The sequence below is a fragment of the Priestia sp. USM5 genome (assembly GCF_058323215.1).
Map to the genome: position 1 here is coordinate 3,607,002 of NZ_JBSGKN010000001.1, position 435,499 is coordinate 4,042,500.

The window sequence follows — 435,499 nt, forward strand, 5'->3', positions numbered from 1 at the left end:
TACTATAACGACCGAGTTCCCGCTTTAGCGTAAATCAGTTGATGTAGGAAATTTTACAAATTATCGGTTAAAAGCCACGTAAAGAGCCAAAGGATAATCCTATTCCTTTGGCTCTTTGCTGTTTGATTAGAAAAAACGAGGCTGAGACATAATGAGATGAATCTAATTTAAAGACGAACAAACGGTAGACATGAGCTGAACCGCTTGTGACACCGCAGTTGATTTCCGTGCAAGACGTCGCTTTCCGCGGGCGGCCGCTGAGCCTCCTCGTCGCTTGCGCTCCTGTGGGGTCTCACTTGTTCCGCTTTTCAAGCAGGAGTCTTCGTCTTGCCCTCCAATCAACTGCTAGAAGGGTCTACCGTTGACCCTAACAAAAAAACGAACCACTAATCAAATGTGTTGATCAATGGTTCGTTTTTCACTTCGGCTAATATACTTTTGTCTCAGCTTCGTTTTGCTTTGTGAGCATACTGACTGCCCACATTACGATAAAGTTGATAAGCAGCGCAATAAATCCGACGTTGATATCTTTCATTTGCTGAGGCAGGGATGGAAATAACGTACCAATCGTAGAGCCGCTGATTGTAATATAGGCCACTACAATAATTCCAGCAACAATCCCCCACGCTGCTCCTTGTTTCGTTACAAAGTTATTTTTCTTCAAACTGAAAAGCAGAGATGGAAACAGCTGTGTCATTAGACTATAGCCCATTAAAATAATTGTTGACAGCGTCGTTCCTCCGTTTAGTGTAAAGTAAACGGAAATAAGAGCCACAACCGGTACAAAGCTTTTCGCTAAACGAGCAATATGCGCTTCGCTTGCTTGAGGCGCAAACGGTTTATAAATATTTTTCGCCAGCAGCGTTGACGCACTCATTAACAGCATCGATCCCGGCACAAGCGCTGTCAGCAAACCCGCTCCTCCTACAATTCCAATAAACCAAGGATCAAACGTTTGGATTGAGATCCGTAATAGCGCAAGATCCACGTCCCCTCCGCTTAAACCAGGAACTTTTAAAATAGCTGCAAATCCAACAAAAAACACAAAGAGCAGCATTAAGGTATAAAGAGGACTAATGATTGCATTTTTACGAAATACCTTTGCATTTTTCGCTGTATAGCTTGAACTAAACACCTGCGGCCACATATAAAACCCAAGTACTAGCAAAATAACCGTCGAAATAAACCACGAGACGCTTAATCCTTGCTCAGGAAACTTTAAAAACCCCGGCTTCGCTGTATTCACCGCTTCAAACATTGGACCGTATCCTCCGTAATAATGAAAAGGTAAATAAATGCCTAAAAATCCAATCACAGCAAGCATCATAATGTCTTTAATAACGGCCGTCCATGCAGAACCGTGGATACCGGATATCATCACATACAGCGTTAAACTGATAGCTCCCATCCAAATAGCTGCCGGCATTGAAATGGCGCCGTATGATGCTTGTGATACAATAATTCCCAATCCTTTTAACTGCACAACAATAACAGGAATGACCGCAATCACTCCTACAGCAGCTACAAGCACACCAAGGTAAGGGCTTTTATATTTGCTTACAAAAAAATCAGGCTGCGAGACGAGCTTATGATCTCTTGCATACTTCCAAATAACAGGAAGAAGCCAGTATGATAAGACATATGATAAGCTAATATAAATTAAGACATAAAGTGCAGGAGCTCCTTTTCCATAAGCCCATCCGCTTCCGCCTAGAAACGAAAACGTTGTATAGATTTCTCCGGCCATCAGCACAAAAACTAAAATAGCCCCGAAACCGCGTCCGCCTACCGTCCACTGCTCCAAGTTCATATCCTTGCCTTTGGTTGATCGTATGCCAAGAAAAATAGCTGCCACTAAAAATAGTAAAATAATAATAAGTGCACTATTCATTCTTCTTCCCCTTCCCGATTTCTGGGATCAAGCTTATACATAACCCCTAAAATAATGGACGTAAGCACCACCCATATCACCATCCAAAACATATTGAACGGCATACCGAGAACAAACGGAGTCACTCGATTAACAAAAGGAAGAAACCCTAATATGCCTACGAACGGAAGGACAGACAAAATATAGATAAATTTCATGACTAAACTCCTCCGACTTTCTAAAACTAACTTCTTTATATTACCACATATTCTGTCCATTCAATGAAGGAATGCTTGCATTTAAACTGAAATAATCTCCAAAAGATAAAATATTCTGTACTATTTTACAAAAATACTGTTTTCATTTTTCTGAATAAATAGTATAATTTCTTCTTATAGTTCGCAGGAGGTATCGTACAGATGAAAACAATAGAGAAAATCAGTACATTTGCAGGAAAAACATTTACGCTTTGGGTTATTTTAATTTCCGTTATTGCCTACTCATTCCCAGAGCACTTTGTATGGATTGGAAAGTATATCGTTCCGCTTTTAGGAATTGTCATGTTTGGAATGGGATTAACGCTGTCAGCGTCTGATTTCAGCGAAGTATTTCGAAGACCGAAAGAAGTAGCACTAGGCGTGGTGGGGCATTTTATCATTATGCCGCTTCTCGCATTCGGTTTGGCGATTGGCTTAGATTTACCAAAAGAAATAGCAGTGGGCGTTATTTTAGTAGGCTGCTGTCCAAGCGGCACATCATCAAACGTAATGGTCTTTTTGGCTCGAGGAAACGTTGCGCTTGCAGTCGCTATCGCTTCTGTTTCAACCATTTTAGCACCGATTGTTACACCGCTTCTTATTTTATTATTTGCAAGCAAGTGGGTCGATATTGATATCATGTCTCTTATTATTTCCATTATACAAGTTGTCATCATTCCGCTTGCTCTTGGATTTACGATCAAAAAGTTTTTTGGAAAAGCTGCAGAAGCGAGTTCCAAAGCTCTTCCCCTTGTTTCAGTAGTCGCAATTGTTTTGATTGTATCTGCCGTTGTGGCAGGAAGCCAAGCGCAGCTTGCTAAAACGGGTGGTATCATTTTTGCCGTAGTCGTGCTTCACAACATTCTTGGTTTCACAATCGGCTTCTTCTTTGCCCGCTTATGCGGAATGGATTTAGCCAAACAAAAAGCGGTCGCAATGGAAGTTGGCATGCAAAACTCAGGGCTCGGCGTTACCATTGCTTCCACTCACTTTTCGCCGCTAGCCGCTGTCCCAAGCGCCATCTTCAGCGTCTGGCACAACATCTCAGGCTCAGTGCTAGCCTTTATCTTCAGCAAACTAAAAGACAAAAACCAGCCATCGTCTAACAAAAAAATGGCTGGCTAATATAACAAATTTATAAGGGATCAAAAAACTCCCTTGACTCTTCTCAAAAAGGTTTTAAAAAGTTCTTAAAAAGTTTTACCTAGGCGAATGCCACCAACCCCGCAAGGGGGGTGGCATTCGCTTAGGTATAGAAAAAAAGACATGGCGCTTTTGCCATGTCTTTTTTTTCTACATCGATTAAAAACTATTAGCCTCTTCCTGCTTGGAAAGAAGGATATTTCGTCATACCACCATCAGCAAATAATGTAATACCTGTTACATAGCTTGCTTGTGATGATGCTAAGAATGCTGCAACTGATGCTACTTCTTCTGGTTTACCGATGTAACCCATTGGAATCATGCTTTCTACGTCTGCACGTTGTACAGGATCTGCGAATTTTTCAGCGTTGATTGGTGTGTTCATCGCACCTGGTCCAATGTTATTTACGCGGATACCTTTTGGCGCATATTCAAGAGCCAATGTTTCCGTCATTAGTTTCATACCGCCTTTACTTGCTGCGTAGTGAACAAATAATGGCCAAGGAATCATTTCGTGAACACTAGACATGTTAATAACGTTTCCTTTAATGTCGTTTTCAACGAAATATTTAATTGCTTCACGGCTTCCTAAGAATGCACCTGTTAAGTTTGTATCAATAACTTTGTTCCAGTTGTCTAAAGATAGCTCATGAGAAGGAACTGGGTTTTCAACACCAGCGTTGTTAATCATAACGTCTAATGTACCGAATTCTTTAATAGCTGTTTGAACAAGATTTACAACGTCTTCTTCTTTTGTTACGTCGCCTTGAACGATGATTGCTTGTCCGCCTGCTTCTTCTACTTCTTTTTTCGCATCTAAAGCTTCTTCTTCATTGTTGTAATAGTTAATAACAACTTTTGCTTCTTCTTGACCGAAACGAACAGCCATTGCGCGACCTAAACCTGTTGATCCACCTGTAATTACAACTACTTTATCTTTTAAATCTGTATACATAATAAAATCCTCCTAGTGTTTTCATTTATTCATACATACTATCATTAACTTTTACGTAAACGTTAACTTTTAGCCATTCCGAGGAATACGCCACCTAAAATGATGAGCACAATACCAATCGTAATTGAAATAAGCTGACGCTTTGTTTTCTTTTCTCCAAGTAAGAAGATACCGCCAAGCGTTGAAATAACGATTCCCATTTGTGATAATGAGAAGCTTGTTGCAACCCCTACTTTAGGTTGAGAGATAAATAAGAACATGTTGCCAGCTGCCCAAATAAGGCCTGGAATAATGTTGCGAATTGCGTATTTATTAAACGGTTTGTGTTTATAAGTAAGTATAAGTCCACCAATTAACATACCAATAGCTTGTGGGAATAGTGCCGACCAGCCGTCTACATTAAATAAACGAGCGACAACTACATACACTAAGTATCCAATTGTTGAAACAATAAGGGTAATAATCCCTTTTTTGAATTGTCCAGATTGCTCTGGGTTTTTTTCGCTTTCTAGTGATGTTAGCACGATACCAATAACAATAAAAATAAGAGCTAACACGCCTAAAATAACGGTTGTTGTTGTTGACCACTCGTGAAACACGATAACACCAAATAGTGATGTTGTCACAAGCTGCATACCAGTTGAAATTGGCATGGTTTTTGAAACACCAATATAATCAATCGTTTTCAACTGATTACTTTGCCCAACTGCCCAAAATAATCCTGAAACGATTCCGACAATAAAAATAAGCGGCGTCAAAACTGGATGAACTACGAAATAAATAACGGCTGAAAAGATCAGCGCACCAATTGTAGTCCCAAGCGTTTGACTGTAAGGACCTCCGCCCAATTTAACGTTGAACAGGACAATACTTCCCCAGAAAATCGCAGGAAGAATAGCCAAAAGGATATCCATTTGATACTAACCTTCTTTCTCAAACTCTTGATGTAATTGTAAATTTAAAGTACCTTTTATTTAACTAGGTAACTTTATGTAACCAATCTTAGACCTTTTTTCTTGATACGTCAATAATAATATGTCGATTCTGTGACTTTTTTTTAAAACTTTACAATACAGCGTTTGCAAGCTACTGAAAGTTTTGAAAATAAAAAAAGATAGCCTTTTCATTATCCAAATGCTAGTATATAATAACATTATAAGGGTTACTTTTAATATCCTACATACAATAAAGTAGGTGGCATGAATGAATGAATTTGATGAGTTATGTCCAAAAGTGTGGAAAACGTTTGATATAATAGGAAAAAGATGGAATGGATTAATTATTTATGTCCTGATGAGCGGTCCTAAACGCTTTAGTGAAATTCACAGCAGCATTCCCTCTTTAAGTAAACGAATGTTAACCGAACGAATGAAAGAGTTAGAAGAAGAAGGAATTGTAATCCGGCACGTTATTCCTGAACGTCCGGTTCGTATTGAATATATTTTAACTAAAAAAGGATCAGAGCTTGGTATGATCTTAGGACCCGTCAGCAAGTGGGCAAAAACATGGATAAAATAAAAAAGCCTCTTTGGAGGCTTTTTTTACGTTTGATAGAGGATATAATTATTTTTCCCTTCTCTTTTTCCTTTATATAACGCATCATCTGCATTTTTTAATAATGAAGCAGCCGATTCCCCGTCTTCTGGATAAATAGAGACGCCGATGGTAGTTGTGGTGCGCAAACAATAGCCCCGTACATTCCAGCTTTGCTGAAGAGATACGTGAATTCGCCTAGCAATTTGTTCAATTTCTCGTCCATTTGTTACGTTTAAAATAATGATAAACTCGTCTCCGCCCAAACGATAAATACGATCGCCTTTCCTCACACAGCTCTTTAATCTCTTCGTGTATGCTTTTAGAAATTCGTCGCCTATATGATGGCCATATTCATCGTTAATCTGCTTAAAATTATCACAGTCAAGAAACAAAAGCGCAAAAAACTCATCGCTTTTTTGCTGCCCTTTTTCAATTACTTTATTTAACTCTTTTAATAACATTGCCCGGTTGGGAAGACCTGTTAAACTATCGTGAGTGGCTTCAAAATGAAGTTTATTTTCTAGCGCTTTTTGTTCAGTAATATCATTATGAATGGATACATAATGAGTAATATTTCCGTCTATATCTTTTAACGGCACAATTGTTTTCGATACCCAGTATGACTGATGATGCTTCGTCCCCATTTCAAGCTGTCCTCGCCATACTTTTCCGCTTTTTATTGTTTCAAGCAGCTCATGATGATCATGATTAAGCCCTGCATCTCGATAATACTTCCCTACTAAATCTTCTTTTTCGTAACCTGAATACTGTACATACATATCATTTACATAGGTAATAGTTCCACTTGCATTTATAATCATAACGCTAGCTGATTCATCAAGCGCATATTTTATATTTTCAAGTTCTTTCAGCGTATACGCCAGCTGTTCTGCTGCTTCTTTTTGAGGCGTAATATCGTGTAAGATTGCATAGGCGCCAACCGTTTGATTATTTACTTTGACAGGAATCGTTGTAATATAAACATGTTGTATAGAATGTTGGCTTCTTCGGAATGTTATCTCTGTACTATAACTAATTTCTTCATATACATTCCAACGTTTGTAATTACAGGCTCCCAGTCTTTTAGCAATGTCTCGGTAATTTTTATGCAGCACATCGCTTGCAGAAAGCTGCAGCGTTTCTAAGAATGCGCTGTTAATATTTAAAATCGCACCGTCCAAATTCAGCATACAAACTGCGTGGTGGTGGTTTGTAAATAGCGATTTGTACCACTGTTTGCTTTTTATGAGCTCTAATTCTAATTTTTTAATAGCTGTGATATCTCGGTAAATCACTGAATAGGCGACCAGTTGATTTTGATAGTCATAAATCGGTGAACAGCTGACAGATACACACACGCCTTCGCCGCTTTTTGTGTACCTGACTGTTTCATAAGGAGACAGCGTCTTACCATTTTTTAATTCTTCGATTAATTTAAGGTTTTCTTGTTCCTCTTTCTTTGACACGATGTTCATCTCTTGACGGCTTTTTCCGATAACTTCTTCTTTTCTCCACTGAAATAGCTTTTCGAATGCTCCATTGACTGTTAAGACCTTCTCATCACAATCAGCAATTAGAATGGCGTCTACCGTATTTTCTAGAAACGCATCGAGTAAACGCGTGCTCTCTTCCTGTGTTTTTTTATAATGAATTTCTTGAGCCATGACAAGGACATGTGAAGGGGCTGTCGCTTGATTAAAAAGAGGAGTAAAAGTTACTTCATATGCATGCCGGTCGGGCTGAAAAAGCTGTATGTATTGATATTGAATCGGTTCTTTCGTGGCAATGGCTTTTTCACAAAGTGTGTAAAAAAGCAGATTTTCTTCTTTATTGATTATCTTGTCTTCCATTTTGTCAAAGAATTGCTGAGCTGCTTTGTTACATTCTTTATAATACAGCTGATGTTTTTCTTGCTGAATTAAAATAACAGGCTGCGGCATATTCATAAAATAAAATTGGAATACCCCTTCACTATACATACTAAATATCCTCCATCTGCCTTTGGAATTTCACTAAACGTCTTGTTTTGATATGCAATTCACTCATTCTCCCGAACCAACACGTCTTCTTTATCTCTTAAAATATTTTAACAATAGTACAAAATCACATAATTTTATAAAAATTCAAGATATCTGCGTTGCATGTAAGTCTAATTACCCGTTCTCATATTACGATAAATTATCTATTCCGTGAAGTTTATGGTTTAAGAGTTTAATAGCCTTTCTCGTCTGAATAAACTGCGGTACTTATTATAAGTTAAGTAGGAAGAGATTGACTGCGGCATTCCCAGTAAATAGCCTTGAGCAGCATGTAGGTTTAACGAAATCGCTGCGGCTAAATCTTTATCTCGTTCAACGCCTTCTAAAATGAGATTCGTATGCGGATAATAATTAACAAGCAAATCAATCAGATCTTTCTTTTGCTTGCAGTCGGCTAGTCCTTCAGCATAGCTTCGGTCCAATTTCATATAGTGAGGCTCATACATGCTTACCTGCCTCATCGCTGCGGCCCCTGCTCCAAAATCATCAATCGCAATTTTGAAACCGGCCTCTTTCAAACTCATTACTCGGGCAAAAAGAGCAGGCGATTCCCATAATTTTTTTTCATGAAGCGTTTCATTTAACTCCCATACAATACGATGTTTCGCATTTTTATAGGTGTTCAACAGATATGCTAAAAACCGTTGGAAATGCGGGTGGAGAAGAGTAGAGGGAAACACATTGATAAATAAATCCTCAGATTTCAATACCTCAAACGGAAAGTTCTTTATAGCCCCTTCAATTGCCATCGTATCAAGCTTGTACAAATAATCATGGCGTCTTGCCAGTGAAAACAACTCTTCAATTTGCCCTTTTGCGAAAGCTGTGCGCAGCAAAGCCTCAAAACCCAGCGTCTCCCACGAATCCAGCGCATAAATAGGCTGATATACAAACTGAAAGTCTTCATACGTCAGTTCCTTTAAAACATGAGCATCCATTCTTTCGTTTAATCACCTTTCGTTTTCAATATACTATTTCTTCCATAACCTAAACTTATAAAAATATATCCTAAAAACAGATAATTGTCCATTAAAAGTAAGATATTCCATTAGGCGATTTAGTATTTTGGGACTTGCTGGAGGCTTATGATAGCAACAAAGAAGTGTTTTAGAGGCTTTTATGCTTTTGATAGATAGGCTGTAAAGGATGTTTCAAAAAAGAGCGAAATCAATCTCATCTAAAACGAACAAATTGGATAAAGGAGCTGGACTGCTTGTGACACCGCGGTTGATTTCCATGCAAGGCTTCGCTTTCCGCGGGCGGCCGCTGAGCCTCCTCGTCGCTTACGCTCCTGCGGGGTCTCACCTGTTCCGCTTTTCCCGCAGGAGTCTTCGCCTTGCCCTCCAATCAATCGCTAGAAGCATCTAATATGTGAAATTTACGTTTACCATATACTTAGCGCAATAACCTCTTATCGTTAGTTTGTAATCATAGACAAATTGCTCATGTTGATAAATAGATGCTAGTTGGAAAATCAACGATAATAGCCTATATACAGCATTACCAAAAAACATTATACCTACAGCTAATATACTAATAGCTAAAGCAAATCCTATAACTTTCTTCATTTAACTTGTTACCTCTTCTTCTCTATAAATTCTCTACTATTTATCCTCGTTAAAATGAATAGTCTTTAGCATTTTTAAAAACCATTCTTGCTTTTTTTCTTCATCACCGCTTTTATATTTATCGCTACTATCGAAGGAAATCTGTACTATTTTATTAGAATGCTTATCTGCTACATATGCCAAGTATGTATTAGGAATATGTTTCTTCTTATCTACTATTACACGCTTTTCTGTTCCTTTGAAATAAATATAAGCTGATTGATAGTAAATCCTCGTCTGTGAATTTTCAATCTTATTAGTAACACTTAATCCAAATCTTCTTTTAAATAAAGCCTCAACGTGAATACTCTCATCTGCAGGATTACTGGTTAAAAACTCAATTTTTATATAATTCGCTTGTGTTTTACCTTCAACTTCTTCATTGTAGACAGCCCACCAGCTCTCGTAAGAATCATTATTGATAGCATAATCCTCTCTCTTTTTATGTAAAACTTGATACTCTTCTGGAAACCACATCGTATACTGACCTGTCTTCGACTTAAACTCATAAAACCCATTGTCCACTTTTTTATCTTTGTTCAAGAACTTACGGGTGAAGTGATCATTAAAAGCTGGGACATTTGGATAGCGGCTTTCGTTTATCATCCATACCCCGCCTATTAAAATAGTTATTCCTATAATGACTGCAATAATAGTTTTAGTATGCTTTTTCATCTTCTGGCATCTCCATTATTTTCTGCTTTAAAATGGATACTCTTTAACATATTTAAAACCCACGTATTCTTTTCCAAGCTACTATCTTCTATAAAATCTCCAACCTGATCCATTGATAATTGAATGACCTTTGTCGATTGCTTATCAGCCACATAGGCTACGTATGTATTTGGGACATGTTCTTTACTGTCATTTATCACATGCTTCTCGGGTCCTTTAAAATAAATGTAAGCAGATTGATAGTAAATTCTAGTATTAGAAGTTTCTATTACCTTTGGTTCACTTACATTAAAACGATTTTTCATAAGACTTTCTACGCTAAAAGATTCATCTTCTGGATCTCTTCCTTCTGAAAACTTTAAACTGATAGAATTAATTTGATGTTCCTTTTTATGCTCTTTGGTATAAGCTGCTACCCATCTTTCGTACATTTTTCCACTCACGACATAATCTTCATCATTTTCATGTATTAATTGATACTCCTCTGGAAACCACATCGCATACTGCCCAGTTTTTGACTTAAACTCATAAAGACCATCATCCACTTTTTTATCTTTGTTCAAGAACTTACGCGTGAAGTGATCATTAAAAGCAGGGACATTGGGATAGCGGCTTTCGTTTATCAGCCATATTCCTGCTGTTAAAATAACCGTTCCTGCAAGGACTGCAATAATGGTCTTCATCCTTTTTTTCATATCTGCACATCCTCTTTATTTTTACTAGATAGGTTTTGGTATTTAAGCTAAATTGATTTATTTCTTAAATTATCGTTCAACATGAGCTTTATTAAGCTTCATTTCCCTCACGGAACTTAATATTTTTTAATATTGTTAGGAACCATTTTTTCTCTTCTACTTCATCATTCTTTCTGCTTTTTTCACTTTTATCAAACCACAGTTCAATTGCATTATTAGAATGTTTATCCGCTACATATGCTATATATGTATTTGGAGCATGTTCTTTATTAGGATGCATAATTACTTCTTGTGTTCCTTTAAAATATGTATAAGCTGAATCATAGTAGATTCTTGTACTAGAAGTTTCAAACGTATTAGGCTTAGTAACATTTAGCTGTTCTTTAAACATATTGTCTACAGTAAAGGATTCATTTTCAGCCTTTCTTGCGTTTGAAAATGTCATTTCCATATAACTTCCCCCAGCATTTCCAGCTTTGTTATTCACCTCTTTCGCTATCCACCTTTCATAAGAATTACCGTTTATTACGTAATCTTCTCCGTTCTCCTTTATAAGCTGATAGCCTTTAGGAAACCACATCGTATACTGGCCAGTCTTGGACTTAAACTCATAAAAACCATCATCTACTTTTTTATCTTTGTTCAAGAACTTACGGGTGAAGTGATCATCAAAAGCTGGCACGTTGGGGTAGCGTGTTTCGTTTATCAGCCATATTGTTCCTACTAAAATAGCGACTCCTACAATTACTCCAATAACAGTCTTCATGCGATTCTTCATAGTCGCCCATCCTTTTTTATTGTTTAGAACAAACTTCACTTTGTATATATTGAATAGTTTAGAATTGTTATATCTGTTCTTATTCCTTCGACATACCTTTTTTAAAAGTTATTGAGACTCACAAATCTCTCTGACTTCTTTTTCTTTACCAAATAAGCCTTTGTATTCAAGTTGAGCTATTTTCTTGATTAAAACGAATACTATTTAATATTTCTACAAACCACTCTCTTTTCTCAAGCCCCTTATTAGTTTGATGATTTAAACTGTCATCAAACCATAATTCAATTACCTTATTAGAATACTTATCTGCTACGTATCCTATATATGTGTTTGGAGCATGTTTATTCTTGTCATGGATGACATGTTGTTCTGTTCCTTTAAAATAAAGATAAGCTGCATCAAAATATATACGGGTATTAGCTGTTTCCCACTTTTCAGGATTATTTGCGCCAAACTCACCTTTAAATAGACTCTCTACATAAATAGATTCATCATCAGGATTACTCTCTGATAGTTCGACTTGTAAATAATTTAGTTGATCTCCTTTTTTATGCTTCTTGACTGATGAAGCTTTCCACCTTTCGTAAAAATCGTCACTTTTAACATATTGTTGTTCATTTTCATGTAACAACTGATACTCCTCCGGAAACCACATCGTATACTGCCCTGTCTTGGACTCAAACTCATAAAACCCATCATCCACTTTTTTATCTTTGTTTAAGAATTCACGCGTAAAGTGATCATCAAAAGCAGGGACGTTTGGGTAGCGGCTTTCGTTTATCAGCCATATTCCTCCTATTAAAATAGCAACTCCTGTAATGATTGCGGAAAGGGTCTTCGTACGTTTTTTCATTGTCCTACACTCCCTCTATTACTCTTTTGAAATAAATAGGACTTAATGTAAATTGTTCAACATATAAAAATCCCTCAGACCACTGTCTGAGGAATAGCAGTATCCCTTATGTTAATTCACTTTCATCCATTGATTCTTTATATCGAATTTCGTACTCTCTCTTATGCATATCTTTAATAGAATGCATAAAACTCATAATATGCTGAAATGCTCCAGTATCATACTGCTGAGCTCGTAGCGTATATCCCCGCTCTGCTGCTTCTAATTTACTTTTAACCGCATCCGCAAACTCACCCGTTTGGTTTTCTAAATAGCTTTTAGCATGCCAAAGCTTTTCATTTACTTCTTGATCCTTTTTGATTAACTCTTTAATCCTTTTTGCCTGCTCGTCTTTGAAGTCGTCACCATCAAATTCAAACATGTATTTACCGCTCGTTGTTCCTGTGTGTGTAAAATCAAACAATTAAATCCCCCCTACTACTTCTTTCATGCTTTTAATATCTGAAGCTACCGATTCGTCAGCTTCCATCATCTTCTCGAAATTTTGGAAGAACGCTTCAAGAAACTTTTGATAGTATGTAACTTCCTCTTGAATAGAAGAAATAATTTCTTCAACAGGGGTAAATACACTATCGTCTAGCGGGTCAAACGTTTTGTCAAACGTCACTTTTTCAGCCACACGCTTTTGTCCAAACCAAGCGAGAGTAGCGCCGTCTTTATCTGCCTTTTCCATAAATGACTGGGGAGAAGCTTCTTCTCTGGATATCTTCATTTTTAACTTTTTCTTCTTAGCTTCGAAGACTTCGTTAATTTCACTATGTAAATACTGCTTTAGTGCATTTAAGTTTGCTTCTTTATCTTTAATGGCATTAGCACAGTAATAAACAAACTTCTTCATTTGTTCATAATCTAGTAAGATTTCTTCCTGAGATCCTGAATCAAAAACCTGATAATACGTCTTCATAGCATTAGCTTCTGTGTATTTGACAACATAATTAATTCCGTGGAGTTTTGCTTGTTTACTTTGAGATATTCCTTTAACAAGCTGAAATGTTGCTCCAGGGCTAGTAAATGTATTTACCATTACTACTGCTCCTACTCCTATACCTGCTTTAATCTCTCCAAAATGAAGAAAAGGATATCTTTTTACACTCTCAAGGTATTGATCACGTGTTTCTGGCAAGTTAAGCAACGTTTCTTGTTTCACATGATCATTAACAAACCCTAAACCGCCTAATGTTGTCTTTACTCCAAGGTTATAACGGAATTGGTCTATCATATACACTGGGTTCCATTTTGCTTCTTTCTGAAAAGGATATTTCCCAATGTTAATCATTTCTTCTGTATCTAAATCTCCAAGCATCGTCACTTTGTTACCTGCATACCAGCTGTTTGGAAAAGATTGAGCATGCATAGGTTCACCTTTTACCCAGGTATGGCTGATGGTAGCTTTTTGTTTTTCGTAGTAGGTGTTGGCTAGTTCTGTTAATTTCTTTGAAGATATTCCATCTTTTTTCCCAGTCTGGTGAAACACATACAATTCAAATTCTTTATCTAAAGCTTCTAATTGTTTTAAATTAACTGGTGCATCATTCAATGCCCTTATATCTTTAAAACTTTTTGTCATTAAGCTCAAAGTTACTATTAAATGTCCTCCTAAGGAGTGTCCATCACCATACCTTTTAAGTTTTTCATCAGAACTTTTAATCTTTGTTTCAACTTGCTGATACATTTTTTTTGCATCATTGATTTGTTGAGTACTTTTACCTGCTCCAATCCCTAAAGCATCATATACAACATCTCCAAAATCTTTAGAAGGTTCTGTTCCTCTAAAAACATAATAAACCTCATTGATATTATGTTTTTTATCATGGAAATGAATAGCTGCCCCATCAAACCCAGATTTGTTACCTATTCCCATTTCGACGCTGCTATATATTTTAAAATTAGGTGGATTTTCACCTGTAGCCTCTTTATAAATCCTTGTAATCTCTTTTTCTTTTCCTGATAATCCACTGTACTCAAGCTGAGTTATTTTATTTCTTATATCGTTACTTAATAAAGGTTTTTCACCTCGCTAAAATTAATACTTTTTAATATTGTCAAAAACCATAACTTCCTTTTTTCTTGGCTAGTTTCTGTACCTTCACCTATACTATCGTATGAAAATTCTATAACCTTATTAGAGTTTTTATCTGCTACATAAGCAGTATAAGTATTAGGTAAATGGATTTTACTGTTATGTACTACATGCCTTTCAGTTCCCTTGAAATATGCATAAGCATAGTCATAATATATGCGAGTATGTGAAGTTTCTATTTCTTTAGGATTATTGTTCTTTAATTGCTCTTCAAATAATCCCTTCACATAAACAGGTTCAGATTTCTTATCATTCTTTGAAAATTCAGTTTTAATATAGTATATTGATTTATTTTTTTCATCGATATTCCTATATGAAGCAGACCAATTTTCATATGATTTTCCATTTATAGAGTAATACTCTGAAGCATCATGCAACATTTGAAACTCCTCCGGAAACCACATCGTATACTGCCCTGTCTTTGACTTAAACTCATAAAACCCATCGTCCACTTTTTTATCTTTGTTTAAGAATTCACGCGTAAAGTGATCATCAAAAGCAGGGACGTTTGGGTATCGGCTTTCGTTTATCATCCATATTCCTCCTATTAAAATAGCAGCTCCTGCAATGACTGCAATAATGGTCTTCGTACGTTTTTTCATTGTCGCACACCCTTTTAGTTATGTTATAACCTATGTTTTATACATGTTCGATACTATCATACTTATAATGGGAGAGTCATAAGCAGAACGAATCAAAGAACCATAATTAGGAAGTGGTTATTTTTTACTATCACTTACCCTTTCTATTAAAGAAATAATCACTTCTTTTTTTATCATTGTTACCTTTATTAATGATTTCTCTCAATAAAGAAAACCCCACTTTCAACAAAGTGAGGTTGATTACATAATATAGGACGTTTACTGAATGTTTCGCTCTCCTTGTGCCAGCACATCAATTTCAGCGTCAATTTTCACGCTGTGGGTTTTCCCATCAAGTCCAAGAATCACAATTTCATACTGCTTGTTAGTGAGAACAATCGATTCGATAATACCTTTATGCTGTCTTAACGCGTATGCTTTTGCACGGCTTTTGGTTAAAGGAATCGTTTTTTCTTTCAAAACATTGCCGGTTTCGGCGTTAATTTTTACTTTGTGCTCTTCTCCGTTTAACGTAAGGATGTCTACTGTATAAATAGGAAGAGTGAGTATTTTACTCAGCGATATGGATTTGACAATGCCTTTATGTTCTTTTAATGCGAGAAGCTTTGCTTGTTCTTTCAACAAAAGTGATTGTTTTTCAGAAATCATTTGACGCCATCCTTTCTAGTTTATAAAACGGACTGCTGTTTCAATTTCTTAACGTACCATATCCTATGTATACGTCTACTAACTAGTATAGCGGGCTTGTCTTAAATTTCTCTTAATATTACATGAAAGATAGCTGAAGAAAGCTGTTATTCACTGAAAAAACTAGACCTGGTTAGATCTAGCTTCTTATTGGTGAATGTGAATTCTACATTTTTTTCGTTTCGAATCGTTCTACGGCTCTCATTTGTTTGATTGATGGGGATTTGTGGACGCACATGCCTAGATGGACTTTTTGAAGCAAATAGGGATCAATGTAAAAACCATTTTGAAAGATGTTTTCTTTTTCCTGTTCGTCATGAAATTTGGAGCATCTTACACAGTAATACATATCATAACCTCCTTGCGGGCTATTTTATAAACGGGGATAGTTGTGAGTGGTATATTTACCTATAGCATATGGAAAAGAATAAAAGTCGTGCTTGTTTAGCGAAAATGTCCAAAAAGAAGAAGGCTTGTTCGTGGGCTAAAACACTGGATTTTAAAAATGATTATTTAGAACATAAATCAACTTAATCGTAACAAAAAAGCCTCTTTCAAAGAAAAAAGAGGCCTTTTTGTTAATTTGTTACTTTTGCGCTGTTTTGATGCCATTTCCAAGCTGATGCGATGATTTTTTCTAATGAAATTTGCGCTTTCCAGCCTAATTCTGCGTGAATTTTATCAGAAGATGCGACTAAGCGTGCCGGATCTCCAGCGCGGCGGTCTGCCATTACAACATTCGCTTTTTTACCCGTTACTTTTTCACACGTTTCGATCACTTCTTTTACAGAGTAGCCAAGGCCGTTTCCAAGGTTGTACGTTGCTGTTTTCTTCGTGCCGTCTAACAGTGCCTGAAGCGCTGAAATGTGAGCATTTGCTAGGTCCGTTACGTGAATGTAGTCACGGATGCACGTTCCGTCTGCAGTATCGTAGTCTGAGCCGAATACAGAGATGTTTTCACGTTCACCAAGCAGGTGCTGAAGAATGATTGGAATTAAGTGCGTTTCAGGATCATGGCACTCGCCAATTTCTGCTGTTTCGTAAGCACCCGCTGCGTTGAAGTAACGAAGCACAACATATTCCATGTCGTAAGCACTTGCAAAGTCAGCTAAAATCTGTTCGATCATTAACTTTGAACGTCCGTACGGATTAATTGGGTTTGTTGCCGTATCTTCTGTAATGATATCTACAGAAGGAATCCCGTATGTAGCAGCAGTAGATGAAAAAATAAACTTTTTCACATTGTGCTTCATCATCGTTTGTAAAAGGGTTAACGTCGCAGCTACGTTATTTTGATAATATTTAAGAGGATCTGTTACTGACTCCCCTACTAAACTATTAGCAGCAAAATGCATGACAGCATCAATTTTATGATTTGTGAATACGCTTTCTAAATCTTTCTCATTACCTAGATTTCCTTCTACGAATACCGCTTTCTCATCGATTGCCCAGCGGTGACCCGTTGATAGATTATCAAGTACCACAACTTCATTTGTTTTCACTAATTCTTTTACTAGGTGGCTTCCGATATAGCCTGCTCCTCCGATGACTAAAATCATACTGTCAGTCAGCTCCTTTTTATTAAGTGTCGCTACAGATATCGTACCCGTTTCTTTTCCATTTGTAAATATTTCATTTTTCAGTATCCTGCAGCGATACGGTTATATTTTTTATTAGTATAGACAATCAATATGAACTCATTATGAAGAAAAGGGAAGGAAATTTTTATTGCTCTTTTTCACAGAGAATTAGATAATATAGCAGGAACTAATTTACTTATTAAAGGAATGAAAGCTTAATGAGCAAACACCATTCATGGCTAGATGCGCTAAAAGGATTATGTATTCTTACAGTAGTGGCAGGGCATTCTGGCAGCCCTTTTTTTCATCATTATTTCTTTTGGTTTCACATGCCTCTCTTTTTTATGATTAGCGGCTATCTGTTTCACTCACGTTCTAGAATACAAGAAGTACGAGAATGGATTTTGAAAAAATGGATGCGTTTACTTATCCCTTATTTTTCATTTGGCCTGTTAATAGCAGCCCTTATTTTTGTTCAAACATTTAACGTTCGGGAAGTGTTACTAAACATCTACCATTTATGTATTGGCGGGAGAACTCTCGGATATTATTACGGTGTTTTTTGGTTTGTCACTTGTTTATTCTTAACTCACCTTGTTTTTGCCTATGCAGCTCTACTGATTAAAAGAAAAAGCTCAATGGTTCTTTTCTTAGCTCTATGCTATTTCATCGCTCATATTTATGTCAGCTTTCCATTTCTTCAGCAAAAAAACATTATATGGAGCGCCAATTCCGTTTTGCTATCCATTTGTTATTACGCAATTGGATATTACAGCAGACAAGCTTTTTCGTTTGTTGAGAGAAAAAGCACCGTAATTCTGAGCAGCTTGATCATTTTATTGATTGTAGTTTTAGAAAAGCTCAGCGTTCTTTCTTATACATTAGATATTAAAGCAAACGTTTATACATGGCTGCTTGATTTGATTATTCCTCTTTGCGCGGCAAGCATTCTTGTATATATAAGCAAAAAAATGAGCTTAACAAAGTGGAGTAAGCCTTTTGAATACGTGGGGAAATCCTCGTTTACCATTATGTTTTTGCACGTACCGGTTACTATTTTAATAGAAAAATACACCGGCATATCTACCGTCTTTTTATACATAGTAATGGGAACATTGATTCCTTTGATATGTCATGTATTGTTCAAACAATTTCTTCTTACAAACGCATTATTTTTAGGTGCGTTTCCTATTCCGAAAAAGGACAGTGGACAAACACTTCCAGTTTCGAAATAAACAGTCATGTAACCCCTGTTCTTTACAGGGGTTATTTACTAGATTTGCTGAGGCACTTTCTTCATATCTTTCACTTTATTTTTTAATGGAAGCATGCCTTCAATATGGCATTCAATACAGTCCCCGTCTTCAATAACAGCGGGTCCCGGCGTTCCGGTTAAGATGATATCACCTGGATGCAGCGTCATGACTTTTGAGAAAAATGAAACACAGTATGCGATGTCGTAAATCATATTAGACACGGTATTTTCATGCTGCATGTCTCCGTTTAGCAATGTGCGCACTTGAAGTGATTTCACGTTTGATATGCTTTCTTTTGTGATAAATTCTGAGCCTATACTGCAAAATGTATCAAAGCTTTTCGCTCGCATTAAGTAGCGATGATTCGCCGCGTGAATATCAGCTGCGGTTACGTCAATGGCTGACGTATAACCAGCAATTACGTTCATGGCTTCATCTGGCTCTATATCCTTACACGTTTCGCCGATTACCACCGCTAGTTCCGCTTCAGCCGTTGTTTTGTAGGACTGCTTTGGAATACGAATGCTGTCATCTGGTCCAATAATGGCGGTTGCGGGTTTCAAAAAACTAACTGGATCAATGGCACGGTCGTAGTCTTTTAGTTTTTCTTCAGAAGCTGCATAATTAAATCCAATGCCTAACAATTTTGACGGATTACTAATGATAGGAGCTGTTTTTCTGCCCTGCAAGTGCAGTGCGGGAAAAGAGCTGTTCATACCAAATTTATTATGGGCGTACCATCTTTCAAGGTGGCGAAGTTCTTTATATTGAATAAGATCCCAAATTGTTGTAGACCAGTTTGTTAAATATTTAGCATTAATATCTTCTATAAGCAGAATGCTGTCATTGTCTAAAATAGCTGCTTGTTCTTTCCCTTGCTCTATTATATTTACTAACTTCATGATACGCTCCTTACCGATGCTTGAATGATATGATCGCTGTTTTCTTTTACCCAATTTAATAATTTTTCATCTTGGTTGTATCCCGCAATAAAAGATAAGCCGATTGGCAAACCGTCTAGTTCTCCCGCAGGTATCGTAACTTGCGGAAGTCCGCTTAGTCCGGCAATACACGTCATTTGAAGTGTTCGCAATCTTCTGTTTTCTAACTTCGGTCCTTTTGCATCTTTTATAGGCGCGGGTCCTGGAGCTGTAGGAAGCACTAATATTCCGTCTTCTCCAAGCTGTGAGTACATAAAATAGCGAAGTTCACGACGCTTTTCTTCTATATAATTCATATTTAATAAGGTAAGAGTGCTCGCCCATTGAAAGCGGCTTCCGATATCGTCTCCAAACGTTGGGTTTTCTTTTTGAATCCATTCTCCGTGCGTTTGCCAAATTTCTTTTCCTTGCAGCAAACGAAAAGTTTCCATATATGTAGAAAAACCCTGGGGGGCAATTACTATTTCTTCTGTAGTAGAAAAAGACTTCATTACGTGCTTAATAGGTGGTGCAAGAGCTTGCATGCTTTGTTCATCCACAAGTTCCATAACGTCTGTTGCTACATAAAGTCTTGTAAAACCGCTAGCACGCGACGTTGAGTTCAATAAAACCGCTCCTACTTTTTGCAGAGTGTGGCCGTCTCTAGCCATTACACCAACTGTATCAAAGCTTGGAGCAAGTGGAATTAGACCGTTTGTAGAAATGCGTCCGTGAGAAGGACGATACCCAAAAATACCGCAGTAGCTTGACGGAATTCGAACCGATCCTCCCGTATCTGTTCCAATCGCAAAATCAGTTATTCCCGCTGCGACAGCAACCGCTGATCCGCTCGAAGAGCCTCCCGGAATTCGATCTGCGCCTTTTGGGTTTACCGGTGTTCCATAATGCGCGTTTTCTCCATTTAGTCCGTACATAAGCTCGTCCGTGTGCGTAACTCCCTTTAGCGCAGCTCCTTCTTTTAAAAGAGCAGCTACTACATCTGCATGTTCGCTTGCAGGCTGATGCGTGGCGAGCCAATCCGGATTTCCTGCACTTGATATATGTCCTTGTACATCAAATACGTCTTTTAACGCAAAACTCAAGTTATTTAACATCCCCGTTCCCGTTGGAGGTACGTAAAGATCACTGTCTACAAATGCGTTCCACGTATCTTTCATTCAACCATCTCCTCATTTCTTATATCTGTTTAGAATATAAAATTTGGAATAAGTTGGTCAATGAATGTGTCAGGTCTGTTTACACTAATATTATGTAAGTCTCCCAACTTCTCTTTTCCTAGAGAAACTAGCCGTTTCATTTCCCTTTTAGCACGTTTGCGAGTAAAGTAGAAACATATCATTTTACGAAAAGGACTATCGCGATGGAACAATCTACTACGCTTTTCTTATTTATTTTATTAGCTTTTGTGCTAACAAGAGGCATTCCATTTATAGGTTCATTTGCTCCTAGCATTAATACACTGCTTAGGCATATTGGACGTTATTTTTCAAATTTAAATACGATGTTTCATGAAGATGGCCACGCGTTAATGGGGCTTATTGTCGGAAAAGGCGTCAATCGCATTGAGCTTTACACCAATAATGAAGGTGTAGCTGTGACTGCCACCTACGCGGGATCCCGTGGATGGCTGCCGCGCGTCATTATTGCCTTAGCCGGCTACCCGTTCAGCTCAGCAATGGCTTATTTGTTTTTCTACCTGCTCGTTCACAACCACTACGACTGGCTTTTTTACGGGTTAGGAAGTGTTGTTGTTATTAATTTACTGCTTTGGGTACGTAACGGATACGGAATTGTATGGCTATTTTCTATCGGTTTGATCCTCGGAGGCATCTATTATCTGCAAGATCCACAGCTTATGCGCTACAGCATGATGTTTGTTGGTGCACTGTTACTTGTAGAATCTCTATTTTCCGCCTTTATTATTTTTGTGTTAAGCATCAAATACCCAAACGATGCGGGTGACGCTACAAGTTTAAAGCAGCTTACCCATCTTTCAGCACGCTTTTGGGGATTTTTATTTTTCGCACAGGCCGTTTATGTGGCTTATTTGATTTTTCACCTGATTTATTAAAGACAAAATTCTATAATCCCCCGAGAAAACTTTGGGAATTTTATAATTTAAAGGAATAATTTACTTTTATACACTAAATAATGGTTTACGAGTTCCCTAAATGAGGTATATATTGGGTACTATGAAGTCGTAAAGAGGTGTGGGATACTTGTCATTATTTTTAAAGTGGAAGCAAAAGAAGCAGGAAAAAGAAGTAGAGCGTGTTCTTGAGGAATCAATCTCAAAAAGAAAAGACTACTGGAACACAATTGGACATGTAGACGGAGACGTATTAACTCATTTGTTAAATCCCATGTTTTTTGGCGGGCCTGCTTGGCCGTCTGGACGTCAAACTTTTATTCGTGTTCAAAAAACAGAGACGGTTATTTTAGCAAGCGACGGCTTGTCCGATCCGTTTCAACTACCTGAAGAAAAGAGCCAAAGACAAGGAAAGGGATTAGAATTCTATATCGAATGCGATGATGAATCTCTTCGCGGACCTTTATCGGATATTCAGGATCACTGGGCATTTGACCTTCTTTATCAAATGAGTCAAAATGCTGCCGCTCACCCTAATATGCTAGAACTATTCATGAAACATGATGTTCTTTCAATTGAATTTACGGATTTGGACGTACCGCCTCATTTTGTAAATAAAAATGGAGATATTGGTGTATTGCTAGGAGTTCAGTCTCCTTCTGTTTCAGCTAGCCTCTCTTTACCTTACGAATCTATTAAACTGATTAGCATGAAGCTTCTTACACCAAACGAATTAGATTATGTGCGCGAACAAGGAGCGCAAGGACGCAGGCAGCTCGCTGAAACATTTCAGCTGTCAAAAAGTTATCATATTACCATGACTAAAAGAGAGTCTCTTATTTAAAAGAGGTTCTTTTTTTATTTCTGCTATTGAAATAGAGCCACGTAGAATATACTCCTTATTTACGTGTAACTCAAGTTCACATACTTTTTTAAAGCTGCTTTTCATATGAGCTTACTATTTTTGATTCGTGGTATATTTTGCTATAGTAAAAAAGAAGATATAAAAAAGGAGATGGACGTTAGACATGGCAGAAAAAGTGCAGATTGGAAAATCCGAATTATATGTTAATCCTATTGGACTTGGAACAAACGCTGTAGGAGGACATAACTTATATCCTAACCTAAACGAAGAAGTCGGCAAAGACCTTGTTCATAAGGCGCTAGATAATGGCATAAACCTACTTGATACAGCGTTCATTTATGGTCCTAAACGTTCTGAAGAATTAATTGGCGAAGTGCTAAAAGAACGCGGGAATCGTGAAGAAGCGGTGATCGCTACAAAAGGAGCACATAAAATTGTTGGAGATGAAGTACTGCTAGACAATTCTCCTGCATTTTTAAAACAGTCGGTTGAAGATAGCTTAAAACGCCTTCAAACAGATTATATCGATTTATATTATATTCACTTTCCAGATAAAAACACACCTAAAGACGAAGCGGTTGGTGCGTTAAAAGAATTAAAAGATGAAGGTAAGATCCGTTCTATTGGCGTATCAAACTTCTCGTTAGATCAGTTAAAAGAAGCAAATAAAGATGGTTATGTAGACGTGGTACAAGGCCAATATAACTTAATTCAGCGAGAAGCAGAAAACGATATTTTACCTTATACGGCTGCAAACCGCATTTCATTTATTCCATACTTTCCGCTAGCTGCTGGTTTACTTGCTGGGAAATATGATAAAAATACAAAGTTTAATGACCTGCGCGAAGATATGCCTCATTTTATCGGCGAAGCATTTCAGCAAAATCTAGAAAAAGTAGAGCGTCTTCGTCAAATCTCTAGCTCGAAAGGCGTAGAAGTAGCTCACCTTGTTCTGGCTTGGTACTTAACGCGCGATTCAATTGATGTATTAATTCCAGGAGCAAAACGCGCTGATCAAGTACTTGATAACTTAAAAACATTAGATGTTCAGCTCACTTCTTCTGAAATTAAAGACATTGATCATATTTTTAAATAATATAAAAAGAGCTTTGCCATAGGTAAAGCTCTTTTTTCTATACAATTCCGCTGACTAATAGAACAAAAGCTGTAAAGAAGAATCCCATCTGTACAAAGCTTGTTACGTACTCTTTCGTTTCTTGTTTGTATTTCCATTCATCTATACTTTTTAACAAAATATTCACGACTAAAAATAGGAAAGATACGATATAAGGCTCTACAAACATAAAGATCATATCAAATAACAGACAAAGAACAAAAGCTATCGTCACATATTTATCCCATCGGCCTAAAGCTAGACTTTCATACTCATATTTTCCCCAAAATTTGCTGCGAGGGATATCAAGGACTTTTCTCAAGATAACGTCTGCTAAGACCGCTGCTGCTACAAGTATTATTAATATATACATTGCCATCCCCCCTTCCTTTTTATGGTATCATTTCAACTCGTTTCTGTTAAGGTCTCAGCTACAAAGTGCTTAAACTGCTTTGTTTCTTCCGTTTCACCTTTTGTTACGATATACGTATGTGAAGAAGGCCGGATAATTTTTTGCTGTGAAATGACGCTTAACGTTTGATTTTCAACTTCCTTTTTCACCATAGAAAATGGCAAATAAGATACGCCTAAACCTTCTTCAATAAAGCGCTTTGTAATTTCTACTTGCGTCACAGGAAGCAGCTGAATGTGAGGATAACAAGCCTTGATTTGAAGGAGTAAATCTTCCCAATAAACAGGATGATTATTCGTAAGCAGCCGGTAGGAAGATAACAGCTCCTGTTCCGTACGTGCCTCTGCAGAAAACGGGGCAACTAAGACTGCTTTTTCTTTATGAATTAACTCATAAAAAACGTCTGCCTGACCCGGAAGCATCCTTGTTAATCCAATATCTGACCTTCTGTCGCTGATGTCTTTTCCCACTTGAAACGAATTTGTGATATTAACCGTTACTTCAATATGGGGATATCTCTCTACAAATTGTTTGATGAGGCTTGGTAAAACAGATGCTGCTATTTGAGGAGCAGCGGATATAGTCAGTTTTCGGTTATATCCTTGCTTCCATAACTTAAAATTTCCTACTCCTTCTTCATATGCCCTCACCATTTTTTGAGCATGAGGCAAAAAAAAGCGTCCTGCCTCAGTCAGCGTGATGTATTTACCTTTTTTTTCAAAAAGCTCAGCACCTAACTCTTGCTGCAGTCGCTGAATATGCTTTGATACAGCAGGCTGTGTTAAAAATAAATCTTCAGACGCTTGCCTGAAATTTTCATAAGAAGCCGCTATGATGAATGTTTTTAACCATTTGATCTCCATTTTCTTCTCTCCATCTCTTTCTATTCATAACAAACTGGAATCAATACTGCTTATTTTTGTTTATTTTCTTTTCTACCAAACTTCTATACGATATATGTATCTCAATATTACCAAATAAAGGAGCTGTAAAAATGAAAAATAACGTGAAAGAAAAATTTAATGCTCATGCTTCTCAGTATGATGAGCAGCGCCGCAAACTTATTCCTTGTTTTTTTGATTTTTATTCCATTCCCGTTTCTCTTCTTCACTTTTCAAATAAGCCGCTTCGCGTACTTGATATCGGAGCAGGTACGGGATTGTTTTCTTCTTTTGTCAAAGAAAGATACCCAGATGCTCATTTCACGTTGATTGACGTGTCAGATCAAATGCTTGAAAAAGCCAAGGAGCGCTTTAAAAACGAACAGAATATGGAATTTATTGTATCAGATATAACAAGCTACGAATTTGAACACTCATTCGACATTGTAATTTCGTCACTTGCTATTCATCATTTAGAAGACGAACAAAAGCAAAAGCTGTATGGTCAAATTTATCATTTACTGCATACAGGAGGAATATTTATTAATGCCGATCAAGTATTAGGCCATTCTTCTATTATTGAAGAGTTATATAAAAAAGACTGGAGTGAAAGAATTGCCGCAAGCGGATTAACGCATGAGCAAATTAAGGCTGCTCATGAACGTACGAAGTTAGATAAAATGGCAACTTTACATGACCAGTTAAATTGGCTAACAGCAAGCGGGTTTAGCACGGTGGATTGCATCTATAAATTTTTTAATTTTGTTGTAGTGTATGCTCAAAAATAACGGTTTAAAAACTACTTGTCTCTTTGCAAGTAGTTTTTTTACTCTGTTCCTCCCTATATTCGAATAAGAATATTTATCTATTTCCACAAAACTACGCATACTTCTTTTCCAGTTTCGTATATCTAATAATAGCTTCGTTCTCCTGAACTTTTGAATTTTTTGTACATAAAACCCATATAAAGTATTTTTATACTATTTTATGTCTTTTTATGGTATAAAAAATACAACTATGTTACAATATGATTACAAAACAATCTATATAACGCTTTCATTTCTTTACACGAAAATAAAGAACTGGAAAGGATGTGCTGCTTATGTAAATGTGAATCCGCTAGATTAGTAAACTTATATTCTTAAAGTTGTACAAATCATCAAGAAAAACTTAGTTATTCTTATTATTATAAATTCCCGCTAGTAAAGTCTTTCTACTTAATGATTTCCTTATTAAGCGCATACATACAGGTATAGAAAATGCAGCTATTCGTCTTTTATTTTATTAGTGAAGAATTTATAGCACTGCTCAAAGCACCATACGTTTTTCATTAATGCAGCCTAAGGAGGCGCAGCACATGGCAAATAGAATATCAAGAACAACAATCGTACTCATAGCGGCTATTCTAGCTCTAGCCTGCTTGTTTGTAGGCGTTCCAAAAACAGAAGCTGCTTCAACACCATCTCATTTAATTATCATTAACAAAGCAACAAATAAACTCGCTTATTACCAAAATGGTTCACTTGTCCGAACGTTTTCAGTCGCAACAGGACGCACGCAGTCTCTTACACCAGAAGGGCATTTCAAAGTAGTGAATAAAATTGTCAATCGCCCTTATTACTCAGGGAACATTCCTGGTGGAGACCCTAGAAATCCTCTTGGCAACCGCTGGCTGGGTCTAAATGCGAGAGGTACATACGGCACGACGTATGCTATTCATGGAAATAATAATCCTGCTTCCATTGGCAAATATGTAAGCAGCGGATGCGTTCGTATGTACGATGAAGAAGTGGCATGGTTATTTAGTAAAGTGACCGTCGGTACACCGGTTGTGATTACAACTTCTTCTAAATCATTTAATGACATTGCAGCAGCAAACGGGTACAACGTTTCTGGAAACTCAGGTTCTACTCCAGCTCCTTCTACAGGAACTGTTTTAAAGAAAGGCAGTAAAGGAAATGCAGTTAAAGAACTTCAGCAGAAGCTAACTTCACTTGGCTATAACACAAAAGGTACGGACGGTGTGTTCGGTGCCAATACAGATTCAGCTGTGCGTAAGTTCCAAAAAGACCACGGCTTAACGGCTGACGGTATTGTTGGTCCATCAACGTATAAAGCTTTAGGAAACCCTGGAACCAACCCGACACCAACAAATCCGACAAATCCAAAGCCAACAAACCCACCAGCGGATACAACAATTAACACAAAACAAACGCTTAAAAAAGGCAGCAAAGGCAGCAATGTTCAAGCTCTTCAAAAGAAATTAACGGCGCTTGGCTATGATACAAAAGGCACGGACGGTATCTTCGGCGCCAATACAGAAGCTGCTGTGCGTAAGTTTCAAAAAGACAATAAGCTAGCAGTGGACGGCGTGGCCGGACCTAATACGTTAACTGCTATTTCCAAACGCTAATAGAGCCTGAAATCAGGCTCTGTTTTTTTATTTATAAACCTCTTTTTACACGGACTCCTTAATGAACCATTACGCCGTCTTTCTTTTCTACCACATACTTAATCAATTGATAAACCGTTCTCATAAGAATTTGCTGCTGATAGATATCGTTTTTGGCAGGAATCACACTTTCTATGACCCTGCTATATTTATACGGCTGATCGTCTTCTTCTTCTTTATAAAGAGCTAGCCAGTCCTTACGGGTATTTTCAAGCAGCTGTTCGTTGAAATAGGAATAAACGACGGTTGCGAACTCACCTGCCAACTCTTGAATAACCTGCTGTCGGTCGGTGACCGAATGATAGGTACTTGACCATCCAGACGGCTGACTTAAAAAATGCTCATACACAGATGAAATAACGGCGGACGCAATAGCTGGTACCGGTCCTTCATTCTCTCCTAAGGAAATGTTTAAACACGTTTCTCTGTCCATATAAGGAATGTTCAGCGACTCCATTGCTTCATAAAAAGCCTGCGAGACAGTCAAGTTTAAATAAATAGGATGCAGCTCTTGCTGCTTTTTTCTCGTTTCTGATACTAAAGCTGCCTTTAAGTCTTTATACAGAAAGTGACTCTCTTCGGATTCCTTGTGTACACATTCTAAAACAGACGTATTCCCTACTGTTAAATAGTAGTGAAGCTGCTTTCTCATAAGAGGTGAAACGCTTTTAAGCGCACCATCTATCAATTTAGCCATGGCATGTTTTTTAGCATAATCCGTACGGCAGCTTGGAGAGGTAAGCAAATCTCCGTGTGTAACACAAACGTTTACCTTAGCACCGTGCCCATGTACGATGAGCTGCTGAAGAAATTGAATATCTAATTCTTTAAGCCCATGATGTACGTATAAAATAGAAGCTGCTTGTTTAAAAGAATCGTGGATGGTGCCCGTATATTCAACAGATGGATGCTCGCAAATCGCTACCCCTTTTTTAAAAGAAAAAGGGCCGGAAACTTCAATTCTACGAAACAATGGATAAATAAGGCGTCCGTTATTTTCTTCTTCTTCATTTGTTAGCGGATCAAAGAAAGACAGCTCTTTTGCTGTGAGACGGCAGGATATTGGCCAGTCGTCTTCTCCTATTTCCCACGTTCCTTCCTTGTATTCTCTCAACCGAGATTCAATTGCCAGAAGCATTTGCTCAGTGATCTTCCTACATTCAAGCCGCTTATGCCATACCTCTGCAAAATCTCTTCCTTCTTGATCAACAGCGTCTTTTACTATTTCACTTTCTCGTTTAATTGCATCTACAAATTGTTTGAATGAACTATTTTCGTCGCTCATTCTTAAAGGAACATCATCATTAAAATAACGGGCTTTGTATGGGATATCTCCCAAAGGAGCGCGCAGATTAAAAGAGGAATCTCCGTGTAATAACTCAAAGACCAAGTCATAATCCGTGCCTCCTTCAGCATACACTTCAGCGCTTCTTAGTAGGATATTCTCCACTTTCCTTTGCACTTCACTTCGCGTAAAAAAAGAGACGGCAGCTTCATAGTGTTGGGAATCCTTCACCTTATACGTAGCAGAATAAGCGCCTTTACTGCCTATTCCTAGAAAGCCGCACTCCTTTTTTATACCAAGAAGCTGGCGGATTAAAGATGTTTTGCCGCTTCCTTGTTCTCCTATTACATGAACGTACTCATACTCGCTGTCAATTTGTTCGCTTGTCTTTTTTTCAATATCGTTATAAAAAGCATTCACTACTCGTTCATCATACCTTGCTTTTGCTCTTCCTTTTGCAGTACTTGTCCAAAAATCCTGCACTCTCAGCAGTTCATTCATCTCTTCAACCAACATGTCAATTTCATCGTGTTGCTCTGTATACATAAACCGTTTAACAAACGGGTGCGATCTTCCTCTTTCATCTTTTTTAAACGGATGCTGAAACATAATTGACCAGCCTTTTCGCGTAGGAGACTGACAGGCTTTTGCACGAAAAACTTTCATTCATTTCCCCTTCTTTCCCTAACATTGTCCTATTTGAAATGTATGGCTTTTAAAGGGGGGATATGTCTATCATTTTCCTCTTTTTAGAAGGATTTTTCCTGCATTTATCGAAGTAATTAATTGAGGTGATGGGAGAATGTTGACAAAAATTGTGAAATGCAGCATACCGACTGATAAAAAAGCATCTTTTTCATATACGCAACAGCATTGGGCTGCTCTTGCACACGTGAATGGTTTCATTGGCCAATTAGGGGGTTGGAACGTGGAAGATGAAACAGATGCTTGTATTCTAGCTCTGTGGGAAGATGGAACAACTTATCAAGAATTCATGAAGCATACTCATGATTCTATTTTTTATAAAAGCAAGCAGGATCAAACATATACGAATTTGGACGTTTCAACATCAGATCCGTCCTACTTCATCGGAGCACGCTACAATTATTATAGAAGCAGCGCCATTGAAAGCCGTTATTTAGTAAAGACGGAAATTGAAGTCGATTTTTACGACAAAGAAGATATTCATGAGATGGTAAAAAGCTTGATAAATCCTTCTTATCGCTGTTTATCTCACGTTGTATCACCAATCGAGCATAGCAAGCTTGTCATTTTTTCATTATACGGATCTGCTTGTCCGCAAAAAACAATTGATACTTTCGTTCATCCAAATGTACTGAACGCGTCTCAATACATATATCAATTAGAGAAAAATTGGAACGTTCTTTCCAATTAAAAAATAGAAGCCTAGGCCCGACGCCAAAGCTTCTATTTTTTTATGATATGAACCTCTTGTTTTTGTACGGTAATGACTTCCTCCGTCATTCCTACAAACAAACCGCTTTCTACTACGCCTGGAATCATTGTAAGCTGTTTTTCCAGCACAGCAGGATTTTCAATTTCTGAAAAATGGCAGTCTAGAATATAATTTCCGTTATCAGTGATAAACGGCGTATGATCATCTAAAAGCCTAAGCTGCGGTACACAACCTGCACTGCGAATATGCTTCGCCGTCATTTCCCAGCCAAAACGTATAACTTCAACAGGAAGAGGAAAAGCTCCTAGCGTCTTCACTATTTTCTTAGAATCCGCAATCACGATAAACCGCTTCGCTGCGTACGCAATCATTTTTTCTCGAAGCAGCGCGCCTCCTCCTCCTTTAATTAAAGAAAGCTCGCTATCCACTTCATCCGCTCCGTCAATTGCTATATCAATATATTCAACATCTGCTAAGGTAACAATAGGAATACCTAGTTTCCTTGCCAGTTCTTCTGTTTTTTGAGAAGTAGGAACCGCTTTGATGTTTAATCCATTTTTTACTCGTTCACCTAGTTTGACAATTGTATAATAAGCTGTTGAACCTGTTCCTAGCCCTACAATCATTCCATCTTCAACAAATTGTGCTGCTTTTTCACCAACTGCTTGTTTTTCAATCATACGAAGGCCTCCTTACTCATATTGTACCCGTTTACATAAAAAAGCAAAAGCATTATGAATCCTTACGAAAAAACTCAGCTGACTATTCAGCTGAGTTTTTTTGAAACTGTGTATTTAGAAGAATTTTTTCTACCCAATACTGCTGTTTTGTACTGTTTGTCTGTTCGCTGCTTCTGAGTTCAAACGTATAGTAAATATACCTGCTTGAATAATCATCATTCACATAAGCATGATAAATGCTATGCTTTCCATCTCTTGTTTGTTTTTTCACATAAATCGTTGCATTTTTACCTTTTAACATGTAATCAGGCTGAAACGCATCCATTTTTTTTTGAGCTGCTTTACTTTTTTTCTTAGAAAATAAAGCCGTTATTTTCCCAGCATTGTATGAATCATTTTCCTTCGTTGATGCTGTCCATACTTCACTTTCATCTTCACTGCTTTTATAAGAAGATTTATGAATAACATACTGAAGCGGAAACCACATGCTATATTGATTGGTATCCGAAGTAAATAATTCAAATCCATTGTCTGTTTGTTCATGATCGACCAAAAACGTACTCGTAAACTTATCTGCCTGGGCTTCACTTTTAAATTTCCCGCTTTGAAACAGCCAAATTCCTACGGCAATGACCAATGCTCCAGCTACTGATGCGGCTTTTTTTCGATCCATTGTTTCCACACACCTTTTAATACCCCTTTAACTTTCGATAATACCATATTCATGTTTACATCGTCATAAGGAGAAATAACCAAAGGATTATCAGAGCGCACATGCTAATTTAACTAGAAAAATAAACTTTTTTACAATAGTAAATTGGATAACAAGCGCTGAGCTAACAGCCGGTTTGCTTTGCCGGGCTCTATCGTATACGTTAGTAATTCCTGCTTTTCAGCTTCCGCTTTTATCAAACATTCACCCTTTGGAGAAAGAAGAGAAGTTGTACTTTTTTGGTTCTCTAAGGCATAATTCACGCTTGCAAAATAAATACCATTCTCCGTACTTCTTGCAATCATTGCATAATCATAAAACTTCGGATCTGGTACTTCACCAGTAAACTGTGGATGAAACACAATGCTTGCTCCTCTTACAGCAGCCCATCGAACAGTTTCAGGATAGCGCCATCCCTCGTGGCAAATAACAATACCGAATTTCACGCCGTTTATTTCAAACAACTTGCGGCCATTTCCAGGCTTATAACCAAATTGATCTTCTGCTGGATCGATTTGATTTTTAGTTTGATACCCTAATTCTTTTCCATTTTCATCAATTACAAAAGCAGTTAAATGCATTCCAAGTTCGTCACGCCATTCCAGTGGTAAAATTACGTTGAGCTTTAACTGTTTGGCAAGAAACTTAACTTTATAAAGCGCATTTTGTTGAATTTCGTGATTGTATGTCTCAACTTCAAAACCAACTCCTCTAAGTCCCGGCACAATTGATTCTGGAAAACATACAAGGTTACATCCTTCTTCTGCTGCTTGTTTCATACAATTTTCTACCGTTGCTATACCCTCTGCGGCTGACTTTGGAAATCTCACTTGCGCTAACCCAATTTTCATTCATTGCTCCTCCACTTCCAACATCATAAAAAACTCATGCTACTAGCGTAACATGAGTTTTTTATCTTTACGTAAATAATTTAATTTGCTGGCGGCTTAATCTTTAATCTGCTGTTCCTTTGCTTCTCCAATCGCTTTTTTTAAATGTCCGTCATGTTTATCAAGCAGCCGGTGCACTTCATCACCTTCTATAGAAGTAAGAAGCGCAAGGATAGCGGCTTTTGGCGTTTTGTATGTTTGTAAACTTTCCGCTGCCTCTTCTGATGAGACGCCTGTTAGTTCTGCAATAATATTTTTAGCACGCTGTACGAGTTTATCATTAGTCGGCTGTACGTCTACCATTAGATTGCTGTAGACTTTACCGATTTGAATCATAGAAGCGGTCGTCAGCATATTAAGAACAAGCTTTTGAGCAGTTCCGGCTTTCATTCTTGTAGAACCTGTTACAACTTCCGGCCCTGATTCTGCTACTATTGCATATTTTGCTTCTTGTTCCATAGCTGATTGAGGAGAATTTACAACGCAGCCCGTTACTGCCCCCAGGCTGTTTGCATACGCAAGCGCTGAGAGTGTATAAGGAGTTCTTCCACTTGCAGCTATCCCTACAAGAATATCTTTATTTGATAAATTAATCGCTTTCAAATCTTCTATCGCTTGTTTCTTATTATCTTCTGCTCCTTCTAACGCATGCCGGAGCGCCTTGTCTCCCCCGGCTATGATCCCAATTACTTGTTCGGCAGGTGTACCGAATGTTGGTACACATTCAGATGCATCTAACACGCCTAGCCGCCCGCTTGTACCTGCTCCGATATAAATCAGACGTCCTCCTTGTTTAAAAGCACTGACAATTTCATCTACTAACAGAGCAATAACAGGCAGCACCTTATTGATTGCCTGAGGCACTTGGTGATCTTCTTCATTAATTTTTTTTACAATTTCCAGGCTTGATAATTCATCAATGTTTAACGTTTGCGGATTGCGTTTTTCTGTTAAGATATGATTTAAGTTCACTGTGATCCCCTGCCTTTTCCACGATCATTTTTTCTCTATTGATACTCTTTCATGAACAGCTGATAAGCTCCTTTAGCAGATGATACTCGCTGTGTTGCCCACTGGATATAGTTTATTTCTTTTTCACATGTTTTTTTATAAACATTAAACACTTCTGGAACTTCCGTTAAAATGCTGCCTTTGCATGCCAGCAAGCAGCTCCCTTCAAACCGCTGTTTCTTATACAAATGAAGAGTCATGTTTGCAAGGTTCTTTCCAGCCCGTTGAAGAATGTCACTTGCTTCTTGTTTACAATTTCTCGCTTGATTTACAACAAGCGGAGTGAGTGAAGCAACTTCTGATTTAGGAGATGAATAGACAAACTTTTTTATATCGTGTATGGTGTCTGCTTTTACATGTTGCAAGATTGTCTGACTAAGGCTGCTGTACGGACGGTTTTGATCATGCTCTTTCGTCAGCAATATCAGTGCTTGAAGACCAATCCAATATCCGCTTCCTTCATCTCCAAGAAGGTGTCCCCACCCTCCACCGTATTCATACACTCCATCTTTTTTACCAATGCTGACAGCTCCAGTTCCTGCAATGGTTAAAATCCCTTCTTTTCCATGCAGTAGTGCTTCATGTGCAATCATGGCGTCATCATATAAACCTACTTCTACTTGATAACGATTATAAAAATATCGTTTTATTTCTTCTTTGGATAATGCTTTACTTCCAGCAAGTCCTAGTGAAATGCCTTTACATGTATGACCAGCAAGCTCAGTTTTGCACGCCATAATACATTCATCAATATGAGTAATAGCCGTGTTGTAATTAATGAGTAAATTGCCGTAACCGCTTTTTGAAGCAGCGAGCTGTTGGCCGTCTAAGCTGTACGCAACGGCTTCTGTTTTTGTTCCCCCGCCGTCAATACTAATAATATAGTCCATTTCATCACCGCTCACAAAAAGCAAATTTATCCCATGGCTGCAGTTCATTTAATAAGAAAATTTCCTCTTCCGCAATGCGGCCTACTACGTTTGTTTTACCTGAGTTCTCCATGTCTAACAGCGCAATTTGCAGCTCTCCTTTGTACTGACCGTAGAGTTCATTTTCTATTAAAATATCGCCTCTTCGAATGGAAGGAGTATGCGTAGGCTTGAATTCTTCTTTTTTATATTTTACTCGGCTTTGCGTAGAGCGAATTAAATAATCCGATACGTCTCCGCGGTAAAAATGAAACTCTTCTAGCACAATTTTTTTCTCAAGCTCGGTAATCGTATCATACAGATTCACATTAAAGGTAAAGCGCTCTTGCTGAACAACATCACGCAGCGCCTTCATTTCTTCTTCCGATGCATAAGCATTCGCAATGATTGCACAATCAATTAATCCCGTTTTAAAAAGATGCTTAGCCTGCACGTGGATCGGAAGCGTACGATGCATTTCAAGCGTACAAAGCCCTTCAGTAACAGGCCACGGTCCAAAAGTAGCATTTGGTGAATTAATAAACGCTGCTGTTTCAAGGTTATGTTCTTTAAACAACGCTGAACACTTCATAAAGTGATCATACGACAATCCCGCATATCGATGAGGATAGAAGTTGTGCGACCCCAATAGCTGTTTTCGATTCGGCTGGTAACTTAAAATATTATCAACATACTTTGTTGCATTACTCATATTAATTTCAATTTTTAAGCCGTATGGATTAAAGGTCATAATGGACTCTTCATTTCCCGTATAGCCTAGATCAAGACGAATAGCATAAGCCCCTAATTCTTGAAAAAAAGATAGATCATCATAAGAAATGCCAAGCGCTCCAAATACGCGAGGAGCGATATCCACTACTACTTCCATCTCTAGCTCATTGGCAAACTCAATGATTTCTTTAAAATTTGCCATTACTTTTTTCTGATCGCCTTCAACAGAAAGCAAGCACGTAAAAATGCGGGTAAATCCGTATTGATGCGCAAGTGCTATATACGCTTTATCTTTTTCCACAGTCGAATGTTCCGGATAAATCGCAATACCTAGCTTTTTCATTGATTTTCGCCTTCTTTTTTAAATTTTTTAATAAGCTTAATCATATGTTCAATTAATTTTTGCTCTGAAATAGCCGTCATTAAATGATCTTGTGCGTGAATTAAAAGCAGCGACTTTTCAATTGTTTTTCCGTTCAATTCACGTTGAATAAGCGCAGTTTGCGTTTTATGAGCATGGCTGAGCTCTTCTTGAGACTGCCTTAAAAGTTCGTCAGCTTTATTAAAATCATAATCTTCAGCTGCTTCTAACGCTTCATATGCCAGTGACCTAGCATTTCCTCCGTATGCAATAAGTTCAAAAATTTCATTTTCCATATTTGCTGCTTCTGTCATTTCTTCCATCCCCTTTTTTATAGTGGTGCAGGCGTAATGTTTCCTAATATTACAGGAGACAAAGCACCGGTTGCACTTGGTACATTGCTTGGATAACCTGCAAGTGTTTCATTTGCGAGCACCGCAAAAGCTACGGCTTCTTTTGCTTCTGAAGACATCCCTATTTCTTCTTGTGTATACACGCTGCAGCGCTTCCCTAGCTTGGCTTTAATCATATTCATCAGCGTATTGTTATAACTTCCGCCTCCTCCAATAATCACTTCGTCAATAGAATAGGCAGGAAAAATAAATGTTTCATAGTGATGTACAATGGATGATGCCGTGAACATGGTAATCGTAGCTAGCAAATCTTCTTTTTTATGGTTGCTATATTTCTCTAGCAGTCTCCTTGTGTACTGTGTACCGAACAGCTCTCTTCCCGTCGATTTAGGAGGAGAAAGGTTCATGTAATCATGGTTCATACAGTCTTCTAAAAGCTCTGAAATAATAGTTCCTCCAGCTGCTAAACACCCATTTTCATCAAATGAAACATGAAAAAGCTGCTGACACGCTTCATCTATCATCATATTTCCCGGCCCCGTATCAAAAGCTACTACGGGTATAGGAGAGTGTTTTGGCGGAATCAACGTTACATTCCCAATACCTCCAATGTTTTGAAGCAGCCTTGTACGATCAGCGTGGCTGTACAAAATTCGTTCGGTGTGAGGAACTAACGGAGCACCTTGCCCGCCCGCTGCCATGTCCATCACTCTGAAGTTTGCCACTACCTTCGTTTTAGTTTCATAGGCAATAACAGCGGGCTCTCCAATTTGGAGTGTAGACATCGCTGTATTTCCTGAAGCATACGGCTGATGGTAAATGGTTTGACCATGCGATCCGATGACATCTACTTGTTCAAGAGAAAACCCGGCTTCTTGGCACACTCTTTTCACTGCATCTGCAAACGCGTAGCCAAGTTTAAAATTCAAGCTGCAGATCAGCTGTACATTTGAATGTTCGAGAGAAAGCGCCTGTTCAATTTCTTTTTTTAACGACGGTGAAAACGGCATGGTAATGAACTGAAGAAGCTTAACTTTACTTCCATAGCCGCTTCCTTCAATCTCCACAAGAGCTGCATCAATTCCGTCCAGTGACGTTCCTGACATAAGTCCAACGGCATACATACTACGCATTCACTTCCTTAAAAAAAGCGGGTAAATACTTGCGATGAGCTTGAAGCAGTTCGTCTAAGACCGCCTTAGCCAGTTCGTCACTTGGAACAAGCGGATTAATGGTCAGGGCAACCAGCGCTTTTTCGTAAGATCCTGTAACCGCGGCTTCTGCTCCTACTCGTTCAAACGATTTAATTTGCTGCACGAGTCCATTCACTTCTACCGGAAGTTCACCGACAGCGAGTGGTACTGGTCCTTGCTTTGTTACAACACAGTTTACTTCAACCGCAGATTCGTTTGGCAGTGAAGAAATGGCGCCATTATTTCTTACATTTAATGTTTGAATATCACCTTTATCGTTATAAATGGATGAAATTAAATTACATGCGGCATCGCTGTAGTAAGCGCCTCCTCGTTTTTCCAGCTGCGGAGGCTTACTTTCTATATTTGGGTTTTTGTAGAGTTCAAAAAGTTCGGCTTCTAATGCTTTGACCACTTCAGCGCGCATAGTACCTGACTGAAAGGCCAAAAGCTCTTCTGCTACTATTTCTTTTGTTTTATAGTAATAGCGGTGATAAGGACATAAAATCACGCCAAGAGCTTCCAAAAAATCCGGTTGCCACGGAATAGGAGCTATGTTTCTCATTGTTACTTGAGACTTTGGATCACTTAAAAGTTGAATGACTTCTTGCGTTACTTCCTTTCCTTTTGCATACACATGCAGCCCGTATACCAAGTGATTTAACCCTGCAAATTCAATGTGCACATCTTCTTTTTCGATTTGAAGCAAGCTGGCAATTGAGTTCGTCATATGTACAGGCAGGTTACAGACTCCTACTACTTTAGAATGCTTTCCATATCGAAGCAGCGCCTCCGTTACCATACCGGCAGGGTTTGTAAAATTAATAAGCCAGGCGTTTGGACAAATTTCGTGTATTTCCTCGGCAATTTTCAACAAAACCGGGATTGTTCGCAAGCCCTTAAATAATCCTCCCGCCCCGTTTGTCTCTTGACCAATCATTCCGTACTTAAGAGGGATGCGTTCATCTTGAATACGCGCATCAAGCTGGCCTACTCTAAGCTGTGTCGTTACAAAATCAGCATTTATTAACGCTTTTTTTCGATCAAGCGTTAAATGAATTTCCATATCAACACCTGCTTTTTTGACCATTCTTCTAGCAAGTGCTCCTACAATTTCAAGCTTCTCTTTTCCTTCTTCAACATCTACAAGCCACAGTTCTCGAATTGGAAGCTCATTGTACCTTTTAATAAACCCTTCGACCAATTCAGGCGTATAGCTTGATCCTCCCCCTATTGTCACTACTTTCATTCCTTGCCCCTCCTTGTTAAAAAACGGCTAAATATGTAACGGCTGTGCACCCTGCCCCGAGCAAAACAAAGCGTATACAAACAGCGGTTTTAGATAAAGCTGCTGTTGAAAGCCGAATAGAAATAAATGTTGTAAGCAAAGCTGCTGACAGACTTGTAATGGCAAATAAACTATGCTGCGCTGACAAACCAGCATACTGCAGCAAAGGTGTAAAAATAACGTTACAAAGAACCATGGTCAACAGAAATAAAAACACGGTTTTATATCGAAATCGAACAAACATTGATCTTCACTCCTATTAAAGAGATAGAAGCCAAACAAGTTGGCTTCTCTTTCTTTACATTTGAACTGAGCTATCGGATGGTGTAACCGTTGCTTCATCGCTTCTTTCCATTTCAACCATCTTTCGGTCGTACATTTTAAAGAACGGAAGATAAATCACAACAGAAATAGCAATATTGACAACGACCAGTACAACCGCCCGCCAGTCTCCTCCGGTCGATAGATATGCCCCAATCGGCGCCGGGAGCGTCCAAGGAACCATTACGTATGTTGGAGTAATAAGGCCTGTCGCAGTTGCTGCGTATGAAATGATCGTTGTAATAATCGGGATGATAATAAAAGGAATAATTAAAATAGGATTTAAGACAATTGGCAAACCGAAAATAATTGGTTCGTTAATATTAAAAACCGCTGGAATAAAAGATGTCCTAGAGAGCGCTTTCGAATATTTAGATTTTGAGAAAAACAGCATTGCTAAAGCAAGGCCTAGCGTTGCTCCAGATCCTCCGATCCAAACAAACCATTGAAAGAACGTTTCGGGTGCAATATACGGGAGCGTTGAAGCTCCGTCTGCTACCGCTTCAGCATTTTTCGCTAAATATACTTCCCATACAGGCCGTGCCACTGTCCCAACAACAGAGACGCCGTGAATTCCAAATGACCAGAAAAACGTAATTAAGAAAACCGGTATTAATACTCCTGCTAAACTATCTCCTGCCTCTACAAGCGGAGCAACTAGTTTATCAACTAAATGATGAAGATCGATACCTAAAACAATTGTAATAATGGTCATAAGTACAACAACAATCGCAACTGGAATTAGCGCTTCAAAAGACCTCGATACCGAAGGTGGCACTTGCTCCGGCATTTTAATGGTGACATTTTTTGCTTTACAAAACCTGAGAATCTCGACTGATAAAATCGATACAATCATCGTCACAAATAAACCATGTCCTCCAAGGTTGGTCATTGGAAGCATAAATCCTTCTTCTTCAATCAGCTTTGGAGTCACCGTAAGAAGTAGTGCAGCAACTGCAATTTGTGCTCCTGACAGCGGATCGAGATTATAGCTTTTGGACAAGTTATACCCTATCCCAAAGGCTATATATAAAGACATAATAAACATCGTTACGCGATACGGTATTAAAATGTTGGCGCTGTTATCAGCTGCCCATTTCGCAATTGTGCTATCTTGCGGCACAGGAGGAAATGCTAAAATTAAGAAAAAACTTCCGATAATGATAAACGGCAAAGCGGAAATAACACCATCACGAATGGCTTGAAGATGCCGCTGTTCTGATAACCTGGCCATGGGTCCCGATAAATTGTTCTCTAAAAACGACACAAATTTGCTCATATACCCTTTCCCCCTCTATATTCTCCCCTTGTGTAATAAACCCCTTATTTATTTAAAAAGCAGGAAGAAACCTGCTTTCCTTAGCTAACGAGCTGTTGAACCGTTTTATAAAGCGTCGGACCTCCAAGCGGCGTATAAGCCTGCGGCGGAATGGGCCCGCATGGAACAGAAGCTTTATCCGCTTCCGCTTTCACTGCGTTAAACCGGTGACGAATCTGTGGTGCAACCATTACAACGTCCCAGCCCTTTTGAATTTCCTCTGCCACTTCATTTGTCCCAATTGCCAGCACTTCCATATCCGTTCCGTGCTTTTGTGCTTCTGTTTTTAATGCTTTCACCACAATCGCACTTGACATTCCTCCAGAACATACAAACAATACCTTCATTTTCTCGTTTCCCCCTACCTCTTAATTTTTTGAATTACATTATGTGTATCGATTATGCGCTCAAACACTTGATTGCCTTTTTGAATACATAACCGTATAAACATCGCATCTACAATGGCTAGCTGAGCAATACGAGCGCTCATCGTTCCAATTCGAATATGCTGCTCTTCTACTGAAATAGTCAGCAGAATATCAGCTAATCTAGAAGCTGGAGATGATCCGTGCTGCGTTAGCAAAATAACCGCTGCCCCTTTATCTTTGGCTATTTGCATCAGCTCCACCACTTCTTTTGTTTGACCGGAAGTCGATACTACAAACAGCACATCATCTTTTGTCATATTCGTAGCCATCACCATTTGAACGTGACTATCTAATGAAAACAGCGCTGAAATATCAATTCGAAGCAGTTTATACTGCGCATCTAGCGCAACTACAGATGATCCCCCTGCTCCGTATAAAAACACTCGTGTCGCTCTATGAATAGCTTCCGCAGCTGCATCAATTGCAGAAGAGCTCACTAAACGACTCGTGTTCATAAGTGCGCTCATACTTTTGCTCATGACTTTTTCAAGCACAGCTTCGGTCTCGTCTTCAAAATTAACCGGAAGATTCGGCAGCTGCTCGTTATTCACCTTATGGGCATCTTTTGCTAATTCAATCTTTAATTCTTTAAAACTATTAATCCCTACACGCTGACAAAAGCGGATAATCGTAGCTTCGCTGCACTGACACTGCTTAGCTAGCTGTTTGGTCGTTAAGTTCAACGTGGTCGTAGGATTTTCTAACACGTAATCAGCTACTCTTCCTTCAGCAGGACTGTAATGATTCATTTGTGCATCGATTAAAGTAAGTACGGAAAATTGGCGCATGAATTCCTCCATCGTTAAGTAACGTATTTCTAAAATATTCTTTAAATTACCATTATTATATTTTTTCTGAAGTTTAATTTCAATATTTTTCTGATATTTTTAAAACTTTATTTTATTTTTCAGAATATTTTATTAAAACCTATTGTGAATATAACGACCGCATGCTATATTATGAAAGAAATTTTATCTCAACCAAAAAAGAAGGAGGAACGAACATGCATATAAAAAAATGGATTGGAGGCATCTTGTTTTTGCTGCTGTTTTGTTCGAGCACATTACCTGCTAAAGCAGACGTACCTACTACGTATCAAAAACGGGAGCTTCGAGCGGCTTGGATTGCAAGCGTATACAATATTGACTGGCCTTCTCAGCCTGGTCTTCCGGTTGAGCAGCAAAAAAAAGAGTTTACCTATTTGCTAGATGAAGTACAAAAGATGGGAATGAATGCTGTGGTCGTTCAAATTAAACCTACCGCTGATTCCTTTTATCCGTCGAAATATGGCCCGTGGTCAGAATATTTAACGGGTACACAAGGTAAAGATCCCGGCTACGATCCTCTAGCTTTTATGGTGGAGGAAGCACATAAGCGCAACTTAGAATTCCACGCATGGTTTAACCCTTACCGCATTACCATGAATCATACTGATTTAAACAAACTTGCCGATAATCATCCTGCCAAACAACATCCTGATTGGGTCGTCTCCTATGGAAAACAACTCTACTACAACCCAGGTATTCCCGAAGTAAAAAACTTTATTATTGAAGAAGTGCTCGAAGTCGTAAGAAACTATGATATTGATGCTGTTCATATGGATGACTATTTTTATCCTTACAAAATTGCAGGTCAAACGTTCCCTGATCAAAAAACGTATCAAACCTACGGTGCTCAAACGTTTTCGAATATTGAAGACTGGCGCCGAGACAATGTTAATCAGCTTGTTCGAGATTTAAATACGGCTATTAAAAGAACAAAATCATACGTGAAGTTTGGCATCAGTCCGTTCGGCGTGTGGAGAAACATCGCTAATGATCCAACTGGCTCTGAGACGACTGCTGGACAAACAAACTACGATGATTTGTATGCTGATACGCGTACGTGGATTCAAAATGGATATATTGATTACATCACTCCGCAAATTTATTGGAATATTGGATTTGAACCCGCTGCTTACGATACGCTGCTCAACTGGTGGAGAGATGAAGTTCGCGGAAAGCCAGTTCACCTTTATATTGGACAAGCTGCTTATAAAATTAATAACAACGCGGTGGAAGCATGGTCTGATCCCGATGAGTATCCAAGGCAAATTGCTCTTAATCATCAATTTCCAGAAGTACATGGGAGCATGCATTTTAGCCTGAAAGATTTGAACCGAAACCCACTAGGAATAAAAGATAAGCTGCAAAACGATATTTATAAACATCCTGCTCTTATTCCGGCAATGCCTTGGCTTGATGGTACGGCTCCAAAAGCACCAAAATTAAAAAACGCGGGCCCTCATACAAAAGAAGCGGCGTTTGAAATTCGAGATCATCAGCAGAATGATTCCGCCTATTATGCCATTTATCGCTTCCAAGGCAATAAACGAGGTGACATCAACAACGCAGAAAACTTACTGACAACCGTTCGAAAAACAGGAGAAACACAATTATTTGTAGATCAAAGCGCACTCAAAAATCAAACATACACATATGTTGTAACCTCTGTTGACCGTTTGCATAACGAAAGTGCTGTTTCCCGTACGCTTACTGTAAAAGCACCTCATTAAAAAAGGTTCTATAACAAAATGTATGGTAGGATAAAGAAATCAAATGATGCTTTATCAAGCCATTCTGTTATAGAAAGTAGTGAAAAAAGATGGAACCAAACTATGATCGCGCCTTTGGCGTATATGGAATTTGTATGCGAGATGACAAGCTGCTTGTTATTCGAAAAAATAGAGGGCCGTATATTCATCGCTTTGATTTGCCAGGTGGACAGCTAGAACACGGTGAAACATTAACAGATGCGATGAAAAGAGAATTTAGTGAAGAAACTGGCTTTGAAATTACTATTATTTCTCAAGCCGGTACAACGGATTTTCAGTATCCCTGTAAGTAGAAAGAATTTACCCATGTACATCACATTGCTGTTTTTTATTACGTAGACATTGCCGGCGGTGAGCTTCTTTCCAACCCCGTCCAGTTTGAAGGACAAGATTCTTTGGAAGCATTGTGGATTGCACCCCAAGATCTTAACATCGATAATGCTTCTCCTCTTGTTCTAAAAGCAGTGGAATCTTTAAGCTTATTATCATGGCCTTATGAATCTCAGATTTATGATGAGTGGGAACTTAAAACCTCCGAATGATGATAGTGACTAAACAGTACTTCTAAATATCGCAGGCTTAGCTTCTGTTTAGGCCAAAATCAGAAAATATGTTTAATTTCTTTCTAACGGTGGAATAGACAAGTAACACTACTTAATCACTAATAGAAAGGAAGATTAAAATGAGTAAAGGTTTAGGAGATAAAGTTAAAGGAAATGTATCAAAAGCTAAAGGTGAAGTAAAAGATCAAGTCGGAAATGCAACGAATAACCGCGATCTTCAGCGTGAAGGAAAAGCTGAGAAAGCAAAAGGAAATGCTCAAAAAGCAGTAGGCGAAACAAAAGATACATTTAGCAATAAATAAAAAAGGACGAGCTTAATGCTCGTTCTTTTTTTATTTAATAAGCTGATTTAAGCTTTTAATGATTACGTTTGGCTGCAACTCTTTATGCTCAGCTACATTTCCTTTTCGGTTAACCCAAGCCGTTGCGAACCCGTAGTTTTTAGCACCGGCAATATCCCATGTATTCGATGACAGAAACAATACTTCTTCTCTTTTTGCATTCATTTTATTTTTTGCATAATGATAGCTTGCCATTGTAGGCTTGTACTGTTTGATTTCGTCTATGGAAATAACGTCTTCAAATAAATGATTCATATTGTGATAAGAAACAAGCGGATCAATCATATGCTTAGGACCATTCGTAAAAATAGCCAGACGATATCCTTTTTCTTTTAAATAGGCGAGCACCTCTTTGACCTCATCGTAGACATTCAGCTTCATGTAAGCACTCATCAGCATTTTTTCTTCATGTTCCGTTAAATCAATATCATTTGCTTCTGCTGCATATTTCAGGGATTGATTTGTTAATGTATAAAAGTCAACGTATCGTCCCATCAGCTGATATTGCATTGCATATTCAATTTGCTTCAAACGCCATAAATGGCTAATACTTTCTCCTCGTTCCGGATACAGCTTATCACACGTTTCAATAACGGTATGTACATCAAACAGTGTTCCATATGCATCAAATAAAATCGTTTTAAATTTCATCTGTGTTCGCCTCCTTCTTTCATTTTACCCACTCGTAAAAAAACATAACGTTTTTTCTGTTAAAAAAGAGGCATATTACCAGCTGAAGTATGCTCATTTCTTATGAAGATAAAAAAACAGCAGGCTCTCCTACTGTTTATAATCCCACACGACTTTCCATTCTCCTTTTTCACGAACAGCATACACTTTCTGCACCAAATCAAAGTTTCCATATTTCCCTTTATACGTTTGGATAACGGTCATTTCGTAAACAACAGGAAACGCTTTACGATCATTTTCCATCTTCCAGCTCTTTCTTTTTTCAACATCTTCAATGGAATACGTAAAAGTGTCTACTCCGAAATGATTGAGAAATACGTGTGCTCGATCTTGTATGTATGCACCTTTTGTCCACTTCTTTTTCATGGACGAATGAAAAAGGTTCCATGATTCCGAAAAGTTCCCTTCCTGTTCTAGCGTATAAAATTCTTTTACAGCAGATTTGGCTTGATGACTCGGAGAAAAGAATGTAAATTGAAACATCCAAATTCCCAGCGCAATCAAAGCAAGAAACACAGCTACTCCTAAACTTCGCTTCAAAAGCAGTGTTTTTTTTCGATACAAGTAAAAAGCCCCTTTATCAAAAATGCAGTATACAACAGCTTATTCGATATCAGGGCTTTTTAGTATTGCCGAACTAAACTTATCGGACATATCCTCAAAAAAGAGATTGAGACATAACTACACACATGAAATCTACGTTCACCTTAACCATAAAAGATCCGAACAATTCACCGTTCAGATCTTCCTTCAACTAAACTACGTTTGTTCCAGCCTCTTTCTGCGCTATACAATGTGAAAAGCCATTTGCATGGCTGCTAAAAAGCCCACGAACACAAGGCCCGTCACGAGACCCTCTTTCCAATCTGGCCGGTCTCCTCGAACAAATTTAGCAATATCATACGATAGCATGGCTGCTAAAAAAATCGTTAAAACAATATACAGCGGCTCCATCATCTATCACCCACTATTTCTTTTCTTCAGTGTAACAACTTTTTCATAAGTATGCATGTAAAAAAAGCAGCTTAAAATTCTTGACGAATGTGTGAAATTTCTCTTTTTTATGCATAAACTACTTAAAAGCGTGAAAGGAAGATGCCCTTTGTCTGCTTTTAATCCTCAGCAATTTAGCGTCACATACCGGCAAGGAAGCACGCCCACCTTTCCTTTTATTGGGCGTCGCTATACGCTCACCCATTCTGAACAAACAGACGATTTATTTCTTTGGATCGACGAAAAGTTTGCTGTTGATCAATTAAATGAACAGCGAAATGAGCTTTTTGCCGAATGGCTCCACAAAGAAGGTGTTGATACGCTGTATGTATACGTATTTATTGGAAATGAACACACGGAAAAGTCTGTTCAAGCCATACGGTATGCTATTTTCAAACAAGAAATGCCTTACTTACTAAAAGCATTGCGCTACGGTGATGCCACGTTTTTCAACGCTCACCCTGCTTTAGATCGTTCCCCCATTTACGTACATTTTCATTCCAGTGACAAAGAATTTCATTCCATTCGATATTTTCAAACGCCTTCTCACTATGCCTAAGCATATGAGAAGGGATCTTTACTTCGTTAATCTCCTGTTTTCCAAACTCCATTTCTTCTAGGGTCTCCCGCCCCTTCCATTTGTTTATCTTGAAAATTAATGGTTAACGCTTGGATACCTCCATAAAAGACGTCGCTTTCCTTTGTTTCTATCCGAAACGCAGAAGGGATATTTTTTGTATCTAAATCAGGCTCTATATAAATAGTCGAATCGTCAAAAATAAATCGCGGTTCATTTACAGCTTCTTGAAGCGGTTCATTTCCTTCAAGATTTTTAGAAAGTACCTGAGTTAAAATTTGAGGAATCCGTGTTCCGCCAGGAGAACCTATTCCCATCGCCCACTCGCCTTTTTCTCTTATAATAGTTGGAGCTGTAAAGGTTCTTGCTCTTTTTCCTGGCTCACGATTATTCGGTTCTTTGCTTCCAAACGTATCAGCATTGTTATTAAGAAAAAAACCGTCAACTTGTTCGCCTGTACCAAAGAAGTTACTTAACGTATTGGTTGTTGATACGACGGTTCCTTCTGAATCAATAACTACAAAATGTGTTGTACTTTCGTGTTCTTCATCCCCTTCACCTGAAGAACTTGTCGGGTGATTGACCAGGTTTGTTATATAATCATCACTAACTAACTCACTTGAGTTTTGATTATGAAAGTCAGGATCGCCAATTTGTTTTAACCGGTCGGAGTAAGCTGCTTTTTTAATTCTGTTCATCGTTTCGTAATAGTCTTTGTCAGGCATTGTTTCAAGATTTTCTTTCTCTGCCATTTTTAACATTTGAATCAGTGTAATCCCGGAAAAAGGCGGAGGCGCTGAAATCACTTCCGTTCCATTGTAAGCAGAAACGACAGGCTTGGTTTCTGTCACTTGATAGGAAGATAGGTCTTTTTTAGAAATAGGCGTTGCATCAGCAAGATCTTGTGCCAAATCTCCTTTATAAAATGCAGATGCACCTTCTCGCTGAATCTTAATTAACGTTTTAGCCAACACTGGCTGGGACAGCGTTTCTCCTTCTTCGATTGCTTCTCCCTTCGGATAAAAAGCAGATAGATCATCCACATCCATCCTTCCTCTAGAATAATACAATCGCGAAGATAAAAGAGAGTCTACTTCAAACCCTTTTTCAGCGTATTCAACGGCCGGCTGAATTAAATCACTCATTGATTTTGTGCCATACTTCTGCTGAATATATTCCATGCCAGCCACAAATCCCGGCACGCCGTTTTTACCGCTCATAGAAGTTGGAGCGGTTTCCCGGTAATCGATAAAGGTAGCAGGCTGATCTTTTTTGGCAATCAGCATACCTCCACCTCCGCCAATTCCGGATCCAAAAGGTTCGACTACATTGAGGGCATACGAAATAGCAATGGCCGCATCTACTGCATTCCCGCCTTCTTTTAATACGTCCATCCCTACATTTGCTGCCAGAGAATTCGATGAACTCACACCATAAGAATGATCATTATTTTTTTTAAGCAGCTTTTTAGGACTAAGATCTGTACTCGATTGAGTCATAAAAAAAGCGGCTATAACCCCGATTAACAACAAAACAGCAACAATATTAAATAACAGTAATTTTTTATTCACACATTCCCCTCCATTTTTACTCATATGTATATTTTGTGAAGCGCTTTCATTTTTATCCATAAATTAAATTGCACACAAAAAAGACATCGCCCCGGACGATGCCTTTTTATTACTATATATGTTTTATTTCCCAGAAGCTGATGCAGCATCATTTACTGCATCTGTAGCAGCAGATTTTGTTTGTTCAATCATTTTTACGTTATTTTCGATTTTTTGCTGTTCATCTGTTGAAAGAGTAGCCGGATGTTTTAAAGCTCCAAGTCCTGCTACTACTCCTGCTACAATAGCAATCGGTCCTACAATCCCTACGATACGTTTTGCGATCATTTTCTATTCCTCCAATTAAGTTAGTCTGTACTTTTTTCCCATAAACCGTGGCGGCGCGGATCAGCGTCACCTTGAATTTGATTTTTCTTTAAGTCTTTCACAAGAGCTTGAACGCCTCCGTAAAACATCGCGTTATCATTGTTTTTCAAGTCATAACCGTACGTTTTTAAACCATCTTTAGTTGACTGTTTAAGCTTAGCTTCTGAATAAAACTTATGAGAATCAAAAATCACACGCTTGTTTTCTACTGCCTTTTTAATGGAATCTTTGTCCTCAAAATAATCCTCAATTACTTGCGTTAACACTTGCGGAATACGATTTCCTCCCGGTGTGCCAATCGACATTACCCATTCATCACCTTCACGAATAATGGTAGGGGCTGTAAATGTTCTTGGACGCTTACCAGGTTCACGCTTGTTAATTCCTTGTCCAAACGTATTGAGCGTATTATTCAAAAAGAATCCATCTACATATTCACCGCTGCCGAAGAAATTACTCAGCGTATTCGTTGTGGATACAACGGTTCCGTCACCGTCCATCACAACAAAATGAGTGGTACTTTCATGTTCTTCGACGTCGCTTACTTTGGTGTGATCTGTTTCAGTATTACTTAATTTATTACGAAGTAAATGCACGTAGTGATCGTCGATCCAATCATTTGGCGTTTCTTTTATAAAAGCCGGATCGGCAATTTTCTTCAAGCGGTCTTGATAAGCTACTTTTGAAATTTGACCAAGAAAATGATAATAAAGACTAGGATGCGATTCCTTCAGCTTCCAAATATCTTCTTGATCCGTCATTTTTAACATTTGAATGAGCGTAGCACCAGCAAAAGGAGGAGGTGCTGAAATAATTTGATGACCTTTATAATTAGTTGATAGAGGTTTGCGCTCAACAGGCGCATACTTTCGCAAGTCTTTGTGACTTACTTTCGTTTCTTCTGTAATATCGTCTGCAATTTTCCCTCTATAAAAAGCATTTGGCCCTTCTTCCTTAATCTTGTGCAGCGTGTTCGCTAATTCATGCTGTTTGACAATTTCACCTGTGTTAATGGCGTCTTTATCTGGGTAAAAGCTAGGAATTTCATCTTCATTCACATTACCTTTGTATGAAACCAGCCTATCGTGCAAATCTTTGTCCACTTTGTACCCCTTCTCGGCATAGTTAATGGCCGGGTCGATTAGTTTGCTCATCGACAGAGATCCGTAGTGGTGCTGAATATAATCCATACCAGCGACGAACCCTGGTACGCCAATCTCATCTTCTTTATCATTCTTAGGTGCAATTTCTCGGTAGTCAATAAATGTTGGAGAGGCATCTGCTGGATCAATCAGCATTCCGCCGCCTCCCCCAAGTCCTGATCCGTACGGTTCCACAACACCAAGCGTGTAGGAAATGGCAATAGCTGCATCAACTGCTGTACCGCCTTGTTTAAGAATTTCCATACCTACTTTTGTGGCGCGAGGATCTGAAGTACTTACTGCATATTCTTGTTTTGGAAACATAAATTGATAAACACATACACCTACTATGAGTGAAAAGATGACAATGGAAACAATAATCGTATTACGTTTATTTATCATCTTTTACCTCCTCTGTGTATGACGGGCTATTAGTTAGCTTGTGCTTCTTTCTTTTTGCGCTCCTCTGCATGTTTTATAATGCGAGAATGATCTAAGTTTAATTCAAACTTGTTTCGTTCTTTTTCTAACAGTTCAGGGTTTGAAGAAAACTTGTTTAAATCGTTATAAATACGCTTCATGCGCCAAGGGTTATCTGTTGGAGTTGGTGTACCTGCTTTAATAACCATTGGAATAACATCAATTTTAGCTTGGCCCTGCTTGTTTAAATGATACTGAACCATCGCTGTATTTTTCGTACTTGACCACCCTTGGTCAAAGATAAAGTTTCCTAGGCTATAGAAAATAACCGAACCTTTATATACGTCATATGACTGTAGAACGTGCGGATGGTGACCGATGATAATGTCCGCACCAGCGTCTACCATCGCTTTTGCTAGTCCTTCTTGACGAGGACTTGGCTGTGCATCGTATTCTTCACCCCAGTGGGCATTTACTACAACTAAATCAGCATTTGCTTTCGCTTGCTGGATCGTGCTGAAAATAAGATCCGGATCTGCTTTTAAAATACCTGGGTTGTTTTTTCCAGCGGACATTCCGTCTGAATGTACATCCGTAAACCCTACGGTTGCAATGCGGATGCCGTCAGCATCTTTATATGAAATATGCTTTGCTTCTTCAGAGTTACGGCCAGCACCAACAAAATCTAATTTGTTTGCTTCAAAAGTAGAGATCGTATCTTCTAACCCTTTTGCACTGTAGTCCATTGAATGGTTGTTCGCTAAGTTTAATACGTCGAAACCTGCATTTTTAACGGTCGCTAGATCAGCAGGCTTACTATATAAATGAATACCTTTTTCCATTGCTTTATATGAATCTACGTCGTTTGTTAAAATCGGCGTTTCGTAGTTCCCGCTTACGTAATCCGAATTTTTAAAGAACGGCTCCACGTTGCGGAATACAAAATCTTCTCCGTAGCGTTCAGTTACTTCTCTTACATGGCGACCCATCATAATGTCTCCGACCATAGTCATCGTTAAATCATTATTGGCCTCTGGATTAGCCGTCTCAGGGTTTTCAAGAGCGTCCGAACGCTCCATCCATCCTGAAAGAGCTAAAATTACGATTAAAATTGGCGTTAAGATAAGAGCTTGCTTGCCCGTTGTAGGCTTTGTTTTCTTTATAAACATCAATACTTTTTCTTGAAAGTTTAATTTTTTCTCTTTCAACGCTTTCACCTTCCTTTACCAGCTGCGGTTTGTTTGTGTATTAAAATAAATAATAAACTTGCATAATTCCAAATGTTACACCACTTAATAAAACCGTTGTTCCAACTGTTAAAGGAAGACCTTGCTTTTGCATTGTATTTGCAATTAAGCCCGGTACAATGATACCAATTCCGCGTAATTCAAACACTTCAAACGGCAAGATCGGGAAGAAATAATCAAATGCAACTTTAATCACAATACCCGTAATTAACATCGCTGTAAATTTGCGACGTCCATATAAAATAACTACTTTTGAGATTCCGTACACGACGATAACATACGTTAAAATACTAATTAAGAAAATCATTAAAATGGTAATTGGCTGATCAAATACAAGAGCTAAATACCCCGGTACGATAAGACCGGCTGGCAATACGCCCGTTTTTTCTGTAAAAATTAAGCTTAGTGTAACCCCTAACACAAGGGCAATATATAAATCTGATCCGAACATGAAATGGCCTCCTAGATTAAACTGCTTTTCTCATCTTTTTCATTTCAATAATAGCTTCAACAAGCGGCTCGGCTGAACCGTGGATATTTCCGACACCGTATACGATACGATCTTTTAAATAAGGCTTCATGCGCTCTAAAATTTCTTCTGTAGAAGCGCCTTCCATATCCCAGAATTCTTTTGTTGGCAATTCGCCTCTTTGGTGTGCAGCAGCGATTGGTGAGGTCGTCTGACCAATTGCAATCATTACATCCGCTTCAATGTATGGCATTACATCTTCAGCAAATTGCTCGGTGCGATCTACACGGTCCGGACGGCAGTTCATAATGACAATAGGAAGCTTTTCACTATAGTTCATTGAATCTACACGTTCCCAAATACGAAGCGTGGAAGAAGCGTCGTTGGCAGCAAATCCATTCACTAAAAATGCTGGATTTTTTTCATCGCCAAACGTTGTAATTCTCATAGCTCCTGGGTCAGGCTGGGCATTTAACATTCCTCTCATCGCTGTTTCAGCATCGATGCCAAGTGCTTCTGCTACTGCTAAACCGATGGAAGCATTATCAGGGAAAACCATATAATCAAATTCACGTAAATACGCTTCAGATACTTTATCATTGTCAGCTACAATAACCTTTGTGTTGCGCTCTGCGGCTATTTTTTTATAATATTCCAAATATGGACCTTCAATTGTAACAAGGTGGCCATCATAAGGAATAGTAGCAGTGAACGCTTGAGCAACTTCATCTAGAGTTGGACCCATTACATCCATGTGATCTTCTAGTACGTTTACAATAACGCCTACCTTGGCTTGAATCAGCTGATTTTGGAATGTGATTTGATAATCAGGCTGTACCGCCATACATTCACAAATAAGAGCTTCCGCGCCAATATCGGCAACTTCATTTACCACTCGTCGCTGTTCTCCAATGTTCGGACCTTCTTTACGACGAATAATTGGTTCTTCTTCACTTGTATGCCAGTAGATCATACGCGCTTGTGTTCCTGTCGTTTTCCCTACTGTTTTGTAACCTGCTTCTTTTACAATACCTGTAATCAATCGTGTAACGGTGGATTTTCCGCGAATACCATTAACATTCACTCGTACAGGAATTGAATGCAGCTTGCGTAAATGTCTGCGATACTCCCAAACGCCATACCCTACTAAAAATAGGCAGCATAGGATAATTAAGATCATGTTTCATTCTTCTCCTTCCAAACTTCTCCTGTTGGATACGTTATGAATGCTTTTGATTCATAATGATAGATATACGATTTCATAGTTTTACTCCCTTTATATATGTATGGGAGCTAATCAATTAACAGCGCTAGCATGCTGCTAAAACACCTGCTTTGAAAAATGGACTCGAGTACCAATTTCAACAGCTCTAAAACTATCATCTGCGCTCATTAGTGGTCAATAGCTCAAATGTTATATATTCTTACAATTCCGATTGTCTATTTACAGAATTAAAAACTCATCGTTTTATTTAAAATTTACAGAATAGGTCTAAAGTTTATTTACCTAGAAAAATCCCATCGATACCTTTTTTTACCATAACAACAGGAATATTTTATACATCACTCTTACAATTAACACACGGAAATATTACGTAATTAAAAATTTCTTAACTTTAGAAAACGTTTTGTAATATAAAGGTGGAATAAAAAATATTTTATCCCATTAATTCCTTTTTATGGATATACCAATTGAATTTGTCTAACAACCGTACTTGTGAGGATGATAGATAGATATAAAAGTAAAAAAAATACATTTATTTATCATTTTCTGCTTACATTTAACTTACTTAAATAGAAAGTACATTAAATATTTTTTTCTAATTTTATAAGCATTTAGACTCCATATGTACCTAGTTCTTTTGTTGTTATTTTATAGATTCCCTTTATTTAATAATCAATTCAGTAAATCTAAATCTCTTGACTATGGCCTCTTTTCCTATTTTTATTTCAATATTTTCTGAATCTTTCTACCGATAAAGGCATCTTTTGTCCGTTAAGATTGCCTAGAAAAATGCATGATTTCTCACTTTTTTGGCATATGATGTTATCATAAAAAGAAGAAGTATCATCAAAAGGAGGAAAACAATGGTTGATACAATCCTTTATTTTCTATTTTCTTTTTGCTACATTGTCCTGTTTTTCTTTAGCATATATGTAGTACGAAAAAACACTTCGCCGTTTTACATGCTATTTCTTCCTTTAGTAATAGCTGGACTAATTTACGATAATGTAATGATTGGGATTGGTTCATTTATCGGTGAAGGCGATACTTTACGTTCACTCAGCATGCTTCGCTTTTGGTTTCACGCTTTATTTACCCCTACTTTGGTGCTCTTTGCGTATGGCGTAGCGAAATATTCGACGATCACATGGGCTAAAAAACCTGTTGCCAGCATTCTTTTTTTGCTGACTACGTTTGCCTTAATTAGCTATGAAATAATCGAGACGATTAGTCAGCGTATGGAAGTTATACGTGAATATGGCATTGTTCGCTATACATTAGTGGGATCGTCCGGTCCCCCTCTTATGGTTCTTATTGTGGCGATTATTTTGCTTTTCGTTGGAATTTCTTTATTTCGCAAGACCAGGTGGAGCAGCATGATGATTGGAGTAGCCGTGATGATTGTAGGAAGTGCCGTGTCAATTCCTATACCAAGCACAGCCGTAACAAATACGTTTGAGCTTATTTTTATCTTTTCTTTATTTTTAACTCAGCGTCATTTAGTAAAAATACATTAAAAAGAAGCGATTCCCTTGCTTCTTTTTTTTATATTTGATATCTTTTACCTAACGACCGTTAGTTAGATTGAGGAGGAGCTTTTTTTGAGTGAATTATCAACTGTAGAAAAAATTAGAGCTGCCGCAATGGAGCTCTTTGGAGAAAAAGGCTATACAGAAACATCGCTTGCTGATATCTCATCAAAAGTAGGCATAAAAAAACCTTCCCTGTACGCTCATTTTAAGAACAAAGACGACTTATTTTTACTAACCGTGCATGATTTAATGAATTTATTTTTAACAAAGTTATCTGTTATATACGAACAGCATAAAACAAAGTCTGCTAAAGAACAGCTTCACTGCTTTGTTGTAGATTTCTGCACGATGATTGAAAAAGATTCTTTTGGCCAGATGTACCGTCGTCTTATTTTGTTTCCACCTGAGCATTTGCAGTCGGAAGTAAAAGCTATTTTCTTAAGAAGCGAACGATTGTCTGATCAAATTCTGCATACTATTTTTACACAGGGAATGGCTGAAGGCGAAATAATTGAACGTCCGATTGATTTGTATATCAATAGCTTTTATTGTTTAACCGATGGACTCTTCATTCAGCGCTTTTACTATGAACCAGAGTATTATGATCAAAAAATCCACGATGCTTGGACAATATTTTGGGAAGGCATACGCGCTAAATAGGCCCTGTAAAAAGGGCTTATTATTATGTAAGGAGGAATTAAAATGGCTTGGATTTACCTTATTATCGCTGGTTTGCTCGAGATTGTATGGGCAATCGGCTTAAAATATTCACACGGATTTACTGAATTAACTCCAACAATCATTACGATCGTCACAATTGTCATCAGCTTTTATTTCTTTTCAAATGCCTTAAAAAAAATTGCTGTGGGAACAGCTTATGCAGTGTTTACTGGTATAGGAGCTGCTGGTACAGCGATACTTGGTATGACCGTTTTAGACGAAGGCGTAAATATTGGAAAGATTTTATTTTTAGGATTAATGATTTTTGGAATTATCGGTTTAAAGTTAATTTCTACTGAAGAAACAGAAAGAGAGGACTCTTAACATGGCCTGGATTGCATTAATAGCTGCCGGTTTCTGCGAAGTGGGATTTGTGATTTTCTTAAAACTTTCGGATGGATTTAAGCGATTGCTTCCTTCAATTGGATTTATCCTTTTCGGTGCAGGAAGTTTTTATCTTCTCTCCTTAGCGTTAAAGGAAATACCCCTTGGAACAGCTTACGGTATATGGACGGGAGTAGGCGCTGCCGGAAGTGTACTTCTCGGTATGCTTTTCTTTCGCGAAGCAAAAGATATGCGTCGAATTCTATTTATTTTTTGTATTGTAGCAGGTGTAATCGGCCTTAAAATCACTGGATAAGGGTGTACTACTTCCCCTCTTTTCGTGCTATACTAAACTTGTAAACACTTTCAAAAAATAGGAGACGATGACAATGAACCTTGGGTTTGGAGAAATTGCCTTAATTGTATTTGTCGCTCTATTGCTTTTTGGTCCAAAGAAACTGCCGGAATTAGGAAAAGCTGCTGGAAAAACGTTAAAAGAGTTTAAAAACGCTACAAAAGGAATTATGGAAGAAGACGAAAAAGAAAAAGCCCCTCCTAAATAAGAGGCTTATATCTCTTTTAAAAGCTGACTCAAACGTTTGAGTCAGCTTCTTTGTGGTGAGAATATACTGAAATTCGATTTCGACCCGTACGCTTTGCTTCATATAAAGCCAGATCTGCTTGATGAACAATTGAAATGGGCTGTATGTTTTCGGATGGAACGACTGTCATTATTCCAACGCTGATAGTGACGCACTTAAACACTTCAGAAGCTTGATGGACAATTCCACGGCCCTCCACTTGCTGTCTAATAGCTTCTGCCATTTTTATCGCTTCATATTGATTAGCTCGAGGAAGCAATATACCAAACTCTTCTCCTCCGTATCTTGCGACAAAAACCGATTCGTCAAAGACAACACTTTTAGCGATCTTCGCTACTTCTTTTAAGCATTCGTCTCCTTGAATATGGCCATAGGTATCGTTATACGCTTTAAAATAATCAATATCAAATAAAAGAAAAGAAAGCGGCTCTTTTTCTTTCCGTGCGTATTCCCACTCGATTTCCAGCTGTTTATCAAGAGATCGGCGGTTGTTCAGACCCGTTAAGCCATCTTTCATGGACAGCATTTCAAGCTTTTTATTAGCTTTGAGAAGATCACACTCAGCCTTCTTTTTCTCCGTAATATCTCGATATTCCCAATAGTGGCCAATATACACGTGACCTTCATAGATTGGAATGTAGTCACGCGCATAAATTTTACCGTTAATAAACGTAATTTCTTCATCTACTATTGACTCTTTTGAATAAACGGTGCTTTCTACCGTTTTTAAAAACCTAGCAGGATCTTTCAACATAGGAGCGTGAGATAAAAACAGCTGATTACTTTCCAGTCCAACATATTGATTAGGAGGCCCGGGTATATCAAACATGTCACAAAAAGTTTGATTAATAACGGCTACTTCGCGCTTTGGCGTTTCAATCATGGTACCTGTCTTTGCATTTTGAACCATAACCGAAAACATTTTAGACAGTTTTTTATGCTGACTTGTCGTTACGCGAGATACATATATATATCTACCTGCTAGATACACTAAACACCCGCCTATAAAGGAAGCAGGGAGTAAATAGACGATAGTCGCAGCGGCGTGCTTCATATCTTTAAAAAGAAAGGACAATGAGAAAAATACGCAAAGCAAGCTAATAGAATTCATTAATTGAAAACGAATAAATGGACGATAAGGTAAGCGAACCGTCCACCCAGACAGTAAAGCCATTACGATAATTGTAGCAGCGCCTATTATTCCGCTTTCCGTAATTCCAAATAAAAGCAAACGCATTACTCCTATAATACAAGCTGCAATGATAGCCGGTATCATTCCTGCATAAAGACAAACAATTGTCACCGCTAAAAAGCGAAGGTCAAGAATAATAGTAGAATCTATTTTAATTGTATATATCATTAAAATGCTGCCTAATAGTCCATAAGAACATCCGTAATAAATTAAGCGATACATTTTATACCGTTTTATTCCTTCTACTCTATAAATGATTTGCTCTCGAACTATACTCGCAGCAAACAAGAAAGAAATAATTAACGTGATATTAAAGAGAAGTTGACTCACTCTATTCTTCACCTCTTTCCAAAAGCTAAAACAAAAACAATCGGCTTCTTAGCTTACATATTTTTTACGGCTGCTTTTTTATAACTAGTACTGTTTGATTTATCGAACAGCACTAGTTTTTCCTTCATTAAATAAAACTCTTATATACTCTATTTGCTACCGACAATCCTCACTATATAAAGAGCAATTACCTTCCTTTTATACAAGAAATTCTACTTGTTAGTATACTACTAAACTCTATGTGTACACATCACCTTTTACCTTTTTTAAAATATTTATCCATTTTCTATTTTTTGTATTTTTCACTGAAAGGTACGTAGTCGAAATGCAGCAAAAATAAAAAAAGAGCGTCGATACAACGAGCGCTCTTTTTTATTTTTGGCGTAAAAATTCCCAAAGTCCTGGCGTTTTGGAAAAATCAAACGTCTTAACAGCGGAAAGAATTTTAATCTTTAAATCTTGCTTTACGTCTTCTCTCTCATGCAGTGAAAAGCTTTGGACAGCTTTATTTAGTTTTGGTTCCAGCTTTTTTAATAAACGCCTTGACGCCTCTTCATCTCCGGCTTTCACTTTATTTACAAGCTCATATAGAGTCTCCATTTCTTCACTTCTTTCTTAAGTCAGTTGTTAATTCTTCCACTTTTTCTTCGAGTCGCTTTATATTGTTTTCTACACGCAGTAATAAATAAAAAGAAAGGACAGCGGGAAATCCTACGTTTCCAACAAGTTGAAGCCATTGAGGATCAAACATATCTATCACTCACCTTCATAATTTTTTTCAACTTGCTTAGCGCACGTTGGTAATGGTTAGAAACCGCTTGCTGAGAAATAGAAAAATAAGCAGCGATTTCTTTATGAGTCCAGCGTTCGACAATAATCAAGTGCAGCATACACTGCTGCTTGGCCGTTAATTGGCGAAATGCATGATGAAGAATACGATTTTCAAGTTGATTTCCTAAAAATTCATGCTCCCATACAGCTCCGTCCTGTACTCCTAGCATATCTTCAACTGTTCTATTTCCATCTAGCGCAGCCGGCTGCTGCAGGCGAAGAGGAATATATGAACGCTCTTTTTCTTTTACACGCATAACATCTCTGGAATAATGTCTGCAAAGCTTGTTAATATAATGAAGCAATCTAACTTCACTATAAAACTGATGAAATTCTTTGTTTAGAAGTCTTTGTTCTTTTGTATCATTTTTAACAACCGCTTTTTGTAATCGCTCATAGCGTTCTGGTGTCAAAAATGTATTCATTATATGAGTCTGAAGAGTTGCGCTGTGGTTTGTAAGAAATGTATGAAAGGTACATTCTTTGTCGTGCCGCTTTTCTTGCTGCGAATAGAGCTGAGTCATTGTGCAAATCTCCTCCTTTTTTTCTTATACTTATTAAAAAGGGAGAAAAGAGTAAAATAACAACACCAAAAACGAACGTTTGTTCTTATATAAATTTAACTATATTAGGTTTTTTATGTCAATATGATGAAATGCTCATTAATAATCAAAACGACTCAGTAAAAATAAAAAAAAGAGATTGAGACATAACGAAATGGATCCAATCTAAAGACGAACAAATAGAATACATGAGCTGGACTGCTTATTACACCGCAGTTGATTTCCGTGCAAGACTTCGCTTTCCGCGGGCGGCCGCTGAGCCTCCTCGTCGCTGGCGCTCCAATCAACTGCTAGAAGGAACGAAACAGATGAAATCTACGTTCTGCATAACAAAAAAACGACACACTAATCAAACATGTTGATCAGTGTGTCGTTTTTCACTTCGGCTAAAATATTTTTATCCCGGCCCTTTTTATTTCTTCTTCATGTATAGATTATTCTTCTCCTAAAACGCGGTTGATACGTTTGCGAAGCATTGGCATTCCATTTCCACCCGCTTGGAAATGACGAAGCTGACCTTCTTTATCAAATACATAATATGCTGGTACATATTTATTTTCAAAAGCGTCTGTTAACTTATGCTCACTGTCTACATAAATTGGCTGAGTAATATCGTGTCCCATTGCCATTGCCTCAATAACACCCATATCTAAGTCATCTTCCGAACGAGGCATATGAACCGCTACAACATTCAATTGATCATCATACTCATCACGAAGATCATTAACTTCAGGCATTGCTTCTTTACATAAATGGCAGCTTACTGACCAAAAGTGGATAAGCGTTGCTTTATCACCTACTAAATCTTCCTTTGTCACTTCGTCGTTAATCCAAGATGTTGCTCCAGTTAATTCAGGCATTTGTTCACGTAATTTCATGTTAAAATCCTCCTCATAAATAAAACTGAATATTCCGTCTTTTATAATTAGAAAACTATCTTTTCTATCTTAATGGAAGCAGTAGAGGAAGTTCTCCTCTACTCTACCGTTATTTATTAAAGTGTTTTTTGACCTGGTTTCCAGTTAGCTGGGCAAAGTCCGCCAGTTTGAAGTGCTTGAAGTACACGTAATGTTTCTTCTACGCTGCGGCCGATGTTGTTATGGTTTACAACTGCATATTGTAATTCACCTTCTGGATTAATAATGAATAATCCGCGAAGCGCTACGCCTTCTTCTTCAATTAATACGCCGTAATCACGTGCTACTGCATGAGTTGGATCTGCAGCTAATGGATAATTTAAATCTCCAAGCCCACTATCTTTACGATCTGTGTTAATCCAAGCTAAGTGAGTATGAATTGTATCTGTAGAAACACCTACCACTTCAGCATCTAGATCCTCAAACTCTTCGTAGTGATCTGATAGGGCTGTAATTTCTGTTGGACATACGAATGTAAAGTCCATTGGATAGAAGAACAATACTGTCCATTTACCGTTTTTCATATTTTCTTCTAAACTTACTTTTCCAAATTCCTTATTTGCAAGTACAGCTTCCATTTCGAAGCGTGGTGCTTGTTTTCCTACCATACGTTCTGCCATGTCAAAACCTCTCCTTGTACAATGTATTTAACAAGCCTATGCTTGTATGTATTATTTTTAATGCAATCAGCACTATTTACTATTTGATAACGATTATTAGTATCATTATAAACTAGTAATAACTATTGATTACATTCTTTATTATACACGAGCTATTATTATAGTCAATACTTTTTTATAATCATTTTAATCTAGGATTGATTATCGAATATTTCTCACTCTTTTTATTCTTTCCCTTGATCAATCCTATGTATGCAGGGATGAATGAACATAGAAGATACTAAAAAACTTCCCTTGTTTCAACATATTTGCTTTTACAGTGTGCTGCAACAAGATTTCGAATCTCAATTATGTTCTTTATAACTACAATAAAAGAGAATGAGACATAACGATCTAAATCCAATTTAGAGACGAACAAATGGTATAAATCATCTAATAAGGGTCACTACTTGTTACTTAAAACCTGCTTTTACCCTACCCATTAAAAAATCCGAACGAGTTTAATTCTCCATCAAGAATCAAACTCGTTCGGATCTTCCTTCAACTAAACTACTTTTGTCCAGCCTCTTTTATTTATTTCTTATCATTCGGATATACAAGACCGATTTGCTCTCGCACTTTATCCATCACGTGCATTGTTAGATATGAATTTTCATAAGAATTTGTGTCCGATTCCATCTTTCCTTGCTTTAACAGCTCTACGAATTCATTTATTTCATAGTACATAGCAGGATAAGGCTGATCGACCGTTAACTCTTCTACCCGTCCGTCATTGTATCGAATTTCTACCTTTTCAGCGGTATGTATTTTGTCAATAATCATACTGCCTTTTTCTCCTTGAATTTCACTTGGTAAATGCGAATTTGTAATTTTAGAATACATGATGACCGCGTCACGATCTTCGTACTCTAAAGCAACTGATCCTTCTCCATCTACTCCAGATTCTAGCATAAACGCCGTTGCCTTTATTTTATGAGGCCCTCCAAACAACGTAATCAGAGGATAAAGACAATATACACCTAAATCCATCAGTGAACCGTTGGCAAGCTCTGGCTTAAAGGCATTAAGCACGATACCTTCTTTATATTTATCATAACGAGAAGAATACTGACAGTAAGATGCCACGTATTTTCGAATTGGACCAACTTTATGTAAGTTCTCTTGAATCACTTTGAAGTTAGGAAGAAGGGTTGATTTCATCGCTTCCATTAGTAACACATTGTGATTCTTGGCTGTTTGAATCATCCGAGTTACTTCTGCTGCATTGGCTGCGAGCGGTTTTTCACACAGTACATGCTTGTTATTTTTCAAAAATAAGATAGCTTGTTCCGCATGATAAGCATTTGGAGTAGCAATATACACGGCATCAATTTCAGCACTTGCTGCCATTTCCTCCAAATCAGTAAATATATGAGGAATATCATATTTACCTGCAAATTCTTCTGCTTTTTCAATGGTTCGAGAATAAACAGCTGCAAGCTGAAAGTCGTCTACATACTGAGCTGATTCTAACAGTCGATCTGTTATCCAGTTTGTTCCTATTACACCAAAACGAATCATCTTTTCATCTCCTTTTTATCATCTATGTTGTATTGTATCGTTTTTAAAAAGAAAAACGAAGAAATAATAAAAAATCTATACCATTTTCCGTTGCTTTATATCTATTTTGTTCTATATAAAAAAACAGCTCACAACAAATGTAAGCTGTTTTTTTATATGACTCAAACGTAAGCTTATGCTTTCTCACCCACTACAGCAAAACGTTCGTTTACATAGTTTTTATTCTCTAACTCATCTATTAAAGCAATCGCATAATCAGCATAGCTAATATAGCTTTCATTTTGACTATTTGTGATCACGTGATCTTTTCCTAATTGATAGGCTCCAGTGCGAGCACCTTCTGGGTCAAAAAAAGCGGCTGGGCTTAAATAAGTCCAATCTATAGTTGATTTTTCTAGTTCTTTTAAACCTTTGCCCATATTTGAAGCCGTTGGATAATAAGCTGCTGGAAAACCTTCTGTGCTCATTAAAGGCATTGTTTTTTCTTCATCTACAAATAAACTTCCTGCTCCGCCCACTACTGCGAGTCGCGTTTGAACACCTTGAAATGCTTTAATAAGTGATTGTATAGACTCAACGTGCATCTGTTCGCTTCCGGGAGGTGCATTAAATGCGTCTACCACAGCATCGAACTGTTCAATGTCTTTTGAAGTAATGACAAAAATATCTTTTTCAATTACGTTTGTTTGATTTTTTAGTTTAGAAGCATTTCGAACAATGGCTGTTACTTCATGTCCTCTCTGTTTTGCTTCTTCCATAATTAATTGACCTGCTTTTCCTGTTGCTCCAATAACGCCAATTTTCATTTTTATTCTCTCCTTTTATTTTTGTTGTAACCAAAATAGTTACACATTACACAAAAAAATTTGAGCTTTTATAACACTGCTATTTCTTTTCAGCTCGTTGTAACCATTATAGTTACACGTTATTCAATTTGTCAACCTCACTATTCATTTTTTTACGAGATAAAAGATTTTAGGGATCGCTAAAAAATCCACAAAACAATAGCTTATTTACTATTTCAAAATATTCCCATATTTTCAACTTATTTTTATCTCAGAGTACTTTTTTATGAAAAAAGGTTTCTTTTTTATAAAAAAGTGTTATACTAGGTATATTATTTCTTGTTCGGTGTTAACAAATAGAAAGACTTTCTTTAAAGTGATTCTTATTGAAATTGAGCAGAGATAGTAATATATTCGTGGATTTTCCACACAGGAGGTACTACAATGGTACAAGGTAAAGTAAAATGGTTTAATGCAGAAAAAGGTTTTGGATTCATCGAAGTAGAAGGACAAGACGACGTATTCGTACACTTCTCAGCTATCCAAGGCGAAGGTTTCAAATCACTTGAAGAAGGTCAAGAAGTTACATTTGAAATCGAAGATGGAGCTCGTGGACCACAAGCTGCTAACGTTCAAAAGTAATTGATTAAGAAGCTGTCACTTTAGTGACAGCTTCTTTTTATGTCTATTTAACCAATTAAAATTTGATTTTCCTGCCAAAGATTAGTCAAGTTCGTATCCGCGAGCCGCTGATGCGTCTCTTTTACGCTAAGCCAGCGATGCTTGTTGAAAACAAAGCGAGTTTCAGGAAGTTCAGTCCATATTTCCTGTACAGACTGGACATTTAACAGAACAAAGTTTGCTTCGTTTCCTTCTTCCACTCCATACTTTTCTTTTCCAATCAGCCGGGCTGGTATACTTGTAATCATTCGGAGCAACTGCCGCTGATCATCTGGACTTCCCATATGTGCAGCATAGGCAGTTAGTAACCCTACTTGCAGCAAGTCTGCTTTTCCAAACGGATGAAAGGGGTCGTTCACGTTATCAGATGCAGTAGCAATCGGAATCGCTGCTTTTTGTATGTCGCGAATACGCGTTACGCCTCGTCTTACAATTCCTTTATCTTCTCTTCCCTGTAAATATAAATTAGAAGCAGGTAATGTGACAACTCCAATTTTCGCCTGTTTCAAAAGGTTTAAGATTTCTTTCACTTTTGCATCAGTCATTCCTGCAAGCGAACAAAGATGCCCCACTACCACTTTTCCTTCCATATTCAATTCAATTGTTCTATGAGCAATATTAATTATCGTATCAACAGATGGATCATCGCTTTCATCCACATGTAAGTCAAGAGGTTTATTATAGGCTTGAGCCAGCGAAAACAGAGCATCAATCTCTTTTTCTGGATTTCCAGCTAAATGAGGACAGCCTCCAATCGCATCAATTTCAAGGTCGAATGCTCGTTCAATTTTAGTCATCTTATGCATATCATCAATGTCTAAGTTAGAGAATAGCGGAACAACCTGCACATCCATATACGGGCTTAATTCATCTCTCACTTCGACAGCCGCTTGTAAACTTCGAAATAAGCTATCTTCTTCCATGCTGCAGTCAAAATCAATATGCGTTCGAATCGTAGTCGTACCGTTAGCTAATGCCTGCAAAGCAGTTTTTAACATTCGCTGCTTAATTTCTTCTTCTGGAAATGCCGGCAGGCTGCTGCTGTAATTTTTAATGGCTTCTTGAAGAGTTCCAGATAGATTGGGTACCTGAGGAAGCGAATGAGCTTTGTCTAAATGCATATGCATATCTACAAATCCTGGTAATAGTACACGCCCCTGTGCATCAAGTGACGTTTCTTTTCCTAACACGGCCGCGTGTAGCGGAAAAAACTCGTCACCTTCAAGATAACCGTTTTGTAAAACGATAGAAGTATACATTCCATTTGAAATTTTCACTTCAAAAAGAGCGTGATCGTGCATAATTGGCAAGCGAACATTAATTAAGTGAAGCAATATAATTCCCTCCTCAATTTTTCAACTTCTTCATTTTTCATAGACCGCTTTATCTTATTTATCATTTATTGTTTAAAGCATTAATTCGCCAAATTTCGCGAATCACCTTCTCTCTAAAGGCCTTTATTTACAGAGAAAAAAGCAAGAACAAAAAAAAAGGAGCAGCGTCCCCACGCTGCTCATCAAAGAAAAAATGCTAGAAAATAGATAGAATGTACTTCCCATGGTTAAATGAGGGCTTACAGATAAAGCTTCAGTGAGTGATTTCATGCTTTGCATCGCTATTCTCCCCAGAAAGCAATGCAGATACAAGCAAAAAATTTCCACCACTCGCTCACACTGTAAATAGACACATAAGAAAAAGCCCAAACAAAGGCAGGTCTCTCAAATACAATGAGCAAAAACCTACCCGCCTGGGCTTTTATCCCTTCGGTGTCATATCCACTTCTTTTCAAAAATGAATATGTGAATCGCTTGGACCAAACTTTCTACTAACGTAAAAATGGGAACCTAGATTCACTTTTTACTCATAGTCCTATCATTTACGGTGATAAGGTAGAAACGTCTGAGCCATATTCTCAAACATATATGAGTGAACCGTATTTAGCTTTTTCTTGTCTACAAATATACTATAGGTCTCTCCATAAGTCAAATATAAGCGAATAATCTTTTTAATAAAATTATATATAGTTCGCCTTTTACAAAAGTTTACTTTTTTTAAAAGTTTGTTAAACTATCTAACACAGTAGTTGCATCTTCTTATAATCCTGCTTATACTTCGAACTACTTACATTATCTATAAAGGTCTTCACTCTGTTGAAGACAAAAAGCGATCTAGGGTTCCGTTTAACACATGTTAAAGGCTGGTCCGAGAGAGAGCGTACGGAACGGTCCGTATACACGGAAGGATAAAAGCCTGGGAGAATGACATCATTCTCCCAGGCTTTTCTTTTTTACTAGTATAAAATAGAGGAAAGAAGGGATTTATATGAACAACCAACCAGCGTTAAGTAAATCGCTAAAGGTATATCAAATTGTATTTTTGGGTCTTGCCTGGATGACTCCGATGATTTTCTTTACAGTTTACGGAGTAGCCTACGATGCGGCTGGAGGGCAAATGGTCCTTGCTTATTTAATTGCTTTTTTAGCTATCTTTTTTACCGCATATAGCTATAGCCGAATGGTAAAAGCATATCCAATAGCAGGATCTGCTTATACGTATACGAAAAAAGCTATACATCCTCGCCTTGGCTTTTTAGTAGGCTGGGCACTTCTTTTAGACTATATTTTCTCCCCTATTATCGCTATTTTAACATTTGGTATTTTTATGCATACAGAATTTCCTTCTATTCCTGTATACGTATGGGTCATTGTCATGAACATTATCTTAGCTTTAGTCAATATTGTTGGTATTAAATCTGTCGCTCGTATAAGCGGCATCTCTGTTGTAGTTCAGATTCTATTTATAAGTTTGTTTTGTTTATTTATCATCAAAGATATTGCAACAGGTCAAGCTAGTTCTTCTACTCTTTTTTCACTTCATCCTTTTTTGGCTTCAGATGTACCGTTTACGACTATCTTTTCTGGAGCTGCGCTCATTTGCTTTTGCTTTTTAGGATTTGATGCCGTTACAACAATGGCGGAAGAAACGATTCAACCGGAAAGGACCATTCCAAAAGCCATTTTTCTTATTGTTTGTATTGCAGCTGTTATGTACATCGCTATTTCGTATTTTACACAGATTGCCTATCCGGGATTCACATTTACTAATCCTGATAATGCTGCCTACACCCTTGTAAAATTAGTGGGCGGAAATCTTTTAAGCAGTCTATTTATTACGGTCTTAATTATCGCAACCTTTACTCAAGGAGTTTCTTCAGTCACAAGCGTGACTCGCTTTTTATATGCTTTAGGCCGTGAATCCGTGCTGCCTCAGAAGGTATTTTCATATATTCATCCAACGTTTAAAACGCCCGTGGTGAATATCTTGCTTGTTACCGCTTTTTCGTTTTTGGGAATGTTTATTGATTTAAACACAGCCGTTACTTTTGTCAGTTTCGGTGCCTTAACCGCTTTTACATTTGTTAATCTATCAGTCATTGCCCATTTTTATATTAAGTTAAAGAAACGGTCGTTTACTGAAACAATACTTTATTTAATCTTCCCTTTGATAGGAGCGGCATTTATCGGATGGCTGCTCACACTGTTAAACAAAGACACTCTTTTGATTGGTGTCGCCTGGCTTACGGTTGGGTTTCTCTATTTATTTGTAAAATCTCGACTATCGGCTCCTTTTGTAAAGAGAGATCATTCAAAAGTGACGGTCCCTGAAAAATAAACTGAAAAATCAGTTTTTGTGTCAGGTATTCTAACAAACTGCTTGTCAACTTATTTTCAAACATACTATACTACGATTAATCGAAAGCCACAAATGGATAAAGGTTCTTACAGATGTTAAGAACAAAAAAGCTGTCTAGGGTTCCGTTTAACATACGTTAAAGACTGGTCCGAGAGAGAGCGATATGGCGCTATGCTGTATAACACGGAAGGATAAAAGCCTGGGAGACTACTCTCCCAAGCTTTTATCCTTTTTTTATTCTAAGGAGGTTATTTTATGAGTTATATCTGGAAGCAAACCATCCCAGCGGGCGGAAAATGGTCAGGACGAATTGGGAGAGGAAAATCAGTGACGTTTACCGCACAAGAATCCGGTGCAAACGCATCCCTACTATTGTACAACGCTTATGATTTAACGGAACGATACAACATGCCTGATACCTTAAAAGCTCAGCATACTGCTCATTTAACAAAAGGACACGTTCTGATGAGTGACAACGGCAGAGCATTTGCAAGCATTACTGCTGACACCACCGGCTGGCATGATACCATTTCAGGCTATACTACGCGCAGCTTAACTCATCAAAAATACGGTGCATCTACTTATCAAGAATCCCGAAACGAATGGCGAAGGAATGGCGAAGAAAACTTCTCAATGGAGCTTCTGCGCAACGGTTTAACAACGCGGGATTTAGTCCCTAATCTTAACTTATTTTCAAAAGTATACTGCGACGAAGAAGGCAATATGAATTTTGTTTCTTCTCATTGTAAAAAAGGAGATTTTATTACGCTTAGAACAGAGATGGATTTGCTTTTTCTACTGTCTAATACACCTAACCCCCTAGACCCGAGCGAAACGTATCCTTCTGTTCCGATTGAAATAACCGTAGATGAAGCAGCTCCTGTAAGCTCAGACGACTACTGTTTAAATTTTAGACCTGAAAATAAACGAGCGTTTGAAAACACATGGTCTTATGACCTATTGCTTGGAAATAAAACATTATCAACGATTTAAAAATGAAGGAGGGTTCTATAATGGCTGTATTTAATCGAGTGGAAAGCAGCAGAAAAATAGAGAACGCAATTTATGATGAAACGGTACTGGCTGGGGACGGCTGGATGCACGAACTTAAAGCAGGCCAAACTCTTAGAATAATAGATGTAAAAGGAAATCAAGCAGCGGATACGTTATTCTTTGATGCAGAAAATCCAGAAGATCATTACAGTGCAGTATCGACGATTGCTAATCAAGGAAATATTTATTTATCCACCGGCACGGTGCTGCTTTCTCAATCTGGCAAAAAACTAGTCAAAATTGTAGCTGACACGTGCGGACGCCACGATACCCTAGGTGGAGCTTGTTCCGCACAAAGCAACACCGTACGTTATGCACATGACACGCTTCCGATGCATAACTGCCGAGATACATTTATGCTGCAGCTATCAAAATATGATAGCCGCTACACTAAAAGAGATTTAGCACCGAACGTAAACTTTTTTATGAATGTACCTGTGACGCCAAGCGGCGGATTAACGTTTAATGACGGAGTGTCTGCACCTGGATACTATGTAGAAATGGAAGCGATCAATCCTACACTTGTATTGATCAGCAACTGCCCTCAGCTTAACAATCCGTGCAACGATTATAACCCTACCCCTATTCGCTTAGTTATTTGGGATTCATTATAAAAAGGAGTGTTCATCTATGTTTACAAAAGTATTAATTGCGAACCGAGGAGCAATTGCTGTTAGAATTGAGCGAACATTACGACATTTCGGAGTGAAATCTGTGGCTGTTTATACAGAAGCTGATCAAGACAGCCTGCACGTTGATGAAGCAGATGAAGCCATTTTAATTGGCAGCGGCCCGGTCAAAGAAAGTTATTTAAACGAAGACCTTATTCTAGATATCGCAAAGAAAACAGGGGCAGAAGCTATTCATCCAGGCTACGGTTTTTTAAGCGAAAACGCGGAATTTGCTCGTCGCTGTCGTGCTGAAGGAATTGTATTTATTGGTCCTACACCTCAGCAAATGGAAATATTCGGATTGAAACATTCAGCTCGGGAAATTGCGCAAAAAGCGGACGTGCCTTTGCTTCCTGGTACACCTCTTATTACAGATGTATCAGAAGCTGTACGTGCTGCTGAAGAGATTGGCTATCCCGTTATGTTAAAAAGTACAGCTGGCGGCGGCGGAATTGGAATGCGTGTTTGCCAGGATGAAAAAGCTCTTCAAGCCGCTTTTGACTCAGTTTGCCATTTAGCACAAACAAACTTTAAAAACAGCGGTGTTTTTTTAGAGAAATACATTCAAAAAGCTCGCCATGTGGAAGTTCAAATCTTCGGGAATTCTTTTGGAGAAGTAGTAGCTTTAGGGGAACGCGACTGCTCTATTCAGCGAAGAAATCAAAAAGTAATTGAAGAAAGCCCAGCTCCAAACTTCCCTTCATATATACGGGAAAATATGCTGCAAGCAGCTACTCGACTAGCTAAAGAAGTCGGATACCGAAGTGCAGGAACGGTAGAATTTTTATATGACGCCGAAGCGGAGAAGTTTTATTTTTTAGAAGTAAATACTCGTCTTCAAGTAGAACACGGCGTTACAGAAGAAGTGTTAAACATCGATTTAGTAGAATGGATGCTTAAAGAAGCATGCGATGAGCTGGTAAACCTTCCTTCTTTGCTTCCTGTTCCTTCAGGTCACAGTATCCAAGCGCGTATTTATGCCGAAGATTGCTTAAATGATTTTCGTCCAAGCGGCGGGCAAATCGACCAAGCCATTTTCTCTAAAAGTGCTCGAGTTGAAACATGGGTGCGAGACGGCATTACTGTAACATCACTTTATGATCCTATGCTCGCTAAAATTATCGTTCATGGAAAAACACGAGAAGAAGCTCTTCTAAAATTGAGCGCTGCTTTAAAAGAGACGAGATTATACGGCGTTACTACTAATCTTCAATACTTGCAGGGACTGTTAGAAGAAAAAGCGTGTAAAACAGGCGATGTGTATACTCAAATGCTTAACTCATATACTCCAAGCGAACAAGCAATTGAAGTATTAGACGGCGGCGTTCAGTCCACTGTTCAAGATTACCCGGGACGCACCGGGCACTGGAATGTAGGAGTTCCTCCGTGCGGTCCAATGGATCCTTTTGCTTTTCGCATAGGAAACAAACTTCTCGGAAATTCACCGGATGCCCCGGGAATTGAAATGACTCTCCGAGGTGGCTCTTATAAATTTAGAGACAATGTATCTTTTTGTATTACAGGTGCCAACATGCAGGCTACATTAGACGGCGCTGAAATTCCCATGTATAAAACCATTCAAGCAAAGCCGGAACAAATTCTTTCATTTGGTGAAGCAACCGAAGGAATGCGCACGTATTTACTGATTGGCGGCGGACTTGATATGCCTAAAATATTAGGCAGTTCTTCTACTTTTACACTAGGAAGTTTCGGAGGACACGGCGGAAGAGCACTTCGTACGGGAGATGTACTGCGTGTTTCTGACTACGCTCACGTTGAAAATGAACTTGCTCTTTCCTACCAGCCGACCATGTCTAAAGAATGGACAATCGGAGTGATTCCCGGCCCTCATTGTACAGAAGAGTTTTTGCAGCCAGAGTACTTACAGCAGCTAACAGATACAAAATGGGAAGTTCATTTTAACAGCTCTAGAACAGGCGTTAGGTTAATAGGTCCCGCTCCTTTTTGGACCCGTGAAGATGGAGGAGAAGCCGGTTTGCATCCATCAAATATTCATGATAATGCCTATGCCATCGGCACCTTAGACTTAACCGGAGATATGCCTATTTTACTTGGCCCAGACGGTCCGAGCCTCGGCGGCTTTGTTTGCCCTGTTACGACTGCTTCAGCAGAGTTTTGGAAAATAGGACAGCTTCATCCCGGAGATAAAATTTCGTTTAAATTAATTGACCTTGAACAAGCTGAAAAACTCAAGTGTACGCAGGAAGACTTTTTACAGCATATCGGAACATCTGCATCACTTCCTGTGCTTACAAATCCAGTAGCACAGCCGCTCAAAAGCGATTATCCGCTGCTGATTAACGAAACGGAAAATAGACGCTTCCCATTTTCCGTCCGCTGCTCAGGCGATGCAAATATACTTGTAGAATACGGAGAAATGGAGCTGGATCTGCTGCTTCGCTTCCAAGTGCATGCTTTAATGGAAGCTATTCAAAAGCGTAAGGATTTACCAGTTCTAGATTTAACGCCTGGTATCCGTTCTCTTCAAATTCATATTGATGCAACAAAGATGTCTATTCTTGAACTTTGCCAGCACATTTCAGCTATAGATCGTGCGCTTCCTCCACTTGAAGAAATGGAAGTTCCCTCTCGTATTGTAAAACTTCCACTTTCATGGGATGATCCTGCGACTCAATTAGCTATTGAACGCTATCAGCAAAACGTTCGCCCAGATGCCCCCTGGTGTCCAAGCAATCTAGAGTTTATTCGCCGAGTAAACGGTCTGGATCACATTGAAGATGTTAAACGAGTTGTATTTGACGCTAATTATCTTGTAATGGGGCTTGGAGATGTATATTTAGGCGCACCTGTTGCTACGCCTCTAGACCCTCGTCACCGTTTAGTGACAACGAAATATAATCCCGCTCGTACATGGACGCCTGAAAATGCAGTTGGTATTGGCGGTGCGTATATGTGCGTATACGGAATGGAAGGTCCTGGGGGCTATCAATTTGTGGGACGCACGATTCAAATGTGGAACCGACTTCGTCAAACGGAAAGTTTTGAAGCAGGAAAACCGTGGCTTCTTCGTTTCTTTGATCAAATTCAATTTTACCCAGTAGAAGCAGATGAGCTTTTAAAACTGCGCGAAGATTTTCTTCGCGGGAGATTTGAAGCAGATATTACGGAGACAACGTTTAAACTTGGAGAATATTTAGATTTTCTTTCATCTATTGAAGAAAGCACGGCTGCTTTTCGTCACACCCAGCAGGCTGCTTTTCAAACAGAGCGAGAAGATTGGAAAGCACTCGGCTTAGCTGAGTACGTCTCTGAACATGAAACGGCTGAAATTACGGAACAAGAACTGCCTGAAGGTACGGAGGCCGCCCGCTGTACAATGCCGGGAAGCGTATGGAAAGTTCTTGTTGAAGAAGGACAAAAAGTTGAAAAAGGCGATACGTTAATTATCGAAGAAAGTATGAAAATGGAGTTTCCACAGCTAGCACCTATGGATGGATATATCAGTTCTATTCATGTAAAACCCGGCGATGAAGTACAAGCTGGACAGCTGATTGCCGGTATAAAAGCCTTTGCTCCAATTACTCATTAAGGACGGTGGATACAATGAAAACAGTGAGCTTGCCTAAAACATTTTCGGTTCAATGGTTACGTGATATGTATATCAAAAAAGAATTAACTCCGGAAGATGTAGTACATCAAATTCTTACGCGTGTAGAAGCTGATAAAGACATGAATATTTGGATTACCCCCCCTACACTCGGTGAGTTAAAACCTTATCTCGATCGCTTAGCTACCCTAAGCCCTGAAGCGTTACCTTTATGGGGAATTCCATTCGCCGTTAAAGATAATATCGATGTAGCCCATGTATCGACGACAGCCGGATGTAAAGAATATACGTATATCCCTTCTGCACATGCTACGGTTGTTCAACGTCTTATTGATGCAGGTGCTATTCCTCTTGGAAAGACCAACTTGGACCAATTTGCTACAGGGCTGGTCGGTACACGAAGCCCTTACGGCGAAACGCACAATGCGTTAAAGTCCGAGCTCATTAGCGGCGGATCGAGCTCAGGGTCAGCTGTATCCGTAGCTCGCGGGCACGCTGCTTTTTCTTTAGGTACCGATACAGCAGGTTCAGGGCGCGTTCCAGCCGGTTTAAACCGTTTAATTGGCTATAAACCTTCTCTCGGAGCGTGGCCATCTGCAGGTGTAGTTCCGGCGTGTAAAAGCTTAGACTGCGTCACTGCTTTTGCTCATGAATGGAGTGACGTACTGCTTGTAGATTCTATTATTAGAGGGGTAGACGATCAAGATCCATGGTCACGCTCTGTTGTTCGGGCTTCTTCGGCTCTCCCTGAAAAAATTTGTATGGTAAAAGAACCGCTCTCATTTTACGGACCGTTTGCTGAGCAGTACGAGGAAGCTTGGAAGCAAGCAGTGAAAAAGATTGAAGGTTTATCTATTCCCATTGAATACATTGACGGCTCGTATTTAAGCGAAGCAGCTGCTTTATTGTATGACGGCCCATACGTAGCGGAGCGCTGGGCTGACTTAGGAGAATTTATTACTTCTCATGAAGAAACAGCATTTCCTGTAACCGAGCAAGTCCTTCGTTCAGGAGCTAAATCAGAATATGATGCTGCTGCTTTATTTCAAGCTTCACATAAGCTTCAATCCTTTAAACATAAAGCATATCATCAGCTTAAAAATGCTGTTCTTGTTATGCCGACAGCAGGCGGAACGTGGACGCGGGAACAAGTAAGAGAAAATCCAATTGAAACAAACAGTGACATGGGGCGTTTTACAAACCATTGTAACTTGCTCGACTTATGCGCTGTCTCTCTTCCATCTCAAGATGCAGATCTTGATTTACCGTTTGGCATTTCATTTTTCTCTACATTTGACGGCGAACAATTCATTTGCGGGCTTAGCGAAGTGTTTTTAAATGGTGAACGAACGGTTGATTCAAGAAAAGATACAACCTTAGTAGCTGTTTGCGGTTTGCATATGCGCGGGTTTCCACTTGAATTTCAAATGCGTGAACACGGAGCTTCATTCGTACGAAAAGACCAAACCGCTCCTTATTACCAGCTTTTTAAACTGCCTACTTCTCCAGCAAAACCGGGGCTGCTGCGAACGCATCAACAAGGAGAAAAAATTGAAGTTGAACTTTGGGAAATGCCCTTATCACTACTCGGCTCTTTTGCCGATTCTATCCCTTCTCCTCTTGGACTAGGCAAAATCACTCTCGAAGACGGCAGTGAAGTAGCGGGTTTTCTTTGTGAAGCTCATGCGACAGAAGATGCGGAGGATATTACGTCTTATAGAAGCTGGCGGGCTGTTTATAGTTGAATAAAAGAGCTGCCTCTAAGTCAGGGTTTCGACTTAGAGGCGGCTCTTTTGAGTTATAAAAACCTTACTATAAAAGCGCTCTTATTTTAAGGAATCACTTATTTGGTCCGGTCTTTTTTATGTACTTTTTCTCTTTTTCATCCACCAGCCTGCACCAACTATCACTCCGATTATAAGAATAACAAATATTAAACGGTCTACATCATGCAAATATTTTTGGATTTTTTCAATATCTCCAAGTCCTCCTACATAGAGCAAAAAAACAAACCATGGAAAAATACCTAATGTGCTGTATAAAACAAAGTCCTTAGATTTAATTTTACTAAGGCCTGCCAAATAGGTTATATAGTTTGCGATACTGATGGGCCGAGAAATCGTAATACTCCATTTTCCATACTTATGAAACCACTTTTGGGCACGCTTTATATTTTTTTCACCAAACCAGCGCTTGGTAATAGATTCAAACCTGTATCCCATCACGAACGGAATATAGTTGAATGCGATATAAATAACGGTATTGACAGCTGAAACCATAAGGATTTTCCATATTGAGAGCTGCAGAACCGAGCCAATGAGCAAAATCGATAACGTACACGGAAAAGGAATTGCCGCAGCTTCGATTGCTGTAGCAATAAAGATGCCCACTATGCCTAAGTTTTGTACAAAATCAATAAACCCTTGCACCTTTTTTCTCCTTTCAATCATACAAATTTCACGTTCTTTCATCATAACTCAAACTATTCAAAATTTCACGATTTCAAAGCAATTTTACTAGTAAAAAAAGCTTATACGCACCCGTTTGCTATATTTGATTATCTTCTATCATATGCAGTTCATAAGTGAAGTAACGCAAAAAAAGAAAATAGCAGAAAAAAACTCTTTTATTAGTTGTAATAAAAGAGTCTTTTCTGTCCTGCTATTTATTTAACTTTAGCAATGATTTTCCCTTTCACATGGCGTTTTGAAAGCTCTTCTAATGCACTTGGCACTTCTTTTAACGAGATGATGCGCTCAATCATCGGAGCTACTTTCTTCTCTGCTACTAATGCTAAAAGCTCATCGCCCATTTTTGCTAAATCCGCTTGCGCCATCATGTCATCAATGTGGTGTGCAGCATTTAAAGCTACTTCATGATAAGAAATCACTTTTGTAAAAGGCTTTACTTTTGTATAGTCAGGTGCACCAGCAATATGTGCTAAATGTCCTCTATAGGCAATCATATCTAAAGAATCCGTTGCGTTCTTTGCGCTCACCGTGTCAAGCACAGCATCTACGCCGCGGCCATTTGTCAGCTCCAATACTTTTTCCACGACATTTTCCTCGCGATAATCAATTACATAATCAGCGCCTAACGACTTCACATACTCATGATTATGTGCTGAAGCTGTTGAGAAAACGGTTTTTCCAGCGTTTTTAGCAAGCTGCACGCCAAAGCCCCCTACGCCTCCAGCTCCTCCGTGAATTAAGATGGTTTGAATATGGTTCATTGGAAATTTACGAAATAGTGCTTCATACGCCGTGTAACCTGCAGTAGGCAAAGCAGCAGCTTCTTCAAATGTAACAGCATCAGGAATGCGCGAAATTGAATGAGCAGTTGTGACCGCATATTCAGCATATCCGCCTTTTTTCATAAAGTCCCCGTGATAGACAACGCGGTCTCCTTTTTTCCAGTCAACTACTCCTTCTCCAACTTCATCAATTGTCCCAGCTACATCCAAACCTAGAATGTGAGGATATGTCCAATGAGGATTTCCATTAGTAGCCGTTTTATAATCCACTGGATTAAGTCCCACTGCGTGAACTTCAACTACTACTTCTCCTTTATTTGGAAGAGGTTTTTCTATTTCTTCTACTTTCATTTCTGTCCATTTATTTTTATCTTGCAATAATAATGCTTTCACAGTTTAACTCTCCTTTTACATCATTTGGCTAACGGTACTTTTATTATTTTATCTAAAAATGCGTTGCTTACTATTTTTATTTTAAAGAGAGCTTGTCTATAATACAAATTAGAAAATAAATAGATATCCATAAATAAATTTATAAGAAAGGATAGCATAAATGATTGATTTTGAATGGTATCGCAGCTTTATTAGCATTTACAAATATCGATCCGTTTCTGAAGCAGCCAGAGCGAGGATCTTAACGCAGCCGGCCATGAGTCAGCACTTAGCTGCTTTAGAAGCTGAAATAGGCGAAGGTTTATTTATCCGTGCACCAAGAAAGATGATTCCAACAGAAAAAGGTAAAGAACTGTACACGCGTATTGTCCCGTTAATTGAAAGTCTAGAAGCTGCTTCAATTGAATTAAAAATGACCGCTTCATCTCCCGACGCGCTGCCGGTCGTAAAAATTGGTTCTCCCGTAGAGTATTTTACCGAACAAGCTTTAGAAAGAATAAAAGATGCAGGTATCCGCTGCTACAGCCAGTTTGGTATTGCTTCTGTTTTACTTGAAAAGATACAAAGCGACGAAATTGATATTGCGATTACAACCCAAAGATTGCAAATACCAGGAGTCGAATATACGGTCATTGAAGAAGAAGAGTTTGTCTTAACCGTCCCTCCTTCTTTTGAAATGACACCCAATGAAGACATAGAGGATTTTTTATACAATCAGCGGTGGATTAGCTATGGCCTTGAACTTCCTATTATCAGGCGTTTTTGGCGACAGCATTTTAAAAAACGGCCTGAAATTCAGCCTCATCATGTGATTCCAAATCTTCAAACAGTGTTAAAAGCCATTCAGCATCACATGGGAATCAGCCTGCTTCCCCGCTATTTGATTCAAGAAGCGCTCCAAGAAAAAAAGGTGAAAATCGAACTTGAACATTTAGCGGTAAAAAATCAGATCTTTCTTGCTTATAAACTTAAGCATCGAGATCATCCAGTCATTCAAAAAACGATACGCTCGTTAAAAAAAGAAACGAACCACTAATCAAACATCTTGATTAATGGTTCGTTTTTCACCTCGTCTCAAATCATTTTGTCCCAGTCTCTTCTTTTTTTGACAGCTGCTGTGCTGAATCTACTCCTACGAGATCTAAAAAGAAAATAAAAATAGGAATACCAAGAATCAGCCCCCATACGCCCAAGAAATGTTCACCAAATACTAAAATGATAAACGTAATGAATGTTGGCAAGTTTGTTTTAGATGACATAAGCTTTGGATTTAATACATAGCTTTCAAGTGCGTGAAGTACTACCACCATAATTAACACAGATAGTACTTTTACACCGCCTCCTAAACTGTAAGCGATTGTACAAAGCGGAATGAGTGAAACAAATACCCCAAGAACCGGCACTAGCCCTAGTAGAAAGACCATAACGCCAAGCGCAAGCAAATTAGGAAACCCTAACACCCACAGGGCAATAACGGATAAAATGCTGTTCACAAAAGCGATAATAAACTGAACTTCTATTACCTTGCCGAAGGAATTAACAAATTTTCTCCCCAAATAGCCAGCTTCTTTGAAAAACCAGCCCAGCCTAGATTGTTCCAGTTGGACAAATAATCGGTGAATCCGCGACTTTTCAAGTAAAAAGAATAGGCTTAACAAGAGTGCTAAGAAAACTTGTGCACTTACTTTTCCAATATTAGATAAATAGCTGTATACTAAATCAATATTCTGCTGAATATTTTCTGGTGATTTAAATCTCTTTAGATTATCGATAATATAGGTGACGAATGTATTATCAGGGGGGTGCTTGTAAAAATACATCAGCTTCTGTACAAGCTCAGTAACTTGCGTCATAATAACCGGGATATATACATATCCTACAATACCGAGAGCACCAATCAGTGCGATATAGATGACGATGAGTATAAGCGTTGAATTAAGCGGAAGCTTTCTTCTTAACGTTTGTTGAAGACGACCAATTAAAAAGGTAAAAATAAACGTAAATAACAGCAGCTGAAGCATACTTCTAATGCTGACAAGTAAAACTGTAATAATAATAAGCGTAATGATGCGAACAGTAAGTTTGTTGTGAAGCCAACTTCTTGCAATATTCATGAAACCTTCAATTCTCCTATCTCTCTTTTTCCCAAGTCATTTGTATACATATAAATAAAACGGATACGCTAGACGCTCATATCCGCTTTCGCTATATATAGTGTATCATTTAATATTCAAATTTTACTATATTTCAGCGCTTTTTAGTATGTCTTTATTTTCTCTCCGCTATTCTTTTTCATTTTCCCATACATTATGATAAATTAGCTTGTCTAAATCCCTTCTTTTTTCCCAGTTAGCTTGTTCTAAGATTGGTTTCTCAGGGTATTTATCTGTATAGCCAATTGACATGAGCGCTACAGGATCAATATGAGGAGGAATATGTAAAATGTCACGTACATCATTTTTTTTATAAAAACTTACCCATCCCATTGCCAGTCCTTCTGCATATGAAGCAAGCCACATATTTTGAATCGCACACGCAGTTGACATCATATCAGTTTCTGGAATTGAGTTTCTTCCGAGAACATGAGAGCCCCCTCTTGTTGGATCACACGTTACGCAAATAGTTAACGGCGCTTCTTTTAATCCTTGAATCTTTAGCTCTAAAAAATCTTCTTTCTTTTCACCTTCATAATGAATAGCCAGTGCTCTTCTCTCTTTATCTGCTGCCCAGGCAAGTTTATTTTTCACTTCTGTATCAGATACTAATATAAAATTCCAAGGCTGCATAAACCCGACGGAAGGTCCGCTGTGAGCAGCCTGTAGAATGTTATAAACCGTTTCATTCGGAATCTCATCAGACAAAAATGTGCGTACATCTCTTCTTCCGTAAATCGCTTTGTATACCGCTTGCTTTTCGTCGTTTGTAAACGAATTCATCTTTTTCAACCTCCATTAAACTCTTTTTTTAACTATTTTTCTAAAAAAACATTAAAAAAATGTGATCCAAACTTTATGTTTTCTCGTATTACTATATGAATCTATCATAAAGGAGGTTGCAAACATGTTCAACGACGTTTTAATGAACTTATTTAACGCGGTAAGCAGCATCATTAACACAATTGGATAATTTGATTGTACATATTGAGTAAGAGAGGAGGCATATTACATGCTAAACGAGGTACTTATGAACTTTTTTAACGCAGTAAGCAGCATCATCAACACAATCGGATAAAAAAAGCACAAAGAAAAGGGTAACTGCCATTACCACCGTCTTTATGCTTGACTAGTTCAAAATCATATATTTTACAATAAAAAGAACTCTTTGATTAGGAGTTCTTTTTACTTATCCTAACATGTTCCTTTTTATTTGTATATATACCTTGCCATTTCAACAGATTCACTTATATGTTGCAAGCATACACGTAGGTCTGCAGCTCGTAGTGCAGTTCTTTTAAGTCTTCGGCTGCTTGAGTCAATAACTTCTTTCGCTGAGCTGTATACACATCTAGAATCGCTCTTTCTACTTTTACCTTTTCTTCATATAAAATATCTAACTTATCTTCATTTCCTTCAAGGGAAATAGGCTTTAACATAGCAAATTGATAAATGGGTTGTCCATAATCCAATTTTGTTAAAATAGAACCTACTAATACATCCTGCGAGCATTCATATACGAAGTTTAACAGCGTACTTAATTCTTCTAGACGAGAAATATCCAGCTCTGCATTTTCATTGATCACAGTCCCTATATATTGAAAGCACTCTTCTTCTAACTCATTGTAAATAGTTGTGATGCGGTGCAGTACTTCATTCAACTTCATAAAGTTCCCCCTTCACACACGCTTCTTGATACAACCATATGACAAAACTTGGTGTTTTATACTAACGAAAAAGCGAGGAATATAAACCTCGCTTTTTCTCTTTATCGATACATACTGGCAATGTCTTCAATAAACATAAGCGGTTCTTCTTCTGTTAGTTGTTTAATTGGAGAATAATCCTCTCCACCAAAACTTTGATCTATGTCTTCAATAAACGAAGAAACTTCTTCTGACTCTTCACGATTAGCCGGCACTTCGTATTTCTGTAATTCTGTACGGTGCACGACGGATAAAATATGGCGAGGAAATTGCTGCTTCGTTTTTCCAAAACAGTATACCGGCTTGTGTTTCAAAAAGCGTTCTACTTCCTCTTGCCGGTTATAAATGCTTCCATGATCACCCCAAGCTACCACAACTAGTTCAGCATCTTCCACAGCCTTTTGAATATATTCACCTGTTCTTGTTCCAACAGCTTCTTCTTTTGAAAGCATGCGTAAAAACGAAACATGATCGGTTTGATAGCTGAATAAATAAACGATTTCTAAAACTCCAAATCCCCACTTTTGCGCCAGGTCGATGCATTTGGATACAGCTGTATCATCGCTGTATTCATACGTATTTTCTGGAAAGGACAAGATAAACGTAAGTTTACGTTCGTTTACTTCACTCCATTTGCATAATAGAGAATATTTGTATGTGCCTGTTTCATCAAAAATAACTTCTTTTTTCACTGCTTCCATCCCCCTGCCTTCTTACAATCTTGTTACTTATCTATTGCAAATGAGCTAAGCAGTAATCGTAACCTTGACTGTTAAAAGTTTTATTTTATATGTATTTCAAAATCATGCCTTCATGACAACTTTTCTGCCATTTTTTCAAAAAGCATTTTTTTCTTCTATACATGCTTTTTACAGCTAGTGAACATTCACATATATATCTTTCCTCTTTTCGGACCTCCAGTCAAAATAGATAAAATCAAAAGAATGGTCTATAATAAAGAAATAACCAATGAACTTTTCACTCATGTTTTTGACCGTTACGGATTTTTTCTCAGCAGGTATGTTCAAAACTGATCCTCTGAGAAAATAGAAGATAAATTTGTGTAAAGAAAGGATTTTGTAAATGGCTACTACACACACATTTACAAGAGGAGAAGAAATTGCAAATGCGATTACACACGGCGTTGGAGCCGTACTCAGCATTGTGGGATTAACGCTTTTAATCGTACTTTCTTCGTTAGAAGGAACGCCTTGGCATGTTATCAGTTTTACTATTTACGGAGTAACCATGCTGCTTCTCTATGTCTCCTCTACGCTTGTCCATAGCTTTCCGGAAGGTAAGGTAAAAGATCTTTTTGAGATATTTGACCATTCTTCTATTTATTTGTTTATTGCCGGTACGTATACTCCATTTTTATTTATCGCAGTAAAAGGAACCACCGGCTGGACACTTTTTGGAATTGTATGGGGCATCGCTCTTGCAGGAATTGTATTCAAAGCTTTTTTTGTGAAGAAATTCCTTTTTATTTCCACCATTCTTTACGTATTTATGGGATGGATGATTGTGTTTGCGTGGGATTCGTTAACTCAAAACATTGCCCATCAAGGAATTGTCCTTCTTGTAGTTGGAGGCGTGTTGTATACAATCGGAGCCGTTTTTTACGTATGGCGAGGATTTCGTTTTCACCATATGATTTGGCATATGTTTGTTCTTGGCGGAACCGTACTTCACTTTTTAGCAATCATTTTATATGTATTGCCTATAACCAATTAAAAAAGGGCCTTCTGGCCCTTTTTTAATTGGTTATAGAATTTCTTACCACAGTTTTGCCATTTGAGTCACAAGCGTATAGACTCCTAGCACAGCCATAATAACGACCACAAAACCGCCAAAAACGGTAAGCCAAGTCGGATGCTTGTAATCCCCTACTATCTTCTTTTTATAAGCCGCTATAAGCATTGTACCGAGTGTAATAGGTAAGATTAACCCATTTAATGCTCCAGCTAAAATGAGCAGCGTGACCGGCTGACCAATCGTTAAGAAAACCAGGGTTGAAATCGTAATAAATGCAATGATAATCCAGTTTTCATATTTCTCAATCCTTTTGCTGAAGGATTTAATAAAGGAAACCGATGTATATGCCGAACCAATAACTGAAGTGATAGCCGCTGCTGCCATGACGACACCAAATAATTTATAGCCAATATCCCCTGCGGCTAACTGAAAAACAGAGGCAGGTGGATTATCGGGATTCAGTTTTAACCCTTGACTCAATACACCTAATATTGCCAAAAATAGAAAAATTCGAATGATCGAAGCGATCGTAATGCCGGATACTGCTCCTCTTGTTACTTCCGGAATCGCGGCTTTTCCTTTGATTCCTGCATCTAATAAACGGTGACCTCCTGCAAATGTAATATATCCTCCTACCGTTCCTCCTACAAGAGTAACAATCGCCATTACGTCAATGTGATCCGGCCAAAATGTTTTAGATACCGCTTCTCCTACTGGCGGAGCGGAAGAAACCGCAACATACACCATTAAAATAATTAATATTCCGCCCATTAATTGAGCAAAACGATCCATTAATTTTCCGGCTTCTTTGACTAAAAAGATGGCAATAGAAATAATGGCTGTAATAACTGCACCAACTTTAGGAGAAATACCAAATAGCGCATTGAAGCCAAGACCCGCTCCTCCTACATTTCCAATATTAAATGCTAAGCCTCCGATTACAATTAAAATAGCAATAAATAAACCGAGACCTGGGAAAACACTGTTAGCAATATCCTGTGCTCTTTTTTCTGAGACGGCAATAATACGCCATACGTTTAGCTGAACGCCAATGTCTAATAAAATCGACAGTAAAATGACAAAACCAAAACTTGCGACGAGAGCTTGTGTAAAGACAGTTGTTTGAGTTAAAAAACCTGGACCCACTGCTGAAGTAGCCATTAAAAATGCTGCTCCGAGGAGCACGCTCCAGTTGCGTTCTTTTTTCATGATGTCACCTCATTGTGGTTGAATAATGATTTGTTCTTCTTTTAGCTTGTCACAAATAGCTTTGGCAAATTCAACAGCATGTGCACCGTCTCCATGAATACAGACGGTATCTGCCTGAATCGGAATCTCTTCATTTTGCACAGTGAATACTTTCTTTTCTTTGACCATTTTAATTACTTGAGAAATAGCTGCTTTCTCATCTTGAATCACGGCGTTTTCAACGTTTCTCGGCGTCAGCATGCCGTTCTGTTGATAGGTTCGATCTGCAAATACTTCCTGAGACGTACGCAAGCCGATTTCGTTTCCAGCTTTAATCGATTCACTTCCAGCAAGACCATATAGAATAGCTTCCTCACTAACATTATAAACAGCTTTAGCAATAGCTTTAGCTATATCTCGATCCCCTGCAGCCATATTATATAAAGCGCCATGAGGTTTCACATGATGAAGGGCCCCTCCTTCTGCACGTATAAAAGCTGAAAGAGCCCCCATTTGATACACCATCAAATCATAAGCTTCTCGAGGCGTAATTTTCATATATCTACGTCCAAATCCAGCTAAATCTTGCAATCCGGGGTGCGCGCCGATCGCCACATTTTCACTCAAAGCCAGCTTTACTGTTTCTCTCATAACCGAAGGATCTCCGGCATGAAAGCCACAAGCAATGTTTGCTGAAGTTACATAGCGTAAAATTTCTTTATCATTTCCTAATCTATAGTTCCCAAAGCTCTCCCCTAAGTCACAGTTCAAATCAACGGTAGCCATTTTCTTCCCCCTTATATTTTCATTCGAAGTGCTCTTTTAATATGATTGATTTTCTTTTCCTGCTCCATATATAAATGCTGCGCTTCATCCAGTGAAACGAATTGAAAAGAAACCTTTTGCCCTGGAGAAACTTGTGCCAGCGCCGAAAAATCGGCAGTTGCTACCTGCCCGATTCTAGGGTATCCTCCTGTCGTTTGATGATCTGCTAATAAAACAATGGGCTGTCCTTCTTTTGGTACTTGAATTGTACCAAACGTCACAGCGCTAGAAAGCAGCTCCTTTTCCTGCTGAAGGATTAATTTCTTTCCTTTTAGCCTATAGCCCATTCGGTCAGATTGCGGCGTAACGTCAAATTCTTGATTAAAGAAATGTTGTTGACTTTCTTTCGTAAACCAATGAAATTCCGCACCTTTCATTGTGCGGATAATAGGCGTCTCGTATGAAGGAAGAAGTTTAGGATGAATGGTCCAAAAAGCCTGCTGAAAAGAGCGGTCCGTTTGCTTTTTCACCAGTTTCTTTATAATTGCTTCCCCTATTTCTGTAGGAGGATGGCTTAATACTTCGTCTCCTGACTGTAATGCTTTACCGTGCAGCCCTCCTATCCGAGCGCGAAGCGAAGTAGATGTACTTCCCATAACTGCAGGAACGTTAAAGGCACCGGAAACCGATAAATAAGAACGGCAACCTAAAGTCGGAACACCAAACTGCAGCACGCTCCCTTTTTTCACATATAAAGGCCGCCACATCTTTACGGCTTCACCATTAACAGTTGGCGATAAATCCCCTCCTGTCAGGGCAATTAAAGCATCTTGCTGAAATTCAATTTTTGGTCCCATTAACGTAATTTCAATAACCGGCTGATTTTCTTGATTTCCTACTAATAAGTTGGCAATCCTTAAAGCAACTTTGTCCATTGCCCCGCTGACAATCATGCCGTCCTTTTGATATCCATGTCTGCCGATATCTTGAATCGTTGTTAATAAACCAGGACGCATCACTTTAATACTCATCTTCATCCACCTCCTTTTGTGCTTCATATTCCGTTTCAGAAATGGAAACAAATCGGATACGATCACCTGCTTGAAGTAAGCTTGGCGAGTCTTTTTCTGGGTTAAATAGTGTAAGAGGAGTACGCCCGATTAACTGCCATCCTCCAGGTGTTTCAATTGGGTACACGCCGGTTTGCATTCCTGCGATGCCAACTGACCCTTTTGGGATGCTGTTTCTCGGTGATTCTTTCCTTGGAGTCGCAATTTTTTCACTCATCCCTCCTAAGTAAGGAAAACCAGGAGCAAAGCCTATCATATACACCAAATATTCTCCATTTGTATGAATGGAGATAACTTCATCAGGCGTTAATGAATGAAAAGCAGCTACTCTCTCTAAGTCCGGGCCGTACTTTCCTCCGTAACACACCGGAATGTCAATTTGTCTAGCGACCGCTTCAGATTTTTCTTCCTGGTGGAAAAGCAGTTCTTCAATATATGTAGATATTGCTGTGTAAGGATTTCTTCTTCCTTTTTCACTCATTATCCAAGGATCATAATAGATTGTAACCGTCGTAAAAGCCGGCACATATTCAATCATTCCCTTACATAATGATTGCTCTAGCACCTCAGTAAATTGCTGAATACGTTTATGTATACCGAAATTAATTTCGTCTCCAAATGAAACGACAATGCCGCTATCACCAAGAGGATAAAGTCGATAATCGTTACTCATTCCGTCTCCTCCTTTTTACTTAGTATTGTTTGAGCAGCTCCCTTTAATGCTGTAGTTAGACAGATTTATTAGAATTACTAATGAAGTTATCATTTTCAAATAACATTTTCTTATATATCTAATAAAAAAAAGATCAATAAATCTGTATACCGTATGAATAACATTATACAAATATAAAATAATCTTATGTTCTACTAAAACAAACTCTAAATAAAAATTCAACCTTTTTAGAATTTTATCGTCAAAAGGATCACGTTTTTTCAGTTTTCTCCATAAGAAAACTGCTTTGTTTTTTATACCAAAGCAGTTTTTTGTAAACATCTACAAAAAGGAAAAACTCATGGGCAGTGAACCATTATATACCTCTGCGAGCAAAATCCACAAAACGAAACTTATCAAGACGATGACGTGATTCCGTATACTGAAAAAGGCTTGCATCTTCTAGATACACATAGTTTCTTACTACCACAATATGTTCATAGTCTTTCAAATCTAAGTAACTTTTATCTTCGTCCGTCAGCTCGTCAACGGAAATTTCTTTTTTAGCAAAGCTGATTTTCAGCCCAAGATCTTTTTCTAAGTATTCATAAATAGAGCCTTTGCATATGTCTTTTGTGAGGTGAGGAACATATTTTTTATGAAAAAAATCTTTATCTAAAATAATTTTTTCTCCATCGATTTCACGTGCTCGAACTACTTTCCATATGAGATCTTTTTTCGTTGCGCCAAGCTGTGTGCACAGATCGTGATCCGCCTTGATTAATTCAAACTCTTTTACAATAGTAGTGGAAGTATGTCCTAGCTTTTCCGCTACTTCTTTGAAGCTAACAAGTCCTGATACTGGAAAATCAAAGCGTGATACGTCTAATACAAAAGAACCTTTTCCTTTCATTTTTTGAATGTACCCATTTTGCGAGAGTAAATTTAACGCTTTCCGTATCGTTTCACGAGACGTTTGATACTGTTCAACAAGCTCATTTTCAGAAGGAAGTTTTGTATTGGGACGCCAGTCACCGCGTTTAATTTTATCGACTAACTGTTCGTAAATGCTGATAAATTTATTTTCTTTCAATTGCCATCACCTATTTTACTTTCTATATATACCCAATTGTATAAAAAGAACGATAGATTGTCACCCATCGTTCTTTTCACTTTTTCTCTATTTTTTTAAATGATACACGATTGATTCATACGGCCGAAGTAAGACTCGCTTGAATTCCTTTGATGAATCTTCGTAGTTAGACAGCAATATTTCACTATGATATCCTTCAAAAGTTATATCTTCTGGCAGTTCAAAAATTTTCTCGCTGCCGTAGAAATTATTTATCACGAGCAGCTTTTCGTCTGCTCCATTTCGGATATAAGCGAAAATCTGCTCGTCTTCTCCAAGAATCAATTCATAGTTTCCATAGGTGATAATCTCGTACTGCTTGCGCAGTGCAATAAGCTTTTGATAAAAATAAAAGATTGAATCTTTATCCTCTAACGCTTTTTCTACATTAATTTTACGGTAGTTATCGGCCGGATTAATCCATGGCTTTCCTTTTGTAAAACCTGCATTCGGCTTATCGTTCCATTGCACCGGTGTACGGGAATTATCTCTTGATTTATGTTTTAAAATTTCCAAAATTTCATTTTCGTCCATTCCTTGTGCACGTTTTATTTCATACACATTTAATGACTCCACATCTCTATATTCATCAATAGAGGAAAACTTCGGGTTTGTCATACCTATTTCTTCGCCTTGATAGATATAAGGCGTTCCCTGCATCAAATGAATCGTTGTAGCGAGCATTTTAGCAGATTTATTATGATAGAGTTCGTCGTCTCCATAGCGTGAAACAACGCGAGGCTGATCATGGTTGCACCAAAATAATGCATTCCATCCCCCACCTTTATTCATTTCCGTTTGCCAAGTTGATAGAATCTCTTTTAATTTAATAAAATCAAAATCTGCTAGGGCCCACTTTTCTCCATTCGGGTAATCGACTTTCAAATGATGAAAATTAAACGTCATACTAAGCTCGCGTCGGTCCGGATGAGAGTACTGAATACAGTGGTCAACGGTTGTGGACGACATTTCTCCAACGGTCATACTATCATATTTTGAAAAAACTTCTTGATTCATTTCCCGCATATATTCGTGCACGCGAGGACCGTCGGTGTAGAATTTCCGGCCATCTCCTGGTGCAATGGAACCATCATCATCTAAAAAACGCTGATCTTTTGAAATTAAATTAATAACGTCCAGACGAAATCCATCTACTCCTTTTTCAAACCAAAACGTCATCATATCATACACGCTTCGGCGCACACGCTCGTTTTCCCAGTTCAAATCCGCTTGCGTAACATCAAACAAATGCAGATACGATTGTTCTGTGAGGTTATCATGCTCCCACGCGGATCCCCCAAATTTTGAAACCCAATTCGTCGGAGCACTTCCATCTTCTTTTTGATCTTTCCAAATATAAAAATCTCTGTACGGGTTATCTTTCGATTTTTTAGCTTCTTGAAACCATTCATGTTCAGTTGATGTATGATTAACGACAATATCCATGATGACTTTAAGACCCCGCTTATGCGCTTCTGTTACTAAACGATCGAAATCCTCCATTGTTCCGTATTCTTCTTGAATAACAAAATAATCACTTATATCATATCCGTTATCCCGCTGCGGTGATTTATAAATTGGCGTTAGCCACAGAACATCTACCCCGAGCTTTTTCAAATAATCTAGCTTTTCAATAATGCCAGCTATATCACCCACGCCGTTTCCAGTCGTATCATAAAAACTTTTTGGATAAATTTGATAAACAACCGATTTTTTCCACCAAGGTTCTTGCATCTTTAACACCACCATTTAATTCTTAGAATTATGTTGAAATGAGTCTGTACCCGCGACCGTTGATGTAACGGTTGATTTTTTCTGAAGCTTTCCGAGCGTTAACGTTAAAAGAAACGGCACAACGATTACGATGACCATTCCAATAATAAAAGGCGGCCAGCTCTGTGGAACAATTGATAACGGAGCTGGTATACCCCCAATTCCTACCGACGCTGCTTTCACTCCGGCTACAGATATGACAATACCGGCAATAGCTGAACCAATCACTGCAGAAATAAAAGCAAATCTAAAACGCAAATTCACACCAAACATTGCAGGTTCCGTAATGCCAAGCCACGCTGAAACCCCTGACGTTAAAGATAATCCTTTTAATTTCTCATCATCTTTTGAAAGAACCATTATCGCGAAAGCCGCAGAGCCCTGTGCAATATTCGATAATGCTACCATTGGCCATAAGAACGTACTCCCTACGCTTCCAATCAGCTGTAAATCTACGGCCAAAAATGTATGGTGCATCCCTGTAATAACAAGAGGAGCGTATAAACCTCCATATACAAGCCCTCCAATAAATGGAGCCGTTTTAAACAGCCATACAACTGCATCTGTAATAACATTTCCTATTGCAAATGTAATTGGACCAATTACAATAAAAGCGAGAAACCCTGTTACTAAAAGAGCTACAGGTGCTACAATCAAAAGTTGAAATCCATCCGGTATGCGTTTTCGTAAGAATAATTCGATTTTTGCCAAGACGAATGAAGCGACTAATACGGGTAAAACCTGTCCTTGATAGCCTACTTTCTCAACATGCAGGCCAAATAAATTCCACGTATCGATACTTCCTTTTTTTAATGCTTCTCCGTAAGACCAAGCATTTAGCAAGTCAGGATGTACCAGCATGAGCCCAAGGACAATTCCAAATAAAGGACTTCCTCCAAAACGCGTAACAGCTGACCACCCAATAAGAGCTGGCAAAAAGGCAAAAGCCGTATTCGCAATTAAATTAATCATGCTTGCGAAGTCTTTCCACTGTGTATGAACATCTACGATTGATTTATCATCGTAAAAAATTCCGGCTCCTGTTAGTACATTATTGATTCCCATCAATAAACCCGCGGTTACGATGGCCGGTAAAATAGGAATAAAAATGTCAGCTAATGTTTTTATTGCGCGCTGCAGCGGATTTAAGTTTTTAGCCGCTTCGTTTTTCACTTCTTCTTTTGATAGCTCGCCTATACCTGTAAGCGCCACCATTTCTTTATATACTTTATCCACCGTGCCTTGACCAATGACAACTTGAAACTGGCCGTTTGTAGAAAAAGATCCTTTTACTAATTCGTGCTCATCTAGCATACGTTGATTGACTTTACCTTCATCTTTTAAAACAAGTCGAAGGCGCGTTACACAGTGCGTTGCAGCAGAGATATTTTCTTTTCCACCAACGGCTTCTACAATGCGTTCAACAGATTCTCGATTCATGTCTTTTCCCCCTTGTTTCCGCTTTCATTTCACTCCTATATCTCCTATCCCCCATATAAATCTCACCACAAACCTGTATATACAAGTTTTATGTTTTTATTCTAACCTGTATATACAAGTTCGTCAACAAAAATAAAATTACTTCTTTTTCATTTCATGATATAGTCAAAAAACAAAGTGTATGGAAGGAGACATTACAATGCTGCAAGTAAGATTAATGGGAACACAAGAAGAAATTAATGAAGCAATCAAACAATTTGAACAGAACTACCATATAGAACATCAGTCAAAAGAATATACGCGAAGCGCTAATCCAAAATATGAGCACAAAAAAGATACTCGAGTGTATCTTTCTATGCATCCTAAAAAATAATTTCTGCTTTATTTCAGAGAAGAATAGTAGCTTTTACAAACTAAAGGATTTATATTATAATTTCAGTATTTACTATAACATCCGATTTGTATTTAAAAATCAGAAAGAGGCTTAAAAATGGCATATAACGACATATCTCTTAGAGAGAAAAGTATTGTGTTTATCGGCTTTATGGGGGTAGGAAAAACAACTATTGGCGAAATGGTTGCCAAAAAATTGTATAGAGATTTTGTTGATATAGATCAAGAAATCGAAAAAGAATTTAATATGCCTACTTCTCAGATTTTTAAAGGGCACGGTGAAACTTTCTTCAGGCAAAAAGAAAAAGAAGTAATAAGTCGACTTTCACAGCAGCGCTTAAAAATCATTTCCTTAGGGGGAGGCGCTTTTTTACAAGAAGAAATTCAAGAGATTTGTTTATCTAACTGCATCGTATTCTTTTTAGATTTGTCTTGGGATTCTTGGAAAGAACGCATTAGTTTGATCATTGATAGCCGTCCTGTTTTACAAGGAAGAAGCTTAGAAGATATTGAAAAGCTATTTTACGACCGTCAAGCTATCTACTCAAACCACCATTCAAAAGTTGAAACTGATAATTTGGATATCGAAGAAGTAGCTAACTATATCGTTGATTCATTAAAAACAGCTTGGGATATTTATCAACCTTAATGAAATATAGGTTTGTTCCCTCAACAAGCCTTTACAAAAAAGACGTAGCTTAATGCTACGTCTTTTTTCATTCCTAATGGGAACTCATATAAAAATTGATAAAAAAGGCAATGGTGATTACATACATCATCCAATGAATTTCGCGATGGCGTCCTGTAAACAGTTTAATCGCTGTGTATGAAATGAAGCCGAATGCTAACCCTTCTGCAATGCTGTAGGTTAACGGCATCATGACAATTGTTAAGAAAGCGGGAACAACTTCAGTGAAATCGTCGAAGTTAACGTTTCGAATGTCACTTAGCATAAGCGAACCAATAATAATGAGTGCTGGAGCAGTAGCAACGCTTGGGATAAATTGAATAAGCGGTGCAAAAAACAAGGTAAATATAAATAAGATGGCAACCGTTAATGCCTTTAAGCCGGTACGCCCTCCTTCTGCAATACCTGTTGCATTTTCAATATACGTATTTAACGCAGTGCTTCCAAAAATAGCACTCGCCATTGTACCAATTGAATCTGCTGCAAGCGCGCGATTTAAACCTGGAATTTTACCGTTTTTATCTACTAAGTTTGCTTTTTTAGATAGTCCAATCAATGTCGCTAGCGTATCAAATAATTCTACGATGGTGAAAGAAAATACAACTGAAAAAATGCCGTAGGCAACTGCACCCTTTAAATCCATTTGAAAGAATGTTTCTCCAACGCTTGGCGGCGTAGCTGAAAAGACGTCTTTCAGAGAATGAGGAACTGCTTGTACTCCTACAATCATTGCTAATATTGTCGTAGCAAAAATACTTATAATAAGAGCACCTTTTACATTTTTAGCCATCAGTACAGCTGCTAATATCAGCCCAAAAATAGCAAGTAACGGGCCTTTATCCATGACATTTCCAAGCCCTACAAAAGTAGACTCGTTTGCCACAACTAATCCAGCGTTTTTCAAACCGATAAACGCAACAAAAAGACCAATTCCAACTGCTATTGAAGACTTTAATACGTTCGGAATGGCATCAATAATCTTTCCGCGTATTCCTGTTACCGTTAAAACAAAAAATAAGACCCCGGATATAAAAACTGCTCCAAGTGCCGTTTGCCATGACAATCCTTGTCCTAATACTACTGAATACGTAAAAAACGCATTTAAACCCATCCCTGGACCGGTTACAATCGGGAAGTTTGCCCATAGAGCCATCAGTAACGTACTAAATACAATGGCATAAATGGTAGCTGCAAGAGCCGCTTCTCGAGGGATACCCGCGTCAGACATGATAATGGGATTGACGATTACCATATAACTGACCGTCATAAAAGTTGTAAGTCCTGCTAGTATTTCTTGTTTTGGTGTTGTGTTGCGCTCTGATAGTTTAAACAAGCGCTCTAATATTCCGTTACGCTCCAACACGCGCGCCTCCCTACTTCTAAAAAAAATAAAAAATCCTACCTATTCAAATGTCCTAAAAAGGACACGATTTAGGAGGATTTTACGTTTCAAAGTAAAATCTTTTGTCCTATTATAGTCTTAATTTGTAGATATGCAAAGGTGGAAAACGCTATCATTATAAAAATTTTTATCTTCCGTTAGTTTGGAATTTTGAAAATTTATTTCTCTTATCTTTTTAGTCTGTTGCAAGAGTACTCTTTTTACTCATTTATACAAAAAAGAGATTGAGACATAACTAAATAAATCCATTCTAAAGACAAATAAATGGAATAATCGCAGGAGTCTACGCCATGTCCTTCAATCAACAGCTAGAAGCAACTAAACAGATGAAACCTACGTTCACCTTGACAACAAAAAACTCAAATTATTAATCAATAACTCCGATTAATAATTCGAGTTTTACTTTTGTTAAAATACTTTTATCCCGGCCTCTTCTTCGTTTTACATCTTACGAAATTAAAAGTGGAATTCTTTTTAAAAGACGATCTATCGAATGATTTGCCTCTTTCAGCACAATTCCCTGGTCAATGGTTTTTAGCACGCGATTCTCCATCACAATTTCACCGTCAACCATTGTTAGTTCTACATCTCCTCGCGTTGCTGAATACACAACTCTGGAAATAGGGTCTACGCCGTAAGATGGAAAAGTATGAAGCTGATTTAAATTTAAAATGGCAAGATCTGCTTTTTTCCCAACCTCTAAACTTCCAATTTCTTTTTCAAGCCCAACTGCTTTCGCTCCTCCGATTGTAGCCATTTCGAGCACGTGCTTTGCATTCATGGCTGTTGGTCCGTAAGAGGGTTTATGAATCGTAGCGGCCAGCCTCATTTCGTTGAACATATCCAAATTATTATTACAAGGAGCACCATCAGCGCCAAGGCTTAAAAATACACCTTGCTCTAATAAACTGGGCACATCTGCGATTCCCGATGCAAGTTTTAAGTTTGAGCCTGGGCAATGACTGACTTTTACTCCTTGATTCTTAATAATTTGCTTTTCTTGATCGTTTAGCCACACACAGTGCGCTAAAATAAGGCGCTCATTGGCTAATCCTAAATGGTCTAAGTACATGATATTTCTCATACCCGTTTCAGCTTCTACAATGCGAATTTCTTCTTGATTCTCAGAAGCATGAGTATGGACATGAACATTATAGGCAGCTGATAAATGGCTCACTTCACGCAGCAAATCTTCCGTACACGACAGCACAAATCTTGGGGAGAATGCGTATCGAATACGACCGTTATTTGAATTATGCCATTTTTCAAGCAGCTCTACGCTTTCTTTAATCGAGTCAGCCGTTGTCTCCTGCAGAGCTTTTGGCAGATCGTCGCCTTTTTTATCCATCATTACTTTTCCTGCAAGAGCTCGGATTCCACTCTTAGATATAGCTTGAAAAGCAGAGTCTGTATGATGAACAGTTTCCATATCGACAATTGTTGTAGTCCCGCTTTGAATGAGTTCACCGATCCCTAACAGTGCTGAATAATAGATAGATTCTTCATCATGCGAAGCTTCAAGCGGCCATATTTTCTTCTTTAGCCAGTCTAGCAGCTCTAAATCATCTGCTTGCCCTCTAAAAAGCGTTTGACATAAATGAATATGAGTATGTATAAAGCCCGGCACAATCGTTTTATTTGCTGCGTCAATGACTTTATCTACCTTTTCCGGATGCAGATTTTTCCCGATGGCTGCAATACGATTTCCAACAATATAAAGGTCACCGTAAATAATATCATTCTTCTCATTCATCGTAATAATCTCTGCATTTTTAATTAATGTGTGCGTCATACCTTCTTTCCCCTCTTTCGTAACATCTATCTATTTCTAGCTCAAACCGAACACTAACATCTTCAAGCAATCTTTCTTACACTGGTCTTAAATATATATGGTGCATGCTCTGAGTTGAATAAGTGCAGGTAACCTCATGGGCGATAGAGACTTTGGGTAAAAAAAATTCCTAGCTGATTATACAGCTAGGAGGTTGGATTTATGATAAAATCCCAAGTCCCTTTTTCAAGAGGTTATACGAAATCGCAGGAGAATAATGTGATCTTGTATTTATAATATGGTGTTTTCAGTCTATATACCAGCTTTTTGTCAGAAGTTCTAACATTGTTTTTTTATTCTTTTTCACTATGTGACTTTTCTTGACACCCTTAATTTTCATGTTATGCAATTTATTCTCGTTTCTTCTATGTAATATTTACTAAAAATAAAGAATCTATCTTCTGTTTCTATACAAAACAGAAAAGTTATTTTATGATTTGTATGATTAAAAAACTACAAATCTATATTTTAGGGGTGATTAACTTGGAAAAAATAAATGTTGGCTGTCGTTTTACGCTTTCCGTTATGAGCGATAACTTCATCGATATTATTTTAAGCGCACTAAACGAAGTGGATATGTCTAAAGTTCAGCGAAAAACGGACCGTGTTAGTACGTTTATTGAAGGAACTGCCAAAGACGTATTTGAAGTTGTACAGGCCATTTATAAAAGTGCTGGAAAATCAGAAAAGCATATTGTGCTGAATGCCACGTTTTCAACAGGGCGTCACGAAGAATATTTCGAAGAAAGAAAAATAAACTCAAAAGAAAACATGCCTTTAAACCAACAGCTTTGTGCTTCGTTCCCTGTATCCACTCAATTTTCTTTGTATCCATTAGATACGCCGCATTATGTAGACATCATCAAAAGCGGAATTGGCGCAGTTAAACAACAGGGAGTATTTGCCGAAACCGTGCCTTTTGCAACAGCTTTAGAAGGAGATGTGGACAAAGTATTCGCTTCTCTATACGAATGCTTTATGAAATCTGTACAGCAAGCTCGTGTCGTGATGACAGTTAATATGTCAGCACACAGCCCTTCTTCAAAACGATAAATTACTTCTTATCTATTTATAAAGATAGAGTACTAGAAAGGATTTATATGAATATGGCTACAAAAAGAACGTTTTTTGCTTTTTCCCTGATAGGTGCATTATTATGTCTATTAGTCGTACCAAACTCTGTTCAGGCTAGTGAAAAACCTGCTCATTTAACGGTTGCTTCTTACACGCAGTTCTTGAAAGGGCAAGGTGATAAAAGTTCACTGTATGAATTTTCAAAACTGTCGCGTCAACAAAAACAAAAAGTTGTACAATCACTAAGGGATCCATCTCTGTTCAAAATGGATATTGAAGAGAGCAGCGGCACGGTCGAAGCTGCAAGTACAGCAGCATACGGAGCAAAAACGGCTTCACCTTTATTCAAAACAGCAGCTTATACGGCTTCTTATAAAGCGGCTGGATTTACAACAACAAAACTAACGGTGTATGTAGATTATTACACAAAAAGCTCCTCAGTAACTTCAGTCAAAAGTGTACGAGGTGTGGTCACAAAAAACGTAAACCCCCTTGTGTCTATTTCAAAAAAGAGCTCAAAATCTTGGGTACAAAATAATCGAGCCTACGGGCGAATTGACTGGCAGTGGAAAGTTGCAGCTAAAAATGCTGGAATCAAAAGACAAACCGCTTATGGTACGGCTTCCGGCGCTTCTGGCGGATCTACAGCTACAGTCAATTGATAATGAGGAATAAACGATGAAAAAAATGATGTGGTGGATTATTGGTATTACGGCCGGGATGCTTTTACTAGGAATTCTGGTAGGTTATTTATCATTTTACAGCATATAAAAACAGCAGGTAATTTCACCTGCTGTTTTTTATCTAAATGTTATATTCTTGTCATAAAATTAAAACCTCCACTTACAGTGTCTAAGTGCCTGTAAGAAGAGGTTGGGATCACAATTGTTAGTAAGCCTGGTCTCTTCTCATCTTTCAAGCACTGCTTGTGGGAGTTGGCACGGTTCTATAAAGTCCGTTGCCGAGGTTTCACAGGGCCTATCCCTCCGCCTCTCTTGATAAGAAGTTTGTCGAATTTTGTTGATAATTGTTGATAAGATAAATATTATGTTACATGCTGCACAAACAGATGTCAACTACTTTTCAGAAAATTGTTTTCCCTCTAAAACTATGATATCGCTACCATTACTATGACAACTAGGTTACAAATATATAAATTTTTTATATTTTTTTATTACGCTTTTACAGCTGACTTTTTCTCAAAAGAAGTAATAGCCTCATCTAGCATACGAATGCCGTCATCTATCTGTTCTTTTGTCACAGTAAGCGGAGGTACCATGCGAATAACTTCACTTGCATTTCCGCAAAAATAAAATAACACGCCTTTTTCTAAAGCTAAGTCCAAAATCTCGAATAAAGCGTCTCCATCTCCTTCTCCCGTATGCGGATTAACAATTTCAATTCCAATCATAAGTCCTAAACCACGGATATCTCCAATAACTGAATGTTTTTCCTTTAAAAGATGCAGCTTTTCTAATGCATAAGCGCCCATTTTTTTCGTGTTATCCAGCAGCTGTTCTTCTTTCATCACTTCAAGAGTTGCAAGAGCTGCTGAACATCCGATAGGATTCCCTCCAAATGTTGTACTATGTGTGCCAAGAGGCCACTGCTTCATTAATTCTTGAGAAGCGACCGTTGCGCTAAGCGGAATTCCAGAAGCAATTCCTTTTGCTATAGCCATGATATCTGGTACAACATCAAACGTTTGGCCAGCAAACCATTCACCGGTACGGCCAAACCCTGTTTGCACTTCATCGAAAATAAGTAATATTCCGTGACGATCACAAATCTCTCTTAACTTCTTCATCCAACTTTTCGGAGGGATAATATAGCCGCCTTCGCCTAATACTGGTTCCAAAATAACGGCCGCCACTTCTTCAGGCGTGACTTGGTGCTTAAACAGTATTTCAAAATCTTTTTCAAGCTTTTCAGTAAAGTATACATCGCTGTCTAGCTCCGCAGGGCACTCTTTTGGATTGGCATATGGAATTTGATATGTCAGTCCCGAAGGCTGCTGAAATTGTCTATATTTGCTTTTCGATGTTGTAACACTTAAAGCTCCCATCGAGCGGCCATGAAAACACCCTAAAAAAGAAATAACATACGGACGCTTTGTAACATGCCTCGCTAATTTCAAGGCTCCTTCAATTGCTTCGGTGCCACTATTTCCAAAGAAAAAGCAGTCTAAATTGCCCGGCGTTACTTTTCCTAACTCATCGGCTAACTTTAATATCGATTCGTACATAATGACACCTGAGGGACCGTGCAATAATTGATCTGCTCCGTCTTTGATTGCTTTTACTACTTTCGGATGTCTGTGTCCTACATTTGTCGTAGCGATTCCAGAAGTAAAATCGAGATATTCTTTACCATCCAATCCATAATAATAGCATCCTTCTTCTTTCACAACGGGCAAATTCGGATGATCTTTAGCCATTGTGGGTGCTAGCAATTCAGGCATTCTTTCAAATAAGTGACTCCAATCTTTAGACATACTACATCCTCCTTGAAATTATACAAATCAATTAATCTTATTCCGAAATATAGTTACTTATTAAACAATATTAGGAAATCCAGTTATACTAAACGCTTTAATAGAATAGTAATAAAACTTATTTTACTATGCATTTTTATTAAAATCAATTGTATAAATATTTATATATATAATTAATATGCGGAGTCTCATCCCTTCCGCTTTTCCCATAGGAGTCTTCGCCTTTCCCTCCAATCAACAGCCAGAAGTACTTACATATATGAAACCTGCGTTCACCATAACCATAAAAAAATCCGAACGATTAATCGTTCGGATCCCCCCTCAACTAAAATACTACTGTCACAGCCTCTTTAAGTATATTTATTCAAGATGTTTGGCATCATTGATTGTTTCAAGACGCCATTTTCCACTTTCATAAGCAAAAGTTGTAATCGATGTATTTTGTAAAATAGTAGTCCCTGTTCCTTGTTCTCCGCTTGTTACATGATGAATGAATGTATTAATTGCCGCCCCGTGACTAACAACTGCTACTTTCTTTCCAATAGACTCCTTCATGATTTCCGTTAAACGCCGAACCATCCGTTCTTGAGCGGCTTCGAGTGTTTCAATATTATATAAAGGTTCTTCTCCCCAATTTGTCGCATAGTTTGGCACAAGATCATGCAGAACTTCTACGTTCTTTGATTCTAATTCTCCAAAAGAGCGCTCGCGCAGCTGCTCACAAACCTCGACTTTCTCTACTTTAGCGACTGCGGCAATTTTCCTAGCCGTCTCCTGCGCACGAAGCAAATCGCTTGTGTAGACTACATCAATATGGATATCTTTAAAACGTTCCGCTACGCGTTTGGCTTGTTGCTTTCCTGTTTCGTTGAGCGGAATATCAGCATGCCCTTGAATAAGTTTGTTTTTATTCCAATCTGTTTGGCCGTGTCTAATTAAGTAAAGCATCGTAATCCCCCTTTAATCTCGTTTTAAAAATTGATAAACAGCTTTATCAACCTCTGAGCTTTCATGTAAATCCGAATGTGCTTCATGAAACGTTTGGAGATGAATGTGTTCGGTAAACTCTTGCAGTCCGTATGCACTTTCTACTGTTACCACTCCATCTGTCTTATCTCCCACATCTCCTGCTCCTGAAAAAACGTCGATCTCTTTTGAGAAATCTTGACGACTTTCGTATAGCTTGTTTAACGCTATAGAGTGAAAAGCTAAATCACGAGCCCCCATAGATTCAATATGATTGCGTGCATGAGGATACATCTCCATTAATTCCTGATAATCTAATCCTTGAATTGGCGATCCTAACGTAACTAACTTTTGAATATATTGAGGGTTAGCCAAACTAACTGCTGCTGCTGTTACTCCTCCCATACTATGTCCAACTAAATCAACAGAAGATGCTTTATATGTATCACGTACATCTTGCATAATAGCTTCAATCCATTTTTGCTGCTGTGCAATACTGGCATCTGGCTTTTTAAAGACGATATGAATAAGCGGGAGTTTTCCCTCTTTTGCTTTCATAATGTGCTTCCACTGAATAGCTCCATCTTTTTGAACGACGCAGTAACCTACTTTAGTTCCCCATCCGTTTTGTTCAAATCGTTTAATCATTTTCCCTAAGCTTTTTTGACTGCCTAAATAGCCATGAATAAATAAAACCGGCACATTTTTCGATTGGGCGCCTCGTTTTATTTGTGGGGCAAAAATATAAAAACAAAGCGAAATAAATAATATGATACTAATCAATAAAATTAACAGCCGCAAGTTCTCACCCTCCGATCGTCTCGTCTATTACACTCATTAATAAAAAAATTTGGAGTAAATTTTATTCTGATACGTCCTGTAAGCTGCAGAACTTGTCATCTTTTTCTTGTCAACGAGCTGCTCAAAGCGCAAACGCTTTTCCGTAAGCATCTCTGTTAGCCTTTGTTCTTCATTAGCATCCGTGCATATAGAAATCAATTCTTCTATTGTAGCCATATCTCGTTTTAGCTCTTGTTCATCACTTATCATATTTGCATTTTTCAACATCCTATACGCTTGGCGCAGTTCTTCAGGTATATGTGATAAATCTTCTAACTTTAATGGTTTTCCTTCCCCAGGCAGCTTATCAAAGTCACCGTCTTTTATTGCTTGTCTAATTCTTTCTTCAGCAATTATATACGCAATATCCAAGGAAAGACCTCCTTTAAGAAAATATAAAATTCAATCTTACCTTCTATATAAAAGATGTATAAAAAACACAGCTTTTATAACCGTATTTTTTATTATACTATGATTATAAAAATTGAACTACCTTCACTTCTTGGAGAGACTATCCTCCCTTTGTGAAATCGTTTCTAGAGCTTCACTCCTTTCACTATCAAACTTTCTTGAGCAGTTTGTTAACGAGCTGAAAGTCAATAAACGATTCTGCATGAGGTTTTGTTATCTTATCTTACTATATTTATACAAAAAAGCCTCCTTACGCATGTAAGGAGGTGGAAAAAGGTAATTCTAAGGTCATCATGTTATGCCTACTTTCTATAAAACCACATTTTGATAGCGTTTTCAATGTTTTTTTATTACTTTACTAATTTTCTTTTCGTTTAATGAGACTCCGTACATATAACGAAGCCTCACCAAATTTCTACTCTTCTTTATCTGATGGAATCATAATTTCTCCTTCATGCTCTTGTTTTTTCAAAAGCAGCTGGAGAATGGTTTTAGATAATTTACTAGGCTGATAGGGTTTAATCAGAAACTCACACACTCCAAGCTCTAATCCTTTGCTTCTTTCGTCTAAAGCAGATGAGATTAAGATAGGAATTTTTTCTGTCTCTGTATTTTCTTTGAGATGCCTTAAAACATCCCAGCCGTCTAACTTATTTTCTCCTAGCATGATATCTAGAACAACCACTTCAGGCTTTTGCTGATGAATAGAGTTTAATGCGTCTTCTCCGTTATTAAAATACCGAACGTGAAAGCCGCTTTCTTTTAATTCTACCTGTAAAAGCGTCGCTAAACTTTTATCATCTTCTACAATCACTACGCTTTTACGGTTATCATTCGCACTTATCATCATTTCTTCATCGTACTGAACTTCATGTAGAAGCGGGAGAACAACCGTGAATGTTGTTCCTTTTTTCCATTCTGATTGTACAGTAATGTCTCCACCATGAGCTTTTACAATTTCTTTTACAATTGCTAACCCTAGACCCGTTCCGCCAATTTTGCGCATATCGGAGTTATCTACTCTGTAGAATTTGGTAAACAAATGTCCTAGCGCTTCACTTGGTATACCAATTCCTTCATCTTGAATATCAATATAAACAGCGTGTTCCTTTTGATACACTTTAACTGTAACGTTCCCTCCATCGGGCGAATATTTTACTGCATTGCTAATTACATTATTAAACAATTGCAGAAGCTTATCTTTATCTCCCATTACTGTAAAATGCTCTTGATCGGAAATCATATCAAATTCATGCTTACTTGTTTGTATGTTCTGGACCTCAATCACCTGCTTAATAAGTGGCAGAATGTCTTGATACTTTTTATCGTAGGTTTGTTTCCCCGCTTCCATTCTTTGGACATCCAAAAAATCGTTGATTAAAGAAGTTAACCGCTGTGCTTCCTGATAAATAGTAGTTAAATACTTCTTCTGTCTTTCTTCTTTTAATGTTTTGTTTAGCATAAGCTCAGTGAACCCTAATACACTTGCTAAAGGTGTGCGCAGCTCGTGACTCACAGTGCTTACAAATTCCGACTTCATCTGATCAACTTCAAATTCTTTCGTAATATCACGATGAACGAACAATACGCCAAACATCTGACGGTTTCGATATACGTATTCGCTATAAACTTTTATAACTTTTCGCTTACCTTCCGTGTGCAGATAATAAACAAAAGACTTTTCTACTTGCTCTCCCTTACAAATGGCTTTAACGTATTGTCTTAGCTCCTCTATATTTTCGACTTTTTGAGAGAGAGCATCTAGCCATTGATCGCGAGAAAGCTGAAGAAGCCCGCTTTGATGCTCATATTGAAACAATTCGCTAGTCTTCGTATTCACTTGTAGAATCGTACCGCTTGTATCTACAAGCTGCATTCCTTCTTGAATCGAATTTAAAATATCTTGAGATAGCAGTCTGTCATGCTCAGACTCTTCGTAAATATAAATTTTTTCAAGAGCAATCGTAATTTGTTTGGCCAATATTTCAAATGTCTGTAATTCATGTTCTGTGTATTCATCCGCGTAGCGGCTGTAAAACATATAGGCTAGCATATCTCCCTGTGAAGACAGCACCGGTACGATAACATCATACAAATAAAACGTTTGCCGATGATATAGGCGCTCATGTTCTATACACTCTCTTTTTACTACCATACATTTTTTCGTCTTTTGCACATGATCAATGTAATTATTATGAAGGTTTTTCATCATCTGTTGAACACTTGATGAAGATAGACCAAATGAAGCATGTGTCTTTTCATCGGTTAGCATAATAAAACCGTGATCAGCTTTCATTACTCGGCTCATGTTTGTGACAGCACTCGTGAGAACTTCTTGCTTTTGAAGAGAATTTGTTAGTCCATGCACAAATAAATTGCGCAATTCTAACTCGCCTTCTCGTTCCTTTGTCAATTCCAATGCGTGCTGAAGTTCATCTTGCTGACTGTGCAACTCATCTTGCTGTGCAATCAGCTCTTCATTTTGAGCCGTTAACTCCTGTTCGTTATTTTGCAAAGTCGATACCATTTTGTAAAAGGCCTGAGATAGCATACCGATTTCATCTCTTCTATGTTCATCAAATGTCATAGGCATTTCTTTTCCCGCAGCAATTTCGCTTGCCGTATATGCTAGCTGACTCAGCGGCTTTACAAACTTATTTAGCAATACCCGTGTAAGCAATAATAAAATGACCACTGTAAACGCTAAAAATAAAATAAAGAACGTTTGACTTTTCTGCATGTCACTCGACGTGTCATCGTACTGTGTATTTAAGTCTTTAGTTAATTCATTTTGGTAGTCATCAAGTTCTTTTTGCATTTGTTCTATTGATTTAGAAGCAGCCTTCCGCTCAGGACTAGAGCGGACTCCTTCAATGCCTTTTTTGTCGTAAATATCTTTAAAATAAGGAAGCGTTTGATTAAAATACGTGTTTAGCATCACCGTCGCTTCATTTACAAACGTACGTTCACGTCTATCTGCCGCTAGACCTGAAAGTCGATCAAGATTTTCTTCGATACTTTTTTGCTGACTTGCAGCCTCGTTATACATATCCTCTGAATCAAATGCAATAAACCCACGAGCCTGCAAAAAAGCTCTGTTCATTGATTTATCAATTGTAGATAGCAGCTGTGCCTTTTCCCGTACTTGTGCCCTGTACTGGGCATAATCAGCTGTAATTTCTTTTTGCCGTACAACAAGTACAGTTGAACCCGCCGCAAAAGCAAGTAAAAGGATACTTGCTAAGAAGATGAACTGGATTGAGATACTTTTTCGTTTTAGTTTATTGTTCATCTAAAATTTCCTCAACACGTTCGGCTAGCAATAGGGGACTAAACGGTTTAGACATAAAATACGCAGCCCCTGCTTCTAACACCCGGCTTTGATCAGCAGCTTGATTCTTAGCTGAAAGCATCAATACTTTTGTATGGCGCTTATCTTTCATTTCTTTTAGCTGCTGAATGACTTCAAGCCCGGTGAACACGGGCATCATATAATCCAAAATAATTAAGTCAAAATCACGTTCTTTAATAAATTCCAACGCTTCTTCGCCGTTTTCTGCTTCCGTCACTTCATGTCCTTCATCTTCAAGCGTATCTACCACTAACATACGAAGCACTTCTTCATCTTCCGCTAATAAAATTTTTGCCATTGTTATTCCTCCGCTTGTAGTCGTCCATACGTTTTTTGCAATATGAAGTAGGACGGCTTTATTCGTTCGTAAAAAGTTGGATACTCCCAATTTTTCCACTTGTATAAGTAAAAATCTTTTAATAAAAGTTCTCCTTTTTTCTGAGTCGGAAACGTATCTTCCACGTCATTGCTCTTCTTATTAACAGCTACGACCCCCACTTGAATTCCTTTCATTTTCTCGCTGGATTCCAGTCCTTTTTTGGACCAAATATCTCCCATTATTTCTTTTTGACTCGGGTCTTTTACATTTAAAAGCGCCCAAGGAATGCGAAGTTCAGCAATTCCATTTGATTCATTCACTTTAAAATCTGCTAGCGAATCAAATGAAGAAGAATTAGGATCGCTGTTTCCTTCTTGGAGCTTCCCAGTTTCATAGGCGTCAAAAGGAATGGTTCTCTTGTTTTTCCCCTCTCCAATCGCTAACTCTTTGTTAAGGGCGAGCCTGATTGGATTAAACATGCCGTTATCTTTTGTATCGGTTCCTTTTACAGATGGAATCATTTGAAGCTGATGGGCATACGAAAAATAATACGTATCGTAATAGCTGTCTATCCACAAGTGACTGTCTTCTTTCCCGTTTAATTCTGCTACAAAATCAATTCCTTTTGTTTTTAAAGAAGGAATTTGAGGAATCTTTGACTGTCCCTGATTGTTAATTGTGTTAAACAAGAAATAAAGCTTTTGATCTTCCAGCTCTTTTGCACTCACGTGTAGATATAGATAACCTTCATCACTTGTAATGTTCAATGCTTTTAACTTCTTAGACGGCTTATATACCGACTTGCTGTTCAGCCTTTTCCAATCATCTGATTTGCCGTCTACTTTGACTTTCAGCTTTGTTCCTGGATCAAAACTCAACAGGCCAAAATGCTGTTCTCCCGTTTGCAAATTCGTCCAAAATGGCCTGCGGTTCGGATTGTCGTACTCCATCGTATTCCACGTTCGCTTAAACCATTCATCTTGCCATGTAAAGACCATACCGCCAGCCATTTTTTCTTCAACAATATCTTCGTACAAGCGTGACAGAATCTTTCCTTGTTCTTGTTCCGTATGAAAGCCTTGATCCCATCCGTATACGTTTCTATGGGTGAGTCCTCGCGAAGCCGGAATGCCAAATTCAGCAACAAGCACGGGCATATGATGAACTTCTTTCATATTTTGCAAATAACCTGCGTAGTTATTTTTCTCTCCTCGATGATCGCGATAAGCGAGATAACGAGGTTCATAGTTTAAGAAATCAGGATAGTAAGGATAAATATGATAAGAAGCAAATAATCCCGGCTCAAATTTTTTAGTTGTGTGAATTAAATTAGGATTAACAGACACTTTATCTTCGTCTTCAGAAGGCTCATATGGATGAGTCAATAAATCCGTCGTCACCCAGTTCGTAAAGCTCATAGGCCGCTGCCAATCATATTTATCCTGCTCATAGGAAATTGTTTTTTCCATAAGCTGCGCAAGCCAAATTTCAAAGGGATTGCCTTTTTCCGTATAGATGTACTTCCCTTTAAAATCTTTCATTCCTTTATGTTTTTCATTTGTCGAAAGGGCTACCGTGGGATCCCATTCAACTCCTATAATCCAGCCTAAAACATAAGGAGACACGTCTGCTGTATACGTTCCGCTTGCATGTCCCGTCCGTTTTGGCAGTGTTGCATTTCCATGAATAACGTTTACAATCCTTTTCATTTCAGCTTCAAATTCTTTTGTATTTTCCTTTGCAAAAGCATCTTGTGAATCATAGAAAACTTCTTCATTCACCCATACTCCATGAAAAAGATAAATGGGTTCTTTGGCTTTTTGGTTATACTCAGCAAGCGCTTCATAAAAGCCGGGAGGGTGAATAGTGTATACGCGGATTGAGTTTGCATTCATCTTGCCAATTTCTTTAAACCAGCGTAAATATTCTTCTTTCGAAATAGCGGTCTCACCAGGGAAATGGCCTGGCTTACTAATGCCCATATTTACTCCTTTAATCAGCAAATCTTTCCACTTGCCGTTTTGATAAACTTGCAAATAATCTTTTCCTACTTTCCCTGCTACTTTACGGTCAGCATCTTCATAGATTTCCATATTTTCATTAAAAGTAACAGAAGCAGGCTGCGATGCATTTTGCTGTTGATCTATAATCTTATTCATAAGAGGCAGATAAACAGTCCAGTAAAAAGAAGACTCATCTTCTTTTCCGATTTTCTCTGTCCATTTCTTCCACACCGGGTAAAAAGAGGTTTGATAAATGGAAGGTACTTCTCCTTGATCTGCAAAATCTCCTGCAAAGTAATAAGTATCATATCGCTCTTTATTATGATGAACGACTGCTGGTATGGACAAAGGAATACCATTTTCCTTTAGCTTGTTTTTTCCTTCAGAATCCAAGTGAAAGACAAACTGAGCCTGCACATCACTTTTTTGCTGGGGTGTAATTACGTCAAACCAATATTGATAAGCAGATTCATCCTGTAAATTAAATGTTTTTTTTCCTTGTTTTGTATATTGAAACCATACTGGATTTTCTTTTAATTCTTTTTCCGTTATAATAACGAGCTTATTGGATTCATTAACAAACAGTAAGCCTTTGCCCGTAAGGTTCCACTCTTTGTTGTACTGCTTTTTGTAAGCACTTTTCACCCAAGCAGGAACTTCTTCACTGCCGAATTCATCAAAATAGCGACCAATCCAGCCGGACCACGTAACATTGTACAATTCATACAGTTCTTTGCGAACGTCTAGAGAAGTAGGACTTCCAAATGTATTAAACTCTCCAATCAGCGTTTTTGTACGTCCATTCAGTGCTTTCTTAACGTAGCTCACGTCTTCAGAAGTCATGCCGCCATACACCAGCTGAGAACGATCTCCTCTTTTAGCTTTTACGCCTAAATCTTCTTTGTATACGCCATACGTGTCCGTGATATAAATCATATCTGCAGAGTTTGTTTTTGGCAGAGATTTAATGCTGTATGTTTTATCTCCATTCGGATAAAACCCTGCATAATCTTTTGAGATTTCATAAGGCTTCCCGTCTTTGCGTACTTTCGCTTGATTCAGCATCCACATTAAGCCCTGATGCTCTCGAAACGTTTGATCTGGCACTGTTTTATCAATGACAAGCATATTCAAATCATTTGGTTTCTTTAGCTGCCAAATAAGAAATGGCGAAGCCGTTACTGCCATAACCAAAATAATGCCGCCGATTAATAACCATTTTTTCATTGTGAAACTCCTTTTCGCTGCATGTCTCCCCAGCCTTTTTTATTGCGAATAACGTCCAACAATCCATGACAGCGCCATATAACAGTTAGAGGGCGATACCAAAAGGATTCAGTCAGGGAAAAGACAAACAGCTTAGCGATATCAGATACTTTTGGATATTTGCGAAGGCTCCACTCTTCTAGCAAAACAGCCGCCATCGAATAAAGAGAACCATATACAACCATTAAGAGAAAAAGCAAATACGCAAATTCCACATAAATCCCGCCTACCACTAGAGAAATAACAATAAACAAATAGCCTAACATTTCCATGACCGGCCCGATTAGTTCAATAAACACAAAATAAGGCATAGAAATCATTCCGATACTTCCGTATTTCGGATTAAACAGCATCTCTTTATGCTTCCAAAGACTATCAAATAAACCGCGGTGCCAGCGGTTTCGCTGTCTTCGCAAATATTTGATTTCATCAGGTGCCTCTGTCCAGCATACAGGATCTGGAATATAAACAATTTGATTGTTGGCTTTTTTCTGTTTAATCAGTCGGTGGAGGCGAACAACAAGCTCCATGTCTTCGCCGACTGTATGAGAATAACCCCCAGCTTCAATCACCCAGCGTTTAGAAAATACGCCAAATGCTCCTGACACAATAAGTAATAAATTATGGCGACTGAGACCAATGCGCCCCATAAGAAAGGCACGTAAATATTCAATAATCTGCATCACAACAAGCGGCTGCGTATCAAGTCCAATCGATACGACCGCACCGTTTTCGATTTTACATCCGTTTGCAATTCGAATACTTCCTCCTGAAGCAATTACTTCTCCGTCTGAATCAATAATTGGCTTCATAACTTTTAAAAAAGCGTCTCTTTCCAACACTGAATCACCATCGATCGAACAAAAATAAGGATAGTTGGATAAATTAATTCCTGCATTTAATGCATCTGACTTTCCTCCATTTTGTTTATCGACTACATATAAATAATCGTATAATTTAGAACGATATACAGCTTTTACTTCTTTCGTCTCCACTTGCTTTCTCACAACTCGATTCATTTTCACAAGAGAAAACTCTTCGATGAGCTTTTCTAACGTATCATCTGAAGATCCATCATTTACTACAATTACTTCATATTCCGGATATTCAATTCCAAGCAGCGAACGCACGCTTCCAATAATTCCGACAGATTCGTTATAAGCGGGAACTAATATAGATAACGGCGTTGTATAGCTAACCGCAAGCAAATCTTCATAAGGTTCTTCATCATTTAATTGATATTGCTTTCGCAGTTGAAAAACAGAGATGATAAACATCATAAAATAAAAACAAAGCACAAAAATCATATAAGCAAATACAGCCCATCCGCAAATGGACAAAAAAAGATGCCAAACACTATTCCACAACCGTAATTCCTCCCTTTTCAAGCCATTCTGCTGCCATATCTTTCGAAAACTTGTCATAAGTCGTTTCATATACATGAACTAAGTATTCCTTACCTGTTGGGATTTTCATCATTGACTGAGCAGCATTCGAACGCACAAGAAAATGAGAATCTTTCAGCGACTGCTCGAGAAGTGACAATCCCTTCTCATCTCTCGTTTTGCCTACTAGTTTGGTAGCCATCATTCTCTCTTGCCACATATCTGATTGAAGATGTTTCGTGAGCTCCTCTACTTTTAATGGAAAAGATAAAGCGTTAAGTGATTTCAACGAACGAATTCGCAGTTCTTCTGATGAACTTTTCATGTGCATTTTTAAGAAATCGATATACTCTAACTTATGATTGATACCGATCATATCGATAAGTGGCAGCTGAATTTCTTCTTGCAGGTCTTCAAATTTATTAATAAATTGCTGAAACTGCTCACTGTTCATAGTTCCAAACAAAGAGCGGTACATAAATTCAGACAGCGGTTTAGAGGCATTCGTCATATACACAACAAACTCAGGACGGTTTAGCTTAACTAAAATCTTTAAAATTTGATTTTTTTCAGCCGCTGTACTATTTTTTTTCTCATACATTTCTACTAATTGGTCTGTTAGCGTAGTAAGACCAAAATCTTCAATAGCATAAAGGGCATTCATTCTGACACTCCACCTAGAATGATGCAGCTCTTTTTTATATTTGGGTGTAAAAACCTTCTCCGCATAGAGCGTGATGTTATTTCGGATGTCATCACCTTGCACAGCTGCAGAAAAACCGCTCAATAGTTCCTCTAGACCCGCCAGCTCTATTTTATTTTTAGGCTCTATCCGATGTTCTTCATCTTTTCTGTATAAATAAATAAAAAGAGATTCTTTTATACTATCTTTATAGGATTCTACTTTTGCCCGGAAAGCGTTTAAACGCGCTTTTTGAATAAGTAAATAACTTAGAAAACAAACCAACAGCAATAGCAATCCGCTAAATAAGATATATACCACTTGAATTGACATCGCCATTTATTTCACCTTCTTCATTAAATGACGTACGCGCGCTTCAAGCTCCATTAACTTAAATGGCTTTGTCATGTAATCGTCTGCCCCAAGTTCTAACGCTCTTTGAATATCTTGTTCGCTGTTTCGTGATGTAAGCATAATAACCGTGTACTGATCGTGACGTTTCTGCTGCCTTAATTTTTGCAGCACTTCTAAGCCATCCATCTTAGGCATCATTCCATCTAAAATAACAAAGTAGTGATCGCTAGAGTGAATCCATTGGGACTCAAAAAATTCGATGCCGTCTTTAAACACTTCTATTTTCACTTCATAACGATTTCCTACATCAATCTTACTTAAAAGCTCTTTCAGCATCGTTCGAATGATAGAATCATCATCAATAATAGCCATACGAAGCGTTCGCTTTTTAACCAGCTTGCTTTGAGAAGAAGCTACAATTTTTTGACGTCCTGATTCCTTCGCTATATATAATGCTTCATCAGCTTGATGAAGCGCTTTTTCTAACGGCCATTCATTGTTATGAACTTCTACAACTCCGCCGGAAAAGCTGCAATAAAACGAATTGCTTTGATGTGTGAACACTTTTTTCACAAAGGAATCCAACAGTCTATTTAATACTGTTTCTGCCTCTTTTATATTGGTTTTTGGCAGTAAAAGAATAAATTCTTCGCCTCCATATCTAAAAATGTGATCTGTTGGACGAATTTCATGCTTCATATACTCTACAAATGCTTGCAGCACGCGGTCTCCCATAAGATGTCCATACTGATCATTTATTCTTTTAAAGAAATCTAAATCTAAAATTGCTAAACAAAAAGGATCTTTTAAGCGGTCGTAGCTGGATAGCTGCTGACTGTAGATTTCTTTTAAATACGTTCGGTTATAGGCTCCTGTTAATTCATCAAACATTAAATAGGAGTTAAACATTTGCTTTCGTTCAATATGGTGACCAATTCGAAGTAGACTTTCTTCCAAATCGAAAGGTTTAACAAGGAAGTCATCGGCCCCTAATTTAAAAGCCTTCAAACGCGTCTCTCTTTGATTATCAACGCTCATCATGACAATCGGGACGAACAGTTGCTTTGTTTTATCACGTAAAAATGAAAGAATGTCAAAGCCTGTACAGTCTTTCATATGTACATCAACAACAAAACAATCCGGCTTTAATTCGTAAAAAGCCGTAATGGCTTTTTCTTTAGATGCAGTTGCTAATACGTACCATCCCTGCTTTTCAAACTGTTCTTTTAAATACATCAGCATTGAAAGATCGTCGTCCACAAGTAAAATGCTAGCTGTTTGTTCACTGATTTCTATCGGTTTATTTATATCTTCTGCGGATTGAATTTCATCTTGATAACAAATTTTAATAATATCTAATAAAAAAGTATTCAACTCCGCGTAATCCCAGATTTTTTTCTGTTTTTTTTCAACAGCTTCCATTAACGCGCGGGAACGATCTCCTAAATAATGCAGTCCAATAGTCGCAGACGTTCCAGAAATTGAATGCAAAAAGCGGTACACCTCTTCATGAGGTATTTCTTTATTTTGATCAGTCCACTCTTGCAGCTGCTTACGCACATTAGCTAATAATGCAATTTGATATTTATCCATCTTATACACCCTTTGTTCGATATAGTTAACACTTACCCCATATTACTCCATCCATTTTTCTATAATATTTTGTAAGTAAATGAAATATTTTCTTACTTTTATTTTAAGTATGTTTTTTCCAAATGAAAAGCAATTCCTTTTTAACCATACTTTTCCTCCAATGATTTTACTTTAAAATGATTCTTTTTTCACTCATTATTTTTCTTTCCAGATAAGTAAAATGTCCTGTTATCTTCTTTACAAATAGACCTGCAACCTTATTGACAAAATTAATGAGTCTTTGTTACCCTTATACACGTTGTGAAAAATTTAAAAGTGAATGTTAAGGAAAGCAGCCGTTTTGATGAACGATCAATCAAATCAGGTTCTTTCCTTTTTATATTTTTACTAAGGCAGATACTTTGCTAAATAAAGTTTCGCTTTATACACCGTGTTCTCTTTGTCATAGGCGCGTTTAGACCGAAAACAGACGGAAAGGAGTATAAAATGTTTACTCAGCTTACAGAAAAAAACCAGAATGCAGAAGAACTAAAAGAAACACTTGATGATTTAGAGTTTCAGCTATTTCGCATGCAGGATAATTTAAAAGAAATTGCTAAAAAGTACGAAGTTATCGGTGTCGATCAGCCTGAAGATAATCAGTTAGTTATTGTATCGGCACAAAATGACGGAAACGCATGTAAAATTATGCTAAATGAATGCACAAAAGCCTATAGAGGGGCTTGGGATTTTGCCATCGATGGCGTATATGAAGATAATCACACGATTTTTATTGGTGATATTAAAGGTCCCGCTAATAAGGGATATGGCTCTGTATGTATGAATTATTTAAAAGAAGTAGCGGTTGATCAAAATGTTCATGTCATTAAAGGAGATATCGCTGAGCGCGACTGGGATCATCTCGAAAGATTAATTCATTTTTATGAAAAACATAACTTTGAAGTAAATATTGATTATACGAATAAGTGCGGAGAAATTGAATGGACTCCAGCTTATCAATAAAAAACGAACAGACAGCGTCTGTTCGTTTTTTTTATTTGATATATGCTAAGCTTTTTTTAATACTGCTAAGAGGACTTTCTATGCACTGATCTTGTTCAACGATCCACCATTTTACGCCTGCTTTATTGCCTTCTTTCATGACAGCCTTTACATTTACCCCTCCGGTACCAAGAGGAGCAAAAAATTGCTCGCCGTCTGTTGTCATATCTTTTAAATGGATAAAAGGCGTACGATTTCGATAGTGCTTCATCCACTCCACTGGATCTTCGCCTGCTTTAGTCAGCCAATAAATGTCCAGCTCTACATTTACCCCAGTTTCTTCTAGAATCGTTTGGAGAGCTGACTTTCCGGTTGACAATTTTTTCAGCTCAAAATCATGATGATGATAGCTAAACGACATGCCTTCTTTTTTACAATACGTATCAATATTATTTAAAGAATCAATAAGTTCGTAATACCCTTTTTCCGTTTGACGTTCAGGCATTAAATAAGGACAAACAATATGTGAATTTCCGACTTGCTGCTCAAAGTGAATCACTTGCTCTAAATTAGATTCTAATTGTTCAAGTGGAATATGACTAGAAGCTGGCTTCAGCTGCAAATCCATTAACCACGCTCTTACTTCTTGCGCTGTATATCCTTCATACCCTGCAAATTCTACCCCTTGGTATCCTAAAGCAGCTACTTTTTGAAGCGTCCCTTTAAAATCTTTTTTCGTTTCTTCACGCAGCGTATAAAGCTGTACTCCTACAGGTATTTCTCCCATCTTCTCTCCCCCTGTTCATTAAGAAAGTGATTGAACTATGGCTAAATCAACCCAATCTAAAGACGAACAAATTGAACTAGTATGAATTACTTGTTACACAGCTGTTGATTTCCGTGCAAGACTTTGCTTTCCGCGGGCGGCCGGTGAGTCTCCTCGTCGCTTACGCTCCTGCAGGGTCTCACCTGTTCCGCTTTTCCCGCAGGAGTCTTCGTCTTGCCCTCCAATCAACACCTAGAAGCAATTAACTACAATTAAATCTACGTTCATCCTAGAAAGGGAAAAATCCGAACGAATTTGATTCTCGATCAACAATCAGATTCTTTCGGATCCTCCTTTAACTAACATACTTTTTTCTCAACATCTGCTGCTTTTTATTTTACTGCACTTCCAAGCATTCCTGAAATAAAATGACGCTGAAGTGCTAGGAAGAAGACAATGATTGGAATGGTTGCAATCGTTACCCCCATCATTACTTGACCGTAATCAATAATCGATAATCCAATTAAGCTTGAAAGAGCAACTGGCAATGTAGCCATTTCGTTTGATGTAGTCGCAACTAAAGGCCACATAAAGTTATTCCACTGTGTCATAAATAAGAAAATAGCTGCTGCAGCCATCGCAGGCTTCATAGAAGGAAGCACAATGGTTAAAAAAATTCTCATCTCTCCAGCACCGTCCAAACGTGCTGCTTCAATCAGTTCCGTTGGAAAAGCTAAAAAGTTCTGACGTAATAAAAAGATAGCGAACGGAAAGCACAGCTGCGGAACAATAAGAGCAAAATACGTATCAAGCAAATTAAAATTCGACATCAGCTGAAAAAGCGGAATGAGCGTTGCTTGATATGGAATCATCATGGACAATAAAAGCGTCGTAAAAATTGCGTTTCGGCCTTTGAATTCAAATTTAGATAGCGCATATGCAGCTGTAGAACAAACCATTAAAGCTACAATCACATACACGACTGAAACAAATACTGAGTTAAAAAAGACCCGCCCTAAATCAATTGAAGCATTTAAATTTTGTAGATTTGTCATAAATTGATCGCCAGGCTTCAGCGTTGGAGGGTTTGTAAACATTTTTCCCGATTCATTCGTAGCGCCGATAATCATCCAGTAAAACGGAAAAATAGAGACAATCGTGAACAGCCCAAGCATGCTGTATAATCCTATTTTACGCATGATGTTGCTTTTCTTTTTAACCTTAGGCACGGTAGCTACTGCGGTTGCTTCTACTCTCTCTAATACACTCATGATTTATCACCCGTAAATTTAAATTGGAAGAACGTTAAAATACCGACTAATAATACAACAACGTACGCAATGGCTGAAGCATATCCAAAATCAAAATATTTAAAGCCATTTTGATAAATATATAAGCCTAGCGTCATCGTGGAATCAGCGGGGCCGCCTTTTGTTAAGTTAAAAGGTTCGTCAAACAATTGAAGCGTGCCAATTGTTGATAAAATAGTAGCAAACAAGATAACGGGTTTTAATTGTGGAACCGTTACGTGGAAAAACTTTTGAATACGATTTGCCCCGTCTAAATCAGCTGCTTCGTAAACTTCATGAGATAAACTTTGAAGAGCTGCTAGAAAAATAACCATATTATAACCTGTCCATCTCCAAGTCATCGCCACGATGATTGAGACTTTAGCCCAGAAAGGATCTCCCAGCCACTGAATGGCATCGATACCGAAAAACCCTAAAATAGTATTCATAATTCCTTCATCTTGAAGAATGATTGAAAACAAAATAGAATAGGCAACTAGCGACGTTACTGCGGGCAAGAAAAATGAAACTCGGAAAAAACCTTTTAGTCTTAAAAGCTGACTGTTTAACGCGTTAGCTAGTACAAGCGCTAATAAAATCATGACGGGTACTTGAACGATTAAAATAATCCCCGTATTTCCAAGCGCTTTCCAGAAAATATCATCTCCGAGCAAACGTGTATAGTTTGATAAACCGGTAAATACATACTTTCCGCCTTCCATACTCTGAAAGCTTAGAATAAACGATGAAAAAATAGGATAGATGGTAAACAGCGCGAACAGCAAAAGTGCTGGAGCAATAAATAAGTAAGGCAATGATTTATTTGTCTTCATGATGACCTCCTAGTACCGCAAGAAGAAGAGATAGAAGGCCATTTTCTAGAAATCACCTTCTATGCTTCTTGATTATTTTTGAATTCGGTTTTCTAAGCGTTTTTGAGCTGCTTCAAGCGAGTCTGTAACGCCCTTACCATTTGTTACCTCTGACACAGCTTTGACTGCTTCACTGTTTGCAACTGAGTAATTGCCTGTAAAATTAACCGGCTTAATATCTTTCATTTCATCTGCGAATGTTTTCCAAATCGTCTGATTGTTAAAGTACTCATCTTGTGCAGTGAATAATTTTGAAGAATATACGGTATTTAATGATGGGAATAGTCCGCCCTTCATCGCTTCTTCTTGAACTTTATCTGTTGTTGAGAAATATTCCATAAATTTGTACGCTTCATCTGCTTTTTGGCTATTTGCTGAAATCACATAGTTGCTTCCGCCTAAGTTAGAAGCACGGTTGCCTCCTTCTTCAAACGAAGGTAATAAAAATACTCCCCATTTTCCTTTTAAATCTGGAGCCTGCTGCGTAATAGAACCAGATAGCCAAGCACCAGATGGTGAACTTGCTACTTTACCTTCTGCTAAAGCACTGATTGAAGCATCCCAGCCCACTGTATTTTTAACAATGCCTGCTTCTTTTAACTTCTTATTTAACTCCATCGCTTTTTTCGCTTCTTTAGAAGTTAAATTGAGCTTACCTTTGTTATTAAAATAGAACGTACCTTGCTGCGTTAGTGCCATTCGGAATAAGCCATCGTCATTATTAAAATCTAAACCTAGTAAATCAACGCCAACTTTTTCTTTAATTTTTTTACCAGCCGCAATATAATCATCCCATGTTTTGATGCTGTTTGGATCTACGCCTGCTTTTTCAAAGTAATCTGTGCGGTAGAAAACGCCTGTCGGACCTGCATCAAACGGGAAGCCGTACATGTCCCCATCCTTTGATAAAAGAGCTTTCTTAAACTCTGGAAATTTATCTTCTTGCTTATCGAACCCTTTTTTAGATAGGTTTAAAAATGCTTTTGGAAATGCATCCAAATATCCTTGGAAACGATCGTCTTCTACTAATACAATATCAGGAAGACCTTTTCCGCCAGCCTGCAATCCTGTTGTTAGTTTTGAATAAACGTCTTCACGTCCCATATCCACTACTTTTAATTTAAATCCTGGATTCTCTTTTTGATATTCTGCTGCTGCTTTCTTTAATACCGGTACGTTAATATTCCAAGCCCATGCAACAACTTCTTTTCCACCGCTACCACTTGTTTCATTAGCGGACTTTCCTCCGCATCCTGCAAGTACTAGGGTTAAAATGAGTGCAAAACTGATTAAACTAAACCAACGTTTCAATGAATACCCCTCCTATGATCTCGTCTCCTAGTGTGGCAAGTTTTTTTGCAAACGCTCACGTCTCTTTCTAGATAGAATTATTGAAAAATAATTCTGTATATTGAAAGCGTATACAATTTACTTAATCTAAATTATATGAATGAATACCCTTTTCCTCAATGGTAAATATAAAAGGCAAAAACCTTACATTTTTGCCTTTTTGTAAATTGATTTTGTTATTATGGTTTCTATTAACTTTTTCGTTCATAAAAAAAAGCGAATGTACTGTTATTGTTGAAACAGAACACAATCGCTTATTTAAAAAAATCCAATGTATACTATTTTTTTGCTACATAAGTAACACTTTCTTGCTTATTTGGGACGTTCTAAGGAAAATAATTGCCCCAATTTACTATAGTTAGAACCCGCAAGCCGGCTGACTGGCTTCACACGTTCTGCAGAAACGCGATCGTTTTCTATTACTTTTTCACTAATATGAAACATCACAACTTCACCGATAAACAAATCTGAGCTGTATGCCTCATCCGTTCCTAATGGAACAATTTGGTGAAGCTTACATTCCATTCGAATGCTGGCTTCTTGAATTCCGGGAACCTGCACTTTTTTGCTCGGTGCTAGTGTTAACCCTGTTTCCTCGACTTCACTCACGGAAGAAGGGTAAGAAGATGCCGCTTGATTCACCTGTTCCACTAAGTTTTCGTCTACAAGATGAACTACAAATTCTTTAGATGCACTAATATTTTTGGCCGTATCTTTCGTCATTTGACCTTCACTTCTCGAAACCGAAACGGCAATCAGCGGAGGCTCTGCCGCAACTACATTAAAAAAACTAAACGGCGCAGCATTCACTACACCGTCATCATTTTGACTTGTAATAAACGCAATTGGCCGGGGAATGACGACACCTGTTAGCAAATGATAATTATCTTTTGCACTTTGTACCGCTGGATCAACTACCTTCATTTTACCCACTCCTTTTCTTCCATTTACTTTATTGTATGGTAACGAAAAGAGCATAGATTAGCTAGCAACTTGCTCACCAAACATGCAAAGAAGAGGCTGAGACATAGCTGCATCCATCTCATCTGAAAACCAACAAAATGAAAAAATCCGAACGATAAATCGTTCGGATCTTCTCTTTAGTTTAGCACCGTTACTTTCACTGTACGACGTCCAAATGCTTTTGCAGCTGACTCAGAAGGTACTAATACGTCAATTCGATATCCTTTAATCGCACCGCCCGTATCACCTGCTGTTGCCACTCCGTATCCTTCTACATATACTTTTGAACCTAATGGAATAACGGATGGATCTACCGCAATAATTTTATGAGTGCCTGAACTTACATTTTGTCCAGTGGCCGTTACGCCGCTGCAGCCTGCACAATTAGCTGTATAAGCTGTTGCTTCTACATACATTTCTTTTCCAGAATGCTTTTGTGTGCTTTCTTCTTTTTTCGTTTCTTTTGCTTCTGAAGAAACGGCTGCTTTCTTCTCTGTAGCCGCAGCTGTTTTTACTTCTTGTTTCGGCTCTGTTTTTACTTCTTTTTTAGCTGTTGCTAATTCAGCTTGACGCTTTGCTTCTGCATCAGCCTCAGCCTTTTCAGCCGCCTGCTGTTTTGCCACTTGCTCAGCTTGCTTTTGAGCTGCTTCTTTTTCTTTTGCAATCTTATCTTGAATGCCTGTTAGTTCAGACTGAAGATTTGCTTTTTCTGAAGAAGCTGCATCAATTTCATTTACGACCGTACTGTATTTTTCTTGCATAGTTGTTAACGTTGCTGTTTGTTTCGCAACGTTTTTATCTAATTCAGCTTGTTTAGCCGCTAGGCTACTTTTTGCTGCTTCTAATACTTTTTCTTGCTTATCAATTTCTTTTTTATCTTTTTCAATTTGATCTAAGTCATTTTGATGCTGCTTTAAAATATCATTATCTGCTGACAATAAAGTTGTGACCGCACCCATACGTGCAACAAAATCTCCAAAGTTATCAGCATTCATTAATGTATCAATAACAACGCTTGTTTTATCGTCCTGCTGTAAAGCAACTAATCGATTTTCAATAATATCTTTACGACTTAACACTTTTTCCTGAAGCAAAACGATCTCTTTTTTCTTTTTCTCAATCATTTTGTTCGCTTCTGAAATCTGCTTTTCAGTCGATGCTAACTCTTTTTTATTGCTAGAGATTACTGTATGTAATGAATTTAATTGTGACTGTATGTTTTGAACATCTGAATTGATAGACTGTTTCTCTTTCTCTTTTTGTTGAACAGCCTTTTCTGTTTCTTTAATTTTATTTTCAGTAGTCTGGAGCGCTTCTTCATTCGATTGGGCGTGAGTCTCTGTAATGCCGGTCATGAAGAAAATTCCTGTGACTGCTGCAAGAGTCATACGCTTAAAAATTTTCATAAAGTAATAGTCCCCTTTCCTCATAGACATAGTTATACCATAAAAAACTAGCTGTTTATGTTACAATACAGTTAAAAGTTTCCCATAATCTGTATAACCAAGAATCTCTTTCTGGGAATTTACCACCAAAATCCCTTGATAGAGAGGTTTACTGTTTATTAAAAAAGATATATTTTTGTCACAAAGGGGGCAAAATTACTCTTTAAAAAACAAAATAAACGCTTATTATTACAGCTATATTACAAATTTTTCACAGAAAATTATGTGTTTTACCGTCTTTTTTCTGTGTTTTTTACTTTTTATTACATAAATTCCACCTACATAATTCCTACACTATTTATAAAGTTGTGACTTTTTCACTTCTTTTTTACACTATATATATATAAAAAGACGCCCATAAATCAAATGAGCGTCTTTTTTCTTCACACGTATAGAACCATTATTTTTCAGAGGTTACTAGTTTTAAAGGCACTGGAATTTGCTTATCTACTTTTTTGCCTTGAAGAACATTTTTAGCAGACTTTACGGCAAGTTTACCAATTAAAACAGGCTGCTGGGCTACAGTTGCGCCTAGTTTCCCTTCTTTTACTGCTTTAATTGCATCGTCGTTTCCATCAAACCCTACTACTAATACATCTTTTCCTGAGCTGTTAATCGCTTGAATAGCTCCTAATGCCATTTCATCATTGTGAGCAAATACGGCTTTGATACCAGGGTTTCCTTGAAGAACATTCTCCATAACGTTTAAGCCTTTTGTACGGTCAAAATCAGCTGACTGTTTAGCCGTAATATCTAGCTTTTGATCTGCAACGTTGTGGAACCCTTTTCCTCGTTCACGAGTTGCTGAAGCTCCGGGCACGCCTTCAAGTTCTGCTACCTGAGCTTTTTTACCTACTTTTTTTACAATGTAATCAGCAGCCATTTGACCACCTTTTACATTATCTGAAGCTACCAGTGTTTCCACTTTTCCTTTTTCTGCTGAACGATCTAGCGTAATAACTGGGATGCCTACATTATTAGCCGATTGTACAGCTGTTGAAATAGCGGCTGAATCCGTTGGGTTAATAAGCAGAATGTTAACACCTTGCTGCATTAAATCTTCTACATCGTTAATTTGTTTTGCTGAATCATTTTGAGCATCTACTACAACTACTTCCATGCCCAGTTTTTTTGCTTCTTTTTGTACTCCTTCTTTTAGGGAAACAAAGAACGGATTGTTTAATGTAGACACGGATAAACCAATTTTAATATCTTTTAAATTTTTACTTTCAGATGGTTTCGCCCACTCAGGAGGCTGAAGTGAACAAGCCCCTAACAGTAATAATGAAAATGATAATAGCACGAGCCAAATTTTCTTCATGTTTTTCCCTCCTAAGCTGACTTTTTGCGATCAATTAATACCGCAATTAAAATAACAATTCCTTTTACGACCATTTGGTAAAACGACGAAACGCCGAGTAAGTTCAAACCGTTGTTTAATGTTCCGATAATCAGCGCACCAATTAACGTTCCAACAATGCGTCCACGTCCTCCGGAAAGGCTTGTGCCACCCAGTACTACTGCGGCGATAGCATCTAACTCGTAAGACGTACCTGCCGTTGGCTGAGCAGAATTCAGGCGAGAAGTCAAAATCGCTCCTGATAGCGCTGCTAATAATCCTGCTAGTGAGTAAATCATAACCTTAACTTTCGGAACTTTGATTCCTGAAATAAATGCTGCTTTTTCATTTCCACCGATTGCATATGTTCTACGGCCAAACGGTGTTTTATGCAAAATCACCCATAGGACAGCAAACGCTAGTACCATCGTAATCGCTGGAACAGGAATACCTAGGAAATAGCCTCGGCCAAATAACTGGAAGTAATAGTTTTCGCCTAAGCCCGTAATCGGATTTCCATCTGTATAAACAAGCGTTAATCCTCTAAAAATTGTCATCGTCGCTAGCGTCGCAATAAACGGCGCCATTTTTCCTTTTGTAATAAGTAAGCCGTTAACCATACCCATTACAGCTCCTAACACACATCCTATTAAAATAGCTAAAATAGGATCTACACCTGACACAATCATACCTGCCATTAACGCACTTGATAGAGCAAGTATAGAGCCCACGGATAAATCAATTCCCCCTGTTAAAATAACAAATGTCATACCGAATGCAATTAAAGCATTAATAGCCACTTGACGCAGCAAGTTTAAAATATTTAAAGGTTCTAAAAAGCTTGGATTTAAAATCGATACAATGACAATAAGAATAAATAAACCTAGTAACGGACCTAGCTTTTGCATCACGTTATCAACGCGATTTTCTTTTATCGCTGTGTTTGCTTTCATTTTACTGACCTCCTGTTGCAAATGTCATAATTTTTTCTTGAGTTGCTTCTTCACTTGTCAGTTCACCTGTTATCTTTCCTTCATGCACAACCAAAATGCGATCACTCATGCCGAGTACTTCCGGAAGCTCTGAAGACACCATGATAATAGCCACGCCTCTGTCTGTCAGTTCATTCATAAGCTGATAAATTTCACGCTTCGCCCCGACGTCAACTCCTCGAGTTGGTTCATCTAAAATTAGCACTTTTGGTCCAATGCCAATCCACTTGGCAATAACTACTTTTTGCTGATTTCCTCCCGATAAATTAGCCGCACTCGTCTCAGACGACTCGGTTTTGATCGTTAAACGTTTAATAAGCAAATCTACAAATTGCTGCTCGCTTTTTTGTTCAATAAAGCCTTTTGGCGAAAAGCTGAATAGACTTGGAAGTGCAATATTTTCTCGAATAGAAAAGTCCAGAACGAGCCCTTCTGTTTTACGATCTTCTGTAATGAACCCGAGACCTAATTTAATGGCTTGGTCTGGCTTTGTGATACTGACCCGTTTGCCATTTAAGATAATTTCGCCTTTTTCTAACGGATCAAGCCCGAAGATAGCGCGCATAATTTCAGTTCTGCCAGCTCCCATTAGCCCCGCAACGCCGACAATTTCTCCTGATCGCACTGAAAAATGAACGTCTTGAAATACACCTTTTCTCTCCAAGCCTTTTGCTTCAAAAACAACGTCTCCCTTAGGAGATGTCCTAGCAGGAAATCGATCCGTTAGCTCTCTTCCTACCATTTTGCGAACAACATCATCGAAGCTGGTTTCTGGAATCGGCTTTTTGTCTACCGTCTGTCCGTCACGCATGACCGTAATGGAATCACAAATAGCGAAAATCTCTTCCATACGATGTGAAATATAGACAATCGATACACCTTGTTTTCGCAGCGCATTAATTACGTCAAATAACTTTTGAATTTCTCTTTCAGTAAGCGCTGCGGTCGGCTCATCCATGATAATCACTTTTGCATTCGTCATCAGCGCTTTGGCTATCTCAATCATTTGCTGCTGTCCGACAGAACAAAGTCCTGCTTCTTGATCAAGAGGAATGGTGACAGCTAATTTTTCAAACTGCTTCTTTGCTAACGCTTTCATTTCTTTTGTTTTTAAAAAACCTAAAGGCGTTTTTAATTCTTTGCCGATAAATAAGTTCTCAAGCACCGTCATTTCAGGCCAAACGTTCAGCTCTTGATGAATAAAGGTAATTCCGTTTTGTTCTGCTTCTTTTGGATTTTGAAAATACGTCTCTTTGCCATCAATCAGAATCTGCCCTTCATCTTTTTTATGAAGGCCGGTTAAAATATTCATCAGCGTAGATTTCCCCGCTCCATTTTCCCCCATTAGTGCGTGAACTTCACCTTCATGTAATTCAAAATCCACGCCTCTTAGTACACGGTTTGCTCCAAAGGCTTTATGAATCCCTCTCATTGCAATATGCATGCTGTTCACCTCTTTTAAAAAATAACTCCCGCTTGTAAAATACAGTTTGCATAAGGAGTTGCTTCTCCTGTACGAATCACAACTTTCGCTTTGCTTGTCAGCATTTTTAATTGTTCATGCGATACTTCTTCTACTAAGATGTTTTGCTTTTCCATCAACTCGTAAGCCTTTTGATTTCTTTCTTTCATCTCAGAAGCAATCACTATTTTTTCTGTAGCCATATCTTCTAACACAGCTACTACTACATCTTCAAAGCTAGGCACTCCTAGCTTTAAAGATAAATCAATTTTAGGCACATCACGCGGAACAGGTAACCCTGCATCTGCAATGACAATAGTGTCTGTATGACCTAGATCTGTTAGTATTTTCGTAATATGACTGTTAATCATTCCGTGACGTTTCATTTACAGACTCTCCTCCACTTCTTTTCGAGTCGGCATGCCGCCTTGCGCACCAAATTTAGTGACGGATAGCGAAGCTGCGCGATTAGCAAACTGAATTCCTTTTTCAAAACCCATTCCTTCGGCAAGTGCCACAGCAAGCGCTGCGTTAAACGTATCTCCTGCTCCTGTTGTATCAATCGTTTCTACTTGATAAGAAGGAACCAATACTTCTTTCTCGCCGTTAAAATAGCGTACACCTTGTTTTCCTTCTGTAATAAACAATTTATTTGGATACTGTTTTAATACTTCTTCTTTTTCTTTTCCTTCAAATAAAAGCGCTGCTTCATGTTCATTTGGAGTGATGTAAGAAACTTGTTCAATCACTTCTGCTTTTAATGGTCTTGCAGGCGCTGGATTTAATAAAAGCGGTACTTTAAGTTCCTGACAAAGCTGAGCAACATATTCAACCGTTTCTTCTGGAATTTCTTGCTGAATAAGTACGATATCAGCTTCTTTAATTTTTTCTTTGGCTTTTTCTACGTAGTCTGGAGTAATATAATCGTTTGCTCCTTTAACAACTACAATGCTGTTGTCTCCTTCAGCGAGTATAATGTGAGCTGTTCCGCTATCTGAATCTGTAACCGGTTTCACATTTTCCACAGATACACCGTTTGATTTGAAATTCTCCAGGATTGCTTTTCCGTAATGATCTTCGCCCACACATCCAATCATACTCACATCCGCTCCAAGCCGGGCTGCTGCAACAGCTTGGTTCGCTCCTTTTCCTCCCGGAACGGTTTGAAATGATTCTCCTAACACTGTTTCTCCAGCTCCAGGACGAATATTTGATGTTACTACTAAATCCATTGATGAACTTCCAATCACAGTTACTTTAGCCATGTTCCTCAACCTTTCGTGTCGTATTTCGTTCAATAAACGTAACGGGTAGTTGTACTTGCTTTTGAATTAAAGGTTCTTTCTTAATGCATTTCATTAACAGACCTGCTGCTTGCTTGCCCATTTCATAAGCAGGCTGACGAATTGTAGACAGGGCTGGAAACGAAAAGCGGCTTTGCGGAATATCATCAAAACCAATCACTTGAAGATCATCCGGCACGCTTTTCTCTAATCGAAACGCCTCATGTAAAACAGCTGTGGCTACAATGTCATTACTTGCGATAATCCCGTCTGTTTCAGGGTACTTTTGAAAGATTTCCTTTGCCCATTTCTGCGCATCGTCAAATGCTAGAGAATTTGTATTTAATACGTAAAAGTCTGCATCAGACTGACTCAAGACAGAAAGAGAGCCTTGAAAACGTTCCTGAGCAGGCTTTACATTTACTGGACCTTTGATAAGAGTAATTCTTTTACTTCCTCTTTTGATTATTTCTTCTGCAGCGATTTTCCCGCCTTCAAAACCATCAGCATAAACGGATGGATACTGATCAGAACTTCTATCTAAAAACACGACGGGAAATGTAAGACCTTCATATAGTTTCTGAGCTAAACTTGTTGTTGCCGTAATCATTCCTACTACATGATTTTGCGTAAACGTTTGGAGATATGTCAATTCTTTCTCTAACTGCTCATCACTATTGCCAAGAATTAGACGAAATCCATGGCTATGTACTTCATCTTCTATTCCTCGTGCGAGCTGAGGGAAAAAAGGGTTTGTGATGTCTGGAAGCAATAGACCAATCAAACGTGATTCACGTGTATAAAGCGAACGGGCTACTTCGTTAGGGCTGTAGTTTAATCTTTGAATTGTATTCATTACTCGCACACGCGTGTCTTCTTTTACATACCCTGTACTGTTTAAAACACGCGAAACGGTCGCAACGGACACGCCTGCTTCTTTTGCTACATCACGAATTGTTACCACTTTATTTCCCTCCCTCCATATATGTAACCGTTTACACAAATAATATCATGGAAAAGTGAAGTTGACAATCTTTTTATCAAAAAAAAATCACTCCATTAAGAAGTGATGTTTCTTTCATTAGATATTAGCGTCTAGTTTCTTAAATAATTTCAAAAATTGCTCTTGATCTTTCGGCTCATAGCAAGAAAAGAAATGAGCAATCATCTTTTGCACAATTTCATTTGCTTCTTCAATCACTTGTTCACCTTTAGCAGTTAACTCAATGTTTACCTTACGGCGATCCTCTTTAGAGTGATAGCGTGAAACTAACTCTAAGTCTATTAAACGAGTAATAACAGGAGTGATCGCACTAGGCTTTACACGCATCTCCTCTGCCAGCTTGGTTACTCCAATATGACTGCATTTACCGATAATTAATAAGATATGATATTGAAAAGGCGTAATCCCTTGTGAAAGTAACCTTTCTTTTATCTCTGTCATTACCTTTTTGTTAAGGGATATCGAAATTCTCTGGACCTCTTCAATAAATGTGAGCTGTTCCATGTTTTGACGTCCCCTTTCTTATAATCAGGGAGTCGATTCTAACATGTCAGCCCCCTGCTGCACTCCAAGCGAAACCTAACCTGGGGAGAGCGGCTGGTTTCGCGGAATGCTTATAACCTATTTTCTATCTGTTTTATTCCGTACTATTATAATAGAAGAAACTCATTCATTATCGTTTTTCTTAAACGATCTTAAAGCTTTACGAAAAGCGTCATCATTCATAACGTCACGTTCTTCTTTTGTAAAAACCGTGTCGTCTTTTTCGCCTTCTCTAAACTTTTGCAGCACTTGACGATACATATCATCGTTCATGACATCTTTTTCTCTCTTGTGTCTAGATGTTCTTGTTTCCGTCTTCGCCTGCGGCTCTTTTGGCTCTTCTTTTGGTGTTTCTTTTGGTGCTGCAGGTTTTTTTTCTGCCACTTTTTTCTCTTCTACTTTTGGCTCTTTAGGAGCATTTGAAGCAGCCGCTTCTTTTTTAGGTGGAACTGTACGCTGGCGCTTAGAAGATGATGCTTTAGCATTCATTGTAATAATTAGGACAACCAGAATCACAGCTACAACGATCAGTAAAATACCTAACATACCGTCACCTACTGTCCTTGTGTCATTCGTTTAGTCACTTGAACAACACGTTCTCCTAACGCTTTACCTAGCGCTTGGTCGTTCTCTGTTAATAATTCGTCGCCTTCGATTGGACAAGTAATTCCCACACCGTAATAAGTACCGTACAGCGCATTTTCTGGAATGTTACCTGGTAAGCCAGCGATAACCATTCCTTGATGAAGCATCGGTGTAATTAAATTTAAAAGCGTTGCTTCTAAGCCACCGTGCGTTGTAGCTGTTGTACAGAACACCGCACCTACTTTATCAATTAATTTACCTTCTGCCCATAAATAACCTAATTTATCAATCCACGTTTTTAACCCTGAACTGATTGTTCCAAAATGCCCTGGGCAGCCCCAAATAATAGCATCCATTTCAGGCAGTTCACGTACATCTGCTTCTTCGACATGCTTTACATATACAGTTGCTTCTCCAGACAGCTCAGCGCCAGAAGCAATCGCTTTGGCTAATGCCTCTGTATGTCCGCCTTCACTATCATATACGATACAAATTTTCATCCTTTATCCCTCCGTTGCTTATGAGTTCATATCTTTTGGTGCCGGTAACATACGAATATCGTCTGTTGTTTCTTTTTCTGTCTCTTCTACTTCTACCACTGGATCTTTACGAACATCACGTAGGAAGAAACTTAAAATCAATCCAATAATGGCAATGATAACTGTCCAGTAAAACGCGTCGTTAATTCCTTGTACAGTTGCTTGCGCTTGAACTTTTCCAGCTAATGTTGTTAAAGCTTGTTTTTGCGCTTCTGTTTGAGAAAGGTGAAGCGTTTGAGCAATCTTTTGCACAAATACCTGGAAGTTATTCATAAAGAATGGATCAGATGTAGTCATTGAACTGCTCATTTCATTCACATGATATGTTGTGCGATTTGTAAAGATTGTAGTCATTAAACTGATACCGATTGAACCACTCACCTGACGAAGCGTGTTCGACATAGATGTACCGTGGCTGCTTAATTTTGCCGGCAGCTGATTTAAACCAGCTGTCATAATTGGCATCATTAATAATGACATACCGAATGCACGGATCATATAAATAATAACAATATGACTAAACGGTGTTTCAAGCGTTAATTTTGTAAATTCAAATGTTGTCACAACCGTAATCAACATTCCGACAATCCCTAGTGGACGCGGTCCTAATTTATCAAACAGCGTACCAGAAATCGGTGACATGACTAGCATAACAAGTGCACCAGGCAAGATTAATAAGCCTGAGTCAAACGCTGAATAGCCACGGATGTTTTGCAAATAAATCGGTAATAAGAACATACCAGCATACATGCTGATTGTAATGGCAATACTGATGATATTAGATAATGAGAAAATATTGTATTTAAATACTCTCACATCAAGTAATGGACTTTTAAGTCGAAGCTGCTGTACAACAAAGATGATTAATAAGACAATACCGCCGATCATCGTTGATAATACAACTGAATCCGTCCAGCCATCGTTTCCAGCTTCACTGAAGCCGTATAGAAGTAAAGCCATACCTGCAAGAGATGTAAACACAGAAATTAGATCTACTTTTACATTTTGAGGCGGTTTAATATCTTTTAATTTAAAAGCTGCAATAATAAGTACGAGTGCACCTAGTGGCACCATTCCCGTAAATAAAATGTGCCAGTCATAGTTTTGAATAACCCATCCTGAAAGCGTCGGTCCAATTGCCGGAGCGAACATCATGGCTAAACCAAAGATACCCATTCCTTTTCCGCGCATATGAGGAGGGAAAATAAATACGATAATGGTCATAACTAGAGGTGCTAGCACTCCGCCCCCGACTGCTTGAACCAGACGTCCAATTAGCATAATTGAGAAAGTCGGCGCGATTCCGCAGACAAGTGCTCCAATTGTAAAGCAGGCCATCGCAAATAAGAATAAGCGACGAACGCCAAAACGTTCAATTAAATAGGCTGATAATGGAATAAGTGCACCATTTACAAGCATATATCCTGTAAGCAACCACTGTGCGGTATTAGCCGTAACGCCAAACTCTGTAATCAGATGCGGAATCGCAACATTTAGCAGCGTTTGGTTTAAAATTGCTAAGAACAATCCAAGCATAAGTACGACTAGTAGCGGGATATGCTTTTTAACTGAGCTTTCCTCTGGTTGTATCGTGTTTGCTGACATCAGTTCCTTCCTCCTTTCTTCTCTTCTTAATCATGTACGTTCTTAGTTTTTAGAGATTTTAACTTCTGCGTTCATACCTGGCAGTACGTTTTCAGAGTAGTTAGAAATAGAGATTTTAACAGGAACTGTTTGTGATACTTTCGTATAGTTGCCGTCTGAATTAGAGCTTGGCATTAATGAGAAAATTGAGTTTGTTGCATAACCGATTTCTTCTACTTTTCCATCGATTGTTGTTTTAGTATCTCCGTCAACTGTTACATCAACGTCATCGCCAGCTTCAATATCTTTTAATTTGTCTTCTTTAATGTTTGCAATGATGAATAAGTTATTCATATCTACTTCGCTAGCAATTTGTTGACCAGCTTGAACCATTTGATTTTCTTTTACCTGTGTTTTGATGATTTTACCATCCTCTGGTACTGTAACTGTTTTTTCTCCATCTTCTGATTGGATTTTAGCTACCTCATCGTCTTTTGAAACATCTTTACCTTCTTCAATATTCCAGCTTGCTACTTTACCTGCCGCTGGCGCTACTACTGTATAAAGATCGCCCGACACTTTTGCATTGTCTGTGGATACATAATTAGATTTTTGAATATAATAGTATCCCCCACCAATAATTAAAGCTAATACTACAATAATTCCGATAAAGTTCATTAAAATTAAACGCCCTCTTGACATTTATTTTACCTCCTTAATATTTCATTCAGTTAAGTATTACGCTAGATAACTTTATCACAAAGATATTTAGTTGTAAATAACTTTGATTTTAATTTATTTTTAAAACTAAACATTTATGTTTCATAAAGTTTTCCCGACTGAATACTTTACTACATCTTTAACTGAAATACAACTTAAAAGTTTTGGTTTCTTTACAAGTACTTTACTTTACTTTAAAGTTAGATATATAAGCATAGGGTTATACACAAAAACAGCTCCTTTTTTTGGAACAAACTCCCTATATACATAAACCACAATAGGTAACTAGCAGCAATTGTTTAACACCTATAATGATAAAGAAAAGGTGATTATGATGGATCAGCAGTTAATAGATAAACTAGAAAAACTTGACCAAGTTAAAACCTCATTATTTGAACTCAAGCGAAAGCTCTTGGAAGATAAAATCAGTGAGCAGCCCTATAATTTGACCATTACAAAATTTTTAATTCTAAAATTCATTGGAATCAGCTCTAAACGTATGGTAGCCGAAATTTCTTCAAATCTAAAGCTAACCTCCGGGGCTACTACCATTTTATTAAATCAATTAGAAGATGATACACTCATTAAGCGCGTACGTGACCAAAAAGACCGCCGAATTGTATGGATATCCTTAACGGAGGCTGGCGAAACATTAGTGAACTATGTAATTGAGCAGCGAAATTTATTTTGGCAAGACATGCTTTTTGCTCTAACTCCAGAAGAACAGGATGAGTACCTCCGCATGCTTGAGAAAATGGAAAAACGAATTAGACAAACCGTGGATCGTTAATGATAAAAAGCGTGTGTCCATTTATTTTATGGACACACGCTTTTTATGACCCGCTACCATTGAAGGGTTTAGAAACCTTTGTGTTTTCTGACTTTAAAATTCAGGGTTGTTCTTTAAAAATCCCCTCCAAGCCTGTGCTGTAGCTTTCTCAATTTCTTCTTTAGAAGCATGAAGCCTTTTAGCGCTGTCTCCATAGCCAATTTCGATTTTGCCTTTTTTCAGTTCTTCAAATATTGAATCAGCAAAGTCATCAAGCGGTGCTCCAAATGTATGAAGTCCCGGTCCTCCTAAATCCGTGTTCACGGCTGGAGGAAGAATTTCTATCACTTCGGTATTTGTTTCTTCTACTTGATGTCTTAAACTAATCGTAAACGACCTTAACGCCGCTTTTGTTGCGCTGTAAACTGGCACCCATGCTCCAGGTGTTAAAGACAGCCCCGACGTTACGTTAATAACCGCAGCACGTTCTTGTTGAACGAAATGAGGAATCAATAGCGAAGTTAAATGAATAGGAGCACTTACATTACTCATTAGTTCTTTTTCGTAATACTGCCACTCTTCGTACATGTGTAAAAGATTTACGCGCTGCTGAATGCCTGCATTATTCACAATAACATTTAATTTCGGGAACCTTTCAGTCGCCCATTTTACCAGCTCTACTCTGCTTTCTTCTATTGATACGTCGCACAATTTTGTATGTAACGAAGGGAATCTTTCTTTTGCTTCTTGCAGCTTTGATTCCCTTCTTCCACAAATAATAACTTCATTTCCTTCCTTTAAAAAACGTTCTGCAAGCGCCAATCCAATTCCAGACGCTCCGCCCGTAATTAAAATAGTGTTTCCTGACATTTTCATTACTTTTCCTCCTCGTTCAACCATCACATTTCCTAATTAATAAACAAAGCGCTACTGCATGAATGACAATAGCGCTTTGTTTATTATTTATCTTACAAGACGTTTTAGTCTTAATTTAACATTAAAAGTCAAAGTTATCTGGATCTGGACCTACGCGATGATTTTGATTTAATGCGTTAATTTTTTCAACTTCTTCTGCATTTAATTCAAAATCAAATACGTCTGCATTTTGGATAATACGATGTTCTTTTGTTGACTTAGGAATCGTTACTACTTCGTTTTGTAAGTCCCAACGTAAGATAACTTGAGCAGTTGATTTTCCGTGCTTTTCAGCAATTTGAGTTAACACTTCGTTATCAAGCAGCTCACCTTGTGCAAGCGGTGACCATGCTTCCACTTGGATTCCTTGTTTTTTGCAGTATTCACGCACTTCTGTTTGTGTTAAAAGTGGATGAAATTCGATTTGGTTTACCATTGGCTTAACTTCTGCATCTGCAATTAAGTCTTCTAGATGATGCACTTGGAAATTCGATACGCCGATTGCACGAATCTTCCCGTCTTTATAAAGCTTTTCAAGTGCTTTCCACGTATCTTTATACTTACCTTCAACCGGCCAGTGAATTAAGTATAAATCTAAATATTCAAGACCTAGCTTGTTTAAGCTTGTTTCAAACGCTTGAAGAGTTGTGTCATATCCTTGATCTGCATTCCACACTTTTGATGTAACAAATAGTTCTTCGCGAGAAACACCTGATTCTTTGATCGCTTGTCCCACGCCTTCTTCATTTTCATAAATTTTAGCCGTATCAATGCTTTTGTATCCAGCTTTGATTGCATATTTAACTGAATCTACAACTTCTTGACCATCTTCTACTTTATAAACACCTAAACCTAACCACGGCATTTTAACGCCGTTTGCTAAGGTCGTTGTTGACTGTAAGTTTTCCATGTTGCTGTTCATCCCCTTTTTTACTGTTGAATTATTCGTAAAGAGTAATTGCTTGTGAAATTTGTTCTGCGCACTGTTTAACAAGTGCAGCATGTTCTTCGTCTTTCTCTTCTGAAATACGAACGGATGGACCTGATAAAGCAATAGCTGCCATTATTTTTCCTTTTCTGAAAATAGGGGCTGCAATACAGCGAACGCCAGGCTCCCGTTCTTCATCATCGACAGCATATCCTCTTTCCTTACTTAAAGCTAAGTCAGCTTCCAGCTCGTCCAGCTCGGTGATCGTTCGATCTGTATAAGCTTCAAGCGAAAGTGCGTGAAGAATAGATTTTTGCACGCTGTCCTCTTGATAAGCAAGAATACACTTTCCAATAGCATTTGCATGAAGCGGCTTTTTATTTCCTACTTCGGAATGCGTACGAGTGCTATATTGCCCGTTCACCACCTGAGTTGTAACCATCTGTTTATGATGGAGAATTCCCGCGTAAATGGTCTCATTGGTCTCTTCACTCAGCTTCTGCATAGCAGGAACAGAGAGCCAATTCATTTCATAGTTCGTATGCATCGTATTTTGTACGAGTGCCAGCACCAGTTGTGGTGAAACCGTATAGCGGTTAGACGGGTTTCTTACAATAAATCCGTTTTGTTCAAGCGTGCTCACAAGACGATACATCGTACTCTTATTAAAACCGAGCGCTTCCATCATTTCCGGAATAGTCATATTCGGACGGTTTAAAAGCAAAGAGAAGATATCTAATCCTTTTTTTAAAGTTCCAACCTCGGACATGCCCTTCTTCCTCCTTTTATCCGAACAACAATTTTATTATAAAACAAAGCTCTTTATCGTATCAAATAAGGGAACTAAACTAAGTTATTTTCCCTATATGAGAGAATACATAACGTAATTGTTCTTCTTAATCTATTCCACTGTTTTTTCTATTTAAACATAAAAAAAGCCGTAACAATAGAATTTTTTTACAGTTTTTTAAAATTAACTTTGCTTTTCATTCGTTAACTTCTTCAAATCGCTTCAGCTGTTCCAGCTGATTTTCCTTTTTCATAATTTCTTTCTGACGCTCGCCTAGTAAATCGAAATGAGGATAGCCGGATCGATTATCAATATACTTAGCGGGAATGCCATACTTTTCTCCCCACTTAATCAGCTTATTTAAGTCACTGCAACCTACTTTTGTTACGGTAGTTGTGTGTGGAAAACGCTCATCAAGCCAGTAATGAGTTAAAAATGCGATCTCTCCTCGCTTAACAGCTGCTTTCCATGCGTTTAGTTCCGGGCGTTTGATTCCAAATGCCATTATTTCACCTTTTCTCTTTTATATAAGTAGTCACATTGTTTGTTTACTATAAAGAAAAAATATCATTCATATAGAAATCTTTCATAATATCTTGTCTATTTATAACCATCTCTAAATAATAGCGTACTTTCTTCACCTGTTTCCTATCTAACATTATTGTGTGCTTATGATTTTATCATCATCTTCTTTTATTTTTCAAAAGATCCAACAAAAAAATAACGTTTAGATAATAAAGAAAAGCCTTATATGTAAAAGAAACTAAGGGTTAATTTCAACATTTCTATTGTGAACGATTTCTCCTTTATATTGAATGTTGTTCTTTTTTTATTATGGCAGTATGCATTTAGTTTGAAGCTTTAGTATATTAAAAAACTTCCAAAGTTACCATTCTCACAAAAAGACAGAATTTACTTTTTATTCCGAAAATAATATAATTCAAGTGATATGGAGCTTTTTGCTTCATCTATTTATTATCAAAGGGGGAATTCCGCTTGGCGATGAATGAAAATTCTTTAAAGAAGGTAAACAATGCTTCTTCCTCTCCTGATTACACAGAAATTGTACAGTCTGCTTCATTTCAAAAGCTTTTGAAACAAAAACGCAATTTTATTTTACCGCTCTCTCTGTTTTTTCTTGCTTTTTATTTTACCTTGCCCATCTTAACAGCTTACACAACCGTCTTAAACAAACCAGCTTTTGCTTCTATGACTTGGGCGTGGGTATTTGCTTTTGCACAGTTTGTGATGACTTGGGCCCTATGCATTTTATACACAAAAAGAGCCTCGAAATTTGATGAACTTGTTGACACGATAAAAAAAGAAGCTGCAAATTGAATAGGGGGTTAAATGAATGAACGTACTAGCTTTCTCACTTTTTTTAGCTATTGTAGGTCTTACGCTAATCATTACGTATGCGGCATCCAAGCGAACAAAAACGACCAGTGACTTTTATACAGCAGATGGAAGTTTAACCGGCTGGCAAAACGGCATGGCGATTGCCGGAGATTATATGTCTGCTGCGTCATTTTTAGGCATAGCTGGAATGGTAGCGCTTTCTGGATTTGACGGTTTTTTTTACAGCATCGGCTTTTTAGTTGCCTATCTCGTCGTGTTATACATTGTAGCTGAACCACTTCGCAACTTAGGAAAGTACACGATGGCAGATATGATAGCAGCTCGTTTTAACGAAAAGAAAGTGCGGGGAGTTGCCGCATTAAACACGATCACCATTTCCATTTTTTATATGATTGCTCAGCTTGTTGGAGCAGGAGCATTAATTCATTTATTACTTGGTCTAGATTACGTGTATTCTGTCTTGATTGTCGGCGTGTTGATGACGGTTTACGTTGTATTTGGAGGCATGACGGCGACCAGCTGGGTGCAGATTGTCAAAGCCTTGCTTCTCATGATTGGTACGTTCATTATTTCCATTATTGTATTTTCAAAATTTGATTTTAGCTTTGCTAAAATGTTTTCTGAGATGAAAACCGCAACTCCTCTTGGCGACGGATTTTTAAATCCAGGAAATAAATTCAAAAATCCGCTGGACATGATTTCGTTGAATTTAGCTCTTGTTCTTGGTACAGCAGGCCTTCCTCATATCCTTATTCGTTTCTTTACAGTAAAAGATGCCATCACCGCACGAAAGTCTGTTATTTATGCAACGTGGATCATTGGCGTTTTTTACATTATGACAATCTTTTTAGGGTTCGGTGCTGCTGCATTCGTAGGGTACGATGATATTATCAAAGCAAATGCAGCAGGAAACATGGCAGCTCCCCTGCTCGCTCAAGTTCTTGGCGGAGACTTTCTCTTTGCGTTTGTCTCAGCTGTAGCTTTTGCTACGATTTTAGCTGTTGTAGCTGGGCTGGTGCTCTCAGCAGCTTCAGCATTCGCTCACGACTTTTATAGTCATATTCTCCGTAAAGGGGCTGCAACTGAAAAAGAACAGGTAGTGGCTGCACGATGGGCTTCTATTGGGGTATCCATTCTATCTATTATTCTTGCATTATTTGCTCAAAACATGAACGTAGCATTTTTAGTTGCACTTGCATTTGCCGTAGCAGCGAGCGCTAACTTGCCAATTATTCTTCTTACTATTTTTTGGAAACGTTTTAATACAGCAGGAGCAGTCACTGGCATGCTGGTTGGACTATTCAGCTCACTGTTTTTAGTTGCCATTAGTCCAAACGTGTGGGCACCTGAGCCTGGAGCTGCTATCTTTGTAGGTGAGCCGCTCATCACATTAACAAACCCTGGTATTATCTCCATTCCTCTAGGCTTCTTAGCTGCTTTTATAGGAACACTTCTTTCGTCTAAAAAAGCAGACGAAAAGAAATTTGATGAGATTTTAGTAAAAGCAAATACAGGTATGGGAATCGAAGAGCCTGTCAAACATTAATGCCAAAAAGCCTTGAAGCAGGTTGCTTCAAGGCTTTTTACTAGAATAAATCTTCTTGTAAGCCAATAGCGGAAATTTGTTCATTTCTAAACTTTACAGCTAACATATGCTCTTCTTCCCACGTACATTCAAAAAACAAACCAAGTTCTCTTGTATCATGAGGTGCTTCAGGAACAAAGATTTGAATACACTCAACTAAAAAACCGATGTCTTTTCGCTTTTTTACATTCGGAACTAATAAGTCTACCACGTCTTTTTCAACTTGAGTTCTGTATTCATCTCGCACCTGTTGATAATAATCAAAAAGAGCTTTTTCCGTCCTCTTTAACAATAATTCACCTTGAAGCCAAAATGCTTGAAAGGCCTCTTCTTGTCGTTTTTGAAATGGCTTCTCTTTATCTCCATCAATTGTCAGCAACACCTGTTGTTTTTGTCCAAAGAAAGTGACCTGTTTTTCTCCAACCCAGGCCGAGTCATATAACAAAGATCCAAAAAGCGGATGATGTACTCGTAATGTTTGATTCATTGCATACCTGACCCTCTCAAAAAGTGGATTTCTGCTTGCATTGGCGTATAATAAATGGTGCTTGAAACAAACTTCTAAACTTATTCTATGTTACCATATTTTTTACAGAAAGGAGTGCCACAATGTGTGAATACAATTAAATCTTTATACCCTTACTTAAAACCTTACAAATGGCTCGCGCTGTTTGCCCCGCTATTGATGGTCATTGAAGTGTTAGCTGACCTTCTTCAGCCTACTATTATGCAGCATATCATTGATTATGGCATTGCAAACAACAATCAAACATATGTTATCACCCGAAGTATCCTTATGCTTATGTTAGCAATCATTGGCTTAGCTGCTGGTATCGTCTGCGCCATCCTTAGCACAAAAGCAGCAGTAAATTTTTCTACCGATATTCGAAAATCGCTTTTTGAAAAGATTGAAAACCTCTCAAACAGCAACAGAGATAAACTAGGGACTGGTCACTTAATCACTGTCATGACAAATGATGTAACAAGTGTTCAAAACGCATTGAATATGACGCTAAAAGTATTAGTTAGAGGACCTTTACTTTTTGCAGGAAGTATTGTGATCGTGTTATTAACCGCTCGTTCTTTGTTTCCTATTATCGTCGTGGTCGTCCCTATTTTATTTTTATGCATTTGGTTTGTGATCACGAAAGCCGGAAAACTTTTCAAAAAAGTTCAGCGAAGCGTTGATCGTGTAAACACAAAAGTCCAAGAAAATTTATCAGGGATGCGCGTAGTAAAAGCGTATGTAAGAGAATCATATGAAATCAATCAGTTTAAAGAAGCAAACAGCTCCTTGACGCAAGCTAATATGAGTGCTGTTCAGCTTATTTCGCTTTTAATGCCCGTTATTTTATTTGTAGTAAATATCGGCATGGTAGCTACTCTATGGCTGGGTGGACTTCAAGTTGAAGCAGGAAAAATTGAAGCAGGTGTGATTTTAGCTTTTATTAATTACTTAACGATTATTTTAAACGGACTTATGTCAAGCAGCATGGTGCTGATGCAAATTACACGTGCATTCCCTTCAGCTGAACGAATCGATTCTGTTTTAAAAACAAAAATAGACATTCCTCCAGCAAACTCTGCTGCTCCAATCAACAGACTTAAAGGTGATCTATCGTTTCAAAACGTTACATACAGCTACAGTAAAAATGGCGAAAACGTATTAAAAGATATTTCATTTACTGCTAAACACGGGGAAACTATTGGCATTATCGGCTCTACTGGAAGCGGAAAATCGACGCTTGCAAAACTTATTTCGCGCTTATATGATCCTGATGGCGGCGGAATTTTTGTAGATGGAAAAAATCTGACAAACTATGACGTAAAAGAGCTTCGCTCATCCATTGGGTTTATTCCTCAAAAAGCTACACTGTTTACCGGAACGATTGATATGAATATTCGAATGGGAAACAATCATGCTTCTTCCTCAGAAATTGAAGATGCTGCAGCTTTCGCATGCGCAACGGAGTTTATTGAAAAACTCCCAGAAAAATATGAGTATCCTTTAACGCGAGGAGCAACCAACTTATCAGGAGGGCAAAAGCAGCGTCTTTCAATCGCGCGTGCATTTGTTAGAAAGCCTGCTATATTGGTCATTGATGATGCAACTTCCGCGTTGGATGCTGTCTCAGAAGCGCAGGTACTAACACATTTAAAAGAAGAGTTTTCCGATGCGACCGTCATTATTATTGCGTCTAAAATTTCGTCTCTTCTTCACGCTGATCATATTATCGTCATGGATGAAGGCAAAATTGCTGAACAAGGGACTCATGAAGAATTGCTTCGTCACCACTCTCTTTATTACGACATTTATCTAGCACAAGGCGGAAAAGAGGTGTTGCCTAGTGAATAATCAAGGTAAAAATCAAATGAGCTCTATTCGCGGCCCTAGAGGCATGATGAAGGGTCCTGTAGTGAAGCCAAAGAATGCGAAAAAAACACTATATAGAATCTGGTCATATATGGGGAAACGAAAGCCTCCGCTTGTGGCTGCGATCATCTTAGTTATTGTGACTTCCCTGCTTAATTTATTAGGCCCTTATTTAATTGGGGTTATTATTGACGAGCATATTATTCCCAAAGATATCAGCGGAACGATACGAATGTCACTCACTCTTGCAGGAATTTACATTACGACATCTTTGTTAACATGGCTGCAAACCTATTTAATGGTAAACGTTTCGTTTACGACCATCGGAATGCTCCGCCAAGATTTATTTGCAAAGCTTCAAACTCTCTCTCTTCGCTTTTTTGATAAGCGAGCTCACGGAGAGTTAATGAGCCGGGTTACGAATGATATTGATAACCTGAATAACGCTCTGAGTCAAAGCGTTATTCAGGCTCTGTCCTCTATTTTATCTCTAGTCGGTATTACCATTGCGATGTTCTCGCTCAACTGGATTCTTGCCATTATCACACTGATTGTTATTCCATTAATGGTTATAATCGTTCGACAAATATTAAAACGAAGCAGTGAAAATTTTGTCAAACGCCAAAAAGACTTAGGTGAGCTAAACGGCTTTGTAGAAGAAGCAATCTCTGGAGGAGAAGTTGTTTCGCTTTTTAGTAAGGAAAAAGATTTTTTAACTGTTTTTAATGAACGAAATGAACAGCTGAGAAGTTCAGCAACAAAAGCAGAAACATTTTCAGGCTTTTTAGGTCCTGTCACAAACTTTATTAACAACTTAGGCTTAGCACTAGTGATTGGAGCAGGAGCATTTATGGCTGTTCAAGGTAGCGTTACAGTTGGGATGATCGCTTCATTTGTTAACTACTCACGTCAGTTCTCTCGCCCAATCAGTCAAATGGCAAACTTAGTAAACACTATTCTTTCGGCTATTGCCGGCGCAGAGCGCGTGTTTGCGATTATGGATGAGCAGCCGGACGTCACAAACAAGCCAAACGCTCTTTCTGTTACAAAATTTGCAGGAGACGTTGCTTTTGAGAACGTATCATTTGGCTATACTGACGAAAAAATGATTTTAAAAAATGTTACACTTACAGCAAAAAAAGGTGAAATGGTTGCTTTGGTCGGTCCTACAGGTTCTGGTAAAACAACAATCATTAACTTGCTCACACGATTTTATGACATCGCAAACGGAGACATTAAAATTGACGGCCGTTCCATCAGTGACTATAACATCCATGATTTACGAAACCGAATTGGCATTGTTCTTCAGGATACCTATTTATTTTCCGGTACGATTGCGGATAACATTCGATTCGGCCGGTTAGATGCCAGCGATGAAGAAGTGAAAAGCGCAGCAAAAATGGCAAATGCTCATTCTTTTATCAAGCACCTGCCGCAGCAATACGATACCGTGATTTCAGCCGGTGGAGGAAATTTAAGTGAAGGTCAAAAGCAACTCTTATCGATTGCCCGAGCCATGCTCTCTGACTGTGATATTTTAATTTTAGACGAAGCTACTTCCAATATTGATACAAAAACAGAGATTGATATTCAAAAAGGAATGAGTAATCTATTAAAAGGAAAAACAAGCTTTGTAATTGCCCACCGCCTCAAAACGATTGAAAATGCAAATCAAATTCTTGTCTTAAAAGACGGACAGATTATTGAAAAAGGAAATCATCACGAGCTATTAGAGAAACAAGGTTTTTACCACAAGCTCTATACGCAGCAGTTTACGATTTAAAAGAGGCTGGAACATAACTTAACCCAATCCAATCTAAAGACGAGAAAACGAACTATTGATCAATAGTTCGTTTTTTACTTCAACTAAAATACTTTTGTCTCAAGCTCTTTTTCGCTCTATCATTTATCTATCACAGCTACAATTTTCCCTTTTACTCGACGAGTCGCCAGTTCATCTAAAGCTGCCGGCACTTCGTCTAGTGAAATGACTTTTTCCACAAGAGCATTCAGCTTATTTTCTTGTAAAAGCAAAAGCATTTTATTTCCCACCTCCGCAAGTTTTTGCTGTTCTTTTACGTTGTTAGACTGATGTACGCTTCCTAATGCAACTTGATGAAACGATAGTGGATGCGCAAACGAAATCGCATCATTTACATTAGGAGGTCCTGCGATAAATGCAATTTGACCATTAAAAGCAAGAGCCTTTACCGACTCATCTGCATTGTCACGCCCGACTGTATCCAAGACTAAATCTACACCGAGTCCATCGGTAAGCTCCAGCACTTTTTTCACAAAATTTTCTTTACGGTAGTCGATTGCATAGTCAGCACCTAAACTTTTTACAAACTCATGATTGGCAGAAGATGCGGTTGTAAGCACTGTAAGACCTGCATTTTTAGCAAGCTGAATGGCAAACCCTCCAACCCCTCCAGCACCTGCGTGAATTAAAATCGTTTGTCCTTTTGAAGCGTTCATTTTGTGAAACAATGCTTGATATGCTGTATACCCCGCACATGGAATAGCTGCAGCGTCTTCAAATGAAACTCCTTGTGGAATAAGGGAAACCGCATGAGCTGTTGTCACTCCGTACTGTGCAAACCCGCCTTTTTTTGATAAATCGCTATGATATACAACGCGGTCTCCGATTTTGACAGTTGTGACTTCTTCTCCCACTTCCTCGACAACGCCAGCTGAATCCAGTCCTAATACGTGAGGGTATGTCCAACTGGGATTACCGCCGTTTCCTGTTTTATAATCTACAGGGTTCAAGGCAGTAGCTTTAATTTTAACTAAAATTTCACCTTTAGCTGGATGCGGCTTTTGGATATTTCCGACTTTCATCTCACTTACTTTCCCTTTGCCTTCTAGCAGTAAAGCTTTCATCAAGATCTCCCCTTTTACATTTCTTCCTTCAATTAAAAGTTCTTTTTCAGTATAATAAATACATGTTGTTTACAAAAGACGGCACTTTCATGTAACCAGGTACCTTCCCGGTAACCTAGGTCTATGGATATTAAATTATTATATCCATATTTCATATCTGTTTATGAATGGAGGATTAGCGGTGAAAGCACCCCACTATAATGTACCTGTTGAAGCAACACTTGAAGTAATCGGCGGGAAATGGAAAGTCGTTATTTTATGCCTCTTAAAAGAAGGCGAAAAACGTTTTAGCGAACTTCAGCGAGCTATGCCTGCTATTACTAAAAAAATGCTGTCTCAACAGCTAAAAGAATTAGAAAAAGACGGTGTAGTTAATAGAAAAGTATACAATGAAGTTCCTCCTAAAGTAGAGTACTCACTCAGTGAAGAAGGCGAAACCTTACGAGAAATTTTAAATATGATGTGCGCATGGGGAGATAGAAGAATGGGAAACACCCCAAATTGCAGCTAAGTTCTCCTAGCAGCTTTGTTAAAATAACCGAATAGCTGCTGGGAAGAGCTATTCGGTTGTTTTATCTATTTCCCTACTCTTTCTTATGAGTCGCCCTTGTGTAAGAACATCTGACAACACTATAGAATTCTTTCGCATTTTCATATATGATGATGTCGAACGATGCAGCCAGAATTGTCGAAATAAAACTCAAGAATGATAGGTGATTCAATGATGCAATTAGGTTTAGATTTATCTCAAAAACAACTATTAAAATTGGCCATGACACCTGAATTACGTCAGTCTATCAACATTTTAAATTATTCTACGGCCGATTTAGTTCATTATCTTCATGAGCAAGTCAATGAAAATCCTGTAATTAAACTGTCTGCTGGCGATTCTCAGCAAAAAAATTCATTTAACACTCGAGAACAGCGTTCATATTCAAAAGGTCACACCGATGACGAGTATAATCCGTTTAATTATATATCCGATCAAACTGTGACATTAGAGAGCCATTTATTAGAGCAGCTGTCTATGCTAAATCATTTACACTCACAGCAAAAACACATCGTTCAATTTCTAATTGGAAACTTAAATAAAAACGGCTTTTTAGCAATTGAACCAAAATTGGCAGCCGAACTGCTTAACGTTTCAATTGACGAAGTCAACGATATGATTCACGTTTTACAAAGCTTTGATCCAATTGGAGTGGGCGCTCAAAACTTTGTCGATTCACTGCTTATTCAAATTAAGGCCAAAAAGTCAAAGCCTCCTCTTTTATATGATGTGGTGAAACACGATATTGAAGATATTGCTAACAAAAAATATCGGAACATTTCAAAAAAATACTCTATTTCAATGCGCGAAGTACAAGAAATTGTTGACTGCTTGCGGACATTAAATCCTCGTCCAGCAGGAGATTTCTATGTTCCGCTTACGAAGTACATTTCGCCTGATGTAACGGTACAAAAAATAGACGGCCGCTATCATGTTATTCTTCATAGCGAGCTGCTTCCGCCCATCGAGATTAACAGCACCTACCAAAAACTGGTTCATCGCTCTGCATGCGTAACAACCGATCGATACGTACAGGAAAAAATCCATGAAGCTACTTGGCTAATTAATAGTATTGAGCAGCGTAATGCGACGATTTACAACGTGTCTAAAGCCATTGTGGAACATCAGCAAGATTTTTTTGAAATGGGTATTTCAGGGCTAAAGCCGCTTACCTTAAAAGATATTGCTCAAAAAGTAGACTGTCACGAATCAACGGTAAGCCGTGCAACTAACGGAAAGTATATTCAAACGCCGCGCGGACTGTTTGAACTAAAATACTTTTTCACTAATTCTTTAGAGAGAACCGATGGCGAACAAAGCAATTCTACCGCCTTTATAAAAGAGAAAATTAAAACATTAATTGCCGAAGAAAATAAATTAAAACCTCTTTCAGATCAAAAGCTCATGTCTCTTCTTTCCAGCGAAGGAATTCAAATTTCAAGAAGAACAGTAGCTAAATACCGTGAAGAAGCTGGAATTGAAAGTTCTTCTAAGCGGCGACGATTTTAATATTATTTATTCTAAATTACAGCTTTATCACTACTAAAAAGAACCCGCTGAATAAAAATCAACGGGTTCTTTTTATCGGTTTCCAATAAATAAAAGCCATATGATATTGATACGTATATTCATATGTGTCATTTATTTTCTTTACATGCTGTAAAATAATCTTCTCAGTTTCTAATTTGTCAACATCTTTCGAAAGCAGCTTTGTCGAGTTCTTCTTGATGAGATCTTCGTACGTCTCATACGTTACCGTTTTGGTTATAGGAACCAGCTTACAATCTGCATAAATACCCAGTTCATATAAAATATTTAGTAAGTCAATATATTCCTTACGGCGCCATTTAATCTCGTACCCAAGTTTTCTATGTAACTCTACGTAATGAGGCTTTTCTGGACCCGCTGACATGCCAATAACCGCCAAACGATTAGCCGAATCATTCATATTTAAGAGACCATCGACAATGTTATGCATACGATAAAAGCAGTTTATTCCTACTACCACGTCATAGTTATCTGTTAGACGCTCATACTCCCATTTACCTTCTATGAACTTTAGATTAGAGCGGGCATTTGATTGTTTTTGTAAGTAGCGGATGATGCTTGGCGAACAATCCATACACGTAAGTTCTTTTACATAATCCGCAATTGAAAACGTATAATTTCCCCAGCCAGGGCCAATTTCCATGACAGAGTCACTTGGATTCAAAAAAGCAAGAAGTTCTTGCTGAAGCTGTTTCACTACAGGATCATTTTCTGAATCAAAAGACATTTTTTCTAGATATTGCTGCCAAAATTCATCTTCCGCTTTGTCATTTATCATCCGTTCCGATATTGAACCGTCCCATTCTTTCAGCCCTTCCTGCCACTTTTTCACACGATCACTTTCATACACCGCAAATTTTGTAAGCTGCATGCATTCACATTCCCCTCTTTTACACGTAAACCTATACTAACATAAAGAAAAAGAGAGTTCCTTTTTAAACTGGAACTCTCTTTTTCTATTAGTTAAATTAGGCTGCGGCCTCTTCCTCTGTGTGATGCTTCTCTTTTCTGGCATTGATATAAAACATTATCAATGAAAGAGTGATGAAGATTGCTGCAAAGATTCCAAGTACGCCAGCCTGATGCCATACATAGCCGAAATCATCACCAATTGAAATAATTTCACGGAAACCGCGAATTGCATAGGTCATAGGCAAGTATGGATTGATTGCCTGGAAGAATTCCGGCACAAGTGCTTTAGGGAATGTACCTGCACTGCCGCCAATTTGAAGCAGCAGAATAATAAAGGCTAAATACTGCCCTACTTTTCCTAACCCTGTTGTTAAGAACAAGATCAGTGTAAAGAACGTTACACCTGTAATCATGGTAAAGATATAGAAGTGCCAAATGCTTGTTACGTTTAAATGCAAGCCCCAAAGAAGAGCTGTAACAGCAATCGCTGCTTGCAGCATACCTACAATAGTGATGACACTAAACTTACTTAAGAACCACGAAATACCTGATGTCGGTCGAATTGATGGCTCTTTCATTGGGTATACTGCTGAAAACATTAATGTTCCCGCAAACAAGCCAATACATAAGATGTATGGAGCTAATCCGACACCGTACTTATCTACGTTATTTTGTTTATCTGATTTTAAATCCGTTGGATTTGAAAACATGCTGTATGTTTTATCATCTGCTTTAACATCTTTTGCATCTTTTGCACCGTCCGCTAAAGATGAATGAAGCTCGCTTGTTCCATCTGATAATTTAGATGAACCGTCATATAGTTTGGATGAACCATTTGTTAACTCTTTAGAACCATTTGCTAATTTGGTTGCCCCGTTTTCTAGCTGCGTTAAACCATTTGCTAGCGCTGCGCTTCCTTGTTCAGATTTTTTAAGTCCATCCACAAGTTGCTGCTGTCCGTCAGCAAGCTTTCCAGCTCCTGTATGAGCGTCAGCTATACCGCTGTTTAGCTCTGCAAATTTGCTGTTGAACTGCTTTTCACCGTCTGCTAGTTTAACAGCCCCGTTATATAATTGAGTTTGAGCATTATATAATTTTGTTTGGCCATTGTACAGCTGACTTTGTCCATCAGCAATTTTATTAATAGCGCTTTGAATATCTTCTCCGCCTTTAGACAGCTTTTGCAGCGCCGCAGATAACTCTTGCACTTTATCTACTTTTGCTTTTAGCTGCTCTGCTTTTTGCTGCTGTTCGTCCATAAACTGCTGAGACGTCAGCTTTTTAATTCCTGCAATCAGCGTTTGTTTTTGCTCATCGGGAATAGATTCGTTGCTGTTAATGCTGTCAATGAGAGCTTGCTGCTGCTGTTCAAACTCCGCTTTTTTTGAGTCTACCTGCTGTTTAATCTGCGTAATTTCCTGCTCTGCTTGATTAATTTGCTGCGTAACATTGCTCACTTCAGCATCTACTTGATTTAAGCCGCTTGTAAACTGAGGTAATTTCCCTTGAAGTGTCTTTGTTCCTTCATTTAGTTGCTGTGTCGCACCTTGAAGTTTTGCAGTTCCGTCTTGTAGTTGTCCTAATCCATTGCTAAGCTTTCCTGCACCTGTTTCAAGTTCTTTAGAAGCCGCGTACAGCTGCCCGCTTCCATTCTCTAGCTTCCCTAAACCGCTGTTTAGGCTGCCTAAGTTTTCATTAATTGTGTCCGCACCGTTTAGTAGCTTAGCTGCACCGGCATTTAGATCAGTTGCTCCTTTTCGTGCATCTGCTAATCCATTTGCCAATTTAGCTGTACCGTCTTCAAACGTAACCGTGCTGTCTGCTAGTTTCTTCATGTTATCTCGCAGCGTTTTCGAGCCATCTTCTAGCTCTCCTGCACCGTCACTTGCTTTTTGAAGACCGTCCGCTACTTGCTTAAAGCTGTCAAATACCGTTTCAGCATACTGCTTTGTGACTGCTTCTTTAATCTGATCATTGATTTTAGCTACTGCATTTGAGCTAATTTGAGCGCCTGAATAGTTCTTTCCGGCATTTGTATGGTAGATAAATTTCATTTTTTTAGGATTCTCATCCATTAATGTTGTTGCATTTTTAGAGAAATTCTTTGGAATTTCTAAAACTAGATAGTAGTCTTCGTTCTTTAAGCCTTCTAACGCTTTTTCTTTGTTCGTAAATTTCCAGTCAAATTTATCGTTTTTCTTTAAATCATCAACAAAATCACGACCGACATTCAATTTCTTTCCATCTAATGTAGCACCTTTATCTTCATTTACCACTGCAACTGGAATTTGATCTGTTTTTCCATATGGATCCCAGTAAGCAGATAAAAAGATGACATTATAAAGTAATGGAACAAATAACAATCCACAAATCACAACAATAGTCATTGGTTTGGAAAAGATTTTTTTCCATTCTCCTTTAATCATATTCATGTTTTTTAGCCTCCAATAATCCTTACTTCCACCTGACTGTTTGACCGAAAAACATTTTCGGTCATGAAGTTCTGATTAATGTTACCATATTCACAAGAATAAGGTCAATCGTTATTCTGTAATTAAAAGCTGATTTTAGCAGAAAGTTTAAAATCAGCTTTTTAAGATAACGTTCACACTAAATATCAGGCTTAAATCATGAGTTTCATTCGCATCGTTCTTAATAAATGCCCGTCAAATTCATCATCAAATTCATCCACAAGCTGGAAACCTTTTGATTGATAAAATGCACGGCCTATTCCGTTTTCCCTTTCTACGTTAATGTAAACGATTTTTAATTCCTTCGAGCGCTTCATTCCTTTTTCTAACAATTGCGAACCGATTCCTTTTCCTTGATAAGCAGGCAGTATATAGATAGATCCTAGTTCTATTTCCCCTCTGTTTTGTAGTCGGAAAAAGTTAGCGTATCCTACGATTTTCTCATCAATAGTTGCTACATAAATGAACGAATTACGCAAGCGCCACAGCAGCCTTTTATTGGAGTATGCTTCTGAAAGAAACCGATTCTGAACGCTTCTAGGAATAATTCCTTCATATGTGTCATACCAACTCATCTTTGCGACGTATTGAACAGACGTAATATCTTCTTTTCTCATTTTGCGAATGATTACCTCCACTCACATCCCTCCTGACAATTTACTGCTAAAATCGTACATAATTTCACCTGAAAAATATAGTTATAAATATATATTTTTAATTGTAACGCTCTAGAAGCATTGATTGATTTTAGAACCTTATGTATAATCGAGATAGATACAAATTGAAAATGATTATCATTAACAGGAGTGCTGAATGATGAATTTAACTACCGTGAGTATTGGCGACAAAGTAAAAGTTAAAAACATTGAATTTTTAGATAGATCATTAGAACGCCGCCTTCTTTCTTTTGGAGTAAAAAAAGGCTGCGAACTATGCATGAAGCAAAAAACCATCTTAGGAGGACCTTGTATTATTGAATGTCAAGGTCAAATGATTAGCATCCGAAAACGCGATGCGGCCAAAATTGAGGTTGAGACAGCATGAGTACAATTGCACTTTTAGGAAATCCAAACACAGGAAAAACTTCTTTATTCAATATATTAACAGATTCCTATGAATACGTAGGAAACTGGAGCGGTGTAACCGTTGAAAAGAAAGTTGGATCTATTAAAAAGCAAAACAGCCAGCTGGTTGATTTGCCGGGTGTGTATGACTTTACTCCTCTTTCTTCAGATGAAGCAGTGGTAACTAACTTTTTGTTAACCGGAGAATTTAACAGTATGCTGAATATTGTAGACGCTTCTCAGTTTGAAAGAAGCATGCATCTCACTATTCAAGCATTGGAATATGGAAAGCCATTAGTAATCGGCTTAAATATGATTGATGTAGCGGAAAAACGCGGATTGACTTTTAATTTGGAGAAGCTTAGCAAATCATTACATATTCCGGTTTCAGCGATTGTTGCCCGTAATGGAAAAGGAATTAACGATCTGCTCTCTACTTTGAAGCAAGATTTAAAAGCCCCTTCATTTCAATTAAATTATGGGGAAACCGCTGAACAAGCAATTCATATGATTCAAACAAAAGCGGACGTCAGCAGATGGATGGCCATTCAGTTCTTAGCGGAAAATAGCGTAATCGAATCAACATTAAAAGAAAAAGCGAGTTACTCAGAGCTGCTTGAGCTTCGAAAAGCCGCTGCACAAAAAATAAACAAGCCGCTTAGTGAGCATTTCTTCGACGTGCGTACGACATTTATTGAACGCATTTCGAGCGAGTGTATCATAAAGGGCAGCGAAACACCTTTAACTTTCACGGATCGAATCGATCGAATTGTGACGCATAAGTGGCTTGGTCTCCCTATTTTTCTTGGCTTAATGTATTTGATTTTTAATGTTACGTTTACGTGGATTGGCGTTCCGCTTTCTGATAAACTGGACGGCTTCTTTGGCGGAACGCTTAGTGAAGGCGCTGATTCTCTTTTAAATGCAGCTGGTGCTGCTCCATTTATTCACGATTTAATTGTGGATGGCATTATTGCAGGAGTAGGCGGCGTACTGGTATTTGTACCACAAATTTTTGTCCTGTTCTTTTTCATTTCACTGCTTGAAGATTCAGGATACATGGCTAGAATCGCTGTAGTAATGGATCGTATAATGGAATTTTTCGGTTTGAACGGAAAAGCATTTATTCCGATGATTATTAGCTTTGGATGTAACGTACCGGGGATTATGGCCGCGCGTACAATTGAACAGCGAAAAGAGCGCCTTATGACCATTTTAGTCAATCCATTTATGAGCTGCTCAGCACGTCTTCCTGTATACGCTTTGTTTGTAGGTGCTTTTTTTGTGCAAAACGGAGCAGCTGTGGTGTTTTCTATGTACTTGCTTGGCATTATTTTAGCACTTGTTGTAACGAAAATTTTATCAGTAACGCTTCTTAAAGACGAACAATCAACTTTTATTGTTGAACTTCCTCCTTACCGCGTACCTCAAGCCAAGACTCTTTGGAGAAGCACGTGGGAAAAAGGCCGAAATTTCGTCCGAAAAGCAGGTACGGTTATTTTAGCTGGCTCTGTATTTATCTGGCTATCATCTTACGCTGGCCCTGGCGGTTTTGGAGTAGATATGGAAAATAGCTTTATGGCTATTATTGGAGGTGCTATCGCTCCTCTATTTATCCCTTTAGGTTTTGCGACATGGCAAGCTGTAGCATCACTGATTACAGGCTTCCTAGCGAAAGAAGTGGTTGTTTCAACTATGAGCATCATTTATAAAGTACAAGAAGGACAGCTTGGCGACACAATGAAGACATTCTTTACACCGCTAACAGCCTATACGTTTATGGTGTTTGTTCTTCTTTACGTTCCGTGTCTAGCAACCGTCGCTGTTATTCGACGAGAAACCGGCTCATTAAAATGGACAGCATTTGCTGTGGCCTACCCTTTGGTTGTCGCTTATCTCGTAGCTTTGCTTGTACACACTATTGGAAAAGTACTTGGTTTTTCTTAAAAGGAGTGAATAACATTGATTATTAACATTTTAATTGGGGTTTTGATTTTTGGGTATGCCCTTTATCATATGACAAAATTCTTCCGCAAGAGTACTCAGGGAAAATGTGCAAGCTGCGCACAGCAATCTTCTTGTGCAACGGATGATTGCGGTATTGACTGGGATAAAACGATTCAAGAAGCTCAAAATCAATCATCTTAATACATTAAAAAAGCATCCTGATAGACGGGATGCTTTTTTAATGTTACGCAACTAGTTTTAAAATGAGATGAGAAAGGACTTCCTTTTCCTCTTCACTGCTGACTTTCCATAACTCATGAAGGACTTTTTCTTCTCGGTTTCGAGGCTCCTCATTTTTGGCTAAATAGCTAGCCACTTTTTTTGTAGCAGCTGCTAATTGTTCCTCATTTAACCCGAGCTTTTTACCGACATGAACTTTTTGAGTTAAATAATCAGTAAACGTATCAAAATTCTGCAAAATTGCTTCTTTTTTCTCCGTCCCTAAATTATCTACCGTTTCTTCAATTTTATTCATGTCTTTTGTAGTTCCTTCATTCATTTGACTCACAGTTAACATCTCCTTCTTAGTGAATAGACTGATATGTTCTTTCACGCTCAGATTCTGGTTTTTCGTCCGGCGTCATCTTTTCCTTACTTATTTCAGAAGTTGCATCTTTCACTTTTTCACTAATTTGCTGTAAATCACTTTTAGCATCTTCTACCGTTGATTTTGCATCATGCGTAACGCTTTTCACATCTTCTGCTTGCTTAAAGAAATCTTCATTTACACGCTCGTACAAATGTTTGGCATCATTAATTGCATCTTTTAAAAGATTCGATGCATTTTTCATTTGCTGCACCATTTTTTCTTTTGTTTCTTGAGGGTTCTCTTTTACTTGATTAATCATGTTTGCAGAAGAGTCCTTTAATGTAACGGCTCTTCTTTTAACAGATGAGCGAGTTTTATTATCAAGTAATGTTATACATCCACCTACAACTGCCCCGACAACAACACCTTTTACTAGCTTGCTGCTGTAGCTTTTCCCCGTGGTGCTAACAGCAGCAGTGCTATTAGCTGTCTGTGGATTGTTATTAATTCCTACATCGTTGTTGATGCCTGCGCTGTTGCTTAAAGCAGGGTTTTGTAATTCAGATCGGTTTCTTTCCATTTTTACTGCCTCCTTTAGCATCGTTATTGAGTGATTTCCCATCTTTTTTTATATTTAAACAATTGAATTCGTTAAAAATAAAAAACATGACTAAAGGCCACCTTTTATATCTCACTAGTCAAGAATAACTATATAGTAAAAAAAGCTAAATTTTTTAATGGAAAGATACAAGCCGGATTTTTGTAAAAGGATTGTCAGCACCGGTATAATAAGAAGTACTGTAAAAGAAATTTTATACTATTGGTCATAGGGGTGAAACAATTGAGCCAGCTTAATAAGGAATTTAACTGTGAAAAAGAATTAACGCTTGCTATTATCGGCGGAAAATGGAAGATGCTGATACTATGGCACTTAGGACGTGAAGGAACAAAACGGTTCGGGGAACTAAAATCGCTTATTCCTGATATTACGCCGCGCATGCTGGTTAACCAGCTGCGGGAACTGGAAGAAGATCTAATTGTTAACCGTAAAGTTTATCCTGTCGTACCACCTAAAGTCGAATACTCACTTACAAAAGAAGGAGAAAGTTTAATGCCTATTTTAACAGCCATGTACGATTGGGGTAAAAATTACCGTGATACAGTGCTGGTCAATCAAGAACAAAAGGCAGAAACGTTAATTAAATGATGGAAACGAATCCTTCTATTCCATAGTTTTTATTTTTTTATGCGGATGATATTACTCAATATCATCCGCATTTTTAATGAAAATTAAGCGGTTACAAGACTGATATGTCCATTAGTATACTTCTGTATACTATCATTCCCCACACTATTTGTGGGAAAAGTGCGTACTTTTAAGAACCTCAAACTGCGGGTACAATAACTACACCAGCTGCTTTTTATGTAAAAAGGCACAAAAGGTATCTATAGATTTCTGTAAGGAGTGGAGTAGAATGGAATTACAATTAGCATTAGATCTTGTTAATATTTCTCAAGCAAAAGAGGTAGTAAAAGAAGTTGAAGAACATATTGATATCGTGGAAATCGGTACACCTGTTGTAATCAATGAAGGGCTTCGCGCCGTTAAAGAAATTAAAGAAGCATTTCCTAATTTAAAAGTATTAGCTGACCTAAAAATCATGGATGCAGCTGGTTATGAAGTACAGCAAGCTTCTCAAGCTGGAGCAGACATCATTACCATCTTAGGTGTGGCTGAAGATATGTCAATTAAAGGTGCAGTTGAAGAAGCGAAAAAACAAGGTAAAAAAATTCTAGTCGATATGATTGGTGTAAAAGATATTAAAGGACGCGCAAAAGAGCTAGACGAATTTGGCGTTGACTATATCTGCGTACACACAGGATACGATCTTCAAGCAGTTGGTCAAAACTCTTTTGAAGATTTAGTAACAATCAAAAGCGTTGTAAAAAATGCAAAAACAGCCGTTGCTGGCGGCATTAAATTAGAATCTTTACCTGAAGTAGTAAAAGCACAGCCTGATCTTGTTATCGTTGGCGGAGGCATCACGAGCCAAGATGATAAAAAATCAGTTGCTTCTCAAATGAAAGAGCTTATTACAAATTAAGGAGCTTTCTATGCAGACGAGCGAACATTTAAAAACGGTTATGAATGAGCTTTTACAAACAACAGCTCTAATCGCTGACGATGAAGCTGAACAGCTTGTAAATGGCATCATCTCATCTAAAAAAGTGTTTGTCACAGGAGCAGGCCGTTCAGGTCTTATGGGCAAGTCGTTTGCTATGCGTATGATGCATATGGGCATTGATGCTTATGTCATTGGAGAAACCGTGACGTCCACTTTCACGCAGGATGATTTATTAATCATCGGATCAGGTTCTGGCGAAACGAAGAGCTTGATTCCTATTGCTCAAAAAGCAAAAGAACTTGGAGGAAAAGTTGGAGTAGTCACGATTTCCCCCGATTCCACGCTTGGCAAGCTGGCTGACTTCATCGTGAAGCTGCCCGGCGCTCCGAAGGATCAAGAACAAAGCAGTTATCAAACCGTACAGCCTATGGCGTCACTGTTTGAACAAACGCTTCTTCTTTTTTACGATGCGCTGATTCTTCGCTTCATGGAGAAGAAAGAACTTGATACTCATACGATGTACGGAAAGCATGCAAATTTAGAGTAGAAAAAGGTCTTGCCTAGGCAAGACCTTTTTTGTTTTGGAACTTTCTATATAACCAAATATTCACTTATCAGATAACTAAATGTACTTTATCATTATTTATTTTTTCAAAAGCCCTATTCGAATTTTGCTGCATCTCCATAAAACGGCTGCTCTGCAACTTTAATCGAGTCTGTTGGACACCCTTCGTACGCTTCCATCATCTCATCTTGCTGATGTTCAGGAACTTCTTTTGTTCCTTCGTTGTTATCTAATACGGCATAAGCAAGACCTTCTGAATCATAATCATAAAGATCTGGCGCACTCCCTCCACATGCTCCGCAAGCAATACATGTTTCCTTCTCTACTATCGTAAAAGCCATAAAAAAACCTCCTTGACCTTTTCACTTTCTCTTTCAGAAAGTTACGTTCAGTATAAGGAGGTTTTTTTAAATTCGTCTTAAATTATTTACTGAGATTCCCCAATATTCTCAAACATCTCATCTACATTTGGCTTTTTCTTAATTAACCCTGACTCTTTTAACCAGTTAACATTTGATTGCCATGATTCTTTCGTTTGACTGCCAAATCCTTGTTCAGACTTCATTTTTGGAAGTAAGATATTCAAACTTTTTGTTTCCACATCTTTTTCAAGCGGGAAGTTTGATTTATCTTGATTATCTAACAAAATTTGAAGTGATTCTTTTGGATGTTTCTCCGTGTATTCATACCCTTTTGTCGCGGCACGCCAAAACGCTTTAATCGTATCAGAATCTTTTGCCCACGTTTGATCCCCTGTAACGGCCACTAGCTCGTAATAAGATGGCACGCCGTAATCTGACGGATCAATGTCAACCGTTTTGTATCCTTTTTTGTGAAGCAATGGTACTTCGTGGTTAATATACGCACCTATTACAGCATCTACTTTTTTGCTAATCAGCGATGAATTTAACTCAAATCCTACGTCTACTAGTTTTACTTTATTCGGATCTCCTCCATCGCTTTTCACCATTTTCTTTAGAACAGATTCACTTAATGGTGTTCCGCTGTATCCTACTACTTTTCCTTCTAAATCTTTAGGACGCTTAATACCGCTATCTTTCAATGCCACAACCCGGTTTAGCGGAGATCTTACAATCGCTCCTACCGACTTTACCGGCACATCTTCATTTGCTCGTGCCATTGCTACATCAGGCTGATAGTAAAGGCCGAGCGTGACTTTCCCTGCAGCTGCTAAATTAAGCGAGTCTGTTGGATTAGCAGGAAATTGTACTTTTACATTCAGCCCTTCTTTTTTGAAATATCCTTTTTCTTGTGCAGCGTAAATGAAGCTGTGCACTGCATTTGGATACCAATCAAGCATAATTGTAACGTCTTTTAATTTTTTACTGTCACCAGCTTTATTTTCCTTGTCCTGACCGCAAGCAGCGAGCATCAAAACAAGCAGCAGGCTTAAGCTAATCGCAAACCATTTTTTCATTCTGTTTTCCTCCACTTTAATGAACGTTTTTCGAAACCTACTACAATAATAAAAAATAAAATACCAAGCGCGGATAAAATCACAATTGGTGCAAATACACCAGCTGCATCAAACTGTGTCATCATGCGACGACTGAAATATCCTAAGCCTGCTTGCGCACCCAACCATTCCCCAATGGCAGCACCTATTATACTAAAGGTAACCGCTACTTTGAGTCCCGAATAAAAATGAGGCAGTGCAGAAGGAATGTTCAACTTAAAGAAAATATCTTTTTTTGTTGCTCCCATCGTTAACATGAGTTCTTTTAACTCTTTGTTTGTAGAACGAAGCCCGTCAAATGTGCTAACGGTAATGGGAAAAAACGTAATTAATACGGTCACAATCACTTTGCTCCAAATGGAGTAGCCAAACCACAGCACAAATACAGGAGCAATGGCAATGGTCGGAATCATTTGTGACGCAATAATAAGCGGATAAAAAGCACGCTCAATAAGCGGACTCCAATTCATCCACACAGCCAGCAGAACCCCTAGCACAACGGATATTACAAGCCCAATTACGACAATAGATAACGTAGCTGGTAAATGCTTAAACAATAAATCCATTCGCAGCTCCCAAAGCTTCGTTAAAATACCGCTGGGCGTTGGTAAAATAAACGGATAGTTTACAATGCGTGCTCCAATTTCCCAAGCAGCCAGCAAAATGACTACTAAAATCACTGAAGCCCCGTACTTTTTCATGTGTTCACCTTCGATCTTAGCTGTTCAATTAAATAATCTTTCACATCAAGCACTCGCTGTTGATTCAGATCTTTTTGCGTTCGAGGTCTGCTAAGCGGCACTTGAATTTCTTCAAGACAACTTACTGGCTTGTCTGAAAAGATAAAAATGCGATCTGATAAAAAAAGCGCTTCATTGACGTCATGAGTGATAAATAAGATGCTATGCTTACGCTTTTGCCATTGGTCAAGCAGCCATTCCTGCATCGATAAACGTGTGATTGCATCAAGTGCACTAAAAGGCTCATCTAAAAGCAGCACGTTAGAACCACTTAATACCGTCCGAAGAAAAGAAACGCGCTGCTTCATCCCTCCGGATAAATCACTTGGAAAACGGTTTTCATACCCTTTTAGGCCAAACTCTTCAAGCAGCTGAGACACTTGCTTATGAGCACTTGCTTTTGATACATTGTGAAGCTCAAGAGGCAGTGCTGCATTGTCTAGAATCGTACGCCACGGAAGCAGCAAATCTTGCTGCGGCATATAGCCTACTTTTCCTAGTCGCTTTTCATAAGACTTTCCGTTAATTACGATATCGCCTTCACTCTGCTGTTCAAGACCTGTAATGAGACGAAACAACGTACTTTTCCCAGAGCCGCTCGCTCCAACGATACTGACAAACTCGCCTTCTTTCACGTCTAAGTTTAATGATTTTAAAATCGCTTGATCACCGTTCTTGTACGTAAAACTGACGTTTTGAAAAGATAACACAGACCTATTCATGAATTGGCCACATCGCTTCGTTATAAGCCATATCCCAGAACATATACTCAAAACGCGTCGTATTCAAGAAAATTTCTTCAAGCTTTTCTAATTCCACTTCTGATTTATCTTCAGTAAGTGAGTCAAATAAATTGATACACCATGTCGCCAGTTCTCCAAATTCTTCTGAGCTGTACATTTCAATCCACTCACGGTAAAACTCATTGTTAGCTCCAGGCTTTTCACTAAGTTCTTTTCCTATTTCCCAGTAGCTCCACATACAAGGCAAAAGAGCGGCTACTAATTCAGCTAATGTTCCACTTTGACCAACGTGCAGCATATAGTGCGTGTATGCAAGCGTTGTAGGAGATGGCTGCGCTTTTTCTAATTCTTTTTCGCTGATTTCAAATTTCTTGGCATACTCACGGTGCAGACTCATTTCTTCGTTTAATGTAGAATCTAAAAGGGCTGCAAATTTCCCCATCGTTTGAAGATCGGTAGCTTTCATGGCTCCAATCGCAAATAATTTGGCATAATCAATTAGGTAAAGGTAATCTTGAATCATGTAGAAGCGAAACTTCTCCTTTTCAAGCGTTCCATCTCCCATCCCCTGTACGAAGGGATGATTATGATTTTGACGCCAAATAGGCTGCAGCTTTTCGTATAATCGTTCACTAAATTTCATGATGATCACTCCTTATGCGTATGCAGCCACGTATAAATGAACTGCACTATCACTTTTGTATATTGAACAAGCTGATTAATATCTAATTGTTCGTTCACAGCATGTGCATTTGCTAAATTTCCCGGACCGTAAATAGCGGCGGGAATTCCCGCATCAGCTAGCCATCCCCCGTCTGTTACGCTAGTTGACACATCAATTGGAGGCTTTTTCCCTTCCATTTGTTCATGAGTATTTGCAAGCAGCTGCACTCCTGCATGATTTTCATCAATTTCTAATGACGGAAAGATTTCTCCTCTGTCTTCAATCATTGATGTGCCTCCCCATTCAAAGGTTGGCAGATTATCTTTTAACCATGGATCTGCTTTTGCAATAGCTATAATATATTCTTCCACTTCTTTTGATACTTGGTCGTACGATTCATTAGGATAATAGTGAACGGTGATCCACAGCCTGCATTCATCTGCAATAAAAGCAGCATGTCTTCCGCCTTCGATTACTGCTGGATTAATCGTATTTGTCCCTGGCAAAAATCCTGGATAGCTCTTTGTAACAGCCCAGTGACGCTCCAATTCTTGTAGCCCTCCGATCACTTTTGCCATCTTTTCAATAGCGCTTGCGGCTAACAGCCCTCCTCCAGCATGAATCATACTTCGGCGTGTACCGTCATGATAGGTTTTACTGCTTTTTATCGTAATCCATCCCGTGATCACTCCGCCTTGACCTTGAATATGTAAATCACTTGTATCGACTACAAGCGCAAAATCAGCTGTATACCCTTTCTGACAGCATTGCAGCGTACCTGCCTCTCCTACTTCTTCTCCTACAACGGATTCAAAAATCAAGTCTCCTGGCAGCTCGATTCCTGCTTCTGTTAAAAGCTGAACTGCAAATAATGCTCCCGCCAAACCGCCTTTCATATCAGCAACTCCGCGTCCAATTATCATATTGTCTTTCACAACAGCTTCAAACGGATTGGTTTCCCAATTTTCATTTTCTTGTACCTCAGCAACATCCATATGGCCGTTAATAATCAAGCTTTGATAGTCAGCCGATTTTTGTCCTTTTAACGTTCCCACTACGATAGGGTCGTTAGAATATAAGTCCCACATATCAATGGAAAAACCGCAGTTTTTAAGAAAATCCGCTACGTACAGCTGCGCTTCATGAGAATTTCGTGCAGGAGGCGCTGGCGTTTTATACGAAACAAGCGTTTTTAATAACTGGATTAACTCTCCTTTGCGCTCCTCTACCTGTTTGACAAGCAAATCAATTGTTTCTTTCATGTATGACACCTTCCTTTACGCATAAAAAAACACTTCTTTCGCAGGAAAGAAGTGTTTTTGTTTATGTACACAAAATTATTATAACGAGTTCGTAAGGAAATCCCATACAAAACATCCATTACAATACCTCTTTCCTACGCTAGTATTACCTAGTTCAGGTTATAAGGGTTAAGACTTATCGTCTCTCTCAGCTTCGAAAGCACCCCTAGTGGTGTTGTATCTCTATGAAATTAATCTATTATCATATGTTTACCTGTAATAGTTTTATCATAGTAAAGCGTTTTATTCAATAGAAAGGTTCATGATATGGTAATGAAAATAGTTTCCTTTTTAGTAGTAAAAGAAAAAGCACACACCTTTTTCATGCAGTGTGTGCTCTTTGTTTTTGTGACATTACTAGTTAGCTATTGGCTTCTTTAAAAATACGCCATAACTAATAGCACCAATTAAAAGCAGTCCTGCTCCTAACAGGAAAACCGCCGTAAAAGTTCCCGTTGCATCTAATATAAACCCTGTTACGATAGGAGCCATTGCCGCTCCTAGAAATCCACCGAAGTTCTGAATAGCGCCGAGTGAAGCAACTTGTTCCTTTGGTGCAATATCCGCCGCTAGAGTCCAAATGACGCCTGATGGCAGCTGTGACGCGAAGTAGCCAATCGACAATAAGACAATACTTAAGGCTGCATTATCAATAAAAGGAACGGGTGCTACCGATGCTGCGGCTAAGATTGCCCCGCCTACAATTGGTATTTTTCTTGCCGTTACTGCATTAATTCCTTTTCGAATAAATCTATCTGAAATTACACCACCAAGCAACACTCCTATGATTCCTGCTAGAAACGGAATAGCAGCAATCCAGCCCGTTTGTTTTAGGCTAAAACCGCGCTCTGTTTCTAAGTAGCTAGGAAGCCAAGTTAAATAAACCCATATCGTAAACATAATTCCGAAATTCCCGATAATCATAAACCATGTGCTTTTATATTTAAACAGCTGTGACCATTTTGCTTGTGAGGTATGACTGATTTTTATTTCTTCTTTAGGGACAGCTTTCACTTTATTGGCAACATAATCCGGATCTCGGTATATCTTTAGCCAAACAAACATCACAATAAAGCCTGCTGCTCCTATAACAACAAACATTCCTCTCCAACTCATTGTTAAAAGCAGTACCGTTAGAAGTGGCGGAGCAATCGCATTAGCAATTTGAGACCCTGTATTAATAATCGAAGTAGGAAGGCCGCGCTCTTCTTTTTTAAACCATCTTTCCGTCACTTTAATTCCTGAAGTAAAAAAAGGAGACTCCGATACACCAAGAAGCATTCTCATGGCATAAAGAGCAGAATACGTGTTAGTAAATGCACTTGCTACCGTTGCCACAGACCATAGGCCTGATGCCCATGCAAACATTTTTTTCGGCCCGTATTTGTCAACCAGCCAGCCTGCTGGTAGATTTGCTAAGGCATATGGCCAGAGAAAAGCTGAAAGCAAAAGACCCATTTGTGTAGAAGACAGCCCAAACTCTTTGGCAATCGTGGTATTAGCGATGCTTAAATTAGAGCGGTCTAAATAGTTAACAACTGCTCCAATTAGCAATACAATAATAAGCCACCAGCGTATATTCGTCTTTTTTACATCTTGCTTTACAGGACCTAAATCTTTGTTAACGCTTTCATTTAATTTAGATGTAACCGCCATAGAATATCCCTCCATAACCTTAATCGTTATAGTGAATGAGCTGTTTGCTTATTATCAAACAGCCCTGTTCACTAGAAATGCATGAGTTTATTCAGAACATGAACCAATTATTAAACACTGCTCTTTGGACGAATGCTATTTAGTTTATCATCTAATTCTTTGACTTCTTCTTCTGTTAAATCTATTTGAGGAGATCTCATGCCACCAACATCAATGCCTCTCAATTTTAATGCTTCTTTAAAATAAGACATGTTGCTTCCGTTTAAAAGAGCTTCACAATATTGAATAGCAACTTTTTGCATCTTTCTGGCTTTTTCTAAATCATTCGCTTTAAAGGCATTATAAGTCTCTACAAAAGGCTCGGGATAAACGCCCGATACACCGGAGACAACTCCTTCACATCCCATAGCCAGAGCTGCTAAAAATAAACGATCGGTTCCGGGAAGAACAGAAAAGTTTCCATCGTTAATATTTAAATAATCATTTACGCGTAAATAGTCAGGGTAGCTATATTTAATACCAATTACATTCTTGCATGAATCTGCCACTTTTTGAGCTACCTCTGCCGTTAAATCATTGCTTGAACACTGAGGAATATTATATAAATATACGGGAAAATCATTCGGGACACTGTTTGCTACTTTTATAAAATACGTTTCTAGTTCGTTATCGTTTGCTCCAAAGAACATAGGCGTAACTACTCCGATACCGTCGGCGCCAATTTCATAGGCATGTTTTGCAAGCTCAATTGTATCTTCTTCATTCATAGCTCCTACATGTATGAATACGGTTACACGATTAGCCGCTTGTTTCACTACTGTTTCTGCAACTTGCTTTCTTTCTTTGACAGATAGACGAAGCATCTCGCCCGTTGTACCAAGCGGATACAAGCAGTGCACTCCTTTTGAAATTAAAAACTCTGTTAAATTTACTACTTTCTCTAAATCTACTTCACCCGTTTTAGTAAACGGTGTAACCATTGCTGTTGTAACTCCGTATAAATGTTTCATTTCCTTCTCCCCTTTGTTAGTAGTGAATTACTCTATATTTAGTAAAACGTTTTAGTACAACGTTTTACTAATAAAAAATAAAAAGCTTGCTCTTATATTTTTGTAAATCGGTCTCTTTTTAAAGAGACCTCATGAATGGCATTGCTTTTTATTTGATTCTCGTTGTATTACGATGAATAATTTCCAAATCAAATATCTGTTGGTCCACATCCCCATATGGATCAGAAATTGTTTTAACTAAAAGCTCTCCTGCACAATAGGCCATTTTTTCTACCGGCAAATTGACAGTCGAAAGTTTTGGGTTAGTAAATTTAGAGAACTCTTGGTTATCAAATCCCATCACTTCACAATCAGCTGGCACAGAGATGCCGTAGTCATTAAGAGCAGAAAGAGCTCCTAATGCAACATGATCACTCAAACAAATCACAGCGGTTGGAACTTTTCCTTGTTCAATAAGCTGTTTGATGCTGTCATACCCACCTTGTTCTGTATATGAACAGTAATGGTGACAATACGTAACATCAGTCTGTTCAATTCTATCTGTTACGCCTTTTACTCCTGCTTCTAAAGCCTGTGAAGACACGTCTGGAACTAAAATACTGATATGTTGATGATTATTACGAATAAAATGATCTGCTACCGCTTGGCCCGCTTCATAATTTTTGGATTGTATAACAGAGTATATAGATGATACACGATTAAATAAAACAATCGGAACACCAGGTTTAGATCGGTGAATATAAGCCTCATCAGCTGCCGTTGTATTCGCAATAATCGCTCCGTTAAAATATGAAGATGTTTGAAGACCTTTTACAGAGGAAATACCTTCTTCATTTTGAAACGTTTCGACTAATAATTTAATAGTAGGGCCGCTTTTTAATGAAGCTATGTAGTTTTGAATACCTGTAAGAATGCGTCCCACTAACGATACGCGCGTATCAATTGGCCAAATAAGAGCAATTGTTAGCTGCGCTGATTTGTCTTGTCCCCGCAAGTTACGCGCAGACATATTGGGGATATAGCCTAATTTTTTTGAAGCTGCAATTACACGCAGTTTAGTAGCTTCAGAAATTCTGCTTGCTCCCGGTTTGTTGTTTAAAATGAGGGAGGCAGTCGTAATTGAAACATCTGCTGCTTTTGCAATATCTTTAATTGTAACCAGATGACCATCTCCATTTTTAGTTTAACGTTTTACTAAACTCAGTATAACGCTTTCATTTTAGTTTGACAATTCTTTTTTCTTCCGCTTAAATAAAAAAATGGATTCGATGATGAATCCATTTTTCCTTTTAGACATTGATAAGCTTAAGTTTTTGTCCCGGTCTCACTAATGAAAGCAGCTCATGATCTTCTTCTATTACATACCCAATCACATTCACATTAGCATTTGCAGACAAATTCCTTTTAGCTATTTGAACCTCTCCTCTGTAACGTCCGTAGCCATCATTGTCCATTGTAATTGCTCCGATTCTGCGTTCTACTGTATGAAATGGCAGCACTGGTTCTACAGATCGTGTATCAACCAAACGCAGAATGTCTCTTGATACATCCGGACGCACGCTGTACGTTCCCTGTATATGAGGTGAACGAATGCGTAGCGGAATAATGCGGTTTTCTTGATATTGAACTAAACGTTTTAATAAATTTGAACTGGCGTATGGATCTCCAATATAAACCTCCGTTACTCCGCATCCGTATAAATCTACTGCAGAGGTAAAAGGACATTTATTACGGTCTTTTTCTCTAGTAGGAAGTCCTTGATAAATAGGTCCTCTCTTTTCGCCTTCTCCAGGAATATAAGCACAAACTGGAATACGAAGTTCATTAAATAAATCTGTCTGCTGTTGAAAAAACGTTTCTTCAAGCCCTGTTTCAGGCCGCGGATAAAAATTATGCCAAGCAAGCAGCTGATGATGATGAAGACCTGCACATAAGAGTGCTTCAATTTCTTGTTTGGATAACGTACTTGCATTAACAGCAATATAAAATTCATTCGCAAGCGAAAGAGTTTCTTCTACGCTAAAGCCATCGTCTAGTCTAATACCAGATACGCCAAGTGAAGACAGAGTCATAAAGCTTTCAATACCTAAATGAACAGGAGTATGCTTGGATACGTCTGCATACACGCTTATTCCACAATCTCTAGCCACATGAAGCAATTCTTTTGCACGTTCAGCCAAATCTCCTGTTTCCTCTGGAATGTGAAGTGAAGTGAATGCGCGTGTAACGCCGCATTCACTCGCTTCTACTAATCTTTGTTTGGCATCTCTATCGTTCAAATAAAATGAAATGCCAATCATTCAAACTCCCTCGCCATTTCATCGTTAAATCCAAAGAAATAGGTACAAATAAAGCCTGCTGCGTAAGCAATAACTAATCCAAGTAAATAAAGAAGAATTTGATGCGCATGAACTAAAAACGTAAGCGGCAAACCCGATACTCCCACTGCTACAGTTGCAATATGGAAGTGCGCCTGAAATGCTCCGCCGATTCCTGCTCCAAGACAAGCGGTTAAGAATGGACGCCCTAAAGGAAGTGTGACTCCAAAAATAAGCGGCTCTCCGATTCCGAGCAGCCCTGAAGGAAGTGCGCCTCCAATTGCTCGCTTTAAGCGTTTTTTCTTTGTTTTGATATAAATAGCAAAAGCTGCACCAACCTGACCGGCTCCGCCCATTGCTAGTATAGGAAGAAGCGGATCATCTCCAATCGAATTAATAAGCTCTAAATGGACCGGAGTAAGACCTTGATGCAGTCCTGTAATAACGAGCGGCAAAAACGTTGCCCCTAAAACAAAGCCTGCTACAACTCCTCCAACCTCTAAAACTCCTAAAAGACCTTTTGTGATTCCATCTGAAATGAAGCCGCCGATTGGCATGAATACCACATACGTAATAATTCCTGTAATTAACACCGTAACGGTTGGTGTAATAATAATATCCAGTGACTGTGGGACAAATTTACGTACTCGTTTTTCTAACACGGCCATAAAGATTGCTGCAAGCAGCACTCCTATTAAGCCCCCACGCCCCGGCAAAAGTGCTTCACCAAAAAGTTTAATATCAGCTACGGCAGGATTAATGACTAAAATGCCCGCTAAGCCTCCTAGAGCTGGCGAACCACCAAATTCTTTTGCTGCATTAATACCTACTAAAATACCCAGATAGGCAAATAAACCGCTTCCGATAACGGTTAAAAGAATAGCAATCTGTGAATCTGCCGGAAGCCACTTCGCCTGCACAGCTGCTTTTGTCACTCCGGTAATAAGTCCAGATGCTACAAGAGCAGGTATCAACGGAATAAAAATACTTGCAATTCGGCGAAGCAACAGCTTAAACGGAGTTGCATTTTTTTCTTTCAGCTCCGATTTCCGCTGTGCTGCACGATCTTCTAAGTTAATACCGCCGGATTCATCAATTAACTTTCCAAATTCTTCTGTTACTTTGTTCACTTTGCCCGGCCCAATAATGATTTGCAGCGTTTCTTCTTCCACTAATCCGAGCACGCCTTCAAGTTTTCGTATATCTGCCTTTTTAACAATTGAATCATCTTTTATAGTCACACGCAGCCGCGTCATACAATGCGTATACGCTTCAATATTGGATGCTCCCCCAAGCATCTCCAAAACAGCCTTTGCTAATTGATGATTATCTAAAGACATGTTAATCCCCCTTTGTATTTTCCTCTTAGATGGATACGCCACTGAGGAAACAGACCACAAAATCCCCTTTTTGTAATCGTTTTCTTTTTTTATTTCTTATCTTTCAAAAACTGAATGGCATCTCTTGTTTTGTCAATATACTCAATCGTCTGGTCGTACTGCTGCGCTGCAATACTTAAAAATAAAACATCAATCACATAAAGCTGGGCTAAACGAGACGATGTTGCTGCGCTTCGAAACGGCGCTTCTTGAGAATAAGACGTATACAAACAAATATCTGCTAAAGACGAAACGGTAGACTGTCCGTACTTAGTTAAGCTAATCGTCTTTACTCCGCGATTTTTAGCTAAAGATAAGACGTTGCTTACTTCAGGAGTCTCTCCTGAAAAAGAAATACCCACAACTACATCGTCTTTACTTGCATTTGCGATGAGTGTAGCTGCTAAATGGCTATCCGCAAATGCCGTCGCATTTTTATTAATTCGAAGAAATTTTTGCTGCGCATCTATAGCAATAATATGTGAAGCACCAATTCCGAAAAAATGAATGTTTTTTGCTCCAATCAGCGTCAAAACAGCCCGCTCTACTTCTTTATAATTCACAAGCTCAGCCGTATCACTTAGACTTTGAATGCTGTTGCTTGCCGTTTTTTTGACAATAGATTGAATTGTTTCATTTGTTTCAATATCACGGTATCCTTGTTCTGTATCTTTAGCTAAATCACCGGCTACTCTAACCTTTAATTCTTGAAAGCCGCTAACCCCGATAGATTTACACAAACGAATAACAGCAGCACTGCTCGCATTCGCTAGTCTTCCTAGTTCCCCAGCCGTACTGTTTACCACAGTATGCGGGTTGTTTAAAATATATTCAGCAATTTTCCGCTCCGAATCTGGAAGCTTAGCCACCGTGTTTTTAATCATTGTTAATCCGCCTGTTGACATCGTTTCTCTCCTTTATACGTAATGTTCAATCGCTTTTCTCACATACCCCCCCGCATTATTCAGTAACATCTTTGCGGTGTCGTAATTTTCATTTGTTTTGATCATAACCACTGCTGTTTTTACCTCATTATTTGCTTCTTCAAGCGTTTGACTTGCTCGCTCGTAAGAAACACCTGTAATTTTACAAATAATACCTATCGCTCGTTCCTTAAGTTTTTCATTACTCACATGAACATCTATCATTAAATTTTCATATGCTTTTCCTACTTTAATCATGGCCGCGGTAGAAATCATGTTGAGAATCATTTTATGAGCGCTTGCTGCTTTTAACCTTGTGGAACCTGTTAGCACTTCTGGACCTACTACTACCTCGATGCTATGATCTGCTTCTTTTCCAATAAGTGAATTACCATTGCAAGACAGCGCCACTGTTTTAGCTTTTACAGATTTTGCATATTTCAATGCACCAATCACATAAGGCGTACGTCCGCTTGCAGCAATTCCAATGACTGTGTCTCGTTCATTTAAATGTATTTTTTGTAAATCTGCTGCTCCCAATTCTTCTTTATCTTCTGCACCTTCAACTGCTTTCACAAATGCTTTTTCTCCTCCAGCCATCAGTCCCTGTACCTGATTGGGATTGGTACTGAAAGTAGGCGGGCATTCAACAGCATCCAATACTCCCAGCCGTCCGCTTGTTCCTGCTCCGACATAAATAAGCCGCCCTTCCTTTTGAAACGATTCGCTTACAAACTCAACTGCTACCTCTACGTCTGGAAGTACCTCTTGCACAGCCAGCGCCACTTTTTGATCTTCTTTATTCATTACGTTTAAAATTTCTTTTGTACTAGCCGTATCTATCTTCATGGTCTGCTCGTTTTGAGACTCTGTTGTTAATAACGTAAGCTGTTCATTCATCTTTTCGGCCCCTTTTTCATCATATAGTGAAGTTATGGTTATTATAATTCGTTTAAAATATAATTTCAATAATTTATTTTATTTTTTGAAATTATATTTTAAAACAACATAAAAAAAGATTTCAGGCATATAGCTGAAATCCTTTTTTATGTCTATTTATGATTGTTGAGCAAATGTTAACAGATACTCATCTTGCATTAAAACTTCGTAATCTTTTTCACCATTTCTTACGACGTGTACAGGGACTGTTTTTGCCGGAAGTAATTCAACTGGCTCACGATAGCGTTTTGCTACTCCGTCAATAAGTTCATTTACTAACTGCTCGTTACTCAGCTCACCCGCCTGATATTTTTCTGCAAGTGGTGTCATGACTTCCGCTAATACACTTGCATCGTTAAATCCTTGAATTTCGACTTGTACGACGTACGCACCATCTTCAGCACTATACGCTGCATCTTTAATGGTATATTTTGTAGATGAAAGAGCTTTTAGAAAAGCGCTGCTTACTTCGTTTAACTGCTCATCGGTTATATTTGAGCTCAATGATGATAAAGCCCCTTTAAAATTCGTTTCAAAAAACTTTACAAACGAACTCTTTTGGAACTCCCCTTTTTCTTTTACCTGTTTCTTATCTTGCTGATTCGGATGTTTAGCAACAAATTGATCTGTATTTTGATAAACAGTGGCTTGAATTAAAGCATCCACGTATTGTCCCGCTTCCTTGGCATAGGCAGCCTGCTTTTCTTTACTTGGCGTTTCGGTGCTGCTACCATTAGAAGCAGCAGCGGCTTTTGCTTCCACTTTTGGTTTTGTTACATTGTCTAATTGGTTATATGTATACGTATACGTTTGCTTAGACTTTGAGTTTTCTGTTTTTCCGTCTACTTTAACTGAATACGACTGATTTTTTACTACTTTCTTTATTTGCTTCGTTTCTTTATCAATTGTCACAATAAGCGAAAAATCTTTTCCTTTGATTTGGTCAAGGTCTACAGCAGTATCGCTGCCTTGATTTGTTATTTTATAATAAGCTTTAGCATCACCTGCTACAATTTTTTGCTTTTTGTCTTTGTCTCCGTTAAATGTTAATACATACTCTTTGCCTTTTTCGGTGACGTCAAATTCATTTGGAAGATTTTTATCATATTTTTGGTAGTAGCGTATTGGATTTTGTTGAAGCTCCCTAGCGTTATTAATTAAAGCCTTAACGTACTTTTTTTCTTCTCCCTGTACTTTTGTGCTTTCTTCTCCAGCCACAGCTAACGTTTCATCACCGTCATGATACATCTTCAATTCTTCGCCGTTCATTTTTGTGTTAATGTAACCTGCTTTACTTTTAAAATCAAACTCTTGTACTCCGTTGACTTTGTAATCAGACGATCCTTCTTCTTTCCCATTGACTTTCACTTGAACATTTTTCACCTTTTCTTGTGCTTCTTTCACGTCACCCGTTAATTCCTCTGAAGACGGCATCCCACATGCCGAAAGCAATAGAGCGAATGATAGTGCTAAGCCGGTATTCATTATTTTTTTCATCTAAGAAACTCCTTTTTAAATATTTTTCCAAAAATAAGAATCTATGTACTTAGTAAATACACATTTTTACCATTTGTGAAACTCAACTTTACTAAATTACCATATTTACATGTAAATGGTAACCAACAAAAGAAGGAAATTGAACAATAAAAAAGTCACGAATCCGTGACTTTTTTAACAACCTTCATAACTTATTTTTTGTTAGCGCTTTTATTTCAATCTCTTATAATTCCATTACTTGTCCCTATCAGTACTTCTTTACCTTGTTGATTTCGATACACTGATTTGATTTTCACTTTTTGAAAACCATCTGCTTTTTCTACTTCAGTTAATATACATTCACAGGTAACTGTATCTCCTGCAAAAACTGGACGAAGAAATTCACTCACCATTTCTCTTGCAATGTAGTTTAAGTCTCCCCCTATCTTTGTCCCAATACTAGCAGTCATAAGCCCATGTACCATTAGCCGCCCTTTTTCGTCACGTTCTATATGATGTTTGCCCCGGTCTCCAGTCATCTCCGCAAACTGCATGATTTCTTCCTCTTGAAACGTTCTTTGCCACGTAAATGTATCTCCTGCTTTACATTCCATCTTATCCCTCCCCTTAAGATTATGACTTTACTTTTTAACTATATCACAAAAATGAACAGTCATTCATTTTCACATCAAAAAAAATAGCAGAATAAATATATCCTGCTATTTCTGACAAGTAGGACAGTAATAAAGCCTTCTAGAAGCAGCTTGGACTTTTAGAATAGGCGTGCCGTCAATTCGACAAGCTTCTCCTTCACGGTTAAAAACCCAGTGGCGGTATGCAGAGCGCTTTTGCCCTTTCTTTTTTAACGATTCAGCAAGCTTTACATCATTTGTAATGCCACCTGTTTTATAGGACTGTTTTACAAGAGAAATGGTTGCTTCAGCTGCCTTTTTAAGCTGTTCTTCCGTGCAGTCTATGGGACGAGCTGCAGGGTTAATTCCCGCTACAAATAGGATTTCACTGCGCAAGTAATTGCCAATCCCAGCTATAAAGCTTTGGTCTAGCAGCAGCGATGCCCACTTTCTACGATAAAATGGTTTAGAATAAAAACGGTCTAAAAGCTCACCTGCCGTTACTTCTTCACTTAAGATATCAGGACCAACCCTTGATACAAAAGGATGAGCTGGAACTTCTTCATCACGCAATACTTCAATATCAGAAGCGCTATAAAGCAGCGCTGATTTTTTTTCATTATGAATTGCAAGGCGCAGCTGTCTGTTTGTAGATGGATAATTGTAAGATGAACGAACATACCATTTTCCATAAAGCTGATTATGTGAGTAAATGGTATAGCCGTTGTCAAAACGAATAAGCATAGCTTTTCCTTTTGTATCTACTCTCTCAATACGAGCTCCTGTTAATACTTCTTCATAATGTTGCAAAGATGGAAAAGCAAACCATATCTCGCGAACGGGAAGACCGATAATCGCTTTTTCCACTTCGTCGGCTGCTCGTCTAATTTCTGGACCTTCTGGCATATAATGAAACTCCTTTCTTGCCTAACTTTCTTCATTTATTATTTCGGTTTTATTTCTGCTTTGCAAGAAAGAAGCGGCTGCGCCCTTCTTTTGCTAAAAGAACCTTTAAATTATGCATGACGTTTACTCTTATAGTAAAATGTTGATACCTTTTTTACTTTCTATAGTGTTTATCTTACTTCCTTTGACTTATACTAGTTGGTAACCTTTTAGAAACTTGTTAATTACTTAGCATGAGGAGTTTATTATGAATAATCAATCATTTTCTCCACTATCAGCCGCTGAGATGGCTGTTATTTGGAAGCAATATATGAACGATAAAGCGATTTCTTGTATGCTCAAACAATTTCTTTGTCATGTAGACGATTTAGAGATTCAAAAAGCGATTCAAGGTACACTGCATATCACAACAAAAAACAGTGATGCGCTCACTGCTATCTTTTTAAAAGAAAATATGCCAATCCCGCTTGGTTTCGGAGAAGAAGACCTTGACGCTGAAGCTCCAAAATTATTTTCGGATTCTTTTTATTTGCTTTATTTAAAGCATATTTCAAATGTCCTTCTGCTGTCAGCAACTACGGGCGTCGATGTTGCCGCAAGAAATGATGTACGATCTTTTTTTCGCAGCTTGCTGTTAAAAGCAGAAAAGCTTAACCAAACGATTACAGATTTGTTGTTAGAAAAACAAATTTTTATAGAACTGCCTCCCATTCCTATTGCAGATGCGTCTGATATGAACGATAAAGAACTCTTCTTAGGAAGCTATTTTGATGAAAAGCGGCCGTTAACCGTCATTGAAATTTCTCATATCGTGTCAAGCATACAGACGAACTTAATTGCAAAGGATTTAATTTTAGGGTTTGCTCAAACAGCTCCTTCTCAGGACATTCAGGCTTTTTTATTAAAGGGTAGAGAGCTTGTGCAGCAGCATATTGAATCCCTGTCACAACCGCTAATGGTAGAAAACATACCGGTCACAATGAAGTGGGATTACGGAGTAGAAAAGTCTTCTGTTCCTCCATTTTCAGAAAAACTCATGATGTTTCACCTAGCTGCGATGATTACTGAAAATGTACGTGGCTACGGGCTTGCGATGTCAACAAGCCCCCGTTTAGATCTCGCTTTAAACTATACAAACTTCACGACTGAAATTTTGGAATATGCCAAAGAAGTATCAAGAATAAGTATTGAACAAGGATGGCTAGAAGAGCCTCCGCATATTCCATTTCCCAAAATTCACTTGGAATAAAAATAAGCTCGCGCTAAAGCGCGAGCTTATTTTTTAGATTCTCTCCACAGTAAATAAAGAAAATACGGAGCGCCGATAATGCCGATGATTAATCCGGCCGGAATTTCAATCGGAGGAGCAATTCCTCGCCCAATCAAATCTGCCGCTAGTACAAACAAAGCTCCAAGTAAAGCGGCTGTAGGAATCAGTTGTTTATGTCTCGGTCCCACTAACCGTTTGGCCACATGAGGAATAATAAGCCCGACAAAGCCAATGGTGCCAACAACCGATACAACAGCAGCCGTCATTGCCACTGCGCTTGCTAGTAATACTAGACGAATTAACTCTACTCTAGCCCCTAGCCCCCTAGCCACTTCATCGCCTAAATGAATTAAATCTAACCGAGCAGCTAACAGCCAAATCAGCGGTACTAGTATAACGACCCACGGAAGTAAACCAATCAATTGATCCCATGTTCTTCCCCATAAGCTGCCGCTCAGCCAAATGAGTGCTGCGTTTACGTTTGGATTTGCTTTTGAAATTAACAAGTGAATACCGGATGAACAAAAAGCGCTGACCGCTACACCTATTAACGCAAATCGAATAGGTTCTACTCCTTTTTTATAAGCAAGCAAATAGACGATTACGAAGACAAAGGAGCCTCCTGCAAACGCAGCGACTGATAAAACAGACGGACTTGCTAAAGGCAGTAAAATAGTGACTGCAACAGCAGCTAACCCTGATCCGCTTGAAAGACCTAATGTATCTGGACTAGCGAGCGGATTTCTCATAATAGACTGTACGACGACTCCGGACACAGCTAGGCCGATCCCGGTTAAAATAGCCAGCAAAATACGAGGCAGGCGAAATTCTACCAAAATAGACGCCAAGTCAGGATCGCCAATGCCAATAAAAGACGTAATAATATCTAAAGGAGGTATGTTAATGTCTCCTAAGCTAAGGCTTATCACGCTCAGCGCTATAATTAAGACAGAAAGAATGATAAACAGGCCGACAGACTTGAATCGAGATGGCTGCTTTTTTGTTTTATTGACAGTCTGCATATATACTCATGCCTTCCTTTCTGTTTTTTTGCGTCTCGCTAAGTAAATAAAGTACGGTGTTCCAAGCAATGCTGTTACTGCACCTACAGGGGTCTCATACGGGTATGTAATAAATCGCGACAATACGTCTGCTAATAGCAGTAAAGATGCTCCAAGCAGCGCGCTCATTGGCAAAACAACTCGGTAATCTACACCTATTAAATAACGCACCATATGGGGAACAACAAGCCCTACAAAGCCAATGGGACCCGCAATCGCCACTGAAACACCTGCTAATACAATCACAACAACTGCAGTGAACGCTCTAATGGCAAAGACTCGCTGCCCGAGTCCTCTAGCTACATCATCTCCTAAAGATAGCAAAGAAGACGCTCTTCCCAGACCAAACGCAACAAGCAGACCTACAATGCTAAAAGGAAGCAACACGTGAACATGTCCCCAGTCCCGCCCAATAACTGAGCCGGTGAGCCAGAACATAACGCCTTCTGTTTTGCTTTCATTAAAAATTAGCAGCGTTTGTGTAAGAGACATAAGCATACCTTGTATAGCGACACCCGTTAAAGCAAGCTTTACATCGCTGTCTCCTCCTTTAATCAACGAACTCATGACGTAGACAATAACAGCAGCAAAGGCGCCTCCTAAAAATGCTCCAAACACCCCGCCAATCATGCTTACACCTGGCACTAAAACCGTTAAAAATACCATTGCCGCTGATGCCCCGGCATTAATACCAAAAATACCAGGAGAAGCTAATGGGTTTCTAGTTAATGCTTGCATCAACGCTCCGGCGACAGCCAAATTAGCACCAACAAATGCCGTGACCAATAAGCGAGGCAGGCGGACAGTTTGAATAATCGATTGTTCTTTTGATCCGTCAAAATCTAGTAAAGCTTGCTTAATCGTCCCAAAAGAAATATGTATAGAACCGATGGAAATAGATAAAAACATAGAAATCAGTAAAAGAATGATAACAGCAAGAAAAATAGCTATTATGCGAAGTGGAGATTTGTTTCTTTTGGATAAACCGTGAACAGCTTTCATAGTAGACTGCGCCTCCTTCCATTTGAAAGTTCAATAAAAAGAAAAAAACAACCCCGCTGGATTGTTCTTTTCTTCGTTATTATTTGCCTTCAAATAATAACTTTTCTGCTTCATCTGCAATACCATTTGCACCTTGTACACTTCGGCGAAGAGACCATTTAAATACATCAACTTCATACACTTGATTATTTTTAACCGCTTTTAGCTCTTTCCATAATGGCTGTTTTGCTAAAGGCGTATGACCTTTTTCATTTCGCATAACAATGAGTTTGTCTGGATCTGCTTTTACGAGCTGTTCCATTGTCATTTTTACACTGTACTCTTTTGTAGGATCTGTTAATGCATTTTTGAAGCCTAATTGCTCAAGAACACCCGTTGTAAAGAAATTTGAAGTTCTAGCATTAATATTACCATTTGCATCAGCGATAACAAGTACATTGCCCGGATTTTTTGGCGCTTTTGCTTTTAAATCTTTCATTTTTTGCTTATGCTCTTCTACAACTTTTTCAACTTTTGCCTTCTTGCCAACCGCTTCTCCTACTTTTAACTCCGTATTTAGTAAATCATCGTAATTAGCATTTAAATTTTTTAATTCAATTGTTGGCGCAATTTTCGATAATTCTTTATATACATTTTTATGACGTTCTGAATCAGCGATAATCAAATCTGGCTTCAACAGTTTAATCGACTCCAAGCTAGGCTGTGCTCGCGTGCCAACTGATTTGTATCCTTTGATTTCTTTTAGTACATCTTTATCAATAAGCTGTTCTGCTTTATCATCATCAGCTACTCCTACAGGTTTAATACCAGCATCTAACAATGCATCAATAAAACCTAACTCTAATACAACTACTCGCTTTGGATTTTCTTTTACTTTTGTCTCTCCAAGCTCATGTTTAACCACTCTTGTTTTTTCATTTTTTTCATCGGCTGAATTTTCCTTGTTCGTACTGCTGCAGCCGATAAGCATTCCGATTGCCAGCATTGTAATAAAAGCCAGCAGTCCTATTTTTTTCTTATTCAAATGTCATTCCTCCTGCTTGTATCTTTATGTAGATAATTGACTCTTGAAACTGATAATCGTTATCATTATATCAGTTTTATCTATTTAAACAAGCTGATTCGTTATTTTTTAATTAAAAAAGTTATACCCATTCTATAAAAAAGAAAGGACGCAGTAGGAGCGTCCTTTCTTTTTAATCTTCAATACAAAGATACTGAATCACTTCTTTTAAACTTTTCTCTTTCATCGATTCGATATGTAAGTGATATCTTTCGAATGACAGATGTTTAGTTAACGGATTTGGTACAATCACACAGCGCAAGCCTGCTGCCATGGCAGCTTTTGCTCCATTAGAAGAATCTTCAAATGCTAAAGCTTCAGAAGGCTCTACGCCTAGCTTTTCAATTGCATTTCGGTAAAGAGCCGGATCTGGCTTCACTTTTTCTACATCATCGCGCGTTTGAATGACTTCAAAATAGTGCAGCAAATCTAGCTCTTTTAAAAATGCTGTTACCCAGTCGCGATATGAGCTGCTTGCTAAACCAATTTTTAATCCAAGTTCTTTTGCTTCTGCCAAGTACTCTGCTACACCTTCTCGGGCTACTAATGATTTCATTTTTTCTTGATGACGTCTTAACGATTCTTGAGCCAGTTCCTCTTTCGTGAACTCATTGTTAAACTGCTGAAGCAAATAATCGTAAAGTGCCGTAGCATCCGTTCCCACATAAGAAGCAAACGTTGCAATCGGTAGATCTACTCCCCTGTCTTCTAACATTTCGCGGTACACCTCGTACCACACTGATTCTGTATCAATAATTAATCCATCAAAATCAAACACAACTGCTTTAATCATAATTTACCTACCTTTTTCTATCTTATCGTTCTTACATAGTAACACGTTCAAAATACGTAATCCATAAATGTGGCTTCCTTAATAAGATAGGCTTAAACAGGTAGTTTCTATCCTTACTTTTCTCCGACTTTCATCAAAGGTGACATTTCTTCTGTTTCCTTAAACTCAATGGAAGACAGCTGCCTTCTAAAACCTTTCGTTGCATACACCAAATAAACTAAACCAGCAATCGCCCAGCCAATCCCAAGTAAAAATGAATTGCGCTCCAAGTTAAGCCATAAAACGCCAATCGCTGCTGCTCCTAATAGTGGCATAACAATGTATGACAAAAATCCCTTAGCCGACCGGTGCTGCTTTTGATGAACAGCATAGTGCGCGATAACCGAAATATTAACAAAAGAAAACGCAATGAGTGCTCCAAAATTAATAAATGAAGTAGCCGTTGCCAGACTGAAGAAAATGGCAGTTGCTGATACAACTCCGACCAATACAATATTTCGCGAGGGAGTGCGCAGCTTAGGATGAACATAACCAAAAAATGACTGAGGTAAAATTCGATCCCGTCCCATTACGTATAATAAACGTGAAACGCTTGCATGCGATGACATGCCTGATGATAATGTTCCTGCAATTCCTCCAGCTAAAAAGACAATTTGAAACAGCGTGCCGCTCACATACATAGCAATTTCAGGAGCTGCAGCGTCTGGATGCTTGAATCCTTCTAACGTTGGAAAAACCGCTTGGATAAAATAAGATGTCACGGTAAACATGACTCCTCCAATTAACGCAACTAAAAAAATAGCTCGCGGAATCGTTTTTTTAGGATTGGGCGTTTCTTCTGATAACATGGCCACTGCATCAAACCCTAAATAGGAAAAACACATAAGTGTCGCTCCCGCTATTAGCCCTGATGACGTCATGTTCTGATTAAAAAAAGGCTTCATAGAAAAAAGGGTTCCTTCCCCCATTCCGCCTAGCAACGCTTTGATTGAAACAGCAACAAACAATACTAAAATCGTCATTTGAAATACAACAAGAAACGTATTGAAATTGGCGGTGAAATTAACGCTTCGTAAATTTAGCAGCGTAACGATAATGACGAAACTGACAACCCAAATCCACGATGGTACCGAAGGAAAAATAGATGATAAATAAATTTGAAAAATAAGTGCGTTAACCATCGGTAAAAAGAGATAATCCATTAGTGCAGACCAGCCAACTAGGAACCCTAAATGTGGATTGATTGTCTTTTGCGTATATGTATAGGCTGAGCCTGCATTTGGAAACACTTGAATCATCTTTTTGTAGCTTACTGCCGTGAGAAGCATCCCGACAAGGGCTATGATATAAGATGTGGGAACGTGTCCATTCGTCATATCAGACGCAATCCCAAACGTATCAAACACTACCATCGGAGTCATATATCCGATCCCCATTAATACAATCTGCCATAATTTCAACGACCTTTTTAATGTTACTGTTTCATGTTTCATTTATCTTCCCCCTTCACTTTATTAAGAACATTCTGACAATTTAACCCATAAATGCATATGATTTAATTTCTTTATATAAAAATGAATGACTTTCATTCATTTTTATATAAAGAGTTGTTACATTTACTATAAGCAAATATATGATTTATTTCTTTAAGTTGGTAAGGGTTGCTAACAAACTATCTTTTTCTTTTATCATATTATGAAAGCGCTTTATTTTAAATAGCTATATATTCCTAATCTCCTGCTATATCCACGCAGAAATACCCTCTGAATAAGAGGGATTTCTGCTTACAAACTGTTATTTAATCATCGTATCCAATGACTCTCTTTTCGTTTTCACTGCAACTAAACTAGCAAAATCATGAATGATTGTAGCTGCAAGCAAAGAGGTTATCTGCGTTGGATCATAAGCGGGCAGCACTTCTACCAAGTCGAATCCAACATAGTTAAATCCCGTCAGAGAACGGATCATTTGCAGCGTTTCTCTGCTGCTGAATCCGCCTACTTCAAGCGTTCCCGTTCCCGGTGCACACGAAGGGTCAACAAAATCAATATCAAATGTTAAAAAGCACGGGGTATCTCCAATCGCTGTCTTCATTTGCTCCAAAATCAATGAAAACCCTTGATGTTCAAGCTCTCTTGCCGTTACTACATGGTAACCGAGATCTTTGCTTTCTTGAACATCTCCCGGATGATTTAATGTTCCGCGAATACCAATTTGAAAAACTTTCTTCGGATCTACTAGCCCTTCTTCATATGCGCGTATAAAAGGAGATCCGTGCCAATATTTTTCATCATAATACGTATCCCACGTATCTGTATGAGAATCAAAATGAATCATAGCCACTGGGCCATATCTTTTAGCAGCAGCACGAAGGCTTGCTAAAGTAACAGAATGATCTCCTCCGATTCCAATTGGAACGATTCCTCTATCCATAAGAGCTCCTACCGCTTCTTCCATCAATTCATAGCTTCTGTGAATATTGTGCGGAATAACCGGCACATCACCAATATCAATGGCATTTGTATCATCAAATGGGTATACGTCGTGTACCGGGTGATAAGGAAACAGCGTCATGGAAGCTTGACGAATGGCTTGAGGTGCAAAGCGTGCACCTACTCTGAAAGATGCTGCCGTATCAAACGGCATTCCTACTAGCCCTACTTTTGCATTTTCTCTTTCCGCTGGCAGCCTCATAAATGAGCCCGTTGTACAAAACTCTGGTTTGACATCTGGGGACAATGGATATTTCATAATTTACTCCTCCGTTTCAATGATTTCAGTTAGTCGCTAGGCATTTCCACTACTAAAATCATTGAAAGCAATACAGGAATAAGAAACGTTTGACGACTCATATTCATTGCTCCTTGTTACATTTATTGGTGGTTCAGCTCATTTAATACTTTTTCAAATGTAGAAATGACTTGATCTACTTCTTCAGCTGCAATAGTCAACGGTGGCTCAATACGAATTGTTTTAGAGTTTACAAGCGTCCCAGCTACTAGAATTCCTTCATCAAACATTCCCTTAGAAAGCGCGTAGCCAATTTCATCTTGGTGGAACTCAATTCCAATCATTAAGCCTTGCCCTCTGATTTCAAGTACTTTATCTCCATGGTTTTCAGCAGCTTTCTTTAAACCAGCAAGGAAATATTCTCCTAGCTCTTTTGCACGGTTTGGCAGCTGTTCTTCAATCAACACGTTAATAGTTGCAATAGCCGCTGCGCAGGCAAGCGGGTTGCCTCCAAACGTTGTTGTGTGCATAAACGGATTATCAAAGAAGCTTGAAAACACTTTTTCTTTTGCTACAACCGCGCCAGCAGGCATAACTCCTCCTCCAAACGCTTTAGCAAGACATAAAATATCGGGTACAACATCGTATAATTCTGATGCAAACATTTCACCGGTACGTCCCATGCCTGTTTGAACTTCATCAAAAATTAAGATAGCGTCGTACTCATCACATAGTGCACGCACTTCTTTTAAATAATTTTCAGGAGGAAGAATAATGCCCCCTTCTCCTTGAATTGGTTCTAACAAAACAGCTGCCACATCTTCCCCTACAAGCGCGCACGTTTCAAATGTTTTGCGCATCATGTCAATATCACCAAACGGTACATGACGGAAACCTGGAATTAACGGCAGAAATGGTTTACGGAACATTCCTTTTGCCGTACCTGATAAAGAACCTAGACTTTTTCCATGAAAAGAACGTGTTGTGGAAATAAACGTTGTTCGATCACTATACATTTTCGCTAGTTTTAAAGCGGCTTCTACACTTTCTGTTCCGCTGTTTGTGAAAAAGGAATACTTCAAATCCCCCGGTGTAATATCTGCTAAAATTTTAGCAAGCATCGCACGAAGTGGATCTAATAAGTCTTGGCTATGAAGGGCTTGACGCTGAAGCTGATCTTGAACAGCTTTGACTACTTTAGGATGACGGTGTCCCACGTTATAAATTCCAAACCCGCCCAAACAATCAATGTATTTTTTACCGTTTACATCCGTAAAACAAGAACCTTCATCTGACCATTCAACAGCTGCAAACTGCGTATCCACCGTTACTGTTTTACGATATTCTAAAAAGCCTGGGTTGACATGCTCGCGAAATCCGTCTACTGTTTCTTTCGTAATCCACTGTGCTTCTTCAGCTGACACTTCGCTTTTTTCAATAAGTCCCAGCACTTTGTTGATGTATTCGTTTACTTCACCATATGCTTTGTTTACCTCTTGATTTTTCGTCACTGTATTCATTTTAATATCGCTCCTTCTCTACTTTTTAATTTTTAAACCAGCCGATTGGCTCTACTTGTAAATTAATATTAATTTGTTTTACTTCTTGAAATTCTTCCAATCCAAACGTGCCCAGTCCTCGGCCAATTCCGCTCTGCTTATATCCGCCCCAAGGTGCTTCGTTAAACGTAAAATGATACGTGTTTACCCAAGTGATGCCCACACGCAGCTTTTTAATCACCCGAAGAGCTTTTGCACCGTCAGTTGTAAACACGCTGCCTGCCAAACCATATTCCGTATCATTTGCAAGCTTAATAGCTTCTTTTTCATCTTTAAACGTTTGAATAACAACCACGGGCCCAAAGATTTCATCTTGCACAATTTTCATATTTGACGTAACGCTACTAAAAACCGTAGGTTCTACAAAGAATCCTTTTTCCAATCCACTGCTGGTGATTCGATTGCCTCCACATACAAGGCGGGCGCCTTCTTGCTTTCCAATTTCGATGTACTTTAATACTTTTTTCATATGTTCTTCACTTACAAGAGGACCCATTTCAATCTCTTGGTCCATTCCATTTCCTACTTTAATTTTTTGAGCACGTTCTGCAAAACGTTCGATAAATCGCTCAGCAATGCTTTCTTCTACTAAAATACGAGAACCTGCAGCGCAAATTTGGCCGCTCCCTGCAAAAATTCCAAACAAGGCATAATCTACAGCTGTTTCAAAATCAGCGTCAGCAAATATAATGTTCGGTGACTTTCCTCCAAGTTCTAAAGATACCTTCGTTACATTTTCTGCTGCTTGACGCATAATGTGTTTTCCAGTTACCGTTCCGCCTGTAAAAGAAATCTTATCAACACGCTTATCTTGAATAAGCGTATTTCCCACAGTATCTCCGGCTCCCATAACAAGGTTTGCCACTCCTTTTGGCAATCCTACGCTTTCTAAGATCTCAAAAAGTTTTGTAGGAGTAACTGGTGTCACTTCAGAAGGTTTAAATACAATCGTATTTCCTGCAGCTAAAGCAGGTGCAATTTTCCACACGCTCATTAATAGCGGATAATTCCAAGGTACAATCAATCCGCACACGCCGATTGGTTCTTTTATAACCATTGCTTGCATAGGTGCAGGAACGCTGTACGTTTGACCGTCTGGCTTTGTAATTAACCCAGCGTAATACCTAAAACAAGCAGCTGCATCTTCCACATCAGCCTCAGCTTCACGATAGGGCTTTCCGTTATCCATTGTTTCTAATGCTGCTAGTTCTTCTTTCGCTTCCTCAAGCTTATCGGCAATCTTGAATAAGATGGCTGCTCTGTCAGATGCAGAAGTCTCAGACCAAATTCCGTTGTCAAAGGCTTCTCGTGCTGCTTCAATTGCTGCTTTCATATCTTCTGTGCTGCCTTCTGCAGCATATCCAATCACTTCACCTGTCGCTGGATTAACAGTAGAGCGCTGCTTCTCTGCTTTTCTCCACTCTCCGTTTATGTACATATTCAAGGTTAAAGTTTTAACGGCTGTACGATCCATAAAATACCTCCTTATCGAATAACGACTGATTGTCAGTCATTTTAAACCTTAAAAAACTTATAATTCTGATAATTAATTGTATATTTTGAATGAATGTCAGTCATTTTAGTAGATGTAATATCAGCAGTGCTAATATTACACGGATGGCACAAGAGAACGCTTTAAGAATTGAAAAAGTTCTTCCTTTGATTGCTCAAGTGTGACATCTTGCTCTCGCCCGATATAAAAAAGTTCAGCAGCATTTTCAATCAAATTAATCATCGTCTTAGCTGTCCATTTAACGTTAAGCTGCTTGATGACTTCTTCCTTTCTAACAGCCTGATTTAATACCTCTTCAAACCAGTTGTAATAAGGTAAATAAATAGCTTCCCATGTTTCTAATGAATAGTCAAAAGCGAGCCCTGAATAGCATAAAACAAGAACATCCCTATATTCATCTGTTGTTTTATACGTTTCGTCAATCATTACCTCTAATGTACTTAAAAAATCCGTTGCTGTTTTAGCTCGTTCTTTGATTTTTTCAAGTGACAAAGAAAGTAAGTTTTCTGCAATAGCCGGAACAAGAGCATTTTTAGATCTGAAATAAAGATAAAAAGTCCCTTGTGCTACGCCTGCACGCTTTACAATGTCTGAAATTGATGTTTTATCAAGTCCTTTTTCAGATATGACTTCAATCGCTGCCTGTAAAATCTTATCGTATTTTTCACTTGTGCTTGTAACCAACTTTTTCCCTCCACCTATAAAATGAATGACTTTCATTCATTTTACTATAAGAAGTTGAAATTATGCAAGATAAAATTTTCTGAATCTTTAAATTCAATCAAAAATTTATCCGTATGCTGGCTTCAAAAATATTTTTTTATTTTATCAATTTCCTCTCACGTTTCTTATATGTCTCACTGTTATCTTTCTTCCTTTTACAATTCAAGGTAAAAGCTGATGCAAAGCTCTTTAATCACCTATTCTTCCTAAAAAATAACTTTATTAAAAAGATATTTTTTCGTATCGGTTTATACGGCTCAATTGCCGAATTACTCTTGACTTGAAGTTGACGGAGTAAAAAAAAGAGTGATAACATGTAAGACTGATTCTACAGTCACTTATTTTATCCATTTATTTCCCATATTTTCTCTTAACTACGATGTACATTTTTAGCTAAAAATAACTTTATAACGCCGAAAAATCACCCACTCTATTTCACATTTTATATTTTTTATGTTTACCACCTAAAAAAACCGGGTATACACTTCGTTGTGTTTAGCATCCGTTCTACATATCAGTCATATTGATTTAAAACTTTATAAAGGAGTTACATTGCATGAAGAAACTATTTTTAATCAGCATGATTTGTTTTCTTCTAGTTATTACTTCAGCTTGCGGCAACGGTAATGGCGCCTTTAAAGATAAAAAAACCATTACCATCGGCATGAATAACTATACTGAAAACATTGCCTACACGTACGTATGGAAACAGATTTTAGAAGATCGAGGTTATAAGGTTAGAACTGTTTTCTTAGAGAAAGCCGGTGTTTGGGTAGGAACAGCTAATAACGACATTGATATTTCGTTTGCACCATGGCTTCCTACAACAGATGCGCCTTTTTACAAAAAGTATAAAGATCAAGTAAACATTGAAGACCCTTGGCTTAAAAATGCGCGCTTAGGATTTGCGGTTCCCGCCTATATGAAAGACGTGAACACAACAGAAGACCTTGCTAAGGTTGCTTCTGATGTCGATAACAAAGTTATTGGAATTGACCCAGGCTCCAGCATTAACGGATTAGCCGAACAAGCGTTAAAAGATTATAACCTTAAAAGCTATACGCTTGTAAAATCGTCTGAGGCAGCTATGCTCAGTGAACTGCGCAAAGCCTATGAGGCAAAAAAACCAATTGTTGTTACTATGTGGAATCCTCACTGGGCTTTTGCAGACTTTGACATCAAATATTTAGAAGATCCTAAAAACTCGTTTGGAGACCCTGACAACATTTACACAATGACAAGCAAGGAATTTAAAAAGACAAATCCTCAAGTCATAAAATGGATGAATAATGCACAGATGAACGATAAATTAATCAGTCCTCTTCTGTCACAAGTTGAAAAATCTTCAAACCCTGAAGAAGCAGCACAGAAATGGGTAAAAAAACATAAAAAGTTAATCGATAGTTGGACGAAAAAGTAATGAACGTAAAAGAAAACAACAATTGAGGTGGACATATGGAACACGTAAAATTAAAAGTACAAAATATAACCAAAGTGTTTGGTAAGAATCCGTCAAAAGCGATTGATTTACTTCAAAAAGGAAAAACAAAAAAAGAAATTCTAGAAGAAACAGGAATGACAATTGGAGTTAATCAAGCAAACTTCGAAATCAAATCCGGTGAAATCTTCGTCATTATGGGCCTGTCTGGAAGCGGTAAATCCACTTTAGTTCGCATGTTTAACCGCCTTGTTGAACCAACATCTGGATCTCTTATTTTAGACGGTGACGATGTAGTAAAAATGAACAAAGAGGAACTTCGCGACATGCGCCGAAAAAAAATGAGCATGGTTTTCCAAAACTTTGCTTTATTCCCTCACCGTACGGTTCTTGATAACACAGAATACGGATTAGAAGTTCAAGGTACACCAAAAGCCGAACGCGAAAAGAAAGCAAAAGAAGCGCTTGAATTAGTAGGTTTAAAAGGATACGAAAATCAATATCCCGGTGAACTGAGCGGCGGTATGCAGCAGCGCGTCGGACTAGCTCGAGCACTTGCCAATGACCCTGACATTTTATTAATGGATGAGGCATTCAGTGCACTAGATCCGCTTATTCGTAAAGACATGCAAGATTTTTTGCTGGAGCTTCAAGAAAAAATGGAGCGAACAATCATTTTTATTACCCATGATCTTGATGAAGCTCTTCGAATCGGAGATCGCATCGTTTTAATGAAAGACGGCAGTGTTGTTCAAGTAGGAACACCTGAAGAAATTATGACAAACCCTGCCAATGATTATGTAGAGCGCTTTGTCGAAGACGTTAATGTAGCTAAAGTATACACAGCTGAAAGCGTGATGAATCGTGCCGAATCCATTACCGTAGACCGTGGTCCGCGCGTGGCTCTTAAAATTATGCAAGAAGCTGGTTATTCAAGCATCTACGTCGTAGACAAGAAAAAAACTCTTCTAGGAGTTGTAACGGCAGATGATATCAGCCGCGCTATTAAACAAGATAAACTGACAGCAGACGTATTAGATACGGATATTCCGACTGTTACGACAGATACGCTACTAGAAAACTTGTACGACAAAATGGTTATCAGCCGTTTCCCGCTACCGGTTGTAGATGAAAACCATCGTCTGCGCGGCATCATTAAAAAAGAGCGAGTGATTGAAGCACTTGCCGGTACTGATAGTAATGAGGTGAACGTAAATGAATAGTATTCCTAAAATTCCCGTTGGCAATTGGATTGACCATTTTGTCACGTTTTTAAATGATAATATCAAAGGGTTTTTTGATGTTATTTCAGCTATTGTCGATGGTATTGTAAGTTTTATTGTACTAGTGCTAACCTTTCCACCAGCATTAATTTTAATCTTAATTGTCGGAATCATTGCTTGGTTTTCAAGTAAAAAATGGTCATTTACTATTTTATCGATGATTGGTCTATTATTTATTCTTAATCTTGGCTACTGGCAAGAAACAATGGACACACTAGCCCTCGTTTTAACAAGCGTATTAATTTCAATTATAGTAGGAATCCCGCTAGGCATTTGGGCATCTCAAAGCGAAAAGACAGCTCGGATTATTACGCCAATCTTAGACTTTATGCAAACGATGCCGGCATTTGTGTATTTGATTCCAGCACTTTTCTTCTTTGGAATTGGTGTGGTACCAGGTGTTATCTCATCTGTTATCTTTGCAATGCCTCCAACGATTCGCTTAACGAACCTAGGTATTCGTGAAGTACCCGCTGACTTAGTAGAAGCAGCAAATGCCTACGGTTCAACAACAAAACAAAAATTATTTAAAGTACAGCTTCCATTAGCTACAAAAACAATTATGGCAGGAATTAACCAAAGCATCATGCTATCTCTTTCAATGGTCGTTATTGCCTCTCTTGTAGGTGCTCCGGGACTTGGTGCAGAAGTATATCGTGCAGTTTCTCGACTTGAAGTCGGCACGGGCTTTGAAGCTGGAATTTCAATCGTTATTTTAGCAATTATTTTAGACCGTATTACGCAATATTTTGGAAATCGTTCAAACCAACGAGCATAAGTAAAAAAAGAAGCCAACTCACCGGAGTTGGCTTCTTTTTATTTATGTTTGTAGCACGCTACAAAGATTGCTTCTCCTTGAAACGATTCAATTCCCTGTTGATTCGTTTTGATTTCGAAAAACTGTTTAAATCCGCTTGGTACATTCAGCATATATTGAGTAAGCTCACGCTTTGTCTCTTGGGGAACATTCATCATCGCACACCAGTCATCAAATAAAAAGCGCTTTGGAAAAGTTGTCAGCACTTCTGTACGGAATCCTTGCATTTCAAGCATAGAAAGCCACTCTGTTTTTTTATAAGCACGATAATGGCTTGGATCTCTTGTCTTTTCAACTCGATTATAAAACTCGTCATAAGCATTCACTTCCGGTGCTACATTATCAATGAGCAAGAACTGTCCTCCTGGCTTTAACACTCGGTATACCTCTTTGATGAACTGTTTAATATTAGGAAAATGGTGCGGTGCAATTCTGCACGTTACCGTATCAAACTCGTCATCTTGAAATGGCATATCCTCAGCATCTCCTTGAACAAACGATACATTTTCATGACCATTTCCTTTAATGAAGCCTTCAGCACTTTGCAACATTTGAGGAGTTAAGTCAAAAGCCGTTACTTCTTGAAAGACAGGTGCTAGCTTATTTGCCACGTGTCCTCCTCCTGTCGCTACATCAAGCAGCTTTCCTCCTCTATTTTCTTCAGCAATTTCCGCTAAAACCGCTAAATCTTTGCCTTTTGCATGACCTTTACTTTTGACATACTTTCCGGCATTCCCCCCGAACTGACTGACCACCATTTCTTTATTACTCATCTATTCTCCCCCCATTTCCCTCTTTAAAACTCTCTCTTACTCTACCTAGTGCATTCACATATTTATTATGAAACGTGTGAATGTATTCTTTTTCTTTCTCCCCACTGATGAAACATGCGAAACAGCGGAGGCAGAAGCAGCCAAATTGTTAAAATACGAAGCACTTGGACCGCTACTACTAACGTCGAATCAGCCTGCAGTACAATGGATGTAGTCGCCATTTCTGCAATGCCTCCAGGAGCAAACGCTAAAATAGACGTGATAAGCTCAATTCCAGTTATTTTGGAAACGAATAGTGCACATACAAACATGGCGGCGATTAAACCAATTGTATTAATAAGCGCCACAACCATAATTTTTTTTACGCCAATGAACATTTCCTTATGAAAGCGAGAACCAATGCTTGAAGCAATAAAAATTTGCGATAAAATCATCACAGAATGAGGCCAGTATGCTTGAAGATTATACCCCACGTACGATGAAGCAGCTGTTTGAACAATTGCAACAGTAAGCATTCCTCCTACTAACCAAGGAGCAGGAAATTTTAGTTTTTTCCCTATATAATAGCCGACTACTGCTGTAACAATTAAAACGCCTGTCCACAACAGTGATCCCCACTCAAAAACACTCGGGGTAACGGACACTGCATGCCGTCCTGTATTACTTCCCCAATAGACTACAAATAAAGGAACAGCAAGCACAACTAAAAACACGCGCATCGTTTGAATGATGCTTACAACTGCCGTATTGGCTCCTACTTCTTCAGCCATGCCTGGCATGGCGCTCATTCCACCCGGAGTCGTACCGAAAAAGCTTGTTAATAAGTCTGTGGAACTGAACTTCCATAGCAAATAACCGGATAAAAGAGAAAAAACAACGGACAGCAAAAGCATAATCGTAATGGTGGACCAGTGAGATTGAAACGTAGTCACCACAGATAAGTTAATCTTTTGACCTAATTCAATCCCTAAAATGCACTGTCCAGCGTACAGCCAATATTTTGGAATGCCTTTTTTGCTTGTTTGAGATAAAAAACGCGGCTTTCGAAAAGCTAGAATAGCAGCTAAAATGAGAGTCCCAAGCATCCAGCCAATGGATAAACCTGTTAACGATAAAAGAAATCCTCCCACGCTTGTTAATAGAATAAAAAATATAGATTGTAAAAAAACAACTCTTGCGTTCATACCTACTTCCTTCCTTCTACAAGGCTTTTCTTTCTTACACCGAACATTTCTCTTCTTAACTATAGTATAATTTTAGAAATAATTAAAATATCGAAATTTTATTATAAACCATTCATTTTTTTTATTCCTGGAGGGGTAGTATGGACGATCGAGATTGGCTTATTCTACAAGTATTGTACCGTGAGAAAAACATTACAAAAGCAGCCAAGGAGCTATTTATATCTCAGCCTGCGCTTACGCATAGACTGCAGCAGATGGAGAAGGAATTTCATGTTCAGATTGTAAATAGAGGGCGCCGCGGAGTTCAGTTTACACCGCAGGGAGAATATTTAGTGAAGTGCGCAGAAGAAATGCTGCTTACGGTTCAAAAAATAAAAGAAAATGTGTTAAACATGGATGATCAATTAACCGGAACTTTACGTCTAGGCGTGTCTAACTTTTTCACTGACTACAAGCTCCCTGGGCTATTGCGTTTATTTAAAGAGCGATTTCCTGATGTTGAATTCAAAGTCACAACCGGATGGAGCAGCGACATGGCTCATCTGCTTTATAAGCACGATGTTCATATTGCGTTTGTAAAAGGTGATTATAACTGGCAAGATCAAAAAGAGCTGCTTTTTAAAGAAACAATTTGCATTGCGTCTGCACAGCCTGTCGACATAAACAATCTTCCCAATCTACCTCGAATTGATTATCATCAAGATCGTTTTTTAAAAACATCCGTTGATAACTGGTGGGCTGAAAATTACTCTCAGCCTCCCCTTGTCAGCATTGAAGTAGATAAAGCAGAAACATGTAAAAAGATGGTTGTAAACGGACTGGGCTATGCGATTTTGCCGAGTATGCTGCTTGACGATGCTGCAGAGATTTACAGATACACGTTAAAAACTAAAGATCAAGTACCTTTAACGCGCAGCACATGGATGTTTTATCATGAGGACTCCTTAAAAATTAACATTGTAAAAGCTTTTATTGAGTTCATTCAAAACTTGGATTTAAAAGATGTACACTGACAGAAAAAGGTTGAGACATACCGAAATGAATCTAATTCTAAAGACGAACAAATGGGGTATATGAGCGGAACTGCTTAAGACACCGCAGTTGATTTCCGTGCAAGACTTCGCTTTCCGCGGGCGGCCGGTGAGCCTCCTCGTCGCTCACGCTCCTGTGGGGTCTCGCCTGTTCCGCTTTTCCCGCAGGAGTCTTCGTCTTGCTCTCCAATCAACTGCTAGAAGGAACGAAACAGATGAAACTACACTTACCACAACAAAAAAACGAACCAAGAATTAAAAACTTTAATCAATGGTTCGTTTTTCACTCCATCTAAAATCCTTTTGTCCCAACCTTTTTCTATTGTATTTATTCATCATTTGCTCCGCCCATTAAGTCAGAATACAGCTTGCTTTGCTGCTCAAGAAAGACTTTAGCACCGCTGCTATTTTTATAAAAAGAGGTTAAATCATTATCTTTAAGAAGCTGTTCCCATTCTTTTGTATGAACCATTTCATACACGGCCTTATTCCAATATGCTACCTGTTCTTTGGTCATATTAGGCGGTCCCATTAGACCTCTCCAATGGCTAAACGTTACGTCAATTCCCGCTTCTTTCCACGTCGGTATCTCTTTTAGCTCTTCTAGCCTTTTAGGAGAAGAAACGGCGAGTATCCTTACCTGCCCTTGTTCATACTGCTTTTTTACTTCTGATAATGACATGGGTGCTACATCTAGCTGATGATGAACGAGCGCATCAATTACTTTATGACTGCTGTTATAAACGAAAAACTCAAGCTTGGAAGAGTCTACGCCTGCTTTTTTATTTAGCTGCATGAACGATAAATGATCGTCGTTTCCTAATCGAGGTGATATTCCCACTTTCATACTGGATTCACTTTGATTTAACGTGCGTATGAGCTGTTTTAAATTGTATATAGGAGAGTTAACAGGAACTACGATGACCTCCCATTCAGATGTTAAAATAGCGAGCGGAGTAAAGTCTTTATAGGTTAATTGACTTTGCCCTAGCAAATTATTTGTAATCAGCAAACTGGAATTCCCGGAAACAATATTTCCTTCTTTTCTCTGTTTAATATATTTCCATCCTTCTTCACCTTGCCCACCTATTTTATTACTAACAGAAACGGGTACCTTCACAATCTTCTTTTCCGTTAGCACTTGTTGAATGGCTCTTACTGTTGCATCTGCTCCTCCGCCTTTTGCACCGGCTGCCACAATTTCAATTTTTTCCATACTAATGCGGTCTTTTTTAGAGGGAGTAGAACAGCTAACAAGCAATGCACTTATAAACACTATCATGAGCTTTTTGATCATATATACCATCCTTCAAGGCTAATGCTACGCTAAATAGTACTTGCGCTCCGGTCTTCCAATAATCCCATAATCATATTCAACGTGACATTCACCGGTTGATACTAGATACTCTAAATATCGTCTAGCTGTCGTTCTAGATACTCCCATGTGTTGCCCCATCTCTTCGATCGTAATTCCTTTGATGCTTTTTAAAATGTCTTTTGACTTTTGTAATGTGATACCATCAATACCTGAAGGAAGAGATTTATCCGCTTTTGGCTTTGTTCTGACATGTCCAAAGTACGCATCAATAAATGATTGATCAACTTCTTCATGCGTACTAAACAGTTCCTTTTTCTCTTGATACTGTTTAATAGCATTAATGAAGGATTCCATCATAACCGGCTTAATCAAATAATTAACGACGCCGTTTCTCAAACAGATTTCTACAATGTTTTTTTCTGTTGCAGCCGTTACCACGATAACGTCAACTTGTGGAAACTGGGCTCTGATTTTTGGGAGTAAATCTGTTCCCATTTCATCTGGCATATAGATGTCTAAAAGAAGTAAATCAACTTTCTTCTCCTTTAGCATTTCAAGCGTCTCTTTTGCATTCAACGCTTTGCCTACGACTTCTACACCATCTACTTCTAATAAAAATCGCTCTTGAACTTGAGCAATTCGAAAATCGTCTTCTGCAATTGCGACTCGTAACATTTCGACTCTCCCCTTACTTCTCATGATTCAGTTTTTTGGAAGGTAAACTGAAAAAATGGCTCCTCCTTCTGGCTGATTATACACTTCAATAGATCCTCCAAGTTCATCTACCATTTTCTTTATATTTGCCAGTCCGTACCCTCTGTCTGTACCTTTGGTTGAAAACCCTTTTGTGAAAATTTGATTTAGTACTTCTTCTGATATACCGGGTCCGTTATCCATCACTTCAATAATTAAATCATGACCAATATCGGTAATAAAAAACGACACTTCTTTTTTAGACCGCTGACTCACGGCTTCAAATGCATTATCAATTAAGTTCCCAATAATGATAATGAGATGAGAAATTTCAATATGTTCTGGGAGCGTATCGAGTGTACTCTCCGAATCAACCGAAAAATGAATTTTCTTTTCAGATGCTTTTCCAATCTTCCCAAGCAATATTGCTTGAACTTTGGAATCTAATATCTGATCAAATAGAATACGATTTTGCGTTTGGTGTACGGCTGATTCTTTTTGAATAAACTCCAATGCATCTTTGTACTGCCCTAACTGCAGCAAACCCGACAAAACATACAGCTTATTCGTAAACTCATGCGTTTGAGCTCGTAAATCCTCTGAATACTTTCGTACTTCTGAAATCGTATTGATTAAGCTTTTTAATTCTGTCTTATCACGAAAACTAGCGACCACTCCTACAATTCGCTGATGTTCAATAATGGGTGTTAAGTTTAAGATAAACGTTTTTTCATTCAAAAAAATTTCTTGGTCGCTTCGGGTTATTCCCGTATCTAGCACTTCAATCATATTCGTATAAGGAAATACTTCAATGATATGATGATGTAAATATTCCGTCTGTAACCCCAGCATATTTTTAGCTGATGTATTCATCATCGTAATAAAGCCTTGATGATCAATAGCAATAATTCCTTCTTTTATCGAAAGTAAAATTGCATTTCGTTCACGGTACAAAGAAGCGATTTCATGGGGTTCAAGACCAAGAGTATCTTTTTTAATACTTTTAGCTAAAAAAATACCCCCGATCATACCAAGCAATAAAACAGCTAGTGAAAATAGGATAATTTGCTGAATACGCGTAATGAGCTGAGCATGAACATGAGATTTTAAAAACTCAACCGTCACCACTCCCACGACTTCCGTATACTTTCCGTGACTGATGACAATAGGCGCTTTCCCCATAATAGCAGGACCTGTGGTTCCCTCTCCGTCCAGCGTATAATATCCGCCGAATAATAGTGCTCTATCGTTAACCGCCTCTTTGTTTTTCTTTCCTATCCATTTTTGATTAGAATGAGAATAGATGATTTGCTCACGGTTTTGAACCACAATACTTGCTGCTCCGATTTGTTCCCTCACTTGCTCGGCAAGCGGCTGAATATATCGACTCGGCTGTTTTTTTTGAAAAGCAGCTTTGACTTCCGGCATAAATGATATTGATTTGGCTGCTTGAAGAGCCAGCTGCTCGGCTTGCCTTTTAGATTCTACAAACTGCATGTAAGAGAAAATACTCGCTAAAAGAACAATAACAGTTATGATTAATGCTGCGGATAAACCTACGATTTTTGTTTGCAGCGATACTTGAAACCATTTTTTCATTTCATCGCACCTTTAGCCTTTACCTTATAGTTCTATTCTTCTTTTATTTTATCAAAATTTTTTGTATATCCGCTCCTTATTCCAAAAGCTTTTTAGACAAAAAAACTTATCAATCCCAAAAGCGGAATTGATAAGTTTTTAGTTTCCTGATCTTTACAGCGTAATAACTCCTGTAATAATAGCTACTAAAAGCATCACCATAGCTGTTCCAATCGTCCACTTTAAAGTAAAGCGCTGAAATTCACCAAGCTCGACTTTTGCCATACCGACCAATAGATACGTAGAAGCAACTAAAGGACTTAGTAAGTGAACAGGTTGACCAATCAATGAAGCACGGCCAATTTCTGCAGCATCAATACCGTATGCTGAAGCTGCTTGAGCAATAATTGGTAAAATCCCATAGTAGTAAGCATCATTTGACATAAAGAATGTAAATGGCATACTTGTGATGGCAGTAATCACAGACATGTAAGGCCCTAACGCATCTGGAATTAATCCTACTAAGCTATTACCCATTGCATCTACCATTTTGGTACCTGATAAAATACCCGTGAATACGCCTGCTGCGAATACAAGAGACACAACAGCAAGTACATTACCAGCATGTGCAGTAATACGCTCTTTTTGAACTTCTAAATTTGGATAGTTAATCATGATAGCGATTGCAAATCCAATCATAAATAGAATTTGAAGCGGCATAACTGCTGTGATAAGTCCTACTAATAATAGAGCTGTTAAAGCAAAGTTTACCCATAAAAGCTTCGGACGCTTGTACTCGATTCCTTCAGCGGCTGCTGCTTCTGCAAAAGCTACTTGAGCATTTGTAACGTCTTGAATATCAATAACACCTAAGCGCTGGCGCTCTTTTTTCCCGAAATAGTAAGCCGTGAATAACAACCAAACAGCTCCGCCAATCATGGCTGGAATCAGTGGTGTAAACACCTGTGAAGCATCTAACTTCAATGCACTCATCACACGAGCAGTAGGTCCACCCCAAGGTGTTAAGTTCATAACTCCACTACCCATAATGGCGATACAGGCTAAAATCATTGGCTTCATGTTTAGCTTTTTATAAAGCGGAAGCATCGCTGAAAGCGTAATCATATATGTTGTTGTTCCGTCTCCGTCTAATGAGATAATAAGAACTAAAATAGCTGTACCAATTGTGATTTTTAGTGGATCACCTTTTACGATTTTCAAAATTCTTCCTACAACTGGATCAAACAAACCAGCATCAATCATAATCCCAAAATATAAAATAGCAAACATTAACATAACGCCTGTAGGTGCTAATTCTTTTACACCATTTAAAGCCATTTCTCCAATACCGCTTGTGAATCCCCCTATGATTGCAAACAATACTGGAATAACCATTAAAGCAATAAGCGGCGTTAATCGTTTTGTCATAATCAGAAACATAAATGTACAAACCATCAAAAACCCAAGAATAGCTAACATTATTACCCCTCCTATTTTTGAATCCGCTTTCATAACAGTGGAAGCGATTCGTTTGTATGTATGACTCGCATATGTATGCCAGTTCGTCTATACGATTACAACATCGCTTGTTCACTATTAAGTTGTACCTTAAAACTTTAAAATTTTCTGTTTTTTCTTAAAATAATCATAATTTACAGGAGGGTATAGTGTAAATAATTCGTACTATAAAAACTTTTAAAACTTTATGGGTAATTAAATCCTTTTTGTTCATTGGGAGGATAAAAGACAGGAAGAGGAAAAAGGTAGGAAAATAAAAAACGGAGAGAGAGGAACTATTCTCGTGAATTATTCAATTTGAACTCTAAGAGAATACGCTCCAGGATGAGGAGTTTTATTCCACTGAGTAAGAGATTCCTCTAAAAATGGAATCTTTTTTAACTTCTTTGTTTGGAACTTTTCTATTTTTGAATATTTTTCTAAGGCATACGTATTAGCAAACATTTCTTGCGTTCTATTTCCTTCTTTTAAAAGCGTTCCATTTGTCATTCGATCCACATGATGGCCTAATTCATGCAGAATGATAAAAGCAAATTGATGAGGCTTTTTGTTTTTTGTTGTATCGATAAAGACAATAGGACATTCCGTTACTGTATATTTAATATAGTCAATTTCAAACTGAAGTTTGCGCTTCTCTTTTGGAAGGTTATCATTAAATTGGCCATAGTACACACCTAACACATCTTTTCCTTGCACCTTTACACTGCCTAAGCAATACACACCTTTTAGCCCATCCCAGTCTTTTTCGTCTGTTACATTAGCAATTTCGTGCAGGGCCGCTTTTTGCTTCGCACTCATGACTCCATGAAACGTTACGCCATGAATTTGGATTTTTTCACTACGCTTAAACATCTTCTTGCCTCCTTTACTAAATTCCTTCTACAACATATTATTTAGCATTAAGTATATTCATTCACAATACATGGTTAAAAACATGAAGTTAATGTCAAGATTCCCGTTTTGATGTTTTTTAACCCTGCTTATATGCTGCCTCGTTTATTTTCTATTTTTACTATATTACATATGTAGTCATTAATAAAATATCATTTTTTTATGATTTATCATTACTTTTTTTTATTTCTATTTTTGCTTATCGATCACCTGGAGCCTGCGTATCATTTTTAAATTTAAAGCCATTGCTATATAAAGAAAAGGATAGCAAAAAAACGAGTATAGCGTCTTCCATTCGTTATAATAAAACACTTCTGTTTGGGCAGAAATGTATTCAAACAGTGTTGTAAGAATTACCCACACTGTAATGTATAAAGCTTTTTTAGCCAAACTCTTGCTCCCAGGATAAAAATTTAAAAATACACTATTCGTCGCAGGATAAATAAAAATAAAGACTAAAAGATATTCAAAATCTACTCCTGTTTTAAAAAAGCCATAAAGATTATATTTAACATCAAGATATATATCTGCTACCGATCCTAAAAACATAACAAACAAAGAAGTTGTGTACATTTCTATCCAGCTGATACGTTTTGGCATGACTAGTACACTCAAAATAGAAATCACCGTTGTAAAGATTAAGAGCACCATGCTGAGGACCTCGTTTTCTAAAGGAGATAGAAACAGCTTTCCCATTGGATATTAAATTCATTCTGAAGGCTAAAAAATTAAGACTTCATAAAAAAAAAGATGGAGACATAACGAAGTCAAGCCAATCTAAATACGAACAAATGAGATAAATAAGGTGAACCGCCTGTTACACCTGTGTTGATTTCCGTGCAAGACTTCGCTTTCCGCGGGCGGCCGGTGAGCCTCCTCGTCGCTTCCGCTCCTGCGGGGTCTCACCTGTTCCGCTTTTCCCGCAGGAGTCTTCGTCTCGCCCTCCAATCAACCTCTAGAAACAACGAAATACGTGAATCCTACATTCACCATCACAATAAAAAATCCGAACGGGTTGGATTCTCTATCAAGAATCTCGATTCACCGTTCGGATCTTCCTTCAACTAAACTACCTTTGTTTCAAGCTCTTTTTGTTAACGAAGGGAAACGATGCAAGAACCAAGCTCTTGCTGCCCCCATTTAAGTGAAAGGTGATCCTGATGTGAAAGCGGACCTACTCCTTCAGGTGTACCTGTAAAAATAAGATCTCCTTTATCAAGACCAAAATGTTTTCCTGTAAAATCAATAATCGTTTGTAAATCAAAAATCAAATCTTTGATATTTCCCAGCTGCACGCGTTTATTGTTTTTCACTAACGAAAAGTCTTTCTCCTTAGATGCTTCTACTCCTTCAAACGGCAGAAATTTTCCCACGACCGCTGAATGTTTAAATCCTTTTGCAAGCAGCCAAGGGTGCTTTTTTTGTTTTAATTCGCTCTGTACATCTCGAAGCGTCAAGTCTAATCCAATCGTCATCTCGTCAACAAGTTCATCCACTGCTATGCCTTCTTTGTAAGATTGTCCAATATGAAGAATCAGTTCGGTTTCAAAGTGCACCTCTCCTTGGTCGCTAGGAAGAGTGATTGATTGTCCAGCTGCTTCAACGAGAGCGTGAGTAGGTTTGGAAAATAAAAAAGGTGATGTTGGAATATCATTATGTAATTCTTTTGCATGCAGTGCGTAGTTTCGGCCTACACAATAAATATTTTTAATATCTTTCACTTTCATCATCCCTTCTTTCGTTAAAATAAACCCTTTTCAACTTTTCTTCTTTTATTTTACAAGAAGAAAAGAAGATTACAATGAATCTTCTTTTCTTTCAATCCGTTATTTTCTAGCCCATTTTGTAATGCCTTTGATATCATCTGGAGTTGTGCGACAGCACCCTCCGATTAACTGAGCACCTGCTTCATACCAGCTGTGAGCGCTGCAGCCATACGTTTCGCCTGCAGATGTCCCGTTCCATGTTTTAGATTCAGCATCATAATGCTCTCCTGAATTTGGATACACAATGACTGGCTTATCCGTTTGAGATTTAATTTCTTTAATAAGTGAAGAAATATATTGAGGCGGCGTACAGTTAACTCCAATAGCTGCTACTTGCTCATAGGAATCCAGATAGCGTGCACACTCCGAGATTAATGTTCCGCTGCTAATGTGCAGGTCATCTTTTGCGCTGAACGTAATCCATGCGTACGCTCCTTCAAATTCTTCTAGCAGCCTCGCAATGGCTCTTGCTTCCATTAGATTAGGAATGGTTTCACAAGCTAACACATCTGCTCCTGCTTCAATTAATGCTTTCATACGAGGACGATGAAATTCCATTAACTCTTCTTCTGTTACGTCATACTGTCCAGTATATTCCGATCCGTTTGCTAAAAATGCTCCGTAAGGACCTACCGAAGCGGCGACAATTGGTTTTGGGCGATTAAGACAATTCTCTTCTTTCTGCCAAAATTCATCTCTTGCTTCAGCCGCAATTTTTACAGATGCTTGAATTAACTCGCGCGCCTCTGCTTCACTTAAACCACGTTTTGCAAAACCTTCAAACGTGCTTTGATAGCTTGCAGTAATTGCACAGTCAGCTCCTGCTGCAAAGTAATCTTGATGCACTCTCTTAATCAATTCCGGCTGCTCCATAAGCACTTTTGCAGACCATAAGCTGTCGTTCAAATCACAGCCATATCTCTCCAGTTCAGTTGCCATTGCACCATCTAGTACAATCACAGGAAATGTATGTAAAATTTGTTGGATAGGATTCATTGTTTGATCTAGGGTTGTCCACTAGCTGTTAGCTTCGATTACCCTATCCTCCTTTCAGATAATTTAAAATATATGCAAAAAAGTCTAAAGGACTAGGCAGCTTTTGTCAAGAAATCGAAGAAATGAGGAGAGGCTTATAACCAAGCATTTTTCAACCTCCTTATTCCTTCTTCTATTTCTTCTCTCTCCAAACTTCCAAAACCTAATAATAGATGAGTCTTTTGTTGAGGTGATTCCGTAAGCCAATAACGAGAAGTTCCGTAGACAGAGACATCTTGCTTTTGAGCTGCGTTAATTAACTGCTGTTCGTTCATATCGTTGTGCACGCGGACAAGGATATGCAAACCTGCATATTCTCCTGACACCGTGATGTTTTTGTTAAACTCCTTCTGTAAAGCTGCTAAAAGAGTACCGTGTTTGAGTTGATAAGCAGTTCTCACTCTTCTTAAATGCTTACTCCACTCTCCGTTTTTCATCATCAGTCCGAGCGTCCACTGATGAAGGGCTGGAACAGCTTGCTCGTATAAAGAGAAACGTTCATGATATTCCTTTAGAAGCACTTCCGGTAATACAAGGTAGCTGATTCTTAAAGAAGGCATAAAAGATTTTGAAAATGTCCCTGTATAAATGACGCGCCCTTTAGTATCCAAGCTTTGCAATGAAGGAATGGGACTTCCTTTATAACGAAATTCTCCGTCATAATCATCTTCAATAACAAATCCACTGCAGTCATTCGCCCATGTAAGAAGCTCTATTCTTCTTGAAACAGGCATGATCATTCCGTATGGAAACTGATGAGATGGTGTGACATAAACAGCGCGTGCTTGGCTATCATAAAGCTCTTGGATGTTTATGCCTCTGTTATTAAGTGACACAGGTTTTAAGGAGAATCCATGCTGTTTAAATACAAAGCTAGCCCCGTCATAGCAAGGATTTTCAAAGGCAATATCTCTGATGCTTGGCTTTAACAGCTGCGCTAGCAAACTGAGTGATTGCTGAGTACCTGTTCCGATAATAATTTGATGTTTCGAACAAACCACTCCTCTTGACTGATAAAGGTACGTCGCAATTTCTTCTCGCAGTGATTCTTCTCCTTGAGTTTCTTGGTACGTGAACAGCGCTTCTTTATAAGTTTGAAGACTTTCATTGTATCGTTTTTTCCACTCATTCAAGGGAAACAAACGGCTATCAACTTTTCCATACCGAAAATCATAGGTACACGACTTTGTTTCTGAGTGAGGTTGTAAAAATATAGTCGGCTTTCTATCTGTTTGCAGTAAATCAAACTGTGTATTCGTTACGTACAGTCCACTTTTGGGCTTGCTTTCTACATATCCTTCAGCTAAAAGCTGCTGATAGGCCATATCTACAGTATTTCGACTTACGTTTAAGTAATCAGCAAGAGACCGGATAGAAGGCAGTTTGTCATTTACTTTCACCCTGCCGGATACAATTTCTTTTTTTATATATTCATATAGCTGGTGATATAAAGGCATATCATTCCTTCGGTTTAATAAAGGTGTGAACTTCACGCTAGCTCCTTTCATCTGTCCCTATCTTATTTTTTAAATCTGGCTCTTTTAGAGGGGATACATTTCTTTTACTATAAGTGTAGATCATCTAATTAAAAAGGAGAAGATTTAATGACTACTACTATTACAATTCGTCAAGCTAATGCTGCTGACATGGAAGCACTTATTTCATTAATGAACGAATACATTGTTGATTTTTACAAGCGCCCTCAGCCTGCCAAAAAACAGCTGAGAAATTTAATTGATCACTTGTTTCAACGTCCCGATACTGGCGTTCAGTTTATCGCGACTCAAAATGACGAGGCAGTAGGTTTTTCAACGCTTTATTTTACATTTAGCACCACGCGTGTAAAGCCTGTAGCGATTTTAAATGACTTGTACGTTACTGAAAAAGCAAGAGGTCAAAAAATTGGGGAAAAGTTATTTTCGATTAGTCACCAGTATACAAAAGAACATCAGTATGCAGCCATGTCTTGGGAAACGGCTTACGATAATACAAGAGCTCAAACGCTTTACAGAAAAATGGGAGGAAATGTAACGAACGGTGAATGGATTCACTACGACATTTCAAACGACATCTTATAATATTTTTCCATCCATAAAGTTTTAACACGTTCTTAACACTCCTTTCATAAATGTGTTTTATGATGAATACGACAAATAAATCAGTTTCTGTATGTATTTGTCACATTCTCTGTTAAAGTTTTCACAAAGTGTTCAAACTTTCAGTGAAAACGCTTTCTATTTTTGTGTATAATAAAAATATGCAAATGAAAATGAATGTTACAGCTCGTTAATCATACACATTTTAAATATGGAAGGAGTTTTGAAAATGATTTTAAAAGCATTAAGAAAAAACGGGGCCGTTACAATTAACTATTATAAAAACGGTTTGCTTCAAACGTTTAAAGGAAAAGTACAGCGCCTAGATTTAACAGACCAAACGCTTTCATTAAAAGATGAACAGCAAAATACTTTCTCTATTCGCTTATCGGGAATTAAAGAAATTTATTGATGAATAGTTTACAGTAAAAAAGAACATGATGCTCATTCTGCTTTGCAGAAGTCATCATGTTCTTTTGATTTTAGCTTTATTTAGCTGATGTTTCTGTTTCTTCTTTCCCGTACATATATTTCGAAGGGTCGACTGTTTGGAAATCCTTCAGCTTGTGGAAACGAAGTAAGTCTCCATAAAGCACTTGATCAGATAACTCCAGTTCTTTCGCTACCTTCTGTTTATAAGCTTTCATTTGATTATTTTCTTTAAGCGCTTGGCCTGTCTTAGAATCATAATACGTTCCATCCACTAGTGTATATTTCGGAGATACGTAGTTGCCATTGCGGAACGCTACTACATCATCATGACCTTTAGAAAATAAATCTGTACCAAATTGGATAAACTCTTTGCTGTCAATCCCTACTAAATGAAGAAGAGTTGGCACAACATCAATTTCTCCACCGTACGTATGATTAACTCCGCCTTTTACTCCAGGAACGTGAATGAATAGAGGTACACGTTGCAGCTGAGCATTTTCATAAGGTGTAATTTCTTTTCCCATTACTTTTTCCATTGCCGCATTATGATTTTCAGAAATACCGTAGTGATCTCCATAAATCATAATCACAGAATTATCATAAAGCCCAGAAGCTTTCAGTTCTTGGAAGAAAGATTGCAATGATTCGTCTAAATAACGAGCCGTTTGGAAATAGCGGTCAACTGTCGCATCGCCCGTGTTAGCTGGCTGTATGCTTGCCTCATTGTTTCCAAGTAAAAATGGAAAATGGTTTGTTAACGTAATTAAATGCGCATAAAACGGCTGTGGTAAAGACTGCAGCATTGGAACAGATTCTTTAAAGAACGGTTTGTCTTTTAAGCCATAATTAATTTTATTTTCACCCGTCATATTGTAATAACTTGCATCAAAAAACTTATCCACACCGAACTGCTTGTAAATTTCGTTACGGTTCCAAAACGTCTTATAGTCTCCGTGCAGTACAGCGCTCGTATAGCCAGCTTTTTGATCTAAAATAGCTGGTGCTGCCTGATACGTATTGCTTCCTTTTAGTACAAAGGCAGAACCTTGAGGAAGGCCGTATAGAGAGTTGTCCATCATCAGCTCAGCATCTGATGTTTTTCCTTGTCCTGTTTGATGAAAGAAGTTATCAAAATACGTAAAGTCATTTCCATGGGCCAACGAATTTAAGAACGGTGTCACTTCCTGGCCATTTAATTTGTAATCAATTAAAAAAGACTGAAATGATTCCAAATGAATTTTAATAATATTTTTCCCTTTAGCTTTTCCGAAGTAAACGGAATTAGGCTCCGCATAGTGACTGTTTTTAAAATTAACGACGTTCGTTAAGTCATTGCTGCTTGCAAAAGCTCGCTGTTTAGAGTTTTGAGCAGTCTGAACACCGTCATACATCGTATAATTATAGGCGCCTAAATACTTTACTAGATAATTGCGGTCAAAAGTTCGAGATAGAAGCTGCGGGCGATCAATTTCTGCTAATGTTAAGTTGACAGAAAAAACCATGAATCCTAAAGAAAGAATGGTTACAGCATTCTTAACCGATACTTTTTCATTATGCCAGTCAATTTTTTTACTAAAAAAGAAGAAAAGATAAATAATAAAATCAACAAAATAAAAAACATCATGTGCTTTTAATAAATCCATAATGCTTCCGCCCATACTTCCTGCATTACTTGTCTGCAACAGTGTGGGAAGAGTTACAAAATCGTTAAAAAAACGATAATAGAGAATGTTGCTGTACAACAGCAGCGTCATGATGAAACTGCCTGCAAGAATCCAAGCTCCTGCTTTCTTTCCTTTAAAAAATAAGCCGATTCCTAAAAAAATCAGCACTGAACTTACAGGGTTTATAAACAGCAGCATTTGCTGCATTACGCCGCTTACGCCTAAGTTAAATTCAGTTTTATAAGCCACATACGACTTTATCCACATTAAAACAGCGGCTAATATGAAATAGTGCAGCGGCTTAGAAACGATTCGCTTCATTTTGATTTTCCTTTCTCGATTAGTTTATGAGTAGATTCACAAAGAACATATAGAAAACCTTTATCATTATACTCATAGAAAATGAAAATTAAATGAAATCCTAGCCTTCACAACTATAGATAGATTCTTTAAATTCATCTACTAGTTTACCTAATACCCACAAATAAATAAACTAAAATCACCTTTTTTATCATAAAACCCCTCCTCTCCTCATATACTGTATTCTGTTGCAACACCCGCACTGCAAACTTGTGCATTTTTTCACAATTTATCTACAAACTATTCTCATCTTGCTGTATAATAATAATCCTGCCTTGAGCATTCTCCAAATTCTTATGCTTAAGCCACAGCTTTCTTTTCATAACAGATGCACACATGAAAGGAGATGAATAAATGATTTTAAAAGCGTTAAAGAAAAACAAACATGTAACCGTGAATTATTACGAAAATGGCCTGCTTCAAACCTTCAAAGGAAAAATCCAAAATTTAAACCTAACCGACCAAACCCTCTCCCTACGAGATGAAAAACAAAACATTTTTTCCATTCGTTTGTCTGGCATTAAAGAAATTTATTAACAAAAAAGATCCTGAAGAATTCTTCTAGGATCTTTTTTGTATTTTTTATCCATTATATATTGAAAAATCATCCAATTGATGTTAAATTAACTTTACATAATGTTAAATCAACTTAACAAATTTATTAAAAAGGCAGCGGGTGATCATATTGACTCTTATTAATCACGTAAAAGAGCTTAGAGCTAAACATGGATATACGCAAGGAGATTTAGCTGAAAAAGTTGGAGCCACTCGCCAAACCATTGCAGCTATTGAAAAGGGAAATTACGTTCCTTCCCTACTACTTGGTTTAACAATTTGTGATGTCTTTCAATTAAAAATGGAAGATGTTTTTACACTTCAAAAGGAGGAGAAAAATGTTGAGTAATGTTATTAAATCTTATTTGTTGAATGTAGTGTCTCTGTTATGTGCAGGTTGGGTTTTATATGATTTTTTAAGCCTAAATATTCAATTTAGTGAAGTTATGAACCACCCTGAACCCCCGTGGGAAATTACCATGTCTATAGGCTCTTTCGCTTCTTTAATTGTGCTTTTAATCGTGTCCTTTTTTTACTACCGAGCGCGTAAAAAGACGAAGAACGTTTCGCCTTTATTATTTCCTTTTGAATTTGCAGAGGAAGATGAACGTGAAAAGATGATAACAGCAGAAGCTTGTAAAAAAGCCTTTGTTTTTCTTCTATTTTCTATTCCTATAGGCGCTATCTTAATCGCTTTTTATCCGCTGTTACCTAATTCTTTTAGCTTCTATCCCATTGCCGTTCTTTTGCTTCTTTCTCTTGTACAGTTAACGGTTTATTACGTATCGATTAGTAAGATTTATCGCTAATTTAAAAAATGGTGCTGTAGCGACAGCACCATTTTTTTATTACAGCATAACATCTCCACTATTTGGTCCCAACGTTTGCCCTGTATAGATATTTCCATCTGGAGAACTCGCTAACAAAACAGCTGTTGGCGCCACTTCTTCCACTGTGCCAAATCGAGGAACAGCTAATTCCTTTTGCTTTTGCAATTTCCACTCTTCATTAATATCGTCTACGAGCTGTGTTTGTATTGGTCCAGGCGCTATACAATTAGCTGTAATATTATATTTTCCAAGTTCGAGCGCAATGGATTTTGTAAAAGCAATCACTCCTGCTTTTGCAGCAGCATAGTGGCTTAATTCTACGCCGCCTTTTTGACCAATTTGAGACGCGATATTAATAATTCTTCCTGATTTTTGCGCTATCATATATGGAACAGCTGCTCTTGTGGTTAGAAATACTGATTTTAAATCAATATTTATCATTTGGTCCCACTGAGCCTCTTCCATATCTTTCAATAGACTTTGAGTTAAAATCCCTGCATTATTTACTAAAACATCAATGGTCTGAAAACGTGAAAGAGCTGTTTGAACCATTTCTTCAACGATCTCTTTCTTTGTAATATCTCCTTCAATAATGACAACTTGTCCGCCATAAGAACTTACGTCCCTACTGAACTCTTCGATTTCTTGTTGATCTACGCCATAGACGTTTAACACTAAGTTTGCTCCTTCTTTGGCATAAGCAAGGGCAATACCTTTTCCAATTCCTCTTGCGCTTCCCGTAATGATTGCTGTTTTCCCTTGCAGCTTCATGCTAAATCCCCTTTCTTTACTCCAACTTCATTTAAAGAAGGCTGGATCGCTTCTTCCGGCACTTCAATATGCCAATCTCTTCCTACTGTTGTACCTAAATAGTCGTCAGAGAAACGACTATCAATTTCTTTTTGAGGGTGACGTTTTAAATACCATGCTTTCATTAATACAAAGTAACAAGCTATTCCTAGTGGAAAACCAACAATATACATATAATCTAAAAAGTAGATAGCCGCTCCTCCAGCTATGATCCATGAAATCATACCTGCCCAGTTTACGCCACCATCAAATTTATATTGACCTTCCTCTGCATATAGTTCTTCTACATTCAAACGGCGCCTTCTGATAATGTAATAATCACATAACATAATTCCTGCAAGCGCAGATAAAACAGCCCCGTAATACCCTAAAAAGATAAATAATTGATCTAAAATTGCCCAAGGCTGAAACAGTGTTCCTACCACTCCAGCTAGAATAATGCCCACTGTGTATGACACCTTAAAGCGAGAACCTGCATTAACAAATGTTAAAGAAGCTGGGATAAGATTAGCAGCAGAGTTAGTAGACCACTGAGCTAACACCACCATAATAAGCACAACAGCCATTACCCATCCTGTAGAAGTTTGTTGAATAACTTCAATCGGATTCCAAAGACCCGTCCCGAGAAAACTAACGGCTCCAATTACACCCATGAAAGTTTGTACGATAGGAAGAGCTGTAAGATGCGGAATATAATTATTTTTGTTTCGCTTCAGCCAGCTTCGTTCATTTTTAGGTGCTTTTACATACCTTGTGATATTGGGAATATCTACCGCGAGTGCTGACCAAAATCCCATATTAGCAGCCATCACTAAAAACCAAGTGGTGGTATCTTTTGTCCCAACATAGCTGTACACATCAATTCCTTTATCGTCTGCCATTCCTGCCACTTTAAAGAAAATCCACACTGAAATTAAAATAATAGAAGGTGCAGCAACAACTGCAAAACGATCAATTGCTTTGATTCCCATTGCTGTGTTAATAATTTGTACAACAGCAAATGCTACATACCAAAAGAACCAAGAATCAAATCCTGTTAAACTATGAAAAATGTAATTGATTGCTGTAGCTCCTAAATAGGTTTGAATGCCAAACCAGATTGACGCGATAATCCCTTTACTAACTGCCGGAATATGAACACCTTTAATTCCAAAAGGAGCGCGTAAATAAGCAGCAAATGAAAGACCGTGCTCTACTCCAATATCCCCACTTAAGCTTCCAATAATGGCAATGATAATATTAGCAAGTAAGATTGCTCCTGCTAACTTCCATAAAGACATAGAGTCAATTCCATTTGCACCAATTTGAAACGTTGCAATAATAACAGCCATCCCCACCCAAATATTAAAGAAACCAAACCCTGAAATGACACGCTGTTTTGCTAATGTTGGTACAATATCTTTCGAAATCAATGAGTTTTTCAACTAGCACTCCTCCTATTAATAAAATAGTTAGTTTTCTACAGACATTACTTTGACGGTTCTTTATACATGTCATTCTGTAAATCTAAAAGATAGGGAATTGCTTTCCTCTGTTCTTCTACTTGTACTAAATCAATTTCTGCCACAATGACTTCATCTTCTTTTGTAGCTTCTGTTAATACTTTTCCTTGAGGGTTTATAATTCGACTTCCTCCTCCAAACACTGTTTCATTCTTTTCTGTGCCCGTACGGTTTGATGCAATAACAAAGCAGCCGTTCTCTAAAGCCCTTGCTTTAGTCGCTATATCCCATGCATACCTTCTTAAGGAGCCAAATGCAGAAGAATAAATCAACACGTTTGCTCCTTTTAACGTGAGCACGCGCGCACCTTCTGGAAATCCTACTTCATAGCATATTTGCATGCCCAATGTTACTTCACCTAATTGAGTGACCTCATATCTGTCCCCTTTTTGAAACCTTTGCTTTTCTTGATCCCATAAGTAAATTTTTCTATATGTTCCTTGAATTCCGTCTCTGTCTACTACTAGACATGTATCGTATATACGATCATTCTTTTTTTCTAAAATACACCCGGCTATTGTCACATTGAACTTCTGTGCAGTCTGAACAAGCCATTCACTCGTATAACCCGGAATATACTCAGCATATTGCCAGTCTTTTTCCTCTACTCGATATCCTGTATTAAATAGTTCTGGCAATACAATAAATGAAGCACCTTTTAAAACTGCTTGTTCAATTAAATGATATGCTTTTTCCAAATTACTGCCTGGATTTCCAAGCTCACAATTCATTTGAACAGCAGCTGCGATAAATGTTTGATGTTTCATTTTATTACTCCTCCTACATTCAAAACGTAATAATCGGTTTAATAATTTGGTCTTCCGCATGTTCAAATAATCTATAAGCTTCAATTGCTTCATCAATAGTAAATCGATGTGTAATCATCGGCTTTAAATCCATACGCTCTTGAATAACTAGGCTCATAAGCTGCTGCATACGTTCTCTTCCGCCGGGACACAAGGTCGTTACAATTCGGTGATCTCCCATTCCGCTTGCAAAATGTTCAATTGGAATCTCAACATGCCCCGAATATACGCCTACGCTTGAAATACAGCCTCCGCGTCTAATTACTTTTAAACACTGTTGAAACGTTTCTTCTTTTCCTAGAGCTTCAATAGCAACTTCTATTCCTTTATTTCCTGATAGCTTCATTATTTCTTCCACTACGTTCACTTCGTTAAAGTTTAACGTCACGTCTGCTCCCATCTTTTCAGCCAAGCCTAGGCGCTGGTAATTCCCATCTATTCCAATAATGAGGCTAGCTCCTTTTAATCTGGCCCCTGCAATAGAACAAAGCCCTACAGGGCCACACGCAAAGACTGCCACTATATCTCCTATTTGAATTTGTGCGTTTTCAGCTGCAGCAATTCCAGTTGAAGCGATATCCGTTAACAGCAGTACATCTTCATCGGATAATTCATCCGGAATTTTAGTTAAGTTGTACTGTGGAAAAGGCATCTTAAAATACTCTGCATGCGTTCCATCTATCGTATTTCCTAAGCGCCATCCTCCTGGAGTTTTAAAAGCCCCTTCTGGCCCTATGCACTGAGAAGATAAATTTTTTTGACAATAATAACACGAACCACAAGGTGTACAAGATCCGCACATAACGCGTTCTCCTACTTTTATTCCTGTTACTCCTTCCCCTACCTCATGAACAACTCCTACATGCTCATGTCCTAACGTTCGATTTTTTTCTACTTTATGTTCGTCGTGTAAAATATGAATATCTGTTCCGCAAATAGTAGTAGACGTTGTTTTAATGACTACTTCTCCCGCTTCTGCCTTTGGAATTTCTTTGTATTGAAGCCCAACCTGTTTATGACCTTGATAAACAACTGCCTTCATAAAACCAGCAGGAGCTTGTTTACCTTTTTCAACTTCTTTTTTAATAGCAACCATATCCTATCCTCTCCTTTATCAATTAGCTAGCTTATTTTCCTAATTGCAAGATGCATGCCAATTTAGAAAAAGAGCGGCGTAGCTGTTTTATATTCGTTAAGAACTTGTTTTGTATGCAGAGGAACATATAAAATTCTGCAATATATGCGGCGTTGCATAATAAAAAAGAAGTCTACCTCCTTAAAAGGAAAAGATAGACTTCTTTTGACCCCTTACTATTCGTTTAACTTTTGAAGCTTTCGACTAATGGTTGATTGATTTACTTGCAGTGCATCGGCAATTTTTACTGTAGAGGAATATTTTTGTTTAGCTAGACGCAAGAGCTGTTTTTCAGCCATTTCCATGCATTCTTTCAGAGGAAGGATGTCTAGCACCTGTACCTTATCTCTATTAGATGATAAGTTTGTAATTTCTTCTGGCAAATGCAAATGCTGAATTTCATCTCCATCTGACATCACAATGAGTCTTTCCACAATATTTTGAAGCTCCCTTACATTTCCTGGCCAGTTATATAGTTCAAACGCTTCGGCCGTTTCAGCTGACAGCGTCTTTTTCGTTAAATATTTTTGATTAAACTGTTCAATAAAATAAGAAGCTAAAGGCAAAATATCTTCTCTGCGCTCGCGAAGTGGTAAAATCGACAGTGGTATAACGTTTAGTCGGTAGTATAAATCTTCACGAAAATTCCCTTTTTGAACGTCTTCATGCAAGTTTCGATTGGTGGCTGCAATGATTCGCACATTAACTGCAACTGGCTTCACTCCGCCCACCCTCATCACTTCTTGTTCTTGAAGAACTCTTAGTAATTTCACTTGAAGGGCTAGAGGCATCTCCGCAATTTCATCTAAAAATAACGTTCCTTTGTTAGCTAACTCAAAAAGTCCCATTTTCCCTTCCTTTTTTGCTCCTGTAAAAGCTCCTCCTTCGTAGCCAAAAAGCTCTGATTCTAACAAGTTCTCAGGAATAGCTCCACAGTTGACTTTTATAAATGGACTGTTTTTTCGATCACTCGTTTCATGAATGAGGTTGGCGACCATTTCTTTTCCAACCCCTGATTCACCTAGAATAAGCACAGTAGAATCTACATTGGCAACTCGTCTAGCTAATTCTAGAGTCTTCTCCATTTTTTTGCTGTAAGAAATCAGTTTTACCTTTTCTGTTTTATCTTTTTTCAGTTCCATAAGTTCTTGTTTGTAACCTGCAATTAACCGCTTCATCTCACTGATTTCTGACTGCATTTGACTCACTTCAGTGATATCTCTTGAGGCATTAATAACCCGGATAACTTCTCCTTGTTCATTCTTTATAGGCGTTCCTACAACCATAAGTCTTCTGCCTTCTTTAGTAGTCTGAATAGCAGAAACTTTTTTCTTTTGTTCTAATACTAATCGTGTAATAGACGGTGTATAGATTCCTTCTTTCTCCAGATCAATAACGTTTCTTCCTATTAATTCGTTCTCTTTTTTTCCCCATAGTTCCAAACAAGCTGAACTTGCTCTAATCGTATTTCCCTCGCCATCTGACACGTACATTACGTCATAAGAAGTTTCAAAAATAGCTTTTAAGTCCATACTTTCCGATTTGTACTTTTCATATTCAGTTATGTAGTCATCCATTATTAAGACCGAAACTAACTCTAGTTCGCTCATATAGAAAAATTGTATATATTTGTGACCTTCTATTACTTGAATATGCTCTTCCGCGTTGTTCTCTTGATTGAAGCACCTTCGGACTTGTTGCTTTATCTCTTCACTCTGATAGAAAACATTTGGAAGTGACTCTGCACTTTTATTTGCAATTCTAATTTGTAAATCCTTTTGATAAATAACAATAGAAAAGGGAAATTCCTCAATTAACTCTTCTATTGCTCGTATAGATGTATGCTGTACCATATGAAGATTTGAATTCGACAAATTACACTCACCCCAACCATCAGATTTTTCAATTACTCTTAAAAATAATATCATATCATTAAGAATCTTCTGAAATCTATGCAAAAAAACATATTTTTTATGCTTTTACGCATATTTCCTCCTGTTTTTCTACCATAGCTTCTTATTAAAACGCTGATTGTTCCTTTTTTATACTTGGCACACTTTTTGCAACAACTCTTAATAAGAAATCATAAAGAAGAAGGAGTGGTTCACTGTGGGCAAAAAAGAAATTTTAGTAGCTTATGGAGTAGATGTAGATGCTGTCGCTGGTTGGTTGGGATCATACGGAGGCGAAGATTCTCCAGATGATATATCTCGGGGGTTATTTGCAGGAGAAGTGGGAGCACCTCGATTATTGGATTTATTTGATAAGTATCAGCTAAAAACCACTTGGTTCATTCCGGGTCACTCTATCGAAACGTTTCCCGAACAAATGAAAGAAGTTGTCAAACGAGGACATGAAGTAGGAGCACATGGCTATTCTCATGAAAACCCTATTGCAATGACTCCTCAACAAGAGGAAGAAGTCTTATTAAAATCGATTAAATTAATTGAAAAACTTTCGGGTAAAAAGCCGACAGGCTATGTAGCACCTTGGTGGGAATTTTCTAATGTAACAAATGAACTGCTGCACAAACATGGCATTAAGTACGACCACAGCTTAATGCATAATGACTTTTCTCCTTATTATGTAAGGATTGGTGACAGCTGGACAAAAATTGATTATGCAAAAAAAGCAAATGAATGGATGAAACCGCTCATAAGAGGAGAAGAAACGGATTTAATAGAGATTCCTGCTAACTGGTATTTAGACGATCTTCCTCCAATGATGTTTATTAAAAAGTCACCTAACAGCCATGGCTTTGTAAATCCGCGCGATTTAGAGGAAATGTGGAGAGATCAGTTTGATTGGGTATATGAGAATATGGACTATGGAGTCTTCACGATGACTATTCACCCTGATGTGAGCGGACGTCCTCAGGTACTAAAAATGCATGAACGTTTAATTCAACATATCAGTTCTCATGAAGGTGTTAGATGGGTGACATTCGATGAAATTGCAGATGATTTCGCAAAACGAAACCCTCGCAAAAAAGCGGTTGAAGCTAAACAATTATAAAAAGCCGGATCCGTTCATATTGAACGGATCCCCTACTTTACAGGGAGGAATAAACATGTGCATCTTATGCGGCGAATTTATTATGCAAGTCCATTGGACCGATTACACAGATTCCACAGATACAGAAATAACAGTTGGAAATCAACAGCGGATTAGACAGCGTAGCCGCCTTCACCGCGCCAACCTTTGTAATCAACTTCTGAGCCATTATCGCCTGACGTTAGAGGAATGGAACGGCAGCAAGTTTATTTTACGAGATGCAAAAGGCAATGCTGAAATTGTTCATGACCTCGGAACAATTTGGCATCATGTAGAAGCAATGATCGGATACCCTATTGATCCACTAGATGGAAGTTTATTGGATAAAATAGCAGAAAGGAGTTCCGCTCAATGAAAGCTCATGGAAAAAAAGCGATAACAATTGTAACAGGATGCTTAGGATCCGGTAAAACAACCTTGTTACAGCATATTTTAAAAGAACCCTCTATTAATAACAATACAGCAGTTATTGTTAACGAATACGGAAAAATTGGTCTCGACCATCACCTCTTGCGTCAGGCTGAGGAACGAACGATTTTACTTAAAGGAGGCTGCATATGCTGCAATTCGCGAGCAGATCTAGAAGAAGAGCTGAAAGAGCTGTTATATGCAGACGAAAGCGGAGAATCTCATTTTGAGCGTGTCGTGATCGAAACCACGGGAATGGCAGATCCTTCTCCTATTTTATTTACGATTTTAACCAACCCTCTTTTACAGCATCGGTACATAGTTGATTGTGTGATCACTACAGTAGATGCAAAAAATGGTATGCTGCAGCTTCAGAACAATCCAGAAATAATTAAACAAATTACCGTTGCTGATAAAATTATTTTAACCAAAACAGACATTTGTTCACCCGAAGAGCACGATGCTATATTGACACATATTCAGTCTCTAAATCCATCGTGTGTAATCATACCTGCTGTACATGGAAAGGTAGATCCCTTTATTATCCAAGAAGCATCTAATGTAGATCGCTTAAAAGTTATTCATTCTTTACCTTCACCTGTTACACATCCCAATTCAAATGTATCTTCTATTTCGTTTTCGTTTTCACAGCCTCTGGACTGGACAGCATTCGGGCTATGGCTGAGCATGTTACTTCACGCGAACGGTGAAAAGGTAATGAGGGTAAAAGGCATGCTGGACGTTGGAGAAGAAGGACCCGTTGTGTTAAATGGCGTTCAACATATTATTCATCCTCCGCAGCATTTGAAGCAATGGCCATCACACAATCGAGAATCTTACTTAATTTTTATTGTGCGAGATATAGACACAGCTTTAATCGAACGATCGTTAAAAACATTTCAGCAGTTTTTACATACCATTGTTAACACATGTGAACTTTCTACCATTTATTAATTAGTTAGAAGCCTTATTCTGCATGGAATAAGGCTTCTTTCTATTCCTCTCATAAAAAAATTCGTCAATTTAAATTCCACCAGCCTATTTCACTATTTTTTCATTTTTTCTGTCTATATTGAACTATAACAATTGAACGATGTATGTTACCTTCCACTTCAGTTTTTCTTCAATGTTCAGTTGCAAAATAGGAAAGATAAAAGGAGCATATCAATGGCAGCTAATAAATGGACAAAATGGATGGTTGGTTTATCGAGCGTTGCTGCATTTACAACATTTGTAGGGCTTTCTCAAAAATATGATCAAACAAATTCAACATCTACAGCACTAAATAACGATACATCCGCCAATAATTCATCGCAAACTCAAACGGAAGATGAGACGGATCTATTTCCAGATTCAGGATCTGACTCCAATACGGACAATGGAACTAACGGGCAAGATCAATGGTCAAATGACAGTTCTAGCAAACAAAGTGATCAATGGTCAGACGATAATTCAAGCAGTGAAGATGATCAGTGGTCAAATGATGATTCCACAAGTGGTCAGGATAATTGGGGCAACAATAATGATTCTTCTATGCAAACAAGACCTTCTTAAGGATGTGATGAAATGAGCTACTCATTTAAAGCGATGAATACCACATTTAATGTATATCAGCTTGAAACACCTGTCAGCCAAAAAGTAGAGAGCTGGTGTTATCTTGTAGAAGAAACCCTAAGCCGCTTTCTTCCAACAAGCGAGCTTTCACAGCTTAATTCGCTGAACGGAAGATTATTTCTACCGTCAAAAATGCTGTATGAAGCTGTAAAAGCAGCCTATTACTATTACAATGAGACAAACGGAATTTTCAACCCATTTCTGTATCATTCTATTCAAACTCTAGGATATGACCAAAGCTTTGAACAACTGCCTAACAATCAGCTACCTCAAGAAGTAGCAGCTTTTGATGCTGTTAACCCTATTATGATTCATAAAGGAATGAGAAGTATTCAGCTTGCTTCTAATATCGGTCTGGATTTAGGAGGAATCGCAAAAGGTTGGAGCATTCAGCAAATGGCGAATCAATTAAAGAAAAAAGGAACTTCACTTGGAGCAATCGATGGAGGCGGAGATATTGTAACGTGGGGGCCCGCTAGCAAGCACTGGTCCATTTCTCTCTCTCATCCATTTGATGCATCAAAAAATCTCACGACCATTAAAGTAAAAAGCAACAGCGGTATTGCCACAAGCAGTGTAGGCAAGCGTTCGTGGAAAGTGAACGGACACACTCACCATCATATTATTGACGGCAGAATCAGCAAGCCTAGTTCATCAGAGCTTCTGCAAGTAACGGTCGTTTCAGAAGACTTAACCATTTCTGAAGTCTATGCAAAGTGCATACTTATTCTCGGCTGGGACGCTGGATTAAGGTTAGCTAAAATGCATCACCCTTCTTTAGAAGTAATTGCGGTTACAAAAGAAGGCAACGTACTAATCGAAAAACATGTGAAAGGTCAGGTATACCATTATGGCTACTCTCCTCGCGCAATTTAGTGCTCATTTTCCCGTATGGAACACCATTCGGGCAGCCGGCTTAACTTCTTATTTACTAATGTTTGTATCGGTTGCCGCTGGCATTTCTCACAGCTTTTCGTTTTTTAAACCAAAACGAAAAAAACAGCTTTTGCTGGTTCATCAATCATCAGGGTGGTTCGGGTTATTATTTGGAATGATTCACGGACTTGTTTTATCATTTGATCAATCTATTCATTTTTCACTTTCTGACATTTTAATTCCGTTCACTTCCGAGTACAAACCAATTAGCACAGGTCTTGGTACTATTTCACTCTACATTTTATTCGTACTAATTAGTACATCCGACTTTATAAAACAGCTTGGGAGAAAAACATGGAAAGCCATTCATTTTCTTGCTTTTCCAGGCTATTTGCTAGCACTGTATCACGGCATTACTTCTGGAACAGATACACAGCAGCCGCTTATTCTCGGGATGTACAGCATCACTGGCTGCATCGTTTTAATTTTGCTTTTTTTGCGAATTCAACACCAGTCAGCTCCTAAGAACCAAAAAAAAGCTCAGGAAAACTAAAAAAACGCACTCTATCATAGAGTGCGTTTTTTCTTATCCGCGTCCTGCTTGGAATGATGGGTACTGTGTCATACCGCCGTCAGCAAAGAGCGTAATTCCTGTTACATAACTCGCCTCTGAAGAAGCTAGCCATGCAGCAACTGCTGCAATTTCTTCCGGCTCTCCGATGTATCCCATTGGAATCATGCTTTCTACATCTGCACGCTGCTCAGGATCAGCAAATTTCTCAGCGTTAATCGGTGTATTAATCGCTCCTGGTCCAATGTTATTTACACGAATACCTTTTGGAGCGTATTCTAATGCCAGTGTTTCAGTCATAAGCTTCATACCGCCTTTACTTGCTGCATAATGAACAAATAATGGCCAAGGAATTTTCTCGTGAACACTCGACATGTTAATAACTGTTCCCTTAATATCATTTTCCACAAAATATTTAATCGCTTCACGGCTGCCTAAAAAAGCTCCCGTTAAGTTCGTATCAATGACTTTATTCCAATCGCTTAAAGACATTTCATGAGATGAAACCGGATTTTCTAACCCTGCGTTGTTAATCATAACGTCTAGCTTTCCAAACTCTTTAATAGCAGATTGAACTAAATTGATAACGTCAGACTCAACTGTTACATCACCTTTGACAGCAATTGCTTCTCCGCCAACTTTTTTAATTTCTTCTAAAACGCTGTTAGCTTCGTCTTCCTTAGAACGATAGTTCACAACTACTTTGGCTTTTTCTGTCGCAAAACGAATCGCCATTGATTTTCCCAAACCTGTAGATGAACCTGTTATGACCACTACTTTTCCTTCTAAATCTTTATACATTGTTAATACCCTCCTAGTTAGCTTTTGGCGAGCCCTAACATGACTCCTGCTATGATGATCAGTATAATTCCAATAATAATCCCAACTAACTGACGCTTCGTTTTCTTCTCACCTAAAATAATGATCCCGCCTAGTGTTGAAATGACGATTCCCATTTGAGAAAGCGAAAAGCTTGTCGCTACGCCTACTTTAGGTTGCGAGATGAATAAAAACATATTACCAGCGGCCCAAATAAGACCTGGGATAATGTTGCGAATTGCATATTTATTAAATGGCTTATGCTTAAACGTCAGCAATACTCCTCCAATAACCATACCAATTGCTTGAGGTAATAAAGCCGACCATCCGTCTACATTAAATAGACGGGCTACTACAACATAAACTAAATAACCAACGGTTGAAATTAATAAAATAACAATTCCTTTTTTGAAGTTTCCTTTTCCTTCTTCAGCCTCTTTCTCTTCTTTGCTTTGAAGTGATGTTAAAACAATCCCTACAATAATAAAGATAAGAGCGAGCACACCAAGAATAATTGAAGTTTTTGTAGACCACTCGTGAAACACAATTACTCCAAATAATGAAGTGGAAACTAACTGAAGCCCAGTTGAAATAGGCATCGTTTTAGAAACTCCGATTAAATCAATACTTTTCAGCTGATTACTTTGTCCAACTGCCCAAAATAATCCCGATACAACTCCAACGCCAAAGATTAAAGGTGTAAGCGTAGGGTGTACAAAAATATAAATACCGATAGAGAAAATCAAAGCTCCCAACGTGGTTCCAAGCGTTTGGCTATAAGGTCCTCCGCCTAGTTTCACATTGAAAAGCACAATGCTTCCCCAAAATATGGCTGGTAAGACAGCTAAAAATATGTCCATGTTTCAAAACCTTCCTGTGCTAAAATTAAATGTCAAAATGCATATTCCCCAATTTTTCCGCCATTAATCCTTTTTCAGGGACATTTTATGAATTAATGACCGCACGAAGTATTCTTTGGATAGCGAAAACTGTATACCTTAATTTGTTCTAGGAGAGAAAAAGATATACTTTCTAACGCAAAAAAACAGCTTTTCCAAATAAAAGCTGTTCTGTATGATTTAATTTATTTTTAACATATAGCGATTAATAGGTCTCCCCACTCTGCCGTATTCAACTGATAATTTCAGCTCGTTTTCCTGTTCTAAAAACTCTAAATACCTTCTTGCCGTAACACGCGCAATTCCTACGCCGTCCGCCACTTCTTCAGCAGAAATCGGATGCTTCTGTTCGGAAAGATATTGTTGTATCCTCCTTAACGTAACCGCATTTAGCCCTTTTGGAAGAAAATCGGCCTTTTCTTCGAATTGCTGAAACAGCATAGAATCTAATTCAGACTGAGTAATATATTCTTTTTGACTTATTTTAACTTGAAACGAACGATACTGCTCAAGCGCTTGCTTCATTCGTTCAAACTTGAACGGTTTCATAATATAATCCACCGCGCCGTACTGAAGAACTTTTCGTACGGTTTCAATATCACTTGCAGCCGTAACTGCTATCACGTCTGTTTTATAGCCATTTGCTCGAATTTGCTGTAAGGTGGTTAGGCCATCTTGACTAGGCATATACATATCAATAATCGTTAAATCAGGCTGATGCTGTTTAATGAGCTGTATACCTTCTAAACCATTCGAAGCTGCAGCGATAACGATGAATCCTTCAACTTGTTCAATAAATTGGCGGTTCACTTCTTGTACCATAGGATCGTCTTCTATGAGAAGCACCGTCCATTCTTTTTTATTCATTTCCCACTCCCCCTATAAAAAGAATGTAATGATAAAAGTCGTGCCAACATCTAATTCTGACTCTACTTCGATCTGACCGTTTCCTTTTTCAACAATTTGTTTTACTAAATGCAAACCAATTCCTCTAGTTTCCTTTGCTTTGGTTGAAAAACCTTCATCAAAGATTCTCTCTGCTTGATCCTCATTCATGCCACATCCGTTATCTTCAACTAATATAGAAAGAATGCCGTCATTTTGTTCCATACTTATATAGACCTTCCGTTCACGACGCTCCATATGATGATACGAATCAAAAGCGTTCTCAATTAAGTTACCAATAATAATCACAAAATCATGATGATCTAAGTAAGGAGGAAATGAGTGAAGCTCGCTGTGGCGATCGATAGCTAACTCAATTCCAAGTTCTTTGGCACGGCTGACTTTGCTTAACAGCAATCCCGATATACTTTCATCTTTAATATGTTTATGAAGAAACTGGGTGAGCTCTTCTTGCTGTTCAGACACTTGAAAAACGTACTGAAGAGCCTTGTCTTTATTTCCAAGTTGGATAAGCCCTGCAATGGTATGAAGTTTATTCATGTATTCATGGTTTTGAACTCTAAGAGCGCTTACAAATGATTTAACCCCTGTTAACTCTTCAGCTAATTTTTTAACTTCTGTTCTGTCTTGAAAAATAGCGACCGCACCGACTGTGTGATTATTAACCTTAATCGGCACACGATTGCTTAAAATATTTAAATTGCGAACTTGAAGCTCTCGATTATAAACAGGCTGATTAAGCTGCAGAATTTCTGGCAGTCTTGTATCTGGAATCACATCATAGATCTTTTTCCCAATTACCTCATCGGGTACATCCATCATAATTTTCGCTTTATGATTAAAAATAGTGATGTTCTCCTCTTTATCAATGGCAATGACTCCTTCATGCATGGCATTAAAAGTCTCCGTTCGTTCTACAAACAAACGAGCAATTTCATGAGGCTCAAGCTCAAACATCTCTTTCTTAATACGAGATGCAAGCGCCCACGCTCCCCATCCTCCAAAAAAAAGAGCGAGACCTGAGATGAGAAAAATTTCTTTTTTCAAACTTAAAATAACCTCTGTAAATTTCGGAAGAAGGTAGCCTGAGACAACGACTCCTACTTGTTCATGCTGATCGTTTACAACGGGAACAAAAGAACGAATGACCATCCCGCCTTCTCCTTTTGCTTTATCAGTATAAGTATGTTCTGCAAACGCCTGGCCCTCGTCCTCTCCTTTAGAAATTTTCCCAATCATGCTTTGCAAAGGATGAGACAAACGTTCGTGATTCATATTCATCACCACTACATAATAAGCACCGTGAATAATGCGAATCGGCTCTACAATTTGATTAATGTTCTTGCTATCTTTTTCAATTTTTTCTCGAATTTCAGGCATTTCAGCAACTGTTCTCGAAGTGATCAAAGCCCTTTGCTCTAAATCATTTTCTTTTGACTGCACAAAATTATTAATCACGACAATACTTGCTAAAAACAACGAAAAGACCACGATAAAAAAGATTAGCCCCGTCATTTTCGTTTGCATCGATAAGCGCATCATAGCGGAACACCTACTGCTGATTGAAGTTTATTTTAATTTTACCACGTTGAGAAATTGCGTGTTAGAATATTTGTAGAGAAAAATTATTGAATCGCGGGGTTGGACATTTTGAAGATGTTTATAGGGGCAAGTATCATTGTTAGCGTTTTCTTGATGATCTATGTTTTTTTGCAGTATACGGTTATAAATCAGGATAATGTGTATCATGACGATGAGCAAAAAGGATTAAATAAGCAAATTGTGATTAATTTTAGCCACGTTGTAGCTGAGAACACTCCAAAAGGCTTAGCCGCTCAAAAATTCGCTGAAATCGTTAATCAAAAATCGGATGGTAAAGTTAAAATTGAAGTATATTCAAACGGTGTGTTGTATTCAGACGACGAAGAACTTGCCGCTCTGCGCCGAAACGATGTACAAATGATTGCGCCTTCTATTTCAAAGCTAACCGACCTTTCCCCTACGTGGCAACTTTTTGATCTCCCCTTCATTTTCGATGATTACAGCGAGGCAAAACAAGTGTTTACCGGGAAAATCGGACAGGATTTGTTGAGTACGCTGCAAGAGAAAAACATTAAAGGGCTTGCTTTATGGAGCAACGGCTTTAAACAAATGACCAGCAATACAAAACCTTTGCTCCATCCAGCAGATTTTCAAGGTCAAACATTTCGCATTATGCCAAGTGAAGTAATCAAAAAACAATTCGAACTTCTTGGCGCTAGGCCTCAGGCTGTCTCGTTTAATAAAGTATATCAATCCCTTGAACGACAGGAATTTGATGGACAGGAAAATACGATTTCTAATATTTATTCAAAACGTTTGTACGAGCTGCAAAAATATATGACCATCAGCAACCATGGATACTTGGGCTATGCTGTTTTAATGGATCAAAAATATTGGGACAGCCTCCCTGAAGATGTAAAACAACTATTAAGTGATGCCATGGTAGAAACAACGAACTGGATTTGGACTCAATCAAAAATGATGAACGATGAACAGCTGCAGCAAATAAAAAATAAATCTGGCATGCGCGTTTATTACTTAAATGATACACAGAAAGCCGAATGGAAAAAGCAGTTTAACTCTCTTTATCAATCGTTTGAAGCCAATGCAACAAAACAAACGCTTGATATCATTCAGCAAATAAAAAATATCGAAAGCAAAAAGTGATGACTATATGTTCATCACTTTTTTTGACCAAAATGACCAAAAAGAACATTATCACCAGAAATATAAATAGTTAAAATTATCAGTTAATATAAGGATAAGAATAATGTAAGCGTTAACAAAAACATTCTCGAAAGGAGCATTACATATGAAATTAAGTTTTAAAAACCTAACCGTTCAAGTTGTCATCGGTATCCTTCTTGGTATTGCAATTGGCTTTATGTTTCCTGAATTTGGAGCTAAATTAAAAGTATTGGCTGATATCTTCATTAAATTAATTAAGATGGTGATTGCCCCAATTATTTTCTTAACAGTGGTCATCGGTATCGGAAGCATGGGAGATTTAAAGAAAGTGGGACGAATTGGAGGTAAAGCTCTTTTATACTTTGAGATTGTCACTACTTTTGCCTTAGCAATTGGAATTATCGTTGTAAACTTTATCAAGCCTGGGGCTGGCTTTAATATCAATGGCGCAAGCGGAGCTGATGTTACTCAATATACGCAGCAAGCAGCTGAAGCGGAGCATGGCTTTATGGAGTTTATCATGGGAATTATTCCAGACAGCGTATTTGGCGCAATGGCAAATGGTGAATTATTGCCAATCTTATTCTTTGCCGTACTATTTGGAATGGCTACAGCTACACTCGGCGAAAAAGCGGCTCCTGTCATTACATTCTTTGAACGCTGTACAGATATTTTCTTTGGCATTGTTAATATGATTATGAAACTTTCACCTATTGCGGCGTTCGGAGCGATGGCTTATACGATCGGTAACTTTGGAATAGGCTCTCTTCAAAAACTCGGTTTCTTAATGGGATCTGTTTACATTACTATGTTCTTATTTATTGTATTTGTACTTGGAACCATCGCTAAGATTTATGGATTTAATATTTTTAAATTCATTGCTTTTATTAAAGAAGAAATTCTACTTGTATTAGGTACGTCTTCTTCGGAATCTGCACTGCCAAAAATGATGGACAAAATGGAGAAGTACGGATGTTCAAAATCTGTAGTAGGACTTGTCATTCCAACTGGTTACTCATTTAACCTAGATGGAACAGCAATCTACTTATCCATGGCTGCTATCTTTATCGCTCAAGCGTATGGAGTCGACTTGTCGTTAATGCAAGAGATTACGCTACTTGGTATTTTAATGCTAACGTCTAAAGGAGCGGCCGGAGTTACTGGCTCTGGATTTATTACACTAGCAGCTACGCTTGCTGCATTCCCAATGATTCCAGTTGAAGGAATCGCGCTGTTAATCGGGGTAGACCGCTTCATGTCGGAAGCTCGTGCCATTACAAACTTAATTGGAAATGGTGTAGCAACTGTAGTTGTATCGAAAATGGAAAATGAATTTCATCCTCCTGTAGAGACGATACAAGACGTTAATTCCGCACCTCCATTAGCTAAATAATAAAAAAGAAGTTGAGACATAGCCAAATGAATCCAATCTAAAGACGAATAAATGGGATACATGAGCTGAACCGCTTATGACACCGCAGTTGATTTCCGTACAAGACTTCGCTTTCCGCGGGCGGCCGATGAGCTTCCTCGTCGCGTACGCTCCTGCGGGGTCTCATCTGTTCCGCTTTTCCCGCAGGAGTCTTCGCCTTTTCCTCCAATCAACTGCTAGAAGGATCTAAACAAATGAAGCCTACGTTCACCACAACAAAAAAACGAACCACCAATCAAAATTGATTAGTGGTTCGTTTTTCATTTCATCTTAAATACTTTTGTCCCAACCTCTTTTTTAGGATTAATGCGTTTCTTTTTTAGAACGTCCGCTAAGTTTCCCAACAACAACAACTAAAATAGCTAACAAAATAGGAACAATTGTATGCAAATGCGGATTTAACCCTTCTAATACATGTCCTACCGCTTTGTCTTTAAAGATCATTTCACCAGCAGTATAGCCAAGAAGCGCTGCTCCGGCAATGATGATAATCGGGAATTTTTCCATGATTTTCATTAAAAGCTGACTTCCCCAAATGATTAACGGAATGCTGATAACAAGACCAAGGATAATGAGTAGAATACTGCCGTTGGCCGCACCCGCAACCGCTACTACGTTATCTAAACTCATAACAAGATCCGCTATGATAATTGTTTTAATAGCACCTGCTAGAGTTGAATTCGCTTTAATATCTCCGTCATCTTCCCCTTTTAAAAGACTAATCGCAATCCATAGAAGCAGCAGGCCTCCGATGAAATTTAAAAATGGGATTGTTAATAAATATACAGCGACAAACGTTAGCCCTACACGTAATACAACCGCTCCTAATGTACCGAAAACAACCGCTTTGTTTCGATGCTCGTCCGGAAGATTCCGACAAGCTAAAGCAATCACGACTGCGTTATCGCCACTTAGTACAATGTTAATGAGTAAAATTTCTAAAAGATTTAAAATAAAACTCTGATCCATACAAAAACTCCTTGATTGATTTTTATTAGTCTATTTCTCTATCTCTTATTTCATTACTAGAAATAGAGAACTAAAACTCTATCAATATAACCCGTTCTTACCCTTTAATGAAAAGAAGTAGTTATTTCACTAACAGTATTTTATCACTAAAAAGAAATTTGAAATAGGTATTTGTAAAGGAAAAGTCAGTTCATTACAATAAATCAAACCTTATTCTTTATCTTTCATCTGTTTTTCACCATCATTCTCTACTATTAGTAGCAGGAGAGCATTTATAAAAAATAGAGTAATTTTTATAAATAATACAAGCCTCCAATGCTTCTTCATTATTTTGTAGTTTTTCGTCAACTGCGATATAAGAAGGGAGAAAACAGGTATGATTTTAAAAGCATTAAAAACGAATAAATTACTAACTATTAACTATCAAAACAACGGTTTTGTTCAAACGGTCAAAGGTTATATTCAAAACTTAAACTTGCTCGAACAAACTCTTCTATTAAAAGATGAAAATCAGCATGTGCGATCACTGCGACTATCAAGTATTAAAAACATTTATTGATTGAAAAAAGATCCGAACGATAAATCGTTCGGATCTTTTTTCAATTAAATAAAATATTTTTGTCTTAGTCTCTTTTTATTTAACTCACTGTATAGCGTGCGATTACTTCTTTAATTGATTCATATACAATTTCAACCATTGTTTTTAATTCTTCGTCCGTCATTGAAAGAATAGGCATCATCGTAATTACAGGACCTAGCTCTCTGATAATTAAACCTTTTTGGCGAGCCGCTAAAATAATATCTCCCATCACTTTTTTATCTTCAAAAATAGACTTTGTTTGGCGGTCTTTGACAACCTCGATTCCTGCCATTAATCCTCTTTGTCTAATGTCTCCCACGTTAGGCAGTTCATAAAGCTTTAATAGATAACGTTTAAAAACTTTCGACCTTTCTTTTACACTACGGATTAACTCTCTTTCTTCTATCAGTTCAATATTTCTAAGCGCTACTGTACAGGCCAATTGATTTCCCGTATACGTATGTCCATGAAAGAACGTTTTATTTTCATCTGGATGAGCTAAAAAAGCATTAAATATCTGTTCGCTTGTTAACGTAGCAGCAAGCGGCATATATCCTCCTGTGATCCCTTTTCCTACACACATAATGTCTGGTACTACGTCTTCTTGTTCACATGCAAACATCGTTCCTGTTCGCCCGAATCCGACAGCTACTTCATCACAAATGAGCAATACCCCGTACGCTTTGCACAGACGCTCTACTTGTTTTAAAAAACCGGGAGGATGAGTAATAATACCCGCTGCTCCTTGCACAAGCGGTTCAATAATCAAGCCGGCTACTTCTTCTCCGTTGTTCTGCAAGAGCTTCTCCAGCTGGTGAATACAGTAAGCTGAAGCTTGCTCTTCGGTTTCGAACCCGTCCATACGGTAGATGTAAGGAGAAGGTGTGGGAATGCGTTCAAACAGTAAAGGCTTAAAGATGCGATGAAATAAATCCATGCCTCCTACACTGACTGCCCCGATTGTATCTCCGTGATATGCCTCATTCAATGAGATAAATTTACTTTTGTTTTTGTACTTTGCAGAGTCGAGATTTTGCCAATATTGATAGGCAATTTTCAACGCAATTTCAACAGCGGCAGAGCCTGTATCAGAATAGAATACTTTCGATAAGCTGCCAGGAGTAATTTCCGCTAGCTTTTTAGCTAACAAAATGGATGGAACGTTTGCCGATCCAAGCAGTGTAGAATGCGCTAATTTCTCCACTTGTATATGTAAAGCTGTATTTAATTCCGGATCATTATGTCCATGCACGTTCACCCATAGAGAAGCGTATCCATCTAAATATTTGTTTCCCGCTACGTCATACAAATAGCTTCCCTCTCCTCTTTCAATGATAAGGGGATTCGATTCACGGTAAGCTTTCATTTGTGTAAAGGGATGCCATACATATTCTTTATCCCATTTTTCCAGCTCAGCTTTTTGATACGACACAGTCAAACACCTCCTCAATATGTTGAATCACACTTTTTTGCCTCACCAATTTCTCAATATATGCTTCTAACTCTTCATCGATATGAGTAAATACAGGTACAGTCATTAAAGAAGAGACTTGAAGCAGCTTTTCAATCGTTCGAACATTGTCTTTATGAATGATACTGCTGTGATTAAAACGATTAAAAATGAGTCCGTTGATTTTAAGATGATGCTCACTTGCATATGAAAAGGTAGAAAGCGCATCGTGAATAGCTCCTAATTCCGTTGTTCCAACAGCAATAACCGGCATTTGTGCATCTAGGATCAAATCTTTTGTCATATAAAACGTTGTTTCCTCTTCAATTAAAGGTACGGCAAGTCCTCCCGCTCCTTCCACGAGTACTACGTCAAATGCCTTTTTTAATTCATTAATGCGCTTTAAGACGATTGAAGGCTCTACTTGCCTATTGCTCAGTTTAATAGCCAAGTGAGGAGACGTCTCTGGCTTTAACTGATAAATACCTGTATTTGCTACTCCGAGCCTTGTTTCAAACCAGTGAATATCTGGATAACCTCCGATTTCATCTTGGTAGCCGGTTTGAAACGGTTTGCAAATTGTCGTTTTTATTCCTAGACGGCTAAGTACTTTATACAAAATGCTTGTCACCAGCGTTTTACCAATATCTGTTCCAGTTCCCGTAATAAAATACGCTTTGCCCACTTTCTTTCCTCCTCTTTTTTCTATGTCTTCATTACCCCGCTTTAGCCCGCTTTGATGATAAACGGCTAAATTGAGGCTTCATTCGGTGAATCAGCACTGAACATAAAATGCACAATAAAAGATCTCCAGGCATTGGCAAAACAGCTCCAAAAAGAAGTGTATCACTCAGTGAAAGTGGCTTTTCAATTATCCATTTCATTGCTCCGTAAAGCCAAACGCACCCGAATACGTACACAATAACCAATGTAGATAAGTTGGCTAAAAAGATAGAAAAAGGTTTCTTTAAGTCATATTTTTGAATAAGGTAGCCGTTCATAAATGACCCTGCAGCATAGCCAATTAAATAGCCAAACGTTGGTTTGAAGATATACCCTAAACCTCCTCCTTCTGCAAAAACCGGAACACCGATTAACCCGATACCTATGTAGCATAGCTGACTATACAAACCTAAACGCGGTCCTAACAGCGCCCCGGCTAAATAGACAGGAACAATTTGAAGAGTAAACGGTATGTAGGGAATAGGAATTTTTATAAATGCACCAATCGCCGTTAAAGCAGCAAATAAAGAAACATACGCCATTGTTCTCGTTTTCATGTTCACCCTCCTTTCTCTGTTCGCTGCTTTAAGTTTGCAATAATCTCTTTTTATTTGTCAACTTAATTTTAATTTAAGTTTACAAATAAGATATAAAAAAAGACGCAAAAACCTGGGCTTTTGCGTCTTTTTGATTTTTATAAAATTACCTTTTTATCGTCTTTAAGCTGCACTTCTTGACGGCTGATAGATAAATCAACTTTCTTTTTTACACGTGCATGATAATAAGCATAAAACAGCAGCGCTAGTGGAATACCGACATACAGTGCCATTCGCTGCTCTGCATCAAATGCCATGCTTCCAAGTACAATCGTATTTAATACTAATGCGATTAAAGGCAATACCGGGTAAAGAGGGACTTTGAATTTTAAATCCTCGATTTGCCCTCCTTGATTTATATATCTTTTTCTAAATGCAAGCAGTGATGCAGCGATTGTAATCCAGCCAATTTGTGCACCTAAACCCGCTGCAGAAATAAGCCATACAAATACTGTTTCTTGAGCAAAGAATCCTGAAAGCAAAGATAAAAGTGCAATGCCTAATGTTAAAAGCAAGGCGTTCATCGGCACACCGCGTTTATTTACTTTCATGAAAGCTGAACTTGCCATGTTATCTTTTGACAATGAATACAGCATACGCGTTGCTGCATAAAGACCTGAGTTAGCTACAGATAACAGTGCCGTTAGGATAACAAAGTTCATAATGTCCGCTGCGTATGGGATACCAATTTGGTCAAATACAACAACAAATGGACTTTCAACTACGCCTGCTTTTTCAAGCGGAATCATCCCCGCTAAGACAGCTACAGCTAGTACAAAAAATACAAGCGTTCTCCATACCGTTTGTTTAATGGCTCTTGGTACAGTCTTGTCTGGGTTTTCACTTTCCCCAGCAGCTACACCGATAAGCTCCGTACCTTGAAATGAGAAGTTAACTGTAATCATCGTAATCAGCACGGCACTAATTCCGTGAGGGAACACGCCGTGAGCCGTATAGTTAGAGAAAAGCGGCGCGCTGTCTCCATTGCTTAATGGAAGAAAACCAAACATAGCAGCTCCACCAAGTACGATAAATAAAATAATAGCTAACACTTTAATGCTGGCGAACCAAAACTCCGCTTCACCAAACGCTTTAGCTGACAGTGCATTTAATGAAAATAATAAAAGCGCAAATATAGCACACCAGATCCATACAGGAGAATCAGGAAACCATCTTTGCATAAGCTGACCTGCTGACAAAAATTCTAATGCAACCGTTACAGCCCAGCCCAACCAATATAACCATCCAAAAGCAAAACCAACGCCAGGGCCAATAAATTTTGTTGTATATGTCTGAAACGAACCAGAAACTGGCATTGCTACTGCAAGTTCCCCTAAGCAAAGCATTGTTAAGTACATAATGAAGCCACCTACGATAAACGAAAGGATAGCTCCAATCGCCCCTGCTTGGCTAATCGTGTATCCTGTTCCTAAAAAGAAACCTGTACCGATAACCCCGCCGAGCGAAATCATAAACAAATGTCTGCTTTTCATCGTCTTTTTTAATTCATTTGTTTGCTGTTGTCCTTCTATCATATTAACGACATTTCCTTTCAACCTATTTATTACGAGATATTACCTAGAAAAAATTAATAAACCTTTGTTTTCTATGCATATTTACTTACATATTTATGCGGTGTTCTCAATTTAAATGAAACAACCTTTTGTAATCTTAACATAATGCTCACTAGATTTAAAATGTTTTTCTGCAAAAGTAAAATGAATTTTTCTTGAATAGTGTGATTTCCTTTTACTGTTGATATTCATAAGCGTTTTTCTTCAAATGAATAGATGATATAACAAGAAAAAAGCTGTGCTTTCGAAGACGAAAGCACAGCTTTTTCACTTTTTACCAAACAAACAATCCAACAATCATAGCACTTAATAAAGAAACAGCGATACCGCTCACAAGCAGTTTCCATACGTTTTTTCCAATAATCGTTGATTTACCTTCTGATAACGTAGAATTATACGTACCATAAATCATACCCACCGTACTGAAGTTAGCAAAAGATGTTAAGAATGTTGTAGCAACTGCAATCGTATGCGGTGGAAGTGTATCTAGATTTTTCTTCAAATCCATCATCGCCACGAATTCATTTGTTGCTAGCTTGATACCCATCAGCTGAGCTACGTACATGGCATCATGTCCCGTTAGCCCTAGTAAGAATGCAAATGGACTAAAGATGTAAGAGAAAATCTTTTGTACAGTCAAGCCGTCTACAATAACGCCTAAAATACCGTTAAGCGCAGATGTAAGAGCTACATATCCAATAACCATCGCTAAAATAACAATTACCATGTTCATTCCGACTAACATACTGTTTGAAATGGTAGAGAAAAAGTCTTTTTTCTCTGACTTTGGCGGTACGTAAATCATATCTTCTTCTTTTGTAACATGAACTGGATTCAATAAGCTCACTAAAATAAGCGCGTTTAAACAGTTCAGTGGAATTGCTGTAAACACGTACGTAGCGGGAACCATCGTTAAATAAGCACCGATAATAGATCCGCTAATACTGCTCATACTCATAATTCCAAACGTAAGCAAACGGTTGTCCTTTAACACAGAAAGCTGATTACGAATAACTGCTAATGCTTCCGTATTTCCTAAGAACATCATTTGGATAGCGAAAAAGCTTTCTAATTTAGGCAAGCGAGAAACTTTCGAAATGACCCAGCCTACTTTATCAATAATCCACGTTAAAATACCAAAGTAAGATAAAATATCAAAGAACGTCACGACAAAGATGATAGGCAGTAATGCACTGAAGAAAAAGTCAACCGTTTGATTTCCCATTACGGATGGAAACGCAAAGGCAATTCCATCGTTGGCACAGGAAATCAGCCAAGTAAAGAACGAAGCAATCTTATTAATGATCCATGTTCCGATTGAAGTTCCTAACATAAACCAAGTAATGAGGACTTCAACGACTAATAGTGAAGCAATCGGACGCCACTTTATTTCTTTCTTTTTAGGAGAACATAAGAAGACGACGCCCATTACTACAAAAACGCCTAATAAATTTAATAAAAAGTACATGCAAGCCACTCCCAGGTGTGTATTTGAAAAACAAAAAAAGCTCTTACTTTTCATAAATTCTGACAATAACAGAAAGTATGAAAAGTAAGAGCTTTGAAAGAAGGCTGTATCTATGATAATACGCCCTTCTTTTTGCTGCTTATATCCAAACTTTCTTGTAGTCTAGTTTTTTACGGTTACTAGGTAGAGACTATCAGACCATATTACTGATAATATACAAGATCGTAATCTTAGCTGTATTCAATTGATATGAACAAATTCTACCCTTTATTTTTTTAATAATCAACACTTTAAAAGTTTTTCGGAATAATAAAATTGGTATGAAAATTCTATTTATTTATCACTTCTTTTGAACTACTCATCGGAAAATCACACAAAAAAAGTGAATTTAATCATCCTTTTAACTCAATTATTTTCCTGTTTTTGAAATAAAGAAATTAATTCTTTGATGAGTATATTTAAATCTCTACTTCGCTTTTCATTTAACTCCTCACAAAAAACATTTCATTTTTACGACTTGAGACGTAGAAAAAAATAATCCTGCTGTTCGTTGAAATTAACCGATTTTCATTTTACACTTTATGGTAGAAGAAAACAAATTTAATTATAGATAGAAAGCGGGTTATAACGTGAAAAAAATATTGGCTTTTATTTTAGTGATAGGTGGTACGGCAGTCCTCTTTTCTACTGCGTTTGCGCCTTCCTCCTGGTCGTTAAGTTCATTCAAGACGTCCAAGTCTGAAGCGGCATTATCAAGTGATATTCAGCGTATTCAAATCGACTCTCCAAGCATTAGTACAACGGTCGTTCCGCAAGATCGTCAAGATATTAAAACAAAAGTAGAAGGTAAAGGAAAAGTAGATGTAAAGCAAAATGGAGACACCCTAGTTGTCGCGTATCAAAAAAGTCCCTTTCAATGGCTTTCTATTTTTCCAAACACAAAAGTAACAATCTACATTCCTAAAGATTATCACCATAACCTTGCGCTTAACGTAGGTTCGGGGGACCTTCAAATTGCTACACATCCTGAACAAGCGCTTCAGCTGAAAGATGTTTCGATTAAAGTAGGTTCTGGAAATGCAAGCATTTCAAACTTGATGAGCACCTCTCTTCGTACGGATGTTAATTCTGGAGATTTACAGCTGAGTAATGTCGAGACCCAAACGGCTAAATTTGCTGTCGGCTCTGGGGAAATTAAAGGAACAAACTATCAAGGAAAACTTCAGGCGCGCATTGGATCTGGTGATCTCTATATGGATTTTAAAAAGCTAGAAGAGGCCGTTTCTGTAGATGTAGGATCCGGAGATGCCGTGCTGGTTCTTCCGAAAAGCGCTGGTTTTAAAATGAATGGAAAAGTAAGCAGCGGTGACATTAACAACAATTTTAAGTTAAACAATGCAACGATAACAGAGAATGTATTAAAAGGAAAATACGGAAATGGAAAATACCCTATCGATATAGCTGTTTCAAGCGGAGAATTAACCTTGGAATCAAAATAAAGAGGCTAGGACAAAAGTATTTTAACTCAATTGCAAAACGAACCATTAATCAACATATTTGATTAATGGTTCGTTTTTTGTTGTGGTGAACATCGTTTTACCTGTTTCGTTTTTTCTAGTAGTTGATTGGAGGGCAAGCGACGAGGAGGCTCAGCGTCCGCCCGCGGAAAGCGAAGCCTTGCCCGGAAATCAACTGCGGTGTAATAAGCAGTCCAACTCATGTATCTCATTTGTTCGTCTTTAGATTCGGTTCATTTAGTTATGTCTCAACCTCTTTATTTATGGTCTCACTGCAATATACCATGCTACTCCTACGATTGATCCTATGAATACAACTCCGTAAATAATAGATAAATTCACTATACTTTTCTTTTTAGATTTCCCGTAATCTTCATCTACTTTCTTTGCAGCACTGATCGTACCTGCAAGGGCAGCAACGCCGATAATAATGACAAGAAGCAATGCTAATTTCATTCTTCTCTCCTCCATATTTCGGTGATTGAATAAGACTAAATACCAAGATGTTATTGATTTCATTTTAAGCAGCACAATTTAATCAGAATATGAAAGCGCTATACCTTCTCTTTCTATCATAAAGCTAAATTATGTAAAATCAACCATCCAATCGTTCATTATTTTCCTCCGCCACTTTACATACATAAAAAATTCCCGAGCTTCACTGCTCAGGAATCTTTATCTAATAGACATGACATTTTAAGGTTTTAAAATGACTTTAATGCAGTTATCTTGATGATTATTAAAACTGAAAGACATGTTTTCCTACCAGTACATCTGCCATCTTTACAAAGCGCTTGATTTCTAATACGTCATGAACACGAACTATTTGAACGCCTTGTGCAATCCCAGCATATACAGTAGCTGCGGTTCCTTCCATTCTTTCCGTAGGAGGAGCATCCACTATTTGTCCAATAAATCCTTTACGAGAAGTAGCAAGCAGCACCGGATAACCCATATTCGTCAGCTGATCTAAATGCTGAATTGCTTCTACATTATGGGCAGCCGTTTTTCCAAAGCCAACGCCTGGATCTAAAATAATTTGATCGTCGCGAACTCCGGCAGCTTTTGCAATGGAGATGCTTTCTTTTAAATCACTTATCATATCTGTAATCAGATTTGTATAGTTGGGCTCATGACGGTTGTGCATTAAAATAATGGGCACATTATAATCAGCTGCAACTTGAGCCATTTTAGGATCGGCTTTTGCACCCCATATATCATTAATAATATGTGCTCCTGCTTCTAGCGCATGTTTGGCCACTTCCGATTTGTATGTATCTACGGAAATCGGCACCTCTACGCGCTTAGCCACTTCAGAAATAACGGGCACAATCCGTTTAATCTCTTCTTCATCGCTAATTCTTGTATAACCAGGACGAGTTGATTCTCCTCCGATATCAATGATATCTGCTCCTTGCTTTACCATTTCCTCAGCATGAGCAACTGCTTTATCTACATCGTAGTATTTTCCGCCGTCTGAAAATGAATCCGGGTTTACGTTTAAAATCCCCATAATAAGCGTACGATCCGCATAATTCAGCTCATACTTTCCGCATTTAATGACGGATTGAGACGTTAAAGTTGACACTATCCTCAGCCCCTTCGTAATTTGCAAATTAATATATATTTATAAATATCATGTATTTTGAGAATGTCATACCGTTCGTAATTATATCAAAAGTCACCAGTCCTATGTGATTTTTCTTGGAGTTTCTTTCTTCTATAGTGTGAGATAAACATTAAAAGTGAATACACAGATAACATTAAAAATCTCTATCGGGCTTGTCTTCAGGGTCTTTTTTCCTCTTCTCACATCTTTTGTGAGTCTTTTTATTCAAAAAGAAAGGATTCGCATTAAAAGCGTTTAATTTATAGCAATAGTTGGGAATTTATAATTAAGTAACTTCCATTTTTTATGGAATTCATTTTAAGGAGGATGACTATGACTCAACAACCGTTACAAGTCAAATTAATTCCTTATACAATTGAGTCGATTATCGACTCAACAAACGAAACGCCTAAAGGAGTAAGCTTAATTCAAGCACCTGCTATTTGGGAACAAAGCAATCAAGGAGAAGGCATTGTAATTGCAGTTATCGACACTGGTGTTGACACAAATCATCCTGACTTAAAAGATTGTATTATCGGAGGAAGAAACTTCACTTCGGATTATGACGGAGATTCTTCTGTATTTGAAGATAATAATGGGCACGGCACTCACGTGTCTGGTACCATTGCTGCTGCGCTCAATAATGAAGGGGTAGTAGGGGTGGCACCCAAAGCAAAAATCCTAAGCTTAAAAGTACTTACCGGTGAAGGATCGGGAAATTACGAATGGATTATTGACGCTATTAACTACGCCGTCGAATGGCGAGGTCCTAACAATGAGCGAGCACGAGTTATTTCCATGTCACTCGGGGGACCACAAGACGTTCCAGAACTGCACGAAGCTGTTCAAAATGCTGTGAATAAAGATGTTTCTGTCGTTGTTGCGGCTGGAAATGAAGGTGATGATCGCGAAGAAACTTTTGAATATTCATATCCAGGAAGTTACAACGAAGTCATTCAAGTAGGAGCAGTGGACAACAGCTTAAGCTTGGCTCCTTTTACCAACGTCAATGAAGAAGTGGATTTAGTGGCACCGGGAGTTAACATCATCTCTACTTTTTTAGAAGGTAAATATGCGACTCTTTCAGGAACTTCAATGGCAACTCCTCACGTGGCAGGAGCTTTAGCTTTATTAATTAACTTATGTGAGAAGGAATTTGGCCGCTCTCTAATCGAAGCCGAAATCTATGCTCAACTTGTAAGAAGGACGCTTCCTCTTGGATATCGAAAAAGCTCTGAAGGAAACGGATTTCTCATGCTCGATTTGGTAGAGAAAATACATGATATTATTAACGTAGCCCGTATCAACCCTAGTAAGTAATAAATAAGAAAAACGAGAAATCTTCTTGGTTCTCGTTAAATTGAAATAAAGACATGCGAACGCATGTCTTTATTCATATCTTAATGCTTCGATTGGATCTAGCTTCGCCGCTTTGTTTGCAGGAAGCATGCCGAATACAATGCCAATCGTCATGGAAAACAACACTCCTCCAAGTACTACTTGCCACGAAATTAATGACGGCCAGCCGGCAAATAGCGAAACAAGAGCTGCCCCGCCTGCGCCAAGGCCGATGCCAAGCAAACCACCAATAAGCGTGAGCGTAATAGATTCAATTAAAAACTGAGTTAAAATTTGTCTTTTAGAGGCTCCTAATGCTTTACGAATACCAATTTCTCTTGTACGTTCCGTTACAGAAACCAGCATAATGTTCATAACGCCAATCCCGCCAACAAGCAGGGAAATGCCTGCAATCGATCCAATAATCGTTGTCATAATTCGCGTTACATTTCCAATGCTATCTGCTATTTCTTCTAAGTTCTGCACTTGGTAAGCATCTTCAGCATCATGCAAATTATTTAACAAATCCGTTGCGTCATTGCCTACTTTTTTCAGTTGATCAGAACTTTGTGCTTGAACGCTAAGGTTTGTGTAGTCGAGCTTACCGAAGCTTGATTTGTACGTATTATCTGGAATGTAAATAGTCGGTATTTCATATGCTAAAAAGCCTTTTGGTTTTTTTGTCACACCAATAATTTTGATAGGCTGTCCTTGAACCCATACTACTTGTCCAAGAGCTTCTTTTTTATCAAACAGCTCTTTTTTCATATCGCTCGTAATAACACCTACTCGATTACCTGACAAAAAATCAGCGCTGTCCAACATTCTTCCTTTTGAAACTTCAAGCTGATTAACCTCAATATACCCTTCATTAATTGCGTTAACAGTTGTATCGGATTCTTTGTCTCTATATCTTATTCCCATTCCCATTGAACTAGAAGCCACCACATTCTTCGCTCCAGGAATAGTCGAAAGAGCTTTAATATCATCCTCTGTAAAGATCGGCTCCCCCGTCATGGAAAGGTCATCAGCTTGCATCTCGTCTTCAGGAGGCTCGTAGTAGACATCAACTGTATTGCTTGCTCCTGTTATTTCTGACTTAATCATCTGTTCTCCGCCTTGGCCGATAGCAACAACGATAATAACCGCCCCTACGCCAATGATAATACCAAGCATTGTCAAAATAGAGCGCATTTTATGAGCAAGAACCGAGGAAAAAGCCATACGAATATTTTCTATTAAACTCATAAGCTATCGTTCTCCTTGTCGCTATGACTTAATACCTTACCGTCACGAACGATAACTGTACGCGATGTGTACTCTGCCACTTCAGGTTCATGAGTAATAACTACAACTGTTGTCCCATCTGCATTTAGCTTAGAAAATTGCTCCATAATATCAGCACTCGTTTTTGTATCTAAGGCTCCTGTGGGTTCATCGGCTAAAATAAGCGTCGGATTGTTAACAATAGAGCGAGCAATAGCAACACGCTGCTTTTGCCCTCCTGATAACTCGCTCGGCAAGTGTTTCATTCGCTCACTCAGCCCTACTTTTGCAAGCGCAGCTTCTGCTCTGGCTCGTCTTTCCTTACGCGATACGCCGGCATATACCATTGGAAGCTCTACGTTTTCGACAGCTGATAAACGCGGCAGCAGCTGAAACTGCTGAAAAACAAAGCCGATATGGATATTCCTTACTTTTGCCAGCTGCTCATCGCTGTAAGTAGAGATTTCTTGTTCATTTAATAAATAGGAGCCTGAAGAAGCGCGGTCTAAGCATCCGATAATGTTCATGAGCGTTGATTTTCCGGAGCCTGAAGGACCCATAATCGCAACAAACTCACCGTCATAAATCTTCAAATTAATATCTTTTAAAATCGGTACTTCCTCTTTGCCAAGATGATAGCTTTTATGAATATTTACAAGCTCAATCATTGAACAGTCACTTCCGCACCGTCAGTTAAGTCCTTTGAAGGATTTGTAATAACTTTGTCTTTAGAAGATACGCCGCTTTTAATTTCAATAAATTTATTTGTTGTTTCTCCAATCTTTACTTCCTTACGAACCGCCTTTTTATCTTTCACGACGTATACAAATTTTTCTCCGTCTTCATTTACAACTGCTTTTATCGGCAGTGATGAAGCTTTTTTACTGCTTGTTTCAATCTCGAGCAGCAGCTTAAATCCCGGCTTAATCATCGTGATATCTTGGTCATCTACTTTTACTTCAACTGGATATTGATTAGCCGCATCATTGCCGGCTTCTGCTGATGCCTGCTGCTGAGGTAGATAGTCAATTTGTTTTACGCTACCTGCCCATTCTTTATCAGGCAAAACATCTGATGTAATTTTGACAGCTTGACCGGTTTTAATTTTTAACGCATCGTACTCAGACAGCACGCCAGTAGCTAAGTATTCATCGATATTACCAATATGTATAAGCGGTTTTTGAACGTCACTTGTGTTATTAACCGCTTCTTTATCTACTTCTAGCACCGTCCCATTAATATCACTCGCTACGTCTAAATTACGTTCTTTTTTAGCAATTGATTTGGCTTCTAGTTTGTTTCGTTCTAAGTCAATTTTAGCCGTTTCTAAGTCGAGGTTGAGCTGCGTCCGCTCTGTTTCAATTTGATCTTTCGCTTCTTGCTTACTCATTTCTTTTTCTAATTCTTTTTGTTTTTTATTTAAATTTGAGATTTGTTTGCTTACTGAATCAATTTGCAGCTGACTCGATTTTTTTTCTAGCTTGTTTTGTTCTTGCTCTAAATCAAGCGTATCGCTTTCGTACGTTACGAGAGAAGTTCCCTGCTGTACGCGCGATCCTTCCGTTACATGAAATCGTTCAACCTCGCCTTTTTCAGCGTCAAAGTAAACGTATTGCTCATCAGCAAGCTTTAACGTACCCGGAACCATCACTGTATTTCTTAACTTTTTTTCTTTTACAGTTGTTACTTGAACATCAACTGCTTTACCACCTACACTTTGTGCACGATATACATTAATCCCAATAACCGCAACAATAACAACTGTTACGGCTGTAATAATTATTCCTTTTTTCATTTACAACCCTGCTCCTTTAAGCGCTTCTGAAGCAGCTCCTCCAACTCCTGAAATAGCAGCTCCTAAGATAAATAAAACAATTACGGTAATAATTGAAGCAGCTTTTGATAAATTCGCTACTTTTTGCAGCCCGACTGCTGTCAAAATAAGTCCCCATATAGAGAAAATTTCGATTGAAGTAAATACACCTCCAATAGCACCTTTAGCACCAACTAGCCCATTTAACGACGTCACATTCGCTGAAGTATGCGCTAATGCAGCGACTCCCGTATTAATTAACTGACCAATTGCTGTGATGAACGTAACAAACAAATTCATGCTAAACATTTGGCGATATGTTGTTTTTCCAGTCCCTAACTTTGCAATTAAAAACAAAATTAAACTCGTGAATGCCAGTGTAGCAACTATTGCAATCACTCCTCCAACCGTTCCGCCAATCATACTGAATATAGGATTCACTTCAATCCCAGCTTCTTTTTGCTGCTGTAATGTCTCTTGCGCTTGAGGGGTATAAACAGCTAGAAGCGTTGTTGCAAGTGTTAAAACAATAACAAGTAAAAGAGGTCCCCAGATGACCGGAGTGCTTTTCATTTTCTCAAACTGTACAACCGGACTCGTAATAAAACCAAAAATAGAAGGCTTTCCTTTCTCTTGAACTTCCGAAGATACATTGACTTCTGTGCTCATAATCAAACTCCTTTTATTTTGTTTCGTTAGTAGCTCTTAAGACCCACCTTTTACTATTTTTAAAGTCTTCTAGCAAAATTGGCTCTCTAAGAAACTCTCAAACACCTAATATTCTAACATAATTATACAAATTAATTTACATTTTTCTTACATTTAATATTTTTTATGGTATTTTTAATAATTAAAGAGATGTCTTAATGCTAAATTACATTATTAATCTTTTTTATATTTTCTAAATATTCTAATTATCATTTGACATCATTCAATAGAATTCGTATATTATGATTAAAGTTTATTATTCCTATGTTTTTTATAAGTTTTATATCCAAGGAGGAGTTTCAATGTCTGCTAAGAAACCATTTCGTCCTGAAACACAAGCGATCCATTCTGGTCAACAGCTTGACCCAGCTACTTTTTCGCGTGCCGTACCTATTTATCAAACAAGCTCATTTGGATTTAAAGATACGGAGCATGCTGCGTCTTTATTTAATTTAAGTGAACAAGGCTATATCTACACTCGAATTGTAAACCCTACTACGGACGTTTTTGAACAGCGAATTGCTGAGTTAGAAGGCGGAGTTGGTGCTCTAGGAGTAGCTTCAGGTCAGTCAGCTACTACCTTTTCCATTTTGAATATCGCTTCCGCAGGAGATGAAATTGTATCAGCAAGCAGTTTATATGGGGGAACGTATAACCTCTTTTCGTCTACGCTTCCTAAACTGGGCATTACCGTCAAATTTGTAAACGCCGATAATCCAGAAAATTTTAGAAGTGCAATCACTTCCAAAACAAAGGCAATTTATGCTGAATCCGTTGGAAATCCACAGGGAAATGTGCTAGACATCGAGGCAGTTGCAGACATTGCCCACGAACATGGAATTCCTCTTATTATTGATAATACTGTTCCAAGCCCTTACCTTCTTCGCCCCATCGATTTTGGAGCAGATATTGTCGTTCATTCTGCTACTAAGTTTCTTGGAGGGCATGGAACAGCAATTGGCGGTGTTATCGTAGACAGTGGAAAATTTAATTGGGAAGCGAGCGGAAAATTTCCAGACTTAACAACTCCAGATCCAAGTTATCATGGCCTCGTATACACAGAAGCTGCCGGTGAAGCTGCTTATATTACAAAAGCGCGCGTTCAGCTTTTACGAGATATTGGAGCTGCTTTATCACCTTTTAATTCCTTTTTACTTCTTCAAGGAGTAGAAACACTCCATCTGCGATTAGAGCGTCACAGCGAAAACGCATTAAAGGTAGCGAAATTTTTAGAGCAGCATGAATTAGTAGAATGGGTAAATTATGCGGGGCTTCCTTCCCACCCTTCCTATTCTTTTGCACAAAAATATTTGCCTAAAGGACAAGGAGCCATTTTAACCTTTGGTGTCAGGGGAGGAAAAAACGCTGCGGCTAAGTTAATTGATTCGGTTCAGTTATTTTCTCATTTAGCCAATATTGGCGACTCTAAATCACTCATTATTCACCCGGCAAGCACCACTCATCAACAGCTATCTGAAGACGAACAAAAAGCTTCGGGTGTGACGCCAGAACTCATTCGTCTGTCGGTTGGAACAGAAGCAATCGACGACCTTCTTGAAGATTTAGATTATGCCTTAAAAGCCAGCCAAAAAGTGAATACAACTGTTTAAAAGCTGTGGTTTTTCACAGCTTTTTTTTATATCGCCCAATAACTTTTTATACTTTCGCTTATGCTACAATAAACAAAACGAATGAAAAAGGAGTTACTATGAACACGTTCAATTCAATACCTGCCATTACATTTACAGACGTTCATAAAACATTTAAAGATAAAGAACATAGTGTTTTAAAAGGCATATCGGGTACAGTGATGCAAGGCTCGCTCGTCATGATGGTAGGACCATCAGGATCCGGAAAAAGCACCCTTCTTTCCATGTGCAATTTACTTTCTGCACCTGATGAAGGAAGTATTGAAGTATATGGAAAAGACATTAGCAAATGGAATATTTCTGATTTGCGAAAAAAAGTGGGCATCGCTTTTCAATCAGCTCCTGTTATTGATGGAACAGTGCGAGATAATATGATGCTTGTTCAAAAGCTGCACGGCAAACAGGATATTATGCCTGAAGAACTCTGTGCCTTAACCGGTCTTTCCCCTGACTTGTTAGGGCAGGATGCAAGAGATTTATCCGGTGGTCAAAGACAAAGGTTATCATTAGCGCGCACGCTGTCGAACGGATCTGACCTTTTGCTTTTAGACGAAATCACTTCCGCTTTGGATGCCACTTCTGCTCATGAAATTGAACAGCTGATTTCTCATTTACATAAAGAACAGAATAAAACGATTATTTGGGTTACCCATAATTTAGAACAAGCCAAACGTTTAGGAGAGGAAGTCTGGCTTTTAATGAACGGAGTGATTGTAGAAAAAGCGAAGACGGAGACCTTTTTTCATGCTCCTGTAAAAGCTGAAACAAAACAATTTATTGAAGGAGCCTTTCTATGAGTTCACTTTCACTGATTTTTACCATCGTTTTTGTTTTTATTGCTCTTTTTTTATCAAAATCTTTTCGTATAGGACTCGAGAAAGATATAATCATTGCCAGTATTCGAGCAGCCGTTCAGCTGTTAGTGATCGGATATGTTTTATCTTTTATTTTTGACGCGAATCACCCAGCTTTTATGATTCTCATTTTATTCGTGATGCTGACGGTCGCTTCCCAAAATGTTGTAAAGAAAAAAAAGCAGGGATTTAAAGCTTTCTTTCGTGTATTTGTCACTCTTTTTATTGTAGAAATCCTGACCCAAAGCGTTATGCTGGGCCTACATATTATCCCTGCTACTCCGCGATATGTCATTCCTGTCAGCGGTATGATTATTGGAAATTCGATGATTTTGGCCAATTTATTTTTAAATCGGTTAGACGCTGAAGTAAATAGAAGGCGAGACGAAATTCAATTGATTCTGGCGCTTGGCGGAACTCCTAAACAAGCTATTCATAGTATTTTAAATGCCGCAATCAAAGCTAGCATGATTCCTACTGTAGAAAGCCAAAAAACAATTGGACTCGTTCAGCTTCCCGGCATGATGACAGGCCAGATTATTGGAGGGGCAGATCCGATACAAGCAGTCAAATTCCAGCTGCTCATCGTTTTTACTATCCTAGCCTCTGCTACGCTTTCCTGCGTCATCTTAAGCCGCTTAACATATCCTACCCTTTTTAATAGCTATCATCAGCTTATCCGTGAACATACATAAAAAAGAAGAAAGGAGACTCCTTTCTTCTTTTTTATTGAGCAGCTTTTTTTAATCTTGTTCCTACGTCACTTCCAAAGGTCACTCCTAAATCACCGAGCCATCTTCTATAGGCAATACTCAGTCGGTCCGGATTCAAATGAAGCTCTGCTTGTAAGTCAAGCGGCAGCTCTTCGGGTTTTTGACTTTCTACAATGCTCGTATCTTGTTCAATAATAAGCTGCTGAAAATCACGGAAATATTGATCAGGTGCATCAAACGAATAGTTTCTAGAAACCAATGCAAACACAGTCGACTTTCTTTCCTCTTCAGGTAAAACCGCAAACAGCATCGAAAAGATTTCACCCGTTTCATAGTTCACTTTTTTCAACCTTGCAACGGCAGGACGAAGAATTTCAAAAGTATAATAAATAGTCGCAAAGTTACCCGTACCATCTGCATCTGCGTACACAGCGATTTCGTCAGAAATGTATCGGTTATCTTTCCAATGTACCTTATAATCAGGAATTTCGGCGTAATCCGAGTGTCCAAGGCTTCCTTCGTGAACAAAAGCCAAATGGCTTACATCTAGAAAGTTTTCTACGACACGAGGAGCTGCTGCCTGCAGAGTATGAGGGTTGGCGCAAACCGTTTTAAATCCGGAGTTAAGGTATTCGTCATACTGAGGAAGAGGAATATCACTTGCCTCGCTGTTCATCTTCACCCATATAATCCCATGCTTTTCAACGCAATCATATACCTGTGCTTTTGCTTTTGAAGGAATCGCTCTTCCCGGCGGCTGTTGAGGAATTTTCACACAAGCCCCGGCACCATCGTATTTCCATCCGTGATAAGGGCACACAATGCAATCATCTACTACTTTCCCAAGAGATAACGCTGCACCGCGATGGATGCACAAATCTTTAAATGCTTTAATGGCATTAGTTGTGCGAAACAGCGCAACTCGCTCTTCTAAAATCGTTACTTGCAAGGGCTGATCTGTTAAATCATGTGAATAAGCTGCAGGCAGCCATTCCTTAGCCAATACTAAATCTTTAATCATCTGCATCGCCTCCGTACGATAAGTGAATTTATTTCTTGTTTATAAAAAAAACCGCAGAAATAGAAGGAGTTCTTCTAATTCCGCAGCTTTTTCGTTCCGTAAAACAGACTATAAGCGCGCGAAGATTCTACATAATTGCAGATAGAGCGACCTTAGCACTTCATCTACAATAACAATACGTATTCATCGCTATTTTTTTAATCTCACTACCTAACCCTTGCATATTGAATAAAAAGCGGCCAGCCGCTAAAAGCTTTTCTGTCCACTGATTTCTCTTATTTTTACTTTATCAATTTCCCACTGAAAAATCTCTTGCTTTGTAAGCATCTCTCACATAATTTTTTCGGTTAAACGAATAAAAGCTGCGGTTTTTAAAACCGCAGCTTTCTTTATCATGAGCTCATATAACTGGCTGTATATTTTTTCGTCTGTTTTTGTATTTCTTGATTTAAATGTTTGAAAAATGAGAGCGTTTCTTCATAATCCGTCGCTTTTTCATGAAACTTCAATGTAAGATTTTCTTCAAACAACGTTTCTCCTTGATGACCGACCGCTTTTAGCTGAACATCTGTAACAATACCTTGCGAAATCGAACATAATAAATAATTAAAGCAATGAACCGGAACGATATGCATCAGATGGAAATCATCAATAGTTCTATCACTTTTTGTTTTCTTAAATTCCACAGTGAGTTCTTCCGGATGAATAAACACATTTATATGCTGTTTGGACAAACAAGTAGGATTCATTTTTTGTGTATACTCACAAAATTCCAGTCCAATAAATACAGAATTCTCGGAGTCAGCTTCAATGAAGATTTGCGAATTTTTTACCATTGTCCTCGTCCTCCATATTCAATCTAGTTACCCCACCACTAGCACTTGTTTGTAGAATATTACCAGTTCTTCTCTATTTTATCACTGATTTTTCTCAGTGCCTATTTAACAGACGGAAGTTCTCTTTAAAAGAGAAGGAACTGACAGGCAGTTCTTTATGTGAGAAGAATGAACAAAAGACACCTCTTTTGTTTTATTGAGGTGTCTTTTGGTATCATCAGCCTGTGTTACGCAATCCTGCTGCAATGCCGTTAATCGTTAATAATGCTTCTTTTAAAAGTTCTTCATTTAACGTTTCAGCCTCATCTTCACGCAGCTTGGAAATAACCTTAACTTGCAAGAAGGTTAGAGGGTCCACATACGGATTTCGTAATTTAATAGATTCTTTAATCGTAGGAAGATGATCCATTAATTCTTTTTGCCCCGTGATTTGAAGAATCATTTCTTTCGTAACATTATACTCTTTTTTAATAGCGGTAAAAATCCTCTCTGAAATAACCGGATCTTGTACCATTTCTGTGTATTCTTTTGCTGCCATTAAATCTGCTTTTGTTAAAGCCATTTGCAGGTTATCGACGGTCGAGCGGAAAAATGGCCATTCTTTATACATTTGCTGAAGAAGCTGTATATCTCCGGATTTCTCTACTAAATGCTGTAAGCCCGTACCTGAAGCGTACCAGGCTGGAAGCAGCTGTCTGCTTTGCGTCCATGCAAATACCCATGGAATTGCTCGCAAGTCTTCAAAGCGATCACTTCCTTTTCGACTCATTGGACGTGACCCAATATTTAAAGCCCCGAGCTCAGGAAGAGGTGTAGCTTGTTTAAAGTAGGTTAAAAAGTCTGGATCGTTGAAAACAAGCTCTTGATACTTACGTAACGAAGCAGTTGAAATCTCGTCCATTGTTTCTTCCCATTCATGTGTACGAATATCACATTGTTCAGCTTCTTGAGAAACATTTGCTGCCGCTGTAAGAAGAGCTGAGACCGCTTGTTCAAGGCTTCGGTAAGCAATGTCATATAAAGAGTATCTAGAAGAAAGAACTTCTCCTTGCTCTGTAATTTTAACACCGTCTCCTAGCGTCTCAACAGGCTGAGATAAAATGCTTCGGTTTAACGGGCCTCCTCCTCGGCCTAGTGAGCCGCCTCGGCCATGGAAAAACTTCAGACGAACTTGATACTTCCTCGCCATATCGTGAATTTCCTGCTGCGCTTTGTAGAGCTTCCAATTAGCGGTAAGCGTTCCTCCATCTTTGCTTCCATCTGAGTAGCCAAGCATGATTTCCTGCAAATCCTTCTGTTTTCTTAAGTGCTCTCGATAAAAATCTAATTGAAATAGCTGTTCCATAATCTTAGGACCTGCTGTGAGATCATCGATCGTTTCAAGCAGCGGAGCTATATTTAACTTGCTTTCAATGCGGCCATCTGCATGAAGGCGGTAAATACCCGCTTCTTTGGCAAGTACCATGACTTCTAACAAATCACTTGCAGACTGCGTCATACTGATTAAGTAGACTTCAATGGATCTTTCTCCAAATTCTTTATGTGCTCGATGTATCATGTTAAATACTTCAATTACTTGCTGCGTTTCTTTAGAGTAATTCTCTACAAACGATAGCACAGGTCTTGGGTCTTGAAGAACTTTCCCTAGCAGCTCAACTTTTTTCTCTTCTGTTAACGCTGAATAATCTTCAGCTAAAGAAACAGCATGGAAAATTTCTTTGATTGCCGCTTCGTGTTCTCCGCTGTGATTACGGATATCAAGCGTTGCTAAATGAAATCCAAACAGCTCAACTTGGCGAATTAATTTACACAAGCTTTTCAGCTGATAATCTTGAGGCTGATGCTTTTGCAAGCTATCTTTGATGAGAAACAAATCTTGTAAAAGTTCTTCCGACCTTTGATAACCTGCTTCCGACTCTCCAACTAAATTTAATTTATGAAGCATAATCGTAAGCTTGCAGCGATATACTTCGTGTTTGATTCTCCATCGCTTTTTCTCAGGCAGCAGCGATATTTCTTGATTAATAGAATCAAGAAGATTATCTGAAACTGCGACTCTTTTTGTAGACTGACTTAACCTTTGTCTCAATTGAGTAAGCGACTCTTTATATTTACGAATAGCTAACTTCCTTTGTTTGACAAGCGTTTGCCACGTTACTTTAGGAGTTACGTTTGGATTTCCATCTCGGTCTCCGCCAATCCATGAACCAAATCGAAGAATATTAGGCACTTTCCAATTTTCTTCGGGGTAATTCTCCTGCAATGAATTTTCCAATTCCTGATGAAGTTGAGGAAGCACTTCAAATAACGTTTCATCAAAATAATATAATCCATTGGATACTTCATCCATTACGGTTGGCTTGCGATCTCGCAGTTCATTTGTTTGCCATAAAATTAACACTTCGCTAAACAGTCTTTCTTCAATTTCTGTACGTTCACGTTTTGTTAACGTTGAATTATCCAAGTTTTTCAGAAGCTCAGCCATTCGTTTATGAATATCAAGGACACTTCGTCTAGTGGCTTCTGTTGGATGTGCCGTGATGATAAGCTCAAGTGATAAAGTTTGAAGCAAATTAGCAATTACATCCGGCGCCACGCCATTATTTTTAAGCGAAACAACGGCGCTTTCCAATGAACCCGGCTGCATAATAGAATCTTCTTGCTGCTGATATTCCCGTCTGCGACGAATTCGATGATTTTGCTCTGCAATATTAACTAAATGAAAATAAACGGCAAATGCCCGAATAACCTGCGCGCGCATCGGCTGTTCAAGAGTAACGATTTCATTTTTTATTTCTTTATAGATGGCTTCATCTTTGTTTTCTCTAAGTGATTTTGCCACTTCGCGTATTTTTTCTACTTTGTTGAGCAGTTCTTCTCCACCTTGGTGAACCAGAACTTTCCCTAACAATTGACCGAGAAATTTTACATCACGGCGCAGGGCAGTGCTGCTGTTTTGTCTTTCTGCTGCTTCTACTGTTACCATTAGACACGACACCTTTCTTTATAAATGTTGTACTTTTTAAACTTTTTAGAAAATTATATTAAATTCATATTACCATGAACGAAAATAAATTTCATATAATTTTGTTTCCTCCTCTCGATTAGGAGGAAAGATTCATCAAATATAAAAAAGAGGATGAGGCATAACGAAATGAATCCAATCCTAAGACGAACAAATGGGATACATAAGCCGAACCGCTTGTGACACCGCAGTTGATTGGAAGACTTCACCTCTCCTTTCAATCAACTGCTAGAAAGAACGAAACAGCTGAAACCTACGTTCACCATAACAAAAAAAACGAACCACTAATCAAACGTGTTGATCAGTGGTTCGTTTTTCACTTGAGCTAAAATACTTTTCAGCCTCTCTTTTATGCTACCAAGGTTGTCCTAAATCCAACACTGAGGCTAGTTCATTGCTTTTTTTACGCACTTGTTTACGTGTGGCAGCACGATCTGCCCCCGTTTGAAACAGATATCTTTCTTCTTCTGTTTCTGGAATAAGCTCCGGTACTGCGCGGGGCTTTCCATCATCATCCATTGCCACAAAAGTTAAAAATGATGTAGCTGCAATTTGACGCTCCCCGGTTTTTAAATTTTCTTTAATCACTTTCACAAACACTTCCATGGATGAACGACCTGTCCATGATACGTATGACTCCAAACATACAGAATCCTGAGGCGTAATAGGGTGCAGAAAGTGAATAGAGTCTGCTGAAGCCGTCACACACTCTGTACGACTGTGACGATAAGCTGAAATGGACGCAATCATATCAATATCACTCATTAATTTTCCGCCAAATAACGTATTGTGATTATTAATATCATTAGGGAAAATGCGGCTCGTTCGAACGGCCTTTGTATCTTTACAATAATTTGCTTTCATTAGTAAGAACCTCCATTGATGCCTATCATAATAAGAATAAAAGAATGAATGAACCTATACTAGCATATTTCGATAAATTTAGCTTTACAAAAAACTCGTTGATTTATTTACAGAAAACAAAAAAGAGGTTGAGACATAACGAAATAAATCCAATTGAAAGACGAACAAATGAGATACATGAGCTGGACTGCTTATGACACCGCAATTGATTTCCGTGCAAGGCTTCGCTTTCCGCGGGCGGGCGCTGAGCCTCCTCGTCGCTTACGCTCCTGCGGGGTCTCACCTGTTCCGCTTTTCCCGCAGGAGTCTTCGCCTTGCCCTCCAATCAACTGCTAGAAGGAACGAAACAAATAAAACGATATGCACCATCGCAAAAAAACGAACCACTCATCAAACAGATTGATGAATGGTTCGTTTTTTACTTGGGCTCAACTATTTTTGTCCTAGCCTCTTTTTTGTCTATCGAATGTAGCTTGATCCAAACGTTTTACCTAAAGAGTCACTGTATAGGTCACTTGACTTCACAGTCCATTTCCCATCTTCTTTCACCATAAAAATTCGTAGCGGACGACTTCCTTCTTTCGTTTCTAATTCATTTACAATATCTTTGAATTTAGAAGCCGCAAACTCTTCAGAGTGTTTTGTATCGTAATCTTTTGTTTCATCTGTATATGCTCTCTTAAGCTGCGATACGTATGAATATAAGTCTGATAAATTAACAGTAGTGTACTCCACTTCTACTACAGCTTTATTATTTGCATTGGCAATTACATTTGTCTTTACGCTTGCTTTTTCTTTCAAAACATCTTTATACATGTTAAAAAAATCTTTTTTTGCTTTATCGGTTAAACTATTAGAAAACGCACCTTTTAATTCCTCATTAAACGCTTTTTTCTGTTCTTCTATGACAGCTGTTTTGTCCGCTGTTACATATTTATCATAATCTACATTTTCTTTGTTTAAGTAAAGAACTTCCGTGTAAGCTTGCAGAGCTTTTTCTGGGTCTTGCAGCTTATTATAGCTTTTCGCGTATTTCTTCGTATCCAGTGTTAATGTTACTTCGTCAATTTCTTCATCATAATCAGATGATTTTGGCTGAAGCCCAATTTTGTACTTTTTATCTTTTTTGACTTCAAAGACGAACATTAATTTTTTTTGCTTCCCAGCGCCAATCTTGTCAGATGAACTGCTTTCTAGTCCAAGTTCCCTACTGTTCACTCCCGTTTTTGGAGATAATTGTTCATCTCCTTCATATAAATACACACCGTCGTAATCCGATAAAGATATACTGTTTTTGGATACATTTTTCACTTTTAAATCAACTTTCAACAACCCCTTTTCTTCACTTGTAGCTCCTTCATCACTATCTACTAAAATATAAGAAGCGCTGTCAATAGATGCTTCAATCGCCTTATTTTTAGCCGAAGTGGATCCTCCCGTTTCCTTAGAACTGTTACAAGCCGCTAATACTAGCATAAGTACAAAAACCAAAGCCAAAACATTCATTTTTTTCACAGCTGTCCAATCCCCTTTATTTTGTTTTTTTAGAACTTTATCCCAAATAAAGGTTCCCTCTGTGTAAATCCTTAAACCTTAAAATCTATGTTTTTTACAATATTTTGATAAAAACTAAGTCTAAATTCTCCATTCATCTAAATAAAAACACGAGCACCGGCTCGTGTTTTTTTATTTAGATTTAAAATTTTCTTGATTGATTTGTTCAGCTTCTTTCATATATCGGTTAGATTTGCCACTTTTAATTCCCCAGTAATAAAAGGCTAATGATACGCAAGCAATCACTAGCATATCCCATCCGAAAGGTAAAATATTTTTGCCTCCGAATTTTTCGCTTCCTATGTAGGAAATAAAAATCATGCACGCTAAATAGATAAGCATCCAAGCCCCGGTTAAAAATTCTTTTTTAAAGCCCACCCATTTATTTTTCGCTTGGTAATAAAAATAAACTGGCAGGCCAATTGCCATAATAAAAATCACTTCACCTGTAAGTGGCCACCTTGCCCAGTAAAGCGTCAAAGAAGCAAAAACGAAGCTGCATGGCGCAATAACTGATGCCCCTTTTAAATAAAATGGACGGTAAAAGTGTGAAGCCGTTTTTCTTAATGTTATAAGCGCTACAGGGCCCATAATATAGGAGATAAGCGTCGCTACTGAGATCACTTCTGCTAAGACACCCCATCCTCTAAATAAAAAGAGAAACAAAAAGCAGGCTGCTAAATTTAGCCACATAGCTGGGCGCGGGACATTGTAAAGTGGATGAAGAGTACCAAATATCTTTGGCAAATATCCATTTTGCTGCATCCCGTATAACATTCTAGAAGTCGTTGCCGTATATGTAGCACCTGTGCCGGAAGGAGAAACAAATGCATCTGCGTATAACACAATTGTTAGCCAGTTAATTCCAAGCGCAATCGCTAAATCAGCAAAAGGAGAATTAAAATTCAAATGATTCCATCCATTCGCAATTGATGACGGACTTACTGCTCCGATAAAAACAATTTGTAATATAATGTATACAATTCCAGCAATAAAAATTGAACCAATTACAGCTACCGGAATCGATTTATTAGGTGACTTTGCTTCTCCTGCCATATTTACAGGACTTTGAAACCCGTTAAATGCAAACACGATACCTGATGTTGCCACTGCCGTTAAAACACTCGCCCATCCGTAAGGTGCTACCCCATGCTCACTTGAAAAGTTCCCGCTATGAAAACCAGCAAAAAATAAAGCCCCTGCCGTTAAACCAGGAATAATTAATTTAACAATCGTAATAAATGAGTTTGCTTTAGCAAAGAGATTTACCGTCCAATAGTTCACAAAAAAGTAAATGAATAATAACAGAGACGCAACTGCCAACCCCTTGGACGTTAAAATGCCATTGTCTACTAATTCATGAGTCCAGCGAGCCCATTTCCACGGCCAAGTACTCATATATTGCACAGATGCAATAGCCTCCACTGTTATCGTTGAAGCGATTGAAATCCAGTTAGCCCAAGCAGCCAAAAATCCAATAAATGATCCGTGTGAATACTGAGGATATTTAACCATCCCCCCTGCTTGCGGAAACATCGCGCCCAGTTCAGCGTACGATAGGGCAATGGTCAAAATAACTACCATTCCAATAACCCATGAAAAAATAGCCGCGGGTCCTGCAATTTGAGCTGCTTTCCATGCTCCAAACAGCCATCCTGAACCGATAATCGAACCTATGCCTGTCATGGTTAAAGCAAATGTTCCCATCTTCCTTTGCATATTGCTCATCCAAATCTACTCCTCTTCCCTAGGAAAATAAAAAAAACACTTGCGAAATTTTCTCAAGTGTTTGCCCAGGCGCGCGGCTTATACGCTATATGCTCCCCCATGGTCATCCATGTTGCGCCAGTCACATATAGGAATATATTTTTTATCAGTATATAACATTCATTACTATTACTCAATACACAAAAATGTTTACATTACTTTTACAAAAGTAATGAATTATTCGTAAAATTCCGAATAAATCTTCTTAAAATCTCTTCCTAATTACAAAAAACAACTAAAACTCTAACCTTGCTTATTATTTGTTTCTTTTACTTCACGAGCATATCATCTTCTAAAAATTATATTAATATATATTATTCATTTACAAAATACGAATTAACATCTATATATCCATAGAATTCTTGCACTAGCCCCTTTACTTATATACAATATGAAGAAAAGATACTAAAGTAAACTGCCCACCACTTAGCTACGCTTGAAGTGGGAGACTTCTTTTGGGAAAACGTTAACACCTACATATCATGCACTTCGCAACGAATGAAGTACTTCGAGCAAACTTCTCTGTTTACGCAAGCAAAAAACAGGGAAAATTACGAAAAAAGATTGTTAGAGGGATGCTTATGAATTATGCAAATGTAAAAGTTCTTTATTTTGATGACGACGGAACCATTCCAAATCACCCTCGTCTTCCAGTTTTGTTGTATGAACACGTATTTATTAGTAAGAAAGAGAAAGTAGAGAGCATTTTTAATTCTCACAACTGGAAAAACAGCTGGGTAGGCGGCATATATGATTTTCACCATTACCACAGCAATTCTCATGAAGCACTAGGTGTAATTAGCGGATCTGCACGCTTAAAACTAGGTGGACATATGGGAGAAAATATCGTGGTGCATGCTGGGGATGTACTCGTACTCCCTGCAGGTACAGGACATATGCGTCTGCAGTCAACTGCTGATTTTAAAGTGGTTGGAGCTTATCCAGAGGGCATGGATTACAACTTACGAACAGGAAAACAAACGGATCGCCCTCACGTATTTGATGAAATTGCACAAGTACCTATTCCTACAACAGATCCTGTTTATGGCGACAAAGGACCATTGACAGAGTGGTGGAACTAGACAAGCACTTATTGTCTAGTTTTTTTATTTGCTCGTTTTTATAGCTTCCATAAATCTATATTTGAACATACAAATTCTTTTTCTTTAATGCAATAGCAATATACTTTATCTCATCGAGAAAACTACCTTTCTTCTTTTCCGTTCTTTTTTTGTTTCAAAGGCAACTGCGCTTAAGTTCTCCCCTGCTTTTTCTTCCCTAATCATTTCAAATATCTTCTTCTCATACCCTTTTTTTGTTTTTCTAAAAAAATTTTCGTAATTTATAACGAAATTTTCAAAAAACTTATTGCTTTACTATGTCAGACTTGCTATCATAGTGAACATTGTTAGATAAATTTTAGAGGAGGAGTAAAAATTGAACAGAAAATTCATAATATTTATTTTATTCATCATTCCGTTTATTGCTCAATTCGCTTTTTTACCTTTTGTAAATAACATTCATCCAATTATTTTTGGGTTACCTATTTTGCATTTATGGTTATTTTTATGGGTCTTCTTAACGCCTGTGTGTACATTTATCATTTATCGTTTACAAAAATCTTGGGGGGACATTGAATAATGCAAGGAAATTTAACCGCACTTTTAATCACATCAGCAATTGTTCTTGTCGTTATCGCCATTGGCTTTATAGCAGGACGTGACAAATCATCTAGAAGCTCCGTTGAAGAGTGGGCTGTAGGGGGAAGACGTTTTGGAAGCCTGCTCGTCTGGCTTTTAGTAGGAGCAGATTTATATACTGCTTATACATTCCTAGGTCTTACAAGTACAGCTTATCAAGGAGGAAGCATCGCATTTTTTGCCATTCCTTACTCTGTTTTAGCCTTTTTAATTTCATACTTTTTTCTTCCAAAACTTTGGACTGTTGCTAAAAAGCACAAACTTACTACACTTGCTGATTATGCTAGAGAACGTTTTAGCAGTAAATTTCTCTCCTCTTTAATTGCCATAGTAGGTGTATTGATGCTTATTCCATATATCGATCTTCAGCTTAGCGGTATTCAAGATACTCTTCGCGTTGCAGGAACTGGCTACATTAATGTAAAAGCTGTCGTTATTCTTTCATTCTTTCTTGTGGCTCTTTATACTTTTTTCAGCGGAATTAAAGGTCCCACTTATACGGCAATTATTAAAGATATTTTAGTATGGGCGATTATGTTATTTATGGTTGTTTCTCTGCCAATTATGCATTTTGGAAGTTGGGGCAACATGATTGACAATGTTGCAAAGGATGCACCTCAGCTATTAACGATCCCAACACAAGGACCTAAGGGCATTCCATGGTTTATTACAGCATCACTCGTATCTGCTTTAGCTTTATTCATGTGGGCCCACGCTGCTACAGGTGTTTTCACTGCTAAAAGTGCAGATTCGCTTCGTAAAAATGCTGTCTTCTTACCTCTTTACAATATTGTTTTAATTCTAGTGATCTTCTTAGGGTTTATTGCTTATCAAGTATTACCTCAAGATACAACGGATCCTAGATTAGCATTATTAACCTTGATTCAATATTCATATGGTGGCATTGGCCAAGGGTTAGCTTATGCAACGATTGCTCTTGCTTCATTAATTCCATGTTCTATCATGGCGATCGGAGCGTCTAACTTATTTGCAAATAATATATTTAGAGATTTAATTAATCCAAATGTACAGGGTAAAACATTAACAATGGTTACTCGTTCTATGGTTTTTGTTGTTATTGGACTGGCACTTTTATTCGGTTTATTATTCCCACAAGCACTTGTTTCCCTACAGTTACTAGGGGTATCCGGCATGGTACAAATCTTCCCGGCTATTGTTATCAGCCTGTTTTGGAGAAATCAATCGAAAGAAAGTACGATTGCTGGATTAGTAGTAGGGCTGGTTGTAACGTTTACCGTTCATGCCACAGGAAATTCATTTGGCCTTTATGAAGGGTTCTGGGGATTATTATCTAACCTACTCGTAGTTTTTATTTTAAATCCAATCTTTGCTGCAAAAACCAAAGCAGCAACAAATGGCGTGAAAGAAACATTATTTTCTCAAGGCACTACGCAAACTGAATTAAAGAAAAACGCATAAAAAAAGTTCAGCCAACTGGCTGAACTTTTTTTAGATAATATTCTCTTTTTCAGAAGGGGAGGAAGTCGATTCTCTTTCCCAACATTCAATATTTTGATTGTTTTCTAACGCATCTTTATAAAAGACTGGATTTTTTCCTGCCTTTTTCTGCTGAGTATAGTCATGCAAGGCAGAAAACGCCACTTTCGATAATAGAAAAATAGCAATTAAGTTCACCACTACCATCATCCCCATAAATAAGTCTGCCAAATTCCATACAAGCTGAAGCTGAGCGACCGATCCAAAAATAACCATCGCTAAAACACCTACACGATAAGACCAAAGCCACATCTTATTTGAATTTAAAAATTCAATATTCGTTTCTCCATAATAATAATTGCCAATTAACGTACTAAAAGCAAATAGAAATACCATGATAGCTAAAAATCCTGATGCCCAAGAACCGATATGTGTACTAAGAGAAGCTTGCGTTAATTCAATGCCGCTTAGTCCCTGCTTATAGGCGGGGGATAAGAGAACGATAAATGCTGTGCTTGTACAAATCACAAGTGTGTCCGTCAAGACACCAAATGCTTGGATAAGACCTTGTTTAACTGGGTGACTCGTCACTGCAGTTGCCGCCGCGTTGGGAGCACTTCCCATCCCTGCTTCATTGGAAAACAGTCCGCGCTTTACTCCGTTGATTAACGTTGCACCAATTGATCCCCCAAGCGCCTGTTCAAATCCAAATGCATTTTTCACAATTAGAGATAGAACGGCAGGCATTTGATCAATATTTTTAAAGATGATGAACAGAGCCATTCCAATGTATAAAACGGCTAATACGACAACGATGTATTCCGATATCTTAGCGATGCGTTTGATCCCGCCAAAAATAATTATCGCAAATATAACTGTCATAATAATCCCAATCAATAAGCGGCTCGTTCCGAAAGAGTTCTCAAATGCCAGCGTAATCGTATTAGATTGCACAGCGTTAAACACCAGGCCAAATGACAGTGTAATGAGTACAGCAAATAGCCCGCCCATCCATCTTTTATTTAACCCTTTTTCCATATAGTAAGCGGGTCCTCCTCGAAATCCGTTTGACCCTTTTACCTTATAGATTTGAGCGAGTGTACTTTCTACAAAACTTGATACTGAACCGATAATGGCAATAATCCACATCCAAAATACAGCACCCGGGCCACCAAGAGCAATAGCAATCGCTATACCGGTAATATTTCCTGTTCCTACTCGAGCTGCCATGCTTATGCAGAAAGCTTGAAACGGGGAGACTCCCCCATCTTTAGCCGCTCGTCCTTCTTTCAAAACAAGTACCATTTCTTTCAACATGCGAAACTGCAAAAAACGAGAGCGGATCGTAAAATAAATACCGATTGATACAAGTAAAATAATTAATAAATTCGACCAAAAAAAATCATTGATGACACTAATTACACTTTCGATTGCTTGTTGCACGCCTATCACCTCATTAAAAAATTTGGTAGAACAAATGCAAAACATGAAAGTTTTTTCTCTTGGTGTTTATATTATTGAAGCGAATGAATAGTACGTAAATAGACTAAAAAATACTCAAATCCCATTCTTTTGCGATTTTTTTTAGCAGCGTAACGCCTTTTACGCTATTCCCGTACTCATCAATAGCTGGACTGTAAATTCCGATACCGCATCCGTCTGGAAATGGAGACTGCTTTTTCGTATTAGGTGGCACCAATGACATGATTCCTCCTGATACACCGCTTTTAGCTGGCATACCAACAAATGCCGCAAACTTTCCTGAGGCATTATACATACCGCATGTAAGCATAAGCGCTTTTGTTAATTTAGCTACTTCTTTTGGAATTACTTGTTTGTGAAACACTGGATGATATCCGTCTAATGATAGAATTAATCCGATCAGCGCAATATCTTCAGTCGTTACTTCAATTGAGCACTGCTTTAAGTAAACCTCTAGAACTTCTTCTACTTCTCCTTGTAAGTAGTTTGTTTCTTTTAAATAGTAGGCAAGCGCACGATTTCGATGAGACGTTTGCCATTCTGATTCAAAGACGGTTTCATTAATGAGTGGTGTTTTCCCAGTAAGCATTGTTATTACATCAAACAAATAGCTTAGTTTTTCTTTTGCCGTCTCTCCAGATAAAAGAGATGAAACCGTTAAAGCACCGGCATTAATCATAGGATTGAACGGCTTTCCTGGTTTATGCATTTCCAGTCTTATAATAGAATTAAATGCATCTCCAGTTGGCTCTACATCTACTCTCTCTAGTACGTAGGGAATGCCGCAGCATAAGCAAGCTGCTATAAAGCTAATGACTTTAGAAATACTTTGAAGAGTAAATACCGCTTCATAATCCCCAGACTGGATAACCGTTCCGTCAGCACCAATCAAACAAATACCTAATTGAGACGAGTCCATATCTTTCAGAGCGGGGATATAATCAGCCGTTTTTCCTTCTGACGAAAATTCTTTTATTTGCTCTACCCACTCGTGTAACTGCTCTTTTGCAGTGACCTGTAAGTAAGACATTTCCTGTTCAATTTCTCTTTTCATTAAAATCACCTCATCACTTCATTAACTTTTTATTTTAAAGCGCTTTCATAAAGCGGGATTTCATTTTCGTTTTTAATGTACAATGCAACCTACGAGAGCATACAAAAACCTACAAAACTTTTTGGAATTATATTTTTATCTTTGGTACTCTTCTCCATTGTGCTGGACGCTGTCACAATGTATACTAATTCACGAATCACTTCAGGAGGTGTAATTATCTGAATTTTAAATCTTTCATTCGAAAAGATCCGTACATTTTATTGCTCATGCTCATTACTGTTCCGCTGGCGGGAGAGCTAAAATTTTATCCGTTAAATGAAACATTTCGAATTACATTTGGAGCTCCAACATTTTTCTTTTTCCTATTGCTTTTAAAACGGAAAACCGTTTTATCTGGCGGCTTGTTAACCGCTTTAAGCGTCGTTCTCTTTCGCATCATGCTCGATTATATCACGCTCGATCATTTTCAATTTGCGGCTTCTGCACATACGCATTACCCTACGTTTTTCTTTTACTTTACGTATGCACTTTTATTTTTTATTTTTAAAGTAAGCCGCATGAACTATAGTGCTATTGTGATTGGATTAATTGGACTCATCATTGAAATAGCTGCTGATATAGTCGAACTAACTGCGCAGTATATCGTTTTGCACACAACCATTCATATCGATTCATTATCCGACATGGCCGTTATTGCTTTTGCTCACAGCTTCATTGTACTTAGCTTTTTTAATATGATGACAATTTATGAATCACAGTCACGAGAACGTCAAATTCGCAAACAAAATGAGCACATGCTAATGCTTATTACAAGCCTTTATGAAGAAACCGTTCATTTAAAAAAGACCCTTCATAATACAGAAGTGATTACAAAAGCCTCGTACGATTTATACCGTGTATTACATCAGCAGGAAAAAGATCATTCTGTGCTTAACCAATCGCTCAGTAAAAAAGCGCTTCGGATTGCCGGAGATATTCACGAAGTAAAAAAAGACAACCAGCGTATTTTTGCGGGCTTATCTAAAACAATTTCAAATGAAAGTTTCCAAAATTATATGAAAGCAGAGGAATTAATCGAGCTGATCGTACGCATCAACAAAAAATATGCCGATTCTCTTCACAAACAAATTAGCTTTTTTTCCTCTGTCACCGGGGAACATTTCAGCTACCACGTTTACACAATTTTATCGATCATTAATAACTTGGTAGCAAACGCAGTGGAGGCGATTAAAGATGAGGGAATGATTGTTTTATCCGTACATAGACAAGCTGAATTTGTAGAATTTCATGTACAAGATGATGGTCCTGGCGTGCCTTTGAAGTACGAAAAAGCTATTTTTGAACCTGGTTTCACCTCAAAATACGATCAATTTGGAAATCCCTCTACTGGAATTGGCCTTTCTTACGTAAGAGATATTGTTCAAGAACTTGGAGGTACGATTGAAGCTAAACAAGGAGATAAAGGGATGATTTTTATCATTCAAATACCTCTTTGTAGTCTAATTCAGAAAGGATGAGTTTATGCGATTTTGTATTACAGATGATGATTCAGCCATTCGTTCAACGCTCAGTCAGCTGATTGAAGATGAGGATTTAGGAGAAGTTGTAGAAGAAGTCGTAGACGGCAGCTTTTTAGATGCCTCTACGTTAAATTTAAAGCAAATTGATATTTTATTTATTGATTTACTTATGCCAGGACGAGATGGAATCGAAACGATCCGTCATTTAAAAGATTCATTTAAAGGAAAAATGATTATGATTTCACAGGTAGAGTCCAAAGAATTAATAGGAGAAGCCTATTCATTAGGAATTGAATACTATATTACAAAACCAATTAATCGAATTGAAATTTTAACGGTTATTCGAAAAGTAATTGAACGAATCTCTCTTGAGAAATCAATCGATGATATTAAAACCTCCTTGAATAGTTTAGCGACAGCCCATCACGCTCCCCCTTCAAGCCAGCCGATAACGAAACAAGCCCATCTATACGATGTAGGGAAATTCTTATTAGCCGAATTAGGTATTGTAGGAGAAAATGGTGCAAAAGATTTACTGGATATTTTACAGTTTCTGTACACTTATGACCAAAGAGAAAGTGTGGAAAAACATTTCCCTTCTCTAAAAACTATTTTTGTGAATGTCGCTGAGAAAAAATTGGGAGCTCACGCGTCTTCTATTGAAATTAATCGTGAAACCAAGGCTTGTGAACAGCGAATAAGACGAGCAGTTACTCACTCACTGAATCACTTTGCTTCTATTGGATTAACAGATTTTTCAAATCCAAAGTTTGAAAATTATGCTTCTAAGTTTTTTGACTTTACAGCCGTTCGTAAAAAAATGAAAGAACTGCAGGGAGATTCTAAAATTTTGCCGATTCGCATTAACACCAAAAAGTTTATTCAAATATTTTTTCTTGAAGCCAAGCGTTTGTTAAGCCAAGAAAAAAGCTGGTATTGACAGAAAAGACGGAAAAGGTGCAAATCCCTCATCCGTCTTTTATGCTAATTGATTCAGTTTTACTAAGGCAGGACCATATACAGTACGCAGAAGCAGCGTCTCTTCGCCTTTTGCGTATTCCGCTAGAGAAAAGGCTCCTTTTTCTGTTTCTACCTGTACATCTACAGAAACTGGGCATCTCTTTAGCTTACTGACTATCATTTCCGCTTGTTTCACCGACAAATAAGAAGAAAGGCGAATAAGTACATCTAAATCACTGGTTGTCGTGACAACTTCTTCACCGCTTGCAAGCTCGAACCCTACACTGCCGGTTGGTCCCCACGCAAATTTTTCAAAAATAATAGCCACCTCTTCCAAAGCGCGTATAGCTGGCATGTTTCTAGACTGGGCGTTTTGAAAAAATGAAACGAGATTTTCCGGCCTAATTGTTCGTTTAATGGCCTCCTCAGATAAAAAAGCACCAAAACGCTGATTCCTTCGTTCTCCTCTTACTCCAATAGGTATCAGTTTATCTCGGTGAACAGCACGCCTTACCACTACAAATGGAGCCTTGGCTAATGAATATTCCACCCACTCGGGGATAGGTGTATAACTGATAAGCTTTGCTTCCTCTTTTAACTGAAGCAAATCATGAGCTATATATTCCATTGTTTTTCCAACTCACCTCTTACCCATAAAGAAGCTTTTCGCCCTTCCTTTCTTGCTTGCTCACTGTGCAGCCGGCTGCTTAAATCGTATACACCTTCACAGCGAACATCTTCTACTGCTCCAATTAAAATATCTTGAATCATTTGAACGTCGCGCTCTGTGGGCTGCTCTGCTTGAATACCGCTAACCAGCTCATATAAAGCGCCAAGTGAAGCAAATGATTTAATATCATAAGCCATGGACGGGACTTTCTTTGAAGCTTCCTCAAGTTCTTTTATACTTCTTTTAGTAATGCGCGCTGCCGACTGTTTGGACATGGCGTGAACATTCACTCCTTCGTCTTTTAAAGCCAAAATTCGATTCGATTGGTATCCATGAGCCAAAAATGCTCCTGAAATTGCTTTTCCGACAATTAACGTAATAACCGGATGACCTGCTAAGCGCGCTGCTGCATAAGCATCAGCTGCAGCAGCGCAAGCATAGTGAATACCTAGAAGTTCTTCATGATAGCCATACGCTTGACTCGGTACGTCCACAATGGCAATTATAGGGCGCGGAGATTGATTTCGATCTTCTTGTATTACTTCACGAACGTGCTTAGCAATTGCCCATCCTTCATCTAGTCCTACTTCGCCTTTTCGTGCACGTAAGAAACGATTATAAGGATTAGGTACAACCGATATATATCGGACCTTTTCTCTTCCTAGCAGTGCGTCTTTATAAAGAACGGAAGGAATTTCAAAATCTGCTTCTTCATCATTTATTAAAGCGTTAATCCACACGCGACCGCGGCTGTTAGGCATGCTACCTGGAACTTCGTTCAACGAGTAAGAGACTGCTGAAGGGATATGTTCATTTTTTGTTGCTTTATACAATTCTTGAAATTGATAAGGAGCCATTTTTTCTGAAGGATCAACCTTGCTAAGCAAATGCCTATAAAAATCTACTTGTTCTGTTTTACTAGCTACTTTTTCTTTTTTTTGAAACGTCTCTTGAACCGCTCGTTGAATAACAGTAACATCATCCTGTGCTAATGTATCTGCAAACCCCGTTTCATAGCGTTGAATACCGCCAATCGTTTTCCAGATTAAGCTTCGGTCTCTTGCATCAAACTCTTCAACCCCCGCTTCTTGTTCGATCACTTCCGGGCCGTTAAGACCAAACCTTGCTTCTTTTGTCATAATGAGATAACTAAAGAGTGAAGCAGTGATAGACATTCCTCCAAAGCAGCCTACATTTCCTGAAATAACTCCGACAACAGGTGTATGCTCACGCAGAGCAACTACCGCTGAGCCAATTTCAGATATCGACAAAAGTCCATAATTCGCTTCTTGCAGCCTTACCCCTCCTGTATCGAATAGAAAAACAGGTCTAACAGGAACACCTTTTTTGTGATTATTAAGAGCTAATTCTAAAGCTCCTGCAATTTTAGCTCCCGATACTTCACCAATGCCTCCCCCTTGAAATCCTCCTTCTATTGAAATGACAACTGCTGGCTCCCCTGCTATTAGCCCACTTGCTATGATGACACCATCATCGCTTTGAGGAACAATATTTTGCTTAGGTAAATGAGGCGACTCGATCCCGTCAAAAGGGCCGAGCAGCTCACGAAATGTACCTTGATCTAAGATTGCCTGGGCTCGTTCTCTTCCATTTAACTCAATAAAGCTTTGATTATTCACTCCCATTTTCACTCACCTCCAAAGCTTGTGCAAGACGCAAAGCGACTACACCGGGCGTAGCACCGAAATCATTAATTACAATTTTCGCTTGAATCATATGAGCACTAAAAAACCGATCTAATACGGCTTTCCAGGTTTCACTAAACCCTTCACTTCCTGTTCGTACTGATACGTGAGCATGTTCTTCATCAGAAGGAACCATTAAGATTTCTAAATCCCCTGAACCAACAACGCCTACATGTGCGCGCTGAGTTAACTTTCGATCGGCTTTGTATTTAAACACTAACGTTTCCATTAGCCACTCACTCCTCCCTGCAGACGTTTATGATTCTTTAAAAAGAGATATTCGATCTAAAAATAATACAGCAGCCAGCAAATCTGCACTTCCACCTGGAGAAGCGTTAGATGATAGAAAAATATGATCTAACGCTTCCAGCCGCTGTTTTCCTATTGATGTAGATACCCCTCCAACTTCTAACACATTGGATGCCGCCATTTTAACCTCCTCTAATACAACTGGACCAGCACGATGCAAAATACACGTATCATCAAGATTGGCGATTAGTGTTACTAAAGTATCAATCCGCGCTGATGTTTCATGTATGCCTAGCTTGCGAGCCTTATGTAAAGCAGGCAAGCCTATATGAATCACGTGAGGAAATCCTTGCTTCGCCTCTCCAGCCGCTCCTTTTGCGCCATACTTTTTTTTCACACGAAGTCCATTAGATGAATGCAGAGTACAAAAGCGATCTGCATAACGAGCAATTTTTCCTGCAGCTTCTGTGATGGATGCAGGTGATGCTTGAATACCGCAAACCGCTGTTGCAGAAGCAAGTAGACCTAATGCCCAAATAGCTCCCTTGTGTGTATTGACACCATCCGTAGCCGCGTACATAATTTGTTCACCTTCGCGTCCAATTCGAGCAATTTCTTCCCTTAGCATCTGACTCGGCTGCTTTCCTTGACTATATAATGCAATCTGTGAGAAGGTCGGTTGTAAAGCATAAGCAGAGGCTAGCAGCGTCTCAATATTCATATCTTGATGAGATCCAGTTGTTGCTGCATCTACAAGCCCCGGCTTAGGTGTAAGTACCGCTTCATCAACCAAAGCGGTAACTGCCATTTTAGCTATCAGGCATGAAGAAAACACAGTTGTTTTTGGCTCTTCTTGAATACGCATATTTTTTACCAGCTCCTAAATTTAGCAGGCGGATTATATAAACCATCTGACCATTCTACTAAATCTTCTACACTTTTCGCCGCTAACAGCGAACGCTTTGCTTCCGTACGGCGAATCTGTAAATCTTCCGGAAAAGCCACTAAGCCATCTCTGCGCATTCTTTCCACTTTATTTTGGTTGTGCCGTAACCCTATAGGCGTTACCCCCGCTACTGCTTCAAGCGCTGCTTTTCTTTCTTCCAAGCTTTGTGCTTTATATAAATAAGCAATTCCTTCTTCAGTCACGACATGTGTCACATCATCCCCGTAAATCATGACAGGAGCAGTAGCTAAGTTTGCTTGTTTAGCTACATTTACCGCATCCAAAGACTCAACGAAAACAGGCTCATTTCCTGATTGAAAGGTTTCAACCATTTGTACAACTAGCTTTCTGCCTCTTGCTAATTCATGCTTATCGTTCATCATATCCAACCAAGCAGACGTAGAATGCCGTCGGCCTCTAGGATCATGCCCCATGTTAGGCGCTCCGCCAAACCCTGATAAACGTCCAGATGTGACGGTAGAAGAATTTCCTTCTCCATCTATTTGCAAAGTTGATCCCACGAAAGCATCTACCGCATATTGACCAGCGACTTGACACATCGCACGGTTTGAGCGCAGGCTGCCGTCGCGTCCTGTAAAAAATACATCTGGACGGGCTGCTGTGTATTGTTCCATTCCTACTTCTCCACCAAAGCAGTGTACGCTCTCAATCCATCCGCTTTCAATAGCCGGAATTAACGTAGGGTGAGGGTTCAGAGCCCAGTTCTTGCATATTTTACCTTTCAGCCCTAACTTTTCTCCATAGGTAGGCAGCAAAAGCTCAATTGCAGCTGTATTAAAGCCAATGCCATGATTTAATGATTGTACGCTGTGGCGCTCATAGATACCTCGAATCGTCATCATAGCCATTAGAATTTGGAGCTCTGTAATATGACGAGGATCTCGGGTAAATAAAGCTTCCAATTGATAAGGCTGATTGGCCACGACGATACAATCAATCCAAGAAGCCGGAATATCAACTCGCGGAAGTTCTTCAACAAGTTCATTTACCTGCACAATGACAATTCCGTCCTTAAACGCTGTTGCTTCGATAATCGTCGGCGTTTCTTCCGTATTTGCTCCTGTATATAAGTTACCTTGTGCATCCGCTTTATCGGCAGCCACTAATGCGATATTGGGAATTAAATCAATGAAAAGGCGTCCGTAAAGCTCTAGATATGTATGAATTTCTCCCATTTTCAACGTGCCATCTTCAATCATTTGAGATACGCGAAGACTTTGAGCACCGGCGTACGAAAAATCAATTTTTTCAGCAATTCCTTTCTCAAATATGTCGAGGTGTTCCGGGCGTGAAATACTAGACATAATCATATGAAGACCGTTTATTTTATCAGCGCTTACTTCATTCAGCGCCTTTGATAAAAAAGATGCTTGCTTTTGATTGTCTCCTTCAAGCACTACTTTATCTCCGGGTGATATAAGCAATTCTAACGCTTCAATAATGTGTTCATTATCCAATAACTTTCCTTTAAGAAGTTGGTCTATTTTCGCAAGGCGAGCTGCTTTTTGATCTCGGCGGGTTGTCCATGATTTTGAAGTTTTTTTTATTCCACTCATGTTCTAGCTCCTTTCTTCTACTCCTAAATTAATGCGCTTACATTTTTTCTTTCTCCATTAAAATTAACACAGATTTCATAGTAGATTCGGCTGCAGAAATAGCCCTTGCTTCCGGAAAGCTCTTAGCAGTCAAATCCGTTAGTACTCTTCCTGGAGCCATTTCAATATATAATCTTGTACCCATTTCATACATAACTTCCGTCATATCATGCCAACGGACGGGCAGGGCAACACTCGCTGCCAGATCTTCCTTAATATCAGCAGCTTTCCATAATTTCCGAGCTTTACAATTACCTATAAAAGGAACGATCGGGTCTTTTCCTTTCACTTCCGTTATTATTTTTCGTAATTCGCTCGAAACTCCTTCCATAAGAGGACAGTGAGAAGGCACCGTTACATGAAGCATTTTGGTTTTCCTAGCCCCTTTTTTAGATGCTTTTTCAAGAACTTCCTCAATTGCTTTTAAGGTGCCAGAAAGCGTTATTTGATCAGGAGCATTTAGATTCGCTACGTAAACAGGAGCTGCATCGGTGGATATTTCATGTACAATAGAGAGAAGCTGATGTTCGCGCAGTCCCATTACAACCCCCATACCATAACCATCAGGATAGGCATTTCCCATCAGTTCCCCTCTTTTTCCCACAAGAAAAAGAGCTTCTTTAAAAGATAACACTTCAGATATAACTGCTGCTCCAAACGCCCCTATTGAATGCCCTCCTACCACGTCTGGCGAGTAACCTTTGTTTTTAAACGACCTAGCCGTAGCCACTCCTGCAATAAAAAGACATATCTGAACATTTTTATTATATTTTAATTTTTCTGACGAATCTAACGATAATACGTCTTGATTTAAAGCCTCACTTGCTTCTTCAAACGTAGTCGTTAATCCCCATTTATTTTTTATATCATGAAGCATACCAGCATATTGTGCACCTTGTCCTGGAAATAGAAATGCAACACTCATCGTGTTTCTCCTTTCGACTTTATATCACCCAAGGAGATAATGGATACTTTTATTATAAAGAACATAGAATCAATAACTCTAATACATATTTCTTATATATCCTATAACTTGAAATCTATATAAAAAAAGAGTTAGACATAACGAAATCAATGGAATCTGGAATCTAAAGATGAGCGAATTGGATAAATGAAAAAATCCGAACGATTCATCGTTCGGATTTTCCTTTAAGTAAACTGCTTTTGTCTCAGCCTCTTTTTGTTTGCTACATATGAGACGGGAAATGCGGAAGCACTTCTTCACCAAGCTCATGTATGACTTCTTCAGCCGGACGCTTACTATCAAAAAGAGCAAAAAAGAGATGGTTAACTCCTATTTCTTTATAAATAGAAAGAAGCTCAATTAATGTATTACGCCCTGCTCGAAATCCTAAACGAATTGGCGTTGGCATTTCATTTGGATCTTCTGCCAAATCTAGATGCATAGGTTGTGTAAAAGGTTTAAAAACGCCTGGATGATAGATATCAACCAGTTCTCTCCACTGTTTAATGGCTTCTGCTTGAAAATGCGGATGACGAGGATAATACATCCAGCCGTCTCCATGCTGTGCAAACCACTCCATATTTTGCTGGCTGTATCCCGTGATCATAGTTGGAATACGTTTCGTTGGCTTAGGAACAACATTTGCTCCTTGAATGGACCCCAAAGCAGACTGGATAGATGGAAATTCTTTATTTAACGCTTCTTCTAAATAATGAAAAGCCTCTGTAAATCGCTTTCCTCTTTCTTCATGAGGAATACCTAACCCTCGAAAATCTGCTTGACGGTCTCCAGAGGATACGCCCATAATCAAACGCTCAGGAAAAAGCTGATCAATGGTTGCCATTTCTTTAGCTACACGAAGCGGATGGCGTAAAGGCAGCACAATAGCAGATGTACTGAGAGCAATTTCTTTTGTTTGACTGGCAAGGTAAGTCAAATAAATAAGCATATCATAAATTTGACCCGTGGCTGGATCGCCAAATGATGGATCTTGAAGAAGAACATCACGGAACCATAAGCTTGTAAATCCATATTGTTCTGCAAGCTGCGTGAGCTCTACTTGTTTCTCCATCGTAGGCGTGGCATACTGATAATTTTCAAGCGGCATATGCAAACCTAACGTTAACTCATTTTCCTTGTACATACGACGATACGCCTTATGATGTTGAAATGTAGTCATTTGCTTCCTCTCCTTTTATAGCTAAGAGATCATCGCAAAAGGCGATGATCTCTGTTTTATTTTGCTTTTGCTTCTATTGAGCGGCTCCATGCGGTTAATAAGACCGCTCCTAAAACCATCACTCCTCCAATCCAAGGAGTATGAACAAGACCAATGGAATCAACAATCAGGCCGCCTACAAAAGAACCAATAGCAATTCCAACGTTAAATGCAGCAATATTCAGCGCAGAGGCTACGTTTACTGCTGAAGGAACATACTTTTCAGCTAAGTTCACGACCAGCACTTGCAGTCCAGGTACGTTCATAAATGCCAATAAGCCCATGGCAAAAATCGTAATTGTTCCCGCTACTTTAAACGATGCAGTAAACGATAAAATAACTAAGATAACGGCTTGAATTAAAAACATCCAAAATAATGCTTTTAACGGATTTTTATTCGCAGCTTTTCCTCCAATCGTATTTCCGATGGCTACTGCTACGCCGTATACTAATAGCAAGATACTAACTGCGCTTGGTGCGTATCCTGTTAACTTTTCAAGAATAGGTGCTAAATACGTATAAGCTACAAACGTTCCGCCATAACCTAAAGCAGTAATAGCAAACGATAGTAAAAGCGGCCCGTTTTTCAAAATTTTTAATTGATCACTAAACTTTGCCGGCGGCGCTTCTTTTAAGTTTTTAGGCACTAAAAGAGCACTGGCAATAATGGCAATAACGCCAAGTAACGCTACTCCCCAAAATGTTGCTCTCCAGCCGAAAGCTTGTCCGATAAATGTACCAAGTGGAACACCTGTAACAGTTGCAACTGTCAAACCTGTAAACATTAAAGCAATGGCACTTGCCCGCTTATCTTCCGGCACCAAATCAGCAGCGATAGTCGCACCGATAGAAAAGAAAATCCCGTGTGAAAATGCAGTAATAATTCGTGCTATAAGCAGCAGCCCAAAGCTTGTTGATAAAGCTGCTACTGAGTTTCCTACGATAAAAATAACCATTAATAGCATCAGCAATGATTTTCTGCTCATTTTACTTGTTAATGCTGTTAATACGGGCGCTCCAAATGCAACTCCCATTGCGTACCCTGAAATTAATAACCCTGCTAGTGTAATGGAAATATTTAAATCATCTGCAAGCGATGATAATAAACCTACTGGAACAAACTCTGTTGTCCCGATTCCAAAGGCGCTAATAGCTAGCGCTAATAGCGGCAAAGCACCGCTTTTTTTACTTTGTTGTGTTTGTGAAAGTGTATTCACTTCTTAACGCCTCCTGTTCGTTATAATAACTTTTTATAATAGCTTCTCTTACAGCTGATTAGCTTAGGTACCCTTCATATATTCGCTAACCGGCCATCAACAATTGTTATTATGAGCGATGTAGAACCAAAGAAAAAGTACGCACTTTCAAGTGATATAGGTACCTGGAGGTTACAATAAGCGTAAATACTAAAGTCATGAACTATTGGGTATTCTAAAAAAATGCTTACACCTAGAAAATTCTGCGCTATAGTGGTATGATAAACATCAGAAAAAATGCGAAACCATGCATTTAACCGTTATCTCTAGAACAAGGAGAGTTGTTAACGTGAAAAAATATAATATTCCAGTGGAAGCGGCACTAGAAGTCATTGGAGGCAAGTGGAAAGTCGTTATTCTTTGCCACTTAATTAAAGGGACAAAACGCCCTGGAGAATTAAAAAGAATTATGCCGCGCGTTACACAAAAAGTATTAACGCAGCAGCTTCGTGAGCTTGAAGCAGACGGCATCATTGTTAGAAAAATGTACAATGAAATGCCGCCTCGAGTAGAATATTCTTTAACAGATTACGGATGGTCTTTAAAAAGCATTCTTGATTCACTATGCTCTTGGGGAGAACATCATATTGAAAAAACGTACCCTGATAAAGAAGCTGTACTTATGCAGCCTGTAGAAGAAGTCACTGTTTCTAATTAAAAAAAGCTGACTAGATAGTCAGCTTTTTCATTCCCTTACTTTCTTTGTTTTTTCAGACGATGTACGTATTCAGGAGGAACCTTTATGACAGAACAACTTAAAAAGAAAATTAGCCTTCAAGATGCTATCAAACAGCAGCTTGCTAATAAGAAAAATCAATCTTCAAGTAAAGCTAAGAACGGCAGTACCAATCAAGCAACCAAAAAGCTGACGAGTCAACAAACCAAAAAAACGAATAATCAGCGAAAGAGAACAGGTGTATAATGAACGGACAAAATAGAAAAGACGTAGCCCCTGGAATTGAAGTCGACATTGTTTTAAAAGCAGATCAGCGTTCTGGAAAACTTACACACGGAACGGTCAAAGACATTCTGACCAATTCAAGCTTTCACCCGCACGGTATCAAAGTTCGTTTAACAGATGGACAAGTCGGACGCATAAAAGAAATTTACCCAAATTAAAAAAGCATGTATTTTACATGCTTTTTTAATTTACACTTCAAATAAATCTACTTATCATTTCCTACTTTTGTTAAAATAAAGAAGCACTGTCGTCCCCTTTCTTTCCCTTGGGAACTCACGCAAGGAAAAAAAAGGTGGTGGATAGTCTGAGACGAATCCTCAAGTCATTTTTCCTAGATGCTGAGAATGTTCAGCTCCTAACGGCTTACGTGGAGCTTTTAGGAGCCATAGTCGCTCTTATTTTGCTATTTTTCCAGTAGTAAAATAAGTAATCACCGATAAGTATCGTCTAAAGGGTTCTTCATCCATAAGGCTCGTGTGCTGATTGTCTTTAGGGAATGGTGTTTGGCGGCACTTCCCTATAGTAAAAAGACAGCTTCCTTGCAGAAATGGACAAGGTGTAATCAACTACGGCCGATTATGGGTGCAGGACCTTTTTCTTTATTAGTCTATGTCTTTTTTTTACTTCCCATACACAAAAATAAAAAAACCTCCGAGTTGGCGGTCTCGAAGGTTTTTTCTAGTGAATCGTTTTCGACAAATCCTCATCCGGGCTAACAAGGTTCAGATCTAATAAGATTATGTGATGAATTTCTTCACCTTACAAGTTAAACTTGTCAAAGCTAAGAATTCATTCGCTTGTTAAGAATAACTGAACGTGCGCTCCGGATTGTCATTTTTCCTAGCCTTAGTATATCATATTTGTTGAAAATAGGTAAAAAAAGTGTTCGACAAAGCTTGTCAGCAGCTCTTTACCTATTTCATATTTTTCAAAACAAAAAACATTTTACAAATATGAAGGAATTTCATACTATTAGATAAAAGATAGAAGATAGAAGTATTCTGACTTGGAGAGGATTTCAATGAAGCAACCACAGTTAGAAAAAGAAATTCGAGCCTTACAATCAGATATTTACCAATTAGCTAAGAAAACAAGCAGCTATTCTCACGGTGAGATCTTAAAATTAAGTCAAAAGCTAGATCAAAAAATTGTTCGTTACCAAAAGCTTTTTAACCATACCAAATAAGAGCCGCGTAGGACTTTCACTTGCTATCCCCCAAGTACCATAAACCTACAGATAAAACAGATGTGTTTTATTCGCAATAGGTACATCTCTGCTTCCCTAATTAATTAGGGAAGTTTTTTATTTAGAAAATTAAAACCTTCTCCTTTCCTTTGGTTAGTTGTCATACAAATTGGGTATTCAATCAGTAGGCCTTAAAACTTATTTAAGAAACTTAAAGGAGAGAATGCATGATGAGTAATGCTGATACTACCGAAACAAAAAAAGGCGCCGATTTACTAGTAGAAAGTTTAGCAAGTCAGAATGTGCCTTATATTTTTGGCATTCCAGGAGCCAAAATTGATGGCGTATTTGATGTTTTGAAAGAAAAAGGACCGGAAGTAATTGTTTGCCGCCACGAACAAAATGCTGCGTTTATGGCAGCTGCTATGGGAAGATTGACAGGTACGCCGGGCGTTTGCCTTGTCACATCAGGTCCAGGTGCCGCTAATTTAGCCACTGGCCTTGTCACTGCTACTTCTGAAGGTGATCCAGTGGTAGCCCTAGCAGGAGCCGTTCCAAGAGCAGATCGATTAAAAAAGACGCATCAATCAATGGACAATGAAGGACTATTTAAATCTATCGCCAAATTCAGCGTTGAGGTAGAAGATGCTGCAAACGTTCCAGAAGTGATAACAGACGCCTTTCGTGAAGCTGTTTCTTCTCCTTCAGGAGCATCTTTTGTCAGCTTGCCGCAGGATGTAATGGATGGCGAAACATCAGCTTCCACTCTATCCTTTCTAAAAACTCCTACGATTGGCGCTGCTAATTTAGACGCTGTTGCCCAAGCTATACACACTATTCGCACAGCAAAACTACCTGTTTTACTTTTAGGTATGAGAGCAAGTAAATCTAAAGCAGTGGAATCAATCCGTCAACTCGTAGCAGAACATGACCTTCCTGTCGTAGAAACGTTCCAAGGTGCGGGAGCTGTTTCACGAGAGCTTGAAACTCACTTTTTTGGACGAGTAGGTCTTTTTCGCAATCAGCCTGGAGACGTCTTATTGAAGCATGCTGACGTCGTCTTAACAATCGGATATGACCCAATTGAATACCCTCCTTCTCTTTGGAACTCAGAAAGTCAAAGAAGCATTATTCATTTAGATGATGTACAAGCACAAGCTGACCACCATTATCAGCCGGAAATTGAGTTAGTAGGGGATATCCCAAGCACCATCGACATATTAGCGGATAAACTCCCACATTTAATACGTTCAAAAGAAAGTGCTTCTTTTTTAAAAACGCTAAAAAGCAAACTTGAACAACCTGACGATCAGTACGAGTTTTCTAATGACACTCACCTTCATCCCCTACAGTTAATTGAAGCTCTGCAGGACTTTGTTGAAGATGATACTACCATCACATGTGACGTTGGTTCGCATTACATATGGATGGCTCGTTATTTTCGTTCCTATGAACCTCAGCATTTACTATTCAGCAACGGCATGCAAACGTTAGGTGTTGCTTTGCCTTGGGCTATTTCAGCTGCACTCGTTCGCCCCCATAAAAAAGTTCTGTCCATGTCTGGAGACGGCGGGTTTTTATTTTCAGCTATGGAGCTCGAGACAGCTGTTCGGTTAAACTTACCAATTGTTCACATTATCTGGAACGATCGAACCTACGATATGGTTGGCTTTCAACAGCAGATTAAATATGGCCGAAAATCTGCGGTAGAGTTCGGGAGTGTAGACTTTGTTACGCTTGCTGAAAGTTTTGGTGCCAAAGGATTTAGAGTGAACTCACCAGAAGAATTTTCGGACACTCTAGCAAGCGCTTTTCGTGAACAAGGCCCCGTTATCATCGACGTGCCTGTAGATTATAAAGATAATGAAAAATTAAATACACAGCTACTGCCAGATCAAATTAACTGAAAGGACTGAGTAAAGAATGAGCAATAAAGAAAAATTAACGATTCACCAAACTTCCACTATGATTGCTTTATTGGACGGAGTATTTGACGGTGTTGTCACATACAGGGATTTAGCTAAGAAAGGTGATTTCGGCATCGGCACGTTTAATCAGCTGGATGGTGAAATGATTGCCTTTGACGGAGAATTTTATCACATTGCTGATGGGAAAGCCGCACCTATTAGTGAAGATGCAAAAACACCTTTTGCCATTATGACAACCTTTTATGAAGATATCTCTTATCGTGTAGAAGAGGAAATGAACCGTGAACAACTAGAAACCTTAATGAACGAGCTTATTCCCAGTCCGAATTTATTCTATGCAGTACGCATTGACGGGAAGTTTAAAGAAGTAAAAACTCGCACTGTTGCAAAGCAAGAGAAACCCTATCCTTCCATGGTAGATGCAGCTGCTGATCAGCCTACATTTACATCTTCAGATGTAAATGGAACACTAGCAGGTTTTTACACGCCAGAATATTCTTCAGGCATCGGTGTTCCCGGGTATCACCTGCACTTTATTGATGAATATAAAAAAGAAGGTGGACATGTTTTAGACGTCTCCGTTCAGGATGTTACCATTCAAATTTGCAAAAAAACGAAATTAAATCTCAATTTATCGGAAACAAGTGAATTTCTAAATGCTAATTTAGAAGACCATGATGTAGAAGAAGAAATTGCGACGGCTGAATAAGAAACGATACTTTTACTGATAAAAAAACTCTCATCGCTGCGCATGACGATGAGAGTTTTTTTATGAACACTTCGTGTATCTTTAAGTTTCCTCCCATTTCTATTAGTAATATAGGTCTCCCATAAAACCACGGAAGAAAGCCTAACACAGAATGATACATAAGAAAGAAAGCATAGTATCATAATTACCATATTGCAACAGCTTTACGCTGTATATAAAAAAGGAGGTTTTTAAGCAATGTTTTCTAAACGGCCCTTATCTGTACTTCTTATCTCGACTTTATCTATGATTATTGCTTTTTCAGTATGGTCTGTCTTCGCGCCTATCGCCGCAGATATTCAAGTGATGTATTCATTAACCAATGCTGAAAAAAGTATCTTAATTGCCACTCCCGTCTTATTAGGTTCACTCATGCGGATTCCGATGGGAATTTTAACAGATCGCTTCGGCGGAAGAAAAGTGTATTCGTTAACAATGCTTGCTCTTTTACTCCCTACCATTTGTGCAGGCTTTACTCATTCTTACTCCATGCTGCTCTTTTGGGCATTTTTTATCGGCATGGCTGGAACAACATTTGCTATTTCCATTACATATGTCTCTAAATGGTATTCACCTCAAAAGCAAGGTTTTATTTTAGGAATTGCGGGGATGGGCAACTTAGGATCAGCGGTAGCAAGCTTTAGTATTCCACTTATCTTTTCTTCTTTTGGCTTGCCTTGGGTATTTTGGAGTTTAGCAATTGCGGTAGCTTTAATGGCTCTTTTATTATGGGTAGGAACTTCAGACCACCCTTCTGCTGCTTCTCCTAAAACGTTGCAGGAATCTTTATCGGTATTAAAATTTAGAGAAACGTGGTTTTTGTCCGTTTTCTATTTTTTAACATTCGGTGGATTTGTCACATTCAGCATCTATCTCCCTACCATTTTGCACGATCAATTTAATGCATCAACCGTAGACAGCGGGCTGAAAACAGCTATTTTTGTTGTATTAGCAACGTTTGTACGGCCTCTTGGAGGATATTTATCGGATGTATTCGGAGCAAAAAAAGTACTCACCTTTGTCTTTACCGGAATGCTGCTAATAGGATTATTTATCGCCTTTACCATCAGCTCCTTCGCGCTATTCAGCGCAGGTTGCTTACTTGCAGCCATTACCCTTGGTATCGGAAATGGAGCTGTTTTTAAAATGGTTCCATCTGTTTCAACAGGAAATATTGGAGCTGTTACGGGGATCGTAGGAGCATTCGGAGGAGTAGGCGGCTTTTTCCCTCCTATTGTGCTAGGCTTTATAAAAGATACAAGCGGAGATTACGTTGTCGGTTTTTCCTTACTAGCGCTTTTTGCTCTATTCTGTCTCTTACTGAATTATTCTGGATTCAAAAAACAAGATGTACGTATTAACCAAAAGCACCTTGCCTGATTCCACGTAAAAAGCCTCTTTTTGCAAGAGGCTTTTTGCATCAGCATTTTTAATAACTGCTTCTTTTTACAGAAGGGCTAATATTCACGGCACTTACTTTAAAGCCAGGCATCTTACAGGCGGGATCTAATTTCTCAGAAACAAGGTTATTAACATTTTGAGAATCCGCCCAGTGAAAAGGAACAAATACGGTATCTGGCCGAATGCCCTCTGAAAATTTGCTTCTTACCACAATCCTTCCATATGAAGATTCAATTTGTACTAATTCTTGATTCGAAATTTCATATTTTTTCGCTGTTGAAGGGTGGATTTCCATAAAAGATTCGAAATTTCTAGCAGATAAAGATGCACTTTTTCGCGTTTGTACACCCGTTAAATAGTGTGACACCACTCTCCCTGTTGTTAAATAGAGAGGATATTTTTTCGTTATTTTTGCTTTAGGAACAATAGCTTGATTGGAGACAGGGACCATCATCGCCTTTCCATCACTATGAGCAAAACGTGTTTCAAACAGGCGCTCGGTTCCTTTATCTGTTAAGCTTCTGCATGGCCATAAAATCCCTTTTTCCGCTCGTAATCGTTCGTACGTAATACCGGAGTAATCCGCGATTCCTCCTTTACTTGCTATTCGCAGTTCATTAAATATTTCTTCAGCTGATGAAAACGAAAAATGTTCCTCTTTCCCTAAAACTTTAGCAATTTCACATAGTATTTCCCAGTCGTGTTTGATTTCGCCACGGCACGGAAAGCTAGCTTCGCGCAATGTAACTCTTCCCTCTACATTTGTCATCGTTCCTTCATCTTCCAAATAAGAGGATGCTGGTAAAATTAAGTTTGCTAATTTTGCCGTTTCTGATTCAAACATATCTGCTACCACTAGAAATTCAAGCTTTTCAAAAGCCTTCTTAACAAAATTAGCGTTTGGATTTGAAACGGTTGGATTTGAACACATCAGAAACAGCCCTTTAATTTCACCGTCATGAATTTTTTCAATCATTTCATATGCAGAAACACCTTTTCTAGGAAGATCTTTCTCCTCTATATTCCAAACATCTGCTATATACATCCGATGCTCGTGATTTTCGATTGAACGGTAGCCTGGAAGCTGATCTGCTTTTTGACCGTGTTCTCGGGCTCCTTGCCCATTTCCTTGACCAGTAATGGCTCCATATCCGCAGCGGGGTTTACCGATTTTCCCGACAGAAAGTAGAATATTCAAAAAGTTCTGCACAGCAGCACTCCCGTCTGTTTGCTGCTCTACCCCTCTAGCAGTAAAAATCATTCCTGTTTCTCTTTGACCAAACATACGGGCAGCTTGATACATTTTCTCAAGCGGCACTCCCGTTATTTCTTCAATGACACTAAATTCTAGAGACGCCACATATTGCATTACCTCTTCAAATCCATTAACACGTTCTTGTAGAAATCGTTCATCTAGATAATTTTCTTCGATAATGACCTTCAAGATTCCATTGGCTAATGCCGCGTCGCTCCCCGGTTTAAGCTTCAGGTGTAAATCAGCTATTTTAGTTGTACCTGTCTCTCTTGGATCAATAGCAATAATAAAAGCTCCGTTTTCTTTTGCTTTTTCAAAATAAGGCATAATCGTTGGCTGGCATTCCGCAATATTTGTTCCAGCTAACATAATACATTCAGTAAACGGAATCTCTTGTAAGCTATTCGTAAATCCTCGGTCCATGCCAAATGTTTTACTAGCAGCAGAAGCAGCAGCTGACATACATAAGCGTCCATTGTAATCAATATACTTTGTTTTTAACGCAACTCGAGCAAATTTCCCTAATAAATAAGCTTCTTCATTTGTAATAGAGGCACTTCCATAAACACCTAGCGCATCTGCTCCATTCTTCTCTTGAATCTCTGTAACGTGCTCTTTAATATAGTCAAGAGCTTCCCTCCAAGAAATCTTTACAAACTCTCCGTTTACTTTTAACAAAGGATATTGAATCCGATCTTTATGCAAAGGATGCTGGTGCGCATTCATTCCTTTGATACATAATCTTCCTTGAGAAGTAGGGTTGTCTCTTCCAATTGTTTTATACGTTTTTCTTTTTACATGTGTTTGTTCAACTAACTGCATTTTGCACTGCATGCTGCAGTAAGGACACTGCGTATTATAGATACGCTCGGTTTCAACTTGCTTTTGCTGCTCACGAAAATATTTCAACAGCATCTCAGTCATCGTAGGTCACCCTTCTTTCCTATAATAAATATGTGATTGCACGAGAGCGTTCTGAGCTGAGCTGCTTCATTAAATACTCTCGATTGTCTGCCTCAAACAAAACTTCTCTGACATGAACAATTCCTACTCGCTCGATCCAGCTGCCGACAGCTTCTAAATAGTTCCCCGTTTCACGGTAATATTGAATCAAAGAACAGCTGATTTCTATCGCTTCTTCGTTCGTTTCGGCCACATAAAACAGCTCCCCGCTTCTGGCTTCTGTGCTGCTTCCGCCAGCATATATTTCCCAACCTCTGTCTATTCTTCTTAATCCTATATCACTTGTTGTGACATCCTCTGTAATGTGAAAACAAGAAGCAATACTGATTTTGATATCGCATGGGGTCTTTACGTATTCAAGCTGTTTGTCTAATTCATTTGATAAAGCAAGAGCAGGTTCATACTGACAAATACACGTTCCTTTTCCTATATAAACAGATACATTTTTCACTGTACGTTCATATAGCTGCTGAAGTCCTCTATCTATTTCCTCACTTATCAACGAAAGATATTCTTTTTTCACTCCAATAAGTTGAATGCGCTGATCACTTGTTAAACGAATATTCGAGATGTTGTACCTTTCAGCTACATTTGCTATGTTCCTTAATTCCTTTACATTTGTCAGACCACCGTGAATTTGCGGTACCACTGCATAAGTACCGTCATGAAGCAAAACGGCCTGTTCATTCTCCGTAGTAAATAAAGAATGTCGATTATTTTCATAATGAGGATTCATCATATTTAAATAGTAATGAAGACCGCCTTCACATAACGAGCAGCCTTTCATGTCTTTAAACTTTAACATTTCTCTTACTTGCTGAACCGTTTCAAATTGATATTGCTGCATTTCTCTTACCAGCTCATCTTCTGATAGATGTGTACAAGCACAAAAGGTTTTTTGTTCAATGTTTTCATCAAATTCATTGCTTTGAATATATGTTAAAAGATCTGTTACAAGGGGCTTGCATCCTCCGCATGAACCAGAAGCTTTCGTGCAATTTTTTATTTCATCTACTGTCGTTAAATCATGTTTCTGTACTGCTTCAATAATAGCTCCCTTGGTTACACCGTTACAGTTACATACCATATCTGTAACTGACATAGAAGCTGCTGCATTTTCCTTTTCATATTGAGAAGGAAATAATTGTACTTTTTCCGCTTGCGACAAATCCTTTTTTTCACTAATCATTTGTGATAGCTTTATAGCCTCACTGGTATCCCCAAAAAGAACGGCTCCCACTATTCTCCCTTCGCGAAAAACTACTTTTTTGTATATACCATCTAACATATTCGAAATCGTAATAGCTTTTGCACCTTGATTTTCCTTAAACTCTCCGACCGAATAAACGTCTATTCCTGATATTTTTAACTGAGTGGAAAGAACGGACCCGCCATAACCCTCGTTTTTCATTTGGCAAAGGTGTCGCGCTAAGACTTTCCCTTGTTCGTAAAGAGGAGCAACAAGGCCGTATGTCATCCCCCGATGTTCAGCGCATTCACCTACTGCATAGATATCCGGAATGCTCGTTTCTAAATAATCATTTACGATAATTGCTCTATTTGTTGCTATTCCGCTTTTTTTAGCGAGATTCACATTTGGCCTCACTCCTGTAGCCATTACAACTAAATCAGCTGCAACTTTGCTGTTATCGTTAAATCGGACGCCTTCTGCTCGATTTCCCCCTATAATCTCATCCGTATGTTTGTTTAATAGAAAACTCATGCCTTGCTTTTCCAATTCTTCTCTTAACATGGCAGATGCTGCTCTGTCTAGCTGTCGCTCCATTAAAAAACCCGAATGATGAATAACTTGAACATCCATCCCTAAATTTAATAGTCCTCTAGCAGCTTCCAGCCCTAACAGACCTCCTCCAATAACCGCTGCTTTTTTATATTGTTTAGAAATTTCAATCATTTTTTGACAGTCTTCAATGGTACGAAAACCGAGGACACCTTCTTTTTCAGCACCTTTAACGGGGAGCATATACGGGCTCGAACCAGTAGCAATAATAAGCTTGTCGTACATCGTCTCTCTGTTTTTATCTGTTTTTATTATTTTTCTCTTGGTGTCTATGTGCGTAACACTTTCTCCTTTAAATAAATTGATATTATTTTCGTTATACCATGCAAAAGAATGAATGTTAATATCTTCAAGCTTTGTACTGCCTTGTAAAACGGTTGATAATAAAATTCGATTATAGTTAACGTGAGGCTCACTTCCAAAAACAGTAATATCAAAACAATCTGGAGAATGAATAAGAATTTCTTCAATACAGCGCATTCCCGCCATTCCGTTTCCGATTACTATCAGCTTTTGTTTCGTCATATAAAAACCTCCAACACATAGATTCAGACCGTAAAATATACATTTTTTATTATTTCATAAACTTCTCTAAAAGAAATGGACCTTGTTATAACTTCTAACATTAAAATCTGTTTAAAGCGTATGAATACGCCGATACCTTTCGTTGAAAGCAGGCTTTTATATAGAAGATTAATCTGCTTTAAAAAGGGGTAGAAAAAAGGATGCTGTGCTTGCATTACCTTTCTCTACGCTTTATAAGTACTCTATATAAAATTTTGTTATCTTCTTTTTGCCTACTATTTATTTATTTTGAAATCAATTATGATAAAAGAAAGAGTCTGAATTGGAGGTTTAAAACATGTCAATAACCGTTCACGCCACTCAGTGGATTCATTTTCAAATTAAATTGTATAACCTTCATTCCAAAACGAGATCGCTTAAAGATCAAAAACTAGAATTACCTCTACCAGAATTCCATCAAAACCTGATCATATTTACATCAGCAGCACGTCATGGCCTTACGTTTGGATATCAAGCCATTCAATGGGATACACCCTATACTTCTTCTCCGATTTACATAGAGCATCAGTCTATTCCGTGGTCCACTTTAGAACAACGTTCCCATAAGCGTATAACCGAACATATTACAGCTATTTTCTTAGAGACAATGTTTTATAGACAAAGTCAATTCAAACAATGTCAATTTTGTTTTGAATTTATCATTCCTGAGAGTCTTTTTGACCATACAACCTGCCAAAACTGCGCATCACGACATTTTGGAGTGGTGTATTAACAAATAAAAGCCTGAAGAAGTCAGAGGTTTTCTGACATCTTCAGGCTTTTATTACATGACTAGCTGAACAAAAAGTGGAATAACGGCAACTGTGACGACACCTACAATAACGACTGCAATACTTGCCATGGCTGCTTCTACTTCTCCCATTTCAATCCCTACGGCTACTCCTAGCGCATGCCCGGACGTTCCCAGCGCTAATCCTTTTGAAATTGGATTTTTCACTTTGAATACTTTTAAAAATAATGCGCCCAGTGCATATACAATAACTGCATTAAAAATAACGGCAAAGGAAGTAATAGCAGGAATCCCTCCAATATCTTGAGACAATGGCAGTGCAATTGCTGTTGTAGCTGCTTGTGGGAGCATTGATTTCATCACGACTTCATCCATATGAATACCTTTAGCAATCGCAAAAATAATCGCTACTGAACAAACTGATCCTACTGCAATAGAAGAAAGAATTTGCCACCAGTACTTTTTTAATTTATCGGCTTGCTTATATAAAGGGATGGCAAAAGCAATTGTTGCCGGTTCTAAAAAGAAGCTGATAATTTTTCCGCCGCTACTGTACTCCTCATAAGAAAAGTGACCAAGTTTCAAAAAAGCAATCCCGAGCACCATTGCCACAAATAAAGGAGTAAATAAGAAAAACCCTTTTGACTTTTTAAATAAATACGTTCCAATACCGTACGCAGCTAAAGAAACCACGATTCCAAAATACGGATTCATCTTTCCAACCACCTTGTCTCTTTATAATTGATATTACGCAATGCCCTGTTTTTTTGTTTTTTCACTCATATCTACATCTTTTATTTCTTCTTTTGCTTTATTATCTTTTGTCATGCCAAGTATAAGCTGTGAAAATAAGCCTGTAACGCCTAACAAAATAATCGTTGCCACGATGATAACTAAACAAATTTGAATGCCGTACTGCTGCATAACACCTAATGAATTCATAACAGAAATACCTGCTGGTACAAATAAAAATCCGATCAAAGAAGTTAAAGCCGTTCCCAGTGACTCAACTTGCTCTAGTTTAATAATCTTCAAGCAGAGTGCAAGAAATAACAGCACAAGTCCAATAACTGAAGCTGGCATCGGAAAAGGCAAATGCTCTGCAATAAAATCTGAAATCAACATAATTACGGAAAAAATAAATGCTTGTGTTAAAAAGCCATACACTTTTTTAGCACTCATTTCTTTCACCTCTCTCTGTTTGTTGACTTCATTATATAAAATGAAAACACATTAGAAAGCGTTTTCAAATCAAAGAGTCGAATATTTGTGCTCACTTACAAAAATCGAGCCTTGAAATGCAAAAAACAGCCTGCTAACATGCATACGCAAGCTGTTTCTTACTTAAATTCCTAAACGCTTCTTCAATTCTTTAGCATATGTACGGCTGACAGGAACTCGCTTATCGTTTTTCATCACTAAATTATACGTGGAATTAAACCATGGCTGTACTTCGGAAATATGATGTACGTTGACGATATAACCCCGGTGCACACGAACAAACGACTGAGAAGGGAGCTTTTTTTCTAGCATAGCCAGCGTATCTGCAGTATGATAGGATTCTGTTATGGTCTGAATGGTGACTTCTCCTTCTATTAGCCCTACAAACAAGATGTCCTCTATATTTACTAACACAATTGAATCGTCTACAGAAATCGCTAACTTTCCCGTTTGAGAAGAAGACTCTCCTATCGGTTCTTCTTCTTTAACAACGTGATGAGGAACACGCATTTTTTTATATTTATGAATGGCCTGCACCACTCTTTCTTCATCAAAAGGCTTCAAAATATAGTCAATTGCATCTACTTCAAAGGCTTGTAAAGCGTACTGATCGTACGCAGTTGCAAATATAATAGCAGGCGGGTTTTTCATTTTTTTAAGCCTTTTCGCAATATCAAAACCGCTGTCATCTGACAATTGTATATCTAAGAATAATAAATCCGGCTTTTCATCCATCATTTTATCCAACGCCTCTTCGATACTTTCAGCTTCTTCAATGAAGTCTACTTCTTTCGTTCGGTGGAGTAAATATTTTAATTCATCTCGCGCTAACATTTCATCGTCTACTATTAGTACTCGCAGCATATTACATACCCTCGCTTTTTAATTCAATTGGTATAACAAACGAAACTGCTGTTCCTTCTGTTACGTCAAACTCCAGTGTCGTTTCTTTTCCAAACAATCCATGTAAACGTTGTTTAATATTGTAAAGAGCCGTCCCCGTTCCTTTTTCTGAAAAAACAGGCTCATTGCCAAGCAGTTCCAATCGTTTTGTGTCTATACCTTGTCCATTGTCTTTTACCTTTACGTATACATATTTATCTTTTGTCTCAATATAAACTTCTACGCGACAGTGTTTTTGTTTGCGCGGAAACGCGTGCCGAATGGCATTTTCCACAAGTACTTGAAGAATAAACGGCGGAAGCAAGACATCATCTAGTCCTTCTTCAATATACATGTCAATTTCGTATTTATTAGGGAATCTGGCTTGTTCAAGCGATAAGTACGCGTGAACATGATCAAGCTCTTTTGATAACGGAATCAACAGCTGCCTTGCACCTTGCAAATTGGAACGAAAATAAATGCTTAGCTGCAGTAGCAGCTTTCTGGCTTTTTCTACGTCCTGTCTGCACAGCGCCGATATCGTATTAATGGCATTAAATAAAAAGTGAGGATTCACCTGTGCCTGTAAAGCTTTAATCTCCGCATCTTTTAGCAATTTACTTCGAAGCTCTGCTTCGCCGAGCTCTAGCTGAGTTGAAAAAAGTTTGGCCAATCCTTCTGCCAGCTCTTCCTCCACCCGGCTTAACCCGCTCGCATCTTTAAAGTACATTTTTAGTGTTCCAATGGTAGTACCGTGAGAAGTAAGCGGCATTACAATTGCGGCATGAAGCGGGCAGTCTTTATGCTGACAATCAATTTGTTCTCTGGATTTTGCTTTCATAATTTTCCCCGTCTTCAGCACTTCGTGAGACAGCCCGGTAATTAAACTGTGCGAAGGAACATGGTGATCAATTCCTTCTCCCACATGAGCTAAAATTTTGTGCGTATCCGTTAACGAAACAGCGTCCGTACCTGTGAAGCGATGAATAATATTTGCAACATTTTCACATGATTCACTAGTGAGACCCTGCCGAAAATGCGGAAGAGTTTGATCCGCGATTAATAATACTTTGTGTGTCTGAAGCGCTCTCATTTGTTCTTCTTGCCGTAAAATGGACTGAATAATAGATAAGAAAATATAGCTTCCCGTACCATTTACAATAATCATTGGAATAGCAATAATACTCACTAGCGTCCATGCCGAATCAAACGGTTTAGCAAATAATAAAATAATCAGCATCTGAAGCGTTTCCATCGCTATGCCTACAAGTGCAGCAAAGCGCGGTGTAATCGTTCGATGTTTTTTCCGGTAGGCATAACCGATATATCCAGTTAACACTCCTGCCAAAACGGATGAAACAGCGCAGCTAAACGCCGTACTCCCACCTAACATAAAGCGATGAACGCCGGCAAGTAGTCCTACTCCTAAACCAACAAAAGGACCGCCAAGCAGACCGCCCATTTCCACACCCATAATCCGCGTATTTGCAATGGAGCTTGATGGATCTACTTTTAATAATAAATCTTCATTTCGAATAATCGTTCCTTGAATTTCAATTCCCGTGTAGTTACTAATAATGCTAAAAAGAGAAAAAATAAAAATAAGTACAGCTTTTCCTTTATAACCTTGCTGTTTACGGAGAAATTGCCGAAAAACTTTTGTATGTGCTAGCAAAAAACCTAAGATGACAATAACTCCGACTCGTTCTACCATCATAATTAATAAATGAATCATTTCTAGCCACCCTTTGCTGTCTGTTTCTATTTTATATTGTTACATTGATGGTGTCAGAAATCTAGCTGTATAAACAGAAAAAGCTGTTCGAATACGTACTGTATTCGAACAGCTTGACTTTAAGCTTGAACGGTTTTAAAAAATTGAGGCAAGTAATCTTTATGAGCTTCTAACATCTCATCGACGATTTGTTTAGCTAGTTTATCAGAAGCAACAAGAGGATTAATGGTTAATGCTAAAATAGCTTTGTCATAATCTCCTGTCACTGCTGCTTCAGCTGCAATCCGCTCAAATGACTTAATGGTTTGAACAAGACCGCGGACAGGTACGGGAAGATCGCCGACTGAAATTGGCTTTGGACCATCTTTTGTAATGATACAGCTTACTTCTACAGCAGAATCAGCTGGAATGCTTGCAATAGCGCCATTGTTCACTGTGTTTACAGGTTGAATATCGCCTTTATCCGTATAAATGGATGTAATCAATCGAACCGCTGCATCACTATAATAAGCACCTCCGCGCTGTTCCAATTGAGGCGGTTTAATGTCTAGGTTAGGATCTTTGTACAGTTCAAACAGCTCTTTTTCCAACTGTTTCACGACTTCTGCTCTGGTTTCACCTTTTTCATAATTAACAAGCTCTTTTTCTACCATTTCACGCGTTTTGTAGTAGTACATGTGATATGGACACGTTAACGCATTTAGCGCTTTTGTGAATTCTGGCTCCCATCCAAGTCCTGCTACATTTTTCACAAAGCTGCTGTTAGTTGGATCACTCAATAAATCAATAACTTGATCTTTGACACTTACACCATCTACATATACATCTAATCCGTAGACCATGTGATTTAAACCAGCAAAATCAATTCGAATGCGAGAGTGGTCTACATCAAGCAGCTTAGCAATCCCCATTTCCATTCCGATTGGCACATTACAAAGTCCTACAATCTTTTTAATGTTACTATAGCGAAGCACAGCTTCTGTTACCATGCCAGCAGGATTTGTGAAGTTAATCAGCCAAGCTTCTGGACATAACTCTTCAATGTCACGGCAGATATCTAAAATAACGGGAATGGTGCGAAGTCCTTTAAATAATCCTCCCGGTCCGTTTGTTTCTTGACCGAGCACCCCGTATTTAAGCGGGATTCTTTCATCTTTCGCTCGTGCATCTAACAAGCCAACGCGAAATTGAGTTGTTACGAAATCCGCATCTTTTAGTGCTTCTCTTCGATTTAACGTTAAATGAACCTCGATTGGCAAACCTGATTTTTTCACCATTCTCTTCGCTAAATTTCCAACAATCTCTAATTTTTCTTTTCCTTCTTCCACGTCTACTAGCCACAGTTCTCGAACTGGAAGTTCATCATATCGTTTAATAAACCCTTCTATTAGTTCAGGCGTATAGCTTGAACCTCCGCCAATCGTTACAATTTTAATACCTTTTGTCATAATGTAATCCCCCCAGAAATTTTGATTGCTTCATATAAATCTACAAATTCAGTAGCCATTTCTTTTACCGTCATCGCATTCATTAAATGATCTTGAGCATGAATCATGAGCAGAGAAATTTCTGTGCTATCCCCTCTAATTTCTCCTTGAATTAACGACGTTTGGATATGATGAGCAGCATTTAATTCTTCAGAAGCTTGTGTAAGCTTTTCACGCGCTTCTGAAAAATCTCCCTTTTTGGCAGCCGCTATCGCTTCCATTGCTGAACTTCTGCCGTTTCCACCGTGTAAGATTAATTTAAAAATATATTCTTGAACGCTTTCCATTCTTTATCCCTCCTCACACAATATCTTTCTGTGTATCACTTGGTACCCCTTCAACTGCAGGCTGTATACCATGTTCTTCAGTGAATTTTTGTTTATCCCACATTCTAAAGAAAGGATAATAAATGCAAACAGAAATGCCGATGTTAATAGCTTGCATAACTGCACCCGATAATTTTCCTCCTGTGGCCAAATAGCCAGAAATAATCGGAGGCATGGTCCAAGGAACCGCAATACCTGCTGGTTTTGCTACCAGTCCTGTCGACATGGCAATATAGGTTGCTACTACCGTCACAAGAGGGGTAATAATAAACGGAATAAGCATCATTGGATTCATCACCATCGGAAGTCCAAAGATAATCGGCTCATTGATATTAAAAAGAGCTGGCCCTATTCCTAATTTACCAAGCTGCTTCATTTGTTGACTGCGCGCTTTTAAAATCATGGCAACGACTAGAGCTAGTGTCGCTCCGCTGCCTCCGATATTAATCCAAATGTCAAAGAACTGCTGTGTGAAAATATTGGGTAATGCTTCATGGTTAGCAAATGCAATTCTGTTTTCATCCATAGCTCCATACCAAATTGGAGCCATAATTCCACCGACAATATTCGCTCCATGAAGTCCACAAGACCACATGAGCATAATAACAAGCTCGGCAACTAGCGTACCGCCTAAACTGCCGCCTAACACACCTAAAGGCTTTCCAAGCAATTCTCCAACGATATTATGCAGACTTCCAAAATGCGTTTGTTCTACTAACAAACGTAAAATCCAAATAAATGCTATTACCGTGAAGCCAGGAATAAGAGCGGCAAACGATTTTCCAACAGCGGGTGGAACTCCATCAGGCATCTTGATGACAATATCTTTTTGAATAAACCATCTGTAAATTTCCGTAGAGAGAATCGCGACAATCATTGCTACGAAAAGTCCTTTACTTCCCATTAAAGCGGTTGGAATTCCGCCGTCTACTAAAATAGCTTCTTTAGCGCCGCTTGGGAGAAACGACACTTTATACGGAGTAGCAAGTAAAAAGGCAGCAAGTGAAATAGCACCTGCGGACAAAGCGTCTACTCCATATTTTTCAGCTAATCGATAGGCTATTCCGAAACAAGCAAGCAGCGCCATAATATCGAATGTAGCTCCAACTGGATACGCCATTTTTGTGGCCCATTCTTTTCCGAAAATCCCTGCCATAAAGTCGTTGTAACCTGGTATCGGTAAATTCGATAGTATTAAAAATACGGAACCGATAATAATGAGCGGCATTGTTAGAACAATACCGTCTCGAAGTGCTTGTAAATGGCGTTGACCTGCCATTTTTCCGGCGATAGGCATTACTTTGCTTTCAAGCATACTATTAAATTTGCTCATGTAGTCCACACTCCTATTTTGAAACTAGTTGAGCTGCAAATTTTAACACTTGTTCTCCATTACACGTTCCGTAGTGAACAGGATTTATAACGTCAACTGGCACTCCTTTTTCTTCACCTAGCTTCTTAAGCTGCGGCAGCAAGTAGCGCACTTGAGGTCCTAATAACAGTACATCTGCTTGATCAATATGGTTGCGAACAGAGTCACCAGGAACTGCCCAAATTTTATACTCCGTGCTTTGGTCCTGAGCACTTTTTTCCATTTTTGTTACTAGTAAACTTGTAGACATTCCAGCTGCACAACATAATAGAATATTCATCTGTCATTCCCCCGTTTTTTTATTTTGCTATCTGTTTTGTTGATAGTTTTATCTTAAAATAAAAGCGCTTACATTTATACACAACCTTTTTCCGTTAGTAACGGAAAAATTATGTTTGAACATTCAGATAAAAGAAGAAGCCCCTCTCTTGGACTTCTTTTATCTAATATTTTTCATAAATACCTCTATAAACTCCTCATAATCCTTGCACTTTACTAAGCGCTGCACGACCTGCTTGTCATCCACAACGCGAACCAACAAACTGTACATCTTCTGCAAATCGCCTTGATTATTCGCTTTTACACTTAAAAGACAAATAAATTGCACAAGATTTCCTTCCCACATAATCGGTTTTTTTAACGTGCAAATGGCCCAAAACGTCGTATCGGTTTGAGGAACCATAGGATGCGGAATCGCAACGAGATTGCCAAAACTTGTTGGGGATGCAGCTTCTCTTTCAAAAACAGATTCTATAAATTGAAAAGGAACTAGTCCTAGATGAGTTAATTTCTCTCCTAAAAAATGAAGCACTTCTTCTCTTGTTTGAAATTCTTGCTGTAAATATACTAATTCTTTTTTCGTGTATTCTAACGAAGACTGCGGTTTATTCTTCATTAAACATTCAATTTTTTTAAAATCATTGTTTCCTAGAATTGTACTTACTTGTACTACAGGAACAGGAAGATCCTCTGGAATTGGAATGGTACTAACAATAAAATCTAAAGAGTGCAGCGACATTTGGTGAAGCTTATAATACTGAGTTGTTCCTAAAATAGTAAGATTTAATCCAAACGTAGCCTGCAGCTTATATGATAATAGCTTGGCACTCCCTACTCCCGATGCGCATACAATCAAACAGCGCTTAGGCTGATTGATAATTTTCCGACGTTCAATGGCCCCTCCAATATGTAAAGCTAAATAGCCAATTTCCGTTTCATGCATGTCAATTTCAAGGCGATTTTTTAAAACCTTCCCGGCAATAATTCCAGCTTCAAAAGCAAGAGGGTAATGACTCTTAATTCCTTCAAGCATCGGGTTTCGCAGATTCATTCCATATTTATAGCGGTTGATAGCCGGTTTCAAATGCAAACTCATGCCAAGAATCAACTCTGAATCTTCACTAATTCCTAAATGAAGCTCTTTTTCAATTGCTTCTAATATAGCCGCTGTTAATTCATAAATATCTGCGGCAATAAACTGCTTCACTTCTTTGTCTTCATGATTGCTACTGTTGAGCATTTTTGTACCTAGCAAATGAATGGCGATATACGCTGTTTCTGATTTCGGAAAACGAATCTTGAATGCCTTTTCAATTTCCCTCACAATTTCAGCTGCTACTTCATATTCTTTATGCTCCATAATTTCAAGCAAGTCTTCTGAATACAAAGAGATAAAATTTTCTTCTTGTATTCGCTTACAAGCTATTGCTAAATGAATGATTAAATTATTTAATCCAATATCTGAAACCATAATATTGTATCGTTTTATTTGATTTAAAATGTGGGCTTTAATCGTTAAGATTGATTCTTGGGGCAGGATGGATATTTCATTGTATACCATATCTACTTCTTTATCTTTTCGGTTAAATATGTACTCAGACATACAAAATCTCATTTTCATTTCGTCCCCTTTAGCTTTCAAGCCATAGTTAGGACGTTTTTCTAAAAGAATATCATACTTACACAGCTGTTTTTTAACATCTCTTAAATCGTTTTGAACCGTTGATTTGCTAATATATAACTCGTCTGCTAAATCTTCGAGCTTCAAATATCCGTCTGCTAGCAGCAGTCTTTTAATTAAATAATGCACGCGGTCATCAGGAACGGTTGGAACAGAAGTTGAATCAAATAATTGATTAGCCGAAAGTTCTTTTAATAGCTGATGAAATTGTTTTTCATCTAAAACGCTAAGTTCATATCCCGTCCCTCGAGCTGATTTAATTTTGGCCCCGTACTGAGACAACATGTCATCTAACTGTTTTATATCCGTTCGAATAGTTCGAGAAGATACCTGATTTACTGTTGCTAAATATTCGCTCGTAACGGTTGATAATGTAGACTGTACGGACATTAGTTCTCTTAATATGACGATCATTCTTGAATTAAGCATGTTTGTTTCTCTCCATTCTCAGAAGATTTCCCCTTTATAAAATAAATTAAAAGAGCTGGTTATTTTAAACAAAAGCAAAAAATACCTAAACAGCAACAAACAGAAACTACCTTTTCTGTCCTTGCAGCTTAGGTTTTGCCTGCTTCATCAGTAACAACCCTAAAACAATAGGAATAAATGTCTTTATTTGTAATCTATCATTCTTTCTGTTTTTTTTCAATTTCCATTAAAGCGTTAGGCTTAGTGGCATTAATGAAATTTATGGGGTCTGTTCATACCGGTGTAGCCCCAATACAAACGTACGAATTAAAAAATCTAGTGTCTCATCAGTACTCAACGGCATGCCAAATCCCCCTTTTTGCTCCAAAGAAGAAAATCCATGTAAAATGCTGCGGAGACTTCTAACAGCATGAAGGGCTTCACTTTCCGGAAGATGATACGGTTTTAACACCTCCAGCACTAAAAATACGATGTTATCAGATGCTTTTTGTACTTCTTCATCCTGTATCGTTGGTGCCACCGTTGCCGTTGCTTCGTATATTCCGGGAGACTTTCTTACAAATGAAACGTACGCTTTACTTAGCTGATAAACAGCGTCTTCTGCAGAAGCATGTTCAACAGCACTTTTTAGAAGATAGTGTAGCTGCTGCAGTCCGCTTAAAGCCAGTTCTTTGCGCAGCTCTTCTAACCCTTTTATATGATTATACAAAGACGGAGGGCGAACATCTAATTCTTTGGCTAATGAAGCAATTGTAACAGCATAAAACCCTTCACGATTGGCCAAATTTTCACCTGTTTGAATAACCTTTTTGAAATCTAGTCCTTGTCGTGGCGACATCCCTTCATCTCCTCTTTTCTATTTTTACTTTTGCTTGTTGTATTGCTTTTTCCATCATTTTTAGCGGTTGAGAAAGCATTCTTCCGTGTCCAACAGCAAGAAGTGACGGGTTTAATTCATATAGCTTTTCTGCACTTTTAAGCGCTAGCTCTTTGCTCCACGTTCCAAAGGCAGGAAACGGAAACAGCGGTTTTAACTGACCTGATACGGCAACTCCTCCCCGCACTTGGAAAGAATCTCCCGCAATTAATGCGTTTGTTCTCTGGTCTAAAAAAGACATAGACCCAGGTGTATGTCCAGGTGTAAAAATAGGAGCAAGTGAGCCTATATAAGACTCTTCTTCGATGAAATGATCAATTTTAGTTGAAATCTTTCCTAGTTTTGGTATTCCTCCACGGATTGGGTTTTGAGGTTCTTCAGAATTGAGTGCAAAGTCTCCTGAAAATAATCGATAATCTCTTTGCGACATATAAACAGAAGCATTCGGCAAACTTTTCTTCAAATTATCAATCGCTCCGATGTGATCTTCATGAGTATGAGTAAAAACAATTCGAGTAATCGGTTTTCCAATTTGATCTGCAGCTTTCAAAATACCTGACGCGCTGTAAGGAAGAGCCGCATCAATTAACGTAAGACTGTCTTTCTCTTCGACTAAATAACAATTCACTGGAAAAAATCGAGGCAAAAACGTCAATTGATACAACATTTTCTCACGAACTATTCTCATTTCCTCATCCCCTATTATCAAAATAAAAACTAATGGTATTAGTTTTTATTTTAACTAATACCATTAGTTTTATCAATCATATATTGGAAAAAACAAAAAAGAGTGTGAGACATAACGAAATCGAGTGAATTTAAAGACAAACAAATGGAATAAAGGAGCTCGTATAGATCACTTGTTACACCGTCCCCACAAAAAAATCCGAACGCGGCTGATTCTTGATAGAGAATCAACCGCGTTCGGATCTTACTTTAACTAAACTACTTTTGCCCTAATTAAACGTCTTTTCTTTCTCCCGTAGCAGCCACTACAATCGCACTGCCTTTCTTTAACTCTTCTTCATATTTTTTAGTTTCGTCTTTTGATAAGCCTAGCGAAGCCATTTTTGTTCGAAGCTCATCTTCTCTTGTTAAAAATAAACTCGCTGCTGAATGTAAAGGACCTTCTTCAGACAGTCGAATAATATTTGTGTCCGTTACTTCAGTTAAATTTTTAGAATTTTCCTTGTCATAGGTAAACACGTATACTTCATTTTTCTCAAAACCTTTATCTGCAAATTGATTAACTGCTTCGTTAATATTCGCTCCGTTTTCTACTACTTCAACATGTTTCATTATTTATAACCTCCTGTTTCTATCGCACATCTTTCTTTTATACTTAGTAAAAGAATGAACTTCTTACTACTATATATACCCGTTTTCAGAAAGGAAAACCCGCATTTAGCGCTTTACGGAGAGTTTGAATATCATTCCATATTATCCTTTAATCGGATGTACATCTCTTTTGATTAACGTATCTAAAACAATCATTCAGCTTATTTTCAGCTACCATTCATAAAAAATTCATCTGCATTGCTTATTATAATAAAGAAAAAAGGCGCTAATCAGGTACTTTCTACGCATAATGAATGTCTGTGTCAGAGTAAGCCGGATATGAATGCAACCATTCATATCCGTTTTTTTATATGAAAGAACTTCTAACAACATCCTGTCCTTGCACCTTATAACATACTATAATTCTCCGTATTAACTAAAAATTCAGGTTATATAGGAGGTTACAAATGAACAGCCATCCACAGCCACAGTTAAAAAAAGAGTTAAAGATCCGGCATATCACCATGATTTCTCTTGGAGGAATTATTGGCGCTGGATTGTTTATTGGAAGCGGATCACTCATTAACACCGCTGGACCCGGCTCTATTTTTTCGTACGCATTTGCTGGTTTACTCGTTATTTTAGTCATGCGAATGCTTGGAGAAATGTCTACTGCAAATCCTTCCAGCGGTTCGTTTTCCACTTATGCAAAAGAGGCATTAGGCCCTTGGGCCGGCTACACAATTGGCTGGCTCTACTGGTTTTTCTGGGTTATCGTTATTGCTGTTGAAGCCATTGCAGGTGCAAATATTATTCAATACTGGTTCCCGTCTTTACCGTCTTGGGGAGTCAGCCTGGCTCTTACTTTTTTATTAACGATGACCAATCTGTACTCTGTTAAATCTTTCGGAGAATTTGAATATTGGTTTTCTCTCATTAAAGTTGTCAGTATCGTTCTTTTTTTACTTTTAGGTATTGCTATTATTTGTGGATTCATTCCAGGAATTGATTCTCCCGGCACTTCCAATCTTTTGCATAAAGGCGGCTTTTTACCGAATGGAATTAGCTCTGTATTTTTAGGAATCGCCCTTGTCATGTTCTCCTTTATGGGAACAGAAATTGTTGCAACCGCGGCAGGTGAATCTTCTCAACCTGAAAAAGCCATTACCATTGCGACCAATACCGTTATTTATCGTATTTTATTTTTCTATTTAGGATCTATTTTTATTTTAGTAACCGTTCTTCCGTGGAATTCATCAAGCCTAATGAAAAGCCCATTTGTCTCTATTCTTGAATTAGTAAACATACCGGCCGCCGCTCAAATTATGAACTTTATTATTTTAACAGCTGTCCTTTCTTGTCTGAACTCTGGTTTGTATACAAGCTCTCGTATGCTGTTTTCCATGTCTCAAAATGGTAATGCGCCAAAAAGCTTTTCAAAATTAAATAAAAAAGGCGTACCGGTTAGCGCGATATTAGCATGTACAGTTATTTCGTACATCAGCGTCATCTTTAACTATATTTCGCCAGATAAAATCTTTTTGTTCTTAGTGAATGCATCAGGCGGCGTAGCCCTTCTTGTGTACCTCGTTATTGCATTTTCACAAATTAAAATGAGAAAAAAATATGAAAAAGAAAACCCTGAAGCATTAAAAATTAAAATGTGGTTGTTTCCTTACTTAACTTACGCTACAATCCTTGCCATCACTAGTATCTTTATTGCCATGGCATTTATTGATTCATTGCGTTCACAGTTCTTTTTAACTCTTTTAATTGCTGTACTCGTCGTAGGTTCGTTTTTCTTTCAGCGTACCAAAATGACGAGCGGCTTAGCAGCAAAAGAAAACACATCAAAATAAAAGAGGTTGAGACATAACGAAATGAATCCAACCTAAAGATGAACAAGGGAGATAGATGAGCTGGACTGCTTATTACACAGCAGTTGATTTCCGTGCAAGGCTTCGCTTTCCGCGGGCGGGCGCTGAGCCTCCTCGTCGCTTGTGCTCCTGCGGGGTCTCATCTATTCCGCTGTTCCCGCAGGAGTCTTCGCCTTGCCCTCCAATCACCTGCTAGAAGGAACGAAACACATAAAACTATATTTACCATCACAAAAAAACGAACCACCAATCAAACATGTTGATTAGTGGTTCGTTTTTCACTTTGACTAACATACTTTTGTCCCAGCCTCTTTTATTTAATCCGATAAATCTCCTACAATTTTTGTTCCGTGTAATTCAGTCGCCTGTGTGTCTTTTATAACCCGATCTGCGTTGCCTTCATGAATTCCTCCGCCGGGCAAAATAATAAGACGGTCATTGGCGTATGTGATCAGTTCTCGGATCACCTGCAAGTTTTGCAAAGCAGACCCTTTCCCACCTTTGGTCAAAATGCGGTCTGCTCCCATTTCACTAAGTATATCAATGGCTTTGTATTTATCTTTAATCTCATCAAATGCCATATGAAACGTAACGCTTAAAGGACGAGCTTCTGCTATTAATTCTTTAGTGCGTCCGTGATCGATTTCATTTTTTTCTGTTAATATGCCGAATACTACTCCGTTTACTCCAAGGTCTTTACATGCTTTAACGTCTTTTTTCATAATTTGAAATTCTGCTTCCGAATATACAAAGTTCCCGCTTCTTGGGCGAATAATCACGTTGATATCTGTATCAAGATGTTCACTTGCATGTTGAATGGTGCCGTAACTTGGCGTAGTGCCTCCTTGACTGAGGTTGTCACATAATTCAATGCGGTCTGCTCCTAGCTTTTCGGCTTTTTTTGCCTGCTCATACCCTTCTACACACGCTTCTTTTATGTACTTCATACTTTCAACTCCTTTATTGGCTGTATAAATAAAGCCCATCTTTAAAAAGATGGACTTTCCTTTATTATTTAATCGCTTTATGAACTTTTAATTTCTTTCCTTTAATTGTTTTGTTTTTCATTGCTTGCAACACTTTGGGACCTTTTCCATTCAGAATCTCTACATACGAGACATTTTCTTGAATGGTAATAATTCCAATATCGTCTGCGGTTACTCCGTCTAATTTTGCGATTGTTCCTACAAAATCGACCGCTCGAATTTTCTTTTTCTTTCCGCCGTTAAAGTACAGCTTCATAATGTCTTTATTTAATGACTCGCTTTTATCTTTTTTAACTTCTGGACGCTCATTAATTTTTTCATTAAAAGCGAATGCTGCCTGCTGTACTTCTTCTTTAGAAGGAGGAGTAGATACTGGAATCGAAAAACCAATATATTCTTCAATTTCCGATAGCATTCTCTCTTCATAAGGCGTTACAAATGTGATAGCCTTCCCTTTTTTACCGGCACGTCCCGTTCTTCCCGTACGGTGAACGTAGCTTTCTTTTTCCAACGGAAGGTCATAGTTAATAACGTGCGTGATATTATCAATATCAATTCCTCTCGCAGCTACATCTGTTGCTACTAAATAGCGGAATTTCCCTTTTTTGAAATCATTCATAACCTCAAAACGGTCTTCTTGCACCATTGCCCCATGAATTTTATCACAAGGATATCCAAGATCATCTAAATCATCTAACAGCGTATTTACCTGCTCTTGCGTGCGGCAAAAAATGATGCAGCTGTCTGGATTTTCTACTGTAGTTACGTCTTTCAGCAGTTCAAATTTACGTTCATTTTGTACTGTTATAACAGAATGGTCAATCGTGCTTGTTGTTAATCCGTTCGCTTTGATTTCAACATCAACCGGCTTCTTCATATATTTGCGAGACAGCTCTTCAATATCTTCAGGAAGCGTAGCCGAGAAAAGCATCGTTACACGCTCACTAGGAAGATGTTGAATAATTGCTTCCACTTGATCAATAAAACCCATATTTAGCATTTCGTCTGCTTCATCAATAACCAAATAACGAATTTTCTCTAATGCAAGCGTTTCTTTTTCTATATGATCAAGCACTCGTCCAGGCGTTCCCACGACAATATGTGTTTTTTGCTTTAATTCTACTTTTTGCTTGGCAAATGGTGATTTTCCATAGACAGCTGCTGCTTTAATTCTCTTAAAACGGCCGATATTGGTAATATCTTCTTTTACCTGTGCAGCCAGCTCTCGTGTAGGCGTTAACACTAAGGCCTGGGGCTTATTTTCTTCCCAATTAACTAATTCACACAGTGGAATGCCAAAGGAAGCCGTTTTTCCACTTCCTGTTTGAGACTTCACGACAACATCTCTTTCTTCTAGCGCGATGGGAAGCACCTTGCTTTGTACTTCCGTAGGATGATTGTATTGCAGGCTAGAAAGTGCCTTAGCTACCTTGTCACTAAGACCGTATTGACTAAAACTTCTTTGATTCATTTTGTACCCTCATTTATTTTAAATTAGTGATTATCTTTATCATGACCTGATGCACTATGTTTCATTATACTTTAATTCTTCTATACGCGCTCAAGATTTAATATAGCATTGGTTTGTTAAGCCAAAGAGAAAAGCCGCTCTCTTATTAATAAGAAAACGGCTTTGGTATGAGCGATGAGGGATTCGAACCCCCGACCCCATCCCTGTCAAGGATGTATTCTCCCACTGAACTAATCGCTCGTGATATGTATTGACTATATTATAGAAAGAGTTATCCAATTTTGTCAACTATTTTTCCACAGTCCCCAAGTTGGAAGAACCGTCTTTACTTTTGATAAACTAAAAACATGCCATAAAGGAGCATGACGGGATGAAAGCACACGCTGAATTTTATTTTGATTTTGTCTGTCCACTATGTTTTCTAGCCACTAATCCTTTAAGAGAAGTCAGTAAAGAACAAAAAGCTGAGATTGAAAGAATTTACTTCCAAAGAAACCATTGAAAAAACGCTGTTACATGAATATTCTGCTAAGCTTAAAGACAAAGAGAAATGATTCACTAAGAGGTGTATTTGATGAATATTAATTATTATTTTAGTCGGTTTTTAGCTAAGAAACCGGATAGTCCAACGTATGAAAACTTAGCTGCTTTACAGAACAAGCATATGCTTCATGTTCCGTTTGAGAACTTAGACGTTTTGTCTCAAACTCCTATTATCATTGATTTAGAACGGATCTTTCAAAAAGTAATTGTAAATTTGCGCGGAGGATTTTGCTACGAATTAAACGGTTTATTTGGCTGGCTGTTAAAAGAAAGCGGTTATGAAGTCTCGTACGTTTCAGCTACCGTCAAAAAACCCGATGGCACGTGGACCATTGAAGGAAGTCACGCTACAAACCTTGTGACGGTTAAAAATCAGTCTTACATCGTAGACGTTGGATTTGGAGATTCTGTTCGCAAGCCAATGCCTTTAAATGGCGAAGTAGTAAGAGATGTAAGCGGCTCTTATCGTATGACAAACGTTGCTGAGCATATGTATGATTTGCAGCGATGGGAAGATGATGTATGGAAAACGCTGTACCGTGTGTCTACGCTTCCTAAGAAACTGACAGACTTTACTCCCATGTGTGAGTTCAATCAAACGTCAGCTGATTCTCCGTTTGTACACAAACGCCTTGTTACGATCGCAACACCTACAGGGCGAATTACCCTCTCTGGTGAAACACTAACTGTAACAGACAGCGGAAAAAAGACGAAAAGAAACGTTTCAGAAGAAGAAGTTCCTGATATTTTGCAAAATCATTTTTATATTATTAAAGGGTTTTATTAATATGTCCTTACACAAAAAACCGGCCTCTTATGGGGTCGGTTTTTGTATAGGAGTAATCATCCTGTTTTCTACAGGCGACTTTAAAATAATTGAGGTATTCACATTTCCATAAGGAATCAGTTCATCCACGAGCATTCTAAGTCCATCCATTCCAGACACGGCTGCTTTGATAAAATAAGAAACCGGTCCCGTTACGCGATGACATTCAAGCACATCTTCATTTTGCTCAATAAAGTCTTCAAATTCTTCTGGTTTTCTTTTTAATTCGCTTACTTGAATAAACAGCTGTGTATCTCTCCCTAAAGCTTTCGGAGACACCGTAGCGCTGAAACGCTGTATCACTCCTTGTTCCTGAAGGCGCTGCAGCCTTTCTGATACGCTCGGACGGCTAAGAGCCAGCTTTTTTGATAAATCACTAATCGTCATACGCCCGTCTCTTTGCAAAATAGACAATAATTGTGCATCGATTTGATCCATACAAACCTTTCCTTTCAAAATGAATATAATAAATAAAATCTTTATTCAAGTTGATAACAGAACAAGTATTATTTCCTTCATTTATACATGTGTTTTCTTTATTTAATATCCTATCATTAAAGTAGATAATTGAAAATGAAAATTCCGAAAAAACAAACAAAGGGGTTTATTTATGAAAAAAGTTTTATGGATTATTCTTGGATGTACGATTGCAAGTATTGGTGTTCTTATCTTGCGGCACTCTCACGTAGTGACGGGGGGAACAGCTGGTCTGTCTCTTAGCTTGTCATATGCCCTTCCTTTGTCGTTTGCGGTGATTTTTTTTCTCATTAATATTCCTTTTTATCTCTTTTCCTTCTTTCAAATGGGATGGAAATTTACCGTCACAACTATAGGATCAGTGTCTTTGCTATCACTTCTCACTTCACTCGATCACTTGCTTCCTGCTTTTACACTTCCCAGCCTGATGGGTGCTGTTACGGGCGGACTAATTGCCGGTCTTGGCTTATCCATTTTATTTATGAACGGAGCTTCTCTTGGGGGTGCTAATATTCTAGCGTTATTCGCGCAGCGAAAATTCGGTTGGGATCCTGGAAAAGTGAATTTTTCATTTGATTTCCTCGTCGTGCTGTCGAGCATGTATTCAATTGGATTTTCAAAAGGAATTTTCTCTGTTATGTCCATTGCGATTACAGGGTTTGTCATCAGCTATTTCAAACAAAAAATTGCTTTACACAATCAATCGACACCCACTGCTGCCACACAGCCTTTAGATAATGTACTCTCTAAATAAAAAACACGATTTAGCTGTGACTAAATCGTGTTTTTCGTTTAAAGCTTTTCTACTTTTATAAAATCAAATTGGGCCTCATATCCTTCTCCTTGAGGACTACAAGCGTAAATCCCAACTTGAACAGGTTCTTTGGATGAGTGCAATAAGTGAGCGAGTCGGAGCTGAGTCCAGGAATCTCCATCACTTGAATAACAAACGGTGTAATCATCATTTTTGCGCTGAATTTTAAAATAAAGCGCTGATTTGTTTTGAGTAAAATTTTGACTAGACCAATCTGAGAAGCCCTGGTTGGTTACGACTGCTCCTAATTGGTTAGGGCCATCGGGATTGTATTCAACTGACGTTTTGATACACGAATCATGAGACCTGCTTGATCGTAGCGATTAACTGGATATGTATGCACCTTTGTCATGATTTCAAAGTCGCCTTCTACTTCACGATAAAGAAAGTGTCCATTGTCCGCTTCAAAGCCATAATGAGTACGCTGCCAAAAATCTGTTTTAGCGTCTGTTTTAATCACTAATCGATTCGTTTCCGTATCAATTTGAAATTGAGCTGGTGGACAATACCAAGAAACGTCTGAATCTAATTTTCCTTCTGAAAAGTTTGTGAAAAATACTAGTTGATTACTCACTCTCTGTCATTCCCTTCTTAGAAGCTATTGTTCTTCTATTTCTATTTTGCCATAATTTAACGAATAAATAAAATATTTTGATTATTTTTCTAGTAAATTCTTTTCTTTCATAAAAAAATAAGACTCTTTTACATAGAGTAAAAGAGTCTTATTTTTAGATTATTGCATTTAGAATAAGTGCTCCTGCAAAAGCAATAAAGGATAGAAGCGTTTCCAGAACAGTCCATGTTTTGAACGTTTCTTTTACTGTTAATCCTAAATACTCCTTCACCATCCAGAATCCAGCATCATTAACGTGAGAGAACATTAGTGAACCCGCGCCCGTAACGATAACCAGAAGTTCTAAATTAACACCAGACATGTGCTCAATGATCGGTGAAACAATACCCGCCGCTGTTGTTAATGCAACTGTTGCTGAACCCGTAGCGATACGGATTAATCCAGCAATTAAAAATGCAAGTACAAGTGGTGATAGAGATAGATGTTCAGACATTTGACCAATCGTTGTACCTACTCCACTATCGATTAATACTTGTTTGAAGCCACCGCCTGCACCAATAATCAAGACAATAGATCCTACAGGAAGCAAACATTCTTCCGTTAGTTTTTTAATCACATCTTTTGTCATACCTTGACGTTTTCCAAGCAGGTAAAACGCTGCAAAACAAGAAATTAAAAGTGCAATTAATGGACTTCCTATTAATTCTACAAACTTCACTACGCCGCTTGGCAATCCGTTAATAATAGGCGCTATTGCTGCTAAAACCATTAATAAAACAGGAAGTAAAATAACAAAGAATGAAACACCTGTACCAGGAAGATCTTTAGATGTTGTCGTGATACGAATTAAATCCGGCTCTCCTTCTGGAATTACTCGTTTGTTAACCCATTTTGCAAAAACTGGTCCAGCGATAACTGCTGCTGGAATTGAAATGATTAACGCGTATAAAAGCACTTTCCCCGTATTTGCTCCGTAAATACTAATAGCTGCCATCGCTCCCGGATGAGGAGGAACGAGACCGTGAACAATTGATAATCCTGCAATAACTGGCAGAGCAATCAATAATATATTTTGTTTTGTTGTTTTATGAATCGAAATAACTAAAGGCAGTAAGATTAAAATTCCTACTTCGAAGAAAACAGGAATACCAATAATGAAACCTGCTACTAGCATTGCCCACGGCAATCTTTTCACACCGAATATTCTTACAAAATAATCCGCTACCTGCATGCCAGCGCCTGAATCAGCCATCAGCTTACCTAAAATTGTTCCCAGTGCTAAAATTCCTACTAAGTGTCCTAAAACACCGCCCACTCCCGTTTCGTAAGCGGCAACAATTTTATCCATTGATAACCCAGAAGCAATTGCTAAAAACAAACTCGCAACCGTTAAACTGATAAACGCATGCCATTTAAAAACTGAAACACCTACAATAACAATAACAATTGCGACAACCGTAATAGCTAATAAGTATGCATCCATCTTGCTTTCCACCTTCCCCTTAAGTAAACGCTTTCTTTATGTAGCAAAAAAGCTCTAAACCTGTTAATTTTTTTAAAAATACGTTTTAATTATCGAAATCGTTTACATTAATTAAATCAGAAAACGATTTCATCTTTTTATTACTTAAATTATATGAAAAAAAAATTCTTAAATCAATAAAAAAACTCAAAAAAATTTTATCAATTTTCTTCCATAGAGTTTCAACTCATAAAAAAATCCAATCATGTTAATGATTGGATTTATCTTATTTATTTAGTGATGGTGGGATCAGCGGTTTGACTGTCGATAATTGGTTTTTCGCTTGTTTTTAACGTTATTTCTTCATATTCTCCCGGCGCTAATACACTTTTATCTCCTCTCATGAGATACGTATAGGCGATGATAGAAATGAATAGACCAAATGTCCAGGCATTATCCCATAAAAAGCGCAGTCCAGGAATCAGTAAGCCTAAAACAGGTATGGCCACGCCAATTACTAATGCATAAATACCGTTTTTATTAAAACCAGTTGAATAACTATAGCGACCGTTTACCTCGTATAAATCCTTTAATGCCATCTGTCTCCTTCTTACAAGCCAGTAGTCAGCAATGGCGATGCCGTCTATAGGACCAAGCAGCGCTCCGTATGTTCCAAGCCATCCAAAGATATAATTCCCGAAATTAGACATGATGTACCATGGCTGAAGCAAAATAGCAAAGATACCGGTTACTAGCGCTCCCATCGCAAACGTGATTTTCTTTGGATTCAGATTCTCAATTGCACGGGCCGGCGCCACAATATTTGCTCCCACATTAATCGTTAAAGAAGAAAGCACGATAACGATTGTTCCTAAGAAAATGATAAACGGAGGGAATTTAGCTACTAACGCCACTGGATCCCAAATAGCTTCTCCGAATATAACGATGGTTGCCGAGGTAACAGCAATTCCAATAAATGAAAAAACACTCATCGTCAACGGCAAGGAGAAGGTTTGCGCAACCATTTGGGATTTCTGGCTTCTAGCATATCGACAAAAATCCGGAATGTTCAAAGCGAGCGTCGCCCAAAATGCAATGACTCCGGTTAAAGCAGGGAAAAATACAGCTAGAAATTCTCCGGTGGATGTAAATTTAGAAGGCGTAGATAAAATGGGTCCCCACCCTCCTGAGTTTGTATAAGCCCATATAAAAAGAATAATAGCTGAAATACCAATAACCGGAGCAGCAATCGCTCCTAACACTTTAATTGCTTGCGGTCCTTTATACGCCACTCCTACATTTAAAAGCCAAAAGAGAGCAAATACAATGGCTGTATGACCAGCTAAACCATTCCAAGATGAAAATGAAGCGCTTAGCAGTGTATCAATTGCTTCCGTTCCAATCCATGTATTAATTCCAAACCATCCAGCAGCCACAATAGCCCTAGCCAGTGCTGGGATATGTGCTCCTTTATCTCCAAACCACAGGCGGGCAAATACCGGATAAGGAATGCCAAACTTGGTTCCAGCGTGAGAATTAAGCAAAATAGGAATAAGAACAATTACATTTCCTAAAAAGATTGTACCAATTGCCTGCCACCAGTTCATTCCAAGCGTCATCATTCCGCTCGCCATTGTGTAAGCTGGAATACACAGACACATCCCAATCCAAAGCGTGGCAAAGTTAACTCCTTTCCAAGAATGTTCTTTCATCGTAGTAGGACGTAAATCTTCATTCCAAAGATCGCTTCCGCTCAGCTGATTGTGCGTCTCATCTGTGAGCGTCACAATTCCATCTTGCTCGATTTGTGTTTTCATCCATAAAACCCCTTTTCATAAAATAAGTTCATTTCAAAAAACAAATTTTATTTGAATTTTCTGAAATATAAAGGCGTTTGTGACGATTCCTTCTAGTATGTGATAAATACTAACGTTATTCCTTATTATATTTAATGCGAAACAGGGATACACTGGACAAATTGTAACATTATTTGAGGGAACTTTTATATATTGTGTAGTGTTAACTCTTTTGGTTGTTAGATAACCTAACACACAAAAAATCATCGCCTGAAAGCTTCAAGCGATGATTTTTGAACTTAATGTACGTATTTTTTTTGAAAAGCCGTAATGCTTTCGTATTCTTCTTTAAATAAACGAGCCAAACGAATATAGATAGTCGTTAACTCTTTATATACTTCACTGTTTTCTTTGATTGGATAATGATGATTAGTCGCTCCAACCATATCGGAAACAACGTTTAATGAGTCGACTTCGCCAAGGCTATATAAGCCAAGAATAACTGCTCCTAGACATGAACTTTCAAAGCTTTCCGGCACGGATACTTCTTGGTTAAAAATATCTGCCATCATTTGGCGCCAAAGTGCGGAACGTGCAAATCCGCCTGTTGCCTGAATTTTAGTAGGTTCTCCAATTAACTCTTCAAGTGCCAATAATACCGTATACAAGTTAAAAATAACGCCTTCTAATACGGCGCGAATCATATGTTCTTTTTTATGATGCAAACCTAGGCCAAAGAACGAACCTTTAGCATTTGCATCCCAAAGCGGCGCACGCTCTCCTGACAGGTATGGATGAAACAATAAGCCGTCTGCTCCAGGTTTCACTAAAGCCGCAATATCCGTTAATACTTCATATGGATCTTTTCCAAGACGTTTAGCTGTTTCGACTTCCGACGCTCCAAATTGATCACGAGCCCATCTGAAAATCATGCCTCCGTTATTTACAGGGCCGCCAATTACCCAGTGGTCTTCTGTCAACGCATAACAGAAAATACGACCTTTAGGATCGACTACTGGCTTGTCAGTGACTGCTCGAATAGCTCCGCTTGTCCCAATTGTTACTGCAACAACGCCTGGTTCAATCGCATTTACACCTAAGTTTGATAATACGCCATCGCTTGCACCTACAATAAAGGGCGTATCCGGCAGTAAGTGCATCTCAACTGCAAGCTCTGTGTTTAGCCCTTTCACTTGATGCATAGTTGAAACAGGAGTGGATAGCTGATCTGTCGTCACACCTGCTACTTTTAATGCTTCTTCATCCCACGCAAGATTTTTCAGATTAAATAAACCTGTTGCTGATGCAATCGAATAGTCGATCACATATTCGTTAAACAACTTAAAGAATACATATTCTTTAATTGAAATAAACTTATGTGTTCCCTTCACTAATTCAGGCTGTTCATTAGAAAGCCATGTTAGCTTGGAAAGTGGCGACATCGGGTGAATAGGCGTGCCTGTACGTAAATAAATCTCATGGCCGTTGTATTCATTTTTAATTTTTTCCGTCCATTCTGCACTTCTATTATCGGCCCACGTAATACATTTTGTCAGCGGCTTTCCCTGCTGATCAACGGCAATAACACTGTGCATAGCTGAGCTGAATGAAACGCATAAAATATCCTCAGGTTTTACATCGCTTGTTTTTACAACCGTTTGAATGGTACGTACAACTGCTTGAAAAATTTCTTCAGGATCTTGCTCAGCCATCGCGGGCGTAGGCGAGTATAGTGGATACTCAATCCCATGGTTAGCAATGACTGTACCGTCTACTGAAAATAATACAGACTTTGTACTCGTTGTTCCGATATCTACACCTATTGCATATTTTTTGCTCATGCTGCTGTCCCCCTACTTTACTACTTTACTTATTTACAACACCGTGACCGCCGAATTCATTTCGAAGTGCTGCTACAACTTTTCCTGTAAATGTATCTTCCTCTAATGAACGATAGCGCATCATTAGCGATAAAGCAATAACAGGAGTTGCCGTTTGAAGATCAAGGGCAGTCTCTACGGTCCATTTCCCTTCACCAGAAGACTGCATGACTCCTTTAATACTATCTAGTTTAGGATCTTTTGAAAACGCATTTTCCGTTAGTTCCATTAACCAAGAGCGAACGACAGATCCGTTATTCCAAACGCGCGCTACGGCTTCATAGTCGAAATCAAACTGACTTTTTTCCAGAACTTCAAATCCTTCAGCAATGGATTGCATCATTCCATATTCTACACCATTATGAACCATTTTTAAAAAGTGACCGCTTCCGCTTTTGCCTGCGTACATAAATCCATTTTCTACGCAAATATCACTAAAAATTGGTTCAATTGTACGGAATGCTTCTGCATCTCCGCCAATCATTGTACATGCTCCGTTTCTTGCACCTTCCATTCCGCCGCTTGTCCCTACATCAAAGAAGTAAATACCTTTTTCCTGAAGATCCTGAGCACGTCGAACAGATTCTTTATAATTAGAGTTTCCTCCATCTATTACAATATCTCCTTCTGACAGAAGTTCTTTTAGTTCTGTAATCACATTTTCCGTTACTTCTCCAGCCGGAACCATAACCCATACAACTTTAGGTGAAGCAGGCAGTTCGTTGACTAGCTCTTCAATAGTAAAGGCACCAGCTGCTCCTTCATTTGAAAGTTTTTCTACCGCTTCTTTATTCACATCATAAGCTACAACTTCATGATGATTGTCCATTAAATTTAATGATAAATTATATCCCATTTTTCCTAACCCGATTAATCCAATTTTCATTTTACAAACTCCCTTTGAAAAAAAATTTCACATTACCTCCATTATACGAATTATTTTTCATTTTGCAATCGTTTACAAGAAAATTTTTTTCACACATATTTTTGTGCTATACTCTTTTTACTACTAAATTCGTGGAAAGGAACATCAGTTATGACGCAAAATTGTTTAGGAAAAATTCGTTCTCACTATGCTAGATTCAGTGAAAAAGAGAAAAAAATTGCAAATTATATTTTAGAACAGCCGGAACAAATTATTCACAGTACCATTAACGAAGTAGCAGACGATTTAAATGTAGCTGATGCAACAGTCTTTCGCTTTTGTAAACGAATTGGCTTCAAGGGCTATCAGGCGATGAAAATAGCGCTGGCTGCTGAAATTATGACGCCTATTCAGCAGATTCACGAGGAAATTGCTGAAACGGATAATGAAAAAACGATCGCTGAAAAAATCTTTCGCTCCAACGTGCGAACGCTTGAGAATACATTACAAATACTAGAGGGCAATGCTATTGAAAAAGCCGTCAAACTTTTAATGAAGGCCGATAAAGTTCAATTTTATGGCACGGGAGGCTCTTCAGTCGTGGCTATGGATGCTTTTCATAAATTTGTGCGAACAGGAATTAAAACGTTTGCATTTATCGATTCCCATTTCCAGCTTATGTCCGCTTCTCAATTGACGAAACAAGATGTAGCGGTAGTGATTTCTCATTCTGGAACAAATAAAGACACGATGAACATTTTAAATACAGCAAAAGCGAACGGCGCCAAAACGATCGGGATCACGGGTTTTCCTAAATCTCCATTAAGTCAAAACGTTGACGTTTCTCTTTATACAAGTTCAGAAGAAACCGAATATCGATCTGAAGCTCTCGCCTCGAGAATTGGACAGCTAAGCCTCATTGATGCTTTGTATGTTAATGTAATGATTGCGAATAAAGACACCTCTAAACACTCGCTTGAAAAAGTACGCGATGCTATTGCTGAAACTAGAATTTAATGTTTCGCCCTTATATATTCTTCAACTACAACATCAAACAGAGCATAAAATATATGCTCTGTTTAGTGCGGTTCTTCACTTAAAATTTTCAGGTTTTCATTCTCATTTAACATTTTCTAAGTTGCTACATATGATAAAGCACAACTTTTAAAAAGTAGGTGAAGTGTGTATGGATATTATCTATCGCACTGCAAAACTAGATGATTATACAGAAGTAAATAAAATATTAGGGGAATCACTAGAACTCCATGCAAATGCGCTTCCTTCTATGTTTGATAACCAAATGGCTGTTTTATCTCCAGAACAATATCAAGCTACCCTTTATTATGCAACCATTGATATTCTTGTAGCTCAATATCGAAATCAAATTATTGGAGCGTCTGTTGTTGAATTAAAATATAACCCTCCCACCACGTTAGCTCCGCTTTCCTACACAGCATACATCCAATATTTTGGTGTAAAAAAAGGCTTTCAAAATTATGGGGTAGGAAAAGGTCTTTTTTCTGCTACGAAACAGTGGGCTGTACAAAAAGGAGCAAATGACCTCCAGCTTACCGTATGGGCATTTAACGAAAAAGCACGTGCTTTTTATGAAAGTCTTGGACTGGAAAACTTAAGCTATCTTATGACTACTTCACTACAGCCATAAATCGTTCCATTAACGGAGGCTAGGCACGTATCTCCTACGTGCCTAGCCTCCGTTATTCAAATAAAAGACTAAATCATTTTAACGCGTTAATTTACGCAGCTTATATACATACTAAAAGAAGTTTATTACGTAGCCGGATTGCCTTCTTGCAGCTGTTCTTGTTCATCACGCTGACGGTGAGCCAAACGACTTGCCGCACTAGAAGCTACGCTCGCTACCAAATCATCTAAAAAGGTATTAACTCCTTTTTCTTTTTTACAGTCCAGCTTTTCAATAATACCTACTTTTACTTTATCTAAATAGCCAAAGGTCGTAACAGCGATACTGCCATAGGTTAAAACGGCACCTAAAGCAATCGTTTCGTCAACGCCAAACAACCCTTCGTCTTGTTCTACAATACTTTGAAGAGGTTCTGATAATTTATTTTGCTCAGCTAACTTATCAAGTTCGATTCCAACTAGAAGGGCATGCTGAATTTCTCGCTTTTGCAGTACTCTCTCTACGCTTTCAGCGCATTCCTGAATGGTTAGAGCTGGATGATAAGGAAGTTGTAAATCATACACAATTTCAGCAATATCCAAAACTGTTACGCCACGCTCTTCCAGCAAATTAAATGTTGCCTTTGCTACTTCTTTGCTCGTTGGGATTTTTTTCGCTGTCATGTCTCTCTCTCCTTTTCAAGTTGTTGTCTCTCTTTATACTAAATTCGATGAGAGCCGCTAAAAACCTTTTTTGTTCATCCGCCTGAGTTCATAAACTCGTCACATATCTCTTTAGGCGCTCATTACATTTACTTGCTATAATAAAATTATCGAATCAGGAGGTTTGTCTACTGTGGAAGAAAAACAAAGTAAATTTAGCAGAGGCTTATTATTATTTTTCATTGGCGCAACAGCCCTTTTCTTTATCATCTTAATCGTTCTGTTTCTCATGTCTACTTTTGGAAAAAGCGAAAAAGAAGCTGTGGCTCTGCTCGCAGGAAATCACTATGCTATCGTTAAAGAAGAGAATTCATATACTCTTTATGATCAAAAAGAAAACAAGCCTATTTTGAAAGATGTAAACGGCTATTTCGGTGCTCGCAATATCCGAAGTTATGTAAAGAATGACACAGAATTGGTTTCGATTGATGAAAAAGAAGAGGAATATACGAAAAAACCGCTAGAAAAAGCCACTCAAGCCGAAAAAGATATGTTTAAAAAGATGAAAAAATTAGATTAACAAAAAAACGAATCATCAATCAAACTGTTTGATTGATGATTCGTTTTTTTCGTTAAAGTGGACGCAGATTTTATCTGTTTCATTCCTTCTATCAGTTGGTTGGAGGGCAAGGCGAAGATTCCTGCGGAAACAGCAGAACAGGTGAGACCCCGCAGGAGCACAAGCGACGAGGAGGCTCACCGGCCGCCCGCGGAAAGCGGAGTCTTGCACGGAAATCAACTGCGGCCGAGCAAGCTGCCCAGATTATATATCCAGATTGTTCATGTTTGGATGAAATTCATTTCGTTACGTCCCAACCTCTTTTTTTAGCAACGCATGCCTCTTTCTCGTCATTCGCTAAAAAATTCGTTACAATAAAATAAAGAACGATTTTTAGAAAATGTGTTACAATAAAGGTAACGCTTTCATTCAAATGCATAGGAGTCGATTATTCATGTCAGAAAGTAAGCGGAAGTTAGAAGAAATTTCTTTTTATAGTGACGCACTGCAAGAAGATGTCACGTTACTAGTCTATTTGCCGTCAAACTATTCTACGCTCTATAAGTATTCTCTACTTATCGCCCAAGACGGAAAAGATTATGTTATGTACGGACGTACACCTCGTTTAATCGATGATTTAATGAACGAGTCAGAAATCGATCGTACTATTTTTGTTGGAATTCCATATAAAAGCGTGGAAGACAGACGCGATAAGTATCATCCAGAAGGAAAGCAGGTAGATGCTTACATTCGCTTTTTAGCACATGAACTTGTGCCATTTTTGGATAAAACATATCCTACATATCAAATGGGAAAATCGCGTGTTCTAATTGGTGATTCGCTTGCTGCTACAGTTTCACTGCTGACGGCCATTGCGTATCCTCACACGTTCGGGAAAGTAATTATGCATTCTCCTTTCGTGAACGATGCTGTATTACAAACGGTCAACTCATTTGCTTCTCCTTCACTTCTGGATTTGTATCATGTTATTGGAACGGAAGAAACGGACGTCAAAACAACACAAGACGGTATATTGAACTTTATTGAGCCTAACCGCCTGTTGCACGAACAAATGAAGCAGCGTGGATATTCTGTTTTCTACGAAGAATTTAATGGAAATCATACGTGGAAATACTGGCAAAAAGACGTAAAGCGGTCGCTTCAATATATGTTGAAGTAGAAAGATATCATATTTTTTGAAAATTTGTTATAATAAGCTCGCTTTATACATATTTTATGATCTTACTTTGGAGGGATTTTTTATGAAATTTGGCGTTGTACTTTTTCCATCTAAAAAATTGCAAGATGTAGCGAATTCTTATCGAAAGCGCTATGATTCTCACTATTCATTAATTCCGCCTCATCTTACATTAAAAGAAGTCTTTGAAGCTACAGAAGACCAAATTGATGAAATTGCGGCTAATTTGCGTAAAATTGCCGAAGAAACAAATCCATTTACATTAAATGTAACGAAAGTAAGCTCATTTTCACCAGCCAATAACGTTATTTACTTAAAAGTGGAACAAAAGCCAGAACTGACGTCACTTTACAATAAACTTCATGAAGGCAATCTCGAACAGCCAACTGAGTATTCATTTATTCCACATATTACAATTGGTCAACGACTTTCAGATGATGAGCACTTAGATGTGTATAGCCAGTTGAAGCTTGTAGATGTCGCTCATGAAGAAACAGTTGATCGCTTTCATTTAATGTACCAGCTTGAAAATGAAACATGGACTGTGTTTGAAACATTTCGTCTTGGAAAGGGATAAGATACGTGAACATCAAAGTACTAACGAACAAACAAGATCCTTCTGATGCTTACTTCGTACGTCAAAAAGTATTTGTAGAAGAACAGCAGGTTGATGTAGAGCAAGAAATCGATGAATACGATTCCGAAGCCCTGCATTTAGTTGTATACAAAGGAACTGCACCAATTGGGGCAGGACGCTTCCGTATGGTAGAGGACTATGGAAAAGCCGAACGAATCTGCGTTCTTTCTTCTTATCGAAAAGACGGTGTAGGAAAGCTTTTGATGGATAAGTTAGAAGAGATCGCAGCAGAGCATGAGATTGAAAAGATTAAGCTGCATGCTCAAACGCATGCGGAAGGATTTTATAAAAAGCTAGGCTACGTAACGGTTTCAGGTGAATTTATGGATGCTGGAATTCCACATGTAGAGATGGTAAAGAAACTAAGTAAAAAACACTAGGAATTGAACCTGGTGTTTTTGCTTTTTTAAAGGATAAGAACCTTTGCTTTGCTTATACTAATACCTAATCATGTGAATTAGGTGAAAATATGGATGAACTTATCGGAATTGCACTAGAACTCTTTATCGGATTTATCTGCTTGTTTATCTTAACTAAATTTTTAGGCAGAGCGACGATCACTCAGCTTACCACTTTTGATTTTATCTCTGCTCTTGTATTAGGAGAGTTAGTAGGAAATGCGTTATATGACTCAGAAGTAGGCATAGGCAAAATTTTATTTGCTGTTATCTTTTGGGGAGCGCTTATTTATGTCACCGAAGTTATTACTCAAAAAAATATTCGCCTGCGCTTGTTTTTAGAAGGACGGCCATCTATTATTATTCGAAAAGGGAAAATTTCGTACAAAGAACTTAGCAAAAATCGATTAGATATCGATCAGCTTCTTCATATGCTACGTTCAAAAGACATATTTTCCATTCGTGAAGTTGAATATGCAATTTTAGAAACAGATGGCTCGCTAAGCGTACTGCCAAAATCTGATTATGCTAAACCAACAAGAAGCGATCTGCAGCTGCCTCCTTCTGAACCTGTTTTATCTATCGCCTTCGTCAGTGATGGACGTTTGCTTTTGAAAAACTTAATTCAGTCAGGCTTTGATGAAGACTGGCTAAAGAAACAGTTAAAAAAACAGGGATTTACCGATTATAAACAGGTGCTTTATGCTGAATGGCAGCAGGGCCGTACACTTTTTATTGAATCTTACTAAGGTGTTTTTTACTTGTTCATTACTTTGTTAAAAATCGTGAGCGCATTCATTCTGCTGCGTTCACGATTTTTTCTATTATACCCGTGTATTAATCACTAGGCCCTTATTTGTTAGCTTGCTGTATACACGCTCTGCTGCTTGAAGCTTTTTTCGCTTTTGTACGGAACTTGGCGTCAATTCCAATGAGTGAGAACGCGATTCAAACTCTTCGTCAAAGCTTTTTTTCTGGACAGGCCAAATACGATTTGAAAAAGAAGCATTATTTTTTTGAAGGCGATTTGCATATTGAATAGATTGATAAGGTGTGACGGGCAGTATATATCCCATATGAACCCTCCTCTTTTTCAAGATACCTTCTACTCCCGGACCTCAGTATTTTTCGCAAGAAGTATCGACATTGAAACAGCTCACTTACGCCCTCTTCTAGACTTGTTCAAAACAGATAGCACTTTGTATCTATACCGCCTTTTTTTGAACATATGTGATCTCTTACTCAATATATACCCTTTTTTACATCGTATCCCTCCAAAAATATCCGTACTCTTTTTAAAAAAAGATGATTTTGATATGATAGACTTTGATTATAGAATAAAAACTGTGCGTATATACACATCTATATCGATGTAGAACAAGAGCGGCTTCTTGCTTTAACTCCCTCTTATTTACTATTGATTGTTCATGTTTTACAAAGGAGGCCATGTTTTTTGCAACGTGCACTTTATCAAAAACAGATACTTAATCTTGCTATAACGGCTAGAGACCGATTTCAATATTTATATGAAGCTAGTCTCCGAGGAGAAATAACATGTGCTCACTGCGGAGAACCAGTTAAATTATACCTGGGGATTGAACATTCTCCTTACTTTTATCATGCTCAAGTTCCTCATGAAAGAGAAGAGTGTTCAGACACACTATCAGAAACAACAGCTGTACAACAAATAAAAGAAACTCCGGCTGAATACAGAGAAACCAATGGATTTCGTATTCCTAAAGGACGAGCTATTGGTGAGAAAAATTCAACTGTAAAAGAGAAAGCGACATGGAGGTCTTCCGCGCCTTTTTCAAGTGTTCCTGCTTTTCGCTCAAAACCACCTGTTCCTAAACACTCTGACTCTCCTTATTTAAATGAATTTAAAGAGAGCGGTATTGAATTAGATTCGAACCAATGGAAAGCTGTTACACATTCAGAAGGACCTCTTCTTATTCTAGCCGGTGCAGGAAGCGGAAAAACGCGTGTGTTAACAGCTCGCACCGCATATATGATACAAGAAAAACAAATTGATCCAAAATCCATTATGCTGGTGACTTTCACGGCTAAATCAGCTAAAGAAATGAAAGAACGATTGGCTACATATCCAAAGATGTCCGGCTTACATCTTCGTCAAATGCTAGTTGGAACTTTTCACAGCATTTTCTTACGTATGATTGTTCATCACAATCCTCAAGCGTGGCAAATGGATCGCCTGCTGAAATGGGATTGGCAAAAAGAACAGATCGTGAAAGAAGCAGCAAGAGAGCTCCACGTGGATGAAAAAGATTTCCCGTTTGATCAGGCACTTCAGCAAATCGGCTATTGGAAAAACACGCTTGTTGGCGTGAAAGATGTTCGCCCAAAAGACAAATGGGAACAAGATGTGCACTTTTTATATCGTCGCTATGAAGAAGTCAAAAAGCAAAAACAGCTATTCGATTTTGATGACATGCTGTATGGATGTTATGAAATGCTAAAACAAAATCCCGATTTGCTAACTCGTTATCAAAAAAGATTTCGCTATTTTTTAATTGACGAATTTCAAGATATCAATAAAGTTCAATATAAAATTATGAAAATGCTAAGTGAAGACTCTAAAAACTTGTGTGTCGTAGGAGATGATGATCAATCAATTTACGCTTTCCGCGGAAGCGACCCTTCGTTCATCTTAAACTTTGAAAAAGATTTTGCTCATACAACTGTTATTACGTTAAACCAAAATTATCGTTCAGCTCACGCCATCGTTTCTTCCGCTAATAAAGTGATTGCACGAAATACAGCGCGCCGACAAAAAGAAATGGCTGCCCAGTTTGATAATGAGTTAAGACCTACCTTCTTCTTTCCATACGACGAAGAAGAAGAAGCAACAATGATTGTAACGGATATGAAAGAAAAGATTAAGCAAGGAGCTTCTCCAACTGACTTCGCGGTCTTGTACCGAACTCACGCTTCTTCACGCGCCATCTTTGAACGTTTATCGCAGTCAAACCTGCCATTTTCAATCGAACAAGATGCGGATTCGTTTTATAAAAGAAGAATGGTTCGAAGTTTACTTTCATTTCTACGCTTGAGCGTGAATCCAAATGACGCAAGTTCGCTACAAGATTTAGTGAACGCACTCTTTTTAAAGAAAACAGCAGTCAATGACTTAAAAGCAGCAAGTATTCTTCATGACGGTACATTTATTGATGCGCTTGAATATCTTCAAGATTTAAAACCGTTTCAGCAAAAAAAGCTCAAGAAAGTAATTCCTTTATTCAAGTCGCTAAAATCAATGTCTCCTTCTTTGGCACTTGAGACGATTTCTAAGGATATGGGATTCGATGATTTTGTCAAAAAACGCGGAAATGAAGGAAATATGATGGAAAAAGGTTCGGATGACGTGCGGGATTTAAAAGTTGTAGCACGTAAATTCAAAACCGTACCTGAACTGTTAGAGCATGTGGATCATATGATTGCCATGAACACAGAGATGAAAGCTTTAAGCAAGCAATTTAATGAAAGTATTCAGCTAACCACCATTCACCGAGCAAAGGGTCTTGAATATAAGCATGTATACGTACTGAGCAGCGTAGACGGAGGATTGCCTCATGATTATGCACTCGAAGCTTATCGAGGCGGAGATGATGTGCCGCTTCAAGAAGAACGCCGCCTTTTATATGTAGCCATGACGCGTGCACAGAATTCACTTTACTTATCTGTTCCGCAAACTAGAAGAGGTAAAACCGCTTATCCTTCAAGATTTCTGAAGTCTTTTATAAAAAAAGTATAAAGCAAAAAAGGCTGGGAAAAAAGTATTTTAGTCAAATTGAAGTACGAACGGTTAATCAAAATTATTGATTAACCGTTCGTACTTTTTACTGTCATGTACATGTAGAGTTAATATATTTAGTTGCTTCTAGCTGTTGATTGGAGGGCTCTTTGGGGAAAAGCAGAAGGGATGAGACCCCGTAGGAGCTCATGTATCCAATTTTCTCCTCTTTAGATTGGATTGATTTCGTTACGTTTCAACCTCTATTATTAACCAAATATTCCACTAAGAGGTAGATATTCATAAGTAGATGCGTTACACTACGTTATGTACTGCATTACTATATTTTAGGAGGTTCCATTATTGAACGCAAAGCTTATTCATGAAAATGAAAAGATTTTTTTCATTTTGTGTATGGTTATCAGCTTATTAACCTATTTGTTTTTAATTATTTCACTCGTCGGCATTCTCTACATTGCAATCGGTTTTTTCATTACATTTATGCTACACGGTTTCTCTATTGCTCAAATTCGCAATAATGGAGTTAGATTGACAGAGAAGCAGTTCCCGCACACTTATCATCAGGCAAAACATTTATCTTCAGAGCTGGATTTAGAGCTGCCCGATATTTATATTGTTCAATCAGGCGGCTTATTAAACGCGTTTGCTACACGTTTTTTTGGACGTCACTTTGTCGTTTTATACTCCGACATTGTTGAAATGATTGAAGATAATCAAGAAAAAGAACTTTCTTTTATCATTGCCCACGAATTAGTTCATATCAAACGTAAGCACACACTCTACCACTCACTTATTCTACCTGCTCTTTGGGTTCCTTTTTTAGGAAAAGCTTACTCTAGGGCCTGTGAATATACATGTGATCGCATAGCTTCCGTTGCGATTGGTGATGCAAAAGCTGCCACTCAAGCACTCACTATACTTGCGGTTGGTCATTGTCTAAATAAAAAAGTAAATCAGGAAGAATTTGTTCATACGCACTCACAGGAAAAAGGTTTTTTTATGTGGTTGAATCAAGCTACTTCAACTCACCCTCCTATCGCTCATCGTATTAAAGAAATTAATTACTTAGAACAGCATCCCGAACTGTTTGATCTTGATTCTAACGCATTTCAAACAAATGAAATTGCCTAAATGGAAAAAAGCCCTGACACCTCAGGGCTTTATATAAAAATATTAAATTATTTTTTCTCATTTAGCATTTTAGCGATGGTCGCAAAATCAATGGATTGATTATTGTTTGCAATCGCCTTAACAATTTGTTCTTCTTTTTGTTTTGAAATTGGCTTATTCGCAATTTGTGCTACTCGCTTCACAATATTACGCACCGTTTGCTCATCTTTAAAATTAGCATTTTGTACAGAATTCGCAAGTTCAAAAATATCCTTCATATTAACGCCTGTTTTCTTTTCTATATTTTTAAACATATTATTATCCACTTTGCATGACCTCCTTTATTTATACTTCATCGTATGCACCATGTGCCTAGATGGTGCCCTTTACATTTAATAAAAAAATAAAGTGCGAGTGAAACTTCACCCGCACTTTTCGGTGCCTTATTCATAGAAGGGATTAATTGTAAAAACAAACACAACCAACAATAATTAATAGAATGAATAATACAACGATTAACGCAAAACCACCGCCGTAGCCACCACCGTAACCACAACCACCGTAGCCAAATCCGCAGCCCATAATATTACACCCCCTCTGTTTTACTCTCTATACTGTATGTTCACTCAAATGATTTTGTATGGGCTTTTCAACTGTGTACATTAAATTTCATTGTCCAAACGGATCTTCAGCATCTTGCTCATCAAGTCTTTTTACATTCTGCTGCAGTTTCCTTTCTTGCTGTTCCATCTGCTTTTCTGCTTTTTCTACTTCTTTCATTCTCTTTCGATGTTCTCCCATCATATGCTGTTCAAAAAACCGTTCAAATTCATCGAAAAAATCCGGCATCTCTACACCTCTCTCCACTCCATGTAAAAAAGCATTGTCTGATTGACAATGCTTCTATTGCTTATCGCTTTGGTAATTTTGAACCGCAGCCGCAACCACCTTGTTTTGGAGAAGGGTACTGGACTGGCTTAGGAATAGCCTGCCCTTTCTTCACCGATTGTTGTGTCATGGGTTGTGGATGATAAGGCAGGGGCTGAGGGTATTGATTAGGATTATAATTATAATGATAATACATCATGTTTCCCTCCTTTTCACAGCATCCTATCTATAACATTATATTCAGGACTAAAGAAAGACGTTCTATCTTATTTGTCCATTTTGCGCTGCATGGACAAAAATAAATCCGTACTGTTTTTTGGCTTTCTTACTCTCGATCTTTCTCCTCCCTTTTGCTCTGTCACTTCACGCAGCCGTTTTTGCAGCTCTTGAATTGTTCCTTCTGCTTCATGATTGTACTGTACAATAGACTGTTCGGTTTTTGATTTTTGTTCATTGACGCATGCTTTAAGCCAATCTATTTTTTCCTCCAGTTTTCTTTTTTCTTCTTCATGCTTTTGCTTTAATTCCGCTAACTCTTCCTTCATATCTTCATATTCAAATTCTTGATGTTTGAATTTTTGATATTCTTCTTTATAAAAAGCCAGTTCTGACTTCAATGAAGCAATATATTGTTTTGTTTTTTCCTCACTCATGCCCTTCACTCCTCCATTATAATTAACCCACTACTTCTAAAAAATCAGTTAAAGATGAATAACACTTTTTATTAACATGAATATGCTGTAATTGAGTTTATTATTTCCTTCATTTTTTATGCTCGCTCCAACTAGAATTTATTCCGATAAATTCCGCTTTTACTAAGGAACATAAAAGCAGGTCATTCATACACTATAGTAGTCCGATACCTAGTAACGAAAAGCGTAAAGGAAGGACAATTACAATTAGGAGGTTTAAAAATGGGAGAACTTTTTGAATCATTATGTATCCGCGTACCTAAAGTGTACGACTGGGTTAGACGTCAAGTTGTTTTACCACAAATCTTTACGAACGACACTTCATTATTTGAAGAAGAAGCACTTAAAGATTTAGGCCATGACGTAGAAGTGGAAATTGTTTTAACAGATAGTGAAGGTCACCCTGTAGATCCTTCAGATGAAGACGCACTTGATAACGTGATTGAGCTTGTGCCGCACGGTGGTCGCAGACCTAAAAAAATTGTGTTACCAGATGGAGAAGTTGTTGTTCTTCATGAAGTAAAATTATCAATTAGCGGCTTTTACCGAGTTAAGTTAATTGAATTGAATGGACATCACAAACACGATGAGGTTGAATCTAGCGTTATTCCTTGGAAAATACATCAAACATTCTATTTATGCGCCCCGGAAGGAACAGAACCTGTTGTCCACCTTGAATCTTTTGAAGGAACTGACGGTTCTCTCAGATTATCAGATTGTCACTTACAGCAATTAAGCTTTGATCTTATGTTATGCCTAAGTGTTCAAATTGAAAAAGATGTTAAAGTTGAAGTAGAAGGAAGCTTCTGCTACCCTCGCCCTGAAATCATTTCTACAAGCAGCTGCTCACCTATTGAATATCCACCTCAATGTGATGCTATTTTCCCTGGAAGACCACATCACGATGATTTTGATGGAGACGATGTAGAGTCAGGCTTCGACCATCACGAATTTGATTAACAAGATAAAAAGCCAGAGGAGAATATTTCTCCTCTTTTTTCATCCTTTACGCGCTTTCTGCATACATATAAATAAAACTGCTATGGGCAGCTCTAACGACCAGATTAATTTATAGCTCAGCAGGAAAGGAGACTACTAGATGAGTCGTAACTCCCCTTCCCCTAAAGATGATCTAACTCAATTAAAACAAAAGCTCATACACTATAAATCAGAAATTCGAAACGTGCAAAACCAACTAAAAAGCTATGAACGAGCTTTAGAGCGAGAAAAAGAAAATACATCGTTTTGGAAAAAGAAACACGCTGAGACGCTTTCTACATCTGAAAAAGAAGTAGAAATTGAAGAATTAGAAAAAGAACTGGATCTACTGAGAAACGAGCTTTCCGAACAAAAAATTATTGCCGAAGCGTTTCGAGAAAAAGCTTCAAGGAAACAGCCCGTTATTGAAGAAAAAATCGTGGAGAAAGTAATTGAAAAGATTGTAGAAAAACCCATAGAAAGGTTCGAAAAAAGCGATATCCTCTGTTTCTTCCAACATTCCATACTGCTGCCAGAACAAGATGAAAGCGAGCTGATGATGTTCGGCAACGTAATTATTCAAAATCAAACGAGCAGTACTTTATACTCTCCAACACTTTGCTTAAAAATGAAGCCTACTGCTTCTGCTATGTTAAGCGGGAAGATCATTGATGAAAAAGATATTGAAGCTTCTAGTGTCCCCTCTTCTTCTTTAGAATGGCGCTACGCTCATCCAAAATGGAACGAAAAAATTCAAAATGACGGTGAATATTGGATTAAACCCATTAAGCAAACAGTATTAAAGCCCAAAGGCAAATTACTATTTGACTCTTTTCAAGTAGTCATTCCGCTCTCCACTGATACAACTTCATTTATTCTAGAAGGCTTTTTCTATAGTGAAGAGTGGCAGGAAGGTATTCCTTTTTTAAATAAAGTTGTGCTAAACTTCCCTTAATCATTAAAAGACATATTGACGATCAATATGTCTTTTAACTCGTCCATTTATTTCATAAAAGATTCTATAATTCCTGCACACCCTGCAATAGCTAAGATCGTAATAATAGGAATAGCAATGTGCGGGACCGCTACATAACTAAAATAAATTCCTACCGCACACCATATGCCTGTACACCAATAGCAGCTGAGCAGCTCTCCAATCCACTTTTGCAGTCCCTTCCCTTTTATCTCTAGGTACGTTACTGTATTTCCTTGTTCATCTTGATCTTCTACAATTTTGTGAAACGGCTTCCGAATAAAAGCCGTAATTTTATCAAAAACAATTAGACGAGTAAGTCGAAACGTTGCAAAGATAAATAGCGTTAGATAAATCCATGTCATCTTCATTCCTCCGTACATTCACAAACTTATGAAAATAAAAGCTAACGTGCTTTTTCACTGTTAGCTTTTAAAATTACTTAAATTTTAACGATAGATATGGTCTGAATATCATTAAAGGTCAATACTGTTTTTTCTTTATTAGGAGGAACGCTTACGTATAAACTTCCTTCTTTTAACTCTAGAATTGTTCCTATATATTTTTGATTTTGGCACGTAATTTCACAAATTGGCTGAGACATATGAGGCGGGAAGCTGCATAGAAATTCAACTTTTTCTTTAATCGTCATAGACTGAAACATTTTATTTGGCTTTTTATTCTCTGATTGCGGTATATCCACAGGAACAATTGAACGCTCTTCCTTTTTTTCATTCTTAATCTCTTCCACTTTTTCTACGTCAGGCTCTTTGACTTCTTGAATAGAAGAAAAGCTGGGCTCTTCTTTTAACACATGCTCTTTCTCTATTCCTTTATTGTCTTGCTGTTTTGAACTAAAATAATATTGCATAGAACGCTGGTTTTGCGTAGCGTTTGGCTGGACAATGTACATTAGCGGCTCATTTTCTTCTGACTTAGATTTTGAGTTAGTCATGAAGCATACCTCCAATTGCTTGTTATCGTTCTTTTAAAAATGTATGCTTGCACACGGAAAAACTTGTTTATTTTTTTACAGTAGCCTTTTTAGAAATAAAAGCAGCACTATACTTTTTTATATAATTTAGGAAAATACCACAAAAGAAGTTGAGATATAACTAAATTAATTCAATCTAAAGACGCATAAATAGGATACATGAGCTGCCCGCTTGCTACACCGCCGTTGATTTCCGTGCAAGACTTCGCTTTCCGCGGGCGGCCAATGAGCCTCCTCGTCGCTTGCGCTCCTGCGGGGTCTCATCCCTTCCGCTTTTCCCGCAGGAGTCTTCGTCTTGCCCTCCAATCAACTGCTAGAAAGAGCTAAACAGATGAAACTTATTTTCAAAACAACAAAAAAACGAACCACTAATCAAACATGTTGATCAGTGGTTCGTTTTTCACTTGAGCTAAAATACTTTTGTCTCAGTCTCTTCCTCTCATTCAATCAGGTAGAAAACTAAATCCAGCTAAATACCTTTATCTAATTTTATACTCAAGAAGCATACGCAATTCATTCACATACGAACGAGACCCCGTTACAATCAAGCGATCATCAAATTCAAGCTCTGTATCGCCATGAGGTACAATAGAATCTTTACCTCTGAAGATTCGAACAAAAATCACATCTCCTGTAAACGGGAACTTACGAAGCTCTACCCCCTCGTATTTAGGGTTACGCATATTAATTTGATAAAGTGCTGTTTCTTGATTCGTTAAGATATTTAAAATATTTGGCGATTCGATTAAAGCTTTTAGCAATGCCGTTGTAGATAACAGCACAGAAAAAACTTCAATGTTATTTTCTTTCATCTTTTCATCTAAGACAGGACTTTCTACGCGGGCAATAACCCTTTCTGTACCATACTCTTTTGCAAATAGAGCAATGTCGCTATTTCTTTCTTCTTCCCCTGTTGTTACAACTAATACATCCGCATCTAAAATCCCCATACTTCTTAACGTTTCCTTACTATATCCATCGATGTCGACGATATTAAAAATGGAATCCGACGTACGGTTTTCAATTTTGTCCTGAGTAGGATGATAAATCGTCACATCATATAAATCAAGATCCATTTCTCGAATAACCGGGAGTGTAAATTGATTTGCACCAAGCATATTAACCTTCAGCTTTCTATCACTGATTTCTGGCTTTGGAAACAGCTTTCTAAAGATAATAGGTGTAATAATACATGTAATAATCGCCACCAAAATCAGCGCACCGGACATTTGGGAATCAATTACACCAATATTTTCACCAACCGTTGCTGCCGCAATAACGAGTGATAAAGTCGATGTTAAAAGGAAACCCGATGCCAAAACGGTTTTCATATCATACCATTTTCTTAAGATTAACGCTGGAACTAGCTTGGATATTAATAATGCAATGAATAATAAAGGCATTAAAATCAGCACTTTTTTATCACTGAACAATGACCAAACGTCAAGCTTCACTCCTACCATCACAAAAAAGATAGGAATTAAAAAACCGTAGCCAAACGAATCTAATTTATGAACTAAGTTTTTATTAGGCGCAAGAAGAGAAACGAGTGATCCCGCTAAAAAAGCGCCTAAAATGTTTTCAACACCAATTGACTCCGAAAGGCCCACTAGAATGATAATGAGTGCAAATACGGCGCGCGTGTCGATTTGAATTGTACCTTTAGACATTGTCTCAAGAAACGATCGGTTTTTAAACTGCTTCCCTATGAAGTATAAAATCACTCCTACTCCAAATAAAATTAAAATCAACCATGTATTGCTATTTCCTGATTTATCATAGACGGAAGCAAATACGGCTAGTAAAATCATCGTGACTAAGTCCGCAATAACCGCAATCAATAAAATGGTTTGTCCAATTGGCTTTTTCATAATCTGTGCATCTTTTAAAGTCGGCACTACTACTCCTAGTGAAATGGTAGAAATAATAAGCGTCATCAAAAAGGCATTATCAATAAAACCGGTCCATACAAAAACATAGGACAAAAATAGTGAAACCGCAAAGATAGCTGCAAACACTAGTATAGAAATGGAAAAAGCATTTGGCACCTTCGCTCCTGATGCCTTTTTGTCTTTTGAATTTCCTCCAGCAAAAGCAGAAAAATCAATTTCCAAACCACTTAAAAACATCAAAAAGATAAAGCCTAAAGTGGAAAGTGTTTCAAGCCACATATCCTGCTCCACAAGGTCAAAACCACTTTTCCCTATAATTAATCCCATAATAATTTCAGCTACGACTACAGGTATAATGTTGAGTTTAAACCGATGCAACAGTATAGGCGTTAAAAAGGCCAAACTAATGACGATAACAAGTGATGTAAAGGACGCGTGCTGTTCCATTAGATTCCCCTCCTTTTACCTTCGCTATTTATAAAACGAAGACGTTAGTATTCAAAATTAAAGGTTAATCATAAAAGCTTGAAGGTTCTCTGTCAACTATATGAACTGATAATGAACTGATAATGAAAATCCGACATGATTACTCATGTCGAATTCCAAAGTCCCTTCATTATTTTAAATAACTCATAAATGTTGTGGCTAGACCGAAGTAAATTAAAATACTGATAAGATCATTGATCGTTGTAATAAATGGTCCTGATGCGACTGCAGGGTCAATTTTGAATCTGTGCATGAGAAGCGGGATAAACGCTCCTGCTAGTGTAGCCACAATCAATGTTGAAAATACAGAGACGCCTACCAAAGCGCCTAAAATCAGATCTCCCTGCCAAATATAAACAATTAATACAACTAAAAGTCCACATGATGCGCCCGTAATCATTCCGGTAGCTGCTTCTCGGATTAACAGCTTAAATTTGCTTTCTTCTTCGATTTCTCCCGTCGCCAGTCCGCGGACCGCAACGGCTAGTGCCTGTGTTCCTGTATTACCAGCCATACCGCCAATTAAAGGTATAAATACAGCTAAAATAGCTACTTGATTCAACGTATCTTCAAAACGTCCAATTAAACTCGCTGTCATCATTCCTAAAAACAGCAAAATGATCAGCCAAGGCAGCCTCTTTTTGGCCGCTACTAAGGGATTGTGGTCAATCGTATCATCTACATCACTAATACCGGCTAATTTAGAATAGTCATCCGATGCCTCTTCATCAAGAACATCCATCACGTCATCAACCGTAATAATCCCTAGAAGATGCTGCTGAAAATCAACAACTGGAAGCGCAAGAAAGTTGTAATCGCGCATAATGCGCGCAACTTCTTCTTGGTCTTCTGCTACTGACACGGATACAACTCGTTCATTCATAACTTCGCTTATCATCGTATCTTCATCTGCTATAATTAAATCACGAAGAGAAATAACACCTGCTAGATGCTTTTGTTCATCAATAACAAATACATAATAAATCGTTTCCGCTTCTGGAGCTTCCCTGCGTAGAATGTGCATAGCTGAATGTACGGTTTGATTTTCACGAATGGCCACAAACTCAGTCGTCATAATACTTCCAGCGGTATATTCCTCGTAATGAAGCAGCTCTTTAATTTCATCGGCTGCTTCTTCATCCATAATCGTTAAATAGCTCGCCACTTGTTCTTTATCCAATTCATTTAATACGTCAACGGCATCATCCGCCGACATTTCCGACAGCATGTCTGCTGCAAAATTGGGATGCATTTCTGAGAGAATTTCTTGATAATCTTCTTCTCGTATCTCTACATTTTCAAAGATATCCGCCATTTCTTCCGGAGATAACATCTCGTACAGCGCAAACCTAGAAGGCTCATCTAATTCTTCAAAAAATTGAGCTTGGTCATACGTATGCATATGTAAAAATTCTTCACGAAATGCATCGATTTCATTTTTTTCTAGAAGTGATAATAAATGTTCGGCGAACCATGCTTTTTCTTCTTTTTCAATTGAATCTGTCATGTCTTCAACCTCCCTGTCGCACAAAACTCATTTAACTTTATGATGAATTTTGTTTTTTTTCAACTCATAGCTCTTTACTCTTTTCCCAATAATATATAAGTTCTACACATAGTTTGCTCCATATAAGGGTAATTTTATATCGTCAAAGGAAAAACCTTTTAAGGATGTGGATAAAAGATGAAAGTAGATATAATAGGCGATATCCATGGATGTTATGATGAATTAAAAGCGTTAACAGAAAAACTTGGGTATGAGTGGCAAGACGGGATTCCTATCCACTCTGACGGACGGCGCCTTGGATTTGTAGGTGATTTAACAGACCGAGGACCTCATTCACTAAAAGTGATTGAGCTCGTATGGTCACTTGTAATCAAGCATCAGCAAGCTTACTACTGTCCAGGCAATCACTGTAATAAGCTATATCGCTTCTTTTGCGGTAACAAAGTGGAAATTACTCATGGGTTAGAAACGACCGTTGCTGAGTACGAAGCCTTGCCTTCAAGAGAACAGAAATTCATTAAAAAAAAGTTTATTGAGCTTTATGAGCAATCACCTCTATATGTGCAGCTTGATCAAAATCAATTAATTATTGCTCACGCCGGCCTTAAAGCTGAATACATCGGCAGAACAGATAAAAAAGTTAAAACCTTTGTGCTATACGGAGACATTACGGGTGAAAAACATCTAAACGGTATGCCTGTCCGACGGGATTGGGCCCAACATTATAACGGAAAACCTTTTATCGTGTATGGGCATACACCCGTAGTAAAAGCCAGAAAAATTCATAATACCATTAATATTGATACGGGCGCAGTTTTTGGAGGGGCTTTAACGGCGTTTCAGTATCCTGAAGGGAATATTATATCGGTGCCTTCATCTATGCCTTATGTAGAGGAAAAATTTAATCACTTCGTGTAAAAAGAAAGTCGCTTTTCATTTAAAAAGCGACTTTTATCTTACGATTTGAAGTTTCTGCATATCTGGCGGCAAAGGTGCTGTAAAAGACAACGTTTTTTGTAAAAAAGGATGAAAAAAAGTGAGCTCATAGCTGTGGAGAGCTTGACGAGAAATAAGATGATTCGTTCCGCCATATAGGGTATCTCCAAGCAGTGGATATCCTTTATAAGCCATATGAACACGAATTTGGTGAGTTCTCCCCGTCTCAAGCGAAAGAGCAACTTCTGTAAAAGAAGAATACGGACGAAGCGCCGTATAGTGTGTAATAGCAAACTGCCCATCTTCTCTTACTTCCCGTTCGATGATACTTGACTCTTTTCGGCCAATCGGTGCCTCTATCGTTTCCTTGCCAACAAGCTTACCATGAACAAAAGCTCGGTACACGCGTTTAATTTCATGTTCTTTTTGTGCTTTAGAGAATAAGTAATGAACGTGCCTATGCTTAGCTACAATAAGCAGCCCAGATGTGTCTCGGTCTAACCTGTTCACAAGATGAACAGTCGAGTTAATGTTATTTTTCTCATAATAATAGAGCACAGCATTACTTAGTGACCACGTTAGATGTTCTCGAGAAGGTATACTTGGCATGTTTGGCTGCTTATTCAAAACTAATATATACTCATCTTCGTATACAATATCCAAAGGTATAGCTTTAGGAAGAAGACTTTCACTTGCTTTTTCTGGTGGAAACGCCACCTTGATTTCGTCACCTTTTTGCAGAATATATCGAACCGTTGCATGCTTTCCATTTACTTCAATCGCTCCTCCTCTGAACTTAATGTCCGTCAGCGAAGCTTTGGAAATATCATGTTCTTTTAAAAATTCACGAACCGCTACACCCTCGAAAGAATGATCTACGGTCCAACTCAACGTAAAAACTTGTTTCATTCTCTTCCCTGCCTTTAATCATCACATACAAAAGAGTCTCTGACACGCTGCCAGAAAGGAAACGCGCGAAAGCGAGCAAATCGAATTTTTTCGCTTGCTACCCGAAATTGAATCGACTTTACATCTTTATGTAAAAGAGTTAAATGATCAATGGTAATTTGAAAGTCTGCGTCGTTAACAGGCTTTAACAGCGCTGTATGATGTCCAGGAAGAACCAATGGAGAACCTATCGTACGGAACACTCGATTGTTAATAGAAGCCATTTCAGCAATTTGAATAGCTTGAAGCGAAGGATGTAAAATCGCGCCTCCAAGGGATTTGTTATAAGCTGTACTTCCTGAGGGAGTGGATACGCAAAGGCCGTCTCCTCGGAATGTCTCAAATCGCTGCCCTTTAATTTCCACATCCATTACTAAAGAGCCTTCTACACTTTTCACCGTACATTCATTCAGAGCTAAATATCGAGCTTCGCGTCCACCGTTCGTATAGCGGATAATCACTTCGAGCAGTGGATACTCTACAGTCTGATAGGGTGTCTTTGCAATAGCAATCACCAGCTTCTCAATCTCATCAGGTGTCCAATCTGCGTAAAAGCCTAAATGACCGGTATGAACCCCAATAAAAGCCGTCTTGTCAAGTCGGTTTCGATAGCGGTGAAACGCGTAGAGAAGCGTTCCATCCCCCCCTACTGACACTACAATATCAGGCTGGTTTTCATCATATTCTAAATGAAAATCTAATAAATACGTTTTCATTTTTTGCATAAGCGTATTTGATATTTGGTTGCCTTTTGATGTAATAGCAAATTTTATTTTCTCCACCTAATTCTCTCCCCCTATCCATCCAGTGTACAAAGCTGTTGCTGAGTCATACCTAAGATTCTTCCGCCGATTCTTTTTTTCGTGAGAAAATAGCCTGGGCTTCTTGAATCTCACCTCGTATTTGAGACATTTCTTCATCGAGCTGAGTAGCCGCTTCAGAAGCACGCTGAAGTCGCTTTTTGATATTCTCAGGAAATTTCCCGCTGTACTTATAATTTAAAGAATGCTCAATTGTAGCCCAAAAATTCATAGCCAGTGTACGAATTTGAATTTCCACTAAAATTTTCTTTTCACCTTTAATTGTCTGAACAGGATAACATACGACCACATGATATGAACGATAGCCGCTTTCTTTTTTATGAAGAATATAATCTCTTTCTTCAATCAATTCAAAGTCTGTGCGCTGACGAAGGAGCTCTACGACCGCTTTAATATCGTCCGTAAATTGACACATCATACGGAGTCCTGCAATGTCCTGCATCTCTTCCTCTAAGCGATCGAGAGAAATTCCTTTTCGAGTCGCTTTATCCAAAATACTGGCGATAGGCTTTACTCGTCCCGTCACGAATTCAATAGGTGAATGCGTAGACTTCATATCATACTGTGAACGAATTCCTTTTAATTTCACCTTAAGTTCTTCAACGGCTTGTTTATACGGTGCTAAAAATAAATCCCAATGCCTGATCATTAATAACACCCCCCTTTTTTCTCTCTGTTACTTATTTTCTTTATCTAAAAAAACTTCCTCTACTCTTGCTACCATCTCGTCTCCATAATTCACGTTTCCTTCGATGTTACTGATGAGATAAGACAGCTCTTCTTTAACGGCTGATAGCTCAATTACTTCCTTATTAATTTCTAAAAATACTTTCATATCTTTATGTAAGACGTGCTTTAAATTCGCCCAAATATTATCACTAAGGCCAACATACATAAATTGATCATTAATATCTACAACATATACAAATGACATGTTATCTGAGTCAACAAGCATTTGTTTTGTATCTTCCAATTGTTCAATTTCCGTCTCAATAGGGTCTGCTTTTAAATGTAATTCATTTGATTTCATCACACAGGTAGTGATGTCAATTCGATTGTGCATAAATAAACTCCTTCCAACTATACAATTCGTTACTATTTTAACACATTCCAGGAACGTTTAATAAAGGTAAAACCTAAACAATCCGTATTTCTTCATTTTCCAAGTTCCCCATATGGATATTCCTGTTAGGAAATGTAGTTTTACTGTCTCAAAAAGTGTGATAAATTAAGATGGAAAGTGCCTTACCAAAAGACCTAAATTAAAAGGATGATTTCATTGAAACAAGAAATTGAAATTGAATTTAAAAATATAGTAACGAAAGAAGAGTTTGATCGTCTCCGCTCACATTTTCAATTAACTGAAAATCAGTTTATTTCTCAAGAAAACCACTATTTTGATACACCTGCTTTCTCATTGAAAGACTGCGGAGCTGCCCTGCGAATTCGAAGCAAAAAAAATAAATCCGTTCTCACGCTAAAACAGCCTCATCAAGAGGGCCTTTTAGAAACACATGAAGCATTAACAAATGAACAAGCTAAAGAATTGCTAGATGGTAGCGCCAAGATTCCGTCAACGATTCAACAGCTTATTACTGATTTACAAGTCGATAGCCATTCGCTAACTTATTTTGGCACTTTGCGTACAAGTCGAGCAGAAATTCCATATAAGAACGGGTTACTTGTACTCGATCATAGCTTTTATCTAGGTGCTGAGGACTATGAACTCGAATACGAAGTAACCGATGCCAATGAAGGGGCAAAATATTTTGAGCAATTGCTTACGGAGCTTGATATTAAAAAGAAACCAACGGAAAACAAAATTCGACGGTTTTACAAGCGAAAGTATACGTTAATGGATGGAGAATAAATTCATGAGCATGAATATTAACCATTACATGTCTTCCGTTCAATTTCCTGGAACTCAGCCATTTTCAGTTAACAACCAGCTGCCAACAGCTAACGTGATGCTTGGTACAACTTTACTCTCTGTATTTGCTCAGCTTTTTCAAGACTACGTCAATCAAGAGCCTCAAATGAGTACCAACCTTTACTTGGAGGCAGCGCAGATGTTTCCAGCTACAGCGGTTCAAACGCAATCCCAGCCATCTGTTTCTTCTTCAGATAAGGCAGCCGCTTCAACTGCTGCCTTACCTGCACAAAAAAACGAAACGGCAAAGGCCAGTTCTCATGATGTACAAACGATAATTAATGAAGCAGCTGCACGCTACCAGCTGGATCCTAAACTTATTCGTTCTGTTATTAAACAAGAGTCAAATTTTAATCCCTCTGCCAAAAGTTCTGTCGGAGCGGCTGGGCTTATGCAGCTAATGCCAGCAACCGCTAAAGCTCTTGGTGTAGAAGATCCGTATGACTCCAAGCAAAATGTATTTGGAGGAGCCAAATATCTTCGACAAATGTTAGATAAATACGACGGAAACGTGAAATTAGCGTTGGCAGCCTACAATGCTGGACCAGGTAATGTCGATAAATACGGCGGAGTACCTCCTTTTCAAGAAACGCAAAAATATGTAAATAAAATTATGTCTTCTTATCTCGTGTAAAAGAGTCCAATCATTCGCGACTCGACCATGGAATGACTGTAGTTTGTCGAGGTTACACTATATAAATAGAAGGAAACGTTTGTGAAAGGATTCCTTTGTTTCTCATACTAAGTGATTCGCCACAGCATCATAGACTTTTCTTATGTAAAATTCCACTTTATCTCTTTTCCAGTAGAAGAAGTAAGCGGATAGTTTGAGTTAACGAAATGACACTGCTAAAATTAAGGAAAGTAAAAAACACCAAAGAGTTAAGACGTATATTTCTTATAACAAAGGAGTTATCAACATGAGAGAAAAAATCCACTCCCCTTACGAATTATTAGGCGGTGAACATACGATTTCAAAACTTGTTGATGCTTTTTATACACGCGTTGGACAACATCCTGAGCTCGCGCCAATTTTTCCTGATGATTTAACAGAAACAGCACGAAAGCAAAAGCAATTTCTGACACAATATTTAGGAGGGCCTTCGCTATACACTGAAGAGCATGGTCACCCTATGCTGAGAGCTAGGCATCTTCCTTTTGAAATTACACCGTCAAGAGCCAAAGCCTGGCTGACGTGTATGCATGAAGCAATGGACGAAATTAATTTAGAAGGCCCTGAGAGAGATGAACTTTATCATCGTCTTATTTTAACTGCCCAACACATGATTAATTCACCGGAACAGACAGATGAGAAAGGATTTTCACATTGAGTAATCTAAACAGCCAATACCCATCCTTGCATCAGCTTTGTCAAGGTTCAAATAAAAAACCGCTTGAAATCTATGTATTTGTTGACCCTCTTTGTCCAGAGTGCTGGGCACTCGAGCCTATTCTAAAGAAGTTACAAATAGAATATGGTCAGCTGTTATCCCTCAAGCATGTGCTTGGCGGAAACTTGCAGCAATTAAATATTGGAGCACAGCAGAGATTTGAACATATTGCAAAATCGTGGGAGAAAACTGGAAGCCGCTCCGGCATGTCATGTGACGGCAACCTGTGGCTTGAAAACCCCATCGATACTCCTTACGCTGCATCAATTGCAATTAAAGCGGCCGGGCTGCAAGGAAAGAAACAGGGCATTCGCTTTTTGAGAAGACTTCAAGAAGTAGTATTTTTAGAAAAACAAAATGTTACAGAAGAATCTGTCTTAATACAATGTGCAAAACATGTGGGGCTAGATGTTAATGAATTTGTAAAAGATTTGCATTCAGATTACGCTGCGAAGGCTTTTCAATGTGATTTAAAAATCACATCGGAAATGGATGTCGATGAGATTCCAACTCTTGTGTTCTTTAACGAAAAAGTTGAAGAAGAAGGCATTAAGATATCAGGATACTATTCGTACGAAACATATGTACACATCATTAAAGAGATGTTAGAAATTGACCCAGATCCAGCTTGTCTTCCGCCTCTTCGTTCATTTTTAAGCTATTTTCAATTTGTTGCTTCAAAAGAAGTTGCAGTTGTGTATGGTTTATCATTAGAAGAGGCTGAAAAAGAATTGAAAAAACTTCAGCTTCAGCAGGTTGTTGAAAGAGTTCCTGTCAAATATGGAACCTTTTGGAGAAGTACTGAAAAGAGCTGTTAATTATTAAATGTTGATGCTTATCCTAAGCATCAACTACACAAAAAAGACTTGGCTTTCGCCAAGTCTTTTCGTTTGTCTTAAGACAACAAGGGGATGGGAGAAATTTTTCACGGTCAAACAAAGGGGTATATGTTTGTTTTGTGATAAACTTCACGATTAATACTATAGCAAATTATGTCGACTTTTGGCAACCCCTTTTTTCAATTTTATTCACTTTTTTATAAAAAAACTTCATAAACAGCCAGATTCACTCATATAGTACAACCAATTATGCTTTTAATAGAGGTGTTAACTATGAAAATTGCTGGAATTACTCTAGGGGTTGTGATTCTTTTGTTTTCTTTTTTATTCTATATTTTATCTCTTATGCAGCTTGTTCCTCTCATTATCGCAGGCCCTCTCTTATTTTTAGCTATTCTTATTATTTTTACATTGCTTAACAATCACAACAAATTTCGGGGATTTAAAAAATGAAGCAGGATACAGCTCCTGCTTCATTTTAATTTTATTGATTTAATAAACGTTCCATTTCCGTTAACTTCTCTTCAAATACGGCTAGCGCTTCTTCGATAGGCTGAGATGTTGTCATGTCCACTCCTGCTTTTTTCAACACTTCAATTGGATAATCAGAGCTTCCTGACTTTAAGAAACCTACATAGCGCTCAACAGCTGCATCTCCTTCTTCAAGGATTTGCTTGCTTAATGCCGCTGCTGCACTGAATCCTGTAGCATATTGATAAACGTAGTAATTGTAGTAGAAATGCGGAATACGAGCCCATTCTAACCCAATCTCTTCGTCAATTACTAAGTTGTCTCCAAAATATTTTTTATTTAAGTCATAATATAATTTTGTTAATAATTCAGGTGTAAGCGGCTCTCCGTTTTGAGCACGCACGTGCACATCGTGCTCAAATTCAGCAAACATCGTTTGACGGAATACCGTACCGCGGAACCCTTCTAAATAATGGTTAAGCAAGTACAAACGCTGCTTTTCATCATCAATCGTTTTTAGTAAATAATCGTTTAGAAGCGCTTCATTACACGTGGAAGCTACTTCTGCCACAAAGATTGAATAATCTCCATAAGGATATGGCTGCGTTTTTCTTGTGTAATAACTGTGTACAGAATGGCCAAATTCATGGGCTAGTGTAAACAAGTTATTTACATTATCCTGCCAGTTCATTAAGATATAAGGATTGGTGCCGTACGTTCCTGAAGAATAAGCACCGCTTCGCTTGCCTTTGTTCTCATGAACATCTACCCAACGATTTTCAAATCCTTCTTTTAACACATTAAGGTAGTCTTCCCCTAGTGGTTTGAGACCTTTTAAAATATAATCTTTTGCTTCTTCATACGTTACTTCCATTTTTACGTCTTTTACTAAAGGCGTATAGAGATCATACATATGAAGCTCTTCAATTCCCAATACTTTCTTACGTAAATCAATATATCGATGCAATAAATGCAAATTATCGTTCACTGTTTTAACTAAGTTATCGTATACTTCTTCTGGGATATTATTTGTGCTAAGAGCTGAGTGACGAGCTGAATTATAGTGACGAACGCGGGCGCTAAAATTATCTTTCTTCACCGTGCCGCTTAATGTACTTGCAAACGTATTTTTAAATTTACCGTACGTTTCGTACACCGCTTTAAACGCTTCTTCTCGTACGCGGCGATCGCTGCTTTCTAAAAAACGAATATAGCGTCCGTGCGTAATTTCTACTTCTTCTCCATTTTCGTCTTTAATAGAAGGAAATTCTAAGTCCGCGTTGTTTAACATTCCAAACGTGTTGCTTGAAGATCCTAATACTTCAGAAGCCTGAGCGAGAAGCGCTTCTTCGCTTTCTGATAAAATGTGTGGACGCTCGCGAGTAATTTCATCTAATGCATGAGCATATAACTTTAGCTCTTTATGTTCCACCATGTATTGTTTAATTTTTGATTCTTCAATAGACAAAATTTCTGGTGTTACATAAGATAGTGCACTTGCAATTTGAGTATAAAGTGTTTTGATGCGATCATTTAACCCTTGATAAAAAGAATTAGTGGTATCTTGATCGTAGCGCATATGAGCATATGTATAAAGTTTACTAACGCGCATTGTGAGCTCGTCTTGCTCTTGAAGAGCGTCGTATAAAGTTTGAGCGGACTCTCCAAGTTTCCCTTTGAATTTTTCCATTTTTGGAATAAGAGCTTTTACTTCTTCAAATTCTTTTTCCCATGCGTCATCTGAAGCAAAAATATCTTCTAGTTTCCACGTATCTTCTACTTTTATCTCGCTTCTACTTGGTAACTTTTTTACTTTTGATTGTTCACTCATGGTCATCCCTCCATCTTTTTCTACCTGTCTATAACTGTTCGCTTTTTCTAAGGCGAATCCTTTTTATTTCTTTGGTTATTGTATGTTGTTTTAAAAGAATTAATCAAAAGTCAGTACGCTTTTGAAAAAAGGATTCTTTCTTAAGCGTACTGATTTTCAGTGGTTATGTCACTTCTTTTGCTTGATTTAACCACTTTTTCATCATCTGTCCATCTTCTAAAAAAGCATCGGATGTTTGCTTTGGAATCGTATAAGGTCTTCTGATTTTGTATAACCCAGAAGTTATAGACGTTAGTATCCCTAACCGGCATAATACCTCTATATACTCAAACAAGGGCTGTTCCACAACAACAGGGGCCATCGGCAAAGACCGAAACACAATATGCCTCTGATGAATTCTGTAGAGCCATAGCCTGCATAACTCTTTTTCTGTAACTAAATCCCCTACCTGCTTCTGCTGCATTAAATCAAGAAGCAGCCACGTTTGCCATATAGTAGCAGACGTTTCAATCATGTATAAAGAAGGCAGCGGCATGCCCGCTTCTGCTGGAATATGAGAAGGAGGAATATTGTTTTCATAAAGAGCGTGTAAAAAAGGCTGAAGCTTCTGATTAGGATAGAGGATATAATGCGTTCTCCATGCCTTCTTTTTCTTTACCCATGAAGAGAAAAATTGAGGCTGTGTATGTGTAGAAAAAAGATCATGAAAGGTATGCTCGTGAGGAGAGAGCACGACAAGCTGTGCATAACAAATTTGAGATGAAAAAGGCATAAGATGTTCAAGTTTCAACAGCTGATTAGTAGAAGGTGAAAAATAAAGAAGTGTGGGCGTATAATCGGAAAGAGTGAGAAACTGCCACTCTTGAAAAGAAAGTTGATACATATAAGTGGATAAGCGTTTCATTCTTTTTGCCCCCATAATCCAAAGAGGCATATAATTCCCTTTCTCATAATGAATAGAACGTTTGGTTAGCACTGAGGAAGATAAGGACGCACATTGAAATTCGATTGCATATTTTTGCGAAGGGGTATCTATAAGAAGATCTGGACGCTGCATAATGTCAGGAAGGTAACTTTCTAACTCGACTTCAAGATGAGAACTAAACCAGTGAAACAGCTTTCGCTTTCCGTCAAGATGATAATCTGTTTCACCTTCATGCTGAGCGACGCACGTTTTTTTCAGGTGAGCAAAATGAGGGATTTTTTTTGTACCTATCTTTAACTGTACAGGGGATTGACAAGAGGGACAGTAGAACTGCTTTTCTTTTTTCCACAGCTTAAGCTGTTCAAGCGAAAAGCGCTGAGCTAGTGAAATGAGGCCTTCTTCTGTTCGGGCAACTAACAATCGTACATTTCTCCTTCCTATAGTAGCGAGCTATATCCTTGTATTCGACACCTTTCTACTAAACCCTTTTCTTTCAGAAAAAAACCACATTGCAGCATACGCAATGTGGTTTACAGCGATTATAATAGCGGTGAAAGCAAACGAGCTGTTGATTCAAACAGCCGCTGTATAAATGGCCGCTTTTCAAAGTCTTTAAAGTGAAGCTCACTCGTTTCTTCTAAATCTTGCATATATTCATATACGAGCTTTTGGGTACTAGCTGTGCGATATAAAAAAGCATTTACTTCAAAATTCAGATGAAAGCTTCTCATATCCATGTTAGCTGTTCCAATAGAGGCAATTTCCCTATCAACAATCACAATCTTGCTGTGCATAAATCCTTTTTTATACTCGTAAATTTTCACACCTGCTTCTAGCAGCTCAGGAAAATAAGAGCGTGATGCATGAAAAACAATTTTTTTATCGGGCTTCTGAGGTACAAGAAGCCTTACATCTATACCGCTTAAAGCAGCTACTTTGAGAGAAGTAAAAATATCTTCATCAGGTATGAAGTAAGGAGAAGCAATCCAAATGGACTCTTTCGCAGACGTAATCATCGAAAAAAATAAGTGTTTAATAATTTCCCACTCACGGTCTGGTCCGCCGGCAATCATTTGAACACCGCCGCACTTTTCCATATCAATGTCAATTAAATCCGGCGATAGATACGTTTGAGTAAGCATCGTCTGTCCTGTCATATAATACCAGTCTTGCAAGAAAATAAGCTGTAATGAACGGACTGCCTCACCCTTCACCATCAAATGAGTATCTCTCCAAAAGCCAAAATGCCGACTTTTTCCGAGATATTCATCACCAATGTTCAAACCTCCTACAAATCCAATTGTTCCATCAATGACTACAATTTTACGATGATTACGGAAGTTGATTTTATTATTGAGAAATGGAAGTCTCACCGGCAAGAACGGAATCATTTCTACGCCCGCGTTTCTTAACTCGTGAATATAATGCGGTGAAAGCTGAAAACTGCCCACGGCATCATACAAGAAACGTACATAAACTCCTTCTTGTACTTTCTGAATTAAAATATCTTTAATTTGTTCTCCTAAGTGATCATGTCGTACGATGTAATACTCTAAATGGATATGATGCCGTGCATGCTTTAAAGATTCCATAATTTCGTGAAATGTCTCTTTTCCATTCGTCAATGCGCGCGTATCTGAAGAAAAAGAAATGGGACTCTTGCCAAGCCTGACGGCTAGCTTCAGCATTTGCTTCCTACTGGTGCCCAACTGTTCAAAGTGATTTTCTAATATACCAGAATCTCTTTCCATCTTTAAAAGCACCTGTTCATCCAGCTTTGCTTTTTTAGCAAATAAACGCCGTTTTCGCGTATTGCGTCCAAATAACAAATAAAAAAAGAACCCTATTACTGGAAAACCGCCTAATACTACGAGCCACGTTAGCGTTTGGGTTGGATGACGGTTTTCTAATGAAATAACAAGACCGATGAAAACAACACTAATCGTAATTAAGATACTTAGCACGCCAATAAATTTACCGTCCCAATACCCTTTTGTAAAATAAAGCAAGGCAATAATACCAACAACAAAAATTAAAAGCTGTAATCTATTTTTCAACTTGTTTTCACCTATCCTAAAACCAATCTTTCATCATTCATAACAGGTCTCTATACTGTTATTATCCTCAAACTTGGTATTTTAACACTACACTTTCCCGTGTAGGAACCAGCCGCCTGCTTTTTCTACCTATACTGTTCGATATGAGCGGAGAGCTTTTCCAAAAAAGAGGACAAAACAAAGACCGATTTCATATACATGAAATCGGCTGCTATTATCGTAAAGGAAAATACTGTTTTACTTGTTCAAGTGCATTTTCACTGATTAATTCTTTTCCATATTCCATTAAACGATGAACTGTTACATTTGATTCATTTGCATATTCTAAAATGATACTTAAAATGTTATCAATTTCAGCTACAAAGTCTTCATCATCTGTAAACTCAACGTATAAATAATATTTCCCTTCAAACACGTACATGCTGTTGATGATATCATCTAACTCTAAATGGTGACTTAAGGAAATTAAATGTTCTAAGTCTTGAAAGCGTGCGACGAACTGTAGCCCTTCGTCTTCTATAATTTCTTCTTCAAAATCAGCTTTTTTATTTTGATTCGCTTGATGATCAAGCAACGCTTCAATTTTTCCATCTACAGGGATATCGATTTTATCATTTTCACCAACAGGTACTTCGAACTTTTGACCGTCTTTTGAAACTTGTGCTCTTGTTACGATAACCTCTAGCCCCTTCTCAAGCGCATGTACTTGAATCCAAAGAGGACCTTCTGCTACAAACTCTTCTTCTTGATGAATTTCGTCCATCATCTCCCAGAATAGCTCTTCACTGCGCTCACGGCTAAACCAAATTTCATTGCGATCAAATCCACGTTCTTCAATATCTACGTAAGTGACAAAGAATTTTACTGTGTTTTCATTAATGCGTTCGATTTCCATTATCATCTCTCCCTTCGGAAAAATCAGTGAAGGTAATCCGGCCATTTCGAACATTACCCCTAAACGATGAAGGGACTATTTTACCCCCGTGTTAAAGCAATATTACATGTACTTTCTCACTTTGTAAAGCATTCTAACTTGGGATATACAAGCATACACTATTTGAGTGAACCTTGTATATCTATTTTATGACAAAATGCGAAAGAAAGGAAATAAAAAATACTCTGACAACTCATAGCCACCTTACACCTTACTTTGTTATATACATAATCTCTTTACCCTATGAACGCTTTTTGTTAAAAATGAACACAGATAAAGCAATATGAGCTACTTATCCTTACATATTGGGAGGGAAGACTATTGGATTTAGAATTAATAACCTCCATTCTTCTTATTATCGGTATCGATATTGTATTAGGTGGAGACAACGCTATTGTTATTGCCTTAGCAAGCCGCAATTTACCTGAACATCAACGAAATAAAGCTATTTTTTTAGGGACTGGCTTAGCTGTGATCGTTCGCATTGTACTTACTATTTTAGCTGTTTATTTACTAACTATTCCTTACTTGCAGCTCATCGGCGGTTTTTTATTAGTGATCATTGCCTTTAAGCTTCTTGTATCAGAAGGTGACGATGCATCTTCAATTCGTGCAGGTGTGACGTTAGGCGCCGCTGTGAGAACGATTGTATTTGCTGATATTGTAATGGGACTAGATAATGTAATAGCTGTGGCAGGCGCAGCTCATGGAAATATTATCTTAGTTGTCACGGGACTACTCGTATCCGTCCCTATTATTGTTTGGGGAAGCAAGCTCATTTTGTATTTGATGGAACGGTTTCCCCTGCTTGTTTACGGCGGAGCAGCTATTTTAGCTTATACTGCTGGAAATATGATTGGACATGAAAAGAACTTACATTCATTCTTTGCAGACCATACATCTCTAGGAACATTTATTCCGTTTATAACAATTGCTGTTGTGCTGATAAGCGGCATGGCTGTTAATAGCTTTCGTTCAACTAAATGATAAAGAAAAGGCCATACTAAACATTTTTATTTAGTATGGCCTTTTCTTTAGTTTAATGAGCACAGCAGTCTTTTATTCATAAAACACTTTGTACACTTAAAAAATAATCTCTGTGAGTAAAAAAAGAATAGATGGTACGAGTAAGCAACCAAGACCTGTATAAAATGTAGCTGTCATGGCTCCGTAAGGTACAAGTTTTACATCTGTCGCCGCTAAACCAGCTGCTACACCGCTCGTCGTCCCCATAACTCCTCCATAGATCATTGCTGTACGAGGGTTGTTTAATTTGATTTTCTTAGCAAATATCGGTGTCAAAATCATAACTGAAATGGATTTAATTAATCCTACAGCTATACTTAACGCGATAATATCAGAAGAGGCTCCAATCGCAGTTCCAGAAACCGGTCCCACAATATAGGTCACAGCTCCTCCTCCGATTGTAGTCAAAGCAACGGGATCTCTATACCCAAAACAAAGAGCAATAATTACACCTAGTACAAAGGAATAGAAAACCCCAAAAAACAAAGCCGTAATCCCGCTGATTCCCGTTTTTTTGACTTCGCTAAAATTGGCACCGAACGCAGTAGCAATAATGGCCAAATCTCGCAGCATCCCCCCGCCCATTAAACCAATTCCTGAAAATAACTGTATATCAGAAATCCCTTTTTCTCCTTCTGTATTCACTCCACCGATATAAGCAAGGATTAACCCAAACATAATAGCAATAGCAGATCCGTGAACTCTTCCTTTTGTTAATTTATCTGATAAAAAATAAGCAATATACATGACAATCCCAATAATAGCAAATGCCGTAATCAGTCCGTTATTTTCTAATCCTTCTTTAATCATATTCATCATTTTATCTGCTCCTTAGGTAAAATAGAAAGCTCTATTTCTTGTTCATTCACCTTCGCTTTCTCTCCTATTCTGCTGATAAATGGTATGGATAAAAAGCCTACTACGACTACTACCACCCCTGCAAGAATCGCCATGCCTCCTCCATCAAGAGCAGCTACAACATTTTGCTGTGCAGACATCGCTACCACGATAGGAATATAAATTCCTCCCCAAAAAGCAATGCCTTCTTCGGATTTTACTTGGAGCTTATTTTTCTTCTTTAAATAATCCACCGCTAGTACAAGAAGAAGCATGGATACCCCTACTCCCCCAACGTTGGCTTCTACTCCCATCAGCCCTCCTAATGCGTCCCCTACAATTACTCCTATTAACATGCAAACAGACAGCAGCGCTACACCGAAGATTATCATATTACTTCCTCCCCAACCCATTATTGAAAGCGTTTACTTTATGGTTTAAAAATAGTGTAAAGGAAAAAAGTTGAATAACCTATGCATTTTTAGTTATATACTTATATCAAAAATGACATAATGCAGTTTTTCTCTACTGTTCATTTTAGATTTATTCGAAAAAGAAATAAAAACCATGACATTTAGTCATGATTCTTATATGTATTCATGAGGCATATCCGAGGGTAAATGTTTAAAATAATCAATCACAAACTGCCTGAAGATTTGTTGTAAATCCGTCACGTAGCCTCCATTGTTCCAAGCTAAAAAGATTGTACGTTCAAATGTTTCTTCTTCAATTTTTAGCAGTTTTACATCCTTTCCTGTAGAACCTCCCCACGTCACTTCAGGAATAAAACCTATTCCTTGCTTCGCTCTAATCAAACCTCTCACTGTTGCTGGATCATCGCTTTCAAACGTAATTTGAGGTACAAAATTCTGTTCCTTACAAATCGCATCCGTTATTTTTCTTAGCTCTTTCCCTTTCTTTAGCACAATGAATTTCTCATTTTTAAGTTCATTTAACTTTACACGTGATTGCTTGGCTAAATGATGATCAAGAGGGACTGCAAGCAAAATCGATTCACGAAGTAAAGGAGTATGTTCGATCTGACGGGTTGTTAATGGAAAAGCTGAAATACATAAATCAAAATCAGGCTGTGAATAGCTATTAGTCAAATGCTGCATTAGCCGAAAACGCACCTGAGGATATTGCTCACGAAACCTGCTTAATAGCTCTGGAAGTAAATGTGAACTAGCTAACACAACAAGACGAATTTCTTCACATGGATCGTTCGACATATCCTTTAGCTCATGCTTTGCGTCTTCTAATGTTTTTAAAGCACGTTCTACTTTGGAACAGAACGCTTTACCGTACCGATTTAATTTAATGTATTTACCGTTTCGATCAAACAAACGAATGCCTAGCTCTTTTTCCAACTGTGAAATCGTTTTGCTGAGCGCAGGCTGAGATACGTATAGCTCTTCAGCCGCTTTGCTGATATGTTCTAGTCTAGCAACTACTTGGAAATATTTTAGCTGTAAAAGCTCCAATCCGTTCACCACCACTTTTATATGTTTAATTACTCTCTTTCTTTATTAATTACATATATACTTCATTTTCCCTGCTATTTCGACAAAAAATAAGCAGCAGAGGCCATTTGGCTCCCTGCTGCTTATTTTTTATATACCAACTTCAAGCAAACCTTACTTGGTTGGTTTCGTATTTAAATCTTAAACAGACAAATATAAAAATTAACCATTCACAAGTCTTTGAGCTTCGCGAAGTTGGAAAGTACGCACTTTACGTGGTAAGAAACGACGGATCTCGTCTTCATTATAACCAACTTGTAGACGTTTTTCATCAATGATAATCGGACGGCGCAATAAGCCAGGATTTTGCTGAATTAATTCATACAAATCTTGTAAAGGCATAGCGTCTACCTGAACGTCTAGTTTTTGGAAAGTTTTCGAACGTGTTGAAATGATTTCATCTGTTCCATCTTCTGTCATACGTAAAATTTCTTTAATCTCATCGATTGATAACGGCTCTGAAAAGATATTACGCTCTGTATATCCAATATCATTTTCCTCTAACCAAGCTTTCGCTTTACGACAAGATGTACAACTTGGTGATGTATATAATGTAACCATTTACTCCTTCACTCCTTCTATCATAATCGGTCATAACATTCAAAACATGAACTGTAAATCATGTTGTTTTATACAAACTTCAACGAGTGTAAATATTTAATGACTGATAATGAAAATCGATACTACTTTATAATTACTTTTAAAAAATAATATCTATTTGCATTATACTATAAACTTCATCGGAATGATATACTTTTTAAAGTGAACTAGTACATTAGTTCGTTCCTTCACTGTCATTATTTTCATTACCGATTTTCTTCATTATTTATTTACCACACTACTATTACGAATAAACCTGTAGATTAGTTTCATTTTTTTATTATTTTTTTCTTTCACAAATTCCTCGAACTTTTCAGTCACTAAAAAAGCCTTGCAGAAGAAATGACTTTTCTGCAAAGCTTTTGAGATAATCTCTTATTTATTTAATAGCTGATGTGCTTTTTCCTCGTCTCATTAAGATAGGATACAGTAAAAGCCCGATTACAAATAATCCAATGCCTAGGAAAAATGTTTTTAAATCAGCTGTCCCTGTCTTAATCACCCATAGCGAATAAATAAGTGCTAACGAAGCAATAATTCCGTCTTTTACTCGCGATCCTTTAATCGTGTCGTACGTCTCACCCGTCACAATAAGCTTTAATTGATAAACTGTCGTCACGAAATAAGGAACTAAATAGGCAAGAGTAGCTACAACGATAGCGAAATTATAGGCTTGCGAAACTGTGCCTGAAATAGTCGCAAACAAAAACAACTGTGTTAAGCCATTTGTTAATGTTAGTGAGCGGGCTGGACTATTGTTCTGATTCGTTTTAGCAAACCACTGTGGAAACAACCCTGATTTTGCTGCTTGATAAGGAACTTCTGCACTAACAACAATCCATCCAACAGTAGAACCTAATAAAGATATAAGTGCTAAAATGGCCATTACGTAAGCACCTTTATGTCCAATAACCATTTCTAACGTATCTACCAAAGGCTTTTGAGACTGCTGAAGCTGAGCTGTCGAAAGAATCCCCATAGCTAGAAGCGTAATCCCCACATAGATAACCATTGAGATTAATAATCCAAGCAGCGTTGCTTTCTTTACTACTTTTTGTGATTTTGCACGATTAGATAACAGTACAGCTGATTCAATTCCGATAAATGCCCACAGCGTAGCAATGGCTGCTCCATTGACCTGACTTCCTAATCCTACATTTATACCCTTTGAATTAACAAATTCTGTACTGACGAGGTTGGATGCGCTAAATAGCGATAGCGCCACAACAATAAATAAACCGAATCCAATAATTTTAGCTGCCGTTGTGATAAAGTTAATATTACCGGCGCTATTGATATCTCGCTGCAAAATAGCTTGAATTCCCCATAATACAACAGAACATACTAAAAACGTAATAAATTTCCCAGCTTCTAATTGAAAATCTCCGACTGAAAATAAAATATCCTTACTCTCCATTACTGGAAAGAACGTTGTTAAATATCCCGCAAACGATATGATGACAGATGCTGTTGCAGCCCAGTTTGCTGCCCAATAACCCCAAGCCATGCTATACCCAGCTACTTTACCTGCTTTAGGCGATGAAAAAAGGTTCGCTGCATAACTTTGAGGCCCTCCTTTTAATTCAGGCTTTCTCATAACTAAGTTCCCGAACACAAGAGCAATCATGAACACGCCAAGACCTGTTGCAATCCAAGCAAGTGTTGAACCAATTGGACTTGATACGTTTGCTAAATTAGAAGGAAGCATAAATACTCCGCCGCCTACCATATTACCAACTACAAAGGCTGTTAAAAACCAAAGTCCCCATTTTTTGTCTTTCATTTGCTGTGTCTCCTTTTGCTTTCTAAAAGCTTAAACTTTTGACATAGAAAGCTCGATGCTAATCTATTAAAACATAGAAATTATTTATTTCTTCATTTGTTTAACAATATAATATATTAGCACACTAAAGCAAAAAGTGAAATAATAAATCCTTCATTTTCTTTTGGAAAAAAATGCGGCTGAGACATAACTCCATTCATCTATAGATGAACAGACGGGATATATGAGCTCGTGTGGATTGCGCTTGTGACACCGCTGTTCATTTCCATGCAAGACTTCGCTTTCCGCGGGCGGTGAGCCTGTCTCGCTTTTCCCGCAGAAGTCTTCGCCTTGTCCTCCAATCAACAGCTAGAAGCCCCTACATACAGTAAACCTACGTTCACCCTACAAACAAAAAAATCCGAACGCGTTAGATTCTTAATCAAGAATTCAACGCGTTCGGATTTCCCTTCAACAAAAATAGGTTTGTCTCAGCCTTATTTTTTATCTTTTATGAAAACCTTTTGAATAGTAAATAATAACCAACAAAATAAACCATATCGGACCTACAATAAGGGCTATTCTTGTATCAGAGGAGAAACCCATCACCACTACTACCCCCGCTAAGAAAGCAAGAGCGAGATACGACGTATACGGGAAGAACGGAAGCTTATATTTTAAATCACTTACCTGCTGATCACTTAATCCTCTGCGGAAGCGAATTTGAGAAAGTAAAATAATTCCCCATGTCCAAATCGCTCCAATAGTAGCGATACTTGTCACCCACGTGAACACCTTATCAGGAACAACATAGTTTAAGCCAACTCCGAGTAGCAGTACAACAGCTGAAGCAATAACTGCTGCACCAGGCACGCCGCCTTTTGTTAAATTGGCATAGCGTTTTGGTGCTTCCCCGTGCTGAGCTAAATTAAATAACATACGGCCTGTACTAAAAATCCCACTGTTACAAGAAGATAAAGCCGCTGTTAACACTACAAAGTTTATAATCCCTGCTGCAGCGGGAATTCCAGCTTTATCAAATGTTAAAACAAATGGGCTTCCTTGTGTTCCGATCTCTGGCCAAGGATAAATAGACATAATAACAAACAAAGCTCCAATGTAAAAAATCAAAATTCTCCACAGTACATTATCAATTGCTTTTGTTAACGTCTTTTCCGGATTTTTCACCTCTCCTGCTGTTACCCCAATCATTTCAATACCGAGGTAAGCAAACATAACCATTTGAAGTGATAGAAGAACACCTTTCATACCATTCGGGAAAAAGCCACCGTGATTCCATAAATTACTGATTCCTGTTGCAATGCCGCCATTTCCAATTCCAAAGATAATCATGCCTAGACCAAGCACAATCATAAGGATAATCGTTACTACTTTAATAAGAGAAAACCAAAACTCTAGTTCACCATATGCTTTTACAGCTAAAAAGTTAACGCCTGTCATGATAACGAGCGCTGCAAGTGCCCATATCCACTGGGGCACACCCGGGAACCAAAAATCCATATATACTCCAACGGCTGTAATTTCAGCCATACATGTAATAATCCACATAAACCAGTAGTTCCAGCCTGTTAAATAACCAGCGAGTGGTCCCAAATAATCGTTAGCATACTTACTAAAAGAACCGGCTACTGGATTTTGTACTGCCATTTCACCTAACGCTCTCATAATAAAAAACATAATAAGACCACTGATTCCATACATGATAAGAATACCAGGACCTGCTAACCGAATAGCGGATGCAGAACCTAAAAACAGTCCAACTCCGATAGCTGCGCCTAAAGACATTAAGCTAATATGTCTTTCCTCAAGTCCACGGCTTAATTCTTTTTCTTGCGTGTTCCCTTGCATAATTCTCTCTCCTAACATGTCCATTTCATTTAATAGCGGCTAATTAACTTATTTTTCAAACAAATAATTCTAGGCAGTGTATGTACTAAAAATCTGATATTGCAAGTTCCACACCTGCATTTATACCGCTATCACATCTATAAAATACAATATTAAAAAAACTTCACTTTGTTCATTTTATCAAAAATCACAAAAAATGCGATAGTTTTTTGTGATTTTCACAAATAAACTTACAATAAAAATATAATAAAAACCATTTTTTACATTATATGTTCTTATTCCGCTATAATTTCCTGACTATTAAGAATAATAAATCTATTATTTTTCCTTATTTTCAATTATAGATGCTTACTTTTCCCTAAAAAGGGTAAAGATAAGATAACTGTTTAAACACTATTATGAACATCATCATGAAAAGATCAGTAGGAGGGTGCTATGAATTGGTATGAAAAACTAAGTCAATATTTCCCCATTGAAGAAATGAAATCAAAGAAGCATATCGAAACGCTTTTACAAGAACGCAGCGATATTTATCATAAAAATGAAGGACCTCATCACGTATTAATGTACGTGGAAACAGACCAATTTATCTTTATTGATTACCTCTTTGTTTCAAAAGACGCTAGAGGTCAAGGGCTTGGCGGTAAATTAATTGATGAGTTAAAACAACATAACAAACCAATTATCCTAGAAGTAGAGCCTATAGACTATAAAGATTCAGACTCAGCAAAAAGACTGCATTTTTATAAACGTGCAGACTTTAAGCATGCTCAAACAATCGGCTATAACCGCCGCTCATTAGCTACAAATGAAGTTAATCAGATGGAAATTCTATACTGGTCTCCTACCTCTGAAACAGAGGAAAGCATTTTAAATAAAATGAAAAAAACGTACGAGTTAATTCATACTTACAAAGACAAAGAAATATATGGTGCGTCTTATCAGCCGGCAGATCAAGTATTAAAAATTGACAAAAATCGTAAAGACGGCGATATCTTAGCAGATTTATAAAAAGAAGGTAGGCATACGTCTACCTTCTTTTATATTTATGAATTATTATTCAATACACAACATTATTAATCACTTATATTCCTTTAGTTATAAGGTTTTAACATAGATATTTTGTCTTAAATATAAAATTCTGAAAATTTTTAATAGTATTTTCTAATCCTGTATTGTATAATACCTGTAAAGCGCTAATGTCACTTGTTCTTACATGTTTTTTCCAATTTAAAGTTTAGCGTTCTTTGATAACTAAATAAAAAACGACCTCGTTGTGAGATCGTTTTTGTTAGGTTGTATATGCGGCAAACTCTGCTTGAGAACAAGACACGTAGTGACCTGGAGATACTTCTCTAAGCTCCGGTTCTTCACCGTTATAATCATGGATACTTGGATCATAAATTTTGCGCTGACGCGTTTTTTCACTGTCAGGATCGGGAAGCGGAATAGCTGAAAGCAACGCTTTTGTATATGGATGAACAGGGTTTCGATAAAGTTCATCACTTGGTGCAAGCTCTACAATCTTACCTCTGTACATAACGCCGATGCGGTCACTAATGTATTTTACCATTGACAAATCATGGGCGATAAATAAATAGGTTAGTCCACGTTCACGCTGTAACTTCTTCATTAAGTTAACAACTTGAGCTTGTATAGATACATCCAAAGCTGAGATTGGTTCATCTGCGATGATAAAATCAGGTTCTACTGCCAGTGCTCTTGCGATACCGATACGCTGACGCTGGCCGCCACTAAACTCATGTGGATAGCGATTTGCATGTTCTTTGTTGAGCCCCACTGTTTCAAGAAGCTCGTGAACCTTTGCCATACGCTCTTTTCTCGTCTTAGCTAAACCGTGGATGTCAATGCCTTCTGCTATGATATCTGCTACGGTCATACGAGGGTTAAGTGACGCATATGGATCTTGGAAAATCATTTGCATTTTACGATTGAATTTTTTAAGCTCCGAGCGAGATTTGCGACCATGTACATCTTCGCCATTAAATAGCACCTCACCGCTAGTAGCGTCATATAAACGAATAATCGTTCTGCCTGTCGTTGACTTCCCGCAACCAGATTCACCTACAAGACCTAACGTCTCTCCGCGGAAGATGTCAAACGTCAGACCATCAACCGCTTTAATTGTTCCTTTACTTGTGAAAAAATGTTGTTTTAAGCCTTTAATCTCTAATAATTTATCTGTCATGTTATTCACCATCCTTCGCTACGAGTACAGGTGTACTGTATACATTATCAACTTTACGCATGCGGCGCTGAACTGAAGCAGGCGGCTCTACTTTTGGTGCATCCGGATGTAAGAGCCATGTTTTTGCATAGTGCGTATCCGATATTTTGAACATTGGAGGTTCTTGCTCAAAATCAATTTTCATTGCGTACGGATTTCGCGCTGCAAATGCATCTCCCTTTGGAGGATTCGTTAAATCTGGCGGCGTTCCAGGAATAGCAGCCAGCTCTTCTTCCGCCTCGTTATCTAAGCTTGGCATAGAAGCTAGGAGTCCCCACGTATACGGATGTTTTGGGTCGTAAAACACTTCATCCACCGTGCCCGTTTCAACAATTTGACCAGCGTACATAACGGCTACTCGATCTGCTACATTTGCTACTACACCAAGATCATGGGTGATAAAGATAATAGATGTATCCGTTTTTTTCTGAATGTCTTTCATCAACTCTAAAATTTGAGCTTGAATTGTTACATCAAGCGCCGTTGTTGGTTCATCAGCAATCAGTAATTTCGGATTAGAAGCAAGAGCCATCGCAATGACAACACGCTGTCTCATCCCTCCGCTGAATTCATGCGGATATTGATTCACACGCTGTTCTGGAAAAGGAATGCCTACAAGCGTTAATAACTCGACTGCACGTTTTTTCGCTTCCGCTTTAGATACTTTGGAATGCTTGATTACGACTTCACCAATTTGAGCTCCAACCTTCATTGTTGGATTTAAAGAAGTCATCGGATCTTGGAAAATCATACCGATATCCTTACCGCGAATAGCTTCCATTTCTTTATCCGTTTTCTTTGCTAAATCAATGCCGTCAAACAGCATTTCACCGCTTTTAATTCGGCCAGGAGGCATCGGGATAAGGCGCATGATTGTTTGTGAAGTTACACTTTTACCAGATCCTGACTCACCAACAATTGCTAGCGTTTCACCTTTATTTAAGTGGAAGTTAACGCCGCGAACAGCTTGAACTTCTCCGCCATATGTTTTAAATGATACAGCTAAATTTTTTACTTCTAATAAACGTGACATATGAGTTCACTTCCTTACTTACGTAGTTTTGGATCTAACGCATCTCGTAATCCATCACCAATTACGTTGAACGCTAAGATTGTTAAACAGATAAACAAACCTGGGAAAAATAAGCGCCAAGGATAGTATTCCAAAGCAGGTAAGCCTTCTGAAGCCATTGTTCCCCAGCTTGCAAGCGGTGCCGGAACGCCTAGTCCCAAGTAGCTTAAAAATGCTTCTGTAAAGATTGCTGAAGGAATCGTTAGTGTCATTGTTACTAAAATTGGACCTGTTGCATTCGGAATAAGATGTTTAAATAAAATACGCTTTGTTGTTGCTCCTAATGTTTGTGAAGCCATTACGTACTCTTGGTTTTTCAACTGCAATACTTGTCCACGTACAATACGGGCCATGTTAATCCAGCCGGTAATGGTCATCGCCAAGATCATCGTGCCTAACCCTTGGCCAAGCATAACCATTAAAATAATAACCAGTAAAAGGTAAGGAACACCATATAAGATATCCGCAACACGCATCATTGTTTCATCCGTACGGCCGCCGCGGTATCCAGAGATGCTTCCCCAAACTACGCCGATGAATAAATCAATTAAAGCTGCTGCTAACCCGATAAATAATGAAATACGAGCGCCTTCCCACGTACGAGCAAAAACATCACGCCCTAATTCATCTGTACCGAACCAGTGCTCAGAAGATGGAGCCTGATTAGCATTCAGCAAATCATTGGTTGCATAATCATATTTCACCATCAATGGACCAAATATAGCCATAAAAACAAGGAGAACCATTAGTACTACACCAAACATAGCAAGCTTATTTTTGCGAAAACGAATAAAAACATCTTGCCAGAATGAAAGACTCGGTTTTTCAATCTTTTCTGCCTGAGCGTGGTCAATCCCTGCTGTTTCAAACATTTCTTTAGGAATTTTCGGAAGTTGCTGCATAGTTACTCTCCTTTCTTAGCACCTGTAAGTTTAATTCGAGGGTCAATGAAGCCGTATGCAATATCTACAAGCAAGATACAAAAAAGTAGTAAAATACTGTAGAACACCGTTACGCCCATAATCGTTGTATAATCTCGGTTTGAGATACTGAGTACAAAGTGTGAACCTAATCCCGGGATACCAAATATTTTTTCAATAACAAAGCTACCCGTTAAAATCCCTGCTACTAAAGGTCCCATATAGGATACGACTGGAAGCATCGCATTTCGCATGGCGTGCTTAACTGTAATAACGCCTCTGCTTAAACCTTTTGCTTTCGCTGTACGAATATAATCATTGCTTAATACTTCAAGCATACTCGACCGAGTTAATCGTGCGATAAACGCCATAGGGGTTGAAGCAAGCGCGAGAGCTGGTAACACCGTGTGTGCCCAAGATTCCCAGCGTGCAACCGGAAAAATTTGTAGTTTCATAGCCAGAACGTATTGTAATACCGCTGCCATGATAAAACTTGGAACTGAGATTCCTAGAACTGCAATAACCATCGCCGTGTAATCTTGCCACTTATTATGTTTTAAAGCAGCAATAACACCTAGTACTACGCCAATAGCAATCGCTATTAAAATAGCTTCCATCCCTAGCATGAATGAAACAGGGAATCCGCCGTTAATCAAATCATTTACCGTTTGGCCTTTATATTTGAAAGATGGACCAAAATCCCACTTTAAAATTGATGTTAAGTAATCAAAGTACTGATGGTACCAAGGCTGATCTAAACCGTAATACTGATTTAGATTTTTTTGAATTTCAGGGGGAAGCTGCTTTTCTGATGTGAATGGACCTCCTGGAACAGCACGCATTAAGAAAAAGGTCGCTGTTACGATCAGCCATAATGATAGAAACATATAAATAAGTCGTTTTCCTATATATTTGAACACCCTGACACACCTCCATATTTTTACAAAATTCGCGCACAAGAAAGAAAAGTATATGGAGCACCAGGCCCCATATACCCTTTGTCATAATTGATGTTACTTACTCAAAATGAGCCCACTTAATCTGAATGTCTCCAAGACCAGACATCACAACATCTTTCAGCTGCTTGTCTTGTACCCAAGCATTTGTGTAGAAGTAGATTGGTGCCACTGGCATTTCATCCATGAAGATACCTTCTGCTTTTTTCAACATTGCCTGACGTTTTTTAGGATCTGTTTCTTTTTGAGAGTCAATTAATAACTTTTTATATTCTGGATTTTCCCAGTTTGTATCATTGTTTCCGCCTTTTTTGTCACGGAATAACTCTAGGAAGTTGATTGGATCGTTAAAGTCTCCTAACCAGCCCATACGCCCAACTTGATAATCTCCTTGGTGTAACTTTTCAATGTAAACAGCCCACTCAGAGTTGTCTAACTGTACTTTAATACCAAGGTTTTTCTTCCACATATCTTGAACAGCTTGTGCAATTTTTGCATGTTTTTCATCCGTGTTGTATGAAACCTTAATTGCTGGTAGTTCTGAAGCATCTTTAAGGCCCATTTCTTTCAAGCCTTTTTCTAAATATTCTTTTGCTTTTTTCACATCATTGTCTTTGAAGTAGCCTTTTTTGTTATCTTCAAACATTGTTGGTGGTACAGCCGCCATCGCTGGAACTGAACCGTCTTTTGTAATTTGTTCTGTAATACCTTTACGATCAATTGCATAAGCTAATGCTTTACGAATGTTCACATTGTCTAAAGGTTTTTGTTCTGTATTAAACTTGTACCAGTAAGTACCTGCAATCTCTTGAATGTTTAATGAACCGTCTTTCTTTAATTCAGGAAGTGCATCAGCTGGTAATTGACCGGTAGGCATACCCGCCCAGTCTAATTCACCGTTTTTGAACATTGAAAGTTCAGTGTTGTTATCATTGATCATGTACATTTCAACTTTTTTAAGTTTTACAGCATCTTTATCCCAATAGTTTTCATTAGGAACTAACTCAATTTTGTCGTTATGTTTCCAAGTTTTAAGCTTGAAAGGACCGTTTGACGTATAGTTTTCGCCTGCATTTGTGTACCATTTTTCATTTGATTCAGCAATTTTCGTATTCACTGGGAAGTACGTATAGAAAGCTGTTAATTCTAAGAAATATGGCGTTGGGTTTTCTAATGTTACCTCAAGCGTTTTATCATCTGTTGCTTTAACGGCAACATCATCTAATGAACCTTTTCCTTCATTAGCAGCCTGTGCATTTTTAACATAGTATAATTGATATGCATATTGAGATTCGTTTTTAGGATCTAACGCCCATTTCCATGCATATTCGAAATCTTTTGCTGTTACAGGGTCACCATTTGACCATTTTGCATCGTCGCGAATCGTAAACGTATATTTAGTTTGATCATCGCTGACCTTTACATCTTTCGCCATGGCATTTTCAGGTTTCCCATCTTTACCAATACGAGTTAAACCTTCAAATGTTTGTAATAATACGTTTGATGACGTTGAATCATTAGCTAAGCCTGGGTTCAGTGAGAAAGGCTCAGTTTTAATGTTTACGCGAAGCTCTTGCTCTTTTTTCTTGTCGCCGCCATCACTGCTAGCATTTTCACTGCCACCAGATTCTTTGTTAAATCCACATGCAGCTAAAAACAAGCTCATTACAAGCAGCAAACTGAAAAGAATTGACAACCTTTTCTTCATTGCGTGTTACCCCCTATTAAATTTTGTTTGTGTGGCAACCATATTTTTTTGATATGCACTAATTTCTTAATCCTCTTTCAATACAAAATAATCAGTTATTTTTTCACGTAGTAGAGTGCTAAAGACCTCACTGCAAAATTATTCTTCTACCCTATGAAACTGTCATCAATTGTTTACATGCTGTAAATCCAATGTATGCGCTTAATATGTAGAAGACTCATTCATTACAAAATTCGCTAATTGAAACAAAACATTGGCTATTTTGTTTTTTCTGAAAAATTAAGAAATTGTAATACCTTTGTAAAAAATATGTTTGTTACGCCTATTATAAATATTTTAAAAATTTATTGCAATACTATTATTTAATGGTATTTTTTTGTCATGAGGGAAAAAACCTTATCTTATAAGGATTGTGCCTACTTGTCAGACGTCTAAAATCTTTTTTGTAGTATAGGTATTACAATAGTATTACAAAGGCATTAGAAATACTAAATAAAAGATTTTTACCAAATCCTCCACCAAATTTTCATCAAGAAATGCTTTAATTAAAAGGTTCTTGTCTTTTTTTGCCGAAGAAAAATTCCAGTAAATTGTCTTATAAAACTTTTTAGCGATAAGATGTTTAAATTCCTGCTTTTTCGCGTTATAATAACGAATAACTATATAATTAAAGCTGTGAAAAAGAGTAGTATGCAGAATTTTCATTTTTAGAGAGTTTGTGGCTGGTGAGAACAAACATTGAAACCTGCAGAATGGACTTTGGAGCTTTCAAGTGCAAAGCTTGAACGTTGATCTCAACGTTACATGAATAAAGATAGTTCACAATAATGTGTGCTAATTAGGGTGGCAACGCGGTCCATTCGCCCCTAGCTTATGCTAGGAGCGGATGGGCCTTTTTATGTTGTATACGTAAACTAGCATCATATATGTGCAGATGAAAGGAAGATTTGATGAAAACAATTTTTTCAGGTATTCAACCAAGCGGTACAATCACTTTAGGTAACTACATTGGAGCGATGAAGCAATTTGTTGAACTTCAACATGACTATAACTGTCATTTTTGTATTGTAGATCAGCATGCAATTACAGCGCCTCAAGACCGTTTAGCACTTCGTAAAAACATTCGCAGCCTTGCTGCTCTGTATGTAGCAGTAGGAATTGATCCAGCAAAATCAACTTTATTTATTCAATCAGAAGTGCCCGCCCACACGGAAGCAGGATGGATGTTACAGTGCGTAGCGTATATCGGTGAACTTGAGCGTATGACTCAGTTTAAAGATAAGTCCGCTGGAAAAGAAGCAGTATCAGCAGGATTATTAACTTATCCTCCACTAATGGCAGCTGATATTCTTTTATACAACACCGATTTGGTTCCAGTTGGTGAAGATCAAAAGCAGCACTTAGAATTAACGCGTGACTTAGCTGAGCGCTTTAACAAAAAATACAATGATATCTTCACTATTCCTGAAGTACGTATTCCAAAAGTGGGCGCACGCGTCATGTCTCTTCAAGATCCTACGAAAAAAATGAGCAAGTCCGATCCAAACCAAAAAGCTTTTATTACGCTCTTGGATGACGCTAAAACGATTGAAAAGAAAATCAAAAGTGCCGTAACGGATTCAGAAGGTATTGTTCGCTACGATAAAGAAAATAAGCCAGGTATTTCAAACTTATTAAGCATTTATTCAATCCTAGCAAATAAATCAATCGAAGACATTGAAGCAATGTACGAAGGCAAAGGTTATGGTGACTTTAAAGCTGACACAGCTAAAGTAGTAGCTGAAGCACTTGCTCCAATTCAAGAAAGATATTATGAATTAGTTGATTCTAGCGAGTTAGATGATATTTTAGATCAAGGTGCCGATAAAGCAAATGCAACGGCTAATAAAATGCTTCGCAAAATGCGAAACGCAATGGGAATTGGCCGTAAACGTTAAAAAAAAAAACGACTGCTATGCAGTCGTTTTTTCAATTCACTTTTGGCTCTTGTTCAATTTCCCAAAGTTTTTCAAAGAAAGGTTGTCCTTTTACTAAGCGCTCGCATAATAATTTATGTTTCGGTGACCACCCTGACTTCGTTTCATCGTATAGCTGATTCCATACGTCTTGAAACGGCATCTCTTGAATGTCTTCGTATTTCGTTGGATTCCACTCTGTGTACCAGTAGCGGATTTGAGCTGTATTTTTTGTTGTATGTAGCTGATCAAGTGCCATAAATAACAGCTGTTTTAGCTGACGTTCTTTACGTGTTAGCCCTCTCATCGTTTCAGGAGACGGCGAAAGAATATGATGCTCTTTTTTAGTTAGCTCGTCTTCACTGAACTTATATTCTAGCTCTTCTTGATCCGCAATCATCTCATAAACTAACTGTTCTTGTCTTGGAATTAAGCGGCTTTTTCGAATTGGGATATGATAGCCCATCGTATCAATTGCTAAAATATTCGTTCCATCTGTAACAATAAAACAATATTCAACCTGCGTGCGCTCATGATTTTTCCGAATGTATGCTTTCTGATAGACATCTTGTAGTAGTTGTTGAGGTAGCTCGGAAAGATCATTTTCAATGTAATGAAATAAAAGCGGATTTACTTTTAATAACGGTGCTTGATCGAGCAGTTCTACACAATCGTCTTTTCTCCACTCATGGAAATGACACACATTATAACCGTTTTCTTCGCCTTCAAACCAATTAACCCATACATCATGAAGATATAGCATAATTTACCCCTCACTTACTATCTGTTTGTTATCCATCAGTATAGGCAGAGAAAGGAATTTTTATTCCAAATGATGTTATTTTTCTAAAAATTAATTGTAAAATACCTTCGTTTTTGGTTATTATGCAAATGCACTTATTTCGAAGCTCAGACATAACGCCAGTGCTAATGATTGCTACAGGCTTCATGAACTATATCCACCCCTATAAGCAGAAAAAATCCGAGTTTCTTCTATAGTAATAGGTTTGTCAGGAGGTCTGACAAACCTAAAAAAATCTATCACACTTTTGTGATAGATTTTTAACGAAGAGATTTTGGATTTAAAGCATCTTTTAATCCTTCACCAATGAAGTTGATAGCCAGGATCGTAAATGTAATAGCTAAACCTGGCGGAACCCACATCCAAGGCTTATTCTGCAGCACATCTGATTCCCTTGCTTCTGTCAGCATATTCCCCCAGCTCGGCGTATCAGCCGGCACGCCAAAACCGATAAAGCTAATTGCTGACTCAAACACGATAAGGATGGCCATCTGCAAACTGGCTTGAACCACAATCGTTGAAAACACATTTGGCAGCAAATGTTTGAAGATGATTTTAAACGGGCTGCACCCAATGGAAACAGCTGAAAGCACATATTCATTTTCTTTTTCAGCCAACACTTTGCTTCGCACCAGCCGGGCCGTACTTCCCCAGCTTAGGAAACTAACAACTAGGATGAGCGTCCAAACGCCTGAGATTTTTCCAATTAGAATTGTATTTAACACTACAACAAAAACAATGAGCGGAAAGTTTAAGACAAAGTCTGTAAAACGCATTAAGAATTGGTCCACTTTGCCTCCGTAATAACCCGCAATCGAACCAATAAGAGTTCCGATTAAAATAACGAGTGTTGTACAAGCAACTCCAATCAGTAACGAAGTTCTTCCTCCATACAATGTACGTGCAAATACGTCTCGACCATTTGTATCCGTTCCAAACCAATGCTCACTGGAAGGCGCTGCATTCATCGCCATATAGTCGATACGTGTAATATCTGCTTTTGTAAGCAGCGGTGCAAAAATGGCAAGAAGCGTAATCACAATCATGAAAGCCAAACTTATCATGGCTAGTTTATTTTTTACAAACTTCTTTCGCGCAATCGCCCATGGAGAAAGGTTTTTAGGAGCTTTCATATTCACTTCTGGCTGTACATCTTTTTTCGTTACAATTTCCATACTTTCTCCTCCTAATCCAAACGAATACGCGGATCTGCTACGCCGTATAACAAATCAGCAACCAGATTCCCAACTAGTGTTAAAATTGAAAACAGCATTGTAAGCGACATCATAACTGAGTAGTCACGAGTTGCTACAGAGTCAACAAACAACTTTCCGATTCCTGGATACGTAAAGATTGTCTCTGTAATGATAGAACCGCTAATGATTGTTACAAGATCAAACCCTAAAAACGTAATAAGCGGAATCATTGAGTTGCGTAAGATATGAACATTATAAATTTTAGATTCTTTTGTTCCTTTTGCTCTAGCTGTGCGCACAAAATCTTTGCGACTGTTTTCAATAATATCATTGCGCAAAAATTGGGTATACTGCGCGGTCGACATCAAGCCAAGAATCAGTGCAGGTAATATAACGTGATGAATTCTACTTTGAATAAATTCCCATGATCCCTCTTTTAATCCTACTTCAACAGAACCGCTAAACGGAAACCAGCCTAACTGAAAGGAAAATAAATAAATGCCTACGATCCCTGCGATAAACGATGGAACCGCTAATGCAAAGTAATTATATCCTGCAATAAAGTTATCTGCTAAGGTATACGGTTTTCTTCCTGCATACATACCTAAAATAAATGCAAACACATACGTAATCAAAAGCGAAGTCAAAGCTAAAAAGATCGTATTAGGCATACGCTCTAAAATAATATCTAATGTCGGTAACTTATGAGTTGTTGACTTTCCTAAATCTCCTTGTGCCACTCCCTTTACCCAGTTCCAATATTGAACGTAGATAGGATCGTTATATCCTAGCTTATCACGCATTTCCTCAATGTATTTTGGATCTGTATTACTGGGGTTGATTTCTCCCCCAAAAGGGTCCCCTGGCATCATTTTTGCCAGGGAAAACACAACAAAGGAGATCAGAATCAACATTGGAATCATCCCTAAAATACGTCTTAGTGAGTATTGCAGCATCGTTGACTCTCCTTTACATGTAAAATACTTATTCCGTTACAGACCATTTCTCCGGATCTACAACTACCGTTGATGGATCTAGAGTTACGTTTTTCACACGCTTATTCACAGCATAAATATTGATATTTTCCCATAAAGGAAGTGCTGGCAGCTGCTCGTTAAAGAATTTTTGCCATTTTACATATACATCTTTACGGTGTTTATCATCAAATGATTTTTCACTCAAACCGTCTTTAAGCATTTCATCAGATTCCTTATTTACCCAACGGCCATAGTTCCATTCAGCATTAGAGCTCCATAATCCTGTAGGATCTGGATCTGAACCAGTGTCCCAAGAACCGAAGAACGCTTCTAACGCCTTATCGTCGTTATCTTTCATTTCATTGTACAAGTTAAATTCAACAAGTGAACCCGTTGCTAATTTTGTTTTAATACCAATATCATTCCATGCTTGCATAATAGCCTTCGCACGACCCTCGAAGTTGGCTGGACCAGCATAGTGACCAAATGAGATCGTAAATGGTTTTCCGTTTGGATCTTCTACAAAACCGTCATTATTCTTATCTTTATAACCAGCTTCAGCTAACAATTTCTTAGCTTTTTCTGGACTATACTTGTACTTTGTTAAATCTTTTTGGTCAGCAGCAATCCAGAATACAGAGGGAATAACTGTGTTAGAAACAACCGCTTTGTCGTTCATAAATGCTTTTACCATTGCTTTTCTATCTATTGCGTAAAGCAATGCTTGACGAAGTTTTAGATCTTTGAACTTATCATAATCATCTACGTTTTTACCAGCGTTTTTATCACGATGTCCAAATCGTAGACCAATATACGAATAACTAGTTGATTTCCCTTCCAAAAAGTCTAAGTTTTCTGCTTTTTCAACTTGCCCTAAATCAGCTGGGCGAACATCCATAATGTCGACATCGCCTTTTTTCAATGCTCCGGCGGAAACAGATGGATCCAGTACTTTTACAACAACGCCATCAAGATGAGGCTTACCTTTCCAATAGTCATCATTGCGTTCCATCTGAACATATTCACTTGCTACCACTTTTTTCACTTTAAATGGTCCAACACCAATAGGCTCTTTACGAACTTGTTTGGACTCTGCAAGATCTTTTACAGCAATTCCTTCATAGTACTTTTTCGGCATTGGATACGGCCATAGATTGTCTAAGTTATTTACACGAACTTCTTTAAACGTTACTTTAAATGTTTGCGGATCTACCACTTCAACTCCGGAAATAGAATCCGCTTTGCCGTCATGATATTCTTGAGCGCCTTTAATATGCTCAACGTTTACATAGCGTGGACCTGTATAGTCTTTATCAGCAATCGTTTCATACGTATATTTAAAATCATCTGCAGTTAATGGATCTCCGTTATGCCACTTAATCCCCTTTTTTAATTTAAACGTGTAAGTTAGTTTATCACCACTCACGTCCCAAGTAGCTAAGTCAGATTTAATTTTTAATTTCTTATCATAAGTAAAAAGACCTTCATTGATAAATTCTAAGATTTGGCTATCATACGCACTACCATACAATGCGTACTCAAAAAGCCCTTCCGGCGCTCCGTCAATCCCATACGTAATCGTTCCGCCATCTTTTGGCTTGTCTGTTTTTGCACCTTCAGTTTTTGCTTCTCCGCCTTCTTTATTACTAGAAGATGAAGAACTGCTTCCACCGCTGCATGCCGCTAGAAAAAGCGATAGCACAAGCAAAATGGAAACAAGTGATAAAAACGATTTCTTTTTCATCATGACGTTCCCCCTATTTAACTAATAATCTGTTCGTATGTAGCTTTTACGAGTTATATAAATGGCAAGCTACTTGATGGCCAGGTCTCACCTCCTTTAAGGCAGGTTTCGTTTGGCTGCACTCTGCCATGGCATGTATACAGCGAGGATGAAACGCACAGCCTTTTGGCGGATCAATTGGACTTGGCACATCTCCCTGTAAAATAATACGCTGTTTTTTCTTTCGTGGATCTGGTTCAGGTATAGCCGATACAAGCGCTTGCGTATAAGGGTGCAACGGCTCTGCGTATAGACTTTTCTTATCAGCAATTTCCACTAAACCGCCTAGGTACATAACACCGATACGGTCACTCATATGTTTAACAACACTCAAATCATGGGCAATAAATAAAAAGGTTAGGTCGAATTCTTGTTGAAGTTCTTTAAGAAGGTTTAAAACTTGTGATTGGACAGAAACGTCAAGTGCCGACACCGGTTCATCAGCAATAATAAGTTTTGGACGAAGTGCAAGTGCACGTGCAATTCCAATACGCTGACGCTGTCCACCGGAAAATTCGTGAGGATATTTATAGTATGCATCTTCCGGTAACCCTACTTTTGTAAGTAGATTCATAACTTCTGATTTTAATTGATTGGTTGATTTTCCTGTAAAATTCCGAATTGGTTCAGAAATAACATCTCCAACCATTTGCATTGGATTGAGGGAAGCATAGGGATCTTGAAAAACCATTTGGAAATCTTGTCTAATTTTACGGAGAGAAGTTCCTCTTGCTTCTGTGATATCTTTACCATCGAAAATAATTTTTCCGCTAGTTGGTTCCAACAGTCTTAGAATCGTCCTTCCTGCCGTGGATTTTCCACAGCCAGATTCTCCTACCAGACCGAGCGTTTCTCCTTTTCGAATCGCAAAGGAAATACCGTCAACTGCTTTTACATCACCAATTTTCTTTCGAAAAAATCCCCCGTGAATAGGATAGTAGGTTTTTAAATGCTGAACTTCTAGCAATACATCTTTCACTGCTTTAGTCATTAGCTTGTCTTCACTCCTTTTGACGGATAGCTGTTTTCATACAGCAGACATGCGACGTCATGCCCCTGTGAATCCTCGCGAAGAACAGGCGTAACGGAACTGCAGTCTTCCATTGCATGAGGACATCGGTTAACGAAACGACAGCCTGTCCTCGGCATGTTTACAAGAGAAGGCACAATTCCTTTGATCGTATTTAATACTTCTACATCATCTTCCATGCGTGGAATTGAGTGAAGAAGAGCTTTCGTGTACGGATGTTTTGGGGCATAAAATAACGTATCAACATCTGTATGCTCAACAATTTTCCCGCCATACATGACAATCACTTCATCACACATCTCAGCAACGACTCCTAAATCATGAGTAATCATAATAATAGACATATCATTGCTTTCTTGAATTTCTTTTAACAATTCTAAAATTTGAGCTTGAACCGTAACATCCAGGGCGGTTGTCGGCTCATCCGCAATTAAAAGTTTAGGCTGACAAGCTACCGCCATGGCAATCATGACGCGCTGTCTCATTCCTCCCGATAGCTGATGCGGATATTCATCGATGAGCTTTTCGGATCTCGAAATACCAACGCTTTTTAAAAGCGCAATGCTTTTTTCACGCGCTTCCGCTTTCGATATATTCATATGGTTAAACAATACTTCCTGCAGCTGATACCCAATGGTTAAAACAGGATTGAGAGATGTCATCGGTTCTTGGAAAATCATTGAGATGTCTTTTCCCCGAACATCATTCATCTCATCTTCTGATAAGTGTGTAAGATTCTTTCCGTTAAATACAACGCTTCCGCTTCTAATTTGACTATTTACTTTAGGTAATAGCCCAATAACGGATAAAGACAATACGCTTTTTCCACAGCCAGATTCTCCTACAACTCCTACAATTCGCTTTCGTCCGACTTGAAACGACACGTCGTCCACAGCATTATGCCAGGAATCATTAATGGAAAAAGCAGTTTGTAAATTTTTCACTTCTAGTAAAGGTGTTGATTCGACGGGCTTTTTATCCATTTATAGTGCACACCTCATTTTTCTAAAAATTGTTATATTTGAATAAGATATTATTACAATTTCATTACAAAATCAATATATTTTGAAAATTAATTATATTTTTTATTTTTAAAATAATGATTTTTGAATATCTCTTCAGCACTTTAACGCATAAACCTCCTAATTTTTTGTTGAAAACAGGATAAAATTTACTATTTTTTATTTTGGGTATATAGAACTTATTTTTTTACAGTTGGAACGCAGATTTTTTTAAGATAGTATTGGTACTAAGAGGAAGCAGCTGGGTAGTAGTTAAAGTGTGAGGCTTCATACATGAAGTAACAAGATGATAACCGATATTGTAGCCCATCATTTCTGGATACCAATTTTGGCCGAATAACAGTTGATCATATTTTTTTTCGTCAGCGCGCAGATTGTAATAAGGTTTAACATGCTTTTCCCACATTTTTTTAGCTTCTTCAATGGTATAATAATTTGTCCAAGGGGCTAAATATTTTTTACCACAATATTCCTCCACTGCTCTTTCAGCTAACCCTTCCATCATCATAGCGTCTAACAAAGTAATCGTTTCATCAGATTTGTTAATGGCTTTTAGCCTGCAAACGTGATGATATTCATGGGTAAGCACCGCTAACATTTCTTCATCGGATGTATGACTTGTCATAAACACAAATAATTTATCGGTAAAAGCGACACCTGCTCTTCCGTTAAATTCACGCTGCATTTTTCGATTTCGAGGATTGCTTGGAAGCACTAGCACCGCTACATCCGGCCCATTCCATGCTTTTTTAAGCTTTTCATAATGTGCTTTTACTTTCTTCCAAACCTGCCTTTTCTTCATTTCTTCTAATTCTTTTATAAACATTAAAGAAGGCGGACACATTCCATAGTTAAAAAGTAATTCCATATATTCTTTTTCTTTTAATTTCTTAAAATAGCGCGCAAGATAACGGCTTATTTCTTTCGGCTCCGTCCAAGTAGAAGTTGAAACAATCGGCATGTTTTCCCCTCTCTTTCTTCATCCTTTTGTTTCATGATATGTTCACAGCTACTCTTTTGGTTATTAAAAATAAAAAAAATTCTAGGCGTCAGCCTAGAATTTTTCATTATGCTTCGTACTTTTTAAAGATGATTGTTGCATTGTGACCGCCAAATCCAAGTGAGTTGCTTAGCACCGCTTTTACTTCTTGCTTACGCGCTTTGTTTGGAATGTAGTCTAAATCGCACTCTTCATCGGGTGTTTGATAGTTAATTGTTGGAGGAAGAATACCGTCTTGAATTGCTTTCACACTAAAAATAGCTTCTACTCCACCAGCAGCTCCTAGCAAGTGGCCAGTCATTGACTTTGTTGAACTAATTGCTACTTTTTGAGCGTGGTCACCAAATACTTCTTTAATAGCCATCGTTTCAAATTTATCGTTGTACCCTGTACTTGTACCGTGAGCATTGATGTAATCAATATCACTTGGCTGTAGACCTGCATCTTCAATCGCATGACGCATTGCACGAACGCCGCCTTCTCCTCCTGGAGCTGGCGCTGTGATATGATGAGCATCTCCTGTTGAACCATAGCCCACAATTTCAGCATAAATACGTGCGCCGCGTGCTAATGCATGTTCAAGCTCTTCAAGCACAATAACACCCGCACCTTCTCCCATAACGAAGCCGTCGCGGTCTTTATCAAACGGACGAGATGCTGTTGCAGGATCTGGATTTGTAGAAAGTGCTTTATTCGCACAGAAACCAGCAATAGATAAACGCGTGATTGGTGCTTCCGTACCGCCCGTCACCATCACGTCTGCATCTCCGCGTTGAATGACTTTAAATGCATCACCAATAGAGTTTGTACCTGTTGCACACGCCGTTACCGTACAAGAGTTCACGCCTTTCGCCCCTAAAGCAATAGAAACTTGTCCTGTTGCCATATCAGGAATCATCATCGGAATAAAGAATGGACTTACACGGCGGGCACCTTTTTCTAATAACGTTGAATATTGATTTTCAAACGTTTCCATACCGCCAATTCCAGATCCAATCCAAACCCCGACGTTTGGAGCAATCTCTTCCGTAATAGTCAAATTCGCATCTTTAACAGCCGCCAATGCAGCTACCATCGCATATTGAGTAAAGCGATCCATCTTACGAGCCTCTTTGCGGTCAATAAAATCTTCCACGTTAAAATCTTTTACTTCAGCCGCTACTTTAGCAGGAAATTCATCTGCATCTAGTCTTGTTAAAGGACCAACGCCAGACACGCCTGCTACTGCGTTTTTCCAAGCTGTTTCTACGTCATTTCCAATTGGTGTAAGCCCACCAAGTCCTGTTACAACTACACGTTTTTTATTCATCGTACATTCATCTCCTTCAGTTGCTTTAAAAATGTAGTGTTATTTTCCCCATCTAATGGCAATAGCTCCCCATGTTAAGCCGCCTCCGAAGCCAACCATTACAATTAAATCATCGTCTTGAATTTTCCCTGCTTCAAGCTCATGAACAATTGAAATTGGAATCGATGCTGCTGATGTATTGCCGTAGTATTGGATTGTTTTAGACATTTTTTCTTCAGGCAAGTCTAATCGCTGTCTTGCAGCTTCCATAATACGAATATTCGCTTGATGAGGTACAAGAAAATCAACATCCTCTTTTGTTAAACCTGCTTTTTCAATTACATTAACAGCAGATTCCCCCATTTGTCGAACAGCAAACTTAAATACTTCACGTCCGTTCATGACAATATGATCAAGCTCGTTTTGATACAAGTGCTTGCCTCCTGTACCGTCGGATCCTAGTTCAAAGGATAAAATACCTCGTCCTTCTGACACAGGTCCCATTACAACTGCACCTGCTCCGTCTCCGAATAAAACAGCCGTGTTACGGTCGTCCCAATCTGTAATCTTAGAAAGCTTTTCTACACCGACCACTAATATATGCTTGTAAGCATTAGTTTCAATAAATTGCTTAGCTGTAATCATGCCGTACATAAATCCTGCACATGCTGCACTCACATCGTAAGAAGCTGCTTTTTTTGCTCCCAATTTTTCTTGCAGCATACATGATACTGTAGGAAACGGTTGATCTGGCGTTACCGTAGCAACAATGATCATGTCAATATCTTCTGCCTCGACGTTAGCTTTATGTAAAGCTTCAACTGCTGCTTTATAAGCTAAATCAGATGTGTCCTCGTTATCGGCTGCAATTCGGCGCTCTTGAATACCTGTGCGCGTACGAATCCACTCATCTGATGTATCCATTACTTTTTCAAGATCTAAATTTGTTACAACTTTCTCTGGTACATAACGTCCAATTCCTAGAACACCAGCGTTCATATCAACCTCTCCTTTAAATAAAAGGCTTATATTCCTATAAAACCTATATCTGTCATTTCATTTACCGATTATATAATCAATTATTATGAGTTGGTACTAATTTTACTTCATTTTTTATTTTTTGTCTATATGGGTGTTCGTCCTACTCAGGTATCTATCATGCTACATATAGTAATCATACGGGTCCCTCTTACTCTAGTATGGGACATTAGGTAAGAACTTACCCACCATTAAAATAGTGAAAGGAATGAGTATCATGGCAAGAAGACAAAGAAATGAAGCTTTTTCTGATTTTATGTTTGGAGCTGGGCGCAGAAAATCAAGAGAAGAAAGAGAGCGAGAGGAGTGGGAAAGATTATTCAAACAAATCGATGAAATTGTACTCGCCGTTGAAGAACTAGCTCCTCTTCTTAAACAGTTTGCCCCTTTAGTCGATTTATTTTACAAACAAAAATAACAGCTCGGATTCTACCGAGCTGTTTTCTTTAGTTGTTTTCATTTTCAGCTAATGCATCTTGCTTGCCAAGCTCATAGGCGTCGTTCATTACTTTTGTCAGTAATGTCAATACCGGCTGTACGTGTTCCATTGATAACTCAACGCCTGTTTCATCTAAAATCTGCTTTGCTTCTGGCAAGTACTTCATTGCAATTTGCATGAATTGCATATTTTGCTCTTCCATAGTGAAATCTCCTTTATTAAAAACATTTATTCCTCCTTATATTAGCGAATCTATTCTATAAGTACAACTTTCTCCTTTAATGAAGAGGTAAAAAGAATGTTCTCATATGTTTTTTTTGCAGGTAAATGCCTTCTTTAGCCGTTACTTTGGAAGAAAAATGTAGCAGTTCTTTCGCTTTCCTGCTGATTTCATATTTTTCTTGAGCCGCTTCTTCCTTCACCTCCATATGAGTAATGTTTGCTCCAGCGCTCCAAGGCTGTAATTTTTCTTCAACTAAATGAACCACTTCATATGAATATGCACCAGTTTTACAGCGTCTGAGTGCACTGACGGCGTCTTCAATATAAATAATAAAATCCGTGCCTTCCATAATGGTAAAAGCTTCCTCGTACCCGGCAATATTTTTAGAATAGCACATTGACAAAGGCTGCCAAGGTCCGTAAAGAGTGGGCGTTCTGACAATCATAATGGGCCATCCATCATCTTTATATTTTTCTATCATTCGCTCAAAATGAACGTATAGCCTTCCTTCACTACTGTCCGGTTCTGGAATCGTTGTTTCTTCAATCTTTCGCTGCTGGTCTCCAAATACGCGCATGGTAGAAACAAACACAAATCGAATGTTGAATTGACGGCATTTATTAAGTGCTTGAATGAGTACTTGCTGCGCTTTTTGCATTTCTTGTCTTAAAAAATCAGGATGATAAAAATCTCCTCCATCGAAATACGTGAAGTAGACAATATCCGTTTCTGAGGTAATCATATCTAATGAATCGCCTACTTCAGTCGATACATAATTAGCGTTTCGCCCTAAGAAAAATTTCATCTCTTCCTGCAAATCATCTTCTTCTTTATGAGCAGAATGTGTATATCCTTTTACTTCTGTACCTTCGTCTAAAAAAGTCATACATAAATGAAAACCAATAAAGCGGTTTGCCCCTATTACTACTACATTTCCCATATCGCTTCCTCCAATTCTTCATTCATCATTTATTAAACAAAAACTTAAAGCCCTATAGTTATAGAGAGTACTCATTCCTTATTTCAAAGTAGTTCATCCGTAAAAACATCATGAACTCTCTTTTTCCTTTTATCTCTTATACAAAAAGCCCCTATGATATGTATAATCATAGAAGCTTTGCTTATAACACTTTTTCATGCTGTTTATAAAATTGGAGAAGGGACCGTTCAAATAAATAGTTTTTTTCAGGCAAATAAAGTGAAAGCATAATCGGAGAGTGAAGTTCTTCACGATGTAGTTCATATTTTTTACTGTGTGCAATTGGATAATGAGTAGAGGCATTAGGCGCGGTCCATATCTTCACGGGCAGCGTTGATTTTAATTCCGTAACGGAAGGGTACTCCTTAATTAGCTTTGATACTTGCTTCCGCTCCACTTTATAAGCTTGAGTCAAGTCCTTCGTGAATTGTTTATAAAAGAATTTATTGTTTTTTTCATGTTCTGCATGCGTATGAAGATCAATACACGGATTTAGTAAACCAGCTGATCGAATGAACGTATTCCCGTCATTTTCCATTAGCTGCAGCGCTAACAGAGCCCCCATTCCTTCAGCTAAAATATGAATTCGTTTATTTAAAATTTCTTGTTTCATTACTAAATGATAAAGTTGTTTTGCAAGGTGATATGCTTCAGGAGACCCCCAATGCCGGCCATATAAATTGGAATAAAATACTGTGTATCCTTCATCTTGTAAACATTGCAACAGCTGTGACCTTCCGCCGTGCTGAATCCATAAGCTAGTTGAACTTTCAACAAAATGATCTTTATCACCCAATACTAACACACCGAAACCATTCGGTCGTTCAGGGACATGTACGACATTCCATTGCGTATCTAAGCTAAAAAAGCGTCGATGTATCATAGCTCTTCCTCCGTAACTTACTAGTTGTTCCATACAGTGTATGATAGAACCATAAAAAAGCGCACTAGAATAATGCCTATTTCTGACTTATTGCTCTTTTGTTTCTGCATGGGAGCACGCCCCTTATTTATTCATAAAAAATTCAATTTCTTATTTGACTGCTATATGCTAAAATGAAATCAAACTGTACTGTAAACGAGGTGAATAGAATGCGTGTCGTAATGGCTTTTGTTTGGGGCTTTTTACTAATGAATATGGCAGTGTACGTAATCTCTGCAATGACGGGCGGTACTTACAGTTTCGCAACCGCTTCCATCCTTGGAGTAGTTTTCACGCTAGTTGTAATTTTGATTGGAGAACTGGGTGTACCGAATAAACCAGCAAATAATCAACACTAAAAAGTGTTGGCTGTAAAGCCAGCGCTTTTTTTATTTTTTGGCATAGGTTCTTCTCAGTACTTTCTTTCCTTACCTCGTATTCAAGACATAGGACTGAGAGTGCTTTTCTCTATCTATATATAGTCGGAATCATTGATTATCCCAAACTTTAACTATATAATTTTAGAATAATCAAACTATTAACTTTAGGAGTGAATACTGCTGTGACTAAAGAAAAAATTGGTTTTATCGGAACAGGCGTTATGGGTCAAAGCATGGCCGGGCATTTAATTGACGCAGGATATGAAGTCCTTGTTTATACACGAACAAAAACTCGTGCTCAAGCACTACTTGAAAAAGGGGCCAAATGGAAAGAAACCGTTCAAGAAGTGGCCGAACAATCTGATGTTATTATCACCATGGTAGGCTATCCTCACGATGTAAAAGAGATTTATTTAGGAAAAGACGGCATTATACATAATGCAAAGAAAGGCTGCTATACAATTGATATGACGACATCAAGCCCTATACTTGCTCGTGAGATTTATCAAGCAGCAAAAGAGAAGCACATTCATGCGCTTGACGCTCCTGTTTCAGGAGGAGATATTGGGGCTCAGAAAGCAACCTTAGCTATTATGGTAGGAGGCGATTCTGAAGCATTCTCTGCCGTTACGCCTATTCTTGAAAAAATGGGGACAAATATCGTTCTTCAAGGAAGCGCCGGTGCTGGTCAACATACAAAAATGTGCAATCAAATTGCTATTGCCTCTAATATGATGGGTGTCTGCGAAGCGATACTTTATGCTGAAAAAGCCGGATTAGATCCGAATACCGTTCTAAAAAGTATTGAAACAGGCGCAGCGGGAAGCTGGTCGTTAAGCAATTTAGCTCCTCGCATGATTAAAGGAGACTTCGAACCAGGCTTTTATATTAAACACTTCATTAAAGATATGAAGATTGCCATTGAATCAGCTGAAGAAATGGAGCTGTATACACCCGGGCTAAAATTAGCAAAATCGCTTTATGAACAGCTCGAAAAACAAGGCCAGGATAATAAAGGAACACAGGCTCTGTATACCCTTTTAAAACAGCATGCCCTAACTGTATAAAGACAGGCAGCTCATTACGAGCTGCCTGTTTTTATTAATGATTTACGCTTCATTTAACGAATTCATAAAACGACTGAATGCGAGCTGCCCTTCAGCAGTTTGTTTAAACACACCTGCATGCTCTAAAATAGTCGCAAAGATCAAACCGAGCTCTTGTTGAAGAATGCTTTGGACATTTTCCACTTCAATATGCGGATATTTTTTCTTGATGTGTTCAGCCCACTTCACGTGTTTTTTCACTTGATCATGCCTGCTGGCTACTTCACTCAGGTTATTCTGAACTAACCCTTTGGCCACTAGACTCATTTCGTCTTTCAAACGACCGGGTAAAACCGCAAGCCCCATTACTTCAATTAAACCTATGTTCTCTTTTTTGATATGATGAACTTCTGCATGCGGATGATAAATGCCATCTGGATGCTTGCTGTTTGTTCGATTGTTTCGCAGTACTAAATCTAATTCGTACAAATCCCCTCTTTTCCTAGCAATAGGCGTGACCGTATTGTGAGGAGTTTGATCTGTAAAAGCTAAAATACCAGCACTTTGATCACTATATGATTTCCATTTCTTCAAAATGAAATCCGCTGCTTCCACTAATGGTGCAAGGTGCGAACTTTGAAGACGAACGACCGACATTGGCCAATGAACAATTCCAGCTTTCACGTTTGGATGCGCTTCAAGAGAGAACGATTTATTTATTCTTGCTTTAGCCATAGGAAACTCATGATAGCCTCCTTGAAAGTGATCATGCGTTAAAATAGATCCTCCTACGATGGGTAAATCTGCATTTGACCCTAAAAAATAATGTGGGAATTGTTCAACGAAGGCAAGCAGCCGCTTAAACGTTTGCTTTGAAATATGCATAGGTGTATGCTCACTCGCAAAAACAATGGCATGTTCATTATAATAAACGTAAGGTGAAAACTGCATGTACCACAGCTCTTCCTGCAATTCCACAGGGATAATCCGGTGATTTTGGCGAGCTGGGTGGTTAATGCGGCCTGCATAGCCAGCATTTTCTTTACAGAGCAGGCATAGCGGGTAGTTGCTTTCTTTCAGTGATTTGCTTGCTGCAATTGCTTTTGGATCTTTTTCCGGCTTAGATAAGTTGATAGTAATTTCAAGTTCTCCAAAGTCAGTGTTTGTTACCCATCTTTCGTTTTTAGCAATTCGATCTCTGCGAATATAGTGAATGTCTTTTGACAGCTTATAATAATAGCTTGTGGCTTTTTGAGGGTTTTGCTGATAGTGATCGTAAAAGGTTCGATTAACCTCTGAAGGCATGCTTGCAAAGCATCCCATTATTTTGGTATCGAATAAATCTCTATATGTGATAGAATTATCGGCGATTCGATTGTTTTCGGCAGCCCAATCAAGCATGTTATCTAAAATAGCAGCTGGATGTTCCAAACGTTCTTCTTTAACTTCTACCGTAATACATTCGTCGAGTTCTAACACTTCCAGCAGTTTATTTCTCACCACATCTATATCCCATTTTGTTACTAGATTCTTTTGTAAACCATATTGAATAAGTCGGGTGATTTCTTCATGAATGTTGACTGACATACACTCGTTCCTTTCTCTATCTGTTTTCTCTTATACTGCTTCTAATGTGAGTTCACGCGCTCCTTCTCCAACCGTAACCACATAAAATCCAGCTTCTAAACTCGTTTGCTTATAATAAGCGTCTTTTACTTCCTCAATAAATCTATCAACCTGTGCTTTTTTTACGATACTGATTGTACAGCCGCCAAAGCCTGCACCCGTCATGCGTGATCCAATCACACCTTCTTGCAACCAGGCTGCTTCTACAAGAGCATCTAATTCTTTTCCACTTACTTCATAGTCATCTCGCAGCGAACAGTGCGACTCATTCATCAATTGACCAAATCCTTTTAAATCGCCGTTTTGCAATTTAGCAACCGCTTCTTTTGTGCGTTCATTTTCATATACCGCATGTTTAGCGCGCTTACAATCTACTTCGTTTTGTATTAAAGATTTGTGCTTTTCAAATTGTTCTTTCGTTAAATCACCAAGCGAATCAATGGAAAGTGAAGTTTGCAAATCTGATAGTGCTCTTTCACACTCCATACGGCGCTCATTATATTTTGAATCTGCCAGCCCTCTTCGCTTATTTGTGTTAGAAATAACGAGCACAGCATCTGTTAACTGCAGCGGGCTATACTGGTATTCAAGAGTCTGGCAGTTTAACAATACGGCTTGATTTTCTTTTCCCATTCCAATTGCAAACTGATCCATAATCCCGCAGCTTACGCCGATAAATTCATTTTCAGCTTGCTGCGCCATTTTTACAAGGTCCATCATATCAATATTCAATTCAAGAATTTTATTTAAAAGTACGCATGTGACTAACTCAATTGATGCCGACGATGAAAGCCCTGCTCCGTTAGGAATGTTGCCGAAAAACAAGATATCAAAACCAAAAGGAAGATCATATCCGTGCTTTTTAAAGGTGTCCATTACTCCTTTTGGATAATTAGCCCAATCATCCTCGGTTTTGTACGTTAATTGCTCTAAAGAGGATTCAATAACGCCTGCTTCAGAGAAGTTTTTAGAGTACATACGTATTTTTCGATCATGACGTTTTTGTACTACCGCATACGTTCCTATACTCAATGAACAAGGAAAAACATGCCCTCCATTATAATCAGTATGTTCTCCAATTAAATTGACACGCCCTGGTGCAAAAAAGCAGCGAATAGCTTCTGACGAATGAAATATTTGTTTGAACTCTTCGATTAATTTTTCCAGCATTTATTATCACCTATTTTAAGTAGTTTTTTGGAAACGGATTCATATGTACATTGTAAAGTCCAATTTTCCTTGCCTCAATGGTAAAATTCCTATCGATAATCGGTACTTTTTTGCTTATCACTTTAAAAATGATTCTTTTAAATTGATGATGAACTGCTCTTGCGCCAAAAAGGTGTTATCTTCATGGGAGCCTTGACTTGCAAATTATAAGAAAATAATAGATTTAGAGACATTCACTAAAAATAATCATGATATTTTCAAAAAATTATAGAAAAATGAAAGCGATTACGTTAAAGTAAGAATTAAGTACTACTTTATTTCAAAAAGAAGGTGAAAATTTGCTCTCACATTTCCAAGCTCAAGAATATTCAACGTACGCATACAGGTTTTTAGAATCCCGCACAAACGAAGTTGCGCAGCTCTGGTCGGTTGGATGGGATGAAGTTTTCTCGCCCCTTTATAACTGGAGCGGAAATCAGCGAAAAGATGTAGGAAAATATATTTTTCAATACACGGTTTCTGGGTACGGGATGATTGAAATAGATGGACAAGAATATAAAGTGGATGCTGGAAAAGCATTCATCGTCAATATACCTGGAAATTATCGCTATTACTTACCAAAGGAAAGTGAAAACTGGGAGTTTATTTTTCTTACATTATACGGAGATGAAGTACAAAAATGCTGGGATTATATTCAGTCAACCCACTCCCCTGTAATTCGATTTCACCCTGAATCAGCACCTGTTCAGCTGCTTGCTCAGATATATAAGAGGGCAAGTGAAAAACATATAGCAGATCCATTTCATGCCTCAAGCTTATCTTACCGCTTTGTAATGGAGCTGTATCAATATATTAAAAGCATGGACAGTTTTACAGAGGATTGGCCTGAAAGTATCATTAGCTCTATTTTATTTGCCCGCAATCATTATCATGAAGAAATCGGTCCGGATGAAATGGCAGATGCAGCTCATTTATCTCGCTATCATTTTAGCCGGTTATTCAAACAAACAACAGGGATTACGCCGATTCAATATTTAACGAAGCTTCGCATTCAAAAAGCGGCCGAGCTATTGCATCAAACCAAGTATTCAATCGAAGAAATTGCTGAAAACGTCGGCTATGCAAATGCCAATTATTTAACAAAAGTATTTCGCAAAACAACCAATATGACACCCGGGCAGTATCGAAAAAGTGATGCATCCATTGATGAACACTTTGCATTACCAAAATAAAAACGACTTCCATAAAAGGAAGTCGTTTTTATTTTTTATCGGGAATTTCTACTACCACAGAACCTTTTTCGTAAATAAAAGTCAATTTTTTACCCGGGATAATCATATTTTCTAAAATATCTCGTGCAGCTTGAAGTGCAAACTCTGTCCGTTCTGCCTTTTCCTGCACTTCTTCATTTTCAGCTTGAAGATCATTTTTATCCAGCGCTCTTATTTTAGTTAATGCCTGATCTATAAAATCGTATGCTTCGTCATATATAAGCTCTATACGGTCCTTCATGTGCTCATTCATGCTCCTTTGCCCATTTTGTATTATCATAAATGAATTAGATATATTCTACAACCTAAAACTGAATAAGTTTTTACGCTTAGCTCTCACGTATTTTTTTTTATTTATTTTAAAAGGGATGCTGCTCTTAATAGCAAAAAAAGACCATTCAAATTATCATGAATGGCCTTTTGAGAAAACTTATACGCTGACAACAAACTCATCATCTTTTACATCAACTGTCACTTGACTATAATCTTCAATTTGCCCTGCAATTAATTCTCTGGCAATTTTTGTTTCAATATATTTTTGAATAAACCTTTTTAAAGGGCGCGCTCCGTATACCGGATCAAACCCGGAGGCTGCAATATGATTTTTTGCTTCTTCTGTTAACATTAACGAAATATGACGATCGGATAAACGCTTTTCAAGCTGAAGCAATAGCTTATCAATAATTCCCTTTACTTCATGAACAGTTAGCGGTTTGAATAAAATCGTGTCGTCTACTCGATTTAAAAATTCTGGGCGAAAATGCTGTCTTAATTGAGCCATCACTTGCTCTCTGGCTTTTTCATTAATCTCGCCTTCACTTGTTAAACCATCTAATAAAAATTGAGAACCAATATTTGACGTCATAATAATGACTGTATTTTTAAAATCAATGACTTTTCCTTTTGAATCTGTTGCTCTTCCATCATCTAGTATTTGAAGGAGCACGTTAAATACTTCGGGATGAGCTTTTTCAATTTCATCTAACAAAACGACTGAATAAGGCTTGCGTCTCACCGCTTCCGTTAGCTGTCCGCCTTCTTCATACCCTACATAGCCAGGAGGCGCTCCTATAAGCCTAGAGACCGCATGCTTTTCCATGTATTCAGACATATCAATACGAACCATTTGTTCTTCACTGTCAAATAACGAATGTGCCAACGTTTTGGCTAGCTCCGTTTTTCCTACTCCGGTAGGTCCTAGGAAAATAAATGATCCAATTGGGCGGTTCGGGTCTTTAATGCCTGCCCTTGCGCGAATCACAGCATCTGTAACTAAGGATACGGCTTCGTTCTGTCCAATCACACGCTGCTGTAAAATTGACTCAAGCTTCAACAGCTTTTCTCTTTCTCCTTCAACTAGTTTCGACACCGGAATTCCCGTCCATCTTCCTACAATTTCAGCAATTTCTTCTTCCGTTACCTCTTCTCTTAACAAACGGTTTTCTTGTGCTTTTTCAGCAGCTGTTTCTTCCAGCTGTTTTAGTTCTTTTTCAAGAGCTGGAATGCGTCCGTGGCGAAGTTCGGCTGCTTTATTTAAATCATATTTCCCTTCAGCTTCTTCTAGGTCTCGCTTCGCTTTTTCAAGCTGCTCCCGGACATCTTGCACCGTTTGAATCGACTGCTTTTCTTTTTCCCACTGCAGCTTCATTGTATCTGCACGTTCTTTTAAATCAGAGACTTCTTTTCGAATTGCCTCTAACCTTGTGATGCTTGCTTGATCTGTTTCTTTACTTAATGCCGCTTCTTCAATTTCAAGCTGCATGACACGTCGCGTTACTTCATCTAATTCTGATGGCATCGAATCCATTTCTGTTCGAATAGTTGCGCATGCTTCATCAATTAAATCAATTGCTTTATCAGGTAAAAAGCGATCTGAGATATAACGATCCGACATAACCGCTGCTGAAACAATCGCCCGGTCATGAATATTTACACCGTGATGAATTTCAAATCGTTCTTTTAAACCACGTAAGATAGAGATTGTATCTTCTACTGAAGGTTCTTCAACCAGCACCTGTTGAAAGCGTCTTTCAAGAGCTGGATCTTTTTCAATATACTGACGATACTCATCAAGAGTTGTAGCTCCTATACAGTGAAGTTCTCCTCTAGCAAGCATTGGTTTTAAAATATTCCCTGCATCCATCGCTCCGTCCGTACGACCTGCTCCAACGATTGTATGAAGTTCGTCAATAAATAAAAGAATTTGACCGTTGCTTTTCTTCACTTCTTGAAGAACAGCTTTTAAACGCTCTTCAAATTCGCCTCTGAACTTCGCTCCTGCTACTAAAGCTCCCATATCTAATGAGAAGATGGTTTTATCTTTTAATCCTTCAGGCACATCTCTACGAACAATTCGCTGTGCTAGACCTTCAACAATCGCTGTTTTACCAACGCCAGGTTCTCCAATCAAAACTGGATTGTTTTTTGTTTTTCGCGATAAAATGCGGATAACGCGGCGAATTTCTCCGTCTCGTCCAATGACTGGATCAATGTTCCCTGCTCTTACTTCTGCCACTAAGTCTCTTCCATATTTAGCTAACGCTTCATATGTAACTTCCGGATTTTGACTTGTAATTCGCTGATTTCCTCGAAGGCTAGTAAGCACATCTTGCAAAGCTTTTTTTGTTATACCGTGACTTGAAAATAACTTGCCATATTCACTAGAAGACGGTTCCTGTGCTAAGGCTAAAAAGATGTGCTCAACTGAAACATAATCATCTTGCAGACGAGATGCTTCTTCTTGAGCTTTGACAAACAGCTGCTGGAGTTTATTTGTAATATAAACTTTCCCTACTTCAGCTCCACTTCCTGTAACAGCAGGTTTTTTCGCAAGCAGTTGATTTACCTGCTGCTGAAAAGATTGATGATCTATATGTAAATGATCTAATATGCGAGGAGCAATACCATCTTGCTGATGAATAAGCGTATAAAGCAAATGAGCAATATCCACTTCCTGCTGATTTCGTTTAATAGCTTCGGACTGCGCTTCCATCACGCCTTCTTGCAATTTTTGGGTCATTTTATTTATGTCCATTGAACATCCTCCTTCGATACATTTGACCTTTATTGACCTTTATTTCATTATACCCAGCAATGGGAAAACAAGTAAAGCCATTCAATTTAGAATGGCTTCTTTATTTTTTTACTATTTAAGGCTTGCGCATGTATGTCCAGTGGCGGTCATCGTTTGCCGTCTCTGGAAAACGCTCTCCTGCTTTTAATTTAACCTTTTGAGGATTATTTACGTTGCTTCCTGTTTCACCAATTTCAATATACACTCCGTTATTAGGAGCTTTTTGACCCGGTGTGAAATGACGATTTTGTCCCATTGTCCTGCCTCCTCATTCCTGAAATGAAATGTTCTCCTATACTATTCCCTTAAGATTTCCGTTTCATAATGGAGATGTTTTCATATTAGGAACAGAACAGAAAAGAGCAGACCTTTAGATCTGCCCTTTTGTATCAATGAGTAAATTTAATAGCTTGTTCAATTTCAGTTTCTCCGGCTAACATTTCAAACGTTTTTCCTATCGTAGCTTCTTCGTTTAGGCATTCTACAAGCACGGTTGCTACATCTGCTCGAGGAATCGTCTGAGATTTATCTTCAATATCATTATTGATATCAATTTTTCCAGTAGCTGAATCATTCGATAAAGTTCCTGGTCGTACAATTGTATATTGCAGATTAGACTGCTTTAAGTATTCATCCGCTATCGCTTTAGCACGCAGGTAAAGTTGTAAGCCTTCTGGTCCTTGTTCAGGTGCATCTGTTCCCATTGAACTTAACATAACAAAGCGCTTCACACCTTGATTTTTTGCTTCATCAATGATATTTTTAGCACCGTTTTGATCCACAGCGATTGTTTTTTCGTCTCCCGTATGTCCTCCAGAACCTGCTGCAAATATGACAGCATCCATACCTCTTAAAGCATCTGAAACATCTTGCTCCAAGTCACCAAGTACAACGTTAGCGCCCAGCTTTTTTAAAGCGTCTGCTTGTTTTTCGTCGCGAATCATCGCATAAGCTTCATGCTGCTTGCTGTTTGCGACTTTTTCTACCACTTGTTTTCCCGTTGTTCCGTTTGCTCCAACAACTAATACTTTCATCATAAATCACCTTTCGTTCTGTTTAGTATACAACTGGTGTTCCCACAATTAATTCCCTTTAAACAAAAAAACCTTTCTGATATTCTCAGAAAGGTTTTTTTCTTAGCCTAAAATTGCTTGAAGCAAGGCCTTTTGTACATGCATACGATTTCCAGCCTGCTGGAAAACAACCGAATTTGGTCCGTCAATAATGCTTGCTGTCACTTCTTCTTCACGATGCGCAGGCAAGCAGTGGAGAAATAAATAGTCTGACTTCGCATGGGCAGCTAGCTCTTCATTTACTTGATAAGGAGCAAATATTTTCAAGCGCTGCTGTGCTTCTTCTTCCTGTCCCATACTTGTCCACACGTCTGCATAAATAGCATCGGCATTTTTTACAGCCTCTACAGGATCTTTTGTAATCGTAACCTTCGCACCCGTTTTAGCAGCTACTTCATTAACATAAGCTGTTACAAAGTCTTTTGGCTCATATCCGTCAGGGCATCCAATTGAAATATCTATTCCCATTTTTGCACATGCAATCATTAAGGAATGCGCTACATTATTTCCGTCTCCAACATAAGCTACTTTTAGCCCATCAAATGATTTCTTGTGCTCGTAAATCGTTAATAAATCAGCTAGAGCCTGACAAGGATGATAATCATCTGTCAAACCATTAATAACGGGAATGGATGCGTAATCTGCAAGCTCTTCGATCTTGCTATGTTCAAACGTACGAATCATGATAGCATCGATGAATTCAGATAGTACGCGTGCTGTATCACCAATCGTTTCTCCGCGTCCAATTTGTAAATCCTGGCTGCTTAAAAAGAGGGCGTTTCCTCCAAGCTGCATCATTCCCGCTTCAAATGAGACTCTTGTTCTTGTTGAAGATTTTTCAAAAATGAGCCCCAGCGTTTTTCCTTTTAACGATGTGACGATTTCACCATTTTTATGCTTTTCTTTCAGCTCAATGGCGCTTTCTAAAAGTGACATAATATCGTCTGATGATAAATCTTTAAGCGTAAGCAAATCTTTTCCTTTTAAATTCGTATTTACCGATACTGTACTCATGATACTGTCACTTCCTTTTTAGTTTTTTGAAACCATTCTTGTAGTGATGAAACGTGATATTCATTGACTTGGAACGATTGGAAAAATAGCGAAGCCGTTTCTGCCTCCGTCATAACCATTAAACCGTGTTTTAATGCTGACATACGGCTTTCTTTATCTTCAGGCTGTAAACTTACATATAATAAAGCTTCTTTCGTTTTTACCCATTCACTAACTTCTTTATCTTTAACAAGAGTTAATCCCGCGCTTTGCGCAAGTTCTTCAAGGCCCTGTGCTTCTCCGTTAATATACACTTCTGCAGCACCTTTTTTACTTAACACATACTGATGGAATACTTTTTTTGCTGCTTCTTCAATCGTTGAAGAAATCGCAATTCCTTCACCAGTTGACTTCATTTCTGGTCCAACGAGCGGATCAACTCCTGATAATTTACTTGTCGAAAACACTGGAAACTTAATAGTTGTATAAGCCGGATCCGGCAATAAACCTAGCTTCTCGCTAATTTCCGACAATGATTTCCCAAGCAATATTTGAGTTGATAGCGAAACAAGCGGCGTGTTGCACACTTTGCTTACTACAGGCACTGTACGGCTGGCACGCGGATTAACTTCCAGCATGTAGACTTCATCGTTGTAAATAACATATTGGATATTCATAATCCCTTTATATTGAAGTTTGTTTACAATTTTTTGAGCGTAGCTCACCATTTTTTCTTTATGTGCTGCTTCTACTGTTTTTGCTGGTAAAAGCGCATAGCTGTCTCCTGAATGAACGCCGGCTTTTTCAATATGTTCAACGATTGTCGGAATCAACACATCTTTTCCGTCTGCTACAACATCAATTTCTGCTTCTTTTCCAGGGAAGTAAGCATCAATAAGCATTGGGAAATGAGACGCTTTAATAGCCGGTAAACAAGCCTGCAGCTCCGTTTCATTTTGAATTGTCAGCATTCCTTTTCCGCCAATGACGTAAGAAGGACGAATAAGTAATGGGAATCCCATAGCTTTTGCTTTTTGTACAAGTTCTTGCTCATCTTTCGCCATTTCACCTGGGATATGCGGAATATCACAGTCGTCTAAGAGCTTATAAAACAGGTCGCGATCTTCAAGTGCATCAATAACATCATTTGTAATCCCTAGTAAATTGACGCCAGCTTCTTCTAGCCCTTTAACAAGCGAAATAGCCGTTTGACCTCCGTATTGAACAATTACATCCGTCACATTTTCAGCATCAAGAACGTTTAGCACATCTTCTACTGTTACAGGTTCAAAATATAAGCGGTCTGCTACTTCAAAATCCGTACTTACCGTTTCTGGATTGTTGTTAATTAAAATTGTTTCGTATCCTTCTTTTTCAAGAGCTAACACACCGTGTACAGAGCTGTAGTCGAATTCTACTCCTTGGCCGATACGAATCGGTCCAGAACCGATAATCGCAACTTTTTTATTCGTTGATGGTTCAATCTCACTCTCGCCATAATAACTAGAGTAGAAATAAGCCGTAGAGGATTCGAACTCCGCTGCACATGTATCTACCATTTTGTAGCTTGGCGTAATATGTAGTGCTTTACGTTTCGCTCTTACGTCAAGCTCTGGCACGTTCCATACGCTTGCTAGATACGCATCTGTAAAACCATGCTCCTTCACTTGCTTGAAGTGTTCAGCTGTAATGGAATCAAAACGTACTTCCTTCAAAGAGGCTTCCATTTTAATCAGCTGCGTAAAGTGTGTTAAATAGAAATAATCAATTTGCGTTACTTCATGGATATACTCAGGCGTTGTACCGCGACGTAAAAGCTCAAGGATAACAAAAATACGCTCATCGCTTTGTTCGCCAAGCTTGCTTTTTAATTCATCCGTTGAAAGTTCTTGCAGTTCTTCTACTTCCAATCCTTGTAAATCAATTTCTAAAGAAGACAGTGCCTTTTGGAAGCTACGTGTAAAGTTACGGTCAATAGCCATTACTTCTCCAGTTGCTTTCATTTGCGTGCCAAGCGTTCTCTCCGCGTAGAAAAACTTGTCAAACGGCCATCTTGGAAATTTCACTACTACATAGTCAAGAGCTGGTTCGAAGCTTGCATATGTGTCTCCTGTTACAGGATTTAATAACTCATGAAGCGTGTAGCCTACTGATAGTTTTGCAGCAATTTTAGCAATCGGATAGCCCGTTGCTTTTGATGCAAGAGCAGACGAACGGCTCACACGCGGATTTACTTCAATTAAATAGTACTGCTTGCTTTTTGGATCAAGCGCAAACTGAATGTTGCAACCTCCAATAATGCCAAGCGATGAAATAATTTTAACTGAAGCCGAACGAAGCATTTGATATTCCACGTCGGTTAACGTTTGAGAAGGAGCAACGACTACCGAATCTCCAGTATGAACACCCACGGGATCAATATTTTCCATGTTACAAATTGTAATGCACGTATTGTTCACGTCACGCATAACTTCGTACTCAACCTCTTTAAATCCAGCGATGCTTTTTTCAATTAAGCATTGAGTAATAGCACTTTCACGTAAACCTGACGCTGAAAGTTTTTCAAGTTCTTCCATAGAATGAGCAATTCCTCCGCCCGTTCCGCCTAACGTATAAGCAGGACGTACAATAACAGGAAAACCAATTTTCTCGGCAAAAGCTAATGCTTCTTCTACTTTTGTGACAACTTCACTTTCCGGCACCGGTTCATTTAGTTCATTCATTAATGCACGGAACTCTTCACGGCTTTCACCTTTTTTGATTGATTCAATCGGTGTTCCTAAAAGTTTCACATCGTATTTTGGCAAAATATTTTGTTCATGAAGCTCAAGGGCTAAGTTTAAACCCGTCTGTCCGCCTAATGTAGCTAACAAACCATCCGGCTTTTCTTTTGCAATAATTTTCTCTACGCAGTCTACTGTTAATGGTTCAAAATAGATTCGATCTGCTACGTGAGTGTCCGTCATAATCGTAGCTGGATTATTATTGATTAAGATAACTTCATAACCTTCTTCTTTTAATGACAAGCATGCCTGAGTTCCTGAATAATCAAATTCTGCTGCTTGCCCAATTACGATTGGTCCTGATCCGATTACTAAAATCTTTTTTAATGTTTGGTCTTTAGGCATATACTTTTCCGCTCCCTACTTGCTGTACTTTCGTCATAAATTCATCAAAGATATACGTGCTGTCACTTGGTCCAGGATGTGCTTCTGGATGATATTGAACCGAAATAACAGGAAGGTCTTTATGCATTAAACCTTCAACCGATCCGTCATTCACATTTTTAAATCGAACGCTTAATGGCGTAGACGTAATCGTCTGTTCATCTACGACATAGCTATGGTTTTGAGACGTCATACACACTTTGTTAGTCGTTAAATCAATTACAGGCTGATTAGCTCCTCGGTGACCGAACGCCAGCTTTTTGGTTTCTGCCCCAAAAGCAAGCCCAATTAACTGATGTCCAAAGCAAATTCCCAAAGTTGGATACGCTGAAATAATTTCTTTTAATTCATCCAGCTGACTGCTTACTTGAGTTGGATCTCCAGGTCCGTTTGATAAGACAATGCCATCCGGCTGCAGCTCTTTTACTTTTGAAGAGCTTGTAGAATAAGGAACAACCGTTACTTTGCACTCTCGATTTAGCAGCTCTTGTAAAATTGATTTTTTATAGCCAAAGTCCATTAATACAACGTGTTTTTCACCGTTTCCGTAAGTAACAGGCTCTTTTGTTGACACTTCTTTTACTACATATCCATCGCATTCAGCAGTAAATGCTGGCGGCTCAGCAGATGCCGAAAAGGCAGATTGCATCGTACCTTCTTTTCGAATTCGTTTTACGACCGCTCTCGTATCCACATGTGTAATAAGCGGAATGTTCCATTTCTTTAAATATTGTTTGAAGCTGTACATCGCTTCGTAATGGAACCCTTCATCTGAACATTCGTATACGACAACGCCTGCTACGTGAGGCTTTTTGCTTTCATAATCTTTCTCATTGATACCATAGTTCCCAATCAAAGGGTACGTAAAGACGATAATTTGATCTTTGTAAGATGGATCAGTCACAACTTCTTGATAACCAGTCATTCCAGTAAAGAAAACAATTTCTCCTTCTGCCTGGTGCGTTGCTGTATGTTCAATGTGTCCGGCGAACGAATCGCCGTTTGCTAAGTGTAAATATCCGTTCATTGTGCATCCCTCTTCGAATAATTATTTATAAAACAGAATTTTTATACAAACATATTCAAAAAAATTTGTATTATGAAGTAATTTTTGTTTGGCTAAATGCTTCTTCAATGATATGAATCGCTTGGTCTAACTCTTCTTTTGTTACAGTTAAAGGCGGCAGCAATCGTACTACATGCGGTCCTGCTCCCAGTGCTAGCAATCCTTTTTCACGCATTGCTGCAAGCAATGCCGACTGATGTTCTCCGCATTCAATTCCAATCATAAAACCTTTTCCGCGAACATCTTTTACAAATGAATAATCTGCTACGCTATTTTTCAAAGCGTTGGTAAAATAAAAGCTTTTTTCTATAACCTCTGCTAAAAATGCTTCATTAAAAATAATGTTTAAAGTTGCTTTAGCTGAAGCTAATGCAATTGGATTTCCTCCAAAGGTTGTTCCGTGAGTACCAGGTCCAAATGCTTCTTTGAGATAGCCTTTTCCAATCATCGCACCAACCGGCATTCCGCTTCCTAACCCTTTAGCAGCTGTAATAATATCTGGTGACACATTAAAATGCTGATAGGCAAATGGTTTTCCTGTTCTGCCGATTCCAGTTTGCACTTCATCGACTATAAACAGTGCTTCGTGCTTTTTACACAGCTCTTGAATAGTTAATAAAAATGCTTCGGTTCCTGGAACAACTCCGCCTTCTCCTTGAATGACTTCAACCATAATTGCTGCTACGCTGTCGTCCATTTCCTGTTTTAATGCTTCTTCATCATTGTATGGCACATAAACAAATTCATTAACAAGAGGACCGAAGCCATCATGAATTTTTGCCTGCCCTGTAGCTGTCATGGTAGCAAATGTACGTCCATGAAATGATTTTGTAAAGGTAATGATTTTATGTTTTTGCGTGTACTTGCGCGCTAATTTAATCGCCGCTTCGTTGGCTTCTGCACCGCTGTTACAGAAGAATACTGCATCACCGTTTGAATGTTCCACAAGCTTACCTGCTACATCTTCTTGAATCGATTGATGAAATAAATTTGACACGTGCCACACTTTATTTAACTGCTCTTCGATCGCTTTTTGAACATCAGGATGACGATGGCCTACGTTACAGACAGCGATACCTGAAATAAAATCTAAATACTCATTTCCTTTGTTATCTATTAATTTTGTTCCTTGCGCCTCTTCCACATGGATATCAAACCGTTGATATGTTGGAAACAATGAACTCATCGCTATCTTCTCCACCTTTTCCACTATATTTAATTGCTGTACCAATCAGCTTTCCTTCCTTATCTAAAAATCCATCAGTTCCGCTAATAATATGAACTTCTTCAAGTAAAGGAGATAACGCATTTACCGCTGATGTCACTTTTGGAATCATTCCGCCGTAAATTACTTTTTCTTCAATAAGTGCATCAATCTCTGACTTTGTAAGCTCAGGAAGCAATGCTCCATCCTTTAATACACCTTTTACATCCGTCACAAACATCAGCTTTTCAGCATTTACTGCTTGTGCAACGGCTCCGGCTGCCACGTCAGCATTAATATTATAGCTATTACCTTCTTCATCGGCTCCAATGGAAGAAATAACCGGAATGTACTGACTGTCAGTTAGTTGTTTTAATAATGTATCGTTTACGCCTCTTACTTCTCCAACGTAACCTAGACGTTCAACATCGATAGCCTCTGCTTTAAGCAACGATCCATCAATTCCTGATAGTCCTACTGCTTTTAAGTTCGCTTTTTGTAGTTCTTTTACAAGATGCTTATTAACTTTGCCTGCTAATACCATCGTCACAACTTCTAATGCTTCTTTGGACGTTTTTCGAAGCCCATCTACAAATTCCGTTTCAATGTGAAGCTTGGTAAGCGTATCTTGAATATCAGGCCCGCCTCCGTGCACAACAATGATCTGATATCCACTCGCTTTTAACTGCTGAATACTTTCAAAAAAAGCGCTTGTTAACTGATTGATAATGCTGCCTCCGCATTTTACAACGACGATTTTTTCACTGCTCATTTCACTCTCTCCTTACGTTCGATAACTGGCGTTGATTTTCACATAATCGTAAGTCAAATCGCAGCCCCACGCCTTGCCAATTCCATTTCCCTGCTGCAAGTCAACATAGACTTCAACCGTATCATTTTCTAAATAAGCTTTTGCTTCTTCTTCACTAAATGAAACAGGCTGGCTGTTTTTTAGCATTTGGATATCACCTAACGAAACGTTCACTGCTTCTGGATTAAGCGCTACGCCGCTGTAGCCAACTGAACAAATAATTCGTCCCCAATTGGCATCGGCTCCATACATGGCCGTTTTCACTAAGTTCGAGCCTACAATTTGTTTAGCAATCACATTTGCCTCTTCGTTTGTATGAGCACCAGATACGTTTACTTCAATTAGTTTTGTTGCTCCTTCACCGTCGCGTGCAATTTGTTTGGCTAAATCTTCACACGTCAAGCGCAGTGCTTCATAAAATGACGTCCATTCAGGATGATCTGGTGTAAGCGACTGGTGATCAGCTTTTCCATTTGCTAAAACAACAACCATATCATTCGTAGACGTATCACCATCTACTGTAATTTGATTAAAGCTTTTATTTGTAATAGAACCCAGCGCATCTTGTAGTACTGAAGCTTCAACCTTAGCATCCGTTGTGATAAAGCTAAGCATCGTAGCCATATTCGGGTGAATCATACCTGATCCTTTCGCTGTGCCGCCAATCGTAACCGTTTTGCCGTCAATGGCTGTTTGATAGCAAGCTGACTTCATTACGGTATCTGTTGTTAAAATAGCCGTTTGAAATTCTTCTGCTTTTTCTTTGTTCGACGAAGGACTTAATAACCCAATGCCCTTCACGATTTTTTCCATATCTAGAAGCTCTCCAATTACCCCTGTAGAAGCTACCGCTACATGATGAGGTAGAATATTAAGCTTTTCTGCACATGTATTTCGCATTTGGTATGCATCTTTTAATCCTTGTTCTCCAGTACATGCATTTGCACATGCGCTGTTCACAACGATCGCTTGCAGCTTCTGCTCTACTGCTACACTTTCTTTTGTAACAGCTAAAGGCGCTGCTTGGAAGGCATTAAGCGTGTAAACAGCTGCGCAATTAGCTGGCACATCACTTACAATAACTCCTAAATCTTTTTTAGCATAACGTAAACCAGCGTGAACGCCATCTGCTGAAAAACCTAGCGGCGTTACAATTGTACCGTTCTCTATTTTCTTTATCTTTTCTTTCGTTTGTTTAACCGTAATCACTATACGTTCCCTCCTGCTTTTATCGTGATTAGTGATGCTGTGCTTTTATGGGAAGACAGGCAGTAGTCCAATACCCGTTTGCTGTTCAAATCCCATCATGATATTGGCATTTTGAATGGCCTGACCGGCTGCCCCTTTAACTAAGTTATCAATGACAGAAACAATCGTGACACGCTTTGTTCGTTCGTCAAATGCAATACCAATATCGCAATAATTTGATGCACTTACTTCTTTAGTAGACGGAAATTCACCAGCTTTTCGAACGCGAACGAATGGGGAGTTTTGATATGTATCTACATATAGCTGATGAAGCTCTTGTACTGAGCTCTCTTCAGAAAGTTCAGCGTATATCGTACTCATAATCCCTCGCGTCATTGGAACTAAGTGCGTACTGAACGTAACATGGCCAATTTCCTCATCCCACTTTTCTAAAATAGATTCAATTTCTGGGATATGCTGATGCTGATTAACTTTGTATATTTTCATATTTTCATTGATTTCAGCATAATGAGCCATTTGCGAAAGACCACGTCCTGCTCCTGAAATTCCGGACTTTGCATCAATGATAATAGAGTTTGATTTCACCATTTGTTTACTAACGAGAGGAGCTAGCCCAAGCAGTGTAGCTGTTGGATAACAACCCGGGTTCGCAACGAACGTACTGCTTTCAACTTCTTCTGCAAACCATTCCGCTAACCCATACACGGACTGTTGTAAAAACGCTTCGGCTGCAGCAGGCTTTTTGTACCACTTTTCATAAAGAGCTTCTGTTTTTAATCTAAAATCTCCAGATAGATCTACCACTTTTATTCCTTCTTCTATTAATTGAGGTACAAGTTTGCTAGAAACACCGGACGGAGTTGCTGTAAACACTAAGTCTAATTCTTTGGCCATGTTCTTAGGGTTTATATCTTGCAGTGTATATACAGTATTAGAAAGGTGAGGATAAACTTCTGCTAGTTCCATCCCATCCTGAGAGGATGAATAAACTGCATAAACATGAAAATGCGGGTGATTCGCTAACAAACGAATCAGTTCTACTCCTCCATACCCTGTTGCTCCAACAATTCCTACCTTGTATTCTTTCATTTTAAAACTCCTTTTTCCACGTATCTATTTGAATTATTTATCATTATAATACCGTATAAAAATAAAATCAAATGAATATTTAAAAAAACCAACACTTTATTCTATATTTTTAAACATTTTTATTTATTCATAAGTTTTTATTTTTATAACTATCTTTCTATTTTTGTTTAGAAATTGTTCACAGATAGTTTTGGAAAACACTGGTTGTTTTTGTGTATAATAAGAGTATCGATAAAAATCATCCGTATGACATTTCTTCATACGGCTAGTGGACGTACAGGATATACAGACTGTTCTAACTTAATAGATTAATAAGTAACAGTCGCAAAAATTTTGAGTAAAAGGTGATAACATGATGAACATCACAACGGATTCTTTTTCAAATGAGCTGCAGCAATTTTTTATGGACTTTGATCATAAAATTTCGTTTAAAAAAGGTGACTTTCTCTTTCAAGAAGGTTCACCTTCAACTCATTTATTTTTTATTACTTCTGGAGCTGTACAAGTAAGTAAAGTGACGCCGGAAGGACGCGAACTGACGCTTCAGCTGGCAAGTTCAGGAGACTTAATCGGGGAAGTTATGCTGTTTTGCGGATCTACTCCCCATATGCTTCAAGCAAAAGCCATTGAACCTTGTACAGCGATCAGCATTCAAAAACGGGTGTTAGAAAACGAACTAGCACAATACCCTGCTCTTTCCATGGAGTACATGAAGTGGATGGGACTTCAAATTAAGCGAATGCAGACAAAGTTTAGAGACTTAATTCTAAATGGAAAAAAAGGAGCTCTCTATTCTACTCTGATTCGCATGTCCAATAGTTTTGGGGTAATGAAGCCAAATGGTATTTTATTAAACGTAACGTTGACAAATCAAGAGATCGCTAATCTATGCGGGACATCCCGAGAAGTGGTCAATCGTATGCTCGCTGAGTTGCGAAAAAATGAAGTAATCTCAATGACAGATGGAAAAATTATCATTCATAAGCTCTCTTTTTTAAAGAAAGAAATAGACTGTGAAGACTGCCCTGTGGAATTGTGCAGAATTGAATAAGAAAAAAAGCCATCGTTGATGGCTTTTTTTCTTATTGAACACCTAATGCAATTTTAGCGTAGCGCGTCATGCGATCTTTATCCCATGGCGGGTTAAATGTGATATTCACTTCTACATTTTCTACTTCTTCAAGAGAAATTAATTGTTTTTTCACTTGTTCGCCAATCACACCCGCTAGCGGGCACCCAATAGAAGTTAACGTCATCGTCACGATAACCGTGTTGTTTTCTTCCATTTCCACCCCGTAAACTAAGCCTAAATTTACGATATCAACGCCAAGCTCTGGATCAATTACTTCTTCTAGTGATTCCATGATTTTATCTTCTAACTGTTTATCCATATTCATTCTCCTTTCTTTTACTTCCGTAATTATCTTCACGTATTAAATATACCCTTAAACAATTTATCGTAAGCAATCAATAACTATGTCTTACACCGTAACAAGACAACTTTTGCATGTCAATCGTTCTGCTTTGCTCATAAGGAAAAGTTGTGTAAAATATGGGAATACAAGCATGAATATTAGTAGAATTCAATATAATCGTATAACTACTTCAATTTAAAAGGAGCCCTATATGAGAAACGATCAACACTTAATCGCCTTAGATCTGGATGGAACATTGTTAACGAATGAAAAAACCATTTCACCTAAAACAAAACGGGTATTAGAAAAAGCCAAACAAGACGGACATATTGTAATGATTGCAACTGGAAGACCTTATCGTTCCAGTGCTATGTATTACAGCGAATTAGATTTATCCACGCCTATCGTAAACTTTAACGGAGCGCTTGTCCATCATCCCCTTCAGCCTGATTTTGGCACGCATCACGAACCTTTAAATCGCCGAACTGTTCATGACATTGTGACAGCTATGCAAGACTATCGCATCAACAATATCATGGCAGAAGTACAAGATGATGTGTATCTTCATTTTGAAGATCGAAAATTAATGGATGTACTCAGCCTAGGGGATCCTAAATTACAAACGGGTGATTTGCGTCATACGCTGCAGCACGATCCAACGTCTATTTTAATTCACGCAGATGAAGAACATGTACAAGATATACGCTCTCACCTTTCAGATGTTCATGCAGAAGTACTAGAACATAGACGCTGGGGAGCACCTTGGCATGTCGTTGAAATTGTAAAAAAGGGACTTAATAAAGCTGTAGGTCTTGAGCGCGTAGCTAATCATTATCAAATTCCTCGCGAACGAATTATTGCGTTTGGAGATGAAGACAATGATTTTGAAATGATTAAATTTGCAGGACACGGTATCGCCATGGAAAATGGTATTAGCGAATTAAAGCAGCTAGCGCGTGAAGTAACAAAATCTAATGAAAATGATGGTATTGCTTATTATTTGGAAAAAACGTTAAATTTATAACTTAGCTTTTTTTGAAAAGCAAGGTAAATTTTTATCGCTATCATTTTTTTTATTTAGCACACACTATAACCGACACTTCTTAAGGTGTCGGTTTTATTTATATTACGAGGAGGAATTTATGATGGGCAGAGGCAATCGATCAAAACGTTTTGTGAAACAAGGTGCAGACGCAGTTCAAAAACATGATGAACGAATTCCTTATCATATGACTATGGCGGAGGCAGAAGCATTTCAAACTCACCAGCGCCAAACTCCTCATGGAGGACAGTAACTTATGAAAAATTCACTTTTTGGTCAAGTAAAAGATGCGATTCGAAACGCAGTATCCGGCCATTCAGAAGATCAGCTTCATCGTCAAAAGCACGGCAACGGTGAACTTGATATTTCAGAAGGCGTATTAAATAGTATTGCTTCTAACGCTTCTCCTGAGGAGCAAGAGCAGCTGAAGCAATTCCAAAACTCATTGCATCAAGCGTATGATACAGATGGAGAATCACATTCAAAAGAGAAAAGCGCAGACATTACGTCCGATACGCTGTCTCATATCGTTCAGAATGCTTCTTCCGAAGAGAAGGCACAGCTTGAACAGCTTCAAAGCACTTTAGAAGGCGGTCAGTCTCACGCTCACGGTGAAGCTCACACGTCCAGTGAAAGCGTGGCAGCTGATATATTGTCTCATGCACAGCAAAATGCTTCTCCTGAAGAAAAGAGCCAGCTTGAACAGCTTCAAAGCACTTTAGAAGGCGGTCAGTCTCACGCTCACGGTGAAGCTCATACGTCTAGTGAAAACGTGGCAGCTGATATGCTATCTCATGCACAGCAAAGCGCTTCTCCTGAAGAACAAGCTCAGCTTCAACAGCTTCAGAATACATTGGGAGCTGCTGGTCAAAATCATCAAACGTCTCAGGCTCATACGTCTGCAGCTTCTGATGAAAACATTGCAGCTGATATGCTGTCTCATGCGCAGCAAAATGCTTCTCCTGAAGAACAAGCTCAGCTTCAAGAACTTTCTAATGACTTAAAAGGCACACATTAATAAAAAAGAGTCTAGGTAATGAATACCTGGACTCTTTTTAATCTTTGCGAAACAAACCAAAGATTCCCGTTGTTTGAACGATATTAGTAAATGCCTTAGGATCCACCTCTTTAATTACTCGTTCCAAGTCAAATAATTCATACCTAGTTAAAACAATCATTAGCATTTCTTTATCTTCGTTTGTGAAGCCTCCTTTAGCCGGTACCGCCGTAATCCCTCGCACGAGTTTGGCATGAATCGCCTTTCTTAGCTCCACTCCTTTTTTCGTTACGATCATTGCTGTGAGTTTGACATGACGCGTATGAATAACATCAATGACGCGAGTGGTCGTATAAAGCGTCACAAGCGTATAAAGTGACTTCTCAGCACCATATAAAAGACCTGCTAGCACGATAATAATTGCATTTAATATGAACATATAAGTGCCAATTGGTCGGTCTTTTACTCGGGACAAAATCAGGGCAATGATATCGAGCCCACCAGTTGAAGCTCCAAATTTTAACGTAATTCCTACCCCTACCGCTAAAATAACGCCTCCAAAAACTGCATTAAGGATGATGTCCTTAGAAAGTGCTTGAATAGGAATAATTCCAAGAAACAAAGTTGTTGCAGCAACGCTGATAAAACTGTAAACAGTAAATGACTTCCCCACTTTTTTCCACCCTAAAATAGTTACAGGAATATTTAACAACAACAGCAGCACTCCAGTGGAAATAGTAAAAGGAGTGTAATCTGTCACGATACTCGAAACAAGCTGTGCTACTCCCGTAAAGCCGCTCGAATATACATTAGCAGGTATCAAAAACAAGTTGAGCGCAAGCGCATTCAATAATGCTCCTACTAAGACGACTATCGCTTTTTTTGTTTCAAGCCACATATTCAAATGACCGACCTCCGCTTTTTAAAACTTCTTACTTCCTTATACCCATTTATAAAATGAATAAAGTCAGCATCTTTAAAATAGTTAGTACATATAGTATGTACGATTTGGCAGAATTAAAAAAACTTATTCAAAAATTGTATTTTCCTCCAAGTGCTTATACACTAATACTATGTCGTATATAACGCTTTTCAATGTTTATACATCAAACTCATTTCATATTTTATAAATGCAATTAGGAAGGTGACATTTATGTCAATTAAACTTTTAACCGATAGTGCAAGCGATTTGCCTTTATCCTTTTTTCAAGAAAATAACGTTGGCTTTTTACCGCTTCGCGTAAGCTTGGATAATCAAGAATTTTTAGATCTACAAACGATTGAACCAGCTTCTGTCTACGAAGCCATCCGTAAAGGCAAGATGCCGAAAACGTCTCAAGCGGCTCCAACTACTATGTATGAAGTCTTTGAGAACATAGCTAAATCAGGTGATTCGTGCATTTATTTAGCTTTTTCTTCGGAATTGTCCGGTACATATCAAACAGCAATGATGATTCGAGAAGAACTCCTAGAAAAGTATCCCGATTTCCAATTAGAAATAATCGATACGAAATGTGCATCTCTTGGCCAGGGAGTAGTTACTTATTATGCAGCACAATTATTACACCAAAACCTCTCGCTAGTAGAAATGACAGAAAAAATAAAGCAATACGCTCTGCATATGGAGCATATTTTTACGGTTGATGACTTGGATTTTCTTGCTCAAGGAGGCCGCGTGAGCAAAGCTTCTGCTTTTGTAGGAGGTCTGCTTAATATTAAGCCGCTGCTTCATGTGGAAGATGGAAAATTGATTCCAATCGAAAAAATCCGCGGCCGTAAAAAAGTATTTAAACGCATGCTTGACGTGATGGAAGAGCGAGGAAAAAATCTCTCTTCTCAAACCATTGGAATTAGCCATGGAGATGATTTAGAAACAGCTCTTCAGCTGAAAGAGATGATCCAAGAACGTTTTGGCACCAAACATTTTATTATTAATATTATTGGTGCAGCCATAGGTTCTCATTCTGGCCCAGGGACGATTGCAGTCTTCTTTTTGAACGAAACCATCGAATAATTTAAAGAGGTCAGGGCATTCTAAAGGTACGATCAAAAAGGGGTGTATCACAATGCCAAAAACGAGCGATAACGATAAAAAAGCAAAAGATAATAACGCAAAGCTTCACGAAAAGAATCTGCAAGCTAAGCACAACCGTGAGCTTGGAAAACATTCATTTTCTAAAAAAACTGATCACTTATAAAAAGAAGCCGCTGAATTTTCAGCGGCTTCTCCTTTTAGTTTTCTTCTTTTTTAAAATATGTCCATCCTTCTTCTTGATAAACTTTTCCTTCTTTCATCAGTTTACCAAGCGCACGTTTGAACGCAGCTTTACTCATATTAAAGCGCTCACGAATATCTTCTGGATAGCTTTTATCCCAAAATGGCATAACGCCACCGCGGCTTTCCATGTAATCGTATAGTACTTGTGCATCTTCATCCATGCTTTCTTGTTTGCGCGGAAGAAGCGATACGTTTAGCGTTCCATCTTCTTTTACATTAATGACGCGGCCAGTTACATGCGTACCAAGCTTCGGTTCTTTACGTCTTTCGCTTTCGTGAATAAATCCAACATATCCTTCATCTGTCATAATAAATGAACCTACGCGCAGGACGCGGTAGATATATCCGCTCACTTCACGATTAAAAAGTTCAGGTGGAGCATCTAAAGCCATTGCTTTCATCACATCGTCTGTAGCAATTTTCCCGTACATCTTACCGCGCTTTGAAATCTTCATCGTACAGTAAACTTTGTTTCCAACTTCTGGCCACAGCTCTTCTAGCGCAGGTAAGTCTGTTGAACCAATTAACATATCTTTATTCATGCCGATATTTACAAACACGCCTAAACCCGGATTAACATCTACGACTTCAACCCACTCATAGACACCTTCTTCAACAAGGGGTAAGTGCATCGTTGCCGTTAAGCGATCATGCTGATCAAGGTATAGAAAAACTTCTACTTCTTCCCCTTCAGCAAGCTCTCTTGTTGTTTCATTTTTATGTAGCAAAATTTCTTCTTCACCTTCTGCTAACATATAACCAATCGGCGTTTCCCGGTTTACTGTTAAATACGCTTTCATCCCAGCTTCTACATTCATCGTTCTATCCATCCTTTATATAAATTAGTAGTGATTGTTCCTTCACCACATACCTTCTCACTTTGCATCAAACAGCATTTCAAATTTCAAATCAACTAAAATGCATGCATTGTTTAAAAAAGCTGCTTCTATAGCTTACAACAAAAAGCATAACTTGTATTGTATCAATTACCGGCTCTCTATTCAATATCAGTTGTATACAGTTTGTGTTTTATTTATAATAAAAGAACAAACTCTTTACATATGGAGGTTATTATGGCTAAAGATAGTTCATTTGACGTTGTGTCACAAGTTGATTTATCAGAGGTAACAAACGGCATTACCATGGCAACAAAGGAAATTAAAACCCGCTATGATTTTAAAGGCAGTAAAAGCGAAATCTCGCTCGAAAACGAAGAGCTTGTTCTTATTTCTGATGATGAATTTAAGCTTGAACAGTTAAAAGACGTACTGATTTCTAAGCTCATCAAACGCGGCGTACCTACACGCAATATCTCCTACGGTAAAATTGAAAATGCTTCTGGAGGAACGGTTAGACAGCGCGCTAAGTTAATTCAAGGTATCGACAAAGACAACGCTAAAAAGCTAAATACAATTATTAAAAATACCGGTTTAAAAGTAAAAAGCCAAATTCAAGATGATCAGCTTCGCGTAAGCGGTAAAAATCGTGATGACCTGCAGCAAATTATTTCAGCTATTCGCAGCGCTGATTTACCTATTGACGTACAATTTATTAATTACCGCTAAAAATGGATGCCCCCGGCATTCATTTTTTCTTTTAAAGCCTTTTTTATCCGTTTAGGCTTATCCCTATGCATAGATACACTCTCTTAACAAATACTAGTATACGCTTACATACTCATATTAATTAAGGAGTGTATACTAATGAATCAAAATCAAAAACAAAACTTCCCTCCTCAGCATCAGCAAACTCAGCCAGGTATTGAGAAAGATATGCATCCAGTCCCTACCTCTATCGCTCCAGACTATAAGGCAAGCGGAAAATTACAGAATAAAGTAGCCGTTATCACCGGAGGAGACAGCGGAATTGGACGTTCTGTCGCTTATCATTACGCGAAAGAAGGCGCAAATGTTGTCGTAACCTATCTGAATGAACATGATGATGCAAATGAAACTAAAAAACAAGTTGAACGAATGGAGGCTTCTTGTTTGTTGCTTGCTGGTGACATAGGAGATGAGCATTTTTGTCAAGAAGTCGTCTCAAAGGCCATTCAGACTTTCGGAAAAATAGACATTTTAGTCAATAATGCAGCTGAACAGCATCCTCAAAAAAGCATTACGGATATCACCACTGAACAGCTTACCCGTACGTTTCAAACGAATATTTTTTCAATTTTTCATTTAACCAAAGCTGCATTGCCTCATTTAAAACAAGGAAGCGCGATTATTAACACAACTTCTGTGACAGCTTATCATGGGCATGACCAATTAATTGATTACTCTTCAACCAAGGGTGCTATCGTGGCTTTCACACGTTCTTTGTCAGCTTCACTCGCAACAAAAGGCATTCGCGTAAACGGCGTAGCTCCAGGACCTATTTGGACACCTCTTATTCCGTCTACGTTCGACGAACAGCAAGTTGCAACATTTGGGTCTAACACACCTATGAAACGAGCAGGACAGCCTTCTGAGCTCGGAGCGGCCTATGTATATTTGGCAAGCTCTGATTCTTCTTATATGTCCGGTCAAGTCCTTCACATTAATGGAGGATCCATTGTAAACGGATAACATTTCTCTTCGGTCATTCATTTATTTTTCTATGGAAACACTATCAGAATTCAGCTATTTTTGTTTAAATAGAGATATGAACACCGCTAAAGGAGAGTATTTGAATGACCGATACATTAAGCACTCTTAAACATATATATGAAACCATTTTAAATAAAGTCGATGCCGGTATCCATGCGGTCGATGAAACAGGAAAAACCATTATTTACAATGAAAAGATGACAAAGATGGAGCTGATGGATGAACAAGACGTTTTACATAAAAACTTGTTAGATGTGTTTATGTTCAAAGAAAATCAGCAAAGCACGCTTGTACAGGCGCTGCAAAAAGGAAAAGAAACGGTTAACGTCAAACAAACGTATTTCAACAATCAAGGACAAGAAATCACGACGATTAATAATACCTTCCCTATTTTAAAAAACGGGGCCATTCAAGGAGCGGTTGAAATTGCTCAAGACGTGACGAAACTAGAGCGTCTAATCCGGCAAAACATTAGGCAAAAAGGAAACACACGCTTTACGTTTGATAGCATCATCGGAAGCAGTCAAGCCGTTCACGATGTGATTGAAGACGCTAAGCGCGCCACTAGAACTCCTTCTTATGTCTTAATTATTGGAGAAACAGGCACGGGGAAAGAACTCTTTGCCCAAAGCATACATAATGGCAGCAGCCGCTCTTCTGCTCCTTTTATTTCACAAAACTGCGCTGCGCTACCGGATAATTTAATTGAAAGCCTTTTGTTCGGTACGAAACGCGGAGCTTTTACAGGTGCAATGGATAATCCTGGTCTTTTCGAACAAGCGCAAGGAGGCACATTACTGCTAGATGAAATCAACTCGTTGAATCCAAATCTGCAGGCTAAGCTTCTTCGAGTACTGCAAGAAAAAACCGTACGAAGAATTGGGGATACCGTAGACAAACCGGTGAACGTTCGAGTCATCGCGAACATGAATGAAGACCCAATCGATGCGATTGCAGAAAATCGATTACGTAAAGACTTATATTATCGACTTGGCGTCGTGACGCTTTTTATTCCTCCTCTTCGTGAACGAAAAGAAGATATTATTGAATTAACAAAGTTTTTCATCAAAAAATACAATGATTTGTTTCAGATGAATGTAAAAACCGTAGATCACCAAGTCATGTCTTCTTTTCTCTCTTATGACTGGCCAGGAAACGTACGGGAATTAGAACACATTATTGAAGGTGCAATGAACTTGGTGATGGATGAAGATGTTATTCACTATTCTCACCTTCCTTTTCAATACAGAACAAAGTTCCAGCTAAAGCAGCATGAACATTTTGAAGATAAAACAAGCGGTGAAGCACCCTCTTATCCAAGCGCTTTTCACCCTTCTCTTCCTTTAAAGGAACAGCTGTTAGCGTTTGAAGCAGAATGTATTAAACAAACGCTTGAACAACACAACCACAACATCTCAAAAAGCGCTAAGATACTAGGGCTGACTAGACAAAGCTTGCAGTATCGTATGAAACGATTAAGCATCCGATCTAAATAAAAAAGAAGTGCACTGTGCACTTCTTTTTTATTTTGCTTTATAAACCGGTGAATCCGATTGTTTTTGATTAATATTTTTCTTGATTCCTATGTGATAATACACGTAGAGTACAACAATTAAAGGAACCCCGCAGTAAAGACCAATTCGTTGATCTGGGATAAAAATTAAGCTGATTAATACAAGTCCATACAAACAAAAACCTAGAATAGGCACAAACGGATAAAGCGGCGTTTTAAATTTAAGCTCCTTTACGTCTCCTCCTTCCGCTAAAAAACGACGGCGGAACATAAATTGAGAGGCACAAATGGACATCCAAACAATAATGGTCACCATTCCTGAAATCGAAATAAACCAAAGATATACGGTTTCGGCAGCCACGACGCTTGTAATCAGCGAGCACCCTGAAATAATCATCGTCACAATTAATGCGTTAATTGGAACACCTTTTGAAGACAACTTCTTCAAAGGTTTTGGTCCCATATTATTGTTTGACAGTGACCAAAGCATACGAGAAGCAGCGTAGACCCCGGAGTTCGCCACGGATAACACAGCTGTTAAAATGACAAAGTTCATGATATCCGCTGCATATGGAATGCCAATTTGATCTAATACGGCCACAAACGGACTTTCAATAACTCCCGCTGTTTTATATGGAAGAATAGAGACTAACACAAACATAGCTAACACAAAGAAAAACAGCGTTCTCCAAATGACGTTTCGAATAGATCTCGGCAACGTTTTCTCAGGACTTTCACTTTCTCCTGCTGCAATGCCGACAAGCTCCGTTCCTTGAAACGAAAAGTTAACCGTTACTAAAGTCAATAAAACTGCCAGTATTCCATTTGGAAAAAGACCTGCGCCTTGGGTAAAATGTGAAAGAAACGGTGCGGGTTCTCCTCCTTTAAAATCAATAAAACCAAAAACAGCAGCTCCTCCAATTAAAATAAATAGAATAATAGCCGTAACTTTAATACTCGAAAACCAAAACTCAGTTTCAGCATAGCTTCGAGCAGAAAGAGCGTTAATTAAAAACGTAATGACGCCAAAAATCAAGCACCATGACCATATAGGTACATCAGGAAACCACCTCTGCATTAAAATTCCTGCTGACGTAAATTCAAGCCCTGTCGTATTTGCCCAGCTGAACCAGTACAGCCATCCAATCATAAAGCCTGTAGAAGGTCCTAAAAACCTTGTAGCGTATTCTTGAAAGGAACCTGAAACCGGCATTGCTACCGCTAGCTCTCCTAAACAAAGCATAACTAAGTACATGAGGAAGCCGCCTATTATATAAGCAAGAATGGCTCCTCCCGGCCCTGCCTGGCTAATAGTAAAACCCGAACCTAAAAATAGGCCTGTTCCAATCACGCCTCCTAACGCAATCATAAATAAATGTCTGCTTTTCATTGTTCTCTGTAATTGGTTTTGTTCTGTATGTCTATTCATCGGTACCTCCGTTCTTCATTTTCTTATATGTGGTTTGTACAAGCATGCTTACTTTTTAGCATCTGAACAGTTGTTTCTTGAATCAGCTTAGGAAGGACGCCGAACGAATAAGGCTTATACACTCGCTCTGTCCACTTATGTCCGTCTTTCCCATATACTCCTATATTGATGGACGGAATATTTAACTCTCGAATTTCACGGAAAGGAATCGCCCCTGCAATCCCCCACCCCGGAAAGTTACGTGTAAAAGCATCGATTTCCTCATCTGTCTCATGAAGAGATAAAAAGCTGCCATCCGCTAGGTAGGGAAAAAAATTTTTAAACTGAAACGTCTCTCCCGTCTGTTTTCCAACCTTCTCCACAGCCGCTTGTAAAGGATAAAGAAGCTGCTGATCTCTGCTTTCGTCTTTCTTCAAGTGATTATGAGGCAAATAAGGCGGTGCAAAAAAGACAATTACGCGCGGACTTTGATGCGGATCTAACTTTTGAAGTTCTTCAATTACTTTAAAGCACCTTGTTCTAAGTTCTAAATGCGCATACTGTTCGAAAGCTCGTTCAATACAAGCCTGAGCATTTATCCCTTTTTGATCCAATTCTTCCAGATAATCTTCCAAACTCACAACATCCACTTTCCAAGACAAGTTTCGCTTTGGTAAATTCGTTCTTCGCGCAAAAAGTTCGTAATAATCAGAAAGTTTTTTCTCTACTTTTTCACATGCTTCGATTGATAATCCAATTAATTGACTCATCACTTCTTTTGCCGTTCGTTCATAGATGAAATAGTTAAAATACAAATGACTGCTTACGGCGGTTTGCACATTATAAGCCTCTTTATTATCTCGTTGATACAGACAGGAAGGTGGCAGTACCAGCTCTCCTTCAATATTTTCAGCTAGATTAATATTGTTATGGATGCTTCCCGTAATCTCAGATGCAATCAAATTAGGATCTATACCAGCAAGCGTATCTCCTACGTGTACCTCCCTTCCGTAAATATAAAAACATGGAAGCAGTTTCCCAGCAGCTCCTGTATAAATATAGCGCGTGGAATCTCCATCGTAAAGAGGTGTAATAAAGTCGGTATTAATCGCTGCTACATATGAAAGATTTTTCTCTTTTTTCAAACGGTTCAGTTCAGAAACAGCAGAAATAATTCCAGCATGCTGACTTTCCTCATCTGGGTTGACCATAAAAAGGACGTTTCCTTCTAATTGATCTCGATGCTTAGTAAAATGCAGCACATTGGCTAAATGTACAGCAATTCCACTTTGCATATCAACGGCTCCTCTTCCAAACATCCATTCACCTGAACGAGCATCTCGCTGTACATCTTCATTAATGTTATGCATAGAGAAATAGTGCTGAAGTTCTTCTGGATCTAACGCTATGTCTTTTAATGGACCAAAATCTTCAATGCCAACCGTATCTAAGTGAGCGTGATAAATCATTGTTTGAGCATTTTTTTTGCTGCCTTGAATAAAAGCAAATACATTTTTTCTACCTAGCGTATCGCCATTAATTTTCTGTTCCCAAACGTGAAGGGGATTTTCTTTGAAATAAGGAAAACTTTGAAGCGTGTTTTTAATGAAATCAGCAATCTTTACTTCGCCGCTTGTCCCATTGATACTTTTGATTTTCACTAACGCTTTTGTTAAACATTCAACTTGCTCTTCTATGCTTAGCTGTGAGAGTTGGGTATACACTTCTATTCCTCCTGCCTATCAAATAAAAACGTTATTTAGCTGCATATGAACAAAAATAGTACGATATATACATATCGTACTATTTTTATTTATTTTAAACCGATTACTCAGCAAATACTTTTTCAATTCGTTCAATTGCCCAGTCCAACTCTTCTTTTGAAATCGTTAGGGGCGGAGCAAAACGAATAACCGTACTATGCGTTTCTTTACAAAGCAAACCTTGGTCTTTTAATTTTTCACAATAAGGACGAGCCTCTTCGTGTAATTCTACCCCGATGAACAGGCCTCGGCCGCGCACTTCTTTAATAACTGGATTGCTTAAGCTTTGGAGCTTCTGCTTGAAATAAGAACCTAATTCTAATGAACGCGCTGGAAGTTCTTCATCTTCAATTACTTCCAAAGCAGCTAATGATACGGCACAAGCAAGCGGGTTTCCTCCAAATGTTGAACCATGAGAGCCAGGGTTAAAGACACTTAAAATGTCTTCGTTAGCGACTACGCAAGAAATAGGGAAAACTCCTCCTCCAAGCGCTTTACCTAAAATCAGCATATCTGGTTCTACGTCTTCCCAATCACAAGCAAACATCTTGCCTGTACGCGCTAAGCCGACTTGGATTTCGTCAGCAATAAATAGCACATTATTTTCTTTACATAAGTCAGCTGCAGCTTTTAAGAAGCCTTCTGGAGGTAAAACGATACCTGCTTCGCCTTGAATTGGCTCAATTAAAAATGCGGCCGTATTCGGTGTAATAGCAGCTTTTAACGATTCTAAATCACCGTAAGGAATCGTTTGAAGTCCTGGAAGCATCGGTCCAAAACCACGTTGATATTCTGCTTCAGATGATAATGAAACAGCTGTCATTGTACGACCGTGGAAGTTGCCCACACATGCGATGATTTGTGCTTGATTTTCAGCAACACCTTTCACATCGTAAGCCCAGCGGCGTGCAGCTTTAATGGCTGTTTCAACCGCTTCTGCTCCCGTATTCATTGGAAGAGCCATATTTTTATTTGTTAATTTACAAATCTTTTCATACCATGGACCAAGCTGATCATTATGAAACGCTCGTGACGTTAACGTTACTTTATCAGCTTGACGTTTTAATGCTTCAATAATTTTCGGATGACGATGTCCTTGGTTAACAGCGGAATACGCGCTTAGCATATCCATATATTTATTATTTTCTGGATCGTGTACCCATACGCCTTCTGCTTTTTCAATTACAATCGGCAGCGGATGATAGTTATGTGCCCCAAACTTTTCTGTTTGCTCAATAATTTTCACCGTTTTTTGTGTTTCAGTTGTCATATTTATTCCTCCTTATTTTCCAATTAAAATGTTTCAGATGTTGTTTTTGCTTGCATGTGAAGAACTAGATAATCCGGTCCCCCTGCTTTTGAATCCGTTCCTGACATATTAAATCCGCCAAAAGGCTGGTATCCTACAATCGCTCCTGTACATCCTCTGTTAAAATACAGGTTTCCAACATGGAACTCTTCACGGGCGCGTTCAATATGCTCGCGGTTATTTGATAATAAAGCGCCTGTTAATGCATATTCTGTATTGTTTGCAATCTCCATCATATGATCAAAATCTCGCGCTTTAGAGAATGCTACTACCGGACCAAAAATTTCTTCTTGCATGAGACGAGCTTTTTCATCTACATCCGCAAAAATAGTTGGCTGAATAAAGTATCCAGTTGAATTGTCTGCTTCTCCTCCCGCAACGAGACGCCCTTCTTCTTTTCCAAGTTCAATATACGATAATACTTTATTGTACGAAGCCTCGTGAATAACAGGTCCCATATAAGTCGAAACTTCTTCCGGGTTGCCAACAGTTAATGTTTTTGTTAGCGCAACTGCTTTTTCAAGCACTTCATCATATACATCTTGATGCACAACAGCACGAGAACCTGCGGAGCACTTTTGCCCTGCAAAACCAAATGCAGAATATACGATTGAAGAAGCTGCTAAATCAAGATCAGCATCTTTGTCTACAACCACCGTGTCTTTTCCGCCCATTTCAGCTATAACACGTTTTAGCCATTTTTGCCCCGGCTGTACTTTTGCTGCTCTTTCGTAAATGCGGCAACCCACTGCACGCGAGCCGGTAAATGAAACAAAGCGTGTTTTGGGATGTTCCACTAAGTAGTCACCAATTTCAGGTGTAGCACCAGGAATAAAGTTTAATACGCCTTTTGGTAATCCTGCTTCTTCCATTACTTCTACAAATTTCGCTGCTACTACAGGAGTGGCATCAGCTGGTTTTAATAAAATCGTATTTCCGGTTACAATAGCTGCTACTGCGGTTCCAGCCATAATAGCTAACGGGAAGTTAAATGGTGAAATAATAATACCTACGCCAAGCGGAATATAATTGTACTGATTATACTCACCGTCTCGGCTCTGTACTGGGGAACCGTCTTTTAATGTCAGGACTTGACGTGCATAGTACTCTAAAAAATCAATTGCTTCTGCTGTATCAGCATCTGCTTCGTTCCAAGGCTTTCCTGCTTCTTTTACAAGATAACTAGAAAATTCATGCTTTCTTCGACGAATGATGGCCGCTGCGCGGAAAAGAATATCTGCTCGGTGTTCTACTTTCCACTTTTTCCACGTTTCAAAAGCTTTTAGAGCTGACTGTATTGCTTGCTCTGCTAGATCTTTATTTACTGTAGATACATATCCAATTACTTCTTTTATGTTTGCTGGGTTAACAGACGTAATTTTCTCTTCGGTCTCCACTTTTTCACCGTTGATTACAAGTGGATACGTCTTGCCAAGCTGTGTATTCACATATGTTAATGCTTCTTGAAATACCTGTTTATTGTTTTCGTCCTTAAAATTTGTAAATGGTTCATGAGAATAAGAAACTACCATGATATATGCCTCCTAGTATGCAAATCTTTGTTTACTTTATAGTTATGCAAATAGCGTGCCAACTTTTAATAAAACTTTACAGCCTCTTTATCATCAAGGCTTTCACTACTAATATCATTCTTTCTTTTTGATAAAAGAAAAAATAATTGGCATATGTATATTTTTTTGGCGCTTAAAATGCCAATTTTTTTTGCGTAAAGAGGATGTTGAGACATACCTAAATCAATTCAATCTAAAAACGAAAAAATCCGAACGAGTTTGATTCTCCATCAAGAATCAAACTCGTTCGGATCTTCCTTCAACTACACTACTTTTGTCTCAGCCTCTTTCTATTTGTGTATTACGTTATCTTTTCGTCATTTGAATGGTTTTGCAGGACTGTCTTTTAATCATTTTGTGAGGAACGCGCACTTGTTCTGCAACAGCATATGGCGTTTCAATCTGCTTAATCAAGCAGCTTACAGCCTGATAACCAAGTTCAAAAATATTAATATCAATTGATGTAAGAGCTGGTCTAGCCATTTCAGCGATTAAGACATTATTAAAACTGACAATAGAGATGTCTTCAGGAACCGAAATTCCCATTTCATCCAATGTATTTAAAACGCCTAATGCCATTAAGTCATCTGCTACTACTAGAGCCGTTGGACGTTCTTTTAGAGATAAAAGTTCGCAAACAGCTTCTTTTCCTCCCTTCTGTAGAAATTCTTCATGAATCACATACTCATCCCGGTAAGGAATGTTTGCTTTTTGAATCGCTTTATCATAGCCTGTTAAACGGTCAATGGTAACGACTAATTCAAGACTTCCACCAATAAAAGCAATACGCTCATGACCAGATTCAATTAAATATTCCGTCGCTTCTTTTCCAGCTTTAAAATTGTCGTTATCAACAAACGTGATGCTTTCACTATGCTTAAACGGCTTTCCAATAACTACAAACGGAACGCTCTGTTCTTGCAAATAAGAAAGTACTTGATCATCAACTTTGGAGTACAGCAAAATTAATCCATCCACTCGTCTTCCCTGTACCATTTGAACAACTTCTGCAAAAATCTCTTCTTCCGTTTCTCCAGTGGACATATAAATCGCTCTTTTGTTTTCGTGAGCTCCGGTGCTGATTCCTCTTAGCACTTCTGGGAAGAATGGATTTTGAAACACCTTGTCTGCTGAGCTCGGCATCACTAGGCCGACTGCCTCTGTCGTTTGATTTGCTAGACTTCGCGCAATAATATTTGGGTGATAACCAAGTTCTTTCATAGCCGATCGCACGCGCTGTTTTGTTTTTTCACTAATTCTTGAGCTGTCTGCAATGACGCGAGATACCGTCGAAGGGGCTACATTTGCTAAATTTGCCACATCTTTTATTGTTACACCCATAATTCCACCTCTTAATTATGTTTTCTTCATTACTACTTATCCAATATAGTTTGACAACTACGACGCGCTGTCCTTTTTATGAGATTGAGAAATTTTCTTTTCTTTTCTTCTTTTTGACGATGCTTTGTACAAAAAGATGCCGAATCCCGTATAAACAGCGGCAACCGCTGCGATATATCCAATATTAACCCCTGAATTTTTCACTACTTTATATACATTTGTCGTCTCAGGCTCCAATGAAATGTTGTATACATCGTCAACTGGTCGTATAATTCCTTCCGTTATTAACCCTCTTAATTCATTTTCTTTTCCAACTTTTTTAAGCGGTACATTAATGGCCGACGTTTCCTTTGTATTATTAATCACAACAAACGTCGTTTCGTCCTTATACCTTCTCTTGTATACGGCCACACCTTTTTGCTCAGACACAAGGGTAAAGCTTCCTTTTCGAAGAGAAGGCGATTTTGCTCTAAGTTCAGCCAGTTTTTTTAAATGATCTATAATATCGGGATTAGCTAAAAAATTCATCATGCCATAATTTTCTGCTCCCTTTCCCCCATTCAGCGCAATTTCTGTTCCATAAAAAACGATCGGTACACTCGGCGAAGTATAAAGGTAGGAAAGCCCTTGCTTTGTTCGGGCTCCAGGATGGTTTTCACTCTTTAATGCTTTTGCTGTAAAACGTGTGCTATGAACATCATCTAAAAAATTGGCTAAAGGCAAATTACTTCCTTTTTCCCACTTGTCATACAACATTTTCTGCGGACGATTAGTACCGCTAAACGTAGCAGCAGTGGCTTCGGCTAGCGTTCTATCTACAAGCAAATCCATTCCTAATGAATCAGCCTGCTCACTTTTTTTTAATGAATGCCCGTTTATTTCTCCTATTAATAGAAAGGAAGGATCCATGCTTTTTAACGTCTGAGAAAAAGATGAAATAAATGCAGAAGGAGCTTGATCGATATCTTTAACGTAATATCCGTCAATATCTGTTTGTTTGCTCCACCAGGCAGCATTTTTAATAAGGTATTTCTGCACGGCGCTTTCTTTTAAGTTAAGGTGAGGCAATGCTTTAATTACTTCGTTATCCGTACCGGATTCATTACTTATCCATGTTTGTTTTCCTTTATCTGCTATCCAGGTATGATTGTTACTGATTGTCAAAGGAAATTCGACCATAATTTTTATATTGCGCTCATGTGCTTTCTTCACAAGATTTTGTAAGTCTTTTAACGTTCCAAAATGATCGTCTATTTTATAATGGTCGGTCACCGCATATCCATGATAGCCTGTCTCATCATTTTCCATAAAAGGAGTCAATAAAACAGCGGTAAATCCCATCTCTTGAATATAGTCTAACTTTTGTGCTACTCCCTGTAAATCGCCTCCATAATAGGCATCTGAGCGTTCATAGTTAACATTTCGATCATTCTGTTCACTTCCGTTATAAAAACGGTTAATCATCAATGAGTATATCACCTCATCACGTATATCTTTATGATCTTGCGCTGAGGCGCTGCTTCCAAAAAGCAATAATAGTATAAGTAGCATACTTGTCCTTTTCCATTTCATCTATTCCCCTCCTATAGACGAACTGTTTCAAACTCACTTTTGTTTCCATTATAACGTTAACGCTTACATTATTGTTAAATAAGTTGATAAAAACAAAAAAAGTGATTAAAAGTTTTTACTTTTAATCACTTTTTTCTATCTATATACTGCTATATCGTCTCATTTACGTTCGATATATGAGGTTTATCCGATACTTTACCCACTTTATTTAATCGATCAATCAATCCAACACCAAATTCAGGATGAAGATTGCCGTCTCCTGTCGCTACAAAACTTTCACGAAATTCGTATGCGGATGAACCGTGTTCAGCAAAATCTAAACCAGCAATTTCTTCTTCGCTTGATACTCGAATGGAAGAAAAACGCGTGAGAACAAATAAGAATAACCCAACCGTTCCAATTGTCCAGCCCATCACAGCTATAATTCCAAGAGCTTGAATACCTAATAGCTGTACGCCGCCACCATAAAATAAACCGTTAGCTGTATCAAACAGCCCCACTGCTAACGTCCCCCAAATACCGCAAATTCCATGAACAGTAATAGCGCCAACTGGATCGTCTAACTTCATTTTGCTATCGATAAAATGCACAGCTTCTACTAGAATAATTCCTGCAATCAGCCCAATGACGATCGCGCCCGGGATCGATACGTTTGCTGTTCCAGCTGTAATCCCTACAAGTCCAGCTAAGGCACCGTTTAATGTTAAGCTAGCATCAATACGTTTGTAGCGAAACTTTGTGTATAAAGCAGAAGACAGGACTCCGCATGACCCAGACATTAATGTTGTTGCAATGATTCCCGGGACAAGAGCAGGATCGGCTGCTAATGTACTTCCTCCATTAAATCCAAACCAGCCAAACCAGAGGATAAATACACCTAATGCGCCAAGCGGAATGTTATGCCCTTGAATAGCATTGACTTTTCCATCGCTTCCATACTTTCCAAGACGTGCTCCTAGAAAAGTAACTGCTACAGCCGCACCAAGAGCCCCGGTCAAATGAACAACTGTCGATCCTGCAAAATCTACGAAGCCTAGTTTGGACAACCACCCTCCTCCCCATACCCAGTGACCTACAACTGGATAAATCACAGCTACCATAGCAATCGTGAGCATCATATAGCTGGATAGTTTCATACGTTCCGCTACCGCTCCTGAAATAATCGTAGCGCACGTTGCTGCGAAAACAATTTGGAAGACGAAAAAGCTCATTTGATCGCTTTCTCCATTTAAAAAGAAACCGCTTGAACCGATAAATCCTCCTTTTGAATTTCCAAACATAAGGGCAAAACCAATCACAAAATACAATACGGAAGATACAGCTACCGTTAGCATATTTTTCATTAAGATATTAAGCGAATTTTTCGAACGAGTGAAGCCTGTTTCAACCATCGCAAACCCTGCGTGCATTAAAAACACAAGCACTGCCCCAAACATTACCCACATCATGTCAATTGATGCACTGACTGATTCGACAGTTGGATCAGCTGCATTAACGCGTGTTGCCGCCAACAAACTAATAAACAAAACCGCACTAATTTTCTTTTTCAACGCTTAACTCCCCCTCTATTAAAATAACACTCTCTTTTTATAAAATAGCCTCTACACCTGCTTCTCCTGTTCTAATTCGTACAGCATCCTCTACCGGATAGACAAAAACCTTTCCGTCGCCTATTTGGTTCGTAGAACAAATTGATTGAATGATCTTAATGACTTCATGAACTTGTTCTGCTTCTAAAATCATTTCTACCTTGACTTTAGGTACTAGTTTGATTTCAAAACTTTGTCCCCTGAACAGTCCCTGCTCTCCTTTTTGCTGACCGCAGCCTGCCACTTCTGAGACTGTTAATCCGTTTATTCCTACTTCCTCTAATTTTACGCGCAGTGCTTGAAATTTTTCTGGACGAATGATAGCTTCCACTTTTTTCATTGTAACCCCTCTTTCATGTTAGTTTTATTAACATTTAATGTTATGTATATTATCATATAGGTAATTTTCTGAATATTCAAGTTAATATGTGATAAAAATGAGACTTTTTTCTTATTTACATAATAGTTAACGCTTTCATATCTTTTCAAAAAAAAGTAACGCAAAGGAAAAGTAGCTCCTTTGCGTTACCCCGTAGAAATAGATGTCATAATTTGCTTTTTCACTTGACTTGTGACAAAATGCTTTTCTGTAAATACTTCATAATGTTCTTTTCGAATTTTATCAAGAATTGCTCGGTATAAATGCGCCGCTCCTGTAAGAGGTAAACGAGAAGCCACCGGATATTTATGAATCGACTGAAGCCCTTTTATATAATACATTTCTGCTTCTTTGGCCAGGTGCTCCCACATTTCTATAAATTCAGAAGTGACCCACCGGTTCTCTAATAGCGTGCGCGTATATCTGTAAGAATTCATAAGGTCTTTCGGTAAATAAATGCGCCCTCGCTCTAAGTCTTCCCCCACGTCTCTTAAAATGTTGGTCAGCTGCATCGCAATGCCTAACGCAACTGCTTCTTCTTCTAATTCTTTATGAGTAGTTGGAGCTAAAATCGGTAAAAGCATTAACCCTACCGTACTCGCTACATGATAGGAGTATGTTTTCACTTCATCAAGCGTATCGTATTCTTTTTTTACTAAATCCATTCGCTGACCGGTAATCATATCGTCAAATGCTTGAACATTCATTTCATATTGTTCAAATACATTGCGCAGAGCTACCCACATGGCGCTTTCGTTTAATAGTTCTCCATTTTTAAACCGAGCAAATTCTCCTTCGAATTGCTGCAGCTCTATTTCAGGATTACTTCCTTCATCTACAATATCATCGACTTGACGGCAAAATGCATATACCGCCCATACTGCCTTTCTTTGTTTTGACGGCAGCATGGAAAAAGCTTTGTAAAACGTTTTTGAGTTTTCTTTAATAATTTCTTCACACTGAGTGTACGCTTTGTCTAACGAAATGTTCATCATATAGGACCCCTTTCTCTATTAAAGGATAAACCATCATTTCCTTATGGCTTCACAAGATCTTAAGAGAGCTTTGCAACCGTTTGAATAGACGATTGTTCAATAAGATGATCAGCCAACATTTTTGCTCCTTGCATAACAATTGGCACGCCTCCGCCTGGATGTATAGATGCTCCCACCGCAAAAACATTTTTATATTCGTACGGCTGGTACTGAGGTCTGAATACGCCTGACTGAAACAGCTCAGGAGCAATACCAAAGCTTCCGCCTTCGTAAAGTCCAAATGCTTGAGCATCATTTGGCGTGCGTACTTTTACCCATTCTATTTCTTTACGCAGCTCTCCAAACCCTTTTTCTTCCAAAGTTCGAATGATTCCATCAACAAAATCTTGCTGATTGCTCCAATCAATGTGGCCACCTGATGGAACCGGTACAAGTGCATATAGCACACTTTTTCCTTCGGGAGCTAGCGATGGATCAATAATAGAGGGATTAAATGTATAAATAGCGGGATCTTCAGGAATCGTTTTATGCTTAAACACTGCTTCCATATGTTTAGCCAAATCATTGCCCATAAAGTATTGATGCACATTGTGATGATCATATTTTCTCTTCAAACCAAGATAAAGCAGCAGACAGCTGGACGAAGGCACATACTTCTTTTCTTTTTTTTGAGCAATTTTCGCCATATTAGGAAAGTCGCCATTTAAAACCACTTGATCAAATGGGTGAAGTTTTTCATCAACAATAACCCCTTCTGTCTTGTCTCCTAATATAGAAAGCTCTTGAACCACCTTATTCAAATGAATGCTTACACCTTGCTCTATCAGCGCCTTTTCAAGAAGTGGCACAAGACTTGCGTATCCCCCTTTTACGTAATAGATGCCATGAGCATGCTCACTGTAAGGAACAAGGGAATAAATAGCTGGTGCCGAATAAGGATTCCCTCCAATATAGAGAGATTGCAGCGAGTAGGCATCTACTAGACGTTCATCATGGAAATACGTTGAAACAAATTTTCTCATTGATTTATTTGCATTCATTTTTTTTAATGCCTTAATGTTTTGCCATGTCCAAAAATCTCGTTTATTTACAAATGTTTTTTCCAAAAATGCATTACTTCCTAATTCAAATCGCTTTTTTAATTCAGTCATAAAACGCCGGTAGTTTTGCTCTTCGCCTGGAAACAAACGGCTAATCTCCTCTAACTGATCTTTTTCAGTCGCTTTTTTTGTATAGGTCGTACCGTCTGGAAAATGAATATCATAAAGTGGATCACAGCGTATTAGTTCATATTGAGAAGCAGAAATGCCGGCTTCATCTAAAATACGTTCAAGCATTAAAGGCAGCAAGACAATCGTGGGACCTTCATCAATTTTATAACCGTCTTTTTCTACAAACGCCAGCCGGCCGCCCAGCTTGTTTTCTTTTTCGAAAATATCAACAGAAAAACCTCGTTTGCTTAATAACAAAGCGGTAATTAAACCGCCTATTCCGCCTCCAACAATTGCTGTTCTCATAATGCACTCTCCATTTCCTTCATGGTTTTAAACGGCTCATTCAGTAATTGTCCGTCTCTTTTTAAGATGAGCTTTGTCGTAATGCGGGATGATTCCAGAATAGTTGGTAGACCGCTCCCTGGATGAGTTCCTCCTCCAACTAGCCAGCAATTTTCTAATTCTTCAAATTTATTATGCGGACGCAGTACCATCATTTGAGTGAGCTGATGTCCAAGGTTAAATGTCGCTCCTTTATAGACCAGCACGTCTTCTTCCCACTGCTTTGGTGAAATGATTTTTTCAACTTCAATATGACTCTCTAAATCTTTGAAACCCGTTTTCTTTTCTACAATTTTTAATACTGCATCTCGAAAAGCTTTTTGTTTTTCATCCCAGTTTACACCGCTGAAATTATTTGGAACCGGCGCTAAAATATAAAGAGCAGACTTTCCTTCTGGTGCTAAAGTTGGGTCTGTTACACTTGGATTTTGAATGTAGATGGAAGGGTCTTCTGAAAGAGCTAACGTTTTTGTGATCTCTTCTACATTTTTTTTATAATCTTCAGCGAACACAATCGTGTGATGAGGCAGATCTTTGTACTGTTTGTCTATGCCTAGATAAATCATAAAAGTGGAACAAGAGTATTTTTTCTTTTCAAGTTTTTTAACTGCATATTTTTTAAGCGTACCTTCATCTATTAAATTCGTCATGGCATGAGCAAAATCTCCATTGATAATGACGTCGTCTGCCCCTATTCGCTCTCCATTTTCTAGAATAATTCCTTTTACTCTCTTATTTTCAATCCATAGTTTTTGAACACCTTGGTTTAAGTGGATGTGCCCTTGATGTTCTTCCACTACTTTTGCCATTGCTTGAGATAGCTGATTTACTCCTCCTATCGGATGGAAGATACCGTAGGCATGTTCCATAAAGGATAAAATAGAAAAGGCTCCTGGACATTCCCAAGGGGACATTCCCAAGTACTTCGATTGAAAAGTAAAAGCTAATTTCAATTTCTCATCAGTGAAATACTTGCCAAGTACATCATAGAGCGTTTTACCTAAGGATAAATGCGGCAGTGCTCGAATTGCTTCAGGCTTTAAATAGTGATGAAAACGATCCATCTGCCCTTGCAATAAAGGCAGCAAAGCCGCCATCTTTGCTTCGGTGTCTTTCATAAAGCGCTCATAGCCTTCCCCGTTTCCTGGGTATAAACGTTCGATTTCTTCTTTCATCTTTTTATGGTTATCCGTCATCTGAATCTGTGCATCATCAAAGATAAGCTCATACATGAGATTTAGACGTTTTAAGTCCATATAGTCATGCGCATTGCGATTAGCAGCTTGAAATAATTCTTCAAAAATCTGTGGCATGCTCAAAAATGTAGGACCCATATCAAACGTATAACCTGACATTTTAATCGCTGAATTTCGCCCGCCCACGTATCCTTGCTTTTCATATACATCTACTTTATAGCCATGACTTGCTAACAGCATTGCTGCCGCTAGTCCTCCTGGACCTGCTCCAATCACGATTACGTTTTTTTGCATACATACACTCCTAATCTTATACAATAGTTATACAAACATTATACAAAGCTTTATTATTAAACACAACGATAAACTGCTTGTCTTTATTCGAATCATAAAATTACCAATAACTAAACCATGAAAATATGACGTTTGTACCATTTTTCCAGGGTTTCAGTACACTTTCCCTTTATTCGGTGCTTTCAAGCTTTTATTTTATATCTATGTAAAGTTATACAAAAATAGACTGCGGTCTTCTTCTCTACTTAAACGTATAAAAAAGAGAAATGGATGACTGATTTCATAAAAAAAACCCTCTGTACTGAGAGGGTCCTGTCATTCAACAATTTGAATATTATTGTGAGTAAACCAGACGTGAATTTGAGCTAGATGAGCTAGCAGCTGAGGCCCTGTCATTAATTGACCAAACCACGGCGCTTTAAATCCTTCTCCGCCTGTATCAATAATATGCTTTAACTGCTGCTTATCAAAAAATTCATAAAGAGGTGACTGTTTATCTTGTAAAAGAGATTGAAGCCATACAGTTACAGCTTTTGTATAAGCTGGGTTATGCGTTTTAGGGTAAGGGCTTTTCTTGCGATAAAGAACGTCATGAGGCAAAATTCCTTCAAGCGCTTTGCGTAAAATCCCCTTCTCTTTATTGCCCGTCATTTTCATCTCCCATGGAATATTCCATGCATATTCCACAAGGCGATGATCTGCAAAAGGTACGCGTACTTCTAAGCTCGCTCCCATGCTCATACGATCTTTACGATCTAATAAAGTTGTCATAAACCAAACCTGATTTAAATAAAACAGCTTTCTCCGCTGCGCATCTTCTAACGATTCACCTTCTAATTCAGGCACTTCCTTTAACGTTTCTTCATATCTTGCACGTACATAATCTTCTAACTGTAATTTCTTTCTCCATGAACTTTGCAGCAAATCAATTCGAGCATCTAATGAGCGCATCCACGGGAAAGTATCCGAAGACAAATCGTGTTTTCGGTGAAACCACGGATATCCTCCAAAAATTTCATCTGCACATTCTCCTGATAAGCTCACGACAAAATCTTGTTTGATTTCACGGCAAAACCAAAGCAACGATGAATCTACATCAGCCATTCCAGGAAGATCTCTCACCTCTACAGCCTCTGTTAAATGCTGCACAAGGTCCTCCGTTGAAATAATGCAGCGATGATGATTTGTTTGAAACGTATCGGACATGAGCTTGATATAAGTTCCATCAGAATTTGGCTGAAACTCATTTGCTTTAAAAAATTTATCATTGTCTTCATAGTCGATAGAATACGTATGAAGGGAGCCCTTGCCGCTTTCTTTGAACGCATTTGCAGCAATTGCTGTAATGGCGCTTGAGTCCACTCCACCTGATAAAAATGTACAAACCGGGACATCCGACACTAGCTGTCTTACAATCGCGTCTTGCACTAAAAATTTAACTTTTTCTGTTGTTTCAGCTAAATTATCTGTATGCTGCTCACTTTTCACGTTCCAGTATCGCCAAATCTTCAATCCGTTACGCGTAAGCGTGAGCGCGTGAGCCGGGCGTAATTCATTTATGTTTTTAAATACGCCGTGGCCGGGAGATCGAGAAGGTCCTAAGCCAAACACTTCTGCTAATCCATCTAATCCTACTTCTGCTTTTACCTCAGGATGAGCTAATATCGCCTTTAATTCCGATGCAAATTGAATTCCACCTTCATAAGATCGATAGAATAAGGGCTTCACTCCCATTCTGTCGCGTGCTATAAATAACTTTTCATTGGCTTCATCCCAGATCGAAAAAGCAAAGATACCGTTAAAATGATCTACGCATGATTCTTTCCATTCTATATAAGATGTTAGAAGTACTTCCGTATCTGAATGTCCCTGAAATTGATAACCTCTTTTTAGTAATTCTTTCCGAATATCTTCCGTGTTGTAAAGCTCTCCATTATAGCAAAGCGTGTAGAGCTGTTCATTTTTTTCTCGCGTCATCGGCTGTCTTCCGCCTTGAGGATCTACTACAACTAAGCGTTTGTGCCCAAAAGCAACATGCTGCTGTGTCCATACGTTGGTGTCATCAGGACCTCTTTTCGATAAAGTGTCAGCCATTTTTGTTATTGTTGCTGTTTCATTTAAAAGCGATCGCTTTAAATCGACCCAACCCGTTATACCACACATCGTTTATCATCCTTTCTTTCACGCTCTTGTTTATGAATGAAATAATGCCATTGTATGCACGCAGTAGTTACAGTTGAATTGTCCTTATATTTTATTTTTACTTTTCAGTTATAAAGAGAGCTTTTTTAGGCAATAAAAAAATATGGATAAATTTCACACGGAGGTTTGATTATGAATCATTATTCTAAACAACAAGCTATGAACAATCAGCCGCGTTCCTTCGTGATTGGTACGGTTGAATGTGTTGATTCACAGTGGATTTTCTTTGAAGATGAAAGTGACGAAGCTTCCATGCTTCATGAAGTAATGGATGAGACATTAGAACTTCTTATTGATACACGCTGGGAAAAAGCCATTATGGTTGATGACCGTCAAATAAAGCTTCACGATGGAACGTATTTATTGCGAAATGGGGATAAGCTAAGACTGACTAAAAAGCTACCTTATGCATACGAACAGCTTCTTCAATCACTACCGAAAGAGACCTTTTTATCATTCACTCAGCACTTAAATTCATTAAAATTCTCTCTTTATGATTGTATTTACTGTCACAACACATTATGTTTTTTACCGACAGACGGTGATACAAAAGGTGCTAATTTTATCATTTATGACAATGAGGAAAAAATTTGTGCCGTTCAGCATTTATTCGAACGAGGCACGCATTACCTAGACCGATTTGAATATACCGTTAACGATGGAGAACGTTCAATGAATCTTTTTTTAGATTAAAGCAAAAGAAAAGAGTTTGAGACATAACTTCATCAACCTAATCTAAAAAGAAAAAATTGGATATATGAGTTCGTATTGATTGCTTTTAAACCGCTATTGATTTCCGTGCAAGGCTTCGCTTTCCGCGGGCGGCCGATGAGCCTCCTCGTCGCTTACGCTCCTGCGGGGTCTCACCTGTGCCACTTTTCCCGCAGGAGTCTTCGCCTTGCCCTCCAATCAACAGCTAGAAGCACCTACACGCATTAAATTTACTTTCACCATGACAACGAAAAAAAAACCGAAGTATTAATCAGAATTCTGATTAATACTTCGGTTTTTTTTTGAACTAAAATACTCTTGCCTTATCCTAGTACGACATATCCGTAATAGAATACTAAGATAAGCGCAATTACAAGAACTGCCCAAGCAACGCCTGTACGTTTTCTTTTTTCAGTACGAACAAGGACCATTTCCATTCCCACAAGCACTAACACTCCGGCAATTCCTTTAATGAGCGCTGCGCCTTGAAAATGGTACCAAGCTGCTAACATATGCAGACCTGATACTAATACTAATAAGTATAGAAGTCTCGCCACCATATGTAGGATTTTTTGACCTTTAGCTTTACCTGCTCGATGTAAAATCAACGAAACCACAAACGAGATAATCAATAATGTCCAAAGCGTTACATGAATATGTAGTGGAGCCATTCATCTCACGTCCTTTCTGAAAATATCATATCATGAAAACCTTTCCTTCACCAATAATATAAGGAAGGAAAAGGATTTTTAGCGGCTGCGTCTATATGTAGCATACCGAATGAGTTTTTCAAGCGGTCCATCTGAAAATAGGCTCATCCATATCCAGCTTCCCAGCAGTTGAATAAAAATGATAATCCCCGCAATAGCCAATCCTTCTACAATTGAAATATGTCCGTAGTATCCTAACCCATATGAGTAAAAAAGGAATGTACATACAATGGACTGGACAATATAGTTAGTTAAAATCATTCTCCCCAAAAAGGCAAATGGCTGCATGATTTTTCGAATAGATACACTTCGCATAGCCAATGTGACCAACGTTACAACAAAAATTGCTCCTGCCGTTCCTCCGATTGTATCGTGGATATAGGATGTAGCTACATTGTGATCTAAAGCATACGGCAGTACGGATGATACTGTATACGCGATAAATGAAATAAGGCAAAGCCACTTTGTCTCCACTATATATTCTTCTATTTCTTCGAACCAATCGCTTTTCGCCATAAAACCGCCTAATAAAAACAGTGGAAATAGCGATAAAAACAGAAAAGGAACCGTATTTAAATTATACGCGTAGTACCAATCCAGCAAGCGCTGATGAAATATTGACGCAAAACTTCCGTGTCCATATACTTGAATCGCTTGGTCAATAATAGGCTGGTGAATTCCCGCTGCTGTCTCTCCTTCATTAGCAAAAGCCGCTACCGTTAAAATAACAATCATAATCACAGCGTAAATACTAAATATTCCAGTTCCCCATGCTAATAACACTTCTTTCTTTGCTTCTTGAAAAAACAGCATAATCAAAGCAAAGAAGCTGTATATCACAATCATATCACCATGCCAAATAAATACAGCATGAATAGCTCCAACGAGAAGCAAAGCTGTCATTCTTCGTACATAAAAAGGAGTAAAGCTTACTTGCCTTTCGTATGTACGCTGGAACATTTTCATAAAACCAAATCCAAACAAAATAGCAAGCAGCGCGTACCCTGTCTGCCCTACTACTATATCAACTAATCCATTAGCAACATAACTCATTCTTGAACCATTCATCAAATTATTGTCGTAATAGGCAGCAGGCGAATAAAAATCGGGCATGTTCATCAGCAAAATACCAATAAGCGCGATTCCTTTTAATACATCCGCTGCTTCAATACGCTGTTCTTTATCAGTCGCGTTCATTTTGAAACGTTTCATTCTTTCACACCTTACATGCTTTCATTATTGCTTTCACATTATATCGAACATAAAAGTTTTTCTTCAATGTTTACTATTTCCATTCCTCTTTTTAATGTTTTACTTACTCTTTGCATATAGATAAGGAAAAAGCATTAATCACCTTTTTGTCTAGGCTTCATATGCTGTTACTAGACTAAATTAAAAGGGTGTTTGCCTATGCCTGCCATTGTTGGTGTTGTTAATCTTAACAGTGTTGGTTCAGCCAGCGTCTTTCATATTGGAGATGTTTATACAATAGCCCCTATTTCTACTGCTAAAACATTTGCTGGCGCAGGTTCGTTTAATACAGGCGACGGATTATATGTTGTGAATCAGCAGAGCTCAACGAATACGTCGGACAATGACGTAAATGATCAAAATGTCGCTGGAAATCTCTAGTAGAAATGAAGCTCATACAGGAGGATGCTTATGAACTTTTATGTAAATCAAAGTATCTGTATTCAAAGTATGAAAATCAGTGCCGTAAGTAACTCTTCGGTACTTCAAATTGGAAGCGTAGGTGTTATTAAACCGAACTCAAATCTCTTTAATACAGGAGGGTTTACAGGCGCTGCACCTACTGAAACAAAAAAAGGCATTCTTGGATCTGTTTCTCCCTCTACCTTTACTCCCGGAACCGGTGCTGGCACTGCACCCGCTCCTTTTTCACAGTCGTTAACTCCCCCAGCTCGAGACAACGACTGACATGTTACAACCTTCATCGCCATATGTATATATATAACTATTTTCTTTATCGGGAGATAAGGGAATCGAGGTGATTGAAGGTGGATAACATGGACTATATTCAGCAGGTATATCAGTATGTTCAGCAAATGTCTTCGTATATTCAGCAGCAAGAAGGACGCATTGCTCAGCTTGAAAAAAACGTACAAGAACTTCAGAAAAAAATAAAAGAGTTAGGTGAACAGCCACCTATTAAAATTGATAAAATTGAATATAAATTTGAACAGTTAAAAATTGATTCTTTAGATGGAACATTAAATATTGGATTGAACCCTCTTACACCCGATAATTTAGAAGATATCATTATTAATGAGAAACCAGAAGTAACGTTTCCGCAAGGAGCTCAGCCACAAGGTCAGCCGCCTCAAGGTGAGCAGCCGGGACAACCCGGAGGTCCTGGACCGCAAAATCCCAGCTTAAAACCATTGGATCGCCAGCTAGAAAAGCAGTGGGTCTCTGATATTCATGAAACGATTTTAAATGAGCTTAATCAATATGGCTTTTCTATGGTTCAACATGTGCTTGATGAGCGCTCGATGATGATTGATGAATCGTACTACGAGTTTATTTTAGAAGATATTAAAAAGCAGCTGCAGCAGCGGATTACTTTTTATATACAGCAAGTTCAGCCGGAGGAAATGGAACGGAATTTTGAACAAATTAAACCGCAAATTATCGGTAAACTTTATGAAGATATGAAAAAAGGAATTGACGCATTTTTAACGTATTTACCTGAATCCTTAAAGAAAGGTGGACCCCCTTCATGAACTTTAACGTTGTAAACCGTGAATTGCTTGTTGGAGACGTTAGTATTACAGGCGTATCTTCTTCTTCTCTTTTTTTAATTGGTGATGCAAATTATATCTCTCTATCTTCAACATTTGATACGCCAGCGGAATCTTTGATTATCGGTCCTTATGTTCCACTATCGTTATCATAAAGGAGCTTATGTATGCTTTCACGCACATCTTCTGTTAATTATATAGAAATTAATTCCTTGTCAGCGAGCTCTTTTTGCCAAATTGGAGATTCAACAGAAATTCACCTACTTAATAAAGCGTTAGCTGATCGGAGACAGTATCCGTTTTTCTACGGCAGAGAAGGAAATTTTGATGATTATGCTATCTTTAGTGAGCCTATTCCCCATGGCGACTACGAACCTATTCCCGTTCAAACATGGAATGAAATACCTTTGATACGCGTTAACAGAATTGATATAAAAGGATGTTCATTTTCATCAGTTATTCATGTTGGCTCAACGTGCAATGTGTATGCAGAAGCTCGCATTAAGCATATTCGTGAACTAATCAACGATGAACCTTCACAGGAAGCTGAAGCCGGAACATCGAAAAAAGCTACCTCAGCACCTAGCGGCAGTGAGTGAACCTTTTAAGAAGCTGCTCATATACTAAACTAATATCACGAAAAAAAGGGTGTGAACCTCATGCCAGCAATAATTGGACCCGTTAGTATCACGAGCGTCGGAGGCGGTGTCGTAACGTTTGGAGATACGTTTTATGTTTCTCCAAAAAGCGCTGCTAAAACAGCCTCAGGCTCCGGTTCTTTAAATACAGGTAACTTTGTTAATACTAATAACGGCATTTCAGGAACAAATACGTTAGATCCAGATTTATTCGATCAAAATATAGCGGCAAACGCTTAAAAAAACCCCTTATCTTTGCTATTAAAGCGGATAAGGGGTTTTTTATTCACCTGGATTTTCGGCTGTTTGATTTTTTGGTTTTAGGTAATTTAGAAGAAGGCTGTTTACGAATCCATTTAATAAAGGAGCTAATTTTAGAATCAGCTTGTAATAAAGAAATCGTATTAAGACGAATGGCTAATTCATCATTCGTGTATAACGCATGAATTTGTTTATGACACGGAATACATAAGTTTGCCGTCGGTTCAAACGCTCCGCCCATTTCCTTTGGCGTTAAATGATGTACGGTCGTCAAGACATCCTGCCTTCCGCATAATTCGCATGTTCCTATTCGCCTGTCTTTTTTCTTCATATAGATTTCCTTCCCTATAAAGTTTCTACTCTTACACTAGTTCCTTTGCCAGAAGGCTCGGACGGCTCAACAATCAAACGTTTTGGCAGACGAGCACGAAGTTCTTGTACGTGACTGATGACTCCAATTGATAAATTATTGGACTGAAGCTTTTCAAGCGCCGTAACCACGGTATCAAGAAGCTCTCCATCAAGCGTTCCAAATCCTTCATCTAAAAAGAAAAACTGCAGTGGATATTCTCCTCTTAGCTGTATTTGTGCAGATAATGAAAGGGCCAGAGCGAGGGAAGTTAAAAATGTTTCCCCTCCCGATAAAGTTGAAACCGGACGTTTTACGCCTCCATTTGCATCATCTCTCATGATAAAGCCGCCTTGTGAATCAACTTCAATCGCATAGCGCTGACGTGTTAATATACCCAGACGCTCTGAAGCATCTCGGCTAACGGACATCAGCTGTTCTTCAGCAATATATTCGACGAAAGCATTTCCTTTAAATACTGTTTGAAGCTTTTGATACTGTTCAAATAACGCTTGTTTTTCTTCACGGTCCTGTTCAAGCACTAAAAATCGCTCATGCCGTTCTTTGACGCTTTTTAACGTTTGCTCAGCTGCTCCCTTGAGCTGAACGGCTTCTTTTACAGCGGCTTTTATATCATGAAGCAGCTGCTGAGTTTCTTCAAATTGCTGCTCTTCTATGGACTGGTGATTCAGCTGGATATTTAACTGTTCAATTGATGACTTCATCTGTTTTATGTTGTCCCAATAAGCCTGAACAGTTTCATCCAACAATTTCATCTCATCATGTGATAACAAAGCTTGCTGAACTTCTTTTTCTTCGCTGAATAAAGAATTCCCTATCGCTTCTTCCCATTTTCCAGCTGCTTTTTTATACTGGATATGAGCTGTTTCTAGAGATTCGCTCGCTGCTTTTTCATCCATTTGCAGCGTTTGATACGCTTTTTGAACAGTCTGCCAATGTTGATACGCCTGCTGTTCATTCGTCTCTAACTCCGCAAGTAAGTGAACTGTTTTTTGCAGCGCTTGTTCAATATCTTCTTGATCTGTAAGCGTACGCAAGCGTTCAATTTGCGAGTGAACAAGAGATTGTTTATGAGACAGCATTGCTTTTAATTCTGTAAATTCTTTTTCGCCCGCATATTTTTCTTCTTTTAGACGTTCGATTTTCTTTTGCTGATTTTCAAAAAATACGCTGCTTTTTTCAATTCGAGCCTTTATTGTCTGCTCTTCTTTTTCTCGCTCGTTTAGCTGTTCATTAATTTTTTCCATCTCTTCAAATACAAAGGAAGGATAATCTTGTTGAAAAGCTTCTCTTCCTGCTTGTAACGCTTGTTTTTGCTGAGTTACTTTTCTTTCCAATTCAGCTTGTTCTTTTTGATAATGAGCAAGCTCTAATTCAATCTTTTCAAGACTTTGCTGGACCTTTTGTACCTGCCCGAGAATTGCCTGCTGTTTTTCACTTATCTGCAAATAATCCTGCTCAAGAGATTTAATTTCAACTTCTATTTTCTTAGCATACTGACCAAAGGCATCTGTACTCATTTCTCCTAAAGCAGGAACTTGGCCAGCTTCGTTCATAAACCCAGCTAAATCAGGTATTTTTTCAACAAGAGGTTTAGCTAGCTGTTCAAGCTGCATTTTAAGCGACGAATAGCTAAATCGCTGTTCACGCAACTGATTGACTTGATCTTCGAACTGATCCGCTGATTCTACTGTACCATTTTCTTCTTTTTGGTTTAACACGGGGTTAGGATGATGCTCAGAGCCACAAACTGGACAAGGCTCTCCTTTAGTCAGCTGCTCAGCTAATTGATGAGCCAGACGATGTGACCATTCTTTTTCCTTGCGTCTTTTTAGATCACTCATTAAATGATCCGCTTGTTGAAAAAGCTGCTGAAACTCTTTTTCCCGCTCACATACAGTGTGATACAAGCCTTGAATATCCGAAAATAACTCTTTACTTCGTTCTATTGTTTGCTGATATCTCTCTTGGTGTGTTTGTTTTTGTGTATGCAAATGTTGAAGCTGTTCCGCTTTTTCTTTATACGTTTTTTGGCCTTCATCTAGATTTTTTTTATCATTATTCCATACTTGATAACGGTAGAATGCTTGCTGAACAGCCTGCCGATAATCAGGTTGAATCTCCACTTTTGTTAATGCTTCTTTTAACTCTTTTTGAAGGTTCAGACCCTGCTGATACCGCTTATCCGCTTCTATTAATTCATCATTTTTCGTTTGAAGTGCCTGCTGCTTTTGCTGAAGAGAAACTTCCGCTTCTTTTACTTCTTGCTGCCCATCTTTAATTTGTTTTTGAAGATCAGAAGCTTGTTGAAGCTGTTCTTTTTGAACAACTAATTTGGGCTGCTGTTCATTTTTTTGTAAGCGAGCCTGCTCATATAAGCTATTCGATCGCTTATATTCCTCACTTTGCTGAACAATTTGCACTTTTAATTTTTCTACTTTATCTTTATAAAGCTTCTGCTGTTTTTCAGCTTGTTCAAATGTTTCTAAATAAGGAAAAAGACGCTCTGCCTGCTGCGCTTTCGTCAGCAAATCTTGCTTTTGTTTAATATCCTCTTCCTGCTTAGAAGCATGCACTAGTTTTTCTTCTAACAGTGTTTTTTCCTGCTGCGCTTTCCAAAGAGATGCCTGCTGATCGTATCGTTCCTGCAAATCAGCCGCTTCTTTTTCTCGTTTTTCCAAAAGTACAATGCTATCACTTACAAGCTGCTCGGCTTCTGTTACTTTCTCTGTTGAAGCTTCACCTAATCCCGTTTGTTCTGCCGTGATTTTATCTAGGTCTGTTTTTAGCTGCTGAACTTGATAGCGTATTTTCTTACTAAGCTGATCTCCGTACTGCTCGAGATTAAAAAGACGCTGAAGCATTTGACGACGTTCCGTCCCTTTTAACGATAAAAACTCTGCAAATTTTCCTTGTGGTAATACAACAGCTCTTGTAAAATCATCAATTGTTAAACCAAGAAGTTCCTGTACCTGCTGGTTTACATCATTTGTTTTATCCGCTAATACGTACGTTTCATCTTCGATTTCAATCAATCGACTGGAAGCTGATTTCACACGCAGCTCATCTGTCCGTTTAAAGCTTCGTTCAACAGTATAGCGTTTTTTATGACTCGCGTTTTCCAGCTCGAACGTAAACGATACTTTCAGTTCATTTTCCCCGTGATTTAAAATTCCTTGTGTATTATTGGCTGCACGCTCTACTTTTCCGTATAAAGCTAGTGTAATGGCATCCAAAATGGAGGATTTCCCGCTTCCAGTAGGACCAAATATTCCAAACACACCGCCTGAACACAGCGCTTCAAAGTCGACAGTTTGTTTTTCTCTAAAACTGTGAAGCCCCGAAACGGTCAAGTTAATAGGTTTCATTTTTCATCCTCCTTTCCCGATACTTCTTCATCGTTAATCAAGGTTAAAAACAGTTTGACTAACTCATCATCAGGTGCCCCTCCGCCGGTTTGCCTGCTGTAGAACTTTGTAAACAGTTCTTCGATCGGCACTTCGCGCTGTGAACGTGTTTCATGTGCTAGTTCTTCTGCTTTGAATACCGGACGAATATGAATAAAGCCTGGATGAAGCTTGCGAAGTCGATGGATTTCTTCTAGTGAAAGTGCATCTTCTACGTGAACTTCTAAATCAACCCATGCCTGCGTATCTTTTTGCTCATCAAGCCACGTATATACTTCTGCCAATCCGTTTTTTGCTTTCCAACGTGTCAAAGGCTTTCCGCTAGATAATGGAATTTCCGTCATTTCAACCTCTTTTCCTGGCTGAGCATCTAAAATGGTCACGGACTTTGCGTACCCTGACTCTGAAAAGCTATAGGCAAGAGGTGACCCAGAATATCTTGCAAGGGTGTTGGCGCGATTGATCATTTGCGGGCGATGCAAATGTCCTAGAGCTACATATTGAGCATTAGCAGGCAAACTAGTTGCCGCCACCGTATAAGCTCCTCCTACTTCAATTGGACGTTCTGAGTCCGTTGAACTTCCGCCTGCTACGTAAATATGACTCATGGCAATATTAACGGTATCTGTTGTGAACTGCTCACTCATTTTATCAAAAATACCTTTTACTCTGGCATCATATGAGTTTCGAAGAGCCAGCTCATCATTTTCTTCTGCTAACAGTTCCTTTAACCTTGATTCAGATGGGTAAGGAAGAGCCGCAACCTTTAATATTTCATCTGATGTAGGAATGTGAATGCTTTCTACATCGGTAGTAGGCAAACCAAGAAGCGTAATATTTTGATGAACAGCTAATGGAGAAGCCGCCGACAGCCGATCTGGGTTGTCATGATTACCTGCAATAACAATAATCGGACGTTTTCCATTGTTGCTCAACCTAGACATACTTTCGTAAAAAAGCTGCTCTGCCGCTGCTGGAGGGTTAACCGTATCAAAGGCATCTCCCGCCATGAGAATAGCATCTATCTTTTCTTCTTCCACAATGTCTGCCAGTTCATCTAAAAACTGTGCTTGCTCAGCTAGACGGCTTCGACCTTCTAACGTTCGCCCCAAATGCCAATCCGCTGTATGTAATAAACGCATGTTACTCTCTCCTTATTGGTGAAAAAGAAGAAGACTATCGCCTTCTTCTTTTTTTATATTTCAACAGCATGTCCACCATCTAAAAAGTACAGATAGCGATGCTGAACAGGTTGTTTTACGATCCGCTCAATGGCCTTTGCGTAAAGCTCTAGCTGAATGCGGTATCTGTCAATTAGAAATGGTTTTGCTCGTTCAAAATCCCCTTGAAAACGATCCGAAATATTATCTGTTTTAAAATCAAGTAAAACGAGGCCTTCTTCCGTTTCATATAAACAATCAATAATACCTTGTACTAAAATCGTTTCATCTTCCTGCTCCCAATGATCATAGATTTCTTTAGCGGAGACACCTAAACTAAAAGGCATCTCTCTATAAACCGTGCGAGCCGTTTGAATACCTTGTGCAATGTCACTGTCTAAAAAATCTGCTACATCATTTGCATCAACGGCATCCGCTTGCTGTTGCGTCAACAATTCTTTGGTAACCATTGATTGAATAAAGTCTTGAACCATTTCGAGGGTATAAGCTTTATTTAATGGAAGCTGCTGCATAACGGCATGTGTAGCTGTTCCTCTTTCAGCTCCTGTGAGAGATTTCTCTTGAAGAAACAGCGGACGATTTTCAAGAGGTGCTTTAGCTCCCCGAACAAGATCACTGCTTGCACCTGCATCCGTCAGCTGCTGCTGCCTTTTTAGTTCAGAAACAGATTGCTTTGAACGATGAACGGAAGCTACACGATAATCATAAGACCAATTTAAGCGTCTATACACTTCCTCTTTATAATCGCTGGATTCTGTAACTGGCTCATGCTTTTGAAGAGCGTTCAAAAGCTCTTCATGATGCTGCTGCTCTTCAAGAGGCTGTTCGGCTAAATCACCTGCTAATAACGTTGAAAGCTTCCAGCTTGAAGCATGCTGATAAATCATCTCGGCCGGCCGGACCTCTCCTTCAACCATATGACTAACATTTTTGTGACGAATTAAAGAAGGTCCAATCCAGTCTAAATAACATTTTGCATCTCTTCTCACGTGAGCTGGAAGCGTCCAATCTTCGTGTCCCATAACGGAGCTCCATTGTCTGAGCTTTTCTGGTGCGTCTTTTACTGTTCCAACTAAAATAAGTTTTTCTTTCGCACGCGTCAAAGCTACGTATAATACCCGCATTTCCTCTGCCATGCTTTCTTTTTTCATTTTTTTCTTCATGGTCTGCTGAAGAAGAGTCGGGTACGTAATACGCAGTTTCGGATCAATATATTTAGATCCAAAACCTAGTTCTTTATCGAGTAAATAAGCTTTATTCAAGTCCATTAAGTTAAACTGACGAGCAAGACCAGCTACGAAAACAACAGGAAATTCAAGACCTTTACTGCTGTGGATCGTCATCAAACGCACCACATCTTCTTGTTCTCCCAGCGCTCGAGCAGCTCCTAAATCGTTCCCTCGATCCTGCATCCGTTCAATAAAGCGTAAAAAGCGGAACAGACCTCTAAATGAAGTCGCCTCATACTGGCGAGCGCGATCGTAAAGAGCACGTAAATTGGCTTGACGCTGTTTCCCGCCAGGAAGTCCGCCAACAAATTCAAAGAAACCCGTGTCGCGGTAAATTTGCCATACTAGTTCTGACAAAGAGCTTTGTCTAGCTTGTGTTCTCCATGCTTTTAACTGCTCATAGAAATATTTCACTTTATCGCGAAGTTCTTCATCATCTGAAGCCGCTAAGTACGTTTTTAACGCATCATAATACGTTCCTTTCTTTTGCTCTGCTCTCAGTGTAGCCAACTCTTCATCTGAAAGCCCTACTACCGGTGAGCGAAGAACAGAAGCTAACGGAATGTCTTGATGCGGGTTATCTACTACTTTTAATAAAGACATCATAATCATCACTTCAGTAGCATCAAAATAGCCTGTTGATAAATCCGCATAAATCGGCACGCCTTCTTGTTTAAATTCATCCATAATCTGCGCAGCCCAAGGCATGGAACGAAGCAAAATAACAAAGTCACGATACGTTACGTTTCTCATGATATCGAGCTTGCGATCATATATTTGAAAACGGTTTTGAACGAGTTCTTTGATTTTGCGCGCCATTGCTCTTGCCTCTAACTGAGCGGTTTCAAGCTCTGCTTCTGAAAAAGCGACGAGAGAAGAATCCGATTCTTCTTCCGCTCCTTCTTCTGCATTTTCTTTTGCAATCAGCAGAAGCTCCGTTTCCATTCCTTCCACTTTTGGATACGATGCTCCTAATTTTAAAGAAGCATCATCGTCATATGCAATTTCTCCTACTTCTTCATCCATCAGCTGGTTAAAAATAAAGTTTGTGGCGTCAAGCACTTGAGAACGACTTCGGAAGTTTTTATTTAAGTCAATACGTTTTCCAAATTGTCGTCCATCTTGCGTAAATCGCTTGTACTTCGTCAAAAACAAAAATGGCTCCGCTAAACGAAAGCGGTAAATGGATTGTTTTACATCTCCAACCATAAATAAATTCCCTTGTTCTTCACTATCTCTCGTCACTAATTTAATTAGTGTTTCTTGAACCATATTTGTATCTTGATATTCGTCAACAAGCACCTCTTCAAACTGAGTGCGATATTTTTGAGCAATGGACGAAGGCTTAAGCACCCCGTCTTCTTTTACACTCAAGATTTGCAGGCAATAATGCTCTAAATCAGAAAAGTCTACTAACCCTTTCTCTTTTTTGATGTGTTCATATCGTTCACCGAAGCGCTGAACTAAAAAGATTAGCGTTTCAATAACGGGCTTCATTTTTTCAAAATCAGCCATGTAGCCGTACAAAGGCCTAGAAAACAAATCAGCATGAAGCTTTTCAAGGCTTGTTTTCGCTTTTTTGCGAAGCTCTCCGAAATCATCTAAAAGCTGCGAGTCGTATGCATCTCCTTTACATGGCTTTAAACGAGTAAAATTCAAATTCTGCATTTCCTCATGCAAATCAGCAAAAGAATGCTTAGAAGCGCTGATCAGCCGATGAATTTGAGCCAGGTCTTCCTCTGCATTAACGGCGCGAGGAGCAGGCCCTCCCGGCAGCTTTGTTAGCTCTAAGCCCTGTTTTAAAATCGACTCAATGCCCACGAGCTGCGTTGTTACTTCTTGTAAAAGAAAAGACAAAAACGGAAGTGAATCAATAGAAGAGTTCTCTGTGACATCATATTGACTCACAATCATTTTAAGCCAGCCGTTTGGGTCGGGATTAGATCGTGCAAAGTCATATAGCTTTCTTACCATAAGCTGAATATCTAAGTCATTTCTGTCGCTTGTATAACGATCAATTAAATCAAAGAATCGCTCGTTCTGTTCAATACTGTACTGCTCTTCAAACAATTCTTCTAATACTTCTTCACGCAGAAGATCCGCTTCCGTATCATCTGCAATTCGAAAACCAGGGTCTACATCGATCAAATAATAATACGTTCGAATGACTTCTAAACAAAAAGAATGGAGCGTAGAAATCGACGCACGGTTTAATAAATTAAGCTGTCTGCGCAAGTGTAAAGAAGATGGATTCTTTTTTAACTCTTTTTCCAATGCTTCTCCAATTCGATTTCTCATTTCGGCTGCAGAAGCATTTGTAAACGTAGCAACTAGTAATCTATCAACATCGATTGGTTCCTCGCCCATCGTAATCTTTTTAATAATACGTTCGACTAAAACCGCTGTTTTTCCTGAGCCAGCCGCCGCGGCTACTAATATATCTTGACCGGATGAAACAATGGCGTTCCACTGATCATCCGTCCACTGGGAGTCGGCCGGTTTTACGTGTATATCTTCACTCATCTCGTTTGGCCTCCTCTCGAATTTTATCTAAAATAACATTTTGACTCTCTGTACTAAGCTGACGATATTCGTTGTTTTCCATTGATTCATCGAACTGACAGATTGAGCGGTATTCACAAAACGCACATGGTGTTTTATCTTTTAGCTTATAAGGCGAAATATCAATTTTTCCATTTGTAATCTCAGTACCTGCCTCTACAAACTTACCTCGCACATACTGACGGAGATGTGTAAAATCTTCTTCGCTCGCAACCGAAGAATTGGAATAAAAGCCCCCTGTCTTTTTAATACCCGCCGATATAACCTGTGAGTGCCCTGATTCTAACGTTTCGTCCATTAATCGGACTGCTTCCTCGTCCCCTAAAAGCAGTCCTTTCATTTTAAACTTCTTGAAGATTTCGGCTTCAATTTGATCGGGTTGTAATGCTTTAGTACTGTTGATCATTGGATTATGAACGTGGAAATAAAGAACGCCAGCAGGCAATGCTCCTCTATTATCATGAAGAAGCTGTTCAGCATACGTCACGACTATGTCTAAATAAGCTAAAATTTGAAGAGATAAACCATAGTACACTTCCACTAAGTTTAATGCTTTATCGCTTGATTTATAGTCGACAATACGCAGTAAAAGTCCCTTGGAGCTTTCCGCTTTATCCACTCTGTCAATTCGGCCAACAAGTTCCATCGTATGGCCATTTGGCAGTGTAAACTGCATAGAAGGCAGCTCCGCGCTAGGACCAAACCCTAATTCCAATCCAACAGGAACAAACCCGCTCACCTTAGCGTGCTCACTTAACACAAGCGACGCACGTTCAATAATTTGCTGCAGCTTATGTGTTAAATAGTGGTGGCGATTAGAGCTCAATAAAATTTCATTTTGTAAGCGCGGAGCAAGTTCGTGCACCGCAGCCGTAGAAAGCTGCTGACAGTCTTTTCTCGTTAAGTTCTTCCATTCTTTTTGACCGCCCCGTAGCTCGTCTGAAATCATCTTCAGCGCCGCGTGAAATAACTCGCCTATGTCAGGAGCTGCTAATTTGAAAACTTTTCGTTCTTTAAGCTTAAGCCCGTGAGAAGCAAAATGAGCGTACGGACAGGCTTCAAATTTCTCCATTCTCGATACGCTTGCTTGAATATGCTTTCCATACAGACGCTGACTCGTTTTCTTTGTTAACCTTTTTGCTTCGTTTTTATAAAATAAACTGCTTAGTACTTTCTCGCTGTATGAGTTCCAATCTGAATTTTCTACATAAAAATTATATACATCCCACCAAGCGGAACTCATCGGATAATGGCGTTTCCACCCTTGCAGCTGGCTGGCTAAATGCGCGATGCTCGTTAAGGGATTTGTTATATAATCAACTTGCTTTTCTTCTTCTAAATCCGTAGGCTCCGTCATTAACAGCTTTTCCTGCAGGAGCGGAAATAGCTCTTTTAATCGATTAATAACGAGTGAAGGCAGCAGAGTCTTCCCTTCCTCATTGGCAAGAGGATACGAAACATAAAGTTTTTCAGAAGAGCTGGAAAGTGCTAAATAAATGAGAAATTGTTCGTCAAACAGCTTTTGCCTTCCAGTTGGCGCAAGTAATAAGCCTGATTCAAGCAGCTGCTCTCTCTCTTTCTCAGATAACAGGCCATCGCTTTTTGGTTTAGCTGGAATCACACCGTCATTTACGCCTAGCACAAAGCTTGCTTTGATATCGGATAAACGCGAACGCTCGAAGCTTGCCACAACCACTTGATCCAGTGCAGGCGGAACAAGTGCAAACTGCATGCTGTCAAGCCCTGTCTCAAATAGATCCGCGAACAAAGAAATCGATACTTTCTCTTCTCCCATCATTTCAACAAACTGATCAAATAAGTGAAGAATTGCTTTCCATACCTGCTCGTGCTCTCTTGCTTCTTGAAGCTTACCTTCTTCTTCACATCGATTGCGCAGCGCTTCTATCTTTTGTGGAATATCTAAGTTCGTTAAAAAATGATAGAGTGCTTCTGCTTTTTCTTTTCCTATTTTCGCTTGTTTTAATTTTTGCTGAAGCGAATAAATAGGAGGAACAATCATATTTTTTAATTCATTTATTTTTTGCTCAAAAGCAAGCTCTTCGTCAGTTTTCCCAAGGTTCATGTCTTCAAGCGAACGATATTTTCTGTAGGTAAATGGCTCCTTACTCGTCCACTTAGATCCTTGAATACCGTAAGCAAGTACGTAATTTTCTAATTCATCCATCTCTTCGCGAAGCTGGTGCACATCAGATGACAAAGGAAATAAAAGGTCTGTTTTCACTGCCCGAAAGATGGTTTCGTATCGCCAGGACCCGCTTACCACCTCTAAGACTGAGCGAATAAATTCAACGAGTGGATGGTGAAACATCGCTCGCTTTTGGTCAATAAAGTACGGAATTTCATAATCTCGAAAAATGGTTTGAAGCAAGTCATGATAGTCTTCTGCATTTCTAACAATCAAGGCAATATCACGATAGCGATAGCCGTGATCACGCACAAGCGACAGCACTTCTCTCGCAATCCCTTCTACCTCTGCTCTTCGGCTAACAGCAGGCAGCAGCTGAATGTGCTCGGGCTCTGACTGAAATTCCGGCGTTGGCCGTTCATCATAATATCGTTCTACATAGGCAAGCTCTGGACTGTTTTGATGCCTTTTTTGTTCATTAAATACGTTTGGCTCTTGAATCTCTATCCCGTTTTCAGCCGCCAGGCCCATTATTTCTTGATACGTTTCGCTCGTTAATCGAAACAAGTGCAGGTCATTTGGAATAAAATCTTGATATGAATAATCAGAAGTAACCGCTATTTTCACTTCTCTACAAACTTTCATCAGCTCTACTAATACCGTTAATTCTTGAGGAGTATAGTGATGAAATCCATCTACATAAATCGTTGCTTGAGCAAGGTACACAGAAGAGACTACTTTTTCACTCAGCAGCTTCAAATAATCTTCTCCATCTACATATTTTGTCATCAGCTGTTTTTCTAATTCTCCGTAAATGAGATGTAAATCATGTAATTTATCAGCAAGGACTTTCTCATCTTCTGCTTGAAGTTTTTGCTTCATCTCTTCGAGAGACGGTGCATCTACCGTGTACTGTTTAAATTCTTTAACCATTTTTTCTAGTTCTTCAATAAACCCTGCTTGTTCTGAAGAATTCGCAAACAATCGAAGCTCTTTTTTTTGATGCTCGATAATTTTTTTAAGCATCATATGAATACCTGTTTGATCCACATGATAGCGGCTAATACCTCCGACTTCTTGCAGGATACGCCACGCAAGACGTGTAAAACTATAAACTTGAGCACGCATCATGCCTTCTAACCCAGGTGTTTGAACAAGCGCATACTCCGACTGAAATGTCATCTGTTCAGGTACAATATAAATAAGTGGATGCCCAAGCGGAGCATTTAACAGCTCTTGGCGCATGCTATTTAAAAGATATTCCGTTTTCCCGCTTCCTGAACGTCCTAATAAAAACTGTAGCCCCACGTTTTCACCCCTTCATTTTTCTTCTCTATATTTTTAGTTGTTTAAGTGCAAAATGGATAAACGCCACGCAAACACGTGACGCAGTCGTCAAAATTTTATAGTGATAATCAGCTAAATCTCTCTATCTCTCTCCTTATTATTTTACTGAACTTGCAGACAAAATTCCACTTTGCACATATGTGAAATGCTGGATGCAACAAAAAAACTTTTCAGTAGCCAAATGACCACTGAAAAGTTTTAGAAAAGCGAGTTATTTTCTACTTTTACATCATGATTCCACCATCTACATGCAGTGTTGTGCCGTTAATATAGTTGGACTCATCAGAGGCTAAATAAAGATAAGCATAACCAATGTCAGAAGGCTGACCTAACCTTTGTAAAGGAATAGTGGATTTCATTTGATCAATGATTTTGTCCGGCATCGCCTTCACCATATCCGTCTCAATAAACCCGGGAGCTACAGCGTTCACATTAATTCCTTTTCGCCCAAGCTCTTTAGCCCATGTTTTTGTCATTCCCACTACCCCGGCTTTTGTCGCCGCATAGTTTGTTTGACCAACATTTCCATATACGCCGGATACCGAAGATGTGCTGATAATTTTCCCTTTACCTTGAGCAATCATATGCGGTACAACGGCTTGCGTACAGTGAAAAACGCCTGTAAGGTTTACGTTAATGACCGCTTGAAAATTTTCAACTGATAATTTAGTTAGCATTCCATCTCTGGTAATACCTGCATTATTAATTAAAATATCTATTTTAGAGAAGCGTTTCACGACTTCTTCTACCATTGCATCTACACTGTCTCGATCCGCTACGTTTACTTGAAAGAATGCTACATCTCCGCCTTCTTCTTTTAGCTGAGCTGCTCGTTCTTCTCCTACTTTTGCATCGTAGTCAACCATAGCGACCTTTGCACCCTCTTGTGCGAAAATTCGAGAAGCTTCGAACCCTAACCCATTTGCTGCACCCGTAATAATTGCCACTTTATCTTTTAATCTCATGTCACCCGCGCTATAAGACGCTTACTAACAACGATTAATCAGCAAGTCGCTTGAATCTTAGTAGCGCATTCCCCTCCTCAAAACGACGCCAAGCACGTCTTAATGATCATTCGGTGCTTTTCTAGTAATGATCCCTCTACTTACATCTTAGTAGTCAAGCTCAAAAATCATTCATATAATTTTTAAGAAAACGTTTTGAAATACATGAGGTGATAATACATGTTGAGAAAAAACATGTATATCTCTAGAAAACAAAGGGTTCATTACTTAGGTGCAACTAGGAATAGACGTCTAATTTATTCCCAGTTTTTTCTTTTATTTTAGCATATTTTTCACAATTGATAAACAAAAAACTTGTTCATTACTAGACAGATACTCTGTATGTGCATTGTTCTACCAACCGAATAAACAGACAAATAACTTCTTTAAGAAAAAGGCAAAAAACCTTTCAAAAATGCTGCTGTATTCCTATAAGAAAAGGTTTTTCCATAGTTTACAATACCCTCTTCTGCTGTATGTATAACAAAAGACTGCCTATTAAAAAGCAGTCTTTCATCACTATTTGTTATATATAAACAAACTATTTGTCATACTGTTTCACTTTAGATTTTTCATTTAATCTTCGTTCAATTTGCTTTCCGACAAGCCATAGGACAAAAATGATCACTAAAACAAGTACTGCTTTTAAAGGCTGTTTCACAAATGAAACAAAATCGGCCCCAATAAAGCTCATCATAAATATCATGACCATTTTACCCGCTAATACAGCAAGCATAAACTGAGCCATACTGACACGTGATAGTCCAGCTACTACATTAATCGCTGAAGACGGCGTAAAAGGGAAACAAAGCATAATAAACAGCGGTCCAAAACCGTGTCTTTCCACCCAAATCATAATCTTTCGAATTTGCGCATGGCGGCTGATAAAATGTAAAAACCTCGCCTGTCCGTATTTTCTAAAAATCAAAAAGACAAGCAGTGATCCAACGCAGCTCCCGATCCATGAAATTAAAAAGCCTAACCATAAGCCAAAGGCAGCAGCATTAGCCATTACAAACGCAAAAAGCGGCAAGATAGGGATAAACGCTTCTAAAATAGGCAACAGCAGTCCGGGAATGATCCCAAATGATTGATATTGTTTTAATAACTCGAGGACGCCGTCTAATGTCAAATAATGCTTTAATGTTTCAAAATCCATCGAATGTTCTCCTTATTTAAACAACTGTGCTACTTTTCACTTATTGTACTACTTTCCTTTACCAAACAAAAGTTTTACAGCGTTTTATCTTTCCTGCCCTGTTGCGCTTGCCATATAGCCAGCCCTTACTTACACGAACAGAACCTCTAGAACAACATGTGCTTTTACTTAGACTGCTGCAAATAACGTTTAAACCAGCTGGTTAAATATTTTAGTCTCGCCGTTCGTAAATTAGGCTTACCGCTTCTAGAAAGTTCATGGTTAGACTGAGGAAAACGAATAAATTCTACTTCTTTATCTTTTCTTTTTAGTGCCACATAAAGCTGTTCAGCTTGTTCAATTGGACATCTATAATCCTGTTCGCTATGCAAGATTAACAGCGGTGTTTTCACGTTCTCCGCTAAACGAAGCGGCGAGTGGTTCCAAAGTTTTTCCGGATTCTCATAAATATCAGCTTTCAATTCCCATTCGGTAAAATAATAGCCAATATCACTAACGCCGTAAAAACTCGTCCAATTTGAAATAGACCGCTGCGTCACCGCTGCTTTAAACCGATTTGTACTTCCTACAATCCAGTTTGTCATAAATCCTCCGTAGCTTCCTCCTGTTACGCCAAGTTTATCTTCATTAATATAAGAGTAGCGGTTAATTGCTTCGTCGGTTACTGCCATCAAATCCATATAATCCATGCCTCCGTAATCTCCTCGAACGGCATCTGTAAAGGCTTGACCATATCCTCTTCCGCCTCTTGGATTAGAAAAGAGGATATTGAACCCTTTTGATGCAAGCACTTGAAATTCAAACATAAATGTATGACCATACATAAGATGCGGACCTCCGTGAATTTCTAAAATGGTTGGAGATACATCGTTGGCAGCAGCCGCTTTTACGACCCAACTGTGGATATGTATACCGTCCGTGGCAGTCGCGCAAAAAGATTCTGCTTCCGTTAACTGCACATGCTTTAAAAATGAATCATTAACGTTTGTCAGCTTCACTAGTTCCTCTGTTTTTAAATTTAAAGAATAAAGATCTCCGGGATGTGTAAATGTACTGATTGCTACGATAGCTTCCTCACCGTTGGGAAGAACAGATACCCCGTATACGTGAGCATTATCCATAAGCACAGAGTCTAACTTTCCATTTACATTTCCTTTATATATGCCTACAGAACCCTTTTCACTTACGACAAAATAAAATTCTTCCTTACTGCTCCACATAATTCCCGCTGCGGTTCTTCCAAAGTGAAAATCTCCTGCTATCATATCTCCTATTTCTAAGTCTATACCTGCAGTGATACAAGCTGTTTTTTGATTGGAGACCTGATAAATATATATGTCATTCATTGAAGCCGATCCGTATGTACGTTCATTTCCAATGTAAGCTATGTATGACCCATCTGGTGACCACGAAACTTGATGAAAATATCCTGTTTCTGCTGTAATAGATGTTAACTTTTTAGTATCACGATGCAAAATAAACACGTCCATGGTTAACGATAAATCCGGATTCTCTCCTCGGCTGCTGCAAAATACAATTGAATTTGCATCAGGGGCCCAGCATCCTACAGAGTGATGATAAGGTCCATCCGTTAAAAACGTCACTTCTTTATTTTTAAGTTTAACGACCGCAACTTGCGTATATTCACCTTTTAAATAGCCGCTAGCATCGGATTTATACAACAAACGTTCCACTTCGTATGGCTGAGGATGCTCATGATTTTGTTCAACTCTTACAGCTTTTTCTTCTACTTTTGTAGAAAACATAATTTCATCACTATAAGGAGACCATACGGGATTACTAACGCCTTTTTCACAATCTGTGAGTGCTTCTGCTTCCCCGCCTGTCGCTGCTAATAGATAGAGCTGAACGGTTTGACTGCGATCTGATAAAAAAGCAATCCACCTGCCGTCAGGAGACCAGGCGGGAGAATGATTATTTCCTTTATAATACGTCAATTGCTTTGTTTTTTTTGTTTCAAGATCTAACATAAACAGCTGCGTCTCATAACCGTTTTCTATTTTTTTCGTTTCTCGAACCGTATAAACTACACTTTTTCCATCTAGAGAAATCTGAGGGTTATACACAGACTTCAATTCATACAAATCCTCTACCGTTACCGTACGCTTTTTTACATGATTCAATTTCTTCGCCCCCAAGGATTCATTTTTAAACCAAATAGCCAATCGATAAAAACGAAAGTAGCGTTTCCCTCTTACTTTATCATTTCTAAAAATAAAAATCTAAAAATTTAGAAAATTAGTTGTTTTTTCTTCTTTTAATCTATATAATAATAAAAAGGGTGCAGAGGTGATGAGGTATGAACAATGAAAAATCGTACACGGAAATGATGAAGTCCCTCGCTCGCAAGAAAAAAGTAATTGATACTGTGAGTATGTTGGATGTTTATATCGAAATGGTAATTGATGAATCGCTTTTTAAGCGTCAAAAAGAACTGTTAGAAACAAACATTAACACGGCATTAGATCAACGTGATGAAACTGCTTTTTATGAGCTATCAGCACAGTACCAATCCTTACTTCAAACATCTACTTAATATTTCAAGAAGTTCATTCATGTTAATGATTTATATGTACGTTTAACAGGCAGAACCTTTCTTCTCAGGAAGAACAGCTGTCTGTTAAATCGTGTTTACTACATAAAAAAAGATTCTTACAGATGTAAGAATCTTTTTTGTTAGGATTTTTTCTATGAGTGGAAGTAAACAACCGTTCCACTCATAGATTTTTTGTTATTTATGCGCCTGAAACTGCTCTTCTTCTGTTGAACCTTTTAAAGCTGTTGTAGAGGAAGTCCCACCGGAAACTACTTGCGCCACTTCATCAAAATAACCCGTTCCTACTTCACGCTGATGTCTTGTAGCAGTATATCCATTTATTTCACTAGCAAACTCTCTTTCTTGTAACTCTGAATAAGCTGCCATTCCTCTTGTTTTATATCCTCGTGCCAGTTCAAACATGCTGTGATTTAAAGCGTGGAAGCCAGCAAGCGTAACGAATTGGAATTTGTAGCCCATTTTTGCGATTTCTCTTTGAAACTTTTCAATCGTTTTCTTATCTAATTTTTTCTTCCAGTTGAAAGATGGTGAACAGTTATAAGCAAGCATTTTACCTGGGAATTTTTCATGAATAGCATCTGCAAATTTTTGTGCCTGTTCCAAGTTTGGTTCAGACGTCTCACACCATACTAGATCAGCATATGGCGCATATGCTAAGCCACGAGCGATAGCTTGATCGATTCCGGCTCTCGTGCGATAAAAACCTTCAGCGGTGCGTTCACCTGTAATAAACTGGCGATCTACAGGATCAACATCACTTGTAATTAAATCAGCGGCATCAGCATCGGTACGAGCAATCAGAAGTGTTGGAACACCCATTACATCAGCAGCTAAACGAGCAGCAATCAAGTTTTTCACAGCTGTCTGAGTTGGAAGCAATACCTTGCCGCCAAGATGACCACACTTTTTCTCAGATGACAATTGATCTTCAAAGTGTACCGCAGATGCTCCTGACTCAATCATTCCTTTCATTAATTCAAATACGTTCAACTGTCCTCCGAACCCTGCTTCTGCATCTGCTACAATTGGAGCAAAGTAATCAATATCTCCTTCTCCTTCTAAATGCTGAATTTGATCGGCACGCTGCAGCGCTTGATTGATTCGTTTCACAACATGCGGCACGCTGTTTGCTGGATATAGACTTTGATCAGGATACATATTTCCTGAAAGGTTTGCATCTGCAGCTACTTGCCATCCACTGAGATAAATGGCTTTTAACCCTGCTTTTACCTGTTGTACTGCTTGATTTCCTGTTAAAGCTCCTAATGCATGAACGTATGGCTCTGTTTTTAATAAGTTCCAGAACTTTTCGGCCCCTCTTCTAGCAAGCGTGTGTTCAATATCAATGGATCCTCTCAGTCCAATGACTTTTTCTGCAGAATATGGACGTTCAATTCCTTTCCAACGCTCATCGCTTTTCCAGTTCTCTTCAAGGTTTTTTACACGAATCTCTTTCATTCTTTATACCCCCTAATGAATTTAAAATTCTATATTCATAAAAATATAAAACGCAGCAGTGAGAATATGTCTGTTTCATGATGAAGTAAATTAGCAGTTTGCCATAGTGTTAGTAAGAACGTAGATGAAATAAGTAAATAGTTGAAGGACATGTAGTAAGACTTTGCTGAGGTGAATATACGCTGATAAGTTTGACTGCTATCTTTTCAATCACAAATAACTATTCCTCCCTATTGTTATAAAACAGTTTTTATTTTACATACGTTATTATATAACAGTACTTTCGAAAATGAAACCTCCTTTTAGAATTTTTTTCCTACTCGCAAGGAGGCTTTTCTATTAATACCTACGTATAAAAGGCTTCATATATCCTTTACTTTTTCTTATATCACTTATTCATTTCTTTCATACTTCTCAACAAATGAAATTCTTTCCAATATTGTTGGATGACCATATCGAAAAATTTTCACTAAATACGGCGGATTCACCTGGGACAGTCCTGATTTTGTTAAATCCTGAAATGTTTTAATAGCAGCTTGTTTATCTCCTGTTAAGTCCATGGCGTACGTGTCAGATTGAAGTTCATGATGACGCGACTGCATATTTGTTAAAGGACTTACAGCAAATGTGAGCACAGAAAAAATAAGTAGAATAAGCGGTAATGAATTTAAATCACTAAGAGAAGTGATTTTTAATGCTTTCCCCCATCTCTTAATCACAAAGCTAGCTAAATGTTTCGTTAGCCATAAACCTACAATCGATAAAACTAAGGCTGAAGCAATCCCTACATAAATATGTTTCTTCACATAGTGACCCATTTCGTGCGCCATGATAAACAAAATTTCACGTTCCGTCAATTTATTAAGAGTAGTATCCCATAACACAATTCTTGAATTAGAACCTATTCCCGTTACATATGCATTGAGAGAGTTCGTTTTTTCAGACATGTTTACTTCATATACATGCTTAGCAGGTATATGAGCTTCATCTGCTAAATGCAAAATTTTCGTCTCCAGCTCTTTATTCTTTAATGGATAAAAATCGTTATATAACGGATCGATAACCACTGGTTGAATAAACGTCAAAAATAGCGTAAATGGAATAGATACTAGCCACGCATACAGCCACCATCTTTTTGAAAACTTACGAATGAATGCATACAACACAGCAATCACTAAAAACATCGTGGCATAGTTCACCCAAAAATCTGTAAAAAGATCTTTCATCCATCCTTGGAAAGGTTGCGTCGTAATATGGTAAGCCGTTGAAAGCTTATAGCTAATCCAGTCCATAGGAAAAGAGTAGATCAGCAGCAGAACAGATAACCAAAATACATAAATAGCAGTTTGGAGAAGACTGAAACGACTGACGTCTTTAGACCACTTATTCACTTTCTTAGACACACCTAACACTAAAATTAAAATAAACCCTAACCACTCATATGGAATTCGGATAAAAAAGAGCGCATCTCTAATCTTTGAATATTTTTCGGTTAACATAAGTTCTCTTGCATTCATAAACGTAGCCGGATCCACGCTGGTACCTTTTAATGATTGTGGAATAGAGGTGTCACTTATATAAAATAAATACACCCATATACAAGCTGCATACACAAGAAAAACTCCGATGGACCACAAAACAATTTTTTTCACGCATTCCCCTCCTTTTGTACAAACAGTATTCTGTTATTACTATTGTAGGTTTTTTTTCGAAATTTAGAACAAGCGTTTAGAGATGTGCTATAGGAAATGCAAATTGTGAAGAGAAAATCATAGAAAAACGAAAAACAGAGTTTATTCTTTTGTCTAAACTCTGTTTACAAACAAAAAAAGCAGTTTGCATATGCAAACTGCTTTTGAGATGACCCGTACGGGATTCGAACCCGTGTTACCGCCGTGAAAGGGCGGTGTCTTAACCGCTTGACCAACGGGCCAGTATGGCTCCACAGGTAGGACTCGAACCTACGACCGATCGGTTAACAGCCGATAGCTCTACCACTGAGCTACTGTGGAATATGGTGGGCCTAAGTGGACTCGAACCACCGACCTCACGCTTATCAGGCGTGCGCTCTAACCAGCTGAGCTATAGGCCCATTATTTGGAGCGGGTGATGAGAATCGAACTCACGACATCAGCTTGGAAGGCTGAGGTTTTACCACTAAACTACACCCGCGTTACTTAAGATGGGGCGACTGATGGGAATCGAACCCACGAATGCCGGAACCACAATCCGGTGCGTTAACCACTTCGCCACAATCGCCGTCTTAAAATGGTGGCTCGGGACGGAATCGAACCGCCGACACAAGGATTTTCAGTCCTTTGCTCTACCAACTGAGCTACCGAGCCAAACAAAATGGCGGTCCCGACGGGAATCGAACCCGCGATCTCCTGCGTGACAGGCAGGCATGTTAACCGCTACACCACGGGACCACTTTGGTTGCGGGGACAGGATTTGAACCTGCGACCTTCGGGTTATGAGCCCGACGAGCTACCGAACTGCTCCACCCCGCGATGATATGAATATGATATAAATAAATGGCGGAGGAAGAGGGATTCGAACCCCCGCGGGCTTTAACACCCCTGTCGGTTTTCAAGACCGATCCCTTCAGCCGGACTTGGGTATTCCTCCGTATATTTATAACAAATGTAACTTATATGGTAGCGGCGGAGGGAGTCGAACCCACGACCTCACGGGTATGAACCGTACGCTCTAGCCAGCTGAGCTACACCGCCATATTATTCGTTACAATTATTTAATTTCATTGGTGGAGCCTAGCGGGATCGAACCGCTGACCTCCTGCGTGCAAGGCAGGCGCTCTCCCAGCTGAGCTAAGGCCCCATAAATGGTCGGGAAGACAGGATTCGAACCTGCGACCCCTTGGTCCCAAACCAAGTGCTCTACCAAGCTGAGCTACTTCCCGTTTATGGCGCGCCCGAGAGGAGTCGAACCCCTAACCTTTTGATCCGTAGTCAAACGCTCTATCCAATTGAGCTACGGGCGCTTTATATGGAGCGGAAGACGAGGTTCGAACTCGCGACCCCCACCTTGGCAAGGTGGTGTTCTACCACTGAACTACTTCCGCTTATTAAAATGAGCCATGAAGGACTCGAACCTTCGACCCTCTGATTAAAAGTCAGATGCTCTACCAACTGAGCTAATGGCTCTCTATGGCTGGGCTAGCTGGATTCGAACCAACGCATGACGGAATCAAAATCCGTTGCCTTACCGCTTGGCGATAGCCCAATAAAATGGTGGAGGGGGGCAGATTCGAACTGCCGAACCCGAAGGAGCGGATTTACAGTCCGCCGCGTTTAGCCACTTCGCTACCCCTCCGATATAAATGGTGCCGGCAAGAGGACTTGAACCCCCAACCTACTGATTACAAGTCAGTTGCTCTACCAGTTGAGCTACACCGGCACGGTGGTGGAGGATGACGGGATCGAACCGCCGACCCCCTGCTTGTAAGGCAGGTGCTCTCCCAGCTGAGCTAATCCTCCAAATATCATACACAACATTAAATGTGTATATAAGTTTTTTACAAATGAGCCAAATAAAAAACCCCTAGACTCTTTTACAAGAGCATAAAAAGGGGTCTTATTCATTGCCTGGCAACGTCCTACTCTCACAGGGACAAAGTCCCAACTACCATTGGCGCTAAAGAGCTTAACTTCCGTGTTCGGTATGGGAACGGGTGTGACCTCTTCGCTATCGCCACCAGACAAGAGATTGCTCTCTCAAAACTAGATAACAATTTGCTGAGTAAAGCTTACGCTTTTAAAAGTTTGGTTAAGTCCTCGATCGATTAGTATCAGTCAGCTACACATGTCGCCACGCTTCCACCTCTGACCTATCAACCTGATCATCTTTCAGGGATCTTACTAGCTTGCGCTATGGGAAATCTCATCTTGAGGGGGGCTTCATGCTTAGATGCTTTCAGCACTTATCCCGTCCACACATAGCTACCCAGCGATGCCTTTGGCAAGACAACTGGTACACCAGCGGTGTGTCCATCCCGGTCCTCTCGTACTAAGGACAGCTCCTCTCAAATTTCCTACGCCCACGACGGATAGGGACCGAACTGTCTCACGACGTTCTGAACCCAGCTCGCGTACCGCTTTAATGGGCGAACAGCCCAACCCTTGGGACCGACTACAGCCCCAGGATGCGATGAGCCGACATCGAGGTGCCAAACCTCCCCGTCGATGTGGACTCTTGGGGGAGATAAGCCTGTTATCCCCGGGGTAGCTTTTATCCGTTGAGCGATGGCCCTTCCATGCGGAACCACCGGATCACTAAGCCCGACTTTCGTCCCTGCTCGACTTGTAGGTCTCGCAGTCAAGCTCCCTTGTGCCTTTACACTCTACGAATGATTTCCAACCATTCTGAGGGAACCTTTGGGCGCCTCCGTTACATTTTAGGAGGCGACCGCCCCAGTCAAACTGCCCACCTGACACTGTCTCCCGGCCCGATCAGGGCCGCGGGTTAGAATTTCAATACAGCCAGGGTAGTATCCCACCGACGCCTCCACCGAAGCTAGCGCTCCGGCTTCTCAGGCTCCTACCTATCCTGTACAAGCTGTACCAAAATTCAATATCAGGCTACAGTAAAGCTCCACGGGGTCTTTCCGTCCTGTCGCGGGTAACCTGCATCTTCACAGGTACTATAATTTCACCGAGTCTCTCGTTGAGACAGTGCCCAGATCGTTACGCCTTTCGTGCGGGTCGGAACTTACCCGACAAGGAATTTCGCTACCTTAGGACCGTTATAGTTACGGCCGCCGTTTACTGGGGCTTCGATTCAGAGCTTCTCCCAAAGGATAACCCCTCCTCTTAACCTTCCAGCACCGGGCAGGCGTCAGCCCCTATACTTCGCCTTGCGGCTTCGCAGAGACCTGTGTTTTTGCTAAACAGTCGCCTGGGCCTATTCACTGCGGCTCTCTCGGGCTATACACCCTACCAGAGCACCCCTTCTCCCGAAGTTACGGGGTCATTTTGCCGAGTTCCTTAACGAGAGTTCTCTCGATCACCTTAGGATTCTCTCCTCGCCTACCTGTGTCGGTTTGCGGTACGGGCACCTCCCGCCTCGCTAGAGGCTTTTCTTGGCAGTGTGGAATCAGGAACTTCGGTACTATAATTCCCTCGTCATCACAGCTCAGCCTTTATGATGAGCGGATTTGCCTACTCATCAGCCTAACTGCTTGAACGCGCATATCCAGCAGCGCGCTTACCCTATCCTACTGCGTCCCCCCATTACTCAAACGGCGGGGAGGTGGTACAGGAATATCAACCTGTTGGCCATCGCCTACGCTTTTCAGCCTCGGCTTAGGTCCCGACTAACCCTGAGCGGACGAGCCTTCCTCAGGAAACCTTAGGCATTCGGTGGACAAGATTCTCACTTGTCTTTCGCTACTCATACCGGCATTCTCACTTCTAAGCGCT

At 38.5% G+C, this 435,499-nt stretch carries 418 protein-coding genes, 20 tRNA genes, 2 rRNA genes, 3 pseudogenes, 7 riboswitches and 1 other annotated feature (1 of these 451 running past the window's edge); of the genes and pseudogenes, 126 read left to right on the forward strand and 317 right to left on the reverse strand.

Annotated features, from left to right (window positions below; genetic code table 11):
• Positions 1 to 162: 162 nt before the first annotated feature.
• From ACWATA_RS19080 to ACWATA_RS19090, 3 genes are all read right to left on the reverse strand, one after another.
• Positions 163 to 342, reverse strand: a complete 180-nt coding sequence (locus ACWATA_RS19080) for a hypothetical protein (protein ID WP_243495527.1) — start codon at positions 340 to 342, stop codon at positions 163 to 165.
• Positions 343 to 427: 85 nt separating this feature from the next.
• A complete protein-coding gene (locus tag ACWATA_RS19085) occupies positions 428 to 1,891 on the reverse strand; it encodes a sodium:solute symporter family protein (RefSeq protein WP_098113773.1) in 1,464 nt (487 codons plus the stop codon).
• Positions 1,888 to 2,088, reverse strand: coding sequence for a DUF3311 domain-containing protein (locus ACWATA_RS19090; RefSeq protein ID WP_013055761.1), 201 nt, complete (start codon positions 2,086 to 2,088; stop codon positions 1,888 to 1,890). Before ACWATA_RS19090 ends, ACWATA_RS19085 begins: the two co-directional genes overlap by 4 nt.
• Positions 2,089 to 2,289: 201 nt before the next feature.
• On the opposite strand from ACWATA_RS19090, the gene ACWATA_RS19095 reads away from it, so the two are divergent.
• Positions 2,290 to 3,252, forward strand: coding sequence for a bile acid:sodium symporter family protein (locus tag ACWATA_RS19095; protein ID WP_013055760.1), 963 nt, complete (start codon positions 2,290 to 2,292; stop codon positions 3,250 to 3,252).
• 187 nt (positions 3,253 to 3,439) lie between these two features.
• Here ACWATA_RS19095 and gdh (ACWATA_RS19100) read toward each other — a convergent pair whose 3' ends face one another.
• Together gdh (ACWATA_RS19100) and ACWATA_RS19105 are read right to left on the reverse strand one after the other, a co-directional pair.
• Entirely contained in the window at positions 3,440 to 4,225 is a 786-nt protein-coding gene (gene gdh / locus ACWATA_RS19100; RefSeq protein ID WP_014461262.1) for a glucose 1-dehydrogenase, read from the reverse strand.
• Between the two features lie 62 nt (positions 4,226 to 4,287).
• On the reverse strand, positions 4,288 to 5,139 hold the full coding sequence (locus tag ACWATA_RS19105) for a GRP family sugar transporter (protein ID WP_028412283.1): 852 nt from the start codon (positions 5,137 to 5,139) through the stop codon (positions 4,288 to 4,290).
• A gap of 289 nt (positions 5,140 to 5,428) precedes the next feature.
• Between ACWATA_RS19105 and ACWATA_RS19110 the strand changes: the two genes are divergently transcribed.
• Complete coding sequence (locus ACWATA_RS19110; protein WP_013055757.1) at positions 5,429 to 5,743, forward strand: winged helix-turn-helix transcriptional regulator; 315 nt, start codon at positions 5,429 to 5,431, stop codon at positions 5,741 to 5,743.
• 23 nt (positions 5,744 to 5,766) lie between these two features.
• Here the strand turns inward: ACWATA_RS19110 and ACWATA_RS19115 are convergent, their stop codons facing one another.
• The 13 genes from ACWATA_RS19115 to galE all read right to left on the reverse strand — a co-directional run bounded on the left by ACWATA_RS19115 (position 5,767) and on the right by galE (position 17,396).
• Positions 5,767 to 7,740, reverse strand: a complete 1,974-nt coding sequence (locus ACWATA_RS19115) for a diguanylate cyclase domain-containing protein (protein ID WP_340843071.1) — start codon at positions 7,738 to 7,740, stop codon at positions 5,767 to 5,769.
• 224 nt (positions 7,741 to 7,964) lie between these two features.
• Positions 7,965 to 8,738, reverse strand: a complete 774-nt coding sequence (locus tag ACWATA_RS19120; protein ID WP_221832717.1) for an EAL domain-containing protein — start codon at positions 8,736 to 8,738, stop codon at positions 7,965 to 7,967.
• A gap of 239 nt (positions 8,739 to 8,977) precedes the next feature.
• Positions 8,978 to 9,151, reverse strand: coding sequence for a hypothetical protein (locus ACWATA_RS19125; protein ID WP_189643439.1), 174 nt, complete (start codon positions 9,149 to 9,151; stop codon positions 8,978 to 8,980).
• Positions 9,152 to 9,404: 253 nt separating this feature from the next.
• Complete coding sequence (locus tag ACWATA_RS19130; RefSeq protein ID WP_473050105.1) at positions 9,405 to 10,082, reverse strand: YvcA-related protein; 678 nt, start codon at positions 10,080 to 10,082, stop codon at positions 9,405 to 9,407.
• Positions 10,079 to 10,777, reverse strand: a complete 699-nt coding sequence (locus ACWATA_RS19135; protein ID WP_473050106.1) for a YvcA-related protein — start codon at positions 10,775 to 10,777, stop codon at positions 10,079 to 10,081. The genes ACWATA_RS19130 and ACWATA_RS19135 overlap by 4 nt, the downstream gene beginning before the upstream one ends.
• Before the next feature lie 91 nt (positions 10,778 to 10,868).
• A complete protein-coding gene (locus ACWATA_RS19140; RefSeq protein ID WP_473050107.1) occupies positions 10,869 to 11,555 on the reverse strand; it encodes a YvcA-related protein in 687 nt (228 codons plus the stop codon).
• 166 nt (positions 11,556 to 11,721) lie between these two features.
• Positions 11,722 to 12,408, reverse strand: coding sequence for a YvcA-related protein (locus ACWATA_RS19145; RefSeq protein WP_251439236.1), 687 nt, complete (start codon positions 12,406 to 12,408; stop codon positions 11,722 to 11,724).
• Between the two features lie 106 nt (positions 12,409 to 12,514).
• A complete protein-coding gene (locus ACWATA_RS19150; RefSeq protein WP_155726339.1) occupies positions 12,515 to 12,871 on the reverse strand; it encodes a hypothetical protein in 357 nt (118 codons plus the stop codon).
• Entirely contained in the window at positions 12,872 to 14,455 is a 1,584-nt protein-coding gene (locus tag ACWATA_RS19155; protein ID WP_473050235.1) for a DUF6792 domain-containing protein, read from the reverse strand. It lies immediately after the preceding gene.
• Between the two features lie 8 nt (positions 14,456 to 14,463).
• Positions 14,464 to 15,150 carry a YvcA-related protein gene (locus ACWATA_RS19160; protein ID WP_473050108.1) on the reverse strand — a complete coding sequence of 229 codons (687 nt, stop codon included), beginning with the start codon at positions 15,148 to 15,150 and terminating at the stop codon, positions 14,464 to 14,466.
• 258 nt (positions 15,151 to 15,408) lie between these two features.
• A complete protein-coding gene (locus ACWATA_RS19165) occupies positions 15,409 to 15,798 on the reverse strand; it encodes a PepSY domain-containing protein (RefSeq protein ID WP_340843069.1) in 390 nt (129 codons plus the stop codon).
• 205 nt (positions 15,799 to 16,003) lie between these two features.
• Positions 16,004 to 16,186 carry a DUF3973 domain-containing protein gene (locus ACWATA_RS19170; RefSeq protein ID WP_013055747.1) on the reverse strand — a complete coding sequence of 61 codons (183 nt, stop codon included), beginning with the start codon at positions 16,184 to 16,186 and terminating at the stop codon, positions 16,004 to 16,006.
• Positions 16,187 to 16,415: 229 nt separating this feature from the next.
• Complete coding sequence (gene galE, locus ACWATA_RS19175; protein ID WP_028412269.1) at positions 16,416 to 17,396, reverse strand: UDP-glucose 4-epimerase GalE; 981 nt, start codon at positions 17,394 to 17,396, stop codon at positions 16,416 to 16,418.
• 239 nt (positions 17,397 to 17,635) lie between these two features.
• On the opposite strand from galE, the gene ACWATA_RS19180 reads away from it, so the two are divergent.
• Complete coding sequence (locus tag ACWATA_RS19180) at positions 17,636 to 18,652, forward strand: acyltransferase family protein (RefSeq protein ID WP_311265090.1); 1,017 nt, start codon at positions 17,636 to 17,638, stop codon at positions 18,650 to 18,652.
• Positions 18,653 to 18,690: 38 nt separating this feature from the next.
• Here the strand turns inward: ACWATA_RS19180 and ACWATA_RS19185 are convergent, their stop codons facing one another.
• Together ACWATA_RS19185 and ACWATA_RS19190 are read right to left on the reverse strand one after the other, a co-directional pair.
• Positions 18,691 to 19,575 carry a fumarylacetoacetate hydrolase family protein gene (locus tag ACWATA_RS19185; RefSeq protein WP_473050109.1) on the reverse strand — a complete coding sequence of 295 codons (885 nt, stop codon included), beginning with the start codon at positions 19,573 to 19,575 and terminating at the stop codon, positions 18,691 to 18,693.
• Positions 19,572 to 20,771, reverse strand: coding sequence for an amidase (locus ACWATA_RS19190; RefSeq protein WP_473050111.1), 1,200 nt, complete (start codon positions 20,769 to 20,771; stop codon positions 19,572 to 19,574). The genes ACWATA_RS19185 and ACWATA_RS19190 overlap by 4 nt, the downstream gene beginning before the upstream one ends.
• Before the next feature lie 203 nt (positions 20,772 to 20,974).
• On the opposite strand from ACWATA_RS19190, the gene ACWATA_RS19195 reads away from it, so the two are divergent.
• The 3 genes from ACWATA_RS19195 (at position 20,975) to ACWATA_RS19205 (ending at position 23,664) form a co-directional block, all read left to right on the forward strand.
• Positions 20,975 to 21,685 carry a M50 family metallopeptidase gene (locus ACWATA_RS19195; RefSeq protein WP_033578221.1) on the forward strand — a complete coding sequence of 237 codons (711 nt, stop codon included), beginning with the start codon at positions 20,975 to 20,977 and terminating at the stop codon, positions 21,683 to 21,685.
• Positions 21,686 to 21,824: 139 nt separating this feature from the next.
• Complete coding sequence (locus tag ACWATA_RS19200) at positions 21,825 to 22,547, forward strand: suppressor of fused domain protein (RefSeq protein WP_230683440.1); 723 nt, start codon at positions 21,825 to 21,827, stop codon at positions 22,545 to 22,547.
• Positions 22,548 to 22,731: 184 nt separating this feature from the next.
• Positions 22,732 to 23,664, forward strand: coding sequence for an aldo/keto reductase (locus ACWATA_RS19205; protein WP_098626066.1), 933 nt, complete (start codon positions 22,732 to 22,734; stop codon positions 23,662 to 23,664).
• Positions 23,665 to 23,701: 37 nt separating this feature from the next.
• Here ACWATA_RS19205 and ACWATA_RS19210 read toward each other — a convergent pair whose 3' ends face one another.
• Both ACWATA_RS19210 and ACWATA_RS19215 read right to left on the reverse strand, forming a co-directional pair.
• Positions 23,702 to 24,055, reverse strand: a complete 354-nt coding sequence (locus ACWATA_RS19210) for a DUF4181 domain-containing protein (RefSeq protein ID WP_034269866.1) — start codon at positions 24,053 to 24,055, stop codon at positions 23,702 to 23,704.
• 32 nt (positions 24,056 to 24,087) lie between these two features.
• A complete protein-coding gene (locus tag ACWATA_RS19215) occupies positions 24,088 to 24,957 on the reverse strand; it encodes a LysR family transcriptional regulator (protein WP_034269863.1) in 870 nt (289 codons plus the stop codon).
• A 131-nt stretch (positions 24,958 to 25,088) separates the two neighbouring features.
• On the opposite strand from ACWATA_RS19215, the gene ACWATA_RS19220 reads away from it, so the two are divergent.
• Positions 25,089 to 25,763: a class I SAM-dependent methyltransferase gene (locus ACWATA_RS19220; protein WP_430053805.1), complete on the forward strand. Its 675-nt coding sequence runs from the start codon at positions 25,089 to 25,091 to the stop codon at positions 25,761 to 25,763.
• A 569-nt stretch (positions 25,764 to 26,332) separates the two neighbouring features.
• The gene (locus ACWATA_RS19225) at positions 26,333 to 27,388 is read left to right on the forward strand and encodes a L,D-transpeptidase family protein (protein ID WP_014461286.1); all 1,056 of its coding nucleotides are present in this window, start codon (positions 26,333 to 26,335) and stop codon (positions 27,386 to 27,388) included.
• A gap of 58 nt (positions 27,389 to 27,446) precedes the next feature.
• Here ACWATA_RS19225 and ACWATA_RS19230 read toward each other — a convergent pair whose 3' ends face one another.
• Complete coding sequence (locus ACWATA_RS19230) at positions 27,447 to 29,378, reverse strand: hypothetical protein (RefSeq protein ID WP_430053807.1); 1,932 nt, start codon at positions 29,376 to 29,378, stop codon at positions 27,447 to 27,449.
• A 136-nt stretch (positions 29,379 to 29,514) separates the two neighbouring features.
• Between ACWATA_RS19230 and ACWATA_RS19235 the strand changes: the two genes are divergently transcribed.
• On the forward strand, positions 29,515 to 30,108 hold the full coding sequence (locus ACWATA_RS19235) for a YdbC family protein (protein WP_013055735.1): 594 nt from the start codon (positions 29,515 to 29,517) through the stop codon (positions 30,106 to 30,108).
• A gap of 32 nt (positions 30,109 to 30,140) precedes the next feature.
• Here the strand turns inward: ACWATA_RS19235 and rpiA are convergent, their stop codons facing one another.
• From rpiA to ACWATA_RS19300, 13 genes are all read right to left on the reverse strand, one after another.
• The gene (gene rpiA, locus ACWATA_RS19240; protein WP_098113750.1) at positions 30,141 to 30,809 is read right to left on the reverse strand and encodes a ribose-5-phosphate isomerase RpiA; all 669 of its coding nucleotides are present in this window, start codon (positions 30,807 to 30,809) and stop codon (positions 30,141 to 30,143) included.
• An 82-nt stretch (positions 30,810 to 30,891) separates the two neighbouring features.
• Positions 30,892 to 31,482, reverse strand: coding sequence for a YvcA-related protein (locus tag ACWATA_RS19245; RefSeq protein WP_047751546.1), 591 nt, complete (start codon positions 31,480 to 31,482; stop codon positions 30,892 to 30,894).
• Positions 31,483 to 31,613: 131 nt separating this feature from the next.
• Positions 31,614 to 32,372, reverse strand: a complete 759-nt coding sequence (locus ACWATA_RS19250) for a carbon-nitrogen hydrolase family protein (RefSeq protein ID WP_473050112.1) — start codon at positions 32,370 to 32,372, stop codon at positions 31,614 to 31,616.
• A gap of 96 nt (positions 32,373 to 32,468) precedes the next feature.
• Positions 32,469 to 33,383: an N-acetylmuramic acid 6-phosphate etherase gene (gene murQ, locus ACWATA_RS19255; protein WP_098626060.1), complete on the reverse strand. Its 915-nt coding sequence runs from the start codon at positions 33,381 to 33,383 to the stop codon at positions 32,469 to 32,471.
• A 35-nt stretch (positions 33,384 to 33,418) separates the two neighbouring features.
• Positions 33,419 to 34,312: a BadF/BadG/BcrA/BcrD ATPase family protein gene (locus ACWATA_RS19260; RefSeq protein WP_098626100.1), complete on the reverse strand. Its 894-nt coding sequence runs from the start codon at positions 34,310 to 34,312 to the stop codon at positions 33,419 to 33,421.
• Between the two features lie 4 nt (positions 34,313 to 34,316).
• Complete coding sequence (locus tag ACWATA_RS19265; protein WP_473050113.1) at positions 34,317 to 35,405, reverse strand: DUF871 domain-containing protein; 1,089 nt, start codon at positions 35,403 to 35,405, stop codon at positions 34,317 to 34,319.
• Positions 35,402 to 35,737: a PTS lactose/cellobiose transporter subunit IIA gene (locus ACWATA_RS19270; RefSeq protein WP_098626056.1), complete on the reverse strand. Its 336-nt coding sequence runs from the start codon at positions 35,735 to 35,737 to the stop codon at positions 35,402 to 35,404. Before ACWATA_RS19270 ends, ACWATA_RS19265 begins: the two co-directional genes overlap by 4 nt.
• A gap of 17 nt (positions 35,738 to 35,754) precedes the next feature.
• Entirely contained in the window at positions 35,755 to 36,900 is a 1,146-nt protein-coding gene (gene anmK, locus ACWATA_RS19275) for an anhydro-N-acetylmuramic acid kinase AnmK (RefSeq protein ID WP_155008416.1), read from the reverse strand.
• A gap of 1 nt (position 36,901) precedes the next feature.
• A complete protein-coding gene (locus ACWATA_RS19280) occupies positions 36,902 to 38,218 on the reverse strand; it encodes a 6-phospho-beta-glucosidase (RefSeq protein WP_155008417.1) in 1,317 nt (438 codons plus the stop codon).
• 16 nt (positions 38,219 to 38,234) lie between these two features.
• Positions 38,235 to 38,501, reverse strand: coding sequence for a hypothetical protein (locus ACWATA_RS19285; RefSeq protein WP_033578208.1), 267 nt, complete (start codon positions 38,499 to 38,501; stop codon positions 38,235 to 38,237).
• A 54-nt stretch (positions 38,502 to 38,555) separates the two neighbouring features.
• On the reverse strand, positions 38,556 to 39,857 hold the full coding sequence (locus tag ACWATA_RS19290) for a PTS sugar transporter subunit IIC (protein WP_033578207.1): 1,302 nt from the start codon (positions 39,855 to 39,857) through the stop codon (positions 38,556 to 38,558).
• A gap of 80 nt (positions 39,858 to 39,937) precedes the next feature.
• A complete protein-coding gene (locus ACWATA_RS19295) occupies positions 39,938 to 40,243 on the reverse strand; it encodes a PTS sugar transporter subunit IIB (protein ID WP_028412249.1) in 306 nt (101 codons plus the stop codon).
• Between the two features lie 14 nt (positions 40,244 to 40,257).
• Positions 40,258 to 41,112, reverse strand: a complete 855-nt coding sequence (locus ACWATA_RS19300; RefSeq protein WP_154991670.1) for a MurR/RpiR family transcriptional regulator — start codon at positions 41,110 to 41,112, stop codon at positions 40,258 to 40,260.
• A gap of 215 nt (positions 41,113 to 41,327) precedes the next feature.
• Here ACWATA_RS19300 and ACWATA_RS19305 point away from each other — a divergent pair, with 215 nt between their 5' ends.
• The 3 genes and pseudogenes from ACWATA_RS19305 (at position 41,328) to ACWATA_RS19315 (ending at position 43,782) form a co-directional block, all read left to right on the forward strand.
• A complete protein-coding gene (locus ACWATA_RS19305; RefSeq protein ID WP_098113744.1) occupies positions 41,328 to 42,878 on the forward strand; it encodes a glycoside hydrolase family 10-like protein in 1,551 nt (516 codons plus the stop codon).
• Between the two features lie 89 nt (positions 42,879 to 42,967).
• Positions 42,968 to 43,459 (forward strand): annotated as a pseudogene (locus ACWATA_RS19310) (NUDIX hydrolase).
• 140 nt (positions 43,460 to 43,599) lie between these two features.
• Complete coding sequence (locus tag ACWATA_RS19315; RefSeq protein WP_014461302.1) at positions 43,600 to 43,782, forward strand: CsbD family protein; 183 nt, start codon at positions 43,600 to 43,602, stop codon at positions 43,780 to 43,782.
• Positions 43,783 to 43,812: 30 nt separating this feature from the next.
• On the opposite strand, the gene ACWATA_RS19320 is transcribed toward ACWATA_RS19315, so the two are convergent.
• The 3 genes from ACWATA_RS19320 to ACWATA_RS19330 all read right to left on the reverse strand — a co-directional run bounded on the left by ACWATA_RS19320 (position 43,813) and on the right by ACWATA_RS19330 (position 45,465).
• Positions 43,813 to 44,472, reverse strand: a complete 660-nt coding sequence (locus tag ACWATA_RS19320) for a haloacid dehalogenase type II (RefSeq protein WP_028412245.1) — start codon at positions 44,470 to 44,472, stop codon at positions 43,813 to 43,815.
• A gap of 129 nt (positions 44,473 to 44,601) precedes the next feature.
• Positions 44,602 to 45,075, reverse strand: a complete 474-nt coding sequence (locus ACWATA_RS19325) for a hypothetical protein (RefSeq protein ID WP_028412244.1) — start codon at positions 45,073 to 45,075, stop codon at positions 44,602 to 44,604.
• A gap of 222 nt (positions 45,076 to 45,297) precedes the next feature.
• Positions 45,298 to 45,465 (reverse strand): hypothetical protein, encoded by a 168-nt coding sequence (locus tag ACWATA_RS19330; protein ID WP_014461305.1) that lies wholly within the window; start codon positions 45,463 to 45,465, stop codon positions 45,298 to 45,300.
• 148 nt (positions 45,466 to 45,613) lie between these two features.
• On the opposite strand from ACWATA_RS19330, the gene ACWATA_RS19335 reads away from it, so the two are divergent.
• A complete protein-coding gene (locus tag ACWATA_RS19335) occupies positions 45,614 to 46,063 on the forward strand; it encodes a staygreen family protein (RefSeq protein ID WP_098113742.1) in 450 nt (149 codons plus the stop codon).
• 26 nt (positions 46,064 to 46,089) lie between these two features.
• Here ACWATA_RS19335 and ACWATA_RS19340 read toward each other — a convergent pair whose 3' ends face one another.
• The 6 genes from ACWATA_RS19340 to pgsB all read right to left on the reverse strand — a co-directional run bounded on the left by ACWATA_RS19340 (position 46,090) and on the right by pgsB (position 52,476).
• Complete coding sequence (locus tag ACWATA_RS19340) at positions 46,090 to 47,652, reverse strand: gamma-glutamyltransferase family protein (protein WP_034269815.1); 1,563 nt, start codon at positions 47,650 to 47,652, stop codon at positions 46,090 to 46,092.
• 123 nt (positions 47,653 to 47,775) lie between these two features.
• Positions 47,776 to 47,979 (reverse strand): CapE family protein, encoded by a 204-nt coding sequence (locus ACWATA_RS19345; protein WP_328153192.1) that lies wholly within the window; start codon positions 47,977 to 47,979, stop codon positions 47,776 to 47,778.
• A gap of 20 nt (positions 47,980 to 47,999) precedes the next feature.
• The gene (locus ACWATA_RS19350; protein ID WP_473050114.1) at positions 48,000 to 49,562 is read right to left on the reverse strand and encodes a gamma-glutamyltransferase family protein; all 1,563 of its coding nucleotides are present in this window, start codon (positions 49,560 to 49,562) and stop codon (positions 48,000 to 48,002) included.
• 29 nt (positions 49,563 to 49,591) lie between these two features.
• On the reverse strand, positions 49,592 to 50,788 hold the full coding sequence (locus tag ACWATA_RS19355) for a CapA family protein (RefSeq protein ID WP_028412240.1): 1,197 nt from the start codon (positions 50,786 to 50,788) through the stop codon (positions 49,592 to 49,594).
• Positions 50,789 to 50,828: 40 nt separating this feature from the next.
• On the reverse strand, positions 50,829 to 51,278 hold the full coding sequence (pgsC, locus tag ACWATA_RS19360) for a poly-gamma-glutamate biosynthesis protein PgsC (protein WP_013055707.1): 450 nt from the start codon (positions 51,276 to 51,278) through the stop codon (positions 50,829 to 50,831).
• A gap of 16 nt (positions 51,279 to 51,294) precedes the next feature.
• Positions 51,295 to 52,476, reverse strand: coding sequence for a poly-gamma-glutamate synthase PgsB (gene pgsB / locus ACWATA_RS19365; protein WP_014461310.1), 1,182 nt, complete (start codon positions 52,474 to 52,476; stop codon positions 51,295 to 51,297).
• Between the two features lie 908 nt (positions 52,477 to 53,384).
• Between pgsB and ACWATA_RS19370 the strand changes: the two genes are divergently transcribed.
• From ACWATA_RS19370 to ACWATA_RS19390, 5 genes are all read left to right on the forward strand, one after another.
• The gene (locus tag ACWATA_RS19370; protein ID WP_367032927.1) at positions 53,385 to 54,038 is read left to right on the forward strand and encodes a hypothetical protein; all 654 of its coding nucleotides are present in this window, start codon (positions 53,385 to 53,387) and stop codon (positions 54,036 to 54,038) included.
• Positions 54,039 to 54,122: 84 nt separating this feature from the next.
• Positions 54,123 to 54,713 carry a TetR/AcrR family transcriptional regulator gene (locus ACWATA_RS19375; protein ID WP_473050115.1) on the forward strand — a complete coding sequence of 197 codons (591 nt, stop codon included), beginning with the start codon at positions 54,123 to 54,125 and terminating at the stop codon, positions 54,711 to 54,713.
• A gap of 42 nt (positions 54,714 to 54,755) precedes the next feature.
• Positions 54,756 to 55,097 (forward strand): quaternary ammonium compound efflux SMR transporter SugE, encoded by a 342-nt coding sequence (gene sugE, locus ACWATA_RS19380; RefSeq protein ID WP_473050116.1) that lies wholly within the window; start codon positions 54,756 to 54,758, stop codon positions 55,095 to 55,097.
• A gap of 1 nt (position 55,098) precedes the next feature.
• Positions 55,099 to 55,413, forward strand: coding sequence for a DMT family transporter (locus ACWATA_RS19385; protein ID WP_033578200.1), 315 nt, complete (start codon positions 55,099 to 55,101; stop codon positions 55,411 to 55,413).
• A 73-nt stretch (positions 55,414 to 55,486) separates the two neighbouring features.
• On the forward strand, positions 55,487 to 55,660 hold the full coding sequence (locus ACWATA_RS19390) for a twin-arginine translocase TatA/TatE family subunit (protein ID WP_013055701.1): 174 nt from the start codon (positions 55,487 to 55,489) through the stop codon (positions 55,658 to 55,660).
• 28 nt (positions 55,661 to 55,688) lie between these two features.
• On the opposite strand, the gene ACWATA_RS19395 is transcribed toward ACWATA_RS19390, so the two are convergent.
• From ACWATA_RS19395 to ACWATA_RS19430, 8 genes are all read right to left on the reverse strand, one after another.
• A complete protein-coding gene (locus tag ACWATA_RS19395; RefSeq protein ID WP_473050117.1) occupies positions 55,689 to 57,221 on the reverse strand; it encodes a diguanylate cyclase domain-containing protein in 1,533 nt (510 codons plus the stop codon).
• A 372-nt stretch (positions 57,222 to 57,593) separates the two neighbouring features.
• Complete coding sequence (locus tag ACWATA_RS19400) at positions 57,594 to 57,821, reverse strand: helix-turn-helix domain-containing protein (protein WP_025749662.1); 228 nt, start codon at positions 57,819 to 57,821, stop codon at positions 57,594 to 57,596.
• A 4-nt stretch (positions 57,822 to 57,825) separates the two neighbouring features.
• Positions 57,826 to 57,972: a YvrJ family protein gene (locus tag ACWATA_RS19405; protein ID WP_013055696.1), complete on the reverse strand. Its 147-nt coding sequence runs from the start codon at positions 57,970 to 57,972 to the stop codon at positions 57,826 to 57,828.
• The gene (locus ACWATA_RS19410; RefSeq protein ID WP_048020133.1) at positions 57,965 to 58,576 is read right to left on the reverse strand and encodes a sigma-70 family RNA polymerase sigma factor; all 612 of its coding nucleotides are present in this window, start codon (positions 58,574 to 58,576) and stop codon (positions 57,965 to 57,967) included. Before ACWATA_RS19410 ends, ACWATA_RS19405 begins: the two co-directional genes overlap by 8 nt.
• Before the next feature lie 473 nt (positions 58,577 to 59,049).
• Positions 59,050 to 59,493 carry a TlpA family protein disulfide reductase gene (locus ACWATA_RS19415; protein ID WP_013055693.1) on the reverse strand — a complete coding sequence of 148 codons (444 nt, stop codon included), beginning with the start codon at positions 59,491 to 59,493 and terminating at the stop codon, positions 59,050 to 59,052.
• 116 nt (positions 59,494 to 59,609) lie between these two features.
• On the reverse strand, positions 59,610 to 60,152 hold the full coding sequence (locus tag ACWATA_RS19420; RefSeq protein WP_473050118.1) for a peroxiredoxin: 543 nt from the start codon (positions 60,150 to 60,152) through the stop codon (positions 59,610 to 59,612).
• A gap of 573 nt (positions 60,153 to 60,725) precedes the next feature.
• Positions 60,726 to 61,712, reverse strand: coding sequence for a Gfo/Idh/MocA family protein (locus ACWATA_RS19425; protein ID WP_155017022.1), 987 nt, complete (start codon positions 61,710 to 61,712; stop codon positions 60,726 to 60,728).
• A 173-nt stretch (positions 61,713 to 61,885) separates the two neighbouring features.
• Complete coding sequence (locus ACWATA_RS19430) at positions 61,886 to 62,518, reverse strand: NAD(P)-dependent oxidoreductase (protein ID WP_033578197.1); 633 nt, start codon at positions 62,516 to 62,518, stop codon at positions 61,886 to 61,888.
• A 423-nt stretch (positions 62,519 to 62,941) separates the two neighbouring features.
• Here ACWATA_RS19430 and ACWATA_RS19435 point away from each other — a divergent pair, with 423 nt between their 5' ends.
• Positions 62,942 to 63,139 (forward strand): cold-shock protein, encoded by a 198-nt coding sequence (locus ACWATA_RS19435; RefSeq protein WP_013055689.1) that lies wholly within the window; start codon positions 62,942 to 62,944, stop codon positions 63,137 to 63,139.
• 47 nt (positions 63,140 to 63,186) lie between these two features.
• Here ACWATA_RS19435 and ACWATA_RS19440 read toward each other — a convergent pair whose 3' ends face one another.
• The gene (locus ACWATA_RS19440; RefSeq protein ID WP_223546327.1) at positions 63,187 to 64,512 is read right to left on the reverse strand and encodes an amidohydrolase family protein; all 1,326 of its coding nucleotides are present in this window, start codon (positions 64,510 to 64,512) and stop codon (positions 63,187 to 63,189) included.
• 510 nt (positions 64,513 to 65,022) lie between these two features.
• A riboswitch (purine riboswitch) is annotated at positions 65,023 to 65,124 on the reverse strand.
• A 211-nt stretch (positions 65,125 to 65,335) separates the two neighbouring features.
• Positions 65,336 to 65,437, forward strand: a riboswitch (guanidine-I (ykkC/yxkD leader).
• Between the two features lie 63 nt (positions 65,438 to 65,500).
• On the opposite strand from ACWATA_RS19440, the gene ACWATA_RS19445 reads away from it, so the two are divergent.
• The 5 genes from ACWATA_RS19445 to atzF all read left to right on the forward strand — a co-directional run bounded on the left by ACWATA_RS19445 (position 65,501) and on the right by atzF (position 73,929).
• Positions 65,501 to 66,850, forward strand: a complete 1,350-nt coding sequence (locus tag ACWATA_RS19445) for an APC family permease (RefSeq protein WP_034269790.1) — start codon at positions 65,501 to 65,503, stop codon at positions 66,848 to 66,850.
• 124 nt (positions 66,851 to 66,974) lie between these two features.
• A riboswitch (guanidine-I (ykkC/yxkD leader) is annotated at positions 66,975 to 67,079 on the forward strand.
• Positions 67,080 to 67,126: 47 nt separating this feature from the next.
• Entirely contained in the window at positions 67,127 to 67,864 is a 738-nt protein-coding gene (locus ACWATA_RS19450) for an urea amidolyase associated protein UAAP1 (protein ID WP_034269787.1), read from the forward strand.
• A 20-nt stretch (positions 67,865 to 67,884) separates the two neighbouring features.
• Positions 67,885 to 68,538, forward strand: coding sequence for an urea amidolyase associated protein UAAP2 (locus ACWATA_RS19455; RefSeq protein WP_473050121.1), 654 nt, complete (start codon positions 67,885 to 67,887; stop codon positions 68,536 to 68,538).
• Positions 68,539 to 68,554: 16 nt separating this feature from the next.
• Positions 68,555 to 72,166 (forward strand): urea carboxylase, encoded by a 3,612-nt coding sequence (gene uca / locus ACWATA_RS19460; protein WP_473050122.1) that lies wholly within the window; start codon positions 68,555 to 68,557, stop codon positions 72,164 to 72,166.
• Positions 72,167 to 72,180: 14 nt separating this feature from the next.
• Positions 72,181 to 73,929 carry an allophanate hydrolase gene (atzF, locus tag ACWATA_RS19465; RefSeq protein ID WP_473050123.1) on the forward strand — a complete coding sequence of 583 codons (1,749 nt, stop codon included), beginning with the start codon at positions 72,181 to 72,183 and terminating at the stop codon, positions 73,927 to 73,929.
• A gap of 117 nt (positions 73,930 to 74,046) precedes the next feature.
• Here the strand turns inward: atzF and ACWATA_RS19470 are convergent, their stop codons facing one another.
• On the reverse strand, positions 74,047 to 74,613 hold the full coding sequence (locus ACWATA_RS19470; protein WP_223546326.1) for a DedA family protein: 567 nt from the start codon (positions 74,611 to 74,613) through the stop codon (positions 74,047 to 74,049).
• 236 nt (positions 74,614 to 74,849) lie between these two features.
• Positions 74,850 to 75,830: a zinc-binding dehydrogenase gene (locus ACWATA_RS19475; protein ID WP_367071417.1), complete on the reverse strand. Its 981-nt coding sequence runs from the start codon at positions 75,828 to 75,830 to the stop codon at positions 74,850 to 74,852.
• A 160-nt stretch (positions 75,831 to 75,990) separates the two neighbouring features.
• On the opposite strand from ACWATA_RS19475, the gene ACWATA_RS19480 reads away from it, so the two are divergent.
• Positions 75,991 to 76,866, forward strand: coding sequence for a LysR family transcriptional regulator (locus tag ACWATA_RS19480; protein ID WP_028412217.1), 876 nt, complete (start codon positions 75,991 to 75,993; stop codon positions 76,864 to 76,866).
• Between the two features lie 43 nt (positions 76,867 to 76,909).
• Here the strand turns inward: ACWATA_RS19480 and ACWATA_RS19485 are convergent, their stop codons facing one another.
• The 4 genes from ACWATA_RS19485 to ACWATA_RS19500 all read right to left on the reverse strand — a co-directional run bounded on the left by ACWATA_RS19485 (position 76,910) and on the right by ACWATA_RS19500 (position 80,390).
• Positions 76,910 to 77,944 carry an AI-2E family transporter gene (locus ACWATA_RS19485; protein ID WP_028412216.1) on the reverse strand — a complete coding sequence of 345 codons (1,035 nt, stop codon included), beginning with the start codon at positions 77,942 to 77,944 and terminating at the stop codon, positions 76,910 to 76,912.
• Positions 77,945 to 78,112: 168 nt separating this feature from the next.
• Positions 78,113 to 78,766 carry a 5,6-dimethylbenzimidazole synthase gene (gene bluB, locus ACWATA_RS19490; protein ID WP_013055676.1) on the reverse strand — a complete coding sequence of 218 codons (654 nt, stop codon included), beginning with the start codon at positions 78,764 to 78,766 and terminating at the stop codon, positions 78,113 to 78,115.
• A gap of 464 nt (positions 78,767 to 79,230) precedes the next feature.
• Positions 79,231 to 79,650 carry a hypothetical protein gene (locus ACWATA_RS19495; RefSeq protein ID WP_016763238.1) on the reverse strand — a complete coding sequence of 140 codons (420 nt, stop codon included), beginning with the start codon at positions 79,648 to 79,650 and terminating at the stop codon, positions 79,231 to 79,233.
• Positions 79,651 to 79,751: 101 nt separating this feature from the next.
• Positions 79,752 to 80,390, reverse strand: a complete 639-nt coding sequence (locus ACWATA_RS19500) for a DUF1643 domain-containing protein (RefSeq protein WP_205689676.1) — start codon at positions 80,388 to 80,390, stop codon at positions 79,752 to 79,754.
• Positions 80,391 to 80,772: 382 nt separating this feature from the next.
• Here ACWATA_RS19500 and trhA point away from each other — a divergent pair, with 382 nt between their 5' ends.
• Complete coding sequence (gene trhA / locus ACWATA_RS19505; RefSeq protein ID WP_013055671.1) at positions 80,773 to 81,423, forward strand: PAQR family membrane homeostasis protein TrhA; 651 nt, start codon at positions 80,773 to 80,775, stop codon at positions 81,421 to 81,423.
• A gap of 42 nt (positions 81,424 to 81,465) precedes the next feature.
• On the opposite strand, the gene ACWATA_RS19510 is transcribed toward trhA, so the two are convergent.
• The 7 genes from ACWATA_RS19510 to treP form a co-directional block, all read right to left on the reverse strand.
• Complete coding sequence (locus tag ACWATA_RS19510) at positions 81,466 to 82,653, reverse strand: NRAMP family divalent metal transporter (protein ID WP_473050124.1); 1,188 nt, start codon at positions 82,651 to 82,653, stop codon at positions 81,466 to 81,468.
• 9 nt (positions 82,654 to 82,662) lie between these two features.
• A complete protein-coding gene (locus ACWATA_RS19515; protein WP_473050125.1) occupies positions 82,663 to 83,418 on the reverse strand; it encodes a LamB/YcsF family protein in 756 nt (251 codons plus the stop codon).
• An 11-nt stretch (positions 83,419 to 83,429) separates the two neighbouring features.
• On the reverse strand, positions 83,430 to 84,428 hold the full coding sequence (locus ACWATA_RS19520; RefSeq protein WP_473050127.1) for a 5-oxoprolinase subunit C family protein: 999 nt from the start codon (positions 84,426 to 84,428) through the stop codon (positions 83,430 to 83,432).
• The gene (pxpB, locus tag ACWATA_RS19525; RefSeq protein ID WP_033578185.1) at positions 84,418 to 85,140 is read right to left on the reverse strand and encodes a 5-oxoprolinase subunit PxpB; all 723 of its coding nucleotides are present in this window, start codon (positions 85,138 to 85,140) and stop codon (positions 84,418 to 84,420) included. Before pxpB ends, ACWATA_RS19520 begins: the two co-directional genes overlap by 11 nt.
• A 355-nt stretch (positions 85,141 to 85,495) precedes the next feature.
• On the reverse strand, positions 85,496 to 86,212 hold the full coding sequence (treR, locus tag ACWATA_RS19530) for a trehalose operon repressor (protein ID WP_473050128.1): 717 nt from the start codon (positions 86,210 to 86,212) through the stop codon (positions 85,496 to 85,498).
• Positions 86,213 to 86,299: 87 nt separating this feature from the next.
• Positions 86,300 to 87,985, reverse strand: coding sequence for an alpha,alpha-phosphotrehalase (treC, locus tag ACWATA_RS19535; RefSeq protein WP_328172399.1), 1,686 nt, complete (start codon positions 87,983 to 87,985; stop codon positions 86,300 to 86,302).
• A 15-nt stretch (positions 87,986 to 88,000) separates the two neighbouring features.
• Positions 88,001 to 89,464, reverse strand: coding sequence for a PTS system trehalose-specific EIIBC component (gene treP, locus ACWATA_RS19540; protein WP_028412208.1), 1,464 nt, complete (start codon positions 89,462 to 89,464; stop codon positions 88,001 to 88,003).
• Positions 89,465 to 89,663: 199 nt separating this feature from the next.
• Here treP and ACWATA_RS19545 point away from each other — a divergent pair, with 199 nt between their 5' ends.
• Together ACWATA_RS19545 and ACWATA_RS19550 are read left to right on the forward strand one after the other, a co-directional pair.
• Positions 89,664 to 89,837: a YvzF family protein gene (locus ACWATA_RS19545; protein ID WP_080754382.1), complete on the forward strand. Its 174-nt coding sequence runs from the start codon at positions 89,664 to 89,666 to the stop codon at positions 89,835 to 89,837.
• 117 nt (positions 89,838 to 89,954) lie between these two features.
• The gene (locus ACWATA_RS19550) at positions 89,955 to 90,506 is read left to right on the forward strand and encodes a shikimate kinase (protein ID WP_473050129.1); all 552 of its coding nucleotides are present in this window, start codon (positions 89,955 to 89,957) and stop codon (positions 90,504 to 90,506) included.
• 73 nt (positions 90,507 to 90,579) lie between these two features.
• Here the strand turns inward: ACWATA_RS19550 and ACWATA_RS19555 are convergent, their stop codons facing one another.
• The gene (locus ACWATA_RS19555; protein WP_016763224.1) at positions 90,580 to 91,905 is read right to left on the reverse strand and encodes an NCS2 family permease; all 1,326 of its coding nucleotides are present in this window, start codon (positions 91,903 to 91,905) and stop codon (positions 90,580 to 90,582) included.
• A gap of 490 nt (positions 91,906 to 92,395) precedes the next feature.
• A complete protein-coding gene (locus ACWATA_RS19560) occupies positions 92,396 to 93,739 on the reverse strand; it encodes a 5'-deoxyadenosine deaminase (protein ID WP_034269732.1) in 1,344 nt (447 codons plus the stop codon).
• A 513-nt stretch (positions 93,740 to 94,252) separates the two neighbouring features.
• On the opposite strand from ACWATA_RS19560, the gene ACWATA_RS19565 reads away from it, so the two are divergent.
• Positions 94,253 to 94,831, forward strand: coding sequence for a YkoF family thiamine/hydroxymethylpyrimidine-binding protein (locus tag ACWATA_RS19565; protein WP_235907397.1), 579 nt, complete (start codon positions 94,253 to 94,255; stop codon positions 94,829 to 94,831).
• A gap of 53 nt (positions 94,832 to 94,884) precedes the next feature.
• Positions 94,885 to 95,514, forward strand: coding sequence for a hypothetical protein (locus ACWATA_RS19570; RefSeq protein WP_034269729.1), 630 nt, complete (start codon positions 94,885 to 94,887; stop codon positions 95,512 to 95,514).
• A 243-nt stretch (positions 95,515 to 95,757) separates the two neighbouring features.
• Positions 95,758 to 95,857: riboswitch (SAM riboswitch) on the reverse strand.
• A 169-nt stretch (positions 95,858 to 96,026) separates the two neighbouring features.
• Here ACWATA_RS19570 and ACWATA_RS19575 read toward each other — a convergent pair.
• The 10 genes from ACWATA_RS19575 to ACWATA_RS19620 form a co-directional block, all read right to left on the reverse strand.
• Complete coding sequence (locus ACWATA_RS19575) at positions 96,027 to 97,346, reverse strand: aspartate aminotransferase family protein (RefSeq protein WP_028412199.1); 1,320 nt, start codon at positions 97,344 to 97,346, stop codon at positions 96,027 to 96,029.
• Positions 97,347 to 97,706: 360 nt separating this feature from the next.
• The gene (locus tag ACWATA_RS19580) at positions 97,707 to 98,294 is read right to left on the reverse strand and encodes a histidine phosphatase family protein (protein WP_034269720.1); all 588 of its coding nucleotides are present in this window, start codon (positions 98,292 to 98,294) and stop codon (positions 97,707 to 97,709) included.
• 12 nt (positions 98,295 to 98,306) lie between these two features.
• Positions 98,307 to 99,113 carry an alpha/beta fold hydrolase gene (locus ACWATA_RS19585; protein WP_047751572.1) on the reverse strand — a complete coding sequence of 269 codons (807 nt, stop codon included), beginning with the start codon at positions 99,111 to 99,113 and terminating at the stop codon, positions 98,307 to 98,309.
• Between the two features lie 36 nt (positions 99,114 to 99,149).
• Positions 99,150 to 99,524 carry a DnaJ family domain-containing protein gene (locus ACWATA_RS19590; RefSeq protein ID WP_014461362.1) on the reverse strand — a complete coding sequence of 125 codons (375 nt, stop codon included), beginning with the start codon at positions 99,522 to 99,524 and terminating at the stop codon, positions 99,150 to 99,152.
• A 454-nt stretch (positions 99,525 to 99,978) separates the two neighbouring features.
• Positions 99,979 to 102,855 carry an ATP-binding protein gene (locus tag ACWATA_RS19595; RefSeq protein WP_098113730.1) on the reverse strand — a complete coding sequence of 959 codons (2,877 nt, stop codon included), beginning with the start codon at positions 102,853 to 102,855 and terminating at the stop codon, positions 99,979 to 99,981.
• Complete coding sequence (locus ACWATA_RS19600) at positions 102,845 to 103,213, reverse strand: response regulator transcription factor (protein WP_028412195.1); 369 nt, start codon at positions 103,211 to 103,213, stop codon at positions 102,845 to 102,847. Before ACWATA_RS19600 ends, ACWATA_RS19595 begins: the two co-directional genes overlap by 11 nt.
• 2 nt (positions 103,214 to 103,215) lie before the next feature.
• Positions 103,216 to 106,464: a hypothetical protein gene (locus ACWATA_RS19605; protein ID WP_473050130.1), complete on the reverse strand. Its 3,249-nt coding sequence runs from the start codon at positions 106,462 to 106,464 to the stop codon at positions 103,216 to 103,218.
• The gene (locus ACWATA_RS19610) at positions 106,461 to 107,870 is read right to left on the reverse strand and encodes a glycosyltransferase family 2 protein (protein WP_473050132.1); all 1,410 of its coding nucleotides are present in this window, start codon (positions 107,868 to 107,870) and stop codon (positions 106,461 to 106,463) included. The genes ACWATA_RS19605 and ACWATA_RS19610 overlap by 4 nt, the downstream gene beginning before the upstream one ends.
• Complete coding sequence (locus ACWATA_RS19615) at positions 107,860 to 108,909, reverse strand: HEAT repeat domain-containing protein (protein WP_473050133.1); 1,050 nt, start codon at positions 108,907 to 108,909, stop codon at positions 107,860 to 107,862. Before ACWATA_RS19615 ends, ACWATA_RS19610 begins: the two co-directional genes overlap by 11 nt.
• Positions 108,910 to 110,517: a GGDEF domain-containing response regulator gene (locus ACWATA_RS19620; protein WP_473050134.1), complete on the reverse strand. Its 1,608-nt coding sequence runs from the start codon at positions 110,515 to 110,517 to the stop codon at positions 108,910 to 108,912.
• A 486-nt stretch (positions 110,518 to 111,003) separates the two neighbouring features.
• Here ACWATA_RS19620 and ACWATA_RS19625 point away from each other — a divergent pair, with 486 nt between their 5' ends.
• Positions 111,004 to 111,519, forward strand: a complete 516-nt coding sequence (locus ACWATA_RS19625; protein WP_013055642.1) for a GNAT family protein — start codon at positions 111,004 to 111,006, stop codon at positions 111,517 to 111,519.
• Positions 111,520 to 111,550: 31 nt separating this feature from the next.
• Here the strand turns inward: ACWATA_RS19625 and ACWATA_RS19630 are convergent, their stop codons facing one another.
• The 18 genes from ACWATA_RS19630 to ACWATA_RS19715 form a co-directional block, all read right to left on the reverse strand.
• Positions 111,551 to 112,285, reverse strand: coding sequence for a sugar phosphate isomerase/epimerase family protein (locus ACWATA_RS19630; RefSeq protein ID WP_473050135.1), 735 nt, complete (start codon positions 112,283 to 112,285; stop codon positions 111,551 to 111,553).
• A gap of 93 nt (positions 112,286 to 112,378) precedes the next feature.
• On the reverse strand, positions 112,379 to 112,513 hold the full coding sequence (locus tag ACWATA_RS19635) for a hypothetical protein (RefSeq protein WP_321201921.1): 135 nt from the start codon (positions 112,511 to 112,513) through the stop codon (positions 112,379 to 112,381).
• 143 nt (positions 112,514 to 112,656) lie between these two features.
• Entirely contained in the window at positions 112,657 to 113,463 is an 807-nt protein-coding gene (locus ACWATA_RS19640; RefSeq protein WP_473050236.1) for a carbohydrate ABC transporter permease, read from the reverse strand.
• A 68-nt stretch (positions 113,464 to 113,531) separates the two neighbouring features.
• Positions 113,532 to 114,386: a carbohydrate ABC transporter permease gene (locus ACWATA_RS19645; protein ID WP_014461372.1), complete on the reverse strand. Its 855-nt coding sequence runs from the start codon at positions 114,384 to 114,386 to the stop codon at positions 113,532 to 113,534.
• Positions 114,387 to 114,458: 72 nt separating this feature from the next.
• Entirely contained in the window at positions 114,459 to 115,736 is a 1,278-nt protein-coding gene (locus ACWATA_RS19650; protein ID WP_028412189.1) for an ABC transporter substrate-binding protein, read from the reverse strand.
• Positions 115,737 to 116,087: 351 nt separating this feature from the next.
• Positions 116,088 to 116,699 carry a flavin reductase family protein gene (locus tag ACWATA_RS19655; RefSeq protein ID WP_016763208.1) on the reverse strand — a complete coding sequence of 204 codons (612 nt, stop codon included), beginning with the start codon at positions 116,697 to 116,699 and terminating at the stop codon, positions 116,088 to 116,090.
• 176 nt (positions 116,700 to 116,875) lie between these two features.
• Complete coding sequence (locus ACWATA_RS19660) at positions 116,876 to 118,144, reverse strand: 3D domain-containing protein (protein ID WP_034269680.1); 1,269 nt, start codon at positions 118,142 to 118,144, stop codon at positions 116,876 to 116,878.
• A gap of 439 nt (positions 118,145 to 118,583) precedes the next feature.
• Positions 118,584 to 119,504, reverse strand: coding sequence for a ribose ABC transporter substrate-binding protein RbsB (rbsB, locus tag ACWATA_RS19665; protein WP_108674411.1), 921 nt, complete (start codon positions 119,502 to 119,504; stop codon positions 118,584 to 118,586).
• Positions 119,505 to 119,515: 11 nt separating this feature from the next.
• The gene (gene rbsC, locus ACWATA_RS19670; RefSeq protein WP_033578167.1) at positions 119,516 to 120,475 is read right to left on the reverse strand and encodes a ribose ABC transporter permease RbsC; all 960 of its coding nucleotides are present in this window, start codon (positions 120,473 to 120,475) and stop codon (positions 119,516 to 119,518) included.
• Position 120,476: 1 nt separating this feature from the next.
• Positions 120,477 to 121,958, reverse strand: a complete 1,482-nt coding sequence (locus ACWATA_RS19675; RefSeq protein WP_028412185.1) for a sugar ABC transporter ATP-binding protein — start codon at positions 121,956 to 121,958, stop codon at positions 120,477 to 120,479.
• A gap of 14 nt (positions 121,959 to 121,972) precedes the next feature.
• Entirely contained in the window at positions 121,973 to 122,362 is a 390-nt protein-coding gene (gene rbsD / locus ACWATA_RS19680; protein WP_034269677.1) for a D-ribose pyranase, read from the reverse strand.
• Positions 122,363 to 123,241, reverse strand: a complete 879-nt coding sequence (gene rbsK / locus ACWATA_RS19685; RefSeq protein WP_165635516.1) for a ribokinase — start codon at positions 123,239 to 123,241, stop codon at positions 122,363 to 122,365.
• Entirely contained in the window at positions 123,234 to 124,223 is a 990-nt protein-coding gene (locus tag ACWATA_RS19690) for a LacI family DNA-binding transcriptional regulator (RefSeq protein ID WP_028412183.1), read from the reverse strand. The genes rbsK and ACWATA_RS19690 overlap by 8 nt, the downstream gene beginning before the upstream one ends.
• Positions 124,224 to 124,340: 117 nt before the next feature.
• Positions 124,341 to 124,766, reverse strand: a complete 426-nt coding sequence (locus ACWATA_RS19695) for a MarR family winged helix-turn-helix transcriptional regulator (protein WP_028412182.1) — start codon at positions 124,764 to 124,766, stop codon at positions 124,341 to 124,343.
• Between the two features lie 162 nt (positions 124,767 to 124,928).
• Positions 124,929 to 125,351, reverse strand: a complete 423-nt coding sequence (locus ACWATA_RS19700; RefSeq protein ID WP_028412181.1) for a hypothetical protein — start codon at positions 125,349 to 125,351, stop codon at positions 124,929 to 124,931.
• An 8-nt stretch (positions 125,352 to 125,359) separates the two neighbouring features.
• Positions 125,360 to 125,890, reverse strand: coding sequence for an NAD(P)H-dependent oxidoreductase (locus tag ACWATA_RS19705; RefSeq protein ID WP_014461382.1), 531 nt, complete (start codon positions 125,888 to 125,890; stop codon positions 125,360 to 125,362).
• A gap of 18 nt (positions 125,891 to 125,908) precedes the next feature.
• Positions 125,909 to 127,534 carry a DHA2 family efflux MFS transporter permease subunit gene (locus ACWATA_RS19710; protein ID WP_028412180.1) on the reverse strand — a complete coding sequence of 542 codons (1,626 nt, stop codon included), beginning with the start codon at positions 127,532 to 127,534 and terminating at the stop codon, positions 125,909 to 125,911.
• Between the two features lie 42 nt (positions 127,535 to 127,576).
• A complete protein-coding gene (locus tag ACWATA_RS19715) occupies positions 127,577 to 128,215 on the reverse strand; it encodes a biotin/lipoyl-containing protein (RefSeq protein ID WP_028412179.1) in 639 nt (212 codons plus the stop codon).
• A 352-nt stretch (positions 128,216 to 128,567) separates the two neighbouring features.
• On the opposite strand from ACWATA_RS19715, the gene ACWATA_RS19720 reads away from it, so the two are divergent.
• A complete protein-coding gene (locus ACWATA_RS19720) occupies positions 128,568 to 129,023 on the forward strand; it encodes a MarR family winged helix-turn-helix transcriptional regulator (RefSeq protein WP_473050136.1) in 456 nt (151 codons plus the stop codon).
• A 93-nt stretch (positions 129,024 to 129,116) separates the two neighbouring features.
• On the opposite strand, the gene ACWATA_RS19725 is transcribed toward ACWATA_RS19720, so the two are convergent.
• The 4 genes from ACWATA_RS19725 to ACWATA_RS19740 form a co-directional block, all read right to left on the reverse strand.
• Positions 129,117 to 129,878 (reverse strand): SDR family oxidoreductase, encoded by a 762-nt coding sequence (locus ACWATA_RS19725; protein WP_473050137.1) that lies wholly within the window; start codon positions 129,876 to 129,878, stop codon positions 129,117 to 129,119.
• A 121-nt stretch (positions 129,879 to 129,999) separates the two neighbouring features.
• Positions 130,000 to 130,827 (reverse strand): aldo/keto reductase, encoded by an 828-nt coding sequence (locus tag ACWATA_RS19730; protein ID WP_028412173.1) that lies wholly within the window; start codon positions 130,825 to 130,827, stop codon positions 130,000 to 130,002.
• Positions 130,828 to 130,858: 31 nt separating this feature from the next.
• The gene (locus tag ACWATA_RS19735; protein WP_049163035.1) at positions 130,859 to 131,614 is read right to left on the reverse strand and encodes an IclR family transcriptional regulator; all 756 of its coding nucleotides are present in this window, start codon (positions 131,612 to 131,614) and stop codon (positions 130,859 to 130,861) included.
• 217 nt (positions 131,615 to 131,831) lie between these two features.
• On the reverse strand, positions 131,832 to 132,140 hold the full coding sequence (locus ACWATA_RS19740; RefSeq protein WP_165635514.1) for a hypothetical protein: 309 nt from the start codon (positions 132,138 to 132,140) through the stop codon (positions 131,832 to 131,834).
• 497 nt (positions 132,141 to 132,637) lie between these two features.
• On the opposite strand from ACWATA_RS19740, the gene ACWATA_RS19745 reads away from it, so the two are divergent.
• A complete protein-coding gene (locus ACWATA_RS19745) occupies positions 132,638 to 132,973 on the forward strand; it encodes a DUF485 domain-containing protein (protein WP_033579473.1) in 336 nt (111 codons plus the stop codon).
• Positions 132,974 to 132,989: 16 nt separating this feature from the next.
• Positions 132,990 to 134,540 carry a solute symporter family protein gene (locus tag ACWATA_RS19750; RefSeq protein ID WP_028412169.1) on the forward strand — a complete coding sequence of 517 codons (1,551 nt, stop codon included), beginning with the start codon at positions 132,990 to 132,992 and terminating at the stop codon, positions 134,538 to 134,540.
• A 40-nt stretch (positions 134,541 to 134,580) separates the two neighbouring features.
• Here ACWATA_RS19750 and ACWATA_RS19755 read toward each other — a convergent pair whose 3' ends face one another.
• Positions 134,581 to 135,066, reverse strand: a complete 486-nt coding sequence (locus ACWATA_RS19755) for a DUF6985 domain-containing protein (RefSeq protein WP_013055615.1) — start codon at positions 135,064 to 135,066, stop codon at positions 134,581 to 134,583.
• A 126-nt stretch (positions 135,067 to 135,192) separates the two neighbouring features.
• On the opposite strand from ACWATA_RS19755, the gene ACWATA_RS19760 reads away from it, so the two are divergent.
• Both ACWATA_RS19760 and ACWATA_RS19765 read left to right on the forward strand, forming a co-directional pair.
• Positions 135,193 to 136,935: an ABC transporter ATP-binding protein gene (locus tag ACWATA_RS19760; RefSeq protein WP_049163030.1), complete on the forward strand. Its 1,743-nt coding sequence runs from the start codon at positions 135,193 to 135,195 to the stop codon at positions 136,933 to 136,935.
• Between the two features lie 16 nt (positions 136,936 to 136,951).
• Positions 136,952 to 138,736 carry an ABC transporter ATP-binding protein gene (locus tag ACWATA_RS19765; protein ID WP_049166332.1) on the forward strand — a complete coding sequence of 595 codons (1,785 nt, stop codon included), beginning with the start codon at positions 136,952 to 136,954 and terminating at the stop codon, positions 138,734 to 138,736.
• Between the two features lie 119 nt (positions 138,737 to 138,855).
• On the opposite strand, the gene ACWATA_RS19770 is transcribed toward ACWATA_RS19765, so the two are convergent.
• Positions 138,856 to 139,839 carry a zinc-binding dehydrogenase gene (locus ACWATA_RS19770; RefSeq protein WP_473050138.1) on the reverse strand — a complete coding sequence of 328 codons (984 nt, stop codon included), beginning with the start codon at positions 139,837 to 139,839 and terminating at the stop codon, positions 138,856 to 138,858.
• A gap of 163 nt (positions 139,840 to 140,002) precedes the next feature.
• Between ACWATA_RS19770 and ACWATA_RS19775 the strand changes: the two genes are divergently transcribed.
• On the forward strand, positions 140,003 to 140,350 hold the full coding sequence (locus ACWATA_RS19775) for a winged helix-turn-helix transcriptional regulator (protein WP_014461394.1): 348 nt from the start codon (positions 140,003 to 140,005) through the stop codon (positions 140,348 to 140,350).
• A gap of 213 nt (positions 140,351 to 140,563) precedes the next feature.
• Positions 140,564 to 141,898 (forward strand): RNA polymerase factor sigma-54, encoded by a 1,335-nt coding sequence (gene rpoN / locus ACWATA_RS19780; protein WP_028412164.1) that lies wholly within the window; start codon positions 140,564 to 140,566, stop codon positions 141,896 to 141,898.
• Positions 141,899 to 141,956: 58 nt separating this feature from the next.
• On the opposite strand, the gene ACWATA_RS19785 is transcribed toward rpoN, so the two are convergent.
• The 3 genes from ACWATA_RS19785 to ACWATA_RS19795 all read right to left on the reverse strand — a co-directional run bounded on the left by ACWATA_RS19785 (position 141,957) and on the right by ACWATA_RS19795 (position 145,958).
• Positions 141,957 to 142,808, reverse strand: coding sequence for a class I SAM-dependent methyltransferase (locus ACWATA_RS19785; protein WP_028412163.1), 852 nt, complete (start codon positions 142,806 to 142,808; stop codon positions 141,957 to 141,959).
• Between the two features lie 97 nt (positions 142,809 to 142,905).
• Positions 142,906 to 145,281 carry a YhgE/Pip domain-containing protein gene (locus tag ACWATA_RS19790; protein ID WP_098113720.1) on the reverse strand — a complete coding sequence of 792 codons (2,376 nt, stop codon included), beginning with the start codon at positions 145,279 to 145,281 and terminating at the stop codon, positions 142,906 to 142,908.
• Positions 145,282 to 145,472: 191 nt separating this feature from the next.
• The gene (locus tag ACWATA_RS19795) at positions 145,473 to 145,958 is read right to left on the reverse strand and encodes a GNAT family N-acetyltransferase (protein WP_013081920.1); all 486 of its coding nucleotides are present in this window, start codon (positions 145,956 to 145,958) and stop codon (positions 145,473 to 145,475) included.
• Positions 145,959 to 146,136: 178 nt separating this feature from the next.
• Here ACWATA_RS19795 and ACWATA_RS19800 point away from each other — a divergent pair, with 178 nt between their 5' ends.
• From ACWATA_RS19800 to ACWATA_RS19810, 3 genes are read left to right on the forward strand one after another with little or no spacing between them, the layout of a single operon-like run.
• Positions 146,137 to 146,364 carry a FeoA family protein gene (locus tag ACWATA_RS19800; protein WP_025749730.1) on the forward strand — a complete coding sequence of 76 codons (228 nt, stop codon included), beginning with the start codon at positions 146,137 to 146,139 and terminating at the stop codon, positions 146,362 to 146,364.
• On the forward strand, positions 146,361 to 148,331 hold the full coding sequence (feoB, locus tag ACWATA_RS19805) for a ferrous iron transport protein B (RefSeq protein ID WP_311265064.1): 1,971 nt from the start codon (positions 146,361 to 146,363) through the stop codon (positions 148,329 to 148,331). The genes ACWATA_RS19800 and feoB overlap by 4 nt, the downstream gene beginning before the upstream one ends.
• A 15-nt stretch (positions 148,332 to 148,346) precedes the next feature.
• Positions 148,347 to 148,532, forward strand: coding sequence for a FeoB-associated Cys-rich membrane protein (locus ACWATA_RS19810; protein WP_013081918.1), 186 nt, complete (start codon positions 148,347 to 148,349; stop codon positions 148,530 to 148,532).
• A gap of 43 nt (positions 148,533 to 148,575) precedes the next feature.
• Here ACWATA_RS19810 and ACWATA_RS19815 read toward each other — a convergent pair whose 3' ends face one another.
• Together ACWATA_RS19815 and ACWATA_RS19820 are read right to left on the reverse strand one after the other, a co-directional pair.
• Complete coding sequence (locus ACWATA_RS19815) at positions 148,576 to 148,899, reverse strand: DUF3243 domain-containing protein (RefSeq protein WP_013081917.1); 324 nt, start codon at positions 148,897 to 148,899, stop codon at positions 148,576 to 148,578.
• 16 nt (positions 148,900 to 148,915) lie between these two features.
• Entirely contained in the window at positions 148,916 to 149,500 is a 585-nt protein-coding gene (locus tag ACWATA_RS19820) for a hypothetical protein (RefSeq protein ID WP_473050139.1), read from the reverse strand.
• Positions 149,501 to 149,761: 261 nt separating this feature from the next.
• Between ACWATA_RS19820 and hxlR the strand changes: the two genes are divergently transcribed.
• From hxlR to hxlB, 3 genes are all read left to right on the forward strand, one after another.
• Complete coding sequence (gene hxlR, locus ACWATA_RS19825) at positions 149,762 to 150,127, forward strand: transcriptional activator HxlR (protein ID WP_028412158.1); 366 nt, start codon at positions 149,762 to 149,764, stop codon at positions 150,125 to 150,127.
• 268 nt (positions 150,128 to 150,395) lie between these two features.
• Positions 150,396 to 151,025: a 3-hexulose-6-phosphate synthase gene (gene hxlA / locus ACWATA_RS19830; RefSeq protein ID WP_013055599.1), complete on the forward strand. Its 630-nt coding sequence runs from the start codon at positions 150,396 to 150,398 to the stop codon at positions 151,023 to 151,025.
• 10 nt (positions 151,026 to 151,035) lie between these two features.
• A complete protein-coding gene (hxlB, locus tag ACWATA_RS19835; RefSeq protein ID WP_013055598.1) occupies positions 151,036 to 151,593 on the forward strand; it encodes a 6-phospho-3-hexuloisomerase in 558 nt (185 codons plus the stop codon).
• Positions 151,594 to 151,706: 113 nt separating this feature from the next.
• Here hxlB and ACWATA_RS19840 read toward each other — a convergent pair whose 3' ends face one another.
• From ACWATA_RS19840 to nei, 17 genes and pseudogenes are all read right to left on the reverse strand, one after another.
• Positions 151,707 to 151,952, reverse strand: a complete 246-nt coding sequence (locus ACWATA_RS19840; protein WP_028412157.1) for a ferredoxin — start codon at positions 151,950 to 151,952, stop codon at positions 151,707 to 151,709.
• 86 nt (positions 151,953 to 152,038) lie between these two features.
• Positions 152,039 to 153,049 (reverse strand): ABC transporter substrate-binding protein, encoded by a 1,011-nt coding sequence (locus tag ACWATA_RS19845; RefSeq protein WP_033578153.1) that lies wholly within the window; start codon positions 153,047 to 153,049, stop codon positions 152,039 to 152,041.
• Entirely contained in the window at positions 153,046 to 153,789 is a 744-nt protein-coding gene (locus ACWATA_RS19850) for an ABC transporter permease (RefSeq protein ID WP_028412155.1), read from the reverse strand. Before ACWATA_RS19850 ends, ACWATA_RS19845 begins: the two co-directional genes overlap by 4 nt.
• Entirely contained in the window at positions 153,786 to 154,550 is a 765-nt protein-coding gene (locus tag ACWATA_RS19855; protein WP_028412154.1) for an ABC transporter ATP-binding protein, read from the reverse strand. The genes ACWATA_RS19850 and ACWATA_RS19855 overlap by 4 nt, the downstream gene beginning before the upstream one ends.
• Positions 154,543 to 155,214 (reverse strand): thiaminase II, encoded by a 672-nt coding sequence (gene tenA, locus ACWATA_RS19860; protein ID WP_028412153.1) that lies wholly within the window; start codon positions 155,212 to 155,214, stop codon positions 154,543 to 154,545. Before tenA ends, ACWATA_RS19855 begins: the two co-directional genes overlap by 8 nt.
• Before the next feature lie 5 nt (positions 155,215 to 155,219).
• Entirely contained in the window at positions 155,220 to 156,497 is a 1,278-nt protein-coding gene (locus ACWATA_RS19865) for an acetylornithine deacetylase (RefSeq protein WP_430053863.1), read from the reverse strand.
• A 114-nt stretch (positions 156,498 to 156,611) separates the two neighbouring features.
• Positions 156,612 to 156,714, reverse strand: a riboswitch (TPP riboswitch).
• 179 nt (positions 156,715 to 156,893) lie between these two features.
• A complete protein-coding gene (locus ACWATA_RS19870) occupies positions 156,894 to 158,192 on the reverse strand; it encodes an MFS transporter (RefSeq protein WP_028412151.1) in 1,299 nt (432 codons plus the stop codon).
• Positions 158,193 to 158,302: 110 nt separating this feature from the next.
• The gene (locus ACWATA_RS19875) at positions 158,303 to 159,202 is read right to left on the reverse strand and encodes a dihydrodipicolinate synthase family protein (protein ID WP_028412150.1); all 900 of its coding nucleotides are present in this window, start codon (positions 159,200 to 159,202) and stop codon (positions 158,303 to 158,305) included.
• Between the two features lie 148 nt (positions 159,203 to 159,350).
• Positions 159,351 to 160,211: a LacI family DNA-binding transcriptional regulator gene (locus ACWATA_RS19880; protein WP_028412149.1), complete on the reverse strand. Its 861-nt coding sequence runs from the start codon at positions 160,209 to 160,211 to the stop codon at positions 159,351 to 159,353.
• 12 nt (positions 160,212 to 160,223) lie between these two features.
• Positions 160,224 to 160,364, reverse strand: a pseudogene (locus ACWATA_RS19885) (LacI family DNA-binding transcriptional regulator); the annotation flags it as partial.
• A 127-nt stretch (positions 160,365 to 160,491) separates the two neighbouring features.
• Positions 160,492 to 161,502 (reverse strand): MupG family TIM beta-alpha barrel fold protein, encoded by a 1,011-nt coding sequence (locus ACWATA_RS19890; protein WP_473050140.1) that lies wholly within the window; start codon positions 161,500 to 161,502, stop codon positions 160,492 to 160,494.
• Positions 161,499 to 162,860, reverse strand: coding sequence for a PTS transporter subunit EIIC (locus tag ACWATA_RS19895; RefSeq protein ID WP_033578151.1), 1,362 nt, complete (start codon positions 162,858 to 162,860; stop codon positions 161,499 to 161,501). The genes ACWATA_RS19890 and ACWATA_RS19895 overlap by 4 nt, the downstream gene beginning before the upstream one ends.
• 89 nt (positions 162,861 to 162,949) lie before the next feature.
• A complete protein-coding gene (locus tag ACWATA_RS19900) occupies positions 162,950 to 163,804 on the reverse strand; it encodes a MurR/RpiR family transcriptional regulator (protein ID WP_034269609.1) in 855 nt (284 codons plus the stop codon).
• A gap of 12 nt (positions 163,805 to 163,816) precedes the next feature.
• The gene (murQ, locus tag ACWATA_RS19905; RefSeq protein ID WP_028412145.1) at positions 163,817 to 164,722 is read right to left on the reverse strand and encodes an N-acetylmuramic acid 6-phosphate etherase; all 906 of its coding nucleotides are present in this window, start codon (positions 164,720 to 164,722) and stop codon (positions 163,817 to 163,819) included.
• A 156-nt stretch (positions 164,723 to 164,878) separates the two neighbouring features.
• Positions 164,879 to 166,258 carry a DUF6612 family protein gene (locus tag ACWATA_RS19910; RefSeq protein WP_367032958.1) on the reverse strand — a complete coding sequence of 460 codons (1,380 nt, stop codon included), beginning with the start codon at positions 166,256 to 166,258 and terminating at the stop codon, positions 164,879 to 164,881.
• A gap of 215 nt (positions 166,259 to 166,473) precedes the next feature.
• Positions 166,474 to 166,851 carry an FAS1-like dehydratase domain-containing protein gene (locus ACWATA_RS19915; protein WP_013055587.1) on the reverse strand — a complete coding sequence of 126 codons (378 nt, stop codon included), beginning with the start codon at positions 166,849 to 166,851 and terminating at the stop codon, positions 166,474 to 166,476.
• Positions 166,852 to 166,956: 105 nt separating this feature from the next.
• A complete protein-coding gene (nei, locus tag ACWATA_RS19920; protein WP_028412142.1) occupies positions 166,957 to 167,775 on the reverse strand; it encodes an endonuclease VIII in 819 nt (272 codons plus the stop codon).
• Between the two features lie 247 nt (positions 167,776 to 168,022).
• On the opposite strand from nei, the gene ACWATA_RS19925 reads away from it, so the two are divergent.
• Positions 168,023 to 169,024, forward strand: coding sequence for a DUF3231 family protein (locus ACWATA_RS19925; RefSeq protein WP_033578148.1), 1,002 nt, complete (start codon positions 168,023 to 168,025; stop codon positions 169,022 to 169,024).
• A 26-nt stretch (positions 169,025 to 169,050) separates the two neighbouring features.
• Here the strand turns inward: ACWATA_RS19925 and ACWATA_RS19930 are convergent, their stop codons facing one another.
• The 9 genes from ACWATA_RS19930 to ACWATA_RS19970 form a co-directional block, all read right to left on the reverse strand.
• Positions 169,051 to 170,067 carry a FecCD family ABC transporter permease gene (locus ACWATA_RS19930; RefSeq protein ID WP_473050141.1) on the reverse strand — a complete coding sequence of 339 codons (1,017 nt, stop codon included), beginning with the start codon at positions 170,065 to 170,067 and terminating at the stop codon, positions 169,051 to 169,053.
• Between the two features lie 6 nt (positions 170,068 to 170,073).
• Positions 170,074 to 171,108 carry a FecCD family ABC transporter permease gene (locus tag ACWATA_RS19935; protein WP_033578146.1) on the reverse strand — a complete coding sequence of 345 codons (1,035 nt, stop codon included), beginning with the start codon at positions 171,106 to 171,108 and terminating at the stop codon, positions 170,074 to 170,076.
• 79 nt (positions 171,109 to 171,187) lie between these two features.
• The gene (locus ACWATA_RS19940) at positions 171,188 to 172,132 is read right to left on the reverse strand and encodes an ABC transporter substrate-binding protein (RefSeq protein ID WP_028412138.1); all 945 of its coding nucleotides are present in this window, start codon (positions 172,130 to 172,132) and stop codon (positions 171,188 to 171,190) included.
• Between the two features lie 172 nt (positions 172,133 to 172,304).
• On the reverse strand, positions 172,305 to 172,964 hold the full coding sequence (locus tag ACWATA_RS19945; RefSeq protein ID WP_014461428.1) for an HAD family hydrolase: 660 nt from the start codon (positions 172,962 to 172,964) through the stop codon (positions 172,305 to 172,307).
• Positions 172,965 to 173,077: 113 nt separating this feature from the next.
• Entirely contained in the window at positions 173,078 to 174,457 is a 1,380-nt protein-coding gene (locus tag ACWATA_RS19950; protein ID WP_098113712.1) for an APC family permease, read from the reverse strand.
• 301 nt (positions 174,458 to 174,758) lie between these two features.
• Positions 174,759 to 175,715: an agmatinase gene (gene speB / locus ACWATA_RS19955; protein ID WP_033578139.1), complete on the reverse strand. Its 957-nt coding sequence runs from the start codon at positions 175,713 to 175,715 to the stop codon at positions 174,759 to 174,761.
• 122 nt (positions 175,716 to 175,837) lie between these two features.
• Positions 175,838 to 177,214: a putrescine aminotransferase gene (locus ACWATA_RS19960; RefSeq protein WP_033578138.1), complete on the reverse strand. Its 1,377-nt coding sequence runs from the start codon at positions 177,212 to 177,214 to the stop codon at positions 175,838 to 175,840.
• A 25-nt stretch (positions 177,215 to 177,239) separates the two neighbouring features.
• Positions 177,240 to 178,727 (reverse strand): aldehyde dehydrogenase family protein, encoded by a 1,488-nt coding sequence (locus ACWATA_RS19965; protein WP_165635501.1) that lies wholly within the window; start codon positions 178,725 to 178,727, stop codon positions 177,240 to 177,242.
• A 135-nt stretch (positions 178,728 to 178,862) separates the two neighbouring features.
• The gene (locus ACWATA_RS19970; protein WP_028412132.1) at positions 178,863 to 179,450 is read right to left on the reverse strand and encodes a TetR/AcrR family transcriptional regulator; all 588 of its coding nucleotides are present in this window, start codon (positions 179,448 to 179,450) and stop codon (positions 178,863 to 178,865) included.
• A gap of 595 nt (positions 179,451 to 180,045) precedes the next feature.
• On the opposite strand from ACWATA_RS19970, the gene ACWATA_RS19975 reads away from it, so the two are divergent.
• From ACWATA_RS19975 to ACWATA_RS19985, 3 genes are read left to right on the forward strand one after another with little or no spacing between them, the layout of a single operon-like run.
• On the forward strand, positions 180,046 to 180,909 hold the full coding sequence (locus tag ACWATA_RS19975; RefSeq protein WP_028412131.1) for a glycine betaine ABC transporter substrate-binding protein: 864 nt from the start codon (positions 180,046 to 180,048) through the stop codon (positions 180,907 to 180,909).
• A gap of 35 nt (positions 180,910 to 180,944) precedes the next feature.
• Positions 180,945 to 182,150, forward strand: coding sequence for a quaternary amine ABC transporter ATP-binding protein (locus ACWATA_RS19980; RefSeq protein ID WP_013081886.1), 1,206 nt, complete (start codon positions 180,945 to 180,947; stop codon positions 182,148 to 182,150).
• Positions 182,143 to 182,988 (forward strand): ABC transporter permease, encoded by an 846-nt coding sequence (locus ACWATA_RS19985; protein WP_013081885.1) that lies wholly within the window; start codon positions 182,143 to 182,145, stop codon positions 182,986 to 182,988. The genes ACWATA_RS19980 and ACWATA_RS19985 overlap by 8 nt, the downstream gene beginning before the upstream one ends.
• A 38-nt stretch (positions 182,989 to 183,026) precedes the next feature.
• Here ACWATA_RS19985 and ACWATA_RS19990 read toward each other — a convergent pair whose 3' ends face one another.
• Both ACWATA_RS19990 and ACWATA_RS19995 read right to left on the reverse strand, forming a co-directional pair.
• Positions 183,027 to 183,800: a class I SAM-dependent methyltransferase gene (locus ACWATA_RS19990; RefSeq protein ID WP_165635499.1), complete on the reverse strand. Its 774-nt coding sequence runs from the start codon at positions 183,798 to 183,800 to the stop codon at positions 183,027 to 183,029.
• A 65-nt stretch (positions 183,801 to 183,865) separates the two neighbouring features.
• Positions 183,866 to 184,984 carry an AbrB family transcriptional regulator gene (locus tag ACWATA_RS19995; RefSeq protein ID WP_028412129.1) on the reverse strand — a complete coding sequence of 373 codons (1,119 nt, stop codon included), beginning with the start codon at positions 184,982 to 184,984 and terminating at the stop codon, positions 183,866 to 183,868.
• A 140-nt stretch (positions 184,985 to 185,124) separates the two neighbouring features.
• On the opposite strand from ACWATA_RS19995, the gene ACWATA_RS20000 reads away from it, so the two are divergent.
• Positions 185,125 to 185,997, forward strand: coding sequence for a LysR family transcriptional regulator (locus tag ACWATA_RS20000; RefSeq protein WP_028412128.1), 873 nt, complete (start codon positions 185,125 to 185,127; stop codon positions 185,995 to 185,997).
• Positions 185,998 to 186,071: 74 nt separating this feature from the next.
• Here ACWATA_RS20000 and ACWATA_RS20005 read toward each other — a convergent pair whose 3' ends face one another.
• The 11 genes from ACWATA_RS20005 to pdxR all read right to left on the reverse strand — a co-directional run bounded on the left by ACWATA_RS20005 (position 186,072) and on the right by pdxR (position 196,271).
• Positions 186,072 to 186,209, reverse strand: a complete 138-nt coding sequence (locus tag ACWATA_RS20005) for a hypothetical protein (protein WP_165573233.1) — start codon at positions 186,207 to 186,209, stop codon at positions 186,072 to 186,074.
• Positions 186,210 to 186,343: 134 nt separating this feature from the next.
• Positions 186,344 to 187,312: a tripartite tricarboxylate transporter substrate binding protein gene (locus ACWATA_RS20010; RefSeq protein ID WP_028412127.1), complete on the reverse strand. Its 969-nt coding sequence runs from the start codon at positions 187,310 to 187,312 to the stop codon at positions 186,344 to 186,346.
• Positions 187,313 to 187,336: 24 nt separating this feature from the next.
• Entirely contained in the window at positions 187,337 to 188,008 is a 672-nt protein-coding gene (locus ACWATA_RS20015) for a response regulator (protein WP_028412126.1), read from the reverse strand.
• 27 nt (positions 188,009 to 188,035) lie between these two features.
• Positions 188,036 to 189,625 carry an ATP-binding protein gene (locus ACWATA_RS20020; RefSeq protein WP_473050142.1) on the reverse strand — a complete coding sequence of 530 codons (1,590 nt, stop codon included), beginning with the start codon at positions 189,623 to 189,625 and terminating at the stop codon, positions 188,036 to 188,038.
• 153 nt (positions 189,626 to 189,778) lie between these two features.
• Positions 189,779 to 191,083 (reverse strand): CitMHS family transporter, encoded by a 1,305-nt coding sequence (locus ACWATA_RS20025; RefSeq protein WP_028412124.1) that lies wholly within the window; start codon positions 191,081 to 191,083, stop codon positions 189,779 to 189,781.
• A 327-nt stretch (positions 191,084 to 191,410) separates the two neighbouring features.
• The gene (locus ACWATA_RS20030; protein WP_028412123.1) at positions 191,411 to 191,974 is read right to left on the reverse strand and encodes an ImmA/IrrE family metallo-endopeptidase; all 564 of its coding nucleotides are present in this window, start codon (positions 191,972 to 191,974) and stop codon (positions 191,411 to 191,413) included.
• A gap of 228 nt (positions 191,975 to 192,202) precedes the next feature.
• Complete coding sequence (locus tag ACWATA_RS20035) at positions 192,203 to 192,664, reverse strand: CBO0543 family protein (protein WP_033578135.1); 462 nt, start codon at positions 192,662 to 192,664, stop codon at positions 192,203 to 192,205.
• A 166-nt stretch (positions 192,665 to 192,830) separates the two neighbouring features.
• On the reverse strand, positions 192,831 to 192,965 hold the full coding sequence (locus tag ACWATA_RS20040) for a hypothetical protein (RefSeq protein WP_257041451.1): 135 nt from the start codon (positions 192,963 to 192,965) through the stop codon (positions 192,831 to 192,833).
• A gap of 142 nt (positions 192,966 to 193,107) precedes the next feature.
• Positions 193,108 to 193,740: a fumarylacetoacetate hydrolase family protein gene (locus tag ACWATA_RS20045; RefSeq protein WP_473050144.1), complete on the reverse strand. Its 633-nt coding sequence runs from the start codon at positions 193,738 to 193,740 to the stop codon at positions 193,108 to 193,110.
• Between the two features lie 99 nt (positions 193,741 to 193,839).
• Positions 193,840 to 194,775, reverse strand: coding sequence for a homocysteine S-methyltransferase (mmuM, locus tag ACWATA_RS20050; protein ID WP_165635498.1), 936 nt, complete (start codon positions 194,773 to 194,775; stop codon positions 193,840 to 193,842).
• Positions 194,776 to 194,909: 134 nt separating this feature from the next.
• Positions 194,910 to 196,271, reverse strand: a complete 1,362-nt coding sequence (gene pdxR / locus ACWATA_RS20055) for a MocR-like pyridoxine biosynthesis transcription factor PdxR (RefSeq protein WP_289578727.1) — start codon at positions 196,269 to 196,271, stop codon at positions 194,910 to 194,912.
• A gap of 147 nt (positions 196,272 to 196,418) precedes the next feature.
• Here pdxR and ACWATA_RS20060 point away from each other — a divergent pair, with 147 nt between their 5' ends.
• Positions 196,419 to 196,892 (forward strand): GNAT family N-acetyltransferase, encoded by a 474-nt coding sequence (locus ACWATA_RS20060; RefSeq protein WP_047751599.1) that lies wholly within the window; start codon positions 196,419 to 196,421, stop codon positions 196,890 to 196,892.
• A 229-nt stretch (positions 196,893 to 197,121) separates the two neighbouring features.
• Positions 197,122 to 197,322 (forward strand): YolD-like family protein, encoded by a 201-nt coding sequence (locus ACWATA_RS20065; protein WP_074893948.1) that lies wholly within the window; start codon positions 197,122 to 197,124, stop codon positions 197,320 to 197,322.
• Positions 197,323 to 197,398: 76 nt separating this feature from the next.
• Here ACWATA_RS20065 and ltaS read toward each other — a convergent pair whose 3' ends face one another.
• The gene (gene ltaS, locus ACWATA_RS20070; protein ID WP_033578131.1) at positions 197,399 to 199,327 is read right to left on the reverse strand and encodes a lipoteichoic acid synthase; all 1,929 of its coding nucleotides are present in this window, start codon (positions 199,325 to 199,327) and stop codon (positions 197,399 to 197,401) included.
• 393 nt (positions 199,328 to 199,720) lie between these two features.
• On the opposite strand from ltaS, the gene ACWATA_RS20075 reads away from it, so the two are divergent.
• The 3 genes from ACWATA_RS20075 (at position 199,721) to ACWATA_RS20085 (ending at position 200,730) form a co-directional block, all read left to right on the forward strand.
• Positions 199,721 to 199,903: a YolD-like family protein gene (locus tag ACWATA_RS20075; RefSeq protein WP_013081871.1), complete on the forward strand. Its 183-nt coding sequence runs from the start codon at positions 199,721 to 199,723 to the stop codon at positions 199,901 to 199,903.
• 148 nt (positions 199,904 to 200,051) lie between these two features.
• Positions 200,052 to 200,270, forward strand: a complete 219-nt coding sequence (locus tag ACWATA_RS20080; protein WP_013081870.1) for a helix-turn-helix transcriptional regulator — start codon at positions 200,052 to 200,054, stop codon at positions 200,268 to 200,270.
• Positions 200,260 to 200,730 (forward strand): DUF2178 domain-containing protein, encoded by a 471-nt coding sequence (locus ACWATA_RS20085; RefSeq protein WP_425204945.1) that lies wholly within the window; start codon positions 200,260 to 200,262, stop codon positions 200,728 to 200,730. Before ACWATA_RS20080 ends, ACWATA_RS20085 begins: the two co-directional genes overlap by 11 nt.
• Positions 200,731 to 200,769: 39 nt before the next feature.
• Here the strand turns inward: ACWATA_RS20085 and ACWATA_RS20090 are convergent, their stop codons facing one another.
• From ACWATA_RS20090 to ACWATA_RS20110, 5 genes are all read right to left on the reverse strand, one after another.
• Positions 200,770 to 201,522 (reverse strand): SDR family NAD(P)-dependent oxidoreductase, encoded by a 753-nt coding sequence (locus ACWATA_RS20090; protein WP_473050145.1) that lies wholly within the window; start codon positions 201,520 to 201,522, stop codon positions 200,770 to 200,772.
• Positions 201,519 to 202,985 carry an NCS1 family transporter gene (locus ACWATA_RS20095; RefSeq protein ID WP_034269556.1) on the reverse strand — a complete coding sequence of 489 codons (1,467 nt, stop codon included), beginning with the start codon at positions 202,983 to 202,985 and terminating at the stop codon, positions 201,519 to 201,521. The genes ACWATA_RS20090 and ACWATA_RS20095 overlap by 4 nt, the downstream gene beginning before the upstream one ends.
• Positions 202,986 to 203,029: 44 nt before the next feature.
• Entirely contained in the window at positions 203,030 to 203,830 is an 801-nt protein-coding gene (locus ACWATA_RS20100; protein WP_049162981.1) for a carbon-nitrogen hydrolase family protein, read from the reverse strand.
• 19 nt (positions 203,831 to 203,849) lie between these two features.
• A complete protein-coding gene (locus ACWATA_RS20105; protein WP_473050146.1) occupies positions 203,850 to 204,965 on the reverse strand; it encodes a zinc-binding dehydrogenase in 1,116 nt (371 codons plus the stop codon).
• 215 nt (positions 204,966 to 205,180) lie between these two features.
• On the reverse strand, positions 205,181 to 206,878 hold the full coding sequence (locus tag ACWATA_RS20110; RefSeq protein ID WP_473050147.1) for a sigma-54 interaction domain-containing protein: 1,698 nt from the start codon (positions 206,876 to 206,878) through the stop codon (positions 205,181 to 205,183).
• A gap of 235 nt (positions 206,879 to 207,113) precedes the next feature.
• Between ACWATA_RS20110 and ACWATA_RS20115 the strand changes: the two genes are divergently transcribed.
• The 6 genes from ACWATA_RS20115 to ACWATA_RS20140 all read left to right on the forward strand — a co-directional run bounded on the left by ACWATA_RS20115 (position 207,114) and on the right by ACWATA_RS20140 (position 211,509).
• A complete protein-coding gene (locus ACWATA_RS20115; protein WP_049162979.1) occupies positions 207,114 to 208,019 on the forward strand; it encodes a polysaccharide deacetylase family protein in 906 nt (301 codons plus the stop codon).
• A 55-nt stretch (positions 208,020 to 208,074) separates the two neighbouring features.
• Positions 208,075 to 208,413: a hypothetical protein gene (locus tag ACWATA_RS20120; RefSeq protein WP_049162977.1), complete on the forward strand. Its 339-nt coding sequence runs from the start codon at positions 208,075 to 208,077 to the stop codon at positions 208,411 to 208,413.
• Positions 208,410 to 209,420, forward strand: coding sequence for a CobW family GTP-binding protein (locus tag ACWATA_RS20125; protein WP_049162975.1), 1,011 nt, complete (start codon positions 208,410 to 208,412; stop codon positions 209,418 to 209,420). Before ACWATA_RS20120 ends, ACWATA_RS20125 begins: the two co-directional genes overlap by 4 nt.
• Positions 209,421 to 209,633: 213 nt before the next feature.
• Positions 209,634 to 210,020, forward strand: coding sequence for a hypothetical protein (locus tag ACWATA_RS20130; RefSeq protein WP_154991703.1), 387 nt, complete (start codon positions 209,634 to 209,636; stop codon positions 210,018 to 210,020).
• Between the two features lie 12 nt (positions 210,021 to 210,032).
• The gene (locus ACWATA_RS20135; protein WP_033578122.1) at positions 210,033 to 210,956 is read left to right on the forward strand and encodes an FAD:protein FMN transferase; all 924 of its coding nucleotides are present in this window, start codon (positions 210,033 to 210,035) and stop codon (positions 210,954 to 210,956) included.
• The gene (locus ACWATA_RS20140; protein WP_473050148.1) at positions 210,931 to 211,509 is read left to right on the forward strand and encodes a ferric reductase-like transmembrane domain-containing protein; all 579 of its coding nucleotides are present in this window, start codon (positions 210,931 to 210,933) and stop codon (positions 211,507 to 211,509) included. Before ACWATA_RS20135 ends, ACWATA_RS20140 begins: the two co-directional genes overlap by 26 nt.
• Positions 211,510 to 211,542: 33 nt before the next feature.
• On the opposite strand, the gene gdh (ACWATA_RS20145) is transcribed toward ACWATA_RS20140, so the two are convergent.
• The 4 genes from gdh (ACWATA_RS20145) to ACWATA_RS20160 form a co-directional block, all read right to left on the reverse strand.
• Positions 211,543 to 212,328 (reverse strand): glucose 1-dehydrogenase, encoded by a 786-nt coding sequence (gene gdh, locus ACWATA_RS20145; protein WP_033578120.1) that lies wholly within the window; start codon positions 212,326 to 212,328, stop codon positions 211,543 to 211,545.
• A gap of 17 nt (positions 212,329 to 212,345) precedes the next feature.
• Positions 212,346 to 213,206, reverse strand: a complete 861-nt coding sequence (locus ACWATA_RS20150; RefSeq protein ID WP_098113702.1) for a RhaT/GlcU family sugar-proton symporter — start codon at positions 213,204 to 213,206, stop codon at positions 212,346 to 212,348.
• Between the two features lie 219 nt (positions 213,207 to 213,425).
• Positions 213,426 to 214,112, reverse strand: a complete 687-nt coding sequence (locus ACWATA_RS20155) for a response regulator (RefSeq protein ID WP_098113701.1) — start codon at positions 214,110 to 214,112, stop codon at positions 213,426 to 213,428.
• A 12-nt stretch (positions 214,113 to 214,124) separates the two neighbouring features.
• Entirely contained in the window at positions 214,125 to 215,693 is a 1,569-nt protein-coding gene (locus ACWATA_RS20160) for an ATP-binding protein (RefSeq protein WP_098113700.1), read from the reverse strand.
• 108 nt (positions 215,694 to 215,801) lie between these two features.
• Here ACWATA_RS20160 and ACWATA_RS20165 point away from each other — a divergent pair, with 108 nt between their 5' ends.
• Both ACWATA_RS20165 and ACWATA_RS20170 read left to right on the forward strand, forming a co-directional pair.
• The gene (locus ACWATA_RS20165) at positions 215,802 to 216,860 is read left to right on the forward strand and encodes a DctP family TRAP transporter solute-binding subunit (RefSeq protein ID WP_165635496.1); all 1,059 of its coding nucleotides are present in this window, start codon (positions 215,802 to 215,804) and stop codon (positions 216,858 to 216,860) included.
• Positions 216,861 to 217,005: 145 nt separating this feature from the next.
• On the forward strand, positions 217,006 to 218,274 hold the full coding sequence (locus ACWATA_RS20170) for a dicarboxylate/amino acid:cation symporter (RefSeq protein WP_013055541.1): 1,269 nt from the start codon (positions 217,006 to 217,008) through the stop codon (positions 218,272 to 218,274).
• Between the two features lie 74 nt (positions 218,275 to 218,348).
• Here ACWATA_RS20170 and ACWATA_RS20175 read toward each other — a convergent pair whose 3' ends face one another.
• The gene (locus ACWATA_RS20175; protein WP_165635495.1) at positions 218,349 to 218,486 is read right to left on the reverse strand and encodes a hypothetical protein; all 138 of its coding nucleotides are present in this window, start codon (positions 218,484 to 218,486) and stop codon (positions 218,349 to 218,351) included.
• A 130-nt stretch (positions 218,487 to 218,616) separates the two neighbouring features.
• Positions 218,617 to 219,282, reverse strand: coding sequence for a TerC family protein (locus ACWATA_RS20180; protein ID WP_028412106.1), 666 nt, complete (start codon positions 219,280 to 219,282; stop codon positions 218,617 to 218,619).
• 376 nt (positions 219,283 to 219,658) lie between these two features.
• Here ACWATA_RS20180 and ACWATA_RS20185 point away from each other — a divergent pair, with 376 nt between their 5' ends.
• Complete coding sequence (locus ACWATA_RS20185) at positions 219,659 to 219,841, forward strand: YolD-like family protein (protein WP_013081858.1); 183 nt, start codon at positions 219,659 to 219,661, stop codon at positions 219,839 to 219,841.
• Positions 219,842 to 219,920: 79 nt separating this feature from the next.
• Here the strand turns inward: ACWATA_RS20185 and bioA are convergent, their stop codons facing one another.
• The 5 genes from bioA to ACWATA_RS20210 all read right to left on the reverse strand — a co-directional run bounded on the left by bioA (position 219,921) and on the right by ACWATA_RS20210 (position 225,673).
• Positions 219,921 to 221,294 (reverse strand): adenosylmethionine--8-amino-7-oxononanoate transaminase, encoded by a 1,374-nt coding sequence (bioA, locus tag ACWATA_RS20190; RefSeq protein ID WP_028412105.1) that lies wholly within the window; start codon positions 221,292 to 221,294, stop codon positions 219,921 to 219,923.
• Positions 221,275 to 221,997, reverse strand: coding sequence for a dethiobiotin synthase (bioD, locus tag ACWATA_RS20195; protein WP_047751605.1), 723 nt, complete (start codon positions 221,995 to 221,997; stop codon positions 221,275 to 221,277). The genes bioA and bioD overlap by 20 nt, the downstream gene beginning before the upstream one ends.
• 31 nt (positions 221,998 to 222,028) lie before the next feature.
• Entirely contained in the window at positions 222,029 to 222,592 is a 564-nt protein-coding gene (locus ACWATA_RS20200; protein ID WP_033578115.1) for a biotin transporter BioY, read from the reverse strand.
• Positions 222,593 to 222,729: 137 nt separating this feature from the next.
• Complete coding sequence (locus ACWATA_RS20205) at positions 222,730 to 224,166, reverse strand: amino acid permease (RefSeq protein ID WP_013055535.1); 1,437 nt, start codon at positions 224,164 to 224,166, stop codon at positions 222,730 to 222,732.
• Positions 224,167 to 224,479: 313 nt separating this feature from the next.
• Positions 224,480 to 225,673 carry a NupC/NupG family nucleoside CNT transporter gene (locus tag ACWATA_RS20210; protein ID WP_028412102.1) on the reverse strand — a complete coding sequence of 398 codons (1,194 nt, stop codon included), beginning with the start codon at positions 225,671 to 225,673 and terminating at the stop codon, positions 224,480 to 224,482.
• Positions 225,674 to 225,811: 138 nt separating this feature from the next.
• Positions 225,812 to 225,913, reverse strand: a riboswitch (purine riboswitch).
• 389 nt (positions 225,914 to 226,302) lie between these two features.
• Between ACWATA_RS20210 and liaG the strand changes: the two genes are divergently transcribed.
• Entirely contained in the window at positions 226,303 to 227,172 is an 870-nt protein-coding gene (gene liaG, locus ACWATA_RS20215; RefSeq protein WP_154973527.1) for a LiaG family protein, read from the forward strand.
• 279 nt (positions 227,173 to 227,451) lie between these two features.
• Here the strand turns inward: liaG and ACWATA_RS20220 are convergent, their stop codons facing one another.
• Both ACWATA_RS20220 and folP read right to left on the reverse strand, forming a co-directional pair.
• Entirely contained in the window at positions 227,452 to 227,646 is a 195-nt protein-coding gene (locus ACWATA_RS20220; protein WP_013055532.1) for a hypothetical protein, read from the reverse strand.
• A gap of 283 nt (positions 227,647 to 227,929) precedes the next feature.
• Positions 227,930 to 228,778, reverse strand: coding sequence for a dihydropteroate synthase (folP, locus tag ACWATA_RS20225; RefSeq protein ID WP_080754380.1), 849 nt, complete (start codon positions 228,776 to 228,778; stop codon positions 227,930 to 227,932).
• 354 nt (positions 228,779 to 229,132) lie between these two features.
• Here folP and ACWATA_RS20230 point away from each other — a divergent pair, with 354 nt between their 5' ends.
• On the forward strand, positions 229,133 to 230,119 hold the full coding sequence (locus ACWATA_RS20230) for a S8 family peptidase (RefSeq protein WP_080754379.1): 987 nt from the start codon (positions 229,133 to 229,135) through the stop codon (positions 230,117 to 230,119).
• A gap of 69 nt (positions 230,120 to 230,188) precedes the next feature.
• Here the strand turns inward: ACWATA_RS20230 and ACWATA_RS20235 are convergent, their stop codons facing one another.
• Genes ACWATA_RS20235 through yknW form a run of 4 tightly spaced genes read right to left on the reverse strand, consistent with a single transcriptional unit; the run spans position 230,189 to position 233,885 of the window.
• Complete coding sequence (locus ACWATA_RS20235) at positions 230,189 to 231,385, reverse strand: ABC transporter permease (RefSeq protein ID WP_311265054.1); 1,197 nt, start codon at positions 231,383 to 231,385, stop codon at positions 230,189 to 230,191.
• On the reverse strand, positions 231,382 to 232,071 hold the full coding sequence (locus ACWATA_RS20240; protein ID WP_028412098.1) for an ABC transporter ATP-binding protein: 690 nt from the start codon (positions 232,069 to 232,071) through the stop codon (positions 231,382 to 231,384). The genes ACWATA_RS20235 and ACWATA_RS20240 overlap by 4 nt, the downstream gene beginning before the upstream one ends.
• Positions 232,068 to 233,198, reverse strand: coding sequence for an efflux RND transporter periplasmic adaptor subunit (locus tag ACWATA_RS20245; RefSeq protein WP_165635493.1), 1,131 nt, complete (start codon positions 233,196 to 233,198; stop codon positions 232,068 to 232,070). Before ACWATA_RS20245 ends, ACWATA_RS20240 begins: the two co-directional genes overlap by 4 nt.
• A complete protein-coding gene (yknW, locus tag ACWATA_RS20250; protein ID WP_028412096.1) occupies positions 233,199 to 233,885 on the reverse strand; it encodes a YknW family membrane protein in 687 nt (228 codons plus the stop codon).
• 341 nt (positions 233,886 to 234,226) lie between these two features.
• On the opposite strand from yknW, the gene ACWATA_RS20255 reads away from it, so the two are divergent.
• From ACWATA_RS20255 to ACWATA_RS20265, 3 genes are all read left to right on the forward strand, one after another.
• Complete coding sequence (locus ACWATA_RS20255) at positions 234,227 to 235,534, forward strand: homocysteine synthase (protein WP_165635492.1); 1,308 nt, start codon at positions 234,227 to 234,229, stop codon at positions 235,532 to 235,534.
• A 98-nt stretch (positions 235,535 to 235,632) separates the two neighbouring features.
• On the forward strand, positions 235,633 to 236,370 hold the full coding sequence (locus ACWATA_RS20260; protein WP_048020062.1) for an ABC transporter ATP-binding protein: 738 nt from the start codon (positions 235,633 to 235,635) through the stop codon (positions 236,368 to 236,370).
• Positions 236,367 to 237,122 carry an ABC transporter permease gene (locus ACWATA_RS20265; protein WP_033578108.1) on the forward strand — a complete coding sequence of 252 codons (756 nt, stop codon included), beginning with the start codon at positions 236,367 to 236,369 and terminating at the stop codon, positions 237,120 to 237,122. The genes ACWATA_RS20260 and ACWATA_RS20265 overlap by 4 nt, the downstream gene beginning before the upstream one ends.
• Before the next feature lie 31 nt (positions 237,123 to 237,153).
• Here ACWATA_RS20265 and ACWATA_RS20270 read toward each other — a convergent pair whose 3' ends face one another.
• The 7 genes from ACWATA_RS20270 to aimA form a co-directional block, all read right to left on the reverse strand.
• Entirely contained in the window at positions 237,154 to 238,161 is a 1,008-nt protein-coding gene (locus ACWATA_RS20270; RefSeq protein ID WP_033578107.1) for an aromatic ring-hydroxylating dioxygenase subunit alpha, read from the reverse strand.
• 392 nt (positions 238,162 to 238,553) lie between these two features.
• Positions 238,554 to 238,997 (reverse strand): hypothetical protein, encoded by a 444-nt coding sequence (locus tag ACWATA_RS20275; RefSeq protein ID WP_014461480.1) that lies wholly within the window; start codon positions 238,995 to 238,997, stop codon positions 238,554 to 238,556.
• Between the two features lie 217 nt (positions 238,998 to 239,214).
• Complete coding sequence (gene ppc, locus ACWATA_RS20280; RefSeq protein ID WP_473050149.1) at positions 239,215 to 241,983, reverse strand: phosphoenolpyruvate carboxylase; 2,769 nt, start codon at positions 241,981 to 241,983, stop codon at positions 239,215 to 239,217.
• 393 nt (positions 241,984 to 242,376) lie between these two features.
• Entirely contained in the window at positions 242,377 to 242,886 is a 510-nt protein-coding gene (locus tag ACWATA_RS20285; RefSeq protein ID WP_034269490.1) for an acyl-CoA thioesterase, read from the reverse strand.
• A 191-nt stretch (positions 242,887 to 243,077) separates the two neighbouring features.
• The gene (locus tag ACWATA_RS20290) at positions 243,078 to 243,215 is read right to left on the reverse strand and encodes a hypothetical protein (RefSeq protein ID WP_167387308.1); all 138 of its coding nucleotides are present in this window, start codon (positions 243,213 to 243,215) and stop codon (positions 243,078 to 243,080) included.
• Between the two features lie 130 nt (positions 243,216 to 243,345).
• Positions 243,346 to 244,392, reverse strand: a complete 1,047-nt coding sequence (locus ACWATA_RS20295; RefSeq protein ID WP_205689700.1) for a DUF5105 domain-containing protein — start codon at positions 244,390 to 244,392, stop codon at positions 243,346 to 243,348.
• A gap of 180 nt (positions 244,393 to 244,572) precedes the next feature.
• The gene (aimA, locus tag ACWATA_RS20300; RefSeq protein WP_033578105.1) at positions 244,573 to 246,168 is read right to left on the reverse strand and encodes a glutamate/serine transporter AimA; all 1,596 of its coding nucleotides are present in this window, start codon (positions 246,166 to 246,168) and stop codon (positions 244,573 to 244,575) included.
• Positions 246,169 to 246,224: 56 nt separating this feature from the next.
• A riboswitch (ZMP/ZTP riboswitch) is annotated at positions 246,225 to 246,303 on the reverse strand.
• 386 nt (positions 246,304 to 246,689) lie between these two features.
• Here aimA and ACWATA_RS20305 point away from each other — a divergent pair.
• From ACWATA_RS20305 to ACWATA_RS20315, 3 genes are all read left to right on the forward strand, one after another.
• Positions 246,690 to 247,289, forward strand: a complete 600-nt coding sequence (locus tag ACWATA_RS20305) for a cupin domain-containing protein (protein WP_080754378.1) — start codon at positions 246,690 to 246,692, stop codon at positions 247,287 to 247,289.
• Between the two features lie 355 nt (positions 247,290 to 247,644).
• A complete protein-coding gene (locus tag ACWATA_RS20310; RefSeq protein WP_033578104.1) occupies positions 247,645 to 247,848 on the forward strand; it encodes a DUF3311 domain-containing protein in 204 nt (67 codons plus the stop codon).
• Positions 247,848 to 249,347, forward strand: coding sequence for a sodium:solute symporter family protein (locus tag ACWATA_RS20315; protein WP_033578103.1), 1,500 nt, complete (start codon positions 247,848 to 247,850; stop codon positions 249,345 to 249,347). Before ACWATA_RS20310 ends, ACWATA_RS20315 begins: the two co-directional genes overlap by 1 nt.
• 30 nt (positions 249,348 to 249,377) lie before the next feature.
• Here the strand turns inward: ACWATA_RS20315 and ACWATA_RS20320 are convergent, their stop codons facing one another.
• On the reverse strand, positions 249,378 to 250,808 hold the full coding sequence (locus tag ACWATA_RS20320) for an alanine/glycine:cation symporter family protein (RefSeq protein WP_033578102.1): 1,431 nt from the start codon (positions 250,806 to 250,808) through the stop codon (positions 249,378 to 249,380).
• Between the two features lie 103 nt (positions 250,809 to 250,911).
• Complete coding sequence (locus tag ACWATA_RS20325; protein WP_028412290.1) at positions 250,912 to 251,901, reverse strand: glutaminase; 990 nt, start codon at positions 251,899 to 251,901, stop codon at positions 250,912 to 250,914.
• A 266-nt stretch (positions 251,902 to 252,167) separates the two neighbouring features.
• Between ACWATA_RS20325 and ACWATA_RS20330 the strand changes: the two genes are divergently transcribed.
• Both ACWATA_RS20330 and ACWATA_RS20335 read left to right on the forward strand, forming a co-directional pair.
• Positions 252,168 to 253,418, forward strand: a complete 1,251-nt coding sequence (locus ACWATA_RS20330) for an ATP-binding protein (RefSeq protein ID WP_033578101.1) — start codon at positions 252,168 to 252,170, stop codon at positions 253,416 to 253,418.
• A gap of 4 nt (positions 253,419 to 253,422) precedes the next feature.
• Complete coding sequence (locus tag ACWATA_RS20335) at positions 253,423 to 254,361, forward strand: response regulator (protein WP_033578100.1); 939 nt, start codon at positions 253,423 to 253,425, stop codon at positions 254,359 to 254,361.
• A 39-nt stretch (positions 254,362 to 254,400) separates the two neighbouring features.
• On the opposite strand, the gene ACWATA_RS20340 is transcribed toward ACWATA_RS20335, so the two are convergent.
• From ACWATA_RS20340 to ACWATA_RS20375, 8 genes are all read right to left on the reverse strand, one after another.
• Positions 254,401 to 255,009, reverse strand: a complete 609-nt coding sequence (locus ACWATA_RS20340) for a malonate decarboxylase holo-ACP synthase (protein ID WP_473050150.1) — start codon at positions 255,007 to 255,009, stop codon at positions 254,401 to 254,403.
• Complete coding sequence (gene mdcD / locus ACWATA_RS20345) at positions 254,997 to 256,697, reverse strand: biotin-independent malonate decarboxylase subunit beta (protein ID WP_473050151.1); 1,701 nt, start codon at positions 256,695 to 256,697, stop codon at positions 254,997 to 254,999. Before mdcD ends, ACWATA_RS20340 begins: the two co-directional genes overlap by 13 nt.
• Positions 256,684 to 256,986 (reverse strand): malonate decarboxylase subunit delta, encoded by a 303-nt coding sequence (locus tag ACWATA_RS20350; RefSeq protein ID WP_028412295.1) that lies wholly within the window; start codon positions 256,984 to 256,986, stop codon positions 256,684 to 256,686. The genes mdcD and ACWATA_RS20350 overlap by 14 nt, the downstream gene beginning before the upstream one ends.
• Before the next feature lie 27 nt (positions 256,987 to 257,013).
• A complete protein-coding gene (locus ACWATA_RS20355) occupies positions 257,014 to 257,871 on the reverse strand; it encodes a triphosphoribosyl-dephospho-CoA synthase (protein WP_028412296.1) in 858 nt (285 codons plus the stop codon).
• Between the two features lie 5 nt (positions 257,872 to 257,876).
• On the reverse strand, positions 257,877 to 259,529 hold the full coding sequence (gene mdcA / locus ACWATA_RS20360) for a malonate decarboxylase subunit alpha (protein WP_033578096.1): 1,653 nt from the start codon (positions 259,527 to 259,529) through the stop codon (positions 257,877 to 257,879).
• Between the two features lie 37 nt (positions 259,530 to 259,566).
• Positions 259,567 to 260,493 carry an ACP S-malonyltransferase gene (locus tag ACWATA_RS20365; RefSeq protein WP_033578095.1) on the reverse strand — a complete coding sequence of 309 codons (927 nt, stop codon included), beginning with the start codon at positions 260,491 to 260,493 and terminating at the stop codon, positions 259,567 to 259,569.
• 262 nt (positions 260,494 to 260,755) lie between these two features.
• Positions 260,756 to 261,712: an LLM class oxidoreductase gene (locus ACWATA_RS20370; protein WP_425204931.1), complete on the reverse strand. Its 957-nt coding sequence runs from the start codon at positions 261,710 to 261,712 to the stop codon at positions 260,756 to 260,758.
• Between the two features lie 56 nt (positions 261,713 to 261,768).
• A complete protein-coding gene (locus ACWATA_RS20375; protein ID WP_014461498.1) occupies positions 261,769 to 262,968 on the reverse strand; it encodes an MFS transporter in 1,200 nt (399 codons plus the stop codon).
• A gap of 328 nt (positions 262,969 to 263,296) precedes the next feature.
• Here ACWATA_RS20375 and ACWATA_RS20380 point away from each other — a divergent pair, with 328 nt between their 5' ends.
• From ACWATA_RS20380 to ACWATA_RS20410, 7 genes are all read left to right on the forward strand, one after another.
• Positions 263,297 to 263,665 carry a winged helix-turn-helix transcriptional regulator gene (locus ACWATA_RS20380; RefSeq protein WP_013055500.1) on the forward strand — a complete coding sequence of 123 codons (369 nt, stop codon included), beginning with the start codon at positions 263,297 to 263,299 and terminating at the stop codon, positions 263,663 to 263,665.
• Positions 263,666 to 263,749: 84 nt separating this feature from the next.
• On the forward strand, positions 263,750 to 263,929 hold the full coding sequence (locus ACWATA_RS20385; protein ID WP_028412301.1) for a hypothetical protein: 180 nt from the start codon (positions 263,750 to 263,752) through the stop codon (positions 263,927 to 263,929).
• Entirely contained in the window at positions 263,929 to 264,126 is a 198-nt protein-coding gene (locus tag ACWATA_RS20390) for a YwbE family protein (protein ID WP_013055498.1), read from the forward strand. The genes ACWATA_RS20385 and ACWATA_RS20390 overlap by 1 nt, the downstream gene beginning before the upstream one ends.
• Positions 264,127 to 264,989: 863 nt before the next feature.
• Positions 264,990 to 265,154: an aspartyl-phosphate phosphatase Spo0E family protein gene (locus tag ACWATA_RS20395; RefSeq protein WP_080754377.1), complete on the forward strand. Its 165-nt coding sequence runs from the start codon at positions 264,990 to 264,992 to the stop codon at positions 265,152 to 265,154.
• Between the two features lie 227 nt (positions 265,155 to 265,381).
• Positions 265,382 to 267,061 carry an acetolactate synthase AlsS gene (gene alsS / locus ACWATA_RS20400; protein WP_081732846.1) on the forward strand — a complete coding sequence of 560 codons (1,680 nt, stop codon included), beginning with the start codon at positions 265,382 to 265,384 and terminating at the stop codon, positions 267,059 to 267,061.
• Positions 267,062 to 267,077: 16 nt separating this feature from the next.
• Positions 267,078 to 267,791, forward strand: coding sequence for an acetolactate decarboxylase (gene budA, locus ACWATA_RS20405; protein ID WP_028412303.1), 714 nt, complete (start codon positions 267,078 to 267,080; stop codon positions 267,789 to 267,791).
• Between the two features lie 237 nt (positions 267,792 to 268,028).
• Positions 268,029 to 269,210: an MFS transporter gene (locus tag ACWATA_RS20410; RefSeq protein WP_047751628.1), complete on the forward strand. Its 1,182-nt coding sequence runs from the start codon at positions 268,029 to 268,031 to the stop codon at positions 269,208 to 269,210.
• Between the two features lie 49 nt (positions 269,211 to 269,259).
• Here the strand turns inward: ACWATA_RS20410 and nasC are convergent, their stop codons facing one another.
• Both nasC and nirB read right to left on the reverse strand, forming a co-directional pair.
• Complete coding sequence (gene nasC / locus ACWATA_RS20415) at positions 269,260 to 271,410, reverse strand: assimilatory nitrate reductase catalytic subunit NasC (protein WP_034269430.1); 2,151 nt, start codon at positions 271,408 to 271,410, stop codon at positions 269,260 to 269,262.
• Positions 271,411 to 271,429: 19 nt separating this feature from the next.
• Positions 271,430 to 273,775 carry a nitrite reductase large subunit NirB gene (nirB, locus tag ACWATA_RS20420; protein WP_473050153.1) on the reverse strand — a complete coding sequence of 782 codons (2,346 nt, stop codon included), beginning with the start codon at positions 273,773 to 273,775 and terminating at the stop codon, positions 271,430 to 271,432.
• A gap of 337 nt (positions 273,776 to 274,112) precedes the next feature.
• On the opposite strand from nirB, the gene ACWATA_RS20425 reads away from it, so the two are divergent.
• Positions 274,113 to 274,547, forward strand: a complete 435-nt coding sequence (locus ACWATA_RS20425) for a hypothetical protein (RefSeq protein ID WP_033578088.1) — start codon at positions 274,113 to 274,115, stop codon at positions 274,545 to 274,547.
• Positions 274,548 to 274,598: 51 nt separating this feature from the next.
• Here ACWATA_RS20425 and lrgB read toward each other — a convergent pair whose 3' ends face one another.
• From lrgB to ACWATA_RS20485, 12 genes are all read right to left on the reverse strand, one after another.
• Positions 274,599 to 275,279 carry an antiholin-like protein LrgB gene (lrgB, locus tag ACWATA_RS20430; RefSeq protein WP_028412309.1) on the reverse strand — a complete coding sequence of 227 codons (681 nt, stop codon included), beginning with the start codon at positions 275,277 to 275,279 and terminating at the stop codon, positions 274,599 to 274,601.
• Positions 275,280 to 275,312: 33 nt separating this feature from the next.
• Positions 275,313 to 275,747, reverse strand: coding sequence for an antiholin-like murein hydrolase modulator LrgA (lrgA, locus tag ACWATA_RS20435; protein WP_028412310.1), 435 nt, complete (start codon positions 275,745 to 275,747; stop codon positions 275,313 to 275,315).
• A gap of 162 nt (positions 275,748 to 275,909) precedes the next feature.
• Positions 275,910 to 276,650, reverse strand: coding sequence for a LytR/AlgR family response regulator transcription factor (locus ACWATA_RS20440; protein WP_098113872.1), 741 nt, complete (start codon positions 276,648 to 276,650; stop codon positions 275,910 to 275,912).
• A gap of 1 nt (position 276,651) precedes the next feature.
• Positions 276,652 to 278,403, reverse strand: a complete 1,752-nt coding sequence (locus ACWATA_RS20445) for a sensor histidine kinase (RefSeq protein ID WP_221817862.1) — start codon at positions 278,401 to 278,403, stop codon at positions 276,652 to 276,654.
• A gap of 119 nt (positions 278,404 to 278,522) precedes the next feature.
• Positions 278,523 to 279,851, reverse strand: a complete 1,329-nt coding sequence (locus ACWATA_RS20450) for a 6-phospho-beta-glucosidase (protein ID WP_034269418.1) — start codon at positions 279,849 to 279,851, stop codon at positions 278,523 to 278,525.
• Positions 279,848 to 280,177: a PTS lactose/cellobiose transporter subunit IIA gene (locus ACWATA_RS20455; protein ID WP_034269415.1), complete on the reverse strand. Its 330-nt coding sequence runs from the start codon at positions 280,175 to 280,177 to the stop codon at positions 279,848 to 279,850. Before ACWATA_RS20455 ends, ACWATA_RS20450 begins: the two co-directional genes overlap by 4 nt.
• Positions 280,178 to 280,190: 13 nt before the next feature.
• Positions 280,191 to 281,549, reverse strand: a complete 1,359-nt coding sequence (gene celB / locus ACWATA_RS20460) for a PTS cellobiose transporter subunit IIC (RefSeq protein ID WP_028412317.1) — start codon at positions 281,547 to 281,549, stop codon at positions 280,191 to 280,193.
• 13 nt (positions 281,550 to 281,562) lie between these two features.
• Positions 281,563 to 281,868, reverse strand: coding sequence for a PTS sugar transporter subunit IIB (locus ACWATA_RS20465; protein WP_028412318.1), 306 nt, complete (start codon positions 281,866 to 281,868; stop codon positions 281,563 to 281,565).
• Between the two features lie 159 nt (positions 281,869 to 282,027).
• Positions 282,028 to 283,977, reverse strand: coding sequence for a BglG family transcription antiterminator (locus ACWATA_RS20470; protein WP_154991717.1), 1,950 nt, complete (start codon positions 283,975 to 283,977; stop codon positions 282,028 to 282,030).
• A 259-nt stretch (positions 283,978 to 284,236) separates the two neighbouring features.
• Positions 284,237 to 284,815 (reverse strand): TetR/AcrR family transcriptional regulator, encoded by a 579-nt coding sequence (locus ACWATA_RS20475; RefSeq protein ID WP_047751634.1) that lies wholly within the window; start codon positions 284,813 to 284,815, stop codon positions 284,237 to 284,239.
• Between the two features lie 4 nt (positions 284,816 to 284,819).
• The gene (locus ACWATA_RS20480; RefSeq protein ID WP_033578080.1) at positions 284,820 to 285,542 is read right to left on the reverse strand and encodes an MBL fold metallo-hydrolase; all 723 of its coding nucleotides are present in this window, start codon (positions 285,540 to 285,542) and stop codon (positions 284,820 to 284,822) included.
• 272 nt (positions 285,543 to 285,814) lie between these two features.
• Positions 285,815 to 286,153 (reverse strand): YflT domain-containing protein, encoded by a 339-nt coding sequence (locus ACWATA_RS20485; RefSeq protein ID WP_028412322.1) that lies wholly within the window; start codon positions 286,151 to 286,153, stop codon positions 285,815 to 285,817.
• A 446-nt stretch (positions 286,154 to 286,599) separates the two neighbouring features.
• Between ACWATA_RS20485 and ACWATA_RS20490 the strand changes: the two genes are divergently transcribed.
• On the forward strand, positions 286,600 to 287,991 hold the full coding sequence (locus ACWATA_RS20490; protein WP_033578078.1) for an amino acid permease: 1,392 nt from the start codon (positions 286,600 to 286,602) through the stop codon (positions 287,989 to 287,991).
• 72 nt (positions 287,992 to 288,063) lie between these two features.
• On the opposite strand, the gene ACWATA_RS20495 is transcribed toward ACWATA_RS20490, so the two are convergent.
• From ACWATA_RS20495 to ACWATA_RS20510, 4 genes are all read right to left on the reverse strand, one after another.
• Positions 288,064 to 288,198, reverse strand: coding sequence for a hypothetical protein (locus ACWATA_RS20495; protein WP_260506497.1), 135 nt, complete (start codon positions 288,196 to 288,198; stop codon positions 288,064 to 288,066).
• Between the two features lie 128 nt (positions 288,199 to 288,326).
• On the reverse strand, positions 288,327 to 288,956 hold the full coding sequence (locus ACWATA_RS20500) for a copper homeostasis protein CutC (RefSeq protein WP_034269397.1): 630 nt from the start codon (positions 288,954 to 288,956) through the stop codon (positions 288,327 to 288,329).
• Between the two features lie 64 nt (positions 288,957 to 289,020).
• Positions 289,021 to 290,466, reverse strand: a complete 1,446-nt coding sequence (locus tag ACWATA_RS20505; RefSeq protein ID WP_034269394.1) for a DEAD/DEAH box helicase — start codon at positions 290,464 to 290,466, stop codon at positions 289,021 to 289,023.
• Between the two features lie 168 nt (positions 290,467 to 290,634).
• Positions 290,635 to 290,706, reverse strand: a tRNA-Val gene (locus ACWATA_RS20510).
• A gap of 334 nt (positions 290,707 to 291,040) precedes the next feature.
• On the opposite strand from ACWATA_RS20510, the gene ACWATA_RS20515 reads away from it, so the two are divergent.
• Positions 291,041 to 291,796 carry an arylamine N-acetyltransferase family protein gene (locus ACWATA_RS20515; protein ID WP_028412326.1) on the forward strand — a complete coding sequence of 252 codons (756 nt, stop codon included), beginning with the start codon at positions 291,041 to 291,043 and terminating at the stop codon, positions 291,794 to 291,796.
• A gap of 27 nt (positions 291,797 to 291,823) precedes the next feature.
• Here the strand turns inward: ACWATA_RS20515 and ACWATA_RS20520 are convergent, their stop codons facing one another.
• Positions 291,824 to 292,273 (reverse strand): Lrp/AsnC family transcriptional regulator, encoded by a 450-nt coding sequence (locus tag ACWATA_RS20520; protein WP_033578071.1) that lies wholly within the window; start codon positions 292,271 to 292,273, stop codon positions 291,824 to 291,826.
• A gap of 172 nt (positions 292,274 to 292,445) precedes the next feature.
• Between ACWATA_RS20520 and ACWATA_RS20525 the strand changes: the two genes are divergently transcribed.
• Complete coding sequence (locus ACWATA_RS20525) at positions 292,446 to 293,066, forward strand: YitT family protein (RefSeq protein WP_033578070.1); 621 nt, start codon at positions 292,446 to 292,448, stop codon at positions 293,064 to 293,066.
• Positions 293,067 to 293,104: 38 nt separating this feature from the next.
• On the opposite strand, the pseudogene ACWATA_RS20530 reads toward ACWATA_RS20525, so the two are convergent.
• The 5 genes and pseudogenes from ACWATA_RS20530 to gnd form a co-directional block, all read right to left on the reverse strand.
• Positions 293,105 to 293,700, reverse strand: a pseudogene (locus ACWATA_RS20530) (DUF1349 domain-containing protein).
• A 154-nt stretch (positions 293,701 to 293,854) separates the two neighbouring features.
• Positions 293,855 to 295,183 carry a GntT/GntP/DsdX family permease gene (locus ACWATA_RS20535; RefSeq protein WP_033578069.1) on the reverse strand — a complete coding sequence of 443 codons (1,329 nt, stop codon included), beginning with the start codon at positions 295,181 to 295,183 and terminating at the stop codon, positions 293,855 to 293,857.
• 269 nt (positions 295,184 to 295,452) lie between these two features.
• Positions 295,453 to 296,979, reverse strand: coding sequence for an NCS1 family nucleobase:cation symporter-1 (locus ACWATA_RS20540; RefSeq protein WP_033578068.1), 1,527 nt, complete (start codon positions 296,977 to 296,979; stop codon positions 295,453 to 295,455).
• Between the two features lie 278 nt (positions 296,980 to 297,257).
• Complete coding sequence (gntK, locus tag ACWATA_RS20545; RefSeq protein WP_028412332.1) at positions 297,258 to 298,799, reverse strand: gluconokinase; 1,542 nt, start codon at positions 298,797 to 298,799, stop codon at positions 297,258 to 297,260.
• Positions 298,800 to 298,824: 25 nt separating this feature from the next.
• Positions 298,825 to 299,724, reverse strand: coding sequence for a phosphogluconate dehydrogenase (NAD(+)-dependent, decarboxylating) (gene gnd / locus ACWATA_RS20550; protein WP_034269374.1), 900 nt, complete (start codon positions 299,722 to 299,724; stop codon positions 298,825 to 298,827).
• A gap of 150 nt (positions 299,725 to 299,874) precedes the next feature.
• Here gnd and ACWATA_RS20555 point away from each other — a divergent pair, with 150 nt between their 5' ends.
• The gene (locus ACWATA_RS20555) at positions 299,875 to 300,720 is read left to right on the forward strand and encodes a MurR/RpiR family transcriptional regulator (RefSeq protein ID WP_014461544.1); all 846 of its coding nucleotides are present in this window, start codon (positions 299,875 to 299,877) and stop codon (positions 300,718 to 300,720) included.
• 169 nt (positions 300,721 to 300,889) lie between these two features.
• Positions 300,890 to 301,369, forward strand: coding sequence for a GNAT family N-acetyltransferase (locus ACWATA_RS20560; RefSeq protein ID WP_028412334.1), 480 nt, complete (start codon positions 300,890 to 300,892; stop codon positions 301,367 to 301,369).
• A 125-nt stretch (positions 301,370 to 301,494) separates the two neighbouring features.
• Here ACWATA_RS20560 and ACWATA_RS20565 read toward each other — a convergent pair whose 3' ends face one another.
• Positions 301,495 to 302,031 carry a phosphatidylglycerophosphatase A family protein gene (locus ACWATA_RS20565; RefSeq protein ID WP_028412335.1) on the reverse strand — a complete coding sequence of 179 codons (537 nt, stop codon included), beginning with the start codon at positions 302,029 to 302,031 and terminating at the stop codon, positions 301,495 to 301,497.
• A 172-nt stretch (positions 302,032 to 302,203) separates the two neighbouring features.
• Here ACWATA_RS20565 and ACWATA_RS20570 point away from each other — a divergent pair, with 172 nt between their 5' ends.
• The 6 genes from ACWATA_RS20570 (at position 302,204) to ACWATA_RS20595 (ending at position 305,551) form a co-directional block, all read left to right on the forward strand.
• Entirely contained in the window at positions 302,204 to 302,590 is a 387-nt protein-coding gene (locus ACWATA_RS20570) for a hypothetical protein (RefSeq protein ID WP_028412336.1), read from the forward strand.
• A 95-nt stretch (positions 302,591 to 302,685) separates the two neighbouring features.
• The gene (locus ACWATA_RS20575) at positions 302,686 to 302,952 is read left to right on the forward strand and encodes a hypothetical protein (protein ID WP_182028222.1); all 267 of its coding nucleotides are present in this window, start codon (positions 302,686 to 302,688) and stop codon (positions 302,950 to 302,952) included.
• Between the two features lie 71 nt (positions 302,953 to 303,023).
• Complete coding sequence (locus ACWATA_RS20580) at positions 303,024 to 303,749, forward strand: alpha/beta hydrolase (protein ID WP_028412337.1); 726 nt, start codon at positions 303,024 to 303,026, stop codon at positions 303,747 to 303,749.
• 82 nt (positions 303,750 to 303,831) lie between these two features.
• Entirely contained in the window at positions 303,832 to 304,344 is a 513-nt protein-coding gene (locus ACWATA_RS20585) for a YjcG family protein (protein WP_013055455.1), read from the forward strand.
• 5 nt (positions 304,345 to 304,349) lie between these two features.
• On the forward strand, positions 304,350 to 304,784 hold the full coding sequence (locus tag ACWATA_RS20590; RefSeq protein WP_033578063.1) for a GNAT family N-acetyltransferase: 435 nt from the start codon (positions 304,350 to 304,352) through the stop codon (positions 304,782 to 304,784).
• An 89-nt stretch (positions 304,785 to 304,873) separates the two neighbouring features.
• Positions 304,874 to 305,551, forward strand: a complete 678-nt coding sequence (locus ACWATA_RS20595; RefSeq protein WP_028412339.1) for a DUF421 domain-containing protein — start codon at positions 304,874 to 304,876, stop codon at positions 305,549 to 305,551.
• 75 nt (positions 305,552 to 305,626) lie between these two features.
• On the opposite strand, the gene ACWATA_RS20600 is transcribed toward ACWATA_RS20595, so the two are convergent.
• Complete coding sequence (locus ACWATA_RS20600; RefSeq protein ID WP_033578061.1) at positions 305,627 to 305,878, reverse strand: hypothetical protein; 252 nt, start codon at positions 305,876 to 305,878, stop codon at positions 305,627 to 305,629.
• A gap of 377 nt (positions 305,879 to 306,255) precedes the next feature.
• On the opposite strand from ACWATA_RS20600, the gene ACWATA_RS20605 reads away from it, so the two are divergent.
• Both ACWATA_RS20605 and ACWATA_RS20610 read left to right on the forward strand, forming a co-directional pair.
• Complete coding sequence (locus tag ACWATA_RS20605; protein WP_034267618.1) at positions 306,256 to 308,574, forward strand: ATP-dependent helicase; 2,319 nt, start codon at positions 306,256 to 306,258, stop codon at positions 308,572 to 308,574.
• 342 nt (positions 308,575 to 308,916) lie between these two features.
• On the forward strand, positions 308,917 to 309,705 hold the full coding sequence (locus ACWATA_RS20610; protein WP_230624603.1) for a M48 family metallopeptidase: 789 nt from the start codon (positions 308,917 to 308,919) through the stop codon (positions 309,703 to 309,705).
• Between the two features lie 47 nt (positions 309,706 to 309,752).
• Here the strand turns inward: ACWATA_RS20610 and spoVIF are convergent, their stop codons facing one another.
• The 5 genes from spoVIF to ACWATA_RS20635 all read right to left on the reverse strand — a co-directional run bounded on the left by spoVIF (position 309,753) and on the right by ACWATA_RS20635 (position 311,225).
• Positions 309,753 to 310,010, reverse strand: a complete 258-nt coding sequence (spoVIF, locus tag ACWATA_RS20615; RefSeq protein ID WP_013055449.1) for a sporulation-specific transcription regulator SpoVIF — start codon at positions 310,008 to 310,010, stop codon at positions 309,753 to 309,755.
• Between the two features lie 133 nt (positions 310,011 to 310,143).
• Entirely contained in the window at positions 310,144 to 310,266 is a 123-nt protein-coding gene (locus ACWATA_RS20620) for a YjcZ family sporulation protein (protein WP_013055448.1), read from the reverse strand.
• Positions 310,267 to 310,353: 87 nt separating this feature from the next.
• Positions 310,354 to 310,533, reverse strand: coding sequence for a hypothetical protein (locus ACWATA_RS20625; protein WP_033578059.1), 180 nt, complete (start codon positions 310,531 to 310,533; stop codon positions 310,354 to 310,356).
• Positions 310,534 to 310,594: 61 nt separating this feature from the next.
• On the reverse strand, positions 310,595 to 310,768 hold the full coding sequence (locus tag ACWATA_RS20630; RefSeq protein ID WP_473050154.1) for a hypothetical protein: 174 nt from the start codon (positions 310,766 to 310,768) through the stop codon (positions 310,595 to 310,597).
• Positions 310,769 to 310,838: 70 nt separating this feature from the next.
• Entirely contained in the window at positions 310,839 to 311,225 is a 387-nt protein-coding gene (locus ACWATA_RS20635) for a hypothetical protein (RefSeq protein WP_034267621.1), read from the reverse strand.
• Between the two features lie 261 nt (positions 311,226 to 311,486).
• Between ACWATA_RS20635 and ACWATA_RS20640 the strand changes: the two genes are divergently transcribed.
• Positions 311,487 to 312,224 (forward strand): BMQ_0737 family morphogenetic spore coat protein, encoded by a 738-nt coding sequence (locus tag ACWATA_RS20640; protein WP_473050155.1) that lies wholly within the window; start codon positions 311,487 to 311,489, stop codon positions 312,222 to 312,224.
• A 139-nt stretch (positions 312,225 to 312,363) separates the two neighbouring features.
• Entirely contained in the window at positions 312,364 to 313,197 is an 834-nt protein-coding gene (locus ACWATA_RS20645) for a hypothetical protein (RefSeq protein WP_033578058.1), read from the forward strand.
• 47 nt (positions 313,198 to 313,244) lie between these two features.
• Here ACWATA_RS20645 and ACWATA_RS20650 read toward each other — a convergent pair whose 3' ends face one another.
• The 5 genes from ACWATA_RS20650 to mgtE all read right to left on the reverse strand — a co-directional run bounded on the left by ACWATA_RS20650 (position 313,245) and on the right by mgtE (position 318,094).
• Complete coding sequence (locus tag ACWATA_RS20650) at positions 313,245 to 313,580, reverse strand: DUF1360 domain-containing protein (protein ID WP_416225867.1); 336 nt, start codon at positions 313,578 to 313,580, stop codon at positions 313,245 to 313,247.
• 77 nt (positions 313,581 to 313,657) lie between these two features.
• Positions 313,658 to 314,170: a CotO family spore coat protein gene (locus tag ACWATA_RS20655; protein WP_473050156.1), complete on the reverse strand. Its 513-nt coding sequence runs from the start codon at positions 314,168 to 314,170 to the stop codon at positions 313,658 to 313,660.
• Between the two features lie 214 nt (positions 314,171 to 314,384).
• Positions 314,385 to 314,519, reverse strand: coding sequence for a hypothetical protein (locus ACWATA_RS20660; protein ID WP_321201889.1), 135 nt, complete (start codon positions 314,517 to 314,519; stop codon positions 314,385 to 314,387).
• 169 nt (positions 314,520 to 314,688) lie between these two features.
• Positions 314,689 to 316,548, reverse strand: coding sequence for a monovalent cation:proton antiporter family protein (locus ACWATA_RS20665; protein ID WP_028412348.1), 1,860 nt, complete (start codon positions 316,546 to 316,548; stop codon positions 314,689 to 314,691).
• A 169-nt stretch (positions 316,549 to 316,717) separates the two neighbouring features.
• Positions 316,718 to 318,094 carry a magnesium transporter gene (mgtE, locus tag ACWATA_RS20670; RefSeq protein ID WP_014461563.1) on the reverse strand — a complete coding sequence of 459 codons (1,377 nt, stop codon included), beginning with the start codon at positions 318,092 to 318,094 and terminating at the stop codon, positions 316,718 to 316,720.
• Positions 318,095 to 318,271: 177 nt separating this feature from the next.
• Here mgtE and prpE point away from each other — a divergent pair, with 177 nt between their 5' ends.
• The gene (prpE, locus tag ACWATA_RS20675) at positions 318,272 to 319,012 is read left to right on the forward strand and encodes a bis(5'-nucleosyl)-tetraphosphatase PrpE (RefSeq protein WP_033578054.1); all 741 of its coding nucleotides are present in this window, start codon (positions 318,272 to 318,274) and stop codon (positions 319,010 to 319,012) included.
• A gap of 33 nt (positions 319,013 to 319,045) precedes the next feature.
• Here the strand turns inward: prpE and ACWATA_RS20680 are convergent, their stop codons facing one another.
• From ACWATA_RS20680 to ACWATA_RS20695, 4 genes are all read right to left on the reverse strand, one after another.
• Positions 319,046 to 319,939: an RluA family pseudouridine synthase gene (locus ACWATA_RS20680; RefSeq protein WP_028412351.1), complete on the reverse strand. Its 894-nt coding sequence runs from the start codon at positions 319,937 to 319,939 to the stop codon at positions 319,046 to 319,048.
• A gap of 14 nt (positions 319,940 to 319,953) precedes the next feature.
• A complete protein-coding gene (locus tag ACWATA_RS20685; protein ID WP_025749877.1) occupies positions 319,954 to 320,751 on the reverse strand; it encodes an NAD kinase in 798 nt (265 codons plus the stop codon).
• 61 nt (positions 320,752 to 320,812) lie between these two features.
• On the reverse strand, positions 320,813 to 321,448 hold the full coding sequence (gene yjbM, locus ACWATA_RS20690) for a GTP diphosphokinase (protein WP_014461566.1): 636 nt from the start codon (positions 321,446 to 321,448) through the stop codon (positions 320,813 to 320,815).
• A gap of 27 nt (positions 321,449 to 321,475) precedes the next feature.
• Positions 321,476 to 321,862, reverse strand: coding sequence for a UPF0738 family protein (locus ACWATA_RS20695; protein WP_014461567.1), 387 nt, complete (start codon positions 321,860 to 321,862; stop codon positions 321,476 to 321,478).
• A 216-nt stretch (positions 321,863 to 322,078) separates the two neighbouring features.
• Between ACWATA_RS20695 and ACWATA_RS20700 the strand changes: the two genes are divergently transcribed.
• The 5 genes from ACWATA_RS20700 to ACWATA_RS20720 all read left to right on the forward strand — a co-directional run bounded on the left by ACWATA_RS20700 (position 322,079) and on the right by ACWATA_RS20720 (position 325,412).
• Positions 322,079 to 322,669: a CYTH domain-containing protein gene (locus tag ACWATA_RS20700; RefSeq protein ID WP_098625762.1), complete on the forward strand. Its 591-nt coding sequence runs from the start codon at positions 322,079 to 322,081 to the stop codon at positions 322,667 to 322,669.
• 4 nt (positions 322,670 to 322,673) lie between these two features.
• A complete protein-coding gene (locus ACWATA_RS20705) occupies positions 322,674 to 323,363 on the forward strand; it encodes a lytic transglycosylase domain-containing protein (RefSeq protein WP_047751648.1) in 690 nt (229 codons plus the stop codon).
• A 286-nt stretch (positions 323,364 to 323,649) separates the two neighbouring features.
• Positions 323,650 to 324,060, forward strand: a complete 411-nt coding sequence (locus ACWATA_RS20710) for a globin domain-containing protein (protein ID WP_013055433.1) — start codon at positions 323,650 to 323,652, stop codon at positions 324,058 to 324,060.
• 26 nt (positions 324,061 to 324,086) lie between these two features.
• Entirely contained in the window at positions 324,087 to 324,938 is an 852-nt protein-coding gene (locus ACWATA_RS20715; RefSeq protein WP_028412354.1) for a ClpXP adapter SpxH family protein, read from the forward strand.
• Between the two features lie 294 nt (positions 324,939 to 325,232).
• A complete protein-coding gene (locus ACWATA_RS20720; RefSeq protein ID WP_014461572.1) occupies positions 325,233 to 325,412 on the forward strand; it encodes a hypothetical protein in 180 nt (59 codons plus the stop codon).
• Positions 325,413 to 325,443: 31 nt separating this feature from the next.
• On the opposite strand, the gene pepF is transcribed toward ACWATA_RS20720, so the two are convergent.
• The 4 genes from pepF to mecA all read right to left on the reverse strand — a co-directional run bounded on the left by pepF (position 325,444) and on the right by mecA (position 331,138).
• Entirely contained in the window at positions 325,444 to 327,261 is a 1,818-nt protein-coding gene (pepF, locus tag ACWATA_RS20725) for an oligoendopeptidase F (RefSeq protein ID WP_473050157.1), read from the reverse strand.
• 163 nt (positions 327,262 to 327,424) lie between these two features.
• A complete protein-coding gene (locus tag ACWATA_RS20730; RefSeq protein WP_033578050.1) occupies positions 327,425 to 328,606 on the reverse strand; it encodes a competence protein CoiA in 1,182 nt (393 codons plus the stop codon).
• Between the two features lie 119 nt (positions 328,607 to 328,725).
• Positions 328,726 to 330,243: a cardiolipin synthase gene (gene cls, locus ACWATA_RS20735; RefSeq protein WP_025749882.1), complete on the reverse strand. Its 1,518-nt coding sequence runs from the start codon at positions 330,241 to 330,243 to the stop codon at positions 328,726 to 328,728.
• Positions 330,244 to 330,457: 214 nt separating this feature from the next.
• Positions 330,458 to 331,138, reverse strand: a complete 681-nt coding sequence (gene mecA, locus ACWATA_RS20740) for an adaptor protein MecA (RefSeq protein WP_013055427.1) — start codon at positions 331,136 to 331,138, stop codon at positions 330,458 to 330,460.
• Positions 331,139 to 331,498: 360 nt separating this feature from the next.
• Here mecA and ACWATA_RS20745 point away from each other — a divergent pair, with 360 nt between their 5' ends.
• Positions 331,499 to 332,164: a TerC family protein gene (locus tag ACWATA_RS20745; RefSeq protein WP_028412357.1), complete on the forward strand. Its 666-nt coding sequence runs from the start codon at positions 331,499 to 331,501 to the stop codon at positions 332,162 to 332,164.
• Positions 332,165 to 332,260: 96 nt separating this feature from the next.
• Here the strand turns inward: ACWATA_RS20745 and madM are convergent, their stop codons facing one another.
• The 6 genes from madM to ACWATA_RS20775 form a co-directional block, all read right to left on the reverse strand.
• Positions 332,261 to 333,022, reverse strand: a complete 762-nt coding sequence (gene madM / locus ACWATA_RS20750; RefSeq protein WP_325075982.1) for a malonate transporter subunit MadM — start codon at positions 333,020 to 333,022, stop codon at positions 332,261 to 332,263.
• Complete coding sequence (madL, locus tag ACWATA_RS20755; RefSeq protein WP_325075983.1) at positions 333,019 to 333,432, reverse strand: malonate transporter subunit MadL; 414 nt, start codon at positions 333,430 to 333,432, stop codon at positions 333,019 to 333,021. Before madL ends, madM begins: the two co-directional genes overlap by 4 nt.
• A gap of 195 nt (positions 333,433 to 333,627) precedes the next feature.
• Positions 333,628 to 334,524 carry a LysR family transcriptional regulator gene (locus ACWATA_RS20760; protein WP_028412360.1) on the reverse strand — a complete coding sequence of 299 codons (897 nt, stop codon included), beginning with the start codon at positions 334,522 to 334,524 and terminating at the stop codon, positions 333,628 to 333,630.
• A gap of 201 nt (positions 334,525 to 334,725) precedes the next feature.
• Positions 334,726 to 335,124, reverse strand: coding sequence for a transcriptional regulator SpxA (gene spxA / locus ACWATA_RS20765; RefSeq protein ID WP_013055422.1), 399 nt, complete (start codon positions 335,122 to 335,124; stop codon positions 334,726 to 334,728).
• Positions 335,125 to 335,542: 418 nt separating this feature from the next.
• On the reverse strand, positions 335,543 to 336,946 hold the full coding sequence (locus tag ACWATA_RS20770; protein ID WP_047751651.1) for an amino acid permease: 1,404 nt from the start codon (positions 336,944 to 336,946) through the stop codon (positions 335,543 to 335,545).
• Positions 336,947 to 337,429: 483 nt separating this feature from the next.
• Complete coding sequence (locus ACWATA_RS20775; RefSeq protein ID WP_028412362.1) at positions 337,430 to 338,794, reverse strand: amino acid permease; 1,365 nt, start codon at positions 338,792 to 338,794, stop codon at positions 337,430 to 337,432.
• 435 nt (positions 338,795 to 339,229) lie between these two features.
• Between ACWATA_RS20775 and ACWATA_RS20780 the strand changes: the two genes are divergently transcribed.
• Complete coding sequence (locus ACWATA_RS20780; protein ID WP_028412363.1) at positions 339,230 to 339,805, forward strand: GNAT family N-acetyltransferase; 576 nt, start codon at positions 339,230 to 339,232, stop codon at positions 339,803 to 339,805.
• 280 nt (positions 339,806 to 340,085) lie between these two features.
• Here the strand turns inward: ACWATA_RS20780 and ACWATA_RS20785 are convergent, their stop codons facing one another.
• From ACWATA_RS20785 to ACWATA_RS20805, 5 genes are all read right to left on the reverse strand, one after another.
• Positions 340,086 to 341,003, reverse strand: a complete 918-nt coding sequence (locus ACWATA_RS20785; protein ID WP_367033021.1) for an ABC transporter ATP-binding protein — start codon at positions 341,001 to 341,003, stop codon at positions 340,086 to 340,088.
• 1 nt (position 341,004) lies between these two features.
• On the reverse strand, positions 341,005 to 342,075 hold the full coding sequence (locus ACWATA_RS20790; protein ID WP_028407470.1) for an ABC transporter ATP-binding protein: 1,071 nt from the start codon (positions 342,073 to 342,075) through the stop codon (positions 341,005 to 341,007).
• 14 nt (positions 342,076 to 342,089) lie between these two features.
• A complete protein-coding gene (locus tag ACWATA_RS20795) occupies positions 342,090 to 343,016 on the reverse strand; it encodes an ABC transporter permease (RefSeq protein WP_014461585.1) in 927 nt (308 codons plus the stop codon).
• A gap of 2 nt (positions 343,017 to 343,018) precedes the next feature.
• On the reverse strand, positions 343,019 to 343,954 hold the full coding sequence (locus ACWATA_RS20800) for an ABC transporter permease (RefSeq protein ID WP_013055415.1): 936 nt from the start codon (positions 343,952 to 343,954) through the stop codon (positions 343,019 to 343,021).
• Positions 343,955 to 344,051: 97 nt separating this feature from the next.
• The gene (locus ACWATA_RS20805; RefSeq protein WP_014461587.1) at positions 344,052 to 345,698 is read right to left on the reverse strand and encodes a peptide ABC transporter substrate-binding protein; all 1,647 of its coding nucleotides are present in this window, start codon (positions 345,696 to 345,698) and stop codon (positions 344,052 to 344,054) included.
• 666 nt (positions 345,699 to 346,364) lie between these two features.
• Positions 346,365 to 346,569, forward strand: a binding site (T-box leader).
• A 76-nt stretch (positions 346,570 to 346,645) separates the two neighbouring features.
• Between ACWATA_RS20805 and trpS the strand changes: the two genes are divergently transcribed.
• Positions 346,646 to 347,635, forward strand: coding sequence for a tryptophan--tRNA ligase (trpS, locus tag ACWATA_RS20810; protein ID WP_028412367.1), 990 nt, complete (start codon positions 346,646 to 346,648; stop codon positions 347,633 to 347,635).
• A 31-nt stretch (positions 347,636 to 347,666) separates the two neighbouring features.
• Here the strand turns inward: trpS and ACWATA_RS20815 are convergent, their stop codons facing one another.
• The 10 genes from ACWATA_RS20815 to ACWATA_RS20860 form a co-directional block, all read right to left on the reverse strand.
• Positions 347,667 to 348,416: a YjbA family protein gene (locus ACWATA_RS20815; RefSeq protein ID WP_028412368.1), complete on the reverse strand. Its 750-nt coding sequence runs from the start codon at positions 348,414 to 348,416 to the stop codon at positions 347,667 to 347,669.
• A gap of 28 nt (positions 348,417 to 348,444) precedes the next feature.
• Complete coding sequence (locus ACWATA_RS20820) at positions 348,445 to 348,603, reverse strand: hypothetical protein (protein ID WP_155017005.1); 159 nt, start codon at positions 348,601 to 348,603, stop codon at positions 348,445 to 348,447.
• Positions 348,604 to 348,715: 112 nt separating this feature from the next.
• The gene (gene opp4C, locus ACWATA_RS20825; RefSeq protein WP_013081753.1) at positions 348,716 to 349,630 is read right to left on the reverse strand and encodes an oligopeptide ABC transporter permease; all 915 of its coding nucleotides are present in this window, start codon (positions 349,628 to 349,630) and stop codon (positions 348,716 to 348,718) included.
• A gap of 11 nt (positions 349,631 to 349,641) precedes the next feature.
• On the reverse strand, positions 349,642 to 350,607 hold the full coding sequence (gene opp4B / locus ACWATA_RS20830) for an oligopeptide ABC transporter permease (protein ID WP_013055410.1): 966 nt from the start codon (positions 350,605 to 350,607) through the stop codon (positions 349,642 to 349,644).
• A gap of 28 nt (positions 350,608 to 350,635) precedes the next feature.
• Positions 350,636 to 352,375 carry an oligopeptide ABC transporter substrate-binding protein gene (gene opp4A, locus ACWATA_RS20835; protein WP_034267675.1) on the reverse strand — a complete coding sequence of 580 codons (1,740 nt, stop codon included), beginning with the start codon at positions 352,373 to 352,375 and terminating at the stop codon, positions 350,636 to 350,638.
• Between the two features lie 43 nt (positions 352,376 to 352,418).
• Entirely contained in the window at positions 352,419 to 353,402 is a 984-nt protein-coding gene (locus ACWATA_RS20840; RefSeq protein WP_028412371.1) for an ABC transporter ATP-binding protein, read from the reverse strand.
• Positions 353,402 to 354,424 carry an ABC transporter ATP-binding protein gene (locus ACWATA_RS20845; RefSeq protein WP_028412372.1) on the reverse strand — a complete coding sequence of 341 codons (1,023 nt, stop codon included), beginning with the start codon at positions 354,422 to 354,424 and terminating at the stop codon, positions 353,402 to 353,404. Before ACWATA_RS20845 ends, ACWATA_RS20840 begins: the two co-directional genes overlap by 1 nt.
• Positions 354,425 to 354,650: 226 nt before the next feature.
• The gene (locus tag ACWATA_RS20850) at positions 354,651 to 355,424 is read right to left on the reverse strand and encodes a DUF2268 domain-containing putative Zn-dependent protease (RefSeq protein WP_016763040.1); all 774 of its coding nucleotides are present in this window, start codon (positions 355,422 to 355,424) and stop codon (positions 354,651 to 354,653) included.
• Between the two features lie 106 nt (positions 355,425 to 355,530).
• Positions 355,531 to 356,772, reverse strand: coding sequence for a beta-ketoacyl-ACP synthase II (gene fabF, locus ACWATA_RS20855; protein ID WP_028412374.1), 1,242 nt, complete (start codon positions 356,770 to 356,772; stop codon positions 355,531 to 355,533).
• Between the two features lie 39 nt (positions 356,773 to 356,811).
• Positions 356,812 to 357,750 carry a beta-ketoacyl-ACP synthase III gene (locus ACWATA_RS20860; protein ID WP_013081747.1) on the reverse strand — a complete coding sequence of 313 codons (939 nt, stop codon included), beginning with the start codon at positions 357,748 to 357,750 and terminating at the stop codon, positions 356,812 to 356,814.
• 256 nt (positions 357,751 to 358,006) lie between these two features.
• On the opposite strand from ACWATA_RS20860, the gene ACWATA_RS20865 reads away from it, so the two are divergent.
• Complete coding sequence (locus ACWATA_RS20865) at positions 358,007 to 358,207, forward strand: hypothetical protein (protein WP_028412375.1); 201 nt, start codon at positions 358,007 to 358,009, stop codon at positions 358,205 to 358,207.
• Positions 358,208 to 358,235: 28 nt separating this feature from the next.
• Here the strand turns inward: ACWATA_RS20865 and ACWATA_RS20870 are convergent, their stop codons facing one another.
• The 3 genes from ACWATA_RS20870 to ACWATA_RS20880 form a co-directional block, all read right to left on the reverse strand.
• Positions 358,236 to 358,430, reverse strand: a complete 195-nt coding sequence (locus tag ACWATA_RS20870; protein ID WP_013081746.1) for a ComZ family protein — start codon at positions 358,428 to 358,430, stop codon at positions 358,236 to 358,238.
• A 76-nt stretch (positions 358,431 to 358,506) separates the two neighbouring features.
• Positions 358,507 to 359,391, reverse strand: coding sequence for an NAD-dependent epimerase/dehydratase family protein (locus ACWATA_RS20875; protein WP_033578042.1), 885 nt, complete (start codon positions 359,389 to 359,391; stop codon positions 358,507 to 358,509).
• Positions 359,392 to 359,572: 181 nt separating this feature from the next.
• A complete protein-coding gene (locus ACWATA_RS20880) occupies positions 359,573 to 360,313 on the reverse strand; it encodes a hypothetical protein (protein WP_013055401.1) in 741 nt (246 codons plus the stop codon).
• 209 nt (positions 360,314 to 360,522) lie between these two features.
• Between ACWATA_RS20880 and ACWATA_RS20885 the strand changes: the two genes are divergently transcribed.
• Both ACWATA_RS20885 and ACWATA_RS20890 read left to right on the forward strand, forming a co-directional pair.
• Positions 360,523 to 360,711, forward strand: a complete 189-nt coding sequence (locus tag ACWATA_RS20885; RefSeq protein ID WP_028412377.1) for a YjzD family protein — start codon at positions 360,523 to 360,525, stop codon at positions 360,709 to 360,711.
• Positions 360,712 to 360,914: 203 nt separating this feature from the next.
• A complete protein-coding gene (locus ACWATA_RS20890; RefSeq protein ID WP_033578041.1) occupies positions 360,915 to 361,799 on the forward strand; it encodes an NAD(P)-dependent oxidoreductase in 885 nt (294 codons plus the stop codon).
• Between the two features lie 42 nt (positions 361,800 to 361,841).
• On the opposite strand, the gene galT is transcribed toward ACWATA_RS20890, so the two are convergent.
• Positions 361,842 to 363,365, reverse strand: a complete 1,524-nt coding sequence (gene galT / locus ACWATA_RS20895) for a UDP-glucose--hexose-1-phosphate uridylyltransferase (protein ID WP_028412379.1) — start codon at positions 363,363 to 363,365, stop codon at positions 361,842 to 361,844.
• 30 nt (positions 363,366 to 363,395) lie between these two features.
• The gene (locus tag ACWATA_RS20900) at positions 363,396 to 364,574 is read right to left on the reverse strand and encodes a galactokinase (protein ID WP_473050158.1); all 1,179 of its coding nucleotides are present in this window, start codon (positions 364,572 to 364,574) and stop codon (positions 363,396 to 363,398) included.
• A gap of 338 nt (positions 364,575 to 364,912) precedes the next feature.
• On the opposite strand from ACWATA_RS20900, the gene ACWATA_RS20905 reads away from it, so the two are divergent.
• Positions 364,913 to 365,806: a helix-turn-helix domain-containing protein gene (locus ACWATA_RS20905; RefSeq protein ID WP_013081740.1), complete on the forward strand. Its 894-nt coding sequence runs from the start codon at positions 364,913 to 364,915 to the stop codon at positions 365,804 to 365,806.
• Positions 365,807 to 365,834: 28 nt separating this feature from the next.
• On the opposite strand, the gene ACWATA_RS20910 is transcribed toward ACWATA_RS20905, so the two are convergent.
• The 11 genes from ACWATA_RS20910 to argC form a co-directional block, all read right to left on the reverse strand.
• Positions 365,835 to 366,086 (reverse strand): hypothetical protein, encoded by a 252-nt coding sequence (locus ACWATA_RS20910; RefSeq protein WP_014461601.1) that lies wholly within the window; start codon positions 366,084 to 366,086, stop codon positions 365,835 to 365,837.
• A 189-nt stretch (positions 366,087 to 366,275) separates the two neighbouring features.
• Positions 366,276 to 368,879, reverse strand: coding sequence for an ATP-dependent chaperone ClpB (gene clpB, locus ACWATA_RS20915; RefSeq protein WP_473050159.1), 2,604 nt, complete (start codon positions 368,877 to 368,879; stop codon positions 366,276 to 366,278).
• Between the two features lie 115 nt (positions 368,880 to 368,994).
• Entirely contained in the window at positions 368,995 to 369,174 is a 180-nt protein-coding gene (locus ACWATA_RS20920; protein ID WP_013055394.1) for a YjzC family protein, read from the reverse strand.
• A gap of 133 nt (positions 369,175 to 369,307) precedes the next feature.
• Positions 369,308 to 369,952, reverse strand: coding sequence for an SDR family oxidoreductase (locus ACWATA_RS20925; RefSeq protein WP_028412382.1), 645 nt, complete (start codon positions 369,950 to 369,952; stop codon positions 369,308 to 369,310).
• A gap of 102 nt (positions 369,953 to 370,054) precedes the next feature.
• The gene (gene argF / locus ACWATA_RS20930; RefSeq protein ID WP_473050160.1) at positions 370,055 to 371,005 is read right to left on the reverse strand and encodes an ornithine carbamoyltransferase; all 951 of its coding nucleotides are present in this window, start codon (positions 371,003 to 371,005) and stop codon (positions 370,055 to 370,057) included.
• The gene (carB, locus tag ACWATA_RS20935; protein ID WP_098625752.1) at positions 371,002 to 374,112 is read right to left on the reverse strand and encodes a carbamoyl-phosphate synthase (glutamine-hydrolyzing) large subunit; all 3,111 of its coding nucleotides are present in this window, start codon (positions 374,110 to 374,112) and stop codon (positions 371,002 to 371,004) included. The genes argF and carB overlap by 4 nt, the downstream gene beginning before the upstream one ends.
• Positions 374,105 to 375,178 carry a carbamoyl phosphate synthase small subunit gene (locus ACWATA_RS20940; protein ID WP_028412385.1) on the reverse strand — a complete coding sequence of 358 codons (1,074 nt, stop codon included), beginning with the start codon at positions 375,176 to 375,178 and terminating at the stop codon, positions 374,105 to 374,107. Before ACWATA_RS20940 ends, carB begins: the two co-directional genes overlap by 8 nt.
• Positions 375,179 to 375,248: 70 nt before the next feature.
• Complete coding sequence (gene argD, locus ACWATA_RS20945; protein WP_155008535.1) at positions 375,249 to 376,403, reverse strand: acetylornithine transaminase; 1,155 nt, start codon at positions 376,401 to 376,403, stop codon at positions 375,249 to 375,251.
• Complete coding sequence (gene argB, locus ACWATA_RS20950; RefSeq protein WP_034267696.1) at positions 376,369 to 377,193, reverse strand: acetylglutamate kinase; 825 nt, start codon at positions 377,191 to 377,193, stop codon at positions 376,369 to 376,371. The genes argD and argB overlap by 35 nt, the downstream gene beginning before the upstream one ends.
• A gap of 12 nt (positions 377,194 to 377,205) precedes the next feature.
• Positions 377,206 to 378,441 carry a bifunctional ornithine acetyltransferase/N-acetylglutamate synthase gene (argJ, locus tag ACWATA_RS20955; RefSeq protein ID WP_033578034.1) on the reverse strand — a complete coding sequence of 412 codons (1,236 nt, stop codon included), beginning with the start codon at positions 378,439 to 378,441 and terminating at the stop codon, positions 377,206 to 377,208.
• Positions 378,442 to 378,486: 45 nt separating this feature from the next.
• Positions 378,487 to 379,530 carry an N-acetyl-gamma-glutamyl-phosphate reductase gene (gene argC / locus ACWATA_RS20960; RefSeq protein WP_033578033.1) on the reverse strand — a complete coding sequence of 348 codons (1,044 nt, stop codon included), beginning with the start codon at positions 379,528 to 379,530 and terminating at the stop codon, positions 378,487 to 378,489.
• Positions 379,531 to 379,882: 352 nt separating this feature from the next.
• On the opposite strand from argC, the gene ACWATA_RS20965 reads away from it, so the two are divergent.
• Positions 379,883 to 380,581 carry a Crp/Fnr family transcriptional regulator gene (locus ACWATA_RS20965; protein ID WP_033578032.1) on the forward strand — a complete coding sequence of 233 codons (699 nt, stop codon included), beginning with the start codon at positions 379,883 to 379,885 and terminating at the stop codon, positions 380,579 to 380,581.
• Positions 380,582 to 380,612: 31 nt separating this feature from the next.
• On the opposite strand, the gene ACWATA_RS20970 is transcribed toward ACWATA_RS20965, so the two are convergent.
• Positions 380,613 to 380,921 carry a metal-sulfur cluster assembly factor gene (locus ACWATA_RS20970; RefSeq protein ID WP_013055384.1) on the reverse strand — a complete coding sequence of 103 codons (309 nt, stop codon included), beginning with the start codon at positions 380,919 to 380,921 and terminating at the stop codon, positions 380,613 to 380,615.
• A gap of 235 nt (positions 380,922 to 381,156) precedes the next feature.
• On the opposite strand from ACWATA_RS20970, the gene ACWATA_RS20975 reads away from it, so the two are divergent.
• From ACWATA_RS20975 to ACWATA_RS20985, 3 genes are all read left to right on the forward strand, one after another.
• Positions 381,157 to 381,969 (forward strand): Cof-type HAD-IIB family hydrolase, encoded by an 813-nt coding sequence (locus tag ACWATA_RS20975; RefSeq protein ID WP_028412391.1) that lies wholly within the window; start codon positions 381,157 to 381,159, stop codon positions 381,967 to 381,969.
• A gap of 121 nt (positions 381,970 to 382,090) precedes the next feature.
• Positions 382,091 to 382,240 (forward strand): hypothetical protein, encoded by a 150-nt coding sequence (locus ACWATA_RS20980; RefSeq protein ID WP_243495397.1) that lies wholly within the window; start codon positions 382,091 to 382,093, stop codon positions 382,238 to 382,240.
• A 3-nt stretch (positions 382,241 to 382,243) separates the two neighbouring features.
• Positions 382,244 to 383,005, forward strand: coding sequence for a DUF3813 family protein (locus tag ACWATA_RS20985; RefSeq protein WP_028412392.1), 762 nt, complete (start codon positions 382,244 to 382,246; stop codon positions 383,003 to 383,005).
• A gap of 37 nt (positions 383,006 to 383,042) precedes the next feature.
• Here ACWATA_RS20985 and ACWATA_RS20990 read toward each other — a convergent pair whose 3' ends face one another.
• A complete protein-coding gene (locus ACWATA_RS20990) occupies positions 383,043 to 383,882 on the reverse strand; it encodes a YitT family protein (RefSeq protein ID WP_025749916.1) in 840 nt (279 codons plus the stop codon).
• 255 nt (positions 383,883 to 384,137) lie between these two features.
• Between ACWATA_RS20990 and ACWATA_RS20995 the strand changes: the two genes are divergently transcribed.
• Positions 384,138 to 384,998, forward strand: coding sequence for a DegV family protein (locus ACWATA_RS20995; protein WP_028412393.1), 861 nt, complete (start codon positions 384,138 to 384,140; stop codon positions 384,996 to 384,998).
• A gap of 52 nt (positions 384,999 to 385,050) precedes the next feature.
• The gene (locus tag ACWATA_RS21000; protein ID WP_013055378.1) at positions 385,051 to 385,182 is read left to right on the forward strand and encodes a DUF3941 domain-containing protein; all 132 of its coding nucleotides are present in this window, start codon (positions 385,051 to 385,053) and stop codon (positions 385,180 to 385,182) included.
• A 34-nt stretch (positions 385,183 to 385,216) separates the two neighbouring features.
• On the opposite strand, the gene ACWATA_RS21005 is transcribed toward ACWATA_RS21000, so the two are convergent.
• Positions 385,217 to 386,080, reverse strand: a complete 864-nt coding sequence (locus ACWATA_RS21005) for a CvfB family protein (RefSeq protein WP_028412394.1) — start codon at positions 386,078 to 386,080, stop codon at positions 385,217 to 385,219.
• A 255-nt stretch (positions 386,081 to 386,335) separates the two neighbouring features.
• Here ACWATA_RS21005 and ACWATA_RS21010 point away from each other — a divergent pair, with 255 nt between their 5' ends.
• The 3 genes from ACWATA_RS21010 to ACWATA_RS21020 all read left to right on the forward strand — a co-directional run bounded on the left by ACWATA_RS21010 (position 386,336) and on the right by ACWATA_RS21020 (position 389,346).
• Positions 386,336 to 386,827 (forward strand): YajQ family cyclic di-GMP-binding protein, encoded by a 492-nt coding sequence (locus ACWATA_RS21010; protein ID WP_014461618.1) that lies wholly within the window; start codon positions 386,336 to 386,338, stop codon positions 386,825 to 386,827.
• A gap of 138 nt (positions 386,828 to 386,965) precedes the next feature.
• Complete coding sequence (locus ACWATA_RS21015; protein WP_473050162.1) at positions 386,966 to 387,829, forward strand: SDR family oxidoreductase; 864 nt, start codon at positions 386,966 to 386,968, stop codon at positions 387,827 to 387,829.
• A gap of 104 nt (positions 387,830 to 387,933) precedes the next feature.
• Entirely contained in the window at positions 387,934 to 389,346 is a 1,413-nt protein-coding gene (locus tag ACWATA_RS21020; RefSeq protein ID WP_182028201.1) for a sigma-54 interaction domain-containing protein, read from the forward strand.
• 27 nt (positions 389,347 to 389,373) lie between these two features.
• Here ACWATA_RS21020 and ACWATA_RS21025 read toward each other — a convergent pair whose 3' ends face one another.
• The 12 genes from ACWATA_RS21025 to asnB all read right to left on the reverse strand — a co-directional run bounded on the left by ACWATA_RS21025 (position 389,374) and on the right by asnB (position 406,499).
• On the reverse strand, positions 389,374 to 390,792 hold the full coding sequence (locus tag ACWATA_RS21025; RefSeq protein ID WP_473050163.1) for an amino acid permease: 1,419 nt from the start codon (positions 390,790 to 390,792) through the stop codon (positions 389,374 to 389,376).
• 23 nt (positions 390,793 to 390,815) lie between these two features.
• Positions 390,816 to 392,495, reverse strand: coding sequence for a M20/M25/M40 family metallo-hydrolase (locus tag ACWATA_RS21030; RefSeq protein ID WP_098625746.1), 1,680 nt, complete (start codon positions 392,493 to 392,495; stop codon positions 390,816 to 390,818).
• Between the two features lie 103 nt (positions 392,496 to 392,598).
• Positions 392,599 to 393,804, reverse strand: a complete 1,206-nt coding sequence (locus ACWATA_RS21035) for an ornithine--oxo-acid transaminase (protein WP_098999227.1) — start codon at positions 393,802 to 393,804, stop codon at positions 392,599 to 392,601.
• Positions 393,805 to 393,827: 23 nt separating this feature from the next.
• Positions 393,828 to 395,375, reverse strand: coding sequence for an L-glutamate gamma-semialdehyde dehydrogenase (gene pruA / locus ACWATA_RS21040; protein WP_098999228.1), 1,548 nt, complete (start codon positions 395,373 to 395,375; stop codon positions 393,828 to 393,830).
• 345 nt (positions 395,376 to 395,720) lie between these two features.
• Positions 395,721 to 396,755, reverse strand: a complete 1,035-nt coding sequence (locus tag ACWATA_RS21045) for a LacI family DNA-binding transcriptional regulator (RefSeq protein ID WP_028412401.1) — start codon at positions 396,753 to 396,755, stop codon at positions 395,721 to 395,723.
• A 57-nt stretch (positions 396,756 to 396,812) separates the two neighbouring features.
• Positions 396,813 to 398,327, reverse strand: coding sequence for an alpha-amylase family glycosyl hydrolase (locus tag ACWATA_RS21050; protein WP_098113550.1), 1,515 nt, complete (start codon positions 398,325 to 398,327; stop codon positions 396,813 to 396,815).
• Positions 398,328 to 398,476: 149 nt separating this feature from the next.
• A complete protein-coding gene (locus ACWATA_RS21055) occupies positions 398,477 to 399,877 on the reverse strand; it encodes an ammonium transporter (protein ID WP_034327384.1) in 1,401 nt (466 codons plus the stop codon).
• Between the two features lie 37 nt (positions 399,878 to 399,914).
• Positions 399,915 to 400,256: a P-II family nitrogen regulator gene (locus ACWATA_RS21060; RefSeq protein WP_098113552.1), complete on the reverse strand. Its 342-nt coding sequence runs from the start codon at positions 400,254 to 400,256 to the stop codon at positions 399,915 to 399,917.
• 185 nt (positions 400,257 to 400,441) lie between these two features.
• On the reverse strand, positions 400,442 to 401,290 hold the full coding sequence (locus ACWATA_RS21065) for a phytoene/squalene synthase family protein (protein WP_473050164.1): 849 nt from the start codon (positions 401,288 to 401,290) through the stop codon (positions 400,442 to 400,444).
• Between the two features lie 59 nt (positions 401,291 to 401,349).
• Positions 401,350 to 402,807, reverse strand: coding sequence for a phytoene desaturase family protein (locus ACWATA_RS21070; protein ID WP_430049099.1), 1,458 nt, complete (start codon positions 402,805 to 402,807; stop codon positions 401,350 to 401,352).
• Positions 402,804 to 404,336, reverse strand: a complete 1,533-nt coding sequence (locus ACWATA_RS21075; protein WP_034267744.1) for a phytoene desaturase family protein — start codon at positions 404,334 to 404,336, stop codon at positions 402,804 to 402,806. The genes ACWATA_RS21070 and ACWATA_RS21075 overlap by 4 nt, the downstream gene beginning before the upstream one ends.
• Positions 404,337 to 404,651: 315 nt before the next feature.
• Positions 404,652 to 406,499 carry an asparagine synthase (glutamine-hydrolyzing) gene (gene asnB / locus ACWATA_RS21080; RefSeq protein ID WP_028412408.1) on the reverse strand — a complete coding sequence of 616 codons (1,848 nt, stop codon included), beginning with the start codon at positions 406,497 to 406,499 and terminating at the stop codon, positions 404,652 to 404,654.
• 171 nt (positions 406,500 to 406,670) lie between these two features.
• Between asnB and ACWATA_RS21085 the strand changes: the two genes are divergently transcribed.
• Complete coding sequence (locus tag ACWATA_RS21085; RefSeq protein WP_033578020.1) at positions 406,671 to 407,231, forward strand: DUF2777 domain-containing protein; 561 nt, start codon at positions 406,671 to 406,673, stop codon at positions 407,229 to 407,231.
• An 85-nt stretch (positions 407,232 to 407,316) separates the two neighbouring features.
• On the opposite strand, the gene ACWATA_RS21090 is transcribed toward ACWATA_RS21085, so the two are convergent.
• The 3 genes from ACWATA_RS21090 to ACWATA_RS21100 form a co-directional block, all read right to left on the reverse strand.
• On the reverse strand, positions 407,317 to 407,451 hold the full coding sequence (locus tag ACWATA_RS21090; protein ID WP_430049101.1) for a hypothetical protein: 135 nt from the start codon (positions 407,449 to 407,451) through the stop codon (positions 407,317 to 407,319).
• Between the two features lie 121 nt (positions 407,452 to 407,572).
• Positions 407,573 to 407,920 (reverse strand): DUF1516 family protein, encoded by a 348-nt coding sequence (locus ACWATA_RS21095; protein WP_013055360.1) that lies wholly within the window; start codon positions 407,918 to 407,920, stop codon positions 407,573 to 407,575.
• Positions 407,921 to 407,998: 78 nt separating this feature from the next.
• On the reverse strand, positions 407,999 to 409,171 hold the full coding sequence (locus tag ACWATA_RS21100; RefSeq protein ID WP_430049103.1) for a DUF418 domain-containing protein: 1,173 nt from the start codon (positions 409,169 to 409,171) through the stop codon (positions 407,999 to 408,001).
• Between the two features lie 198 nt (positions 409,172 to 409,369).
• Between ACWATA_RS21100 and ACWATA_RS21105 the strand changes: the two genes are divergently transcribed.
• From ACWATA_RS21105 to ACWATA_RS21130, 6 genes are all read left to right on the forward strand, one after another.
• Positions 409,370 to 409,591, forward strand: a complete 222-nt coding sequence (locus tag ACWATA_RS21105; protein ID WP_013055358.1) for a spore germination protein — start codon at positions 409,370 to 409,372, stop codon at positions 409,589 to 409,591.
• A 30-nt stretch (positions 409,592 to 409,621) separates the two neighbouring features.
• Positions 409,622 to 409,897, forward strand: a complete 276-nt coding sequence (locus tag ACWATA_RS21110) for a spore germination protein GerPB (RefSeq protein WP_029324687.1) — start codon at positions 409,622 to 409,624, stop codon at positions 409,895 to 409,897.
• Positions 409,898 to 409,986: 89 nt separating this feature from the next.
• Positions 409,987 to 410,703, forward strand: a complete 717-nt coding sequence (gene gerPC / locus ACWATA_RS21115; protein ID WP_048021936.1) for a spore germination protein GerPC — start codon at positions 409,987 to 409,989, stop codon at positions 410,701 to 410,703.
• The gene (locus ACWATA_RS21120; protein ID WP_013055355.1) at positions 410,700 to 410,876 is read left to right on the forward strand and encodes a hypothetical protein; all 177 of its coding nucleotides are present in this window, start codon (positions 410,700 to 410,702) and stop codon (positions 410,874 to 410,876) included. The genes gerPC and ACWATA_RS21120 overlap by 4 nt, the downstream gene beginning before the upstream one ends.
• Before the next feature lie 12 nt (positions 410,877 to 410,888).
• A complete protein-coding gene (locus tag ACWATA_RS21125) occupies positions 410,889 to 411,320 on the forward strand; it encodes a spore germination protein GerPE (RefSeq protein ID WP_430049105.1) in 432 nt (143 codons plus the stop codon).
• Positions 411,321 to 411,380: 60 nt separating this feature from the next.
• Positions 411,381 to 411,599 carry a spore germination protein gene (locus ACWATA_RS21130; RefSeq protein WP_013055353.1) on the forward strand — a complete coding sequence of 73 codons (219 nt, stop codon included), beginning with the start codon at positions 411,381 to 411,383 and terminating at the stop codon, positions 411,597 to 411,599.
• 46 nt (positions 411,600 to 411,645) lie between these two features.
• On the opposite strand, the gene hlpB is transcribed toward ACWATA_RS21130, so the two are convergent.
• From hlpB to ACWATA_RS21170, 8 genes are all read right to left on the reverse strand, one after another.
• Entirely contained in the window at positions 411,646 to 411,951 is a 306-nt protein-coding gene (hlpB, locus tag ACWATA_RS21135; RefSeq protein WP_033578017.1) for an HNH nuclease-like protein HlpB, read from the reverse strand.
• A 14-nt stretch (positions 411,952 to 411,965) separates the two neighbouring features.
• Positions 411,966 to 415,358, reverse strand: a complete 3,393-nt coding sequence (locus ACWATA_RS21140; protein WP_473050165.1) for an AAA family ATPase — start codon at positions 415,356 to 415,358, stop codon at positions 411,966 to 411,968.
• Complete coding sequence (locus tag ACWATA_RS21145; RefSeq protein ID WP_048021930.1) at positions 415,355 to 416,539, reverse strand: exonuclease SbcCD subunit D; 1,185 nt, start codon at positions 416,537 to 416,539, stop codon at positions 415,355 to 415,357. The genes ACWATA_RS21140 and ACWATA_RS21145 overlap by 4 nt, the downstream gene beginning before the upstream one ends.
• Positions 416,540 to 416,592: 53 nt before the next feature.
• A complete protein-coding gene (gene addA / locus ACWATA_RS21150) occupies positions 416,593 to 420,330 on the reverse strand; it encodes a helicase-exonuclease AddAB subunit AddA (protein WP_473050166.1) in 3,738 nt (1,245 codons plus the stop codon).
• Positions 420,323 to 423,823, reverse strand: coding sequence for a helicase-exonuclease AddAB subunit AddB (gene addB / locus ACWATA_RS21155; protein WP_033578013.1), 3,501 nt, complete (start codon positions 423,821 to 423,823; stop codon positions 420,323 to 420,325). Before addB ends, addA begins: the two co-directional genes overlap by 8 nt.
• 263 nt (positions 423,824 to 424,086) lie before the next feature.
• A complete protein-coding gene (gene fabG, locus ACWATA_RS21160; protein WP_014461644.1) occupies positions 424,087 to 424,827 on the reverse strand; it encodes a 3-oxoacyl-ACP reductase FabG in 741 nt (246 codons plus the stop codon).
• A gap of 580 nt (positions 424,828 to 425,407) precedes the next feature.
• Entirely contained in the window at positions 425,408 to 426,025 is a 618-nt protein-coding gene (locus ACWATA_RS21165; protein ID WP_028412419.1) for a TVP38/TMEM64 family protein, read from the reverse strand.
• A gap of 164 nt (positions 426,026 to 426,189) precedes the next feature.
• Positions 426,190 to 428,169: a S9 family peptidase gene (locus ACWATA_RS21170; RefSeq protein ID WP_430079605.1), complete on the reverse strand. Its 1,980-nt coding sequence runs from the start codon at positions 428,167 to 428,169 to the stop codon at positions 426,190 to 426,192.
• Between the two features lie 176 nt (positions 428,170 to 428,345).
• On the opposite strand from ACWATA_RS21170, the gene ACWATA_RS21175 reads away from it, so the two are divergent.
• Entirely contained in the window at positions 428,346 to 428,582 is a 237-nt protein-coding gene (locus ACWATA_RS21175; RefSeq protein WP_028412421.1) for an IDEAL domain-containing protein, read from the forward strand.
• Between the two features lie 195 nt (positions 428,583 to 428,777).
• On the opposite strand, the gene aceA is transcribed toward ACWATA_RS21175, so the two are convergent.
• The 23 genes from aceA to ACWATA_RS21290 all read right to left on the reverse strand — a co-directional run.
• Entirely contained in the window at positions 428,778 to 430,061 is a 1,284-nt protein-coding gene (gene aceA / locus ACWATA_RS21180) for an isocitrate lyase (RefSeq protein WP_028412422.1), read from the reverse strand.
• Positions 430,062 to 430,453: 392 nt separating this feature from the next.
• Complete coding sequence (locus ACWATA_RS21185; protein ID WP_033578011.1) at positions 430,454 to 431,713, reverse strand: M48 family metallopeptidase; 1,260 nt, start codon at positions 431,711 to 431,713, stop codon at positions 430,454 to 430,456.
• Between the two features lie 209 nt (positions 431,714 to 431,922).
• A tRNA-Glu gene (locus tag ACWATA_RS21190) sits at positions 431,923 to 431,994 on the reverse strand.
• Between the two features lie 4 nt (positions 431,995 to 431,998).
• A tRNA-Asn gene (locus ACWATA_RS21195) sits at positions 431,999 to 432,073 on the reverse strand.
• A 3-nt stretch (positions 432,074 to 432,076) separates the two neighbouring features.
• A tRNA-Ile gene (locus tag ACWATA_RS21200) sits at positions 432,077 to 432,153 on the reverse strand.
• 6 nt (positions 432,154 to 432,159) lie between these two features.
• A tRNA-Gly gene (locus tag ACWATA_RS21205) sits at positions 432,160 to 432,233 on the reverse strand.
• Positions 432,234 to 432,244: 11 nt separating this feature from the next.
• A tRNA-His gene (locus ACWATA_RS21210) sits at positions 432,245 to 432,320 on the reverse strand.
• 10 nt (positions 432,321 to 432,330) lie between these two features.
• Positions 432,331 to 432,406: transfer RNA gene (locus ACWATA_RS21215), tRNA-Phe, on the reverse strand.
• A gap of 8 nt (positions 432,407 to 432,414) precedes the next feature.
• Positions 432,415 to 432,490, reverse strand: a tRNA-Asp gene (locus tag ACWATA_RS21220).
• A 4-nt stretch (positions 432,491 to 432,494) separates the two neighbouring features.
• Positions 432,495 to 432,571, reverse strand: a tRNA-Met gene (locus tag ACWATA_RS21225).
• A 25-nt stretch (positions 432,572 to 432,596) separates the two neighbouring features.
• A tRNA-Ser gene (locus ACWATA_RS21230) sits at positions 432,597 to 432,689 on the reverse strand.
• 27 nt (positions 432,690 to 432,716) lie between these two features.
• Positions 432,717 to 432,793 (reverse strand) — tRNA-Met (locus ACWATA_RS21235).
• A 30-nt stretch (positions 432,794 to 432,823) separates the two neighbouring features.
• Positions 432,824 to 432,899 (reverse strand) — tRNA-Ala (locus ACWATA_RS21240).
• Between the two features lie 5 nt (positions 432,900 to 432,904).
• Positions 432,905 to 432,981, reverse strand: a tRNA-Pro gene (locus tag ACWATA_RS21245).
• A gap of 4 nt (positions 432,982 to 432,985) precedes the next feature.
• Positions 432,986 to 433,062 (reverse strand) — tRNA-Arg (locus ACWATA_RS21250).
• Positions 433,063 to 433,068: 6 nt separating this feature from the next.
• Positions 433,069 to 433,143 (reverse strand) — tRNA-Gly (locus ACWATA_RS21255).
• Positions 433,144 to 433,152: 9 nt separating this feature from the next.
• A tRNA-Lys gene (locus ACWATA_RS21260) sits at positions 433,153 to 433,225 on the reverse strand.
• 4 nt (positions 433,226 to 433,229) lie between these two features.
• Positions 433,230 to 433,304: transfer RNA gene (locus ACWATA_RS21265), tRNA-Gln, on the reverse strand.
• Between the two features lie 6 nt (positions 433,305 to 433,310).
• Positions 433,311 to 433,394, reverse strand: a tRNA-Tyr gene (locus ACWATA_RS21270).
• An 8-nt stretch (positions 433,395 to 433,402) separates the two neighbouring features.
• Positions 433,403 to 433,478 (reverse strand) — tRNA-Thr (locus tag ACWATA_RS21275).
• Positions 433,479 to 433,482: 4 nt separating this feature from the next.
• Positions 433,483 to 433,558, reverse strand: a tRNA-Val gene (locus tag ACWATA_RS21280).
• 106 nt (positions 433,559 to 433,664) lie between these two features.
• Positions 433,665 to 433,780: ribosomal RNA gene (gene rrf, locus ACWATA_RS21285) — 5S ribosomal RNA — on the reverse strand.
• A 63-nt stretch (positions 433,781 to 433,843) separates the two neighbouring features.
• Positions 433,844 to 435,499: ribosomal RNA gene (locus tag ACWATA_RS21290) — 23S ribosomal RNA — on the reverse strand (it continues 1,280 nt past the right edge of the window).

Excerpts from the sequence above, each read along its gene's own strand:
- ACWATA_RS19085 (WP_098113773.1), bottom strand. The coding sequence starts at position 1,891 with ATGAATAGTGCACTTATTATTATTTTACTATTTTTAGTGGCAGCTATT.
- ACWATA_RS19090 (WP_013055761.1), bottom strand. The coding sequence starts at position 2,088 with ATGAAATTTATCTATATTTTGTCTGTCCTTCCGTTCGTAGGCATATTA.
- ACWATA_RS19095 (WP_013055760.1), top strand. The coding sequence starts at position 2,290 with ATGAAAACAATAGAGAAAATCAGTACATTTGCAGGAAAAACATTTACG.
- gdh (WP_014461262.1), bottom strand. The coding sequence starts at position 4,225 with ATGTATACAGATTTAAAAGATAAAGTAGTTGTAATTACAGGTGGATCA.
- ACWATA_RS19105 (WP_028412283.1), bottom strand. The coding sequence starts at position 5,139 with ATGGATATCCTTTTGGCTATTCTTCCTGCGATTTTCTGGGGAAGTATT.
- ACWATA_RS19110 (WP_013055757.1), top strand. The coding sequence starts at position 5,429 with ATGAATGAATTTGATGAGTTATGTCCAAAAGTGTGGAAAACGTTTGAT.
- ACWATA_RS19115 (WP_340843071.1), bottom strand. The coding sequence starts at position 7,740 with ATGTATAGTGAAGGGGTATTCCAATTTTATTTTATGAATATGCCGCAG.
- ACWATA_RS19120 (WP_221832717.1), bottom strand. The coding sequence starts at position 8,738 with ATGGATGCTCATGTTTTAAAGGAACTGACGTATGAAGACTTTCAGTTT.
- ACWATA_RS19130 (WP_473050105.1), bottom strand. The coding sequence starts at position 10,082 with ATGAAAAAGCATACTAAAACTATTATTGCAGTCATTATAGGAATAACT.
- ACWATA_RS19135 (WP_473050106.1), bottom strand. The coding sequence starts at position 10,777 with ATGAAAAAAAGGATGAAGACCATTATTGCAGTCCTTGCAGGAACGGTT.
- ACWATA_RS19140 (WP_473050107.1), bottom strand. The coding sequence starts at position 11,555 with ATGAAGAATCGCATGAAGACTGTTATTGGAGTAATTGTAGGAGTCGCT.
- ACWATA_RS19145 (WP_251439236.1), bottom strand. The coding sequence starts at position 12,408 with ATGAAAAAACGTACGAAGACCCTTTCCGCAATCATTACAGGAGTTGCT.
- ACWATA_RS19160 (WP_473050108.1), bottom strand. The coding sequence starts at position 15,150 with ATGAAAAAACGTACGAAGACCATTATTGCAGTCATTGCAGGAGCTGCT.
- ACWATA_RS19165 (WP_340843069.1), bottom strand. The coding sequence starts at position 15,798 with ATGATTTCTGAAAAACAATCACTTTTGTTGAAAGAACAAGCAAAGCTT.
- ACWATA_RS19170 (WP_013055747.1), bottom strand. The coding sequence starts at position 16,186 with ATGTATTACTGTGTAAGATGCTCCAAATTTCATGACGAACAGGAAAAA.
- galE (WP_028412269.1), bottom strand. The coding sequence starts at position 17,396 with ATGATTTTAGTCATCGGAGGAGCAGGCTATATCGGAAGCCACCTAGTA.
- ACWATA_RS19180 (WP_311265090.1), top strand. The coding sequence starts at position 17,636 with ATGAGCAAACACCATTCATGGCTAGATGCGCTAAAAGGATTATGTATT.
- ACWATA_RS19185 (WP_473050109.1), bottom strand. The coding sequence starts at position 19,575 with ATGAAGTTAGTAAATATAATAGAGCAAGGGAAAGAACAAGCAGCTATT.
- ACWATA_RS19190 (WP_473050111.1), bottom strand. The coding sequence starts at position 20,771 with ATGAAAGATACGTGGAACGCATTTGTAGACAGTGATCTTTACGTACCT.
- ACWATA_RS19195 (WP_033578221.1), top strand. The coding sequence starts at position 20,975 with ATGGAACAATCTACTACGCTTTTCTTATTTATTTTATTAGCTTTTGTG.
- ACWATA_RS19205 (WP_098626066.1), top strand. The coding sequence starts at position 22,732 with ATGGCAGAAAAAGTGCAGATTGGAAAATCCGAATTATATGTTAATCCT.
- ACWATA_RS19210 (WP_034269866.1), bottom strand. The coding sequence starts at position 24,055 with ATGTATATATTAATAATACTTGTAGCAGCAGCGGTCTTAGCAGACGTT.
- ACWATA_RS19215 (WP_034269863.1), bottom strand. The coding sequence starts at position 24,957 with ATGGAGATCAAATGGTTAAAAACATTCATCATAGCGGCTTCTTATGAA.
- ACWATA_RS19220 (WP_430053805.1), top strand. The coding sequence starts at position 25,089 with ATGAAAAATAACGTGAAAGAAAAATTTAATGCTCATGCTTCTCAGTAT.
- ACWATA_RS19225 (WP_014461286.1), top strand. The coding sequence starts at position 26,333 with ATGGCAAATAGAATATCAAGAACAACAATCGTACTCATAGCGGCTATT.
- ACWATA_RS19230 (WP_430053807.1), bottom strand. The coding sequence starts at position 29,378 with ATGAAAGTTTTTCGTGCAAAAGCCTGTCAGTCTCCTACGCGAAAAGGC.
- ACWATA_RS19235 (WP_013055735.1), top strand. The coding sequence starts at position 29,515 with ATGTTGACAAAAATTGTGAAATGCAGCATACCGACTGATAAAAAAGCA.
- rpiA (WP_098113750.1), bottom strand. The coding sequence starts at position 30,809 with ATGATTGAAAAACAAGCAGTTGGTGAAAAAGCAGCACAATTTGTTGAA.
- ACWATA_RS19245 (WP_047751546.1), bottom strand. The coding sequence starts at position 31,482 with ATGGATCGAAAAAAAGCCGCATCAGTAGCTGGAGCATTGGTCATTGCC.
- ACWATA_RS19250 (WP_473050112.1), bottom strand. The coding sequence starts at position 32,372 with ATGAAAATTGGGTTAGCGCAAGTGAGATTTCCAAAGTCAGCCGCAGAG.
- ACWATA_RS19260 (WP_098626100.1), bottom strand. The coding sequence starts at position 34,312 with ATGGACTATATTATTAGTATTGACGGCGGGGGAACAAAAACAGAAGCC.
- ACWATA_RS19265 (WP_473050113.1), bottom strand. The coding sequence starts at position 35,405 with ATGAAAAAGCTAGGTATTGCGATTTATCCGGAACATTCGACTGTGGAA.
- ACWATA_RS19270 (WP_098626056.1), bottom strand. The coding sequence starts at position 35,737 with ATGACAGAAGCAGCAAATATGGAAAATGAAATTTTTGAACTTATTGCA.
- anmK (WP_155008416.1), bottom strand. The coding sequence starts at position 36,900 with ATGTATGCCGTTGGACTTATGTCAGGAACGTCACTGGACGGAATTGAT.
- ACWATA_RS19280 (WP_155008417.1), bottom strand. The coding sequence starts at position 38,218 with ATGAAAGTAGTGACAATAGGGGGAGGATCAAGCTATACGCCTGAATTG.
- ACWATA_RS19285 (WP_033578208.1), bottom strand. The coding sequence starts at position 38,501 with ATGTTTGTTCGATTTCGATATAAAACCGTGTTTTTATTTCTGTTGACC.
- ACWATA_RS19290 (WP_033578207.1), bottom strand. The coding sequence starts at position 39,857 with ATGAGCAAATTTGTGTCGTTTTTAGAGAACAATTTATCGGGACCCATG.
- ACWATA_RS19295 (WP_028412249.1), bottom strand. The coding sequence starts at position 40,243 with ATGAAGGTATTGTTTGTATGTTCTGGAGGAATGTCAAGTGCGATTGTG.
- ACWATA_RS19300 (WP_154991670.1), bottom strand. The coding sequence starts at position 41,112 with ATGCGCCAATTTTCCGTACTTACTTTAATCGATGCACAAATGAATCAT.
- ACWATA_RS19305 (WP_098113744.1), top strand. The coding sequence starts at position 41,328 with ATGCATATAAAAAAATGGATTGGAGGCATCTTGTTTTTGCTGCTGTTT.
- ACWATA_RS19315 (WP_014461302.1), top strand. The coding sequence starts at position 43,600 with ATGAGTAAAGGTTTAGGAGATAAAGTTAAAGGAAATGTATCAAAAGCT.
- ACWATA_RS19320 (WP_028412245.1), bottom strand. The coding sequence starts at position 44,472 with ATGAAATTTAAAACGATTTTATTTGATGCATATGGAACACTGTTTGAT.
- ACWATA_RS19330 (WP_014461305.1), bottom strand. The coding sequence starts at position 45,465 with ATGGAGCCGCTGTATATTGTTTTAACGATTTTTTTAGCAGCCATGCTA.
- ACWATA_RS19345 (WP_328153192.1), bottom strand. The coding sequence starts at position 47,979 with ATGATCGCAAAACGTATCGTAGGGATTGTAGGACCGATTGCTATTGTA.
- ACWATA_RS19350 (WP_473050114.1), bottom strand. The coding sequence starts at position 49,562 with ATGATAAATAAACGTAATACGATTATTGTTTCCATTGTCATCTTTTCA.
- pgsC (WP_013055707.1), bottom strand. The coding sequence starts at position 51,278 with ATGTTCGGATCAGATTTATATATTGCCCTTGTGTTAGGGGTTACACTA.
- pgsB (WP_014461310.1), bottom strand. The coding sequence starts at position 52,476 with ATGATCTTAATTATCCTATGCTGCCTATTTTTAGTAGGGTATGGCGTT.
- ACWATA_RS19370 (WP_367032927.1), top strand. The coding sequence starts at position 53,385 with ATGGTTGATACAATCCTTTATTTTCTATTTTCTTTTTGCTACATTGTC.
- sugE (WP_473050116.1), top strand. The coding sequence starts at position 54,756 with ATGGCTTGGATTTACCTTATTATCGCTGGTTTGCTCGAGATTGTATGG.
- ACWATA_RS19385 (WP_033578200.1), top strand. The coding sequence starts at position 55,099 with ATGGCCTGGATTGCATTAATAGCTGCCGGTTTCTGCGAAGTGGGATTT.
- ACWATA_RS19390 (WP_013055701.1), top strand. The coding sequence starts at position 55,487 with ATGAACCTTGGGTTTGGAGAAATTGCCTTAATTGTATTTGTCGCTCTA.
- ACWATA_RS19400 (WP_025749662.1), bottom strand. The coding sequence starts at position 57,821 with ATGGAGACTCTATATGAGCTTGTAAATAAAGTGAAAGCCGGAGATGAA.
- ACWATA_RS19405 (WP_013055696.1), bottom strand. The coding sequence starts at position 57,972 with ATGTTTGATCCTCAATGGCTTCAACTTGTTGGAAACGTAGGATTTCCC.
- ACWATA_RS19410 (WP_048020133.1), bottom strand. The coding sequence starts at position 58,576 with ATGACTCAGCTCTATTCGCAGCAAGAAAAGCGGCACGACAAAGAATGT.
- ACWATA_RS19415 (WP_013055693.1), bottom strand. The coding sequence starts at position 59,493 with ATGAAATTACGTGAACAAATGCCTGAATTAACTGGAGCAACATCTTGG.
- ACWATA_RS19420 (WP_473050118.1), bottom strand. The coding sequence starts at position 60,152 with ATGGCAGAACGTATGGTAGGAAAACAAGCACCACGCTTCGAAATGGAA.
- ACWATA_RS19425 (WP_155017022.1), bottom strand. The coding sequence starts at position 61,712 with ATGATTCGTTTTGGTGTAATAGGAACAAACTGGATAACAGATCGACTG.
- ACWATA_RS19430 (WP_033578197.1), bottom strand. The coding sequence starts at position 62,518 with ATGAAAATTGGCGTTATTGGAGCAACAGGAAAAGCAGGTCAATTAATT.
- ACWATA_RS19435 (WP_013055689.1), top strand. The coding sequence starts at position 62,942 with ATGGTACAAGGTAAAGTAAAATGGTTTAATGCAGAAAAAGGTTTTGGA.
- ACWATA_RS19445 (WP_034269790.1), top strand. The coding sequence starts at position 65,501 with ATGAACAACCAACCAGCGTTAAGTAAATCGCTAAAGGTATATCAAATT.
- ACWATA_RS19450 (WP_034269787.1), top strand. The coding sequence starts at position 67,127 with ATGAGTTATATCTGGAAGCAAACCATCCCAGCGGGCGGAAAATGGTCA.
- ACWATA_RS19455 (WP_473050121.1), top strand. The coding sequence starts at position 67,885 with ATGGCTGTATTTAATCGAGTGGAAAGCAGCAGAAAAATAGAGAACGCA.
- uca (WP_473050122.1), top strand. The coding sequence starts at position 68,555 with ATGTTTACAAAAGTATTAATTGCGAACCGAGGAGCAATTGCTGTTAGA.
- atzF (WP_473050123.1), top strand. The coding sequence starts at position 72,181 with ATGAAAACAGTGAGCTTGCCTAAAACATTTTCGGTTCAATGGTTACGT.
- ACWATA_RS19480 (WP_028412217.1), top strand. The coding sequence starts at position 75,991 with ATGATTGATTTTGAATGGTATCGCAGCTTTATTAGCATTTACAAATAT.
- ACWATA_RS19485 (WP_028412216.1), bottom strand. The coding sequence starts at position 77,944 with ATGAATATTGCAAGAAGTTGGCTTCACAACAAACTTACTGTTCGCATC.
- bluB (WP_013055676.1), bottom strand. The coding sequence starts at position 78,766 with ATGAATTCGTTTACAAACGACGAAAAGCAAGCGGTATACAAAGCGATT.
- ACWATA_RS19495 (WP_016763238.1), bottom strand. The coding sequence starts at position 79,650 with ATGAAGTTGAATGAAGTACTGCACCGCATCACAACTATTTACAATGAG.
- ACWATA_RS19500 (WP_205689676.1), bottom strand. The coding sequence starts at position 80,390 with ATGGAAGCAGTGAAAAAAGAAGTTATTTTTGATGAAACAGGCACATAC.
- trhA (WP_013055671.1), top strand. The coding sequence starts at position 80,773 with ATGGCTACTACACACACATTTACAAGAGGAGAAGAAATTGCAAATGCG.
- ACWATA_RS19510 (WP_473050124.1), bottom strand. The coding sequence starts at position 82,653 with ATGAAAAAAGAACGCAACTGGAGCGTGCTCCTCGGAGCAGCATTTTTA.
- ACWATA_RS19515 (WP_473050125.1), bottom strand. The coding sequence starts at position 83,418 with ATGGCTACCGTTGATTTGAACTGTGACTTAGGGGAGAGCTTTGGGAAC.
- ACWATA_RS19520 (WP_473050127.1), bottom strand. The coding sequence starts at position 84,428 with ATGAGTATTAAAGTGATGCGTCCTGGTTTATTAACAACGATTCAAGAT.
- pxpB (WP_033578185.1), bottom strand. The coding sequence starts at position 85,140 with ATGAGTAACGATTATCGACTTTATCCTCTTGGTGATAGCGGCATTGTC.
- treC (WP_328172399.1), bottom strand. The coding sequence starts at position 87,985 with ATGCAAGAACCTTGGTGGAAAAAATCGGTTGTTTATCAAATTTATCCA.
- treP (WP_028412208.1), bottom strand. The coding sequence starts at position 89,464 with ATGAATCGAGAATCTGTTGAACGCATTGTAGAAGCCGTTGGTGGAAAA.
- ACWATA_RS19545 (WP_080754382.1), top strand. The coding sequence starts at position 89,664 with ATGCTGCAAGTAAGATTAATGGGAACACAAGAAGAAATTAATGAAGCA.
- ACWATA_RS19550 (WP_473050129.1), top strand. The coding sequence starts at position 89,955 with ATGGCATATAACGACATATCTCTTAGAGAGAAAAGTATTGTGTTTATC.
- ACWATA_RS19560 (WP_034269732.1), bottom strand. The coding sequence starts at position 93,739 with ATGACGCACACATTAATTAAAAATGCAGAGATTATTACGATGAATGAG.
- ACWATA_RS19570 (WP_034269729.1), top strand. The coding sequence starts at position 94,885 with ATGGCTACAAAAAGAACGTTTTTTGCTTTTTCCCTGATAGGTGCATTA.
- ACWATA_RS19575 (WP_028412199.1), bottom strand. The coding sequence starts at position 97,346 with ATGTCTAAAGATTGGAGTCACTTATTTGAAAGAATGCCTGAATTGCTA.
- ACWATA_RS19580 (WP_034269720.1), bottom strand. The coding sequence starts at position 98,294 with ATGCTTTACTTAATTAGACACGGCCAAACAGATTGGAATAAAAACAAA.
- ACWATA_RS19595 (WP_098113730.1), bottom strand. The coding sequence starts at position 102,855 with ATGAACAATAAACTAAAACGAAAAAGTATCTCAATCCAGTTCATCTTC.
- ACWATA_RS19600 (WP_028412195.1), bottom strand. The coding sequence starts at position 103,213 with ATGGCAAAAATTTTATTAGCGGAAGATGAAGAAGTGCTTCGTATGTTA.
- ACWATA_RS19605 (WP_473050130.1), bottom strand. The coding sequence starts at position 106,464 with ATGAAAAAATGGTTATTAATCGGCGGCATTATTTTGGTTATGGCAGTA.
- ACWATA_RS19615 (WP_473050133.1), bottom strand. The coding sequence starts at position 108,909 with ATGGCGATGTCAATTCAAGTGGTATATATCTTATTTAGCGGATTGCTA.
- ACWATA_RS19620 (WP_473050134.1), bottom strand. The coding sequence starts at position 110,517 with ATGGATAAATATCAAATTGCATTATTAGCTAATGTGCGTAAGCAGCTG.
- ACWATA_RS19625 (WP_013055642.1), top strand. The coding sequence starts at position 111,004 with ATGTTTACTCAGCTTACAGAAAAAAACCAGAATGCAGAAGAACTAAAA.
- ACWATA_RS19630 (WP_473050135.1), bottom strand. The coding sequence starts at position 112,285 with ATGGGAGAAATACCTGTAGGAGTACAGCTTTATACGCTGCGTGAAGAA.
- ACWATA_RS19640 (WP_473050236.1), bottom strand. The coding sequence starts at position 113,463 with ATGCGTAAAATAGGATTATACAGCATGCTTGGGCTGTTCACGATTGTC.
- ACWATA_RS19645 (WP_014461372.1), bottom strand. The coding sequence starts at position 114,386 with ATGAAGACAAATAAATCATTGCCTTACTTATTTATTGCTCCAGCACTT.
- ACWATA_RS19655 (WP_016763208.1), bottom strand. The coding sequence starts at position 116,699 with ATGAAGGTAGTTGATCCAGCGGTACAAAGTGCAAAAGATAATTATCAT.
- ACWATA_RS19660 (WP_034269680.1), bottom strand. The coding sequence starts at position 118,144 with ATGAAAATTTTTAAGCGTATGACTCTTGCAGCAGTCACAGGAATTTTC.
- rbsB (WP_108674411.1), bottom strand. The coding sequence starts at position 119,504 with ATGAAGAAAATTTGGCTCGTGCTATTATCATTTTCATTATTACTGTTA.
- rbsC (WP_033578167.1), bottom strand. The coding sequence starts at position 120,475 with ATGAAAGCAAACACAGCGATAAAAGAAAATCGCGTTGATAACGTGATG.
- ACWATA_RS19675 (WP_028412185.1), bottom strand. The coding sequence starts at position 121,958 with ATGCATATTGCAATGAGAGGGATTCATAAAGCCTTTGGAGCAAACCGT.
- rbsD (WP_034269677.1), bottom strand. The coding sequence starts at position 122,362 with ATGAAACGTCACGGAATGATTAACAGTCATATTACGAAAATACTAACA.
- rbsK (WP_165635516.1), bottom strand. The coding sequence starts at position 123,241 with ATGGCTAAAGTAACTGTGATTGGAAGTTCATCAATGGATTTAGTAGTA.
- ACWATA_RS19695 (WP_028412182.1), bottom strand. The coding sequence starts at position 124,766 with ATGGAACAGCTCACATTTATTGAAGAGGTCCAGAGAATTTCGATATCC.
- ACWATA_RS19700 (WP_028412181.1), bottom strand. The coding sequence starts at position 125,351 with ATGTTAGGTATTTTACTGATCGTTGTAGCTGTGATTCTGGTTGTCCTA.
- ACWATA_RS19705 (WP_014461382.1), bottom strand. The coding sequence starts at position 125,890 with ATGAAAATTTGTATCGTATATGATAGTGAAGGCGGACATACAGAGGCA.
- ACWATA_RS19710 (WP_028412180.1), bottom strand. The coding sequence starts at position 127,534 with ATGTCAGCAAACACGATACAACCAGAGGAAAGCTCAGTTAAAAAGCAT.
- ACWATA_RS19715 (WP_028412179.1), bottom strand. The coding sequence starts at position 128,215 with ATGTCAAGAGGGCGTTTAATTTTAATGAACTTTATCGGAATTATTGTA.
- ACWATA_RS19720 (WP_473050136.1), top strand. The coding sequence starts at position 128,568 with ATGGATCAGCAGTTAATAGATAAACTAGAAAAACTTGACCAAGTTAAA.
- ACWATA_RS19725 (WP_473050137.1), bottom strand. The coding sequence starts at position 129,878 with ATGAAAATGTCAGGAAACACTATTTTAATTACGGGCGGAGCGTCTGGA.
- ACWATA_RS19730 (WP_028412173.1), bottom strand. The coding sequence starts at position 130,827 with ATGGAAAACTTACAGTCAACAACGACCTTAGCAAACGGCGTTAAAATG.
- ACWATA_RS19735 (WP_049163035.1), bottom strand. The coding sequence starts at position 131,614 with ATGTCCGAGGTTGGAACTTTAAAAAAAGGATTAGATATCTTCTCTTTG.
- ACWATA_RS19740 (WP_165635514.1), bottom strand. The coding sequence starts at position 132,140 with ATGGCATTTGGAATCAAACGCCCGGAACTAAACGCATGGAAAGCAGCT.
- ACWATA_RS19745 (WP_033579473.1), top strand. The coding sequence starts at position 132,638 with ATGAATGAAAATTCTTTAAAGAAGGTAAACAATGCTTCTTCCTCTCCT.
- ACWATA_RS19750 (WP_028412169.1), top strand. The coding sequence starts at position 132,990 with ATGAACGTACTAGCTTTCTCACTTTTTTTAGCTATTGTAGGTCTTACG.
- ACWATA_RS19755 (WP_013055615.1), bottom strand. The coding sequence starts at position 135,066 with ATGAATCAAACATTACGAGTACATCATCCGCTTTTTGGATCTTTGTTA.
- ACWATA_RS19765 (WP_049166332.1), top strand. The coding sequence starts at position 136,952 with ATGAGCTCTATTCGCGGCCCTAGAGGCATGATGAAGGGTCCTGTAGTG.
- ACWATA_RS19770 (WP_473050138.1), bottom strand. The coding sequence starts at position 139,839 with ATGAAAGCTTTACTGCTAGAAGGCAAAGGGAAAGTAAGTGAGATGAAA.
- ACWATA_RS19775 (WP_014461394.1), top strand. The coding sequence starts at position 140,003 with ATGAATGGAGGATTAGCGGTGAAAGCACCCCACTATAATGTACCTGTT.
- rpoN (WP_028412164.1), top strand. The coding sequence starts at position 140,564 with ATGCAATTAGGTTTAGATTTATCTCAAAAACAACTATTAAAATTGGCC.
- ACWATA_RS19785 (WP_028412163.1), bottom strand. The coding sequence starts at position 142,808 with ATGCAGCTTACAAAATTTGCGGTGTATGAAAGTGATCGTGTGAAAAAG.
- ACWATA_RS19790 (WP_098113720.1), bottom strand. The coding sequence starts at position 145,281 with ATGAATATGATTAAAGGAGAATGGAAAAAAATCTTTTCCAAACCAATG.
- ACWATA_RS19800 (WP_025749730.1), top strand. The coding sequence starts at position 146,137 with ATGAATTTAACTACCGTGAGTATTGGCGACAAAGTAAAAGTTAAAAAC.
- feoB (WP_311265064.1), top strand. The coding sequence starts at position 146,361 with ATGAGTACAATTGCACTTTTAGGAAATCCAAACACAGGAAAAACTTCT.
- ACWATA_RS19820 (WP_473050139.1), bottom strand. The coding sequence starts at position 149,500 with ATGGAAAGAAACCGATCTGAATTACAAAACCCTGCTTTAAGCAACAGC.
- hxlA (WP_013055599.1), top strand. The coding sequence starts at position 150,396 with ATGGAATTACAATTAGCATTAGATCTTGTTAATATTTCTCAAGCAAAA.
- hxlB (WP_013055598.1), top strand. The coding sequence starts at position 151,036 with ATGCAGACGAGCGAACATTTAAAAACGGTTATGAATGAGCTTTTACAA.
- ACWATA_RS19840 (WP_028412157.1), bottom strand. The coding sequence starts at position 151,952 with ATGGCTTTTACGATAGTAGAGAAGGAAACATGTATTGCTTGCGGAGCA.
- ACWATA_RS19845 (WP_033578153.1), bottom strand. The coding sequence starts at position 153,049 with ATGAAAAAATGGTTTGCGATTAGCTTAAGCCTGCTGCTTGTTTTGATG.
- ACWATA_RS19850 (WP_028412155.1), bottom strand. The coding sequence starts at position 153,789 with ATGAAAAAGTACGGGGCTTCAGTGATTTTAGTAGTCATTTTGCTGGCT.
- ACWATA_RS19855 (WP_028412154.1), bottom strand. The coding sequence starts at position 154,550 with ATGAATAGGTCTGTGTTATCTTTTCAAAACGTCAGTTTTACGTACAAG.
- tenA (WP_028412153.1), bottom strand. The coding sequence starts at position 155,214 with ATGAAATTTAGTGAACGATTATACGAAAAGCTGCAGCCTATTTGGCGT.
- ACWATA_RS19865 (WP_430053863.1), bottom strand. The coding sequence starts at position 156,497 with ATGAAAGAAACAATTGATTTGCTTGTCAAACAGGTAGAGGAGCGCAAA.
- ACWATA_RS19870 (WP_028412151.1), bottom strand. The coding sequence starts at position 158,192 with ATGGCGGTTACATCTAAATTAAATGAAAGCGTTAACAAAGATTTAGGT.
- ACWATA_RS19875 (WP_028412150.1), bottom strand. The coding sequence starts at position 159,202 with ATGAAACATTTATACGGAGTTACAACAGCAATGGTTACACCGTTTACT.
- ACWATA_RS19880 (WP_028412149.1), bottom strand. The coding sequence starts at position 160,211 with ATGTCTGCGCGTAACTTGCGGGGACAAGACAAATCAGCGCAGCTAACA.
- ACWATA_RS19890 (WP_473050140.1), bottom strand. The coding sequence starts at position 161,502 with ATGATTGGCATTTCATTTTATTTGAACGATAGAGATGCCAAACAAAGA.
- ACWATA_RS19895 (WP_033578151.1), bottom strand. The coding sequence starts at position 162,860 with ATGTCTTTAGATAATCATCAATTAGCAAAGGCTGTTTTGGAGATGCTT.
- ACWATA_RS19900 (WP_034269609.1), bottom strand. The coding sequence starts at position 163,804 with ATGTCAACAGGCGGATTAACAATGATTAAAAACACGGTGGCTAAGCTT.
- murQ (WP_028412145.1), bottom strand. The coding sequence starts at position 164,722 with ATGAATGAACAGCTTACGTTATTAACAACAGAGTCTCAAAACGAGCAG.
- ACWATA_RS19910 (WP_367032958.1), bottom strand. The coding sequence starts at position 166,258 with ATGAAAAAAATAATGAATACCGGCTTAGCACTATCATTCGCTCTATTG.
- ACWATA_RS19915 (WP_013055587.1), bottom strand. The coding sequence starts at position 166,851 with ATGGAATGTAAAGCAGGAGATACATTTACGTGGCAAAGAACGTTTCAA.
- nei (WP_028412142.1), bottom strand. The coding sequence starts at position 167,775 with ATGCCAGAAGGTCCAGAAATTAGACGAGCAGCCGACGAAGTGGAAAAA.
- ACWATA_RS19925 (WP_033578148.1), top strand. The coding sequence starts at position 168,023 with ATGAATAATCAATCATTTTCTCCACTATCAGCCGCTGAGATGGCTGTT.
- ACWATA_RS19930 (WP_473050141.1), bottom strand. The coding sequence starts at position 170,067 with ATGCAGACTGTCAATAAAACAAAAAAGCAGCCATCTCGATTCAAGTCT.
- ACWATA_RS19935 (WP_033578146.1), bottom strand. The coding sequence starts at position 171,108 with ATGAAAGCTGTTCACGGTTTATCCAAAAGAAACAAATCTCCACTTCGC.
- ACWATA_RS19945 (WP_014461428.1), bottom strand. The coding sequence starts at position 172,964 with ATGATTAAAGCAGTTGTGTTTGATTTTGATGGATTAATTATTGATACA.
- ACWATA_RS19950 (WP_098113712.1), bottom strand. The coding sequence starts at position 174,457 with ATGAAACATGAAACAGTAACATTAAAAAGGTCGTTGAAATTATGGCAG.
- speB (WP_033578139.1), bottom strand. The coding sequence starts at position 175,715 with ATGAAATATCCATTGTCCCCAGATGTCAAACCAGAGTTTTGTACAACG.
- ACWATA_RS19960 (WP_033578138.1), bottom strand. The coding sequence starts at position 177,214 with ATGAATACAGTGACGAAAAATCAAGAGGTAAACAAAGCATATGGTGAA.
- ACWATA_RS19965 (WP_165635501.1), bottom strand. The coding sequence starts at position 178,727 with ATGGATCGTACAGCCGTTAAAACTTTAACCTTGAATATGTACATAAAC.
- ACWATA_RS19975 (WP_028412131.1), top strand. The coding sequence starts at position 180,046 with ATGAAGAAACTATTTTTAATCAGCATGATTTGTTTTCTTCTAGTTATT.
- ACWATA_RS19980 (WP_013081886.1), top strand. The coding sequence starts at position 180,945 with ATGGAACACGTAAAATTAAAAGTACAAAATATAACCAAAGTGTTTGGT.
- ACWATA_RS19985 (WP_013081885.1), top strand. The coding sequence starts at position 182,143 with ATGAATAGTATTCCTAAAATTCCCGTTGGCAATTGGATTGACCATTTT.
- ACWATA_RS19990 (WP_165635499.1), bottom strand. The coding sequence starts at position 183,800 with ATGAGTAATAAAGAAATGGTGGTCAGTCAGTTCGGGGGGAATGCCGGA.
- ACWATA_RS19995 (WP_028412129.1), bottom strand. The coding sequence starts at position 184,984 with ATGAACGCAAGAGTTGTTTTTTTACAATCTATATTTTTTATTCTATTA.
- ACWATA_RS20000 (WP_028412128.1), top strand. The coding sequence starts at position 185,125 with ATGGACGATCGAGATTGGCTTATTCTACAAGTATTGTACCGTGAGAAA.
- ACWATA_RS20010 (WP_028412127.1), bottom strand. The coding sequence starts at position 187,312 with ATGATCAAAAAGCTCATGATAGTGTTTATAAGTGCATTGCTTGTTAGC.
- ACWATA_RS20015 (WP_028412126.1), bottom strand. The coding sequence starts at position 188,008 with ATGTTACGAGTCGCAATTGCAGAAGACGATTTTCGAATTGCTCAAGTT.
- ACWATA_RS20020 (WP_473050142.1), bottom strand. The coding sequence starts at position 189,625 with ATGAAAAAATGGTTTCAAGTATCGCTGCAAACAAAAATCGTAGGTTTA.
- ACWATA_RS20025 (WP_028412124.1), bottom strand. The coding sequence starts at position 191,083 with ATGTTAGCTATTCTTGGGTTTTTGATGGTTTGTACATTTATGTTTCTG.
- ACWATA_RS20030 (WP_028412123.1), bottom strand. The coding sequence starts at position 191,974 with ATGTTTAAGCGTAGTGAAAAAATCCAAATTCATGGCGTAACGTTTCAT.
- ACWATA_RS20035 (WP_033578135.1), bottom strand. The coding sequence starts at position 192,664 with ATGGTGCTCTTAATCTTTACAACGGTGATTTCTATTTTGAGTGTACTA.
- ACWATA_RS20045 (WP_473050144.1), bottom strand. The coding sequence starts at position 193,740 with ATGAAAGTGAAAGATATTAAAAATATTTATTGTGTAGGCCGAAACTAC.
- mmuM (WP_165635498.1), bottom strand. The coding sequence starts at position 194,775 with ATGAATCCTATCCAACAAATTTTACATACATTTCCTGTGATTGTACTA.
- pdxR (WP_289578727.1), bottom strand. The coding sequence starts at position 196,271 with ATGCCTTTATATCACCAGCTATATGAATATATAAAAAAAGAAATTGTA.
- ACWATA_RS20060 (WP_047751599.1), top strand. The coding sequence starts at position 196,419 with ATGACTACTACTATTACAATTCGTCAAGCTAATGCTGCTGACATGGAA.
- ACWATA_RS20065 (WP_074893948.1), top strand. The coding sequence starts at position 197,122 with ATGGAAGGAGTTTTGAAAATGATTTTAAAAGCATTAAGAAAAAACGGG.
- ltaS (WP_033578131.1), bottom strand. The coding sequence starts at position 199,327 with ATGAAGCGAATCGTTTCTAAGCCGCTGCACTATTTCATATTAGCCGCT.
- ACWATA_RS20075 (WP_013081871.1), top strand. The coding sequence starts at position 199,721 with ATGATTTTAAAAGCGTTAAAGAAAAACAAACATGTAACCGTGAATTAT.
- ACWATA_RS20085 (WP_425204945.1), top strand. The coding sequence starts at position 200,260 with ATGTTGAGTAATGTTATTAAATCTTATTTGTTGAATGTAGTGTCTCTG.
- ACWATA_RS20090 (WP_473050145.1), bottom strand. The coding sequence starts at position 201,522 with ATGAAGCTGCAAGGGAAAACAGCAATCATTACGGGAAGCGCAAGAGGA.
- ACWATA_RS20100 (WP_049162981.1), bottom strand. The coding sequence starts at position 203,830 with ATGAAACATCAAACATTTATCGCAGCTGCTGTTCAAATGAATTGTGAG.
- ACWATA_RS20105 (WP_473050146.1), bottom strand. The coding sequence starts at position 204,965 with ATGGTTGCTATTAAAAAAGAAGTTGAAAAAGGTAAACAAGCTCCTGCT.
- ACWATA_RS20120 (WP_049162977.1), top strand. The coding sequence starts at position 208,075 with ATGTGCATCTTATGCGGCGAATTTATTATGCAAGTCCATTGGACCGAT.
- ACWATA_RS20125 (WP_049162975.1), top strand. The coding sequence starts at position 208,410 with ATGAAAGCTCATGGAAAAAAAGCGATAACAATTGTAACAGGATGCTTA.
- ACWATA_RS20130 (WP_154991703.1), top strand. The coding sequence starts at position 209,634 with ATGGCAGCTAATAAATGGACAAAATGGATGGTTGGTTTATCGAGCGTT.
- ACWATA_RS20135 (WP_033578122.1), top strand. The coding sequence starts at position 210,033 with ATGAGCTACTCATTTAAAGCGATGAATACCACATTTAATGTATATCAG.
- ACWATA_RS20140 (WP_473050148.1), top strand. The coding sequence starts at position 210,931 with ATGGCTACTCTCCTCGCGCAATTTAGTGCTCATTTTCCCGTATGGAAC.
- gdh (WP_033578120.1), bottom strand. The coding sequence starts at position 212,328 with ATGTATAAAGATTTAGAAGGAAAAGTAGTGGTCATAACAGGTTCATCT.
- ACWATA_RS20150 (WP_098113702.1), bottom strand. The coding sequence starts at position 213,206 with ATGGACATATTTTTAGCTGTCTTACCAGCCATATTTTGGGGAAGCATT.
- ACWATA_RS20155 (WP_098113701.1), bottom strand. The coding sequence starts at position 214,112 with ATGAATAAAAAAGAATGGACGGTGCTTCTCATAGAAGACGATCCTATG.
- ACWATA_RS20160 (WP_098113700.1), bottom strand. The coding sequence starts at position 215,693 with ATGATGCGCTTATCGATGCAAACGAAAATGACGGGGCTAATCTTTTTT.
- ACWATA_RS20170 (WP_013055541.1), top strand. The coding sequence starts at position 217,006 with ATGAAATTAAGTTTTAAAAACCTAACCGTTCAAGTTGTCATCGGTATC.
- ACWATA_RS20180 (WP_028412106.1), bottom strand. The coding sequence starts at position 219,282 with ATGGATCAGAGTTTTATTTTAAATCTTTTAGAAATTTTACTCATTAAC.
- ACWATA_RS20185 (WP_013081858.1), top strand. The coding sequence starts at position 219,659 with ATGATTTTAAAAGCATTAAAAACGAATAAATTACTAACTATTAACTAT.
- ACWATA_RS20200 (WP_033578115.1), bottom strand. The coding sequence starts at position 222,592 with ATGAAAACGAGAACAATGGCGTATGTTTCTTTATTTGCTGCTTTAACG.
- ACWATA_RS20205 (WP_013055535.1), bottom strand. The coding sequence starts at position 224,166 with ATGATAGAAGGACAACAGCAAACAAATGAATTAAAAAAGACGATGAAA.
- ACWATA_RS20210 (WP_028412102.1), bottom strand. The coding sequence starts at position 225,673 with ATGTACTTTTTATTAAATTTATTAGGCGTTTTTGTAGTAATGGGCGTC.
- ACWATA_RS20220 (WP_013055532.1), bottom strand. The coding sequence starts at position 227,646 with ATGAAATTAGCATTGCTTCTTGTCATTATTATCGGCGTTGCTGCCCTT.
- ACWATA_RS20230 (WP_080754379.1), top strand. The coding sequence starts at position 229,133 with ATGACTCAACAACCGTTACAAGTCAAATTAATTCCTTATACAATTGAG.
- ACWATA_RS20235 (WP_311265054.1), bottom strand. The coding sequence starts at position 231,385 with ATGAGTTTAATAGAAAATATTCGTATGGCTTTTTCCTCGGTTCTTGCT.
- ACWATA_RS20240 (WP_028412098.1), bottom strand. The coding sequence starts at position 232,071 with ATGATTGAGCTTGTAAATATTCATAAAAGCTATCATCTTGGCAAAGAG.
- ACWATA_RS20245 (WP_165635493.1), bottom strand. The coding sequence starts at position 233,198 with ATGAAAAAAGGAATAATTATTACAGCCGTAACAGTTGTTATTGTTGCG.
- yknW (WP_028412096.1), bottom strand. The coding sequence starts at position 233,885 with ATGAGCACAGAAGTCAATGTATCTTCGGAAGTTCAAGAGAAAGGAAAG.
- ACWATA_RS20255 (WP_165635492.1), top strand. The coding sequence starts at position 234,227 with ATGTCTGCTAAGAAACCATTTCGTCCTGAAACACAAGCGATCCATTCT.
- ACWATA_RS20260 (WP_048020062.1), top strand. The coding sequence starts at position 235,633 with ATGAACACGTTCAATTCAATACCTGCCATTACATTTACAGACGTTCAT.
- ACWATA_RS20265 (WP_033578108.1), top strand. The coding sequence starts at position 236,367 with ATGAGTTCACTTTCACTGATTTTTACCATCGTTTTTGTTTTTATTGCT.
- ACWATA_RS20270 (WP_033578107.1), bottom strand. The coding sequence starts at position 238,161 with ATGATTAAAGATTTAGTATTGGCTAAGGAATGGCTGCCTGCAGCTTAT.
- ACWATA_RS20275 (WP_014461480.1), bottom strand. The coding sequence starts at position 238,997 with ATGGTAAAAAATTCGCAAATCTTCATTGAAGCTGACTCCGAGAATTCT.
- ppc (WP_473050149.1), bottom strand. The coding sequence starts at position 241,983 with ATGGTAACAGTAGAAGCAGCAGAAAGACAAAACAGCAGCACTGCCCTG.
- ACWATA_RS20285 (WP_034269490.1), bottom strand. The coding sequence starts at position 242,886 with ATGAAAGCAAATTATTGTAAAGATACAAAGGCCGTTCGAACGAGCCGC.
- ACWATA_RS20295 (WP_205689700.1), bottom strand. The coding sequence starts at position 244,392 with ATGAATGTTTTGGCTTTGGTTTTTGTACTTATGCTAGTATTAGCGGCT.
- aimA (WP_033578105.1), bottom strand. The coding sequence starts at position 246,168 with ATGAGCAATATGCAAAGGAAGATGGGAACATTTGCTTTAACCATGACA.
- ACWATA_RS20305 (WP_080754378.1), top strand. The coding sequence starts at position 246,690 with ATGCACTTCGCAACGAATGAAGTACTTCGAGCAAACTTCTCTGTTTAC.
- ACWATA_RS20315 (WP_033578103.1), top strand. The coding sequence starts at position 247,848 with ATGCAAGGAAATTTAACCGCACTTTTAATCACATCAGCAATTGTTCTT.
- ACWATA_RS20325 (WP_028412290.1), bottom strand. The coding sequence starts at position 251,901 with ATGAAAAGAGAAATTGAACAGGAAATGTCTTACTTACAGGTCACTGCA.
- ACWATA_RS20330 (WP_033578101.1), top strand. The coding sequence starts at position 252,168 with ATGCTCATTACTGTTCCGCTGGCGGGAGAGCTAAAATTTTATCCGTTA.
- ACWATA_RS20335 (WP_033578100.1), top strand. The coding sequence starts at position 253,423 with ATGCGATTTTGTATTACAGATGATGATTCAGCCATTCGTTCAACGCTC.
- ACWATA_RS20340 (WP_473050150.1), bottom strand. The coding sequence starts at position 255,009 with ATGGAATATATAGCTCATGATTTGCTTCAGTTAAAAGAGGAAGCAAAG.
- mdcD (WP_473050151.1), bottom strand. The coding sequence starts at position 256,697 with ATGGGAGTGAATAATCAAAGCTTTATTGAGTTAAATGGAAGAGAACGA.
- ACWATA_RS20350 (WP_028412295.1), bottom strand. The coding sequence starts at position 256,986 with ATGGAAACGTTAGTGTTTAAATACAAAGCCGATCGAAAGTTAACTCAG.
- ACWATA_RS20355 (WP_028412296.1), bottom strand. The coding sequence starts at position 257,871 with ATGCGTATTCAAGAAGAGCCAAAAACAACTGTGTTTTCTTCATGCCTG.
- mdcA (WP_033578096.1), bottom strand. The coding sequence starts at position 259,529 with ATGAGTGGAATAAAAAAAACTTCAAAATCATGGACAACCCGCCGAGAT.
- ACWATA_RS20365 (WP_033578095.1), bottom strand. The coding sequence starts at position 260,493 with ATGAGTGTTGCATTTCTATTTCCAGGACAAGGTGCACAATATGCTGGT.
- ACWATA_RS20370 (WP_425204931.1), bottom strand. The coding sequence starts at position 261,712 with ATGACTACATTTCAACATCATAAGGCGTATCGTCGTATGTACAAGGAA.
- ACWATA_RS20385 (WP_028412301.1), top strand. The coding sequence starts at position 263,750 with ATGACAGAACAACTTAAAAAGAAAATTAGCCTTCAAGATGCTATCAAA.
- ACWATA_RS20390 (WP_013055498.1), top strand. The coding sequence starts at position 263,929 with ATGAACGGACAAAATAGAAAAGACGTAGCCCCTGGAATTGAAGTCGAC.
- ACWATA_RS20395 (WP_080754377.1), top strand. The coding sequence starts at position 264,990 with ATGAAGCAACCACAGTTAGAAAAAGAAATTCGAGCCTTACAATCAGAT.
- alsS (WP_081732846.1), top strand. The coding sequence starts at position 265,382 with ATGATGAGTAATGCTGATACTACCGAAACAAAAAAAGGCGCCGATTTA.
- budA (WP_028412303.1), top strand. The coding sequence starts at position 267,078 with ATGAGCAATAAAGAAAAATTAACGATTCACCAAACTTCCACTATGATT.
- ACWATA_RS20410 (WP_047751628.1), top strand. The coding sequence starts at position 268,029 with ATGTTTTCTAAACGGCCCTTATCTGTACTTCTTATCTCGACTTTATCT.
- nasC (WP_034269430.1), bottom strand. The coding sequence starts at position 271,410 with ATGACTGAGATGCTGTTGAAATATTTTCGTGAGCAGCAAAAGCAAGTT.
- nirB (WP_473050153.1), bottom strand. The coding sequence starts at position 273,775 with ATGACGAAACAAAAGCTGATAGTAATCGGAAACGGAATGGCGGGAATG.
- ACWATA_RS20425 (WP_033578088.1), top strand. The coding sequence starts at position 274,113 with ATGTCAATAACCGTTCACGCCACTCAGTGGATTCATTTTCAAATTAAA.
- lrgB (WP_028412309.1), bottom strand. The coding sequence starts at position 275,279 with ATGAATCCGTATTTTGGAATCGTGGTTTCTTTAGCTGCGTACGGTATT.
- lrgA (WP_028412310.1), bottom strand. The coding sequence starts at position 275,747 with ATGAGTGCTAAAAAAGTGTATGGCTTTTTAACACAAGCATTTATTTTT.
- ACWATA_RS20440 (WP_098113872.1), bottom strand. The coding sequence starts at position 276,650 with ATGCTGCGAGTACTAATAGTAGACGATGAAATGTTAGCGCGAGATGAA.
- ACWATA_RS20445 (WP_221817862.1), bottom strand. The coding sequence starts at position 278,403 with ATGATTCATTTATTAATTATGATGGTAGAACGAGTCGGAGTTATTGTC.
- ACWATA_RS20450 (WP_034269418.1), bottom strand. The coding sequence starts at position 279,851 with ATGACAAAAGGTATTAAAATTGTAACGATTGGCGGAGGTTCAAGCTAT.
- ACWATA_RS20455 (WP_034269415.1), bottom strand. The coding sequence starts at position 280,177 with ATGGAAAGCGTTCAAGAATATATTTTTAAATTAATCTTACACGGTGGA.
- celB (WP_028412317.1), bottom strand. The coding sequence starts at position 281,549 with ATGAGCAAATTTAATAGTATGCTTGAAAGCAAAGTAATGCCTATCGCC.
- ACWATA_RS20465 (WP_028412318.1), bottom strand. The coding sequence starts at position 281,868 with ATGAATATTCTATTATGTTGTGCAGCTGGAATGTCTACAAGTTTACTA.
- ACWATA_RS20470 (WP_154991717.1), bottom strand. The coding sequence starts at position 283,977 with ATGCTTAATTCAAGAATGATCGTCATATTAAGAGAACTAATGTCCGTA.
- ACWATA_RS20475 (WP_047751634.1), bottom strand. The coding sequence starts at position 284,815 with ATGTCGCCACGACAAGGACTAGATTTCAAAAAGGTTATTCAAACAGGT.
- ACWATA_RS20480 (WP_033578080.1), bottom strand. The coding sequence starts at position 285,542 with ATGAGAATAGTTCGTGAGAAAATGTTGTATCAATTGACGTTTTTGCCT.
- ACWATA_RS20485 (WP_028412322.1), bottom strand. The coding sequence starts at position 286,153 with ATGAAACATGTTGAAGTAGTAGAAAACGGAGCGAATATTAACGAAGCA.
- ACWATA_RS20490 (WP_033578078.1), top strand. The coding sequence starts at position 286,600 with ATGAACAGCCATCCACAGCCACAGTTAAAAAAAGAGTTAAAGATCCGG.
- ACWATA_RS20500 (WP_034269397.1), bottom strand. The coding sequence starts at position 288,956 with ATGAAGTACATAAAAGAAGCGTGTGTAGAAGGGTATGAGCAGGCAAAA.
- ACWATA_RS20505 (WP_034269394.1), bottom strand. The coding sequence starts at position 290,466 with ATGAATCAAAGAAGTTTTAGTCAATACGGTCTTAGTGACAAGGTAGCT.
- ACWATA_RS20515 (WP_028412326.1), top strand. The coding sequence starts at position 291,041 with ATGAATATTAATTATTATTTTAGTCGGTTTTTAGCTAAGAAACCGGAT.
- ACWATA_RS20520 (WP_033578071.1), bottom strand. The coding sequence starts at position 292,273 with ATGGATCAAATCGATGCACAATTATTGTCTATTTTGCAAAGAGACGGG.
- ACWATA_RS20525 (WP_033578070.1), top strand. The coding sequence starts at position 292,446 with ATGAAAAAAGTTTTATGGATTATTCTTGGATGTACGATTGCAAGTATT.
- ACWATA_RS20535 (WP_033578069.1), bottom strand. The coding sequence starts at position 295,183 with ATGGATGCATACTTATTAGCTATTACGGTTGTCGCAATTGTTATTGTT.
- ACWATA_RS20540 (WP_033578068.1), bottom strand. The coding sequence starts at position 296,979 with ATGAAAACACAAATCGAGCAAGATGGAATTGTGACGCTCACAGATGAG.
- gntK (WP_028412332.1), bottom strand. The coding sequence starts at position 298,799 with ATGAGCAAAAAATATGCAATAGGTGTAGATATCGGAACAACGAGTACA.
- gnd (WP_034269374.1), bottom strand. The coding sequence starts at position 299,724 with ATGAAAATTGGATTAATCGGGTTAGGAAAAATGGGATATAATTTATCA.
- ACWATA_RS20555 (WP_014461544.1), top strand. The coding sequence starts at position 299,875 with ATGACGCAAAATTGTTTAGGAAAAATTCGTTCTCACTATGCTAGATTC.
- ACWATA_RS20560 (WP_028412334.1), top strand. The coding sequence starts at position 300,890 with ATGGATATTATCTATCGCACTGCAAAACTAGATGATTATACAGAAGTA.
- ACWATA_RS20565 (WP_028412335.1), bottom strand. The coding sequence starts at position 302,031 with ATGACAGCGAAAAAAATCCCAACGAGCAAAGAAGTAGCAAAGGCAACA.
- ACWATA_RS20580 (WP_028412337.1), top strand. The coding sequence starts at position 303,024 with ATGTCAGAAAGTAAGCGGAAGTTAGAAGAAATTTCTTTTTATAGTGAC.
- ACWATA_RS20585 (WP_013055455.1), top strand. The coding sequence starts at position 303,832 with ATGAAATTTGGCGTTGTACTTTTTCCATCTAAAAAATTGCAAGATGTA.
- ACWATA_RS20595 (WP_028412339.1), top strand. The coding sequence starts at position 304,874 with ATGGATGAACTTATCGGAATTGCACTAGAACTCTTTATCGGATTTATC.
- ACWATA_RS20600 (WP_033578061.1), bottom strand. The coding sequence starts at position 305,878 with ATGGGATATATACTGCCCGTCACACCTTATCAATCTATTCAATATGCA.
- ACWATA_RS20620 (WP_013055448.1), bottom strand. The coding sequence starts at position 310,266 with ATGGGCTGCGGATTTGGCTACGGTGGTTGTGGTTACGGTGGTGGCTAC.
- ACWATA_RS20625 (WP_033578059.1), bottom strand. The coding sequence starts at position 310,533 with ATGCCGGATTTTTTCGATGAATTTGAACGGTTTTTTGAACAGCATATG.
- ACWATA_RS20630 (WP_473050154.1), bottom strand. The coding sequence starts at position 310,768 with ATGTATTATCATTATAATTATAATCCTAATCAATACCCTCAGCCCCTG.
- ACWATA_RS20635 (WP_034267621.1), bottom strand. The coding sequence starts at position 311,225 with ATGAGTGAGGAAAAAACAAAACAATATATTGCTTCATTGAAGTCAGAA.
- ACWATA_RS20640 (WP_473050155.1), top strand. The coding sequence starts at position 311,487 with ATGGGAGAACTTTTTGAATCATTATGTATCCGCGTACCTAAAGTGTAC.
- ACWATA_RS20645 (WP_033578058.1), top strand. The coding sequence starts at position 312,364 with ATGAGTCGTAACTCCCCTTCCCCTAAAGATGATCTAACTCAATTAAAA.
- ACWATA_RS20650 (WP_416225867.1), bottom strand. The coding sequence starts at position 313,580 with ATGACATGGATTTATCTAACGCTATTTATCTTTGCAACGTTTCGACTT.
- ACWATA_RS20655 (WP_473050156.1), bottom strand. The coding sequence starts at position 314,170 with ATGACTAACTCAAAATCTAAGTCAGAAGAAAATGAGCCGCTAATGTAC.
- ACWATA_RS20665 (WP_028412348.1), bottom strand. The coding sequence starts at position 316,548 with ATGGAACAGCACGCGTCCTTTACATCACTTGTTATCGTCATTAGTTTG.
- mgtE (WP_014461563.1), bottom strand. The coding sequence starts at position 318,094 with ATGACAGATTCAATTGAAAAAGAAGAAAAAGCATGGTTCGCCGAACAT.
- prpE (WP_033578054.1), top strand. The coding sequence starts at position 318,272 with ATGAAAGTAGATATAATAGGCGATATCCATGGATGTTATGATGAATTA.
- ACWATA_RS20680 (WP_028412351.1), bottom strand. The coding sequence starts at position 319,939 with ATGAAACAAGTTTTTACGTTGAGTTGGACCGTAGATCATTCTTTCGAG.
- yjbM (WP_014461566.1), bottom strand. The coding sequence starts at position 321,448 with ATGATCAGGCATTGGGATTTATTTTTAGCACCGTATAAACAAGCCGTT.
- ACWATA_RS20695 (WP_014461567.1), bottom strand. The coding sequence starts at position 321,862 with ATGCACAATCGAATTGACATCACTACCTGTGTGATGAAATCAAATGAA.
- ACWATA_RS20705 (WP_047751648.1), top strand. The coding sequence starts at position 322,674 with ATGAGCATGAATATTAACCATTACATGTCTTCCGTTCAATTTCCTGGA.
- ACWATA_RS20710 (WP_013055433.1), top strand. The coding sequence starts at position 323,650 with ATGAGAGAAAAAATCCACTCCCCTTACGAATTATTAGGCGGTGAACAT.
- ACWATA_RS20720 (WP_014461572.1), top strand. The coding sequence starts at position 325,233 with ATGAAAATTGCTGGAATTACTCTAGGGGTTGTGATTCTTTTGTTTTCT.
- pepF (WP_473050157.1), bottom strand. The coding sequence starts at position 327,261 with ATGAGTGAACAATCAAAAGTAAAAAAGTTACCAAGTAGAAGCGAGATA.
- mecA (WP_013055427.1), bottom strand. The coding sequence starts at position 331,138 with ATGGAAATCGAACGCATTAATGAAAACACAGTAAAATTCTTTGTCACT.
- madM (WP_325075982.1), bottom strand. The coding sequence starts at position 333,022 with ATGATGAATATGATTAAAGAAGGATTAGAAAATAACGGACTGATTACG.
- madL (WP_325075983.1), bottom strand. The coding sequence starts at position 333,432 with ATGATAATCTTCGGTGTAGCGCTGCTGTCTGTTTGCATGTTAATAGGA.
- spxA (WP_013055422.1), bottom strand. The coding sequence starts at position 335,124 with ATGGTTACATTATATACATCACCAAGTTGTACATCTTGTCGTAAAGCG.
- ACWATA_RS20770 (WP_047751651.1), bottom strand. The coding sequence starts at position 336,946 with ATGAAAGACAAAAAATGGGGACTTTGGTTTTTAACAGCCTTTGTAGTT.
- ACWATA_RS20775 (WP_028412362.1), bottom strand. The coding sequence starts at position 338,794 with ATGCAAGGGAACACGCAAGAAAAAGAATTAAGCCGTGGACTTGAGGAA.
- ACWATA_RS20780 (WP_028412363.1), top strand. The coding sequence starts at position 339,230 with ATGAATTGGTATGAAAAACTAAGTCAATATTTCCCCATTGAAGAAATG.
- ACWATA_RS20785 (WP_367033021.1), bottom strand. The coding sequence starts at position 341,003 with ATGACAGATAAATTATTAGAGATTAAAGGCTTAAAACAACATTTTTTC.
- ACWATA_RS20790 (WP_028407470.1), bottom strand. The coding sequence starts at position 342,075 with ATGTCACGTTTATTAGAAGTAAAAAATTTAGCTGTATCATTTAAAACA.
- ACWATA_RS20795 (WP_014461585.1), bottom strand. The coding sequence starts at position 343,016 with ATGCAGCAACTTCCGAAAATTCCTAAAGAAATGTTTGAAACAGCAGGG.
- ACWATA_RS20805 (WP_014461587.1), bottom strand. The coding sequence starts at position 345,698 with ATGAAGAAAAGGTTGTCAATTCTTTTCAGTTTGCTGCTTGTAATGAGC.
- ACWATA_RS20815 (WP_028412368.1), bottom strand. The coding sequence starts at position 348,416 with ATGCTATATCTTCATGATGTATGGGTTAATTGGTTTGAAGGCGAAGAA.
- ACWATA_RS20820 (WP_155017005.1), bottom strand. The coding sequence starts at position 348,603 with ATGAAGCCTGTAGCAATCATTAGCACTGGCGTTATGTCTGAGCTTCGA.
- opp4C (WP_013081753.1), bottom strand. The coding sequence starts at position 349,630 with ATGGAAATTGTAACGAAAAAAGATGTACAGCCAGAAGTGAATATGAAA.
- opp4B (WP_013055410.1), bottom strand. The coding sequence starts at position 350,607 with ATGCTGCAATACTCACTAAGACGTATTTTAGGGATGATTCCAATGTTG.
- opp4A (WP_034267675.1), bottom strand. The coding sequence starts at position 352,375 with ATGATGAAAAAGAAATCGTTTTTATCACTTGTTTCCATTTTGCTTGTG.
- ACWATA_RS20840 (WP_028412371.1), bottom strand. The coding sequence starts at position 353,402 with ATGACTAAAGCAGTGAAAGATGTATTGCTAGAAGTTCAGCATTTAAAA.
- ACWATA_RS20845 (WP_028412372.1), bottom strand. The coding sequence starts at position 354,424 with ATGGATAAAAAGCCCGTCGAATCAACACCTTTACTAGAAGTGAAAAAT.
- ACWATA_RS20850 (WP_016763040.1), bottom strand. The coding sequence starts at position 355,424 with ATGCCGATTGTTTCAACTTCTACTTGGACGGAGCCGAAAGAAATAAGC.
- fabF (WP_028412374.1), bottom strand. The coding sequence starts at position 356,772 with ATGAATAAAAAACGTGTAGTTGTAACAGGACTTGGTGGGCTTACACCA.
- ACWATA_RS20860 (WP_013081747.1), bottom strand. The coding sequence starts at position 357,750 with ATGAACGCTGGTGTTCTAGGAATTGGACGTTATGTACCAGAGAAAGTT.
- ACWATA_RS20865 (WP_028412375.1), top strand. The coding sequence starts at position 358,007 with ATGGCAAGAAGACAAAGAAATGAAGCTTTTTCTGATTTTATGTTTGGA.
- ACWATA_RS20870 (WP_013081746.1), bottom strand. The coding sequence starts at position 358,430 with ATGGAAGAGCAAAATATGCAATTCATGCAAATTGCAATGAAGTACTTG.
- ACWATA_RS20875 (WP_033578042.1), bottom strand. The coding sequence starts at position 359,391 with ATGGGAAATGTAGTAGTAATAGGGGCAAACCGCTTTATTGGTTTTCAT.
- ACWATA_RS20880 (WP_013055401.1), bottom strand. The coding sequence starts at position 360,313 with ATGATACATCGACGCTTTTTTAGCTTAGATACGCAATGGAATGTCGTA.
- ACWATA_RS20885 (WP_028412377.1), top strand. The coding sequence starts at position 360,523 with ATGCGTGTCGTAATGGCTTTTGTTTGGGGCTTTTTACTAATGAATATG.
- galT (WP_028412379.1), bottom strand. The coding sequence starts at position 363,365 with ATGTCAGTCAACATTCATGAAGAAATCACCCGACTTATTCAATATGGT.
- ACWATA_RS20900 (WP_473050158.1), bottom strand. The coding sequence starts at position 364,574 with ATGCTGGAAAAATTAATCGAAGAGTTCAAACAAATATTTCATTCGTCA.
- ACWATA_RS20910 (WP_014461601.1), bottom strand. The coding sequence starts at position 366,086 with ATGAAGGACCGTATAGAGCTTATATATGACGAAGCATACGATTTTATA.
- clpB (WP_473050159.1), bottom strand. The coding sequence starts at position 368,879 with ATGGACATAAATAAAATGACCCAAAAATTGCAAGAAGGCGTGATGGAA.
- ACWATA_RS20920 (WP_013055394.1), bottom strand. The coding sequence starts at position 369,174 with ATGGGACAAAATCGTCATTTCACACCGGGTCAAAAAGCTCCTAATAAC.
- ACWATA_RS20925 (WP_028412382.1), bottom strand. The coding sequence starts at position 369,952 with ATGAAAGTATTAGTTGTTGGAGCAAACGGAACAACGGGAAAACAAGTG.
- argF (WP_473050160.1), bottom strand. The coding sequence starts at position 371,005 with ATGAGTACAGTATCGGTAAATACGAATTTAAAAGGAAAAGATTTGCTT.
- carB (WP_098625752.1), bottom strand. The coding sequence starts at position 374,112 with ATGCCTAAAGACCAAACATTAAAAAAGATTTTAGTAATCGGATCAGGA.
- ACWATA_RS20940 (WP_028412385.1), bottom strand. The coding sequence starts at position 375,178 with ATGAACGGATATTTACACTTAGCAAACGGCGATTCGTTCGCCGGACAC.
- argD (WP_155008535.1), bottom strand. The coding sequence starts at position 376,403 with ATGAGTTCATTGTTTCCAACATATCAACGGTTTGATATCCATGTGGAA.
- argB (WP_034267696.1), bottom strand. The coding sequence starts at position 377,193 with ATGAGCAGTGAAAAAATCGTCGTTGTAAAATGCGGAGGCAGCATTATC.
- argC (WP_033578033.1), bottom strand. The coding sequence starts at position 379,530 with ATGAAAGAATACAAGGTAGGAATTGTTGGAGCAACAGGGTATGGAGGA.
- ACWATA_RS20965 (WP_033578032.1), top strand. The coding sequence starts at position 379,883 with ATGATGAACATCACAACGGATTCTTTTTCAAATGAGCTGCAGCAATTT.
- ACWATA_RS20970 (WP_013055384.1), bottom strand. The coding sequence starts at position 380,921 with ATGGATAAACAGTTAGAAGATAAAATCATGGAATCACTAGAAGAAGTA.
- ACWATA_RS20975 (WP_028412391.1), top strand. The coding sequence starts at position 381,157 with ATGAGAAACGATCAACACTTAATCGCCTTAGATCTGGATGGAACATTG.
- ACWATA_RS20980 (WP_243495397.1), top strand. The coding sequence starts at position 382,091 with ATGGGCAGAGGCAATCGATCAAAACGTTTTGTGAAACAAGGTGCAGAC.
- ACWATA_RS20985 (WP_028412392.1), top strand. The coding sequence starts at position 382,244 with ATGAAAAATTCACTTTTTGGTCAAGTAAAAGATGCGATTCGAAACGCA.
- ACWATA_RS20990 (WP_025749916.1), bottom strand. The coding sequence starts at position 383,882 with ATGTGGCTTGAAACAAAAAAAGCGATAGTCGTCTTAGTAGGAGCATTA.
- ACWATA_RS20995 (WP_028412393.1), top strand. The coding sequence starts at position 384,138 with ATGTCAATTAAACTTTTAACCGATAGTGCAAGCGATTTGCCTTTATCC.
- ACWATA_RS21000 (WP_013055378.1), top strand. The coding sequence starts at position 385,051 with ATGCCAAAAACGAGCGATAACGATAAAAAAGCAAAAGATAATAACGCA.
- ACWATA_RS21005 (WP_028412394.1), bottom strand. The coding sequence starts at position 386,080 with ATGAATGTAGAAGCTGGGATGAAAGCGTATTTAACAGTAAACCGGGAA.
- ACWATA_RS21010 (WP_014461618.1), top strand. The coding sequence starts at position 386,336 with ATGGCTAAAGATAGTTCATTTGACGTTGTGTCACAAGTTGATTTATCA.
- ACWATA_RS21015 (WP_473050162.1), top strand. The coding sequence starts at position 386,966 with ATGAATCAAAATCAAAAACAAAACTTCCCTCCTCAGCATCAGCAAACT.
- ACWATA_RS21020 (WP_182028201.1), top strand. The coding sequence starts at position 387,934 with ATGACCGATACATTAAGCACTCTTAAACATATATATGAAACCATTTTA.
- ACWATA_RS21025 (WP_473050163.1), bottom strand. The coding sequence starts at position 390,792 with ATGAATAGACATACAGAACAAAACCAATTACAGAGAACAATGAAAAGC.
- ACWATA_RS21035 (WP_098999227.1), bottom strand. The coding sequence starts at position 393,804 with ATGACAACTGAAACACAAAAAACGGTGAAAATTATTGAGCAAACAGAA.
- pruA (WP_098999228.1), bottom strand. The coding sequence starts at position 395,375 with ATGGTAGTTTCTTATTCTCATGAACCATTTACAAATTTTAAGGACGAA.
- ACWATA_RS21045 (WP_028412401.1), bottom strand. The coding sequence starts at position 396,755 with ATGGGTGTAACAATAAAAGATGTGGCAAATTTAGCAAATGTAGCCCCT.
- ACWATA_RS21050 (WP_098113550.1), bottom strand. The coding sequence starts at position 398,327 with ATGAAATGGAAAAGGACAAGTATGCTACTTATACTATTATTGCTTTTT.
- ACWATA_RS21060 (WP_098113552.1), bottom strand. The coding sequence starts at position 400,256 with ATGAAAAAAGTGGAAGCTATCATTCGTCCAGAAAAATTTCAAGCACTG.
- ACWATA_RS21065 (WP_473050164.1), bottom strand. The coding sequence starts at position 401,290 with ATGATGAACATTTCGTTAGACAAAGCGTACACTCAGTGTGAAGAAATT.
- ACWATA_RS21070 (WP_430049099.1), bottom strand. The coding sequence starts at position 402,807 with ATGAGAACAGCAATTGTTGGAGGCGGAATAGGCGGTTTAATTACCGCT.
- ACWATA_RS21075 (WP_034267744.1), bottom strand. The coding sequence starts at position 404,336 with ATGCAAAAAAACGTAATCGTGATTGGAGCAGGTCCAGGAGGACTAGCG.
- asnB (WP_028412408.1), bottom strand. The coding sequence starts at position 406,499 with ATGTGTGGTATAACGGGTTGGGTCGATTTAAAGCGATCGCTTTTAAAT.
- ACWATA_RS21085 (WP_033578020.1), top strand. The coding sequence starts at position 406,671 with ATGAATCATTATTCTAAACAACAAGCTATGAACAATCAGCCGCGTTCC.
- ACWATA_RS21095 (WP_013055360.1), bottom strand. The coding sequence starts at position 407,920 with ATGGCTCCACTACATATTCATGTAACGCTTTGGACATTATTGATTATC.
- ACWATA_RS21100 (WP_430049103.1), bottom strand. The coding sequence starts at position 409,171 with ATGAAACGTTTCAAAATGAACGCGACTGATAAAGAACAGCGTATTGAA.
- ACWATA_RS21105 (WP_013055358.1), top strand. The coding sequence starts at position 409,370 with ATGCCTGCCATTGTTGGTGTTGTTAATCTTAACAGTGTTGGTTCAGCC.
- ACWATA_RS21110 (WP_029324687.1), top strand. The coding sequence starts at position 409,622 with ATGAACTTTTATGTAAATCAAAGTATCTGTATTCAAAGTATGAAAATC.
- gerPC (WP_048021936.1), top strand. The coding sequence starts at position 409,987 with ATGGACTATATTCAGCAGGTATATCAGTATGTTCAGCAAATGTCTTCG.
- ACWATA_RS21120 (WP_013055355.1), top strand. The coding sequence starts at position 410,700 with ATGAACTTTAACGTTGTAAACCGTGAATTGCTTGTTGGAGACGTTAGT.
- ACWATA_RS21125 (WP_430049105.1), top strand. The coding sequence starts at position 410,889 with ATGCTTTCACGCACATCTTCTGTTAATTATATAGAAATTAATTCCTTG.
- ACWATA_RS21130 (WP_013055353.1), top strand. The coding sequence starts at position 411,381 with ATGCCAGCAATAATTGGACCCGTTAGTATCACGAGCGTCGGAGGCGGT.
- hlpB (WP_033578017.1), bottom strand. The coding sequence starts at position 411,951 with ATGAAGAAAAAAGACAGGCGAATAGGAACATGCGAATTATGCGGAAGG.
- ACWATA_RS21140 (WP_473050165.1), bottom strand. The coding sequence starts at position 415,358 with ATGAAACCTATTAACTTGACCGTTTCGGGGCTTCACAGTTTTAGAGAA.
- ACWATA_RS21145 (WP_048021930.1), bottom strand. The coding sequence starts at position 416,539 with ATGCGTTTATTACATACAGCGGATTGGCATTTGGGGCGAACGTTAGAA.
- addA (WP_473050166.1), bottom strand. The coding sequence starts at position 420,330 with ATGAGTGAAGATATACACGTAAAACCGGCCGACTCCCAGTGGACGGAT.
- fabG (WP_014461644.1), bottom strand. The coding sequence starts at position 424,827 with ATGAGATTAAAAGATAAAGTGGCAATTATTACGGGTGCAGCAAATGGG.
- ACWATA_RS21165 (WP_028412419.1), bottom strand. The coding sequence starts at position 426,025 with ATGGATTTTGAAACATTAAAGCATTATTTGACATTAGACGGCGTCCTC.
- ACWATA_RS21175 (WP_028412421.1), top strand. The coding sequence starts at position 428,346 with ATGAACAATGAAAAATCGTACACGGAAATGATGAAGTCCCTCGCTCGC.
- aceA (WP_028412422.1), bottom strand. The coding sequence starts at position 430,061 with ATGAAAGAGATTCGTGTAAAAAACCTTGAAGAGAACTGGAAAAGCGAT.